General features: G+C 70.8%; 411 protein-coding genes, 8 tRNA genes, 6 pseudogenes and 1 riboswitch (1 of these 426 only partly in view). Of the genes and pseudogenes, 153 read left to right on the top strand and 272 right to left on the bottom strand.

Features of this window, described 5'->3' with window-relative positions; all coding sequences use genetic code 11:
- Positions 1–293: 293 nt before the first annotated feature.
- Positions 294–998, bottom strand: coding sequence for a GntR family transcriptional regulator (locus SMIR_RS32955; RefSeq protein WP_168489967.1), 705 nt, complete (start codon positions 996–998; stop codon positions 294–296).
- A 172-nt stretch (positions 999–1,170) separates the two neighbouring features.
- On the opposite strand from SMIR_RS32955, the gene SMIR_RS32950 reads away from it, so the two are divergent.
- From SMIR_RS32950 to SMIR_RS32930, 5 genes are read left to right on the top strand one after another with little or no spacing between them, the layout of a single operon-like run.
- Positions 1,171–2,490, top strand: a complete 1,320-nt coding sequence (locus tag SMIR_RS32950) for an MFS transporter (RefSeq protein ID WP_212727722.1) — start codon at positions 1,171–1,173, stop codon at positions 2,488–2,490.
- Positions 2,487–3,317 (top strand): putative hydro-lyase, encoded by an 831-nt coding sequence (locus SMIR_RS32945; protein ID WP_168489969.1) that lies wholly within the window; start codon positions 2,487–2,489, stop codon positions 3,315–3,317. Before SMIR_RS32950 ends, SMIR_RS32945 begins: the two co-directional genes overlap by 4 nt.
- 30 nt (positions 3,318–3,347) lie before the next feature.
- Positions 3,348–4,106 (top strand): LamB/YcsF family protein, encoded by a 759-nt coding sequence (locus SMIR_RS32940; protein WP_212727721.1) that lies wholly within the window; start codon positions 3,348–3,350, stop codon positions 4,104–4,106.
- 23 nt (positions 4,107–4,129) lie between these two features.
- Positions 4,130–4,789, top strand: coding sequence for a 5-oxoprolinase subunit PxpB (pxpB, locus tag SMIR_RS32935; protein WP_212728442.1), 660 nt, complete (start codon positions 4,130–4,132; stop codon positions 4,787–4,789).
- Positions 4,786–5,655 carry a 5-oxoprolinase subunit C family protein gene (locus SMIR_RS32930; RefSeq protein WP_212727720.1) on the top strand — a complete coding sequence of 290 codons (870 nt, stop codon included), beginning with the start codon at positions 4,786–4,788 and terminating at the stop codon, positions 5,653–5,655. Before pxpB ends, SMIR_RS32930 begins: the two co-directional genes overlap by 4 nt.
- Before the next feature lie 27 nt (positions 5,656–5,682).
- Here the strand turns inward: SMIR_RS32930 and SMIR_RS32925 are convergent, their stop codons facing one another.
- The 5 genes from SMIR_RS32925 to SMIR_RS32905 all read right to left on the bottom strand — a co-directional run bounded on the left by SMIR_RS32925 (position 5,683) and on the right by SMIR_RS32905 (position 11,064).
- A complete protein-coding gene (locus SMIR_RS32925; protein ID WP_212727719.1) occupies positions 5,683–6,540 on the bottom strand; it encodes an SGNH/GDSL hydrolase family protein in 858 nt (285 codons plus the stop codon).
- Positions 6,537–7,691, bottom strand: a complete 1,155-nt coding sequence (locus SMIR_RS32920) for a glycosyltransferase (RefSeq protein ID WP_168489972.1) — start codon at positions 7,689–7,691, stop codon at positions 6,537–6,539. Before SMIR_RS32920 ends, SMIR_RS32925 begins: the two co-directional genes overlap by 4 nt.
- Complete coding sequence (locus SMIR_RS32915) at positions 7,688–8,812, bottom strand: glycosyltransferase family 4 protein (RefSeq protein WP_168489973.1); 1,125 nt, start codon at positions 8,810–8,812, stop codon at positions 7,688–7,690. The genes SMIR_RS32920 and SMIR_RS32915 overlap by 4 nt, the downstream gene beginning before the upstream one ends.
- 139 nt (positions 8,813–8,951) lie before the next feature.
- The gene (locus SMIR_RS32910) at positions 8,952–10,370 is read right to left on the bottom strand and encodes a HEAT repeat domain-containing protein (RefSeq protein ID WP_101408285.1); all 1,419 of its coding nucleotides are present in this window, start codon (positions 10,368–10,370) and stop codon (positions 8,952–8,954) included.
- A 301-nt stretch (positions 10,371–10,671) separates the two neighbouring features.
- On the bottom strand, positions 10,672–11,064 hold the full coding sequence (locus SMIR_RS32905) for an ankyrin repeat domain-containing protein (protein WP_168489974.1): 393 nt from the start codon (positions 11,062–11,064) through the stop codon (positions 10,672–10,674).
- Between the two features lie 359 nt (positions 11,065–11,423).
- On the opposite strand from SMIR_RS32905, the gene SMIR_RS32900 reads away from it, so the two are divergent.
- The gene (locus tag SMIR_RS32900; RefSeq protein ID WP_054236250.1) at positions 11,424–11,618 is read left to right on the top strand and encodes a hypothetical protein; all 195 of its coding nucleotides are present in this window, start codon (positions 11,424–11,426) and stop codon (positions 11,616–11,618) included.
- Positions 11,619–11,655: 37 nt separating this feature from the next.
- Positions 11,656–13,215 (top strand): P-loop NTPase family protein, encoded by a 1,560-nt coding sequence (locus SMIR_RS32895; protein WP_168489975.1) that lies wholly within the window; start codon positions 11,656–11,658, stop codon positions 13,213–13,215.
- A 128-nt stretch (positions 13,216–13,343) separates the two neighbouring features.
- On the opposite strand, the gene SMIR_RS32890 is transcribed toward SMIR_RS32895, so the two are convergent.
- Entirely contained in the window at positions 13,344–14,843 is a 1,500-nt protein-coding gene (locus SMIR_RS32890) for an SCO1417 family PLP biosynthesis transcription factor (protein ID WP_212727718.1), read from the bottom strand.
- Positions 14,844–14,978: 135 nt separating this feature from the next.
- On the opposite strand from SMIR_RS32890, the gene yczE reads away from it, so the two are divergent.
- The 4 genes from yczE to SMIR_RS32870 all read left to right on the top strand — a co-directional run bounded on the left by yczE (position 14,979) and on the right by SMIR_RS32870 (position 18,454).
- Positions 14,979–15,668: a membrane protein YczE gene (gene yczE / locus SMIR_RS32885; RefSeq protein ID WP_168489976.1), complete on the top strand. Its 690-nt coding sequence runs from the start codon at positions 14,979–14,981 to the stop codon at positions 15,666–15,668.
- Positions 15,665–16,432 carry a glycerophosphodiester phosphodiesterase family protein gene (locus SMIR_RS32880; RefSeq protein WP_168489977.1) on the top strand — a complete coding sequence of 256 codons (768 nt, stop codon included), beginning with the start codon at positions 15,665–15,667 and terminating at the stop codon, positions 16,430–16,432. Before yczE ends, SMIR_RS32880 begins: the two co-directional genes overlap by 4 nt.
- Positions 16,433–16,474: 42 nt before the next feature.
- Positions 16,475–17,824 (top strand): MFS transporter, encoded by a 1,350-nt coding sequence (locus tag SMIR_RS32875; protein ID WP_212727717.1) that lies wholly within the window; start codon positions 16,475–16,477, stop codon positions 17,822–17,824.
- Positions 17,825–18,079: 255 nt separating this feature from the next.
- Positions 18,080–18,454 (top strand): RNA polymerase-binding protein RbpA, encoded by a 375-nt coding sequence (locus SMIR_RS32870; RefSeq protein ID WP_003977404.1) that lies wholly within the window; start codon positions 18,080–18,082, stop codon positions 18,452–18,454.
- 176 nt (positions 18,455–18,630) lie between these two features.
- On the opposite strand, the gene fxsA is transcribed toward SMIR_RS32870, so the two are convergent.
- The 4 genes from fxsA to SMIR_RS32850 all read right to left on the bottom strand — a co-directional run bounded on the left by fxsA (position 18,631) and on the right by SMIR_RS32850 (position 22,771).
- Complete coding sequence (fxsA, locus tag SMIR_RS32865) at positions 18,631–19,200, bottom strand: FxsA family membrane protein (protein ID WP_168489980.1); 570 nt, start codon at positions 19,198–19,200, stop codon at positions 18,631–18,633.
- Between the two features lie 132 nt (positions 19,201–19,332).
- Complete coding sequence (locus SMIR_RS32860; protein ID WP_168489981.1) at positions 19,333–20,127, bottom strand: polyprenol monophosphomannose synthase; 795 nt, start codon at positions 20,125–20,127, stop codon at positions 19,333–19,335.
- A gap of 539 nt (positions 20,128–20,666) precedes the next feature.
- A complete protein-coding gene (locus SMIR_RS32855) occupies positions 20,667–22,283 on the bottom strand; it encodes an amidohydrolase (protein WP_212727716.1) in 1,617 nt (538 codons plus the stop codon).
- Between the two features lie 47 nt (positions 22,284–22,330).
- On the bottom strand, positions 22,331–22,771 hold the full coding sequence (locus SMIR_RS32850; protein WP_067366187.1) for an Lrp/AsnC family transcriptional regulator: 441 nt from the start codon (positions 22,769–22,771) through the stop codon (positions 22,331–22,333).
- A 267-nt stretch (positions 22,772–23,038) separates the two neighbouring features.
- Between SMIR_RS32850 and SMIR_RS32845 the strand changes: the two genes are divergently transcribed.
- Positions 23,039–23,476: a hypothetical protein gene (locus SMIR_RS32845; RefSeq protein ID WP_212727715.1), complete on the top strand. Its 438-nt coding sequence runs from the start codon at positions 23,039–23,041 to the stop codon at positions 23,474–23,476.
- Between the two features lie 13 nt (positions 23,477–23,489).
- Here SMIR_RS32845 and SMIR_RS32840 read toward each other — a convergent pair whose 3' ends face one another.
- The 3 genes from SMIR_RS32840 to SMIR_RS32830 form a co-directional block, all read right to left on the bottom strand.
- The gene (locus tag SMIR_RS32840) at positions 23,490–24,602 is read right to left on the bottom strand and encodes a phosphotransferase family protein (RefSeq protein WP_168489982.1); all 1,113 of its coding nucleotides are present in this window, start codon (positions 24,600–24,602) and stop codon (positions 23,490–23,492) included.
- 12 nt (positions 24,603–24,614) lie between these two features.
- Positions 24,615–25,742 (bottom strand): Rv3169 family protein, encoded by a 1,128-nt coding sequence (locus SMIR_RS32835; protein WP_168489983.1) that lies wholly within the window; start codon positions 25,740–25,742, stop codon positions 24,615–24,617.
- Positions 25,743–26,164: 422 nt separating this feature from the next.
- Positions 26,165–27,358 (bottom strand): acyl-CoA dehydrogenase family protein, encoded by a 1,194-nt coding sequence (locus tag SMIR_RS32830; RefSeq protein ID WP_168489984.1) that lies wholly within the window; start codon positions 27,356–27,358, stop codon positions 26,165–26,167.
- Positions 27,359–27,709: 351 nt separating this feature from the next.
- Here SMIR_RS32830 and SMIR_RS32825 point away from each other — a divergent pair, with 351 nt between their 5' ends.
- Positions 27,710–28,951: a glycoside hydrolase family 18 protein gene (locus tag SMIR_RS32825; protein ID WP_168489985.1), complete on the top strand. Its 1,242-nt coding sequence runs from the start codon at positions 27,710–27,712 to the stop codon at positions 28,949–28,951.
- A 51-nt stretch (positions 28,952–29,002) separates the two neighbouring features.
- Here SMIR_RS32825 and SMIR_RS32820 read toward each other — a convergent pair whose 3' ends face one another.
- Together SMIR_RS32820 and SMIR_RS32815 are read right to left on the bottom strand one after the other, a co-directional pair.
- Complete coding sequence (locus SMIR_RS32820) at positions 29,003–29,662, bottom strand: TetR/AcrR family transcriptional regulator (RefSeq protein WP_212727714.1); 660 nt, start codon at positions 29,660–29,662, stop codon at positions 29,003–29,005.
- 170 nt (positions 29,663–29,832) lie between these two features.
- Positions 29,833–29,979: an SCO1431 family membrane protein gene (locus SMIR_RS32815; RefSeq protein WP_107096575.1), complete on the bottom strand. Its 147-nt coding sequence runs from the start codon at positions 29,977–29,979 to the stop codon at positions 29,833–29,835.
- 238 nt (positions 29,980–30,217) lie between these two features.
- On the opposite strand from SMIR_RS32815, the gene SMIR_RS32810 reads away from it, so the two are divergent.
- Positions 30,218–31,717 (top strand): M1 family metallopeptidase, encoded by a 1,500-nt coding sequence (locus SMIR_RS32810; protein WP_168489987.1) that lies wholly within the window; start codon positions 30,218–30,220, stop codon positions 31,715–31,717.
- 49 nt (positions 31,718–31,766) lie between these two features.
- Here the strand turns inward: SMIR_RS32810 and SMIR_RS32805 are convergent, their stop codons facing one another.
- On the bottom strand, positions 31,767–33,125 hold the full coding sequence (locus SMIR_RS32805; protein ID WP_212727713.1) for a C39 family peptidase: 1,359 nt from the start codon (positions 33,123–33,125) through the stop codon (positions 31,767–31,769).
- A 241-nt stretch (positions 33,126–33,366) separates the two neighbouring features.
- Between SMIR_RS32805 and SMIR_RS32800 the strand changes: the two genes are divergently transcribed.
- Complete coding sequence (locus SMIR_RS32800; RefSeq protein ID WP_168500914.1) at positions 33,367–33,987, top strand: uridine kinase family protein; 621 nt, start codon at positions 33,367–33,369, stop codon at positions 33,985–33,987.
- A gap of 435 nt (positions 33,988–34,422) precedes the next feature.
- On the top strand, positions 34,423–36,288 hold the full coding sequence (locus SMIR_RS32795; RefSeq protein ID WP_168489989.1) for an AAA family ATPase: 1,866 nt from the start codon (positions 34,423–34,425) through the stop codon (positions 36,286–36,288).
- Positions 36,289–36,582: 294 nt separating this feature from the next.
- Here SMIR_RS32795 and SMIR_RS32790 read toward each other — a convergent pair whose 3' ends face one another.
- The 10 genes from SMIR_RS32790 to SMIR_RS32745 form a co-directional block, all read right to left on the bottom strand.
- Positions 36,583–37,680: a hemolysin family protein gene (locus tag SMIR_RS32790; protein WP_168489990.1), complete on the bottom strand. Its 1,098-nt coding sequence runs from the start codon at positions 37,678–37,680 to the stop codon at positions 36,583–36,585.
- The gene (locus SMIR_RS32785; RefSeq protein ID WP_168489991.1) at positions 37,677–39,011 is read right to left on the bottom strand and encodes a hemolysin family protein; all 1,335 of its coding nucleotides are present in this window, start codon (positions 39,009–39,011) and stop codon (positions 37,677–37,679) included. The genes SMIR_RS32790 and SMIR_RS32785 overlap by 4 nt, the downstream gene beginning before the upstream one ends.
- A 203-nt stretch (positions 39,012–39,214) precedes the next feature.
- On the bottom strand, positions 39,215–39,670 hold the full coding sequence (locus tag SMIR_RS32780) for a PH domain-containing protein (protein WP_101406327.1): 456 nt from the start codon (positions 39,668–39,670) through the stop codon (positions 39,215–39,217).
- A 17-nt stretch (positions 39,671–39,687) separates the two neighbouring features.
- On the bottom strand, positions 39,688–40,545 hold the full coding sequence (gene hisG / locus SMIR_RS32775) for an ATP phosphoribosyltransferase (protein ID WP_168489992.1): 858 nt from the start codon (positions 40,543–40,545) through the stop codon (positions 39,688–39,690).
- 57 nt (positions 40,546–40,602) lie between these two features.
- Positions 40,603–40,875 carry a phosphoribosyl-ATP diphosphatase gene (locus SMIR_RS32770; protein WP_015661856.1) on the bottom strand — a complete coding sequence of 91 codons (273 nt, stop codon included), beginning with the start codon at positions 40,873–40,875 and terminating at the stop codon, positions 40,603–40,605.
- Positions 40,876–40,909: 34 nt separating this feature from the next.
- Positions 40,910–41,395 (bottom strand): 6,7-dimethyl-8-ribityllumazine synthase, encoded by a 486-nt coding sequence (gene ribH, locus SMIR_RS32765; protein WP_067366149.1) that lies wholly within the window; start codon positions 41,393–41,395, stop codon positions 40,910–40,912.
- A 22-nt stretch (positions 41,396–41,417) separates the two neighbouring features.
- Positions 41,418–42,707 carry a bifunctional 3,4-dihydroxy-2-butanone-4-phosphate synthase/GTP cyclohydrolase II gene (locus SMIR_RS32760; protein WP_099923815.1) on the bottom strand — a complete coding sequence of 430 codons (1,290 nt, stop codon included), beginning with the start codon at positions 42,705–42,707 and terminating at the stop codon, positions 41,418–41,420.
- The gene (gene pnuC, locus SMIR_RS32755; protein ID WP_168489994.1) at positions 42,704–43,348 is read right to left on the bottom strand and encodes a nicotinamide riboside transporter PnuC; all 645 of its coding nucleotides are present in this window, start codon (positions 43,346–43,348) and stop codon (positions 42,704–42,706) included. The genes SMIR_RS32760 and pnuC overlap by 4 nt, the downstream gene beginning before the upstream one ends.
- The gene (locus SMIR_RS32750) at positions 43,345–43,980 is read right to left on the bottom strand and encodes a riboflavin synthase (protein ID WP_101406323.1); all 636 of its coding nucleotides are present in this window, start codon (positions 43,978–43,980) and stop codon (positions 43,345–43,347) included. Before SMIR_RS32750 ends, pnuC begins: the two co-directional genes overlap by 4 nt.
- Positions 43,981–44,133: 153 nt before the next feature.
- Positions 44,134–44,264: riboswitch (FMN riboswitch) on the bottom strand.
- Positions 44,265–44,580: 316 nt separating this feature from the next.
- Complete coding sequence (locus tag SMIR_RS32745) at positions 44,581–45,798, bottom strand: ROK family transcriptional regulator (RefSeq protein WP_168489996.1); 1,218 nt, start codon at positions 45,796–45,798, stop codon at positions 44,581–44,583.
- Between the two features lie 120 nt (positions 45,799–45,918).
- Between SMIR_RS32745 and SMIR_RS32740 the strand changes: the two genes are divergently transcribed.
- Positions 45,919–47,130, top strand: a complete 1,212-nt coding sequence (locus tag SMIR_RS32740) for an MFS transporter (protein ID WP_168489997.1) — start codon at positions 45,919–45,921, stop codon at positions 47,128–47,130.
- Here SMIR_RS32740 and SMIR_RS32735 read toward each other — a convergent pair.
- Both SMIR_RS32735 and SMIR_RS32730 read right to left on the bottom strand, forming a co-directional pair.
- Positions 47,090–47,551 carry an acyl-CoA thioesterase gene (locus SMIR_RS32735; RefSeq protein ID WP_168489998.1) on the bottom strand — a complete coding sequence of 154 codons (462 nt, stop codon included), beginning with the start codon at positions 47,549–47,551 and terminating at the stop codon, positions 47,090–47,092. The genes SMIR_RS32740 and SMIR_RS32735 overlap by 41 nt on opposite strands.
- Before the next feature lie 99 nt (positions 47,552–47,650).
- Entirely contained in the window at positions 47,651–48,916 is a 1,266-nt protein-coding gene (locus SMIR_RS32730) for an alginate lyase family protein (RefSeq protein ID WP_168489999.1), read from the bottom strand.
- Between the two features lie 121 nt (positions 48,917–49,037).
- Here SMIR_RS32730 and SMIR_RS32725 point away from each other — a divergent pair, with 121 nt between their 5' ends.
- Positions 49,038–50,432, top strand: coding sequence for a uracil-xanthine permease family protein (locus SMIR_RS32725; RefSeq protein ID WP_168490000.1), 1,395 nt, complete (start codon positions 49,038–49,040; stop codon positions 50,430–50,432).
- Here SMIR_RS32725 and SMIR_RS32720 read toward each other — a convergent pair.
- Positions 50,414–51,604 carry a glycoside hydrolase family 6 protein gene (locus SMIR_RS32720; RefSeq protein ID WP_422664479.1) on the bottom strand — a complete coding sequence of 397 codons (1,191 nt, stop codon included), beginning with the start codon at positions 51,602–51,604 and terminating at the stop codon, positions 50,414–50,416. The two genes, SMIR_RS32725 and SMIR_RS32720, sit on opposite strands and share 19 nt — an antisense overlap.
- Before the next feature lie 142 nt (positions 51,605–51,746).
- Here SMIR_RS32720 and SMIR_RS32715 point away from each other — a divergent pair, with 142 nt between their 5' ends.
- Positions 51,747–52,451, top strand: a complete 705-nt coding sequence (locus SMIR_RS32715; RefSeq protein WP_168490001.1) for a DUF5995 family protein — start codon at positions 51,747–51,749, stop codon at positions 52,449–52,451.
- Positions 52,452–52,509: 58 nt separating this feature from the next.
- The gene (locus SMIR_RS32710) at positions 52,510–53,442 is read left to right on the top strand and encodes a TIGR03619 family F420-dependent LLM class oxidoreductase (protein WP_168490002.1); all 933 of its coding nucleotides are present in this window, start codon (positions 52,510–52,512) and stop codon (positions 53,440–53,442) included.
- Positions 53,443–53,480: 38 nt separating this feature from the next.
- Here SMIR_RS32710 and SMIR_RS32705 read toward each other — a convergent pair whose 3' ends face one another.
- The 10 genes from SMIR_RS32705 to SMIR_RS32660 all read right to left on the bottom strand — a co-directional run bounded on the left by SMIR_RS32705 (position 53,481) and on the right by SMIR_RS32660 (position 65,227).
- Entirely contained in the window at positions 53,481–55,190 is a 1,710-nt protein-coding gene (locus tag SMIR_RS32705; RefSeq protein ID WP_168490003.1) for a flavin monoamine oxidase family protein, read from the bottom strand.
- 61 nt (positions 55,191–55,251) lie between these two features.
- Entirely contained in the window at positions 55,252–56,040 is a 789-nt protein-coding gene (locus SMIR_RS32700) for a carbon-nitrogen hydrolase family protein (RefSeq protein WP_168490004.1), read from the bottom strand.
- A 253-nt stretch (positions 56,041–56,293) separates the two neighbouring features.
- Positions 56,294–56,674, bottom strand: coding sequence for a DUF742 domain-containing protein (locus SMIR_RS32695; protein ID WP_248002856.1), 381 nt, complete (start codon positions 56,672–56,674; stop codon positions 56,294–56,296).
- A 7-nt stretch (positions 56,675–56,681) separates the two neighbouring features.
- Positions 56,682–57,152, bottom strand: coding sequence for a roadblock/LC7 domain-containing protein (locus tag SMIR_RS32690; RefSeq protein ID WP_249938504.1), 471 nt, complete (start codon positions 57,150–57,152; stop codon positions 56,682–56,684).
- Positions 57,142–59,487 carry a sensor histidine kinase gene (locus SMIR_RS32685; protein WP_212727712.1) on the bottom strand — a complete coding sequence of 782 codons (2,346 nt, stop codon included), beginning with the start codon at positions 59,485–59,487 and terminating at the stop codon, positions 57,142–57,144. The genes SMIR_RS32690 and SMIR_RS32685 overlap by 11 nt, the downstream gene beginning before the upstream one ends.
- A 150-nt stretch (positions 59,488–59,637) precedes the next feature.
- On the bottom strand, positions 59,638–61,173 hold the full coding sequence (locus SMIR_RS32680) for an HAD-IA family hydrolase (RefSeq protein ID WP_282190301.1): 1,536 nt from the start codon (positions 61,171–61,173) through the stop codon (positions 59,638–59,640).
- A gap of 45 nt (positions 61,174–61,218) precedes the next feature.
- Positions 61,219–62,295 carry an ABC transporter ATP-binding protein gene (locus SMIR_RS32675; RefSeq protein ID WP_212727711.1) on the bottom strand — a complete coding sequence of 359 codons (1,077 nt, stop codon included), beginning with the start codon at positions 62,293–62,295 and terminating at the stop codon, positions 61,219–61,221.
- 3 nt (positions 62,296–62,298) lie between these two features.
- Entirely contained in the window at positions 62,299–63,177 is an 879-nt protein-coding gene (locus SMIR_RS32670) for an ABC transporter permease (protein ID WP_212727710.1), read from the bottom strand.
- Positions 63,162–64,073 (bottom strand): ABC transporter permease, encoded by a 912-nt coding sequence (locus SMIR_RS32665; RefSeq protein ID WP_212727709.1) that lies wholly within the window; start codon positions 64,071–64,073, stop codon positions 63,162–63,164. The genes SMIR_RS32670 and SMIR_RS32665 overlap by 16 nt, the downstream gene beginning before the upstream one ends.
- Entirely contained in the window at positions 64,070–65,227 is a 1,158-nt protein-coding gene (locus tag SMIR_RS32660) for an ABC transporter substrate-binding protein (protein WP_212727708.1), read from the bottom strand. Before SMIR_RS32660 ends, SMIR_RS32665 begins: the two co-directional genes overlap by 4 nt.
- Positions 65,228–65,439: 212 nt before the next feature.
- On the opposite strand from SMIR_RS32660, the gene SMIR_RS32655 reads away from it, so the two are divergent.
- Complete coding sequence (locus tag SMIR_RS32655) at positions 65,440–66,180, top strand: GntR family transcriptional regulator (RefSeq protein WP_168490009.1); 741 nt, start codon at positions 65,440–65,442, stop codon at positions 66,178–66,180.
- An 84-nt stretch (positions 66,181–66,264) separates the two neighbouring features.
- Here SMIR_RS32655 and SMIR_RS32650 read toward each other — a convergent pair whose 3' ends face one another.
- From SMIR_RS32650 to fmt, 12 genes are all read right to left on the bottom strand, one after another.
- Positions 66,265–66,717: an Lrp/AsnC family transcriptional regulator gene (locus SMIR_RS32650; protein ID WP_015661832.1), complete on the bottom strand. Its 453-nt coding sequence runs from the start codon at positions 66,715–66,717 to the stop codon at positions 66,265–66,267.
- 10 nt (positions 66,718–66,727) lie between these two features.
- Complete coding sequence (locus tag SMIR_RS32645) at positions 66,728–68,194, bottom strand: amino acid permease (RefSeq protein WP_212727707.1); 1,467 nt, start codon at positions 68,192–68,194, stop codon at positions 66,728–66,730.
- A gap of 306 nt (positions 68,195–68,500) precedes the next feature.
- Positions 68,501–69,943 (bottom strand): GuaB1 family IMP dehydrogenase-related protein, encoded by a 1,443-nt coding sequence (locus SMIR_RS32640; RefSeq protein WP_168500917.1) that lies wholly within the window; start codon positions 69,941–69,943, stop codon positions 68,501–68,503.
- Between the two features lie 107 nt (positions 69,944–70,050).
- Entirely contained in the window at positions 70,051–70,437 is a 387-nt protein-coding gene (locus SMIR_RS32635; protein WP_168490010.1) for a barstar family protein, read from the bottom strand.
- Complete coding sequence (locus tag SMIR_RS32630; protein ID WP_168500918.1) at positions 70,434–70,871, bottom strand: guanyl-specific ribonuclease; 438 nt, start codon at positions 70,869–70,871, stop codon at positions 70,434–70,436. Before SMIR_RS32630 ends, SMIR_RS32635 begins: the two co-directional genes overlap by 4 nt.
- 68 nt (positions 70,872–70,939) lie before the next feature.
- Positions 70,940–71,983, bottom strand: a complete 1,044-nt coding sequence (locus SMIR_RS32625) for a sugar-binding transcriptional regulator (protein ID WP_168490011.1) — start codon at positions 71,981–71,983, stop codon at positions 70,940–70,942.
- Between the two features lie 78 nt (positions 71,984–72,061).
- Positions 72,062–72,748 (bottom strand): ribulose-phosphate 3-epimerase, encoded by a 687-nt coding sequence (rpe, locus tag SMIR_RS32620; RefSeq protein ID WP_101406276.1) that lies wholly within the window; start codon positions 72,746–72,748, stop codon positions 72,062–72,064.
- Positions 72,749–72,938: 190 nt separating this feature from the next.
- Positions 72,939–73,766 carry an alpha/beta fold hydrolase gene (locus tag SMIR_RS32615; protein ID WP_168490012.1) on the bottom strand — a complete coding sequence of 276 codons (828 nt, stop codon included), beginning with the start codon at positions 73,764–73,766 and terminating at the stop codon, positions 72,939–72,941.
- A 92-nt stretch (positions 73,767–73,858) separates the two neighbouring features.
- Positions 73,859–75,361, bottom strand: coding sequence for a dihydrolipoyl dehydrogenase family protein (locus SMIR_RS32610; protein ID WP_168490013.1), 1,503 nt, complete (start codon positions 75,359–75,361; stop codon positions 73,859–73,861).
- Positions 75,362–75,525: 164 nt separating this feature from the next.
- Positions 75,526–76,968 carry an RsmB/NOP family class I SAM-dependent RNA methyltransferase gene (locus SMIR_RS32605; protein ID WP_168490014.1) on the bottom strand — a complete coding sequence of 481 codons (1,443 nt, stop codon included), beginning with the start codon at positions 76,966–76,968 and terminating at the stop codon, positions 75,526–75,528.
- 138 nt (positions 76,969–77,106) lie between these two features.
- Positions 77,107–77,307 (bottom strand): hypothetical protein, encoded by a 201-nt coding sequence (locus SMIR_RS32600; protein ID WP_168490015.1) that lies wholly within the window; start codon positions 77,305–77,307, stop codon positions 77,107–77,109.
- Between the two features lie 62 nt (positions 77,308–77,369).
- The gene (gene fmt / locus SMIR_RS32595) at positions 77,370–78,302 is read right to left on the bottom strand and encodes a methionyl-tRNA formyltransferase (protein WP_168490016.1); all 933 of its coding nucleotides are present in this window, start codon (positions 78,300–78,302) and stop codon (positions 77,370–77,372) included.
- Positions 78,303–78,655: 353 nt separating this feature from the next.
- Here fmt and SMIR_RS32590 point away from each other — a divergent pair, with 353 nt between their 5' ends.
- On the top strand, positions 78,656–79,198 hold the full coding sequence (locus SMIR_RS32590) for a hypothetical protein (RefSeq protein WP_168490017.1): 543 nt from the start codon (positions 78,656–78,658) through the stop codon (positions 79,196–79,198).
- An 87-nt stretch (positions 79,199–79,285) separates the two neighbouring features.
- Here SMIR_RS32590 and SMIR_RS32585 read toward each other — a convergent pair whose 3' ends face one another.
- The 14 genes from SMIR_RS32585 to pyrR all read right to left on the bottom strand — a co-directional run bounded on the left by SMIR_RS32585 (position 79,286) and on the right by pyrR (position 96,423).
- On the bottom strand, positions 79,286–81,433 hold the full coding sequence (locus tag SMIR_RS32585; protein WP_212727706.1) for a primosomal protein N': 2,148 nt from the start codon (positions 81,431–81,433) through the stop codon (positions 79,286–79,288).
- Between the two features lie 436 nt (positions 81,434–81,869).
- A complete protein-coding gene (metK, locus tag SMIR_RS32580; RefSeq protein WP_168490018.1) occupies positions 81,870–83,078 on the bottom strand; it encodes a methionine adenosyltransferase in 1,209 nt (402 codons plus the stop codon).
- A 240-nt stretch (positions 83,079–83,318) separates the two neighbouring features.
- A complete protein-coding gene (gene coaBC / locus SMIR_RS32575) occupies positions 83,319–84,521 on the bottom strand; it encodes a bifunctional phosphopantothenoylcysteine decarboxylase/phosphopantothenate--cysteine ligase CoaBC (protein ID WP_168490019.1) in 1,203 nt (400 codons plus the stop codon).
- 91 nt (positions 84,522–84,612) lie between these two features.
- The gene (gene rpoZ / locus SMIR_RS32570; protein ID WP_003982715.1) at positions 84,613–84,885 is read right to left on the bottom strand and encodes a DNA-directed RNA polymerase subunit omega; all 273 of its coding nucleotides are present in this window, start codon (positions 84,883–84,885) and stop codon (positions 84,613–84,615) included.
- Between the two features lie 37 nt (positions 84,886–84,922).
- On the bottom strand, positions 84,923–85,480 hold the full coding sequence (gene gmk / locus SMIR_RS32565; RefSeq protein ID WP_168490020.1) for a guanylate kinase: 558 nt from the start codon (positions 85,478–85,480) through the stop codon (positions 84,923–84,925).
- A 37-nt stretch (positions 85,481–85,517) separates the two neighbouring features.
- Complete coding sequence (locus SMIR_RS32560; RefSeq protein ID WP_016638838.1) at positions 85,518–85,841, bottom strand: integration host factor; 324 nt, start codon at positions 85,839–85,841, stop codon at positions 85,518–85,520.
- 311 nt (positions 85,842–86,152) lie between these two features.
- Positions 86,153–86,995 carry an orotidine-5'-phosphate decarboxylase gene (gene pyrF, locus SMIR_RS32555; protein WP_168490021.1) on the bottom strand — a complete coding sequence of 281 codons (843 nt, stop codon included), beginning with the start codon at positions 86,993–86,995 and terminating at the stop codon, positions 86,153–86,155.
- Positions 86,992–88,098: a quinone-dependent dihydroorotate dehydrogenase gene (locus tag SMIR_RS32550; protein ID WP_168490022.1), complete on the bottom strand. Its 1,107-nt coding sequence runs from the start codon at positions 88,096–88,098 to the stop codon at positions 86,992–86,994. The genes pyrF and SMIR_RS32550 overlap by 4 nt, the downstream gene beginning before the upstream one ends.
- 282 nt (positions 88,099–88,380) lie before the next feature.
- A complete protein-coding gene (gene carB / locus SMIR_RS32545; RefSeq protein WP_168490023.1) occupies positions 88,381–91,689 on the bottom strand; it encodes a carbamoyl-phosphate synthase large subunit in 3,309 nt (1,102 codons plus the stop codon).
- Positions 91,682–92,839 (bottom strand): glutamine-hydrolyzing carbamoyl-phosphate synthase small subunit, encoded by a 1,158-nt coding sequence (gene carA, locus SMIR_RS32540; RefSeq protein ID WP_212727705.1) that lies wholly within the window; start codon positions 92,837–92,839, stop codon positions 91,682–91,684. The genes carB and carA overlap by 8 nt, the downstream gene beginning before the upstream one ends.
- Positions 92,836–93,453, bottom strand: coding sequence for a PH-like domain-containing protein (locus SMIR_RS32535; protein ID WP_422664531.1), 618 nt, complete (start codon positions 93,451–93,453; stop codon positions 92,836–92,838). The genes carA and SMIR_RS32535 overlap by 4 nt, the downstream gene beginning before the upstream one ends.
- Before the next feature lie 14 nt (positions 93,454–93,467).
- Positions 93,468–94,754 (bottom strand): dihydroorotase, encoded by a 1,287-nt coding sequence (locus SMIR_RS32530; protein WP_168490025.1) that lies wholly within the window; start codon positions 94,752–94,754, stop codon positions 93,468–93,470.
- Positions 94,755–94,758: 4 nt separating this feature from the next.
- A complete protein-coding gene (locus SMIR_RS32525) occupies positions 94,759–95,736 on the bottom strand; it encodes an aspartate carbamoyltransferase catalytic subunit (protein ID WP_168490026.1) in 978 nt (325 codons plus the stop codon).
- A 96-nt stretch (positions 95,737–95,832) separates the two neighbouring features.
- Complete coding sequence (gene pyrR / locus SMIR_RS32520) at positions 95,833–96,423, bottom strand: bifunctional pyr operon transcriptional regulator/uracil phosphoribosyltransferase PyrR (protein WP_168490027.1); 591 nt, start codon at positions 96,421–96,423, stop codon at positions 95,833–95,835.
- A gap of 253 nt (positions 96,424–96,676) precedes the next feature.
- On the opposite strand from pyrR, the gene bldD reads away from it, so the two are divergent.
- Positions 96,677–97,177 (top strand): transcriptional regulator BldD, encoded by a 501-nt coding sequence (gene bldD / locus SMIR_RS32515; protein WP_067366005.1) that lies wholly within the window; start codon positions 96,677–96,679, stop codon positions 97,175–97,177.
- A gap of 199 nt (positions 97,178–97,376) precedes the next feature.
- Here the strand turns inward: bldD and nusB are convergent, their stop codons facing one another.
- The 13 genes from nusB to SMIR_RS32450 form a co-directional block, all read right to left on the bottom strand.
- The gene (gene nusB, locus SMIR_RS32510; RefSeq protein ID WP_067366002.1) at positions 97,377–97,811 is read right to left on the bottom strand and encodes a transcription antitermination factor NusB; all 435 of its coding nucleotides are present in this window, start codon (positions 97,809–97,811) and stop codon (positions 97,377–97,379) included.
- A 2-nt stretch (positions 97,812–97,813) separates the two neighbouring features.
- On the bottom strand, positions 97,814–98,380 hold the full coding sequence (gene efp / locus SMIR_RS32505; RefSeq protein WP_010988257.1) for an elongation factor P: 567 nt from the start codon (positions 98,378–98,380) through the stop codon (positions 97,814–97,816).
- Between the two features lie 58 nt (positions 98,381–98,438).
- Complete coding sequence (locus SMIR_RS32500; RefSeq protein ID WP_212727704.1) at positions 98,439–99,545, bottom strand: M24 family metallopeptidase; 1,107 nt, start codon at positions 99,543–99,545, stop codon at positions 98,439–98,441.
- 166 nt (positions 99,546–99,711) lie between these two features.
- Positions 99,712–100,581, bottom strand: coding sequence for a Pro-rich N-terminal domain-containing protein (locus SMIR_RS32495; protein ID WP_168490028.1), 870 nt, complete (start codon positions 100,579–100,581; stop codon positions 99,712–99,714).
- A 220-nt stretch (positions 100,582–100,801) separates the two neighbouring features.
- A complete protein-coding gene (aroB, locus tag SMIR_RS32490) occupies positions 100,802–101,893 on the bottom strand; it encodes a 3-dehydroquinate synthase (protein WP_168490029.1) in 1,092 nt (363 codons plus the stop codon).
- A complete protein-coding gene (locus SMIR_RS32485) occupies positions 101,890–102,408 on the bottom strand; it encodes a shikimate kinase (protein WP_101406258.1) in 519 nt (172 codons plus the stop codon). Before SMIR_RS32485 ends, aroB begins: the two co-directional genes overlap by 4 nt.
- Complete coding sequence (aroC, locus tag SMIR_RS32480) at positions 102,405–103,589, bottom strand: chorismate synthase (RefSeq protein ID WP_168490030.1); 1,185 nt, start codon at positions 103,587–103,589, stop codon at positions 102,405–102,407. The genes SMIR_RS32485 and aroC overlap by 4 nt, the downstream gene beginning before the upstream one ends.
- Before the next feature lie 178 nt (positions 103,590–103,767).
- The gene (locus SMIR_RS32475) at positions 103,768–104,607 is read right to left on the bottom strand and encodes a shikimate dehydrogenase (RefSeq protein ID WP_168490031.1); all 840 of its coding nucleotides are present in this window, start codon (positions 104,605–104,607) and stop codon (positions 103,768–103,770) included.
- Positions 104,588–106,381 carry an endolytic transglycosylase MltG gene (gene mltG / locus SMIR_RS32470; RefSeq protein ID WP_212727703.1) on the bottom strand — a complete coding sequence of 598 codons (1,794 nt, stop codon included), beginning with the start codon at positions 106,379–106,381 and terminating at the stop codon, positions 104,588–104,590. Before mltG ends, SMIR_RS32475 begins: the two co-directional genes overlap by 20 nt.
- Positions 106,382–106,503: 122 nt before the next feature.
- A complete protein-coding gene (gene ruvX, locus SMIR_RS32465; protein WP_212728441.1) occupies positions 106,504–106,968 on the bottom strand; it encodes a Holliday junction resolvase RuvX in 465 nt (154 codons plus the stop codon).
- Positions 106,969–107,003: 35 nt separating this feature from the next.
- Positions 107,004–109,676, bottom strand: a complete 2,673-nt coding sequence (gene alaS, locus SMIR_RS32460) for an alanine--tRNA ligase (RefSeq protein ID WP_168490033.1) — start codon at positions 109,674–109,676, stop codon at positions 107,004–107,006.
- Positions 109,676–110,020: a DUF6167 family protein gene (locus SMIR_RS32455; RefSeq protein WP_168490034.1), complete on the bottom strand. Its 345-nt coding sequence runs from the start codon at positions 110,018–110,020 to the stop codon at positions 109,676–109,678. The genes alaS and SMIR_RS32455 overlap by 1 nt, the downstream gene beginning before the upstream one ends.
- Before the next feature lie 7 nt (positions 110,021–110,027).
- Entirely contained in the window at positions 110,028–110,522 is a 495-nt protein-coding gene (locus tag SMIR_RS32450) for a DUF948 domain-containing protein (RefSeq protein ID WP_168490035.1), read from the bottom strand.
- A gap of 139 nt (positions 110,523–110,661) precedes the next feature.
- On the opposite strand from SMIR_RS32450, the gene SMIR_RS32445 reads away from it, so the two are divergent.
- A complete protein-coding gene (locus SMIR_RS32445; protein ID WP_212727702.1) occupies positions 110,662–112,821 on the top strand; it encodes an ATP-binding protein in 2,160 nt (719 codons plus the stop codon).
- 33 nt (positions 112,822–112,854) lie between these two features.
- Here SMIR_RS32445 and rpsD read toward each other — a convergent pair whose 3' ends face one another.
- The 3 genes from rpsD to SMIR_RS32430 form a co-directional block, all read right to left on the bottom strand.
- Positions 112,855–113,469: a 30S ribosomal protein S4 gene (gene rpsD / locus SMIR_RS32440; protein WP_101406249.1), complete on the bottom strand. Its 615-nt coding sequence runs from the start codon at positions 113,467–113,469 to the stop codon at positions 112,855–112,857.
- Positions 113,470–113,784: 315 nt separating this feature from the next.
- Positions 113,785–115,140, bottom strand: a complete 1,356-nt coding sequence (locus SMIR_RS32435) for a replication-associated recombination protein A (protein WP_101408269.1) — start codon at positions 115,138–115,140, stop codon at positions 113,785–113,787.
- Between the two features lie 44 nt (positions 115,141–115,184).
- Positions 115,185–115,817 carry a vitamin K epoxide reductase family protein gene (locus SMIR_RS32430; RefSeq protein ID WP_067365965.1) on the bottom strand — a complete coding sequence of 211 codons (633 nt, stop codon included), beginning with the start codon at positions 115,815–115,817 and terminating at the stop codon, positions 115,185–115,187.
- 139 nt (positions 115,818–115,956) lie between these two features.
- Here SMIR_RS32430 and SMIR_RS32425 point away from each other — a divergent pair, with 139 nt between their 5' ends.
- The 4 genes from SMIR_RS32425 to SMIR_RS32410 are packed head-to-tail and all read left to right on the top strand — an operon-like array spanning position 115,957 to position 119,487.
- The gene (locus tag SMIR_RS32425) at positions 115,957–116,823 is read left to right on the top strand and encodes an ABC transporter ATP-binding protein (protein WP_168490037.1); all 867 of its coding nucleotides are present in this window, start codon (positions 115,957–115,959) and stop codon (positions 116,821–116,823) included.
- On the top strand, positions 116,820–117,665 hold the full coding sequence (locus SMIR_RS32420; protein ID WP_168490038.1) for an ABC transporter permease: 846 nt from the start codon (positions 116,820–116,822) through the stop codon (positions 117,663–117,665). Before SMIR_RS32425 ends, SMIR_RS32420 begins: the two co-directional genes overlap by 4 nt.
- Positions 117,662–118,867, top strand: a complete 1,206-nt coding sequence (locus SMIR_RS32415) for a sensor histidine kinase (RefSeq protein WP_168490039.1) — start codon at positions 117,662–117,664, stop codon at positions 118,865–118,867. Before SMIR_RS32420 ends, SMIR_RS32415 begins: the two co-directional genes overlap by 4 nt.
- Positions 118,864–119,487: a response regulator gene (locus tag SMIR_RS32410; protein ID WP_168490040.1), complete on the top strand. Its 624-nt coding sequence runs from the start codon at positions 118,864–118,866 to the stop codon at positions 119,485–119,487. Before SMIR_RS32415 ends, SMIR_RS32410 begins: the two co-directional genes overlap by 4 nt.
- A gap of 166 nt (positions 119,488–119,653) precedes the next feature.
- Here SMIR_RS32410 and hisS read toward each other — a convergent pair whose 3' ends face one another.
- A complete protein-coding gene (gene hisS, locus SMIR_RS32405) occupies positions 119,654–120,916 on the bottom strand; it encodes a histidine--tRNA ligase (protein ID WP_101406244.1) in 1,263 nt (420 codons plus the stop codon).
- A 12-nt stretch (positions 120,917–120,928) separates the two neighbouring features.
- Entirely contained in the window at positions 120,929–121,654 is a 726-nt protein-coding gene (locus SMIR_RS32400) for an MBL fold metallo-hydrolase (protein WP_168490041.1), read from the bottom strand.
- Positions 121,655–121,834: 180 nt separating this feature from the next.
- Between SMIR_RS32400 and SMIR_RS32395 the strand changes: the two genes are divergently transcribed.
- Both SMIR_RS32395 and SMIR_RS32390 read left to right on the top strand, forming a co-directional pair.
- A complete protein-coding gene (locus SMIR_RS32395; RefSeq protein WP_212727701.1) occupies positions 121,835–122,656 on the top strand; it encodes a peptidylprolyl isomerase in 822 nt (273 codons plus the stop codon).
- A 135-nt stretch (positions 122,657–122,791) separates the two neighbouring features.
- Positions 122,792–124,021, top strand: coding sequence for a DUF349 domain-containing protein (locus SMIR_RS32390; protein WP_101406241.1), 1,230 nt, complete (start codon positions 122,792–122,794; stop codon positions 124,019–124,021).
- 111 nt (positions 124,022–124,132) lie between these two features.
- Here SMIR_RS32390 and SMIR_RS32385 read toward each other — a convergent pair whose 3' ends face one another.
- The 16 genes and pseudogenes from SMIR_RS32385 to pgsA all read right to left on the bottom strand — a co-directional run bounded on the left by SMIR_RS32385 (position 124,133) and on the right by pgsA (position 141,124).
- A complete protein-coding gene (locus SMIR_RS32385) occupies positions 124,133–126,670 on the bottom strand; it encodes a RelA/SpoT family protein (RefSeq protein ID WP_168490043.1) in 2,538 nt (845 codons plus the stop codon).
- Between the two features lie 229 nt (positions 126,671–126,899).
- Positions 126,900–127,448: an adenine phosphoribosyltransferase gene (locus tag SMIR_RS32380; protein WP_168490044.1), complete on the bottom strand. Its 549-nt coding sequence runs from the start codon at positions 127,446–127,448 to the stop codon at positions 126,900–126,902.
- The gene (gene secF, locus SMIR_RS32375) at positions 127,445–128,560 is read right to left on the bottom strand and encodes a protein translocase subunit SecF (RefSeq protein WP_168490045.1); all 1,116 of its coding nucleotides are present in this window, start codon (positions 128,558–128,560) and stop codon (positions 127,445–127,447) included. Before secF ends, SMIR_RS32380 begins: the two co-directional genes overlap by 4 nt.
- A gap of 1 nt (position 128,561) precedes the next feature.
- Positions 128,562–130,343 carry a protein translocase subunit SecD gene (secD, locus tag SMIR_RS32370; RefSeq protein WP_168490046.1) on the bottom strand — a complete coding sequence of 594 codons (1,782 nt, stop codon included), beginning with the start codon at positions 130,341–130,343 and terminating at the stop codon, positions 128,562–128,564.
- Between the two features lie 139 nt (positions 130,344–130,482).
- A complete protein-coding gene (yajC, locus tag SMIR_RS32365; RefSeq protein ID WP_075027567.1) occupies positions 130,483–130,995 on the bottom strand; it encodes a preprotein translocase subunit YajC in 513 nt (170 codons plus the stop codon).
- 163 nt (positions 130,996–131,158) lie between these two features.
- A complete protein-coding gene (gene ruvB, locus SMIR_RS32360) occupies positions 131,159–132,229 on the bottom strand; it encodes a Holliday junction branch migration DNA helicase RuvB (RefSeq protein WP_101406236.1) in 1,071 nt (356 codons plus the stop codon).
- A 122-nt stretch (positions 132,230–132,351) separates the two neighbouring features.
- Positions 132,352–132,960 carry a Holliday junction branch migration protein RuvA gene (ruvA, locus tag SMIR_RS32355; RefSeq protein ID WP_212727700.1) on the bottom strand — a complete coding sequence of 203 codons (609 nt, stop codon included), beginning with the start codon at positions 132,958–132,960 and terminating at the stop codon, positions 132,352–132,354.
- Positions 132,957–133,538, bottom strand: coding sequence for a crossover junction endodeoxyribonuclease RuvC (ruvC, locus tag SMIR_RS32350; protein ID WP_168490047.1), 582 nt, complete (start codon positions 133,536–133,538; stop codon positions 132,957–132,959). The genes ruvA and ruvC overlap by 4 nt, the downstream gene beginning before the upstream one ends.
- Before the next feature lie 199 nt (positions 133,539–133,737).
- Entirely contained in the window at positions 133,738–134,490 is a 753-nt protein-coding gene (locus tag SMIR_RS32345) for a YebC/PmpR family DNA-binding transcriptional regulator (protein WP_054233944.1), read from the bottom strand.
- 74 nt (positions 134,491–134,564) lie between these two features.
- Positions 134,565–135,173 (bottom strand): pyridoxal 5'-phosphate synthase glutaminase subunit PdxT, encoded by a 609-nt coding sequence (gene pdxT, locus SMIR_RS32340; protein WP_168490048.1) that lies wholly within the window; start codon positions 135,171–135,173, stop codon positions 134,565–134,567.
- A gap of 39 nt (positions 135,174–135,212) precedes the next feature.
- Positions 135,213–136,136 carry a pyridoxal 5'-phosphate synthase lyase subunit PdxS gene (pdxS, locus tag SMIR_RS32335; protein ID WP_168490049.1) on the bottom strand — a complete coding sequence of 308 codons (924 nt, stop codon included), beginning with the start codon at positions 136,134–136,136 and terminating at the stop codon, positions 135,213–135,215.
- A gap of 508 nt (positions 136,137–136,644) precedes the next feature.
- Positions 136,645–137,190, bottom strand: a complete 546-nt coding sequence (locus SMIR_RS32330; RefSeq protein ID WP_054233941.1) for a LemA family protein — start codon at positions 137,188–137,190, stop codon at positions 136,645–136,647.
- Between the two features lie 25 nt (positions 137,191–137,215).
- Positions 137,216–138,240, bottom strand: a pseudogene (locus SMIR_RS32325) (formylglycine-generating enzyme family protein).
- Positions 138,241–138,258: 18 nt separating this feature from the next.
- Complete coding sequence (locus SMIR_RS32320; RefSeq protein ID WP_168490050.1) at positions 138,259–139,419, bottom strand: glycosyltransferase family 4 protein; 1,161 nt, start codon at positions 139,417–139,419, stop codon at positions 138,259–138,261.
- Entirely contained in the window at positions 139,416–140,405 is a 990-nt protein-coding gene (locus SMIR_RS32315) for a phosphatidylinositol mannoside acyltransferase (protein ID WP_249938503.1), read from the bottom strand. The genes SMIR_RS32320 and SMIR_RS32315 overlap by 4 nt, the downstream gene beginning before the upstream one ends.
- Positions 140,402–141,124 carry a phosphatidylinositol phosphate synthase gene (gene pgsA / locus SMIR_RS32310; protein WP_101406229.1) on the bottom strand — a complete coding sequence of 241 codons (723 nt, stop codon included), beginning with the start codon at positions 141,122–141,124 and terminating at the stop codon, positions 140,402–140,404. Before pgsA ends, SMIR_RS32315 begins: the two co-directional genes overlap by 4 nt.
- Before the next feature lie 216 nt (positions 141,125–141,340).
- Between pgsA and SMIR_RS32305 the strand changes: the two genes are divergently transcribed.
- Positions 141,341–143,536, top strand: a complete 2,196-nt coding sequence (locus tag SMIR_RS32305; protein ID WP_101406228.1) for an elongation factor G-like protein EF-G2 — start codon at positions 141,341–141,343, stop codon at positions 143,534–143,536.
- 156 nt (positions 143,537–143,692) lie between these two features.
- The gene (locus tag SMIR_RS32300) at positions 143,693–145,366 is read left to right on the top strand and encodes an AbeC-like domain-containing protein (protein ID WP_168490051.1); all 1,674 of its coding nucleotides are present in this window, start codon (positions 143,693–143,695) and stop codon (positions 145,364–145,366) included.
- Between the two features lie 127 nt (positions 145,367–145,493).
- Here SMIR_RS32300 and SMIR_RS32295 read toward each other — a convergent pair whose 3' ends face one another.
- Positions 145,494–146,054: an HIT family protein gene (locus tag SMIR_RS32295; RefSeq protein ID WP_095855764.1), complete on the bottom strand. Its 561-nt coding sequence runs from the start codon at positions 146,052–146,054 to the stop codon at positions 145,494–145,496.
- A gap of 67 nt (positions 146,055–146,121) precedes the next feature.
- Between SMIR_RS32295 and SMIR_RS32290 the strand changes: the two genes are divergently transcribed.
- On the top strand, positions 146,122–146,790 hold the full coding sequence (locus SMIR_RS32290; RefSeq protein ID WP_168490052.1) for a potassium channel family protein: 669 nt from the start codon (positions 146,122–146,124) through the stop codon (positions 146,788–146,790).
- 63 nt (positions 146,791–146,853) lie between these two features.
- Here the strand turns inward: SMIR_RS32290 and thrS are convergent, their stop codons facing one another.
- The 3 genes from thrS to SMIR_RS32275 all read right to left on the bottom strand — a co-directional run bounded on the left by thrS (position 146,854) and on the right by SMIR_RS32275 (position 150,746).
- Positions 146,854–148,830 carry a threonine--tRNA ligase gene (gene thrS, locus SMIR_RS32285; RefSeq protein ID WP_168490053.1) on the bottom strand — a complete coding sequence of 659 codons (1,977 nt, stop codon included), beginning with the start codon at positions 148,828–148,830 and terminating at the stop codon, positions 146,854–146,856.
- 126 nt (positions 148,831–148,956) lie between these two features.
- Positions 148,957–150,183: a hypothetical protein gene (locus tag SMIR_RS32280; protein WP_168490054.1), complete on the bottom strand. Its 1,227-nt coding sequence runs from the start codon at positions 150,181–150,183 to the stop codon at positions 148,957–148,959.
- The gene (locus tag SMIR_RS32275; protein ID WP_168490055.1) at positions 150,180–150,746 is read right to left on the bottom strand and encodes a DUF4365 domain-containing protein; all 567 of its coding nucleotides are present in this window, start codon (positions 150,744–150,746) and stop codon (positions 150,180–150,182) included. The genes SMIR_RS32280 and SMIR_RS32275 overlap by 4 nt, the downstream gene beginning before the upstream one ends.
- 170 nt (positions 150,747–150,916) lie before the next feature.
- Here SMIR_RS32275 and SMIR_RS32270 point away from each other — a divergent pair, with 170 nt between their 5' ends.
- Positions 150,917–151,642 carry a 3'-5' exonuclease gene (locus SMIR_RS32270; protein ID WP_168490056.1) on the top strand — a complete coding sequence of 242 codons (726 nt, stop codon included), beginning with the start codon at positions 150,917–150,919 and terminating at the stop codon, positions 151,640–151,642.
- 56 nt (positions 151,643–151,698) lie between these two features.
- Here the strand turns inward: SMIR_RS32270 and SMIR_RS32265 are convergent.
- Together SMIR_RS32265 and SMIR_RS32260 are read right to left on the bottom strand one after the other, a co-directional pair.
- A tRNA-Val gene (locus tag SMIR_RS32265) sits at positions 151,699–151,770 on the bottom strand.
- A gap of 62 nt (positions 151,771–151,832) precedes the next feature.
- On the bottom strand, positions 151,833–152,279 hold the full coding sequence (locus tag SMIR_RS32260) for an SRPBCC family protein (protein ID WP_168490057.1): 447 nt from the start codon (positions 152,277–152,279) through the stop codon (positions 151,833–151,835).
- A gap of 89 nt (positions 152,280–152,368) precedes the next feature.
- Here SMIR_RS32260 and SMIR_RS32255 point away from each other — a divergent pair, with 89 nt between their 5' ends.
- Positions 152,369–154,759 carry an SCO7613 C-terminal domain-containing membrane protein gene (locus SMIR_RS32255; RefSeq protein ID WP_212727699.1) on the top strand — a complete coding sequence of 797 codons (2,391 nt, stop codon included), beginning with the start codon at positions 152,369–152,371 and terminating at the stop codon, positions 154,757–154,759.
- Positions 154,760–154,780: 21 nt separating this feature from the next.
- Here SMIR_RS32255 and SMIR_RS32250 read toward each other — a convergent pair whose 3' ends face one another.
- From SMIR_RS32250 to SMIR_RS32220, 7 genes are all read right to left on the bottom strand, one after another.
- Complete coding sequence (locus tag SMIR_RS32250) at positions 154,781–157,513, bottom strand: exo-rhamnogalacturonan lyase family protein (protein WP_212727698.1); 2,733 nt, start codon at positions 157,511–157,513, stop codon at positions 154,781–154,783.
- 79 nt (positions 157,514–157,592) lie between these two features.
- Positions 157,593–158,222: a hypothetical protein gene (locus SMIR_RS32245; protein ID WP_168490059.1), complete on the bottom strand. Its 630-nt coding sequence runs from the start codon at positions 158,220–158,222 to the stop codon at positions 157,593–157,595.
- Between the two features lies 1 nt (position 158,223).
- Complete coding sequence (locus tag SMIR_RS32240; RefSeq protein ID WP_168490060.1) at positions 158,224–159,096, bottom strand: carbohydrate ABC transporter permease; 873 nt, start codon at positions 159,094–159,096, stop codon at positions 158,224–158,226.
- Entirely contained in the window at positions 159,093–160,049 is a 957-nt protein-coding gene (locus SMIR_RS32235; RefSeq protein ID WP_168490061.1) for a carbohydrate ABC transporter permease, read from the bottom strand. The genes SMIR_RS32240 and SMIR_RS32235 overlap by 4 nt, the downstream gene beginning before the upstream one ends.
- Before the next feature lie 11 nt (positions 160,050–160,060).
- Complete coding sequence (locus tag SMIR_RS32230; RefSeq protein WP_168490062.1) at positions 160,061–161,350, bottom strand: ABC transporter substrate-binding protein; 1,290 nt, start codon at positions 161,348–161,350, stop codon at positions 160,061–160,063.
- Between the two features lie 957 nt (positions 161,351–162,307).
- Positions 162,308–162,382, bottom strand: a tRNA-Val gene (locus SMIR_RS32225).
- A gap of 179 nt (positions 162,383–162,561) precedes the next feature.
- Positions 162,562–162,996, bottom strand: a complete 435-nt coding sequence (locus SMIR_RS32220; protein ID WP_168490063.1) for a TIGR02611 family protein — start codon at positions 162,994–162,996, stop codon at positions 162,562–162,564.
- 191 nt (positions 162,997–163,187) lie between these two features.
- Between SMIR_RS32220 and SMIR_RS32215 the strand changes: the two genes are divergently transcribed.
- The gene (locus tag SMIR_RS32215) at positions 163,188–163,601 is read left to right on the top strand and encodes an SsgA family sporulation/cell division regulator (protein WP_003959770.1); all 414 of its coding nucleotides are present in this window, start codon (positions 163,188–163,190) and stop codon (positions 163,599–163,601) included.
- A 536-nt stretch (positions 163,602–164,137) separates the two neighbouring features.
- A complete protein-coding gene (locus tag SMIR_RS32210) occupies positions 164,138–164,695 on the top strand; it encodes a CGNR zinc finger domain-containing protein (RefSeq protein ID WP_168490064.1) in 558 nt (185 codons plus the stop codon).
- Positions 164,696–164,762: 67 nt separating this feature from the next.
- Here SMIR_RS32210 and SMIR_RS32205 read toward each other — a convergent pair whose 3' ends face one another.
- Positions 164,763–164,915 carry a hypothetical protein gene (locus SMIR_RS32205; RefSeq protein ID WP_168490065.1) on the bottom strand — a complete coding sequence of 51 codons (153 nt, stop codon included), beginning with the start codon at positions 164,913–164,915 and terminating at the stop codon, positions 164,763–164,765.
- Positions 164,916–165,059: 144 nt separating this feature from the next.
- Positions 165,060–165,506 carry a hypothetical protein gene (locus SMIR_RS32200; protein ID WP_097283920.1) on the bottom strand — a complete coding sequence of 149 codons (447 nt, stop codon included), beginning with the start codon at positions 165,504–165,506 and terminating at the stop codon, positions 165,060–165,062.
- Between the two features lie 171 nt (positions 165,507–165,677).
- Here SMIR_RS32200 and SMIR_RS32195 point away from each other — a divergent pair, with 171 nt between their 5' ends.
- On the top strand, positions 165,678–166,196 hold the full coding sequence (locus tag SMIR_RS32195; protein ID WP_168490066.1) for a DsbA family protein: 519 nt from the start codon (positions 165,678–165,680) through the stop codon (positions 166,194–166,196).
- Between the two features lie 21 nt (positions 166,197–166,217).
- On the opposite strand, the gene SMIR_RS32190 is transcribed toward SMIR_RS32195, so the two are convergent.
- From SMIR_RS32190 to SMIR_RS32180, 3 genes are all read right to left on the bottom strand, one after another.
- Positions 166,218–167,042 carry a GNAT family N-acetyltransferase gene (locus SMIR_RS32190; protein WP_168490067.1) on the bottom strand — a complete coding sequence of 275 codons (825 nt, stop codon included), beginning with the start codon at positions 167,040–167,042 and terminating at the stop codon, positions 166,218–166,220.
- A gap of 70 nt (positions 167,043–167,112) precedes the next feature.
- Entirely contained in the window at positions 167,113–167,934 is an 822-nt protein-coding gene (locus SMIR_RS32185; protein WP_212727697.1) for an aminotransferase class IV, read from the bottom strand.
- Between the two features lies 1 nt (position 167,935).
- Positions 167,936–168,985, bottom strand: a complete 1,050-nt coding sequence (locus SMIR_RS32180) for a chorismate-binding protein (RefSeq protein WP_168490069.1) — start codon at positions 168,983–168,985, stop codon at positions 167,936–167,938.
- Positions 168,986–169,141: 156 nt separating this feature from the next.
- Here SMIR_RS32180 and SMIR_RS32175 point away from each other — a divergent pair.
- The 5 genes from SMIR_RS32175 (at position 169,142) to SMIR_RS32155 (ending at position 169,619) form a co-directional block, all read left to right on the top strand.
- Positions 169,142–169,214: transfer RNA gene (locus SMIR_RS32175), tRNA-Gly, on the top strand.
- A gap of 39 nt (positions 169,215–169,253) precedes the next feature.
- Positions 169,254–169,327: transfer RNA gene (locus tag SMIR_RS32170), tRNA-Cys, on the top strand.
- 1 nt (position 169,328) lies between these two features.
- Positions 169,329–169,400 (top strand) — tRNA-Val (locus SMIR_RS32165).
- A gap of 34 nt (positions 169,401–169,434) precedes the next feature.
- Positions 169,435–169,506 (top strand) — tRNA-Val (locus SMIR_RS32160).
- Between the two features lie 38 nt (positions 169,507–169,544).
- Positions 169,545–169,619, top strand: a tRNA-Val gene (locus tag SMIR_RS32155).
- A gap of 67 nt (positions 169,620–169,686) precedes the next feature.
- Here the strand turns inward: SMIR_RS32155 and SMIR_RS32150 are convergent.
- From SMIR_RS32150 to SMIR_RS32135, 4 genes are all read right to left on the bottom strand, one after another.
- Positions 169,687–169,986, bottom strand: coding sequence for a TFIIB-type zinc ribbon-containing protein (locus SMIR_RS32150; protein ID WP_054230604.1), 300 nt, complete (start codon positions 169,984–169,986; stop codon positions 169,687–169,689).
- A 74-nt stretch (positions 169,987–170,060) separates the two neighbouring features.
- Positions 170,061–170,999: a phosphotransferase family protein gene (locus SMIR_RS32145; RefSeq protein ID WP_212727696.1), complete on the bottom strand. Its 939-nt coding sequence runs from the start codon at positions 170,997–170,999 to the stop codon at positions 170,061–170,063.
- A gap of 346 nt (positions 171,000–171,345) precedes the next feature.
- On the bottom strand, positions 171,346–171,552 hold the full coding sequence (locus SMIR_RS32140) for a hypothetical protein (protein WP_168490070.1): 207 nt from the start codon (positions 171,550–171,552) through the stop codon (positions 171,346–171,348).
- Between the two features lie 198 nt (positions 171,553–171,750).
- Entirely contained in the window at positions 171,751–172,026 is a 276-nt protein-coding gene (locus SMIR_RS32135; protein ID WP_060902353.1) for a DUF8836 family protein, read from the bottom strand.
- 196 nt (positions 172,027–172,222) lie between these two features.
- Here SMIR_RS32135 and SMIR_RS32130 point away from each other — a divergent pair, with 196 nt between their 5' ends.
- Positions 172,223–173,545 carry a serine/threonine-protein kinase gene (locus SMIR_RS32130; protein WP_248002858.1) on the top strand — a complete coding sequence of 441 codons (1,323 nt, stop codon included), beginning with the start codon at positions 172,223–172,225 and terminating at the stop codon, positions 173,543–173,545.
- An 11-nt stretch (positions 173,546–173,556) separates the two neighbouring features.
- Here the strand turns inward: SMIR_RS32130 and SMIR_RS32125 are convergent, their stop codons facing one another.
- From SMIR_RS32125 to SMIR_RS32085, 9 genes are all read right to left on the bottom strand, one after another.
- Positions 173,557–174,375 carry a TrmH family RNA methyltransferase gene (locus tag SMIR_RS32125; RefSeq protein ID WP_101406206.1) on the bottom strand — a complete coding sequence of 273 codons (819 nt, stop codon included), beginning with the start codon at positions 174,373–174,375 and terminating at the stop codon, positions 173,557–173,559.
- Between the two features lie 64 nt (positions 174,376–174,439).
- Positions 174,440–175,684, bottom strand: coding sequence for a uroporphyrinogen-III C-methyltransferase (gene cobA, locus SMIR_RS32120; protein WP_212727695.1), 1,245 nt, complete (start codon positions 175,682–175,684; stop codon positions 174,440–174,442).
- Between the two features lie 193 nt (positions 175,685–175,877).
- The gene (gene cobT / locus SMIR_RS32115) at positions 175,878–179,645 is read right to left on the bottom strand and encodes a nicotinate-nucleotide--dimethylbenzimidazole phosphoribosyltransferase (protein ID WP_212727694.1); all 3,768 of its coding nucleotides are present in this window, start codon (positions 179,643–179,645) and stop codon (positions 175,878–175,880) included.
- 345 nt (positions 179,646–179,990) lie between these two features.
- A complete protein-coding gene (gene cbiE, locus SMIR_RS32110) occupies positions 179,991–181,202 on the bottom strand; it encodes a precorrin-6y C5,15-methyltransferase (decarboxylating) subunit CbiE (protein ID WP_101406203.1) in 1,212 nt (403 codons plus the stop codon).
- 175 nt (positions 181,203–181,377) lie between these two features.
- Positions 181,378–182,016, bottom strand: a complete 639-nt coding sequence (locus SMIR_RS32105; protein ID WP_168490072.1) for a GNAT family N-acetyltransferase — start codon at positions 182,014–182,016, stop codon at positions 181,378–181,380.
- Between the two features lie 164 nt (positions 182,017–182,180).
- A complete protein-coding gene (locus SMIR_RS32100) occupies positions 182,181–183,011 on the bottom strand; it encodes a MetQ/NlpA family ABC transporter substrate-binding protein (protein WP_075027598.1) in 831 nt (276 codons plus the stop codon).
- Positions 183,012–183,109: 98 nt separating this feature from the next.
- Positions 183,110–183,847, bottom strand: coding sequence for a methionine ABC transporter permease (locus SMIR_RS32095; protein ID WP_168490073.1), 738 nt, complete (start codon positions 183,845–183,847; stop codon positions 183,110–183,112).
- Positions 183,844–184,878 (bottom strand): methionine ABC transporter ATP-binding protein, encoded by a 1,035-nt coding sequence (locus tag SMIR_RS32090; RefSeq protein ID WP_168490074.1) that lies wholly within the window; start codon positions 184,876–184,878, stop codon positions 183,844–183,846. Before SMIR_RS32090 ends, SMIR_RS32095 begins: the two co-directional genes overlap by 4 nt.
- Before the next feature lie 375 nt (positions 184,879–185,253).
- Positions 185,254–185,901, bottom strand: coding sequence for an HAD family hydrolase (locus SMIR_RS32085; RefSeq protein WP_168490075.1), 648 nt, complete (start codon positions 185,899–185,901; stop codon positions 185,254–185,256).
- A 69-nt stretch (positions 185,902–185,970) separates the two neighbouring features.
- On the opposite strand from SMIR_RS32085, the gene SMIR_RS32080 reads away from it, so the two are divergent.
- Together SMIR_RS32080 and SMIR_RS32075 are read left to right on the top strand one after the other, a co-directional pair.
- On the top strand, positions 185,971–186,330 hold the full coding sequence (locus SMIR_RS32080; RefSeq protein ID WP_101406199.1) for a hypothetical protein: 360 nt from the start codon (positions 185,971–185,973) through the stop codon (positions 186,328–186,330).
- A gap of 1 nt (position 186,331) precedes the next feature.
- A complete protein-coding gene (locus SMIR_RS32075; RefSeq protein ID WP_422664478.1) occupies positions 186,332–186,796 on the top strand; it encodes a hypothetical protein in 465 nt (154 codons plus the stop codon).
- A gap of 51 nt (positions 186,797–186,847) precedes the next feature.
- Here the strand turns inward: SMIR_RS32075 and SMIR_RS32070 are convergent, their stop codons facing one another.
- From SMIR_RS32070 to SMIR_RS32055, 4 genes are all read right to left on the bottom strand, one after another.
- A complete protein-coding gene (locus SMIR_RS32070; RefSeq protein WP_168490076.1) occupies positions 186,848–187,351 on the bottom strand; it encodes a GNAT family N-acetyltransferase in 504 nt (167 codons plus the stop codon).
- Positions 187,352–187,397: 46 nt separating this feature from the next.
- Positions 187,398–187,904: a sigma-70 family RNA polymerase sigma factor gene (locus tag SMIR_RS32065; RefSeq protein WP_168490077.1), complete on the bottom strand. Its 507-nt coding sequence runs from the start codon at positions 187,902–187,904 to the stop codon at positions 187,398–187,400.
- Between the two features lie 73 nt (positions 187,905–187,977).
- Complete coding sequence (locus SMIR_RS32060; RefSeq protein ID WP_212727693.1) at positions 187,978–189,198, bottom strand: glycerophosphodiester phosphodiesterase; 1,221 nt, start codon at positions 189,196–189,198, stop codon at positions 187,978–187,980.
- A gap of 197 nt (positions 189,199–189,395) precedes the next feature.
- Positions 189,396–189,635, bottom strand: a complete 240-nt coding sequence (locus tag SMIR_RS32055; protein ID WP_168490079.1) for a hypothetical protein — start codon at positions 189,633–189,635, stop codon at positions 189,396–189,398.
- 267 nt (positions 189,636–189,902) lie between these two features.
- Between SMIR_RS32055 and SMIR_RS32050 the strand changes: the two genes are divergently transcribed.
- Positions 189,903–190,574 (top strand): lysophospholipid acyltransferase family protein, encoded by a 672-nt coding sequence (locus SMIR_RS32050; protein WP_054230621.1) that lies wholly within the window; start codon positions 189,903–189,905, stop codon positions 190,572–190,574.
- Positions 190,575–190,671: 97 nt separating this feature from the next.
- Here the strand turns inward: SMIR_RS32050 and SMIR_RS32045 are convergent, their stop codons facing one another.
- The 5 genes from SMIR_RS32045 to SMIR_RS32025 all read right to left on the bottom strand — a co-directional run bounded on the left by SMIR_RS32045 (position 190,672) and on the right by SMIR_RS32025 (position 196,743).
- Positions 190,672–192,234, bottom strand: coding sequence for an MFS transporter (locus tag SMIR_RS32045; RefSeq protein WP_168490080.1), 1,563 nt, complete (start codon positions 192,232–192,234; stop codon positions 190,672–190,674).
- A gap of 2 nt (positions 192,235–192,236) precedes the next feature.
- Complete coding sequence (locus SMIR_RS32040) at positions 192,237–192,782, bottom strand: TetR/AcrR family transcriptional regulator (RefSeq protein WP_180362588.1); 546 nt, start codon at positions 192,780–192,782, stop codon at positions 192,237–192,239.
- Positions 192,783–192,907: 125 nt separating this feature from the next.
- Complete coding sequence (locus SMIR_RS32035; protein WP_168490082.1) at positions 192,908–193,879, bottom strand: aldo/keto reductase; 972 nt, start codon at positions 193,877–193,879, stop codon at positions 192,908–192,910.
- A 154-nt stretch (positions 193,880–194,033) separates the two neighbouring features.
- Positions 194,034–195,467: an argininosuccinate lyase gene (gene argH / locus SMIR_RS32030; RefSeq protein WP_168490083.1), complete on the bottom strand. Its 1,434-nt coding sequence runs from the start codon at positions 195,465–195,467 to the stop codon at positions 194,034–194,036.
- Positions 195,468–195,549: 82 nt separating this feature from the next.
- The gene (locus SMIR_RS32025; protein ID WP_168490084.1) at positions 195,550–196,743 is read right to left on the bottom strand and encodes an argininosuccinate synthase; all 1,194 of its coding nucleotides are present in this window, start codon (positions 196,741–196,743) and stop codon (positions 195,550–195,552) included.
- A 328-nt stretch (positions 196,744–197,071) separates the two neighbouring features.
- On the opposite strand from SMIR_RS32025, the gene SMIR_RS32020 reads away from it, so the two are divergent.
- The 3 genes from SMIR_RS32020 to SMIR_RS32010 all read left to right on the top strand — a co-directional run bounded on the left by SMIR_RS32020 (position 197,072) and on the right by SMIR_RS32010 (position 199,344).
- Positions 197,072–197,929 carry a hypothetical protein gene (locus SMIR_RS32020; protein ID WP_168490085.1) on the top strand — a complete coding sequence of 286 codons (858 nt, stop codon included), beginning with the start codon at positions 197,072–197,074 and terminating at the stop codon, positions 197,927–197,929.
- A gap of 134 nt (positions 197,930–198,063) precedes the next feature.
- Positions 198,064–198,651, top strand: coding sequence for a pyridoxamine 5'-phosphate oxidase family protein (locus tag SMIR_RS32015; RefSeq protein ID WP_168490086.1), 588 nt, complete (start codon positions 198,064–198,066; stop codon positions 198,649–198,651).
- Between the two features lie 3 nt (positions 198,652–198,654).
- Positions 198,655–199,344, top strand: a complete 690-nt coding sequence (locus tag SMIR_RS32010) for a L,D-transpeptidase family protein (RefSeq protein ID WP_168490087.1) — start codon at positions 198,655–198,657, stop codon at positions 199,342–199,344.
- A gap of 67 nt (positions 199,345–199,411) precedes the next feature.
- Here SMIR_RS32010 and SMIR_RS32005 read toward each other — a convergent pair whose 3' ends face one another.
- The gene (locus SMIR_RS32005) at positions 199,412–200,905 is read right to left on the bottom strand and encodes a sensor histidine kinase (protein WP_168490088.1); all 1,494 of its coding nucleotides are present in this window, start codon (positions 200,903–200,905) and stop codon (positions 199,412–199,414) included.
- Positions 200,902–201,654 carry a response regulator transcription factor gene (locus tag SMIR_RS32000; protein WP_168490089.1) on the bottom strand — a complete coding sequence of 251 codons (753 nt, stop codon included), beginning with the start codon at positions 201,652–201,654 and terminating at the stop codon, positions 200,902–200,904. Before SMIR_RS32000 ends, SMIR_RS32005 begins: the two co-directional genes overlap by 4 nt.
- A gap of 184 nt (positions 201,655–201,838) precedes the next feature.
- Between SMIR_RS32000 and SMIR_RS31995 the strand changes: the two genes are divergently transcribed.
- The 5 genes and pseudogenes from SMIR_RS31995 to SMIR_RS31975 all read left to right on the top strand — a co-directional run bounded on the left by SMIR_RS31995 (position 201,839) and on the right by SMIR_RS31975 (position 206,422).
- Entirely contained in the window at positions 201,839–203,209 is a 1,371-nt protein-coding gene (locus tag SMIR_RS31995; protein WP_168490090.1) for a ferredoxin reductase family protein, read from the top strand.
- Between the two features lie 7 nt (positions 203,210–203,216).
- Positions 203,217–203,696, top strand: a complete 480-nt coding sequence (locus SMIR_RS31990) for an FMN-binding protein (RefSeq protein WP_168490091.1) — start codon at positions 203,217–203,219, stop codon at positions 203,694–203,696.
- 81 nt (positions 203,697–203,777) lie between these two features.
- Complete coding sequence (locus tag SMIR_RS31985) at positions 203,778–205,157, top strand: ferredoxin reductase family protein (protein WP_212727692.1); 1,380 nt, start codon at positions 203,778–203,780, stop codon at positions 205,155–205,157.
- Between the two features lie 19 nt (positions 205,158–205,176).
- Positions 205,177–205,629, top strand: a pseudogene (locus SMIR_RS31980) (FMN-binding protein); the annotation flags it as partial.
- A 55-nt stretch (positions 205,630–205,684) separates the two neighbouring features.
- Positions 205,685–206,422 carry an FAD:protein FMN transferase gene (locus tag SMIR_RS31975; protein ID WP_212728440.1) on the top strand — a complete coding sequence of 246 codons (738 nt, stop codon included), beginning with the start codon at positions 205,685–205,687 and terminating at the stop codon, positions 206,420–206,422.
- Between the two features lie 48 nt (positions 206,423–206,470).
- Here the strand turns inward: SMIR_RS31975 and SMIR_RS31970 are convergent, their stop codons facing one another.
- Genes SMIR_RS31970 through SMIR_RS31945 form a run of 6 tightly spaced genes read right to left on the bottom strand, consistent with a single transcriptional unit; the run spans position 206,471 to position 211,628 of the window.
- Complete coding sequence (locus SMIR_RS31970) at positions 206,471–207,007, bottom strand: arginine repressor (RefSeq protein ID WP_101406180.1); 537 nt, start codon at positions 207,005–207,007, stop codon at positions 206,471–206,473.
- Between the two features lie 10 nt (positions 207,008–207,017).
- The gene (locus tag SMIR_RS31965) at positions 207,018–208,223 is read right to left on the bottom strand and encodes an acetylornithine transaminase (RefSeq protein WP_168490095.1); all 1,206 of its coding nucleotides are present in this window, start codon (positions 208,221–208,223) and stop codon (positions 207,018–207,020) included.
- Entirely contained in the window at positions 208,220–209,140 is a 921-nt protein-coding gene (gene argB, locus SMIR_RS31960) for an acetylglutamate kinase (protein ID WP_067365714.1), read from the bottom strand. The genes SMIR_RS31965 and argB overlap by 4 nt, the downstream gene beginning before the upstream one ends.
- Entirely contained in the window at positions 209,137–210,288 is a 1,152-nt protein-coding gene (argJ, locus tag SMIR_RS31955; protein WP_168490096.1) for a bifunctional glutamate N-acetyltransferase/amino-acid acetyltransferase ArgJ, read from the bottom strand. The genes argB and argJ overlap by 4 nt, the downstream gene beginning before the upstream one ends.
- Positions 210,285–211,313, bottom strand: a complete 1,029-nt coding sequence (gene argC / locus SMIR_RS31950; protein WP_168490097.1) for an N-acetyl-gamma-glutamyl-phosphate reductase — start codon at positions 211,311–211,313, stop codon at positions 210,285–210,287. The genes argJ and argC overlap by 4 nt, the downstream gene beginning before the upstream one ends.
- Before the next feature lie 45 nt (positions 211,314–211,358).
- Complete coding sequence (locus SMIR_RS31945; protein WP_212727690.1) at positions 211,359–211,628, bottom strand: hypothetical protein; 270 nt, start codon at positions 211,626–211,628, stop codon at positions 211,359–211,361.
- A 152-nt stretch (positions 211,629–211,780) separates the two neighbouring features.
- Here SMIR_RS31945 and SMIR_RS31940 point away from each other — a divergent pair, with 152 nt between their 5' ends.
- A complete protein-coding gene (locus SMIR_RS31940; protein ID WP_212727689.1) occupies positions 211,781–212,194 on the top strand; it encodes an SRPBCC family protein in 414 nt (137 codons plus the stop codon).
- 384 nt (positions 212,195–212,578) lie between these two features.
- Here the strand turns inward: SMIR_RS31940 and SMIR_RS31935 are convergent, their stop codons facing one another.
- The 6 genes from SMIR_RS31935 to SMIR_RS31910 form a co-directional block, all read right to left on the bottom strand.
- Complete coding sequence (locus SMIR_RS31935; RefSeq protein ID WP_168490100.1) at positions 212,579–212,821, bottom strand: hypothetical protein; 243 nt, start codon at positions 212,819–212,821, stop codon at positions 212,579–212,581.
- A 394-nt stretch (positions 212,822–213,215) separates the two neighbouring features.
- The gene (locus SMIR_RS31930; RefSeq protein ID WP_248002860.1) at positions 213,216–213,833 is read right to left on the bottom strand and encodes a malonic semialdehyde reductase; all 618 of its coding nucleotides are present in this window, start codon (positions 213,831–213,833) and stop codon (positions 213,216–213,218) included.
- Between the two features lie 148 nt (positions 213,834–213,981).
- The gene (locus tag SMIR_RS31925) at positions 213,982–216,000 is read right to left on the bottom strand and encodes an acetoacetate--CoA ligase (protein ID WP_168490102.1); all 2,019 of its coding nucleotides are present in this window, start codon (positions 215,998–216,000) and stop codon (positions 213,982–213,984) included.
- 16 nt (positions 216,001–216,016) lie between these two features.
- Entirely contained in the window at positions 216,017–217,639 is a 1,623-nt protein-coding gene (locus SMIR_RS31920) for a bifunctional 3-(3-hydroxy-phenyl)propionate/3-hydroxycinnamic acid hydroxylase MhpA (protein ID WP_168490103.1), read from the bottom strand.
- Complete coding sequence (locus tag SMIR_RS31915; protein WP_168490104.1) at positions 217,636–218,574, bottom strand: fumarylacetoacetate hydrolase family protein; 939 nt, start codon at positions 218,572–218,574, stop codon at positions 217,636–217,638. Before SMIR_RS31915 ends, SMIR_RS31920 begins: the two co-directional genes overlap by 4 nt.
- Positions 218,571–219,716: a VOC family protein gene (locus tag SMIR_RS31910; protein WP_212727688.1), complete on the bottom strand. Its 1,146-nt coding sequence runs from the start codon at positions 219,714–219,716 to the stop codon at positions 218,571–218,573. Before SMIR_RS31910 ends, SMIR_RS31915 begins: the two co-directional genes overlap by 4 nt.
- A gap of 137 nt (positions 219,717–219,853) precedes the next feature.
- On the opposite strand from SMIR_RS31910, the gene SMIR_RS31905 reads away from it, so the two are divergent.
- Positions 219,854–220,489 (top strand): TetR/AcrR family transcriptional regulator, encoded by a 636-nt coding sequence (locus tag SMIR_RS31905; protein WP_168490105.1) that lies wholly within the window; start codon positions 219,854–219,856, stop codon positions 220,487–220,489.
- A gap of 424 nt (positions 220,490–220,913) precedes the next feature.
- The gene (locus SMIR_RS31900; protein WP_168490106.1) at positions 220,914–221,564 is read left to right on the top strand and encodes a TetR/AcrR family transcriptional regulator; all 651 of its coding nucleotides are present in this window, start codon (positions 220,914–220,916) and stop codon (positions 221,562–221,564) included.
- A 51-nt stretch (positions 221,565–221,615) separates the two neighbouring features.
- Here SMIR_RS31900 and SMIR_RS31895 read toward each other — a convergent pair whose 3' ends face one another.
- Positions 221,616–222,020, bottom strand: a complete 405-nt coding sequence (locus SMIR_RS31895; protein WP_168490107.1) for a hypothetical protein — start codon at positions 222,018–222,020, stop codon at positions 221,616–221,618.
- A gap of 130 nt (positions 222,021–222,150) precedes the next feature.
- Here SMIR_RS31895 and SMIR_RS31890 point away from each other — a divergent pair, with 130 nt between their 5' ends.
- Positions 222,151–222,423, top strand: a complete 273-nt coding sequence (locus tag SMIR_RS31890; RefSeq protein WP_168490108.1) for a hypothetical protein — start codon at positions 222,151–222,153, stop codon at positions 222,421–222,423.
- A 209-nt stretch (positions 222,424–222,632) separates the two neighbouring features.
- Here the strand turns inward: SMIR_RS31890 and SMIR_RS31885 are convergent, their stop codons facing one another.
- From SMIR_RS31885 to SMIR_RS31875, 3 genes are all read right to left on the bottom strand, one after another.
- Positions 222,633–222,962 carry an NIPSNAP family protein gene (locus SMIR_RS31885; RefSeq protein ID WP_168490109.1) on the bottom strand — a complete coding sequence of 110 codons (330 nt, stop codon included), beginning with the start codon at positions 222,960–222,962 and terminating at the stop codon, positions 222,633–222,635.
- A gap of 70 nt (positions 222,963–223,032) precedes the next feature.
- A complete protein-coding gene (locus tag SMIR_RS31880; RefSeq protein WP_168490110.1) occupies positions 223,033–223,452 on the bottom strand; it encodes an SsgA family sporulation/cell division regulator in 420 nt (139 codons plus the stop codon).
- Positions 223,453–223,600: 148 nt separating this feature from the next.
- Positions 223,601–223,855, bottom strand: coding sequence for a hypothetical protein (locus SMIR_RS31875; RefSeq protein WP_168490111.1), 255 nt, complete (start codon positions 223,853–223,855; stop codon positions 223,601–223,603).
- A gap of 1,110 nt (positions 223,856–224,965) precedes the next feature.
- Between SMIR_RS31875 and SMIR_RS31870 the strand changes: the two genes are divergently transcribed.
- From SMIR_RS31870 to SMIR_RS31865, 3 genes are all read left to right on the top strand, one after another.
- Complete coding sequence (locus tag SMIR_RS31870) at positions 224,966–227,398, top strand: ATP-binding SpoIIE family protein phosphatase (protein WP_168490112.1); 2,433 nt, start codon at positions 224,966–224,968, stop codon at positions 227,396–227,398.
- The gene (locus SMIR_RS44640; RefSeq protein ID WP_349636910.1) at positions 227,343–228,755 is read left to right on the top strand and encodes a DUF6083 domain-containing protein; all 1,413 of its coding nucleotides are present in this window, start codon (positions 227,343–227,345) and stop codon (positions 228,753–228,755) included. Before SMIR_RS31870 ends, SMIR_RS44640 begins: the two co-directional genes overlap by 56 nt.
- A gap of 217 nt (positions 228,756–228,972) precedes the next feature.
- Positions 228,973–229,716, top strand: coding sequence for a VOC family protein (locus SMIR_RS31865; RefSeq protein WP_168490113.1), 744 nt, complete (start codon positions 228,973–228,975; stop codon positions 229,714–229,716).
- Positions 229,717–229,768: 52 nt separating this feature from the next.
- Here SMIR_RS31865 and SMIR_RS31860 read toward each other — a convergent pair whose 3' ends face one another.
- A complete protein-coding gene (locus SMIR_RS31860; RefSeq protein WP_168490114.1) occupies positions 229,769–230,149 on the bottom strand; it encodes a hypothetical protein in 381 nt (126 codons plus the stop codon).
- 94 nt (positions 230,150–230,243) lie between these two features.
- Complete coding sequence (locus tag SMIR_RS31855) at positions 230,244–230,672, bottom strand: DUF5997 family protein (protein WP_168490115.1); 429 nt, start codon at positions 230,670–230,672, stop codon at positions 230,244–230,246.
- Between the two features lie 57 nt (positions 230,673–230,729).
- On the opposite strand from SMIR_RS31855, the gene SMIR_RS31850 reads away from it, so the two are divergent.
- From SMIR_RS31850 to SMIR_RS31840, 3 genes are all read left to right on the top strand, one after another.
- Positions 230,730–231,527 (top strand): LysR family substrate-binding domain-containing protein, encoded by a 798-nt coding sequence (locus SMIR_RS31850; RefSeq protein ID WP_211118669.1) that lies wholly within the window; start codon positions 230,730–230,732, stop codon positions 231,525–231,527.
- 140 nt (positions 231,528–231,667) lie between these two features.
- A complete protein-coding gene (locus SMIR_RS31845; RefSeq protein WP_168490116.1) occupies positions 231,668–232,081 on the top strand; it encodes a MerR family transcriptional regulator in 414 nt (137 codons plus the stop codon).
- Positions 232,078–232,521, top strand: coding sequence for a carboxymuconolactone decarboxylase family protein (locus SMIR_RS31840; RefSeq protein ID WP_101406172.1), 444 nt, complete (start codon positions 232,078–232,080; stop codon positions 232,519–232,521). Before SMIR_RS31845 ends, SMIR_RS31840 begins: the two co-directional genes overlap by 4 nt.
- Here the strand turns inward: SMIR_RS31840 and SMIR_RS31835 are convergent.
- Entirely contained in the window at positions 232,508–234,991 is a 2,484-nt protein-coding gene (locus SMIR_RS31835; RefSeq protein ID WP_212727687.1) for an alpha-L-arabinofuranosidase family protein, read from the bottom strand. The genes SMIR_RS31840 and SMIR_RS31835 overlap by 14 nt on opposite strands.
- Before the next feature lie 154 nt (positions 234,992–235,145).
- Between SMIR_RS31835 and SMIR_RS31830 the strand changes: the two genes are divergently transcribed.
- On the top strand, positions 235,146–235,601 hold the full coding sequence (locus SMIR_RS31830; RefSeq protein ID WP_168490118.1) for a DUF6314 family protein: 456 nt from the start codon (positions 235,146–235,148) through the stop codon (positions 235,599–235,601).
- Here SMIR_RS31830 and SMIR_RS31825 read toward each other — a convergent pair.
- From SMIR_RS31825 to SMIR_RS31800, 6 genes are all read right to left on the bottom strand, one after another.
- Entirely contained in the window at positions 235,598–236,182 is a 585-nt protein-coding gene (locus SMIR_RS31825; RefSeq protein ID WP_101406169.1) for a histidine phosphatase family protein, read from the bottom strand. The genes SMIR_RS31830 and SMIR_RS31825 overlap by 4 nt on opposite strands.
- A 135-nt stretch (positions 236,183–236,317) precedes the next feature.
- On the bottom strand, positions 236,318–237,685 hold the full coding sequence (locus SMIR_RS31820) for a carotenoid oxygenase family protein (protein ID WP_168490119.1): 1,368 nt from the start codon (positions 237,683–237,685) through the stop codon (positions 236,318–236,320).
- Positions 237,686–237,741: 56 nt separating this feature from the next.
- Positions 237,742–238,182: an SRPBCC family protein gene (locus SMIR_RS31815; protein ID WP_168490120.1), complete on the bottom strand. Its 441-nt coding sequence runs from the start codon at positions 238,180–238,182 to the stop codon at positions 237,742–237,744.
- A gap of 59 nt (positions 238,183–238,241) precedes the next feature.
- Complete coding sequence (locus tag SMIR_RS31810) at positions 238,242–239,699, bottom strand: MFS transporter (RefSeq protein WP_168490121.1); 1,458 nt, start codon at positions 239,697–239,699, stop codon at positions 238,242–238,244.
- Between the two features lie 100 nt (positions 239,700–239,799).
- Positions 239,800–240,366: a TetR/AcrR family transcriptional regulator gene (locus SMIR_RS31805; RefSeq protein ID WP_168490122.1), complete on the bottom strand. Its 567-nt coding sequence runs from the start codon at positions 240,364–240,366 to the stop codon at positions 239,800–239,802.
- A 64-nt stretch (positions 240,367–240,430) separates the two neighbouring features.
- A complete protein-coding gene (locus SMIR_RS31800; RefSeq protein ID WP_168490123.1) occupies positions 240,431–241,867 on the bottom strand; it encodes an aminotransferase-like domain-containing protein in 1,437 nt (478 codons plus the stop codon).
- Here SMIR_RS31800 and SMIR_RS31795 point away from each other — a divergent pair.
- The gene (locus SMIR_RS31795) at positions 241,866–242,804 is read left to right on the top strand and encodes a DMT family transporter (RefSeq protein ID WP_168490124.1); all 939 of its coding nucleotides are present in this window, start codon (positions 241,866–241,868) and stop codon (positions 242,802–242,804) included. The two genes, SMIR_RS31800 and SMIR_RS31795, sit on opposite strands and share 2 nt — an antisense overlap.
- A gap of 44 nt (positions 242,805–242,848) precedes the next feature.
- Positions 242,849–243,040, top strand: a complete 192-nt coding sequence (locus SMIR_RS31790) for a DUF1918 domain-containing protein (protein ID WP_054230651.1) — start codon at positions 242,849–242,851, stop codon at positions 243,038–243,040.
- A 40-nt stretch (positions 243,041–243,080) separates the two neighbouring features.
- Here SMIR_RS31790 and SMIR_RS31785 read toward each other — a convergent pair whose 3' ends face one another.
- Entirely contained in the window at positions 243,081–244,361 is a 1,281-nt protein-coding gene (locus SMIR_RS31785) for a glycoside hydrolase family 10-like protein (RefSeq protein WP_212728439.1), read from the bottom strand.
- Between the two features lie 226 nt (positions 244,362–244,587).
- Here SMIR_RS31785 and SMIR_RS31780 point away from each other — a divergent pair, with 226 nt between their 5' ends.
- Together SMIR_RS31780 and SMIR_RS31775 are read left to right on the top strand one after the other, a co-directional pair.
- Positions 244,588–245,448 (top strand): 3-hydroxybutyryl-CoA dehydrogenase, encoded by an 861-nt coding sequence (locus tag SMIR_RS31780; RefSeq protein ID WP_168490125.1) that lies wholly within the window; start codon positions 244,588–244,590, stop codon positions 245,446–245,448.
- A gap of 225 nt (positions 245,449–245,673) precedes the next feature.
- A complete protein-coding gene (locus tag SMIR_RS31775; RefSeq protein WP_054236124.1) occupies positions 245,674–245,931 on the top strand; it encodes a hypothetical protein in 258 nt (85 codons plus the stop codon).
- 34 nt (positions 245,932–245,965) lie between these two features.
- Here SMIR_RS31775 and SMIR_RS31770 read toward each other — a convergent pair whose 3' ends face one another.
- The 10 genes from SMIR_RS31770 to infC form a co-directional block, all read right to left on the bottom strand.
- Positions 245,966–246,511 (bottom strand): NUDIX hydrolase, encoded by a 546-nt coding sequence (locus SMIR_RS31770; RefSeq protein ID WP_095933127.1) that lies wholly within the window; start codon positions 246,509–246,511, stop codon positions 245,966–245,968.
- A 107-nt stretch (positions 246,512–246,618) separates the two neighbouring features.
- Entirely contained in the window at positions 246,619–247,959 is a 1,341-nt protein-coding gene (locus tag SMIR_RS31765; protein WP_099923597.1) for an NsdA family TPR-like regulatory protein, read from the bottom strand.
- A gap of 316 nt (positions 247,960–248,275) precedes the next feature.
- Positions 248,276–249,247 carry a PP2C family protein-serine/threonine phosphatase gene (locus SMIR_RS31760; RefSeq protein ID WP_168500924.1) on the bottom strand — a complete coding sequence of 324 codons (972 nt, stop codon included), beginning with the start codon at positions 249,245–249,247 and terminating at the stop codon, positions 248,276–248,278.
- Positions 249,248–249,795: 548 nt separating this feature from the next.
- Complete coding sequence (gene pheT, locus SMIR_RS31755; protein ID WP_212727686.1) at positions 249,796–252,300, bottom strand: phenylalanine--tRNA ligase subunit beta; 2,505 nt, start codon at positions 252,298–252,300, stop codon at positions 249,796–249,798.
- Positions 252,300–253,424 carry a phenylalanine--tRNA ligase subunit alpha gene (gene pheS, locus SMIR_RS31750; protein WP_168490126.1) on the bottom strand — a complete coding sequence of 375 codons (1,125 nt, stop codon included), beginning with the start codon at positions 253,422–253,424 and terminating at the stop codon, positions 252,300–252,302. Before pheS ends, pheT begins: the two co-directional genes overlap by 1 nt.
- A 180-nt stretch (positions 253,425–253,604) precedes the next feature.
- Positions 253,605–254,774 carry a sensor histidine kinase gene (locus tag SMIR_RS31745; protein ID WP_168490127.1) on the bottom strand — a complete coding sequence of 390 codons (1,170 nt, stop codon included), beginning with the start codon at positions 254,772–254,774 and terminating at the stop codon, positions 253,605–253,607.
- Between the two features lie 53 nt (positions 254,775–254,827).
- The gene (locus SMIR_RS31740; protein WP_212727685.1) at positions 254,828–255,685 is read right to left on the bottom strand and encodes a TrmH family RNA methyltransferase; all 858 of its coding nucleotides are present in this window, start codon (positions 255,683–255,685) and stop codon (positions 254,828–254,830) included.
- Positions 255,686–256,397: 712 nt separating this feature from the next.
- On the bottom strand, positions 256,398–256,781 hold the full coding sequence (gene rplT, locus SMIR_RS31735; protein WP_054236131.1) for a 50S ribosomal protein L20: 384 nt from the start codon (positions 256,779–256,781) through the stop codon (positions 256,398–256,400).
- 96 nt (positions 256,782–256,877) lie between these two features.
- The gene (rpmI, locus tag SMIR_RS31730) at positions 256,878–257,072 is read right to left on the bottom strand and encodes a 50S ribosomal protein L35 (RefSeq protein WP_007829094.1); all 195 of its coding nucleotides are present in this window, start codon (positions 257,070–257,072) and stop codon (positions 256,878–256,880) included.
- 155 nt (positions 257,073–257,227) lie between these two features.
- Entirely contained in the window at positions 257,228–257,944 is a 717-nt protein-coding gene (gene infC / locus SMIR_RS31725) for a translation initiation factor IF-3 (RefSeq protein ID WP_212728438.1), read from the bottom strand.
- Between the two features lie 382 nt (positions 257,945–258,326).
- Here infC and SMIR_RS31720 point away from each other — a divergent pair, with 382 nt between their 5' ends.
- Complete coding sequence (locus SMIR_RS31720; RefSeq protein ID WP_054236133.1) at positions 258,327–258,683, top strand: DUF1844 domain-containing protein; 357 nt, start codon at positions 258,327–258,329, stop codon at positions 258,681–258,683.
- Between the two features lie 46 nt (positions 258,684–258,729).
- Here SMIR_RS31720 and SMIR_RS31715 read toward each other — a convergent pair whose 3' ends face one another.
- Positions 258,730–259,461, bottom strand: coding sequence for an SseB family protein (locus tag SMIR_RS31715; protein WP_168490130.1), 732 nt, complete (start codon positions 259,459–259,461; stop codon positions 258,730–258,732).
- A 149-nt stretch (positions 259,462–259,610) separates the two neighbouring features.
- Between SMIR_RS31715 and SMIR_RS31710 the strand changes: the two genes are divergently transcribed.
- Entirely contained in the window at positions 259,611–260,579 is a 969-nt protein-coding gene (locus SMIR_RS31710) for a serine hydrolase (protein ID WP_212727684.1), read from the top strand.
- A 102-nt stretch (positions 260,580–260,681) separates the two neighbouring features.
- On the opposite strand, the gene mycP is transcribed toward SMIR_RS31710, so the two are convergent.
- A complete protein-coding gene (gene mycP, locus SMIR_RS31705) occupies positions 260,682–261,944 on the bottom strand; it encodes a type VII secretion-associated serine protease mycosin (protein WP_168490132.1) in 1,263 nt (420 codons plus the stop codon).
- Positions 261,941–263,704: a hypothetical protein gene (locus SMIR_RS43725; RefSeq protein ID WP_249938502.1), complete on the bottom strand. Its 1,764-nt coding sequence runs from the start codon at positions 263,702–263,704 to the stop codon at positions 261,941–261,943. Before SMIR_RS43725 ends, mycP begins: the two co-directional genes overlap by 4 nt.
- A gap of 815 nt (positions 263,705–264,519) precedes the next feature.
- Between SMIR_RS43725 and SMIR_RS31695 the strand changes: the two genes are divergently transcribed.
- Positions 264,520–265,722: an amino acid deaminase/aldolase gene (locus SMIR_RS31695; protein ID WP_168490133.1), complete on the top strand. Its 1,203-nt coding sequence runs from the start codon at positions 264,520–264,522 to the stop codon at positions 265,720–265,722.
- Positions 265,723–265,728: 6 nt separating this feature from the next.
- Here the strand turns inward: SMIR_RS31695 and SMIR_RS31690 are convergent, their stop codons facing one another.
- Genes SMIR_RS31690 through SMIR_RS31670 form a run of 5 tightly spaced genes read right to left on the bottom strand, consistent with a single transcriptional unit; the run spans position 265,729 to position 271,481 of the window.
- A complete protein-coding gene (locus SMIR_RS31690; RefSeq protein ID WP_212727683.1) occupies positions 265,729–266,589 on the bottom strand; it encodes a DUF2510 domain-containing protein in 861 nt (286 codons plus the stop codon).
- A 43-nt stretch (positions 266,590–266,632) separates the two neighbouring features.
- On the bottom strand, positions 266,633–267,898 hold the full coding sequence (locus tag SMIR_RS31685; RefSeq protein ID WP_212727682.1) for an HAD family hydrolase: 1,266 nt from the start codon (positions 267,896–267,898) through the stop codon (positions 266,633–266,635).
- A gap of 24 nt (positions 267,899–267,922) precedes the next feature.
- Positions 267,923–268,723, bottom strand: coding sequence for a 3-oxoacyl-ACP reductase (locus SMIR_RS31680; RefSeq protein WP_168490134.1), 801 nt, complete (start codon positions 268,721–268,723; stop codon positions 267,923–267,925).
- Positions 268,720–270,099, bottom strand: a complete 1,380-nt coding sequence (locus tag SMIR_RS31675; RefSeq protein WP_212727681.1) for an aldehyde dehydrogenase family protein — start codon at positions 270,097–270,099, stop codon at positions 268,720–268,722. The genes SMIR_RS31680 and SMIR_RS31675 overlap by 4 nt, the downstream gene beginning before the upstream one ends.
- 11 nt (positions 270,100–270,110) lie before the next feature.
- On the bottom strand, positions 270,111–271,481 hold the full coding sequence (locus SMIR_RS31670) for a glutamine synthetase family protein (RefSeq protein ID WP_212727680.1): 1,371 nt from the start codon (positions 271,479–271,481) through the stop codon (positions 270,111–270,113).
- Positions 271,482–271,558: 77 nt separating this feature from the next.
- Between SMIR_RS31670 and SMIR_RS31665 the strand changes: the two genes are divergently transcribed.
- Together SMIR_RS31665 and SMIR_RS31660 are read left to right on the top strand one after the other, a co-directional pair.
- Complete coding sequence (locus SMIR_RS31665) at positions 271,559–272,296, top strand: FadR/GntR family transcriptional regulator (RefSeq protein WP_168490137.1); 738 nt, start codon at positions 271,559–271,561, stop codon at positions 272,294–272,296.
- 72 nt (positions 272,297–272,368) lie between these two features.
- A complete protein-coding gene (locus tag SMIR_RS31660; RefSeq protein WP_168490138.1) occupies positions 272,369–273,094 on the top strand; it encodes a gamma-glutamyl-gamma-aminobutyrate hydrolase family protein in 726 nt (241 codons plus the stop codon).
- Here SMIR_RS31660 and SMIR_RS31655 read toward each other — a convergent pair.
- A complete protein-coding gene (locus SMIR_RS31655) occupies positions 273,063–274,028 on the bottom strand; it encodes an aminoglycoside phosphotransferase family protein (RefSeq protein ID WP_212727679.1) in 966 nt (321 codons plus the stop codon). The genes SMIR_RS31660 and SMIR_RS31655 overlap by 32 nt on opposite strands.
- Before the next feature lie 174 nt (positions 274,029–274,202).
- The gene (locus SMIR_RS31650; RefSeq protein WP_212728436.1) at positions 274,203–275,135 is read right to left on the bottom strand and encodes a LysR family transcriptional regulator; all 933 of its coding nucleotides are present in this window, start codon (positions 275,133–275,135) and stop codon (positions 274,203–274,205) included.
- A gap of 94 nt (positions 275,136–275,229) precedes the next feature.
- Here SMIR_RS31650 and SMIR_RS31645 point away from each other — a divergent pair, with 94 nt between their 5' ends.
- Positions 275,230–276,354: a TDT family transporter gene (locus SMIR_RS31645; protein WP_212727678.1), complete on the top strand. Its 1,125-nt coding sequence runs from the start codon at positions 275,230–275,232 to the stop codon at positions 276,352–276,354.
- 184 nt (positions 276,355–276,538) lie between these two features.
- On the opposite strand, the gene SMIR_RS31640 is transcribed toward SMIR_RS31645, so the two are convergent.
- The gene (locus SMIR_RS31640; protein ID WP_282190302.1) at positions 276,539–276,853 is read right to left on the bottom strand and encodes a winged helix-turn-helix transcriptional regulator; all 315 of its coding nucleotides are present in this window, start codon (positions 276,851–276,853) and stop codon (positions 276,539–276,541) included.
- Positions 276,854–276,898: 45 nt separating this feature from the next.
- Here SMIR_RS31640 and SMIR_RS44400 point away from each other — a divergent pair.
- From SMIR_RS44400 to SMIR_RS31620, 4 genes and pseudogenes are all read left to right on the top strand, one after another.
- Positions 276,899–276,994: pseudogene (locus tag SMIR_RS44400) on the top strand (SDR family oxidoreductase); the annotation flags it as partial.
- 101 nt (positions 276,995–277,095) lie between these two features.
- Positions 277,096–277,662: an NADPH-dependent FMN reductase gene (locus tag SMIR_RS31630; RefSeq protein ID WP_168490141.1), complete on the top strand. Its 567-nt coding sequence runs from the start codon at positions 277,096–277,098 to the stop codon at positions 277,660–277,662.
- Between the two features lie 194 nt (positions 277,663–277,856).
- Positions 277,857–278,966 carry a PP2C family protein-serine/threonine phosphatase gene (locus SMIR_RS31625; RefSeq protein WP_168490142.1) on the top strand — a complete coding sequence of 370 codons (1,110 nt, stop codon included), beginning with the start codon at positions 277,857–277,859 and terminating at the stop codon, positions 278,964–278,966.
- Positions 278,967–279,077: 111 nt separating this feature from the next.
- A pseudogene (locus tag SMIR_RS31620) lies at positions 279,078–280,068 on the top strand (aldo/keto reductase).
- Between the two features lie 94 nt (positions 280,069–280,162).
- Here SMIR_RS31620 and SMIR_RS31615 read toward each other — a convergent pair.
- From SMIR_RS31615 to SMIR_RS31595, 5 genes are all read right to left on the bottom strand, one after another.
- On the bottom strand, positions 280,163–280,921 hold the full coding sequence (locus SMIR_RS31615; RefSeq protein ID WP_249938501.1) for a helical backbone metal receptor: 759 nt from the start codon (positions 280,919–280,921) through the stop codon (positions 280,163–280,165).
- Positions 280,922–281,023: 102 nt separating this feature from the next.
- Entirely contained in the window at positions 281,024–281,605 is a 582-nt protein-coding gene (locus SMIR_RS31610; RefSeq protein ID WP_168490143.1) for a helix-turn-helix domain-containing protein, read from the bottom strand.
- Positions 281,606–281,941: 336 nt separating this feature from the next.
- Positions 281,942–282,430 carry a hypothetical protein gene (locus SMIR_RS31605; RefSeq protein ID WP_168490144.1) on the bottom strand — a complete coding sequence of 163 codons (489 nt, stop codon included), beginning with the start codon at positions 282,428–282,430 and terminating at the stop codon, positions 281,942–281,944.
- 148 nt (positions 282,431–282,578) lie between these two features.
- Positions 282,579–285,188, bottom strand: a complete 2,610-nt coding sequence (locus SMIR_RS31600) for an ABC transporter permease/substrate binding protein (protein WP_168490145.1) — start codon at positions 285,186–285,188, stop codon at positions 282,579–282,581.
- The gene (locus tag SMIR_RS31595; protein WP_212727677.1) at positions 285,181–286,260 is read right to left on the bottom strand and encodes a quaternary amine ABC transporter ATP-binding protein; all 1,080 of its coding nucleotides are present in this window, start codon (positions 286,258–286,260) and stop codon (positions 285,181–285,183) included. Before SMIR_RS31595 ends, SMIR_RS31600 begins: the two co-directional genes overlap by 8 nt.
- Positions 286,261–286,381: 121 nt before the next feature.
- Between SMIR_RS31595 and SMIR_RS31590 the strand changes: the two genes are divergently transcribed.
- A complete protein-coding gene (locus tag SMIR_RS31590; RefSeq protein ID WP_212728434.1) occupies positions 286,382–287,314 on the top strand; it encodes a 5'-3' exonuclease in 933 nt (310 codons plus the stop codon).
- Between the two features lie 207 nt (positions 287,315–287,521).
- Positions 287,522–288,370, top strand: a complete 849-nt coding sequence (locus tag SMIR_RS31585; RefSeq protein ID WP_168490148.1) for a siderophore-interacting protein — start codon at positions 287,522–287,524, stop codon at positions 288,368–288,370.
- Between the two features lie 48 nt (positions 288,371–288,418).
- Here the strand turns inward: SMIR_RS31585 and SMIR_RS31580 are convergent, their stop codons facing one another.
- The 3 genes from SMIR_RS31580 to SMIR_RS31570 form a co-directional block, all read right to left on the bottom strand.
- On the bottom strand, positions 288,419–289,195 hold the full coding sequence (locus tag SMIR_RS31580) for an ABC transporter permease (protein WP_168490149.1): 777 nt from the start codon (positions 289,193–289,195) through the stop codon (positions 288,419–288,421).
- Positions 289,192–290,208, bottom strand: a complete 1,017-nt coding sequence (locus SMIR_RS31575; protein ID WP_212727676.1) for an efflux ABC transporter ATPase subunit, DrrA-related — start codon at positions 290,206–290,208, stop codon at positions 289,192–289,194. Before SMIR_RS31575 ends, SMIR_RS31580 begins: the two co-directional genes overlap by 4 nt.
- A 191-nt stretch (positions 290,209–290,399) precedes the next feature.
- Positions 290,400–291,050, bottom strand: a complete 651-nt coding sequence (locus tag SMIR_RS31570) for a PadR family transcriptional regulator (protein ID WP_168490151.1) — start codon at positions 291,048–291,050, stop codon at positions 290,400–290,402.
- A gap of 224 nt (positions 291,051–291,274) precedes the next feature.
- Between SMIR_RS31570 and SMIR_RS31565 the strand changes: the two genes are divergently transcribed.
- Positions 291,275–292,825 (top strand): amino acid permease, encoded by a 1,551-nt coding sequence (locus SMIR_RS31565; RefSeq protein ID WP_212727675.1) that lies wholly within the window; start codon positions 291,275–291,277, stop codon positions 292,823–292,825.
- Positions 292,826–292,861: 36 nt separating this feature from the next.
- Entirely contained in the window at positions 292,862–293,809 is a 948-nt protein-coding gene (locus SMIR_RS31560) for an RluA family pseudouridine synthase (protein WP_212727674.1), read from the top strand.
- A 16-nt stretch (positions 293,810–293,825) separates the two neighbouring features.
- Here SMIR_RS31560 and SMIR_RS31555 read toward each other — a convergent pair whose 3' ends face one another.
- From SMIR_RS31555 to SMIR_RS31530, 6 genes are all read right to left on the bottom strand, one after another.
- Entirely contained in the window at positions 293,826–295,295 is a 1,470-nt protein-coding gene (locus SMIR_RS31555) for a cytochrome P450 (protein WP_168490154.1), read from the bottom strand.
- 102 nt (positions 295,296–295,397) lie between these two features.
- Entirely contained in the window at positions 295,398–296,018 is a 621-nt protein-coding gene (locus tag SMIR_RS31550; protein WP_168490155.1) for a GTP-binding protein, read from the bottom strand.
- Entirely contained in the window at positions 295,999–296,436 is a 438-nt protein-coding gene (locus tag SMIR_RS31545) for a DUF742 domain-containing protein (RefSeq protein ID WP_168490156.1), read from the bottom strand. The genes SMIR_RS31550 and SMIR_RS31545 overlap by 20 nt, the downstream gene beginning before the upstream one ends.
- Positions 296,433–296,840, bottom strand: coding sequence for a roadblock/LC7 domain-containing protein (locus SMIR_RS31540; protein WP_101406123.1), 408 nt, complete (start codon positions 296,838–296,840; stop codon positions 296,433–296,435). The genes SMIR_RS31545 and SMIR_RS31540 overlap by 4 nt, the downstream gene beginning before the upstream one ends.
- On the bottom strand, positions 296,837–298,453 hold the full coding sequence (locus SMIR_RS31535; protein WP_168490157.1) for an ATP-binding protein: 1,617 nt from the start codon (positions 298,451–298,453) through the stop codon (positions 296,837–296,839). The genes SMIR_RS31540 and SMIR_RS31535 overlap by 4 nt, the downstream gene beginning before the upstream one ends.
- 290 nt (positions 298,454–298,743) lie before the next feature.
- On the bottom strand, positions 298,744–299,370 hold the full coding sequence (locus tag SMIR_RS31530) for a TetR/AcrR family transcriptional regulator (RefSeq protein ID WP_168490158.1): 627 nt from the start codon (positions 299,368–299,370) through the stop codon (positions 298,744–298,746).
- 329 nt (positions 299,371–299,699) lie between these two features.
- On the opposite strand from SMIR_RS31530, the gene SMIR_RS31525 reads away from it, so the two are divergent.
- From SMIR_RS31525 to SMIR_RS31505, 5 genes are all read left to right on the top strand, one after another.
- Positions 299,700–300,524, top strand: a complete 825-nt coding sequence (locus SMIR_RS31525) for an urea amidolyase associated protein UAAP1 (RefSeq protein ID WP_212727673.1) — start codon at positions 299,700–299,702, stop codon at positions 300,522–300,524.
- On the top strand, positions 300,521–301,126 hold the full coding sequence (locus SMIR_RS31520; protein ID WP_097283982.1) for an urea amidolyase associated protein UAAP2: 606 nt from the start codon (positions 300,521–300,523) through the stop codon (positions 301,124–301,126). The genes SMIR_RS31525 and SMIR_RS31520 overlap by 4 nt, the downstream gene beginning before the upstream one ends.
- Complete coding sequence (locus SMIR_RS31515; RefSeq protein WP_212727672.1) at positions 301,123–304,638, top strand: 5-oxoprolinase/urea amidolyase family protein; 3,516 nt, start codon at positions 301,123–301,125, stop codon at positions 304,636–304,638. The genes SMIR_RS31520 and SMIR_RS31515 overlap by 4 nt, the downstream gene beginning before the upstream one ends.
- Positions 304,639–304,774: 136 nt before the next feature.
- Entirely contained in the window at positions 304,775–306,436 is a 1,662-nt protein-coding gene (gene atzF, locus SMIR_RS31510) for an allophanate hydrolase (protein WP_212727671.1), read from the top strand.
- A 171-nt stretch (positions 306,437–306,607) separates the two neighbouring features.
- A complete protein-coding gene (locus SMIR_RS31505) occupies positions 306,608–307,534 on the top strand; it encodes a hypothetical protein (protein WP_168490162.1) in 927 nt (308 codons plus the stop codon).
- Between the two features lie 74 nt (positions 307,535–307,608).
- On the opposite strand, the gene SMIR_RS31500 is transcribed toward SMIR_RS31505, so the two are convergent.
- From SMIR_RS31500 to SMIR_RS31445, 12 genes are all read right to left on the bottom strand, one after another.
- Entirely contained in the window at positions 307,609–310,470 is a 2,862-nt protein-coding gene (locus SMIR_RS31500) for a DEAD/DEAH box helicase (protein ID WP_212727670.1), read from the bottom strand.
- A 40-nt stretch (positions 310,471–310,510) separates the two neighbouring features.
- A complete protein-coding gene (locus SMIR_RS31495) occupies positions 310,511–311,401 on the bottom strand; it encodes a diacylglycerol kinase (RefSeq protein WP_168490164.1) in 891 nt (296 codons plus the stop codon).
- A 31-nt stretch (positions 311,402–311,432) separates the two neighbouring features.
- A complete protein-coding gene (gene tatC / locus SMIR_RS31490; RefSeq protein WP_168490165.1) occupies positions 311,433–312,383 on the bottom strand; it encodes a twin-arginine translocase subunit TatC in 951 nt (316 codons plus the stop codon).
- 47 nt (positions 312,384–312,430) lie between these two features.
- Positions 312,431–312,715, bottom strand: a complete 285-nt coding sequence (gene tatA / locus SMIR_RS31485; protein ID WP_168490166.1) for a Sec-independent protein translocase subunit TatA — start codon at positions 312,713–312,715, stop codon at positions 312,431–312,433.
- 258 nt (positions 312,716–312,973) lie between these two features.
- Positions 312,974–313,168 carry a hypothetical protein gene (locus SMIR_RS31480; RefSeq protein WP_168490167.1) on the bottom strand — a complete coding sequence of 65 codons (195 nt, stop codon included), beginning with the start codon at positions 313,166–313,168 and terminating at the stop codon, positions 312,974–312,976.
- 10 nt (positions 313,169–313,178) lie between these two features.
- Positions 313,179–313,439 carry a hypothetical protein gene (locus SMIR_RS31475; RefSeq protein ID WP_101408255.1) on the bottom strand — a complete coding sequence of 87 codons (261 nt, stop codon included), beginning with the start codon at positions 313,437–313,439 and terminating at the stop codon, positions 313,179–313,181.
- Between the two features lie 113 nt (positions 313,440–313,552).
- Positions 313,553–314,569, bottom strand: coding sequence for a helix-turn-helix transcriptional regulator (locus tag SMIR_RS31470; protein WP_168490168.1), 1,017 nt, complete (start codon positions 314,567–314,569; stop codon positions 313,553–313,555).
- 17 nt (positions 314,570–314,586) lie between these two features.
- Complete coding sequence (locus tag SMIR_RS31465) at positions 314,587–315,540, bottom strand: helix-turn-helix transcriptional regulator (protein ID WP_168490169.1); 954 nt, start codon at positions 315,538–315,540, stop codon at positions 314,587–314,589.
- Between the two features lie 198 nt (positions 315,541–315,738).
- Positions 315,739–316,110, bottom strand: coding sequence for an FKBP-type peptidyl-prolyl cis-trans isomerase (locus SMIR_RS31460; RefSeq protein WP_168490170.1), 372 nt, complete (start codon positions 316,108–316,110; stop codon positions 315,739–315,741).
- 69 nt (positions 316,111–316,179) lie between these two features.
- A complete protein-coding gene (locus SMIR_RS31455; RefSeq protein ID WP_101406106.1) occupies positions 316,180–317,184 on the bottom strand; it encodes an FKBP-type peptidyl-prolyl cis-trans isomerase in 1,005 nt (334 codons plus the stop codon).
- Between the two features lie 129 nt (positions 317,185–317,313).
- Positions 317,314–318,675: a Pup--protein ligase gene (gene pafA / locus SMIR_RS31450; protein ID WP_168490171.1), complete on the bottom strand. Its 1,362-nt coding sequence runs from the start codon at positions 318,673–318,675 to the stop codon at positions 317,314–317,316.
- 9 nt (positions 318,676–318,684) lie between these two features.
- Positions 318,685–319,944 (bottom strand): MFS transporter, encoded by a 1,260-nt coding sequence (locus tag SMIR_RS31445; protein WP_212727669.1) that lies wholly within the window; start codon positions 319,942–319,944, stop codon positions 318,685–318,687.
- A 124-nt stretch (positions 319,945–320,068) separates the two neighbouring features.
- Between SMIR_RS31445 and SMIR_RS31440 the strand changes: the two genes are divergently transcribed.
- Positions 320,069–321,085 carry a LacI family DNA-binding transcriptional regulator gene (locus tag SMIR_RS31440; protein ID WP_211118671.1) on the top strand — a complete coding sequence of 339 codons (1,017 nt, stop codon included), beginning with the start codon at positions 320,069–320,071 and terminating at the stop codon, positions 321,083–321,085.
- A gap of 194 nt (positions 321,086–321,279) precedes the next feature.
- On the opposite strand, the gene prcA is transcribed toward SMIR_RS31440, so the two are convergent.
- The 6 genes and pseudogenes from prcA to arc all read right to left on the bottom strand — a co-directional run bounded on the left by prcA (position 321,280) and on the right by arc (position 327,222).
- The gene (gene prcA / locus SMIR_RS31435) at positions 321,280–322,026 is read right to left on the bottom strand and encodes a proteasome subunit alpha (protein ID WP_054231166.1); all 747 of its coding nucleotides are present in this window, start codon (positions 322,024–322,026) and stop codon (positions 321,280–321,282) included.
- A gap of 58 nt (positions 322,027–322,084) precedes the next feature.
- Complete coding sequence (gene prcB / locus SMIR_RS31430) at positions 322,085–322,930, bottom strand: proteasome subunit beta (protein ID WP_168490174.1); 846 nt, start codon at positions 322,928–322,930, stop codon at positions 322,085–322,087.
- Positions 322,882–323,109: pseudogene (locus SMIR_RS31425) on the bottom strand (endonuclease domain-containing protein); the annotation flags it as partial. The pseudogene SMIR_RS31425 and the gene prcB, both read right to left, overlap by 49 nt.
- 215 nt (positions 323,110–323,324) lie before the next feature.
- Entirely contained in the window at positions 323,325–323,543 is a 219-nt protein-coding gene (locus SMIR_RS31420; RefSeq protein WP_060902297.1) for a ubiquitin-like protein Pup, read from the bottom strand.
- A gap of 166 nt (positions 323,544–323,709) precedes the next feature.
- Entirely contained in the window at positions 323,710–325,221 is a 1,512-nt protein-coding gene (dop, locus tag SMIR_RS31415) for a depupylase/deamidase Dop (protein WP_343323942.1), read from the bottom strand.
- A gap of 234 nt (positions 325,222–325,455) precedes the next feature.
- Positions 325,456–327,222, bottom strand: a complete 1,767-nt coding sequence (arc, locus tag SMIR_RS31410; protein WP_099923559.1) for a proteasome ATPase — start codon at positions 327,220–327,222, stop codon at positions 325,456–325,458.
- A 253-nt stretch (positions 327,223–327,475) separates the two neighbouring features.
- Here arc and SMIR_RS31405 point away from each other — a divergent pair, with 253 nt between their 5' ends.
- Positions 327,476–327,781 carry a ferredoxin gene (locus SMIR_RS31405; RefSeq protein ID WP_168490175.1) on the top strand — a complete coding sequence of 102 codons (306 nt, stop codon included), beginning with the start codon at positions 327,476–327,478 and terminating at the stop codon, positions 327,779–327,781.
- 48 nt (positions 327,782–327,829) lie between these two features.
- Here SMIR_RS31405 and SMIR_RS31400 read toward each other — a convergent pair whose 3' ends face one another.
- The 3 genes from SMIR_RS31400 to SMIR_RS31390 form a co-directional block, all read right to left on the bottom strand.
- Positions 327,830–328,408: a hypothetical protein gene (locus tag SMIR_RS31400; protein ID WP_168490176.1), complete on the bottom strand. Its 579-nt coding sequence runs from the start codon at positions 328,406–328,408 to the stop codon at positions 327,830–327,832.
- A 266-nt stretch (positions 328,409–328,674) separates the two neighbouring features.
- Positions 328,675–329,577 (bottom strand): tRNA (adenine-N1)-methyltransferase, encoded by a 903-nt coding sequence (locus SMIR_RS31395; protein WP_101406100.1) that lies wholly within the window; start codon positions 329,575–329,577, stop codon positions 328,675–328,677.
- A 62-nt stretch (positions 329,578–329,639) separates the two neighbouring features.
- A complete protein-coding gene (locus SMIR_RS31390; RefSeq protein WP_168490177.1) occupies positions 329,640–331,256 on the bottom strand; it encodes a site-2 protease family protein in 1,617 nt (538 codons plus the stop codon).
- A gap of 187 nt (positions 331,257–331,443) precedes the next feature.
- Between SMIR_RS31390 and SMIR_RS31385 the strand changes: the two genes are divergently transcribed.
- Together SMIR_RS31385 and SMIR_RS31380 are read left to right on the top strand one after the other, a co-directional pair.
- Positions 331,444–332,466, top strand: a complete 1,023-nt coding sequence (locus SMIR_RS31385; protein ID WP_212727668.1) for a RecB family exonuclease — start codon at positions 331,444–331,446, stop codon at positions 332,464–332,466.
- Positions 332,467–332,529: 63 nt separating this feature from the next.
- Positions 332,530–333,204 (top strand): response regulator, encoded by a 675-nt coding sequence (locus tag SMIR_RS31380; protein ID WP_075027695.1) that lies wholly within the window; start codon positions 332,530–332,532, stop codon positions 333,202–333,204.
- Positions 333,205–333,299: 95 nt separating this feature from the next.
- Here the strand turns inward: SMIR_RS31380 and SMIR_RS31375 are convergent, their stop codons facing one another.
- The 4 genes from SMIR_RS31375 to metH all read right to left on the bottom strand — a co-directional run bounded on the left by SMIR_RS31375 (position 333,300) and on the right by metH (position 341,427).
- The gene (locus SMIR_RS31375; protein WP_168490179.1) at positions 333,300–334,883 is read right to left on the bottom strand and encodes an ABC transporter substrate-binding protein; all 1,584 of its coding nucleotides are present in this window, start codon (positions 334,881–334,883) and stop codon (positions 333,300–333,302) included.
- A 106-nt stretch (positions 334,884–334,989) separates the two neighbouring features.
- The gene (locus SMIR_RS31370; protein WP_168490180.1) at positions 334,990–336,597 is read right to left on the bottom strand and encodes an ABC transporter substrate-binding protein; all 1,608 of its coding nucleotides are present in this window, start codon (positions 336,595–336,597) and stop codon (positions 334,990–334,992) included.
- Between the two features lie 445 nt (positions 336,598–337,042).
- Positions 337,043–337,744 (bottom strand): HAD family hydrolase, encoded by a 702-nt coding sequence (locus tag SMIR_RS31365; RefSeq protein WP_067365320.1) that lies wholly within the window; start codon positions 337,742–337,744, stop codon positions 337,043–337,045.
- 137 nt (positions 337,745–337,881) lie between these two features.
- Entirely contained in the window at positions 337,882–341,427 is a 3,546-nt protein-coding gene (gene metH / locus SMIR_RS31360; protein ID WP_212727667.1) for a methionine synthase, read from the bottom strand.
- A gap of 269 nt (positions 341,428–341,696) precedes the next feature.
- Between metH and SMIR_RS31355 the strand changes: the two genes are divergently transcribed.
- From SMIR_RS31355 to SMIR_RS31340, 4 genes are all read left to right on the top strand, one after another.
- Positions 341,697–342,461, top strand: coding sequence for an IclR family transcriptional regulator (locus SMIR_RS31355; protein ID WP_067365314.1), 765 nt, complete (start codon positions 341,697–341,699; stop codon positions 342,459–342,461).
- Between the two features lie 339 nt (positions 342,462–342,800).
- Positions 342,801–343,595, top strand: a complete 795-nt coding sequence (locus tag SMIR_RS31350; RefSeq protein WP_101406093.1) for an MIP/aquaporin family protein — start codon at positions 342,801–342,803, stop codon at positions 343,593–343,595.
- A 132-nt stretch (positions 343,596–343,727) separates the two neighbouring features.
- Positions 343,728–345,266, top strand: coding sequence for a glycerol kinase GlpK (gene glpK, locus SMIR_RS31345; protein WP_101406092.1), 1,539 nt, complete (start codon positions 343,728–343,730; stop codon positions 345,264–345,266).
- Positions 345,267–345,285: 19 nt separating this feature from the next.
- Complete coding sequence (locus SMIR_RS31340; RefSeq protein ID WP_101406091.1) at positions 345,286–346,902, top strand: glycerol-3-phosphate dehydrogenase/oxidase; 1,617 nt, start codon at positions 345,286–345,288, stop codon at positions 346,900–346,902.
- A gap of 92 nt (positions 346,903–346,994) precedes the next feature.
- On the opposite strand, the gene mtnK is transcribed toward SMIR_RS31340, so the two are convergent.
- Genes mtnK through SMIR_RS31320 form a run of 4 tightly spaced genes read right to left on the bottom strand, consistent with a single transcriptional unit; the run spans position 346,995 to position 351,862 of the window.
- Complete coding sequence (mtnK, locus tag SMIR_RS31335; RefSeq protein WP_168490183.1) at positions 346,995–348,155, bottom strand: S-methyl-5-thioribose kinase; 1,161 nt, start codon at positions 348,153–348,155, stop codon at positions 346,995–346,997.
- A gap of 15 nt (positions 348,156–348,170) precedes the next feature.
- Positions 348,171–349,211 carry an ABC transporter permease gene (locus SMIR_RS31330; RefSeq protein WP_212727666.1) on the bottom strand — a complete coding sequence of 347 codons (1,041 nt, stop codon included), beginning with the start codon at positions 349,209–349,211 and terminating at the stop codon, positions 348,171–348,173.
- A gap of 25 nt (positions 349,212–349,236) precedes the next feature.
- Complete coding sequence (locus tag SMIR_RS31325; protein WP_168490185.1) at positions 349,237–350,769, bottom strand: sugar ABC transporter ATP-binding protein; 1,533 nt, start codon at positions 350,767–350,769, stop codon at positions 349,237–349,239.
- Positions 350,756–351,862 (bottom strand): substrate-binding domain-containing protein, encoded by a 1,107-nt coding sequence (locus tag SMIR_RS31320; protein ID WP_168490186.1) that lies wholly within the window; start codon positions 351,860–351,862, stop codon positions 350,756–350,758. The genes SMIR_RS31325 and SMIR_RS31320 overlap by 14 nt, the downstream gene beginning before the upstream one ends.
- Positions 351,863–352,415: 553 nt before the next feature.
- Here SMIR_RS31320 and SMIR_RS31315 point away from each other — a divergent pair.
- From SMIR_RS31315 to mtnB, 3 genes are read left to right on the top strand one after another with little or no spacing between them, the layout of a single operon-like run.
- Positions 352,416–353,015 (top strand): 1,2-dihydroxy-3-keto-5-methylthiopentene dioxygenase, encoded by a 600-nt coding sequence (locus SMIR_RS31315; RefSeq protein WP_168490187.1) that lies wholly within the window; start codon positions 352,416–352,418, stop codon positions 353,013–353,015.
- Positions 353,012–353,731, top strand: a complete 720-nt coding sequence (mtnC, locus tag SMIR_RS31310) for an acireductone synthase (protein WP_168490188.1) — start codon at positions 353,012–353,014, stop codon at positions 353,729–353,731. Before SMIR_RS31315 ends, mtnC begins: the two co-directional genes overlap by 4 nt.
- The gene (gene mtnB / locus SMIR_RS31305) at positions 353,728–354,336 is read left to right on the top strand and encodes a methylthioribulose 1-phosphate dehydratase (RefSeq protein WP_168490189.1); all 609 of its coding nucleotides are present in this window, start codon (positions 353,728–353,730) and stop codon (positions 354,334–354,336) included. The genes mtnC and mtnB overlap by 4 nt, the downstream gene beginning before the upstream one ends.
- 84 nt (positions 354,337–354,420) lie before the next feature.
- Here the strand turns inward: mtnB and mtnA are convergent, their stop codons facing one another.
- Positions 354,421–355,452: an S-methyl-5-thioribose-1-phosphate isomerase gene (gene mtnA, locus SMIR_RS31300; RefSeq protein WP_168490190.1), complete on the bottom strand. Its 1,032-nt coding sequence runs from the start codon at positions 355,450–355,452 to the stop codon at positions 354,421–354,423.
- A gap of 328 nt (positions 355,453–355,780) precedes the next feature.
- Between mtnA and SMIR_RS31295 the strand changes: the two genes are divergently transcribed.
- The 8 genes from SMIR_RS31295 to SMIR_RS31260 all read left to right on the top strand — a co-directional run bounded on the left by SMIR_RS31295 (position 355,781) and on the right by SMIR_RS31260 (position 364,230).
- A complete protein-coding gene (locus SMIR_RS31295) occupies positions 355,781–356,830 on the top strand; it encodes a BMP family ABC transporter substrate-binding protein (protein ID WP_168500929.1) in 1,050 nt (349 codons plus the stop codon).
- Complete coding sequence (locus tag SMIR_RS31290; RefSeq protein WP_168490191.1) at positions 356,811–358,337, top strand: ABC transporter ATP-binding protein; 1,527 nt, start codon at positions 356,811–356,813, stop codon at positions 358,335–358,337. Before SMIR_RS31295 ends, SMIR_RS31290 begins: the two co-directional genes overlap by 20 nt.
- Position 358,338: 1 nt before the next feature.
- Positions 358,339–359,373 carry an ABC transporter permease gene (locus SMIR_RS31285; RefSeq protein ID WP_168490192.1) on the top strand — a complete coding sequence of 345 codons (1,035 nt, stop codon included), beginning with the start codon at positions 358,339–358,341 and terminating at the stop codon, positions 359,371–359,373.
- Positions 359,373–360,239: an ABC transporter permease gene (locus SMIR_RS31280; protein WP_168490193.1), complete on the top strand. Its 867-nt coding sequence runs from the start codon at positions 359,373–359,375 to the stop codon at positions 360,237–360,239. Before SMIR_RS31285 ends, SMIR_RS31280 begins: the two co-directional genes overlap by 1 nt.
- The gene (locus SMIR_RS31275) at positions 360,236–360,994 is read left to right on the top strand and encodes a nucleoside phosphorylase (protein ID WP_168490194.1); all 759 of its coding nucleotides are present in this window, start codon (positions 360,236–360,238) and stop codon (positions 360,992–360,994) included. Before SMIR_RS31280 ends, SMIR_RS31275 begins: the two co-directional genes overlap by 4 nt.
- The gene (locus SMIR_RS31270) at positions 360,991–362,292 is read left to right on the top strand and encodes an amidohydrolase (RefSeq protein WP_168490195.1); all 1,302 of its coding nucleotides are present in this window, start codon (positions 360,991–360,993) and stop codon (positions 362,290–362,292) included. Before SMIR_RS31275 ends, SMIR_RS31270 begins: the two co-directional genes overlap by 4 nt.
- Positions 362,293–362,392: 100 nt before the next feature.
- Positions 362,393–363,064 (top strand): FadR/GntR family transcriptional regulator, encoded by a 672-nt coding sequence (locus tag SMIR_RS31265; protein ID WP_054231141.1) that lies wholly within the window; start codon positions 362,393–362,395, stop codon positions 363,062–363,064.
- Positions 363,065–363,234: 170 nt separating this feature from the next.
- Positions 363,235–364,230 (top strand): PAC2 family protein, encoded by a 996-nt coding sequence (locus SMIR_RS31260; protein ID WP_168490196.1) that lies wholly within the window; start codon positions 363,235–363,237, stop codon positions 364,228–364,230.
- A gap of 112 nt (positions 364,231–364,342) precedes the next feature.
- On the opposite strand, the gene SMIR_RS31255 is transcribed toward SMIR_RS31260, so the two are convergent.
- Positions 364,343–365,317 (bottom strand): SMP-30/gluconolactonase/LRE family protein, encoded by a 975-nt coding sequence (locus tag SMIR_RS31255; RefSeq protein WP_212727665.1) that lies wholly within the window; start codon positions 365,315–365,317, stop codon positions 364,343–364,345.
- Between the two features lie 285 nt (positions 365,318–365,602).
- Between SMIR_RS31255 and SMIR_RS31250 the strand changes: the two genes are divergently transcribed.
- Positions 365,603–367,360: a S8 family peptidase gene (locus SMIR_RS31250; RefSeq protein ID WP_168490198.1), complete on the top strand. Its 1,758-nt coding sequence runs from the start codon at positions 365,603–365,605 to the stop codon at positions 367,358–367,360.
- 60 nt (positions 367,361–367,420) lie between these two features.
- Positions 367,421–367,966, top strand: coding sequence for a hypothetical protein (locus SMIR_RS31245; protein ID WP_212727664.1), 546 nt, complete (start codon positions 367,421–367,423; stop codon positions 367,964–367,966).
- Between the two features lie 71 nt (positions 367,967–368,037).
- Here SMIR_RS31245 and mshC read toward each other — a convergent pair whose 3' ends face one another.
- The 4 genes from mshC to SMIR_RS31225 all read right to left on the bottom strand — a co-directional run bounded on the left by mshC (position 368,038) and on the right by SMIR_RS31225 (position 371,928).
- Positions 368,038–369,267 (bottom strand): cysteine--1-D-myo-inosityl 2-amino-2-deoxy-alpha-D-glucopyranoside ligase, encoded by a 1,230-nt coding sequence (gene mshC, locus SMIR_RS31240; RefSeq protein ID WP_168490200.1) that lies wholly within the window; start codon positions 369,265–369,267, stop codon positions 368,038–368,040.
- Between the two features lie 471 nt (positions 369,268–369,738).
- Positions 369,739–370,566, bottom strand: coding sequence for an Rv2133c family protein (locus SMIR_RS31235; RefSeq protein ID WP_168490201.1), 828 nt, complete (start codon positions 370,564–370,566; stop codon positions 369,739–369,741).
- Complete coding sequence (locus SMIR_RS31230) at positions 370,530–371,120, bottom strand: Rv2134c family protein (protein WP_101406078.1); 591 nt, start codon at positions 371,118–371,120, stop codon at positions 370,530–370,532. The genes SMIR_RS31235 and SMIR_RS31230 overlap by 37 nt, the downstream gene beginning before the upstream one ends.
- A gap of 121 nt (positions 371,121–371,241) precedes the next feature.
- Positions 371,242–371,928, bottom strand: a complete 687-nt coding sequence (locus SMIR_RS31225; protein WP_168490202.1) for a histidine phosphatase family protein — start codon at positions 371,926–371,928, stop codon at positions 371,242–371,244.
- Positions 371,929–372,026: 98 nt separating this feature from the next.
- Between SMIR_RS31225 and corA the strand changes: the two genes are divergently transcribed.
- Entirely contained in the window at positions 372,027–373,025 is a 999-nt protein-coding gene (gene corA, locus SMIR_RS31220) for a magnesium/cobalt transporter CorA (RefSeq protein ID WP_168490203.1), read from the top strand.
- Positions 373,026–373,073: 48 nt separating this feature from the next.
- On the opposite strand, the gene SMIR_RS31215 is transcribed toward corA, so the two are convergent.
- Entirely contained in the window at positions 373,074–373,862 is a 789-nt protein-coding gene (locus SMIR_RS31215; RefSeq protein ID WP_168490204.1) for a ferritin-like domain-containing protein, read from the bottom strand.
- Positions 373,863–374,097: 235 nt separating this feature from the next.
- Positions 374,098–375,153, bottom strand: coding sequence for an LLM class F420-dependent oxidoreductase (locus SMIR_RS31210; protein WP_168490205.1), 1,056 nt, complete (start codon positions 375,151–375,153; stop codon positions 374,098–374,100).
- A gap of 150 nt (positions 375,154–375,303) precedes the next feature.
- On the opposite strand from SMIR_RS31210, the gene SMIR_RS31205 reads away from it, so the two are divergent.
- Together SMIR_RS31205 and SMIR_RS31200 are read left to right on the top strand one after the other, a co-directional pair.
- Complete coding sequence (locus SMIR_RS31205) at positions 375,304–376,287, top strand: aldo/keto reductase (protein ID WP_095855547.1); 984 nt, start codon at positions 375,304–375,306, stop codon at positions 376,285–376,287.
- On the top strand, positions 376,284–378,548 hold the full coding sequence (locus SMIR_RS31200; protein WP_212727663.1) for a helix-hairpin-helix domain-containing protein: 2,265 nt from the start codon (positions 376,284–376,286) through the stop codon (positions 378,546–378,548). Before SMIR_RS31205 ends, SMIR_RS31200 begins: the two co-directional genes overlap by 4 nt.
- Before the next feature lie 132 nt (positions 378,549–378,680).
- Here SMIR_RS31200 and SMIR_RS31195 read toward each other — a convergent pair whose 3' ends face one another.
- On the bottom strand, positions 378,681–379,388 hold the full coding sequence (locus SMIR_RS31195; protein WP_168490207.1) for a hypothetical protein: 708 nt from the start codon (positions 379,386–379,388) through the stop codon (positions 378,681–378,683).
- A 47-nt stretch (positions 379,389–379,435) separates the two neighbouring features.
- Between SMIR_RS31195 and SMIR_RS31190 the strand changes: the two genes are divergently transcribed.
- Positions 379,436–379,624 carry a DUF5703 family protein gene (locus SMIR_RS31190; RefSeq protein WP_054231126.1) on the top strand — a complete coding sequence of 63 codons (189 nt, stop codon included), beginning with the start codon at positions 379,436–379,438 and terminating at the stop codon, positions 379,622–379,624.
- A gap of 139 nt (positions 379,625–379,763) precedes the next feature.
- On the opposite strand, the gene SMIR_RS31185 is transcribed toward SMIR_RS31190, so the two are convergent.
- The 3 genes from SMIR_RS31185 to SMIR_RS31175 all read right to left on the bottom strand — a co-directional run bounded on the left by SMIR_RS31185 (position 379,764) and on the right by SMIR_RS31175 (position 382,478).
- Positions 379,764–380,621: a chaplin family protein gene (locus SMIR_RS31185; RefSeq protein WP_212727662.1), complete on the bottom strand. Its 858-nt coding sequence runs from the start codon at positions 380,619–380,621 to the stop codon at positions 379,764–379,766.
- A 151-nt stretch (positions 380,622–380,772) separates the two neighbouring features.
- Positions 380,773–381,006, bottom strand: a complete 234-nt coding sequence (gene chpH, locus SMIR_RS31180; RefSeq protein WP_099940520.1) for a chaplin ChpH — start codon at positions 381,004–381,006, stop codon at positions 380,773–380,775.
- A 146-nt stretch (positions 381,007–381,152) separates the two neighbouring features.
- Positions 381,153–382,478, bottom strand: coding sequence for a M20/M25/M40 family metallo-hydrolase (locus tag SMIR_RS31175; RefSeq protein ID WP_190169572.1), 1,326 nt, complete (start codon positions 382,476–382,478; stop codon positions 381,153–381,155).
- Between the two features lie 187 nt (positions 382,479–382,665).
- Here SMIR_RS31175 and SMIR_RS31170 point away from each other — a divergent pair.
- The 4 genes from SMIR_RS31170 to SMIR_RS31155 all read left to right on the top strand — a co-directional run bounded on the left by SMIR_RS31170 (position 382,666) and on the right by SMIR_RS31155 (position 388,828).
- Positions 382,666–382,750 (top strand) — tRNA-Leu (locus SMIR_RS31170).
- Positions 382,751–383,080: 330 nt separating this feature from the next.
- Entirely contained in the window at positions 383,081–386,956 is a 3,876-nt protein-coding gene (locus SMIR_RS31165; RefSeq protein ID WP_212727661.1) for a Pls/PosA family non-ribosomal peptide synthetase, read from the top strand.
- 74 nt (positions 386,957–387,030) lie between these two features.
- The gene (locus SMIR_RS31160; protein ID WP_249938500.1) at positions 387,031–388,419 is read left to right on the top strand and encodes a M1 family metallopeptidase; all 1,389 of its coding nucleotides are present in this window, start codon (positions 387,031–387,033) and stop codon (positions 388,417–388,419) included.
- Between the two features lie 28 nt (positions 388,420–388,447).
- Entirely contained in the window at positions 388,448–388,828 is a 381-nt protein-coding gene (locus SMIR_RS31155) for a YchJ family protein (RefSeq protein ID WP_212727659.1), read from the top strand.
- Positions 388,829–388,833: 5 nt separating this feature from the next.
- On the opposite strand, the gene SMIR_RS31150 is transcribed toward SMIR_RS31155, so the two are convergent.
- On the bottom strand, positions 388,834–389,535 hold the full coding sequence (locus SMIR_RS31150) for a FadR/GntR family transcriptional regulator (RefSeq protein WP_168490213.1): 702 nt from the start codon (positions 389,533–389,535) through the stop codon (positions 388,834–388,836).
- A gap of 153 nt (positions 389,536–389,688) precedes the next feature.
- Here SMIR_RS31150 and SMIR_RS31145 point away from each other — a divergent pair, with 153 nt between their 5' ends.
- From SMIR_RS31145 to SMIR_RS31130, 4 genes are read left to right on the top strand one after another with little or no spacing between them, the layout of a single operon-like run.
- On the top strand, positions 389,689–390,207 hold the full coding sequence (locus tag SMIR_RS31145) for a gluconokinase (RefSeq protein WP_168490214.1): 519 nt from the start codon (positions 389,689–389,691) through the stop codon (positions 390,205–390,207).
- Positions 390,208–390,245: 38 nt separating this feature from the next.
- A complete protein-coding gene (locus SMIR_RS31140) occupies positions 390,246–391,643 on the top strand; it encodes a GntT/GntP/DsdX family permease (protein WP_168490215.1) in 1,398 nt (465 codons plus the stop codon).
- A gap of 31 nt (positions 391,644–391,674) precedes the next feature.
- Positions 391,675–392,433: an SDR family oxidoreductase gene (locus tag SMIR_RS31135; protein WP_060902269.1), complete on the top strand. Its 759-nt coding sequence runs from the start codon at positions 391,675–391,677 to the stop codon at positions 392,431–392,433.
- Between the two features lie 38 nt (positions 392,434–392,471).
- On the top strand, positions 392,472–393,503 hold the full coding sequence (locus SMIR_RS31130) for an L-idonate 5-dehydrogenase (protein WP_168490217.1): 1,032 nt from the start codon (positions 392,472–392,474) through the stop codon (positions 393,501–393,503).
- 39 nt (positions 393,504–393,542) lie between these two features.
- Here the strand turns inward: SMIR_RS31130 and SMIR_RS31125 are convergent, their stop codons facing one another.
- The 5 genes from SMIR_RS31125 to SMIR_RS31105 form a co-directional block, all read right to left on the bottom strand.
- Positions 393,543–394,178 (bottom strand): cytochrome b/b6 domain-containing protein, encoded by a 636-nt coding sequence (locus SMIR_RS31125; protein WP_168490218.1) that lies wholly within the window; start codon positions 394,176–394,178, stop codon positions 393,543–393,545.
- The gene (locus SMIR_RS31120) at positions 394,162–394,923 is read right to left on the bottom strand and encodes a molybdopterin-dependent oxidoreductase (protein WP_168490219.1); all 762 of its coding nucleotides are present in this window, start codon (positions 394,921–394,923) and stop codon (positions 394,162–394,164) included. Before SMIR_RS31120 ends, SMIR_RS31125 begins: the two co-directional genes overlap by 17 nt.
- Before the next feature lie 117 nt (positions 394,924–395,040).
- Positions 395,041–396,606, bottom strand: a complete 1,566-nt coding sequence (locus SMIR_RS31115) for an APC family permease (protein ID WP_168490220.1) — start codon at positions 396,604–396,606, stop codon at positions 395,041–395,043.
- Between the two features lie 44 nt (positions 396,607–396,650).
- The gene (locus tag SMIR_RS31110) at positions 396,651–397,610 is read right to left on the bottom strand and encodes a hypothetical protein (RefSeq protein WP_168490221.1); all 960 of its coding nucleotides are present in this window, start codon (positions 397,608–397,610) and stop codon (positions 396,651–396,653) included.
- 290 nt (positions 397,611–397,900) lie between these two features.
- The gene (locus SMIR_RS31105) at positions 397,901–399,556 is read right to left on the bottom strand and encodes an FAD-binding dehydrogenase (RefSeq protein WP_212727658.1); all 1,656 of its coding nucleotides are present in this window, start codon (positions 399,554–399,556) and stop codon (positions 397,901–397,903) included.
- A 312-nt stretch (positions 399,557–399,868) separates the two neighbouring features.
- On the opposite strand from SMIR_RS31105, the gene SMIR_RS31100 reads away from it, so the two are divergent.
- The 7 genes from SMIR_RS31100 to SMIR_RS31070 all read left to right on the top strand — a co-directional run bounded on the left by SMIR_RS31100 (position 399,869) and on the right by SMIR_RS31070 (position 404,895).
- On the top strand, positions 399,869–400,762 hold the full coding sequence (locus SMIR_RS31100) for a DMT family transporter (RefSeq protein ID WP_101406058.1): 894 nt from the start codon (positions 399,869–399,871) through the stop codon (positions 400,760–400,762).
- Between the two features lie 78 nt (positions 400,763–400,840).
- Positions 400,841–401,362, top strand: coding sequence for an NUDIX hydrolase (locus SMIR_RS31095; protein WP_168490223.1), 522 nt, complete (start codon positions 400,841–400,843; stop codon positions 401,360–401,362).
- Between the two features lie 31 nt (positions 401,363–401,393).
- Positions 401,394–401,786, top strand: coding sequence for a YidH family protein (locus tag SMIR_RS31090; protein ID WP_168490224.1), 393 nt, complete (start codon positions 401,394–401,396; stop codon positions 401,784–401,786).
- Positions 401,783–402,121: a DUF202 domain-containing protein gene (locus tag SMIR_RS31085; protein WP_248002864.1), complete on the top strand. Its 339-nt coding sequence runs from the start codon at positions 401,783–401,785 to the stop codon at positions 402,119–402,121. The genes SMIR_RS31090 and SMIR_RS31085 overlap by 4 nt, the downstream gene beginning before the upstream one ends.
- A 101-nt stretch (positions 402,122–402,222) precedes the next feature.
- Positions 402,223–402,519, top strand: a complete 297-nt coding sequence (locus SMIR_RS31080) for a hypothetical protein (protein ID WP_168490225.1) — start codon at positions 402,223–402,225, stop codon at positions 402,517–402,519.
- Positions 402,520–402,651: 132 nt separating this feature from the next.
- Positions 402,652–403,674 (top strand): phosphotransferase family protein, encoded by a 1,023-nt coding sequence (locus tag SMIR_RS31075; protein ID WP_168500931.1) that lies wholly within the window; start codon positions 402,652–402,654, stop codon positions 403,672–403,674.
- Between the two features lie 6 nt (positions 403,675–403,680).
- Complete coding sequence (locus SMIR_RS31070; RefSeq protein ID WP_212727657.1) at positions 403,681–404,895, top strand: acyl-CoA dehydrogenase family protein; 1,215 nt, start codon at positions 403,681–403,683, stop codon at positions 404,893–404,895.
- Between the two features lie 171 nt (positions 404,896–405,066).
- Here SMIR_RS31070 and SMIR_RS31065 read toward each other — a convergent pair whose 3' ends face one another.
- From SMIR_RS31065 to SMIR_RS31055, 3 genes are read right to left on the bottom strand one after another with little or no spacing between them, the layout of a single operon-like run.
- Positions 405,067–405,660 (bottom strand): TetR/AcrR family transcriptional regulator, encoded by a 594-nt coding sequence (locus tag SMIR_RS31065; protein WP_168490227.1) that lies wholly within the window; start codon positions 405,658–405,660, stop codon positions 405,067–405,069.
- A 56-nt stretch (positions 405,661–405,716) separates the two neighbouring features.
- Complete coding sequence (locus SMIR_RS31060) at positions 405,717–407,378, bottom strand: class I adenylate-forming enzyme family protein (protein WP_168490228.1); 1,662 nt, start codon at positions 407,376–407,378, stop codon at positions 405,717–405,719.
- Positions 407,375–408,139 carry an SDR family oxidoreductase gene (locus SMIR_RS31055; RefSeq protein WP_212727656.1) on the bottom strand — a complete coding sequence of 255 codons (765 nt, stop codon included), beginning with the start codon at positions 408,137–408,139 and terminating at the stop codon, positions 407,375–407,377. Before SMIR_RS31055 ends, SMIR_RS31060 begins: the two co-directional genes overlap by 4 nt.
- Before the next feature lie 227 nt (positions 408,140–408,366).
- Here SMIR_RS31055 and SMIR_RS31050 point away from each other — a divergent pair, with 227 nt between their 5' ends.
- Positions 408,367–409,617: an exo-beta-N-acetylmuramidase NamZ family protein gene (locus tag SMIR_RS31050; protein WP_212727655.1), complete on the top strand. Its 1,251-nt coding sequence runs from the start codon at positions 408,367–408,369 to the stop codon at positions 409,615–409,617.
- Positions 409,618–409,727: 110 nt separating this feature from the next.
- A complete protein-coding gene (locus SMIR_RS31045) occupies positions 409,728–411,062 on the top strand; it encodes a serine-threonine protein kinase (protein ID WP_168490231.1) in 1,335 nt (444 codons plus the stop codon).
- A 34-nt stretch (positions 411,063–411,096) separates the two neighbouring features.
- Here SMIR_RS31045 and SMIR_RS31040 read toward each other — a convergent pair whose 3' ends face one another.
- On the bottom strand, positions 411,097–413,889 hold the full coding sequence (locus tag SMIR_RS31040; protein WP_212727654.1) for a penicillin acylase family protein: 2,793 nt from the start codon (positions 413,887–413,889) through the stop codon (positions 411,097–411,099).
- A gap of 360 nt (positions 413,890–414,249) precedes the next feature.
- Here SMIR_RS31040 and SMIR_RS31035 point away from each other — a divergent pair, with 360 nt between their 5' ends.
- Positions 414,250–414,852, top strand: coding sequence for a hypothetical protein (locus SMIR_RS31035; protein ID WP_168490233.1), 603 nt, complete (start codon positions 414,250–414,252; stop codon positions 414,850–414,852).
- A gap of 268 nt (positions 414,853–415,120) precedes the next feature.
- Positions 415,121–416,188 (top strand): RNA ligase (ATP), encoded by a 1,068-nt coding sequence (locus tag SMIR_RS31030; RefSeq protein WP_168490234.1) that lies wholly within the window; start codon positions 415,121–415,123, stop codon positions 416,186–416,188.
- A 66-nt stretch (positions 416,189–416,254) separates the two neighbouring features.
- On the opposite strand, the gene soxR is transcribed toward SMIR_RS31030, so the two are convergent.
- On the bottom strand, positions 416,255–416,782 hold the full coding sequence (gene soxR / locus SMIR_RS31025; RefSeq protein WP_168490235.1) for a redox-sensitive transcriptional activator SoxR: 528 nt from the start codon (positions 416,780–416,782) through the stop codon (positions 416,255–416,257).
- 107 nt (positions 416,783–416,889) lie between these two features.
- Here soxR and SMIR_RS31020 point away from each other — a divergent pair, with 107 nt between their 5' ends.
- A complete protein-coding gene (locus tag SMIR_RS31020; RefSeq protein ID WP_168490236.1) occupies positions 416,890–417,351 on the top strand; it encodes a MaoC family dehydratase in 462 nt (153 codons plus the stop codon).
- A 25-nt stretch (positions 417,352–417,376) separates the two neighbouring features.
- On the opposite strand, the gene SMIR_RS31015 is transcribed toward SMIR_RS31020, so the two are convergent.
- From SMIR_RS31015 to SMIR_RS31005, 3 genes are all read right to left on the bottom strand, one after another.
- Entirely contained in the window at positions 417,377–418,003 is a 627-nt protein-coding gene (locus tag SMIR_RS31015) for a TetR/AcrR family transcriptional regulator (protein ID WP_168490237.1), read from the bottom strand.
- Between the two features lie 60 nt (positions 418,004–418,063).
- Positions 418,064–418,294 carry a YiaA/YiaB family inner membrane protein gene (locus SMIR_RS31010; protein WP_168507636.1) on the bottom strand — a complete coding sequence of 77 codons (231 nt, stop codon included), beginning with the start codon at positions 418,292–418,294 and terminating at the stop codon, positions 418,064–418,066.
- Positions 418,295–418,364: 70 nt separating this feature from the next.
- On the bottom strand, positions 418,365–419,516 hold the full coding sequence (locus SMIR_RS31005) for an acyl-CoA dehydrogenase family protein (protein WP_168490238.1): 1,152 nt from the start codon (positions 419,514–419,516) through the stop codon (positions 418,365–418,367).
- An 84-nt stretch (positions 419,517–419,600) separates the two neighbouring features.
- Here SMIR_RS31005 and SMIR_RS31000 point away from each other — a divergent pair, with 84 nt between their 5' ends.
- The 3 genes from SMIR_RS31000 (at position 419,601) to SMIR_RS30990 (ending at position 422,316) form a co-directional block, all read left to right on the top strand.
- On the top strand, positions 419,601–420,242 hold the full coding sequence (locus SMIR_RS31000; protein WP_168490239.1) for a TetR/AcrR family transcriptional regulator: 642 nt from the start codon (positions 419,601–419,603) through the stop codon (positions 420,240–420,242).
- 305 nt (positions 420,243–420,547) lie between these two features.
- Complete coding sequence (locus SMIR_RS30995) at positions 420,548–421,273, top strand: metalloregulator ArsR/SmtB family transcription factor (RefSeq protein ID WP_168490240.1); 726 nt, start codon at positions 420,548–420,550, stop codon at positions 421,271–421,273.
- A 74-nt stretch (positions 421,274–421,347) separates the two neighbouring features.
- Complete coding sequence (locus SMIR_RS30990; RefSeq protein WP_422664530.1) at positions 421,348–422,316, top strand: DMT family transporter; 969 nt, start codon at positions 421,348–421,350, stop codon at positions 422,314–422,316.
- Positions 422,317–422,337: 21 nt separating this feature from the next.
- Here the strand turns inward: SMIR_RS30990 and SMIR_RS30985 are convergent, their stop codons facing one another.
- The 8 genes from SMIR_RS30985 to SMIR_RS30950 form a co-directional block, all read right to left on the bottom strand.
- Positions 422,338–423,420, bottom strand: a complete 1,083-nt coding sequence (locus SMIR_RS30985) for a Zn-dependent alcohol dehydrogenase (RefSeq protein ID WP_168490242.1) — start codon at positions 423,418–423,420, stop codon at positions 422,338–422,340.
- A gap of 75 nt (positions 423,421–423,495) precedes the next feature.
- Positions 423,496–424,884, bottom strand: a complete 1,389-nt coding sequence (locus SMIR_RS30980) for an aldehyde dehydrogenase family protein (protein ID WP_212727652.1) — start codon at positions 424,882–424,884, stop codon at positions 423,496–423,498.
- Positions 424,885–424,998: 114 nt separating this feature from the next.
- Complete coding sequence (locus SMIR_RS30975) at positions 424,999–426,342, bottom strand: ABC transporter ATP-binding protein (protein WP_168490244.1); 1,344 nt, start codon at positions 426,340–426,342, stop codon at positions 424,999–425,001.
- Between the two features lie 248 nt (positions 426,343–426,590).
- Complete coding sequence (locus SMIR_RS30970; RefSeq protein ID WP_212727651.1) at positions 426,591–427,820, bottom strand: MFS transporter; 1,230 nt, start codon at positions 427,818–427,820, stop codon at positions 426,591–426,593.
- A gap of 162 nt (positions 427,821–427,982) precedes the next feature.
- Positions 427,983–429,401 (bottom strand): CitMHS family transporter, encoded by a 1,419-nt coding sequence (locus SMIR_RS30965; protein ID WP_168490246.1) that lies wholly within the window; start codon positions 429,399–429,401, stop codon positions 427,983–427,985.
- 154 nt (positions 429,402–429,555) lie between these two features.
- Positions 429,556–431,814, bottom strand: coding sequence for a molybdopterin oxidoreductase family protein (locus SMIR_RS30960; RefSeq protein WP_212727650.1), 2,259 nt, complete (start codon positions 431,812–431,814; stop codon positions 429,556–429,558).
- 155 nt (positions 431,815–431,969) lie between these two features.
- Positions 431,970–432,587, bottom strand: coding sequence for a TetR/AcrR family transcriptional regulator (locus SMIR_RS30955; protein ID WP_212727649.1), 618 nt, complete (start codon positions 432,585–432,587; stop codon positions 431,970–431,972).
- Positions 432,584–433,231: a nuclear transport factor 2 family protein gene (locus tag SMIR_RS30950; protein WP_212727648.1), complete on the bottom strand. Its 648-nt coding sequence runs from the start codon at positions 433,229–433,231 to the stop codon at positions 432,584–432,586. The genes SMIR_RS30955 and SMIR_RS30950 overlap by 4 nt, the downstream gene beginning before the upstream one ends.
- Positions 433,232–433,432: 201 nt before the next feature.
- Between SMIR_RS30950 and hmgA the strand changes: the two genes are divergently transcribed.
- From hmgA to SMIR_RS30935, 3 genes are read left to right on the top strand one after another with little or no spacing between them, the layout of a single operon-like run.
- Entirely contained in the window at positions 433,433–434,773 is a 1,341-nt protein-coding gene (hmgA, locus tag SMIR_RS30945) for a homogentisate 1,2-dioxygenase (RefSeq protein WP_212727647.1), read from the top strand.
- Positions 434,774–434,801: 28 nt separating this feature from the next.
- Entirely contained in the window at positions 434,802–435,551 is a 750-nt protein-coding gene (locus tag SMIR_RS30940) for a GntR family transcriptional regulator (protein ID WP_101406031.1), read from the top strand.
- Between the two features lie 41 nt (positions 435,552–435,592).
- The gene (locus SMIR_RS30935) at positions 435,593–436,783 is read left to right on the top strand and encodes a type ISP restriction/modification enzyme (protein WP_212728433.1); all 1,191 of its coding nucleotides are present in this window, start codon (positions 435,593–435,595) and stop codon (positions 436,781–436,783) included.
- Between the two features lie 27 nt (positions 436,784–436,810).
- On the opposite strand, the gene SMIR_RS30930 is transcribed toward SMIR_RS30935, so the two are convergent.
- Positions 436,811–437,524 carry a TetR/AcrR family transcriptional regulator gene (locus SMIR_RS30930; RefSeq protein WP_212727646.1) on the bottom strand — a complete coding sequence of 238 codons (714 nt, stop codon included), beginning with the start codon at positions 437,522–437,524 and terminating at the stop codon, positions 436,811–436,813.
- Between the two features lie 64 nt (positions 437,525–437,588).
- Between SMIR_RS30930 and SMIR_RS30925 the strand changes: the two genes are divergently transcribed.
- Together SMIR_RS30925 and SMIR_RS30920 are read left to right on the top strand one after the other, a co-directional pair.
- Entirely contained in the window at positions 437,589–438,557 is a 969-nt protein-coding gene (locus SMIR_RS30925) for an efflux ABC transporter ATPase subunit, DrrA-related (protein WP_212727645.1), read from the top strand.
- Positions 438,554–439,336: an ABC transporter permease gene (locus tag SMIR_RS30920; protein WP_168490253.1), complete on the top strand. Its 783-nt coding sequence runs from the start codon at positions 438,554–438,556 to the stop codon at positions 439,334–439,336. Before SMIR_RS30925 ends, SMIR_RS30920 begins: the two co-directional genes overlap by 4 nt.
- 249 nt (positions 439,337–439,585) lie before the next feature.
- Here SMIR_RS30920 and SMIR_RS30915 read toward each other — a convergent pair whose 3' ends face one another.
- The 3 genes from SMIR_RS30915 to SMIR_RS30905 all read right to left on the bottom strand — a co-directional run bounded on the left by SMIR_RS30915 (position 439,586) and on the right by SMIR_RS30905 (position 441,522).
- Entirely contained in the window at positions 439,586–439,855 is a 270-nt protein-coding gene (locus SMIR_RS30915; RefSeq protein ID WP_168490254.1) for a hypothetical protein, read from the bottom strand.
- A gap of 115 nt (positions 439,856–439,970) precedes the next feature.
- Positions 439,971–440,795 (bottom strand): anti-sigma factor, encoded by an 825-nt coding sequence (locus SMIR_RS30910; protein ID WP_212727644.1) that lies wholly within the window; start codon positions 440,793–440,795, stop codon positions 439,971–439,973.
- A gap of 184 nt (positions 440,796–440,979) precedes the next feature.
- On the bottom strand, positions 440,980–441,522 hold the full coding sequence (locus tag SMIR_RS30905) for a sigma-70 family RNA polymerase sigma factor (RefSeq protein ID WP_168490255.1): 543 nt from the start codon (positions 441,520–441,522) through the stop codon (positions 440,980–440,982).
- 274 nt (positions 441,523–441,796) lie between these two features.
- Here SMIR_RS30905 and SMIR_RS30900 point away from each other — a divergent pair, with 274 nt between their 5' ends.
- From SMIR_RS30900 to SMIR_RS30885, 4 genes are all read left to right on the top strand, one after another.
- Positions 441,797–443,320: a DUF4331 domain-containing protein gene (locus SMIR_RS30900; RefSeq protein WP_168490256.1), complete on the top strand. Its 1,524-nt coding sequence runs from the start codon at positions 441,797–441,799 to the stop codon at positions 443,318–443,320.
- Positions 443,321–443,455: 135 nt separating this feature from the next.
- Positions 443,456–445,063, top strand: a complete 1,608-nt coding sequence (locus SMIR_RS30895; RefSeq protein ID WP_212727643.1) for a tetratricopeptide repeat protein — start codon at positions 443,456–443,458, stop codon at positions 445,061–445,063.
- Positions 445,060–446,826, top strand: a complete 1,767-nt coding sequence (locus SMIR_RS30890) for an urease accessory protein UreH domain-containing protein (protein WP_212727642.1) — start codon at positions 445,060–445,062, stop codon at positions 446,824–446,826. Before SMIR_RS30895 ends, SMIR_RS30890 begins: the two co-directional genes overlap by 4 nt.
- Before the next feature lie 84 nt (positions 446,827–446,910).
- On the top strand, positions 446,911–448,566 hold the full coding sequence (locus SMIR_RS30885) for a serine/threonine-protein kinase (protein ID WP_212727641.1): 1,656 nt from the start codon (positions 446,911–446,913) through the stop codon (positions 448,564–448,566).
- A gap of 7 nt (positions 448,567–448,573) precedes the next feature.
- Here the strand turns inward: SMIR_RS30885 and SMIR_RS30880 are convergent, their stop codons facing one another.
- On the bottom strand, positions 448,574–449,380 hold the full coding sequence (locus SMIR_RS30880; protein WP_168490260.1) for an SGNH/GDSL hydrolase family protein: 807 nt from the start codon (positions 449,378–449,380) through the stop codon (positions 448,574–448,576).
- 117 nt (positions 449,381–449,497) lie between these two features.
- On the opposite strand from SMIR_RS30880, the pseudogene SMIR_RS30875 reads away from it, so the two are divergent.
- The 6 genes and pseudogenes from SMIR_RS30875 to SMIR_RS30850 form a co-directional block, all read left to right on the top strand.
- Positions 449,498–450,055, top strand: a pseudogene (locus SMIR_RS30875) (S8 family serine peptidase); the annotation flags it as partial.
- A gap of 221 nt (positions 450,056–450,276) precedes the next feature.
- Positions 450,277–450,705, top strand: coding sequence for a hypothetical protein (locus SMIR_RS30870; RefSeq protein ID WP_212727640.1), 429 nt, complete (start codon positions 450,277–450,279; stop codon positions 450,703–450,705).
- A 412-nt stretch (positions 450,706–451,117) separates the two neighbouring features.
- Positions 451,118–451,936 carry a glycosyltransferase family 2 protein gene (locus SMIR_RS30865; RefSeq protein WP_054231071.1) on the top strand — a complete coding sequence of 273 codons (819 nt, stop codon included), beginning with the start codon at positions 451,118–451,120 and terminating at the stop codon, positions 451,934–451,936.
- Complete coding sequence (locus SMIR_RS30860) at positions 451,933–452,949, top strand: glycosyltransferase family 2 protein (RefSeq protein WP_168490262.1); 1,017 nt, start codon at positions 451,933–451,935, stop codon at positions 452,947–452,949. The genes SMIR_RS30865 and SMIR_RS30860 overlap by 4 nt, the downstream gene beginning before the upstream one ends.
- A 43-nt stretch (positions 452,950–452,992) precedes the next feature.
- A complete protein-coding gene (locus tag SMIR_RS30855; protein ID WP_168490263.1) occupies positions 452,993–453,793 on the top strand; it encodes a polysaccharide deacetylase family protein in 801 nt (266 codons plus the stop codon).
- The gene (locus SMIR_RS30850; protein WP_168490264.1) at positions 453,786–457,652 is read left to right on the top strand and encodes a lipopolysaccharide biosynthesis protein; all 3,867 of its coding nucleotides are present in this window, start codon (positions 453,786–453,788) and stop codon (positions 457,650–457,652) included. The genes SMIR_RS30855 and SMIR_RS30850 overlap by 8 nt, the downstream gene beginning before the upstream one ends.
- Positions 457,653–457,701: 49 nt before the next feature.
- Here the strand turns inward: SMIR_RS30850 and SMIR_RS30845 are convergent, their stop codons facing one another.
- Positions 457,702–459,123 carry a GH39 family glycosyl hydrolase gene (locus SMIR_RS30845; protein WP_168490265.1) on the bottom strand — a complete coding sequence of 474 codons (1,422 nt, stop codon included), beginning with the start codon at positions 459,121–459,123 and terminating at the stop codon, positions 457,702–457,704.
- Between the two features lie 158 nt (positions 459,124–459,281).
- On the opposite strand from SMIR_RS30845, the gene SMIR_RS30840 reads away from it, so the two are divergent.
- Positions 459,282–459,545, top strand: partial view of a DUF5925 domain-containing protein gene (locus tag SMIR_RS30840; RefSeq protein WP_168490266.1) — the 5' portion only. It continues 831 nt past the right edge of the window; the window shows 264 of its 1,095 coding nt (coding positions 1–264); the start codon lies at positions 459,282–459,284; its stop codon lies off the right edge, out of view.

The raw sequence follows: 459,545 nt of genomic DNA, 5'->3' as shown, positions 1-459,545 counted from the left end.
GTGCACAGACTAGGTCCTCGGTCTGACAACGGTCGAAACGACGCAGAAGCGACCGCCGTCACACTGGCACCACGCAGCACGTCACACCCGGCTCCACGCAGCACGTCACACCCGGCTCCACGCAGCACGTCACGCCAGCTCCACGCAGCACGTCACACCGGCACCACGCAGCACGTCACACCGGCACCACGCAGCACGTCACGCCAGCTCCACGCAGCGCCTCGCGGTCGCCGCCTCGCGAGAGCGGCCGAGCGAACCGTCGCCGCGGCCGTCCCCGAGAATCACGACCCGGCTCAGCCGATCCCCTGTGCCCCGTCGGCGACCCGCCGCGCGTAGGCCTCCACGACCCCTGTGAGGGAATCGTCGAGATAGACCGCGAGCAGTTGCTCGGCCCCGTCGCGGTCGCCCGCCCGGAGCGTCTTGAGGATCTCATGGTTGCGCTCGAGGTACGGCTCGTGGAGCCGCCGCGGATCGGCCACCACATGGAAGGCGAGGCGCAGTTCGGCGAAGACGCTGCGCATCAGTTCGTCGGTGCGGTCGCTCCCGGCGAGCGCCACCAGCTCCCGGTGGAAGTGGATGTTGGCCGTACCGACGCCTTTCCAGTCACCTTCGCGCGCCGCCCGCTGCCCCTCGGCGACGGCCTGGGCGAGGTCGTCCACGGCGTACGGCGGCTCGCCGAGGCCACGGACCACGGCGCACTCGACGAGGGTGCGGGTGCGGTAGATGTCCTCGACGTCCTCGATGGTCAGCACCCGTACGAAGACCCCGCGGTTGAGCTCGTGCACCAGGAGTCGTTCGTGCGTGAGCAGCCGGAACGCCTCACGCAGTGTGTTGCGGGAGACGCCGAGCGCCCCGCCGATGCTGTCCTCGGACAGTCGGGTCCCGGGCGGGAAGTACCCCTCGGCGATACGGCTCCTGAGGATGTCCGAGACCCGCTCGGCGGTGCTGGTGCGGCCCAGCAGGGCGCGATCGTCGGCCAGTCCCGTCAGCTCTGCCATGCCCGGAATTCAATCGCAGAAATAAGAACGAAACAACACGGGTATTGAGGGATCGTTCAACGATCCTCTACCTTGCTACACACGGCGCCACTCGCTCGCCCGAGCGCCGACGGCTTCCGCACGGCACGGCTCAGTCCTCAAGCACCCTCCGTCCTCCTCCTGCGAGGTGCCCATGAGCACGACCCCTCCACCACAGGCCCTGACCACCGGCGCACACCCCAAGACGGATGAACTCACCCCGGACGACGGCGCGTTGGGCTGGCTGCGCGCCCTCGGTCCGCAGGGCCGCAGGGCCTTCGCCGGCGCGTTCGGCGGCTATGCCCTGGACTCGTACGACTACTTCACGCTGCCGCTGAGCATGGTCGCGTTGGCGGCGTACTTCGGCCTGGACAGCGGCCAGACCGGACTGTTCACGACCGTCACGCTGATCGTCTCGGCGGTCGGCGGCGCGATCGCGGGTGTGGTCGCGGACCGGATCGGACGCGTCAAGGCACTGATGATCACCGTGATCACGTACGCGGTATTCACGGTGGCCTGCGGTTTCGCGCCCAACTACGAGACGCTGCTGGCTTTCCGTGCCCTTCAAGGCCTCGGTTTCGGCGGTGAGTGGGCGGTCGGCGCGATCCTGGTCGCCGAGTACTCGACCGCCAGGCACCGGGGGCGCACACTCGGGGCGATCCAGAGCTCCTGGGCCGTCGGCTGGGGGCTGGCGGTGGTCGTCTACACGCTGGTCTTCCAGTTCCTCGGCGACGACCTCGCCTGGCGCGTGATGTTCTGGACCGGAGCGCTGCCCGCACTGCTCGTCGTATGGGTGCGGCGCCGGGTGCAGGACGCCCCGGAGGCGGCCGCCGTGCGCGAGAAGAGCGCCGAGAAGGGCTCGTTCGCCGCCATCTTCAAGCCCGCCTCGGCCGACGGCCCCGGCCTGCTGCGCACCACCTTCTTCGCGGTCCTGCTCTCCACCGGCGTCCAGGGCGGCTACTACACGCTGGCCACCTGGGTGCCCACGTACCTGAAGACGGAGCGCGGCCTGTCCGTCGTCGGCACCGGCAGCTACCTCACGTTCCTGATCTCCGGGGCCTTCATCGGCTACCTCACCGGCGGCTACCTCACCGACAAACTGGGCCGCAAACGGAACATCCTGCTCTTCGCGATCCTCTCCGCGGCCTGCATCCTCACCTACGCCAACATCCCGAGCGGTGCCAACACGCTTCTCCTTGTGCTCGGTTTCCCGCTCGGCTTCTGCATGTCGGCGATCTTCAGCGGGTTCGGCTCCTTCCTCAGCGAGCTGTACCCGTCGGCGGTGCGCGGCACGGGGCAGGGCTTCACGTACAACACCGGGCGTGCCGTGGGTGCCGCCTTCCCCACCACCGTCGGCTTCCTGGCCGACAGTTGGGGTGTGGGCGGCGCCCTGGTCTTCGGCGCGATCGGCTACGCCCTCGCCGCCCTGGCACTGATCGGACTCCCCGAGACGCGTGGGAAGGAACTCCTGTGAAGCACACCGTCCAGGAACGCCCTTCGAGCCTCCTCCACATCGACGGCCACGCACACGCGTGGACCCCCAAGGAGGCGCGCGCCCGGTTCCGTTCGGGCGTGTCCGGCCCCACCGCAGGAGTCGCCGCCGGCCACACCCAGGCGAACTTGATCTCGGTGCCCGCCGAATGGGCGTACGACATGCTCCTGTTCTGCACGCGCAACCCGAAGTCCTGCCCAGTCCTCGACGTGACGGACGCCGGCTCCTTCACCACGCCGCTCGCCCAGGGCGCGGATCTGCGCACCGACCTGCCGCGTTACCGGGTGTGGGAGCACGGCGAGTTGATCGACGAGCCCACGGACGTGCTCGACCGCTGGCGCGGCGACCTGGTGTCGTTCCTCATCGGATGCAGCTTCACCTTCGAGTGGGCGCTGACCGAGGCGGGCGTCCCGATGCGCCACATCGAGCAGGGCCGCAACGTCTCCATGTACGTGACGGAGCGCGAGTGCCGCACCGCCGGGCGGCTGCACGGACCGATGGTGGTGTCGATGCGCCCGGTCCCTCCCGAGCATGTGGCCGCCGCGATCAGGGAGAGCAGCCTGCTGCCCGCCGTGCACGGCAGCCCGGTGCACTGCGGCGAGCCGTCGGTCCTGGGCATCGAGGATCTCTCGCGCCCCGACTTCGGTGATCCGGTGGACGCCGCCCCGGGCGACATCCCGGTGTTCTGGGCCTGCGGAGTGACGCCCCAGGCAGCCGTGATGGCGTCCCGGCCACCCTTCGCGATCACCCACGCACCGGGCCGGATGTTCCTCACCGACGCCCGCGACGAGCAGTACCGCGTGGCCTGAGAACGACCTACGAAGGAGAGACTGCACCTCATGACCCCGATCGACCTCAACGCCGACCTCGGCGAGGGCTTCGGCCGCTGGCGGCTGACCGACGACGAACAGCTGCTGTCCGTCGTCACCAGCGCCAATGTGGCCTGCGGCTTCCACGCCGGGGACGCGGCCACCATGCGGCGGGTGTGCGAGCTGGCGGCCGAGCGGCGTGTACGGATCGGCGCCCAGGTCTCCTACCGCGACCTGGCGGGCTTCGGGCGGCGCGCGATGGACGTGCCGCCCGACGAGCTGGCTGCCGAAGTGGCCTACCAGATCGGCGCCTTGGAGGTCTTCGCACGCGCGGCCGGGGCGTGCGTGTCGTACGTGAAACCGCATGGCGCGCTCTACAACCGGGTCGTGCACGACGAGGAGCAGGCGGCGGCGGTCGTCGAGGGCGTGCTGCTCGCCGACGCCGCCCTGCCCGTCCTCGGTCTCCCGGCCTCCCGGTTCCTGAAACTGGCCGAGCAGGCCGGACTGCCCACCGCCACGGAGGCGTTCGCGGACCGCGCCTACACCGAGCAGGGCACCCTGGTGCCCCGCACCCAGGCCGACGCGGTGATCACGGACGCCGAGGCGGTCGTCGAACGCTCGCTGGGGCTGGCCCGCTTCGGCATGGTCACGTCCCACTCCGGGGCGCGCATCCCGGTCCGTGCCCGCTCGTTGTGCCTGCACGGCGACACCCCGGGCGCGGTGGACCTGGCACGTCGGGTCCGCGCGCGTCTGGAGTCCTCGGGCGTCCTCGTGAAGGCCTTCGTATGAGGGCTGTTCCGGCCGCCGACGACATGGCCGCCGACGACGCGAAGGCATCTCCGGACGTGAGCGGCACGAGGGCGCTGCCGGTCGGTGACCACGCCCTGCTCGTCGAGGTCTCCTCGGGCGCGGCGGCGCAGGCCCTGCACGCCGAACTGCTGCGCCGCCGCGCCGAGGGCTCGCTCGCGGTCGCGGAGATCGTCCCCGCGGCCCGCACGGTCCTCCTGGACGGTCTGGAAGACCCCCGGCGGCTGGCGGAGCAGCTCCCCAGGTGGGAGATCCCGCCGCACGCCGTGCGCGCGGAGGAGGCGATCGAGATCCCCGTACGGTACGACGGTCCCGATCTGGCGGATGTCGCGGCTCTGTGGGGGGTGCTTGGGCACGAGGTGCCCGCGATCCACGCGGCGGCCGAGTTCCGTGTCGCCTTCTGCGGGTTCGCGCCCGGCTTCGGCTATCTCACGGGGCTGCCGGCCCGGTACGACGTGCCGCGCCGGGCGACTCCGCGGACGGCGGTTCCGGCGGGTTCCGTGGCGCTCGCGGGCCCGTACACGGGCGTCTACCCGCGCTCATCGCCGGGTGGCTGGCAGCTGATCGGCACGACGGACGCGGTGCTGTGGGACCACGCGCGCGTGCCGGCCGCGCTGCTCGCCCCGGGGACGCGCGTCCGGTTCGTACCAGTGGGGTGCTCATGACCGACCGGGCCCTCGCCGTCGTGCGCGCCGGGGCCCTGACCACCGTCCAGGACAGGGGCCGCCCCGGCCACGCCCACCTCGGCGTACCCCGTTCCGGCGCGCTGGACGCGCCCGCTGCGGCGCTGGCCAACCGGCTCGTCGGCAACCCTGTCGAGGCGGCCGTACTGGAGGCGACGCTCAACGGATGTGCCCTGCGTCCGCGTTCGGTGGTCACCGTGACCGTCACGGGCGCGCCCTGCCCGGTCACGGTGAACGGCCGTCCGGCGCCCTGGGGAGCGCCCGTGCGTGTCCCCGCCGGAGCGCTGCTGGACATCGGGCCGGCCCGCGCTGGGGTACGCAGTTACGTGGCCGTCGCCGGCGGAGTGGCCGTGGATCCGGTCCTCGGCAGCCGCTCCACGGACCTCCTCTCGGGGCTCGGTCCGCCGCCGCTCACGGACGACACGGTGCTGCCTCTGGGGCGCCCCGACGGCGTGCACACGCGCGTGGACGTGGTTCCGCATCCGGGTCCGCCCTCGGAGCTGGTCCTGCGGGTGACACCGGGGCCGCGCGACGACTGGTTCACGGCCTCGGCCCTGCGGACCCTGGCGACGGGCACCTATCGGGTGTCCTCCGCGAGCAACCGCATAGGGCTGCGTACGGAAGGGCCCTCACTGGAGAGGGCCGTTTCCGGCGAACTCCCCAGTGAGGGCATGGTGCTGGGTGCCGTGCAGGTGCCGCCCGACGGCAGACCGGTCGTCTTCCTCGCCGACCATCCGACCACCGGGGGGTACCCGGTGATCGCGGTGGTCCGTGGCGCCGACCTCCCCGCGGCCGCTCAGGCGGTCCCGGGCACGCCGGTGCGCTTCATGGTCGTACGCCGCCGCTGACGGGCTCCGGCCCACCGCCTCGAACCGTCATGCCGCGTCCGGCTGTTCCGCCACCGACAGGGCGGCCAGCGCGGACGCCACGGCGTGCGAGGCGCTGAGGTCGAGCCGGGCGCTGGTGCCGCGCGCCCGGTGGCGCGCCTCGGCGGCGGCCAGGGTGAGCAGTTGCGGCAGCAGGTCGGTGCACCGCCGGGCCACCCACCCCGTCCCCGCGGTGGCCAGCCACCACAGACTGGCCGACCGGGTGGGCGCGGGGAACTCCGGCTCGGCCGAGGGGGTGCCCCCGGTGACGATCCCCTCCTGTTCGAGCAACGCGTGGAAACGCAGGGCGAGTTGTCGGTGCCCCCGCTCCCCCGGGTGCAGCCGGTCCGCGCTCCACATCGCGCGGTCCGTCAGCCAGGCGCCCTCCGCCGCGTGCAGATGCACGGCTCCATGGCGCTCGGACAGTGCGTGCACGACCGTGTTGACGGCCCGCTGCCGCCGGGCCAGGGGCCTGGCCAGCACCCCCGGCAGCCCGAGCATCGTGCCGGGATCCGGCAGGCAGGCGGTCAGCAGGACGGCGTCCTGGGCCCGGAACGCCGCGTACACCCGGTCGAGCCGCGCGGCAACGGCGTGGATGTCGAAGGTGCAGCGAAGGGTGTCGTTCACACCGATCACGACGGACACCACGTCCGGACCCAGGGCCAGCGCCGCCGGGGTCTGCCGTTCCAGGACGTCGCGCGTCTGGGCGCCGCTCACCGCGAGGTTGGTGAACTCCACGGACGTGTCCCGGCCGTCGGACAGCCCGTCGACGAGCAGCGCGGCCCAGCCCCGCCAGGCCTCGCCGACGGGGTCGCCGACGCCCTCGGTCAGCGAGTCACCTAGGGCGACGAACCGAAGGGGTCTCATCCGACGCCCTCCTGGAGGCGGGGCCGGGACTCGACCACCGCGTCGTGCGCGGCGAGGAACGCCTCCACGGCGGTGCCCCAGCCGAAACACTCCGCACGCGCGCGTGCGGCTTCCCTGCGCGCGGCCTCGGGGCGTCCCAGGAGCAGGCGTACCGCGTCCGCGAAGGAGTCCCCGCTGTCCGCGGCGGTGGCTCCGGCGGACCCGACCACCTCCGGCAGCGCCGACACCGCGCTGGCCACCACGGGCGTACCGCAGGCCATCGCCTCCAGGGCGGCCAGCCCGAACGTCTCGGCGGGCCCCGGTGCCAGGCACACGTCGGCGGAGGCCTGCAACGCGCCGAGCAGCGCGCGGTCGGCGACATGCCCGAGGAAGGTGACGGGCAGCCGCCGCTCCCGGGCCCGCTGTTCGAGCCTGGTCCGCAGCGGCCCGTCCCCGGCGACGACGAGCACGGCACGCTCGCCGCGGCGCAGCAGCGCCTCCAGCGCGTCGAGCGCCGTACCGGGCCGCTTCTCGACGGACAGCCGGGAGCACATCACGAGCAGCACCTCGTCCGAGCGCGCGTACCGCTCGCGCACCCCGAGATCGCGCAGCCCGGGGTGCCGGCCGACCAGGTCGACGCCCAGTGGGGCCCGTACGACATTGCGGGCCCCGATGCGGACGAACTCGCGCTCCGCGAACTCCGTGGTGCACACGACCCGCGCGTAGGTGTGCGCCGTACGGATGTTGAGGGCGTCGGCGGCCTTGCGGGCCATTCCCTCGGAGAGCCCCCAGGTCCGCAGCACGCCGTCGGCGGTCTCGTGGGAGACCATGACCGCGGGCACCCGTGCGCGCCGCGCCCAGACCCCGGTCCAGCGCAGGGTGGTCCGGTCGGAGACTTCGAGGCGGTCGGGCGCGAGCGACTCCAGGAGGCGGGCGACCCGCCGCTTGTCCGTGAGTACGCGATAACCGCCGGTTCCGGGCAGCAGCGGACCGGGCAGCGTGATGACCCGCCCCTGCTCGGTCTCGCGGTCGGTGGCACGCTCGCCGGGGACGATGAGCACGGGCTCGTGTCCGGCGGCCAGGTAGCCGCTGCCGAGCTCCCGCAGGGCGGTGCGCAGACCGCCCGACGCGGGGGCGACGAAGTTGGCCAGCCGTACGATGCGCAGGCTCATGCCGCCACCACCGTCCGCGCGGAGAGCACGTCGGCGTAGTGGTCGATGAGCTGGTCGCCGACCGCCGCCCAGGTGCGGCCCTCGACGGTGGCCCGCCCGGCGGCGCCGTACGCCGCCCGGAGGGCCGGATCGACGGCGAGCGCCCACACCGCGTCGCGTACGGCGTCCTCGTCGCGGGGCGGCACCAGCAGCCCCGTACGGCCGTGTGCGACCAGGTCCAGCGGTCCGCCCGCGGCGGGTGCGACGACCGGTACGCCGCTGGCCATGGCCTCCTGGACCGTCTGGCAGAAGGTCTCGAAGGGGCCGGTGTGCGCGAAGACGTCCAGGGAGGCGAAGATCCGGGCGAGTTCGTCGCCGGTGCGACGCCCGAGGAAGACGGCGCCGGGAAGCGCCTCGCGCAGGGTCGTCTCGCTGGGCCCGTCGCCCACGATCACGACGCGTACGCCTTCCAGGCCGCAGGCTCCGGCGAGCAGTTCGACCTGCTTCTCGGGGGCGAGCCGGCCGACATAGCCGACGATCAGCTCGCCGTTCGGGGCCAGTTCACGCCTGAGGGCCTCGTCCCGGTGCTCGGGGCGGAAGCGGACGGTGTCCACGCCGCGCGGCCACAGCCGCACCCGGGGCACACCGTGTGCCTCCAGGTCGTGCAGGGCCGCGCTGGACGGGGCGAGCGTCCGGTCGGCGGCGGCGTGGACGGAGCGTATGCGCCGCCAGGCGGTGGCTTCGCCCGCGCCCACGTACGTACGGGCGTAACCGGCGAGGTCGGTCTGGTAGACGGCGACGGCGGGGACGCCGAGCCGGGCGGCGGCCGCCATGCCGCGGACGCCGAGGATGAAGGGGCTGGCCAGGTGGACGATGTCGGCGCGGTGTTCGGTGATCGCGGCGGCGACGCGTCGGCTGGGGAGGGCGACGCGGACCTGGGGGTAGCCGGGGAGCGGTAGGGAGGGGACACGGACGACGGGGCACGGCGCGAGAGCGTCGGGCCCGTGCCCGGCCGCCGTGGCCGGGGCGACGACGAGGGGAGCGTGACCGCGATCGACGAGGTGCCGGGCGGTCTGGAGCGCGCAGTGGGCCACGCCGTTCACATCGGGGGGAAAGGATTCGGTCACGATGACGACACGCATACCCGTGTTGTCGCCGTGCCGGACGTGGCCGCGTCAACGTCGATCTTTCCTGCCGGGGAACGCCCCGTGAGCGTTGTACTGCACGCTTTTCCAGGTCGGCGCGCGGCCACATCCTCCTGACCCGCGAGTCACTTCGTGTTCATACCGCGGGTGCGTCGGGCCCGATCCGGCTGCGTACGGCTGTCTGTACTTCCGCTTCCTCGGCCGGATCCGACGCCAGCCGCCGCAACTGATCGACCACGCGCGCGTCACCGGTTTCGGCGTGTCGAGCGGCCACCTCGCGGGTCGACTCCTCGCAGTCCCACAGGCACTCGACGGCGAAGCCGGCGGGGAAGGAGGGGTCGGTGGCGGCGAGGGCCCGGGCGGCTCGCCCGCGCAGATGGGACGACGCCGTCTCCCGGTAGACATGACGCAGTACGGGTGCGGCGCAGACGATGCCGAGGCGTCCGGCTCCGTCGACGAGGGTCCACAGTGTGGGTGCGTCGGGACCTTCGCCGCGTACGGCCTCACGCAGGGCGCCCAGCACCAGTTCGCTGTCCTTGGTGCCGCCCCGGCAGGCGAGCATCCGTCCCGCTGCGGCGCCGAGGGCGTCGGGCCGCCCGGCCCACCGTCGGGCCCGGTCGACGGCGGCGACACTGCGCATACGTTCGAACGCGTCGACGGCGGCCTCCCCGACGGTCGCCGTGCCGCCGGTCGCGGCGGCCTCGATCAGATCGAGAGCGTCCGGATCGTTGCTGTCGGCAAGGTAGCGCAAGGCGGTGCAGCGGGCTCCGTCGCCGCCGTCCCGGGCGGCCTGGAGAATCTCGGGCCGGTCCTCGGGGCCCGCGACGGCCGTGAGGCAGCGCGCGGCCGGCACATGGAGTGCGGCTCCGCGGTCGAGGCCCTGCTGGGCCCACTCGAACACGGCCCGCACGCTCCACCCCGGACGTGGTCCCGTGGGGCGCAGTTGCCGTTGCCATCGGTCGAAGGAGCCCTGTTCCTGGGCGGCCCGCACACGCGCGGCGATGGATTCGCGGGAGTCGTCCGCCCACAGCCGCCAGGGCCGGGGCTCGAAGGCGTCGCGCACCTGGGCGACGAGCGCGGCCTCGCCCTCCGGATCGGCCGGGAAGCGGGCGAGGACGGGCACGGCGAGGGCACGCAGACCCGCGTCGTCGTCGCGCAGGGCCAGCTCGTCCAGGGCCCAGGCCCAGTTGGTGCCCGAGGCGGCGTACCTGCGCAGCAGTTCCAGGGCGTCCCGCCTGCCGTACGAGGCGAGGTGGCCGAGGACCGCGAGGGCGAGTCCCGTGCGTGACTCGCAGTCGTCGAGGATGTCCTCGGCGTCGAAGAGGTGCCGCTCGATCTCGTCGAGCTCACCGCTCAGATCGAGGTAGAGACGGGCGTAGTACAGGGAGCGGTTCTCCACCTGCCAGTCGTGGCGGGGGTCGCGCAGCACACAGTGGTTCAGTGCCGCGAGCGCTTCGGCGCGCGGTGCGGTGAGCGCGTGCAGCGTGCCGTCGCCGCGGCCCCTCTGGAGCAGGCCGAGCAGCGTACCGCTGGGCGCTATGACCGGATCGAACATGGGAAACAGCCTCACATCAAGCGTCGACGCAACCGGGATCCTGCATTACCTGGCCGCGTGACAACACGTCGGAGCGCCCGCCGTTTCTTGCTTGCTGTAGACCATCTTCCTCTGCCTCTCGTTGGTGGGCCCATACGGGCCGCGTCACGGCCCGCGCGGTGCGGCAACATCTGCCCAGCCATCGCGTCCGTGAATCACGACGTCATGATGACTCGGCGGTTCTTCCTGCCGCGACCGTATTTCCGGCGGCCCCGTACCGCCTCCCCCGTTTTCGGTGTTGCACCTGGTCAGCGTGTTCGAATCAGTGCGCGCCGAACAATTCCAGAAGTTCCGTCTTGGCGAACATCCGGGCGGTGTCGACGGCCGAGGGGGTACCCGCGGCCGGGTCCGCGCCGCCGTCCAGTAGCGCGCGGATGACCGCCTCCTCGCCCTTGAAGACGGCCCCCGCGAGGGGCGTCTGGCCGCGGTCGTTGATGCGGTCGGCCTCGGCGCCGCGCTCCAGCAGGGCGCGCACCGCCTCGGCGTGGCCGTGGTAGGCGGCGAGCATCACCAGCGAGTCACCGCGGTCGTTGGTGAGGTTGGCCGGAACACCCGCGTCGACGTACGCCACGAGCGCCTCGGTCTCCCCTCGGCGCGCCAGATCGAAGATCTTGGTCGCCAGCTCCACGACTTCGGGGTCGGGGGCTTCACTCATCGGCCGGACCACCTCTCACAAGGACAACGACAGCTACGTCATGGGGACTGCGGGAGCGTACGACAGCGGGTGGGCTGTCATGCGCAGGTCCGTACGACAGCGATGTGTGCGGCCGTACGGGTGATTCGCCAGCGTACTGGCTCCGACGGCACATGACGGGCGCCGACCGAGGCAAAGATCACCACGAGCCTCACGAGAGCCGACAGAGAGCAACAGACCTGCCCAGGGGCTCCGGAACGGCTCCGCCGACTGGATGAAATCAGCCGAAATTCACTCAGTTGCACCTTTTATCGTATGGATACATCCTGTGATCCTGGAAGTACTCATGGTGACTGTCCCCACGAACCAGGAGAGCACAAATGATTCTGTCCATCTCAGGCGTCGTCCTGCTCGGCATCATCGTCTTCCTCTTCTTCCGCAAGGACGGACTCAAGGCGTCGCACGCCATGGTGTCCTCGCTCTTCGGTTTCTACCTCGCCAGCACGGCCATCGCGCCGAGCATCAAGGCAGGCGGGGAGAGCCTGGCGAGCCTCCTCGGCGGGATCAAGTTCTGACGTCCCTGCCCATCGCACGCACCTTCAGGAGACAGCAGTGGCCCGGCGCCCTCTCCCCCGCATCCTCAGCAACGGCAGCGCACAGATCGCCCGAAGCCGGGAGCTGGCCCGAACGGCAGCCGACAGCGCCACCGACGTCCTCCATCCACTGATCACGGTCACCCGTGGACTGCGCCGGCTGGCAGCCGCCGGCGGGCGCAAGTGGGCCGCCACCCCCAAGGACCGGCGCGGGCCGCTGCTGTTCCTGGTGGCCTCGGTGATCCTGGTCGTGGCGCTGGTGCCGTACGGACCGCTGCTCGCCGCCATCACCCTGATGGCGGCGGCAGCGTGGACGGGCCGCCAGCCGGTCTCGTCGGAGCCCACGGGCCCCGACGAAGCGCAGATCCAACGACTCCAGTCGTTGTACGACGCCCTCGTCCCGTACTTCTCCGTGGCCGAGGACCCGGCCCCTCTGTACGCCCACGGCGGCGACTGGGAGAAGGCCTTCCCCACGCACGACTTCGACGACGACGGCCGCGTGTCCCGGCTGCTCATCCGCTACCCGGCGTACTTCACGGACGGCGAGGCGGAGTCCCGGGCCCGGATCGAACAGCTTCTGCACGCCAAGTCGGGCCGCGGTCGCGAGTACCACTTCGACTGGGACGAGGAGGGCAACGAGCTCACCGTCACCGTCCTCCCTCCGCTCCCCACCGACATCGCCGCCCAGCGATTCGTCACCTCACCCGGCGAGGCGGTCCTTGGCTTCACCGACCCGGCCGACGTCCAGCGCACGCTCCCCCTCACCTACGGTGAGGAACAGCGCGACGTTCCCCCGGTCGTCTGGCGCACCGGCATCCGCTCCACCGAGCCGCATCTGCTGATCGCCGGCGATCCAGGCAGCGGCACGACCACACTCGTGCGTTCCATCGCGCTCCAGGCCCTTCAGTACGGCGATGTCGTCATCGTCGAGGGCGGCGGCACCGGCGAGTACGCGTGCCTGACCGGCCGGGCCGGCGTCCTCGCCGTCGAGTCCGGCCTCGCCGGGGCGCTCGCGAGTCTGGAGTGGGCCGCGAACGAGACGGAGCGGAGGCTGATCTCCGCCAACCGTGCGCGGCAGGCGGGGCACCCCGCCCCCGACGACACCAAGAACCCCCTGTGGATCCTGCTCGACCGGCCGAGCGCGCTCGGCCACTTCGCCGCCGCCGACGGCCGCAACGATCCCCAGGCACTCCTTCAGGTCCCGCTCCGGCACGGGCGCGCGGCGGGCGTCACGGTCGTCATCGCCGAGCAGTTCGAGGATCTCGAGGCGCTCAGCGAGGCCGTGCACCAGCACACCCGCGCGCGCGTGGTCCTCGGCCCGGCGTCTCCGGTCCAGCTGGAAGCCGTCCTCGGCGCGCCGCCGCACACCACTCCCACGCGGGATGTGCCGCCCGGCCGCGGGTACGCCCGGCTGGGTGCGGGTCCCGTCCTGCGCCTCCAGGTTCCGGCTACGCCGGACCCCTACGACGACGCCACCAGCGAGACCCATCGACGCGCTGTCCTCGACCTGCTGCCGGAACGCACGACTCCGACGGAGGCGGACCTGATCCCTGCGGAGGCCGCGGTGGCGGAGGGCTGAGCGAGCTCCCTGGTGGTGGGGTTCGGCTGCTGGTGAGTGGGGTCTGGTCGCGCAGTTCCCCGCGCCCCTGGGCGGGGGCGGCGGCACCGGCCCGCAGCCGACGAACCCACCCGGGGTCCGGTCGGCTGCTAGGCCACGAACGTACGGGGCGCTTCGTTGCCCCCGGTCGCGCCCGTTTTCACCAAGTGCGCCGCCACGGCCAACCGGACCGCCGCCTCCTCGGCCACCGCACCCCCCACGGTGAACGGCAGCCGCACATACCCTTCGAAGGCGCCGTCGACCCCGAACCGCGGCCCGGAGGGCACCCGTACCCCCACCCGTTCGCCCGCCTCGGCGATCCGCGACCCGGACAGCCCGCCGGTGCGCACCCACAGCGTCAGCCCGCCCCGCGGAACGACGAACTCCCAGTCGGGCAGCTCACGGCGCACGGCGGCGACGAGCGCGTCCCGGTTCTCCCGGGCCTGCGCACGCCGGATCTCCACGGCCCGCTCCCATCCCCCGGTGCTGAACAGCCAGTTCACTGCCAACTGCTCCAGCACCGGCGTTCCGAGGTCGGCGTACGCGCGCGCGGCGACGAGACTGCGGATGACATCGGGGGCCGCACGGACCCACCCGATCCGCATCCCCGCCCAGAACGCCTTGCTGGCCGACCCCACGGTGATGACCGTGGACCCGGAGGGGTCGAAGCCGCACACGGGGCGGGGCATCGACAGCCCCTCCTCCAAATACAGCTCGCTCATCGTTTCGTCGACCACCAGTACGGTCCCCGCGGACCGCGCCGCGTCCACCAGGCGGCGCCGCTGGTCCTCGTCCGCGAGTGCTCCCGTCGGGTTGTGGAAGTCGGCGACGACGTACGCGAGCCGGGGTGCGGCGTCGCGCAGGACCTGGCGCCAACGCTCCACGTCCCATCCGGCAAGCCCCTCGGCCATCGCGACGGGGACGAGCCGGGCGCCCGCCTCCCGCATCAGCTGGAGGATGTTGGCGTAGGAGGGGGACTCGACGGCGATGCGTTCGCCGCGCCCGGCGAAGAGATGACAGATGGCGTCGATCGCGCCCATCGCGCCGGTCGTCACCATGATCTGCTCGGGCATGGTCGGAATGCCGCGCGCGGTGTACCCCTCGGCGATCATCGCGCGCAGCGCGGGCAGCCCCGCCGGATAGTCGCCGTGCGTGTGCGCGTACGGTGGCAGCTCCTCCAGGGCGCCCTGCACGGCACGGGTGAGCCAGGGCTCCGGCGCGGGGAGTGACGCGCAGCCGAGGTCGATCATGGAGCCGAGGGCCTCGGGCGGCAGCGGTTCGAGGCCGCGCGCGGGCAGCGGGTTCCCGGCGGGGACGGCGGTCCAACTGCCCGCTCCCCTGCGGGACTCCAGGAACCCTTCGCCGCGCAGCGCCTCGTAGGCCGCGGCGACCGTCGTACGGCTGACGGAGAGGGACAGCGCGAGCTCCCGCTCGGCGGGCAGCCGCGCGGCGACCGGAACCCGGCCTTCGAGGACGAGCAGCCGGATGCCGTCGGCGAGCGCGCGATAGGCGGGCGGACGGCGGGTGCCGGGCCCCGCGGGGCGCTCCTGCTGGGAGTTGAGCAGCCGGGCGAGCTGCGCGGCACCCATCGCCGAAGTCCACTGCGTCATGATTCCCAGTCCACCTTCCTCGGATTGGCCTTGGATGGCGCCTTCCTTCAGGCCACAGAATGTCACGAGCCAGGCCACCATCACCACCGCGGGTCATCCCGGGCCATCACGGGTCATCACCACAGGGGGCACCTCTTGTCCACACGCGCCGACTCCCCACACCGGGAACGCAAGGGATCCGGGCGACGGCTTCCGCGTCGCCTCGCCCAGCTGTACGTGGGCCTCGCACTGTACGGCGCGAGTTCGGCCCTGCTGGTGGAGTCGGGCCTCGGTCTGGAGCCCTGGAACGTGCTGCACCAGGGGCTCGCCGAGCTGACCGGTCTGACGATCGGCGTGGTGTCGATCTTCGTGGGCGCGGCGGTGCTGCTCCTGTGGATCCCGCTGCGCCAGCGCCCGGGCCTCGGCACGGTCTCCAACGTGTTCGTGGTCGGTATCGCCATGGACGGCACCCTCGCCCTGGTGCCGGACGCCCACACCTTGGCCGTACGGATTCCGCTGCTCGTGGCGGGCATCGTGCTGAACGGCGTGGCGACGGGCCTCTACATCTCGGCCGGCTTCGGTCCGGGCCCCCGTGACGGTCTGATGACGGGCCTGCACCTGCGTACGGGGCGCTCGGTACGGCTGGTACGCACGGTCCTGGAGGTGGCGGTCGTCGCGACCGGATTCGCGCTCGGCGGCACGGTCGGCATCGGCACGGTGCTGTACGCCGTGGCGATCGGGCCGGTCGCCCAGCTCTTCCTGCGCGTGTTCGCCGTCCGCCCGGCACCGGGCGGCAGCACCGTCGTTGCCGTCGGTCAACCGGAGCGAGCGATACTTCCAGGGTGAGCCCGCGCATACGTCACCCGTACCTCGACCACCCCGGCCCGATCCCCTTCGCCCACCGGGGCGGCGCGGCGGACGGCCTGGAGAACACCGTCGCCCAGTTCCGCCGCGCGGTGGAAGCGGGCTACCGCTACATCGAGACGGATGTGCACGCGACGTCGGACGGCAAGCTCGTCGCCTTCCACGACGTGACCCTGGACCGGGTGACGGACGGCGCGGGCCGGATCGCGGACCTTCCCTGGGAGGACGTGCGCCACGCGCGCGTGGCGGGCAAGGAACCGGTCCCCCTCTTCGAGGAGCTCCTCGAAACCTTTCCCGACGTCCGCTGGAACGTCGACGTCAAGGCCGAGCCCGCCCTCCACCCCCTGCTGAACCTCATCGGCCGCCTCGACGCCTGGGACCGCGTCTGCGTCGGCTCGTTCTCCGAGGCGCGGGTCTTCCGCGCCCAGCGTCTGGCCGGACCTCGTCTGGCGACCTCGTACGGCACCAAGGGTGTCCTGGGGCTGCGGCTGCGCTCGTACGGCATCCCGGCCGCGCTGCGCGACTCGGCGATCGCCGCCCAGGTGCCCGAGTCCCAGTCGGGCGTGCCGGTGGTCGACCGGCGCTTCGTGCGCGCCGCCCACGCGCGCGGCCTGCAGGTCCACGTGTGGACGGTCAACGAATCCGATCGGATGCACCGGCTCCTGGACCTGGGCGTCGATGGCATCATGACCGATCACATCGACACGCTGCGCAGGGTCCTGGAGGACCGGGGCACCTGGGTCTGAGCCCTCTCGCGCGGTCCGTTCAGCGGGAAGCGAGGGGCACGGGTGGGCACCGAAACCGTGCGGGCACAGGCGACCGACGAGGTCACCGAACGGCGGCGCGAGCAGCGCGGCTGGTACTTCTACGACTGGGCGTGCTCCGTCTACTCGACGAGCGTGCTCACCGTTTTCCTGGGGCCCTATCTCACGTCCGTCGCCAAGCACGCGGCGGACGCGGACGGCTTCGTCCATCCGCTGGGCATCCCGGTCCGCGCCGGCTCCTTCTTCGCCTACGCGGTCTCGGCGTCCGTCATTCTGTCGATCTTCGTGATGCCGATGGCGGGCGCGGCCGCCGACCGCACCGGCCGCAAGAAGCCCCTGCTCGCCCTCTGCGCCTATCTCGGCGCCACGGCCACCACGGGCATGTTCTTCCTGGACGGCGACCGCTATCTGCTCGGCGGTCTGCTGCTGATCGTCGCCAACGCCTCGGTGGCCGTGTCGATGGTGCTGTACAACTCCTACCTGCCGCAGATCGCCCCGCCCGAGGAGCGTGACGCGGTCTCGTCCCGCGGCTGGGCCTTCGGCTACGCGGCGGGCTCGCTCATGCTGGTCGTGAACCTGGTCCTGTACTCGGCTCACGACTCCTTCGGTGTCTCCGAGTCGACGGCCGTCCGCGTCTGTCTGGCCTCGGCGGGCATCTGGTGGGGCGCCTTCACCCTCGTGCCGCTGAAGCGGCTGCGGGACCGGCCCACGGCATCCGCGGGTCAGGCGTCGGGACACGGATGGCGGCAGCTGGCGGCCACCGTTCGCGACATGCGGGGCAAACCGCTCACCCTCGCCTTCCTGTTCGCCTACCTCGTCTACAACGACGGCATCCAGACGGTCATCTCGCAGGCGTCGGTGTACGGATCGGAGGAGCTGGGCCTGAGCCAGTCGACCCTGATCGTCGCCGTACTGCTGGTGCAGGTGCTCGCGGTCGGGGGCGCCCTGGGGATGGGACGGCTCGCACGGACGTACGGCGCGAAGCGCACGATCCTCGGCTCGCTCGTCGCCTGGACCGTGACGCTGGGCGCCGGGTACTTCCTGCCGGCGGGCGCACCCGTCTGGTTCTTCGTCCTGGCCGCCGGGATCGGCCTGGTCCTGGGCGGCAGCCAGGCACTCTCGCGCTCGCTGTTCTCCCATCTGGTGCCGACCGGGAAGGAGGCCGAGTACTTCTCCGCGTACGAGATGAGCGACCGGGGGATGAGCTGGCTCGGCCCGCTTCTGTTCGGTTTGACCTACCAGCTGACGGGAAGTTATCGGGACGCGATCATCTCGCTCGTGGCCTTCTTCGTCATCGGATTCGTGCTGCTGGCGAGGGTTCCGGTGCGGCAGGCCGTGCACGACGCGGGTAATCCCGTACCGGACAGGATTTAGCACCTGAGGCCAAAGGCCGGTAGTGTACGCGTTTGGCCTGCCAGGCGTACCGTTACTGCGCGTCAAAGATACTGAAGCGTTGGGTGACATCTGCTGCCAGATGTGACAAACCGGGCGCCGGTGGGTACAACAAGGGGCGGCTACGACGGCGACGCATGACCCGGAACGGGAATCTTTACCGCCGACCGGACGTTGACCGGATGACGACGACAGCGACACCTGTCCTGTGGGCGACAAGCCCGGGAGGCACGATTCATGAGTGAGCGAGCTCTTCGCGGCACGCGCCTCGTGGTGACCAGCTACGAGACGGACCGCGGCATCGACCTGGCCCCGCGCCAGGCCGTGGAGTACGCATGCGAGAAGGGGCATCGGTTTGAGATGCCCTTCTCGGTCGAGGCGGAGATTCCGCCGGAGTGGGAGTGCAAGGTCTGCGGGGCCCAGGCACTCCTGGTGGACGGCGACGGCCCTGAGGAAAAGAAGGCCAAGCCCGCGCGTACGCATTGGGACATGCTGATGGAGCGGCGCACCCGAGAGGAGCTCGAAGAGGTCCTCGAGGAGCGCCTGGCCGTTCTGCGCTCCGGCGCGATGAACATCGCGGTGCATCCGCGGGACAGCCGCAAGTCCGCCTAACCCCTCCGGGGGCTGGGCGGCATACCACGCACTCAGCCGCGAGCGCCGTACGAAAGTCGTACGGGGCCCGCGGCTCTGTGCGTTGTGCGCGCCCCCTCAGGGGCGCGGGGAAGTGCGCGACCAGCCCCCACCGGCCCGCAGGTGAGACCCACGGGCCTCCGACGGGGAAGCCTCGGTCAGCGGTTCAGTGGCGGACGCGGGCCCGGGTCCGCCGTCGGGTTCTCTTCCCTGATGACCTCGCCCTGGACGACCTTGCCGTCGGGTCGATGGATGCGGGCCTGCTGGAAGGCGTCACCGACGCTGCCCGGCGAGGCCTCGCGGATCTTGCGGTCGATGGTGCGCTCGGCGTAACGGCTCAGGGCCTTCTGGACGGGCGGGATCAGCAGGAGCAGGCCCAGCGCGTCGGAGATGAGCCCGGGGATCATCAGGAGCAGACCGCCGAGCATCATCAGCCCGTTGCCGTTGCCGCCCCCGCTCGTGGGGGCCACCCCGCTCTGCTGCTGTTGCAGCGTCTCGGTGAGGTTGCGGAAGGCACGGCGGCCGGCTCGCTTGATGACCACGGAACCGAGGACGAAACCGGCGACCAGCAGCAGGAAGACCGCGAAACCGCTCGCCGCGCCCGCGACCACGGTCAGGAGCCAGATCTCCAGCACCAGCCAGACGGCGATGCCGAGCGGCAGGTAGGTGCGCAGCCGGGATCGCCGCGGCCGCGCGGGGTATGTGGGAGTCGGTGCGCCAGTCGTCATGCACCCAGTGTGCCTGGGCACAGCTCAGTATGGGATAAGCGGATGATCAGCCGTAGCTGTGGAGTGAAGTGAGGGCGGAATGCGAGTGGGAGGCGGGCCCAGCCGGGCCGCCCCCCACTCCACAAAGTGCTCCTACGACGTGCGCTTCCGGCCGGTGATCCGGCCGACCCGCTCCCCCACGCCCCACGTGGTGACCCGCCACAGCGCCTCCACGAGGATGTCGCGGCTCATCTTGGAGTCGCCGAGCTCGCGCTCGACGAAGGTGATGGGCACCTCGACGACGTGGAAACCGGACTTGACCGCGCGCCGGGCCAGGTCCACCTGAAAGCAGTACCCCTGGGACGCGACTTCACCGAGTCCGAGACCTTCGAGGGTCTCGCGGCGGAATGCGCGGAAGCCTCCGGTGACGTCCCGGATGGGCACGTCGAGCATGAGCCGGGAGTACATGCTGCCGCCGCGCGAGATGAACTCGCGGGACTTGGGCCAGTTCACGACCCGCCCGCCCGGCACCCAGCGCGACCCCAGCACGAGGTCGGCGCCCTTGAGCGCGGTCAGCAGCCGGGGCAGTTCCTCGGGCTGGTGCGAGCCGTCCGCGTCCATCTCCACGAGGACGCCGTAGCCGTGCTCCATGCCCCAGGCGAAGCCCGCGAGATACGCGGCGCCCAGGCCTTCCTTGCCCTTGCGGTGCAGCACCTGGACATGGTCGTCCTCAGCGGCCAGCTCGTCGGCGAGCTTGCCCGTGCCGTCCGGGCTGTTGTCGTCCGCCACGAGAACGTGTGCATCGGGCACCGAGGCTCGTACCCGGCCGACGATCTTCTTGATGTTCTCCGCCTCGTTGTAGGTCGGGATGATCACCAAGGCCGTGCCGAGCGGGCCGAACTGCCTCCCCTTGGCTCCTGCCGCGAGGGTCCCGTCGCCGTCGTTCACTACTGCCCCTTCATGTCCGTACGCAGGGGTCCACCATAGTGGCCGCAGCCTGCACTGACTCGTCGGCGCGTTAGTACGGGGGTGTCGATTCGGCAAGAGCCGGGTAAGAGAGAGCCCGCCGCGCCGGAGCACCGTACTGCGGATCGGGGCCCGGCGCCCTTCGGGCCGACCTGGGACCCGCTGGCTGCGGGTCGACCGAAAGCCGTTGTCTACTGGACGTCCGGGCCCCACCCGGGTCACACCCTTCCGACAGGCATGAACGTTCCCTCGCCGTCGCACTGGCGCTGAGCCTGGCTCCCAGTGGTGGTGCGCCGGTGCGGCACACCACCCCTGACCCAGCGGCGCTCCGGCGACTGCGTGGAAGTTCTCCGGTCGGACGTCCGGTGGTGGACGCGGCCGAACCTACCGGCCCCCCGAGGCCAGCTGTCAACACTCGCCTGACCTGCTGGTTTTCCCTCAATTGCCTGGTCAGCGCGGAGGATGCGCAGGTCGCGCGACGGGGCGGCGGCGGATGATCACCGCAGCGCCACCCCGGGAGATCACTCGCCCGGCCGTACGAAGACCGTCCGCCCGCCGACGACCGTGCGCAGGCACACCGGCAGGTCGCCGCCGGGGCTCAGATCGGGCAGTCCAGGAGTACCCGAACGAGGGTCGGTCGACCAGCGGGCGACCCTGTCGTCGGGGGCCTGCACGACCAGTTCCTCGGTGCGCCACACGGCGTAGTCGGCGGGCGCGCCCGGCACCAGGACTCCCGCGTCGTCCCGTCCGATCGCCCGCCACCCGCCGCGCGTATGCGCCGTGAACGCGGCGCGCACGGAGACCCGGTGCTCCGGCGTGCGGTGGAACGCGGCGGCGCGCACGGTGCCCCACGGGTCGAGGGGGGTGACGGGGCTGTCGGAACCGAAGGCCAGCGGCACGCCGGTGCGCAGCAGGGCCGCGAACGGGTTGAGGGCACGGGCCCGCTCGGCGCCCAGGCGCTGGGCGTACATGCCGTCCTCGCCGCCCCACAGCGCGTCGAAGGCGGGCTGCACGGAGGCGGTGAGGCCGAGCTCGGCGAAGCCGGCGATGGTCTGCGGGGTGAGCATCTCGGCATGCTCGACGCGGTGCCGGGCGGCGCGCACGCGGGCCAGGCCGACCTTCTCGGCGGCTGCGCGGACTCCCTCGACCACGGCGGTCACGGCGGCGTCCCCGATGGCGTGGAAGCCCGCCTGGAGGCCCACCTCGGTGCAGGCGACCACATGCGCGCAGACGGCGGCGGCGTCCAGGTAGGCGGTGCCGGTGTGGTCGGCGTCGGCGTACGGCTGGTGCAGGCAGGCGGTGTACGAACCCAGGGACCCGTCGACGAAGAGGTCGCCCGCGGCGCCGAGCGCGCCCAGCGCCCGGGCCCTTTCGACATCCTGTTCGGCCCAGTAGCCGACGACCCGGGGGCCGGCTTCCTCGGCGGCGAGGCGCAGCAGTCCGGTGAAGTCGTCCTCGGAGGAGATCTCCGGGCCCGCGCACTCGTGCACGGATCCGATGCCGAGCGAGGCGGCGTGGGCGAGCGCGGCGCGCTGGGCCTCGGTGCGCTGGGCCGGCGTGACCGCGCCGAGCGCGGCGGCGCGCACGGCGTGGTGGGCGTCCCGGGTGAGGGGGCCGTCGGCGGCGTACCCCGCTCGTGCGGTGACCCCCGGGACCAGGTCCAGGAGCGCGGTGGTGACCACGGCGGAGTGCACGTCGATGCGGGAGAGGTAGAGCGGGCGGCCGCCTGCCGCCTCGTCGAGCTCGGCGCGCGTCGGGGGGCGGCCGCCGGGCCAGCGGGCCGCGTCCCAGCCGTGGCCGAGCAGCACCCGGTCGGCGGGGCGGGCGGCGGCGAACCCGCGTACGAGGGCGAGGGCGGCGTCCAGGGAGGGCGCGTCGGACAGGTCGAGGCCGGTGAGCGCGAGCCCGGTGGAGGTGGTGTGGACGTGGGCGTCGGTGAACGCCGGGGTGACCAGCGCGCCTGCCAGGTCCACGACCTCGGCGACCCCGTCGGCGAAGGCGTCGGCCGCGCCTTCCGAGCCGACCCAGGCGATCTGTCCGCGTTCGACGACCATCGCGGTGGCGAAGGGATCGGCGGGACTGTGGACTTCTCCACCGCGCAACAGCACGGTGTCCGACGTGGCGGTGCTCTCACTCATGGGGAACAGTCTCGCGCCTGCCGGTGTGCGGTCGGCCCCCGGGTGGGTCAGATGCGGGGCGGGCGCGCCTCGTACGGCGTCGACAGCACCACGGTCGTGCGGGTCGACACGCCTGCCAGGGTGCGCAGGCGGGCGAGGAGCTCCTCCAGTTCGTGCGGGGTCGAGACCCGTACCTTCAGGATGTAGTTCTCGTCGCCCGCGACGCTGTGGCAGGCCTCGATCTCGGGCACGCCGGCGAGGCGTTCCGCGATGTCGTCAGGGGCGCTCGGATCGAACGGTTTCACCGAGATGAACGCGGTCATGGGCAGCCCGACGGCCTCGGGGTCCACGACCGCGGCATAGCCGCGGATGACACCGCGCTGTTCGAGCCGGCGCACCCGCTGGTGCACGGCGGACGTGGACAGGCCCGTGGCCTTGCCCAGGTCGGTGTAGCTCATCCGCCCGTCTGCGACGAGCAGCTGCACGATCTGTCGGTCCAGCTCCTCCATGACGCAAGAACCTACAGGGCCCTTGATCTCGTCGGATACCTCAGCGGCGCAGGTCATACCCGCTTTGTGATGTGGCAGAGTGCTGACTGTGAACCGCCTGGTGGACAAATCCACCGCGCCGGGCACCTGCGGGCGGCATGTGACGAACGACACAGTGCCGCAACCGGGTCCGTGATGTTCTCGTGATTACCGCAGAGACGGGACGGGAAATGCTTGCTGTGGTCGAGGCCGCAGCGCCTTGTCGGCCCACCCGAGGGGGAGAATCCCATGCAGAGTCTTAAGCGCCCTGGTCGTCCCACATCCAGGCGGCCCAAGCTGGTCGTCGAGCCCGAGCCGGAGGGCGTCGAACCCGACGCCGTCGACGGTGAGGAGTTCGACGCCTACGACACCTTCGAGATGTACCGGGTGATCTGCCCGGACTGCGCCCAGCCCATCGCGCTCCTCGCGGACGAGGAGCGCCTGCCCGAGCACGCGCTGTGCGCCTCGCCGTGGAACCCGTTCGGGCTGACGGTCTGCGCCGGCACGGGCCGTGCGGCGGGCGACGCCCGTCCCGCCGACGAGTCGGTGGAGCCTCAGGAGCAGGACACCGCCCTTCTGTTGACGCTCCCTCAGGGACTCGACTGGCGGACTCAGCCGTTCTCGCACGTCGGCGGCCCGGCCTCGCGCCCGATGCGGGTCCCCGAGATGCGCCGTCAGGCCGCCTGACCGGCCCTCGCGTTCAGCGACCGGCCGCCGGTCCCTCCCAGTAACTGCCCTGCACCATGGCTCGCAGGCTGCCGTGGTGCAGGATCAGTGTGTCCGGGTCCGGCGGCACGGCGACCTCGCCGAAGTGCACCTGGCGGTAGGCGACGCGCAGCATGACGATCGCGTGCCGCAGTGCCGCGTACAGCGTGTAGAAGTCCATGTCCCGGGGTGCGTGGCCGGTGAGTTCGGCATAGCGCCGCTCGACGCGGTCACGGCGCAGGAAGTCGGGCAGTCCGCGCTGACCGAAGCTCTCCGTCAGGTCCTGGAAGAAGCGGTGCAGGTAGACCGTCCAGCCGAGGTCGACCTCGCGCGGGGCCAGGGCCGCCATCTCCCAGTCGAGGACGGCCGCGGGTGCAAACCCGTCGTAGACGACGTTCCCGATGCGCGCGTCGCCCCAGTTGAGCACCGCCTCGCCCTCGTCGCGCGGCCACAGCTCGTCGAGCCGGTCGAACGCGCTCTCTATCAGGGGTGAGCGTGACAGCCCGTCAATCACCCATTCGTAGTAGACGCGTTGGGCCTCGACATGACGACGGAGGGGACTGCCCTCGCCCGGGAGGATCAGGAAGCCGGCTTCCGGCGGCGGCACCTGGTCGTGCAGCCGGGCGAGGAGACCCACCGAGGCCGCCTCCAGCCGTTCGCGTTCCTGGTCGCTCGCCGCGTGCAGCCAGTTCCCCTCGTACGTGTAGGGCATGACGTCCGGCGGCACGCGCCCCTCGACCCGTTCCATGACGAAGAACGGCGCGCCGAGCGGGCCGGGGTCCTCCTCCAGCCACAGCACCCGCGGTATGGGGAGATCGGTGCGCTCGGCGACCAGTCTCATCGTGCGGTACTGGCGGGGCATGTCGTAGACGGCGAAGACGGTGTACGCGGCCGGGTCCGCCGCCAGCCTCAACGCGCAGGCGGACAGCGGCGGTTCGGGGTGCTCGATGTCGAAGAGCAGGGTCTCGCTGGACATGCCGTTGGACTCGGGGACGGTGATGTCGGCCGCCTTGGCGCCCGGGAGACGGGCGGTGAGCCAGGCGGTCAGCCGGCGACCCAGTTCCTCCGGGTCGCGGGTGGTCGTGCGCGGGCGCGGTGCCGTGGCCATCTCATTCCCCCCTCAGGGCGCTACCGAGTCGAAGCCGGTGAAGCCGCTCGGGTCGTGGCGGCCGAACGAGCCGTGTTCGAAGATCCCGTGGCCGACCTGCCCGTCCAGCGTGCAGCGGGCCGCGTGGTCGATCACCCCGTATGCGGCGCGGGGGTGCGCGGCCGGGTCGGAGAGGTCGTAGGCGCGGCGGTCGGTCCAGTCGCGCCCGACCCAGGTGCCGTGCTGCCAGTCGTCGGCGGGCGGATAGCCGGCGCCGACGGCGAGCGGGGAGGAGGTGAGCACCTCCACGTCCAGCTCCATGGGCTTGCGGTCCCCCGGGCGGGTGAGATGGATGGTGGCGGACGTGGGGTGGCGGCTGCCGGAGCGATAGGTGATGTCGGCCTGGGGCCAGCCGAGTTGCAGGTCGCGCTCCCCGTTGCGTACGAGCGTCGCGTCGTTCAGCGTCCGGTAGCCGTCGGCGTCCTCCTGGACGACGACCATCAGGAACCGGTCCTCGAACCGGACCGGGCACCAGAGCCAGTGGAAGCCCTCCGTCGGGTTCTCCCCCGCGAGCCGGCCGCCCTCTTCCCCCGGGATCGGGCGCACACCCCAGCTGCGGTCGCGGGTGCCGCTCCAGCGGCCGCGCTCCAGGCGTATCTCCTCGCCGCCGATCCGGATCCAGCCCTCGCAGTGCCCCGCCTGCACGAAGCGTTTGCCCTCCAGCGTGAGCCGGCCGCCGCGCCGCTGGAGGTGGTGCGGCTCCCACAGAGCCGGGAAGTCCGCCGTCCAGGTGATCTCGTACGACAGTCCCTCCGGGTCGGCGGGATCGGCCGCGCAGCTCAGCACGAAGGTCTGCAGGGGGCGCTCGACGAGGATGCGCAGCGGGCCGACGGCGAGGCGCATCCGGTCGTCCCCGAGCGCGTCCGAGGCGCGCACGGCGTGCAGGCGGTCGCCGAGTCGCAGGGTGGCGTAGGCGTCGACGACCCCGACGTTCGGATAGACGCCGAGCCCCAGGATCAGCAGCGCCCGGCCCTGGTGGTCGAAGACATGGAAGATGCAGCGGTCGTAGGCGTTCCGGTCCCCGGTCGCGAGGTGCCTCATGGACAGGGGCACCTGGTGGACGGGGTACTCGTCGAGGGCAACGGGGCGGTCGTCGGGCACGGCAAGCCTCCCTGGGGCCATGGCGGTTGACGTCCCCCGGAAGGGTGCGGCCCCCGGCGGCACCAGTTGACGGTACGTCAGATGGCGGCCCGGGGCCAGACACCCGCACGTCGGGGCGCCCCCCGTACGGACCCACCGCGAACCCACGCGCGATTACGCGGACGGGTGACCTGGCCGCTCACCCGCGCGTTGCCCCGGTATGACCCCCACATACGCGGCGACCGAGCGGCCTCGCCGGATCTTCGTCTCGGCTCCGGCAGAATCGGTTCGGCCGGCAGCCGCCGCGCCGGCGGCCCAGGATCCCCCCATCTACCGCGCGCTGATCCGCGCCTGGGCCGAACGCGGCCGCACACTGCCGGGGCGCCACGACCCGGAGTGGGTCCGGCTGGTGGCGCCGCCGGTCCTGTACGGCTACGGGCAGTTCAGTGTGACTCCGGCCCCGCGAGGTGACGGGCGATGACCATCCGCTGGATCTGATTGGTGCCCTCGACGATCTGGAGGACCTTGGCCTCGCGCATATAGCGCTCGACCGGGAAGTCCGCGGTGTAGCCGTACCCGCCGAGCACCTGGACGGCGTCCGTGGTGACCTTCATCGCCGTGTCCGTGCACAGCAGCTTCGCCATGGCGGCCTGCTTGGCGAAGGGCCGCCCCGCGTCGCGAAGCCGTGCCGCGGCCAGGTAGAGCGCCCGGCCCGCCTCGATCTGCGTCGCCATGTCCGCGAGCATGAAACGCAGGCCCTGGAAGTCGGAGATCGGCCGGCCGAACTGCTCGCGCCCGGTCGCGTACGCGACGGCCTCGTCGAGGGCCGCCTGGGCGACGCCGATGGCGCAGGCCGCGATGCCGAGCCGGCCGGAGTCGAGCGCGGCGAGGGCGATCGCGAAGCCCTGCCCCTCGTCGCCGATGCGCCGGCCGTCGGACACCCGTACGCCGTCGAAGTGGACCTGGGCGGTGGGCGAGCCCTTCATGCCCATCTTCTTCTCGGGCGGGGCGGCGCTCAGCCCCTCGGCGTGACCGGGCACCAGGAACGCGGTGATGCCGCGCGGGCCCGCGCCGCCGCTGCGGGCGAGCACGGTGTAGAAGTCGGCGACGCCGCCGTGCGTGATCCAGGCCTTGGTGCCCGTGATCGCCCACTCTCCCCCGCTCCTGGCTTCTCCCCCGCCCTCCCGGACAGCCTTCGTCCGCAGGGAGGCGGCGTCCGAGCCGGAGGACGGCTCCGAGAGGCAGTAGGCCCCCAGGAGGCCGCCATCGAGCATCGAGGGCAGGTGCTCGGCCCGCTGTTCCTTGGTGCCGTAGTTCGCCAGTGCATGACAGGAGAGGGTGTGCACGCTGACGCCGAGGCCGACGGTGAGGCGGGCCATGGCGAGCTCTTCGAGGACCTGGAGGTAGACCTCGTACGGCTGGTCACCGCCGCCGTACTCGGAGTCGTACGGCAGTCCGAGCAGTCCGGAATCGGAGAGCAGGCCGAAGATCTCGCGCGGGAAGCGTCCGGCGTCCTCCTCCTCGGCCGCCTTCGGGGCTATCTCGCGCTGCGCGATGTCACGGACGAGGGAGATCAGATCCCGGGCATCATCCGTGGGCAGTTGACGGTCCACCGGCTGCGGGGCGCGGTCGGGCATGGCGACGCTCTCCTCCCTGTCGGGCGCATCGGCGCACACGCGCCAGGGGTGGGGCGGCGGCGCCGGGTCTCACGGCCCAGCCGATGCTGCCGTTCCTGGGTGGAGAACGGCCTGATCAGCGGCTGTGGCGCTGTGAGTATGCCCGCTCGGAGGCACCGAGTCACCAGTTGACGACCGCTTACCAGAAGAAAGGGGAACCGATCCGACCGCTCCGCCCAATTGGTCCGAACCATTGACGCACTGGTCTAGTCCTCCTACTGTTCCGTCAACGCCTCACCGCGTTCATGCCAAACGGCACGCGCAGGTCCCAGCACGCCTCCCCCACACTCCCCTCCCCCACGAGGAGAACCGATGCTCCGACCGCACCGCCCCCGCTCCCGCTTCCGAGCGCTCCTGTCCGCCGCCTGTTGCGCCGCCCTCGGCGCGACGCTGCTCGCCGGCGCGGGCACGGCCACCGCGACCACCGCGGCCCCCTCGGCCCAGGAGGCCGCCGGCTCCAAGGTCGTCGGCTACTTCACGGAATGGGGCGTCTACGACCGGAACTACCACGTCAAGAACGTCGAGACGTCCGGCTCGGCCGCCAAGCTCACTCACATCAACTACGCCTTCGGCAATGTCACCGGCGGCAAGTGCGCCATGGGCGACGCCTACGCGGCGACCGACAAGGCGTACACCGCCGACCAGTCGGTGGACGGTGTCGCCGACACCTGGGACCAGCCCCTGCGCGGCAACTTCAACCAGTTGCGCAAGCTGAAGAAGAAGCACCCGAACCTCAAGGTCCTCTGGTCCTTCGGCGGTTGGACCTGGTCAAGCGGCTTCGGCGAGGCCGCCAGGAACCCGGCGGCGTTCGCGCAGTCCTGCTACGACCTGGTCGAGAACTCCAAGTGGGCGGACGTCTTCGACGGCATCGACATCGACTGGGAGTACCCGAACGCCTGTGGCAACACCTGCGACACCAGCGGCAGGGCGGCCTTCAAGAACGTGATGGCGGCGCTGCGGGCGAAGTTCGGCTCCGGCAACCTGGTCACCGCGGCGATCACTGCGGACGCCACCGCGGGCGGCAAGATCGACGCGGCGGACTACGCGGGCGCGGCACAGTACGTCGACTGGTACAACCCGATGACGTACGACTTCTTCGGCGCCTGGGACGCGGCCGGCCCCACGGCTCCGCACTCTCCACTGAACTCGTACACCGGTATACCCAAGGCGGGTTACTACACCTCCGCCACGATCGCGAAGCTCAAGGGCCTGGGCATCCCGGCCTCGAAGCTGCTGCTGGGCATCGGGTTCTACGGTCGCGGCTGGACCGGCGTCACCCAGGCGGCCCCCGGCGGCACGGCCACCGGGCCGGCGGCGGGAACGTACGAGCAGGGCATCGACGACTACAAGGTGCTGAAGACGAAGTGCCCGGCGACGGGCACGGTCGGCGGCACGGCGTACGCCAAGTGCGGTACCAACTGGTGGAGTTACGACACCCCGTCGACCATCGCGGGGAAGATGACGTACAAGAACCAGCAGGGCCTGGGCGGCACCTTCTTCTGGGAGCTCAGCGGTGACACCTCGAACGGGGAGCTGATCAAGGCGATCAACTAGCCGGTCTCGTACGGGAGCCGGGGCGGGGGTTCGATTGCCCCCGCCCCTCGCTCAGGTCTCCCGGCGGGCCGCCTGCGGGGCCCGGTAGGAGGGGTCGAGTTCCTCGACCGCGCGCATCGCGCCGCCCAGCATCTTCACCAGCAGCTCACGGACCGTGTCGCGCGGCAGGGACGGGTGGCCGATCCAGTCGAGGGTCGCGCCCTCGACGCTGTAGAGCCAGCCGAGCAGCGCCATACGGGGCAGCGGCGCTATCTTGCGCCTGCCGTACGCCCCTTCGGCGATGGTCTCGACGATGACCTCGCGCACGCCCTCGCGGATGGCCTGCACGTCGGTGTCGAAGCCGACTCCGCCGGTGATGATCGTGCGGTACGCGGCCTGGTTGTGCTCGGCATAGCGCAGATAGCCGTCGATGGTGCGGTGCACCCGCTCGGCCGGGGGCAGTTCGAGACCGCTCGCCGCCCGGGAGATCAGGTCCGCGACCGAGTCCTCGACGATCGCGAGGTAGTAGCCGCGCTTGGACTTGAAGTAGTAGTAGATCAGCCCTTTGGCGACATGCGCCTGGCGTGCGATGTCATCCATCGACAGCGCGTCGTAGGACGTGTCGGCGAACAACTTCCGCCCAATGGCGATGAGTTCGGCGCGGCGCGCCAGTGAGCGATCGGTGCCGCGCGCCCGGGGGCGGTCGACGGCGCGCTGTTGACTATGATTCAATTCCAGCCCTAGTCTCCGACTGCCAGCGGGACGTTGGCAGTATGGCAGACCGGTACCACCCACTCGTTCGACTCTGATCGACCGGGCGTGGTCTTGGAGAGAACTGTCGTATGGGCTCGGCTCGGCCTGGCGTCCGCCGGTTCAGTTCACAGCGGGTGCGCCGGTTCGGTTCACAGCAGGCCGAGCTGGGTGACGAGCATCGCGAGGACCACGACGAAGGTCCAGCCCGCGACGTGTTCGAGGATCTTGGGGCCGTCGTCCTTGGGACCGCCCGTGCGGGCGCGGAGTCGGGTGGCGGTGGCGGAGCTCGCGGTCATGGTTTCTCGCTGACGTAGTGGTGCGGTGACATCCCCCGCCTCACGCCGGCTCCCCACCGACCCGACCACCTTGCCACCGGAACGGGTTTCAGCGGTAGAGACCTTGGTCACCCCCGAACCCCTCGACGGGACACGCCGGACACTTCGACCACCTTCGAATACCTCGCTTTTCGGCAACGATGCGCCGGGGGTGTGGGTCTCCTCACAGGACAGTGGTCAGCCAACCGAAAGGTCCTCGATGAGCACGTTCCGGACGCCTCGCCGCAGAGCCCGCCTCGCTCTGGCGGCGGCGATCACGGTGGCAGCCGCCTTGACGGGGCCGGTCTCGCAAGCCGCCGGCTCCCCGTCCGCCCCCACGTCCCCGTCCGCCGCGCCCTCCCCGGGTGCGCCGGGCCTCGGCGACCCGGTCTTCCCGCTCGACGGCAACGGCGGCTACAAGGTGAACCGCTACCTCCTCGACTTCGACTGGCAGGCGCCCAGGACGCCCTTCGAGGCCGCCACGACGGTCAAGGCGACCGCCACCCAGGCCCTGTCCCGCTTCGACCTGGACTTCGCGGGCAACACCCTGCACACGGTGACCGTGGACGGGGCGACCGCCAAGGCCGTGCGCGACGGCGACGAACTGGTGATCACCCCGGCCAAGCCGCTCGCCAAGGGCAAGCCCTTCACGGTCAAGGTCACCTACACCGCCGACCCGACCCAGATACGGCACCGCGACGACGCCATCGAGGACTACGGCTGGATCCCCACGCCGGACGGTACGGTGCTGTACCCGCAGCCCAACGGCGCCAAGATGATCTTCCCGTCGAACGACCACCCGAGCCAGCGCGCCCCGATCACCTTCCGCATCACCACCCCGCCGGGCCTCACGGCCGTTGCCAACGGCGAGCTCACCGGCCGCGCCGAGCAGGCGGACGGGCGCGTGAAGTGGACGTACGACTCGGAACAGCCCCTCGCCACCCAGCTCGCCCAGCTGGCGATCGGCAGGTTCACCTTCGTCGACAGCACCGGGCCGCACGCGCTGCCGATCCGCGATGTGGTCCCGGACGACCTGGTCGCCTCCACCGAGCAGTACCGCAAGCTCACGGCCGACCACATCGCGTGGCTGGAGGAGCGGCTCGGTCCCTACCCCTTCAACCGCTACGGCCTCCTCGTCGGCGACACCGACCTGGGCGTGGCCCTGGAGACACAGACGCTCTCCCTGATCCCGAAGGCCGACCTGCTCGGCGACCGGGTCGGCGCCGAGCGGAACCTGGTGCACGAGCTCACCCACCAGTGGACCGGCGACAGCGTCGGCATCAAGACCTGGTCCGACCTGTGGCTGAGCGAGGGCCACGCCCGCTTCTACGAGCGGCTGTACTCTCAGGCGCACGGCGGCGACAGCTTCGAGGCCACGATGAAGACGGCGTACGCGAGCCACGACCAGTGGCGCCACGACTACGGCGCCCCCGCCGAACCGACCGAACCGAACCTCTTCAAGCGGATGCGGTACGACGGTTCGACGCTCGTCCTGTACGCGCTGCGCGAGAAGGTCGGCCAGGAGACGTTCGGGAAGATCGAGCGGGCCTGGGTCACCGAGTACCGCGGAAAGATCGCCAGTACCCAGGACTACGTCGACCTGGCGTCCAAGGTCGCGGGCCAGGACCTCGACGGTTTCCTGCACCCGTGGCTCTACGGCGCCAAGACCCCTCCGATGCCCAATCACCCCGACTGGGTGGTCAACCCGGTCCAGGGCTGAGGGACCGAGGCTGAGTGAGGGGGCGGCACCACGGGGGTCGCCCCCTCACTCAACGGACTCCGACCGCCTTGAGCGCCTTGCTCTGCCCCGCCGACGGATTCGCCGGGAAGTACAGGTAACAGACCCCGCCCGTACCGGATACGACGTTCCCGGAGGCGTTGTACCTCTTGGTACGGAGCCAGATGTTCTCCCACTCGCGCCGCTTGTAGACCCGGCGCACGGCGTCGTCGCCCGGCGAGGCGGGGTCATTGGCGATCACATCGCCGCCCGCGGTGAATCCGATGACGGTCATGAGGTGGCCCGAGGTCCCGTACCCCGCCCCCGTCAGCTCGGACTTCAGGAACGACTGAGACGTTATGGCCGGGATGCCGGCGGCGAGCAGCGTCTCCAGGTCGGTGAGCGAGCGGAGACGGGTGACCACCCCCTGGAGGTCCTTGTACGTCGCCGCGTACGCCGCGTTGAAGGGCCAGTTGCCGCAGCCGCCGTACTGGTAGTCGTAGGTGAAGCGGGCCGCGTGGCAGACCTGCGGGTCGGCGAAGGCCGGGTCGACCCAGGCGAGTTGCTCCGCCGTGGGCCTGCGCCCCCAGTACTCGATGATCATCTGCGAGGAGGTGGGGCTGCACCAGGCCTCGCCGCCGTTGTCGTACTCGGGGTACTGGCCCGCGTGGATCTCCTGGGAGTAGCGCGGGACCGTCAACTCCTTCGCGAGCCCGGGGGGGGAGGCCGGGACGGTGAACCGGTCGGGGATGTCGGAGCCCATCGCCCCGAGCCGCCACACGGTGGGCGTGAGCCCGGAGCCCGGGCTGCGGTACAGGGTCAGACGGAGCCGGTACGAGACGAGGCGCAGGCCCGAGGCCGCGTCGTCGATCGAGAAGGTGTCCGTCGAGATACTGCTCTTGCCGTCCTTCTGGCCGTCCACGGAGGTCCGCTTGATGTCCTGGTCGCCGGCCGCCCAGCGGCCCATCACGTACCAGGGGGTGGCGGTGCCGTCGGAGTAGGTGCCCGTGAGCTCGACCTGGAGCCAGGTACCCGCCGGGGTGTGCGCGTTCCAGGAGGCGATGGCCTCGGTGGCGGGGACGGCGAGCCGGTGGACCGGGGAGGTCCAGGTCGCGTACTCCCAGGTCGCGGTCTTTCCGGTGTGCGGGTCGGTGTAGTCCGCGGTGCCGGCCGGGGTCGCGATCACCAGGCCTGGACGGGTGGCCACGAGGGCCCGCGTGCCCTTCGCGGTGCCGGTCCGCCAGTCGGCGTACGAGGTCCAGGCCCGGTTGTCCACGAGGCCCGGACCCGCGTGCGTGTGCGCCGCCCCGGCCGGTGTGGCCGCGGCCGCGGAGCCCGCGGTACCGGTCGCCGCCGCGACGACCGCCACGGCCAGGAGGGCTCTGCGGGACGGCTCTGAAGCTCTGGTCATGAGTGGGGGACCCCCCGTTCGTCCGGAAGCGACGGCTCCCCACTATGGACGGTGGAAGGCGGCTCCTGCCAGCACTTCGGCCTGTGCCGCGCCCACCAATATTGGTCGGGACCACTGGCATGACCTGCGACGCCTCGATTCCGGTGGGGCGCGCCGGCCGCCGCTACAGTGTTCCCCGTACAGGGGTGCATGTGCCCGCCGGGCGGATGCGCCCGCACCTCACCGCACCTCGGGAACCGTCATTAGCGATCTCGCCGCGCGCCTGAGCGCCCTGCCGCCCTCCTGCGGATCCGTCCGCCTGATCGGCGTCGACGGGCACGCCGGCTCCGGGAAGACCACCTTCGCCGGACGGCTGGCCGCGGCACTGGGCGGCGCGCCCGTGCTGCACCTCGACGACATCGCGACGCACGAGGAACTGTTCGGCTGGACCCAGCGGCTGCTGCGCCAGGTGGTGGAACCGCTGAGCCGGGGCGAAACGGCGCGCTACGCGCCGTACGACTGGACCGCCCGCGCCTTCGGTCCGGTCCGCGAACTGCCGCCCGCGCCCGTGATCCTGCTGGAGGGGGTCGGCGCCGGGCGCCGGGCGCTGCGCCCGCATCTCGCGCGGCTGCTGTGGATGGAACTGGCGCGCGACGAGGCCTGGACACGAGGGCTGCGACGGGACGGCGAGGCGCAGAGCGCGTTCTGGGCCGGGTGGGTCGCCGCCGAGCGTCAGCATTTCGTCGAGGATCCCTCAAGACCCTTCGCCGATCTTCTGGTGCGCCAGTGTTCTGAGGGATACGAGGTGTTTTCGGGGCCCACTGAGACCGCTGGACCAGACCAGCCCATCACTCACGGTGACGGATCATCCGCTATGTGCTGAACTCGTGAAGAGCCTTGCGAGGGAAGTTCTCCAAGTGCCTCAACTCGGCTTGACCCGGGGGCCGTACAGGACTTACGTTCTGAATGTGCGGCCTTTCGAAGCCGCCCGCAGTCGCGAAGCCCCCGGTTGTTCCCCCGTGATCGGGGGCTTCGTTCTGCCCACACCCTCTCTTTTCGGGCGCTCCGCGCCGCGATCCGCTCACCCTCGGTCACCGAGTCAAGTGCGCCCCATCTGCTCCCACCTCGTGGAACGGGGCGTGCGGCACCCTTCGGCACGCCCATGAACCGCAGGTACGATGCCTCTCGGTGCGACCTTCGGACGGCTGCTCTGCGCACCGGTGCAACTCCCGTCCGCGGCACAGGGGTTCGACCAAAGCTGCCGACGGGCACCGGCCCGTTCGGAGAACCATCGGGGGCACGGTTTGTGGGGGACGTGATGGACTTCGGCATGCAGGGCCCGGAGGCCCCGGCCGACCTCGCCTGGATGCGAGGTGTGGACGCCTACACCATGGGCGCCTATCCGCAGGCGGAGGAGGAGTTCCGCACCGCGGTCCGGATGGACCCGGGCATGGCGGACGGCTGGCTCGGACTGCACGCGCTGCGGGTGGACACGACGACCGCGCTGCTGCGGATGTTCCGGCACCGGGACCGCTTCGGTGAGCAGCGCTCGCGGCACCGGCGCACGCTCAACTCCTGGTACTGGCTGGGCTGGTGGGTGCAGCCGGTGCTGGAGAGCCCGCGTGATCTGCTGCTCGCGCACGCCTCGCACTGGCTGGACGGCCGCCATGTGCCCGAGCTGGACCGGGCGCTCGCGGGGCTGCCGCCGGTCGACGCCGATCATCAGGTGCGGTTTCTGCACGCCTGCCGGGCCTATCTGGTCAAGGACTGGGAACAGCTGGTCAGGCACACGGATCCGCTGATCGACGACCCCATGCTGGGCATAGAGGCCGGCCTCTTCGGCGGCATGGCCCGGGTCCGCCTGGAGATGTTCGGCCAGGCGGAGCCGCTCCTGTCCTCCGCGCTGATGCGCTGTCGCAGCGAGCAGCCTCAGCGCAAGGAGCTGCGGTACTGGCTCGCGCGGGCCCACGAGGGCACCGGGCGGTCGGCCGCCGCGCTGCCCTTGTACCGGGCGGTGCACCGTGTCGACCCGGCCTTCATGGACACCTCGGCCCGGTTGGCCGCGATCTCGGAGGGCGACGGGTACGACGATGCCGCCGCCGACCTCGCGGCGATCACCCTCGCCGGGGTCGGGCAGGACGTCATGGACGGCCCCGACGGGATCGATCCGCTCTTCGGCGCCGAGGGCCGCGACCTGAAACTCTCGGAGCCCGATCCTCTCCCGCCGGGCGCGTTGCCGCCGGAGACCGACGTGGTGCGCGAGAAGGCAGTGGTGCCGGCGCAACCGTTGCCGGCCGGGCCGACCGACCCCGCCTTACTTGACGAAGCGCTCGCCGAACTGGAGCGCATGGTCGGGCTGGAGCCGGTGAAGCGGCAGGTCAAAGCGTTGTCGGCGCAGCTGAACATGGCGCGACTGCGGGCCGGACAGGGCCTGCCCGTCCAGCCGCCGAAGCGCCATTTCGTCTTCTCCGGCCCCTCGGGCACCGGCAAGACCACGGTGGCTCGCATTCTCGGACGGGTCTTCTACGCGCTCGGTCTGCTCGGCGGTGACCACCTCGTGGAGGCGCAGCGGGCGGATCTTGTGGGCGAGTACCTGGGCCAGACCGCCGTCAAGGCCAACGAACTGATCGACTCGGCGATCGGCGGGGTCCTCTTCGTGGACGAGGCGTACGCGCTGTCGAACTCGGGCTACGGCAAGGGGGACGCGTACGGGGACGAGGCGCTGCAGGTGCTACTGAAGCGGGCCGAGGACAACCGCGACCACCTCGTCGTCATCCTCGCCGGCTACCCAGAGGGCATGGACCGCCTCCTGGCCGCCAACCCCGGCCTCTCCTCGCGCTTCACCACCCGAGTCGACTTCCCCTCCTACCGCCCCCTGGAACTCACCTCCATCGGTGAGGTGCTCGCCGCCGAGAACGGTGACATCTGGGACGAGGAGGCGCTCGACGAGCTGCGCTCCATCGCCGGGCATGTGGTCGATCAGGGCTGGATCGACGAACTCGGCAACGGCCGGTTCCTGCGGACCCTGTACGAGAAGAGCTGCGCGTACCGGGACCTCCGTCTCTCCGGTTACCCGAACACGCCCTCCCGCGACGACTTGTCGACACTCCGGCTGCCGGACCTTATGCAGGCGTACGGGGAGGTGCTGTCGGGCCGGGGCCCCCAGGACCCGTCAGCAATGTAACCAACGTCCCTCGTCCTCGCCGCCCCTACCCCTTCCCATCCCTGGGGGCTACGCCCCCAGACCCCCTCATCGGTCTGAACGCCGGGGCCGGCCCGGGTGGGAGGGTTGACGGGGTGGGTGGGGCATCGGCCTCGGCCTCGAACGCCGGATGCGCCGAGGCTCTCAGGGGCTCGGGGAACTGCGCGAGCAACCCGCGCCGGCCCGTAGTCGAACAACCAGGCGTAGGGGGAATCGGGGCGTAGCCCCGCTCGGGGGGTGTGGGGAGCTGCGCGAGCAGCTCCCCACACGGTGGCGTCAGGTTGCCAGGGCCTGCTCCGGGGTCTCTCTGAGGCGGGGTTCCGTGAGCGGCGTGGCCACAGCGGCAGCGCCGACGTCCCGATGGGCCGGGTCGCGCACCTCTCCGACCAGGAGCTCCAGGACGTCCTCCAGCGCGACAAGACCCAGAACCTTCCCCGACGCGTCCGCGACCTGCGCGAGGTGCGTCGCGGCGCGGCGCATCACGGTCAGGGCGTCGTCCAGCGGGAGTTCGGAGCTCAGGGTGGTCATGTGCCGCCACAGGTGCTGGGGAACCGCCCGTTCGGACTCCTCCAGGTCGAGTACGTCCTTCACATGGAGATAGCCCATGAAGGCGCCGTTCTCCGCGACCACCGGGAACCGGGAGTACCCGGTGCGGGCGGTGAGCGCGACGACCTGGCCGGGAGTGACGGAGGGGCCGACGGTGACCAGGGAGTCGTGGTTCAGGAGGACGTCGGTGACCGGGCGGGAGCCCAGTTCCAGGGCGTCTTCGAGGCGTTCCTGCTCCTCGGGGTCCAGCAGGCCCGCCTGACCGGAGTCCTCGACGAGCCGGTTGAGCTGCTCGCTCGTGAAGACCGCCTCGACCTCGTCCTTGGGTTCGACCCGGAAGAGTCTCAGGATGAGGCGGGCGCATGCGCCCAGGGCGACGGTGACGGGACGGCACAGGCGCGCGAAGGCCACCAGGCCGGGGCTCAGCCACAGTGCCGTCTTCTCGGGCGCGGCCATCGCCAGGTTCTTCGGGACCATCTCGCCGATGACGAGGTGGAAGAAGACGACGAGGGCGAGCGCGATGACGTATCCGAGGGGGTGGATCACCCCTTCGGGGAGGTGCACCGCCTCGAAGACGGGCTCCAGCAGGTGGGCGACCGTCGGTTCGGCCACCGCGCCGAGCGTCAAGGAGCAGATGGTAATGCCGAACTGGGCCGCCGCCATCATCTGCGGCAACCGCTCCAGGCCGTACAGGACCTGACGGGCCCGCGCGGACTCGAGGGGTTCGATCTGACTGCGCCGCACGGAGACGAGCGCGAACTCGGCGCCGACGAAGAACCCGTTGGCGAGCACCAGCAACACGGCGAACAGGAGTTGGAGCACGCTCATCGGACGGCCTCCGGCGCGGCAACCGCGTCGGCGGTCCTGACCAGCCGGACCCGTTCGGCCCGGTAGTGCCCGACCTGGCGTACCGACAGACGCCAGCCGGGCAGTTCGGCCTTGTCGCCGGGGGCCGGGATCCGGCCGAGCAGATCGGCGACGAGGCCCGCGACGGTCTCGTACGGGCCCTCGGGCACGTCGAGGCCTATGCGCTGCAGGACGTCGACCCGACAGCTGCCGTCCGCGTCCCAGGCGGGCCGCCCGTCCTCGGGCGGCACGGCGGCGAGCTCCGGCAGGTCCTTGGCGTCGTGCTCGTCGCGGACCTCGCCGACGAGTTCCTCGACGATGTCCTCCAGGGTGACCACGCCCGCCGTACCGCCGTACTCGTCGACGACGACGGCGATCGGCTGCTGGTTGCGCAGCTGTTCGAGCAGGGGCTGCACGGGCAGTGTCTCCGGGACGAGCAGCGGGGCCTGGGCGATCCGGCCGACGGGGGTGCGCAGCCGGTCCTGGGAGGGGATCGCCAGGGCGTCCTTGAGGTGCGCCATGCCGACGATCTCGTCGATCCGCTCCCGGTAGACGGGGAAGCGGGAGAGGCCGGTGGCGCGGGTGAGGTTGACGACGTCCTCGGCCGTGGCGGAGGACTGGAGGGCGCTGACCCGTACCCGCGGGGTCATGACGTGCTGCGCGGTCAGGTCGGCGAGCGAGATGGTCCGCACGAAGAGATCGGCGGTGTCCTGCTCCAGCGCGCCGGCCTGGGCCGAGTGCCGGGCCAGGGAGACGAGCTCGCCGGGGGTACGGGCGGAGGCCAGCTCCTCGGCGGGTTCGACGCCCAGGGCCCGTACGAGCCGGTTGGCGACCGTGTTGAGCGCGGCGATCACCGGCCGGAAGAGGCGGGAGAAGACGTGCTGCGGGCCCGCGACGAAGCGGGCGACCTGAAGCGGCTTGGAGACCGCCCAGTTCTTGGGTACGAGTTCGCCGATCACCATCTGCACGGCCGCGGCGAGCAGCATGCCGACCACCACGGCGACACCGGACACGGCGCCCTCGGGCACGCCGAGCGCGGTGAAGGGTCCGTGCAGCAGTTCGGCGAGCGCGGGTTCGGCGAGCATGCCGACGACGAGCGAGGTGATGGTGATGCCGAGCTGGGTGCCGGAGAGCTGGAAGGACAGCTCCTTGAGCGATTCGACGACCGTACCGGCCCGTCGGTCGCCTTCGGCCGCCGCCTTCTCGGCGTCGGGCCGCTCGACCGTGACAAGGCCGAACTCGGCCGCCACGAAGAAGCCGTTGGCGAGAATCAGCAGGAACGCCGCCCCAAGGAGCAGCAGGGGGATGGTCATGATGCCGCCGCCTCGATATGTCGGGAGGGGGCGGCGCAGGTACTACAGGACGATCCGTCCATCGCTGGAGGGAGTCACTCCTCGGGTAGCAGGGGGCCTCTGAGTCACCACGTGCAACATCAGTGGCGGAGGCGCAACGAAAACGCCTCCGCCAACAGATTAATCAAGACATGGGCCCGTTCGGCAGGGTGGAAGGCCGAGAGTCAGCCGTGATGTTGCTCCGGATCGCCGATGGAGCGGGCCTCGGCGAGCGCTCGCAGGGCGCGGGCGTCCTCGATCGCGCGCTGTTTGGCGATGCCCGGCTGGATGCCGAGCGCGGGCAGGCTGGTGCCGTCGCTCAGGTTCAGGAACACCCAGGGGTCGCCGGGGCGCAGGTTGACCTGGAGGATCTCCGCCCACTCCAGGTGTCGCCTGCTGGTGATGTTCACCACGGTGACGCCGGTCTCGTCGGCGACGACCTTGGGCCGCGAGAGCATCAGCAGGACACCGAAGAGCAGCGCGCCGATGAAGACGAAGCTGAGCTTCTCCCCCGGGCTGAGCTGTTCGAGGAGCATCGCGACCGTCGCTATGACGACGAAGATCGCGACGCCCGCGGTGAGCAGCACGGCCCGGGTGAGGGACGGCCGGAACGTGACGGGGAGCGTGGGAAGGTCGGGCATGGCTTCGGTCGGGGTCCTCAGAGGCGGCAGGCGTGGATGGCCGTGGTCAGGATGGCCCGCGCGCCGAGCGCGTACAGGTCGTCCATGATCTGCTGGGCCTCCTTGGCGGGCACCATGGCACGGACGGCGACCCAGCCCTCGTTGTGCAGCGGGGAGATGGTCGGCGACTCCAGGCCGGGCGTGAGGGCGACGGCCTTCTCCAGGTGCTCGGCGCGGCAGTCGTAGTCCATCATCACGTACGTCCGTGCGACCAGGACGCCCTGGAGGCGGCGCAGGAACTGCTGCACCTTGGGCTCGGCCTCCTCGGAGGCGTCGGCCCCGACGCGGCGGATGACGACGGCCTCGGACTTCATGATCGGGTCGCCGAAGACCTCGAGGCCCGCGTTGCGCAGCGAGGTGCCGGTCTCGACGACGTCCGCGATGACCTCGGCGACACCGAGTTCGATCGCGGTCTCGACGGCGCCGTCGAGGTGGACGACGGAGGCGTCGATGCCGCTGTCGGCGAGGTGCTTGGCCACGATGCCCTCGTAGGAGGTGGCGACCGTCATGCCGCCGAGGTCCTCGATGCCCTTGGCGGTGCCGGGCTTGGTGGCGAAGCGGAACGTCGAGCGGGCGAAGCCGAGCGGGAGGATCTCCTCCGCGTTGGCGCCCGAGTCGATGAGCAGGTCGCGGCCGGTGATGCCGATGTCGAGGCGGCCGGAGGAGACGTAGATCGCGATGTCGCGGGGGCGGAGGTAGAAGAACTCGACCTCGTTGCCCGGGTCGACGATGCGCAGTTCCTTGGACTCCCGGCGCTGCTGGTAGCCGGCCTCATGCAGCATCTCCGCCGCAGGGCCTGACAGGGAACCCTTGTTGGGGACGGCGATGCGCAGCATGAGGTCGGCTTCCTTCGTTCGTGCGTACGAAACGTACGGGATTGCGGGGTTTACGGCTCAGAGATGGGCGTACACGTCGTCGAGGGAGATCCCACGCGCCACCATCATCACCTGAACGTGGTAGAGGAGCTGCGAGATCTCCTCGGCGGCGGCGTCCTTGCCCTCGTACTCGGCGGCCATCCAGACCTCGGCGGCCTCTTCGACGACCTTCTTGCCGATGGCATGGACGCCCTTGCCGACAAGTTCGGCGGTACGCGAAGTGGCGGGATCGCCGGTGGCGGCCTTGTGCTGGAGCTCGGTGAAGAGCTCCTCGAACGTCTTCTTGGACATGATGCTGCCCACCCTACGCGCTACCGTCCCTGCCTCAGTGCCAGGGTTCGGATACTGAGCGCAGTGTGGCCGCGGTCGCCACGGCGGCCGTCACCGCCTCGTGCCCCTTGTCCTCGTTGGAGCCCTCGATGCCCGCACGGTCGAGGGCCTGTTCCTCGGTGTCGCAGGTCAGCACGCCGAAGCCGATGGGGACGCCGGTGTCGATGGAGACCTGGGTGAGGCCCTGGGTGACGCCCTGGCACACGTATTCGAAATGCGGGGTACCGCCGCGGATGACGACGCCGAGCGCGACGATCGCGTCGTAGCCGCGGCCCGCGAGGACCTTGGCGACGACGGGCAGTTCGAAGCTGCCGGGGACCCTGAGCAGGGTCGGCTCGTCGATCCCGAGCTCGTGCAGGGCGCGCAGCGCGCCGTTGACGAGGCCGTCCATCACCTTTTCGTGCCACTGTGCCGCGATGACCGCGACGCGCAGGTCGCCGCAGTTGCGTACGGACAGTTCAGGTGCACCCTTGCCGCTCACGTCTCTCCTCAGTGCTTTCTTGTTACTGGTTGCCGCAGGCGGACACGGTGGCCGTGTCGAGCCAGGGCAGGTCGTGACCCATCCGGTCCCGCTTGGTGCGCAGGTAGCGGAGGTTGTGCTCGCCCGCCTGTACGGGCATCGGCTCCCGGCGCGTGACCTTGAGGCCGTGCCGGACGAGCGCGTCGGTCTTGTCGGGGTTGTTGGTCAGCAGGCGCAGGCTGTGGACGCCGAGGTCCTCCAGGATCTGCGCGCTCGCGCCGTAGTCCCGGGCGTCGGCGGGCAGGCCGAGTTCCAGGTTGGCGTCGAGGGTGTCGCGGCCGCGCTCCTGGAGCTCGTAGGCGCGCAGCTTGGACAGCAGGCCGATGCCGCGCCCCTCGTGCCCACGCAGGTAGACCACGACGCCCCGGCCCTCGGCCTGGATGCGCTCCATGGAGGTCTGGAGCTGGGGGCCGCAGTCGCAGCGCAGCGAGTGGAAGATGTCGCCGGTCAGGCACTCGGAGTGGACACGGACGAGGACGTCCTCGCCGTCGCCGATCTCGCCGTGCACGAGGGCGACGTGCTCGACGCCGTCGACGGTGGAGCGGTAGCCGTACGCCGTGAACTCGCCGAAGGCGGTAGGCAGTTGTGTCTTGGCCTCACGGCGGACCGTGGGCTCCGCGGTACGGCGGTAGGCGATCAGGTCCTCGATGGAGATGATCGTCAGGCCGTGCTTGCGGGCGAAGGGGATGAGTTCGGGCAGACGGAGCATGCGTCCGTCCTCCCCGGCGATCTCGACGATCGCGCCGGCCGGGCGCAGGCCCGCGAGCCGGGCGAGGTCGACCGCGGCCTCGGTGTGGCCGTTGCGGACGAGGACGCCGCCGGGCTTGGCGCGCAGCGGGAAGATGTGGCCGGGGCGCACGAAGTCGCCCGCCTCGGCCTCGCCGCCGGCCAGCAGCCGCAGCGTGGTGGCGCGGTCGGCCGCGGAGATGCCGGTGGACACGCCGTGGGCGGCGGAGGCGTCCACCGAGACGGTGAACGCGGTCTTCATCGACTCGGTGTTGTTCTCGACCATTTGGGGGAGCTGGAGGCGGTCGAGTTCGTCGCCCTCCATGGGTGCGCAGATCAGCCCGCGGCACTCGCTCATCATGAAGGCGATGATCTCGGGGGTCGCCTTCTCGGCGGCGATCACGAGGTCGCCCTCGTTCTCCCGGTCCTCGTCGTCGACGACCACGATCGGTCGGCCCGCCGCGATGTCGGCGATGGCCTTCTCGACCGGGTCGAGCGCGAAGTCCTCGATGTTGTCGGTGCTGTACCAAACGGGTGCCGTGGTCATGCGGGGGCTCCTTCCAGGACGGGCTGCCCGGCCTTGCGGGAGCGCAGCCACCAGTCGCGCATGCCCGACAGGACGAGCGCGCCGTAGACGACGTAGACGAAACCGGAGAAGGCGTAGCCGTTGGCGAAGTTGAGCGGGACGCCCACCACGTCGACCAGCAGCCAGGCGAACCAGAACTCGACCATGCCGCGGGCCTGCGCGTACATGGCGACGATCGTGCCGACGAAGATGTACGCGTCCGGCCAGGGGTCCCAGGACAGGGTCGGGTACGCGTGGAACAGACCGCTGACCGCGAGGGTGCCCACGGCCGCGGCGCCCACCATGTAGGCGCGCTCGCGCCAGGTGGCGAACCGTACGGAGATGTGACCGTCCTGGCCCTCCGCCTTACCGCGGTTCCACTGCCACCAGCCCCACAGGGCAACGACGATGACCACGACCTGCTTTCCGGCGCTGCCGGAGAGATGGCCGCTGGCGAAGGCCGCGAAGAGGATGACGCCGGACAGGAGTTGGACGGGCCAGCTCCATATGGAGCGCCGCCAGCCCAGCGCGAGGCCGATCAGACCGACGATGTTGCCGATCATGTCCGACCACTTGATGTGCTGTCCGAGGAGCGTGAACGCCTCGGAGTTCAGCCAGTTCACTGCCCGCTCCCCTGGGTGTCGGGCAGCGCGACCGGCTGCTCGCCACGAGCGCCGAGCAGTCGCTCGACGTACTTGGCGATGACGTCCACCTCGAGGTTGACCGGGTCGCCGGCCTGCTTGTGGCCGAGCGTGGTGAGGTCGAGGGTGGTGGGGATGAGGCTGACGGTGAAGAAGTCCGGGCCCGCGTCGACCACCGTCAGGCTGATGCCGTCGACGGTGATGGAGCCCTTCTCGACCACGTAGCGGGAGAGGTCCGCGGGGAGGGAGACCTTCACGATCTCCCAGTTCTCGGACGGCTTGCGCTCGATGACCGTGCCCGTGCCGTCGACGTGACCCTGGACGATGTGGCCGCCGAGGCGCTCGCCCACGGCCATCGGGCGTTCCAGGTTGACGCGGGAGCCGACGGTCAGCGCGCCGAGGCTGGAGCGGTCCAGGGTTTCGGCCATGACGTCGGCGGTGAATTCGTCGCCTTCGTGTTCGACGACCGTGAGACAGACGCCGTTCACGGCGATGGAGTCGCCGTGCTGTGCGCCCTGCGTGACAACGGGGCCACGCAGACGGAAACGGGAGGCGTCGTCGAGAATTTCGACGGCGGTGACCTCACCCAGCTCTTCGACGATTCCGGTGAACACTTCCCGGGTCCTCCTGCCTCATGGGGCACGGACTCCGGGGCCTGTCGATGACGACAGAATGAGCGGACTGCGACACCGGGAGCGAGCCGCATGGGGCGACACGTCCCGAAGGACGCGCCGAAACAAACGGCAGCGCGCACGAATGCCCGCCCGCCGCGCACTGCCTCCCATCCGGACTTTAACCGTCGGTCCAGGAATTTCACCTGGTCAACCGGCCGCTGGAAGCGGCCGGGTCGCGGACTATAACCGCCGGTTCGGACTTTCACCGACCCCGGAGTGCGCTGCTTCTGGTACAGCATCAGTGTGCCACGTCTGATCCACGTCCATGCGGGCGAACGTCTGTGGGGTGCCTCACAGGTCGCCCGGATGGACTTCTCCGGCGCATCGCTGGAGGTCAACTCCTCGGGGAATCCTCACGCTTGACGCGATCGCCCCTTGGTCCGTACCCATTGACCGCCCTGGTCTAGTCCTCTTAAGGTCCATGATCAATGGTTTGCCGAAGCCGAGGTGTCGCACTCGCCCCTTGAGCGACCCGGCGGCGGTGACGGAGGCCCTTGCCCCGCCGCCGGGTCTCCCCATCCGGGGCGCGCCCGCATCGAATCACCGGGAGCGCGGCGCGAAGAGGTCGTCCTGGGCCGACTCCCGGGACGTCAGGAGGGCTCCGCGGAGTACCGCACCGCCGCCCAGCGTGCTCGCGCGCACCTCGACCGGTAGCGGGGACATCCGGGCGAGTCGCTCGCCGACCCGCGCGGCCAGCACCTCCCCGCCGGCCTGCCCCACCTCACCGCCGAGCACCACGCACCCGGGGTCGAGAACGGCCACGACGGACGCCGCGCCGATGGCGAGGCGGTCGGCGAGGGCGGAGAGGAAACGGTCGGCTCCGGAGGAAGAAGAGGCAGGGGAAGGGGAAGGCGAGGGAAGGGTCGCCACCGCTTGCCTCACCAGCGTCGCCGCCTCCGGTTCGCCGGGCGACACCGCTGACGCCACCAACCCGTAGCCGGCCGCGAGTTCCACGATCGCGGCGGACCCCGCCAGGGAGTGGAACCCGCCCTCGCAGTCCGTCGCCGAGGGGAGCGTCGACGTGCCCGGTACCGGCAGGAAGCCGATCTCGCCCGTGCCGCCGGACGCACCACGACGGAGTCTGCCGTCGAGGACGACGGCCGCACCGGTGCCGTGGCCGAGCCAGAGCAGGACGAACGTGTCGCGGTCGCGGGCGGCACCGTCACGCTGCTCCGCGAGGGCGGCGAGGTTCGTCTCGTTCTCGACGATCACACGGGCGGGCAGCCGTTCCTGGAGGGCGGCGACCAGGCGGCGGTGCCACTCTGGCAGGCCGGAGGAGTCGCGGAGTTCACCGGTGGCGGGGTCGATGAGGCCTGGGGCGCCGACGCCGACCGTGTGCAGGCGATCCGCCCCGGCCTCCTTGGCCGCGCGTTCGACCAGTGTGACCGCCTGCTCGACGGCGGGCCCGGTACCGGTGTCGTCCGCGATCGGCACCGACGCCCGGGCCAGTTCCTTGCCGAGGAGGTCGGAGACGACGACCGAGACGCCCTCGGTGCGGACATCGAGGGCGGCGAGATGGGCCCGGTCGGCGACGATCCCGTACAGACGGGCGTTGGGGCCTCGGCGCTGCTCCCCGGACTCCCCCACCACCTCGATCAGTCCGGCGGCCGTGAGGCGTTCGACGAGGTCGGCGACGGTGGGCCGGGACAGTCCGGTGAGCTGCTTCAACTGCCCTGCGGTCAGGGCGCCTTCCTGCTGGAGCAGACGCAGGGCGAGGCGGTCGTTGATGGCCCGGGCGGTGCTCGGTGATGCGGGCATGCCGGGATCCTCCCAGATCAGTCGCTCGGTCGACGGCCAGTAAATCACCTATCTATCAGGCAGGGTTCCTGATAGTTTACGGCGGCGGCGCGGGAAGCAGAGCCTGGAGGGGCGGGAAAGATGGGTTACGTGGTCTACGACCTGCGTGAGGTGAAGCGGGCGCGGTACGCCGTGGCCGCCGTCTTCGCGGTGCACGGAGCGGTGACGGGCTCGTTCGCGACCCGTGTCCCCTGGATCCAGGACCACGCGTCCGTCAGCACCGGCCAGCTCGGACTGGCCCTCGCGTTCCCGGCGATCGGCGCCTCCGTCGCGATGCCGCTGGCGGGCCGGATCAGCCACCGCTTCGGCGCCCGTACCGCGCTGCGCGGGCTGATGTCCCTGTGGACGCTGTCGCTGATCCTCCCGTCCCTCGCGCCGAACATCTACACGCTGTGCCCGGCCCTCTTCGTCTACGGCGCCTCGGCGGGCATGGCGGACGTGGCGATGAACGCGCTCGGCGTCGAGATAGAGAGCCGCCTCGGCAAGTCGATCATGTCGGGACTGCACGGCATGTGGAGCGCGGGAGCCCTGGTCGGCTCGGCCGGTGGCACCCTCGCCGCGCACCTCGGCTCGGACGCGCGCCTGCACCACGCGCTGGCAGCCGGGGTCCTGACGGTCCTGGGCCTCACCGCCTGCCGATGGGTGCTGGACCTGCGACCGACCGAGGACGAGGCCCCGCCGCCGCGCTTCGCGCTGCCGCCCAAGTCCGCCCTGCTCATCGGCGCGGTCGGCTTCTGTGCGGTGTTCGCGGAGGGCGCCAGTCTGGACTGGTCGGCGGTCTACCTGAAGGACGAGCTGGGCAGCTCGGCCGGTCTGGCGGCGGCGTCGACGACCGGATTCATGCTAACCATGGCGCTGGCCCGGATCGTGGGCGACGCGGTGGTCAACCGGTTCGGCGCGGTGCGCACGGTGCGGGCCGGCGGCGGTCTCGCCGTGCTCGGCGGGCTGCTCGTCGTCGTCGCGAACCACCCCGCCGTGGCGATGAGCGGCTTCGCCCTGATGGGTCTCGGCATCGCGGTCGTCGTCCCGCTCTGCTTCGCGGCGGCGGGGCACAGCGGCCCCAACCCCAGTCAGGCCATCGCGGGCGTCGCCACCATCACGTACACCTCCGGCCTGGTCGCGCCGAGCGCGATCGGCACGCTGGCGCAGGCGACGAGCCTGGTGGTGTCGTTCGGCCTGGTCACGGTGCTGGCGTGCGGCCTTGCCGCGTTCGCGGGGGTGCTGCGCGCGGGCGAGCGCGACCGGCCCAGGGTCAGTCCTGCGAACGCAGCAGTTCCCGACCCACGGCCCTGAAGCGGTCGCTCCAGGGCGTGGGGCGCAGCGTCGCGGCGTCGAGCCGGACGAGGACCCGCGTCCCGTGCGCGTACGTGAGCGCGCCGTCGGCCGAGCAGAAGCGGAAGCCGTACGTCAGTCCGGTGTTCCCCAGGCGTTCCAGCCAGAGGTGGACGGCGTACCCGCCGGGGCGGTTGATCGGGGCCTCATAGCTGATCCGCAGTTCCTTGACGGCGTTGCAGAAGTCGCCCGCCGCCTCCCAGTCGCCCTCGTAGGCCAGGAAGCCCTGGTCGTTCCAGAGGGCCGTCCAGGCGCGTTCGACCATGACCGGGTAGCGGGCGTTGTGGAGCAGGCCGAGCGCGTCCAGGTCGTCGAAGTGGACGGTGACGGGGAGGAGCCGCCCATAGGAGAGGGCGGGGGCGGCGGGGGCTTCGGCGGTCACGGGCGGGGCTCCTGAGGGTGCCGGTGGGGACGGTGGGGACACCCCCATCCTAAGCGGCCGCTCAGGAGCCCCTGATCAGGGTGTTCGTACGCCCTCCGGTCAGCCGGCGATCGAGTCCAGCTGCTCGGCGGCGGGCCGCAGCGCCCACAGGTCGCCGCCGGGCGGTGTCTCGAGTTCCGGCACCGCGGCCCGGGCCGCCCGGTCCCCCGCGTCGGCCGCCGCGTGCACGATGTCGCTGGCCGCGTAGCGGTGGAACTCCAGTTCCGGGTGGGGCCACGGCGCGGCGCCCGTCGCGGCGGGCAGCAGATAGTCGACCGCCTTGGCCAGGGTCTGGCCGTCCGGCCCCGTGTACCGCCACAGGTCCACGCCGACGTGTCGGCCGATGGCCGCGAGGCGGGTGTAGGCGACGAGGTCGAAGGTCGAGTAGTGCCAGCTGCGGGTGCGGGTCAGCTCCTGGGGCTGGCTGCCGTCCGCGGCGACCTGCGGGTCGATCCGCCTGGACTCCGCGCCGAGGACGGTCCGGCGGGCGAGGTCCTCGTCGCCGGTCGCGTAGGCCAGGGCGGCGAGCTGCATGTCGTAGAAGGTGCCGTGGTTGTTCTCGGCGGCGCCCTCCTCGCCGCCGAAGGCGCTGTTCTCCAGCCAGTCGCGGAAGTCGGTGTTCCAGGCGCGCATGGCGGTGCGGTCGCTCTTCGACCAGCCGGGGGCGCCCGTCTCCAGGATCGCGATCGCGTCCAGGACGCTGGTGTAGGACTGCGAGAAGTCGATGATGCCGATGGCCCGGCCGTCGTACTTGCAGGGGATGAACTGCCCGTGGTCGAGGTTCGGGTTCATCCGGGTGGCCGGGGCGAGGAACCAGGTGCGCAGGACGGTGGCGGCCTTCTCGGCGTACTGCTTCCTGCCGGTGTAGTACCAGGCGAGCGCGAGGTCGTACGTCGAGTCGAAGACCTTCTCGACGTCCTGGCGGTCGGTGCCGGTGTCGACCTCGGGGTTGCGCTGGCCGTCACGCTGGACGTACGGGCAGCCCCAGGGGTTGTCGGCGGTCTTCGGCTGGGAGGGCCACCAGTACGGGGCCTGGCTCAGGTAGTCGTGGACGTCGCCGCCGGGGGCGGGCTTGGGTTTGTCTACGACCGTCCAGGGGCCCTGGGTCAGCCAGTTGTCGGCCCGGGCCGTCAAGCCCTTGAGCGTGCGCTTCAGTTCGGGATCTCCGCGGTCGAGGCGGAGTCGGGTCTGCTGGAGCCGGGTGCCGTCGAGGACGGCGGTCCGGGGGACCTTCGGCGCCGCGTGGGCCGAGGCGGAGGGGACGACGACCGCCGCGAAGGTGGCCACTGCGGCGAGGAGGACAGCCAGACGGGGTCTTGCACTCATCAAGCCTCCGATCAGAAATATGAACGTAGTTCATGAGTAAGACCGTGCGAGCGTAGAACCGCCAGGTACCCGTGACAATGGTCCGGACAAATTTTCACGTACGAAGAAAGCGAAACTCACCATGGACCTCGGCGTGCGCTGGAAACTGCACGGCGACGGGCGGACGCCCGCGCCCGGAGCGGTTGTCCGACCCGATGAACGCCTCTCGTGGCCGCGCACGATCGGGCTCGGCGCCCAGCACGTGGTGGCGATGTTCGGGGCGTCGTTCGTAGCACCCGTGCTCATGGGTCTGAACCCGAACCTCGCGATCATGATGTCCGGCTTCGCGACGGTCATCTTCCTGCTCGCCACCCGCGGCCGGGTGCCCAGCTACCTCGGCTGCTCGCTCTCCTTCGTGGGCGTCGCCGCGGTGATCCGCGCGCAGGGCGGCACCAGCGCCACGGTGACGGGCGCGGTGTTCGTCGTCGGCGTCGCGCTGTTCCTGGTGGGCCTGGCCGTGCAGCGGTTCGGTGCGCGGATCATCCATGCCGCGATGCCACCGATCGTCACGGGCGCGGTCGTCATGCTGATCGGCTTCAACCTGGCGCCGGTGACGGCGTCGACGTACTGGCCGCAGGACCAGTGGACGGCCCTGCTCACCATGCTGCTCACCGGTCTGTCCGTCGTCTGCCTGCGCGGTTTCTGGTCACGGATCGCGATCTTCCTGGGCCTGGTCTTCGGGTACGGGATCTCCTGGGTCTTCGACCGGATCTTCGGAAAGATCCACTCGGTGGACGCGAGCGGCAAGCTCACCGACCACTGGCGGCTGAACCTCTCCGGCGTCGGCAAGGCGGACTGGATCGGGCTGCCGTCCTTCCACGGCCCGTCCTTCCAGTGGTCGGCGATCCTCGTCGCGCTGCCGGTCGTGATCGCGCTGGTCGCCGAGAACGCGGGGCACGTCAAGGCCGTCGGCGAGATGACCGGCGATCCGCTGGACGACGAGCTCGGCACCGCGATCTCCGCGGACGGCGTCGCCTCGATGCTCTCCACGGCGGTCGGCGGGCCGCCCAACACCACGTACTCCGAGAACATCGGCGTGATGGCCGCGACCCGGGTCTACTCCACGGCCGCCTACTGGGCCGCCGCGGGTTTCGCTCTCCTCTTCGGCGTCTGCCCCAAGTTCGGCGCGATCGTGGCCGCGATCCCGGGCGGCGTGCTCGGCGGCATCACCGTCATCCTGTACGGCATGATCGGCCTGCTCGGCGCCCAGATCTGGCTCAACGCCCGGGTCGACCTGCGCAATCCGCTGAACCTGGTGCCGGCCGCCGCAGGCATCATCATCGGCGTCGGCGGCGTCTCCCTGAAGTTCACGGACAACTTCTCGCTCAGCGGCATCGCGCTCGGCACCCTCGTCGTGATCACCGGGTACCACGCGCTGCGGGCGATGGCCCCGGCCCACCTGAAGACGGGGGGGCCGCTGCTGGACTCCGGCACATCCTCCTACGACGAGCCGGACGATCAGCGCGCCAGCTCATAGGCGTACTCCGCCGAGAAGGTCCCCGGCGTGCCCTTGCACCCGTCCGACTCCCCCGGCAGCTTCACCCACAGATAGGCGTCGATCCTGGCCTCCCCGGTGTTCAGGGTCGGCGCCCGGCCGATCTTCCGGCCCGCCGGATCGCACCACTCCCCGTCGGCCGGGGCGCCGTTGCCGTTGCGGCTGGTGTCGATGACGGCGCCCAGGCTCGCGGGGCCGCCCAGCGCGGACAGCACCTGCCGGGCGTACGCGATCTCGTCGCTCGTACGGTGGAAGTTGGACACGTTGGTGAAGACGCCGTCGGAGGAGGCGGCCGAGGCGGCGCCCGCCCGTTCGAGGAGCGCGGCCTGCTCGGCGGCCGGGTTCCAGGCGGAGTGGCCGGCGTCGTAGTAGACGCGGGCCCGGGGGTCGGCGGCCTTGAGGACGCGGCCGGCGCGGGCCAGCGAGGCGAAGCGGGCGGCCCGGTCGGCCGCGGGGAGGCAGCCGGCCTGGGCGACCGAGTCGGGTTCCAGGATGACGATGACCTCGTCACCGCCCAGGCCCGCCGCGAAGTCGTCGATCCAGCCGTCGTACGCGGCCAGGTCGGGCGCGCCGCCCTGCGAGGCCCCGCCGCAGTCGCGCTGCGGGATGGCGTACGGCACGACGACCGGGACCCGGCCCTCGGCGGCGGCGCCCGCGGTCACCGCCCTGACCCGGGCGGTGATGGTGGCGGGTGTGAAGTCGGCGAACCAGACGGCGGCCGGGCGGTCGGCGATCCGGGACTCGATGACCGTACGCCGGTGGTCGCCGGGGTGTGACGCGACCCAGGCCAGGACCTGGGAGTCGGGGTGGCTGTAGAGCAGGGCGGGGGTGGCCACGGACTTCGGCTCCTTCCTGCTCGGGGAGGGAGTCGGGCTCGGCTTCGGGGACGGGGAGTGCGAGGACGGGGACGGCGCGGCGGAGGTCCTGGTCGGGGAGGGAGTCGGTACGGCGGGCCCCGGCCGGAGGCCGGGCGAGCGGGTCACCAGCGGTTGGGCGTCGTCGGAGGGGCGCTCGCGGTCGACGGCGGACATCATCCCCGTCACCGCGCCGACCGCCACGACCACCGAGGCCGCCGCGACCATGGCGGCGCGCCGGGCCGCCCGCCTGCGCTCGGCCCTGCGTGCGGCCAGACGCTGCGCACGTAAGCCTGACACGTACCGCTCCCCCCGGTTCCCACCACGTCTCCGCCACTCCCGGCCACATCCGCTCCTCCCGACACGGGCGTTTTCCCTCGTTCTGGGGATGCGCCCGGCCAGGCGGCAACTCCGGTCAGCCTAGGACTGGGAACCTGCCCCCATGACGCAGTTGGAACAGTTCACCACCCCCGTGGACGCCATCGCCTCCCGGATGCGCACCCTGGCGGCGACCCTGCCGGAGCGGGACGGAATCGCGGTCTTCAACCGCGTCTACCTCACCGTCACGGAGGAGGTCGAACGGCGCCTGGGCGCGGGGGAATTCCCGGACGGCGAGGCCGCGGTCACGCTGGATGTACGTTTCGCCGAGCGCTATCTGCGCGTGGCCGAGGAGGGGTCCCCGCCCGCCTGCTGGCGCCCGCTGTTCCAGTTCCGGCGCCATCCCGGAGTACGCCCGCTGCAGTTCGCGCTCGCCGGCATCAACGCGCACATCGGACACGATCTGGCGCTCGCCGTCGTGGACACCTGTCGTACGCTCCGCTGCGAACCAGCCGATCTGGAGGATGAGTTCGAGCGCGTGGGTGACCTCCTCGTCTCGCTGGAGGAGCGCGTCCGCGAAGATCTGATGCCGGGCCCCGACCTCCTCCAGATCGCCGATCCGCTCACCCATCTGCTCGGCTCGTGGAGCCTGGAGAGGGCCCGCGACGCGGCCTGGTCGGCGGCGCGGGCCCTGTGGGCGCTGCGCGGACTCCCCGACCTCGCCGAGGAGTTCGCCGACCGGCTCGGCGCCGCGGTCGGTCTGGCGGGCCGGATGCTGCTCACGCCCCTGGGGGACCGATCCGGCCATATCGCCGCGTACGGCACGTAACTCACCCTCGTACGCGATACGTTCACGATTCAAATGCCGAATGCGAAGGAGCACAAACATGGCTGCTCGGCTGGGTCTGAGTCTTCCTCAAACACGCCAGTTCGACATCGGTCGTGACGTCCCGGACGTGGCGCGCACGGCTGAGGAGATCGGCTACGAGAGCCTGTGGGTGTTCGAGCGCGCCCTGTTCCCGGACCCTGCCACGCAGGGGCTGTACGGCGTCCCGAACCTGCCCTGGCCCGACTTGTACCGCGGCGTCGCCGAGCCGCTGGTGACACTGACACTGGCCGCGGCCGCCACACGGCGGGCGCGGCTCGGCACCAGCGTCCTGGTCGCCCCGTTGCACGGCCCGTTCCAGCTGGCCAGGGCCCTGGCCACCCTGGACGCGGCGAGCGGCGGCCGGGTCGTGGCCGGCCTCGGTACCGGCTGGTCGCTCGACGAGTACGCCGCGGCGGGCGTGGCGCCGTTCGAGGAGCGGGGCCAGGTCCTGGACGAGGTCCTCGACGTGTGCCGCGCGGTGTGGGGCCCGGACCCGGTGTCGTACGAGGGCCGCCTGACCAAGATCGAGTCGGCTGTGGTCGCCCCGAAGCCGGCCCGGCCGATCCCGATCCTGCTGCCCGCCTTCAGCAAGAAGGCGCTGACCCGGCTCGTGGACCGCGGCGACGGCTGGCAGCCCGTCGCCCAGGGGGGCGCCGACCAACTCGCCGGCCAGTGGCGGCAGGTGCAGGACTTCGCGGCGGAGCGCGGACGCACCGAGCCGATCCAGTCGGTGGCGCGTATCAACGCGCGCTACTCCGCCAAGGCCTACGACGGCGCGGACCGCCAGCCCTTCCAGGGCAACGTCGACCAGATCGTCTCGGACCTGGTGCCGTACGCCGAGATCGGCCTCGACGAGTACTTCGTCGACCTCCAGGACGGCCCGCGGGACGCCGAGGAGCTCAAGGACCTGGCCGCCGAGGTGTACACGGCGGCGCGGGCGGCCGGAATCTGACCGGCCGCCCCACGAAGGCCGGCCCGGCCGGACGGGCCCTAGTCCTCGGGCAGTTCCACCGGCGCGATCTCGTCGTAGACGTCGCCGGGCCCGGGGTTGGTCGGGTCGGTCGCCCCGCCCAGCTGGTGCATGACGCCCCAGACCGCGTTCAGCGCGGTCTGCACGGCGCCCTCGGCCCAGCCGGCCGTCCAGGAGATGTCGTCGCCGGCGAGGAAGATGCCCCGCTTGTCCTCGGGCAGCGCGTCCTGCATGAAGTGCGTGAACAGGCGGCGCTGGTAGCGGTAGTGGCCGGGCAGGTTGGCCTTGAACGCGCCCATGAAGTAGGGCTCGTTCTCCCAGGACACGGTCACCGGATTGCCGATGATGTGCTTCCTGATGTCGACCTTCGGGTAGATCTCGCCGAGCGACTTCAGCATGACCTCCATCCGCTCGTTCGCGGACAGCGGCAGCCACTTCAGGCTGTCGTCGCACCACGTGTACGAGAGGCAGATGACGGCGGGCTTGTCCGGGCCCTCGTCCAGGAGGTAGGTCCCGCGGGTCATGCGGTCGGTGAGCGTCATCGACATGACGTCCCGCCCGGTCGGATTTCCCCTGTCGTCGACGGCCTTGTCCAGCCAGAAGGGCCGGTCGACGGGCACGAAGAGCTTGGAGCTCTCCATGTAGTGGGTCCGCTCCATCGCCGTCCAGTGGTCGATCGGGAAGAGCGAGTCGTCGCAGGCGATCTTGGAGAGCAGCATCCAGGACTGGGCGGTGAAGATCGCCGCCTTGAAGGTGCGGATGTCACCGTTCGCGTCGGTGACGGTGATCCGGTTGCCCGCGGTGCGGTGCAGCCGGGTCACGGCCGGGCGTGGGGCGCCGTCGTGCAGCTTCGCGAGCGAGGTGCCGTAGGCCCAGTGCACGATCTTCTGCGGCTCGCGCTCCCACAGGCGCAACGGCAGCTGCTGGCAGCCGCCGACGATACCGCGGTGGTGGTCGTCGGCCTCGGTGTAGACGACGCGCAGGATCTCGAGGATCGAGTTCGGGAAGTCGGTGTCCCAGCCGCCCGTGCCGAAGCCGACCTGGCCGAAGATCTCGCGGTGCCGGAAGGACTTGAAGGAGTCCGAGTCGCAGAGGAAGCCGTAGAAGGTCTGGTTGTCGAGCTTCTCGACGAGCTTCGCCCAGATCTCGCGGATGCGCGGCACATCGCGCTCACGCATGGCCTGGTTCATGTCGGAGAAGTCGGCGCCCTCTTCGAGACAGGCGTTCCAGGCGTTCATGACGTCGCGGTAGACCTGCGGCAGGTCGTCGACGGTGGTCGCGTAGTGCGACTCGCCCTTGAGGTCGACGACCGTCGAGGGCGTGGATTCCGCGAGGGGGTTGGGGAACGGCCGGGTCTCCAGACCCACCAGGTCGATGTAGTGCTGGAGGGCGGTGGAGGAGGGCGGGAAGCGCATGGCGCCCATCTCGGCGGTGAGCGACGGGTCGCACCCCTCGAAGCCCACGGTCCGCAGGCGACCGCCGATCTGGTCGGCCTCGTAGACGACGGGCTTGAGGCCCATCTTCATCAGCTCGTAGGCGGCCACGATGCCGGACAGGCCGCCGCCGATGACCGCGACCTCGGTGCCGTGCTCGGTCGCGGGTATCTGGCCGAGGCCCGCCGGGTGGGCGAGGAAGTCGTCGTACGCGTACGGGAAGTCCGGGCCGAACATGGTGATCGGCGGCTGCTGCACGTCGGCGTGCTGGACGGCGGTGGGCACCGTGGACGTCATGGGGTACGGACTCCTTGCGGGAAAGCTGGTGAGGGGAGGCGCCGGGGGGAGCGGGCGGATGTCAGACGAGCGACCCGTAGAGGCCGGGGCGGCGGTCCTTCAGATACGGGTTCGCCTCGCGCGAGGCCGCGAGGAAGTCGGGGTCGGCGTCGGCGAGGACGAGTTCCTCACCGCGTCCGGCCCGGGTGCGGGCGATCCCGTCGGGACCGGCCAGCGTGGACAGTCCGACGAACTCGAACTCGCCTTCCGGGCCGACCCGGTTGACGTACGCGACGTACATCTGGTTCTCGAAGGCGCGCACCGGGACGACGGACTCGGCGACGAACTGGAAGGGGTGCATCTGCGCGGTCGGCACGACGAGGAGGTCGGTGCCGGCGAGGGCGTGGGCCCGGACGTTCTCCGGGAACTCGACGTCGTAGCAGATCATGAGGCCGACACGGAGGCCGTTCAGCTCAACCTGGACGACGGGCTGCTCGCCGGGCGTGAAGTGGTCGCGCTCGAAGCAGCCGAAGAGGTGGGTCTTGCGGTAGTTCGCGAGGCGGGTGCCGTCGGCGGAGATGAGCTGTGCGGAGTTGTAGACCGTCTCGCCCTCGCGCTCGGGGTAGCCGTAGACGACGGCGACGCCGTGGCGGGTGGCGATCTCGGCGATCGCGTCCGCGCAGGGGCCGTCGGCGGGGTCGGCGAGGCGGGCGATGTCGTCGCCGATCGCGTACCCGGTGAGGAACATCTCCGGCGCCGCCAAGAGCCCGGCACCGGCAACGGCGGCACGGCCCGCGGCCTCGTCGAGGACCTTCAGGTTCTCGACGACCGAGCCGGGGCGGCCGGAGCTCTGGAGCAGGGCTGTGCGCATGCGTGGTCCTCACGGGTACGGAGGGGTATCGGGGGCTGTCTAGACGGTACGGGCGGCGGGCTCGGGGGGACAAGGCGGAGCCGTTGCGCGCCGGTGGACGAATCGTTGCGTGCGCCCGGCCTTCGGCGGTGATTCGTTGCGCACCCTCGGGCGGGGCCCGAAACCCCCTGAGGCGCAGGTCACAGACACAGTGACGAGCCGTCGCGGGCTCGCCGTGCCGAGCCCTCCCGGCCGCACGGCCCGCGTCCGGTTCTCACAGCGCGCGCAGTCGCTCCACGATCTCGCGCAGCAGCTCGGGGTCGGCCGCCGGGCCGCCCTGATCCGGCCGCCGCGGCGCGTCGATGCGTACGAGACCGGCCTCGGCCAGATCGCCGAGCAGCACGCGTACGACGGTCAGGGGCAGGTCGGCGTCGGCGGCGAGCTCGACGACCGGCCGGGGTCCGTGGCGCACGAGGGCGAGCAGGGCGGCGCCGGCGTGGTCGACCCCCGGCCGGCCCTCGTCCGTCCTCAGGGCGGTGACCCGCGACATCAGATCGATCGTGTGCTGGTCCGAGGGCCGGGTCCGGCCCCGTGTCACGGTGTAGGGCCGCACCATCGACCCGGTCTCGTCCTCGTACCAGTGGTCGTCGGTCACGGCCGGGTCAGGGGCCCGCGGGGTCGGCGGCCGACCGTACGGCGGCGGCCATGTGGCGGCCGACGCGGCGGACCAGCAGCGCCATCTCGTGGGCGAGCTGTCCGACGTCCGTCTGCACCTCGCTCAGGACGGCCAGTCGGCTGCCGTCGCCCGCCGGGGTGATGAAGAGGTAGGCGTCGTCGAGCATCACCATGGTCTGGCGCACCTCCCCCGCGGCGAAGCGTTCGCCGGCCGAGCGGGCCAGGCTGTGGAAGCCGGAGCAGACGGCGGCGAGGTGCTCGATGTCCCGTCGGCGCATGCCGTCCGAGCAGCTCAGCGGGAGGCCGTCGGCGGTGAGGAGCACGGCCTGGCGGACGTGGTCGGTTCTGGCCACGAGGTCGTCGAGCAGCCAGCCGAGGTCCGTGCCGGGCGGTTCGGGGGTGCTGCCCGGGGGCTCGGAGGCCCGGTCGACGGGCTCGGGGGTCTGGTCACGGAGCATCGTCGGCGTCCGTCCCTTCCTCGGTGTCGGTTCGCCGCTCGGATCCTGGCCCGGTGGGCAGGCCCTTGCGGCCGCGGTCGAGGCCGCGCTGGAAGGCACCGAAGACCGCGCGGACCTCCTCGGCGGTGACCTCGCGCTCCGGCGGCTCGTCGGCGGCCGGGCGCTCGGTGCGCAGTTCGGGGGCGAGGGAGGTCTGCCGGACGCGGGTGGGCAGCGCGGGCGGGCTCGCGGCGGGAGCGCTCTGCGGTACGCGGTCCGCGTGCCGCTCAGGTGCCTCCCTCTGTTCCTCGAGGACCGCGGTGCCCTTCCGGGAGCCCTCGGAGGTCCGGGAGCTCTCGGAGGTCCGGGAGCTCTCGGAGGTCCGGGAGGTCCGGGACGGCAGCGTCCGCCGGTCCGTGTCCGCGGCCGGCTCCGGCCGCTCGGGGTCGACCGGCGCGAGGACCGCCTCCGGCAGCAGCACCACCGCCGTCGTACCGCCGTACGGCGACCGGCACAGCGTGACCTCGATGCCGTGCCGTGCGGCGAGCCGCCCCACCACGTACAGCCCGAGCCGGTCGTGCCGGGTCGGGTCGAATTCGTCCGGCGTGGTGAGGGTGCGGTGGGCCTCCTCGATCTGTTCGGGTTCGAGACCGAGGCCCCGGTCGTCGATCTCCAGGACGAACCCGCTCCCGGCCCGGCCCGTGCGCAGGGTGACCTGCGTCTGGGGCGGTGAGAACACGGTGGCGTTCTCGACGAGTTCGGCGATCAGATGGACGACGTCGGCGACGGCGTCCGCCGCTACGCCCACCTCCGGCATCGGCGGGACCACGACGCGCGCGTACTCCTCGATCTCGCTCACCGCGGAGGCCACCACGCGGCCGACGGGCACGGGCCGGCGCCATCTGCGGCCGGGCGCCGCGCCGGAGAGGATGATCAGGCTCTCCGCGTGGCGTCGCATCCGGGTGGTGAGGTGGTCGATCCGGAACAGGTCGTCCAGGACGTCCGGGTCGTCGGTGCGCCGCTCCAGCGTGTCGACCAGTTTGAGCTGGCGGTGGACGAGGGCCTGGTTGCGGCGGGCGATGTTGAGGAGCACCGCGAACAGCCCGCGGCGCAGGGTGGCCTGCTTGACGGCCGCCTCGACGGCCGCGAGGCGGGCGGTGTTGAAGGACCGGCCGACCTGGCCGATCTCGTCGGCTCCCGCCTCCCCATCGGCCAGGGGTGGGGCCTCGGTGGCGGCGTCCACGTCCTCGCCCGCGCTCAACCGTCGCATCACGTCGGGCAGTTGGCGTGCGGTGAGGAGGTCGGCGGCGTCCCGGAGGGTCTCCAGACGGCGCGAGATGCGCCGGGCTCCGCGCACGGCGAACCACAGGGACAGTCCCACGGCCGCGAGTCCGAGTACACCGACGGTCGCCGCCTTGGCCAGCTCCCGGTAGGCGAAGGCCCGTCCGCGCTCTGCGGAGTTGACGGCCGACCGCGTGCACAGCTGCATGTACCGCTTGACGGCCCGGTCGGTGGTGGTGCGCCAGGAGCCGGCCGCGACGGCCTCCCCCGCATCCCGCGCGCCGGCCCGCAGCAGGGCGTCCTCGCCTCGGGTCAACTCCCGGTACAGGGAGCCGCGCTGGAACTCCTCGAAGAGGCCGCGCGAGTCGGCGGGGAGGTCGGGCACGTACGTCCGCTCGAAGACCCGGCGGTCCTCGATCGTCGCGGTGAGCGTGTCGTACTGGCGGTCGGTGAGCGATCCGGCGGCCCGCGCCCCGGCGACGAGGGCGTCCTCCCGCGAGACGAACTCCCTCACCCGCACCAGCTCGATGACGACCTGTGCCTCGCGCGCCAGCTGTCCGGCCTGCAGCGCGGTGAGGGCGGACTGGACGTCGAAGCCCGGCTCCACGAGGGCGCCGTACTCGGTGACCGCCCGGTCCCAGCTGATGGCGCGGGACAGCACCCGCTCCCGCAGCCCCTCCAGCCCGTCGAAGGAGCGCAGCACGGCGTCGAGCACCTGCCGCTGTCTTACCGAGAGCCGCCCGCGGTCGCCGTCCCGGATCGCCGTGCGCATGGCGGTCACGGCGCGGTCGGTGCGGCGCTGCTGCTCCATCAGGTCGAGGGCCGCCGCCGTGCCGTGGTCCGCGCCCAGGTAGGCGGCCGCGAGCCGCCGTTCGATCTGGATCTGGCCGACCGCCGTGTCGACGGGCGTCCCGAAGTCGTCGTACACCCCCTGGACCCGGACGAGCGCGCGCAGTTCGCCGGTGACGGACACCATGGCGAAGCTCCACAGCACCATGAGGGCGACCACCGGTGCGAGCGCGAGCGCCACGATGCGCGTACGGACCGTGGTGGGACGGCCGAAGGACCAGCGCATGGACTCCCCAGGACGACAGGACGGTCGGGTGGCCGGGCGACGGTTGGTTACCCATCGGTGTTACTCGCTGGTAGCGGCGCGGATCAACCTACGTGATGGCGCGCCCGCATCGCAATGGCTTCCTCATGGCTTCCTGGACTGACTCTCGGTTCAGTGCGCGGACGTGCCCGGCCGGTCGGCGGGTTCGGAGGCGTCGGAGGGGTCGGCGCGGGGCACGGCGAAGGTGGTCACGACCGCGGCGTGGTCCGAGGGCCAGTCGTTGCCGGCGACGTCGGGCCAGGGTCGCGGCGTGCCGGTGACGAGCGCCCGGGAGTCGAGCACGGTCAGCCCCCGGTGCAGCACGAAGTCGATCCGGTCCTGCGGCTCGGGCCGTCCGCTGCCGTCCTCGTGCTCCACGTGGACCGGCGACCAGGTGTGTCCGGGCTCCCGCACGGGGTCGGGGTGGGCCTCGCGGTAGGAGTCGCGCAGGCCGGCCTCCTCGGCGGCCCTGGTCACGGGCCACTCGACGTCCGGCCGGTCCAGGTGCGAGGGCGCGTTGAAGTCACCGACCAGGACCACGGGGACCGCCTCGGTGGCGGACTCGGAGATGCGCCGCAGGATCTCCCGCATCTGCTCCAGCCGGACGCCCTCGTGAGCGATGAGTTCGGCCGCCGGGAGCCCGTCGAAGCGGGCCTCGTAGGGGCCGTACGGCGTGTAGTCGAGGTGGGCGCTCCAGACGTCCACCTCCTGGCCGCCGTCCAGCCGGACGCGCACTCCGGTGCCGCCGTAGAAGCCGACGTCCGGGTCGCCGTGACGGGCGGTGATCGGGTAGCGGCTGATGACGCCGAGGTTCTCGCCGGCCCGGTGGTGGTGCCAGCCGAGCGCCTCGGCGAGTTCCTGTGCCGAGGTGCCGTAGGTCTCCTGGAGGCCGACCACGTCCGCGCCGGTCTCGGCGATGACCTTGAGCTGCTTCTCGCGGTGGTCGTCGACCTTCGTCCCGCCGTACCAGAGGTTCCAGCTCATCACCCGCAGCTCGCGGGGCGCGACCATGGCGCGCAGCCGGGCCGGGGTCACCTCCTCCAGGCTGGTCAGTACGGTGCGTCCGGGTACGGAGTCGATCGGCGCGAGCGAGGGCACGGCGAGCACGGCACACCCCGCGGCCTCGGCGGACGCCACACCCGTCTCGGTGTCCTCCACGGCCACGCACGCGGCGGGGTCGACACCGAGGGCACGGCAGGCGGCGAGGTAGGGGTCGGGGGCGGGCTTGGTGTGCTCGGTGTCGTCGGCCGTGACGGAGACCGCGAAGTGCTCGGCGCCGAGGGCCGCGAGGACGGTGTCGGCGACGGCGCGCGGCGACGCGGTCACGAGGGCGGTGGGGACACCCTCGCGGACCAGTTCACCGAGGAGCCGCAGCGCGCCCGGGCGGGGCACGATGCCGGTGCGGACCCGGTGCGCGAACTCCCGGTGCAGTTCGGTGGCGATCTCCCGCGCCTCGGCGCCCGTGACCTGGCCCAGCCAGGCGGCGGTGTACTCGACGGGCCGGCCGAGCACCTCCGGCTGGTCGGCCCCGGTCAGCCGGCGTCCGAGCCCGTCGGCCACCTGCTCCACCGCCTCCCACCACAGTCGCTCGGTGTCCACGAGCGTGCCGTCCATGTCGAACAGGACTGCCTGGAGGGGGAGTCGGCGGGAGGTGGTGCGGAGGGTCACGGTGCTCTCTTTCACTCGGCGTAACTCAGTGGGGGGATGCATCTGTTAATGCGAGCGCTCGGCGACCAGCACCGGCCGCTCCGGCAGGCTCACGGTCACGGCGGCGCCCGAGCCGAGCCCGGCGGCCTCGTGCGTGGGCAGGTCGGCCTTGACCTCGGTGGCGTCCGGGAGCCGGACGGTGACGCGGGTTGCGGCACCGAGGAAGGCGGTGGCGACGACACGGGCGGTCCCGGCGTCGTCGGCCCGTACCCGCACCGCCTCGGGCCGTACGAGCACGTCGATCTCCGTCGCGGCGGGCGCGTCCCCGTCGACCGGCAGCCGCTGTCCGAGCACCTCGGCCACGCCGGAGTCCAGCCGTCCCGGAATCCGGCTCATCGTGCCGACGAACTCGGCGACGAAGGCGGTCGCGGGCCGCCCGTACAGCTCGGCGGGCGCGGCACACTGTTCGAGCCGCCCGGCCCGCATCACGGCGACGCGGTCCGCCATGGACAGCGCCTCTTCCTGATCGTGTGTCACGAACAGCGTGGTGATGCCGAGTTCCTGCTGAAGCCGGCGGATCTCCTCGCGCAGGGTGAGCCGCACCTTGGCGTCCAGGGCGGAGAGGGGCTCGTCGAGCAGCAGCACGCGCGGACGCAGGGCGAGTGCGCGGGCCAGTGCGATGCGCTGCTGCTGGCCGCCGGAAAGCTGGTGCGGGAACCGCTCGCCCTTGTCGGCGAGTCCCACGAGGTCGAGCAACTCGGCCGCGCGGGAACGCCGTTCGGCGGTACGCACCTTGCGCATCCGCAGCCCGAAGGCCACGTTGTCGAGGGCACTGAGGTGCGGGAAGAGGCTGTACGACTGGAAGACCATCCCCGCGTCGCGGCGGTGGGCCGGGACCCGGGTGACGTCCTCGCCGTCGACCAGCACCTCGCCGGAGTCGGGGTGTTCGAACCCGGCGAGCATGCGCAGCGCGGTGGTCTTGCCGCAACCGGAGGGGCCGAGCAGCGCGAGGAGTTCGCCGGGCCGGACGGTCAGATCGAGGCCGTCGAGGGCGACGGTCGGGCCGAACTCCCGCCGCAGGCCCCGGAATTCAACGGTGGCGGCCTTGGCGCCGGCGGCCTTCTCAAGCGTGGTGACGGTCATGGTTCATCCCCGGGATGCGGAAGCGGAACGGGAGCGCCCGCCGAGCCCGGCGAGCGAGAGGAGCAGGGCCCAGGTGACGAGCAGGCTGAGCACGGAGACGGCGACGGAGAGCTGGGCCTGCGAGCCGCCGACGCTGTAGATCCACACGGCGAAGGGCTGGAAGCCGAGCAGCTGGGCGACGGTGAACTCGCCGAGCACCAGGGCCAGCGTGAGGAAGGAGGCGTTGAGCAGTGCCCCGCGCAGATTGGGCAGCACGACCCGTACCAGCGCCTGCGGCCAGTTCGCCCCGCAGCTGCGCGCGGCCTCGACGAGGGTGCGTACGTCGACGGCGCGCAGCCCGGCGTCCTGGGCCCGGTACACGAACGGCAGCGCCATCACTACGTACGCGAGGACGAGCACGAACGGAAAGTCGGGGTTCTGGAGGGCCACGAACGTCTCGAACAGTGGGGTGCGGGAGAGGTGTTCGGGTCCCCACTTGAGGACCGTGGCGATCCCGGCGACGAAGGCGATCGGCGGCACGACCAGCGGCAGCGAGCAGATCACCTCCACCACGGGCCGCAGCTTCGGGGCACCGAGCCGCAGCGCGACCATCGCGGGCACCATCAGCAGCAGGACCACGGCGATGGTGGCGGCGGCCAGTTCCAGCGACAGCAGCAGGCTGGAGCCGAAGCCGTCGGCGGAGACGATCTGGCGGTACGCGTCGAAGGTGATTCCCTGGTTCGGCACGTCGACCGTGAAGATCACGGACGCGGCGAGCGGGACCAGGAAGTAGAGCCCGGCGCAGACGAGGACGACCCCGCGCCAGGGGCGTACGCGTACGGACTTGTTCGCCCCGCGGGCGGGCTTCAGGACCCGAGCGGGATTGTTCAGGCTTCCAGCCATCGCGCGCTCCGTCGTTGCAGGGGCAGGTACACGGCCATGACCAGGCCCGCGATGAGGACCATGTCGAGGCTGAGGGCGAGCGCCACGTTCTCCTGGCCGACCAGGACGTTGCCGGAGATGGCGTCGGCGATCTGCAGGGTGACCAGCGGGACCGCACTGCCCACCATGGCCGCCGCGGTGGCGTACGCGGCGAAGGCGCTGCCGAAGAGCAGCACGAGGCCGCCGAGCAGGGAGGGGGTCAGGACGGGGAGGGCGACGTGCCGCCAGTACTGGATTCCGGTGGCGCCGTTGTTCTGGGCGGCCTCGCGCCACTGGGAGCGCAGGCCGTCCAGGGCGGGCGTGATGGTGAGGACCATCAGCGGGATCAGGAAGTACAGGTAGACGATGACCAGGCCCCAGAAGCTGTAGAGGTTCCAGCCCTTGTCCTTCAGGCCCAGGTGCTCGGTCAGGACACCCGCGTTGCCGAGGGTGGCGACGAACGCGAAGGCCAGCGGGACGCCGCCGAAGTTGGCGAGGACGCCGGACGCGGTGAGGACCGCCTCGCGCAGGGCGCGGAAGCGGGAGGTCACCACGGCCTGGGCGAGCGGCAGTCCGAGGACGGTCGCGATGCCCGCGGAGACCGCGGACAGCTTGACGCTGCCGATCAGGGCGGTGAGGTAGGCGCCCTGGAGCGAGTCGGTCAGGTTGGCCGTGGTGTACGAGGTGGCGCCGGTCGTCTGGTCCTTGACGGTGAAGGCGCCGTTCAGCATGGCCAGGGCGGGGATGCCGAAGGCGATCGCGACGAAGACGAGCAGCGGGAGCACGGCGAGCCAGCCGGGGGCGCGGCGCCGCCGCCGCCGGGAAGCGGCGGCGGCGGGCGTCACCTCGGCCTCGGCCTCGGTGAGGACGGTGGTCATCCGGAGACGGCCTTGCCCCAGCCCTGCGCGAGGACCGTCTTGGCCTTGGCCTGCTGGGCCTCGGTCGGGAAGCTCGGCGTGCCGGAGACCGCGGGGAGTTTGGCCGCGGCGGTCTTGTCGAGGGTGCCGGCGGTCTGCATGGCGGTCATCAGGGCCGGGCGGGCGTAGCCCATGAGCCAGAGGTTCTGGCCCTCGGCGCTGTAGAGGTACTCCTGCCACAGGCGGGCGGCCGCCGGGTGCGGGGCGTCCTTGTTGATGGCCTGGGAGTAGTACTGGGAGAACTTGCCGTCCGAGGGGACCGTGACCGTCCAGTCGACGCCCTTGGACTTGAACTCGTCGGCGTAACCGGCGTTCAGGTAGTCCCAGTCGATGCTGATCGGGGTCTCGCCCTTCTCGACGGTGGCCGGGGTCGACTCGACGGGCGTGTAGTTGCCGTTCTTCTTCAGCTTGGCGAAGAAGTCCAGGCCGGGCTGGATGTCGTCGAACGAACCACCATTGGCGAGCGAGGCCGCGTAGACACCGCCGAAGGCCGAACCGGACTTGGTGGGGTTGCCGTTGAGGGCGACCTGACCCTTGTACTCCGGCTTGAGCAGGTCCTTGAAGGTCTTCGGGCACTCCTTGACCTTCTTGGCGTCGCAGCCGATGGAGATGTAGCCGCCGTAGTCGTTGAACCAGCGGCCCTGCGCGTCCTTCTGCCCCTCGGGGATGTCGGCGAAGGCGGTCACCTTGTACGGCGCGAGCAGCCCCTGCTGGGCGGCGCTGAGCGCGAACGAGCTGCCCAGGTCGAGGACGTCCGGGGCACGGTCCTGCCCCTTCCTCGACGTCACGGCGTTGATCTCGTCCTGGCTGGAGCCGTCCGGGTTCTCCACCTCGATCTTGATGCCGTACTTCTTCTTGAAGCCGTCGATCAGGGCGCCGTAGTTGGCCCAGTCGCGGGGCAGGGCGATCGCGTGCAGCGTGCCCTCCTTCTTGGCGGCCTTGACCAGGGCGTCGAGGCCGCCGAAGTCCGCGGCGGAGGTCGCGGTGGCCGCGCTCTTGCCGTCGGCGGTGGTCGACTTGTCGTCGGGGGCCGCGCCACAGGCGCTGAGGGCGAGGGCGGCGGCGACGGCGAGGCCGCCGGTGAGGACGGCGGTCCTCGGCAGGAACACGGTCACGGTCTCTCCAGGAGTACGCACGAGGGTTCGGGTAGTGCGGAGAACTTGTCTGAACAAGTTGGCCCCAGTAGGCCCGGCGTTGGTGTCCTGTTCGTAAACTTTGGCGAAACCGTGACCCTTGATTCCCTGCACAATCCCGGCCCGCGCCGATCACCTTCGGATCTCGATTAGGCTGGTCACGCTGTGCACAGCAGTCGAGTCAGAGGGGAAGCATGCCGGCGCGACACGAGGAGATCGCCGATGAGCTGCGGCGGGCGATCGACCGCGAGGAGTACACGGTGGGCAGTCTGCTGCCCGCGGAGACGGACCTCGCGGCCCAGTACGGCGTGGCGCGCGGCACGGTCCGCCAGGCCGTCGCGGCCCTGACCGCCGAGGGCCTCATCGGCTCCCGCCAGGGCGCCCGCCGGGTAGTCCTCGCCAGCCGTCGCAGCCAGAGCTTCGCCGAACTGCGCAGCTTCGCCCAGTGGGCGCGCGCGATGGGCCGGGAGGCGACGGGACACGTCGTCGAGCAGGAGCACCGCCCGGCGACCGCGGAGGACGCCGTGCGCCTCCAACTCCCCGAGGCATCACCGGTGTTGCACGTCCTGCGGATCCGCGGCCTGGACGGCGAGCCGGTCCTCCTGGAACGGACCGTGTACGCGGACTGGATCTCCCCCGCCGTCGAGGCCATCGAGCCCGACTGCCCCTCGGTCACCCAGCGGCTCTACGAGGACACCGGCCTGGTCTTCGCCTACGGCGAGCACGTCATCGACGCGGTGGCGGCGGGCGCCCAGGACGCCGACCTCCTCGGCGTCCGCCGCACCAGTCCCCTCCTGAGGGTCCGCCGCGTCACCACCACCCGCGAAGGCCGCCCGGTGGAATGGTCCGACGACCGCTACCGCTCGGACGCGGTGAGCTTCAGCGTCCACAACTCGATCGGCAACAACGCGCTGGCCCGCAAAACAGCGGAGTGAGGTGGAGCGCCCCGAAGGGGCGCGGGGGACTGCGCGCCCAGCCACACACAACCCGCAGCCGCCGCCCAGCCCCCCAGCGCCCCCTTACGTGGGCGACCCGGACGAAAACCGCCGCAGCAACGGAGACAACACCAGCACCGACTTCGTACGCTCCACGAACGGCTCGCCCGCAATCCGCTCCAACACCCGCTCGAAGTGCCGCATGTCGGAAGCGAAGACCTGCACCACCGCGTCCGCCTCCCCCGTGACGGTGGACGCGGCCACCACCTCCTGATACCGCTCCAGCCCCCGCTGAATGGTCTCCGGCGAGGTGTTCCGGCGGCAGTAGATCTCGACGAACCCCTCCGTCTCCCACCCCAGCGCCGCCGGATCCACCCGCACGGTGAACCCGGTGATGGCACCCGTGGCCCGCAGCCGGTCCACCCGTCGCTTCACGGCGGGCGCGGACAGGCCGACCAGTTGGCCGATGTCGGCGTAGGAGCGGCGGGCGTCCTCGGCGAGGGCGTGCACGATGCGTTCGTCGAGATCGTTCAGCACTGCGGGTGTTTCACTTTTCTGATGGCGCGAGACGGGATCGGCGGTAGCCGTAACTGAAGTAGAACACGAGCCCGGCGGCCATCCAGACTCCGAAGACCACCCAGGTGACGGCCGAAAGGCTGCCCATCATCCACACGCACAGGGCGAAGCCGATCGCGGGCAGCACCGGCGACAGCGGCACCCGGAAGGTGCGCCGCATCTCCGGGCGCGTCCGGCGCAGCACCACGACGGCGACATTGACCAGCGCGAAGGCGAAGAGGGTGCCGATGCTGGTGGCGTCGGCGAGCTGGCCGAGCGGGATCGCGGCGGCGAGGACACCGCAGAACAGCGAGACGATCACGGTGTTGGCGCGAGGCGCGCCGGTCTTCGGGTGGACGCGCGAGAACACCTTGGGCACGAGCCCGTCGCGGGACATGGCGAACAGGATGCGGGTCTGACCGTAGAGCACGGTCAGGACGACGCTGGCGATGGCGATGACGGCACCGGCGGCGAGCAGCGTGCCCCAGAAGGTCTGCCCGGTGACGTTCTTCATGATCTCGGCGAGCGCTGCCTCCGAGTCGTTGAACTTCCGCCAGGGCTTCGCGCCGACGGCGACGGCCGCGACGACGACGTACAGCGCCGTCACGATGACCAGCGAGAGCATGATCGCGCGGGGCAGGTCGCGCTGCGGGTTCTTGGCCTCCTCACCTGCGGTGGAGGCGGCGTCGAAGCCGATGTACGAGAAGAACAGCGTGGCGCCGGCGGCGCTGACGCCCGCCATGCCGAGCGGCATGAAGTGCTCGTAGTTGCCGGACTTGAAGCCCTGGATGCCGATCGCGCAGAACAGCAGCAGCGCGACGATCTTCACGGCCACCATGATCGTGTTGGCGCGTGCGGACTCCTTGGCGCCACCGAGCAGGAAGGCCATGGCGAGCATCACGACGATCAGGGCGGGCAGGTTGAAGATGCCGCCGTCACCGGGAGGTGCGGAGAGCGCGTCCGGGATGGTGACGCCGATCGTGCCGTCGAGCAGTTCGTTGAGGTACTCGCCCCAGCCGACCGCGACGGCGGCCACCGACACGCCGTACTCCAGGACCAGACACCAGCCGCAGATCCAGGCGATCAGCTCACCCATCGTTGCGTACGCATACGAATACGAGGATCCTGCGACCGGGATGGTGCCGGCCAGCTCGGCGTACGAGAGGGCCGAGAAGAGCGCCGTGAGGCCGGCGATCACGAAGGAGAGGGTGACCGCGGGTCCGGCCTTGGGGACAGCCTCGCCGAGGACCACGAAGATGCCGGTGCCGAGGGTGGCACCGATGCTGATCATGGTGAGCTGCCACAGCCCGAGGGAGCGCCTGAGCGAGCCTCCCTCGCCCTGGCCGCCCTCGGCCACCAGGCGTTCCACGGGCTTGCGGCGCATGAGGCGCGCGCCGACACCCGGGGACGGTGCGGCGGACTCTGTGCGGGACTGCGGGGGTGCGCCTTGATCGAGCACTCGGTGGCTCCTTCATCGCTGCCGGTCGATACGGCGGGGACCGGCGGCGCCCCTGGCAGCAGGGACCCACCGAGCGGGGTCCCCGCCACGCCATGTACAGCGCTTGACCCTATGAGCCCGGGCTTCACGGGCGTAATGCAGCAACCTTGCGCATCTCCGCAAGATCGTTGCGTTCATCGCACCTCGGCGCGTGTTCGTTGCGCGGGGCCTTTCGATGGTTGCGCACGCCCCCGCACGGCAGTCCGCTGCAGGTACGCCGACGGCCCCCGTGGGCGCACCACGGGGGCCGTACGACGGTGGAACGGGTCAGCTCCAGCTGGCGTGCAGGGGCTTGCCCTCCGCATAGCCGGCCGCGCTCTGGATGCCGACGATCGCGTTCTCGGCGAACTCCTCCAGGGAGCCCGCACCCGCGTAGGTGCAGGAGGAGCGGACGCCCGCGATGATCGAGTCGATCAGGTCCTCGACGCCCGGGCGGCCCGGGTCGAGGAACATCCGCGAGGTGGAGATGCCCTCCTCGAAGAGGGCCTTGCGGGCGCGGTCGTACGCCGACTCCTCGCTCGTACGGTTGCGGACCGCGCGCGCGGACGCCATGCCGAACGACTCCTTGTACAGGCGCCCGCTGGCGTCCTGCTGGAGGTCGCCCGGGGACTCGTACGTCCCCGCGAACCAGGAACCGACCATGACGTTGGACGCGCCCGCGGCCAGTGCCATGGCCACGTCGCGAGGGTGGCGGACGCCGCCGTCGGCCCACACGTGCTTGCCGTACTTCTTCGCCTCGGCGGCGCACTCGAGGACGGCCGAGAACTGCGGCCGGCCGACGCCGGTCATCATGCGGGTGGTGCACATGGCGCCGGGGCCGACGCCGACCTTGATGATGTCCGCGCCCGCGTCGATGAGGTCCTTGACGCCCTCGGCGGCGACGATGTTGCCCGCGACGATCGGGACCTGCGGGTCGAGCGCGCGCACGGTCCTGATCGCGCTGACCATCGACTCCTGGTGGCCGTGCGCGGTGTCGATGACGAGCGTGTCGACGCCCGCGTCGAGGAGCTGCTTCGCCTTGCCCGCGACATCGCCGTTGATGCCCACGGCGGCCGCGATGCGCAGCTTGCCGTCGGCGTCGGTGGCCGGGGTGTAGAGCGTGGCGCGCAGGGCGCCCTTGCGGGTGAGGATGCCGGCGAGCTTGCCCTCGGCGTCCACGGCGGGGGCGTAGCGGCGGTTGGCGCCGTCCAGCTTGTTGAACGCCTCGCGCGGCTCGATGTCGGCGTCGAGGAGCAGCAGGTCCCGGGACATGACCTCGGCCAGCTGCGTGAACCGGTCCACGCCGGTGAGGTCGGCGTCGGTGACCACGCCGATCGGGCGGCCGTCCTCGTCGACGACGACGCCCGCGTTGTGGGCGCGCTTGGGCAGCAGCGCCAGTGCGTCGGCGACGGTCTGGTGGGGCGCCAGGACGATGGGGGTGTCGAGCACCAGGTGGCGTCCCTTGACCCAGGAGACGACCTCGGTGACGACCTCGATCGGAATGTCCTGCGGGATGACCACGAGGCCACCGCGGCGGGCGACGGTCTCGGCCATCCGGCGGCCCGCGATCGCGGTCATGTTGGCGACGACCAGGGGGATCGTGGTGCCCGTGCCGTCCGGGGCACTGAGGTCCACGCCCTGCCGGGAGCCGACCGCGGAGCGGCTGGGCACCATGAAGACGTCGTCGTACGTCAGGTCGTACGGAGGCTGGATGTCGTTGAGGAAACGCACGTGCTGCACATCCCAGTCGATCAGAGGTGGCCCCCGGACAGGTCAGCCAGGGGGAAGAGCACGTACTTCATTGTCCCATGGCGACCTGAATGTGATGCCCGCACAGATCATCCAGGCTGGTCAGGGGGCAGTTGGTCGGATCCTCCAAGGGAGAGGACGACCGACAGCGTGGCGTCGTGCTCCTCGTAGTGCCCGGCGGCCGACTCCAGTACCTCCTGGGCGGTCTCCCACTCGTCGGGGCGTGCCTTGGCGTAGTGCCGCCAGCCGTTCACCAGGATGACGCGGCCCGGGCTGGCGGGCCCCCAGTCGGGGTCGCCCAGGCAGTCCACGAGGGCGTCCCAGTTCCGGCCGAACCATTCGGGCAGGTCGAGGGCGCGGACGCAGCGTTCCATGAAGGCCGCCTTGTCCGAGACTCCGGTGAGGTCGAGCACGCTGACCTGCCATCCGACCGCGCGCGCCGCGCGGAACACCTCCGCCAACGGGCCGTCCGTCATCTCAGCACCGCCCTGAACGACTTGTAGTGATCATCGGTGTAGTAGATCTCACCGCCCTGCCCGGTGACAATGCGACGGGCTCCCCGATCGTCTGCGCCGGGCGTTTTGACCGTGTACTCGTGGTAGTAGCCGCGCTGGTGCTTGGGCAGCATGCCCTCGAAGTTCCCGAAGACGATGCCGTCCCTGGTGTACGGGAAGGGGCCGCCCTTGTCGATGAGGGCGAGCGTCGTACGAGCCTCGGCGGGAAGTCGGGCCGCGTCGACGGCCGCCATCCCGTGGGCCCAGGACGGAACCGCCGACCGGGCAGCCGACGGGGCTCCCGTAACCGCACCCGTCCCGGTACCGGCCGACTCCGTCGACGAGCAGCCCGTCAGGAGCACGCCGAGACACAGCAAAAGCCCTACGAGCGCCCGGGGCACCCACCGCACCACCACCATGCCGCCGATGCTGCCACGCGCCCCTCCACGTGGCGCGCCGATACCCCGAAGCGCCCCCTAACGGGTCACGGCCCGTCCGGGTCCGCCCGGTTGAGGGCGGGGCGGGGGGTCTGGCCCGCTGTCATCAGGTAGTCCGCGGCGGACGTGTCCGTCACCAGGCTGGTGACGAGCCCGGACCGCAGCACCGCGTCGATGGCGGCGGCCTTGCGCTGTCCGCCGGCGATCGCCACGACCTCGGGGATGCGCCGCAGCCGGTCGGCTTCGACGGTGATGCACCGCTCGCCCAGGTCACGGCCGACCCGCCGTCCCTCGGTGTCGAAGAGGTGCGCGGACATCTCGGCGGCGACACCGAGAGTGGCGTAGTGGGCGCGCTCCTCCTCGGTAAGCATGTCGTGCACCGTCGAGATGCCGGGCTCCCAGGAGCCGATCGACACACAGGCGACCGTGACCTTGTCGAAGTACTCGAAGGCGCGGGCGATCCCCGTCTGGCTGCGCAGCGCGGCCGCGGTGGCCGCGTCGGGCAGCAGCATCGGCGCGTAGATGGGGTGGGCGTCGCCGCCCGACACCTGCGCGGCGCGCCGTACCGCCTCCACCGACCCGCGCTCCGCCGTCCCGGCGTCGTACACGCCCGTCAGCTGCACCACCGTGCACGGCGGGAGCCGGTCGAGCGCCGCCGCCATGTGGATGGTGGAGCGGCCCCAGGCCAGGCCCAGCACATCGCCCTCGTTGACCAGCTCACCGAGCAGGTCGGCGGCGACTTCGCCGAGGTTCTCGGGGTCGGGCGACTCCTCGGCATCCGCCGGGGACTCGACCACGACTGCGTGGCGCAGGCCGTAGCGGGCGCGCAGCGCGTCGGAGCGCTCCGCGTCCAGCTCGGCGGGCACCCGGATCTCGATCCGCACGAGATCCCGTTCGAGGGCGGTCTCCAGGACCCGGGCCACCTTGAAGCGGCTGACGCCGAACTCCTCGGCGATCTGGATCTTGGATTTGCCCTCGAGGTAGAAGCGGCGGGCCATGGCCGCCGCCTGCACCAGCTCAGCGGGTCCCATCCGCATGGCTGACCGGCCCGCCGACATACCCGACACGGCGATCTCCTCACTGCTGTTCACACTCTGGATTCGCCGTTCATCCTCGCAGATCCGGCGTACTTGATCAGCCCAGATGGGCGGCGTTCACGTTCCCTTTGGTCAGTGGTCGCACGCCCACGCCGCATGGGCCGTGGCACCCTGGGCCTGGGTGCGCAATGCACGTACCGCCTGGGCCGGATCCGCGGCCCCGTACACGGCCGAACCGGCGACGAAGACGTCCGCGCCCGCCTCCGCGCACCGCTCGATGGTGGACGCCGACACCCCGCCGTCGACCTGAAGCCACAGCTCGAGGCCGTGCTTGCTGATCAGCTCACGGGTGCGGCGGATCTTCGGCAGCATGATGTCCAGGAACGCCTGGCCTCCGAAACCGGGCTCGACCGTCATGATCAGCAGCATGTCGAGCTCGGGAAGCAGGTCCTCGTACGGCTCGATGGGGGTCGCGGGCTTGAGCGCCATGGAGGCGCGGGCGCCCTTGGCCCGGATCTCGCGGGCGAGCCGCACCGGCGCGGCGGCCGCCTCGGCGTGGAAGGTGACGGAACCGGCACCCGCTTCCACGTACTGGGGCGCCCACCGATCGGGGTCCGCGATCATCAGGTGGCAGTCCAGCGGCGTGTCCGTCGCACGGGCCAGGGACTCTACGACCGGCACACCGAGCGTGAGGTTCGGAACGAAATGGTTGTCCATGACGTCGACATGGAGCCAGTCCGCGCCCTCCACCGCCTGTGCCTCCTCGGCAAGACGGGCGAAGTCCGCGGACAGAATGCTGGGGTTGATCTGCACGGCCATGCCCCAAGCCTGCCATGCCCCGGGCCGGTTGCTCTCCTCGGTCCGGCTCCTGGACCGTACCTGAGACATACCGGCGCCATACCGGCGCCATACATGCGCCGTGCCCGAGCCGCCTCGGGCGGCACCAAAGCGGCACCGGGACCGTTGCGCGGGTGTCGCGCCCCGCACGGTCCGGGTGCCGCCGGGTTCTTCAGCCGCGGGCGAAGGCCAGCAGGTCGGCGTCGAAGACGTCCTTGAACGGGGCGACCATCGACAGACCGTGCGGGGCACCCGGGTACACCTTCAGCGTGGCGTCCTTGACGATTTTCGAGGACTTCTCCGCGGCCGCGACGATGGGCACGATCTGGTCGTCGTCGCCGTGCGCGATCAGGGTGGGGACGTCGAACCGCTTCAGGTCCTCGGTGAGGTCGGTCTCGGAGAACGCCTTGACGCAGTCGTACGAGCCCTTGATCCCCACCTGCAGGGACCACAGCCAGAACGCGTCCCGCGTGCCCTGGGACACCTGCGAACCGGGCCGGTTGGCACCGTAGAAGGGCGCGCTGAGGTCCTCGTAGAACTGCGAGCGGTCGGTCGCGACGCCCTTGCGGATCTCGTCGAAGACCTCCAACGGCAGCCCCTCGGGGTTCGCTTCCGTCTTGAGCATCAGCGGGGGGATCGCGCCGAGGAGGACGGCCTTGGCCACCCGTCCGGTGCCGTGGCGGCCGATGTAGCGCGTCACCTCACCGCCACCGGTGGAGTGGCCGACCAGGATCACGTCGCGCAGATCGAGGTCCTCGATCAACTGCGCCAGATCGTCCGCGTACGTGTCCAGGTCGTTTCCGTCCCACGGCTGACCCGAGCGTCCGTGGCCGCGGCGGTCGTGCGCGATCGCACGGAAGCCGTTTTCGGCCATCATGCGGACCTGGGGGTCCCAGGCGTCGGCATTCAGCGGCCAGCCATGGCTGAACACGACCGGCTGCCCCGTACCCCAGTCCTTGTAATAGATTTCCGTGTCATCCTTCGTGGAAATGAAAGGCATGGCATATTTCTTTCGATCGAGTTACGTGCGAGATCTCTGCGAGTCACGTGCGATATCCCTGATCGGCTGAAATGCATGACGGGAATTTCACGCTACCCGACACGCCGCTTTTCCGCGCGGTACGCCTCCAGCAGGCGGAGCCACACCTCACTCGCGGTGGGGTAGCTGGGCACGACATGCCACAGCGCGGAAAGCGGCACTCTCGCGACAATGGCCGTCGTGGCGGAGTGGACGAGTTCCGCGACGCCCGAGCCGACGAACGTCGCGCCCACCACCGTGTCGGTACCACGGTCGATGACCAGTTTGGCGCGCCCGAGGTAGTCCTCGCGCAGCACATACGTGCCGGCCAGCGCGGCCATGTCGTACTCGACCGTCGCCACGTCGAGTCCCGTCGCGCGCGCCTCCCGCTCGGTCATGCCGGCCGATCCGACCTCCGGGTCGGTGAAGGTCACCTGCGGGTTGCCCCGATGTCCGTCGGCGGAGCCCGGCACACCGCTCCCCGCTCCGTCCACCCGCCCTTGCGTGGCACGGGCGGCGATGGCCTCACCGGCGATCCGCGCCTGGTACTTGCCCATGTGGGTCAGCAGCGCGCGTCCGCAGACATCACCGACCGCGTACAGCCAGTGCCCGTCCACCGCCCGCACGGCCTGCTCGTCGTCGACCTCCAGAAAGCCGCCGTCGGGGCATCCCACCGACGACAGGCCGATGTCCTGGGTGTTCGGCGTACGGCCGGTGGCGAGCACCAGTTCGTCGGCGACGAGTGTGCTCCCGTCGTCCAGCCGGACGGTGACCTCGCCGCCGTGCGGCAGCCCGACTCCCGTGTCACGGGGATCGTCGCGCCGCACCTCGGTGACCGACCTGCCGGGAAGCAGCCGCACCCCCGCGTCCGTCAACCGGTCGGCAACCATGCGTCCGGCGAAGGGTTCCGCCCGGGCCAGCAGGCCGGTGCGCCGGTACACGACGCTCAACTCCTCGACGCCCAGCGGCTTCAGCCAGGTCGCCGCCTCGCACGCGACCACCCCACCGCCCAGCACCACGATCCGGCGTGGCACCTCGCGCAGATTGGTGACGTCGCGGGACGTCCACGGGCGTGCCTCGCTCATGCCGGGGATCGTCGGCACGGTGGTGCAGGAGCCCGTGTCGATCACCACCGCGTGCCGTGCGGTCAGCACACGGGTGCCGCCGGCCGCCGTCTCCACCGCCACCGCACGCTCCCCGGCGAGCCGCCCGTACCCGCGCACGACATCGATGCCGACGCCGAGCGCCCAGTCGATCTGCGAGGAGTCGTCGAGGCCGTTCACGACGGTGTCCCGGCGGGCCAGTACCGCCCGCACGTCCAGCTCGCGCCCGGTCAACAGCGAGGACACACCTGGCACATGCCGTCCGCCGTCCAGCACCTCGGCCGGGCGCAACAGGGCCTTGCTGGGCATGCAGGCCCAGTACGAGCACTCGCCGCCCAGCAACTCAGCCTCGACCAGCACCGCGTCCAGACCGGAGAACTGCGTGGCGTACTGTGCCGCGTTCTCCCCGGCCGCGGCGCCACCCAGGACGATGACGTCCCACTCGGAACGATCGGGATCCACACGCGCTGCCATCGTTCACGCCCTCAAATACGAGAATGGTGAACTCGGAGGATCAGGCGATGGCTCTCATATTGCGCTCGGACGGGGGCTACCACGCCTCGTCCTACTCCGCTCCGGCCTTTTCTCCGAATACGAGAAAGGGTACGCCTTCGCGCTGTTCTCGGCGCTGGGAGAGGTCACGCCGTCCGGCGGATCAGCGCCAGATACATGGCGTCCGTACCGTGCAGATGTGGCCACAGCTGCACGTCGGGGCCGTCGCCCAGCGCCGGTACGCCAGGCAGCAGCGGGCGAGCGTCGAGGAGTTCGGCGGAGCCTGTCTCGTAGTGCTTGAGGACGTCGTCCACGACCGCGCGGGTCTCGGCGAGGTGCGGCGAGCAGGTCGCGTACCCGACGACGCCCCCGACCCGCACGGAGTCCAGCGCCGTGCGCAACAGCCCGCGCTGGAGGGGCGCGAAGCCGTCCAGGTCCTCGGGACGGCGCCGCCAGCGGGCCTCGGGACGACGACGCAGGGCACCAAGGCCCGTGCAGGGCACGTCCATGAGCACCCGGTCGAAGGTGCCGGGCAGCCACGGCGGACGGGTACCGTCGGCGGCGATGACCTGGTAGGGGCCGGGATTGCCCGCGAGCGCCTTCGCCACCAGGCCCGCCCGGTGCGGCTGCTTCTCCGAGGCGAGCAGCGCGGCGCCGCGCTCGGCGGCCAGTCCGGCGAGCATGGCGGCCTTGCCGCCGGGGCCCGCGCAGCCGTCCAGCCACGCCTTGTCCCGGCCGTCGAGCGGCGCGTTCGCGAGAGCCAGCGCCACCAGCTGGCTGCCCTCGTCCTGGACGCCCGCACGTCCCTCCCGTACGGCGTCGATGGCACCGGGCTCGCCGCCCTCGCTGAGCCGCACGGCGTACGGCGACCAGCGCCCCGGCAGCGCGGACTCCTCCCCGAGGATGCCGAGGAGTTCGTCGGCGGTGGAGCGCCCGGGCCGGGCCACGAGCGTCACCTCGGGCCGCTCGTTGTCGGCCTCGAGCAGGTCCTCGATCCCGGCACGGCCGCCGCCCAGCGAGTCCCACAGCGCCGAGACGACCCAGCGCGGGTGCGAGTGCACGACGGCGAGGTGGTCCTCGGGGTCCTCGTCGTAGGGCGGCGCGACCTCCTCCAGCCAGGCGTCGAGATCCTGCCGGGCGACCTTGCGCAGCACGGCGTTCACGAACTTGGCCCGCCCGTCGCCGAGTACGACGCGGGCGAGTTCGACGGAGGCGGACACTGCGGCGTGCGTCGGGATGCGCGTCCCGAGCAGCTGGTGCACGCCGAGGCTGAGCACATCGAGCACGGGCGGATCGACTTCTCGCAGCGGCCGGTCCACACAGGCCGCGATGACGGCGTCGTACGTCCCCTGCCGGCGCAGCGTCCCGTACACCAGCTCGGTGGCCAGCGCCGCGTCCCGCCCGTCGAACTTTTCCGGCCCCTCCTTCTCGCGCGCCTTGCGCAGCAGCGGGGGCAGGACGAGGTTCGCGTACGCGTCGCGCTCGTCCACGGCCCGAAGCGCCTCGAAGGCGAGCATGCGGACCGGGTCCTTCTGGGGGCGGCGATAGGGCTTGCCGGGCTTGCGCGGCCCACGGGACTGCTCACTCACGAAAAAGGTGCTCCGGATCCTGGATGGTTCGACCCCTCCAGCCTACTTCCGGACGGACGTCGCCGGCCTGACGGCCCACGTGTGCCCGGCGGTCCAGGCCGACGCCGTGCCCGGTGCCCGTCGGGACCGTGTCCGGAATCAGCCCCCCGTCCGTGACGGAGACCCTCGACTCGTGCTGCCCGTAACCGAGTGCCACACGCGCGTGCGCAGTCCGGCGTACTTCAGGACGTTGGTGAGGGCCTCCTGGACGTCGCGGTAGGCGCACTGCTCGACGCCCGGCGCGAGCGGGCGCGGCGTGCCCTCGACGACCGGCTCGACCGGGACGGGACGGTGCGTCAACCTCCCGCGCTGCCAGGGGAGTTGCACAAGGGGAGGTGCGGTCCTCGCCGTACGGCCCTGTGTCAGGCCCCGAGCCGCTCCCCGGAGGCGATGCGCACCCCGCGCGCCCAGTCGGCCGCGCGCATCGGCTTCTTGCCCTGGGCCTGGACCCAGAGCAGTTCCACGGCGTACGAGCCGGTCCCGACGTACACGTTGTTCTTGCCCACGGACAGTTCGCCCGGGGCGAGGTCGGTGCGCTCGGGCACGGGCGTGGCGTGGATGAGCTTGAGCCGCTCACCACGGAAGACGGTCCAGGCGCCGGGCGCGGGCGTGCACCCGCGCACCATCCGGTCGACGCGCAGCGCCGGTGCGGACCAGTCGACATGGGCGTTCTCGACGGTGATCTTCGGTGCCAGGGTAATGCCGTCGACAGGCTGCGGGACGGCCTTCAGAGTGCCGTCCTCGATGCCGTCCATGGTCGCGACGAGCAGGCCGGCACCGGCGAAGGCGAGCCGGGTGAGCAGGTCCCCGCTGGTGTCGGTGCGCCGGACCTCCTCGGTGACGGTCCCGTACACCGGCCCCGAGTCGAGCCCCTCCTCGATGAGGAAGGTGGAGGCGCCGGTGATCTCGTCCCCCGCCATGATCGCGTGCTGCACGGGGGCGGCGCCGCGCCAGGCGGGCAGCAGGGAGAAGTGCAGATTGACCCACCCGTGGGCGGGCACGTCGAGGGCGACCCGCGGCAGCAGCGCCCCGTACGCCACAACGGGACAGGCGTCGGGTCCGATCTCCCTCAGCCGGGCCAGAAAGTCCTCGTCCCGCGGCTTGACCGGCTTCAGCACCTCGATGCCGGCCTCCTCCGCCCGTTCGGCGACCGGACTCGCGACAAGCCGCCGTCCCCGGCCGGCGGGCGCGTCGGGCCGCGTGACCACGGCGGCCACCTCGTGCCGCCCGGAGGCGATCAAGGCGTCCAGTGCGGGAACGGCGACCTCGGGGGTACCTGCGAAGACGAGCTTCATGGGTGGCGGCTGGCCTCTCGGGCGGGAACGCTTCAGGGCCCTGCACACCCGCCGGTCCGGACGGGGTACGGGGCAGCGCACCAGTCTATGCGGCGCGACGGCTCGCCGGCTCGGGGGTTTGACCGGCGACACCTCGAACACACGAACGCGCGAACACACGAACAGGCGCCGAAGACCGAGGCGAGACAACGGTGCCCCGGGGGCGTACGCCCCCGGACGCGCCCTGTGCATATGCCCCTACGCCCCCGCAGCGTGACCACTCACCCGCAAACGCGTTGGTCAAGAGAGAGTTGACCACAACGGGCCGCGATCGCGGCCCGATCCTTTTCAACGCCGGTTCGAGAGGCTTGTTCATGGCCGACCACGCAACCCACGACGCCCAGGCTCGGGCCAGCCTGCACTTGCTGGTGCGGGACATCGAGCGGGTCCGCCGGCAGGTGGACGCACTGCGCACGCTCACCGCCCAACTGGGCAACGTCTACCGCCCGCGCCGCTCCGGCCCCTCCGCGGGCTTCGTCGTCTACGGACGCGCCCCCGCCCCGACCGTCCGCCTCGCCCAGGAGCTGCGGGACAGCGTCGAGACCCTGGTCACGGCCGCCGTGGACTTCGACCGCTCCCTCGGCTTCTCCTGGGACGCGGTGGGCTCCGCCCTAGGGGTCACCAAGCAGGCGGTGCACCGCCGTTACGGCGCCCGCCGCGCCGCCGCGCAGGCCGCCGCCGAGGCCGAGCGCTCCACGGAGACCTCGGGCACCCGCACGGTCGCCGTCAACACGGGCATCCCCACGGTGCCGACGGTCCCCGGCGCCCGCTCCATGCCGACCCAGCCGACCGCGGGCAGCCCCACCCTCCGCGACGAGGTCAGGCCCACGGTGTTCCCGGGCCCCCGCAACGGCTGACCCCACCTCTCGCCTGCCTCCCGGCACCGTCGAAGCCGGGAGGCGGCCCAGGTCGGGGCGGCTCGGACGGGGGCGGACCGACGCTCGTCACCCGATGTCCGGCGGATCGATCCGAATCCGTACGGGCTCACTCCCGCCCCGCGCCATCCTCGCCGCCTGGGCGGCCTTCAGCGCGGCCGCCAGCGCCGCCCCGCTGCCCGGCGGCACCCGGACGAGCGCCCGCTCCCACTGCTCCCCCGGCGGCGGCGCCCCCACCCGCCGCGGCCCTCCGGCCTGCGTGACGGGCAGCGGCACCGGCCCCAACACCTCCGCATCGCCCGGAAGCTCGACCACGGCGAGAAACCCGGCGAGCGCCTCCGCCGTACCGGACACGGCCGCCATCCGGGACACCGGCGGAAACCCCAGCTCGGCCCGCTCGGCGAGCTCCCGCACCGCGTGTCCGACGGGATCCCACCGTACGAGCGCCTGCACGGGCCGAAGGGTCGGCTCCGCGACGACCACGACCGTGCCCCCGGCTCCCTGCCCGCGGACCAGCGCCGCAGCGCCGATCCACCGTCGCAGCGCGTCCTCGCCGGCCCGCAGATCGGGCCGCGACAGCATCGTCCAGCCGTCGAGCAGCAACGCGGCCGCGTACCCGCCCTCGGCGACCGGCTCGGCCCCCGGCGTGCTCACGACGAGCGCGGGCGCACCCGGGACCGTGTCGAGCACCTGCTCGCGCCCCGACGTCCGCACGGGCACGGCCGGAAACGCCCGCCCCAGCTCCTCCGCGGTCCGCCGCGCGCCCACGACCTGGGCCCGCAGCCGGAACCCACCGCACTCCGGACAGTGCCAGGCCGCCTCGTCCCGCCCGCACCACGTGCACAGCAGCGCCCCGGCGTCCCGCGCCTCCAGCGGTCCCGCGCAGTGCCGGCAGCGAGCGGGAGCCCGGCACTGCGCACAGGCCATCCGCGGTACGTACCCACGCCGCGGCACCTGCACCAGTACGGGCCCGTGTCGCAGCCCGTCCCTCACCACCTGCCAGGCGAGGGTCGGCAACCGGGCGGCCCGCGCCGCCTCGTCCCGCGCGAGATCCCCGTCCCCCACGGTCCGCACGAGCGGCGCGCTCGCCCGCACCTGCTCCCGCTCGGCGACCAGCGGCAGCGCCCACCCGCTCTCGACCAGCTGCGCGGCCTCGACCGTGCAGCCCCAACTCCCCAACAGGAAAGCGCACTTGTCATGGGCGGCCCGCAGCAGCAGCACTTCCCGGGCATGCGGCTGCGGCGCGTGCTGCTCGCTGTGGCTGTCGTCGCCGTCGTCCCAGATGACGACGAGTCCCAGATCCCTTACGGGCGCGAACATGGCGGCCCGGGTCCCCACGACGGCCCGTACGGATCCACGCCGCACGGCCAGCCACTCCCGGTAGCGCTTCTCGGGCCCGGCCTCGGCCGTGAGCACCGCGTGCTGCCCCTCCCCCAGCACGGAGGACAGCGCGGCGTCCACCCGTGTGACGGCCCTGCCGTCCGGCACGACGACGAGCGCGCCCCGCCCCGAGGCGAGCGTCGCGCCCACGGCTCTGGCGATCTCCTCGGCCCAGCCGGGCCCCGGCAACGCGTTCCACACGGCCCGCGGTGCCCCGCCCGCGGCGAGCGACTCGAGAAAGGCCGCCCCCCGCCCGTACCGCGCCCAGGAACCGGTCTCGGGCATGCCGGGCGGAGGAAGCGGCGCGGGGGAGGACTTCTGCTCGGCCCGCGCGTTGCGCGGCGGGACCGCGAGCTGCAGCACGTCCGCGAGGCTCCCCGCGTACCGGTCGGCGACGGCGCGCGCGAGTCCCAGCAGCTCGGGCCCGAGCACGGGCTCGGGCGACACGACCTGCGCGAGCGCGGCGAGCGGCCCGGAGTAGTCGGACTCGGCGAGGCGCTCGACGAGGAACCCGTCGATCAGCCCCCCGCCCTCACGACGGCCCTCCCGCACCCGATGCCGCCCGGCCCCGAACCGCACCCGAACCCGCACGCCCGGCTGCGCCTCGGCGTCCAGCTCCTCGGGCACGGCGTAGTCGAAATACCGGTCAAGGTGGAGCACACCCTTGTCGACGAGGACCCGTGCGACAGGCAGCTCCTCGGCGAGCTTCGCCCCCCGCCATGTCCGCGGCTTCGCCTTGGGCGCCCTGGCCTGCCGGACCCCTTCCCGAATCAGCGCAAGCTGCTCGGGCGGCGCACCCTCCTCGCCACCCTCACCCCACCCGTTCGCGCTGCTCACAGCAACATTCCTACCAGACCCCACTGACACCGCCGCGCGCCCGAGATCAGGCCGGCCACGGATCACGAACGCCCCGAGGGCGCTTCTGCCATGGACCACTCGGCCATACCGGTCCAAGGACCGGCAGCAGGATTCGAACCTGCGAGGGGATCACACCCCGGAAGTACCCGTGACCATCGCACCGGACGCCACGACGTCAGTTCTCCCGAGTTCCAAGCGGCAGCGGACCATGATCCAGAATCACCGCGCGCCCTGGGCGCACTCCACCGAAGTAACCGCGGCCATCGCACCGGGAGACCCCGACCCTATGAGCCCCTCCCCCACCCGCACCACCGATTTACCCCCGGCAGCACCGACCCCTCCCGGGTTGCCCGCGGGGGAAACAGCGAGGCCCGGCGCCCCCGAGGGGTACCGGGCCTCACCGTGCAAGCGTTGCTTACAGACCGACGGCCTTGCGCAGGGCCTCCACGCGGTCCGTGCGCTCCCACGTGAAGTCGGGCAGCTCGCGGCCGAAGTGGCCGTAGGCGGCCGTCTGGGAGTAGATCGGGCGCAGCAGGTCGAGGTCACGGATGATGGCCGCCGGGCGGAGGTCGAAGACCTCGGCGATGGCGGTCTCGATCTTCTCGGCGTCGACCTTGGCGGTGCCGAAGGTCTCGACGAAGAGACCGACGGGCTCGGCCTTGCCGATGGCGTAGGCGACCTGGACCTCGCAGCGGGAGGCGAGGCCCGCGGCGACGACGTTCTTGGCGACCCAGCGCATGGCGTAGGCGGCGGAGCGGTCGACCTTGGACGGGTCCTTGCCGGAGAAGGCGCCGCCGCCGTGGCGGGCCATGCCGCCGTAGGTGTCGATGATGATCTTGCGGCCGGTGAGGCCGGCGTCGCCCATCGGGCCGCCGATCTCGAAGCGGCCGGTCGGGTTCACCAGGAGGCGGTAGCCCTCGGTCTCCAGCTTGATGCCGTCGTCGAGGAGGGCCTTGAGCTCCGGCTCGACCACGAACTCGCGGATGTCGGGGGCGAGGAGGGACTCGAGGTCGATGTCCGACGCGTGCTGCGAGGAGACGACGACCGTGTCCAGGCGGACCGCCTTGTCGCCGTCGTACTCGATGGTGACCTGAGTCTTGCCGTCGGGACGGAGGTAGGGGATCGTCCCGTTCTTGCGCACCTCGGAGAGGCGGCGCGACAGGCGGTGCGCGAGGTGGATCGGGAGCGGCATCAGCTCCGGGGTCTCGTCCGTCGCGTACCCGAACATCAGGCCCTGGTCGCCGGCGCCCTGCTTGTCGAGCTCGTCCTCGTCGCCCTCGACCCGGTTCTCGTACGCCGTGTCGACACCCTGCGCGATGTCGGGCGACTGCGAGCCGATCGACACCGAGACACCACAGGAAGCTCCGTCGAAGCCCTTCTTCGACGAGTCGTAACCGATCTCCAGGATCTTGTCGCGGACCAGCTGGGCGATCGGCGCGTACGCCTTGGTCGTGACCTCTCCGGCCACGTGCACCAGGCCGGTCGTGATCAGCGTCTCCACGGCGACCCGGGACGTCGGGTCCTCGCGCAGAAGCGCATCGAGAATGGTGTCGCTGATCTGGTCAGCGATCTTGTCGGGGTGACCCTCGGTCACGGACTCCGAGGTGAACAGGCGACGGGACACAACGCTCCCTGTGGTTGCAGCGGCTGCTGGCTGATCATTGGTGGACGGGACGAGAGCTGCGCTCGGCGTCGTCCGAGAACAGTTTATCGGTCGCACTCGCCCACAGGCCCCCCTGTCTCGCTTCTCGGAAGCCCTGTGACCTGCGGCACGGGCATTCTGCGCCATGGCGATCGTTCTCCACCAGGGTCGCCACGGGCGATTTCACGCTGATGGACGCGGCGGCTGGGGTTAATGAGACATTCACACCAGGCGGCGTCCCACCAGGTCCCACACCATCTCGGCCAGAGCCTCCTTGGGTCCGTACGGCACCGGGGTCTCACTGCCGTCGGCCCCCAGCACCACGGCCTCGTTCTCCTCGGCACCGAAGGTCTTGCGCTCCCCCACCTCGTTCACGACGAGAAGATCGCACCCCTTGCGCGCCAGCTTCGTACGACCGTTGGCGAGGACGTCGTCCGTCTCTGCGGCGAAACCGACGACCACCTGGCCGGGGCGGGGACGGTCCGCCGAGATCTCCGCGAGGATGTCCGGATTGCGGACCAGAACGATCGGCTCCGGTTCCTGGTCGTCCTTCTTCTTGATTTTTCCGGCCGCGTAGGCGGCCGGGCGGAAGTCCGCCACCGCCGCCGCCATCACCACGGCGTCGGCGTCCGAGGCCGCCTTGAGGACCGCCTCGCGCAGCTGCACGGCCGTCCCGACCTGCACCACGTCCACGCCCGCCGGGTCCGGCAGTCCGGTGTTCGCGGCGATCAGCGTGACCCGGGCACCCCGCGCGGCCGCCGTGCGCGCCAGGGCGTATCCCTGCTTGCCGGAGGAGCGGTTGCCGAGGAAGCGGACCGGGTCGAGGGGCTCTCGGGTACCGCCGGCGCTGACGACGACGTGGCGGCCGGCGAGATCGGGCTCGGTCACGCCGCGGGCGAGCACCCGGCGGCAGACCTCGAAGATCTCCGCGGGGTCGGGCAGCCTCCCCTTGCCGGTGTCGACACCGGTCAGGCGCCCCACCGCGGGCTCGATGACGACGGCGCCGCGGCGGCGCAGCGTCGCCACGTTCTCCTGGGTGGCCGGGTGCTCCCACATCTCGGTGTGCATGGCGGGCGCGAAGACGACCGGGCAGCGGGCCGTGAGCAGGGTGTTGGTGAGGAGGTCGTCGGCCAGGCCGTGGGCGGCCTTGGCGAGCATGTCGGCCGTCGCGGGAGCCACCACCACCAGGTCCGCGTGCTGTCCGATGCGGACGTGCGGGACCTCGTGGACGTCCGACCAGACCTCGGTGGAGACGGGGTGGCCGGAGAGCGCGGACCAGGTGGCGGCGCCGACGAAGTGCAGCGCGGAGTCGGTGGGGACGACACGAACGTCGTGGCCCGACTCCGTCAGCCTGCGCAACAGCTCACAGGCCTTGTACGCGGCGATGCCACCGCTGACCCCCAGCACGACCTTGGGCTTGTCCACCGTCTCTCCCCGAGCTCGGAAACGTACGACTCCATGACACACCACAGGCCCGGCGGTCGCGCCGCCGGGCCTGGGATGAGCGATTGAACGACTACTGCGCGGGGCCCTCGACGGCCTCGGACGTCAGCAGACCCGCGTTGATCTCGCGCAGGGCGATCGACAGCGGCTTCTCGTGGACGTGGGTGTCGACGAGCGGACCGACGTACTCGAGGAGGCCCTCGCCGAGCTGCGAGTAGTACGCGTTGATCTGACGGGCGCGCTTGGCCGCGTAGATCACGAGGCTGTACTTCGAGTCGGTGGCCTCGAGGAGCTCGTCGATCGGAGGGTTGATGATGCCCTCGGGAGCGGTGATGGAAGAGGACACGCTCTGCCTTCCGAAAGGTGGAAAATGACCTGAAAGATCAAACAACTTCCATCAAGGCTAGCAGCTCACGCGCCACGTCCTCGACGGAGGTGTTGACCAGGGTGACATCGAACTCCGGCTCGGCCGCCAGTTCGATCTTGGCCGCCTCCAGGCGGCGCTCGATCACCGCGGGCGGTTCGGTGCCCCGTCCGGTGAGCCTGCGCACCAGCTCGTCCCAGGAGGGCGGAGCCAAGAACACGAGCAGGGCCTCCGGCATGGACTCGCGGACCTGCCGTGCGCCCTGGAGGTCGATCTCCAGGAGAACGGGCACACCCGATTCCAGGTGCTCCAGGACGGCGGCACGCGGCGTCCCGTAGCGGTTGCCGGCGAATTCGGCCCACTCCAGCAGCTCGCCGTTGGCGATCAGCTTGTCCATCTCCTCGTCGGAGACGAAGAAGTAGTGGACTCCGTGCTTCTCACCGGGGCGCGGCTTGCGGGTCGTCGCCGACACCGAGAGCCAGACCTCGGAGTGTTCCTTGCGCATATGGGCGACGACCGTGCTCTTACCGACCCCAGAGGGGCCGGAGAGCACGGTCAGCCGCGGACGTTCACTCATGCAGCGATTATTCCAGCAATCCCGGTGTGCCCAGGACTCAGGCGCCGGAACCGCCGAACTCACGCTCCAGAGAAGCGATCTGGTTCGAGCCGAGGCCGCGTACGCGGCGACTCTCGGAGATACCGAGTCGCTCCATGATCTGCTTGGCGCGGACCTTGCCCACGCCCGGCAGGGACTCCAGGAGAGCGGAGACCTTCATCTTGCCGATGACGTCGTTCTCCTGACCCTGCTTGATGACCTCGTGAAGCGAGGCGCCGGAGTGCTTGAGTCGATTCTTGACCTCGGCCCGCTCCCGGCGAGCCGCGGCGGCCTTTTCGAGCGCGGCTGCGCGCTGTTCAGGGGTAAGGGGCGGAAGAGCCACGCCTACGTCACCTCGGATGTCGAACTGTCGGATACGGACCGGTGAGGAACCTAGTCGCCCCACACCTGGGGAGCTACGAGCAACACGCTTGCCCGTTCTCCCCCCACTGCCTGGAAGAGCGTGGGAGGTGCCCCACTCGACGGAGACTAGCGGGCAAGTGCGCCAGAGTCAGCGAGAACAGCGGAAAAGTCCTGGTCAGCCTCCCTGGAGACGGACATTTGAGACATACTGCCCTGGATTTGAGGATGTATTCAGACTCGCGGCGCTCCGGAGGCACTCATCGGAGGATTCCCGAACGGCTGTCGGAGGACTCAGGCGGCCGTCACGGCGGCCCTGATCTCCTCCGCGAAGCGCTCCGCGGACGCACGCAGCGCGATCGCGTCGGGACCGTGACGAAGAACACCCCGGCTCACGTTCGGCACGACATTGCGCACCGCCGCCCCGAAGACGCCCGCCAGATCGGCCGGCGTGGCTCCCTGGGCGCCGATGCCGGGCGCCAGGAGCGGTCCGTTGATGTCCAGGTCGTAGGAGGAGAGATCGCCCAGCGTGGCGCCGACGACCGCGCCGAAGGACCCCAGGGGCGTCTCTCCCGCGTTCTCGGCCGCGAGGTGGGCCAGCATGGTCGCGCCGACGTTGCGACCGTCCCCACGGACCGCGTGCTGCACCTCGCCGCCCTCCGGGTTGGAGGTGAGCGCGAGCACGAAGAGCCCGGCGCCGCTCTCACGCGCCAGCTCCACCGCCGGCTTCAGCGAGCCGTAGCCCAGGTAAGGCGACACGGTCAGCGCGTCCGAGAAGAGCGGCGCGTCCTTGCGCAGGAAGGTCTCCGCGTACGCGGCCATGGTCGAACCGATGTCGCCGCGCTTGGCGTCCATCACGACCAGTGCCCCGGCCGCCCGCGCCTCCTCGACCGACTTCTCCAGGACGGCGATGCCGCGCGACCCGAACCGCTCGAAGAACGCGCTCTGCGGCTTGAGGACCGCGACCCGCTCGGCCAGCGCCTCGACGACGGTGCGGCTGAACCGCTCCAGGCCCGCGATGTCGTCGTTCAGGCCCCAGTCGGTCAGCAGGGAGGCGTGCGGGTCGATGCCGACGCACAGCGGGCCGCGCTCGTCCATGGCACGGCGAAGGCGTGCGCCAAAGGGTTCCAGGCTCATGCGGACTTCCTCACGTCGGCGCCGACCGCGTCGGCGAGGGTGGCGTACGGGCTGTTACGGAGGCGGGCGGCGAGCCCCTTGTGGATCGCCCGGCCCCAGAAGGGGCCCTCGTAGATGAACGCGCTGTACCCCTGGACCAGGGTGGCGCCGGCCAGGATGCGCTGCCAGGCGTCCTCGGCGTTCTCGATGCCACCGACGCCCACCAGGGTGATCCGCTCGCCCACGCGCGCGTAGAGGCGGCGCAGCACCTCCAGGGAGCGTGCCTTCAGCGGCGCGCCCGAGAGTCCACCGGTCTCCTTGACGAGCGAGGGTTCGGACTTCAAACCGAGTCCGTCGCGCGCGATGGTGGTGTTCGTGGCGATGATCCCGTCCAGGCCGAGTTCGACGGCGAGGTCGGCGACCGCGTCGACGTCCTCGTCGGCGAGGTCGGGCGCGATCTTGACGAGCAGCGGCACACGCCGGTCGGTGACCGCGCGGTCGGCGGCCTCGCGGACGGCGCTCAGCAGGGGCCGCAGTGCCTCGGTGGCCTGGAGGTTGCGCAGGCCGGGCGTGTTCGGCGAGCTCACGTTCACCACGAGGTAGTCCGCGTGCCGGGCGAGCCGCTCGGTCGACTTCACGTAGTCGCCGACGGCCTCCTCCTCGGGGACGACCTTGGTCTTGCCGATGTTGACGCCCACGACGGTCCTGAAGACGGGCGTACGGGCCCTCAGGCGCTCGCTGACGGCCGCGGAGCCCTCGTTGTTGAACCCCATGCGGTTGATCAGCGCCCGGTCCGGCACAAGGCGGAACAGCCGCTTCTTGGGGTTGCCCGGCTGCGGCTCCCCCGTGACCGTGCCGATCTCGATGTGGTCGAAGCCGAGCATCGACATCCCGTCGATCGCGACGGCGTTCTTGTCGAAGCCCGCCGCGAGCCCGAAGGGACCGTGCATCCGCAGGCCGAACGCCTCGGTCCGCAGCTCCTCGTGGCGGGGCGCGAGCGCCGCGGCGATGAACGTACGCAGCACGGGGATACGGGCGGCGAGCCGGATCCAGCGGAAGGCGAGGTGGTGGGCCTGCTCGGGGTCCATCCGCTTGAAGACCAGCCGGAAGAAAAGCTTGTACATGTCTCAGTGTCCTCTTGAAGCTCTCGGTGTCCTCGTGAAGCCTCATGAGCCTCATGAAGAGGGGGACACCGTTTCCGGTGTCCCCCTCAGGGCTGCCAGGGCCTCCCCGGCGGATCTTGCCGGGGTCGCGGGGTCTGGCACGCACACCTGCGGCGTTGTCGTCGGTCGCCGACGCTCCGCGTCGACTCCCTCCTCCGCCTTGCAGCTGCACGCACCAGACCCCGCTCGGCCGTGCTGAAGGGGTTCCGCAACTCGAGACCGGCCTGATCCGCCGGGCAGGCCCTAGTCGCGGGCCGCTGTCAGATGTTCGGCGTGTTCCTGGAGTGAGCGGACGCCCACGTCGCCGTGGTTGAGCGCGTCGATGCCCTGGACGGCGGCGGCGAGCGCCTGGACGGTCGTCAGGCACGGCACGGAGCGTGCCACCGCGGCCGTACGGATCTCGTAGCCGTCGAGGCGGCCACCGGTGCCGTACGGCGTGTTGACGATGAGGTCGACCTCGCCGTCGTGGATCAGCTGGACGATGGTCCGCTCGCCGTTCGGTCCTGTGCCCTCGGACTGCTTGCGCACGACCGTCGCGTTGATGCCGTTGCGCTTGAGCACCTCGGCCGTGCCGGAGGTGGCCAGCAGCTCGAAGCCGTGCGCGACCAGCTCGCGCGCCGGGAAGATCATCGAGCGCTTGTCGCGGTTGGCGACCGAGATGAAGGCACGGCCCTTGGTCGGCAGCGGACCGTAGGCGCCCGCCTGGGACTTGGCGTACGCCGTGCCGAAGACGGAGTCGATGCCCATGACCTCACCGGTGGAGCGCATCTCCGGGCCGAGGACGGTGTCGACGCCGCGCCCGTGGATGTCGCGGAAGCGCGACCACGGCATGACGGCCTCCTTGACGGAGATCGGCGCGTCGAGCGGCAGCTCACCGCCGTCACCGTGCGCGGGGAGCAGCCCCTCCGCCCGCAGCTCGGCGACGGTCGCGCCCAGCGAGATCCGGGCGGCGGCCTTCGCCAGCGGCACCGCGGTCGCCTTCGAGGTGAAGGGGACCGTGCGCGAGGCGCGCGGGTTGGCTTCGAGGACGTACAGGATGTCGCCCGCCATCGCGAACTGGATGTTGATCAGGCCACGGACCCCGACACCCTTCGCGATGGCCTCGGTGGAGGCCCGCAGACGCTTGATGTCGAAGCCGCCCAGCGTGATCGGCGGCAGCGCGCACGCGGAGTCGCCGGAGTGGATGCCGGCCTCCTCGATGTGTTCCATGACGCCGCCGAGGTACAGCTCCTCGCCGTCGTACAGCGCGTCCACGTCGATCTCGATCGCGTCGTCGAGGAAGCGGTCGACGAGAACCGGACGGGAGGGGCTGATCTCGGTCGACTCGGCGATGTAGGACGACAGCCGGGTCTCGTCGTACACGATCTCCATGCCGCGCCCGCCGAGGACGTACGACGGCCGTACGAGGACGGGGTAGCCGATCTCGTCCGCGATGGCCTTGGCCTCGGCGAAGGTGGTGGCGGTGCCGTGCTTGGGGGCCGGGAGACCGGCCTCCGCGAGGACGCGTCCGAAGGCGCCGCGGTCCTCGGCGGCGTGGATCGCCTCGGGGGGCGTACCGACGACCGGCACCCCGTTGTCCTTGAGCGCCTGGGCCAGGCCCAGCGGGGTCTGGCCGCCGAGCTGGACGATGACACCGGCGATCGGGCCGGCCAGCGACTCCGCGTGGACGATCTCCAGCACGTCCTCGAGCGTCAGCGGCTCGAAGTACAGGCGGTCGGAGGTGTCGTAGTCCGTGGAGACGGTCTCGGGGTTGCAGTTGACCATCACGGTCTCGTAGCCCGCCTCGCTGAGCGCGAAGGAGGCGTGGACGCAGGAGTAGTCGAACTCGATGCCCTGGCCGATGCGGTTCGGGCCGGAGCCCAGGATGATCACCGCGGGCTTCTCGCGCGGCGCGACCTCCGTCTCCTCGTCGTACGAGGAGTAGAAGTACGGGGTCTTCGCCGCGAACTCGGCAGCGCAGGTGTCGACCGTCTTGTACACCGGGCGCACACCCAGCGCGTGCCGCACCTCGCGCACGACGTCCTCGCGCAGCCCGCGGATCTCGGCGACCTGGGCGTCGGAGAAGCCGTGCCGCTTGGCCTCGGCGAGCAGCTCGGGGTCGAGCTTGTCGGCGGCTGCCAGCTCGTCCGCGATCTCCTTGATCAGGAAGAGCTGGTCGACGAACCACGGGTCGATCTTCGTCGACTCGAAGACCTCCTCGGGCGTGGCGCCCGCGCGGATGGCCTGCATGACGGAGTTGATCCGGCCGTCGGTGGGCCGCACGGCCTCTTCCAGGAGAAGGGCCTTGTCACCGGGCTCGCCGACGAACGTGAACTGGCTGCCCTTCTTCTCCAGCGACCGCAGCGCCTTCTGCAGCGCCTCGGTGAAGTTGCGGCCGATCGCCATGGCCTCGCCGACCGACTTCATGGTGGTCGTCAGGGTGGAGTCGGCGGACGGGAACTTCTCGAAGGCGAAGCGCGGGGCCTTCACGACCACGTAGTCGAGCGTCGGCTCGAAGGACGCCGGGGTCTTCTCCGTGATGTCGTTCGGGATCTCGTCGAGCGTGTAGCCGACGGCGAGCTTCGCGGCGATCTTGGCGATCGGGAAGCCGGTCGCCTTGGAGGCGAGCGCCGAGGAGCGCGACACGCGCGGGTTCATCTCGATGACGATGATGCGGCCGTCGTCGGGGTTCACCGCGAACTGGATGTTGCAGCCGCCGGTGTCGACGCCGACCTCGCGGATGATCGCGATGCCGATGTCGCGCAGCCGCTGGTACTCCCGGTCGGTCAGCGTCATCGCCGGGGCGACGGTGATGGAGTCGCCGGTGTGGACGCCCATCGGGTCGAAGTTCTCGATGGAGCAGACGACCACGACGTTGTCGTTCTTGTCGCGCATCAGCTCCAGCTCGTACTCCTTCCAGCCGAGGATGGACTCCTCCAGGAGCACCTCGGTGGTCGGGGAGAGCGTCAGGCCCTGGCCGGCGATGCGGCGCAGCTCCTCCTCGTCGTGCGCGAAGCCGGAGCCGGCGCCGCCCATGGTGAAGGAGGGGCGGACGACGACGGGGTAGCCGCCGAGCGTGTCGACGCCCTTGAGGACGTCGTCCATGGAGTGGCAGATGACGGACCGGGCGGACTCGCCGTGGCCGATCTTCGCGCGGACGGCCTCGACGACGCCCTTGAAGAGGTCGCGGTCCTCGCCCTTGTTGATCGCCTCGACGTTGGCGCCGATGAGCTCGACGCCGTACTTCGCCAGGACACCCTGCTCGTGCATGGAGATCGCGGTGTTGAGCGCCGTCTGGCCGCCGAGCGTCGGCAGCAGGACGTCCGGGCGCTCCTTGGCGATGATCTTCTCGACGAACTCGGGGGTGATCGGCTCGACGTAGGTGGCGTCTGCGATCTCCGGGTCCGTCATGATCGTCGCCGGGTTGGAGTTGACGAGGATGACCCTCAGGCCCTCGGCACGCAGGATGCGGCACGCCTGGGTGCCGGAGTAGTCGAACTCGGCGGCCTGGCCGATGACGATCGGGCCGGAGCCGATGACCAGGACGGACTGGATATCGGTGCGCTTAGGCACGCTGGCCCTCCATCAGGGATACGAAGCGGTCGAACAGGTAGGCGGCGTCGTGCGGGCCGGCTGCCGCTTCGGGGTGGTACTGGACGCTGAAGGCCGGCTGGTCGAGGAGGTGGAGCCCCTCGACGACCTGGTCGTTCAGGCAGACGTGGGAGACCTCGGCGCGGCCGTAGGGGGTCTCGGAGACCTTGTCGAGCGGCGCGTCGACGGCGAAGCCGTGGTTGTGCGCGGTGACCTCGACCTTGCCGGTCGTGCGGTCCTGCACCGGCTGGTTGATTCCGCGGTGGCCGTACTTCAGCTTGTAGGTGCCGAAGCCGAGGGCGCGGCCGAGGATCTGGTTGCCGAAGCAGATGCCGAAGAGCGGGGTCTTGCGGGCGAGGACCTCCTGCATGACGGCGACGGGGCCGTCCGCGGTGGCGGGGTCACCGGGGCCGTTGGAGAAGAAGACCCCGTCGGGGTTCACGGCGTACACGTCCTCGGCCGTGGCCGTGGCGGGCAGCACGTGCACCTCGATGCCGCGCTCGGCCATGCGGTGCGGGGTCATGCCCTTGATGCCCAGGTCGACGGCGGCGACGGTGAACTTCTTCTCGCCGATGGCGGGGACGACGTACGTCTCCTTGGTGGCGACCTCGGCGGCGAGGTTCGCACCCTTCATCTCGGGCGCCTGGCGCACCTCGGCGAGCATGGTGCCCTCGTCGGGCAGCGCGTTGCCGGAGAAGATGCCGACGCGCATGGCGCCGCGCTCACGCAGATGACGGGTGAGGGCGCGGGTGTCGACACCGCTGATGCCGACGACGCCCTGGCTGCGCAGTTCCTCGTCCAGCGGGCGCCGGGCGCGCCAGTTGGAGGGCACGCGCGCGGGGTCGCGTACGACGTATCCGGAGACCCAGATCCGCTTCGACTCGGGGTCCTCGTCGTTGACGCCGGTGTTGCCGACGTGCGGGGCGGTCATGACGACGACCTGGCGGTGGTACGACGGGTCGGTGAGGGTCTCCTGGTAGCCGGTCATCCCGGTGGAGAACACGGCCTCGCCGAAGGTCACCCCCACGGCCCCGTAGGCGCGGCCACGGAAGGTCCGGCCGTCCTCCAGGACGAGTACGGCGGGAGCTGCCTTGTGCCTATGCGAGGCGGCTCCCTGGTTGGAGGTCGTCATCGTGCGCCTTCCGTCTTGGTGCTCTTGTTGATCATGTCGTTCAGGGTGTCGACCCACTCGGTGTGCTCGGCCGCGCGGTCCGAGCGGAACCCGGAGTCGATCAGCTTGTCGCCGTGCGCCCAGGTGACCACGAGCAGACCGCCCTCGCTGAGGACCTTCCCGGCGATGCCCTTGCCGAGCAGGGCCTCGCGCAGTGCTTCGGCCGGGATGAAGAAGTCGGTGGCCCCGGGGCGTACGACGTCCAGTCCCGCGTCCGTCAGCGTGAGCTCGACCCGGCTGCGGGTGCCCAGGCCGTGCGCCACGATGCGGTCCAGCCACTGCCCGGCGGTGGTGGAGCCGTGGTAGCGGCCGCTCATGCTCAGTTTCACCGGGCCGGGGTCTTCCGGCATTCCGGGCAGCGGCGGCTTGCCGCCTCCGTTGAGGGTGGTGGCGGGCGACGGGCGGGCGGGCAGCTCCGGCAGGTCACCCTGAAGGGTGCCGCGCCACTTCCAGCCCTCGCGCATCAGCCAGTAGACGAGGGCGACGAACAGGACGAGGCCGACGAGCCAGCCGATCCGGGCGGCCCAGTCGGTCACTTCGGCCGACTTCTGTTCGGCAGCCACGGAGGCGGCCATCGGGATGAGAGGTGTCACGCGAGCTTCCCGTCGACGAGGGTGGCCTTGCCCCGCAGCCAGGTGTGCGTGACCCGGCCCGGCAGCTCACGGCCCTCGTAGGGGGTGTTGCGGCTGCGCGAGGCGAAGCCCGCGGGGTCCACGGCCCCACGGTATGCCGTGTCGACGAGCGTGAGGTTGGCGGGCTCACCTGCCGAGACGGGACGGCCGTGGCCCGCGGCCTGCCCGATCCGGGCGGGCTTGAAGGACATGCGGTCGGCGACGCCGGCCCAGTCCAGGAGCCCGGTCTCCACCATCGTCCGCTGGACGACGGAGAGCGCGGTCTCGAGCCCCACCATGCCCATGGCGGCGGCGGCCCACTCGCAGTCCTTGTCCTCGTGCGGGTGCGGCGCGTGGTCGGTGGCGACGATGTCGATCGTGCCGTCGGCGAGCGCCTCGCGCAGCGCCGTCACGTCGCGCTCGGTGCGCAGCGGCGGGTTGACCTTGTAGACCGGGTTGTAGGTGCGCACCAGCTCGTCGGTGAGGAGGAGGTGGTGCGGGGTGACCTCGGCGGTGACGTCGATGCCGCGGGACTTGGCCCAGCGCACGATCTCCACGCTGCCGGCGGTCGACAGGTGGCAGATGTGGACGCGCGAGCCGACGTGCTCGGCGAGCAGGACATCCCGGGCGATGATCGATTCTTCGGCCACCGCGGGCCAGCCCCCGAGCCCCAGCTCGGCGGAGACGACGCCCTCGTTCATCTGGGCGCCCTCGGTGAGGCGGGGCTCCTGCGCGTGCTGCGCGACCACACCGCCGAAGGCCTTCACGTACTCCAGGGCCCGGCGCATGATCACCGCGTCGTCCACGCACTTGCCGTCGTCCGAGAAGACGGTGACACCGGCCGCGGACTCGTGCATCGCGCCCAGCTCGGCGAGCTTCTTGCCCTCCAAGCCGACCGTGACGGCGCCGATGGGCTGCACGTCGCAGTAGCCGTGCTCCTGGCCGAGCCGGTAGACCTGCTCGACCACGCCGGCGGTGTCGGCGACCGGGAAGGTGTTGGCCATGGCGAACACGGCGGTGTAGCCGCCGCTCGCCGCCGCGCGCGTACCGGTCAGGACGGTCTCGGAGTCCTCGCGACCGGGCTCCCGAAGATGGGTGTGCAGGTCGACGAGGCCCGGCAGGAGGACCTTGCCGTCGGCCTCGACGACCTCGGCGCCCTCGTCCGAGAGGCCGGTACCGACCGCCTCGATGACGGCGCCGTCGATCAGCACGTCCTGCGGCTCGCCCCCGAGCACCTTCGCACCGCGGATCAGGATCTTGCTCATGTTCTTACTTCTCCTCGGTGCGGGTGTGGGTGACGGCGGGCTCGTTGCCGCCCAGGAGCAGGTAGAGCACGGCCATGCGGATCGAGACGCCGTTCGCGACCTGTTCGACGACGGTGCAGCGGTCGGAGTCGGCGACCTCGGCGGTGATCTCCATGCCGCGGACCATCGGGCCGGGGTGCATCACGATGGCGTGCTCGGGCATCTTCGCCATGCGGTCGCCGTCGAGGCCGTAGCGCCGCGAGTACTCGCGCTCGGTCGGGAAGAACGCCGCGTTCATCCGCTCGCGCTGGACGCGCAGCATCATCACCGCGTCGGACTTGGAGAGGGTGCTGTCGAGGTCGTAGGAGATCTCGCAGGGCCAGGACTCCACGCCGACGGGCACCAGGGTGGGCGGGGCGACGAGGGTGACCTCGGCGCCGAGGGTGTGCAGCAGGTCGACGTTGGAGCGGGCGACCCGGCTGTGCAGGACGTCGCCGACGATCGTGATGCGCTTGCCGGCCAGGTCCTGGCCGATGCCGGCGTCACGGCCGACCAGGCGCCGGCGCATGGTGAAGGCGTCGAGCAGGGCCTGCGTGGGGTGCTGGTGGGTGCCGTCACCCGCGTTGATGACGGCGGCGTCGATCCAGCCGGAGGTGGCGAGCCGGTACGGGGCTCCGGAGGCGCCGTGCCGGATGACGACGGCGTCGACGCCCATGGCTTCGAGGGTCTGGGCGGTGTCCTTCAGGGACTCCCCCTTGGACACCGAGGAACCCTTGGCGGTGAAGTTGATGACGTCCGCGGAGAGGCGCTTCTCGGCGGCCTCGAAGGAGATCCGGGTACGGGTCGAGTCCTCGAAGAAGAGATTGACGACGGTGCGGCCGCGCAGGGTCGGCAGCTTCTTGATCGGCCGGTCGGCGACCCGGGCCATCTCCTCGGCGGTGTCGAGGATCAGGACGGCGTCGTCGCGGGTGAGGTCGGCGGCCGAGATGAGATGACGCTGCATCTGTCAGGCTCCGTAAGGCAGTTCAGGAGAATTCGGGCAGGCGGGCGCGCATGGAGGCGCACTCGGGGGCGTACGGCGGTGACGTACTCCGGAGTGCTACTGCTGCGTGTCCGGGGAGGTCCGCTTCGCACCGAGCAGCACGGTGTCGCGACCGTCCTCCTCGGCGAGCTGGACCTTGACCGTCTCCCGCAACGACGTGGGGAGGTTCTTGCCGACGTAGTCGGCGCGGATGGGCAATTCGCGGTGACCGCGGTCGACGAGGACCGCGAGCTGCACGGCGCGCGGGCGGCCGATGTCGTTCAGCGCGTCGAGCGCGGCGCGGATGGTGCGGCCGGAGAAGAGCACGTCGTCGACGAGGACGACGAGGCGGCCGTCGATGCCGTCACCGGGGATCTCGGTGCGGGCCAGCGCACGCGGCGGGTGCATGCGCAGGTCGTCGCGGTACATGGTGATGTCGAGCGAGCCCACCGGGATCTTGCGCTCGGTGATCTCTTCGAGCTTGTCGGCCAGTCTGCGGGCCAGGAAGACGCCCCGGGTCGGAATGCCGAGGAGCACCACGTCGTCGGCGCCCTTGGCGCGTTCGACGATCTCGTGGGCGATGCGGGTCAGCACCCGCGCGATGTCGGGGGCTTCCAGAACGGGCCGTGCATCGGCTTCGTACTGCTGTTTGTCCTGCTCGGTGTCCATACGAAACGGACCTCCTTCTCCGCCTCACGGGACGGATCATTAAAGGACGTCGGATTTGCGCCATCCACGGTACCAGCCCGGCAACGCGCCTGATCACCACCCTGTGGGCCACCGCCGGTGACTCCCGCGCGAAGGTCGGTCCGGACCATTCGGCTTGACGGGGAAGAGTAACGCTGCGTAACCTCACAGTGAGTCACCAGAGTCACCAGCCGCGCGGCGGAGCCGCACGTTGATACAGCGTCCGGGGAGCTATATGTCCAGCGAATACGCCAAACAGCTCGGGGCCAAGCTCCGGGCCATCCGCACCCAGCAGGGCCTTTCCCTCCACGGAGTCGAGGAGAAGTCACAGGGACGCTGGAAGGCGGTCGTGGTCGGGTCGTACGAGCGCGGCGACCGCGCCGTCACCGTGCAGCGTCTCGCCGAACTGGCGGATTTCTACGGGGTTCCCGTACAGGAGCTGCTGCCCGGCACCACTCCTGGCGGGGCCGCCGAGCCGCCGCCGAAGCTCGTCCTCGACCTGGAGCGGCTGGCCCACGTGCCGGCCGAGAAGGCGGGTCCTCTGCAGCGTTACGCCGCGACGATCCAGTCCCAGCGCGGTGACTACAACGGCAAGGTGCTGTCGATCCGACAGGACGACCTGCGCACCCTCGCCGTCATCTACGACCAGTCGCCCTCGGTCCTCACCGAGCAGCTGATCAGCTGGGGCGTGCTGGACGCGGACGCGCGCCGCGCCGTCTCCCACGACGAGGGCTGACCCCTTCGGGGAGTTCAGCAGAAACGTGCCGCCGGGGTGGCCGGAACCATGTGTTCCGGCCACCCCGGCGGCTTTCTGCGGGCCTCGGGAGCCTCATGGACACGGGAACGCCGGAGGGCCCGCAGCGGACGTGCTGCGGGCCCTCCGGCGTTTTCGTACGTCGTCCACGGGCGCGTACGGACCACGGGCGCCGTACGCGCTAGGCCTCGTCGCGGCGCAGCGACGGCTTCAGGTCCTTCAGCCGGCCCAGCAGGCCGTTCACGAACGAGGGCGACTCGTCCGTGGAGAACTCCTTGGCCAACTGCACCGCCTCGTCGAGGACCACGGCGTCGGGGGTCCCGTCGACCCAGATCAGCTCGTAGGCGCCGAGGCGCAGGATGTTGCGGTCGACGACCGGCATCCTGTCCAGCGTCCAGTCGACGGCGTATGTCGCGATGAGCTCGTCGATCCGCTTCGCCTTGGTGGCGTAGCCCTCGACCAGCTCCATCGTGTACTCGCTGACCGGCGGCTGCCGGGTGTCGGTCCGGGAGTGCCGGATCCAGTCCGCGAGGACCGTCAGGACGTCCACGCCGCGCTGGTCGCCCTCGAAGAGGATCTGGAAGGCGCGCTTGCGGGCCGTGTTGCGGGCAGCCACGGTTAGCTGTTCACCCGGCCGAGGTAGTCGCTCGTGCGGGTGTCGACCTTGATCTTCTCACCGGTGGTGATGAAGAGCGGCACCTGGATCTGGTGACCGGTCTCCAGGGTGGCGGGCTTGGTGCCACCGGTGGAGCGGTCGCCCTGGACACCCGGCTCGGTCTCCTGGATGACGAGCTCGACGGCGGCCGGCAGCTCGACGAAGAGCACCTCGCCCTCGTGCTGTGCGACGGTGGCGGTGAAGCCCTCGATCAGGAAGTTGGCGGCGTCGCCGACGGACTTGCGGTCGACCATGAGCTGGTCGTACGTGTCCATGTCCATGAAGACGAAGTATTCGCCGTCCATGTACGAGAACTGCATGTCGCGCTTGTCGATCGTGGCCGTCTCGACCTTGACGCCGGCGTTGAACGTCTTGTCGACGACCTTGCCGGAGAGCACGTTCTTCAGCTTGGTGCGCACGAAGGCCGGGCCCTTGCCGGGCTTGACGTGCTGGAACTCGACGACGGACCAGAGCTGGCCTCCGTCGAGCTTGAGCACCAGGCCGTTCTTGAGGTCGTTCGTGGAAGCCACGGTTGCGGAATCTCCTGGACTGACGTGGACGACCCCGGGACACGCGCGTAGCGATTGGCTAGAGCGCGAGCAGTTCCTTGGTCGTGATGGTGAGTAGCTCGGGTCCGCCGTCCGCCTCGGGGCGTACGACGAGCGTGTCATCGATCCTGACACCGCCCCGGCCCGGGAGGTGGACCCCCGGTTCGACGGTGACCGGCACGCAAGTGTCCAGTTTACCCATGGCCGCGGGGGCGAGCTGCGGGTCCTCGTCGATTTCGAGCCCCACACCGTGCCCGGTCAGCGGAGGAAGGCCCTCCGTGTGGCCCGCGGAGCCGAGCACCTGGCGTGCGGCCCGGTCCACGTCACGGTAGGCGGCGCCGGGTACCAGCGCCTCGCGTCCGGCCCGCTGGGCGGCGAAGACGAGGTCGTACAGGTCGATCTGCCAGTCGGCGGGCGAGGTACCGATCACAAAGGTACGGCCGATTTCGCAGCGGTAGCCGCGGTAGGTCGCGCCGAGGCAGACGGAAAGGAAATCTCCCTCCTCGACCCGCCGGTCGGTGGGCCGGTGCCCGCGCCGCCCGGAGTTCGGGCCGGTGCCGACGGAGGTCGCAAAAGCGGGGCCGTCGGCGCCGTGGTCGACGAGCCGGCGCTCCAGCTCCAGGGCGAGATGCCGCTCGGTGCGGCCGACGAGGATCGATTCGAGGAGCTCCCCGAGCGCCTGGTCGGCGATCTCGGCGCCGATCCGCAGACAGGAGATCTCCTCCTCGTCCTTGATCACCCGCAGCTGCTCCACCGCACCGCCCAGGTCGGCCAGGCGCAGCTGGGGTGCCACCGAGCCGATGGCCCGGTGCCGGGTCACGGTGAGGTGGTGCTCCTCGACCGCCAGGGAGTCGGCGCCCTGGGCGATGGCGGCGTCGGCGGCGGCCACCGCCGCGTCGCCCCCGCCGCGCGGCAGCACCTGCACGCGCAGCGCCTCGTCGGGACGTCCCTCGCCGGCCTCGCCGCTCGGCGGAGCGCCGCAGAGCAGCAGGTCCTCACTCCTGCCCAGCAGGAGGACGGCACCGCGCGGGGCCGCGCCCGCGAGGTACCTCACGTTGGCCGGGCGGGTGACGAGCGCCGTCGCGCTGCCGCCCGCCGCACAGCGCTCCCGAAGCCGCTCGCGTCGCGCCGCGTACACCTCTGACATAAATCGAGCCTACGAGCGTCGACGCGATGTCGCCGTTCCAGCGGGGCCGGATGGGCGGTAGGCGGTCGGCGGTGAGACGGAGACACCGCGGGCGAGGATCAGGGGGCTGGTTCCGCGATCGCGATGGCTGCAAGGCCGACCGGCAGTACCCGCCCGCCCCGCGCGGTTACCACTGCGGTGGGCTCGCGAGGGAGCGGGCAAGGACCTCGTCCAGGACGCGGGCCGTGGACGGGACGTCGAGCTGGGAGTTGTCGATGATGGGGAGCCCGGAGCCGTACCAGCCGGCCATGCGGCCGTGGATACGGGCGACTTCCTCGTCGGTCAGGCGGCGGTTTCCGGAGCGCTCGGCGTTGCGCTCCAGGACTATCTCCAGGCCCGGCAACAACACCACGGGCAGCAGCCCCGGCCCGACGTGTCGCTTCCAGCCGCCGAGGCCGACGACCGGGCGGTCCGGGAAGACCGCGTCGTCGAGGATGCAGGAGATGCCGTTCGCCAGGAAGTTCCGCGCGGCGAAGCCACAGGTACGGCGGGCCAGCCGGTACTGCGCCTCCGAATGGTCGTTCCACCCCGACTGCGGATCGGCGAAGCCCGAGCGCACCCATTCGCGTACGTCGTCGAGGCTGATGTGGGCGGTCGGCACCCGGCGGTGGTCCGCCCAGTACTTGGCGACGCTCGTCTTGCCCGCACCCGCGGGCCCGATGAGCAGCACGGCGAGCGTGGTCGCCGCGGGGTCGGGGGCGCCCGGGGCGCTGGGCATGGCGACCGGGCCGCCCGGGGGCAGCTGCACATGACCCGTCGTGTCGGGGATCGGCGCTGCGGGGGCGTGCTGCGGGGGCGCGGGATGCGGCAGGTGCGAGGGCGGCGCCGGATGTCCCGGCGGCGGACCGGTGAAGCCGGGGGCGGGTGGGCTCATGGGTGCCGGACCTGAGGGTCCGCCCGGGTGTCCCGGGTGCTGTGCGGCCGGCGACCAGCCGGCGGCCGGTCCGTGCCCCGGCTGGTGGGGCGGCGGCAGCGGAGCCCCCACTGCGTGCTGCATCCGGTGCCACTCCGTCTCGTGATCTTTTCGCCCATTCGCTCGCGGAAGGCGATTGACGCCTGCGAGCGGAGCCTCCCGCTCGCCCCCACAGCCTGAGGGGCGCGGGAGGGACCCCCACCGAACGGTACCTTCCCCGGCCGTCGTTTTGTGAACGGCCGGGGAAGCCGGGGAGTGCCCGTGAACGGAGGGCAAACAGGGCCAAGCAGGGGCCCGTTGGGAGCTACTCCCCCACTTCGCCGTACGCGGCGAGGAGCACCGCCGGGTCGGGGCCCTCCAGGACGGTCGGCTTGGCCAGACCGTCGAGGACGATGAAGCGCAGCAGGTTGCCGCGGGACTTCTTGTCGACCTTCATGTTCTCCAGCAGCTTGGGCCACTGGTCGTAGCGGTAGCTGAGCGGGAGGCCGACGGACTCCAGGATCGTGCGGTGGCGGTCGGCGGTCGCGTCGTCCAGGCGGCCCGCCAGTCGGCCGAGTTCGGCGGCGAAGTGCATGCCGACGGCGACGGCCGCGCCGTGCCGCCACTTGTAGCGCTCGTTCTTCTCGATGGCGTGCGCGAGGGTGTGGCCGTAGTTGAGGATCTCGCGGAGCCCCGACTCCTTGAGGTCGCCGGAGACGACCTCGGCCTTCACCTTGATGGAGCGCTCGATGAGCTCGGCGGTGTGCGGGCCCGCGGGCGTCCGTGCCGCCTCGGGGTCGGACTCGATGAGCTCCAGGATCACCGGGTCGGCGATGAAGCCGGCCTTGATGATCTCCGCGAGCCCGGAGACGAAGTCGTTGACCGGCAGCGAGTCGAGCGCGGCCAGGTCGCAGAGCACGCCCGCGGGCGGGTGGAAGGAGCCGACGAGGTTCTTGCCCTCGGCGGTGTTGATGCCGGTCTTGCCGCCGACCGCCGCGTCGACCATGCCGAGCACGGTGGTGGGGACGGCGATCCAGCGCACCCCGCGCAGCCAGGTCGCCGCGACGAACCCGGCGAGGTCGGTGGTGGCGCCGCCGCCCACGCCGACGATGACGTCGGTGCGGGTGAAGCCGGACTGGCCGAGCGCCTTCCAGCAGTAGGCGGCCACCTCCGCGGTCTTGGCCTCCTCCGCGTTGGGCACCTGGATGGCGACGGCCTCGAAGCCCTGTCCGGCCAGGTCGGCGCGGAGCGCGTCCCCGGTCTCGGCGAGCGCCTCGGGGTGGATGATCGCGACGCGCTGGGCCTTGTCGCCGATCAACGCGCCCAGTTCACCGAGGAGTTGACGGCCGACCAGGACCTCGTACGGGTCGGTGCCCGCGGTGCCGCCGACCTGGATACGCGTCACTGCCTCGCTCATGCTTCCTTCAACTCCAGTGCGTCGAGGACGGCTTGGGCGACCTCTTCGGGGGTGCGGCCGTCGGTGGGCACGACCGCGCGGGCGACTTCGGTGTACAGATGGCGGCGGGCCTCCATCAGCTCGCGCCACTGCCGGCGCGGGTTGACGGCGAGCAGCGGACGGGCCGCGTTCAGGCCGGTGCGCTGGACCGCCTCCTCGACGTCCATCGAGAGGTAGACGACCCGGTGCCCGGCGAGCAGCGCGCGGGTGTCGGCGTCGAGGATCGAGCCGCCGCCCAGCGCCAGTACCCCGTCGTGCTCGGCCAGCGCCTTGTGCACGGCGCTCTTCTCGATGGCGCGGAAGACCGGCTCGCCCTCGTCGACGAAGATGTCGGCGATGGTGCGGCCCTGCTCGGCCACGATGTCGTCGTCCGTGTCGCGGTAGGCGCAGCCGAGCCGGCCTGCGACCAGCGCGCCGACGGTGGACTTGCCGACACCCATCGGCCCGACGAGGACGACCAGTGGTCCAGCGGTCACCGCACGACCAGGTTCTCGAGGTAGGACTCGACGTTGCGCCGTGTCTCGGGCACGCTGTCGCCGCCGAACTTCTCGGCCACCGCGTCCGCGAGGACGAGGGCGACCATGGCCTCGGCGACGATTCCGGCGGCCGGGACCGCGCAGACGTCGGAGCGCTGGTGGTGGGCCTTGGCGGCCTCACCGGTCGCCACGTCGATCGTGGCCAGCGCGCGCGGCACGGTCGCGATCGGCTTCATCGCGGCGCGCACGCGCAGCAGTTCGCCGGTGGTCAGACCGCCCTCTGTGCCGCCGGAGCGGCCGGAGGTGCGGCGGATGCCGTCCTCGGTGTGGACGATCTCGTCGTGGGCCTTGGAGCCGGGCACCCGGGCCAGTTCGAAGCCGTCGCCGACCTCGACGCCCTTGATCGCCTGGATGCCCATGAGCGCGGCCGCGAGCCGGGCGTCGAGGCGCCGGTCCCAGTGCACGTGCGAGCCGAGGCCCACCGGCACGCCGTACGCGAGCACCTCGACGACGCCGCCGAGCGTGTCGCCGTCCTTGTGGGCCTGGTCGATCTCCGCGACCATCGCCTTCGACGCGTCGGCGTCGAGGCAGCGCACGGGGTCGGCGTCGAGCCTCTCGACGTCCGAGGGCTTGGGGTAGACGCCGTACGGGGCCTTCGCCGCGGCCAGCTCGACGACGTGCGAGACGATCTCGATCCCGGCCGTCTCCTTCAGGTACGAACGGGCCACGGCGCCCAGCGCGACACGGGCCGCGGTCTCCCGAGCGGAGGCGCGCTCCAGGATCGGCCGGGCCTCGTCGAAGCCGTACTTCTGCATACCCGCGAGGTCGGCATGGCCGGGCCGGGGCCGGGTCAGCGGCGCGTTGCGGGCCACCTCCGCCAGCACCGACGGGTCGACCGGGTCGGCCGCCATGACCTGCTCCCACTTGGGCCACTCGGTGTTGCCGACCATGACGGCCACCGGCGAGCCGAGGGTGAGACCGTGCCGGACACCGCCCAGGAAGGTGACCTCGTCGCGCTCGAACTTCATCCGGGCACCGCGTCCATAGCCCAGGCGCCGCCGGGCGAGGTGGTCCGCCACCATCTCCGTGGTGATCGGCACGCCGGCGGGAAGGCCCTCCAGCGTCGCGACAAGTGCGGGACCGTGGGACTCCCCCGCGGTCAGCCAGCGCAACCTGCTCAACGGTGCTCCTCATGCTCGCGCCCTGGTACTGCTGCTGCGTACACGCGTCCTCGTGTACGGCGACGGCACGACCGGGTGCGCGGCCCGGGCCCGCCACCTCCGATCCTCCCACGTCCGGGCGCGGTGCCCCGCCGCAGGTCCATCAGGCGGGACGGCGCCCGGCCCGCCGCGGCGGTGCTCAGCGGCTCGCGAGGGCCTGCTCGCCCGCCTTCCGCATGGCGTCGAGCGGCGCGGGGGCGCGTCCGGTCATGTGCTCGACCTGGAGCACCGCCTGGTGCACGAGCAGGTCGAGTCCGCTGACCACGGCGCCGCCGTAGCCGGACCAGCGGGCCGCGAGGTCGGTGGGCCACGGGTCGTACAGCACGTCGAAGAGCGTCGCGGGCCGTTCCGGGACCGCGGCGGACAGGGCGTCCGTCGCACCCGCCGGGGTGGTGGCGATCACGAGCGGGGCGCGCAGGGCCTGCGCGGCCTGCGCCCAGTCCTCCGTACGGACCTCCACGTCGAGCCGCTCGCCCCACCGCCGCATCTCGGCGGCCCGCTCCGCGCTGCGGACGTAGGCGACGACCTCGCCGGTGCAGATCTGGGCGAGCGCGGCCAGCGCGGAGGAAGCGGTGGCACCCGCGCCGAGGATCGCGGCGGAGTCCACCTGCTCGATCCCGCGCTCGCGCAGCGCGGCGACCATCCCGGGGATGTCGGTGTTGTCGCCGACGCGACGGCCGTCCTCGGTGAACACGACCGTGTTGACGGCCTCGACCGAGGCCGCCGTCTCGCTGACCTCGTCGAGCAGCGGGATGACGGCCCGCTTGAGCGGCATGGTCAGCGACAGGCCCGCCCACTCGGGACCGAGGTCCCCGAAGAAGCCCGGCAGCGCCTCCTCGTCGATCTCGAAACGGTCGTAGGACCAGTCGCCGAGTCCCAACTCCCGGTACGCGGTGCGGTGCAGCACCGGGGAGAGGGAATGGGCGACCGGGGAGCCGAGTACCGCGGCCCTTCGGGCGTCAGTTGCCCGAGCTCTCATTGAACTTGTCCTTGAGCTTCTGGAATTCCGCATAGGTCTTGGCGAATTCGGTGTTGCTCTGACCGTCGGTCGCCACGAAATAGATCCAGCCGTCGCTGGTCGGGTTCAACGTCGCCTTGATCGCGTCGTCACCGGGGTTGCCGATCGGACCGGGCGGCAGACCCCTCCGCGTATAGGTGTTGTACGGGTCCTTGTTGCTGTTGATCTCGGACTCGCTGATGTGGATGTTGCTCTGGCCCTTCAGGTAATTGAAGGTCGAGTCGAACTGGAGCAGCCTGTTGGTCTCCGTGTTCGTGGACTTGAGACGGTTGTAGACCACCTCGGCCATCTTGCGGAAGTCGTCGTGCGTCTTACCCTCGGCCTGGACGAGGCTCGCGACCGTGACGACCTGGAGCGGGTTCACCAGGTTCAGTTCCTTGGCCTTGGCCACGAGGTTGTAGGCCGCGTACTTCTCCTTGGCCTGCGTCACCATCTGCTTCAGGATCGCCTCGGGCTTCATGCCCTTGGCGGCGGGATAGGTCGCCGGGTAGAGGAATCCTTCCAGCGGATCCTTTATGTCCTTGCTGTCGTTCGCCCAGCTGGGAAGTCCGAAGGTCTTGTACTCCTTCTTGGCGATCTTCCCGGTGGTGCCGTCCGCGAGGTCGAGCTTCTTGTCGATCGCCTGGTAGACCACGACGTTGCGCTGCCCAGGGGCGACGATCACGTTGTTCTGGCTCTTGGGGTCGAGCATCAGCTTGACCGCGCTGGCAGCCGACATGCTCTTCCTCAGCACATACGCGCCCGCCTGGATCTTGTCCCCGTCGGGGGTCTGCTGCTGAGCGGACACGAAGGCGTCGACGCTCTTGACGACGCCGGCTTCCTTCAGCACCCGCCCGATCGCATAACCGAACGCGCCCTTGGGAATCTCGACCGTCACCTCGCCCGTGCCGTCACCCGCGTAGTCCGGAGCCGCGCCGAAACGATTTTGGTAGGTGTGATACCCGTAATATCCGACTCCGCCGATACCGCCGCCGAAGACCAGCACGACCATCAGGCAGGCGCAGCCGCTGCGGCGCTTCTTGCCCTTTTCGCCCTTGCCGCCGCGGCCCTTCCGGTCGCCGCGACCGCCCTTCGGATCGTCGTCGTCGAAGTCGTCATCGTCGTCGCCGCCCGCGAAGAAGGCGTGTTCGCCCTGGTCGGGTCCCGGATCCCAGTCGATCTCCGGCTCGGGCTCGGCACGGCGACGGGCGGGCGGCTCCGGCGGTGGATACGCGTCGGGAGTGCCGTAGAAGTCGGGCTGCTCACCGGTGTACCCGGCGGCCTGGTTGCCGTACGGGTCGTTCGGGTCGGCGGCGTAGGTGGCCTGGTGCTGCGTCCCGTTGTCCCAGCCGCCGTCGTGGTACTGCTGCTGGTTCTGTCCGTTGTACTGCTGCTGACCCTGATCGACGTACGGCTGCTGCTCCTGGCCGGAGTACTGCTGCGGATACTGCTGCTGCCCCTGGCCGTGGAAGTGCTGCCGGCCCTGCTCGTGATACTGCTGCCGGCCCTGGCCTTCGAAGTGCTGCTGGTTCTGGGCGCCGTAATGCTGCCCCTGGCCGTAGCCGCCCTGCTGGTCCGGGCTCCACTCGCCGTACTGGGACTGCTGGTGCTGCTGCGGCTGCTGCGGGTAGTGCTGCGGCTGGCCGCCGTAGGGGGACTGGCCGTCGACGGCCTGCCCTCCCCATCCGCCGTCCCCGAACAACGGGTCCTCCGGATTCCACGGTTCGGAGCCTGCGCCCCGGCCATACTCAGTCATCGATCCCCTAGAGCCGCGAGGCGGTGGCTGCTGTCGCTGGTGGCTCGGCTCCCGTCCGCCTCTTCGCTGTGCGGTGGCTGTTCGAACACCACCACATCGCGCGGAACGTTACCGTATCGCGATCAGATGACCACTTCGACGCCCTCGCCCGGTGCGTTCCCTGACGCCCGTTCGGACTCCAGAGCCTGCTGCAGGATGACGACGGCGGCCGCCTGATCGATGACGGACCTGCCCTTCTTGGACTTCACGCCCGACGCGCGCAGCCCCTGACTGGCCGTCACTGTGGTCATCCTCTCGTCGAGGAGCCGGACCTCGACGGGCGCGATCGCCCGGGCCAGCTCCTGGGCGAAGGCGCGCACCTTCACGGCGGCGGGGCCCTCGCCCCCCTTGAGGGAGCGAGGGAGCCCGACGACGACCTCGATCGGCTCGTACTCCTCGACGAGTTGCTTCAACCGGCGCTGCGCGGCGGGGACGTCACGCCCCGGCACGGTCTCGACCGGAGTCGCGAGGATCCCGTCGGGGTCGCACGAGGCGACCCCGATCCGGGCGTCCCCGACGTCGATCGCGAGCCGGCGGCCGCGGCGCATGCCCCGGCCGTCCCCGCTCCGCTGACCGTCCGTGCTCACTTGGCCGTCTCGGCGACGAGCCGCTCGACCGCGTCGGCGGCCTCGCCGATGGCGGCCGGGTTCTGGCCCCCGCCCTGGGCGACGTCCGGCTTGCCGCCACCGCCGCCGCCGAGGGTCTTGGCGGCCGTACGGACCAGGTCACCGGCCTTGAGGCCACGCTCGCGGGCGGCCTCGTTGGTGGCGATGACCGTGAGCGGCTTGCCGCCCGCGGTGGTGAACAGAGCCACCACGGCGGCCCGTCCGCCCTGGATGCGGCCGCGCACGTCGAGAACCAGCTTGCGCAGGTCGTCGGCGCTCGTGCCGTCCGGGACCTGACCTGTGACCAGAGCCACACCGCGGACGTCCTTGGCGGACTCGACAAGACCGGCGGCGGCCTGCAGGACCTTCTCCGCGCGGAACTTCTCGATCTCCTTCTCGGCGTCCTTCAGCTTGCCGAGCATGGCGGAGACCTTCTCGGGGAGCTCCTCGGGACGGCCCTTGATCAGCTCCTGGAGCTGGGCGACGACCGTGTGCTCGCGGGCGAGGAAGTTGTAGGCGTCGACGCCCACCAGGGCCTCGATACGCCGTACGCCGGAGCCGATCGAGGACTCGCCGAGCAGCTTGACCAGGCCCAGCTGGGCGGTGTTGTGGACGTGCGTACCGCCGCACAGCTCCTTGGAGAAGTCGCCGATGGTCACGACGCGCACGCGCTCGCCGTACTTCTCGCCGAACTCGGCGATGGCGCCCTGCTTCTTGGCCTCGTCGAGGCTCAGGATCTCGGCGTGCACGTCCAGGTCTCGGGCGAGCACCTCGTTGATCTTCTGCTCGACGTCGGTCATGACGGTCGTCGGAACGGCCGAGGGGGAACCGAAGTCGAAGCGGAAGCGGCCGGGCTGGTTCTCGGAACCGGCCTGGGCGGCCGTCGGGCCGAGGGCGTCGCGCAGGGCCTGGTGGGTGAGGTGCGTGGCCGAGTGGGCGCGGGCGATGGCCGTCCGGCGACGGGAGTCGATGGTGGCCTGGGCCTGGGCACCGACGGTGACCTCGCCGACCTGGACGACACCCTTGTGGACGTACACACCCGGGACGGGCTTCTGGCAGTCGCGGATCTCGATGACGGCACCGGTGTCGACCTTGATGCGGCCGGTGTCGCCGATCTGGCCGCCGCCCTCGGCGTAGAACGGGGTGCGGTCGAGGACGATCTCGACCTCGTCGCCCTCGGTGGCGGCGGGCGAGGAGACACCGTCGACCAGGATGCCGACGATGCGCGACTCGCCGTCGGTCCGGTCGTAGCCGATGAACTCGGTCTCACCGGCGGCGTCGGCGATCTGACGGTAGGCGCCGAGGTCGGCGTGGCCCGTCTTCTTGGCCTGGGCGTCGGCCTTGGCCTTGTCCCGCTGCTCCTTCATCAGACGCCGGAAGCCGTCCTCGTCCACCGAAAGGCCCTGCTCGGCGGCCATTTCGAGGGTGAGGTCGATCGGGAAGCCCCAGGTGTCGTGGAGCAGGAAGGCCTTGTCGCCGGCGAGCACGGTGCCGCCGGACTCCTTGGTGTCCGTGATGGCCGTGTCGAGGATGTTCGTGCCGGCCTTCAGCGTCTTGAGGAAGGCCGCCTCCTCGGCGAGGGCCACGGTCTCGATCCGCCGACGGTCGCTGACCAGTTCCGGGTACTGCTGGCCCATCATCTCGATCACGACGTCGATGAGGTCCTTGACGACCGGACCGGTGGCGCCGAGCAGCCGCATGTTGCGGATGGCGCGGCGCATGATGCGGCGCAGGACGTAGCCGCGGCCCTCGTTGCCGGGGCTCACGCCGTCGCCGATGAGCATCACGGAGGTGCGCATGTGGTCGGTGACCACGCGCAGCGAGACGTCCGAGTCGTGGGCGGCGCCGTACTCGACACCCGTCAGCTCGGTGGCCTTCTTGATGACGGCCATGGAGGTGTCGATCTCGTACATGTTCTGCACGCCCTGCAGAATCATGGCGAGGCGTTCCATGCCGAGGCCGGTGTCGATGTTCTTGCTGGGCAGCTCGCCGAGGATCTCGAAGTCCTCCTTCGAGGTGCCCTCACCGCGCTCGTACTGCATGAAGACCAGGTTCCAGATCTCCACGTACCGCTCGTCGTTGACGGCCGGGCCGCCCTCGACGCCGAACTCGGGGCCGCGGTCGTAGTTGATCTCGGAACACGGGCCGCAGGGGCCGGGGACGCCCATGGACCAGTAGTTGTCCTTCTTGCCCAGGCGCTGGATGCGCTCGGCCGGGACGCCGATCTTGTCGCGCCAGATGGACTCGGCCTCGTCGTCGTCGAGGTAGACCGTGATCCACAGACGCTCGGGGTCGAGCCCGTAACCACCCTTGTCCTGGGGCGAGGTGAGCAGCTCCCAGGCGTAGGTGATCGCGCCTTCCTTGAAGTAGTCACCGAAGGAGAAGTTGCCGCACATCTGGAAGAACGTGCCGTGCCGGGTGGTCTTGCCGACCTCTTCGATGTCGGGCGTGCGCACGCACTTCTGCACGCTGGTGGCGCGCGACCACGGCGGCTTGACCTCACCGAGGAAGTACGGCTTGAAGGGCACCATGCCCGCGGGGACCAGGAGCAGAGTCGGGTCGTCCGCGATGAGCGACGCCGAGGGAACGACAGTGTGACCGCGCTCCTCGTAGAAGCTCAACCAGCGGCGGCGAATCTCGGCCGACTCCATCAGTGGTCCTCATTCCGGTTGTACGAGTACGTCGACCTCTCGACGTACGTCGGGTTCTTGCTGTGTTTCGGACTGCTCTCGATCGCGGCGACACGCCGGGGCCCGGGCAGCTCCGGGTGGTCATTGAGCCCGAGCGCCTCGTCGAGTTCGGCCTCCCGCTCGGCCATGCCGTCACGGACGTCGAGCGCGAAGTCCTTGAGCCGGTGCCCGGCCTCGATCGCCTTGTTCGCGGCCTGGGCCGCGAGGCTCTCGGGGGTCAGCTGCTTGAGCTTGCGGTTGACCTTGGTGGTGGCCCACACACCCGCGGCTGCGCCGGCGGTGAACCAGAAGGTACGGCGGAACATCGCTGCGTCAGTCCTTCTTCCGCTTTCCCCGTCGCGCGGACGGGACGGTGCGGCCCACGATCACGGTACGACGGGAGGCCTTGGGGGGCACATTGTCCTTGCGGCCGCCGATGGCCCGGCGGACGCCGTAGCCGAACGCCGCGACCTTCACCAGCGGGCCACCGAAGGTGGACGCGACGGTCGTGGAGAGCGCCGACGCGTTCGAGGTGACCTCCTGGACGTCCGACGCGATGGCGTCGACCCGGTCGATCTGGGTCTGCGCGGAGCGCACTGCCGCGGAGGCGTCGGCCAGCAGCGGGACGGCCTGGTCGGTCACGTCCGCCACGAGCTTGGTGGTCGCCCTGAGCGTCTGGGCCAGCCTCGCCAGTGCAACGGCGAGGAAGGAGACCAGGATCGCCCAGAAGACGGCCACCAGGATCCCGGCCACCTCTCCACCGGACACTGTCGCACCGCTCCCTAGTACGTGCCTGCCAGTACGTGCCTGGACATCGTCTCTGAACATCGTGTCTGAACATCAAAAAGTCGTCCCCCGAGCCTATCGCGCCGGGGCCGCCGCTCCGTACCGCATTACCGGCTGCCGGGCCCGGAGTTGCGCGAAGTGATTGTACGGACCGCTTACGGGTCAGTACGCTCCGTGTCCCATGCGAGCTTCTGAGTGCTCCGACCGGTCCGCACCCGGCAATCTGCCCCTGGAACTCAACGCGTTCGTGGGGCGCACCGCCGAACTCGCACGGCTGGCGGAGGCGCTGGGGCAGGCCCGGCTGGTGACGGTGACGGGCATGGGCGGCATAGGCAAGTCACGCCTCGCGGCACGGGCCGCGGCACACACCCGGCCGCGCGACGGATCATGGCGGGTGGAGCTGGCCTCCGTGCGCGATCCGGATCTCGTCGCGTACGCGCTCGTGGAGGCCCTCGCGCTGACGGACCAGACGTCGAAGCCGCCCCTCAGACTGCTCCTCGACCATCTCGCCGAGCGTCAACTCCTGCTGGTCGTAGACGGGTTCGAGCAACTGGTGGACGCGTGCGCCGCGCTGGTGGGCGAGCTGCTGCGGCATGCGCCGGGGCTGCGGGTGCTCGCCGTGGGCCGCAGGCCGCTGGAGGTCGAGGGCGAGCTGCTGTTCCCGCTGGCCCCACTGCCCGGGCGGGAAGCCGCGGAGCTCTTCACGGACCGGGCGGCGGCCCGGGTGCCCGGGTTCACGCTGGACGACGGCAACCGGGCGGACGTCCTGGAGCTGTGCCGATGCCTGGACGGGATCCCGCTCGCCGTCGAGCTGGCCGCGGGCCGGCTGAGCGCCCTCTCCCCCGGGCAGCTGCTGTCCCGGCTCGATGACCGCTTCCGGCTGCTGACCGGCGGCGGGCGTGACGCCCTGCCACGCCACCAGACGTTGCGGACGGCCATCGGCTGGAGCCATGAGCTGTGCACGCCCGAGGAGCGGCTGCTGTGGTCGCGGCTCTCGGTGTTCGCCGGACCGTTCGACCTGGAGGCCGCCGAATACGTGTGCAGCGGCGACGGACTGCACGCCGACGACGTCCTCGACGTGCTGGGCGAGCTGCTCGCGCAGTCCGTGCTGGCGCGCGAGGAGACGGCGGCCGGCCTGCGCTACCGGATGCTGGACACCGTGCGGGCGTACGGCACGGACTGGCTGGTGGCGGCGGGCGACGCGAGCCGGCTGCGCCGCCGCCACCGCGACTGGTACACGGGCCTGGCCACCTGGTGCGAGCTGGACTGGTTCTCGCCGCGGCAGGGTGAGGTGGCCGCGCGCATCGAGACGGAGCTGCCGAATCTGCGCTCCGCCCTGGAGTACTGCCTGACCGAGCCGGGCGAGACGCATCTGGGCCAGTACCTCGCCGGCAGCCTGTGGTTCTACTGGGTCGGCTGCGGTCGGCTGGCGGAGGGACGGCACTGGCTGGAGCGTGGGGTGGAGCTCGACAGCGACCGCGACCAGTCGCGGCTGAAGGCCCTGTGGGTGCTCGGCCATGTGGCGATCCTCCAAGGCGACACGGTGCCCGCGCTCACCGCGCTCCAGGAGTGCCGCGAGCAGGCCGAACGCACCGACAACCCCACCGCGATCGCCTACGCCGAGCACCGCACCGGCTGTCTGGCGCTGGTCGGCGACGACATGGCACGCGCGGAAACCCTGCTGCGCTCGGCCCTCGACCGCTACCACGAGATCGGCGAGCTCAACAGCAACGTGCTGATGGCCCAGGTCGAGCTGGCGATGGCGCTGGCGTTCCGGGGCGACCTGCCGGGCGCGGTGAAGCTGTGCGAGGACGTCCGCAGGGTCTGCGAGGACCACGGGGAGCGCTGGGCACTCGCGTACGCGCTGTATGTGCTGGCGTACGGGGCGCAGACCGCGGGCGATCCGGGGCGCGCCCGGGGTCTCCTGGAACAGAGCCTGGACACCGGGCACGCCTTCCACGACCTGCTCGGCACGGTCCTCGCGATCGAGCTGCTGGCGCTGGTCACGGAGACGGAGGGTGATCCGGCCGAGGCCGCGGTGCTGCAGGGGGCGGCGGCCCGGCTGTGGCCCTCGGTGGGCCTGCCGCTGTTCGGCTCGGCGTACTACAACGTTCCGCACGAGCGGTGCGAGGCGGGGGCCCGGCGGCGGCTGGGCGACGAGCGGTACGAGGCGTGCGTACGGGCGGGGGCTCGGCTCGGCCGGGAGGCGGCGGTGGCGCGGGCGCTGCGGGGGCCCGGTCCCCGGCCGCTGGGTGCGGTGCCCTCGCCGCGCAGACTTCCCCCGGACACGCGGAAGCCCGCCGTCTCGCCCACCTCGAAGGGCGGGGAGACGACGGGCTGACGCGCAGGTGGTGCTACGTCCGCTGGAAGACGATCAGCGGGCGTAGTACTCGACGACGAGCTGCTCGTCGCAGATCACCGGGATCTCCTTGCGGTTCGGCTCGCGGTCCAGGCGGAACGCCAAGGCCGGGAGGTTCACCTGGAGGTAGCGCGGGGTCTCGCCGTCGGGGGCGAAGCCACCGGCGCGGGAGACCTCGAACAGCGTCTTGCTGCGGCTGCGCTCGCGGACCATCACGACGTCGTCGGGCTTGACGCGGAAGGACGGCTTGTCGACCTTCTGGCCGTTGACCTCGATGTGGCCGTGAACGACCATCTGGCGGGCCTGGTAGATCGTGCGGGCGATGCCCGAACGCAGGACCAGCGCGTCGAGACGACGCTCAAGCTCGATGATCAGGGCCTCACCGGTCTTGCCCTGGACCTTGGAGGCACGCTCGTAGGCGCGGACGAGCTGGCGCTCGGACACGTCGTACTGCGCGCGCAGACGCTGCTTCTCGAGCAGACGGACCTTGTAGTCCGAGTTCTGCTTGCGGCCGCGGCCGTGCTCGCCCGGCGGGTAGGGGCGGGCCTCGAAGTACTTGACGGCCTTCGGGGTCAGCGCGATGCCGAGGGCACGCGACTTCTTGACCTTGGGGCGGGACTGATTCGCCACTTTTTCTCTTTCCTTGACTTCGGCTCACCAGAGTTAAGGGAGGTCGCAATCCGCAGCCCGGGAAACCCCGCGGGTCCTCGGGGGACCTGCTGGGCAGCCGCTCCTGGGTCTGGGCACATACGTGCAGCACGCGAGTGGCCCACCGACCGTTCCCGGAGATCGGGTGGTGGTGGGCTGCCCGCGACACCTTCGACGGTGCGCGACGCTCCTGGAATCCCTCCGTGGCGGCAGGGGCTCCGGCTGGATGTCCCGTTCTGGTGGTGCCGACCGGAGCCGGACACGGGACGCAGCGCTTCGCGTCATGTTACAGGGTGGTCAGGGCCGCCCTCTACCGAGGTGCTTCCTGGTCCACTCCACCGCGTCCGCGTAGCGCGCCTCGGCGCCGTGCCGGGTCGGTGTGTAGTACTCGCGGTCCTTGAGCTCTTCCGGGGCGTACTGCTGGGCGGCGATGCCCTCGGGCAGGTCGTGCGGATACACATACCCCTGGGCGTGCCCGAGCTTGGCCGCGCCCTTGTAGTGCCCGTCGCGCAGGTGCATCGGCACCGGGCCCGCGTGCCCCTTGCGTACGTCCTCCATCGCGGCGCCGATGGCCATGGTCGCGGCGTTGGACTTCGGGGCCAGGGCGAGGGCGATGGTGGCGTGGCTGAGTGTCAGCGCGGCCTCGGGGAAGCCGATCATGGCGACGGCCTGGGCGGCGGCCACGGCTATCGGCAGCGCGTTCGGGTCGGCGAGGCCGATGTCCTCGCTGGCGGAGATCATCAGTCGGCGGGCGATGAAGCGGGGGTCCTCGCCGGCCTCGATCATCCGGGCCAGGTAGTGCAGCGCGGCGTCCACGTCGGAGCCGCGGATGGACTTGATGAGGGCGCTCGCCACGTCGTAGTGCTGGTCGCCGTCGCGGTCGTACGTCACGGCGGCGCGGTCGACGGTCTCCTCCAGGGTCTGGAGGGTGATCTCCTGCTCGCCCTTGTCGAGCGCCGCGCCGGCGGCGGCCTCCAGGGCGGTCAGGGCGCGGCGGGCGTCTCCCCCGGCGATGCGCAGCAGGTGCCGCTCGGTGTCCTCGGGGAGGGTGACGGCCTCCTTGAGGCCGCGCTCGTCGGTGAGTGCCCGGCGCAGCAGGCCGCGCAGGTCTTCGTCGGTGAGCGGTTCGAGGGTGAGGAGCAGGGAGCGGGACAGGAGCGGGGAGATCACCGAGAAGTACGGGTTCTCGGTCGTGGCGGCGATCAACGTCACCCAGCGGTTCTCGACGGCCGGGAGCAGGGAGTCCTGCTGGGCCTTGCTGAAGCGGTGGATCTCGTCCAGGAAGAGGACGGTCTCCTTGCCGAAGCCGCCGGTGGCGCGGCGGGCGCCGTCGATCACCGCGCGGACTTCCTTGACGCCCGCGGTGATCGCGGAGAGCTCCACGAATCGCTTGTTGGTGGCCTTGGAGACGACGTACGCGAGGGTCGTCTTGCCGGTGCCTGGCGGGCCCCAGAGGATCACCGAGGACGGTCCGGCCGGGCCGCCGTTCCCCTCGCCGACGAGTCTGCGCAGGGGTGAGCCCGGCTTCAGCAGATGCTGCTGGCCCACGACCTCGTCGAGGGTACGCGGGCGCATCCGGACGGCCAGGGGGCTGCTGGACGGGTCCTTCTCCTGGCGTTCTTCGGCTGCGGCGGTGAACAGGTCGGGCTCCACGTCCAAAACCCTATGTCACGCCACTGACAATCCCCGCAGGGCTGTCAGCTGGTCCAGAAGTCCCACCAGCGGGTCAGGATCAGCATCCCGATGATCCCGATGTGCACGACGGGCAGGACCCAGGTGAACTCGCCGAAGAAGCTCTTGAGCCAGCGCGGGGCGGGCAGGAAGTCGTTGCGGATGTTCGACGAGGTCACGTACCAGAACATGATGATCGTGGCGACCCAGGCCAGCGAGCACCACAGGCACAGCGAGTTGATGCGGTACAGCGACTGGAACTGGAGCCAGGTGCAGAATCCGACGCCGAAGAGGGTGCCGGCGTTGAAGGTCAGCCAGTACCAGCGCGGGTAGGTGGCCCGCGCGAGCAGGCTCATCCCGACGCAGATCACGATGCCGTACGCGACGAGACCGAGCATCGGGTTGGGGAACCCGAAGGCCGCGGCCTGCTTGCTCTTCATGATGTTGCCGCAGGAGACGACCGGGTTCAGGCTGCACCCCGGCACGAAGTTCGGGTTCTCCAGCAACTTGAACTTGTCGATCGTGATGACCCACGCGGCGAGCAGACCGGCCGCACCGGTGATCACCAGCAACAGGGCGAGCGCACGGCTGCCGCCGACCGTCCGGGGACCGGCTGCACGTTCCTGGTCGATGGAGATGACTGTCGTCGTCTTGCTCATCACGCCGTTTCCGTAGTCTCGAAGGGCCTGCGGGCAACCGACATTGTGCCGCACCCACATGTGTGTCCACCGTTCGGTGGACATAAGGAGGTACGCACGGTCGTCCCGGAGCGTTCGCTTCGGCGGCAGGCTCGTCGGCATGACAACACACGCGAACCAACTCGCGGTGGACGTACGGGGGCTGCGCAAGCAGTACGGGGACGTGACCGCCGTCGACGGCATCGATCTCGGCATCCGCCGCGGCGAGGTGTTCGGCCTGCTCGGACCCAATGGCGCGGGAAAGAGCACCACGGTGGAGATCCTCCAGGGCAACCGCGGGCGGGACGCGGGCGAGGTGTCCGTGCTCGGCGCGGACCCGGCGACGGGCACACGCGCGTGGCGCTCGCGGGTCGGTATCGTCTGGCAGGACGAATCGGCGCCCGCGGAGTTGACGGTCGACGAGACCGTACGGCACTTCGCCCGCTACTACCCGCGGCCCCGCGACCCGGAGGAGGTCATCGGGCTCGTCGGTCTGGAGGCGAAGGCGGGCAGCCGCATCAAGGCACTCTCGGGCGGCCAGCGCAGGCGTCTGGACGTGGCGCTCGGGGTGATCGGCGGCCCCGAACTGCTGCTCCTGGACGAACCGACGACCGGCTTCGACCCGGCTGCCCGCCGCCAGTTCTGGGACCTGATCCGGAAGCTGGCCGACGAGGGCACGACCATCCTGCTCACCACGCACTACCTGGAAGAGGCGGAAGCGCTGGCGCACCGGCTCGCGATCGTCGCGCGAGGCCGCGTCGTCGCGGAAGGCGAACCCGCCGCGCTCCGCGAACGCTTCGGCACCGAGGCGACCGTCGAGTGGACGGAGGCCGACGGCACCCCGCGCAGCGAGCGCACGGACACCCCCACCCGCACGGTCGCGGAGCTCACCCGCCGCTTCGACGGCGAGATACCCGGGCTGAGCGTGACCCGCCCGACCCTGGAGGACGTCTATCTCCGACTGACCGGACAGGAGAACGCGCGATGACCCTGACGACCGTACGCGTACGCGGTGAGGCCTCCTCCGTGCGGCTGCCCGGGGCCTGGGGCCTCGGCCTGCGGCGGGGCGCCCTGGAGATCAAGCAGTTCTTCCGCCAGCGCGACCAGGTGGTGTTCACCTTCGCCTTCCCCGTCGTCTTCCTCTTCCTCTTCGCGTCGATCTTCAAGGACGACGTGCGGGGCGCGGGCATCACCGCCTCCCAGCTGTACGTCCCCGCGATGATGGCCGCGGGCATCATGTCCACCAGCTTCCAGTCCCTCGGCATCTCCATCGCGATCGAGCGGGACGAGAAGGTGCTGCGGCGGCTGCGCGGCACTCCGATGCCGCCGGCCGCGTACTTCCTGGGCAAGATCTGGCTGGTCCTGGTCACCGGCCTCCTGGAGACGGCGATCCTGCTCGTCGTCGGCACGTCGCTGTACGACGTGAAGCTGCCCTCGGATCCCGCCAAGTGGGCCGACTTCGCCTGGATCTTCGTCCTGGGCCTGACGGCCTGCGCCCTGCTCGGCATCGCGATCAGCTCGGTCCCGAAGTCCGGCAAGAGCGCCACGTCCGTCGTCGTACTCCCGTTCCTGGTGCTGCAGTTCATCTCCGGGGTCTACATCGCCATCGACACGATCCCCGACTGGATGCTGAACATCGGCGCCCTGTTCCCGCTGAAGTGGATGTGCCAGGGGCTGCGCGGGGTGTTCCTGCCCGAGTCGGCGAAGGTCCTGGAGCAGGCGGGCGGTTGGGAGTTCGGGCGGATCGCCCTGGTGCTGGGGGCCTGGTGCGTCGGAGGATTGCTGCTGTGTCTGCTGACCTTCCGCTGGAAGAACCGTCGCGACGGATGACCGAACGGATCGCCGGACCCGGCGGCGCGAAGAGTTCGTACACCTGGGAGCACTCCTTCCGGCTCTGGGACTCGTACTTCGCGATCGTGTGCGTGGCCACCCTGGTGTTCGTCCTCGGTACGGGGCACCCGGGGTGGCCCCTGCGCCTCGTCTCGGCAGCGCTGCTCGTGGCGCTGATTCCCTGGTACGTGACGGTGGGGCGCCCCGTCCTCAGCGGCGACCCGCCCGATGAACGCCGGGCCCTCGGCTATCTCGCGGGGGCCGTCATGTTGTTCCTGCCATCGGGGATCCTCGTCGGTGAGACCCGGCTGATGGCCTTCGCGCTCGTCCCCCAGTGCTTCATGGCGCTGCGGCTGCGCTGGGCGCTGGCGGTCGTGACGGTCATCAACATCGCGCCGGTGGTGGGCTGGGCGCTGCTGTGGTGGCCGAGCGGCCAGGACGTCTTCTTCAACTCGCTCTTCGGCCTGGTCACCCTCGTCTTCTCAGCGGCCTTCGGCAACTGGACCATCCGCATCATCGAGCAGAGCCAGGAACGGGCCGAGCTGATCGCCGAACTGGACGCCAGTCGCCACGAGCTCTCCCGGCTCTCGTCGGCGCACGGCGCGCTGGCCGAGCGGGAACGGCTCTCCCGGGAGATCCACGACACGCTCGCGCAGGGCTTCACGAGCCTGCTGATGCTGGTGCAGGCGGTCGAGGCCGAACTCGACCACGACGTACCGCAGGCCCGCCGCCACCTGTCCCTGATGACGGAGACGGCCCGGCAGAACCTCGCCGAGGCGCGGGCCCTGGTCGCCGGGGGCGCGCCCGCCGACCTCGACGGGGCTTCGCTGCCCGACGCGCTGCGCCGGCTGGCCGCGCGCCACGAAGCGACGGTCGACGTCACCGGCCCCGTGCGCGCGCTGCCCGCCGGGCCCGAGGTCGTGGTCCTGCGTTCCTGCCAGGAGGCGCTCGCCAACGCCCGTAAACACGCGGGGAGTTCGTCGACGATCGCGGTCGCCCTGACGTACGCCCAGGATTCGCTGACGCTCTCCGTACAGGACGACGGCCCCGGCTTCGACCCCGCCGCGCCGGTCGGCGGCTACGGTCTGACCGGGTTGCGCGCCCGGGCCGCGGAAGTGGGTGGCAGGGCCCGTGTGCGCAGCGCGCCCGGCGAGGGCACGACCGTAACCGTCTGCCTGCCCGTTCCAAGGAGTGACTCGTGATCCGCATCGTCCTGGCCGACGACCATCCCGTCGTACGGGAAGGGCTGCGCGCGATGCTCAGTGCCGAGCCCGACCTCGATGTGATCGCCGACGCGTCGAGCGGCCCGCAGGCGGAGGCGCTGGCGGCCGAGCTCCGGCCGGACATCGTCCTGATGGATCTGCGGATGCCGGGGGGCGGGGGTGTCGACTCGATCGTGCGGATGACCGAGGCGGGGTTGAGCTGCCGGGTCATCGTGCTGACGACGTACGAGACGGACCGGGACATCCTGCGAGCGGTCGAGGCCGGAGCCGCGGGCTATCTCCTGAAGGACCTCCCTCGCGCCGAACTCGCCGACGCCGTCCGCTCCGCCGCGCGCGGCGAGACCGTGCTGGCCCCGTCCGTCGCCGCCCGGCTCGTCGACCAGCTCCGTACGAAGCCGGAGCGGCCGAGGTTGTCCGAGCGTGAGACGGCGGTGCTGCGGCTGGTGGCGGAGGGGTGCACGAACGCCGAGATCGGGCGCCGGCTGTTCATCGGCGAGTCCACCGTGAAGACCCACCTGCTGCGGGCCTTCACCAAACTGGGGGTGGACGACCGAACCGCGGCGGTGACGAGCGCGATGCGCTTCGGCCTACTGGACTGACCCCCGCCCCGAGGCTTTCAGGGGCTCGGGGGCCCTAGGGGCGCGGGGAACTGCGCGACCAGCCCCACCCGCCCGCAGTCGAAGAACACACCCGGGGGGCCTGGGGGCGTAGCCCCCAGGTTCGGGATGGGACGGGTAGGGGCGGCGGGGGCGAGAAACCCGGTCCTCAGCCCAGTCGCGTCTCGAGCTCCGCCACGATCTCGTTCACCCCGACCGCCGCCTGCTCACCGGACTCCATGTCCTTGAGCTGCACAACGCCCTCGGCGAGATCCCGCTCACCGGCGACGATCGCGTACCGCGCTCCCGACCGGTTCGCGTTCTTCATCGCCCCCTTGAGCCCCTTGGACCCGTAGGAGAAGTCGGCGGCGATACCGAGCTTCCGCAGCTCGGCCACCTTGGCGAAGAGCACCCGACGGGCCTCCTCACCGAGCGGAACGGCGAACACGCTCGTGGCCGCGGGGAGTTCGAGCGAGACCCCCTCCGCCTCCAGGGCGAGCACCGTACGGTCGACACCGAGCGCCCAGCCCACCGAAGGCAGCGCGGGCCCGCCGAGCATCTCGGACAGCCCGTCGTAGCGCCCACCGCCGCCCACCGCGGACTGGGAGCCCAGACCGTCGTGGACGAACTCGAAGGTGGTCCGCGTGTAGTAGTCCAGGCCGCGCACCAGCTTGGGGTCGTCCTCGAAGGCAACCCCCGCCTCCGTGATCAGCTCGCGCACCTCCTCGTGGTACGTCTTGCACGCGTCGCAGAGGTAGTCACGGAGCAACGGCGCGCCCACCAGCTGCTTCTGCACGTCGTCGCGCTTGTCGTCGAGGACCCGGAGGGGGTTGATCTCGGCGCGGCGCAGCGTGTCCTCGTCCAGGTCCAGGCCGCGCAGGAAGTCCTGCAGGGCGGCCCGGTACACGGGACGGCACTCCTGGTCGCCCAGCGAGTTCAGCAGGATGCGGAAGTCCCGCAGGCCCAGCGAGCGGTACGCCTGGTCCGCGAGGATGATCAGCTCGGCGTCGAGCGCCGGATCCTCCGCACCGATCGCCTCGGCGCCGACCTGCGAGAAGTGGCGGTAACGGCCCTTCTGGGGGCGCTCGTAGCGGTAGTAGGAGCCCGAGTACCAGAGCTTGACGGGGAGGTTGCCGGCCTTGTGCAGGTTGGCTTCCAGCGCGGCGCGCAGTACGGACGCCGTGCCCTCGGGGCGCAGGGCGAGCCGGTCGCCGCCCTTGGTCTCGAAGGCGTACATCTCCTTGGTCACGATGTCGGTGGACTCACCCACACCGCGCGCGAAGAGCTCGACGTTCTCGAAGCCGGGCGTCTCGATGTAGCCGTAGCCGGAGTTGCGCAGCGGCGCGGCGATCGCCTCGCGCACGGCGAGGTACTTGGCGCTCTCCGGCGGGATCAGGTCGTAGGTGCCCTTGGGGGCCTTGAAGGTGCTCACGAAGGTCTCTCGTCACATTCCTCGTCGGGGAGCGGGCTCGGCGCCGCGCGCTTGGCGGTCCGCCGCCACCTGCCGCAGATACGGGTTGGTGGCGCGCTCCTGGCCGATGGTCGTCTGGGGGCCGTGGCCGGACAGCACCACGGTCGAGTCGTCGAGCGGCAGGCACACACGGGCCAGCGAGCCGAGCATCTCGTCCATGTCACCGCCGGGCAGGTCGGTGCGTCCGATGGAGCCGGCGAAGAGCAGATCGCCCGAGAAGAGGACCGACGGAATGTCTGATCCGTCGCGGGCCTCGGGCATCTGGAAGGTCACCGACCCCTTCGTATGGCCGGGCGCGTGCGCGACGGACAGCTCCAGACCGGCCAGCTCCAGCCGCGTGCCGTCGGTCAGCGTCCGCACCTCGTCCGGCTCCCCCACGGTCAGCTCGCCCATCAGCGGCATGCCGATGGACCGGCCGAGCGCCCGCTCCGGGTCGCTCATCATGTACCGGTCGTCGGGGTGGATCCAGGCCGGTACGTCATGGGCGCCGCAGACGGGCACGACCGAGGCCACGTGGTCGATGTGGCCGTGGGTGAGGACGACGGCGACGGGCTTGAGCCGATGCTTCTTGAGTGCGTCCTCGACTCCCTGGGCGGCCTGGTGGCCCGGGTCGATGATCACGCACTCCTCACCGGCGGCGGGGGCGACCAGGTAACAGTTGGTGCCCCAGGCCCCGGCGGGGAACCCGGCAATGAGCACGATCGTCCTTCGTGGTGGCGTACGCGTGATGCCGTACGGGGTGGGTGGCTGTGGATCAGAGCCTACCGGCGCTGCCGATTCCTCAGCTAACCCATATACGGTACGGGGCACACGCAGGCGGTCGGCTCACAAGACGCACGCGTCCCACTTGACGTACGAGACGCATGAGGAGATAACCCGGTGGTCACCCAGGAACAGCGGCGGCGTCAGCTCGCCCGGGAGAAGTTCTTGCGGCAGCAGCAGCGGCGTACGGCCGCGCGGCGCAAGTCACACATGCGCAATACGGTGATCGCGTCGGTCGTCGGCGTGATCGTCGTCGGCGGTGTGGTGTCGTACGCGACCGGGCTCTTCAAGAACGATGACAAGAAGGCCAACGCGGGCGCGGAGGTCACGCCGAGCGCCTCCCCGAGCAGCAAGGCGCCGGACCCGTGCGCCAAGCCCGCCGAAGGCGCGGTGAAGTCGCTGAGCTGGAAGACGGAGCCGGCGATGAGCATCGACAAGTCGGCGGACTACACGATGAAGCTGGCGACGACCTGCGGCGACATAGACGTCGCGCTGAAGACGGCCGCGGCCCCGCACACGGTGAACTCGTTCGACTTCCTCGCGGGCAAGGGGTTCTTCGACCACACCAAGTGCCACCGGCTCACCACGAACGGCATCTACGTACTGCAGTGCGGTGACCCGAAGGGCACCGGCAGCGGCGGTCCCGGGTACACGATCCCGGACGAGAACCTGAAGGACACCAGCCTCAAGGGCGGCATCTACCCGGCGGGCACGATCGCGATGGCCAACACCGGCCAGAAGCACACCGGTGGCAGCCAGTTCTTCCTCGTGTACCAGGACAGTCAGCTACCGGCCAGCTACACACCGTTCGGAACTATTTCCAAGTCAGGCCTCACGGTCCTCAAGAAGATCGCCGCGGCCGGAGAGAGCACAGGCCAGGGCGACGGGGCGCCCAACGCGACGGTCGTGATCAACAAGCTGACCGTGGCGAAATCCTGACCGTCAACTGCGAAATTTCGGTCGCGCTGGATGCGGACAGCCGCCGGGCTGGTCGCCTATGTTGGCCGTGACGAAACTGTGGACGATGCCCAGGGGCGCTGAAGCCCCTCGCAGGCATCATGTGGAGGAGGCGCTGTGAGCAGCGACCCGTGGGGCCGCGTCGACGAGACGGGGACCGTGTACGTGCGTACGGCCGACGGCGAGCAGGTCGTCGGTTCCTGGCAGGCCGGCTCCCCTGATGAGGCGCTGGCCTACTTCGAGCGCAAGTACGAAGGCCTGGTTGTCGAGATCGGCCTCCTCGAGCGACGAGTGAAAACCACCGACCTGTCGGCGAAGGACGCCCAGATCGCGATCGACCATATTCGCGAACAGGTGGACGCCCATCACGCGGTCGGCGATCTGGAGGCGCTGAAGAAGCGGCTGGACAAGCTCGTCGAGACGGTCGACGCGCGCCGTGAGGAGCGCAAGGTCCAGCGTGCGAAGCAGTCCGACGAGGCACGGCACTCCAAGGAGGCGCTGGTCGTCGAGGCGGAGGAGCTGGCGCAGAGCGACCAGTGGCGGGCGGCCGGTGAGCGGCTGCGCTCCCTGGTGGACACCTGGAAGGGACTGCCGCGACTCGACCGCAAGTCGGACGACGAGCTGTGGCACCGCTTCTCGCACGCGCGCTCGGCGTTCTCCAAGCGCCGCAAGGCGCACTTCGCCTCGCTGGACGCGCAGCGCGAGGACGCCCGCAAGACCAAGGAGAAGCTGGTCGCGGAGGCCGAGTCGCTGTCCGCCTCCACGGACTGGGGTCCGACGGCGGCGCGTTACCGCGAGCTGATGGCGGACTGGAAGGCCGCGGGCCGCGCCCAGCGTGAGCACGAGGACGACCTGTGGAACCGCTTCCGCGGCGCCCAGGACGTGTTCTTCGCCGCGCGCAGCTCGGTCTTCGCCGAGCGGGACGCCGAGCAGTCGGAGAACCTGAAGCTCAAGGAGGAGCTGGCCGAGGAGGCCGAGAAGCTCGTCCCGGTGCAGGACCTGAAGGCTGCCCGCGCCGCCTTCCGTTCCATCAACGAGCGCTGGGAGGCCATCGGCCACGTGCCGCGCGACGCCCGCCCGAAGGTCGAGGGCCGGATGCACGCCGTGGAGCGGGCTCTGCAGGAGTCCGAGGAGGCCGAGTGGCGCCGGACCAACCCGGAGGCACGCGCGCGTGCCGAGGGTCTGACCGGTCAGCTGCAGGCCGCCGTGGACAAGCTCCAGGGCCAGATCGAGACGGCGCGCGCCGCGGGCAACACTTCGAGGGCCGACAAGCTCCAGAAGGAGCTCGATGGCCGTCAGGCGCTGCTGGACCAGGCGTTGAAGGGTCTGCAGGAGTTCGGCGGCTGAGGCGGCCGAGGCGGCTGGGTTTTCCCGCCACTACGTAGAGGGGCTCCCGTACGCACCGTACGGGAGCCCCTCTACGTAGTGGGCCGTCGACGGGCCGCCGGGCCGCGGACGTCAGGACCCGTCGGAGGGCCTGCGCGCCGAGGTCACCCGGTACACGTCGTACACGCCCTCCACGCCCCTGACCGCCTTCAGGACGTGCCCCAGATGCTTGGGGTCGCCCATCTCGAAGGTGAAGCGGGAGGTGGCGACGCGGTCGCGGGAGGTCTGGACGGCCGCGGACAGGATGTTGACGTGCTGGTCGGACAGGACGCGGGTGACGTCCGACAGGAGCCGGGAGCGGTCCAGTGCCTCGACCTGGATGGCCACCAGGAAGACCGAGGACTGGGTGGGCGCCCACTCGACCTCGAGGATGCGCTCGGGCTCGCGGGAGAGCGAGTCGACGTTGACGCAGTCGCTGCGGTGCACCGATACGCCGCTGCCGCGGGTGACGAAGCCGATGATCGGGTCGCCGGGGACGGGCGTACAACAGCGGGCGAGCTTGACCCACACGTCCTCGACGCCTTTGACGACGACACCGGGGTCGGCGTTGGAGCGGCGCTTGCGGCCGCGTCCGCGCGCGGGCGGGACGCTCTCGTCGATCTCCTCGGTGGCCGCCTCCTCGCCGCCGAGGGCCTGCACCAGCTTCTGCACGACGCTCTGCGCGGTGACATGGCCCTCGCCGATCGCCGCGTACAGCGAGGAGATGTCGGGGTAGCGCATCTCGTGCGCGAGGGTGACCAGGGAGTCGCCCGTGAGGATGCGCTGGATCGGCAGGTTCTGCTTGCGCATCGCGCGGGCGATGGCGTCCTTGCCCTGCTCGATCGCCTCGTCGCGGCGCTCCTTGGAGAACCAGGCGCGGATCTTGTTGCGGGCGCGCGGGGACTTCACGAAGCCCAGCCAGTCGCGGGAGGGGCCCGCGCCGGCCGCCTTGGAGGTGAAGACCTCCACCAAGTCGCCGTTGTCCAGAGTGGATTCGAGCGGGACGAGGCGTCCGTTGACCCGTGCGCCTATCGTCCGGTGGCCGACCTCCGTGTGGACCGCGTACGCGAAGTCCACCGGTGTCGCGCCGGCCGGAAGCGCTATGACGTCACCCTTGGGTGTGAAGACGAAGACCTCGTTGCGGGACAGGTCGAAGCGCAGGGACTCCAGGAACTCGCTCGGGTCCTCGGTCTCCTTCTGCCAGTCGAGCAACTGGCGCAGCCACGCCATGTCGTTGACGGTGTCCTGACCCGCGCTCCCCTTGGCGGCCCGGGGCACGTCGGTGCGGATCTTGGAGGAACCGGCGACGGTCTCCTGCTTGTACTTCCAGTGCGCGGCGATGCCGTACTCGGCACGGCGGTGCATGTCGAAGGTGCGGATCTGGAGTTCGACCGGCTTGCCGTTGGGCCCGATGACTGTCGTGTGCAGCGACTGGTACATGTTGAACTTGGGCATCGCGATGTAGTCCTTGAACCGGCCGGGGACCGGGTTCCATCGCGCGTGCACGGTGCCGAGGGCCGCGTAGCAGTCGCGGACGGTGTCCACGAGGACGCGGATGCCCACCAGGTCGTAGATCTCCGCGAAGTCACGGCCGCGGACGATCATCTTCTGGTAGACGGAGTAGTAGTGCTTCGGGCGGCCGGTGACCGTCGCCTTGATGCGGGCGGCGCGCAGGTCGGCCTGGACCTCGTCGGTCACTATGGCGAGGTACTCGTCGCGCTTGGGGGCGCGCTCGGCGACCAGGCGCACGATCTCGTCGTACATCTTGGGGTAGAGGATCGCGAAGGCGAGGTCCTCCAGCTCCCACTTGATGGTGTTCATGCCCAGGCGATGGGCGAGCGGCGCGTAGATCTCGAGGGTCTCGCGCGCCTTCTTCTCCTGCTTCTCGCGCTTGAGGTAGCGCATGGTGCGCATGTTGTGCAGGCGGTCGGCGAGCTTGATGACCAGGACGCGGGGGTCCTTGGCCATGGCGACGACCATCTTGCGGACGGTCTCGGCCTGCGCGGCCTCCCCGAACTTGACCTTGTCGAGCTTGGTGACGCCGTCGACGAGCAGGGCGACCTGGTCGCCGAAGTCGCGCTTGAGCGTGTCCAGGCCGTACTCGGTGTCCTCGACGGTGTCGTGCAGGAGACCGGCCATCAGCGTGGCGGGGTCCATGCCCAGCTCCGCCAGGATCGTCGTGACGGCGAGCGGATGCGTGATGTACGGGTCGCCGCTCTTGCGCTTCTGGCCGCGGTGCCAGCGCTCGGCGACCTGGTAGGCCTTCTCGATCTGCCGCAGCGTCGACGTCTCGATCTTCGGGTCGTTGCTGCGCACTATCCGCAGCAGCGGCTCCAGGACCGGGTTGTACGGGTTCGAGCGCTGCACGCCGAGCCGGGCCAGGCGGGCGCGGACGCGGTTGGAGGAGGAGCTGGGGCGGCCGGACGGGGCGGCCGCGGAACGGACCGCCGGAGTGTTCGCGGGGCGCTCGGGAGAAGCCGGCTTGGGGCGTGGCTGCTCGGCCGCCTTGTCGTCGGGCGCGGACTGGGCGTGCTCGACCGGCCCGCTCGTGGCGTTCTTGGCGGGCGTCGCCGCGGGGGCCGAGGCAGGCTCGGGCTTGGCGGCGGTGAGTGGCTGGGCCTCGTCTGGCAAGAGGGCTCCTCGTGCGCGTTCCGGGTCCCCCGGTCAGGCTCCGGAAACCCCATGGTAGCGATCCTGGGCGTCGGGCTCGCTTTCGGCCGCTGGGACGGCCTCGTACAGGAGGAACGCGAGAGGCGGGCTCCGGATTCCTCCGGGCCCGCCTCCGCGGTGTCCTACGGGTGTCTCAGGGCCTTCCCAGGCCTTTCCCGGGGCTTTCCCCCAGGTGTCGCGACCGCGGCCCTCAGACCTTGAGGAGCGCCTCCAGCGGAGCGCCCGCGAGAGCGGGCTCCAGACGGCCGCGACCGCCCAGGAAACCGAGCTCCATCAGCACGGCGACGCCCGCGACCTCGGCGCCCGCCCGGCGGATGAGCTGAAGCGAGGCCTCGGCGGTGCCGCCGGTGGCGAGGACGTCGTCGACGACCAGGACGCGGTCGGCCCCGCTCAGGTCCTCGGCGTGCACCTCGATCTCGGCGGAGCCGTACTCCAGGTCGTACGCCTGCGACAGGGTCGCTCCGGGGAGCTTGCCCGCCTTGCGTACGGGGATGAAGCCGATCCCGGCGCGGACGGCGACGGGGGCGCCGAGGATGAAGCCGCGGGCCTCCAGACCGACGATCTTCGTGGCCTCGGCGCGCACGGCGATCTCCGCCAGCGCGTCGGTGAGCGCCGTGAAGGCCGCCGGGTCCGCCAGGAGCGGGGTGATGTCCTTGAACATCACACCCGGCTCCGGGTAGTCGGCCACGTCGCGGATACGGCTGAGCAGCAGCGTCGTGATGTCCATGAGCTCGGTCATCGGCGCTTCCCCGAGGGTCGGCCACGGCCCCGGTTGCGGGACGCGGGCTGGTTGCGCGGGCCGACGACCATGGGCCCGTCGTCCTCCGGCTCGTCGTCCAGCATCACGTCGGAGACCTCGCTCTCCAGGGGCTCGCCCTTGGCGGCGGCCTGGGCCCGCTTGGCGAGGACACGCTTCCTGAGGGCCTTCATCTGCGGCTCGCGCTCCTTGAGGTCGGCGACGAGCGGCGTGGCGATGAAGATCGAGGAGTACGCACCGGCCGCGAGGCCGACGAACAGCGACAACGAGATGTCGTTGAGCATGCCGGCGCCGAGGACACCGCCACCGATGAACAGCAGGCCGGCGACCGGCAGCAGCGCGACCACCGTGGTGTTGATCGAACGGACCAGGGTGCCGTTGATCGAGCGGTCGGCGATCTCGCTGTACGTGTAGCGGGTCTGCTTGGTGATGTCCTTCGTCTGCTCCTTGAGGCTGTCGAAGACAACAACCGTGTCGTAGAGCGAGTAACCGAGGATGGTGAGCAGACCGATCACGGTGCCCGGGGTGACCTCGAAGCCGACCAGGGCGTAGATGCCGACCGTGATCGTGATGTCGTGGATCAGGGCCACGAGCGCGGCCACGGCCATGCGCCACTCGAACGCGATCGCCAGGTAGATCACGACGAGGACCATGAAGATCGCCAGGCCCTCCCAGGCCTTGTTGGCGATCTGGTCACCCCAGCTGGGGCCGACCAGGTCCGCGTTGATCGACTCCGGGTTGACGTTCAGATCCTTGGCGAGGTCGTCCTTGATCTTGTCGGACTTGTCCGTGTCGATGCCGGCGACCTGGATGCGCAGTCCGCCGTTGCCGAGCTTCTGGACGACCGCGTCGTGGCCGGACGAGTCCTGCGCGTACGTCTCGGCCTGGGCCACCGAGACGCTGGTCTTCCCGGTGGTGAAGACGGCGCCGCCCTGGAACTCGATGCCCATGTTCAGGCCGCGCACCGTCAGGCCGAGGATGGCCGTGATGGTGATCAGGATCGAGATGCCGTACCAGATCTTGCGCTTGCCGACGAAGTCGTAGCCGATCTCGCCGCGGTGGAGCCGGGCGCCGAGGGTGCCGAGTTTCGACATCTCACGCCTCCTTCGGGTCGACGGGGGCGGAGGGACGGCGCGTACGGCGCAGCGGGGGCTTGGCGCCCAGGGCCTTGGGGTCGAGGCCGGACCACTTGTTGCCGCTCGCGTAGAACTTCCGGCGGGCGAGGAGCGTCATCAGCGGCTTGGTGAAGAAGAACACGACGACCACGTCGAGCACCGTGGTCAGACCGAGCGTGAACGCGAAGCCCTGGACCTTGCCGACGGTGACGATGAAGAGCACCGCGGCGGCGAGGAACGACACGAAGTCGGAGACCAGGATGGTGCGCCGGGCGCGCGGCCAGGCACGCTCGACGGCCGGGCGCAGGGAGCGGCCCTCGCGGATCTCGTCCCGGATGCGTTCGAAGAACACGATGAACGAGTCCGCTGTGATTCCGATCGCGACGATCGCACCACAGACCGCGGGCAGGTTCAGCGCGAAGCCGATGGTGGGACCGAGCAGCGCCATGATCACGTACGTGAGGGCACCCGAGACCAGCAGGGAGGGGATGGCGATGATCGACAGGCCCCGGTAGTAGACCACCAGGTAGATGACGACCAGGCCGAGGCCGATGGCGCCCGCGATCAGACCGGCGTGCAGCTGCTCGCCGCCGAGCGCGGCGGTCACCGTGGTGACGCTCGACTCCTTGAAGTCGAGCGGCAGCGAGCCGTACTTCAGCATGTTCGCCAGGCTCTGCGCCTCGGTCTGGTCGAAGCTGCCGGAGATCTCCGCGTTGCCGCCGGTCAGCGCCTGGTTGACGAACGGGTCGGAGACGACATCACCGTCGAGGACGATCGCGAACTGGTTCTGCGGGGACTGGTTCTGCGCGAGCTTGCCGGTGATGTTGGCGAACTTCTTGGAGCCACCGGAGGTGAACTCCATGGTGACCTTCCAGCCCGCCGCGCTCTGGGTGTCGAAGACGGCCGCGGCGCTCTTGATGTCCGTGCCCTTGACCTCGGCGGGGCCGAGGACGTACTTCTGCCACTGGCCCGAGGAGTTCTTGCCGCACGCCACGGTGGGGTCGGTGGCCTTGGCGCCTTCACCGGCCTTGGCGCGCTGCGCCTTGTCCGTGCAGTCGAGCGCGGTGTACTGGGCCTGGAGCTTGGTGGCCGCGGCACTGGCGCTCGCGCTGCTGCTCGCCGACGGCGAGGCGCTGGAGGAGGCCGAAGGGCTGGCCGAGGAGCTCGCGGAGCTGCTCGCGGACGGCGTGGAGTCGGCCTTCAGGGCGTCGGTGACCGCACGGCCCTGGGAGGTGGCGGAGGACGTCGGGCTCGCGGAGCTCGACGAGGTCGCCTTCTCGGTGGCCTTGTCCGTTGCCTTCGAGGAGGAGCTGCTCGATGCGCTGGGCGAGGGGCTGGCCGACGCGGCCGAACCGGAGACCTCGGTGGCCAGGACCGGACGGAAGTAGAGCTTCGCGGTGGTGCCGACCTGGTCCCGGGCCTCCTTGGAGTTCGTGCCCTTGGGGATGTTGACAATGATGTTGTCGGATCCCTGGGTCTGCACCTCGGCCTCAGAGACGCCGAGACCGTTGACACGGCGGTTCATGATGTCGACCGCGGTGTTCATGTTGGTCTTGTTGATCGCGTTCGGCTGGCCCGGCTCGTTCTTCGCCGTGAGCGTGATGCTCGTGCCGCCGGCGAGGTCGATGCCGAGACGCGGGGTGGGATGCCCGGAGAGGAACATCCCCCCCGTGAGCGCCGCGATGGCGATCAGGATGAAGGCCAGCGAGCGCCCCGGCCTGCTCTGGGCGCTCGCGCTCCGGCCCTTCTTCGGTGCTGCCACCTTCTCGTACTCCCTCTCGGGCCGCCGTGCGCGGGGTCAGCGCGGGGGCGGCCATGACATGGTGTCGGGATTCCGTGCGAAAACGCAGGTCCCGGAGGTGCGGAGCGCAAGCGGATCGCGCCGCGTCCCCGGGGCGTGACTACTTCGCGTCGGACTCGCCGTCGGTCTTCTTCGGCTCTGCTTCGTCGGCCTCGTCGGCCTTCGCCTCGGCGGGCTTGTCGGACGGCTCGGCGGCCACGTCCTTCTTGCCGAGGTCGAGGGGCTTGTCGTCGGAGGCGTCGGAAGAGGCGTCGGCGGCGGGCTCGTCGGTCTCGGTGAGGGAGGAGGCGTCGTCGGGAACAACCGACCCGTCCGCGTCCAGGTCGTGCTCGGCGCCGTGGACGATGCGGTTGTACTCGTCGTCGGAAAGCACGGCGCCGATCGCGTTCTTCGCAAACAGCAGGTCGACGCCCGGGCCGGCGTCAAGGAGGACCGAGTCCTCGTTGACCTCCTTGACAGTGGCGTACATGCCACCGATCGTGCGCACGCCGGAGCCGGGCTGCATCTCATTGCGCATGGAAGCGGCCTGCTGCTGCTTCTTCTTGGCCGACCGGGTCATCAGGAACATGGCCCCGATGAGCACGATGAACGGGAGGAGGGTCACGAGACTCACGGGTCGGAACTTCCTTCTTCGACCGCGATGGTGAGCGGCCTGCTGGATGGGGGTATGTATGCCGTCGACAAGGGCGGCATCGGCGGAGTCTAAGCGAGTCCGCACTCAGGGAACAACGCTCAGCATGGCACCGGGGTTCCTGACCCCGCGAGTGCCCGCGCCGTCACGCCCCGAACAGGTCCCCTTGTCCGTTTCCCCCCGCTGACTGGCGCGGCGGCGTCAGACCGAGATGGGCCCATGCGGCCGGGGTCGCCACCCGGCCGCGCGGTGTACGGGCGAGCAGTCCCTCCCGTACGAGGAAGGGCTCGGCGACCTCCTCGACGGTCTCGCGCTCCTCCCCCACCGCGACCGCGAGCGTGGACAGACCGACCGGACCGCCGCCGAACAGCTTGAGCAGGGCCTCCAGGACACCTCGGTCGAGCCGGTCGAGGCCGCGGGCGTCGACCTCGTAGACCTTGAGCGCGGCCGCGGCGATCTCGCGCGTGATGATCCCGTCCGCCTTGACCTGCGCGTAGTCCCGGACGCGGCGCAGCAGACGGTTGGCGATACGGGGCGTGCCGCGGGAGCGCCCCGCGATCTCGGCGGCGCCTTCCGAGCCGATCTCCACGTCGAGGAGATTCGCGGAGCGGTGGATGACGCGCTGGAGCTCCGCGGGCTCGTAGAACTCCATGTGCGCGGTGAAGCCGAAGCGGTCGCGCAGCGGGGGCGGCAGCAGACCCGCGCGCGTGGTGGCGCCGACCAGCGTGAACGGCGGCAGCTCCAGCGGGATCGCGGTGGCGCCGGGGCCCTTGCCGACGATCACGTCGACGCGGAAGTCCTCCATCGCCATGTAGAGCATCTCCTCGGCGGGCCGGGACATGCGGTGGATCTCGTCCAGGAACAGCACCTCGCCCTCCTGGAGCGAGGAGAGGATCGCCGCCAGGTCACCGGCGTGCTGGATGGCCGGGCCGCTGGTGATGCGGATGGGGGCGCCCATCTCGGCGGCGATGATCATCGAGAGGGTGGTCTTGCCGAGGCCGGGGGCGCCGGAGAGCAGCACGTGGTCGGCGGTGGCGCCGCGCGCGCGGGCGGCGCGCAGGACGAGGTCGAGCTGCTCGCGGACCTTCTCCTGGCCGATGAACTCGTCCAGGTCCTTGGGGCGCAGGGCCGCCTCGACGGCCTGGTCCTCACGGTCGGCGGACGCGCCGACGAGCCGCTCGGCGTCGCTCTCGTCGGTCGTGTCGTCCCAGTTCACTGAAGTTCTCCTAGCCGTGGCATGCCGGCTGTGTCATCCGGTCGGGGATCCCGGGGGGCGCTCCCCGGGAAGACACAGCGTGCACGTGTGCCTCGCGGTCTGGTGGTCGGGCGGCCGGTGGTTCAGCGGGCGCGGTTGAGGGTCTGGAGGGCGGCCTTGAGCAGCTGGCCCACCTGGGGTGTGCCCTCGGCGGCCTCGGCCTGCGGGGCGACGGCGGAGACGGCCTCGTCGGCCTCGCGCGTGGCGTAACCGAGGCCGATCAGCGCGGCGTACAGCTGGTCGCGCCAGCCGGTGCTGACCGGGGCGCCGATGCCGGTGCTCGTGCCGAGGGGCTCGCCGAGCCGGTCCTTGAGCTCCAGCAGGAGCTTCTGGGCTCCCCGCTTGCCGATGCCGGGTACGGCCGTGAGCGTCTTCTCGTCACCCGTGGCGATCGCGCGGCGCAGGGCGTCGGGCGAGTGCGTGGCGAGCATGGCCTGCGCGAGGCGCGGGCCGACACCGCTGGCGGTCTGGAGCAGCTCGAAGGTCCCCCGCTCGTCGTCGTCCGCGAAGCCGTACAGCGTCAGGGAGTCCTCGCGCACGACGAGGGAGGTGGCGAGCTTGGTCTGCTGTCCCATCCGGAGCCCGGAGAGCGTATTGGGCGAGCACTGGACGGCGATGCCGATGCCGCCGACCTCGACGACCGCGGAGTCCGGGGCGAGGGCGGCGACCGGGCCGCTGACGAAGGCGATCATGCGGTACGGCCTTTCGGAGCGTGCTGCGATGCGGGTTTCGACGCGTGCAGGGCGGCGGCCTGTTGGAGCCGGTTCTGCGCGACGGCCTGTTGGAGTCGATTCAGCGCGGGGGCGCGCCAGATGTGACAGATGGCGAGGGCGAGGGCGTCCGCGGCGTCGGCTGGCTTGGGCGGCGCGTCGAGCCTGAGCAGCCGCGTGACCATGGCACCGACCTGGGCCTTGTCCGCGCGCCCGCTGCCGGTGACGGCGGCCTTGACCTCGCTCGGGGTGTGCAGGGCGACCGGGAGGCCGCGGCGGGCGGCGCAGAGCATGGTGACGGCGCTGGCCTGGGCGGTGCCCATCACCGTCCGCACGTTGTGCTGGCTGAACACCCGCTCCACGGCGACGACTTCGGGCTCGTACTCGTCGAGCCACTGCTCGATGCCCTGCTCGATGGCGACGAGGCGCAGGCCCAACTCGGCGTCCACCGGAGTGCGTACGACTCCGACGGCGCGCATGGTCAGGGGTCGGCCCGCGACGCCTTCGACCACCCCGACACCGCACCGGGTCAGTCCCGGGTCAACGCCCAGCACCCGCACCCCAGACCCCCCTTTTGCGGCTGAGCCGCCGCCGCTCTCGCGGAAGTGGCTGATCGCCGTCGTGGTTCCTCGATCGATGGTTGCGGTCCGATGGACTGCGATCATCATCCGTCCCCGACAGGCTAACCGCTGCCACTGACAACGACGGCGGGCCGGCAGGACGTGTCCCGCGGGCCCGCCGAAACGAATCCTTGGCGGCTCAGGCGTCGACCTTGGCCATCACGTCGTCGCTCACGTCGAAGTTGGCGAAGACGTTCTGCACGTCGTCGCTGTCCTCCAGGGCGTCGATCAGCTTGAAGATCTTCCGGGCGCCCTCTTCGTCGAGCTCGACCTGCATGGTCGGGACGAAGTTGGCCTCGGCGGAGTCGTAGTCGACGCCGGCGTCCTGGAGGGCCGTGCGGACCGCGACCAGGTCGGTGGCCTCGGAGATGACCTCGAAGGACTCGCCGAGGTCGTTGACCTCTTCGGCACCCGCGTCGAGCACGGCACCCAGGACGTCGTCCTCGGTCAGCTCGCCCTTGGGGACGATGACGACGCCCTTGCGGTTGAAGAGGTACGAGACGGAGCCCGGGTCGGCCATGTTGCCGCCGTTGCGCGTCATGGCGACGCGGACGTCCGAGGCGGCGCGGTTGCGGTTGTCGGTGAGGCACTCGATGAGCACCGCGACACCGTTCGGCCCGTAACCCTCGTACATGATCGTCTCGTAGTCGGCGCCACCGGCCTCGAGACCGGCGCCGCGCTTGACCGCGGAGTCGATGTTCTTGTTCGGGACCGAGCTCTTCTTGGCCTTCTGGATGGCGTCGAACAGCGTCGGGTTGCCGCCCGGGTCGGCGCCACCGGTGCGGGCCGCGACCTCGATGTTCTTGATCATCTTCGCGAAGAGCTTGCCGCGCTTGGCGTCGATCACGGCCTTCTTGTGCTTCGTCGTAGCCCATTTAGAGTGGCCGGACATCTGCCTGTCTCCTTCGCGTAACCCATCCTGTACGAACTCCCCCGGACCTTGAGGATCTGGGGGACCCCCAGATCCTACAAGGACTCCGGTGTCCGGTTCGCGCGCACCATGTCGACGAACAGGCCGTGCACGCGGTGGTCGCCGGTCAGTTCCGGGTGGAACGACGTGGCGAGCGCGGTGCCCTGACGTACGGCGACGATGTGACCCTCGTGCTCGGCGAGCACTTCGGCCGCGGCGCCCACGGACTCGACCCAGGGGGCGCGGATGAAGACGCCCTCTACAGGATCGCCCTCGACGCCCCGGACGTCGACCGCCGCTTCGAAGGACTCGTTCTGACGTCCGAAGGCGTTGCGGCGCACGATCATGTCGATGCCGCCGATCGTCTCCTGGCCCGAGCGCGGGTCGAGGATCTTGTCGGCGAGCATGATCATGCCGGCGCAGGTGCCGTAGACCGGCAAGCCGGCGCGCACGCGCGCGCGGAGGGGCTCCATCATGCCGAACAGGACGGCCAGCTTGGAGATGGTGGTGGACTCGCCGCCGGGGATGACCAGGCCGTCCACCTCGGCGAGCTCCTCGGGACGCCGCACCGGCCTGGCCACGGCGTCCGCCGAGGCCAGGGCGATGAGGTGCTCCCGTACGTCGCCCTGGAGTGCCAGGACGCCTACGACAGGTGCGTCAGTCATGTACGTGATGCCTTTGTCCGGTCTCTGGTGTCCGGCCTCTTACCAGCCGCGGTTGGCGTAGCGCTCGGTCTCGGGGAGGGTGTCGCAGTTGATGCCGACCATGGCCTCGCCCAGGTTGCGGGAGGCGTCCGCGATGATCTTCGGGTCGTCGTAGAAGGTGGTCGCCTTTACGATGGCGGCGGCGCGCTTGGCCGGGTCGCCGGACTTGAAGATGCCGGAGCCCACGAAGACGCCCTCGGCGCCGAGCTGACGCATGAGAGCGGCGTCGGCGGGGGTCGCGACACCACCGGCGGAGAACAGCACGACCGGGAGCTTGCCGAGCTCGGCGACCTCCTTGACCAACTCGTACGGGGCGCGCAGGTCCTTGGCGGCGGCGTACAGCTCGTTGTTGTCGAAGCCGCGCAGCCGGGCGATCTCGTTCTTGATCTGGCGCAGGTGACGGACGGCCTCGACGACGTTGCCGGTGCCGGCCTCGCCCTTGGAGCGGATCATGGCGGCGCCCTCGGCGATGCGGCGCAGGGCCTCGCCGAGGTTGGTGGCACCGCAGACGAAGGGGGTCGTGAAGGCCCACTTGTCGGAGTGGTTGACCTCGTCGGCCGGGGTGAGGACCTCGGACTCGTCGATGTAGTCGACACCGAGGGACTGGAGGACCTGGGCCTCGACGAAGTGGCCGATGCGGGACTTGGCCATGACGGGGATGGAGACCGCGTCGATGATCTCCTCGATCATGTTCGGGTCCGACATACGGGCCACGCCGCCGTCCTTGCGGATGTCGGCGGGCACCCGCTCCAGGGCCATGACGGCCACGGCGCCGGCGTCCTCGGCGATCTTCGCCTGCTCGGCGTTGACCACGTCCATGATCACGCCGCCCTTGAGCTGCTCCGCCATGCCGCGCTTGACGCGGGCGGTGCCGGTTGCGGTGTTCTCGGCGGACTGGGCGGTGTTGGAGAGCGTGCTGGACACGGGTTGACCTCACTCGGTGAAAGAGGGTTTCTGCAGCACTGAGGAAACGTGAGTGGACCAGTCCACAGCAAGGGCCAATGGGGAGCCGGTGGATCCTTTTCGCCCCCGCCGCCCCTACCCGTCCCATCCCCGGGCGCTCCGCCCCAGCCCCCGCATCGGCCTGAACGGCCTCATCCTCAAACGCCGGACAGGCTGAAAGAAGCGGGCCGACCGGGGCGGGTGGATGGACGGGGGTGGGTGGGGCATCGGCCTTCGGCCTCGACCGCAAACGCCGAACGGGCTGAAGAAACGGGCTGGTCGGGGTGGGGGGAATGCGGGGCGAAGCCCCGCCTTAGGGGCGCGGGGAACTGCACGACCAGCCCCCACCGGCCGTCGGCCGAAAGACGACGGGCAGGCGGGGATCCGGGGCGCAGCCCCGCCCGAGGGGCGCGGGGAACTGCGCGCTCAACCCCCACCGGCCCGCAGCCCCGGAGCAACACCCACCCGCGGCTGAAAGCGACTCCCGTCGTCAGGTCGTGGGGCGGTCCGCCAGGGCGGTGGGCGGCTCGTCGTCCATTTCGAAGGCCATGGGGAAGGGCGCATGACCGGCAAGGCGGAACCAGCGGACCTTGCGGTGGCGACGAAGAGCGCGGGCGGCACGTACCGCGTCGTTGTGGAACCGCCGAGCCATCGGCACCCGCCGTACCGCCTGCGCCAGCTCGGTCGCCGCCGCATCCCCACCCGGCGCCTCCCGCACCGCCTCCACCTGCTGCACCTCTCCGAAGACGGCCCGCAGGGCCTGGCTGAGGTCGCTCTCGGCCACCTCGCGCTGCTCCTCCTCCGCCTGCCGCGCGGCATGCGCGGCCTCGTAGAGCACGATCGAGGCGGCGGGATCGAGCACCCCGGAGGTCGCCAACTCCTGGGCGACCGAGGCACGGCGCAACAACTGCGCGTCGAGCGCGGCGCGGGCGGCGTCGATCCGGGCGTGCAGCCGGTCGAGACGCCCCGCGGTCCAGCTCAGGTAGAGGCCGATCGCGACGAGGCCGACGAGGATCCAGATGAGGGTTGCGGTCACGGGCGGCAAGGCTACCCGGGTGTGGTCACCCCTCCCCCACGTCCCAGGCGCAACGGAAACCGCCGTGCCCGGTGGAGGAGTCGGGGGTGTTCTTCGACCGGGCGGCCACCCGGTAGCGGTTGCGGTACGAGGCGTGGCACAGGTACGAGCCCCCGCGGATGACCCGCTCGACGTGGTCCGTCGCCGAGGTCTCGGACGAGATCCCGGAGGGCGCGGTGAAGGCGTCCGCGCACCACCCCCACACGTTGCCCGAAGTGTTGTACAGGCCGAAGCCGTTGGGCTCGTAGGAGTCCACCGGGACGGTTCCCGTGCGGCCGCCGGGGCGGGTGCTGACCCGGGGGAAGTCGCCCTGCCAGGTGTTCATGCGCTCCTGGCCGGCGGGGGCGAACTCGTCTCCCCAGGGGTAGCGGCGGCCTGCCGGGCCACCGCGCGCCGCGTACTCCCACTCCGCCCCGGTGGGCAGCCGGGCGCCCGCCCATGCGCGGTACGCGAGGGCGTCGTGGTGGGAGACGTGCACCACGGGGTGGTCCGCGCGGTCCTCCAGGTCGGAGCCGGGGCCCTCGGGCGCGCTCCAGTGGGCCCCTCGACGCCCAGCCCCCAGGACGCCGCGACGACCGCCCCGAAAACGGCCTCCCGCGCGCGGGGGTGCGGGAACAGGTGGAACACGAACGAACTGCCGTACCGCTCCGCGTCCGTCACATGTCCGGTCGCCCGCACGAAGTCCGCGAACCGGGCGTTGGTGACGGCCGTCGCGTCGATCCGGAACGGCTCGACGCGCACCGTACGGACCGGTCCTTCGCCGTCCTCCGGGTAGCCCTCGCCGAAGGCGTCGCCCATGCGGAACTCGCCGCCCGGCAGTGTGACGCCGGCGGCGTCAGGCGCGGGACGGGGACGAGGAGGCCTAGGACGGTCGCCCGTGCGCGTGCCGGGGCGCGGCACCGGTACGGAGAGTTGGAAAAGCGAACTGGCCTCCCCGCGCGAACCGACCTTCCCGTAGGCACCGGCCTCCCCGCGCGCGGGTGCGCAGCACGCCCCTCCCCCGCCCGGCATCGGCGAAGTCCCGCACGCTCAGTCCCGGGCCAGTCCGAACCGCGCCCGCAGCCCCGTCCGTTCGTCCGCTGCGACCGCCGCCGCGCCGTCCGTGACCGTCTCATAGACGGACAGGATGTCCGCGCCGACGGTCGACCAGTCGAAGCGCCGTACGTGAGCGCTGCCCCGCGCGCGGAGTTCGGCCCGGCGCTCGGGGTCGCCGAGCAGGCGCAGGGCCGCGGCGGCCAGGTCGTCCGCGTCCTCGTTGGCGAAGAGTTCACCGGCCGCGCCCTGGTCGAGGACCTGCGCGAAGGCGTCGAGGTCGGAGGCCAGCACCGGCGCGCCCGCCGACATCGCCTCCACGAGGATGATGCCGAAGCTCTCGCCGCCGGTGTTGGGCGCCACGTACACGTCGACGCTGCGCAGGAAGCGGGCCTTGTCCTCGTCGCTGACCATGCCGAGGAACTCGACGCGCGAGCGCATCTCGGCGGGCAGGGACTCGACGGCCTCCTCCTCGTCACCGCGTCCGGCGACCAGGAGCCGGGTCCCCGGGCGCTCGGCGAGGATCTTGGGCAGGGCCTTCATGAGGACGGGCAGGCCCTTGCGGGGCTCGTCGATGCGACCGACGAAGCCGAGGGTGTCGCCCTGCCACTCGGGCTTGGGCTTGGCGCGGGCGAAGAAGTCGACGTCGACGCCGTTCGGGATGACGACCGCGTCGCCGCCCAGGTGCTCGACGAGGGTGCGGCGGGCATACTCGCTCACCGCGATCCGCGCGCTGATCTTCTCCAGGGCCGCCTGGAGGATCGAGTACGCGGCGACCATGGCCCGCGAACGCGGGTTGGAGGTGTGGAAGGTGGCGACGATGGGGCCCTGCGCGGCCCAGCACGCGAGCAGGCCGAGCGAGGGCGAGGCCGGCTCGTGGATGTGGATCACGTCGAAGGTGCCGTCGTGCAGCCAGCGCCGCACCCGGGCCGCCGACAGGAAGCCGAAGTTCAGGCGCGCCACGGAGCCGTTGTAGGGCACCGGGACCGCGCGGCCCGCCGAGACGACGTACGGCGGCAGCGGTGTCTCGTCGTCCGCGGGGGCGAGCACGGAGACCTCGTGCCCGCGGCGGATGAGGTGTTCGGCCAGGTCACGGATGTGGAACTGGACGCCGCCCGGCACGTCCCAGGAGTAGGGGCAGACGATGCCGATCCTCACGGAGTCCTCTTCTCGGAATCCCTCTGGGCGTTGTCAGGATCCTTGTTGCCAGGATTTCCGCTGTCAGAATCCCTGTTGTCAGGATCCTTCCCGGGATCGAGGTCCTTGAGCCACAAGCGCTGCAGCATGTGCCAGTCCTCCGGATGTTCGGCGATACCCGTGGCGAAGGCGTCGGCCAGCGCCTGTGTCATGACAGACGTCTTCTCGGCCCGGGTGCCTGTCTCGGGGACCTCGACGGGGGGATGCACACGGCCCTGCATCACGGGTGAGTCGTCGTACCAGAGCGTGACCGGCAGCAGCACGGCTCCGGTCTGCTGGGCGAGCAGCGCCGGGCCCGCGGGCATCCGGGTCGTCTCGCCGAAGAACTCCACATCGACGCCCGAGGCCGACAGATCACGCTCGGCGACCAGGCAGATCAGTCCGCCGTCCCGCAGCCGCCGGGCCAGCGTGCCGAACGCGGTGCCGCCGCTGTGCGGCAGGACCTCCATGCCGAGGCCCTCGCGATAGGCGACGAAACGGTCGTACAGCGATTCCGGCTTGAGGCGCTCGGCGACGGTCGTGAACGGAGTCTCCAGCTTGGTGGTGACCCAGGCGCCGGCGAGGTCCCAGTTGCCCATGTGCGGCAGGGCCAGGATGACGCCCCGGTCGGAGGCGAGCCCGTCCGTCAGATGGTGCACGTCCTTGCAGTCGAAGCCCGTCCGCACGCGCTCCTCGCTCCAGGCGGGGAGGCGGAAGGACTCCATCCAGTAGCGCAGGTACGAGCGCATGCCCGCCCGGGAGAGCTCGGCGAGCCGCTCCGGGGTCGCGTCGGGCAGCACGCGCGCGTAGTTGCTCTCCAGCCGTTGTACGCCCTTGCCGCGTCGCTTCCAGGCGATGTCCGCGATGGTGCGGCCCAGGCGCACCGCGACCGGCTCCGGGAGCTTCTTGACGGTGCTCCAGCCGAGCGCGTACGCCCCGTCCACCAGCCTCTCCTGGAGAGTGGTCACGACGTGGCCCCGCTGTTGTGCGCCGCGGCCGCGGCGTCCGCCTCCGCGGACTCCCGGCGCACCGTGACCACGCGCTGGATCAGCGTGACCAGGCTGCCGACGGCGACGATCCACAGCGCGACGGGCAGCAGCCACTGGATGCCGGGCACTCCGAACTTGTGCAGCCCCGCGAGCCCCGCCGCGACCAGGGAGATCACCAGGCGCTCGGCGCGCTCGACCAGGCCGTTGACGGCGACGGGCAGGCCGATCGACTCGCCGCGGGCCTTGGTGTACGAGACCACCTGGCCGCTGGCCAGGCAGAAGATCGAGACGGCGCACAGGGCGTTGTTGTCGCCGCTGCCCGCGTACCAGAGCGCGAATCCGCCGAAGATCGCGCCGTCGGCGACCCGGTCGAGCGTGGAGTCCAGGAAGGCGCCCCAGCGGCTGGAGCGACCGAGCTGGCGCGCCATGTTGCCGTCGACCAGGTCGGAGAAGACGAAGAGCGTGATGACGATCGTTCCCCAGAAGAACTCTCCCCGGGGGTAGAAGACCAGCGCGCCCGCCATGACTCCGGCCGTACCCAGGAGGGTGACCGTGTCGGGGCTTACCCCCCGACGGATGAGAAACGCGGCGAACGGTGTGAGGACACGCGTGAAGAATGCACGCGCGTACTTGTTCAGCATGGCCTTCCCGAGGGTCGGTGTCGCCGCGCGGCCCCTGCTGGCCACCGGCTGGCCCATCGTAGCCAGGCGAGCGCTTGTGCGACGGCCGGGCACCCGCACCCCGTGTCACGGTGGGATGCCGTCGATGTCACGGCGGGATCGCGTCCCCCGTATGGACGCACCGTGACGCGAGTGCAAAGCTCGAAGACACCGCGGGCGTCATCGGAGCCGCACCGCACGCGGATCCGTATGCCCGCGCCCGAAGTGACCTCACCGTGCACGGGAGGCAAGGCCATGGGCGACAAGGCGAACGCACACCCCGGAGCCGCCGGCAGGGCTACAGCGGCCGACCACCCCGCGTCCGTACGGAATGTGGTGCTGGTCGGCCACAGCGGATCCGGCAAGACGACATTGGTGGAAGCTCTCGCGCTGACGGCGGGAGCAGTGAACCGGGCGGGCAGGGTGGAGGACGGCACCGCCGTCTCCGACTACGACGAGATCGAGCACCGGCAGCAGCGCTCGGTGCAGCTCTCCCTGGTACCCGTCGACTGGGACGGATACAAGATCAACATCATCGACACCCCCGGATACGCCGACTTCGTCGGGGAACTCAGGGCCGGTCTGCGCGCCGCGGACGCGGCCCTTTTCGTCGTCTCGGCCTCGGACGGGGTGGACGGCTCGACCCGGATGGTGTGGGAGGAGTGCGCGGCGGTCGGCATGCCACGCGCCATCGTGATCACCCACCTCGAGTCGGCGCGCGCCGATTTCGACGACATGACACGGATCTGCGCCGAGGCCTTCGGCGCGGACGACCCCGACGCCGTACTGCCGCTGTACCTGCCGCTGCACGGCGCGGAGGGAGCCGATGGGCACGCCCCTGTCACCGGGCTGATAGGGCTCCTCACCCAGCGGCTGTTCGACTACTCCTCCGGGGAGCGCAAGGAGGCCGAGCCGGGACCGGAGCAGCTGCCGCTGATCGAGGAGGCGCGCAACCGGCTGATCGAGGGGATCATCGCCGAGAGCGAGGACGAGACCCTCATGGACCGCTATCTCGGCGGCGAGCAGATCGACGTCAAGACGCTCGTGCAGGACCTGGAGCGGGCGGTGGCGCGCGGGGCCTTCTTCCCGGTCCTGGCGGCCGCGCCCGCCGCCGAGGGCGCCCGCCAGGGGCTCGGCACCGTCGAGCTCCTGGAACTCGTCACGGGCGGCTTCCCGACCCCGCTGGAGCGCCCGGCTCCCACCGTGACGACACCGGAAGGTCAGGAACGCGAGGTCAAGGCCTGCGATCCGAACGGGCCGCTGGTCGCGGAGGTCGTGAAGACGGCCAGCGACCCCTATGTGGGCCGGGTCTCCCTCGTCCGCGTCTTCTCGGGCACTCTGCGCCCCGACGAGACGGTGCACGTCTCCGGGCACGGGCTGGCCGACCGCGGGCACGAGGACCACGACGTCGACGAGCGTGTCGGCGCCCTGTCCGCGCCGTTCGGCAAACAGCAGCGCTCCCTGACGCACTGCATCGCGGGCGACCTGGCCTGTGTGGCGAAGCTCAACCGGGCCGAGACCGGTGACACGCTCTCGGCCAAGGACGACCCGCTGCTGATGGAGCCCTGGCAGATGCCGGACCCGCTGCTGCCGCTCGCCATCCAGGCACACAGCAAGGCCGACGAGGACAAGCTCTCGCAGGGCCTGGGCCGGCTGGTCGCCGAGGACCCCACCATGCGCCTGGAACAGAACCAGAACACCCACCAGGTCGTCCTGTGGTGCCTGGGCGAGGCCCACGCCGATGTCGCCCTGGAGCGGCTGCGCAACCGGTACGGCGTCCAGGTCGACGTGGTCCCGCACAAGGTCTCCCTGCGGGAGACGTTCGCGGACAAGGCCGCGGGGCGCGGCCGCCATGTGAAGCAGTCCGGCGGGCACGGGCAGTACGCGATCTGCGAGATCGAGGTCGAACCCCTCCCCAACGGCTCGGGCATCGAGTTCGTGGACAAGGTCGTCGGCGGGGCCGTGCCCCGGCAGTTCATCCCCTCCGTCGAGAAGGGGGTGCGGACCCAGGCCGCCAAGGGCGTGGTCGCGGGCTATCCCCTCATCGACGTACGGATCACCCTGCTCGACGGCAAGGCGCACTCCGTGGACTCCTCCGACGCCGCGTTCCAGACCGCGGGCGCGCTCGCCCTGCGCGAGGCGGCCGCCGACACCAGGATCCATCTGCTGGAGCCGGTGGCCGAGGTGACGGTCCTGGTCGGCGACGAGTACGTGGGCGCCGTGATGAGCGACCTGTCGGGGCGGCGCGGCCGGGTGGTCGGCACCGAGCAGGCGGGCGGCGGACGCACGCTCGTACGGGCCGAGGTCCCGGAGATCGAGATCGGACGGTACGCCGTGGATCTGCGCTCCCTCTCGCACGGCACCGCACGCTTCAACCGCACCTACGCACGACACGAGCCGATGCCGTCACAGATCGCCGAAAGGATGCGCGAACAGGCCCAGAACGCCTGACGGTTCGGCTCCTTTCACCCTCGGCGGGCGGCTTCGGCCGTCCGCCGACGAATGTCGGTCGCGGCCGATACTCTGGGAACTGATCAAGACGATGACCTGATCAACAGGTGTGCGGGGCAGGGAAGTCGGGAAAGCCGCAGGAGCGGGGCGGCGGCGATGGGGGCGGAAGTGGCGTTCGACGGTTTCGATTTCACTCCCGGGGCGCAGGTGCCGCTCTCGGGTTCCGCGGGACAGACGGCGGCGACCTTCGCCCTGGCCTCGGCGGCGTACCGGGACAGCGATGTCGGCGAGATCCTCAAGGCGAACAACCAGTGGCACGAGTCCACCGTCAGCGCAGGCCGCAAGTGGGCCACGATCTTCAGGCCCAACCTCGGCGAGGCCTTCGGACGGGCGGTGGTGGACCGCATGCTGGGCGCCGGCCGCAAGCCCCTCATCCAGTCCTTCGGCACCGAGCCGCAGGTCGTCGTCGAGCACTGCCTCGCGGCGAACCGCATCCGCCGGGAGCGGGACAACTGGCTGTCGGCCGTCATGGTGCTGTGCGGTGTGCTGTTCCTGCCCGGGCTGCTGGTGTGGCTGCTGGTCTTCCAGCTCCGGTCCATGATCGCCAAGCAGACGAACAAGCGCGCCGGCGCCCTCGGCACCACGCTCCTGGTCGCCTTCGGCGCCCTCGCCGTGGTCTTCCTCGTCCGCATGCCCTTCACCGGCTTCTGGGCCTGGTACGCGCGTGCGTCGGTGGTCCTCCCGGTGATCGGCTGGCTCTGGGCCAAGCAGATCTGCGAGCGGACCGCCAAGGACCTGCGCGAGCGCTGGGACAGCCTGCTGTCCGGCGGTGGCCTCGGCGCCAAGATCCCGGAGGCGGTGCCCGGCAGCCCGGGCGAGACGGCGGCCGAGCGGCTGCGCCAGGCCCTGGCCGCCCTCGGCGCCGAGCAGCAGTCCAACTCGGTGTTCTACGCCGGACCCAAGGGCATACTCGGCATGGGCACCCGCTGGGGCAGCTGGCAGCTCGCCGAGGACCTCGTCCCCAAGGACCCGGACAAGGAGATCCACCCCTTCCGCAGCTGGGACGTCGTCCGCAACATCCACGACAAGCTCCGCATGCTGGAGCGCGGCCCGCTCAACACCGGTGGTTTCCCCACCCCTTCGATCAAGCACTGGATCGTCTCGCCGATCGGTGAGAACGCCAAGGAGGTGTCCCGGCCGGGCGGCACGGACGTCGAGGCGTACACGATCAAGAGCCACGCCATACAGGACATCTGCAACAAGCAGCAGTTCGGCAGCGGCCAGCGGCACTACCTCGGCGTCCAGTGGACACTGTGGGACGGCCAGTTGATCATCACCATGCTGATCACCGTGACCGTGCTGCACGAGACGCTGCGCATCGAGGTCACCGGGCACGCCCTGGGTCCCGTGCACTCCCTGTTCACCAGTAAGCCCGAGGCCCCGACGAAGGAGGTCGCCAAGGCGGTCAAGTTCTGGGAGACCCGCAAGGTGAAGCTGCCGCTGGTCACCACGGACGAGGTCGTACGTCTCGCCGCGCGCGCCCCGCTCACCGGGTACCCGCCGCTGCTGAACTGGCTCGGCGGCAAGCTGACGCTGCCCGAGCCGTTCGGCCTGCGGCACGCGTGGGCCGACCAGCCCTGGCGGCACCGCTTCATGGCCGACGACGCGCTGCGGGCGGCCACGCCGGTGCTCCGTGTCGTCCACGCGGCGGCGATCAAGGTGCTGGACGAGAACGGGGTCGACACGGAGAAGTTCGGTAACCGGTCGGCGTTCCTCAGCACGGCCGTGCAGGATCCGTCGCCTCGGAAGGCGGACCTCTACGACGCGTGAGCCCCCGGCGGACGGGCAGGAAAGGCCGTCCGCCGGGTGCGGGTCGTCTTGGGCAGATCGCGCGGTTCCCCGCGCCCCTGAAGGGGCGCGCCGAAGGGGGCGCCTGTTGGCAGGCGCCCCGTTCGAGCTAATGCGTCGGCCAGGCCTCTGCCAGCATCTTGCGGGTGTCGGCCAGGAGCTGCGGGAGCACCTTGGTGTGGCCGACGACCGGCATGAAGTTGGTGTCGCCGCCCCAGCGGGGGACGATGTGCTGGTGGAGGTGGGCGGCGATGCCCGCGCCCGCCACCGTGCCCTGGTTCATGCCGATGTTGAAACCGTGCGCGCCCGAAGCGGTGCGCAGCGCGGTCATCGCCTGCTTGGTCAGCTCGCCGAGCTCGGCGGTCTCCGGGTCGGTCAGGTCGGTGTAGTCCGCGACATGACGGTAGGGCACGACCATGAGGTGGCCGCCGTTGTACGGGTACAGGTTGAGCACCGCGTACACCTGCTCACCGCGCCTCACGATGAGCCCGTCCTCGTCGGACTTGGCGGGGATCGAGCAGAACGGACAGCCGTCGTCGGCCCCCGGGCCGGTGGGCTTGTTCTCGCCCTGGATGTAAGCCATCCGGTGGGGCGTCCACAAGCGCTGGAACGCGTCCTGCGTCCCCACTCCGATCTGCTGCTCCGGCTCACTCGTCATGTGGTGCAGCATATTGCTTCGCCCGTTCGCGGCGTGTCGGCGGGGCTCTCCCGATTGCTCACCGGGCCAAGCTGGGCCGATGGACGACGACAGCCGACAGGCCCGGTGGGAACGGCGCACCGAGGTCCCGCTCAGCCTGGCCTCGGCGTTGTTTCTCGCCGCGTACGCCGTCCTGGTCCTCGGGCACGCACTGCCCGTCGTCTGGCGGCAGGCCTGCGTGGCGGCGATGCTGGCCGCCTGGGCGCTGTTCGGCGTCGACTACGCGGTGCGCTGGCGCCTGAGCGGACAGCGCCTCGGCTTCGTCCGCGCGCACCCGGTGGACACCCTGGCGCTCCTGCTGCCGCTGCTCCGTCCGCTGCGCATCGTCAAGGTCTACGAGGCCGTACAGCGTCATCGTGGAGAGCCCCGTCTCTCCCTGCACGCGCGTGTGGTCTTCTACGCGGGGTTGTCGGCCTCGCTGCTCGGCTTCGCGGGCTCCCTCGCCGTCTACCAGCAGGAGCGCGGGGCGCCGGGCGCCTCGATCCGGACGTTCGGGGACTCGGTGTGGTGGACCTGCACCACGCTCACGACGGTGGGGTACGGAGACGTGGTGCCGGTGACTCCGATGGGGCGCACGATCGCGTCGGTGCTGATGGTGTGCGGTCTGGCGCTGCTCGGCGCGGTGACCGGCTCGTTCTCGTCCTGGCTGCTCCAGGTGTTCGCACGTGAGGACGAGAACGGGTACAGGGACAGGCCCCCGGGGAGCTGAGCTCTCCGGGGGCCTTCGGCCACGTACGCGTCAAGGAAGCACCGTACGTGTCGGACCTGCGCGTCAGACCTGTGCGCGCTCCTCGACGACCTTCATGATCTTGGCGATCGCCTCGTCGACCGGGATGCCGTTCTCCTGCGAGCCGTCGCGGTAGCGGAAGGAGACGGCGCCGGCCGCCATGTCCTCGTCGCCCGCGATGACCATGAAGGGCACCTTCTGCTTCTGGGCGTTGCGGATCTTCTTCTGCATACGGTCGGAGGAGGCGTCGACCTCGACCCGCAGACCCTTCTTCTTCGCCTCGGTGGCGAACTTCTGCAGGTACTCCACGTGTGCGTCGCCGATCGGGATGCCGACCGCCTGCACGGGCGCCAGCCAGGCCGGGAACGCGCCCGCGTAGTGCTCCAGGAGCACCGCGAAGAAGCGCTCGATGGAACCGAACAGCGCGCGGTGGATCATCACCGGACGCTGCTTGGAGCCGTCGGGGCCGGTGTACTCCAGGTCGAAGCGCTCCGGCAGATTGAAGTCGAGCTGCACGGTCGACATCTGCCAGGTCCGGCCGATGGCGTCCTTGGTCTGGACGGAGATCTTCGGACCGTAGAACGCGGCGCCGCCCGGGTCCGGGACGAGCGGGAGGCCCTGCTTCTCGGCCACCTGCCGCAGCGTCTCGGTGGCCTCCTCCCAGACCTCGTCGGAGCCGACGAACTTCTCCGGGTCCTTGGTGGAGAGCTCCAGGTAGAAGTCGGTCAGGCCGTAGTCGCGCAGCAGGTTCAGGACGAAGGTGAGCGTCTTGTCGAGCTCCTCCGCCATCTGCTCCTTGGTGCAGTAGATGTGCGCGTCGTCCTGCGTGAAGCCACGGGCGCGGGTCAGACCGTGCACGACGCCCGACTTCTCGTACCGGTACACGGTCCCGAACTCGAAGAGGCGCAGCGGCAGTTCGCGGTACGAGCGGCCGCGCGCGTCGAAGATCAGGTTGTGCATCGGGCAGTTCATGGGCTTGAGGTAGTAGTCCACGCCCTCGTCGAGCTGCATGGGCGGGTACATGCCGTCGGCGTACCAGTCCAGGTGGCCCGAGGTTTCGAAGAGCTTCCCCTTCGTCGCGTGCGGGGTGTAGACGAACTCGTAGCCCTCTTCCTCGTGGCGGCGCCGCGAGTAGTCCTCCATGACCCGGCGGATGACGCCGCCCTTGGGGTGGAAGACGGCGAGCCCTGAACCGATCTGGTCCGGGATGGAGAAGAGGTCCAGTTCGTTGCCCAGCTTGCGGTGGTCGCGCTTCTCGGCCTCGATCAGGAAGTCGAGGTGCGCCTTCAGCTCCTCCTTGGAGGGCCAGGCGGTGCCGTAGATGCGCTGGAGCATCGGGTTCTTCTCGCTGCCGCGCCAGTACGCGGCGGCGTTGCGCATGAGCTTGAACGCCGGGATGTTGCGGGTGGTGGGCAGGTGGGGACCGCGGCAGAGGTCCTTCCAGCACAGCTCGCCGGTCTTGGCGTCGAGGTTGTCGTAGATCGTCAGCTCGCCGCCGCCGACCTCGACGTCCGCGCCGTCGTCCGAGGACGCGGAGCCCTTGATGCCGATGAGCTCCAGCTTGTACGGCTCCGCCGCCAGTTCCTCGCGGGCGTCCTCGTCGGTGACGACGCGGCGGGAGAAGCGCTGCCCGCGCTTCTGGATCTCCTGCATCTTCTTCTCGACGGCCTTGAGGTCCTCGGGCGTGAACGGCCTCTCGACGTCGAAGTCGTAGTAGAAGCCGTCCTTGACCGGCGGGCCGATGCCCAGCTTGGCCTCGGGGAAGAGTTCCTGCACGGCCTGCGCCATCACGTGCGCGGTGGAGTGGCGCAGGATGTTGAGACCGTCCTGGGAGGAGATCTCGACGGGCTCGACCTCCTCGCCGTCCCGCACCTCGTACGCGAGGTCCTTCAGCTCGCCGGCCACACGGGCCGCGACGATGGTGCGCTCGCCGGCGAAGAGGTCGGCGGCCGTAGTGCCCGTCGTCACCACGCGCTCTTCCCGCTCGGAATCGCGTTGGATGATCACACGGACGTCTGACACCGGTCTCTCCTGACTGAAGGGGGCAAGCTCACCCAGTGGGCATGGCAGTGCCATGCCTGCCCGGCGATCCTACCGAGCCCGGGGCACCCTCCGCGAAACGGTTCCCGGCAAAGCTCCACAAAGCCCTCAGTCCCCGCTGCACGCCTCCTCGAAGAAGTCCAGGTTCTCCTGGAGCGACTTCATCAGCCGGTCCCGCTCGGCCTCGTCCACCTGCACCGGTACGACCCCGGAGGCGTCGGTGAGCCGGCGGAAGCCGCCGCGGCTCTCCAGCCGCCCCAGCACCCGCACCGGCAGCCCGACCAGATGGGCGTGACCCGCTATCCGGTACGCCTCCTCGTCGAGCGTCATGCGGACGTGCTGGACCTCCGCTCCCGCGATCACCCGCAGCCGTACCGTGCCCTCGCCGCGCGGCTGGGACCTGCGCATCCGCACCACGGCACCGGTGAGGCGCACCGGTACGGACGGCTCGGCGCGCAGATAGCGGGCCCCGGCCTCGCGCAGGACGGGCAGGTCGCCGGGCGAGAACTCGACGGCCTCGTCGGGCGCCGCACAGCCCTCGGGGACCCCGGCGGCGGGCGCCCACTCGACGGCGATCCGGGCGCCCTCCGTGCCGCGCACGAGGGCGACGACGGCCTCGGTGAGTTCATGACTGACGCCCGCCTCGACGGCCGCGTCGAAGGCGTCCATGCCGCCGGTGGCCCGCTGGTAGTCGATGGCCTCGCGGGCGGCGTACAGCGCCTGGTGCAGGCGTACGGAGAGCGGCCGGCCGGTGTCGACGGGCACGAAGGCGGTGAGCCGGCGCCCGCCGGGGTCGGCTCCGACGAGGACGTTCTCCAGGGAAGCGGCGGCGGGCCTGCGGTGGCGGGCGCCGTAATAGCCCGCACGCGCGCGTGTGGCGAGCGCCGCCGCGAGCAGCATCGAGCGGGCGGCCGAGCGCAGCCGCTCCTCCACGCTCCAGGACGTGGCGCCCAAGGGCCCGGTCGGCACATCGCGCCACCAGCGGATCTCGTCGCTGGGCACGGCGAGGGCGACCAGGACGTCGCGCGCGGACGGCGCTCCGCTGCGGGAGAGCGCGACGAGCGCCTCGCCGAGGAGGTCGTCGCTGTCGGGGAAGGCCCGGTTCTCCGGCACGAGCAGGCTCGTGCCGCCGCCACCGGGCCCTGGTGGGGTCCACCGGCCGTACCGTCCGGCCGCTCCACCGCGGCGCTGCCAGCCGTGGCGGTGCAGCAGCGCGCTGAGGACGGCGGGGTCGACCTGGCCCGGCTCGGGCGGCTCGGTCCAGTGGGACTCGACGGGGTGCGGCCTGACCGGCCGAAGGGGTTCGCCGATGGAGTCGATGGGGCGGTGTGTCAAGGTTTCCCTCCCGTCCCGACCCTCGTCATGATCTCGCAGAGCGCCCTGTCGTCGAAGATGCGCGAGGTCGGTATCCGCACGGTGGTCCGGCGCCGGCCGGTGATCGGGTGGCCGGCGAGGTTGATCCAGTAGCAGCAGTGCCGCAGGTCGAGGCGGTCGTGGCTGGCGCGCAGCCAGTCGTCCTGGGACCTGGGCACGAGCATCACAACCAGGATCTTGTGCACCGAGACCGGGGTGCGGGCGAGCTTCGCCAGGTGCTCGTTGTCGAGCGTGAAGGAGAAGGCGGGCCCGGGTGGGTTCGGCGGGATCTGGTACGTGCACTTGAGCTGCACCTTGATGGTGACTTCGTCGTCGACCGTGTGCCCGGGGGCGCTGTGGCTGACGTGCCAGTCGATGCCGTTGTCGGGAAAGGGCTGGGACAGCGAACAGCCCGCCGCGGCCGCGACGGCGTGCAAGTAGCCCACCTGCAAGGTCTCCATGCAGGCGGTGGTGGCGAGTGTGCCGCGATGGGGTGCCGTCCGCTGGGGCAGCAGCCCGCCCCGCTCGGGCTGCGCGAGTGCCATGAGTCCAACAGCCTTCCAAGCCAAGTGATTCCCCGCGACGGGCCGCTGAACTGCAAAGACCCGTACCTGTGTTGTCTCCTTCCGGCGTACGGCGCAAACAGCCCGGGTATCACCAAACAGGCAGAAGACGGTGCGTCAGCTGCCGTGGGTGAACGAGGAGTTGTGTACGTATGACGTGCTGGTACGAAGGCCCTTTGGCCGCGTTCGACACGGAGACCACGGGCGTGGACGTCGAGACCGACCGGATCGTGTCGGCCGCCGTCGTCGTCCAGGACGCCGCGGGTTCCCGGCCCCGGGTGACCCGCTGGCTGGTGAACCCGGGAGTGCCGGTGCCCGCGGGTGCGACGGCGGTGCACGGGCTGACAGACGAACACCTTCAGCGCAACGGCCGCTGGCCGTCGCCGGTGATGGACGAGATAGCCAGGGTGCTGGGCGAACAGGCCGCGGCGGGCCGCCCGCTCGTCGTGATGAACGCGCCGTTCGATCTGACGCTCCTGGACCGGGAGTTGCGCCGCCATCGCGCCACCTGTCTCGACCGGTGGTTCGAGCCGGCGCCGCTGCGCGTGCTCGATCCGCGGGTTCTGGACAAACATCTGGACCGCTATCGCAAGGGCCGCCGCACCCTGACCGACCTGTGCGCGCACTACGACGTGGTGCTGGAGGGCGCGCACGACGCGGCGGCGGACGCACTGGCCGCGATGGAGGTCGTACGAGCGGTGGGGCGTCGTTTCGCCACCCGGCTGGAGCGGCTCTCCCCCGCCGAGCTGCACACCCTGCAGGCGGTGTGGCACGCGGCGCAGGCGCGCGGCCTTCAGGCGTGGTTCGCGCGCAGCGGTTCGCCGGAGGCGGTGGATCCGGCGTGGCCGCTGCGTCCGGAACTGCCGGCGGCGGCCTGAGCCCGCGCGGGACAACGAAAAACCGGTCCGTCTGTGACGGACCGGTCTTCTCCGGGTGGGCGATACTGGGTTCGAACCAGTGACCTCTTCGGTGTGAACGAAGCGCTCTCCCACTGAGCTAATCGCCCGGGAACGCACTGAACAATACAGGTCCCTGCGGGTGTGGTTCAAACCGCTTCGAGATGAGCCTTCAGTCACCCGTGAGTCGGGCCGCCAGTCCGCGCTGTCCCGCGCGCATCATCAGGGCGTGGTTGGCCCGGAACACCGGCCGTCCCGGCACCGCGAAGCGCCGCAGCAGCGGCTTGCTCACGTCGACCTCCTGGTCGTACTGGGCGCGGGTGCCTGACCCGGCGGTGGTGAGCGTCCAGCGCGCCCAGCCGTCGATGTCGCCCGCCATCGCGATCTCCAGGACCCCGGCCACCGGGTCGCGGCGCAGCTCGCGCGCCGTGAACACCAGGTCGTACGGCAGGAACGAGCGGATGCGCATGGTGCCGCTGCGCTCGTCGATCCGGATCACCTCACGGACCTGGGGCCACCAGCGCGGGTAGTCCTCGGCCCGTTCGAGAACGGGGTAGACCTCGGTGGGCGGCGCGGGCAGGGCCCAGACACTGCGGAAGCGGTAATGGCTCCAGTCCATGGACGGAGTGTGCCCAACCGGGCATCTGAGTACGGCATGAGTACGCGCACTCATGCCGGAGAAGGTGACCGGGACCACACTCCCGGGATATGACCCACCTTCCGCCCCCGGCCGAGGAGTTGCGGCTCCTGGACACCGAGCTGCGGCAACTCGACGCGCGCCGGGCCCTGTTGCTGGCCCGCCGCGCCTGGCTGATCACCGCGCTCCGGCCGCCCGTGGCTCCGCCGCCCCCGCCCCCGCCCGCACGCCGGCCCGAGACCACGGCGCCCCGCGTCCAGAACGTGCTGCTCGTTCTCGGCGGCATCCTGCTGACCGTCGCCGCGATCGCGTTCACGCTGGTCAGCTGGGGCCGGATGGGGATCGCCGGGCGGTCCCTGGTGCTGGGCGCGGTGACGCTGGCCGCGCTCGGCTCACCCGTGCTCCTGCTCCGGCACGGGCTGCGCTCGACGGCGGAGGCCGTGGCGGGGCTGGGACTCGCGCTGACGGTCCTGGACGTGTACGCACTGCACGAGGTCGCGTTCCCCGACACGAACGGCCTGGGCTACGCGGCCATCGCGTCGGCCCTGCTGGCGGCCCTGTGGACGGCGTACGGACTCGTACTCGGCGGGCCGCGCCGACCGACCGGTGAACCGGCCGCCCCCGAACGGCTCCCGCTGCGCCTGCCCCTGCCCACCGCGCTGGCCGCCGCGCAGCTCCCGCTGATCCTCTGGGCGGCCGCGGCCGACGCGGGTGCCCACGCCATGACGGCCGCGCTGCTGGTCACGGCGGCGCTCGACACGGCCGCCGCGTTCCGGGTGCCCGTGCCGTCCGTACGTCTCGTCGCCGCCGTGGGCGCGTACGGCCTGGGCGGCTGGGGCTCCTTCGCGGCCGGCTGGCTGTCCTGGACGGCCACCGGTCCGAGCGCCGTCGCCCGTGCGGCGGCGCTCCTCCTCTTCGCCGGGGCGATCGCTCTGGCGGCGGCGTGGCGGCTGCCGGACACGAACGTCGCCACCTGGGTCGCCTCGGCCGGCGGCCTGCTCACGGTCGCCGCGCTCGGTGACGTCCCGCGCTCGTCGCTGCCGGGCGACTGGACGGTTCCGGGGTATCTGGTCTGCGCTGTGGCCCTGTTGGCGGCCGTACGCACCCGGCTCCCCGAGCCGATGAGGCGCGGCCTCGCCCTGGCGGCCGGCTCCGTGCAGGCGGTCTCGGTGGTGTGGGCGCTGCCGCCGGTCGCCCTCGCTCTGCTGGGCCCGGTGGCCTGGGTGGGGCGCGTCTGGACCGGGGCCCCCTCGACCGCGCGCGAGGCGGTCACGACCGACGGCGTCCCCTGGCCTCCGTACGCGGCCACGGCTCCGCTGGTCCTCGTGATCGTCGCCACCGTCCTGGCCGTGGCCGTCCGCGGTACGGAGTGGCGCCCCAGGGCTACGGTCGGCGCGTCGGCCCTCGTCTGGGCGGCCGTTCTCGTCCTTCCCGCGGCTCTCGACATCCCTTACTGGGCGGGGCTTTCGGCGCAAGGACTCACGATCGTGGCGACGCTGGCGTACACCACCCGCTCGGCAAAGGCGCGCCTGGTCCCCTTCCTCCTGGCCCTTGTGAGCTCGGCGAGCCTCGCGTGCCTCTCCCTCGCCACCGAGGGCACGACCCTCGGCGTCCTCGCCACGCTGACCGTGCTGTTCTCCGCCGTGTCCGGGCGCTCGCGGCCAGCCCCGGTCGCCGCCCTCACGTACGCCACCGCGCTGGCCTGTGCCGTGGGCGCGTCCCTCGGCTGGCAGTCGCAGCACATCGCGCTGCTGGTGCTCCTCGTACCGGTCGTCGCGGCCCTGCTCGCGGCACGCCTCGCCGGCTCCCCCGCGCGCGTGCCCGTCGAGATGACGGGCGCCGTCGCCGGGCTGCTCGCCGTCGGCCTCGCGGTGACCGACCCGCCGCTGCTGGCCCTGGTCCTGGCCCTGTGCGGAGTGATCGCCGCGGGCACCGCCGTACGAGAGGACCGGCGGTCCGCCGGTTACGCGGCCACCGCCCTGTTCGTGCTGGCCGCCTGGGTCCGCCTGGCGTGCTGGGGCGTCGGCTACGTCGAGGCGTACACGCTGCCGGTGACCGTCCCGGCGCTGCTGGTGGGGGCGGTCGGGCGCCGCAAGGATCCGCTGACCTCGTCCTGGGCGGCGTACGGAGCGGGGCTGTCCGTCACGCTCGTGCCGAGTCTCCTGACGGCGTGGACCGACCCGGACTGGCCGCGACCCCTGCTGCTCGGTGTCGCGGCCCTCACGGTCACCCTCGTGGGTGCCCGGCACCGGCTGCGGGCCCCGCTCGTCCTCGGGGGCGGCGTGCTCGCGCTGGACACCCTGCACGAACTCGCCCCGTACCTCGTGCAGATGGCGGGCGCGCTGCCCCGTTGGGTGCCTCCCGCACTCGCCGGTCTGGTGCTGCTCGCACTCGGTGCGACGTACGAGCAGCGGATCCGGGACGCGCGACGCGTGCGGGACGTTCTCGGCCGGATGCGCTGACGCGCCCCCGGCCGGGAACGGCTACGGCATCTTGTCGCCAAGTAGTGCCAGGTTCTCGATGGCGGCGAGGCCGTACAGGGCGCTGTCGTTCGAACTGACCCAGTTGGCCTCGCTGCCGGGAACCAGGGTGACCGGGCCGCTCAGTGGCTCGGTCTTCCAGGGCGAGGACTCCATGTAGCCGTCGGAGCTGTAGAACTTCGTCCACGCGCGCTTGGCGAGCGTCGCGTCGCCGGTCTGTACGGCGGCGTACGCGTCGAGGCGCGAGTGGCCCTGGAACAGCAGCAGGGAGCCGAAGTTGGAGCCGTAGCGTGCCGCCTGTTCCGTCTTGGTGGCATTGAAGTAGCGGCAGTAGTCGAGGTAGACCTCCTTGAACTTCGGCACGTCGACCAGGTCGATCAGCTCGGCGCACAGTTCGCCCAGGCCGAAGACGGCGGAGAGGTGCGAGACCGACACGACCGGCGCGGAGGCGACGGCGAACTTGCCGGTGTCGAGGTCGTAGAGCCCGCTGCCCTGGACGAAGCCGTTGGGCTGGGCGGCGATCGTCTCCATCGTGGACAGCACACGCGCCTTGGCCTTCTCCCACTTCGGGCCCTTGCGCTCCCACTCCGTGAGCCAGGCCGAGACCAGACCGCTCCAGTCGGTGCCGAAGCCGATGGACAGGGCGTGCCGGTCGGGGGTGTACGGCTCGGTGCGGATCTTGCGGATCGGGTCGAGGACGAGGAACGTCTCGTCGGAGTCGACGTTGGCGTGCATGAGGTCGCCGACCCGCTCGTCGGCGGTGAGGTAGTAGTGATAGCGGCGGTATGTGGTGTTGGCGATGCGCTGCTGTTTGGCGCTGTCGGCGTAGTGCTGCACGCCGTGCCGGGTGCCGAGGCCCGCCCACTGGCCGAGGTGGTAGACGTCGACCTCGCCGGTGTGCCGGGTGAGCGCCTCGGCGAAGCGGAAGATGTCCGAGCGGCCCGAGCGGAGATAGGCCATCCAGAGCCAGATGTCGGGCGACAACTCGGAGTTGTCCCAGGCGTAGCCGCCGACGTCGTAGCGCCACTGGTGGCGCACGGCGTCGTACGAGTGCATGAAGTCGCCGTAGTCCCAGAAGCCGTACCAACGGCGCATCTCCACCTGGTCCTTGTAATAGGTGAAGAGGAAGTCGAGGTGGTCCTCGATCTTCGCCTTGGCGGCGGTGGAGCGGTCCGGCTCGGAGAAGAGGCCGCCGAAGACCTTGGCCTTGATGAGCTGCTTGGGCGGGGCGGCCAGCTGCGGCAACACCCTTACGGCCGCGACCTGTTCGGCGAGCGTTTCGGGCGTGGGCGTCGACTCGTTGGCCCAGAAGAGGAGTTCGGAGGTGCGGGCGATGCCGTACGGGGTGCCGAACTCGGGTTCGTAGTCCTCGTAGGTGATGTTGAGGCCTTCGAGCTGTTCGGCGTACGTGTCCTGGCCCATGCCGTCGTGGTAGAAGCGCAGGTCCATGGGCTGCGCCTCGGGCGACCAGAGCCAGAGGGTGACCTCGGCCTCGTCGGTCTGGGCGTCGCGGATGTCGAGCTGTGCCGGGTACTTCTCCCAGAAGTCCCTGAGCCCGAAGGAGAGACCGCCGCTCGCCCCGCCGACGTAACCGAACCCGCTCGCCCGGCGTCCACCGCCCGCGCCGATCCAGCCATGCCCCTTCTTCGTGCGCTTGCGCAGGGTGAAGCCGTCGGCGGAGAGCTGGGAGAGGGTGTAGTCGCCCCACTCGGGGATGTACTGGAGGCGGGTCGTCACCCGCTGGTCCCAGGTGGACGGGTCGGGCAGCTTCTCGCCCGCGAACTGGGCCGCCTGCACGGCCGCGCCCGGGTCGCGGCGCAGCCCGGTGATGCCCTGCACGGCCTCCCGCAGCAGACCGGAGCCCTCGCCGCCGATGCGGATGTGCCGGTCGTACGCGGCGTCGCGCATCGGCACGTTGAAGCGGACGCCGAGGCCGCGGATGAAGTCGCCGCTCGTCTTCCCCGGCTCCTGCTTCCCGTCGAAGGTGATGGTGTGCACCATCCGGAAGGAGTCGGCACCCGCGTAGAAGTACAGCCGGATCGAGAACGGCAGCCAACTGCGGCTGCCCTTGCGGTGCTTGCCGTCGATGCGGACGACGGCACGGACAGGACCCTCCTGCTCGACCGTGACCTCACCGATGACGCTCTCGAACCGCTCGTACTTCTCCGCGCCCTGGTCGTCGTCCTCGATCTCGGGCTGGCGGATCAGCACCAGCCGGCCGTCCTTCGCGATCTCGGTGGAGCCGCGCTTCACCGATTTGACGAGGGTGGAGCCGCTCTTGCCGATCTTGGCGGTGATGACGCCGGTCGAGATGTCGATGGTGCCGCCGCTCTTGTCGACGGTCACCTTCTTGTCGGGGGCGGCGGGCGCACCGGCGGCGAGCGTGAGCTTCCCGGAGCCGGAACTGACCGCGTGCGCCGTCCACTTGAGGGAGCCGTCCGGCCAGTACGCGATCGGCCAGGACTGCACCGGCACGTCCTTGCCGGAGGCGTCGGTGAGCGCGAAGGCCTGGTCCTGCTGGTACGCGCCCTTCGGCCAGGGCACTCCGACGGTGGAGCCGGGGGCGGCGCCGAGGGCGCCGTCCTCCAGCCAGTCCAGGGTCACGGGGTCGGTGTCGGCGGCCTCGGATCTGGCGGCGGCCTGCGCGTTCGTGCTTCCCAGGGCCCAGCTGAACTGCGCGGCGGCTCCGGCGACTGCGGCCGCCTTCAGCAGGGACCTGCGGGGGATGGGAGACATGGCCTTTCCTTTCCGTGCGGGGAAGTCAGGGGCATGACAGATAGAGGTACGACGCCGGGGGCGCCGACCTGCGAGAAGCTCAGCGGCGGCGGTGGCGCGCCTCGACGGCGACGGCCGCCGCCGCGACGGCCCCCAGGACGGGGACCGCCAGCGGCGCGATGAACAGGGCGGAAGCAGCCACGACGGCCAGTCCGCCCACGAGCAGGAATGAGCCGGCCGGATCGAGGACCGTACGGCGTCCTGCCTTCGCCAGCAGCGCCCGCCAGGAGGCGCCGGGTTCCCAGACGGCCGCCGCGCGCAGCCCGGCCACGGCGAGGCCGATCAGGGCGAAGAGGCCGACGGCCCCGACGAGCGGGCCGCCGGGGATCCCGGCACGCACGGCCTGGACGTCCACCCAGACCGCGGCCGCCGCCGCCCATCCGGCGACCCCGGCGATCCAGCCGCCCCGGACGGCGGTCCGGAAGTCGGCGACGAACTCCCTCAGGCCGCCCGCCTCGTGGGACGTACGCCGCCGCAGATGCCGTGCACCGGCCGCGAACGCGGCGGGGTAGGTGACCAGCGGCAGCGAGGCCACCGCGATCCACACTCCAGTGAGCAGACACTCCGCAAACACGCCGAAACGTTCGGCGAAGACGGACTCGCGGGGTGCCTTGCGCGCCTTCGCACGCCTTTTTTGCTCTGCCCGCGCCCGCGGCTGGCTGGTGGCCATCTCAGCCCTTCAGTCCGGAGGTCGCCATACCGTCGATCAGATACCGCTGGAAGGCGAGGAAGAAGAGGAGTACGGGCAGCAGGGCGACCAGCGACATCGCGATCATGCCGCCGTAGTTGGCGACGCCCTCCTGGTCGCGGAACATCATCATGCCGAGCGAGACCGTGTACTTGCTGGGCTCGTTGAGGTAGATCAGCGGCCCCATGAAGTCGTTCCAGGCGTTGATGAAGGTGAAGATCGCGCTGGTGATGAGGGCGGGGCGGCACAGCGGCAGCACGATCGACCAGTAGATCCGCAGATGGCCACAGCCGTCGAGCCGGGCCGCCTCGTCCAGTTCGCGCGGCAGGTTCCGCATGAACTGGACCATGAGGAAGACGAAGAACGCCTCGGTGGCCAGGTACTTGCCGATCAGCAGCGGAACGTAGGTGTTGACCAGCTCCATCTTCTGGAACATCACGTACTGCGGGATGAGCAGCACGTGATAGGGCAGCAGAAGCGTGCCGATCATGAGGGAGAACAGCAGGTTCCGGCCGGCGAACCGGATCTTGGCGAAGGCGTAGGCCGTCAGCGAGCAGGAGATGAGGATGCCGACGACGGAGCCGAGCGCGTAGAAGAGGGAGTTCTGGAAGAAGGTCGCGATCGAGATGTCCGCGATGCCGTCGGCCAGGCCCTTGAAGTTGCCGAGGACCGGGCTGGTCGGGAACAGGTTCAGGCTGCCGATGATGTCCCGGCTGGGCTTGAACGAGGCGCCGACGACCCAGATGACGGGATAGAGGACGACCGCGAGGATCAGCAGGGCGCCGACGTGCCAGACGAGCGAGCCGGTGCGCCTGCGGCTGCCGACTTCGAGGGGCTTGCGCAGGGTGGTGCTCATCGGGCGTCCTCCTCGTAGTGCACCCACCGCTTCTGGGACCAGAAGAGGACGGCCGTCACCAGCGCCACGGCGAGCAGCAGCATCCAGGCCATGGCGGACGCGAAGCCCATCTGGGACTCCTTGAAGCCCTTCTGGTACAGGTAGCAGGTGTAGACGAGCGTGGCGTCGGCCGGTCCGCACTGGGTGTTGGAGACCACGTAGGCGGAGCCGAAGATCTGGAAGGAGTGGATGGTCTCCAGGAGCACGTTGAAGAAGAGCACCGGCGAGATCATCGGCAGGGTGATGTTCCAGAACCTGCGGAACGGTCCGGCGCCGTCCACCTCCGCTGCCTCGTACAGCTCCCTCGGCACCTGCTTGAGTCCGGCGAGGAAGATCACCATGGGTGCGCCGAACTGCCAGACGGTGAGCGCGACCAGGCTGTAGAGCACCCAGTTCGGGTCGCCGACCCACCCTCCCGTGTGGAAACCGAGGAACGACTGCGTGCGGTCCACGATGGCGTCGTCCGAGAAGAGCGCGCGCCACACGAATCCGATGGAGACACTGGCACCGATGAGCGACGGGGCGTAGAAGGCGGCCCGGTAGAAGGCCTGCCCTCGGCGGCTCTGTGCGAGCAGGAGGGCGACTCCGAGCGCGAGCAGCAGCTTGAGCGGGGTGCCGATGACGACGTACTTGGCCGTCACCTCGACCGACTTCTGCCACCGCGGATCGTGGAACATCTTGGTGAAGTTGTCGAAGCCGATCCACTTCGGCGAATTGAAGAGGTTGTAGTCGGTGAACGCGAAGTAGAGGGAGGCGGCCATCGGGCCCGCGGTCAGCAGCAGGAAGCCCGCGATCCACGGGGACATGAAGAGATAGCCGGCGAGGTTTTCCCGGCGCCCACGCCGCTTTTTGGCGGCCGGGGCCTCGGGGCGTATCTCCGGGGCGTCGGGCGGAGAGTCCTTGACGAGCGTCACGGCGGTTCCCATCAGGCGGCGAGGGCGGTCTTCGCCTCGGAGAAGAACTGCTTGACCGCGTCGGCGACCTTGGTCGTGCCCTGCGACATGTCACCGCCGATGCGCAGGAAGGCGGACTCGCAGGTGTCGGCTCCGGCCGGGTGCGGGGTGATGGTGCCGAGCACACCGGCCGCGGCGACATCCGTCTCGTACTTCGCGATCGCCTGGTTGGGCGCGTCGGTCGGCTTGTACGCGTCGAACTGCTCGGTGGTGGCGAGGATGCCCCGGTCGTAGCCCATGATCTTGCCGACCTCGGGGTCGTGGACCATGAAGTTGATGAACTGGGCGACTTCCTTGGGGTGCTTGGTGCGGGCGGAGGCGCTCAGCATCAGGGAGGCGAGGTACTGACCGGTCTGCTTGCCGTCGGTGGTCGGGATCGGCGCGAGGCCGTAGGTGCTGGTGCCCTCGGCGGTGTAGCGGACCGTGAAGTTGTCCCAGGTGAACTCGGAGGCGCCGTGGGCCGCCGAGAGCGAGGACTTGGGCTTGTCCTGCTCGACCCGCTTGGGGTCGGTGACGATGCCTGCCTTGACGCGGTTGTAGCCGTCCGTCCACCACTCCGTCAGGTCGGCCTCGTCGAATCCGAGTCCGTCCTTGGTGAAGAACGCCTTGCCGTTCTGCCGGAGGTAGAGGTCGTACAGGTACATGATGCTGAAGTAGCCGGTGTCGCCGGCCAGCTTCTGGGTGTCGTGGATCTTCTTCAGGGCGGCGAAGTACTCGTCCCAGGTCCAGCCCTGCTTCGGCTTGATGCCCGCCTTCTCAAACACCTTCTCGTCGATGACAAGTGACATGGTGTTGGATCCGACCGGAATACCGAGCTGCTTTCCGTCGACCTGGCCGACCTTCTCCACTCCGGCGCGGAAGTTGTCGAGGCTCAGATTTCCCGCGTCTATCTGAGGCTTGAGGTCGAGCAGGATGCCTCTCTTGTCGTACTTCCGCAGGAATCCGACCGCGTTCTGGAATACGTCCGGGGGATTTCCACCGGCGGCCTGGGTCTGGAACTTCTCCCAAAAGGCCACGTAATCCTGGAAGTCGGTCTTCACCTTGATCTTCGGGTACTTCTTCTCGAAGAGCGCGATGGACTGGTTGATCTTCTTCGCCCGCTCGTCGGCACCCCACCAGGCGTACCGGATCGTGACCGTCCCGTCCCCGGAACTGCCACTGTCCCCGCCGCAGCCCGTCGTCGCGGCCAGCCCCAGCGTGGCCAGTGAAGCTCCGGCCGCCTTGAGGACCGTACGCCTCTCAACACTCCCGTTGTTTCCCACAGTCGGGCCTCCCCGCGACGTCGTTGCACCTGCATGAATCGTTTCAAGTAAGCGCTTGCTGGCACAAGGTACGGAGGGCTTCCAGGCGCGTCAATGATTCGGACAGGAATTGGTGTGACGCGGTTCGGCCGCGTGGCGGCGGGCATTGGGGGCGCCGCTCCCATGGAGGCGCACGAGTGTGCAGGTCCGGGGCGTGCGGTCGGGTTGCCGAACAGGAAACGGCGGGTCGGGCGAGTGTGGGGCCGGGCCGAAAACAACCGCCGTGCGGGCGGCGGTTGGGCGGTGGGTCTTCGCGAGGGGGTGGTGCCGAACCGGCGTGCGTGTGGTTGGTGTTGGTGGGGAGGTGGAGGGGCTCGGGTGGGTCTGGACGGGCCTGGGCAGCTCTGGGCAGATCTGGACGGGCCCGGGCGGGTCGCACCGACACGAGCGGGCGGCTGGTGCGCGTCCGAAGGGCGGCTCGCTCGCGTCGGTCCGGCGTTCACCCTGGTCGACGGGTCGATGCGGGGGGCGCGTCCCGCGAAGCGGCGTAGCGATGCGGAGTTCGAGACTTCGCAGGTCAGTGCCCGCGACAGCAGGTCAATGCCTGCGACGCGCCCGCCGCCCGCGCCACATGCCGGCGGCGATGACCGCGAGCGGCGCGGGCAACTGCGCGGCGGTCCGGCCGACGTCCCACGCCGGACATGAGCGAGCGGAGCCGCGCGGTCCACATGGACGCACCACAGGACGGGACGCCACCGGTTCCGATGGCGGCTGCGACCGGGACTCCGGCTCCGGTTTCCGACGTCCGCGCGGTGACCGCGGTACCGCTTCCGATACCGGTACCGATACTGGCACTGGTACACGCAAGGTGCGGTCCGCGGGTGTCGTGGGGGCGCACCCCCCGCCCTGCGGGGTGGTGCGGGAATGACGAAGGCGACCCTGCCCACGCACTGCGTGGAACTGGGTCGCCTGTCGTGCTGGTGGGCGATACTGGGATCGAACCAGTGACCTCTTCGGTGTGAACGAAGCGCTCTCCCGCTGAGCTAATCGCCCGGGCGCAGGGAGAACATTACCCCATGTCAGGGGGTGGCTCCGACCAGCCAATGGGCCCCAGGAGGGGCCTTCGGAGCAGCACGGGAACGGGTGCCGTCACGAGCCCTTCGCGGGTCGCGTCACGAGCCCTTCCCGGGTCGCGTCACGAGTCCCGTCTCCCGGGTCGCGTCACCCGTCGGTCATTCCTGGATGTTCCACGGCATCTGGACGCCGAACTTCCAGAGGTAGACGCCACCAAGGGCCGCGACGATGACGACACCGACACTCGTGAGAATGATGTTGCGGCGCCGCACCTTCGGGTCGAGTGCCCGCTGTGTCGCCTCCGTGACCTTGCGCTTCGTCCAGCGGAGCACCAGCTGTGCCCAGACGAACTCGGTCGCCCAGATCGCCATGCCGCCGAAGATCACCAGCCAGCCGGGGCCCGGCAGTGGAAGCATGATCACGCCGGCGCCGACCACCGCGAGCCCCACGACGAAAACACCCACCTGCCAGCTCAGATGCAGTGCACGGCGGGCCTTGATGAATTCCGGCGCCCGCGATCCGAGCGGCCCCTCGATCTTCGTCTCACCATCCGCCGCGGCGACCTTGCCCGGCTCGTCACTCCCCGTATTCATACGGCCAAACCCTACCGGAGAGAAACCAGTCACCAGAATGGCCCTATCCGGCGAACGTGCTCTCGGCCGGAAGAGTTACGTAAAGACACGCAAAACACTCAGAGGGGTTTACAACGGCACCGTAGGTGGCATGTCGATTTCGCCGACGTGCGAATCCCCGAGCGCACACTGAGCGAAAGGCCCTGGCGCTTATGAACACCACGGTCAGCTGCGAGCTGCACCTGCGCCTCGTTGTGTCGAGCGAGTCCTCACTGCCTGTACCCGCAGGACTGCGGTATGACACGGCCGATCCCTACGCCGTGCACGCCACCTTCCACACCGGAGCCGAGGAAACCGTCGAGTGGGTGTTCGCCCGCGACCTCCTCGCCGAGGGCCTGCATCGGCCCACCGGTACCGGCGACGTCCGAGTCTGGCCGTCCCGGAGCCATGGCCAGGGCGTCGTATGCATCGCCCTGAGCTCCCCGGAGGGCGAGGCCCTGCTGGAAGCCCCGGCGCGGGCCCTGGAGTCGTTCCTGAAGCGAACGGACGCCGCCGTGCCCCCCGGCACGGAACACCGGCATTTCGATCTCGACACGGAGCTCTCACACATCCTGGCCGAGAGCTGACGAGACCCCCATAGAGCCGCCCGGCGCCGTCCACTCGGGGAGACGGCTCGGGCCTAAACATCTGCAATGGGCACAACCGCAAAGGGCACGAACATCGGCGCCGTCGCCGCGGACTCCCGCGGGGGCGGCGCCGGTGCGCGCGGTCGACGGCAGGCCTCGACGGCTCCAGCGCCGGGGTGCGTGGCCAGGGCGGGTCTTCTTCTGCCCTGCCCAGGCGGGGACGCCGAAGAGAGCCAATGAGGGCGCCCCCTGGGGCATGGGGCGGGGCAGACGCTGCGGCCGGGCCGCCAGGCCGGGCGCGACACACCCGGCGGCCCCACGCGGCCCACCGGGCTCAGTGCCGGCCCGGACGGCGGCTGAGGCTTCCGGAGGTGTTCAGGATGACCTTCGCGGCCCGTGAACTCGCCCGTGGACCGGCCCGGACGCGCGACTGACCGCGTACAGATCGACCGCCCTCGCTCCCCCACCCCAGGAAGCCACTACCATCGGCCAGCATCGGAGGGCGCCTGCCCGACCCCCAGGCCAGGGAGCGAAACGTGCTGATCACCCACGACACCCGGCGCTCCCTCGACGCCGTGGTGGACCTGGTGAACACCGCACCGGAGAACGACACGACGGACGGGCTCCCGGACGTCGCGTCCCTCGCCGATTTCGTACGAAAACACGGGATCAGTGATGTCGGCGTGCTGTCGGAGGACGACCTCGCGGCCGTACACGAGATCCGCGGCCGGTTCGCCGGAGTCTTCGCCGCCGACGACCCCCTTACCGCCGCGGGTCTCATCAACGAACTGGTCGCCGTCGCGGGCACCACCCCCCGGCTCACCGACCACGACGGCTACGACTGGCACGTGCACTACTTCGCGCCAGGTGCCTCGGTCGCCGACCACCTCGCGGCCGATTGCGGGATGGCACTGGCGTTCTTCGTGGTCGCCGGAGAGCAGGACCGGCTGCGGCGCTGCGAGGCCCCGGACTGCCGGCACGCCTTCGTGGATCTCTCCCGCAACCGCTCGCGCCGCTACTGCGACAGCCGGACCTGCGGAAACCGCCTCCACGTGGCGGCGTACCGGGCGCGCCGCAAGGAAGCGGCGGGCTGACGGACACTGGACGCGCGGCGGGCTGACGGAGCCCTCGGCGGGTGACGCCAGGGGCTCCGTGTACGGCTCAGAGCAGCAGCAGGTCGTGCAGCGAAGCCATGAGCAGCAGGCAGCCGATCACCGCAAGGAAGATCATCAGCGGTGGCTGGGAAAGCGCGTAGAGACAACCCCGCGGCTCCTCGGGAGGGGCGGCGGTGTCGCTCTGTGTTGTGTCCAGCATCTCGCGGCGATGATGACGCAGCCACCACCCGCTCCGCGATCAACACGCCCGGAATGAACGGGAGTTCGCCAATATCCGCGATGAGCAGGCACGAACGTGATCGTTTCCGCGCTCTCCCATGATCCTCTGTGTCGTTTCAGCCCGTCATATGCCGCGCTTCTTCAAGATGGCCTCGATGTCGCTGAAGTCGTCGTCGGAACCCGTGGCCCGAGGCGTCGTCGCGGGCCGGGCGGCCGGACGGGAGCCCTGGCTCAGCGAGGGCGCCGAGGCCGCGGGGGCCACCGCCTCCCGCTGGGCGGCCCGGGCGGCCGCCTTGCGTTCCTTCCGGGTCCCGCCGCCACGCCGCTCCACCGCCCGCGTGGTCATGAACAGCAGCCAGGCCACACCCAGCACACCGAAGCCCGCCCACGCGGTGGGGCTGAAGGCGGTGTCGGCCAGCCAGCCGACGACCCCGGTCATCACCAGGCCGACCGGCACCAGCGAGTAGGCGGCGATGCGGGCGGCGGAGAGGAACCGCTTGCGGTAGGCCGTGACCGCGGCGATGCCGAGGCCGGCCGCGGAGACGGCGGAACAGACAGTCTCGGCAATCATCCGGTCCTCCAGGGCAGGGCTCGGCAGAGCGGGTCGGTTCGTCCCTTCCATCCTGCACCGCCCCACGCCCGATATGCCATGCTCCGGGCGGACCTCAGGGACATCTCCGGGTCGGGGTCCTCCCCAGGTCCCGGTTGGGGCGCCGTCGGCAGGGCTGGGAGACTGGGTGCCATGAACGACTCCTCCACAGCCCGCGCCACCGCCGTCCTGGACGTCTGGTGCGAACTCCAGTGTCCCGACTGCCGCAGCGCCCTAGCCGACCTGCGCACGCTGCGCGCCCGCTACGGCGACCGTCTGGAGCTGCGGCTGCGGCACTTCCCGCTGGAGAAGCACAAGCACGCCTTCGCCGCCGCGCAGGCCGCCGAGGAGGCCGCGGAGCAGGGCCGGACCTGGCCGTACGTCGAGGCGGTCCTCGACCGTGTCGAGGAACTGGACCGCAAGGGCGAGCCCTTCCTGATCGAGGTGGCCCGCGAACTCGGTCTGGACGCCGAGGAGTTCGACACCGCCCTGATCGACGGCCGGCACATCCTGATCGTCGACGCCGACCAGGCCGAGGGCAAGGCCATCGGCGTGACCGGCACCCCGACGTACGTCATCGGCGGCGAGCGGCTCGACGGCGGCAAGAGCCAGGAGGGCCTGCGCGAGCGCATCGAGGAGATCGCCGACCGCCTGCTGGCCGAGGGCGCGTAGTACTCGTTCTCGCGAAGTGGTTCAGAGCAGGTTCTTGTAGAGGTAGTACTCGCTCGTCGTATAGCCGAGTGACTCGTACAGCTTCTCCGCCGGGGTGTTCCCCGCGAACACGTTGAGGCCGATGCGGTCCTTCCCGCCGGCCACCGCCCGGGCCTCGGCCAGCAGCATCAGGGTGCGCCCGTGGCCGCGGCCCCGGTGCTCGGGGTCGGTCTCGACCCCGAGCACGAACGCCGCGTCGGGCCACAGGCCCAGCCACAGCGTGCCGACCGGGATCCCCTCGTGTTCGAGGACGCCGAGCACCGTGTTCTCGCTGGCCACTCCGTCCGGCAGGAACCGGGCGAGCCCCTGGTCCGTCTTGCGGTACGCCTCGGCCTCGGGCACGCCACGCTCGATCTGCGAGCGGGCGAACTCCTCGCGCTCCTTCGCCAGCCAGGGCACGTACTCGGCCTCGGCCATGGGCCGGGCGACACTGCCCGCGGGCAGTTCGGGGCCGGGGCCGTCCAGGTGCTTCGTCATGACGCGGTTGCTCAGGACGTACCCGAGGGTCGTGGCGAGCCGGAGCACACCGTCCGCGTCCCCGGGCACCGACGTCTCGACGCGCTTGCAGCCCCAGCCGCGGGCCACCTCCTCGGCCGCGAGCACGGCCACCGTGCCCCGGCCCCGCCCACGGTCGGGTTCCTCGATGCACAGCTCCCCGACACGGGCCACGGTGGGACCGTACTCCGGATGCGTGGAGAGGTGGATCCCGCCCACGGGACGACTGTTCACGCACACCTGGTAACGGCGGGACAGCGCCCCGTCGGCTCCGCGCTGAAGCGGCTCGGTCGGCCGCAGGGTGGTGGTCATCAGGGGTGTTCTACCCGTCCCGTGCCCCGTCGTCATCCTGTTTTGCTCGCTGACGTGCCACGGGCGACGTCTACGGGTCGAGGTCGTTTCCGGCCCGCTCCTCGAAGACCCGCATGGCCTTGGCGGTCACCGGGCCCGGCGTGCCCGGGAGTTGGCGCCCGTCGACCCGGTGCGCACCCTGCACGTCCCGCAGCGTGGACGTCAGGAAGACCTCGTCCGCACGCTCCAGGACATCCAGCGGAAGATCGGTCTCCCTGGCGCCGGTCCACTCGACGGCGAGCGCGCGCGTGATGCCGGCGAGACAGCCGGAGGCGACGGGCGGGGTGTGGATCTCGCCGTCGAGGACGACGAAGACGTTCGACCCCGTACCCTCGCACAGCTGCCCGACCGTGTTGGCGAACAGCGCCTCGCTCGCGCCCTGTTCGCGCGCGCGGGCCAGGGCCACGACGTTCTCGGCGTACGAGGTGGTCTTGAGGCCGGTGAGGGCGCCGCGCTCGTTACGGGTCCAGGGCACCGTGATCACGGCGGTGGAGTCGGGGCGGCGGGTGGACTCGCCGAGGGCGACGAGCAGGGTCGGCCCGTGTTCGCCGCGGTCGGAGCCGAGCGGGCCGTAGCCACCGGTGTAGGTGATCCGCAGTCGGCCGAGCGGCATCGGGTTGGCGTCCAGGACGGCGGCGCAGGCGCGGCGCACCTCGTCGAGGTCGGGTTCGGGCAGCCCCAGGCCGCGCGCCGAGCGGGCCAGCCGATCGAGGTGGCGGGTCAGCGCGAACGGCCGCCCCTCCACCGCCTTCACGGTCTCGAAGATGCCGTCGCCCACGGTCAGTCCGTGATCGAAGACGGAGACGCGGGCGGACTCCATGTCCTGCAGACCACCGTCGAGCCAGATCTTCACGTCAGAGAGTCCTTCCACTTTCGTACGCGTCTCCGTACTGTCCCGACGCTACCGCGAGCAGCCTGGCGGCCTTCAGCTCGGTCTCCTGCCATTCCCTTTCGGGGTCGGAGCCCCAGGTGATGCCGGCGCCGGTGCCGAAGCGCAGGACGCCTTCGGCGCGGTCGGCCCAGAAGGTGCGGATGCCGACGGCGAGCTGTGCGGTGGTGCGGTCGGCGTCGACCCAGCCGATGCCGCCGCAGTAGGGGCCGCGGGGTGCCGTCTCCAGGGCGTCGATGATGGTCAGGGCGCTGGTTTTGGGGGCGCCGGTGACGGAGCCGGGCGGGAACGCGGCGGCCAGCAGTTCGGGCCAGCCGATGTCGGCGCGCAGGTGGCCGCGGACGGTGGAGACGAGGTGGACGAGCCCGGGGTGTTTTTCGACCACGCACAGGTCGGGGACGGTGACGGTGCCGGTGACGCAGACGCGGCCGAGGTCGTTGCGGACGAGGTCCACGATCATGACGTTCTCGGCGTGGTCCTTGTCGAGGAGGTCGGCCTCGGTGCGTCCGGTGCCCTTGATGGGGCCGGATTCGATGACGGAGCCGGTGCGGCGCAGGAAGAGTTCGGGGGAGGCGGTGGCGATCTCGACGCCGTGGTGGGGCAGGCGAATCGTTCCCGCGTAAGGGGCGGGGTTGCCGCGGGCGAGCAGCGCGGTGAGGGCGTCGATGTCGGCGTCGGGGGCGAGGGGTGCGGACAGGACGCGGCAGAGGTTGGCCTGGTAGACCTCGCCGGCGGCTATGTGGGCGCGGATGCGGCGTACGCCGGCGGTGTACGCCTCGTGATCGAGGGAGGACGTCCAGTCACCGGAGGCGGGCCCCCGCCACTGCCCGGGGACGGGGGCGGGCACGGGTTCGGTGCGTACGTCGGCGAAGCGGGCACAGACCAAGCTGCCCTCGAAGTCGGCCGCCACGGCCCAGAAGCCGGCCGAGTCCAGGGCCGCGGGGTCGCTGGTGACGTCGAGGAGACCGGTCGCGACGAGGCCACCGAAACGGGCGAGAGGAGGGAGGTCGAGCACGCAGTCGAGTCTAGGTCGGGTGACCTGCGGGTGCCCTGACCGTGTCCTTTGCCGGACAGACCGCAGCACGCTGCGCAAACGCGTTTTTGTGCTGGCCCGGGAATCCGCTAGAGTTCAACACGTCGCCGGGACGCGCAAGCCGAACGGAAACGACACGCGGACGTAGCTCAGTTGGTAGAGCGCAACCTTGCCAAGGTTGAGGTCGCCAGTTCGAACCTGGTCGTCCGCTCGCAGGAAGAGGGGGATCATCCCGAACCCCCACACTCCTGGTGGAGTGGCCGAGAGGCGAGGCAACGGCCTGCAAAGCCGTCTACACGGGTTCAAATCCCGTCTCCACCTCCAAGGACGATTAGCTCAGCGGGAGAGCGCTTCCCTGACACGGAAGAGGTCACTGGTTCAATCCCAGTATCGTCCACTGGTCCGCAAGGACCCGATCCATCCGGATCCCCGCGCGATTAGCTCAGCGGGAGAGCGCTTCCCTGACACGGAAGAGGTCACTGGTTCAATCCCAGTATCGCGCACGCAGTACGCACCACCCGCACCATCTGCAGGTCCACCTGCGCGATTAGCTCAGCGGGAGAGCGCTTCCCTGACACGGAAGAGGTCACTGGTTCAATCCCAGTATCGCGCACCAGCCGAAGCCCCCGGCCGTCTCGTACGGTCGGGGGCTTCGTCGTGTCAGGTCGTTCCTCCGGTCGTGCTCAGGAGGAGAAGAGCATGTGGCCGAAGCTCTTGTGACGGTGGTGACCGCCGTAGTGACCGCCGCCGTGGCCTCCGTGTCCACCGTGCTGCGGAGCGCCCCACGCGGGCGCGGGCGCCGAGGGGTAGGCCTGCGGGGCGGGCGGGGGCGGCGCGGGCTGCGACCACTGGGACTCCACCCGGCTCAGCGCCTCCAGCTCGCCGTAGTCGAGAAATATCCCGCGGCAGCCGCTGCACTGCTCGATCTGGACGCCATTGCGGTTGTACGTGTGCATCGGCGCATGGCACTTCGGACACTGCATGCTCGGCTCAACTCCTCGCCGTTCGGTACCGCTTCCGCCAGGACAGACACTGTCCGGCCTCGAACGGTTGCACCCTACGCGGTCGGGCCCTGCGCCAACTCGGGCGGGACGGCTCCCATTCGGTCACAGGCGTCGACCACGGCCTGCTGCACCTCGTCCAAGGGGCGGTCCTCCCCCACGGACTTGGCGATCGCCAGGGCCGCGGTCTGCACGGTGAGGGCGCGGGCCGCCACGTCCAGAGCGGGCCAGGGGTCGCCGTCGGCGGGTACGGCCGGGCCGCCGGCGCGTTGGTAGGCGGTCAGGAAGCGGGTCCACTCGTCGGGCATGAGCAGGCCGCAGGCGTACCAGGCGGCCGGGCGGGCCAGGTCCCAGGCGGGGACGCCCACGCCGAGGTCGTCCACGTCGATGAGGAGCCAGGGGCCGCTCGGCGCGGGGTGGCGGACGAGCTGGCCGAGGTGCAGGTCTCCGTGGCAGAGGGTCCCCGCGGGCGGCATGGGCGCCTCGGCGCGGACCCAGGCGGGCAGAGCCGCCCAGGCGCGCAGCACCGAGGCGGCGGCCGGGTGCGGGCCCGCCGTCCGCAGCCGGGCGATCGCCCGGGCCGCCTTGGCGGGGCCCCGCATGGGCGGCAGGCCGTCCGGCGCGGGGGTCCGGTGGAGGTGGGCCAGCAGGGTCGCGGCCGCCTCCCAGGGAGCGGCCTCGGGGGTCTCCGGGTCGACCGGGGTGCCGTACGGCCAGAAGGTGACCAGGCGGCCGTGGAGGTCGACGGGCTTCGGGCGGAGCGGGGCGAGGAGGGTGCCGGTGAGGTCGGGGTGTGCGGCGAGCTCGAGACGACGGGAGAGTTCGGCGGGGTCCGTGCCGGGGGCGTGGGCCTTGGCCACGGCGTCGCCGTGGCGGACGACGGTGCCGTCGTGGCGGTCGGCGAGGACGGAGTCGTGGTGCGTGCAGGGGGTGTCGGCGGGGTGGGCCGCGGTGCGCGCCCCCGCGGTCAGGGCGGGAAGCACGTCTGCGGTCACGGGGCCCCCTGGGGTGTGCGGTCGGTACCTCGCGAGCGTACGTTCTCCGCCCTACCCGTCCCATCCCTGGGGGCTCCGCCCCAGACCCCCGGGTGGGTTCGTCGGCTGCGGGTGGGTGGGGGGCCGGTCGCGCAGTTCCCCGCGCCCCTGGAGCACGGGGCTGCGCCCCGGCCCCCCACCGGCCCGCAGTCGGGGAAACCGGTCCGCCCCGGTGTCAGGGCAAAACAATGCCCGCGCAGCTCCCCAGCTGCGCGGGCATTTGTGCCGTCCGCCGCACCCCCGTCCCCACGGGGTTTCATGGCCGGATGTCCCCGCCCGGACCGCTCTTCCGGGCCTGGGGCGCCGCTCAGCGCCCCAGCATCACGCCCACGGACGACGCTTGTGTGACCACCGCGTCCCAGCCGCCGAAGACGACTACGAGCAGGGCCGCCAGGGGAAGGACCATCACTGTCGCCACCAAGGGGTGGCGCTGACCCTGCCGACGCGGGCGGAACGCGGCGCTGTACGCCTTGCGTCCTGTGCGGATCGCCGTCCGCGGTGCCGTGTGGGCCATGGTCCCTCTCCTGACCGAGCATCTATGTGGTTGGCAGCGGCGAGTGTCTGACCTCGGGGGACGAGTGCTGCACCCGCCGCTTGACCTCAAATCTATGGGCGCGGCGGCGATCGGTCGTCATGCCCTCGTACCGATTGCCGGGCCTCCCGGAGGATGAGCGATGACCTGCGGTGTACTCCCCTGGGTGGAGATGAGGACCTAGGTCTCAGGGTCTTCCCGGAGGGGGCGTCCGGTGTGTCCCGACTGTTCCGAGCTGTCCTCCCTCGGCACCGGCTGCTCGACCAGCGCCAGCACCCGCGTCGCCATGAAGCGGGCGGTGCGCACCACTGATCCGCTTCGGGTGACTTCGCTCACTTCCACCACCCCCCGGCGCACCGCGGTCTCCACTCTGCGACCCGCCCTGCTCGCCACCACCTCGTACGTACGCGTCGTGTCCCCGGCGTCCACGACTATCTCCACGCGATCACCCTTCACAGGTTCAATCCCCCTTCTGCGACGGACGGTTGGGATCACAGGCAGCCCAAAGCAGTCCTGTTCGCACATTCCCTGACCGTCTTTCAAGTTTCCCACCCGGCACTGACAATCGATCGGGCCCTGAGGGCGCGGCCTCTGCGCGCACCCGGCCGCGGAAACGTAAGCTGTGGCTCGTCAAACGGACCGGGCAGCGGGGATGGACATGGCGATGATGCGCCTGAGGCGCGAGGACCCGCGTGTCGTCGGCTCGTTCAGGCTTCACAGACGGCTCGGCGCGGGTGGGATGGGCGTGGTCTACCTGGGCTCCGACCGCCGTGGCCAGCGGGTCGCGTTGAAGGTGATCCGACCGGATCTGGCGGAGGATCAGGAGTTCCGGTCACGGTTCGCCCGCGAGGTCTCGGCGGCCCGGCGGATCAGGGGCGGCTGCACGGCGCGGCTCGTGGCCGCCGATCTCGAGGCGGACCGGCCGTGGTTCGCCACGCAGTACGTGCCGGGGCCCTCGCTGCACGACAAGGTCGCCGAGGAGGGCCCGATGTCGGCCGCAGACGTGGCCGCCGTCGGGGCCGCGCTCTCCGAGGGGCTCGTCGCCGTGCACGAGGCCGGTGTCGTGCACCGGGACCTCAAGCCGTCCAACATCCTGCTGTCCCCGAAGGGGCCGCGGATCATCGACTTCGGCATCGCCTGGGCGACGGGGGCGAGCACCCTGACGCACGTCGGTACGGCGGTCGGCTCGCCCGGGTTCCTCGCGCCCGAGCAGGTGCGCGGCGCCGCCGTCACCCCGGCCACCGACGTGTTCGCGCTCGGCGCCACGCTGGCGTACGCGGCGACCAACGACTCGCCCTTCGGACACGGCAGTTCCGAAGTGATGCTGTACCGGGTGGTGCACGAGGAGCCGCAACTGCACGGTGTTCCGGACGCGCTGGCTCCGCTCGTCCGCGCCTGTCTGGCCAAGGACCCCGAGGAGCGTCCCAGCACGCTCCAACTCTCCCTGCGGCTCAAGGAGATCGCGGCCCGCGAAGCACAGGGCATGGCGGACGTCCGCCCGCCCGCGCAGCGCAATGATCCCGACCGGCCGACGGGGCGCCTCGCCGAGCAGTACGCCGAGCAGCCCACCCAGCGCCGCCCGCCGGGCACACCGCCGCCGCGCACGGGCGGCACCAACGGGGGCTCACGGCCGTCGCAGTCGGGTGCGCGACCCGCGCCCGCCCGGAGTACCGGACGCTCCGGCAACAGGCCCGCGCCCCGCAGCGGCGCCGGGCGTCCCGCACCCCGGACGACGGGGACCGGGCGGCGGCCGGCCAATCCGCGACTGCTGCGTCAGCGGCTCTTCGTGTTCGTCGTGGTGACGCTGCTCGTCGCGCTGGGCATCGCGGCGGCGCAGGGCTGCCAGGGTCCGGCCCGCGGGCTGGACGACGGGGGCACACGGAAGGACGTACGACAGGAGCAGTCGTCGTACGCGCGGCCTCCCGGCGATCTGATGGCCGAGCAGTACCGCAGCCGGATCAGCGAGGACGGCTGAGGCCGACAGCCCTACGGCTGTGGGCGGCCCGTCGCCACCGCGTAGAAGGCGACCGCGGCCGCCGCGCCGACGTTGAGCGAGTCGACGCCGTGGGCCATCGGGATGCGGACCCATTCGTCCGCCGCCATCAGGGCCTTCGTGGACAGGCCGTCGCCCTCCGCGCCCAGCATCAGCGCGACCCGGTCCATCCGGTGCGGGGCCGCCTCGTCCAGGGACCTCGCCTTCTCGTCCGGGGTGAGGGCGAGCAGGTTGAAGCCGGCGTCGCGAACCGTCTCCAGGCCCTTGGGCCAGGTCTCGAGACGGGCGTACGGGACCGAGAAGACCGCGCCCATCGAGACCTTCACGGAGCGGCGGTAGAGCGGGTCCGCGCAGTCCGGGGAGAGCAGGACCGCGTCCATGCCGAGAGCCGCGGCGGAGCGGAAGATCGCGCCGATGTTGGTGTGGTCGTTGACCGCCTCCATGACGACCACCCGGCGCGCGGAGCGCAGGAGTTCCTCGGCCGTCGGCAGCGGCTTGCGCTGCATGGACGCGAGCGCGCCCCGGTGCACGTGGTAGCCGGTCACCTGTTCGGCGAGCTCCGGGCTGACCGCGTACACCGGGGCCGGGAGCTCGTCGATGACATCGCGCATGACGTCGACCCACTTGGCGGACAGGAGCATCGAGCGCATCTCGTACCCGGCGTCCTTGGCGCGTCTGATGACCTTCTCGCCCTCGGCGATGAACAGGCCCTCGACGGGTTCGCGCTTGCGGCGCAGCTCCACGTCGGTCAGGCCCGTGTAGTCACGCAGACGCGGGTCGTCGGGGTTCTCAACGGTGATGAGATCGGCCACAGGGTGATACTGCCTTGTCCTGGGTGCGGTGCCAACGGCTGGGCACGGGTTGGGTTACCGGTGGTTACTCGGAAGCGTTCAGCGGGCTGTGCACACCCACGTTCACGACCTCGCCGATGACGATCACCGCCGGGGGCTTCACGTCCTCGGTGCGTACGGCCTCGGCGACCGTGGCCAGGGTCGCGTCGACGCGGCGCTGGGCGGCGGTCGTGCCCTCCTGGACCAGGGCGACCGGGGTGTCGGCCGGCTTGCCGTGCGCGATCAGGGTCTCGGCGATCCTGCCGATCTTGTCGACGCCCATGAGGACGACGAGCGTGCCGCGCAGACGGGCGAGGGCCGGCCAGTCGACGAGGGATCGCTCGTCGTCAGGGGCGACATGGCCACTGACCACGGTGAACTCATGTGCGACACCCCGGTGGGTGACCGGGATACCGGCCGCACCCGGCACCGAGATCGAACTGGAGATGCCGGGGACGACCGTGCAGACGATGCCCGCCTCGGCGAGCGCCTGGGCCTCCTCCATGCCGCGGCCGAAGACGAACGGGTCGCCGCCCTTGAGCCGGACGACCGACTTGCCCTGCTTCGCGTGCTCGATGAGCGCGTTGTTGATGGCCTCCTGGGCCATGTACCGGCCGTAGGGGATCTTCGCCGCGTCGATCACCTCGACGTGCGGCGGGAGTTCGGCGAGCAGGTCGCGCGGGCCCAGACGGTCGGCGATGACCACGTCGGCCTCGGCGAGCAGTCGGCGGCCGCGGACCGTGATCAGGTCGGGGTCGCCGGGGCCGCCGCCGACCAGGGCGACACCCGGGGTGCGGGTGCGGTGGTGGGGGGCCACCAGGGTGCCGTCGCGCAGGCCCTCGACCACCGCGTCGCGGATCGCCGCGGTGTGGCGGGGGTCGCGGCCCTTGGCGTTCGTGGTGAGGACGGCGACCGTGACGCCCTCGCTGTGGCCGGTGGCCGGGGTCCAGGCGGTCGCCGCGTCGGCGTCGTCGGAGCGGACGCACCAGACGCGGTGGCGCTCCGCCTCGGCGGAGGCGTCCGCGTTCGCCTGCCGGTCACTGGTCGCGATCAGGGCGTACCAGGCGTCGGCGAGGTCGCCGTCCTCGTACGGGCGCCTCGTCCAGGTGATCTCGCTCGCGTCCGCCATCGCCTCGACGGAGGGGGTGGCCTCGGGCGACACGAGGTGGATGTCCGCGCCTGCCGCGATGAGCGCCGGGAGGCGGCGCTGGGCAACCTGGCCACCGCCGAGGACGACTACGCGGCGGCCGGTGAGGCGGAGTCCTACGGGGTAGGCGGGGTTTTCGGCCATGGAGGTGCGGCTCCTCGTACGGGGCCGCTGCGCTCGGCTGGAGCGGCCTTGACGTGCTGTTTTGGGTGCGGGTCCACGATACGGCGGGGGCGGGAGGGGTTCCTTCCCCAAGCCCGCCCCGTCCCGGCAGTGACACGGTGCGGCTCCGCCGGGTGAGGGGCCGGGCCCCCGCGCAAGGGGGCGCGTCGTCGGTCTACTTCTCGGTGACCCCTGCGGAATCGAACGTCGCCACCTCGTGCATCGCCCTCGCCGCGCTCTGGACCACCGGCAGGGCGAGCAGGGCACCCGTGCCCTCGCCGAGGCGCAGGTCCAGGTCGACCAGGGGGCGCAGGCCCAGTTTGTTCAGGGCGGCGACGTGGCCGGGCTCGGCGCTGCGGTGGCCCGCGATGCAGGCCGCGAGGACCTCGGGGGCGATGGCACGGGCCACGAGGGCGGCGGCGCCGGCGCTGACGCCGTCCAGGATCACCGGCGTACGCAGGGAGGCGCCGCCGAGGAGCAGGCCGACCATGGCGGCGTGTTCGAGGCCGCCGATCGCGGCGAGGACGCCGATGGGGTCGGCCGGGTCCGGCTGGTGGAGTTCGATGGCGCGGCGCACGACCTCGGTCTTGCGGGCGAGGGTCTCGTCGTTGATGCCGGTGCCGCGGCCCGTCACCTCGGACGGGTCGGTGTCCGTGAAGACGGAGATCAGGGCGGCCGACGCCGTCGTGTTGGCGATGCCCATCTCGCCGGTCAGCAGGGCCTTGTTGCCGGCCGCCACAAGGTCGCGGGCCGTCTCGATGCCCACCTCGATGGCGGCCGTGACCTCTTCGCGGGTCATCGCGGGGCCGGTCGTCATGTCGGCGGTGCCCGCGCGGACCTTGCGCGGGAGGAGACCCGGGGTCGCGGGGAGGTCGGAGGCGACGCCCACGTCGATGACGCAGACCTCGGCGCCCACCTGGTTGGCGAAGGCGTTGCAGACCGCGCCGCCGCCCAGGAAGTTGGCCACCATCTGGCCGGTGACCTCCTGCGGCCAGGGGGTGACACCCTGGGCGTGCACGCCGTGGTCGCCCGCGAAGATCGCGACGGCGGCGGGCTCCGGGATCGGCGGCGGGCACATCCGGGACAGGCCGGACAACTGCGCGGAGATGATCTCCAGCATGCCGAGCGCGCCCGCGGGCTTGGTCATCCGCTTCTGGCGCTCCCACGCCTCGCCGAGCGCCTTGGCGTCCAGCGGGCGGATGTTGGAGACCGTCTCGGCGAGCAGGTCGTGCGGCTCCTCACCGGGCAGCGCGCGACGGCCGTACGTCTCCTCGTGCACGACCCAGGAGAGCGGGCGGCGCTTGGACCAGCCGGCCTGCATCAGCTCGGGTTCCTCGGGGAACTCGTCGACGTAGCCGACGCAGAGGTACGCCACCACGTCCAGGTGCTCGGGCAGGCCGAGGGCGCGGACCATCTCGCGCTCGTCGAAGAAGCTGACCCAGCCGACGCCGAGACCCTCGGCGCGGGCCGCGAGCCACAGGTTCTGGACCGCGAGCGCGGAGGAGTACGGGGCCATCTGGGGCTGGGTGTGACGGCCCAGGGTGTGACGGCCGCCGCGGGTCGGGTCGGCGGTGACGACGATGTTCACCGGCGTGTCGAGGATGGCCTCGATCTTCAGTTCCTTGAACTGCTTCGCGCGCCCCTTGGGCAGCGACTTGGCGTACGCCTCGCGCTGACGGGCGGCCAGTTCGTGCATCGTGCGCCGGGTCTCGGCGGAGCGGATGACGACGAAGTCCCAGGGCTGGGAGTGGCCGACGGACGGCGCGGTGTGCGCGGCCTCCAGGACCCGCAGCAGCACGTCGTGCGGGATCGGGTCGCTGCGGAAGCCGTTGCGGATGTCGCGGCGCTCGCGCATCACGCGCAGCACGGCCTCGCGCTCGGCGTCGTCGTAGCCGGGGGCCGCCGGGCCGGTGGACTCTCGTACGTCTTCCACTGCGGCCGTGCTCTCTTCCTGGTCGGCGACCTGGGTGTCCAGGTCGTCCGCTTGCTGTGTGACTACTACGGGCTCCGGGTCCGCCTCGAACGGCTCCGGTACGGGGGGTGTCTCGGCTTCGGCCTCGCGGGGCGCGGGAACCGTGGCGAGGGGCTCCGCCTCGATGGCGGGCTCCGCCTCGGCGAGAGGGGCGGGGTGAGCCTCCTGGCTCTCCGCCGCCACGGCTTCCACCAGGGCCGGGGGCTCTTCGGCCGGGGGCGGCTCCTCCGTGGGCAGCGGCGGCACGGTCATGGCGTGCGGCGGGGTCGGAGCGAGGTGCGGGGTCGTCGGCACCGTGCCCTCGACGGGCACGAACCGGCCAAGGGACTGGTCCGCGGCGGAGTCCAGGGGGGCGCCCTGAAATCCGGGTGCGCCTGCCGTGTCGCCGGGGTGGTGCTCGCCGTGCGACTGGTTCGTGGCCGCGTGCGGCACCTGTGCGTGGGCGGCGACACCGACCGGTACACCGGCACCGGCCTCGGCGAACGCGGCATGGGCCTCGGCGGGGGCCGCGAACTGCGCGGCCTGCGCCGGGAAGGCCTCGGCGCCGGGGACCGACTGTCCGTACGAGTCGTCAGCGGCGCGCGCCACCTGCGCCTGAGCCTCGGCGGCTGCCTGGGCGGCGGACACCACGAGGGGCTCCGGGGCGAACTCGGGCTGCGCGGCTTCCGCGGGGGCCACGGGCTCCATGCCCGTGTCCGCCAACTGGACCGCGGGTTCCGGGATATGGACACCGGCTTCCGGGAACTGGGCGTCCTGGGCCGGGAACTGGGGCGCCTGGTCCACCGCCTGGGCGGCGGGCTCGGCGAGGTGGGCGGCCTGGTCCGCGAGTTGGGGAGCCTGTTCGGTGGCCCCCGGCTCGGCCGCGGGCGTCGACTGCGGGTCCTGCGCGGGCTGGAGCACCTGTTCGGCCGCCAAAGGCTCGCCCGCCGCGGAAGCCTGTGCCGGGGTGCCGACAAGGTGCCCGGCGGTGTCGTCCACGGTCGGCGCCGCGTGCGGGAGGTCCTGGGCGACCGGGAAGGGCGTCGAAGCGGGAGTCGCCTCCGGGACCTCGGGGGCCGGGAAGCCGTCCGGCGCGGGCGTGGCCTCAGAGCCCGGCGCCGCCTCAAAGCCCGCCACGGCCTCGGGGCTCGGCGCGACCTCCACGGCCTGCTGGACGAGGTGGCCCTCCGACGCCGCGGGCGTGTGGGCGGTCTCCGGGGCCTGGGGCACCTGCGCGAGTCCCTGAGCCCCGACCTCCTCGACCGCCTCCGCAAGCTGGGGAACCGGGGCGAATTCCGCGGCCTCGACGGCCTCCGGAACCTCCGCGACCGGCGCCGCCTCCGGCACCGTCACCGCTTCGACGACCACTCCGGCCTCCGGGCCCTGGACGTCCGACGGGACGACCGTTTCTGCGGCCGTCCCCTCGGGACCCACCGGCGGCGCTCCCCACGGCACCGCGCCCTGCGGCGGGATCTCGGAGAGCTGCGGTACGTCGAGGTACTCGGGACCGGCCGTCGGGGGACCCGCGTGCCGTACCGGAGTTGGGGGAGCCACGGGGTTCATCGGGGTGGCCACGGGCGCGGCGGCGGGGCCGCGGTCGGCGAGCGAGCGCACCGGGCTCGCGGAGCCGTCCGGAGTCGGCGGGCCGAGATGCAGCGGGCGGCGCGGTGCCGTCGGCTGCGGGGCGGCCGCGGGGCCGGGCACGCGGACGCCACTGAGGTCGAGTGAACCGCTGTCCCGGCCGGCCGTCTCGTGCGGACCCGGCTCATGGACGAGAGGCTGTTCCTGGACGAGAGGCTGCGGGGGCGGCGGGGCCACCTCGTTGCCCCACGCTCCCTGTGCGCCTGGCATGAGAAGCAGGTCGTCGTCCTCGGCGGGGTTCTCGGAGGGGTCGAGGAAGGTGTACGCGCCCGGGGCGGGGACGCCCGGCTGCTCCACCATGCCTGCGTTCTCCGGCAGTCCCTCGCCCGGGACCTGGCCGGTGTCGGTCATGCGTACCCCTCGCCCATCGGTTAGTGCTTCCAAGTCCTGCTCGCCCGGAACGGCGCACCGACCGCCCCGCAGTGAAGAACGAGCGTGCGCGCCCAGCGGCACGAACGACCGGCCAACAAAGACGACAAAGCCATTAACTGGCATTGTCCCGGTCGTCCGACCCTCGCGACAGCTTGATCCGCGACGGCCCGCTGTGGACTGCGCCACGTTGCGCGTCCTCCGGTTCTGCCGTACCACACTCGCCTCAAAACGGGCGCGTTTTCCGGACATTGGCCCACGAAAGGCCGATCACCCGGGAGCGGTACAACGATCGGCCAGCCTACCGCGCGCAGTACGACAACAGGATCACGGGTTGCGATCGGGCAGACGGCCTGTGAGCAGGAACGCGACGCTCCGCTCGGTCTCCGTCCAGGCCCTTGTGTCGAGTTCGACGGACTGGATGAGGGCGCATTCGACCTGATATCCGTGCTCGGTCAGATCGCGGCCCACGAGTTCGGCCGCGTCCCGGGTCGCCGCGTGCGTCACGATGCGCTGCGGACGGCGGTCGGCGACGGCCGAGACGACCTGCACTCCCCCGCCGCCGACGCGTACGACATCGGGTTCGGGGAGGTTCTCCAGGACGTGCGGCGCGGTGCCGTGCACGATCTGCATCTGGACGCCGTAGCGGCGGGCGGAGTCCTCGGTGCGGGCGCAGGAGCCGGGGTTGCGGTCGACGGCGATGACCGCCGCGCCGGTGCGCGCCGCCTCGGTGGCGAAGGCGCCGCTGCCGGAGCCGATGTCCCACACGAGGTCTCCGACCCGCGGGCCCAGCCGGGCGAGTTGGGCGGCGCGCAGCAGATCCGTTTCGCCTTCGCCCAGTGCGCCGCCGTACGCCTGGGCGGGCAGCGCCCAGCCGCGCGGTCCGGTGCCCGGGTCGCGCCCGGCGATCCAGCCGCCGTCCTCGGCCGCGGCCACGAAGCCGCCGATGACGATGACGACGTTGGGGTCGCGCCAGGTGTGGTCGGCGGCCTTGTCGGAGGTGAGGATGGTGACCCGCTCGCTCGCGGTGCCGAGTTCCTCGCAGATGACGAAGGTGCGGTGGACTCCTTCGAGGAGCAGGCCGAGTTCGGCGGGGCCGGCGCCGGGCGAGGTGAGGACGGCGACCTTGGTGTGGGCGCGGCAGACGTTCACCGCGCGGCGCAGGGTGCGGCGGTGCGCCACGACCACCTGTGCGTCGTCCCAGGGCATGCCGGCACGGGCGAAGGCGGCGGCCACCGAGGAGACGGCGGGCACGACTTCGACCTCCAGGCCGAACTCGGGAGCGCGCAGGGTGCGTACGACTCCGAAGAAGCCGGGGTCGCCGTCGGCGAGGACGACGGCGCTGCCGCGGTGGCCCGCGATACGGCGGGCGGCGAGGGAGACGCTGCCGAGGCGGATGCGTTCGGCGGCCCGGGGCACCTCGGGGAGCGCCAGGTGGTGCGCCGCTCCGGCCACCAGAGTGGCCGCGCCGAGGGCGGAGCGCGCCGCGGCGGTCAAGGGCGAGCCGTCCCAGCCGATCACCGTGACCCGGTCGGCCATCGTCGTCAGTCTCCAGAAGGTTTTCGCAGGTCGTCGGTGGGCAGCCCGCGGGCGGGCTCCGTGAGAGTACCTGGTGTCGCTGGGTGCGGGCGCACAGATATCTGCCGGGTGGGAGCGGTTCTTCGAAACGCCGTGCGGGACGTCCCCCGGCTTCGGCGCGGGGAATCCCGCCGGTTCAGTTCCAATCGGAGAACGACGTGAAACCACCCGTGTCGGCGAGCTGGTCGCCGACTCCGTCGAGGTCCTCCGGGAGGAGGCTCCAGACGATGAAGTCGGTGCGCACGTCCACCCAGCGGCCGTCCTCGGTGCGGGTGTGCGCTATACAGGCGTTGCGCAGGACGCCCTCGCTGATGCAGCCGATCTTCTGGGCGACCTGCTGGGAGGCGGTGTTGTCGGCCGCCGTGCGCAGTTCGATGCGCTCGAACTTCTGGTCGCGGAAGAGCCATCGGGCGGTGGCGAGCGCCGCCTCGGAGGCGTAGCCCTCGCCGCGGGCCCAGGGGGCGATGACGTACGACAGTTCGGTGGAGCGCACATGCCAGTCGGTCTTGGCGAGCTGCACGATGCCGACCAGGCGCTGGGTGAGGAACTCGGTGACGGCGAGGTCGAGTCCCCGGCCCGCCGCGCGTTCGGTGGGCGCGTACTCGGTGATCCAGATGCGGGCCCTGTCCTCGGTGTAGGGCTGGGGCACGTCGGTCCAGGCCCCGACCTGCTCGTCGTTCATCATCGCGGCCAGGGAGGGGATGTCGTCCTCGTCGAGCGCACGCAGGACCAACCGCTCCGTGCTGATGGAGATGTCGGGGAAGGTGCTGGTCATGCGCCGCTCCGTAACCGTCGGGGACGTCGGGCCCTCGGATCCTTCGGGCCCGCTGAACTGCCCAGCATGCAGCATGAGGCCACCGAACTGCACCACGGGGTCCACTCCGAGTGATGGAGTGGACCCCGTACGGTGACCCGACCAGAACGACGGGATGACCGAAACTAGAACGACGGGATGACCGAACCGGCGTACTTGTCCTCGATGAACTTCTTGACCTCGGGCGAGGTGAGGAGCTTGGCGAGCTTCTTCACCCGCGGGTCGCTCTCGTTGCCCTTCTTGACGGCGAGGAAGTTGCCGTAGGGGTTGTTCGTCGCGGACTCCAGGAAGAGCGCGTCCTTGGCCGGCTTGAGGCCGGAGGAGATGGCGTAGTTGCCGTTGATCACCGCGGCGTCGACGTCGTCCAGGGAGCGCGGGGTCTGGGCCGCCTCCAGCTCCTTGAACTTGAGGTTCTTCGGGTTCTTCGCGATGTCCTGGGTGGTCGCGCTGTTGCCCGCGCCGTCCTTGAGCGTGATGAGCCCCTTGGAGGCGAGCAGCTTGAGCGCCCGCGCCTCGTTGACCGTGTCGTTCGGGACGGCGACCGTCGCACCGCTCTTGAGCTCGTCGGTCTTCTTGATCTTGTGGGAGTAGAGACCGAGCGGTTCCAGGTGGACCGTGACGACGGGCACGATGTGGGTGCCGTTCTTCTTGTTGAAGTCGTCGAGGTACGGCTGGTTCTGGAAGTAGTTGGCGCCGACGGACCCGTCCTCGGTCGCCGTGTTCGGCGTGACGTAGTCCGTGAACTCCTTGACCTGCAGGTCGAGGCCGGCCTTCTTCGCCAGGTTGTCCTTGATGTAGTCGAGGATCTCGGCGTGCGGGGTGGGGCTGGCGGCCACGACCAGCGGACCGCTGGTGTCGGAGGCGCTGCTGCTCTTGTCCGAGCCGCAGGCGGAGAGGCCGAGGGTGAGGGCTCCGGCGGCGAGGACTGCGGTGGTGATCTTGGCGGTGTTACGCACGAAAAGTGCCTTTCCTTAAGGGTGGAGCGACCCCGTGGTGGGTGGTTACGGGGAAATCTGCGGGTGGGGGGAGAACCAGAAGGGGGTGTCGGGCGGCCTCAGGCGACCTTGCCGACCTCCGCGGTGGCGGGCTCCTTGGCCTTCAGCAGCCGCAGCTTCGGAGCGGCACCGGAGTGGCCGCCGCGCCGGTGCAGGGTGCGGGCCGCGTAGTCGCCGGCGAACTGGATGAGCGAGATGACGACCGCGAGGATCGCCACGGTGATCCACATCAGTCCGGTCTCGAAGCGCTGGTAGCCGTAGCGGATGGCGATGTCGCCGAGCCCGCCGGCGCCGACGGTGCCGGCCATCGCGGAGTAGCCGATGAGGGCGACGATCGTGGTGGTCGCGGAGGAGATCAGCGACGGCAGCGACTCCGGTACGAGCACCTTGCGCACGACGGTCCAGGTGTTGCCGCCCATCGACTGCACGGCCTCGACGCGACCGCCGTCCACTTCGCGGACCGCGGTCTCGACCAGGCGCGCGAAGAAGGGGATCGCGCCGACGGCGAGCGGCACGATCGCCGCCTCGCGTCCGATGGTCGTTCCCGTGATCGTGCGCGTGAAGTTCATCAGCGCGACCATCAGGATGATGAACGGCAGCGAGCGGGCGATGTTCACGACCTGCCCGATGACCTTGTTCACGACGACGTTCTGCAGGAGTCCGCCGCGGTCGGTCAAGACGAGCAGAACACCGAGCGGCAGACCGCCGACGATCGCGATCAGCGTGGACCAGCCGACCATGTAGAGCGTGTCCCAACACGCCTGGGACAGCAGGGGCTGCATCTCCGACCAGGTCACTTGGCGCCGTCCTTCACGAGTACGGGCTGCTGGCCCTGGATGTCGATCTGCAGGCCCTGCTCGCGCAGGAACCCGATCGGCACGACGTTCTCCTCGTAGCGGCCGGGCAGTTCGATGCGCATCCGGCCGACCTGCTTGCCTGCGACGGTGTCCATCGCCGCGCCGAGGATCGAGATGTCGATGTTGTACGTGCGCGAGAGCTGCGAGATGACGGGCTGGGTGGCGGCCTCGCCGTGGAAGGTGACGTCGATGACGGTGCGGTCGTCGCCGGACGGCTCGCCGCTCACCGGGAAGAGTGCCCCGGCGAGTTCGGAGCCGGGGGTCGCGAGCAGCTCGCTGACGGTGCCGGACTCGACGATGCGGCCCTTCTCCATGAGCGCGGCCGAGTCGCAGATCGTCTTGACGACGTCCATCTCGTGGGTGATGAGCAGGACGGTCAGGCCCAGCTGCCGGTTCAGGTCGCGCAGCAGCTGGAGGATGGAGCGGGTGGTCTCGGGGTCGAGGGCACTGGTGGCCTCGTCGGAGAGCAGCACCTTGGGGTCGCCGGCCAGGGCGCGGGCGATGCCGACGCGCTGCTTCTGGCCGCCGGAGAGCTGGGCCGGGTAGGCCTTGGCCTTGTCGGAGAGACCGACCAGGTCGAGCAGCCCGAGCGCCTTGGAGGATCGTTCCTTCCCCGACAGGCCAAGGATTTCGAGCGGCAGCTCGACGTTGTCCTGCACGGTGCGCGAGGACAGCAGGTTGAAGTGCTGGAAGACCATGCCGATACGGCTGCGGGCCTGGCGGAGTTCCTTGCCCGCGCGCGGGCCGCGGCCGGCGAGCGCGGTGAGGTCCTGTCCGGCGACGGTGACCGTGCCGGCGGTGGGACGCTCCAGAAGGTTGACGCAGCGGATGAGGGAGGACTTGCCGGCGCCGGACTGGCCGATGACGCCGTACACCTCGCCTTCGCGGACATGCAGATCGACGCCGTCGAGGGCGGTCACTTCACGGCCGCGCGAGCGGTAGACCTTGGTGAGGCCCGTTGTCGTGATCACTGGGGGTTTCCGTCACTGTCGAGTGCGGGGCGCGGGTGTGCGCCGGCACGGGTGCATTCGGTCGGGAACGCGACACGGTTCTCGCGGTGGCGATGGAACCGGATGAATCCGGGGGAGAACATGCGCGCGGGGCGACGCCGCTCACGTACGGGGTACGGACAGGGCGCGGCGGTCTCGCTTCGGGGCGCGAGACGGGGCGGTGGTGCAGGGGCCCTCTAGAAGGCGCACATTCGACACATACAACGAGCACCGGGCGTCATGGTCGCCTCGGTCGCAAGGATGCGGCTGCTCGTCGTGGTCATGGGATCAAGTAAAGCAGACGTACAGGCGGGACCCAGAAGCGCTGTCCGTATGACGGACAGCGGTGGACACCTCTCAGCCGCGGGTGGAGATCTCCACTCCCCCGCCGGTGACCAGTGCGGACAGGGCCGAGAGGTCCTTCACCACGAGGTCCGCGTCCAGCTCGGACGCCTCGTGGGTTGTGGCCAACGCCACGGTGGTCATCCCGGCGGCGCGACCTGCCTGCAGGCCCGCCGGGGCGTCCTCGAAGACGACGCAACGGGCCGGGTCGACACCCAGTTCACGGGCGGCGAGGAGGTAGGGCTCGGGGTCGGGCTTGCCGCGGGTGATGTCGTCGGCGGAGATCAGCGTCTTGGGCCGGATACCGACCTCGGCGAGCCGGGCCTCGGCCAGTCGACGGGTGGCGGACGTGACGACGGCCCAGCGGTCGGCCGGCAGCGAGTCGAGGAACGCGGCGGTGCCGGGGAGCAGGACGACGCCGCCGGGGACGTCCTCGACCTCCAGCAGTTCGATGCGCGCGAGCGCCTCGGGGACGAGGTCGGCGGGCAGCAGGTCGGCGGCTATCTCGACGGCGGGGCGACCGTGCAGTTCGATCCGGGCGAAGTCCTCCGCGGTGATCCCGTATTCGCGCGCCCATCGTGTCCAGCACCGGTTCACCGACTCGAGGGATGAGACGAGCGTCCCGTCGTTGTCGAACAGCAGGGCATCAGCGTGGATCTTCATGCTCTCGACCCTACGGGGCAGCCCGGGGGCGAGGGCACCGGGCCTTTTGGCCCGTAATAGGGTCACGGCATGCTTGATGCCCTGACGGTCGCGACCGCCGTCGCCGCGCTCGCGCTCGCCGCCTGGTGCGGCTGGGCCGCCTACCGTGATCAGCCCACCAAGGACTGGCACTTCATCGGCATGGCCGTGGTGACGCTGCTCGCCCTGATCCAGCTGGTGGTCGGCATCGTCCAGCTGGCGCGCGGCGAGAAGCCCGACCAGGGCACGACCATCTTCGTGGCGTATCTGCTCGGTGCCTTCGCGTGCATTCCGGCCGCGGGCTTCATGTCGCTGGCGGAGCGCACCCGCTGGGGATCGATCACGGTGGCGGCCGGCGGTGTCGTCCTCGCCGTACTGGAGGTGCGGCTCTATGACATCTGGGGAGGCTGAGATGACGGCCACGGAGGAGAACGGGACCGCGCCTCAGGAGAGGCGGGAGAACCCGGAGAAGAAGCGCACCCGGCTGATCAGCGGCCCGGGCATGCTGCTGCTCTGGCTGTACGGCGTGATGGTCGTCGGCGCCGTGTCGCGCTCCGCCGTCCAGATCTCGACGGAGTTCGACAAGGCCCCGCTCGCCTACTCGCTGTCGGCGGTCGCGGGCCTCGTCTACGGCTTCATCACGTACTCACTCGTGCGCGGCGGTGAAACGGCCCGCAGGGCGGCGCTGGTGTGCTGCGCCGCCGAGCTCTTGGGCGTGCTGACCGTCGGGACCTGGACGCTGGTCGAGCCGTCCGCCTTCCCCGACGCCACCGTGTGGTCGGACTACGGGATCGGCTATCTGTTCATCCCGGTGCTGCTGCCGCTGTCGGCCATGTACTGGCTGCGCAAGGCGCGCACGGCCGACTGGTCGGCGTAGCTCGGGCCCGGAGTTCGGGCCCTGAGCACGGGACCTGAGCACGGACGCTGGTCAGGCGCTGGCCACGAACGCGCCCGCGTCGGCGCCCTTCTGCAGGGTCACCAGGGTGAGCCGCTCGTCGACGCGCTCCGTGGAGACCTGCGCGTAACCGTGCTTGCGGTACATCCGCAGGTTGCGGTCGCTGCGGTGGCCGGTGAAGAGCTGGAAGGACTTGGCCGCGCCGTCCGTTGCGAGCTTGGCCTCGATCGCGGCGAGCAGCCGCCCGCCCAGGCCGTGGCGCTGCATGCGCGGGTGGACGATGAGCTTGTTGATGCGGGCCGTGCCGTCCGGGCCCACGGCTCCGCGGACCGAGGCCACCACCTCTTCGCCCAGCCTGGCCACCAGGACCGTACCGTCCGCCAGCTCTGCCCTGAGGGAGTCGAGCGGCTGCGTGAGCGGCTCGATGCCGTAGTCCCCGTACAGCTCGGCCTCGCTCTGGTAGCAGAGGTACTGCAGCTTGAGGATCTGCTCTGCGTCCTGCTCGGTCGCCGCCGAGATGGTCACGCTCATGCCCATGTGTGCATGCCTCCCGCTCACCTGTTCCACCGGTCGTCCCCCACTCCTATCCCCGTCGTTCGCGGGCCGCAACCACCGGGGAGAGCAGGCGACGCAGACATCCCAGACATCTGGAACGTTCCGGACCCAGACTGCCCTGTGAGATACCCAACTCGCCTGCGATCTCCCGATAGGTGAGGTCCTTCGGGGAGAGCAGTGCCGCCATCAGGCTGGGGCAGCGGCCCGGCAGCCGACGGACCGCGTCGTGCAGGGCGCGCCGGCTGTCGGCGGTCATCACCTGCTGTTCGGGGTCCGGCCCGCTCTCGTCGGCGGGCTCGGAGACGTACGGCCGCTCATGCCGGGCCGTACGGCGGCTGCGGCGTACCTCGGAGCGCACGGCGCGGCGCAACCAGCCCTGCGGGTCGACGGGCGGCCCGTCCGAGTCGAGGCGCTCCAGGAGGCGCAGCCAGACGGCCTGTTCGAGGTCGCTCGGTTCGGTCCCGGACGCAAAGCCTTCCGCCGAGGCCTCGGCGGCGAGCAGCGGACGCAGGGTGGAAACCATCTCGTGGGTCATATGCGGCGGGACGCCGACGCCCCGGCAGGGGGTTGCCGGGGCGGGCGACTGTCACCCCATCGGGGTGGGTGGATCATCCGTTGACGAAGTCCTCGCGGGCGAGCAGCGCGGTGTCCGCGTTGTCCGAGAAGACGCCGTCGATGCCCGTGGCGAAGTAGGTCTTGAAGGCGCCGAAGGCGTCGCCGTAGGCGTTCGGGTCGGTGCCCTGCCGGAAGTTCGCGGGCAGGAAGGTGTTCTCGTTGCGCATGGTGTACGGGTGCAGGATCAGACCCGCGCGGTGCGCGTCGGCGACCAGCGTGGTCGGCGTGGTGAGGGCGCCGTTCGCGTCCTTGAGGATGACCAGGTCGAGCGTGGGGCCGATGCCCTGCGCGTACGAGGCGATCCACTTCAGGCCCTCGGGCTTGACGAGGTCGGCGACGGTACGCAGGTCACCCGTCGTGACGAAGTCCCAGGGGCGGGTGTTCGCGGCGGAGAGCAGCACGACGAGCGGGTTGTCGACCAGCTCGTCCAGGCGCTGGATGCTGGTCGGCTCGAAGGACTGGATGATGACCGGCGAGTTCTTCTTGTCCTTGCCGTGCTTGCGGAGCACCTTGGCGAGGCGCTCCTCCAGGCCGAGGCCCAGCGCCCGGAAGTAGGTGGGGTGCTTGGTCTCGGGGTAGATCCAGACCTGCTTGCCGCGCTTGCGGGTCTGCTCGTCCTGCCAGTGGAGCACCTCTTCGAAGGTGGGAATCTCCCAGCGGCCGTTGTAGAGCGTGTTGTGCGGGCGGTTGGCGGGGATGCGCTCGACGGCCCGCAGGGTCTTCAGCTCGGCGAGGGTGAAGTCCTCGGTGAACCAGCCCGTGATGGGGATGCCGTCGAGGGTCTTGGTGGTCTTGCGGTCGGCGAACTCGGGGTGCGCCGACACGTCGGTGGTGCCGCCGATCTCCGGCTCGTGCCGGCAGACGAGGTGGCCGTCCTTGGTGGGTACCAGGTCACCGGCCTCGACGACGTCGGCGCCCATGTCGAGGGCCAGCTGGTACGAGCCGAAGGTGTGCTCGGGCCGGTAGCCGCTGGCGCCCCGGTGCCCGATGACGGCCGGCTTCGGCAGGCTCTTGTAGCCGCCGCCGTGCCCGTCGCTCGCGTGCCGCTCGTCCGCTCTCGCCGCACCCGGCAGCCCGAGGACCGCTCCGCCCGCGCCGAGCACCGCGGCCCCGAGCAGCGCGCGTCGCGCCGTGCCCCGGTCCTGCCCGTTCGGCTCCCGCGACTCCGGTATGCCCCGCGTCCCGTGCGTCCCCTGCGTCCCCTGCGTCCCCATGAGCGCTCCTCCCGCCGTACCGCCCCGTACCTGTCAAAGCGCGTCGATCGTAGGTTCCCTTCCGTGACGGGAGGGAGACCTGTGGCGGAACACGTGGGTTCCGCTGGATGACGTACGGAACAGTCGTACGGAACACGGGGGCTGGCGACCCGTCAGTTTCGGGGTGACGGTGGTGGGTACGCGGTCCGGGTACGCGGTCAGAGGTTCCCGATTCCGGGGTCCCGGTCCCGGGCGGCGCTGACGGCCCCGGAGTCGCTGACATGCTGGGCCGCGTGGGCGCGGCGGCGGGCGTCGCGCAGGCCCCTGGTCGCCTGCGCCTCGATCCGCGCCGAGTCGGGGCTGTCATAGACGCGGCGGCGGTCCCTGCGGATCAGGACGACTGCGGCACTCCCGACGATCAGGACCAAGGCGGCGAGCGTCACGACCATGTATCCCACGATCCCCCGTTCCATCCGTTCGACCCGGGCAGGACGTGCGACCCGGTCAAACTGTGCGACCCGTTCGGCGTGGCGGTCGAAGCCGCCGCGAGATACGTCACATGCTTCCGTCCGTGTGACGAACGCGCAACAGCCCGCCACCTCAGGTAAACATTGGTCAACAGTCCGTATCCAGTCGGTGAACCCGATGTGCAATCACCGGGGGGCCGCGAGTATCGTCCTCACCTGCACATACTTCATACCGATCCCTTGACACCGGAGGGCCCGTTGTCCCGCTTCGCGCTCATCAAGGCAGTGCTCGGACCGATCATGCGCCTGATGTTCCGCCCACGGGTGGAAGGCGTGGAGCACATCCCGGGCGACGGTCCGGTCATCCTGGCCGGCAACCACCTCACGTTCATCGACTCGATGATCCTGCCCCTGGTCTGTGACCGACAGGTGCTCTTCATCGGCAAGGACGAGTACGTCACCGGCAAGGGGTTCAAGGGCCGCCTCATGGCCTGGTTCTTCACCGGCGTCGGCATGATCCCGGTGGACCGGGACGGCGCCAACGGTGGTGTCGCGGCGCTGATGACGGGCCGTCGCATTCTGGAGGAGGGCAAGGTCTTCGGCATCTACCCGGAGGGCACCCGCTCCCCCGACGGCCGGCTCTACCGCGGCCGCACCGGTATCGCCCGCCTCACCCTGATGACCGGCGCCCCGGTCGTCCCGTTCGCGATGATCGGCACGGACAAGCTGCAGCCCGGCGGTGCGGGGATGCCGCGGCCGGGCCGCGTCACGGTCCGCTTCGGTGAGGCGATGGAGTTCTCGCGGTACGAAGGCATGGACCGTGACCGGTATGTGCTGCGGGCCGTGACCGACTCCGTGATGACCGAGGTCATGCGGTTGTCGGGGCAGGAGTACGTGGACATGTACGCCACCAAGGCGAAGGCTGCGTAGCAGTTTGTCGTTCGGGTGCGGGTGCGTTGGGGCTGCTCGCGCCCACGCGGCGGAGCCGCACAAGGTCACAGCCCCGCGCCCCTGAAGGGGCGCTTTCCTAGACCCCGGTTTCCAAGTTCTGGCCCTTCAGCAGGAACCATGCCGCCGCCGCTGTGGCGAGCAGTACCGCCGCTCCGATGCCGGACGCCAGTGCCAGGCCGTCCACGAAGGATGTGCGGGCCGCGGTCAGCAGGGCCTCCGAGGCGTGGGTCGGCAGGGTTGCCGCCGCCTCCACCGCGCCGCCCAGGGACTCGTGGGCACCGGCCGGGGTGCCCGCGGGGCCGGTGAAGCCCGCGTAGACGCCGGTGACGATGGAGCCGAGCAGGGCGATGCCGAGGGCGGCGCCGAGCTCGTACGCCGTCTCGGAGACCGCGGACGCGGCGCCGGCCTGCTCCTTGGGCACGCTGGAGAGGATCACGTCGGCGGTGACGGTGAACGAGAAGCCCGCGCCGACGCCCACGATCAGGAGCGCCGAGCCGAGCACCGAGTACCCGGTGGACTGGTTCAGCAGGGTGAGCACGCCGAGCGCGAGGCCCACGGCGGCGAGACCACCGGAGACCACGGCACGGACCGAATAGCGGCGCGCGACCGAGCCCGCGATCAGACCCGCTCCCACCGCGCCGATGGCGGCGGGCAGTTCGGCGAGCCCCGCCTGGAACGGCGGCCTGCCCTGGACGAGTTGCAGGTACTGGGACAGGAAGAAGACCAGTCCGGACAGGCCGAAGACGGTCAGCAGATCGGCGAGCACCGCCGCCGAGAAACCTCGGTTGCGGAACAGCCGCATGTCCAGCAGCGGTACGGGCATCGCGAGTTGACGGCGCACGAAGCCGCAGAGGGCCCCGGCACCGAGCACGCCGACGGCCATCGGCTCCCAGGTGAACCCGTGCGTGGCGGCCTCCTTCACCGCGTACACGATGCCGATCATGCCGACGAGGGAGAGCACGACGCTGGCCAGGTCCCAGGGGCCGGGGTTCGGGTTGCGGGACTCGGGCAGCAGCTTGATGCCGACGGGGACGAGGATGAGCATCACGGGCACGTTGATGAGGAAGACGGAACCCCACCAGAAGTGTTCGAGCAGGAAGCCACCGACGACGGGCCCGACCGCCGTACCGGCGGAGGCCGTGGCGCCCCAGATGCCGATGGCGAGGCTGCGCTCGCGCGGGTCGTGGAAGAGGTTGCGGATGAGGGCGAGCGTGGCGGGCATCAGGGTCGCGCCCGCGACTCCGAGCAGCGCCCGCGCCAGGATCATCATCTCCGGGGTCGTCGCGTACGCGTTGAGCACCGATATCGCGCCGAACGCCGTGGCGCCCATCAGCAGCAGCTTCTTGCGGCCGATGCGGTCGCCGAGGCTGCCCATGGAGACGAGCAGACCAGCGATGACGAACGAGTAGACGTCACCGATCCACAGGAGCTGGGTGCCGGAGGGCTTCAGGTCCTCGCTGATGTAAGGGGTCGCGAGACCGAGCACGGTCGCGTCGACGGCCACCAACAGCACGGCGAGGACGAGAACGCAGAGCGCGAGCCAACGGCCCGGACGCTTCTCCACCCCCACCTTGTACTCCCCCAAGCTCTCGCCTTCGCTCGAGCAGGGGGCACCCCCATGCTGCAGGGTGCTGGTCATGATCACTCTCTCCGTAGTGCGCCGCCGAGCAGCAGCTCGACGATCATGTAGTGGAAGTCCTTGGCGGCGACGCGGCCCTCGGTCACGGCCCACGCCCCCGAGGCCATCAGCCCGTAGAGCGCCTCGGTGAGCCAGGCGGGGCTGAGGTCGATGCGGAACTCGCCGCCCTCCTGGCCGCGCCGGAACAGGGCGGCCATCCGGGCATCGAGCCGGGCCCAGCCCTCGTTCTGCCCCTCGCCCTCGAACAGCTGGTTCTCGGTGTAGAGGAAGGCGAGCAGCCCGGCCACTCGTTCGAGCTCTTTCACCAGGCGGCGCAGGGCCTCCTGAGCGGTGCCCTCGTCGAGGCGGGCTGCCTCCAGCGCCGCCTCGCACTCCTCGATGCCGAGTGCCTCCAGCGCCCGGACGAGCGCGTCCCGTCCGGCGAACTGGCGGTGCAGCGTGGCCCGGCTGATCCCGGCCGCCCTGGCGACCTCGTCCATGGTGGCGGTGGATTTGCGGGTGAGCAGGGCGGCTGCGCTGCGCAGCACGTGGTCACGGTCGACGGCCATGAGACAACTATACCCCGTGTGAGACATCCATGTCTCACACGGGGCAGGCGAGTCTCACACGCGTCACGTTTCGCCAGCTTTTGCGAGCCTTAGGTCTTTTGCGGTGTTTGAGTCTTTTGCCGTGCTCAGTGCCAGGGCAGCTGCCCGCGCCGCTCCCAGTACGCGTGCGAGTCCTCCGCGAGCGTGGCGAGGCGGGTCAGCTGGTCCTCGTCCAGGTCGACGACCGCCGCGTGCAGGTTCGAGGCGAGCTGGGCGGAGGTGGCCGCGCCCGAGAGGACGACTCCGGCCCAGGGCTGCCGCAGGATCAGCGCGAGGGCGACGGCGTCGGCGCCGAGGCCCGTCTCCTCCGCGATCGCCCGCACCGCGTCCGGCGCGTGCTCGGCGGCCAGGCGGCCGTTGGCCATGCCCTCCTTGACGATCACCGTGAGCCCGGCGTCGTGCGCCTCGGCGAGGGCGGGCGCCGCCGAGGTCTCCAGGACGTTGTACGTGGACTGGACGGTACGGAAGAGGGGCTCGCCGTCGACCGTCACGGCGAGCGCGGCGCGGATGGCGTCGGCCTGGGCGGGCCCGCTCGTGGAGAAGCCGATCGAAAGGCCCTGGGCGGCCGCCTCGGCGAGCTTCGCGTGGAGTTCCTTGTCGGTGAGGGCCGGGCTGTCCGGGGTCACCGAGTGGATCTGGTACAGGTCGAGCCGGTCACCGAGCAGTGCGGCGGTCTCGGCGCGCTGTCGCTCGTACGTGGCGAGGGTGTGGTCCTTGACCTCGTGCTTCTCGGCGTCGGTGGTCCAGTCCGCGGTGTACGTGTAGCCCCACTTGCTGCCGATGACCACGTCGTCGACGTCCGGCCGGCTCTTCAGCCAGTCGGCGAGGAACTCCTCCGAGCGGCCGTAGGAGCGGGCCGCGTCGAAGTAGCGCACGCCCTGGGCGTAGGCGGCGTCGAGGAGTTCGTGGGTACGGGCGCGCAGCGTTTCGACGCTGCGATTCTCTCCGAGGTCATGGTCTCGGCCGAGGTTGATGTAACCCGGGCGGCCTACTGCGGCGAGGCCCAGGCCGATGTGGCAGGTGGGCGTCGTGGCGGTCGCGAGACGGGCGAAGGGCATCGCGGGCTCCGTTCGGTCGGCTCCGGTGCGGCTCCTGACCAACGTAACCCGCGATGACCTTCGCCTCAGCGCTCGGTCGGTGCGGTGATTCGGCGGGTGCGGGATGGTGGGGGTCGCTCGCGCAGTTCCCCGCGCCCCTTTCGGGGCGCTTCCCTTACAGCTTCTTCTTGGCTGTGGCCCACGCGTGCTGCTCGGCCACGTCCGACTTCACCTCGGCGAGCTGGATGGCGACCGCGCTGGGTGCCGTACCGCCGCGGCCGTCGCGGGAGGCGAGGGCACCCGGGACGTTCAGGACGGAGCGCACCTCGGGGGTGAGATGGGCGGAGATCTTCGCGAACTGCTCGTCGGTGAGGTCGTTCAGCTCCTTGCCGTCCGCCTCCGCGACCTTGACGCACTCGCCGGCGACCTCGTGGGCGACGCGGAACGGCACGCCCTGCTTGACCAGCCACTCGGCGATGTCCGTGGCGAGCGAGAAGCCGGCCGGGGCCAGCTCCTCCATGCGCTCGCGGTGCACGGTGAGCGTGGCCATCATGCCGGTGAAGGCCGGGAGCAGGACTTCCAGTTGGTCGATGGAGTCGAAGACCGGCTCCTTGTCCTCCTGGAGGTCGCGGTTGTACGCGAGCGGTAGCGCCTTGAGCGTCGCCATCAGGCCCGTGAGGTTGCCGATCAGACGGCCCGACTTGCCGCGCGCCAGCTCGGCGATGTCCGGGTTCTTCTTCTGCGGCATGATCGACGAGCCGGTGGAGAAGGCGTCGTGGAGGGTGACGAAGGAGAACTCCTTCGTGTTCCAGATGATGACCTCCTCGGCGATCCGGGAGAGATTCACGCCGATCATCGCGGTGATGAAGGCGAACTCCGCCACGAAGTCGCGGGAGGCCGTGCCGTCGATGGAGTTCGCGACGGAGCCGTGCTCGAAGCCGAGGTCCCTCGCCACCGCCTCCGGGTCCAGGCCGAGGCTGCTGCCCGCGAGCGCGCCGGAGCCGTACGGCGAGACCGCCGTACGCTCGTCCCACTGGCGCAGCCGCTCCGCGTCCCGGGACAGGGGCTGGACATGAGCCAGGACATGGTGGGCGAAGAGCACCGGCTGGGCGTGCTGGAGGTGCGTACGGCCGGGCATCGCCACGTCCGGGTGCGCCTCCGCGAGGCCGATCAGCGCGTCCTGGAGGTCGGCGATCAGACCGCCGATCGTACGGGCGTGGTCGCGCAGACACATACGGAAGAGCGTCGCGACCTGGTCGTTCCGGGAGCGGCCCGCGCGCAGCTTGCCGCCCAGGTCGGGACCGAGGCGCTCCAGCAGGCCCCGCTCCAGTGCCGTGTGGACGTCCTCGTCGGCGATCGTGCCCACGAAGGAGCCGTCGGCGACGTCCGCCTCCAGCTCGTCGAGCCCGGCGAGCATCCGCGTCAGCTCGTCCTCGGTGAGCAGTCCCGCCTTGTGCAGCACGCGCGCGTGCGCACGTGAACCGGCGATGTCGTAGGGCGCGAGCCGCCAGTCGAAGTGGACGGACGCGGACAGCTTCGCCAGGGCCTCGGCGGGACCGTCGGCGAAACGGCCGCCCCAGAGCCGTACGTCACCGCTGTTGCTGCTCACTTGCTGTGCTCCTCGGAGGTGTCGGATGTGCGGCCGCCTCCCTGCCGTGAGACGACCAGGGAGGCGGCAATCACGCTACTGCTTACGCGAGGTCGCGCTTGGCCGCGATCTTCGACGACAGGCTGTAGATGTCGATGAAGCCCTTGGCGGCGGCCTGGTCGAAGGTGTCGCCCGTGTCGTACGTCGCCAGGTCGAAGTCGTAGAGCGAGGTCTCGGAGCGCCGTCCGGTGACGACCGCGCGGCCGCCGTGCAGGGTCATCCGGATGTCGCCGTTGACGTGCTGGTTGGCCTCGTTGATGAAGCCGTCCAGGGCGCGCTTGAGCGGGGAGAACCACTGGCCGTCGTAGACCAGCTCGCCCCAGCGCTGCTCGACCTGCCGCTTGTAGCGGGCGAGTTCACGCTCGACGGTGACGTTCTCCAGCTCCTGGTGGGCCGTGATGAGCGCGATCGCGCCCGGGGCCTCGTACACCTCGCGGGACTTGATGCCCACGAGCCGGTCCTCGACCATGTCGATCCGGCCGATGCCCTGGCCGCCGGCGCGCTCGTTGAGCTGCTGGATGGCCTGCAGGACGGTGACGGGCCTGCCGTCGATGGCGACCGGGACACCCTCCTTGAAGGAGATGACGACCTCGTCGGCCTCGCGGGCCTCGGCCGGGTTCGAGGTGTACTCGTAGATGTCCTCGATCGGCGCGTTCCAGATGTCCTCCAGGAAGCCCGTCTCGACCGCGCGCCCGAAGACGTTCTGGTCGATGGAGTAAGGGGACTTCTTGGTGGTGGCGATCGGGAGCTGCTTCTCCTCGCAGAAGGCGATCGCCTTGTCCCGGGTCATCGCGTAGTCACGGACCGGGGCGATGCACTTGAGGCCGGGGGCGAGGGCGACGATGCCGGCCTCGAAGCGCACCTGGTCGTTGCCCTTGCCGGTGCAGCCGTGGGCGACCGTGGTGGCGCCGTGCTTCTGGGCGGCGGCGACGAGGTGCTTGACGATGGTCGGCCGGGAGAGGGCCGACACCAGCGGATAGCGGTCCATGTAGAGGGCGTTGGCCTTGATCGCCGGGAGGCAGTACTCCTCGGCGAACTCGTCCTTGGCGTCCGCGACCTCGGCCTCGACGGCACCGCAGGCGAGCGCGCGCTTGCGGATGACGTCCAGGTCCTCGCCGCCCTGACCCACGTCGACCGCGACGGCGATGACCTCGGCGCCCGTCTCCTCGGCGATCCAGCCGATGGCGACGGAGGTGTCCAGACCGCCTGAATAGGCGAGTACGACGCGCTCGGTCACGAGTTTCTCCTCACACTGCATTCGCTGATATGCATGAGTATGCAGTACTCCGCATGAATCGTCAATCGCGGGTCACCCGTAGGTGCCGTCCGCGGGCCCGGACGGCACTCGCGAGGGCCGCGACGAAATCTTTGGAGAGCGCTTGAACGAAAGAACGCGCTTTCTCGTACCTCTCTCCGAACGCAGGCGCCGCGTTTTTGTACACCGAGGTTTTCGTACACCGAGGTTTTTGCCGCCGAGGTCTTCGCAGACCGAGACGCGACGAGCCACGGACCGCCCGGACGACCACCGGACGGTCCCCCATCCCCGAACCGAGTGAGGCTTCCGCATGTCCAGGGCCCTTCCGAAGTACAACAAGCGCCGCGTCCTGATGATCGGCGGCACCGCCGCGGTGGTGCTCTCCGGAGCCGTGATCGCCGGCAACGCCTTGGCCGGGGAGACGTCCAAGAACAGCACGAACGCCACGACCAAGGCCGCGACCTCCCCGGGCACCGTGAACTGCCCGGCCGTCGCGCCGAGCCTGCCCGCGATCCCCGCCTCCGCGCAGGCCGAGGTCACCCGCAACCTCACCCTCCTGGACACCCAGATCGCCGAGGCCAACAAGCGGCTCGTCGACACCGTCGGCCAGGGCGGACCGAACTTCGTGCAGAACGCGATCCTCGGCCCCCTCAAGGACAAGCGGGTGGCGACGATCAACCGCATCGCCACCGCGATCGGCCGCACCGCGGCCAAGCCCACGGGTCTCGACTCGCTCGCGCCCTGCACCCTGAACGCGAACGGGGTGAACTCGGGCGGCGCCGCCGCCACCGCGGCCCCGAGCGCGACGGCCACCCAGCAGGCAGGCAACACGGGGAACACCGGAAACACGGGCAACACCGGCAGCACCACCGCCGCCGGCACCATCACCTGCCCGGACGTCGCGTCGAAGCTGCCCGCGATCCCCGCCTCCGCGCAGGCCGAGGTCACCCGCAACCTGACGCTCCTGAACACCCAGATCACCGAGGCGAACACCCGACTGGCGAACACTGTCGGCCAGGGCGGACCGAACTTCGTGCAGAACGCGATCCTCGGCCCCCTGGCGGACAAGCGGAAGTCGACCATCGACCGCATCGCCATCTCCATCGGCCGCACCGCGGCCAAGCCCACGGGCCTGGACTCCCTCGCGACCTGCACGCTCAACAAGTGACGTCTTCCGTGGCCGCTGCGCCCCGTCCGCCGACCGGGGCGCAGCGGCCACGGATCCGTCCGCCACGTGAACCAATGCGCCGGACGGGTGAATTCCTTAGACAGGCGAACGGTCTTGCCCAATAATCGTTAGACATGGGAAAGACTTATGAGCGCATAGACGGCAGGCTGCGTTCGTTCATCGAGGCGCAGCCCCTCTTCTTCACCGCGACGGCACCCCTGTCCGGGGACGGCACGGTCAACCTCTCCCCCAAGGGCCTCACGGGCTCGTTCGCCGTCCTCGACGAACTCACCGTCGCCTACCTGGACTTCGCCGGCAGCAACGCGGAGACGATCGCCCATCTCCGGGAGAACGGCCGGATCACCCTCATGTGGTGCGCCTTCCAGGGCCCGCCGAACATCGTCCGGGTGCACGGCCAGGGCGAGCCCGTCTTCCGCGACGACCCCCGCTTCAAGGAACTGCTCACGCACTTCCCCGACATCGACCCGACCCCGCACGGTCTGCGCGCGATCATCGTCGTGACCGCCGAACTCGTCCGGGACACCTGCGGCTACGCCGTGCCCTTCATGTCGTACGAAGCGGACCGCGACCTGCACGGCAAGCGCTTCGCGCGCGAGGACGACGCCTCGCTGAGCGAGTACTTCACCAAGAAGGACCACGTGGCCACGAGCCTGGACGGCCTGCCCGGGCTGCCGCTCCCGCTGCCTCCCCGTACGGTCTGAGCCATGCGCCTCGCAGCCGCCGCCCTCGCGTCCGCGTCCCTGCTCGCCCTGGCCCCCAGCGGTCCGCCCACCCTCCCCGAGCAGATGGCGGACACCGGTGGCGGCGGCCAGCTGATCACGGCTCAGGCGGCCCGCGTGGACTCGACGTCGGGCACGCTCACCTGGTGGGACCGGCGCGACGGGCACTGGGTGAAGGCCGGTTCGGCGGCGGCGCGCTTCGGGGCGAAGGGGCTGACCGAGGGGGGCTCACGCAAGCAGGGATCGAACACGACACCCACGGGGCTGTACGACCTTCCGTTCGCCTTCGGGATCAAGGCCGCGCCGGCCGGCACCGCGCTTCAGTACCGGCGGGTGCGGAAGGAGTCCTGGTGGTGCCAGGACAACGACTCCCGTTCCTACAACCGGTGGACCGAGCCACGGCCGGCCGACTGCCGTGCGTCCGAGTCCGAGCATCTGATCGCGTACGCGAGGCAGTACGCCTACGCGCTGGTCGTGGGGTTCAACTACGGGCGGCCCGTGCGGGGGCGCGGGGCGGGGATCTTCCTGCACGTCGACGGGGCCGGGGCGACGGCTGGCTGTGTGTCGGTGTCGGAGGACGCGATGCGACGGATTCTCGCGTGGCTCGATCCCGCCAAGGAGCCGCATATGGCGATCGGGACGGTGAGTGGGGGGACTGCGATCACTCGTTACTAGGTGCGGGTGGTTCGCGGCCGGGCGCGCCCACGCGGCGGAGCCGCATGGCGTCACAGCCCCGTGCCTCTTACTGGGCGCCCAGTCGGACCGTGAACCTTGTCGCCCCCGGACGGCTCTCCAGCTCGACCGTGCCGCCGTGGGCCTCCACCACGGCCGCCACGATGGACAGCCCCAGGCCCGCGCCACCGCCCGCTCCCCCGGTGCGGCGGCGGTCGGCTCTGGTGAAGCGTTCGAAGACGCCGGGCTGGACGTCCTCCGGGACTCCCGGACCGTCGTCGTGGACCGTCAGGACGGCCGTCTTGGCGTCGGTCTCCAGGGACACCGTGACCTTGGTGCCAACGGGCGTGTGCCAACGGGCGTTGGCCAACAGGTTGGCCAACACTTGTTGGAGACGGTGGGCGTCGCCCGTCACCGTGACCGGCTCCTCCGGGAGTTCCAACGTCCAGCGGTGGTCGGGGCCCGCGGCGCGGGCGTCGGTGACCGAGTCGAGGACGAGGTGCGTGAGGTCGACGGGAAGGCGCTCCAACGGGCGGCCCGCGTCGAGACGGGCGAGCAGGAGCAGGTCGTCGACCATCTCGCCCATCCGCGCCGACTCGGCGGCGATGCGTTCGAGGGCCCGGGTGACCTTGGGCGGCACCGGGTCCGGGTGCAGCAGCGCCAGCTCGGCGTGGCCGCGGACCGAGGCGACCGGCGTGCGCAGCTCATGGCTGGCGTCGGCCGCGAAGCTGCGCAGCCGTTCCTCGCTCGCGTGCCGCTTGGTCAGCGCGTCCTCGACATGGCCGAGCATCCTGTTGAAGGCGCCGGCGAGGCGGCCCACCTCGCTGCGCGGGTCCTGCTCGGGCGCGCGCGGCGGCAGCGCCACCTCACCGCTGGCGAGCGGCAGCTCACTGACCCGGGTCGCGGTCGCGGCGACCCGGCTCAGTGGGCGCAGCGACCAGCGCACCCACAGGGCTCCGGCGACTCCGGCGATCACGAGGGCCAGGCCGAAGACACAGGCGGCGACCAGTTCCAGGCGGTGCACGGCGGCCCGGACCGGTTCCATCGGCAGTCCGGCGATCAGGACGTCGCCGTCCAGTCCGCGCGCCGCCATCACGCGGTAGTCGCCGAGTGCCGACAGGCAGACGGTGTGGGCGCGGCCGTCGGTGCGGATACCGGCGAGGGTCCGCCGGTCGGAGGTGGTCAAGGACACGTTCAGGTCGGTGATGTTCTGGCCGGAGGGCACGACCGCCGCGTTGGTGACGTCCCGGCCGACCAGCCGCGCGCCGAAGGTGCCGGTGCTCTGCCGCCTGGTGTCGCCGTTCTCGTCGCCGTCGTGGTCGGACATCTTCATACCGGCCCCGTGCTCCAGGCTCGCGGGGAACCGCACCCCCACGTCGTGCAGCTGCTGGTCGAGGCGGCCGGTGAGGAAGCCGTTCAGTTCGTACACCGCGGCCACCCCGACGGCGGCGCAGCTGACGGCGAGCAGCACCAGGAGCCCGGCGGTGAGGCGGGCCCGCATCGTGCGCGGGCGCGGCAGCCGGCGTACGCCCGCCCGCACCCGTGGCCACCAGTGCCGGCTCATCGTCCGACCACCGGCTTGATCACGTACCCGGCGCCCCGCACCGTGTGGATCATGGGCTCGCGGCCCGCGTCCACCTTTTTACGCAGGTACGAGATGTACAGCTCCACGACATGGGCCTGGCCGCCGAAGTCGTAGGACCAGACGCGGTCGAGGATCTGCGCCTTGCTGAGCACCCGGCGCGGGTTGCGCATCAGGAAGCGCAGCAGTTCGAACTCGGTCGGCGACAGCTCGACCAGCTCGCCGCCCCGGGTCACCTCGCGGGCCTCCTCGTCCATCACGAGGTCGCCGACGGTCAGGCGCGGGCCCTCGTCCAGTTGCCGGGCCATGCCCGCGCGACGCAGCAGGCCGCGCAGCCGGGCGACGACCTCCTCCAGGCTGAACGGCTTGGTCACGTAGTCGTCGCCGCCCGCCGTGATGCCCGCGATGCGGTCCTCGACGGCGTCCCGCGCGGTGAGGAAGAGCACACAGACCTCGGGGTGCACGGTGTGCAGGGTGCGCAGCACGGCGAAGCCGTCGGTGTCCGGGAGCATCACGTCGAGGACGACGGCGTCCGGCATCAGCTCACGTGCCTCGGTGACGGCCGAGGCCCCGTCGCCCGCCGTCCGGACCACCCAGCCCTCGTAGCGCAGGGCGCCGGAGAGCACCTCGGCCAGGTCGGGGTCGTCGTCGACGACGAGGACCCGCACGGGGGTGCCGTCGGGGCGGGTGAGCGCGGGCAGGCCAGTGCCTCGGGAGCGGGGAGTGTTCATATCGTCTTCCAGGATCGCCCCTCGCCGGAGCCGGCAGCCCTCCTCCCGCCTCTGAGTTTCCTCTGAGCGGGCCGCATGTGCCGCTCTCCGTTTCCTGTGAATCCGCGACGAAGGCGCCCATTCAGAGGCCGCTCAGAAGTTGCCGAAGCACAGTTTCCTCCCGGACAGCCGGAAGGACGGACATATGACCACGGTATACGAGCGGACAGCGGTCCCTCGCCCGTCACGCGGACGCGGACGGCCGCGTCCCTCACCCGCCGGGCCCCTGCTGGCCCTGCTCTGGGCCGGGGCCGGTGCGGTCGTCGCCCTGTGGTGGTACGACACGCGGTCGGTGGTGGGCCTCGCCGGGTGGCTGACGGACGCCGGGCGGATCGCCGGACTGCTGTGCGGCTACAGCTGCGCGGTGCTCGTGGCGCTGATGGCCCGGGTGCCCGTGCTGGAGCGGCGGATCGGCTCCGACCGGGTCGCCCGCTGGCACGCCATGGCCGGCCGGTACACGGTCAGCCTGCTGGTGGCGCATGTCACGCTGATCCTCTTCGGATACGCCGCCCAGGACGGGGCGGGCATCGTGCACGAGACGCTGAGCGTGGTGTTCGACTACCCGGACATGCTCAAGGCCACGACCGGCACGCTCATCCTCTTCGCCGTCGGGATCACCTCGGCGCGCGCGGCCCGCCGCCGGATCAGCCACGAGTTCTGGTACTACCTGCACCTGCTGACGTACGTGGCCGTGTTCCTCACCTTCTTCCACCAGCTCGCGCTGGGCTCGGACTTCGTCGGCGACACCGCCGCCCAGGCCGCCTGGTACGTGCTTTACCTGGGCACGGCCGCCCTGGTCGTCTGGTTCCGGCTGCTCACCCCGGTACGGCTCAACCTGCGCCACCAGCTGCGCGTGGAGTCCGTGCACCGCGAGGCGCCCGGCGTCTTCTCCGTCGTCGTACGCGGGGAACGGCTGGACGAGCTGAACGCCCAGGCAGGGCAGTTCTTCCGCTGGCGGTTCCTCTCCGACGGGATGCGGTGGACCTCGACGCCGTACTCGCTGTCGGCCCCGCCGCGCCCCGACCTGATGCGGATCACCGTGAAGGCGCTCGGCGACCACAGTGCCGCCGTGGGGCTGCTGCGGCCCGGCACCCGGGTGTGGGCGGAGGGGCCCTACGGGGCGCTGACCGCCGAGCGGCACACCGGACGCAAGGCGCTGCTGATCGCCGGCGGCGTCGGCATCACACCGCTGCGCGCCCTGTTCGAGACGCTGCCCGGCGGGCCCGGCGACGTGACGCTGCTCTACCGGGCGAGCACGGCCGAGGACCTCGCGCTCGGCGCCGAGCTGGAGGCGATAGCGCAGTGGCGTGGGGCGCGCGTCCTGTACGCGGTCAACGGCGCCGACGGGACACGTCCGCGGTTCACCGCCGATTCCCTGCGGGAGGCCGTGCCCGACCTCATCGGGCATGACATCTATCTGTGCGGTCCGCCCGCCATGGCACGGGACCTGTACGGGGCGCTGCGCGCGGCCGGGGTCCCCGACCGCCGTATCCACCACGAGTCGTTCGAGCTGTGAGGTCACCTTGCACGCCCTGAAGAAGCACCGTCCGCTGCGCCGCGTGACGCTGGCGGCGGCCACCACCGTCACCGGTTTCGTCCTGCTGCTGTCGCTCAAGCCGCACACGCCGCCGACCGTGGCGCAGGCATCCTCGTCCGCCGGGCGGTCGCCGTCGCAGTCCCAGGCGCCCTCCCGGACGCCATCACCCGGAAGCACGAAGACCACCGGCACCAAGACCGTCACCGGTGACACGATCCAGACCCGCTGGGGCCCCGTCCAGGTGCGCGTCACGCTGAAGAACGGCAAGATCACCGACGTGACCGCGGTCTCCTATCCCACGGACAACCCACGGGACCAGGAGATCAACAGTTACGCAATTCCCCAGCTCAGGAGGGAGGCGCTGGCGGCGCAAAGCGCCCAGATCGACTCCGTCTCGGGGGCCTCGTACACCAGCGACGGATACAAGCAGTCCCTCCAATCAGCACTGGACTCGGCAGGCCTCTGAACGCACGGCCGTCGAGGCCCGTATCTCTGGGCCAGGGGCCTCTCCCCTAGCCCCGTCCCCACGGACGACCACGGAGGAACCGTGTCCACGATCGCCGGTGGCCGCGCCGCGCGGCGCCAGACCTTGCGCCGTATTCGCCCACGACGCTCCCCCGCCGTCCCACTGCTGCTCGCCGTCGGGGCGGGCGCGGCCGGGGTCATCTGGCTGTGGTGGAGCAACACCCCGTCCATCGCCGACGACAACAGCAGGATCCTCAACGCGGGCCGGATCACCGGACTGCTCGCGGGGTATCTGATGGCGCTGGTGGTGCTGCAGATGGCCCGGGTGCCTGCCCTGGAGCGCCGGGTGGGCTCGGACCGGGTGGCACGCTGGCACGCCATGAGCGGCCGGTACACGATCTGCCTGGTCCTCGCGCACCTCGTGCTGATCATGTGGGGCTACGCGCTGCAGGCCGGCAAGAGCTTCGGCGACATCGTCCAGCAGACCATCGACTCGATCAACCAGCTGCCCGACATGGGCAAGGCGGCGATCGGCACCGGTCTGCTGTTCCTGATCGGCCTGCTCTCCATGGGCCCGGTGCGCCGCAGGATGGGCTACGACACCTGGTACCACATCCACCTGCTCACCTACGCCGCCGTCTTCCTGACGTTCTGGCACCAGCTGTCCACGGGCAACGAGTTCGCCGTCGAGCCGACCGCCAAGACGGTCTGGTACGGGCTGTACGGGTCGGTGACGGCCCTGGTGATCTGGTACCGCATCCTCTCGCCGATCCGGTTGAACCTGAAGCACCGGATGCGGGTCGAGGCCGTGATCGAGGAGACCCCCGGGATCGTCTCGGTGCTGATCAGCGGGCGCAAGCTGCACCGCATGGGCGCCGAGGCCGGGCAGTTCTTCCGCTGGCGCTTCCTGGCGCCGGGCATGCGGCTCAGCTCCCACCCGTACTCACTGTCGGCGGCGCCCCGCCCCAACATGCTGCGCATCACGGTGAAGGCGATCGGCGACCACAGCTCGGCGCTGCGCGACCTGCAGCCAGGCACCCGGGTCTGGGCCGAGGGCCCGTACGGGGCGCTGACGGCGGGCAAGCGCAGCCGGGGCAAGGTGCTGCTGGTGGCGGGCGGGGTCGGCATCACTCCGATGCGGGCGCTGTTCGAGACGCTGCCCGGCGCGGCGGGTGACCTGACGCTGCTCTACCGGGCCAACACCACCCAGGACCTGGCCCTGTGGGACGAGCTGGCGGCGATCGCCGAGGAGCGCGGGGCCCGGTTGATGTACGCGGTGAACAGCCCGGAGGGCGAGCGCCCGGACATCTCGGCGGAGACCCTGAGCCGCAAGCTGCCGGACATCGACCGCCACGACGTCTTCATGTGCGGGCCGCCCGGCTTCGCGCAGCAGGTCTACGAAGCACTGCGCGGCGCGGGGGTTCCCGCCCGCCGCATCCATCACGAGTCGTTCGAGATGTGAGCGACGGGAGTCAGGAGCGATGAAGAAGAGCCACCCCTTGCGGCGTGTCGTGCTGGCCGGCGCCGCCACCGTGTCCGGAATCGTCCTGCTGCTGTCGCTGAAGCCCGCCTCCGATCCGGCGTCCGCGTCGGCACAGGGTGGAGCGCCCCAGCAGTCGGTGGTGGGACAGGAGTCGCCCCAGGGCGGCAGCGCGCAGCAGTCGTCCGCGGGGGCCCAGACGGTCACCGGCGACGTCACGCAGACCCAGTACGGGCCGGTCCAGGTCCGTATCACCGTCAGCGGCGGAAAGATCACCAAGTCCGAGGCCGTGCAGGCGCCCAAGGGCGGGCTGAGCGACCAGAAGACCGCGATGGCCGTGCCCAAGCTCAACCAGGAGGCGGTCGCGGCCGGGAACGCGACCATCGACGCCGTCTCCGGTGCCACCTACACCAGCACCGGTTACAAGCAGTCCCTGCAGTCGGCCCTGGACAAGGCCGGTGGCTGACCCGGACCAGGAGCCGCCCGCCCTGCGGCACGCGGAAGAAGTCATGGGCACCGTCTTCTCCTTCGACGTGCGCGGCGGCGAACCCACGGCCGTGCGGACCGCGTTGGAGGAGGCGGTCACCCAACTCCACCGGGCGGACGAGGTGTTCAGCACCTATCGGGAGGACAGCCAGATCTCGCGCCTCGCGCGCGGTGAGCTGACGGTCGAGGAGTGCGATCCGGAGGTCGCCGAGGTGCTCGGCCTGTGCGCCGAGGCGGAGCGGGTCAGCGACGGCTGGTTCAGCTCGACGTACGAGGGCCGGCTCGACCCGACGGGGATCGTCAAGGGCTGGGCGACCGAGCGCGTGGCCCGCCACCTGGCGGCGGCCGGCGCCGGCGGAGTCAGCGTGAACGGCGGCGGCGACGTCCAGCTGCTCGGCGCGCCCGGCACGCACCGCCCGTGGCGGGTCGGCGTCTCGGACCCGCTGCGTCCCGGTTCACTCGCGGCCGTGGTCTCCGCGGCCGGAGTCGACGAACTGTCCGTGGCCACCTCCGGCACCGCCGAACGCGGCGCCCACATCGTCGACCCCCGCACCGGCCGCTCCGCGGTCACCGACCTGGTCGCCGTGACCGTGGTGGGTCCCCACCTGACCTGGGTGGACGCCTGGGCGACAGCAGCCTTCGCGATGGGCTCCCGAGAGGCCCTGACCTGGCTGGAGTCCCTCCCCGACATCGAGGCCTTACTGATCACGGCGGGAGACGAGGTCAGATGCACCGGGGGCTTGGCTCAACGCCTGGGGTGAGACCGGAGGCGCACCCCAACCCGGGGTGCGCCTCCACCGTCGTACAGCTCAATGATTGTTCTGAGCCAACCGCAACAGGTGATCGGCCAAGGCCTGCCCGCCCGTCGGATTACGACTGATCAGCAGCAACGTGTCGTCACCGGCGATCGTCCCGAGAATGTCCTGCAGCTCGGCCTGGTCGATGGCGGAGGCGAGGAACTGCGCCGCCCCCGGCGGGGTACGGAGAACCACGAGGTTCGCGGACGCCTCCGCGGAGATCAGCAGCTCCGCCGAGAGCCGCCGCATCCGCTCCTCCTTCGCCGACTCCCCCAGCGGCGCGCGGGGGGTGCGGAAACCGCCCTCGCTCGGCACCGCGTAGATGAGGTCGCCGTCGTTGTTGCGGATCTTCACCGCGTTCAGCTCGTCCAGGTCCCGGGAGAGCGTCGCCTGCGTGACGCTCAGCCCGTCGTCGGCGAGAAGCTTCGCCAACTGGCTCTGGGATCGCACCGGTTGCCGGTTGAGGATGTCCACGATCCGGCGGTGGCGTGCGGTGCGGGTCTGCGGCACGGCAGGCCCGACGTGCTCGTGATCCTGCGCCTGGCTCATCGTCGTCGTCTCATTCTTTGGCTCGTCCGTCCCCGTTGGCTACAGCGTCGAGGACACCGGGAAGGGCCTGGAGGAACGCGTCCACCTCGTCGTCGCTCAGGTTCAGCGGGGGCATCAGCCGTACGACATCGGGGGCGGGCGCGTTGACCAGGAGACCGGCGTCCTGAGCCGCCTGCTGCACCTGGGGCGCGAGCGGCTCGGTGAGCACGATACCCAGGAGCAGGCCCGCACCTCGGACATGGTCGATCAACGAGTTACCGAGTGACTCGATTCCGCCCCGCAGTTTCTCGCTCGCGGCCTTCACGTTCTCGAGGAGCCCCTCGGACGCGATCGTGTCGAGGACGGCGAGTCCGGCGGCACAGACGACCGGGTTGCCGCCGAAGGTCGAACCGTGGTGGCCGGGCTTCAGCAGCTCGGCGGCCCGGCCGAAGGCGACGGTCGCGCCGAGCGGCAGTCCGCCGCCGAGGCCCTTCGCGAGGGTGACGACGTCCGGCAGGACACCTTCGTGGTCCTGGTAGGCGAACCAGGGCCCGGTGCGGCCGATGCCGGTCTGCACCTCGTCGAGGACGAGGAGGCTGCCGGTGGCGGCGGTGATCGCGCGAGCGGCCTTGAGGTAGCCGGGCGGGGGTACGACCACGCCGTTCTCGCCCTGGATCGGCTCGATGATCACAAGGGCGGTGTCCTCGGTGACCGCCGCGGCCAGCGCCTGCGCGTCACCGTAGGGGACGTGCGTCACGTCACCGGGCAGCGGCAGGAACGGCTCCTGCTTGCCGGGCTGGCCGGTGAGCGCGAGCGCGCCCATCGTGCGGCCGTGGAAGCCGCCGTGGGTCGCCACCATGTGGCTCCGGCCGGTCAGCCGGCCGATCTTGAACGCGCCCTCGTTGGCCTCGGCACCCGAGTTGCAGAAGTACACCCGTCCCTCGCGGCCGAAGAGCTGGAGCAGCCTTTCGGCGAGCGCGACCGGCGGCTCGGCGACGAAGAGGTTGGAGACATGGCCCAGGGAGGCGATCTGCCGGCTCACGGCCTCGACGATCGCCGGGTGGGCGTGGCCGAGCGCGTTGACCGCGATACCGCCGACGAAGTCGAGGTACTCCTTGCCGTCGGCGTCCCACAGTCGGGTGCCCTCGCCGCGGACGAGCGGCAGCCGCGGGGTGCCGTAGTTGTCCATGAGCGCGCCCTGCCACCGCTGGGTGAGCTCCGCGTTGGTCCCGGTCATTCGGCGTCCCCCTGTTCATCGGGCCGTGCGTCCGGCACGACCATCGTGCCGATCCCCTCGTCGGTGAAGATCTCCAGCAGGATCGAGTGCTGGACCCGGCCGTCGATGACGCGGGCGGTGGTGACGCCGTTGCGCACGGCGTGCAGACAGCCCTCCATCTTCGGCACCATGCCGCTGGCCAGTTCGGGCAGCAGCTTTTCCAGTTCGGAGGCGGTCAGACGGCTGATCACCTCGTCGCTGTCGGGCCAGTCCTCGTAGAGGCCCTCGACGTCCGTGAGGACCATGAGGGTTTCGGCGCCCAGTGCCGCAGCGAGAGCCGCAGCCGCCGTATCAGCATTGACGTTGTAGACATGTCCGTCGTCCTGGCTCCGGGCGATCGAGGAGACGACCGGGATCCGGCCGTCGGCGAGCAGTGCCTCGATCGCGCCCGTGTCGATCGCGGTGATCTCGCCCACCCGCCCGATGTCGACCAACTCCCCGTCGATCTCGGGCTGGTGCTTGGTGGCGGTGATGGTGTGCGCGTCCTCGCCGGTCATGCCGACGGCGAGCGGCCCGTGCTGGTTGAGCAGTCCGACCAGCTCGCGCTGCACCTGACCGGCCAGGACCATGCGTACGACGTCCATGGCGTCCTCGGTGGTGACGCGCAGGCCCGCCTTGAACTCGCTGACGATGCCGTGCCGGTCGAGGGCGGCGCTGATCTGCGGGCCGCCGCCGTGCACGACGACGGGCTTGAGTCCTGCCTGCCGCAGGAACACCACGTCCTGGGCGAAGGCGGCCTTCAGCTCCTCGTTCACCATGGCGTTTCCGCCGAACTTGATGACGACCGTCTTGCCGTTGTGGCGGGTCAGCCACGGGAGTGCCTCGATGAGGATCCGGGCCTTGGGCAGTGCGGTGTGTTTCCGCGTCACATTGCTCATGACGAGTAGGCGCTGTTCTCGTGGACGTAGTCCGCGGTGAGGTCGTTGGTCCAGATCGTGGCGGTCTGGGAGCCCGCGGCGAGGTCGGCGACGATGTGGACCTCGCGGTAGCGCATGTCGACGAGCTCGCGGTCCTCGCCGACGCCGCCGTTCTTGCAGACCCAGACGCCGTTGATGGCGACGTTGAGCTGGTCGGGCTCGAAGGCGGCGCCGGTCGTGCCGATCGCGGACAGCACCCGCCCCCAGTTGGGGTCCTCGCCGTGGATCGCGCACTTGAGGAGGTTGTTGCGGGCGATGGAGCGGCCCACCTCGACGGCGTCTTCCTCGCTCGCGGCGTTCACGACCTCGATCTTGATGTCCTTGCTGGCGCCCTCGGCATCCCGGATGAGCTGCTGACCGAGGTCGTCACAGACCTTCCGTACGGCCTCGGCGAACTCCGCGTACTCGGGGGTGACCGCGGAGGCGCCGGACGCGAGCAGCAGCACGGTGTCGTTGGTCGACATGCAGCCGTCGGAGTCGACGCGGTCGAAGGTGGTGCGGGTGGCGGCGCGCAGCGCCCTGTCGAGGGTCTCGGAGTCGAGGTCCGCGTCCGTCGTCAGCACGACGAGCATGGTGGCGAGGCCGGGGGCGAGCATGCCCGCACCCTTGGCCATGCCGCCGACGGTCCAGCCGTCGCCCGTGTGCACCGAGGTCTTGTGCACGGTGTCGGTGGTCTTGATGGCGATGGCGGCCTTCTCGCCACCGTGCGCCGAGAGCTGGGCGGCGGCCGACTCGACCCCCGGCAGCAGCTTGTCCATCGGCAGGAGTACGCCGATGAGCCCGGTCGACGCCACGGCGACGTCGCCGGCGTTGACGTCGAGGACCTCGGCGACCTTCTCGGCGGTCGCGTGCGTGTCCTGGAAACCCTTGGGGCCCGTACAGGCGTTGGCACCGCCGGAGTTGAGGATCACGGCGGAGACCTGACCGCTCTTGAGGACCTGCTCGGACCAGAGGACCGGCGCGGCCTTGACGCGGTTGGAGGTGAAGACGCCCGCGGCGGCGAGGCGGGGCCCGTTGTTGACCACGAGGGCCAGGTCGGGGTTGCCGTTCTCCTTGATCCCGGCGGCGATGCCCGCAGCCTGGAATCCCTGTGCTGCCGTGACACTCACGGTGCGACTCCGATCGTGGAAAGACCCGTTTCCTCGGGAAGCCCGAGGGCGATGTTCATGCTCTGCACGGCCCCGCCGGCCGTGCCCTTGGCCAGGTTGTCGATGGCGCTGATCGCGATGATGCGGTGCGTCGCTTCGTCGTACGCGACCTGGACCTGAACGGCGTTGGAACCGTAGACGGACGCGGTGGCGGGCCACTGCCCCTCGGGCAGCAGGTGGACGAAGGGCTCGTCGGCGAACGCCTTCTCGTACGCGGCGCGCAGGGACTCACCGGTGACCCCTGCACGCGCCTTCGCGCTGCACGTGGCGAGGATGCCCCGGGGCATCGGCGCGAGGGTGGGCGTGAAGGAGACGGTGACCGGCTCCCCCGCCGCCGCGCCGAGGTTCTGGATCATCTCGGGGGTGTGGCGGTGGACGCCGCCGACTCCGTACGGGGACATGGAGCCCATGACCTCGCTGCCGAGCAGATGGGGCTTGGCGGCCTTGCCGGCGCCGGAGGTCCCGGACGCGGCGACGATCACGGCCTCGGGCTCGGCGAGTGCGGCCGCGTACGCCGGGAAGAGGGCGAGGGAGACGGCCGTGGGGTAGCAGCCGGGCACCGCGATGCGCTTGGACCCCTCCAGCGCGGCGCGGGCGCCCGGCAGTTCGGGAAGGCCGTAGGGCCAGGTGCCGGCGTGCGCGGAGCCGTAGAACTTCTCCCAGTCCGCCGGGTCCTTGAGCCGGAAGTCGGCGCCCATGTCGACGACGAGGACGTCCGGGCCGAGCTGCTCGGCGACGGCGGCGGACTGCCCGTGGGGCAGCGCGAGGAAGACGACGTCGTGGCCGGCGAGGACGTCCGGGGTGGTCTCCTGGAGGACTCGGTCGGCCAGCGGCAGCAGGTGCGGCTGCAGTGCGCCGAGGCGCTGGCCCGCGTTGGCGTTGCCCGTCAGGGCACCGATCTCGACCTCGGGGTGCGCCAGGAGCAGACGCAGGGCTTCGCCGCCCGCGTACCCACTCGCTCCCGCCACTGCTGCGCGTACCACCATGGAACCCTCCTCCTAGATGGCATGACTATACGTTTCGCTGCACGTTTATGCAATATGTTGTCGCGCGAGCGATGTCGGGTTGGGCCGGAAAGCGCCTCGTCTCATGCAGATCGTTTCCCACCGCCATGTGAGCCGCTCGTACGAGCTCGTTACCGAAACCTTCTCCATCGCCATCCCGGCCACGTCCATGACCGGCTCCGACCGCAGCAGGCAGGCTGCCGACACGTTCGCCCTGGCGGAGTGGCCGATCAGTGCTTGCAGGGCCTGCTGGTGCAGCACTTCGGGCTTGTCGAACGCTGCCGGAGCGAATTCCACCCGTAAGGCTGCCTCCATGGCCGCAACCGAGCCACTCGCCAGCCTCCGGTTTCTGCGTTCGGTGCACCGGGCTGCGGTGGTCTCCGCGCGAACCGGGCGACCGATGCTCTGTTCCGTTTCGTCACAGAGCGCTCGGGGGACCTGTTCGAACTATGGGTGACTACAGTGACAGCATCACCGTGCACGTGCCCTCGGACCGGCTCTTTGCCTACCTGTCCGATGTGCAGCATCTGCATTCCTACATGCCGCGGCTCAGGGCCGCGCGCCCTCACTACGGCGACAAGGTCACCGTCACCGCCCACGTCGAACCCGTTGATGCGCCGGAACAGGACGTGACCAGTGAGGCGTGGCTGGCAGTGGTCGAGGACGGCAAGAGCCTGGAGTGGGGTGTGCCAGGGCCGCACGACTATCACGGGCAGCTGCACGTGGGCCCTGGTGAGACCGCCGATACCTGCCGCCTCACCGTGGAGCTGCATACCGAGCACACGGAAGCCGAGCAGATCCATCACGGCCTCGACGTGGCATTGCGCGGCATTAAGCAGGCGGTGGAAGACGCAGAACGCTGACACCGCTTCAGCACGGGGACAATCCGCGGCGTCGGCGTCGGCGGCTCGAGAGCGTGCTCTTTTGTCGGGGCAGCGGAGTGCCGCATACCTGGGGACCGGCTGACACCGGCAACATCTCGCGCGGTCGCCGGGGTGTCCGGCCGGTCGGCAGGAGCAGACAAAGCCACCGCTGACCGCCGGGGGGGGCATCACAGGGATGCAGGCAACCTCGGTTGCCTGGCAAGAGCCGTGTTCGTGTCAGCGGCCACTGCCCTGCCGGTCGTGGTTGTAGTGGCTCCCGCCGTCGCGGTCCCCACCGCGATCGCCCCACGAGGAGCTGGTGCCGTGGTCCCGGCGGTGGCCGTCACCACGGTCCCGGCGGTAGTCGCGGTCGCGGTCCGAGCGCTATGCGTGGTCGCTGTCCCGGCAGTAGTCGTGATCGCGGCCCGACCGGCGGTCGTCGCTCCGGTCCCAGTTGTGCTCATCGCCGCCGCCCGAGCGGTGGTTGTCGGCCGCGACACCGACAGCCGGGTGCTGGACATGCTCGGACACCGCAGCCGACGCGGTACCCCCGACACCGACTACGGCTCCGCCCGCCACCACCACGGAGGTGATAGCGATACACATGTGCTTTGTCTGGTTACTCACGGGTTTTCTCTTTCGGGCCAGAGCGATCCGCCAGCGCAGCAACGGGTGCTCCTGTCACTGGTGCAGTTCGTGGGGCGCTGTTGGCCGCTCGGTGCGGGCTCGGTCGGCTCTGCATTGCGTCACCGAGCGCGAGAACTCCCCCTCCAGGCGCTCACTCTCCGCATGACACACGGCACCTCATGATCACCCGGGCTGAAGCCACTCGTTGATGGCCGCTATGAGGACGGTCGCTTCCAGAAAGTCCATCACAGCCACCCCGGGCAGGGGAGAAGAAATGAGCGCCGGTACTCAGGAGAGCACCGGCGCCCACGGCATGGCACCTCTCACTTCCACGCCGACCACTCTCGGGCTGATCGGACTTCGGATCCCGCGCAACCAGGCGGCTGCAGTGCCGTCAGGCCCAGGCGAGGGCGTGCTCGACGGGCACGCGGGGCAGCCGCGGGAACCACGGGTCGGCACCGGGGTGACCGATGTTGACCACCAGATGCGAGCGCCAGCTGGTACCGGCGAAGAACTCCTCGTCCACGCCGGCCTTGTCGAAGCCCGCCATGGGACCGGCCCCGAACCCCGCCGCGCGGACCGCGAGCAGGAAGACCCCGGTCTGGAGTGCCGAGTTGTAGGCCGCGATGCTCTCGCGCGCGTCGATCTGGTCGGCGAACGCCGCTCGCAGCAAGTCCCCGCGGGCCGGGAAGACGGTCGGCATCTGCTCGTGGAAGTCGAGGTCGTACGCCAGGACCGCCACGGCCGGCGCACTGAGCGTCTTGGCCCTGTTGCCCTCGTCGAGATGCCGGACGAGTCGCTCCTTGCCCTCGCGGGTCCGCACGAAGAGCACGCGCAGAGGCTGGCCGTTGGCGGCGCTCGGCGACCAGCGGGCGAGTTCCCAGATCATGGCCAGTTCGTCGTCGGCAACGGCCACCTCGGCGAAGGTGTTCGCGGTGCGGGCCTCGGTGAACAGCACCTTTCGTCCGACGTCGTCGAGGACATCGAGGGCCTGCGGTTCGCGGTCGGTCATGCTCATCATTTCTCTCTTACTTCGGTTGTGTGTGGTGCCGGGGCGGGTTGACCGCCCCGGCACCACCCCCTGGGGACGGGGTTTGCGGAGCCGGGCAGGGCACAAGGACCCGGTGCTGTCACGTGCGCCTGTGGTCCCCTGGCCGACGTCAGGTGTCGTGTGCTGACCGCTTGTTCCGCTCCGCGCCCAGGCGGGCGAAGTAGGCGATCAGCTCGGGATTGTCGACCGCCTCGGGGTTCAGGACTTGCTCGGCAGGGGCACCCTGGAGCAGGCGCTTGACGGGAACCTCGAGCTTCTTGCCGGTCTTCGTGTGCGGGAGGGCCCGTACGGCGAGGATCTCGTCGGGGACGTGGCGGGGTGAGGCCCCGGTGCGGATCGCGTCGCGGATCCGGACGCGCAGGGAGTCGTCCAGGGCGACCCCGTCGGCGAGGACCACGAAGAGCGGCATCCAGTAGCGGCCGTCGGGTTCCTCCGCACCGATGACGAGAGCCTCGGTGATCTCGGGGAGGCGTTCGACGACGTCGTGGATGTCGGCACTGCCCAGGCGCACGCCGTTGCGGTTGAGGGTGGCGTCGGAGCGGCCGTGGACGACCACCGAGCCGTGCGAGGTGAGTGTGATCCAGTCGCCGTGCCGCCACACACCGGGGTAGGCGCCGAAGTAGGCGTCGCGGTAGCGGCTGCCGTCGGGGTCGTTCCAGAAGTACAGCGGCATGGACGGCATGGGCCGGGTGACGACCAGTTCGCCGACCTGGTCGAGGACAGGGGTGCCCGTCGCGTCGTAGGCGGCCAGGGCCACGCCGAGGCTGGGGGCGGACAGCTCCCCCGCCCAGACGGGGGTCGTGGAGGCGCTGCCGGCGAAGCCGGAGACGATGTCCGTACCGCCGCTGGTGGAGGCCAACTGGACGCTGGCGCCCACGTGGTCGCGGACCCAGGGGTAGGCGGAGGCGGGCAGAGCGGAGCCGGTGCAGCCGACGACGCGGATGGCCGACAGGTCGTGCACGGCGGGTTCGATGCCCAGCTTGGCCATGGTCAGCAGGTACTGAGGACTGGTGCCGAAGACGGTGACTTTGTGACGGGCCGCCAGCTCCCACAGGACGTCCGGACGCGCCTGCGGAACCGGGCTGCCGTCGTAGGTGCAGGTGGTGGCACCGGTCAGCAGGGTGGAGACGACCAGGTTCCACATCATCCAGTGGGTGGTGGTGTACCACAGCAGGCGATCCCCGGTGCCCAGATCGGTGTGCAGGCCGAGGGTCTTGAGGTGTTCGAGCAGGACCCCGCCGTGCCCGTGGACGATGCCCTTGGGCAGTCCGGTGGTGCCGGAGGAGAAGACGACCCACAGGGGGTGGTCGAACGGCACCGGGGCGATGGTGAGGTACTCGACACGGCTGACCGCGTCCTCCCAGGGAACCGTCAGCCCCGAGTCCCCGCCCTCGGGCCACGCAAGGCCCACGTGGTCCACGAGCACCGTGGCCTTCACCGTCGGCAGGGCGGCGGCGAGTTCGAACGAGGCGGCGCGGCGGTCGTGGGTGGCGCCGTTGAAGAGGTAGCCGTCAGCGGTGATGAGCACCGTGGGTTCGAGCTGGGTGAAGCGGTCGGCGGCGGCCTTGGGTGCGTAGTCCTGGCCGCACACCGACCACACCGCGCCCAGGCTTGCGGTGGCGAGGAAGGCGATGACGGCGTGGGGGGTGTTGGGCAGATAGCCCACCACCCGGTCGCCCTGTCCGACGCCCAGGTCGCGCAGGCTGGCAGCGACGGAGGCGACCCGGGCGCGCAGCTCCCGGCCCGTGATCTCATAGCCGGCTCCGGTCTCGTCCAGGGCGGTGATCGCGGGAGCGTCCGGCTGCAGGTTGCGCAGTGCGTGATGCGTGTAGTTGAGCGTGGTGCCGGGGAACCAGCGGGCGCCGGGCATGGTCTCCTCGGCCAGCACCCGCTCGTACTCAGTCGTCGCGTCGATGTCGAAGTACTCCCACACCGCGGCCCAGAACCCTTCGAGGTCGGTGACGGACCACTGGTACAGGGCTCGGTAGTCCGTGGGGTCCTGGATCCCTTCGGCGCCCCGGTGCCGGGCCGCCCATCGGGCGAAGTCCGCGATGCGGCTGTGGGCGGCCGACTTCGGGTCGGGAGTGAAGAAGGGTTCCGTATACGGCTCGGGGTGCGGGGTGGTCATGGTGTGGAGCTCCTCGTCAGGCGGGCCGGGCGTCGGCGGTATGGCGGGCCGTGTGCAGCAGGGGGGCCCAGGCGACGGTGTCCGTGAAGTCGCCGGTGCCGGTCGGGACCGTGTCCATCACGACGCGGTCGGGGCGCAGCAGGACGGCGTCGGCACGGCCGCGTGCCAGCCAGCCGGCCAGGGTGCCGTCGTCGCCCAGATCGTCGACGTGGATCGTCGGGGCGCCGAGTGCCGTGGCCACGGCCGTCATCTGCGCAGTGGGTGGCACAGCGGTCAGGACGGCGAAGGAGTCCCCGAGGACGTCATCGAGGCGCACTCGCCTGCCGCCGTGCCGTACCCAGGGCTGCGGGCCGAAGGTGCCGGCCAGCACGCGGCCGGTCAGCCTGGGGCGGCGCCGTACGAGTGGACCGGCGGTCAGGGCGGGACTGAGGTCACGGCTCACCGCCGCGGTCACACCGGGGATGCGACAGGCCGTGCCCACGACGGCCCGGCGGAACGCCGCACCGCGGTCCTGTCCGCCGGTCATGGCCCAGCCGACGGCGACCGCCACGCGGATCACATGGCGGGCGTGCGGCTTGCGCTCGCGTTCGTAGGTGTCCAGCAGCCCCTCGTGTGCGCCCCGTTGGAGGACCTGGGCGAGCTTCCAGGTGAGGTTTCGGGCGTCGCGCAGGCCCGCGCACAGTCCCTGGCCGACGAAGGGCGGGGTGAGATGGGCGGCGTCGCCCAGCAGGAAGACACGCCCCTTGCGCCACCGGTCGGCGAGGCGGGCCCGGAAGGTGTACTGCGCCTGCCGCACCACCTCGAAGTCGTCGCCCTGCGAGGAGTCGGACGGCAGGTCCACCCAGGGGGCGACCAGCTCGCGCAGGCGCTCCCATCCGTCCGGGCCGTCCAGGTGCTGATCGTCGGCCAGCCTGAACTCCCAGCGGTAGCGGTCCTCACTGACGCGCATGAAGGTGGCCGGCTGGGTGGGGGAGCAGATCTGCTCGGCGCCTTCCCAGGTGCGCACCGGGCGGCTGGTGCGCACGTCGATGACCCGCCAGCTCTCCTCGAAGTGCAGGTCCTCCCACACGGCGCCGATGGCGTCACGGGTGAGACTGCCCGCACCGTCGCAGCCGAGGACGGCATCGGCCCACAGGTGCTCGTCCTCGTCGCAGCCGTCGCGACGAAGGGTGACCCGGACCGGACCCGTCGGATCGTTCGGTCCGTCGGTGTCCCGCACGCCGGACTGGGTCACGGACACGACCTCCACCCCGCTCCACAGCTCGCACTCCGGGCGGCGCGCCAGGGCGTCACGCAGCAGGCGTTCCAGATCGGGCTGGTCGAACATGCTGGTCTGCGGGAAGCCGTGGTGTCCGTGCATGGACCGCGGGAATTCGGCGATCACGCGGCGCCCGGCGTCCAGCAGCCGCAGTCCGGGCGCCGGGCGGGCGAGGGAAGCGAACTCCTCGTGGACACCGGCGCTCTGCAGGATCCGGCGGATCTCGTCGTCCACGACGACGGCGCGCGGCAGGGGGTAGACGTCCCGGTGACGTTCGAGGAGCAAGCTGCGCACTCCGTGCCGGGCGAGCAGCAGGGCGGCCGTGACCCCGACGGGTCCGGCACCGATGATCACCACCGGTCTACGGGCTGTGGCCTTCATGGTGCGTCCGTGATAGGGGTCCGCTGCTCGCCGAGGTCGATCCGTCCGTCCGGGGTGGCGATCGTGGCGGTGACGAGGTCACCGTTGCGCAGGTACTTGGGGTTCTTGGCCTGGCCCTTGAAGAACGCCTTCCACTTCAGTGCGGGCGGCAGCAGCGCAGCGATCTTCTCGGCCGGCTTGGGCGGGGCCTTCAGGGCCGTGCCGCCGGGAGTGCCGGTCAGCAGCAGGTCGCCCGGGGCGAGGGTCTGGAAGCGGGCGAGCAGGGTGAGCGCCTGTGCGGGCCGCACGATCATGTCGGCCAGCGTGCGGTCCTGGCGTGACACGCCGTTGACCGACAGCCGCAGCCGCAGGTTCAGCAGATGGGTGAAGTCCTCGGGCTCCAGCAGGGCCAGGTACGGACCCGTCGGTGTGAAGGTCGGATAGGACTTGCTCTCGTAGAACTGGGTCTTGGTCAGCTGGACATCGCGGGCGCTGACGTCGTTGGTCAGGACGAGGGCGGCGACGTAGCGCGGCAGGTCCTGCTCCTCGACGACGGTGCCCACGGGCAGGGTGGCGCCCATGACGAGGCCGAGTTCCACCTCGTAGTCGAGGAACTTCACGTGCGCGGGGCGGATGATCGTGTCGTGGGGGCCGCTGACCGAGCCGGACGCCTTGCGGAAGAAGGTGGGCGGGATGTCGCCGGTGAAGCCCGAATCCTTGGCGTGGCTGCGGTAGTTGACCATCTGGGCGACCACCCGGCACGGGGTGGTGACCGGAGGCAGCGCCACCAGGTCGGCGACGGGCGTGCCGCTCTCGGCGGAGGCGGCGGCTTCGGTGACCGCGTCGCGGTCGGCGAGCAGTTCGGCGGTGGTGGCGGCCTTGGTCTCGATGCGGACGGCGCGTTCGTCCCGGACGACCCACCAGCCGTCGGTGGTACGCAGAACGTTGGTACTCATGAGCTCATCGCTTTCATCAGGCCCAGCAGGCGTGCGGGGTCGAGTTCGTTGTCGCCACGCAGGGCCGTCATGACCTCGCGCAGCTTGGCGGGGGAAGGGCTGGCGCCCAGGAAGTCGCGGGTGACCGGCGGACCCCACTGGGCCAGGCCGCTCGCCGACATCGGTGCCCAGCCGGGCTCCAGGTCGCAGGAGAAGAGGTCGCCGTCGGCGAAGTGCTCCAGCATGAAGCGGTCGGGATCGCGCCAGTAGTCGAACAGCTGGCTGCCCTGGATGTGCCGGCCGATGCCCCAGCTGCGCTGGTAGCCGCGCTCGGCGAGGTACTCCCCACCGGCGGCGATCGTGTCGAGGTCGGTGACCTGGTAGGCGGAGTGGACGTAGCCGGTTCCGGGCCCCAGGTGCAGGGCCAGCGTGTGGTGATCGACGGCCACGCTCCCCTGGTCACACCGGATGAACGCCATCGTCGGCCCGCGCCCGCGCTGCCCGTCCAGGAACAGGAAGTCGGACACGATCATCCCGAGGGTGTCCAGGTACCAGTCCAGGGTGCGGGCGAACACCCGTGTTTCCAGAACCACATGGCCCAGCCGCTGGATACGGGACGGCTCACGGGGCGGGCGCTGGGTGGCGTTCGTACGACGGTGATCTGTACCGAAGTTGAGGATCAGCGGCTCCTGCTCGGCCAGCGCGGGCAGCTGCTCGGCGCAGTGCACGACCCGGACCGGCAGGCCCGAGGGATCGAGCAGGGCGACCGACTGCCCACCGCCCGGTACGCCGATGTCCCGGACGGTACTGCCGGTGGCGCGGGCCAGCCGGTCCAGGTCGGCCCGCTCGGCCGCGCGGAACGCCGGCCCGATGAACCGGGACGCACGCCCCCGCCGGATGACCATGCAGGGTGAGCCCGCGAAGGTGCCGCGCAGCCACAACTCCCCCTCGGTGCGGGCGGCGATCGCGAACCCGAAGTCACGCGCGAAGACCTCGGCCCGGTCCAGGTCCGGCTTCTCGAACTCGAGCCAGGCCAGATCCGCCACCTTGATCACGGGATTCCGGGAACGTCCTGGGTGCTCTCCGCGCAGGGCGCCCTGCTCACTGTGGAGGTCTTGGTGGGGCGTCCGGGGATCGGCGCTGTTAACGGGGGTGTGGGACATGGTGTCCTCCAAGCAACACTGCTGTAATGAGGAAATCATCAACTTTGCCGTAACCCATCGTCAATAGGGTGGACCCAAATAATTGATAACCTCATCAGTAATGGCAGACTCATCGCGACGGTTGTTACACTCGCCGTATGCCGACGTCAGCCCCGCCCAAGAACCGCTTCGAGCGGCGCCGCGCCGAGACCCGCCAGGCGCTCGTCCGCGCGGCCCGGCAGATCCTCGCGGAGACCGGGGACACCAGCGCCAGCATCCAGGCCATCGCCGAGCGCGCGGACGTCGGTTTCGGCTCCTTCTACAACCACTTCGAGTCCAAGACGGAGCTGTTCGACGCCGCGGTGACGGACGCCCTGGAGGAGTTCGGTCAGGCCATCGACGAGCGTGTCGAAGGAATCGAGGACCCGGCCGAACTCGTCGCGGCCGGCTTCCGGCTCACCGCCCGGATGGCCGACTCGCATCCGGAACTCATGCGGATCCTGCGTGATCGCGGTCTGGCCCACATTCACGCCCAGAGCGGCCTGTCCCCACGAGCGCTCCGCGACCTGGAGATCGGCATCGCCACGGGCCGCTTCACCTGCACCAACCCGACCACCGCCCTGTCCGCCCTCGGCGGGACTCTGCTGTCCCTCGTGGCGCTGAGGCTGGCCCGCCCCGACCTCGACGGCGACGAGGCCGCCTCGGACCTGGCCGAGATGGTCCTGCGCATGCTGGGGGTCCCCGCCGACGACGCCCGCGAGGTCACCCGGCGCACCCTGCCCGACCTCGCCTGACTCCCCCCGCCCGAGGCGACCTCTGGACGGCTCGTCAGGGCGAGGCTGCGGTGGACCGGGTCGCCGATCTCGTTTGCCGGCCGGCGCATTGCGCAGACGGCGTCGGCGAGCGTGATGTGGTCGGTGATGGAGGGGCGAGGTCGAGGCAGCCGGCTGCGGTCCGCTGCACGAGTTCGATGACGGACTCGGGGGCGCCGCCGTAGCGGCCGCACACCCGCTTGCGCGGGCAGTTGAGGATCAGGCTCCAGGGTGATACTGAAGATGCTCTCCGGGAACTGCTTGGACAGTTCGCCGAAGTGCGCGACCGGGCTGGCACCGGGATCTGCGGCGTGTGGCCGAGATTCGGACGCCGTTCGATGCGAGGGAGCCGCCGTTGCAGCGGCGTCCCAGATTTCCATACGCCGCAACTGGTACCATACGGCGTATGGAAAAGAAGGCTCCCCGGGGGACCAGGAAGAGGGACGTCCCGCTCACCAAGGACGGCATCTACGCCATGGCGCTGCAGCTCATCGAGGCCGACGGGGTCGAGGCGCTCAGCATGCGCAAACTCGCGACCGCGCTGGATGCGAACCCGATGTCGCTGTACCACCACGTGCCGAACAAGGACGCCGTGCTGCGTGGCCTGGCCGAGCGCGTCGGCTCGCAGTTCCGCGCGGGGGCGCGGGAGGACCTCCCCTGGCAGGACCGCCTGCGCCAACTGGCTCTGGACTTCCGCAAACTGTCGCACAGCCATCCGAAACTGATGGCGTACTCCTTCGCGCGAGCCGACTACGTCCAGCCGGAGGACCCCTTTTGGCAGGGGCTCATCAACATCCTGTCTGCCGCGGAACTGCCGGCCTCGGAGATCCCGCGCGTCGCCGCCTCCCTGTGCGCGATTTTCACGGGGCTGCTGGTCAGCGAACTGACCGGAGCGCTGCAGCGGTGGACCACCCTGCCGCCGGCACCAGCCGGCCCCCACGGGGAAGACGCCCCCTCACCCGCGGGGGACGTGATCGACGCGATGTTCAACTGTGCGCTGGACGCGACGATCGTCGGCTTGGAGAGCCACATCGCACGAACCCGCAAGGAGCCGTGACGGAGCGGAGCGGCTGCCGCGGGCTCGACTGACGCACACTTCTTCGTTGCCTCAGTGGCTGCGCGCTGAGGCGGCGAAGCGGCGGACGTCAGAACGCCGTTCATGCCCCTCCGACTCATGCAGAACGTCCCGAACGCGAAGCGCAGCCACCTGTGGCGCTACGCCGGCGGCGACCAGGAGCGAGGTCGCCGCAGCTTCACCCGCAGGATCCGCCCAGGTGGACGCGGCGTTCTCCGCGGCGAGGGCCAGCATCAGTGCTTCCAGCATCAGGGCGAGGACAGGCGCGGGAACATGGTCCGCGAACACGCCTTCGTCCTGACCACGTCGCACGGTCGCGGTGGCCTCTTCGCGCGCCGGTGCCAGGGTGGCTCGGATCGCCTCGTCTCCCAGATCGCGGGGGCCCAGGGAGATGAGCATGCGGTACTGGTCGCCCACCGCCCATGCCGCCAGGGCCATCCGCGCCGTCGCCTCCAGCGGGTCGGCACCCGTGCTCCCTCGCCCAACCCAGTTGGATCACCACGGCGTGGCGAGAGAACCGGAGTGAAGATCAGGAGACCCCAACTGTCGCCAGGCGGTTTCTCCGTGCGTGGTCGATTCCCGTGGGCAGGAGATCGGAGACCTGCTCGGGGTCACCCGCCAAGCCGCCTTCCGGCGTTTCGGCAAGGACAAGACAGTGCACATGGCCAGAGCCGCGGAACGCGTCTGCGCGGCGACGGTCTGGCCGGTGACCGGCCTCGTCGGCGCATTCGGGGGCTTCGGTGAGACCGAGCCATGCGTCCGGCGCATCGGCGACCACAAGGCCGTCGGCATTCCACTGCGTTACGAGGTCGGCAACATGGTGGCTCGAGCCGCGTTCTGACACGGACTCAAAGGTCGCTGGAATCGTCATCCTGCCGCCCGAGACCAGGCGAGACCGTCGGCGGCGACCGACTCCTTCAGCCCGTCGCCGTCCACACCGGTGGAACGTGTGCGTCAGGTGATGCAACGACGGGCGACTTGATCACGACTGACCGCGGCGTGCGGATCGGCCTTCGACCGTGTGGGTCACTTCGAGCGGCTCGGTCCTTGTCACCGCAAGGGTGAGTCGGCGGTGGGCGTCAGCACGGACTCGGCGACATCGACGATCTGGCTGATGTCGAAGCCTTCCATGTCGGCGCGGAACTCAGGGCTGGCCAGGTACGCCTGCAGCCGCTCCTGCACGTCGTCGGCGTCCCGATAGGACACGAGGGCGTACAGCTGGGGCACCTCACTCCCGGGGGCCGCGGGCAGCGTCCAGACGCCGTGTGTGGTGATCCGGTGCTTCGCCAGACCGGGAATGTGCTTGGACCAGATGTTCTCGTAGGCGATGAGCGCCTCCGGGCTGCACAGTGTGTAGACACGAAGCTGGTACTGGGACATGAACTCTCTTTCCTTCTCTTCTGCGGCCGGGACAAAGATCCTCATCCGCACGGCGGTTGGGAGGCTTCTCTCAGCTTTTTGCGAACAGGTTCGCCAGCTCGAGGTTCCAGTCGATGTGTCCGGACTCGGTACCCCGTGGCACCAGCGCCTCCGTGTTCTCCAGGAAGGTTCTGACGTCCTGCACGGGAACCTCGAGCAAGGCGGTGCCCGCTGGAGACCTGAGGACGAGGTACATCGCCTGGTCACCACGGCTGACGGCCGGCCAGATCCGGATGTCCCCACAGCCTGCGGAACCCCGCAGGCCATCGGCCAGAAGATCACGCCCCAGGACCCATTCGGCCGGCTCGTCAGTGTCGGTGAAAAAGGTGGCACGGACGACGTAGGGATCAGTGGGCTCGTAACGCAGGCTCATGCACACGGACAGCGAGTAGGTGCGCGAGATGACAAGCTGCACGGCCACCCCCTGCGTCACCGTCTTCAAAGACTCCATCGACTTTCACTCCAAGGTGTCTCTGCCTCGGCTGCGCCCCGCCGCCGGACCGCCGCCGGACCGCCGCCGGACCGGGAGCGAAGAGGCAACGAGGGAGAGGCGTTACGGCAAGGCCCGGGCGATGGGGCGCCGGCCGCCTGGGCGGCGATCAGCGACCGCGGATCTCATCCCGGCAGTCGTGGTGCCAGCCATGGATCTCATCCCAGGAGTAGCCCAGTTCGATCAGGTAGCCGACACCGTGGTCCCAGCGGTAGTCGTCGGCGTTGACGCTGACGGCCGGGTGCTGGACGTGCGCGGATGCAGAAGTCGCGGCCGAAGCGGTGCCCCCGGCACCGAGAACGGCGACACCCGCGACCGCCACGGAGGAAGCGGCGACGGCAACGCGCCTCGTGAGCTTGTTCATGGTCTTTCCTTCCCGATTGGTGCAATCCGCGCCATCGGCTTCATGCAGGCGATGTGCGGTGCCTGGCGTGCTCCGAGCGAAATCTTCCATACGGCGTACGGAAGTGCTCTCCCAGGATTACCATACGACGTATGGAACTGTCGAGGCGGCGAAAATGGCCCGCACGGCCGGCGGCGGCATGAACAGCTCGACGCCCTCGCCCAGACCGTGTCGGCCGCCTGAACGAAGTCCGCCTGCCCTTCGAGAAGATGCTCACCTGCACCGACCATCCCAGGCACTGGACCGAGGGGATCGGCCACATCAGCGAGCAACTGGGCAGCCATTCCCGGGCCGTTCACCCACCCTTCCCTCATCAGCGCGGCCTTCGGACTCGAGCACGCCACCCTGGGCCGAGCCGTCGCCGCCGCGGGACGAACTGCCCGGGATTTCCGTCTCGAAATGAGGGGGGTGAGACAACGGAGGGAGTGGTGGGGATGCGGCTCCGCCGCGAGGAACACGCACTACGCATAGCCCTGGCAGCGCGGGGGTGAGCACCATCGGCGCCGGGCTACGACCGGCCGCCGTCGCCCAAGCAGGTACCGCTCGGCCAGGCGACGACGGACACACCGGGCTGCCGATGCGCGGGGACCCCACCCGGAACCCGGGCGCGACCTTGGCCCAATGCCCGGACGCCACCCTCGACGAGCCCCCCGGGGTATTGCGGGGCACGGCGGCGCCCACCATCGTCGCCCGGGTTTGCGCCTTGCGCCGGTCAGGGTGCCGGGGTGCCCAGGATGCCGGTCTTGCGTGACTCGCACCTGATCATTCGATCAGTCTTGGTGGTCTTGACGATTTAGCAATCATCATTGATGCTTTCATCAAAAATTAGGACAAAGTGACCCCATGGGAGGAATCTCAAGGATGAACCGGCCCAGGTCGCCTCCTGGGAACTGTCGAACGCGCCGACCGCAGGTGGGGCTCACGCTCCGCGACGGACGGCGAGGTCGTCTGGGCCGAACAAGACCTGCCCTCCAAAGCCCTTGCGGCGTGACGCGCTGCCGACCGGGCGGCCGACGGCCGCCACAGCATGCCGATCTCTCGAGCCGCAGGCTCTCGCGAAGGAAGCCACACATGGACATAGAGAATGTCGAGAACGCCTGCTCGGCAGGCGCCTCCCAAGGACAGACGGGCGTCTCCGGTTCCCGTCCCGGCGGCAGGTTGTACGCCTTCGACGGTCTGGCAGCCGCCGTGCTCGACCATCGAGGCACGGTGGTGCGGTGGACCGGGGCAGCAGAAGACCTGACGGGGTTTCGCGCCGAGGAGGTCTGTGGCCGCCCCGTGGGGGAACTGGTGGCCGACCTCCCGGACGACCTGCGCGGCGCCACGGAGATGCCGGTGTCCGGCCGGGTACGGCTGTGGCACCAGTGCGGCGACACCATCGGTGTCACTTTCCGGACCACAAGGGTGGAGGGCTCCACGGAGGTCCTCGTCCTGGCGGCCCCTACACGCCACGTCGCCGACCACGAGCAGGGCGCAGCGCTCCTGCGTGCACTGTCCGCACAGAACCGGGTCACGATCGCTGTGCACGACACGGATCTCACCACTGTGCAGACGAACGCCATGCCGGGCACTGCCGACGGCCGTCCGGTACAGCCCGGTACTCGGCTGAGCGACGTGCTGTGCGCCAAGGACGCCGAGAACCTCGAGGCAGTACTGCGCCAGGTACTCGAGACGGGTGCCCCAGTGGTCCGCAGAAGCCAGCAAGTGAGCTGGCGGCACGATCCGGCGAGACAGCACGCGCTGTCGCTGTCCGCCTTCCGTCTGGAGGACGCACGAGGACGCCCCACCGGGGTCGCGGCCCTGTACTTGGACAACGCCGACCAGATGCGCGCCCGGCGTCATCTGGATCTCGCCCGCGAGGTGGCCGAGCAGGTAGGAGGATCCCTGGATGTGGTGCGCACTGCACAGGACCTCGCGGACGTTCTCGCACCTGCGTTCGGGGAGTTCGCCGCAGTCGACCTTGCGCACTCCGTTTTCGACGGGGACGAACCCTCGAAGCGGCTGAGTGGTGGAGACATGGGCAACGCGGCCCTTGCGCCGGCCAGCGCGGTGTGGTCGGCCGGCATCAAGCGCGGCGAGTCCATCCCGCCCCTTCCCGACCACCCCCTGCTGCGCAGCTTCCTGCACGGCGAGCCAGTCGTCTTCGGCCTTGACGACTTCATCGCCATGGTCAGAGACCCGCAGCTGGTCGAGTATCTCGTCCCGAAGGACGCGCATTCGGTGATGGTGGCACCGTTGCATGCCCGCGGGCACACGCTCGGTGCCATAACGGCCTGGCGCTGCGGCCGATCCGACCCCTTCACCGAGGACGAGGCGGATCTCATGAAGCAGATCGCCTCACGGGGTGCGCTCGCCATCGACAACGCTCGCCGTTACACGCGCGAGCACCGGGCGGCCGTAGCGCTGCAGCAGCGCCTCCTTCCCCCAGCCACGACCGACACCCCGGCAGCCGAGACCGCCGGCGCCTACCTGCCCGCAGGCGGCGGGGCAGAAATCAGCGGCGACTGGTACGACGCCATTGCCCTGCCCTCTCTCCGGGTGGCCCTTGTCGCCGGAGACGTGGTCGGCCACGGCATGCCCGCAAGCGCCACCATGGGTCGCCTGCGCGCCGCCATCCAGACGCTCGCGGACCTGGAACTCGAACCGGACGAGCTGCTCGCCCGGCTCGCGGACCTGGTCCAGCGCCTCGCGGCCGAAGCCCCGTCCAGCGACCGCGACATCGTCGGCGGCACATGCCTGTACGCGGTCTACGACCCGGTCACCAGGCGCTGCGCTATGGCCAGTGCCGGGCACCCGCCCCCCGTCCTGGTCCGGCCCGACGGCACCGCCGAAGCAGTAGGGATGTCCCCGGGGCCACCACTCGCCCTCAGCGGCATGCCGTACGAGACCACCGTGATCGAGGTCGAGCCGGGCAGTGTCCTCGCTCTCTACACCGACGGCCTGGTCGAACGGGGCGATCGCGACATCGGCCAAGGCCTGCCGCGCCTGACGGAAGCCCTCGCCGCGCACTGCCGTCCGGATCGTGCCCTGGACGAAACCGGCCGGGCTCTCCTCGCCGACCTGGCGGACCAGGCGCCGCGCGACGACGCGGCCCTGCTGCTGGCCCGCACCCGCGCCGTCCCGGCGGCGGACACCGCTCACTGGGAGATCCCGGCCGATCCGGCCGCCGTCTCCAAAGCCCGAGAGTGGACAACCCGCCAACTCACCATGTGGGGCCTGGACGACCTCCTCTTCACCACCCAACTCATCGTCAGCGAACTGGTCACCAACGCCATCCGCTACGGCCGTCCGCCGATGCACCTCCGTCTGATTCGCCACAACGTCCTGGTGTGCGAGGTCACCGACTCCAGCAGCACCCAACCCCGCCTGCGGCGAGCCCGCACAACCGACGAGGGAGGACGCGGCCTGTTCCTCGTCTCTCAACTCGGTGGACGATGGGGCTGCCGCCATGGCCAGAACGGCAAGACGATCTGGTCCGAGCAAGTCATCCAGGATTTCCCCTGAAGCCACGGCCCACCGAAGTGGGTCGAGGCAGAGTCACCCACAACTCGCGCCCAAGGCGAAGACTGCGCAGGACCCCAGTCGGCAACCGGACTTGTCCACTGAAGTCGATACGCAGTGCGCACTGCACGGCCAGCAAGCGAGCCGCGGCCCCTGCGTCGCTCGGCAGAGCGGCGGCCAGACAGCTGAGCATCTCCCGCACCCGGATTTGATCGCCCGGCCCTCTTGGGCGTCGTTTGCGACGGCGCGAGACGCTATCCGTCGACGTCCCAGCCGCACGCAAGAACATTTCCGGAACCACGGCGGCCTGTGCGGTGACCGACGCGCAGGCTGTACGCGCATCGGCAAGTCGCCAGAGCTGTCCGCCCCGCTCGCGTGCGAGGAGCGGGCGAATAGGGCCGGCGCAGCCGCGGTGACGGGGGTGGGAGACGGCAGCGGCTGGTGCCGTCTCCCGCACGCCATGCTGTGTCCCGCCCGCGACACCCTTCCAGCCGTACCCGAATTGGCAGGCCTACGCCGCGCTCTGGCGGTCGACACCCGCCGTCAGATCGACAGCGGCGCATTCGTTCCTTCTTCCGCCCTGCCGAACACGGAAGCCTCACCGATGACTACCTGTCGGCCGGCCCGCCCTGTCGTCCAACTTCTGTACATCCGCTACCCCGCCAACCGGCCGGTGGACGAGATCCAGTGCGTCGCCCAGACCCGACGCCGCCACCGCTGCGCAAATCCCCTGCTCACGCCCGAGTGCCAGGTGGGTGTCTGGACTCTCGTGCCCCTCACCGCAAGACACGGCCAACTTCCTCTGCCTGGAGCGGCCATGACCCTCTACGCGCTCACCGGTCTGCCCTATGCCGAGCAACTGCGCCGGAGGGCCCAACGCTGCCCCGAGCACGTTGCCATTCCAACGGCTGCCGACGTGGCGGTAGCCGAGTGGGAGCCCTTCGACCCCCCTCATCCACCACGAGCACATTCACACCCGGATCCCGACACTCACCCGACGCCAAGGGCCTGTCGGCCGGGGCAGGAAGGCGACGCAGCTGTGAGCACGCGCCACGCGATCGAGATCACCCTGACCCGGCCCGGCACCGACTGTGAGCTGCGTCGTGCGCGTCGTATCGCGGCTCCGGCCAGTAACAACGACCGCACCCGACTGCTGACGCTGCAGCACGCAAAGACTCACGGGCGCGCACTGCGAGCACTTCGACGTCGACTCGATGCCGTATTGCCCATCGATGTCCTGACCACCCATTACCCGGACCGACAGGGCCGTGTTCTGCTGAAGCGCGCTCTCAGCCGCACGGCCCGCACACCATCCGCCAGGCTGCGGCAGTCTGCGGTCAACGGCCCCGGGACTTCCTGAGGCAGACCGTGGTCGATGCCGTTGCCCGGCACAAAGAAGAATGCGTCCGCCACCTGACGACCCAGTGGGAAAGGCTGCCGGCTCAGCACACTCCGGAAGAGCTGCTGCTCTGCGCAGCCAGCCTTCTCCTCAGCCGTCACAACCGCTTGCCAGGCGGCAAGTCCAGTTCACCTGGCAGGGCTGAGCGCGTGAGGAGCGGGCGCATAGGATCGCCGGCATGGCACTGCGACCTGTTCAGGTGAACATAAAGGCTCTTGATGACTCGGCGGTCGGCCGGTTCTGGGCGGAGGCGCTCGGCTGGGGTGTTTCCAGCGAGGGACCCGGCGTGACCAACGTGGAACCCGTCGGCGGCTTCGTCTGGCCGGACCCGGTCGCCGTCTGCATCGACGTCGTTACCGTCCCGGAACCCAAGACAACGACGAAGAACCGTGTGCACCTCGATCTCGCCACCACCTCTGCGGCCCATCAGGCGGAGTTGGTCGCGCGCCTGAAGGCTCTCGGTGCGACGCCCGTCGACGCGGGCCAGGGCGAAGTGCCGTGGACGGTCCTCGCCGACACGGAGGGCAACGAGTTCTGCGTGCTGGAGCCTCGGGAGATCTACCGGGACACCGGGCCGATCGCCGCGGTGGTGGTCGACTGCGCGGATCCGCGGGCCATGGCCCGGTTCTGGGGTGAGGCGATGGACTGGACCCTGCATGAGGTGACCGACGATCATGCGGTGCTGCGCTCCGCCAAGAGTGTCGGCCCGTATCTCGAGTTCCTCCGCACGCCCGGCGTGAAGACCGTGCCGGACCGCGTGCATCTTGACCTGCTGCCGTACCCCGGTGACGACAAAGCAGCGGAGGTGGCCCGGCTGCGGGCCCTCGGCGCCACCGACCTCGACCTCGGCCAGGGCGACGTCCCGTGGACGTGCCTGGCCGACCCGGAGGGCCACGAGTTCTGCGTCCTCGCCCCGTCCTGACGCGGAGCCTCGACGACACCCCAACACGTGGGAGACCCGGCCCGGGCGCCCTTCAGCGGATGGAGAGCAGCCACCGCCGGCGCGGGCGTTCCGTGACGAGGACGGTGGCGGCCAGCGCGGTGACCGCGACCGCCGCCCACGTGGGCCACAGCACCCACGAGGAGGCCACGGCCGCGACGAGCTGCAGCAGCACCAGAAGGATCGTGACCCAGCCGGGTACGGCGATGATCACGTCGGCCTTGTCCCCAGGGGTGGACAGGATCGTCGGAAGGCCGATCAGCAATATCAGGGACAGGGCGGCCAGTAGCCAGGAATGATCGGCCAGCACCCAAGGTGTCGCCACCCAGGCGACGAGTTCCACCGCGAACCGCAGAACGGACGCGGCACGATCGTCCGGCGGTCCCGGGACGACTTCCTCAGCAACGTCGCTCACCCGCGGACGATCTCACGGCACGCGCCCGGCCACCAGGGCCCCGACCACGAACACGGAACACCGTCGTGTGGCGGGCCGGGCGGCCGGGGCGGGGTCAGGAACGGGAGCTGCGGGGCTGGGCGGCGCGCTCCGTGTTCCGCTCGGCGTGCTGCTCCGCGCGCTTCTCCTTGATGCGGACCTCTTCCTTGCGGACCTCGGCCTGAGTGGCACGCTCCCGGCGCAGCCACCCCGGGTCCTCCTGCTTCAGGGCGTCGATCTGCTCCGTGGTGAGGGCGTCGGTGACCCCGCCACGGGCGAGCCCGGCAATGGAGATGCCCAGCCGCGCGGCGACCACGGGACGGGGGTGCGGGCCGTTGCGCCGCAGCTCCTGGAGCCACGCGGGCGGATCGGCCTGCAGGGCGTTCAGCTCGGTGCGAGAGACGACGCCCTCCTGGAACTCGGCGGGGGTGGCCTCGAGGTACACACCCAGCTTCTTCGCCGCGGTGGCGGGCTTCATGGTCTGGGTGGTCTGGTGCGACGTCATGCGTCAAGGGTATCGAGCGTGTGCGCGACCTCCGACCACGACCGATAGCCTGGCGAGGTGACAGGCTCGGAAGTACCCCCTTCGTTCCGGCTCGCCTATGTCCCGGGAGTGACGCCCACGAAGTGGGTGCGGATCTGGAACGAGCGGCTGCCCGACATCCCGTTGACGCTCGTCGCGGTCTCCACCGACGAGGCGTTCGACGTGCTGCGGGGCCGCGGCGCCGACGCCGGATTCGTCCGGCTGCCGGTCGACCGGGAGGACCTCAGCGCGATCCCCCTCTACACCGAGACGACGGTGGTCGTGGTCCCCAAGGACCACATCGTGGCGGCGGTCGACGAGGTGACCTCCGAGGATCTCGCCGACGAGATCGTGCTGCACCCCCTCGACGACACCCTCGACTGGGAGCGTCCGCCGGGGCAGCCCGCGTTCGAGCGCCCCGCCACCACGGCGGACGCCGTCGAGCTCGTGGCGGCGGGCATCGGGCTCCTCGTCGTCCCCCAGTCCCTCGCCCGCCTGCACCACCGCAAGGACCTCACCTACCGGCCGGTCACCGACGCCCCGGAGTCACGCGTCGCGCTGTCCTGGCCACAGGACGCGACCACCGACCTCGTCGAGGACTTCATCGGGATCGTCCGCGGCCGGACCGTCAACAGCTCACGGGGGCGCGCCCAGGCCCCGGCGGCGCCCGCTGCCCCGTCGAAGGCCAAGCGCCCCGAGACGGGCGGCGGCACACGGCGCAAGCCCGCGGCGGGCAAGTCGTCCGGCAAGTCGACGACCGGCAGGAACCCCCGCGGCGGCGGTTCCGGAGGCGCCAAGGGCGGCGCCAAGCGGGGCAAGCCCCGCCGCCGCTCCTGACCCGGGCAGCACTCCCCAGGCGGACCGAAACGCCGTCGGCCCCGCTCCCGAGGCGGGCCGAAACGCCGTCGGCCCCTCTCCCGGATTACCCGGCAGATGAAGCTTGACCTGGAGCACACTCCAGGTTCTACGGTTTCTCCATGACCAGCGAACAGCCCCTCCCGCAGGAGCCGACGCTCACGATCGCCCAGGTCGTCGAGCGCACCGGACTCTCGCACGACACGCTGCGGTACTACGAGAAGGCCGGCCTGATCCAACGGGTCGGCCGGACCACCGGGAACCAGCGGCGCTACGAGGCGGCCGACCTGGCCTGGCTGGAGTTCCTCATCCGGCTGCGCGAGACGGGCATGTCGATCGCGGACATGCAGCGGTTCGCCGAGTTGCGGGCGCGTGGCGACGCCACGGTTCCCGACCGGCTCGCGATGCTCCGGGAGCACCGCGCCGATCTCGCGGACCGCATCCGGGCGCTGCGCCGCAACGCGGCCTCCCTCGACGACAAGATCGACCACTACGAACGGCTGCTCGACCAGCCGGGATCGGACGCACTCTCATGACGCTCACGAACACCGCCACCACTCGCGAAGAGCGCTTCGAGCACGGCCTTGAGGTCCTCAAGCGCGTCGACGGCGAGGCCGGAGAGCGCGTCGTCGACGCGCTCGGCGACATCAATCCCGAACTCGGCCACCAGATCGTCTCCTGGGCCTTCGGTGACATCTACGACCGGCCCGGACTCGCCCCGCGCGACCGCCAGTTGGTGACGCTCGGCATGCTCACCGCGCTCGGTGGCTGTGAGACGCAGTTGGAGGTGCACGTCAACGCGGCACTGAACGTGGGTCTTTCCCCGGACGAGATCGTGGAGTCGCTGCTGCACTCGGCCGTCTACTGCGGCATACCGAAGGCGATGAACGCGAGCCTGGTCGCGAAGAAGGTCTTCGCCGAGCGTGGGCTGCTGCCCGCCGGACAGCAGCCCACGCCTCCGGCTACCGCTGTCTGATCCGCAGGAAGGTCACGGAGTTCGCCGGGAAGGTGTAGGTGAACTTGTCGGTGACGCCGTCGAAGGTGGACTTCACGGGGGCGACCGCGGTCACCGTCTCCGAGTTCACCGCCTCCGGCGCGGCCTGGAGGGTGGTGACGACGGCCTTGCGGGCCACCTTCGCCCCACCCAGGTCGATCGCGGTACGGGCGTCCGCCGCCTGCGCGTTGACGACCTTGCCGATCAGGTCGCCGGTCCTCGCGTCCCGCGTGACGACCTGACGGAACGGCTCCGCGGGCTTGTCGTCCCTGAAGCTCCCCCACTCCTGGCCGTCCAGGTAGAGGGTCACCTGCCGGCCGCGGACCTTGATGTCGACGTCGTACGCCTTGCCCGTCTCGATCGTGCCGGGCTTGGAGATCAGGGTCGACTTGCCGCCGTCCACGGCCTGTTCGACCGCGGTCGTGGTGTTGTTCCAGCCGCCGAGGTTCCACCAGTAGTAGTTGCCGGTGTCCTTGACGCCGAAGGCGACGAGGAAGCCCTCCTTGCCGGACTTCTTGGTGGCCTTCACGTGCAGGTCGTAGTCGTGCCAGGCCGGGTCGCCCGCCGACACCATGGTGTTCTCGGCGCTCACGTCGGTCTGCACGTACTGCCCGTCCTGGAGGCTCCAGCTCCCGCCGCCCGTGTGGGTCCACCGGGAGGCGTCACCGCTGAAGTCGTCGCTGAGCAGCGTGGTGCCGTCGGCGCCGGTCACCTTCACATCGTCGTACGCCGCCGTGGTCGCCCAGGTCGACAGGCCGACGGCGCCGGAGATGGGCGCGCTCAGCGAGGGCGTGGTGGTGGCCGTCGACGGCACCACCCGGTCGCCGACGTTGTTCATGAACAGCTTCTGCACCTCGTAGTCGGCCGAGCCCCACGAGGCGTGGTTGTTGAACCAGATCATGTCGGGGCGCCACTGCACGTAGTCCTCGTTGGCGAGCAGCGGGGCGTACGAGGCGAGCTTGACGACGTCGGCGTTGCGCTCCAGACCGGTCATGTACGCGGCCTCGGCGAGGGCGTTCTTGAAGGTGTTGCCACCGGAGGCGTACTCGCCGAGGAAGACCTTGGGGCCGTTCCTGTCGTAGGAGTCGTAGCGGTCGTTGTTCTGCAGGAACCACTGGGTGCTGTTGTAGTAGTGCTCGTCGACCATGTCGACGTTCGCTTCCTTGTTGAGCTTCCAGGCGGTGTCGAAGGTGGTGCCGGAGTCGTCGGGTCCGGCGTTCGAGATCACCTTGATGTTCGGGTACTTGGCCTGGACGGCGGCGCGGAACCGCTTGAAGCGGGCGAAGAACTCGGCGGGAAGGTTCTCCTCGTTGCCCACCTCCAGGTGGGTGAGATGGAAGGGCTTCGGGTGGCCCATCGCCGCCCGCTTCCTGCCCCACTCGCTGGTCACCGGCCCGTTGGCGAACTCGATGAGATCGAGGGTGTCCTGGATGTGGCGCTCGAGGAGCGCGTCGTCGTCGGTGGCCTTGTTCTGGCCACAACCGGTGACGAGCGCGGGCACCACGGGCAGCGGCATCGCGCCGATGTCCTCGGCGAACTGGAAGTACTCGTAGTAGCCGAGCCCGTAACTCTGGTTGTAGCCCCAGAAGTTGGAGTTGGTGGCGCGCTGCTCGACCGGTCCGACGGTGTCCTTCCACTGGTACGAGCGCTGGCGCTGATATCCCGAGGCCTCGTCGTAGCCCTGCATGCTGCCGGTGTTGACCAGACAGCCGCCGGGGAAGCGCACGAAGCCGGGGTGCAGGGCGGCGATCTTCTCGGCGAGGTCCTCGCGCAGACCGTGGCCCTTGTACGTGTCCCGGGGGATCAGCGAGATCATGTCGAGAGCGACGGGAGCCTCGGCGCCGACGGTGAGGCGACCGGTGGTGCTGTCGCGGGTGGCGGTGAACCTGGCCCGGTACTTGGCCCAGCCGCCGCGCGCGGTGACCTGCCGGGCCTCGGCGAGCGCGCCGTCGGCGTCGTGCAGCGTCACGGTGAGCGGCGTCCTCGCCTCGGCGCGGGCCCAGACCGAGAAGTCGTACGTCCTGCCGCTCTCGACCCTGATCCCGGTGTTGTAACCGGAGTTGGTGACGGACGAGCCGGCGCCCAGGGCGAGGTAGGTGCGGTTGCGGGCGTTGAGGCGCCCGTCGTCGTCCACGGTCGTCGCGGTGCCGGTGGTGGCCCAGGAGGTGAGCGGCGTATAGGACCTGTTGTCGGCGGTGCTGTACTCGAACGACCGGTTCTGTACGAGTTCCGCGTACAGTCCGCCGTCCGCGGCGCGGTTGATGTCCTCGAAGAAGACGCCGTACATGGTGTCGTCGATCTTCGCGCCCGAGCCCTTCGGGTCGACGGTGATCGCGTAGTCGGTGACGTCAGCGGCGGCGTGGGCGGGCCCGGGAACGACGGCTGAGGCCACCAGGAGTGCGGTGGCCGTGAGTCCGAGTCTCCAACGGGTGCGGGTGCGGGTGCGTGACATGGATACTCCGCGGCTCTGTGGTGTTGAGTTGTTCGAGGTCTTGAGTTGTTCGAAATTTCGGACAACGATCAATACTTCGAACGGCAAGATAGAGAGGGGGTCAGAGCGCGTCAATGGGTCGCGCAACGTCGCAGGGGACGGAGAGCGGGACGGTATGGGCGAGTTCTGGCCAGTGACGGACGTGCTCGCCCACCTGGGCGGAAGCTGGCGAGTGGAGCGCTCGGTGCGGGATCTCGCGAGCGGTGCGGAGGGACGGTTCGCGGGGACGACGGTTTTCGGCCCGCTGGAGGAACCGGATGCTCCGCACGGACTTCTGCACCAGGAATCCGGCACGTTCGTGTGGCAGGGCACGTCCCGGCCCGCCGAACGGACGCTGCGGTTCCTGCCGGGACCGAGCCCGGCGGCGACCCTCGTCCAGTTCTCCGACGGCCGCCCCTTCCACGACCTGGACCTGACCACCGGCCGGTACGTCGCCGACCACCCGTGCGCGGCGGACCTCTACCGGGGCGAGTTCACGGTGCGGGACGAGGACCACTGGCGCACCGTGTGGCGGGTGGGCGGCCCCGCCAAGGACCTGCTCCTCACGACCGACTACACACGGCTGCCCTAGGCGCGCTGCGGCACGCCTTCCAGGCGCAGGTTCCAGCGGCCGTTGATGCCGGTGAGGGTGATGGTCGACAAGGGGCGGACGTCGATGTTCCAGTACGCCGACGGCTGGGCCTTGAGCGCGTAGACGAGCGCGGCCCGCACCACCGAGGGTTCGGCCACCGCGACGATCCGGCTGCCGTCGTCCGCCGGGCGGGTGTCGAGCCAGCCGCCGACGCGGGAGATGAAGGAGGTCAGGGACTCGCCGCCGTGCGGGACGGAGCGCGGATCGGCGAGCCAGGCGTCGACCGCCGACGGCTCGCGGGCCATCGCCTCACCCAGCGTGAAGCCGCGCCAGCGGCCCATGTCGCAGTCGCGCAGCGCGGGCTGCGCCAGCGGCGCGTACCCGAGGGCGTCGCCGGTGGCGCGGCTGCGCGGGGTCGGTGAGCAGTAGCGCAGCTCGGCCGCCGCCAGTGGCACCAGTTCAGGGGCGGCGCGCTGCACTTCGTCCCAGCCGGCCTGGTCCAGCGGCCGGTCGTCCTCGAAGCGTTCGGCCAGCAGCGAGGAGCTGCGGGCGGCGGCGACGAAAGTGACCCGAAGATGCATGCGGAGATCGTGGAGCGCGGGACTCCGCAGGTCAAGAGGCGTTACGCAAGGTATACGCAGGCTTGGCGGAGTGTGCTTGCCCCAGCGGACTGGGGCCGGGCCCCCGGGGAGATCCCCCGGGGGCCACGGGGGCGGTCAACTGTCGGAGGCGTCGAGGTCGGTGTCGGGGATCCAGGAGCCATGGATGCCGCCGGTGACCCGGCGCGGGAGGTGGACGGTGGCGATCCGGTCGAGGCCCGAGGCGTCCAGGACCAGGAGCTGGGAGGCGTCCTGCTTGAGGTCGGAGACGACGGTGAGCAGGTAGCCGTCGTCCTCGCGGGTGGCGCCGGCGGCGGGGACGAACACGGCCTCGCTGGGCAGGCGGGCGTCGCCGGCCTGGTGGACGTGGCGGGTGCCGGTGGTGCGGTCGTACTTGACGATGCCGTAGCCGCCGTGGCCGTCCTGGTCGGGGAAGGAGACCGCGTACTGGTAGCGGTGCTCGGCGCCGAGGAAGTCCTCGTTGAGGGTGGGGAATTCGACGGCGAGGTCGTCGGTGATCTGCTCGTCGACGCTGCCGGCGGCCAGGTCGATCACCCATCGGCGGTTGTAGGAGCGGGTGTTGGGTTCGGCGCCGCGGCCGGGAGCGCCGACCCACCAGTTCCAGGAGAGCTGGAAGCCCTCCCGGTCCACGGTCGGGCCCTCGAGGACGATGCGGCCCCGGGCGTCCTCGTAGGCGTTGGCGGCGTGCAGCATGTTGCCCGGTTCGACGGAGAGCCAGCGGATCTTCGCCGCGCCCTGCGGGCCGCGGGGCATGACGCCGATCCGCGCCGGCTGCGCGTCGTTCCAGCCGTAGGGGATGCCGGAGTGCTCGGTGGGGTCGAAGGTGACGGTGCCCTCGACGAAGACCACGTGGTGGCGGGTGATGGCGAAGTCGTGTTTGAGGGAGGCGGTGGCGCCCGGGATCTCGGCGCTGTGGGTGATGTGTCCCTTGGCGTCGGCGACGTAGTACATCAGGTGGGGCGGGAACGGCGAGGAGCCGAAGAAGTGCAGCTCGCCGGTGACCGGGTCGGTCTTGGGGTGCGCGGTCATCGCGCTGCGCAGTTTGCCGTCGAAGTCGTGGGCGCCGACCGTGTCGAGGTCCCGGGTGAGCTCGTAGGGGAAGTTCGCCTCGCACAGGGCGAGGAGGCGTCCGGCGTGCTCGATGACGTGGGTGCCGGCGGTGCTGGCAGTCAGGTCCGGGCCGTGCTCGGTCATGTAGGGGGCGCCGTCCAGAGCGGGTGTGCGCACCCAGCGGTTGCGGTACCACTCGGCGCGGCCCTCGCGCAGCCGGATGCCGTGGACCATGCCGCTGCCCTTGAACCAGTGGGTGGGGGTGACACCGGGCTTGGGGTTGTGGCTGTTGCGGATCAGCCGGCCGGTCAGCTCCGGCGGCAGGGAGCCCTCGACGGTCAGTTCGGCGGCGGTGATCTCGTCGACGGCCGGGGTGTAGTGGCCGATCAGGTAGGGCTTGTCGGTGGTGGTCATGGCAGGAACCTCGCTTCTCGGATCGGTGGTGACGGCTGGGCAGGAATGAGGTGGGGTCAGCCGGCCTGCTCGGCACGGGCCTTGAGGGCGGCGAGCCAGCTGGTCAGGGACTCGTGCAGGGCCTGGCCGAGTTCCGTGGCGGCGGCGTCGACGGGGGCGCCGCTCCAGGACTCCTCGGTGTGGACGGTGACCTGACCGCCGGTCTGTTCGAAGGTCCACACGTGGACGCCCTCGATGCCGCCCGCCGGGCCGCCCCAGACCAGGCGCTCGCCGGGGACGATCTCTCGGACGGTGGAGGTGATGTCCAGGCCGTGGGTCTTCCAGCTGAAGGAGTTGCCGGGCAGCAGCGGGCCGTCGAGCTCGGTCTGGTCGACGTCCGCGTTCCAGCTCGGCCAGGCGTCGATGTCGGTGTGCAGGGCCCAGACACGCTCCAGCGGGGCGTCGATCGTGGTGGACAGGCGGACGATGACGGGGGCGGTCTCGTCGATGGTGAACATGGCGCTTCTTCCTCTCGGTGGATCGGGCGACGGGTCAGCGGGAGCGGAGGGTGGACGGGTCAGCGGGAGCGGAGGGTGGACGGGGCGGCGTTCGCGGTGGCCGGGGATTCCCCGTCCGGGGTCCGGCCTCGTCGGGTCAGGACGGCGGCGAGGACGGCGGTCGCGGCCAGGACGGCGGCGGAGATACCGAAGGCGGTGCGGTAGCCGGCGGTGAGCGCTTCCAGATGCGGCTGGTGGGCGGCCGCGTGGGCGGTGGCGGTGCCGGTGAGAGTGGCCAGGACGGCGAGGCCGATCGCGCCTCCGACCTGCCGGGAGGTGTTCACCAGGCCGCCGGCCAGCCCGGCGTCCTGCCGGGCGACGCCCTCCACGGACAGGGCGGTGAGCTGGACGAAGGCGATGCTCAGGCCCAGTCCGATGAGGATGCTGGGGCCGAGGACGTCGGCGAGATAGCTGCCGCCGGCGCTGATCCGGGACAGCCACAGCAGTCCGGCGGCCTCGGTCAGCAGTGCGCCGGTCACCGTCGCGGTGGCACCGATCCGGCGGGAGATCCGCGGAGCGAGGGTGGAGCCGAGCATGTTGGCCGCGGCGAGCGGGAGTTGCCCCAGGCCGGTGACCAGCGGGCTGGAGCCGAGGACCTGCTGCTGGTAGAGCGGCAGGAAGAAGAACAGGGCGATCCACACCGAGCCCAGCAGCGCCATCAGCCCGTTGCCGACGGTGACGCGACCGGCGCGGAACAGGCGCGGCGGCAGCAGCGGATTCGGGTGACGGCGCTCGACCAGGACGAACGCGGCCCCCAGTACGCCGGTGACGGCGAAGGCCCCGAGGACGGCGGTGTCCGTCCAGCCCGAGCGGCGGGCGGTGGTCAGGCCCCACACCAGGGCGGTCAGCGCGAGGGTCACGGTGGCGGTGCCGGGCAGGTCGAACCGGCCGCGGTCCAAGACCGGGGTCCGCGGCACGCTGACGGCGGCGCCGACCAGGACGAGGCACGCGCCGACGGCGGCGGCGTAGAAGATCCACTGCCAGCCCCATGCCTGGGTGAGGACCCCGCCGAGCAGGACTCCGGCCGCGCCTCCCGCGCCGGACACCGCGCCCCACACACCAAGTGCCCTCCCCCGCCCGGGTCCTGGCGGGAACAGGTCCATCACCAGGGCCAGCGCCGCCGGGGCTGTCGCCGCCGCGCCCAGGCCCTGCACCGCACGGGCCGCGATCAGGACCGAGGACGAGGCGGCCAGCCCGGCCGCCAGCGACGCGGCCCCGAACACCGCGAGCCCCGCGAGCAGCACCCGGCGCCGGCCGATCAGGTCGGCCGCCCTTCCGCCGGCCAGCAGCAGCGCGCCGAAGGCCAGGCCGTAGGCGTTGACCACCCAGGTCGTGCCGCTGTCCGACAGCCCGACGCCGGCGCGGATCTGCGGCAGGGCCACGTTCACGATCGAGGTGGCGAGCATGACGGTGAACTGCGCCCCCGCCAGAGCCGCGAGCGCCGCTCCGGGGCTGCGGGTGGTGTCCGTGATCCTCATGACATTCTCCTTGTGTGGTCAACCACTCACACTTGACGCCCAAAAAATGGCGGGGCCACGTGCCCCGCCGACAGGCCCGGCCGCGCGACCGCGCCGGGCGTCAGTAGTGCGTGATGCCCGCGGACAGCGTTCGGATCCAGGGGGCATCCACCTCGTCGGCCACCATGGAGACGATGAGGTGACACAGCATGCCGCGTGCGAAGAACTCCTGGACCTGCCCCTCGGTGCCGCCGGAGGCGCCCCGGACGTACTCCACCAGCCGGGCGTAGCCATGCCGGACCGCCTCACGTACAGCCGGCTCGGAGACGGCCGCGGCCTGGGCGTGCAGCTGAATCAGCATCAGGTCGTTGTCGCTGATCAGCAGCGCGTAGGCGTCCCCCATGGCCTCCAGCACCACCTCGGCGGAGCTGCCCTTCGCCTCGGCCGCCGCCCGCTCCAGACTGGCCCGGACCAGCACGAAGCAGTGCTCGACCACCGCCGTGAACAGCAGCTCCTTATTCGGGAACAAGCGGTAGACGTACGCCTGCGAGATGCCGGCCGCCTTCGCCACCTCGGTCGTGGTGGTGCCCCAGTAGCCACGCGCCGCGAAGGCGCCGATGGCGGTGCGCAGCACCGTCTCGCGGCGCTCCTCGGCGGTGGACAGCTGACGGGGTCGTTCGCTCTTCATGTGAGTACTCAACCACTCACACTCTTGGGTGTCAACGCACCCGCACCCGCTCAACCCGAGCCGGTCACCTCAACACCCCGTCGCACGCCGCCCTCAGCCGTCGCACCCCCTCCGTGATCTCCCCCGTCCCCCCGACCGCCGCGAAACTCAGCCGGAGGTACCCCGCAGGGGGCTCCGCGCTGAAGTAGGGGCGGCCGGGGGTGACGGCCACGCCCTCGCGCAGGGCCGCGGAGACCAGGCCGGACTCGTCGGTGCCGTCGGGCAGGCGGAGCCACAGGTGGTAGCCGCCGGAGGGGATGTGGAGCAGCGCGAGTTCGGGGAGCGTCAGCCGCAGCGCGGTCGTCATCGTGTCGCGGCGGTTCCTCAACTCGGCGGACACGGCGCGCAGATGACGGGGCCAGGCGGGCGAGCCGACCAGTTCGAGCGCGGCCTCCTGAAGGGGACGCGGCACGAAGAAGGTGTCCACGACCTGGATGGCACGCAGTCGTTCGAGGACCGGACCGCGCGCGGCCAGCGCACTGACCCGGAAGCTCGGCGAGGTCGCCTTGGTCAGGGAGGAGACGTGGACGACGACCCCGTCCGGATCCTCCGCGGCCAGCGGACGCGGCAGCGGCCCCGCGTCCTCATGCACGAGACGTCGCACGAAGTCGTCCTCGATGACGAACGCGCCCGCCTCGCGCGCGATCCGCACCACCTCGGCGCGCCGCTCGGGGGCGAGTACGGCGCCTGTCGGGTTCTGGAACAGCGGCTGACAGACGAACACCCGGGCGCCGGTCGCCCTGAAGGCGTCGGCGAGCAGGTCCGGTTTCACCCCGTCCGCGTCGACCGGTACGGGTACCGGCCGCAGGCCCGCCGCGCGGGCGATCGCCAGCATGCCCGGGTACGTGGGCGACTCGACCAGGACCGGGGCCCCCGACGGGGCGAGTGCCTTGAGCGCGGTGGTCAGCGCGGACTGGCCGCCCGCCGTGACGAGCACCTCCGCGGCGGTGATCGCACCGCCGATCCCCCGCGCGAACCACTCGCGCAGCTCCGTCAGCCCCTCCATCGGCGGCCGCGACCAGGCGCCGGGACGTCGGCCCGCCCTCGACAGGGCCGCTCCCATGGCCCGCTCGGGCTGGAGCGAGGGGTGCAGATAGCCGCCGTTGAACTCGACGACGCCGGGCGGCGGGGCGGCGAGCGAGGCGAGGACCCCGGAGGCGTCCACCGTGCGCGGGACGAGTTCCGCCGCGGCGTCCGCGCTCAGCGTGACCTCCTGCCAGGAGGTGTCCCCTGCGGGCGGGGCGGACGTACGCGGGTGCGCGCGGAACGCGCCGGCGCCCGGCCGGGTCACCACCAGCCCCTCGGCGGCGAGCTGAGCCAGTGCCCGCGACACCGTCACCGGGCTCACCCGGAACCGCTCGACGAGCGCCCGGCTCGATGGCAGCTTTCCACCGGGCGAGTAGCGGTTCAGCTCTCGCCGCAGCTGATTCGCCAGATCTCCAACACTGCTACGCTCTTGCATGACAGTACAGAGTAGCGCTATCGACCAGATCGGGATAGCGGTCAGCGCGCCCAGGACGCCCGAGCCGGAGCCCTCGGCGGACCGCCGTTCCGGCACCCTTCAGGCCGCCCTCGGCGTCACCGCCTTCTCCCTCACCTTCCCCGCCACCGCCTGGGGCCTGGAGGGCTTCGGCCCCTGGTCGCTGGTGGCCGTGCGCAGCGTCCTCGCCGCCGTCATCGCGGGCGGCTGTCTGCTGGCGCTGCGCGTGCCCGTACCGGCCCGCCGGCACTGGGCGGGGCTCGCCGTGGTGGCCGCCGGTGTCGTGCTCGGCTTCCCCCTGCTGACGACGCTCGCGCTGCAGACGTCCACCACCGCCCACGCGGCCGTGGTCGTCGGGCTGCTGCCGCTCACGACCGCGCTGCTGTCGGCGCTGCGGACCGGCGCGCGCCCCTCGCGGATGTTCTGGAGCGCCGCCCTCGCGGGCGCGGCAGCGGTGATCGCGTTCACCGTGCAGCAGAGCGGTGGGGCGCTGAGCAGCGCGGACGCCTATCTCTTCGGGGCGCTGCTGATCTGTGCCGCGGGCTACACCGAGGGCGGCCGGCTCGCCCGGACCATGCCGGGGTGGCAGGTCATCGGCTGGGCGCTGGTCCTGTGTCTGCCGCTGTCGGTGCCGGGCGCGCTGGTGGCCTTGTCGTACGAGCCGGTCCAACTGTCGGCGCACAGTGTGGCGGGACTGCTGTGGGTGGCCGCCGGATCACAGTTCCTGGGCCTGGTCGTCTGGTACCGCGGGATGGCGGCGATCGGAATTCCGAAGGCCAGCCAGTTGCAGCTGGCGCAGCCGCTGCTCACACTGGTGTGGTCGGTACTGCTCCTCGGCGAGCAGCTCACACCGGCCGCACCGCTGACGGCGGCGGCCGTGCTGATCTGCATCGCGCTCACCCAGCGAGCGCGGGGCTGAGCCCCAGGACCGTTACTCCCGCAGATGACGAGGAGACCCTTCAGATGCATGCAGACGTGGGCGACAAGCTCGTGCAGCACGGCAGGGTTGTCGGACAGCACGACAAAGTCGCGGAGATCACCGAAGTAATAGGAACGGAGGGCACGCCCCCGTACCGCGTGCGCTTCACGGACGGGCACGAGGCGATCTGCTCACCGGGCCCCGACTCGGAAATCCGTCACAAGGACCCGCTGTAGACATTCGGTCACAAGAACCGGCCGTAGACATTCGGCAGATTCAGCGCGCGGGTCGCGCCGGCCGTTGGTAATGGTCGGTCGCGACCCGCGCCATCGCTCCGACGCGGTCGACGTCGACCTCCTTGGCGGAGAAGAAGACGTGTCCGCGCACTTGGGTGTGGTCCCGCGCGAAGGTGAGGTGCCGGGAGAGTTCGGCCGGGTCCTGCCAGGCCGCGGGCTGCGCGGGGTCACCGGCCTTGTAGAGCGCTTCCCCGATGTACAGCTCCACGCCCGTGCCCTGTGTGACCGCCGCCCACCAGGGCACGAGCTTCGCGTAGTCGGCGGCGGCGAAGCCGAGGTTCCAGTAGACCTGCGGGACGACGTAGTCGATCCACTGCTCGCGGACCCATTTCCTGGTGTCGGCGTACAGGTCGTCGTACGTCTGCACGGCGGCCCGGGTGTCCGAGCCCCGCGGGTCGGTCGCGCTGTTGCGCCACACCCCGAACGGGCTGATCCCGAAGCGGGTACCGGGCCGGATCAGCGGGATGCGGGTGGCCGTCTCCCGCACCAGCCTGTCGATGTTGTCGCGCCGCCAGGCGGCCCGGTTCGCAAAGCCCGCGCCGTGCGTCCGGTACGCGGCGTCGTCGTCGAAGACCTGTCCCTCGGCCGGGTACGGGTAGAAGTAGTCGTCCCAGTGCACGGCGTCGATCGCGTACGTCCGCACCGCGTCGAGCATCGCGTCCTGGACGAAGGCGCGGACCTCGGGCAGCCCGGGGTTGTAGTAGAGCCTGCCGCCATAGGGGACGACCCAGTCGGCGTGCTTGCGGGCCGGGTGGGTCGCCACAAGTCTGCCGGGGTCGGTGTGGTTCGCGATGCGGTACGGGTTGAACCAGGCGTGCAGTTCGAGGCCACGCGCGTGGGCCTCCCGCACCGCGGTGCCGAGCGGGTCCCAGCCGGGGTCCCTGCCCTGGACGCCGGTGAGGTACTGCGACCACGGCTCGTACGACGAGGGCCAGAACGCGTCGGCCGTGGGGCGGACCTGGAAGAACACGGCGTTCAGGCGGTGGTCGACCGCCCTGTCGAGGTGGGCGAGGAGTTCGGCGCGCTGCTGGGCGGCGGACAGGCCGGTCCGCGAGGGCCAGTCGCGGTTGGTGACCGTCGACAGCCACATGCCCCGCAGCTCGGAGACCGTCCGTCGGCGACCGGGCCCGGGGGTTGCTCCGGCACGGGGTACGCCGGCCGGGTCCCCCGCCGTGACGAGACCCGGCTCCCCCGTCGTGACGAGACCCGTCAGCGTCGCCATCGCCGCCACGGTGAACGCCCGCCGTGACCCCCACCTCATCCCCGCCGTCCCCGCCGTCCCCGCCGTCCTCGCCATCCGCCCCACTTCACCCCGCCCCTTCACACTCCGGATCCGTCCGGTCACGGATCGTCTCCTCGACCAGCATGCCCCACCCGGGCGATCGATCATCGATACTTCGGAGTAACGTGCACGGGACGTGCACGATCGGAGCAGGCACCGAACAACGGGGGTCCTGCGACAGCCGTAGATCAGCGAAGGGGACGATGTGACCGACATCGAACGCGTCGGAGTGGTGGGCTGCGGCCAGATGGGAGCGGGCATCGCCGAGGTCTGCGCCCGCGCGGGTCTCGACGTCAAGGTCGCCGAGACCACCGGTGAGGCTCTGGAGATCGGCCGTACCCGGCTGTTCAACTCCCTCTCCAAGGCAGCCGAGCGCGGAAAGATCTCCGCGGACGAGCTCACCGCCACCCAGGAGCGGCTCAGCTTCACCACCGACCTCGGCGAGTTCGCCGACCGCGATCTGGTGATCGAGGCGGTCGTCGAGAACGAGCAGGTGAAGACCGAGATCTTCCAGGTGCTCGACCAGGTGGTGACCCGGCAGGACGCGATCCTCGCCTCCAACACCTCCTCGATCCCGCTGGTCCGGCTCGCGGTCGCCACCTCGCGCCCCGACCAGGTCGTCGGCATCCACTTCTTCAACCCGGCCCCGGTGCAGCAGCTCGTCGAGCTGATCCCGGCACTGACCACCTCCGAGGGCACCCTCGGCCGGGCTCAGCTGTTCGCCGAGAAGGCCCTCGGCAAGCACGCGATCCGCGCCCAGGACCGCTCCGGGTTCGTCGTCAACGCGCTGCTGATCCCGTATCTGCTCTCCGCGATCCGGATGTTCGAGTCGGGCATCGCCAGCCGCGAGGACATCGACAACGGCATGGAGCTGGGCTGCGCCCACCCGATGGGCCCGCTCAAGCTCTCCGACCTGATCGGCCTGGACACGGTGGCCTCGGTCGCCTATTCGATGTACGAGGAGTACAAGGAGCCGCTGTACGCCGCTCCCCCGCTGCTCCAGCGCATGGTGGACGCGGGCCGGCTCGGCCGGAAGTCCGGCTCGGGCTTCTACACCTACGCCTGATCACGTACGGTCGCCCCCTTTCGTACCGTCACTTGATTACGTACGGTGAAACTCAGGCATACGCGGGCCCGGCACCCCTCTCGGTGCCGGGCCCGCGCCATTCACACGCCGTGTGCGCGCCGGGCTCGCATATGCCCCTCGCACACGCTCCCCACGTGTCCACCAGGCGAGTTGACTTTCCGTGCGCATCCAAGGGATGTGACGACTACGGAAAGGAGCGGACCCGTGACCGCCGACCCGGAGCATCCCGTGGTCCATGGAGAACTCGCAGAGTTACGCCGTCGCCTCGACGTGGCCTACGCACGCGTCGAGGGAGGGCATGCCCTGCTCAGTCACCGCGCCGAACAGACCGCCAAGGAGCTCGACGACCTGAGCGCACGGGTCGTCGCCCTGGAACACACCCGCTGGCCACTGCCCGCGATCGCGGCCCTCACGGCCGTGGGCGCACTCGCCGTGGCGGTCTGGCAGGCTCTCGGGCGCTAGCCGACTAGCGTTCAGGACGCCGTGGGGGGATGGATCAGGGCAACGCGTCCTGCCCGAGCCTCAGGTGATGCAGGAGGAGTAGCGCGGCAGCCATATTGGCGGCCGGGACCTCGCCGCGGGCGACCATGTCGGGGACGAGCTTGAGGGGAACCCATTCCCGACGGTCGGACTCGAAGTCGTCCACAGGGTGTCCGATGTACGCGCCTTCGTCGGCCCAGAAGATATGGTGCCGGGCGTCGGTGAGCCCGTTGGAGGGCTCGACGCTCATCAGATGGCGCAGGGGTCCCGGTCGCCAGCCGGTCTCCTCCTCGAGTTCGCGGGCCGCCGCGACGGCGATGTCCTCGCCGTCCTCGACGACGCCCGCCGCGAGTTCCCAGCCCCAGCTGTCGGTGATGAAGCGGTGCCGCCACAGGAGCAGCACCTCATTGGCCTCGTTCACCACCGTGGCCACGGCCACGGGACGCAGCCGTATCAAGAAGTGATCGAGGTGCCGACCGTCCGGCAGCTCGACATCTGCGAGATTGACGCTGAACCAGCGGTTTGCGTACACAGTTTGTTCGTTCTGTTTCGTCCACTGCACGGTTCTGCCACCTTCCGCCGAGTAGATGGCAATATCGCAGCAGGAGCGTCCTGACAGCAGGCGCACAGCAGCGCACAGTGCACGGTGCGGCGGCGGGACTAGGTGGTCTACAGCGGTACGCGCAGTGCTCCGTCGATGAGTTCGGCGGCCTCGGCCGTGCCCGCACAGCCGCTGCGCACCAGGTGTTCGCGTACCGCGCGCAGTCTGTCGCGCAGCCGCTGGGACTCCATTCCCCGGGCCTGCTCGGCCATTTGGACGGCGGTGGCCACCGCCTTGTCGGCATTCCCCTGCCGCAGCTCGATCTGACTGAGCATCGCAAGACGGTGCACGCGCCCCCGGTCGTGCGCCGGAGTGTCCACTGCCGCCTCGGCGTGCGCCGCGGCGGCCACCAGGTCACCGAGGCTCAGCAGTGCCTCCGCCACCTGTACGTTGACCAGACCGGGCTGGACATAGCCGGTCTCGTCCGGTTCGTAGCCGCGCCGGATGCGCTCGGCGGCCTGTTCGGCACGCCGGATGCAGGACAGCGCGCTGCTGCCGTCGCCGAGGTGTGCGTACGCCTTCGCCTGCATGGCGTAGAGGTCCGAGGCGAGCGCCGGGGTGATGTGCCGCCCGGCGGCGCGCAGCGCGGCCTCCGCGAAGGCGACGGCCTGGCGGTGCTCGCGCATGAACAGCGACTGGTTGACCAGCAGGGCTATGACGTACGCCCCAAGACCCCGGTCCCCGCTGGCCTTCGCCAGCCGCAGCGCCTGGTGGAAGTAGCGCTGGGCGAGCCCGTGCGCGTCGGAGTCGTAGGCGCAGATCCCCGCTATGGCGACCAGGCCGCCCGTCGCACGGTGGAGTTGGCGGCCGGTGGCGTCGGGGTAACTGCCGCGCAGCAGGGGCGCGGTCTCCGCGTTGAGGAAGCCGACGATCCGGCTGCGGGTCGCCACCCCGCCCGCCTTGCGATACATCTGCTCGTAGTGGGCGCGGGCCGCGCGCAGCATCTCGATGTCGGCCATGCTCACGTGGTGGCGGCCGCCGCGTGAGACGTCCACGTCCTCGGGCGGGTTCTCCCACTCCCACACGGGCATCACGGCGGGCGTTCCGGTGACGGCCGGGGCGCCGAGGAGGTGCGGGCGCTGCTGTTCGTCCGAGCGCCACAGGGCGGTGGCGCGCTCCACGAAACCGGAGAGCGAGGTGCCGTGCGGGGCGGACGGCTCGCCGGGCACACCGAGACCGATGTCATCGAGGGTGACAGGCCGGTGCAGGCGCCCCGCCAGCACTTCGCAGATCAGGTCGGGCACCTGGCCGCGCGGACGCTGGCCCTTCAACCACCGTGCCACGGCCGTGTGTTCGTATCTGAGCGCGAGGCCGCGAGCCCTCCCCGCCTGGTTGACATGCGCGGCGAGTCCGGCGTGAGAGATGCCGGCCTCGTCGAGTATCGCGTCGAGCAGAGTGTTGGGCTGCATTCGGGCCCCCGGATGGCTCGGTGGCGACAGTGCGGTCAGAGTAATCCGTCCCTTGCGCTTGTGGGTCCCCCTTCACACGGGGTGTGAACCGAATGCTCGTATCCGTACGGTGTGCACGCTGTCGCGCAGAGTTCCCGACCTGTTGACTGAAATGCCTCGCAAGAGGCCGGCCGGGCCGCCGGCTCCCCCTCGTACAGTGCGGCGGCCCGGCTCCGCCGGCTGAGCGGGGTCACTGCGGGTTGCATGTCGGCTACAGGTACGTTGTGGCTGGTCGCGCCCACGCGGCGGAGCCGCACAATGTCACAGCCCCGCGCCCCTAAAAACCTTGCGCTCGCGTGACTTGCTGCGCCACGGAGTGGCCCTGCTGCGTCGGAGTGACTCGGCTGCGGTCGTTCCGGAGGATCAGGACTGCCACGTCATCCGCCGGCCTGCCACCGCTGTGGCGGAGCAGGTCGGTGAGGACGGTGCGGAGGACGGACTGGGGTGAGAACTGCTGGACGCGGACAGCTCTGCTCAGCGTGGCGGGCAGCGGGAAGAAGCAGCCTCGCTGGTCGCGGGCGTCCTCCACTCCGTCGGTGTGCAGGAACAGGGCCTCGCCGGGGAGGAGCCGGCCGCACCGGGTGGCCGCCAGTTCTGCGGGGAGCGGGAACGGGCCGAGCGGGGGCAGCGGTTCGGCTCCCGTGAGTGGTTCCACGCGGCCGGTGCCGAGCCGGTACGGCGACGGGTGACCGCAGTTGAGGGCGTACACCTCGCCGTCGCGGCGGATCTCCAGGAGCAGTACGGTGACGAACTCCTCGGCGACCGGGCTGTCGGGTTCCGGGCCCGCCGAGGGGTGTTCGGCGCGCGCCCGCTCGCGCAGATGCCGGGCCAGTGCGCGTTCCAGCCGCCGCAGCACAGAGGCGAGTTCGGGTTCGTCGTGCACGGCCTCCCGGAAGCTGCCGAGGACGGCGGCGACGGTTCCGATGGCGCCGAGGCCGTGTCCGCGCACGTCGCCCATGACGACCCGTACGCCGTACTCGGTGGCGATCACCTCGTACAGGTCACCGCCGATGTTCGCGCCGTGGTCGGCGGAGAGCTGGGCCGCGGCGATGTTGAGACCGTCGATGCGCGGAGGCAGCGGTCGCAGCAGCACGCTCTGGGCGGCGCCCGCGACCTTGCGGATCTGCCGCAGCTCCCGCAGCAACGCCCGTCTGACGTGGAGGATCAGCCCGGTGCCGACGGCGAAGAAGACGGCGCTGGTGACGATCCGCGCCTCCAGCCCGTCCCGTTGGGCGAGCGGGCAGGTCATTTTGTACGTGATGGCGATCGCGCCCCAGGCGCTGGGCAGCCCCAGGCTCAGTACCCGCCGCAGGGTCCGCCGCTCGGCCCGGCGCACCGTCCGGTCGAGACCGTCCGGCGGCCCGCCGCCGTGGACCGTCCGGGCCAGCCGCACTCGGGGTCCGCCCCGGCGCACCGCCCGGACGAGCCCGGCCCGCAGACCGCTCCGCCGGTGTCGCGCCCGGAGGCCCGCCCGGGCCGGCCCCCGCGAATTCGTCCGGGACGTCGCCCTGCGGGGAGCCCCAGCCTTGATACGGATCATGCCGATTGGCCCCCCAATAGGCCCTGACAGCGCAGACGACCTCCAAGAGGCCGGTCCGATTCTGTCGACCGCATGCCCCGATCGGGCCAGATCACCCCGACTTGCCACCCGAATGAGTGACACCGCTTCGGACAACCGCATTTATGCAGGTGGGCCAGGGGAAGCGCGCCCCAAGGGGGCGCGGGGAACTGCGCGCCCAGCCACGACATACGCGCGGCCGAAGGACAACCCGCAGTTCCCCGGCACTGCCAACGGAGCTAGCTCCGCAACACCGCCCCCGTGCGCTCAGCGGCGAGCGCCACGGCCACGTCACGCGCCGCGGAGGCCTCGTCGACGGTCAGCGTGCGGTCGTCGGCACGGAACCGCAGCGCGTAGGCCAGGGACTTCTTGCCCTCGCCGAGCTGCTCACTGTTCTCGTAGACGTCGAACAGCCGGATGGACTCCAGGAGTTCACCCGCGCCCTCGCGCAGCGCCGCCTCGACGTCCACGTGCGGGACGGTCTTGTCGACGACCAGAGCCACGTCCTGGGTCGCGACCGGGAAGGTAGAGATCTTCGGGCCCTTGGGGAGGCCCGCGCTCGCCTGCTCCAGCGCGTCCAGGTCGAGCTCCATCGCACAGGTGCGCGCGGGCAGACCCAGGGTCTTCAGGACGCCGGGGTGCAGCTCACCGGCGTACCCGATGACCTTCTCCTGGCCGTCGACGACGACGGCCAGTTCGGCGCAGCGACCCGGGTGCCACGGCCCGTACTGCCCGGCACGGACGAGGAGTTCGGTCCCCGCCTCGCGGGCCAGCGAGCGCGCGGCCTCGATCGCGTCGGCCCAGTCGACCGGGCGGCCCTTGCCCCACCAGCCGGCCTGCTCGCGGGCGCCCGCGAGGACGACGGCGGCGTGCTGGGGCTGGACGGGGAGCGCGGCCGTGAGGGACGCGATCTCCTCGTCGGTGGGACGGCGGTCGACGGGCAGGCGGCCCGCGACGCGCAGTTCGTCCTGCGGCTGGAAGACGAGGCCGGTCTCGAAGAGCGCCAGGTCGTGGCTGCCGCGGCCGTCGTTGCGGCGCAGGGCGTGGAGCAGGCCCGGCAGCAGCGTCGTACGGAGCGCGGGCTCCTCGTCGGAGAGCGGGTTGACCAGCCTGACGACCTTGCGCTTCGGGTCGTCGGCGGCCAGGCCGAGCTGGTCGAAGACGTGCTCGCCGATGAACGGGTAGTTCAGTGCCTCGACATATCCGGCGCCGGCCAGCGCGCGGCCGATCCGGCGGTGCAGCCGCTGCCGACCGGTCAGGCCCAGGCCCGCGGGGGGCTTCGGCAGGGTCGAGGGCAGGTTCTCGTAGCCCTCGAGCCGGATGACCTCTTCGGCCAGGTCGTTCGGGTCCGTCAGGTCGGGCCGCCAGGACGGCACGGTGACGATCAGCTCGTCCTGCCCGTAGACGTCGCAGCCGACCTGCTGGAGGCGGCGGACGACGGTCTCACGACCGTAGTCGACACCGGCCACCTTGTCCGGGTGGTTCGCCGGGATGGTGATGCTGTGCGGCGCGGAGGGCGCGATGACCTCGGTGACCCCGGCGTCGGCGGTGCCGCCGGCGAGGAGGACGAGGAGGTCGACCGTGCGCTGGGCGGCGGCTGAGGCGGCCTGCGGGTCCACGCCGCGCTCGAAGCGCTTGGACGCCTCGGAGGCCAGCTTGTGACGGCGGGCGGTGCGGGCGATGGAGAGCGCGTCGAAGTGCGCGGCCTCGATGACGACCTCGGTGGTGGTGCCCTCGGTGTCGTCGATCTCCGTGTTCGCGCCGCCCATGACGCCCGCGAGGCCGATGGGGCCGCGGTCGTCGGTGATGACCAGGTCCTCGGCGTCCAGCGTGCGCGTGACGCCGTCGAGGGTGGTGAGCTTCTCGCCCTGCTCGGCCCGGCGCACACCGATCGCGCCCTGGACGCGGGTGCGGTCGTACGCGTGCAGGGGCTGGCCGAGCTCCAGCATCACGTAGTTGGTGATGTCGACGGCGAGGGAGATCGGGCGCATGCCCGCCTTCTGGAGCCGGCGGCGCAGCCAGATCGGCGAGTGGGTCTCGGGGTCGAGGCCCGTCACCGTCCGCGCGGTGAAGCGGTCGCAGCCCATCGGGTCGGAGACCTGCACCGGGTAGCCGAACGCGTTCGGGGCCGGTACGTCGAGCAGCGCGGGGTCCATCAGCGGCAGGCCGTAGGCGATGGCGGCCTCGCGGGCCACGCCACGCATCGACAGGGCGTAGCCGCGGTCGGGCGTGACGGCGATGTCGAGGACCTCGTCGACGAGCTGGAGCAGTTCGATCGCGTCGGTGCCTACCTCGACCTCCGGCGGCAGGACGATGATGCCGCCGCTGCCGTCGTCGCCCATGCCCAGCTCGTCGCCGGAGCAGATCATGCCGTGCGAGGTCTTGCCGTACGTCTCGCGTGCGGCGATCGCGAAGTTGCCGGGCAGCACGGCGCCGGGCAGGACCACGACGACCTTGTCGCCGACGGCGAAGTTGCGGGCGCCGCAGACGATCTCCTGGAGCTCACCCGTGCCGTTGGCGGTGCCGACGTCGACGAGGCAGAAGCGGATGGGCTTCTTGAAGCCCTCCAGCTCCTCGATGGACTGCACCTGGCCGACGACCAGGGGACCCTTGAGGTCGGCGCCGAGCTGCTCGACGGTCTCGACCTCGAGGCCTGCCGAAATGAGCTTGGCCTGGACGTCGCGGCCGGTCTCCGTCGCCGGCAGGTCGACGTACTCCCGCAGCCAAGAAAGCGGGACCCGCATCAGATCTCCATCCCGAACGGCCGGGTGAACCGGACGTCACCCTCGACCATGTCTCGCATGTCTTCGACGTTGTGGCGGAACATCAGCATCCGCTCGATGCCGAACCCGAAGGCGAATCCGCTGTACTTCTCCGGGTCCACGCCGCAGGCGACCAGGACCCGCGGGTTGACCATGCCGCAGCCGCCGAGCTCGATCCAGCCCTCGGAGGAGCAGGTCCGGCAGGGGCGGTCGGGGTTGCCGACGGACTCGCCCTTGCAGACGTAGCAGAGCATGTCCATCTCGGCGGACGGCTCGGTGAAGGGGAAGTAGTTCGGGCGCAGCCGGGTCTTCATGTCGGCGCCGAAGAGCGACTGGACCATGTGGTCGAGGGTGCCCTTGAGGTCGGCCATGGTCAGGCCCTCGTCGACGGCGAGGAGCTCGATCTGGTGGAAGACCGGGGTGTGCGTGGCGTCCAGCTCGTCCGTGCGGAACACCCGGCCGGGGCAGACGACGTAGACCGGCGGCTCGCGGTCCAGCATGGCGCGGGCCTGCACGGGCGAGGTGTGGGTGCGCAGCACGACACCGGACTCGCCGTGGTCGCCCCTCGGGCCCTCGACGAAGAAGGTGTCCTGCATCTGCCGGGCCGGGTGGTCGGGCGTGAAGTTCAGGGCGTCGAAGTTGAACCACTCCGCCTCGACCTCGGGGCCCTCGGCGATCTCGTATCCCATGGACACGAAGACGTCCGCGACGCGTTCCATCATGGTGGTCAGCGGGTGGCGGGCGCCGGACGGTACGCGGTCGTACGGCAGTGTGACGTCCACCGCCTCCTCGACCAGCACCCGGGCGTCGCGCTCGGCCTCCAGCTCGGCCTGGCGGGCGCCGAGGGCCTTGTTCACCGCGCCTCGCGCCTGACCGACGAGCTTGCCCGCCGCGGCCTTGGCGTGCGGGGGCAGGGCTCCGATCTCGCGGTTGGCGAGGGCCAGCGGCGAGGTGCCGCCGGTGTGGGAGACCTTGGCCTCCTGGAGCGCGTCGAGGTCACCGGCGGCGGCGAAGGCGGCGAGCGCCTCGTCCCGCATGCGCTCGATCTCTTCCGGTTTCAAGGCCTCGACCTCTACAGGGTCGTACGACTTATTCGGTGCCGACATCTCTTCCCGTGCTTCCGGTTGGCTGGCGGATGGTCCCCGTCCCGACTCGGGGGACGCATGGTCCCTGAAACGGGGACGCAAAGGTGCCAAAGGCCGAGTCTAACGGGGTGGGAGCCGACCTCGGACGCGCAGTCCGAGGGGTGGCTCCGGTACGAGTGCGCCCGTGGGGCCTCTTCGGCGTTACAGCAGGTACGCCGGGGTGCCCACGGGCAACGTAAATCGGAACTCGGCACCGCCGCCGGGGGCGCGGCCGACCGTGATGGTGCCGCCGTGGGCCTCGACGATGCCCTTGACGATATACAGCCCGAGGCCCGTGCCGCCGCGCTTGCTGCCCCGCCAGAAGCGGGTGAAGACGCGGTTCATGGACTCCTCCGGGATGCCGGTGCCCTCGTCGCTCACGGTGACCGACGTGGCCGCGTTCTCGCCGTCCTCGCGCTCACGCGGGGACGCCGAGGGCGTGACGTCAATAGTGACGGTTCCCTCGCCGTGCCGCACCGCGTTTTCGAGCAGGTTGCTCAGCACCTGGTCGATCTTGTCCGGGTCGGCCCACAGGGGCGGCAGGGGCTGTTCGATGCGCAGCAGGAAACGGTCGGCGGGCTGGCCCGAGGTGACGTACGCCTGGATGTGGCGACCGACGGCGGCACCGATGTCGACGGGCTGGCGGCGTACTTCCAGTCGGCCGGAGTCGATGCGGGAGATGTCGAGCAGCTCGGCGATGAGCCGGGTGACCCGGTTGGCGTCGGCGTCGACGGTCTCCAGCATGAGTTTCTTCTGGTCGTCGGTGAAGCGTTCCCACTTGGCGAGGAGAGTGGCGGTGAAGCCCTTGACCGAGGTGAGCGGGGAGCGCAGCTCGTGGGCGACCGTGGCGATCAGCTCGGCGTGACTGCGCTCGGTGCGGCGGCGGGCCTCGGTGTCGCGCAGCGAGACGACGACGCGGCGGACGGGCCCGGTGGGCGCGGTGCGTACGTATCGCGCGGAGACGAGCACCTCCCGTCCCCCGGGGAGCAGCAGATTCCGCTCGGGCTGTCCGACCCGGATCGCGAGGCCGCCGTACGGGTCGGTCAGTTGCCACCAGCGACGGCCTTCGAGGTCTTCTAAGGGAAGGGCCGACTCCAGGTGGTGTCCGAGAGCGGCGGCGGCGGGGACGGCGGTGATGCGGGCGGCGGCGGCGTTGAAGCAGATGACCCGGCCGTTCTCGTCGGCGATGACGAGTCCGTCGGGCAGGTCGTCGGGGTCGATACCGAGTTCGCCCCCCGGTTCCGACCCGAGACCGGCGCGCGGGGGCGCGGGTGTGTCGCGCACGTCCCGTGCGCGCAGTGCGCTCTTCGCACCGCTCGTACCGACACCCATCCCCGTATCCCACCTCTCGTCTGGCGCAGTGGGCCCCCGAGCCCGTCACCCTACTAGCTGTCGGTGACGGAGCGGCACCCTCCGGAGGCGCGCTGTGCACGGGCGGACGCGTAGAGACATACGGCGGCGGCCGTCGCGAGGTTCAGACTCTCGGCCTTTCCGTGGATCGGCACGCGCACGGCGGCATCCGCCAGCGCGCGCGTCTCCTCCGGGAGCCCCCAGGCCTCGTTGCCGAACACCCAGGCGGTGGGGCCGCCCATGGTCCCCTTGTCGAGCTCGTCGTCGAGGTCGTCCTCGCCCGCGCCGTCGGCGGCGAGGATCCGTACGCCGGCGTCCTTGAGGCCCCGTACGGCTGCCTCCACGGGCACCCCGACGGCCACCGGCAGGTGAAAGAGGGAACCGACCGAGGCCCGTACGGCCTTGGGGTTGTACAGGTCGACGGACGCGTCGGTGAGTACGACGGCCTCGGCGCCGGCGGCGTCGGCGCACCGCAGCACCGTGCCGGCGTTCCCCGGGTCGCGGACGTGCGCGAGTACGGCGACGAGCCTGGGCCGGGCCGTGAGGATCTCCTCGAACGGGGTGTCGAGGAACCGGCAGATCCCGACGAGGCCCTGCGGAGTGACGGTGGTCGAGATGTCGGCGATCACCTCCTCGTCGGCGAGGTGCACCCGCGCTCCGACGGTCCGGGCATCCCCGACGATGTCGGCGTAGCGCTCCGCGGCCTCGACGGTCGCGAACAGCTCGACGAGCGTGGCCGCCCCGTCGACGCGGTGCGCCGTCGCCTCGCGCACGGCCTGCGGGCCCTCGGCGAGGAACAGCCGCTCCTTGCCCCGGAAGTTCCGCCGGGCGAGTCGCCGCGCGGCGGCTACGCGCGGCGAGCGCGGGGAGATCAGCTCGGGGGCGGCGGGCATGAGGTCACCTCAGGGGGTTGCGGAGGGTCGGCTTGGGGTGGGGCGGGGCCGGGTCCCCTCGGGGAGGACGACGAGAGCGGGGTCTGTGTGTCCATGCCGACCGCGGCCGGGGCCGGGGCTTCGGGGACGGGGCCGGCGAGCCCTCTGCCGTCACCGGCCGACGTCCGGTGAGCGCGGTCCTGGCGGTGCCGGACGCCCGGTCCGGCGAGCTTCGACGAGCCGGGGCCGGGCTCTCGGTCCGGCTGGACTTCGACGGAGACCGACGCCCCGCCACACCACGCCGCCGGACCAAGCCCCGCCGCCAGGCCCGGAGCCGAGCGACTGGATATCCTCGCCGCAGGCCGACACACCGCGCCGACCGGGACGAAGCCCCGCCGCCGGGCCCGGGGCCGACCGGCTGCGTGTCCCCGGCCGGATACCTCCGGCACCGCAAGCGGGCTTCGGCTCCCCGGCGGGGGCACCAGACATGTCACGTAACGCATGGGATTCGATGCCGCCGGGGATTCCCCCACGGCCGACGTGCCGTACGGCGCCGTAGGTGCTTCTCCCGCCAAGCGGCGCTCAGCCGCGAGGGCGGAATCCGGCGGTGCCGAACCGACGTCGCCGACGCGCGGCGTCCCTCGATCGGCCGGCGGAGCCCAAACGCACCGGGACCCGCAAGCCGTGAGGCAAGCGGGTCCACAGCGACGTACGGCTCAGGCGAGCGCGAGCGTCACGCGGCCTTCGGCGCGTTGACGTCCGACGGCAGCGCCTTCTGCGCGACCTCGACGAGCGCGGCGAACGCACCGGCGTCGTTCACGGCCAGCTCGGCCAGGATCTTGCGGTCGACCTCGATGTTCGCGGCCTTCAGACCCTGGATGAAGCGGTTGTACGTGATGCCGTTGGCCCGGGCAGCGGCGTTGATGCGCTGGATCCACAGCTGCCGGAAGTCGCCCTTGCGCTTCTTGCGGTCGTTGTAGTTGTAGACCAGCGAGTGGGTGACCTGCTCCTTGGCCTTGCGGTACAGGCGCGAACGCTGACCGCGGTAGCCGGAGGCCGCCTCGAGGATCGCCCGGCGCTTCTTGTGGGCGTTGACTGCCCGCTTGACGCGTGCCACTTTTTAACTCCTTGTAGCGGGGCCGTGGTTGTCTTCACACGGCCCGAAATCGATTGGGTCCCGGTCAGAGATCAGGCGCGCGGTGCGCGCCCGACGTCACTTGCCGAGAAGCTTCTTGATCTTCTTGGCGTCGCCCGGGGCCATCTCGGCGTTGCCGGTGAGGCGGCGCGTCAGGCGCGACGACTTGTGCTCGAGCAGGTGGCGCTTGCCGGCGCGCTCACGGAGCACCTTGCCGGAGCCGGTGACCTTGAAGCGCTTGCTGGCACCGCTGTGCGACTTGTTCTTCGGCATAGCGCCGTTCTCTCCTCGTCAGTGGCGTTCCGATGCCCGGTCGTTAAACCGGGCACGGTGGAACGTCATGTATGTATCGATTGACATCCCTGGACTCATGTCCCGGGGATTCCATGGACTGTCGTCCCGGACTCCCCGGAGCCTTCACCCTGGGATCAGGCCTCGGCGGAAGCCTCGGCCGGGGCCTCGGCGGTCTCGGCCTCAGTGGTCTCGCCCTCGGCGATCTCACCCTCGGCGAGCTCACCGTCGGCGGCGTTCTGCGAGCGACCGGGGTTGGCCTTCGCTTCTGCCTTACGAGCCGCCTGGGCCTCACGGGCCTCGGCCATCGCCTCGGTCTTCTTCTTGTGCGGACCGAGAACCATGATCATGTTTCGGCCGTCCTGCTTCGGGTTCGACTCGACGAACCCGAGGTCCTCGACGTCCGAAGCCAGACGCTGCAGCAGTCGGTAGCCGAGCTCCGGCCGGGACTGCTCGCGACCGCGGAACATGATCGTGATCTTGACCTTGTCGCCCTGCTTGAGGAACCGGACGACGTGACCCTTTTTGGTGTCATAGTCGTGCGGGTCGATCTTCGGCCGGAGCTTCATTTCCTTGATGACCGTGTGCGCCTGGTTCTTGCGCGCCTCACGGGCCTTCATGGCCGACTCGTACTTGAACTTCCCGTAGTCCATGAGCTTGCAGACCGGCGGACGGGCGCTCGCCGCCACCTCGACCAGGTCGAGGTCGTACTCCTGCGCAAGCTCCAGCGCCTTGGCAAGCGGAACAATCCCGACCTGCTCGCCGCTGGGACCGACAAGTCGCACCTCGGGAACGCGAATCCGGTCGTTAATGCGGGGCTCGGTGCTGATGGATCCTCCTCGGTAGCACCACACGGCGGTCTGGCGGACAGCCGCGTATGTCTCTGATGACATTGGACCAACCACCGCGGGGCATGAAAAATGCCCCGGACGGTACACAGGCGGGGCTCCAAGGAATACCGGAGCACCGCCGCGGTGAACCGCGGGGCGCACATTCGGGCGACTCCACCGTCCGTACGGAACGGTGGTGGCCGCCTGACCGGGTGACCCGCCATCCCTGAGGACGGTCGGGTGGGAGATCGGAGCCTCCACTTGTGGGCCGAGCACGCTGACATACGTATGGGCGCGTCCGGCCGGTCGTTACACAAGGTTAGCAGCTCCCCCGGGCCCGCGCTAACCGAGCGCCTCCGCGCTCCCGCGGACGGGTGCCGGCGTGCCGGGGCCTATCGTGTGGGACATGAGTGACACCCCTCCCCAGAACCCCGACTTCGACAGCATGACCCGCGACATCGCCGAGGTCCCCGCGGTCGAGGTCCTCGTGACGGTCGCCGTCAACCTGATGAGCGCCGCCGCCGTGAAGCTCGGTCTGACCGAGGAGGGCGACAAGTACAAGGACCTCGACGAGGCGCGCAAGCTGATCCACGCGCTGGCCGGACTGCTCGACGCGAGCGCGACCGAGATCAGTTCCTTCCACGCGTCCCCGCTGCGCGACGGCCTGAAGTCGCTGCAGCTGGCGTTCCGCGAGGCGTCGATCGTCCCGGACGAGCCGGGCCAGGGCCCGGGCGAGAAGTACACGGGCCCGATCTACGGCTAGGACCGGATCCGCCGGAGAGGCTCTGGTTCCTCTCCCGCTCCCGCTTTCACTGACGTACGTACAAGGGCTCGCCCGGTGGCGTCGTCCCGGCCGGCAGCAGTGCCAGGTCGAGACCGCGCACCAGGCGGGCCCTCAGTGTTTCGTCGGCGGCGAGCCGCCCGGCGAGCGCGCGGGCGGCTTCGGCCGGGGCCGCGTTCGGGTCCAGTACCAGCGCGAGGGTGCCGTCGGCCTCGCCGGGGCCCAGGTGGGCGCGGAGTACGGCGGGCTCGGCGGCCACGGCGGCGCGTACCGCCTCGACCACGGCGGGATCGGCGAGCGGGTCCGCCGTCGTACGCCCCTCGGCGAGGGCGAGCAGCGCCGAGCCGGTCAGTTCGTACGGCACCGGACCGGCCAGGTCGAGGACGACCGTGTCGGCCTTCTCGTGCGCGGCGGCCTGCAGGGCCTGGTGCAGGGGTACGGCGACGGGGCGGGCCGCCGGGTCCCAGCGGGCCAGCGACTCGGTGGAGGTGAAGGCGGGCAGGGCGGTGCGGTGGCCGGCCTTCAGGGTGGGCACCGCCATGTCGCTGGTCTTCTCGTGACGCAGCCCGTTCTCGTCCTCCTCGACCTCGCCGAGGACGGCCACCACGGGCACGAGGAGCCGGGCACCCTTGAGCGCCTCCAGGACCGGCCGTACGGCGGTGCGGTCCTCGGCCCAGGCCGCGAGTGCCGCGCTCAGCCGGGGATCGGCGGAGCCGTCGTCGTCGGGGAAGCCGGAGTCGGGAATGTTCTTGTTCGCCACGGTCCCCGACCCTATCGGGGGGATGCTGCTGGGCTTGTGCGGGCCCGGAAACCTGGCGTTGACAGCTTTCACGGGATTCTCAGGTTTCGCTGACACACCTCTAACATCCGTCTAACGCCGGGCACAGGCACCGCCCCGAGCATCGCGGGATGGCCCCTCACAGAGCTCGTCGGCGTCGCACCCGCCGCTCCGGACGCAGGACCCTCGTCCACATCGTGGTGGCTTCCGCCGTCCTCGTGGGCGGTACGGCAGCGGGTGCCGTGTACGTGAAGGCACAGGCGCACGACCGCAGGAGCCTCGTATCCTCCCCCTCGGCATCGCCGGGTACGTCGTCCTCGGCGTCGGCCGCGTCATCCCCCAGCCAGGAGACATCGGTGGAACCTGTGACCAAGCCCACGGTGGACCGGGACGCCCTGCTCACCAAGGCGATGAAGGCCGTGGCCCTGGAGGACGGCGCAGAGGTGTCGGTCGCGGTGTTCGACATCGACTCCGGGGAGGGCGCCGCCTACGGCGAGGGGGCCTTCGACACGGCCAGCATCGTCAAGGTCGACATCCTCGCGACGCTGCTGCTCCAGGCGCAGGACGCGGACCGGCATCTGACGGCGACGGAGAAGACGTACGCCACCGCGATGATCACGAACAGTGACAACGCGTCCGCGTCCGCTCTGTGGGACATCATCGGGCAGGCGGACGGTCTCGACGCCGCGAACAAGCGGTTCGGACTGACCGACACCTCCGGCGGGGACGGTGCGCTGTGGGGCCTGACCCAGACCACGGCCGCCGACCAACTCACCCTGCTCCAGCAGGTGTTCGGGGACGACTCCGAACTCAGCGAGGCCTCGCGCACGTATCTCCAGGGGTTGATGGGCGAGATCGCCGCCGATCAGCACTGGGGGGTGTCGGCGGCGGCCGACGGCACGCAGTGGGCCCTCAAGAACGGGTGGCTGGCGCGGAGTTCGACCGGGCTGTGGGACATCAACAGCATCGGTCGGGTCACTGTCGACGGTGCCGAGTACCTGGTGGCGACGCTGTCCAACGGCAACACGACCAAGGCCAAGGGGATCTCGGTGGTGGAGGCGGCGGCGAAGGCGGCGGTGGCCGCGTTCGGCTCCGCGTGAGTTCGGGGGGCCGTAAAGGTGCGGGATGTCCGTGAGACTCCGGGTGGGTAGTGGCTGGGCGCGCCCACGCGGCGGAGCCGCACATGTCACAGCCCCGCGCCCCTAAAGGGGCACGTCGCCCGACACGTCCTGCCCCGAGAACCTGCGGCCACGCCACAGGATCACCGACGCGGCCAGCAGGAGCACGCCCGCGCCGCCCGCCGCCGGGCCCACCCAGCCGGACGGCTGGTTGTCGTCCGGGGCGGCGTCGGGGCCCATACCGAAGTACTTCTTGCCGTACGCCGCCGCGTGGGTGCTGTCCGGCTTGAGACGGCCGGCGGCCTCGATGGCCGCCGCGGGGTCGATGAAGCCGAAGCCGCGGGAGTCGTCGCGGCCGCCGCTGGGGGCGTTGCGGGCGGTGTCCTCCAGGAGCTTCTTGATCTGCGCCGGGGACAGGCCCGGGTGGGCCGCCTTGATGAGCGCGACCGCGCCGGAGACGAACGCGGAGGCGGCGCTGGTGCCCCAGCCCTCGTAGTACTTGTCGTCCGGGTCGGCGATGACGACGTCGACGCCGGGGGCGCTGACGGTGGCGTACCAGCGGCGGGTGGAGAACGAGGCGCGGGTGCCGTTCTGGTCGACGGCCGTGGCCGCGATCACGCCCGGGTAGGCCGCCGGGTACGAGATGTGGTCGCCCTTCTCACCGCCGTTGCCGGCCGAGGCGACGACGACCGCGCCCTTCTTCAGGGCGTACTGGACGGCCGCGTCCTCGGCTGGCTCGGGATGGGCGGACTTGGAGTCGTCACCGAGGGAGAGGTTGATGACGTCGGCGCCCTGGTCGGTGGCCCAGCGGATGCCCTCGGCGAGGGCGTTGCCACGGGTGTTGCGGGCCCTCGTACGGGCCGAGTCGCCGTCTTCGAGGATGACGCGGACGGGGAGTATCTTCGCTTCGGGGGCGATGCCCAGGACTCCGTCGCCATTGCCGACGCCGTGCCCGTGACCGGCGATGATCCCGGCCATCGCGGTGCCGTGCCGGGCCCATGCGCGGTCACCGCGCTGCGCCCCGAAGCCGACCATGTCCTTGCCGGTGAGGACGTTGCCGGCCAGGTCCGGATGCTGGTCGTCGACGCCCGTGTCGAGGACCGCGACCGTGATGCCCTGGCCCTTCGTGGTACGCCAGGCCTGCTGGGTGTGCATCGCGTCGAGGGCCCACTCCTGGGCACGTATGCCGTCGGCGTGCGCGGCGGTGGACGGGAGCAGGGCGAGGGAGGCGGCCAGCAGGACGCTCAGGGCTCCGGCCCTCTGGGTGGCCCTGCGGGATGCCTTGCGGATGGCCTTGTGGGTGGCCTTGTGGGTGGTGGCCCTGCTGGTGGTGGCCTTGCGGGTCATGACGGCTTCTCCGTGGCCGAGCCGACGGTTTTGCGCAGGCTGCGCTCGATGCGGTCGGCGAGTCCCTGTGCGTCGTGGCCCAGGCCCGCCTGGGCCGGGGCCGTGGTCGCACCGGGCTTGATGGCGTCCGCGGCGGGCTGCGGGGCGGTGACGATACGGCCGTCGGCGAAGCCGGAGACGGCGTAGACGACCACGGGGGCGTCGGTGAGCACCGACACCGTCCAGGACGCGCGCTGGGCGTCGCCGAACCCGGCGGCGACGGTGCCCTTGGCGGCGTACGGACGAGGCATCAGATCGGTCCGCCGATTGAGGCCTTCCTGCTGGAAACGGTTCTTCAGCGCGGTCATGGTCGCCGGGTCCGCCTTGGTGAACAGCAGGCCCACGGTGGTGACCTGGCTGCGGGTCGCGTCCGTGTAGGTGGCGCGCAGCAGCCGCAGACAGCCGGCCGGGGCGAGCGCCTTGCTCAGGAGCGGATCGAAGGCGTTCGCGCAGCCGCTGTCCGGGGCGACGGCGAGCCGGGTCCAGGTGCGGTCGGCGCCGCCGGGGCCCGCGCCCTGGCCCTGCACGGTGGGCGGGAAGAGCTGGTCCACGGGCACGCTGTGCCAGAGGCTTCCGGCCGCCACGAAGGCGCTGTGCGTAGCGTCCCCGTCCGTGCCGTCGCCGGTCAGCCAGCTTCCGGCCGCCGCGCCGCCGATGAGGCCGAGGCCCAGCACGACACAGGCCGCGGCCGCTGCCGCCCGGGGCCGGGTGCGCGCGCCGACGTGGCGCCGGCGCTTGGTGTCGTCGTAGGTCTCGGGCTCCGCGAACGACACGTACGGGCGTGCCGTGCCGGGGGCCGGGCTCGCGGGGGCGGACGGTTCGCCGGGCCGCTCCGCGGGGACGGGGCGCAGCCGCGTGGTCGTCTCCGTGATCCCGTCCTCGGGCACGGGGGTCCGCCGGGCCGGGCCGGGGTGCGGCACGCCGGGGTGCCGACCGGCGGGCGGGGCGTCGGGAAAGCGGGCGGAGGCCGGGGGCGGGGGCGGGGACGCGGGAGTGGTGCGCCGGCCGGGGAAGCGGGGGTGCGTCGGCTCGTGGCGCGGGGGCTCCGGGGTGTCGATGGCACCCGGCGCCTGCGAGGGCGTCGTGCCGGCGGAGGACGACCCCGAAGAAGGTTGCGGGTCGTGCGAGAGCCGGAAGGGGCGCGACGACCGGGTACCGCCGCCGTCCGGGCGCGCGATGACATCGCCGGAGGCGTCGGACGCCTCACCCGAGCGCGAGACCCCGTCCGCGGGGGAACCGGCCGGCACCGGCCGCTGGGAACCACCGACCGCGCCGGGCGCCCCGGCGGCGGCATCGGGCGGCAACGGGGTACGGGACTCGTCGCCCGAACCCGGAATCCCGGCGGTGGACGAACCCGGTGGCTGGGAGGCGGCGCCCGCGCGGGACGGCGTCATGGCGTCCTCCGCCGGGGACGGGCGGCTCTGCCGGGGTGCGCGCGCGGCGGGGGCGTCAGCCGTGGTGGTCCGCTCCGCCGGGCGGCGCGGGGCGCCTCCCTGGGGCAGGTCCCCGGAGTCGAGGAGCGTCCAGGGCTCGCCGACGACGGACGGGTCCGTCCGGCGAGGACTCGGGGCGGTGGCCGCGGGCGGTTCCTGCGGGCTCGGCAGCGACCAGGGCTCGCCGCCCACCGGCGGCTCGGCCGGGCGCGGCCGCCAAGTGGCGCCCGAGGGCAGGTACTTCGGGCGGGGCGGCACCGCGTCCTCGCCCACGGAGGACTGGCCCACCGGGGACTGCTCGAGCCGCGGCGGGGTCGCCGGACGCGGCGGCTGTGTGACGCCCCCCGCGGGCGGCGCTTCGGGCCTCTGCGGGGGCACCGGATTCCCATGCCCGGGAGACATCTCCGGCCTCGGCGTGGCCGCCGGACGGGACGGCACACCACCCTCGCTCCTCGAAGACTGTTCGGGCCGAGGCGGGGTCGCCGACCAGGAGGGCACGCGCTCCCCGCTCACGGGAGACTGTTCCGGCCGCGGCGGGGTCGGCCGGCTGGACGGCACGCGCTCCCCGCTCGTCGGGGCCTGTTCAGGCCGTGGTGGGGTCGCCCGGCGGGACGGTGCGGCAGCCTCCCCGGCGCGCTGCGCCGGTCGCGGCGACGGGCGGGAGGGCGAGGATCCGGTGCGGCCTTCCACGGGAGGCGGTGAGGTGTCCTGCGCGGGAGACGCTGCTCCCTCGGGCGACTCTCCCGGTGGCTGTGCCGGGCGGGGTGGGGTGGCCGGGCGTGGCGGGATGGAGGCGCGGCGCGCTTCCGTGCTCATGCACCCCCCGTTTCCTCGTACCCGGGCTACCGACCCGGCCCGGAATCCGCCGGGCCGCTCACGTGTACGGAAGAAACCACCTCGGCGACTCACCCGTCACGAGCACCCATACCCGTGGCGACGGACCGTCATCCCGGGCACGACCCACCCGGACAAGGTCGTTCCTCCCTGCGTGCGCGTCACTCTACGGGTTGACGTGGGCAGGGAGGGAACCAGTCCGCGTGCCCGGGGCATCTGCCCGGAACATCCCCCTACCCTGCGGTAATCGGGTCTGGCAGGCTTCGGTCATGACTGCCCGCGCCGCAGACCGGGCCCGCTACGACCGGGCCACCGCTCATCTCGACGCCCCTCTCGCGATCGTGGATCTGGAGGCCTTCGACGCGAACGCGGACGACCTCGTCCGCAGGGCCGGCGGCAAGCCGATCCGGGTCGCCAGCAAGTCGGTGCGCTGCCGCGCCCTGCTCGAGCGCGTCCTGGAGCGGGACGGTTTCGCGGGCATCATGTCCTTCACCCTGGCCGAGTCGATCTGGCTGGCCCGTTCCGGCTTCGACGACATCCTGCTCGCCTACCCCTCGGCGGACACCCAGGGCTTCGCCGAGCTGACCTCCGACCCCAAGCTCGCCGCCGTCGTCACCGTCATGGTCGACGACCCCGCCCAGCTCCGCCTGATCGACGAGGCCCGCCGGGGCGGCACCGAAGTGGTGCGCGTCTGCCTGGAGTTGGACACCTCCCTCAAGCTGCTCGGCGGCCGGGTGCGGGTCGGGGCGCTGCGCTCGCCGCTGCACTCGCCCGCCCAGGTCGCCGACCTGGCCCGCGCCGTGGTCCGCCGGCCCGGGTTCAAGCTGGTGGGGATCATGGCCTACGAGGGTCATGTCGCCGGAGTCGGTGACGCCGTCGCGGGGCGGCCCTTCCGGTCGCGTGCGATCAGGCTCATGCAGGCCACCGCCCGCAAGGAGCTCGCGCAGCGGCGCGCCGAGGTGGTCCGTGCCGTACGCGCCGTGGAGCCGGACCTCGAGTACGTCAACGGCGGCGGGACGGGCAGTGTGCAGCACACGGCCGCCGAGGACGCCGTCACCGAGATCGCGGCGGGCTCCGGACTGTACGTTCCTCGGCTGTTCGACAACTACACGTCGTTCAGCGGACGTCCGGCAGCGCTCTTCGCGCACCCGGTGGTACGCAGGCCGGGCGTCGGGGTCGTCACCGTGCTCGGCGGCGGCTACCCGGCCTCGGGCGCCCCGGGCCCCGACCGGCTGCCGGTCCCCCATCTGCCGGAGGGCCTGCGGTACGACCCCCAGGAGGGCCCCGGCGAGGTGCAGACGCCGCTGCTCGGCGCCCCGGCGGACGACCTGCTCATCGGCGACAAGGTGTGGTTCCGGCACGCGAAGGCCGGGGAGCTGTGCGAGCGGTTCGACGCGCTGCACCTGATCGAGGGCGACACGGTGACGGCGGCCGTCCCGACGTACCGGGGAGAGGGCCACACCTTCCTGTAGCCGGACTCACCGCGTGCCCACCGGCCGGATCCCCTGGGTGATCCGGTCCATGTCGGTGAGCGGCGGCCCGTCCGCACCCGCGTCGAACACGAAGCGGACGATGACCAGGGCCCGCGAGCCCACGCCGGAGGGGAACGCCAGCGATTCGACGTAGCCCCCGGGTCCCACCCCCGTCTTCACCTGCCAGCGCACGAGGTATCCGACACTGCCCGCGACGGCGACCGGGCTCGCCCGCAGCTGCCGGTGGGAGGTGACGCCGTGGAAGGGCCGGTTGTCGAGGAGGTCGCGGTCGTACGCGGTGTTCGCGGCGTCCGCGATGTCGTGCTCGGCGAGGGCCTTCGGGGACCTCTCGTCGTTCGCGGTGACGGTGCGCGAGATGACCCGCCCGTGCCGGCACAGACCGGGGTCGCCCGGGCAGTCGTAGGTGCCGGGGGTGGTCATCATGACGTCGTCCTCGGCGACGTCCTGGGCGCGGACCCAGCCGTCGAGCAGCGGCAGGGCGATGCCGTTGAGCTCGTCCACGACGACGGACGGGTCGGCGGAGGACGGGCCGGCCGGGGAACCGGTGGTCTGCGCGGGCGCGGCGGCCGGGGTGGTCCGTGTCGCCGCGGCGCCCCCGCCGCCGCCCTCCCGGCCGAGCACGAAGGCGCCCGTGACGATCGAGGTGACCAGGACGACTCCGGCGGTGACGAGCGCCACGGCCTTGGCGCGGCCGGAGCCGCCGGCGACGGGTTGCGGCGGTGCCAGGGGCACTTGGGGTGCCTCGGGTGCTCGCCGGTGGTCCGTCCAGGCGGTGCCGTCCCACCAGCGCTCGACGAGCGGGTACGCGGGGTCGCGGTACCAGCCGGGCGGAGGCGTCATGCTCATTCCGGCACTCTAGGGCGCGCCCCGAACGTCAGTACACGGGTGCTCAGTAGACGGTGTCCTTCTGGTCGGGTACGACCGAACCGTCGTCCCTGAGGACGGGTTCCCCCCCGCCGCCGGTCGCGTTGTGGGCGCTGGTCGCGCACGGGTACGGCTCCGGCCTGCGCGGCAGCGGCCCGATGAACATCGGGTTGATCACCCAGCGGCCGTCGGCGTCGTCGTACGCGCGGCACATGAGTTCGCTCTTGTTGCGGTTGAGGACCAGGTGGGCTCCGGTGGCGTCCCCGACGAAGGTCACATCGGTGTCGGCGTCACCGGCCGCGAGCGCGGTGCGGTGGCGTGGGTCCTGCCGCTGCCAGGCCGCGGCGCCGTGGACGCCGTAGATCTCCTGGTTGATCCAGCAGCGCTTGCCGTCGATGTACGGGATGGCCTCGCCCCGGGTCGCCGGTACGCCGCCGCAGCCCTCGTTCCAGGTGGTGATCCGGCCGCGCCGGTCGAGCACCGACCGGATGGCGATCGTGTGCCGGGCGTCGATGCCGACTCCCCGCGACCAGACCTCGGTGACCGGTTCGGCGCCCGCGGAGACGACGTAGACGTCGAATCCGGCCCTCTGGAGCGTACGGATCAGCTCGCGCTGCTGGTCGTAGTAGCGGACGTACGCCGGGAGGGTGTGCGTGCCCAGGGTGCGCGTCGAGCCGAGGGGCGCGGCCAGGGCCTGTGCGCGGGCGCTGCGGGCGTACGAGGTCAGCTCGGCGACGGTGCGTCCGGCGAAGAGCTGGGGCACCCAGGCGTACTGGGGGACGGTGCGCCGGTGGTTCCAGGTACCGGCGAAGGCGGCGGCGCCGCTCATGGTCCGGCCGTTCTCGCGGATCTCGAGGATCTCGTCGGCGCAGCGGGGCTCGGCCGAGGTGGGGAGGGGTGCGCCCGCGGGTGTGGTGGTGCCGCAGGCGGCGGTCAGCGCCCGGTCCGCCGCGTCCGTGAGCCACTGGCTGGTGTCCCGCCAGCGCGCGGGGCGGAGGATCTTGTCGTGTCCCAGGGCCCAGGCGAGGGTGGCGTCGGTGACGTCGTTCTTGGTGACGGTGTTGTCCCAGTCGAAGGCGGCGACCGGGCGGCCCGCCGGGGGGATCGGCCCGGCGCAGGTGCCTCGCTCGTCGATCACCTGTTGCAGGTGGGCACGGTTGTCGCCGTACCAGGGCGCGGAAAGCCGCGGGCAGTCGGGACGGGGGCCGGAGGAGGCGGGTGGCGCGGCCGCCAGGGTGGCGGCCGCGACCAGGATCCACGCGAAAGTGGCACGAACGGATCGATATCGCATGGGACGTGCATATACCGGGTTGATCTACAGGGGCGTGACGTACGCGCCCGAGATCCCCCCGTCCACCAGGAAGTCGGAGGCGTTCACGAAGGAGGAGTCGTCGCTGGCGAGGAAGGCGACCGCCGCGGCGATCTCCTCGGCCTCGGCGAACCGGCCGACGGGGATGTGGACGAGCCGGCGTGCGGCCCGCTCGGGGTCCTTGGCGAACAGTTCCTGGAGCAGCGGGGTGTTGACCGGTCCCGGGCACAGGGCGTTGACGCGGATGCCCTCGCGGGCGAACTGGACGCCCAGTTCACGGGACATGGCCAGCACGCCGCCCTTGGAGGCCGTGTACGAGATCTGCGAGGTGGCCGCGCCCATCCGGGCCACGAAGGACGCCGTGTTGATGATGGAGCCCTTGCCCTGGCGCCGCATGTAGGGGATCGCGGCCTTGCAGCACAGGTAGACGGAGGTGAGGTTGACCTCCTGGACGCGCTTCCAGGCCTCCAGGCCGGTTTCCAGGATGGAGTCGTCGTCGGGCGGCGAGATGCCCGCGTTGTTGAAGGCGATGTCGACGGAGCCGTAGGTGTCGAACGCCGTCTTGAAGAGCGCCTCGACCTGCTCGGGATCGGTGACGTCGACCTTGACGAAGATCCCGCCGACCTCGTCGGCTGCGGCCTTGCCGCGGGCGTCGTCGACGTCGCCGCAGACGACGTGGGCGCCCTCGGAGGCGAGCCGGCGGGCGGTGGCGAGACCGATGCCGCTGCCGGCGCCGGTGATGACGGCGGTACGGCCGACGAGGCGGCGGCAGATGAATCCTTCGGTGCCTGCGGTGGCTTCGGTCACTGTGCGGGGCCCTCCGTGCTGATGAAGACGTTCTTGGTTTCGGTGAAGGCGGTGAGCGCGTCCGGACCGAGTTCACGGCCGATCCCCGACTGCTTGAAGCCGCCGAAGGGGGTCCAGTAGCGGACGCTGGAGTGGGAGTTGACGGACAGGTTCCCGGCGCGGACGGCCTGGGAGACGCGCAGGGCGCGGCCGACGTCACGGGTCCAGATGGAGCCGGAGAGGCCGTACTCGGTGGCGTTGGCGAGCCGGATCGCGTCCGCTTCGTCCTCGAAGGGCAGGACGACGGCGACGGGGCCGAAGACCTCCTCGACGGCCACCCGCGCGTGGGGCTCGACCTCGGTGAGGACGGTGGGCGGGAACCAGAAGCCGGGGCCTTCGGGGGCCTTTCCGCGGATGCCGGGGGTGTCGGCGGGGACGTACGAGCGCACGCGCTCCAGCTGCACCCGGGAGATCAGCGGGCCCATCTGCGTCTGCTCGTCGGAGGGGTCGCCGACGACGACGGACTCGATCGCGGGGGCGAGGAGGTCGACGAAGCGGTCGTAGACGGAGCGCTGGACGAGGATGCGGGTACGGGCGCAGCAGTCCTGGCCGGAGTTGTCGAGGAAGGCCATCGGAGCCGCCGCGGCGGCGGCCTCGATATCCGCGTCGGCGAAGACGATGTTGGGGCTCTTGCCGCCGAGTTCGAGGGTGACGCGCTTGAGCAGGGCCGAGCCCTTCGCCAACACCTGTTTGCCCACAGTCGTTGACCCGGTGAACACGATCTTCGCGACGCCGGGGTGCTCGACGAGCGCGTTGCCCGCGACCGGGCCGTGGCCGGGGAGCACCTGGAAGAGCCCTTCGGGCAGACCGGCCTCCAGAGCCAGCTCGGCCAGCCGGAGCGCCGTCAGGGGGGTCGTCTCGGCGGGCTTGAGGACGACCGCGTTGCCGGCCGCGAGCGCCGGGGCGGTGCCCCAGGCGGCGATCGGCATCGGGAAGTTCCAGGGCGCGATGACACCCACGACGCCGAGCGGTTCGAGGATGGTCACGTCGAGGCCGCCCGGAACCGGGATCTGGCGGCCGGTGAGCCGCTCCACTCCCCCGGCCGCGTAGTCGAGCAGGTCGCGGACGTTGCCCGCCTCCCAGCGGGCGTTGCCGACCGTGTGCCCGGCCTCGCGCACCTCCAGGCGGGCGAGTTCCTCCAGGTGTCCGTCGACGGCGGCCGCGAAGCGGCGCAGCAGGCGGGCGCGGTCGGCGGGCGGGAGGGCCGCCCACTTCGCCTGGGCCCGCGCGGCGCGCACGACGGCACCGTCCACGTCGGCCGCGGTGGCGGCCGGGACGGTGGCGAGGACCTCCTCGGTGGCCGGGTTGAGTACCTGGAGAGCGAGCTCGTTCGACAAGGAAGGACCTCTCACATGCGTTCGAAGGAGCGGCGCAGCTCCCAGTCGGTCACCGCGGCGTCGAAGGCTTCCAGCTCGACGCGGGCCATGTTGCGGTAGTGCGCGACCACCTCGTCGCCGAAGGCGGCCTTGGCGATGGGGCTGTTCTCCCAGAGCTCGGCGGCCTCGCGCAGGGTGGTGGGCACGTGCGCGTACTCGGCCGTGTACGCGTTGCCCGCGCACGGCTCCGGCAGCTCCAGCTTCTGTTCGATGCCGTACAGGCCGGCCGCGACGAGCCCGGCGACGGCCAGGTGCGGATTGACGTCACCGCCGGGCAGCCGGTTCTCGAAGCGCATCGAGCGGCCGTGGCCGACGACGCGGAGCGAACAGGTGCGGTTGTCGTATCCCCAGGCGACGGCGGTCGGCGCGAAGGAGCCGGGCTGGAAGCGCTTGTAGGAGTTGATGTTGGGCGCGTAGAGGAGCGAGAAGTCGCGCAGGGCGGCCAGCTGCCCGGCGAGGAAGTGCCGCATGACGTCGGACATGCCGCCCGGGTCCTGCGCCGAGCCGGCCATCACGTTCGTGCCGTCCGCGTCCGCGAGCGAGAGGTGGATGTGACAGGAGTTGCCCTCGCGCTCGTTGTACTTCGCCATGAAGGTGAGCGAGACGCCCTCCTGGGAGGCGATCTCCTTGGCGCCGGTCTTGTAGATGGCGTGCTGGTCGCAGGTGACGAGGGCCTCGTCGTACTTGAAGGCGATCTCGTGCTGGCCGGGGTTGCACTCGCCCTTGGCGGACTCGACGGTCAGCCCCGCGGCCTGCATCTCGTTGCGGATGCGGCGCAGCAGCGGCTCGACGCGCCCGGTCCCGAGGACCGAGTAGTCGATGTTGTACTGATTGGCCGGGGTGAGCCCCTTGTAGCCCGCGTCCCAGGCCTGCTCGTAGGTGTCCTTGAAGACGATGAACTCGAGCTCGGTGCCGACCTGGGCGGTGTAGCCGAGTGCGGCGAGGCGGTCGAGCTGGCGGCGCAGGATCTGGCGGGGCGCGGCCACGACCGGGGAGCCGTCGTTCCAGACGAGGTCGGCGACGAGCAGGGCGGTGCCCTCGTTCCACGGCACCCGCCGTAGGGTGCTGAGATCGGGGCGCATGGCGAAGTCGCCGTAGCCCCGGTCCCAGGAGGACATGGCGTATCCGTCGACCGTGTTCATCTCGGTGTCGACGGCGAGGAGGTAGTTGCATCCCTCCGTACCGTGTTCGAGGACCTCGTCGAGGAAGAAGCGCGCGGCGAACCGCTTGCCCTGGAGCCGCCCCTGCATGTCGGGGAAGGCCAGGACGACGGTGTCGATCTCGCCGCCCGCGACGAGGGCGTGCAGCTCCTCGACGGCGAGCGGGGGTGTGCGGTCTGCCACCGGAAAAGCCTCCTTGGGTCAGCCGAGAGCCATAAGGTATTGCGGAGAACCATTGCTTGGGAAGGGGGCACGACCAGATGACGCGGGCGGAAGCCGACGGTGGTGCGGACGACCGACTGACGCCGGTGCTGCGGCCGGTGCGGGCGGGCAACGGTTTCGAGGAGGCGCTGGAGCAGATCCTCCAGGTGGTCCGGCTGGGGCTGGTGCCGGGCGGCGGACGGCTGCCCGCGGAGCGGGAGCTGGCGGAGCGACTGGGGATCAGCCGGGTGACGCTGCGCGAGGTGCTGAAGGTGCTCCAGGACCAGGGTCTTGTCGAGTCGCGGCGCGGACGGTACGGCGGCACGTTCGTGGTGCCGAGGGCCGAGACCCCCGGCGAGGACGAGCTGCGGCGCCGGTTCGCCGAGGTCGACATCGAGGACGTCCTGCGCTTCCGTGAGGTGCTGGAGGTGGGCGCTGCGGGACTGTGTGCGACGCACGGGCTCTCCCCGGAGCAGGCCGAGCGGCTGCGCGAGGCGCTGGCCCGCACGCACGAGGCGCCGCTGGCGGACTACCGGCGCCTGGACACCCTGCTCCACCTCACCCTCGCCGAGCTGAGCGGTTCGCCGTCGCTGACGGCCCAGTACGCGGCCGTCCGCGCCTCCGTCAACGACCTGCTCGACTGCATCCCCCTCCTGGTCCGGAACCTGGAGCACTCCCAGCGCCAGCACACCGCGCTGGTCGAGGCGGTGCTCGACGGGGACGCGGACGGGGCGCGGGAGATGATGCGGGAGCACTGCGCGGGGACGGCGGCGCTCCTGCGGGGCTTCCTGGCGTGAGGCGTCTGCCGGTACCGTACGAGGACTTTCAAAGGTATGACTGCATTCCATTGAATCCGTAGGGAGCGCGGCATGGGAGGTACGGACGGTGCGGACGGCGTGGGCGGTGTGAGCGGCGTGGGCAGACCGCTGATCGGCGTGAGTACGTATCTGGAGGCCGGGGCGCGCTGGGGGGTGTGGGAGCTGGAGGCCGCGCTGCTGCCGGCCGGCTACCCGCGGCTCGTCCAGGCGGCGGGGGGTATCGCCGCGATGCTGCCGCCGGACGACCCCTCCCACGCCGCGTCGGTCGTCGCCCGTCTCGACGGCCTCGTGATCGCGGGCGGCCCCGATGTCGACCCGGTCCACTACGGCGCAGAGCGCTCCCCGCGGACCGGACCGCCGGCCGCCGCCCGCGACGCCTGGGAACTCGCCCTGATCGACGCCGCGTTGGCCGCCGACACGCCGCTCCTCGGCATCTGTCGGGGCATGCAGCTCCTCAACGTCGCCCTCGGCGGCACGCTCGTCCAGCACATCGACGGGCATGTGAAGGACGTCGGGGTCTTCGGGCCGCACGAGGTGACGCCGGTGGCGGGGAGTCTGTACGGGGATGTCGTGCCGGAGCCATGTGCCGTGCCGACGTACCACCATCAGGCGGTCGAACGCCTCGGAGAGGGACTGACGGCCTCGGCGCACGCGCTCGACGGGACGGTGGAGGCGATCGAACTCGCCTCTCCCCGCTGGGTGTTGGGTGTCCAGTGGCATCCCGAGATGGGCGAGGACCTGAGGGTCATGCGGGCGTTGGTGCGAGCCGCTTCCTGAGCCAGTCGAGGGCGGCGGCGCCCTGGGCGTGCTGGAAGGCGCGCAGGGTCGGCAGTCCCGGGGGCGGTGGCTGCCGGGAGTGCCGGACGAAGTAGCCGGCGAGGGCCGCCAGGGTGGCGGTGACGCCGTCCGGGTCGGCGTCGCGGCCCAGCGGGTGGGTGGTGAACACCTCTTCCGGATCGGGGCCGCCCTGGGCGCGGACGCACGGAAGCATCACCAGCAGGTCGAACCACGGGGCGGCGCGCACGGCGTGCGGCCAGTCGACGAAGACGACCCTGCCGTCCTCCGTGAGCAGGACGTTGTCCGCGCGCAGGTCGGCGTGCGCGAGGGTGTCGCCGGTGGCGAACTCGGCCCATGGGGCCGAGAGTTCGGCCAGTTCGCGCAGGTGCGCCGCGGTCCACGGGTCGAGGCCCTCGCCCGCGGTGTCCCCGGAGGCGATGAGCTGCCGCCATCCCTGGAAGGCGTGGGCCAGGGACTGTCCGGCGGTCGGGGCGTCGAACGGTGCCGGCGTCAGGGCGCGGCCCAACTCCTCGACGGCGTCGAGCACGCGTCTGAACTCGCCCTCCCGCCAAGGGACATGGGGCTGACGGCCCGCCACGTCCTCGAAGACAAGGGCGACCCAGGTGCCGTCGTCGTAGGTGCCGAGGAGCCTGGGGGCCGGGGTGTTCGGCGGGAGTAGGGAGGCGTTCCTCGCCTCCGTTCGGTGCAGGGAGGGGCTGTCGGGGTTCGTCTCTGCGCTGACCGCCTTCACGAACGCACGGCGGCGGTCCGTGGTGGTCACGCGGGCGGCAGCGCCGGGCGAGAAGCCGCCCTCCTGCGTGACGGCCGTCCGCACCGGCGCGCCGAGCACGTCCGCGACGGCGTCCCGCAGCGTGCGAGGGAGTTCTTCCCAGGGTGTGCGCGAGCCCGCGGCAGGCGGGGCGGTCGGAGTCATGCCTCGCATCCTGCGGGGCCGCTGACCCCGACCGCCACCGATTTCTCCGCCCCCGAACCCCCGATCGGCCTCGTCCTCAAACGCCGGACGGGCTGAAGGCTTTCAGCGGCGCGGGGAACTGCGCGATCGGCCGCCACCGGCCCGCAGCCGACACACTCGCCCCGGGGTGGCGGCCTACACGCCTCGCGTCAGTGAGAGCAGTTCGCGTGCCGGGCCCGTGGGGCGGTGGCCCGTGGGCCAGACCGCGCGGAGGGCTCGGCGGAGTTGGATGTCGGACAGCGGGATGCTCACCAGGCGATGGGTCGACAACTCCTCCCCGAGGGCCAGCTCGCTCAGGACGGCGGGCCCCGCCCCACTCACGGCCGCCGCCTTCACCGCGGTCGTCGAGGAAAGCTCGATCAACGGCCGCGCCAACCCACCCAACGCCGCGTCGAGAACCTGCCGCGTACCTGACCCCTCCTCCCGGAGGATCAACGGCGTCGCGGCCAGCTCCGCCCCCGCGAGCGGCGCGCGGCGCCGGGCCCACGGATGCCCCGGCGCCGTCACCACGATCAGCCGGTCGTGCGCGATGACCGTCGAGTCGAGGGAGGGCGGCACGGACAGTCCCTCCACGAAGCCGAGATCCGCCTCGCCCGCGAGGAGACGTTCCGCGACGGCTGTCGAGTTCCCGGCGAGAAGCGACACCGCCGTGTCCGGCCGCTGCGCGCGCAGCGCGAGCAGCCACCCCGGCAGCAGATACTCGGCGATGGTCATGCTCGCCGCCACCCGAAGCCGCGAGTCCCGCCGGTCCCGCAACGCCTGCGCCCCCGCGTCGAAGGCCTCCGCCGCCTCCACGACCCGCCGCGCCCAGTCCGTGACCAGCGCCCCGGCGTCCGTGAGCCGCGAGCCCCGGGGCGAGCGGTCGACGAGCGCGACGCCCAGTTGCCGTTCCATGGAACGGATCCGACTGCTGGCCGCGGGCTGGGTGATCCCCAGTTCCCGCGCCGCCCGCCCGAGACTCCCGAGCCGCGCCACCGCGAGCAGCAGCTCCAACGCCCCGAGGTCCGGCACCCGATGCGCGATCCCGACCGCGACCGGTTCCGGTTCCCCCGACCGGCCACCCACCATCGATCCCTCAGCACTCACACCCATAAAGCCAGCTTATGCCCCCATAGACCCGTACTCCCTGGTGGGGACCCGGCGGGCGCGCGACCGTGGACGCATGGTCACCGCAGCCCAGCCCCTCCTGTCGACCCCCGCCGCCGAAGTCGGACGCCCGCGCGCCCCCGCCGTCCGGTACCTCGGCCCGAACTGGTACGCCTCCGTCATGGGCACCGCGATCGTGGCCACGGCGGGCGCCGGACTCCCCGGCGACGTCCCGGGTGTGCGAACCGTCTGCACGGCTGTCTGGGCCCTCTCGGCCCTCATGCTGGTGACCCTGCTCGGCGCCCGCGCGCTGCACTGGACGCACCACCGCGACCAGGCCCGCGCCCACCTCCTCGACCCGGCCATGGCCCCCTTCTACGGCTGCCTGGCGATGGCCCTGCTGGCCGTGGGCGGCGGCGCCCTCGTCGTCGGCCGGGACTGGATCGGGACACGGGCTGCGGTAGCCCTGGACGCCGTACTGTTCACCGCCGGTACGGCCGTCGGACTCGCCGCCGCCCTGGCCATCCCGTACCTGATGGTCGTACGCCATCGCATCCGCCCCGACCAGGCCACGCCCGTCTGGCTGCTCCCCCTCGTCGCGCCCATGGTGTCAGCCGCCGTCGGGCCGCTCCTCGTGCCCCACCTGCCGCCGGGCCAGCCCCGGGAGACCCTGCTTCTCGGGTGCTTCGCGCTGTTCGGGCTGAGCCTGCTGGCCACCTTCGTGATGCTGCCGATGATCTTCGGCCGGCTCATCACCGCGGGACCGCTGCCGCTCGCGCTCACTCCGACGCTGTTCCTCGTACTCGGTCCGCTCGGCCAGTCCACGACCGCGGTCGGCAAGTTCGCGGACTTCGCGCCGGGTGTCGTGCCGGCCCCCTACGACCAGGGTTTCGGCATGCTCGCCGTCCTCTACGGCGTCCCCGTGCTGGGCTTCGCACTGCTGTGGCTGGGCCTCGCCGGCGCGCTGGTGGCGCGGGCCCGCCGACAGGGCATGGGGTTCGCGATGACCTGGTGGGCGTTCACCTTCCCGGTGGGGACCTGTGTCACCGGCGCCGAGGGCCTGGCCCGGCACACCGGACTGGTCGCGTTCGACTGGCTCGCGGTCGGCCTGTACGCGCTTCTCGTGGCCGCCTGGTGCGTGGCCGCCGTCCGCACCGCGCGCGGTCTGGTCGGCGGCGAGCTGCTCGCAACACCCAAATAGACGCAACTCCGCTATGGACGGGCAGTTCCAGGCCAGGCGTCGGTGGAACCTCAGCCAGTGTCCGCACGACCGCCCGGCACCCTGCCGCCGGCTTCCGCCCCACATCAGGCACTCAGCAGCCACTGGAAGTGATCTTCACCGCGAAAACCCACTGCGGCACGGGATCCACTCCGCCTCACGCCAGTCACGCACTCCGTGGGGCGCTCATGTCGTACGCGTCCTGGTGGCGTCGGATCTCGGTGCGCTGTTCGGCGGACCAGGCAGCCAGGGGCTCGATGGCGGAGAGCAGGGAGGAGCCGAGGCCGGTGAGGGAATATTCGACGCGGGGCGGCACCTCCGCGTAGGCGGTGCGGTCGACCAACCCGCTGCGCTGAAGGCGCTTGAGAGTGAGGGTGAGCATGCGCCGGGAGATGGCGGGGATCGTGGTGTCGAGGTCCGAGTAGCGGGCGTCACCGACGGCCAGGGCGCCGACGACCAGCATGCTCCACTTGTCGCCCACCAGGTCGAGGATCTCGCGAATGAAGGGCTTGGTGAGCCCGAGGACCTCGCCTCCGTGATCGTCTTCCTCCTGTCCGCGGAGTCCAGCTGGATCACCGGCCAGATCCTGTCGGTGGACGGCGGCCTGACCATGCGCGAGTAGCGCCGCTCGCTACCGCGGACCAAGATCCACTCCTCTCTCATTACGTCTTTGTTCCGTCAGCACGTCTTTGTTCCGTCAGCACGTCCATATCTGGAGAACCCATGTCCGGCCACGTCCAAGTCCTCGCCCTCGTAGGCAGCCTGCGCTCCGGCTCGCACAACCGTCAGCTCGCCGAGGCCGCCGTCAAACACGCCCCCGAAGGCGTCGAGGTCACCCTCTACGAGGGCCTGGCCGAGGTGCCCTTCTACAACGAGGACATCGACACCGACGAGCAGCGTCCCGCCGCCGCCACCCGCCTGCGCGAGACCGCCGTGCGCGCCGATGCGTTCCTGCTCGTCACCCCCGAGTACAACGGCACCATGCCCGCCGTGCTGAAGAACGCCATCGACTGGCTGTCCCGCCCGTTCGGCGCCGGCGCCCTGGCGGGTACGCCGACCGCCGTCGTCGGCACCGCCTTCGGCCAGTACGGCGGCGTATGGGCCCAGGACGACGTCCGCAAGTCCGCCGGTATCGCCGGCGCCACGATCCTGGAGGACGCCAAACTCGCGATACCCGGATCGGTGACCCGTTTCGCCGAGACCCACCCGGCCGATGACACCGAAGCCGTCGCGCAGCTCAGGCAGGTGCTCAGCGCCCTCACCGCCACCATCGAGGCCCCGGCGTCCTGAGTCCCGTATCCCCGGCACGCTCCGAGCGGAGGCGTTCCGGTGCCGGGTGGCGGGCAAGGGACGGCCTTCCACCTGGCGTGATCCGTGCACAAGGCGCACCGACGGCGCGGGAACGCCGCAACCTCGTGGTGCGAGCTGTGACTCCCTGCTCGTATCGTGAAAAGGCAGACAGCGGCGCGGTAAGCAGGAAAATCATGGCAGAACCGGCGGTCGATTACGCGGCGGTGTTCCAGGCTCTTCCCGGGGCGGTGGCGCTGGTGACTCCGCAGCTGATCTTCGTGGACGCCAACGCGGAGTTCCTGCGCCTCCGGGGCCTCCCCCGCGAGCAAGTGGTCGGTCGCTTCCTGCCCGAGGACCGCCCCGAAAAGGACCCCGCCGAGCCTCTCCTGCTCAGAATTCTGGCGTCACTGCGCCGGGCGGCGAACACAGGTGAGCGCAGCATCGTAGCGCTGCAGCGCTACGACATGGAGGACCCCGACCAGCCCGGGATATGGCGCGAGCGGTATTTCAACATGACCAACATTCCCGTATTCGGACCTGATGGGCGGGTGACGGTGCTGCTGCACCGGGTGGAGGACGTCACCGAACTCATCCGCGCCCGTGAAGTCGCGCTGACCTTGCAAGAAGCCATGTTGCCCGCTCCTCGCCCGGTCGGCCGGCACCCGGCGGCCGTTCGCTACCGGCCCGCCGCCGAAGCGCTGAACGTGGCCGGCGACTGGTACGACCTGGTCGACCTGCCCGGCGATCGCATCGCCGTCGCCGTCGGCGACGTCGTCGGCCACGGCCTCTACGCGGCCGGCGTCATGGGACAACTGCGCAGCGCCCTCACCGCCGCCTCTCTCGTCTCCGAAGGCCCCGCCCACGCCCTGGAAGTCCTCGGGCTGTACGCCCGCACCATCGACGGCGCCGAGAACACCACCGTGGCCACGGCATTCATCGACTGGGAGAACCACACCATCACCTACAGCAGCGCCGGCCACCCCCCACCAACGCTCCTGCAGAGGGACGGGACCGTCGAGTTCCTGGACCAGGCCACCGACCCGCCACTGGCCGCCCGCCCTCAACACGGCCCCCGGATCCAGGCTGTCGCGGCCTTCCGCGAGGGCGCCGTCCTCGTGCTTTACACCGACGGTCTGATCGAACGCCGCGGCGAAGACATCGACACGGGCCTCGCCCGGCTCGCCGACTCCCTGGCCCGCCACCAGGCAGACGACCCCGAAACCCTCGCCGACGCCGTACTCACCGACCTCATCCCACCCGGTGACGCCACCGACGACACCGCCCTGGTCATCGTGCGCCTGTGAACCTGGCCGGCCACGTTCGCCCGCTCGACGGCGGTCATGTCACGTGGCGGCAGGCGCAGGGCGCGCCGCCGTCGACTACAAGATCAGTCACTATCAGGAAAGGCCATCCGCATGAAGAAGATCACCCTGGGAGGCGAGGCGCTCGAGGTCTCGCGTCTGGGTCTCGGCTGCATGGGCATGTCCGGGGGCTACACCGGCGCCGGCACCGACGACTCCGGGTCGATCGCCACGCCACCGCGCCATGGAGCTGGGCGTCACCCATTTCGACACCGCCGAGATCTACGGTCCTTACACGAACGAGGAACTGCTCGCCAAGGCGTTCGCCCGCCACCGCGACGAGGTGGTCATCGCCACCAAGTTCGGTCAGATCAACCACCTCGTGCCCGAGGAGAACGGGCTGCCGGTCCTCGGCCTGAACGGCTCCCCCGAGAATGTGCGGCGGTCGGTCGAGGGCTCGCTACGACGCCTGAACACCGACTACATCGACCTCTACTACCAGCACCGGATAGACCCGGAGACGCCGATCGAGGACACGGTCGGGACGCTTTCCGAGCTGATCGAGGAAGGCAAGATCCGCCACTACGGGCTGTCGGAGGCGGCGCCCGCCACCATCCGGCGTGCGCACGCCGGACACCCGGTGACCGCCATCCAGACCGAGTACTCGCTGTGGACGCGCGACCCCGAGGCCGAAGTGCTCCCCACCGTGCGCGAGCTCGGCATCGGCTTCGTGCCCTACTCGCCGCTCGGCCGCGGCTTCCTCACCGGCACGATCCGCTCGCTCGACCAGCTCGACGCCGAAGACTGGCGCCGGTCCAATCCGCGCTTCGAGGGGGACAACCTGGAGGCGAACATCCGGATCGTGGAGCAGGTGGACGACGTCGCCAGGCAACTCGGCGCGACGCCCGCTCAGGTTGCGCTCGCGTGGCTGCTCGCGCAGGGCGACGACATCGCGCCCATTCCCGGCACGCGCCGGGCCGCCAACCTGGAGCAGAACGTGGCGGCGGACGACCTGGTGCTCTCGGCCGAGCAACTGGAGCAGCTGTCCGAGGTGGCGGCGCCGGTCGGCGACCGGTACGCCGACATGAGCCGCATCAACCGGTAGTCCACGCCCGTTCGGAGGGGTCCCGGCTCGCGTGAGCCGGGAGCCCTTCGTCCGGGGCATGCACACACTGAGGTACGGTCACGTACTTCACCTCTCATGGTCGACATTGAGCTTCCGCAGGCCCTGCTCGCAGCGCCGCGCTGAGCAGGCGCGGCGCCTGCGCCAGTGACGGCCCGTACCAGGTCAGCAGGCGGCCGTCGACGAGCACGCAGGGCACGCCCTCGAACGCCTCGGGTCCGTCGTCGGCGGTGAAGCGGTACGGCTCGTCGGGCAGGACCACGAGATCGGGGGCCGCCGCCCGGAGTTCGGGGAGCGGGACGCGGGGATAGCGGTCGGCGTGGTGGGCGTAGGCGTTGTCGACGCCCAGGCGGGCCAGGACGTCCCCGGCGAAGGTGTCCCGGCCGAGGACCATCCAGGGGCGCCGCCAGATCGGCACGATCGCGGTCGTACGGCGGCCGGGAGCGGGTGGCCGCGCCCATGCGGCCTCCGCCTCGTCCAGCCAGCGGGGGCGGGTCCGCGCGCCGCACGCGCCCAGCACCCGCGCCAGCTCGCGGAAGGCCCCCGGCACCTCGCGGACCTCCGTGACCAGCACCTCGATCCCCGCCTCCCGCAAGGCCGTCAGGTCGGGCTCGCGGTTCTCCTCCTCGTTGGCGATCACCAGGTCCGGGGCGAGTCGTACGATCCGGTCGACCGAGGGGTTCTTGGTGCCGCCGACGCGCACGACGTCGAGGTCCGGCGGACGGCTGCACCAGTCGGTCGCGCCGACCAGGGCACCGGGGACGGTGGCGGCCACGGCCTCGGTGAGCGAGGGCACGAGGGAGACGACACGCACTCCGGCGGGCCCGCTAGGCATGGCGGGAGGTCTCGGGCATGGCACCAGTATCGCAGCGGCTCGTGATCACAGCTGCCCGCGATCCCAGCGGCTCGTGATCACAGCGGCCCGCGCGGGAACGGCTCAGCGCTTGCCGAAGGTCTGGCGGTCCTCCACCGCCTCGATGTGGTCGGCGACCTCGACCACGACCACCCGGGTGTCCGGCACGGTCGCCCGCCACCGGTGGCGCACCCCGCCGGTGAGGTACAGCGTGTCGCCGCGCCCCAGGCGGTGGGCGCGGCCCTCCGCCTCGACCTCGACGGCGCCGTCGGCGACGTACATCAACTTGTCGTTGCGGTGCTGGAGTTCGCGGCCCTCCTCGTGGTCACCGGTGAACTCCGTGGCGTGCAACTGGTGGTGACCGCGCACCAGGGGGCGCATATGGGCCTCGGGAGTGAACTCGGCGCCCGACTCGGCGCGCACGACATCGACACTGCACGCCGGGTCGGCCGCCGCGAGCAGCTCGACGGCGGTGGTGCCCAGGGCGTCGGCGACCCTCTCCAGGGAGCTCTGGCTGGGCCGGGCCCGTTCGTTCTCGACCTGGCTGAGGAAGGGCACCGACAGGCCGCTGCGCTCGGCCACGACGGCGAGCGTGAGCTCCAGTGCCCGGCGCCGCCGCCGGACGGCCGCACCCACCCGAAGGGGCTGTTCTTTGTGGTCGCCCATCGCTCCGGCTCCCTCCCACGCGTCGTCGGTCCACTGCTTCGGTCTGCCGTTTCGGCTGCCGCTCAGGCTGCCGCTTCGGCGCACAACTTCTGATGAGTTGTTTGCACCCTACGCATGTTCGGCAAACCGTTTCATGCACCCGTCACATCGCTGACACATCGGAGGAGGGTGAGGGCCACAATTCGCGCCAATAGACGAGTTGCCCCGACTCCCCCGGCGCACCCCCCTCCCGCGGGACGAAAGGGCTGACCAGCAGGGCCGGATGCCCCTCCGGATCGGTGAACGGAGTCAGGTGGGGATGGGCGAAGGCGCTACTGCCGCCGTGGGTGTGGATGGTCAGCCGATCAGCCCGCCCGGTCGTCGGATCATAGACGTACGTCCGTCAGCTCCCGAAGCCCCGCACCATTGCTGACTTTCCGTCAAAAAGACTCTGGTGACGCCGAGTTCGAGGAGCGGACGGTCGCCGATGTCGCCGCGCACGCGCCAGGGCTCCAGGACGCGGTCCGGCCGCCGGTCGAGGGTTGCGTACCAGGTCGTGAAGTCCTCGAGGGCGGTGCGGAGTTCACGGTCGGTGTCGCGGCGCGCCCGGTGGTGACCGGTGGGCTCGCCCCTGCCGTCGTGCACGGAGGTGATGTCCGCAGTGCCCTCGGTGCGGCGCGCGAGGGTGCGCGGCGCGTCAAACGCGTGGGCGGCGTTCCCGGACAGGAAGGCGTCCAGATCGGCGTAGCCACGTACGGCGATGTGGTTGTCCGGATCTTTCTCGTACGCCAGTACGTAGCCACTGGTGTCGTCGGTCGCGAGTGCGGGCCGGAACAGGGGGCGCACGGAGGTCTCACCGGAACGAGCGGACAGGAAGAGTCGAGCGCACGGACGACGCCGGGCTCCGGGAACGCCGAAAGGGTGGCCCGTCGGTCACACAGGTCCCGGAACCCGTGTGACCGACGGGCCACCCCTCACCGAACGCCCCTCCCGGCTACTGCGGCGTCATCCGCTCCGCCACGTCCGGATGCTCCTTCAGCCAGGTGGCGACGGCCGCCTCCTCATGGCCCTGGCCGCGCTGCTTGATCTCGCTCTCCAGGGTGCCGAGCTCGGACTCGCTCATCCTGAAGTTCTTGATCCACTTGGTGAGCTGCGGGTACCGCTCGGGGAACTTCTTGCTGGAGATGGTCCGGATCGTGTTCCCCTCGCCGAAGAGCTTCTTGTCGTCGGCGAGCTTGGTGAGCTGGTACTCGCTGTACGCCCAGTGCGGGGACCACAGGACGACGGCGACCGGCTGCTTCTTGGCGTACGCGCGCTTCAGCTCGGCCAGCATCGCGGGCGTGGAGCCGTCGACGACCTTGAACTCCTTGTCCAGGCCGTAGCCCGGAAGGACCTTCGTCTTCAGGAGGTTCATCTCGCCGGTGCCCGGCTCGATGCCGATGATCCGGCCGCCGAAGGTGCCCGCCTTGCCCTTGAGGTCCGCGAGGGACTTGACGTCCTTCACGTACGAGGGCACGGCGATCTCCAGCGAGGTCGGCCGGTACCAGGTGCCCAGGTCCCTCAGGTCGTTCTTGTGCTGGTCCCAGTAGTTCGACTGGGCGTACGGCAGCCAGGCGTCGAAGTTGAGGTCCAGGTCGCCGGAGGCCAGGCCGGTGTAGACGGGGCCGACGTCCATCTGCTTGAGGTTCAGCGTGTAGCCGCGCCGCGCCAGGACGTTCTTCCAGAGGTAGGTGACGGCGACGTCCTCGTCCCAGGGGAACCAGGCCACGTCCAGCGGGCGCTTCGTCTCGGCAGCGGCCGCGGAGCTCTTGACCGGGGCCAGCTTGTCGACGACTCCGGGGTTCCGCTTCAGCCAGGCGCGCACCGCGTCCTGCTGCTTGCCCTTGCCCACCTTGTTGATCTCCGCCTCGAGACCGGTGAGCTGCTTCTCCGTCATCCTGAAGTTCTTCAGCCACCGCCCGACGACCGGGTTGTCCTGCGCGAAGCCCTTGCGGGAAAGCGTGTGCACTCCGTCACCCTTGCCCCAGGCGCCCTTCGGGTCCTTGAGCTTCTTCAAGTCGTAGTCGCTGTAGGCCCAGTGCGGCGACCAGAGGGTGACGACGATCGGCTCCTTCTTGGCGTACGCGCGCTTCAGCTCGGCCAGCATCGCGGGCGTGGAGCTGTCGACGACCTTGTACTCCTTGTCGAGGCCGTAGTCCTTCAGGACCTTGCTCTTGAGCAGGCCCATCATTCCGGCACTGGACTCGATGCCGGTGATCTTGCCACCGAAGGTGCCGGCCCTGCCCTTGAGGTCCGCCAGGGAGTCGACGCCCTTCATGTACGAGGGGACGCTCAGCTCCAGCGAGGTGGGGCCGTACCAGGAGCCCAGGTCGTCGAGCTTGCTGCCGTACTTCTTCCAGTACTGCTCGTGGGTGGTCGGCAGCCAGGAGTCCGTCTCGAAGTCGATGTCGCCCTGGGAGAGGGAGGTGTACAGCGGGCCCGCGTCGAACTGCTTGGTGTCGACCTGGAAGCCGCGCTCCTCGAGGATCTCCTTCCACAGGAAGGTGGAGGCGACTCCCTCGTCCCACGGGATGTAGCCGATGGTGATCTTCTTGCCCTGGCCGACGTCCTGGCCGTCGGCCGCGGTGGACGTCGAGTCGGTCCCGCCGAACATGCCCATACCGCCCGCGACCAGCGCGAGCACGACGACACCGATCACGGCGACGGCCGCGCGGGGGCGGTAGGACCAGATCTTCAGGCCCTGCGCGGCGCGCAGCTTGGCGGCGGCACGGCGGCCGAGCGGGGAGACCTGGGTACCCAGGGCGCCGGTCATGCGGTCCAGGTAGATCGCCAGGATGACGATGGCCACGCCCGCCTCGGAGCCGAGGCCGACGTTCAGCTGCCCGATGGCCTCGTTGACGTCGCCGCCGAGGCCGCCGGTGCCGACCATGCCCGCGATGGCGGCCATGGACAGGCCCAGCATGATGACCTGGTTGACGCCGGCCATCACCGTGGGCAGTGCGAGCGGCAGTTGGATGCGCAGCAGGGTGTCGCGGGGCGTGGTGCCGAAAGCGTCGGCGGCCTCCACGAGTTCCTTGTCGACCTGGCGGATGCCCAGCTCGGTCATGCGGACTCCGGGGGCCAGCGCGAAGATCAGGGTGGCCACGATGCCGGCCGGGGCGCCGGTGCCGAAGAACAGGATCGCCGGGATGAGGTAGATCATCGCGGGCAGCGTCTGCATGAAGTCCAGCACCGGGCGGACGATGCCGCTGACCCGGTCGGAGCGCGCCGCCCAGATGCCCACGGGTACCGAGACGACGAGCGCGATGAGCGTGGCGACGAGGACCAGCGAGAGGGTCACCATCGCGTCCTCCCACAGTTCGAGGGAGTCGATGAACGCGAATCCCACGAAGGTGAGGACACCGGCGGAGGTACCGCGCAGCCAGAACGCGATCACCGCGAAGATGCCGGCGAGGAGGAGCGGTTCGGGGGCCTGGAGGACGGCGTCGATGCCGTCGTACGTGCCCTGGAAGACGGTCTTGAAGAAGTCGAAGAGCCACGCCATGTGGTTCAGCAGCCAGTCGACGGCGCTGTTGACCCAGTCGCCGAAGGGAATCCTAGGCACCGGCCGTCACCGCCTCGTCCCGAGGACTGGCACAGCGTTCGGGGGTCCCCTGCTCGTCGCCGAGGAAGGCGACGAGGCGCCGCGGGTGGACGACGCCGACGAGTTCGCGTCGCTCGTCCAGTACCGCCACCGGGTGCGTGAGGCGGGCGCTGATCGCGCAGAGGTCCACGAAGGGGGTGTCGGGCGTGGCGGTCTCGCAGTCGCAGTCCGCCTCGTCGCCGCGCACGTCGGTGTCCATGACGGCTCCGGCGGTCAGGACCCGGGAGCGGTCGACGTCCTGGGTGAAGGAGGCGACGTAGTCGTTCGCGGGACGGACGAGGATGTCCTCGGCGGTGCCGGTCTGGACGATGCGGCCGTCGCGCATGACGGCGATCCGGTCCCCGAGGCGCATCGCCTCGTTGAGGTCGTGGGTGATGAAGACGATGGTCTTCTTGAGCTTCTTCTGGAGCTCGATCAACTGGTCCTGCATGTCACGGCGGATCAGCGGGTCCAGCGCGCTGAACGACTCGTCCATCAGCAGCAGATCGGCGTCGGTGGCGAGCGCGCGGGCGAGTCCGACGCGCTGCTGCATACCGCCGGACAGCTCGTCGGGCCAGGACTTCTCCCAGCCGGCGAGCCCGGCCAGCTCCAGTGCCCTGGTGGCGCGTTCCTTGCGCTCGGCGCTCGGCACGCCCTGGACCTCCAGGCCGTAGGCCGCGTTCTCCAGGACGCTGCGGTGCGGGAAGAGCGCGAAGTGCTGGAAGACCATGCTGATCTTCTTCGAGCGGACCTCGCGCAGCGCGCGGGCGCTGAGCGCGGTCAGGTCCTGACCGTCGAAACGCACCTGGCCCGCGGTGGGCTCCAGGAGTCCGTTGAGCATGCGCAGGAGGGTGGACTTGCCGGATCCGGACAGGCCCATGACGACGAAGATCTGGCCGGGTTCCACCGTGAAGGAGGCGTCGATCACGGCAGCCGTGGTGCCGTCGGCGCGCAGTTCCTCGCGGTCGGCTCCCTGGCGGAGCCGCTCCGCCGCGGCGTCGGGTCGTCTCCCGAACACCTTGTACAAATGCTCGGCCTCAAGCCTGGATGACACGTGTGCCTCTCGATCGGACAGTTGAAAAAGCAACCGGGGTTGTCCCGATGCCGCGCTTGCCCGCACTTACACGGAGCAAACACAGGAGTGGTCCAGGTCACTGTCAGTGGCGTACGGCATGATGCGAGGCGTGACCAGACGCCTGATGCTGCTCGACACCGCTTCCCTGTACTTCCGGGCCTACTTCGGGGTCCCCGACTCGGTGAGGGCCCCGGACGGCACGCCCGTGAACGCCGTGCGCGGGCTGCTCGACTTCATCGACCGGCTGGTCAAGGACCACCGCCCCGACGATCTGGTGGCCTGCATGGACGCGGACTGGCGCCCGCAGTGGCGGGTCGACCTGATCCCCTCGTACAAGGCGCATCGCGTCGCCGTGGAGACCGAGGCCGGCCGGCCGGACGAGGAGGAGGTGCCGGACACGCTCTCCCCGCAGGTGCCGGTCATCGAGGAGGTCCTCGACGCGCTAGGCATCGCGCGCGTGGGGGTCGAGGGGTACGAGGCGGACGATGTGATCGGCACCTTCACGGGGCGCGCCGACGGCCCGGTCGACATCGTCACCGGCGACCGCGACCTCTACCAACTCGTCGACGACAAGCGGGGGGTGCGCGTCCTGTACCCCCTCAAGGGTGTGGGCACGCTCCAGCTCACCGATGAGACCTGGCTGCGCGAGAAGTACGGGGTCGACGGCTCCGGATACGCGGATCTGGCGCTGCTGCGCGGCGACCCGAGCGACGGTCTGCCGGGGGTGCCGGGGATCGGTGAGAAGACGGCGGCCAAGCTGCTCGACCAGTTCGGCGACCTGGCCGCGATCATGGCGGCGGTCGACGACCCGAAGGCGAAGCTGACGCCTTCTCAGCGCAAGCGGCTCGACGAGTCGCGGCCGTATGTCGCGGTCGCGCCCAAGGTCGTGCGGGTCGCCGGTGACGTTCCCCTGCCGGACGTCGACACGGCGTTGCCGCACGCGCCGCGCGACCCGGCCGCGCTGGAAGGACTGGCCGCGCGCTGGGGTCTGGGCGGATCGCTGCAGCGGTTGCTCACCACACTCGGCGAGTGAGCGGGAGCGAGTGAAATCGGCGCCCTCACTCAAGAGAGTGACATTCTCAGTTTAGGGTAGCCTTACTCACAGAGCGCGACTCGACCCCGGCCCCCGCGCGACTCGAGCCTTGGCGTAGGGGGCTCATGAGCTTCTCACGCGGGGGGTGTTAACTAGGGGAGAGATGCTAACTTAGGTAAGCCTAAGCGAGTGAACGAGGAGGCCGTCATGGCAGAGCGTCCGGCACGCAGGTCCAGGAAGCCCCACTCCGCGCACGTCGTGCGGACCGAGCGGTTGACCCCCCACATGCAGCGTGTCGTGCTGGGCGGCGAGGGCCTCGCCGAGTTCACCGCGGGTACCAGCACCGACCACTATGTGAAGTTGCTGTTCGCCCCGGGGGGTGTCACCTACCCCGAGCCCTTCGACATGGAGCGGATCCGCGAGGAACTCCCGCGCGCGCAGTGGCCGGTGACCCGGACGTACACCGTGCGTGCCTGGGACCCCGAACTGCGCGAGCTGACGCTCGACTTCGTGGTGCACGGCGACGAGGGCCTGGCCGGGCCGTGGGCGGCGCGCGTCCAGCCGGGCGAGGTCGTGCGGTTCATGGGTCCGGGTGGCGCATACGCGCCCGACGCGAGCGCCGACTGGCATCTGCTCGCCGGTGACGAGAGCGCACTGCCCGCGATCAGTGCCGCCCTGGAGGCACTGCCGGAGGGCGCCGTGGCCCGCGCCTTCGTGGAGATCTCCGGGCACAAGGAGCAGCAGAAGATCGACTCCGACGTGGAGGTCGTCTGGCTGCACCGCGGGGACCGGCCGCTCGGCGAGGCCCTGGTGGAGGCCGTCCGCGCCCTCGACTTCCCGGCGGGACGGGTGCACGCGTTCGTGCACGGCGAGGCGGGCTTCGTGAAGGAGCTGCGTCGGCTGCTGCGGGTCGAGCGCGAGATTCCGCGCGAGGACCTGTCGATCTCCGGCTACTGGCGTCTTGGGCACAACGAGGACGGCTGGCAGGCGTCCAAGCGGGACTGGAACGCGCAGGTGGAGGCGGAGCAGGAGGCGACCGCGTCGGCCGCCTCCTGACTCCCACCCCCTCGCGTCACTCGGGACACCGGCCCCGGCCCCTCGGGGTCACACGGAACGCTGGTACGACCTGAACGTGCGGATCGACAGCCACACCGCCGCCACGGCCAACGCGAGCAGCGCCCCCGAGCGGCCGAGCACGACACCCCAGTCGGGGTGCTCGGACATCGCCGACCGCCCCGCCACCATCGCCCAGTTGAGCGGATTGAAGTCGGCGATGTGCCGCATCCAGCCCGGCATCTGGGACGGGGCCATGAAGGCCGAGGAGAGGAAGGTCAGCGGCAGCAGCAGGAACGTGTTGATGCCGATGATCGACTCCCGCTCCCGGACCAGCATGCCCAGCGCGTTGGACAGCGCCCCGAAGACCGTGCCGAGCAGGACCGAGGCGACGATCAGGATCGCGATACCGCCGATGCCGCCCGGGTAGTCCGCGCCGCCCAGCAGGCCGAGCAGCACGATGATGACCGACTGCAGGGCGGTGATCAGGCCGTTGTTGACGACGTTGCCGTTCATCAGGGCGGCCCGGCTGACGGGCGTGGTCAGGAAGCGGTCGAGGGTGCCGCGCTGGATCTCGTCGAGCGTGCCCATGCCCGCCCACATGTTGGAGCTGAGCGCGCTCATCACGACCACGCCCGGGACGAGGTAGTCCAGATACGAGGTGGTGCCGAAGCCTCCGAGTTCGACGACCTTCTTGAAGAGGTTGCCGAACAGGAACAGCCAGATCACCGGCTGGATCAGGGTGATGATCGCGTAGGCGGGCTGACGTGCGAACACCATCAGCTGACGCTGGGTCATGTACCAGGTCTGGGAGACGGCGGTACTCATCGGACACCTCCGGCGAGGACGAGGTTCTCGGCGCCTTCCGCTTCCGCCTCCGCGTAACGGCGGCCCGCGTAGCGGAGGTAGACGTCGTCGAGCGAGGGGCGGGCGACGGTCGCGGCGGCGACCCCGACCCCGGCCCGCTCCAGCACCCCGAGCAGGGCGGGCATCGTGGCGGCCCCGTCATCGGCGCGGACACTGACACGGCGGCCGTCGAACAGCGCCTCGCGCACGCCCGGCAACCTGGTGAGGGCGCCGTTCAGCAGCGTACGGCCGGCGTCCCCCAGGGCTTCGCGCAGTTCCACGTGGACGGCGTCACCGCGGAGTTCGCCCTTCAGGGCGTCCGGGGTGCCCTCGACCACGACACGCCCCCGGTCGACGATCGCGATGCGCTCGGCGAGCCGGTCGGCCTCCTCCAGGTAGTGCGTGGTGAGCAGGATGGTCAGCCCCTCGTCGCCGGCGAGGCGGGCGATCTCGTCCCACACCGCGGTGCGCGCCTCGGGGTCGAGTCCGGTGGTGGGCTCGTCGAGGAAGAGCACCTCGGGGCGGTGGACGAGACCGAGCGCCACGTCGAGTCGGCGCCTCATGCCGCCCGAGTAGCCCTTGACCGGGCGCCTGGCCGCGTCGGCGAGCTTGAAGCGGTCGAGCAACTCGTCCACCCGGCGGTTCAGCCCCGCACCCTTCAAGCCGTAGAGCCTGCCCTGGAGTTGGAGGTTCTCCCGGCCGGTGGCCACCGGGTCGGCGCCGGAGTTCTGGGCGACGACGCCGATCGCGCGGCGCACCCGGTCCGGATGGCGCAGCACGTCGTGCCCTGCCACGGAGGCGGTGCCCGAGTCGGGGCGGGCCAGGGTGGTGAGGATCTTGACGGTGGTGGACTTGCCGGCGCCGTTCGGGCCGAGCAGGCCGAAGACGGTGCCGGTCTCGACGGTGACGTCCATGCCGCTGAGCGCGGTGACGTCACCCGGATAGGTCTTGATCAGCTGACGCGCCTCGACCGCGGGCGCACGGGTACTGCTCATGACGACTGCTCTCCTGTGTGAGCGGTGATCTCGGGTGGGTATGCCGAGCCGATCCGCGTGAAGAGCGCCGGGCTATCCTGGGTGTGCCGCACCTCGATGGCCCGGAGCTGCCTCACGGCGGGTTCGGTTCGGGGTTCGAGACCCTGGTGGGGCTGCTGCAACAGCTCTGCCGGGGTCATTTCTCTGTTCGGCTACGGTCTTTCGACCTCACCGGTTTCCAGCTTCAGGTACTCCTCGGGGACCTCCCCCGTCTCGCTGAAGGACCGCCACTCCTTGACGCCCGGAAACGTGCCCGCCGTGACCTCCGCCAGGAAGCCGCGGACCCATTCCGCCTCCGCCTCGATCATGTGCAGCTTGAACTCGGACTCGATCAGGAAGAGCCGGGGCAGCGTCTCGTTGAGCTTCTCCAGGCCGCCTCGCATACTCGCGGCCCGCACCTCCAGCATGTTGAGCCGCTCCCCCAACAGGCGTGCCACCTCGTCGGGATGGAGCACGCCCATCAGTGAGAGCGCGGCCTCGAAGATCGGATACTCCTCCGCCGGGACGGCGAGCAGGTCCGACAGCCACTCGGTGGCCTCCGCACGTCCGGCGTCCGTGATGCCGTACAGCGTGCGCTCGGGGCGGTTGCCCTGTCGCTGCACCTCCGCGACCTCGACGAAGCCGTGCTTCTCCAGGTTCTGGACGACGGTGTAGAGCGAGCCGTAGTTGATCTTCAGGCTGGTGTCCTTGCCCCGTCGGCGCAGGGTCTGGGCGATCTCGTACGGATGCATCGGCTTCTCGGTGAGCAGCACCATGACCGCGAGCGCCAGCGGATTGCTCAGCTTGCGGCGTTTCGTCGCCATGATGACCTCACCTCGTCTCCGAATATCCGTAGCCGAACATATCGCGTGTGCGAGGCGAGCGTCAATACACACGATGTATCGCGATTCCCTTCGGGCCGCAAGGGCGTGAGGACTTAGGCCCGACCCCGACACGGCCGTGTCACGCGAGCGAAACAGGCACTCCCTAATTTCTGTCACCCGACAGGAATACCGCCCACCCTTCCGCGCCGAAGGCAGGTGCCGCCGTGACCACCACCGCCCCCTCCGACGTACGCCCCGACCCTCCGGAGTCCTCCGGCGACCGCTCCCTGGCCGAGTTCGGCTACGGCCAGGAGCTGCACCGCAGCCTCGGCAGGTACGCCTCGTTCGCCGCCGGCTTCTCCTTCATCTCCGTCCTGACGACCGTCTTCCAGTTCTTCGCCTTCGGGTACGCGTTCGGCGGTCCCGTCTTCTTCTGGACCTGGCCAGCCGTGCTGGTGGGCCAGTTGACGGTCGCCGCCTGCTTCGCGGAGCTGGCCGCGCGCTATCCGATCTCGGGCGCGATCTACCAGTGGTCCTCGCGCCTGTCGAACCTCTCCTTCGGCTGGTTCGCCGGCTGGATCATGGTGATCGGGCAGATCGTGGTGGTCGCGGCGGCGGCGCTCGCGCTGCAGATGGTGCTGCCCGCGATCTGGTCCGGCTTCCAGCTGGTCGGCAGAGATCCGGCCCCCACCAGCCCCGACGGCGCTGCCAACGCGGCGGTCCTCGGCGTGATCCTGCTCGTGCTGACCACGCTGGTGAACGTCATCGACAACCGGGTGATGTCGATGATCAACCGGATCGGTGTCACGGCCGAGATCATCGGCGCCGTCCTGATCATCGTGCTCCTGCTCACCCACTCCGAGCGCTCCCCCGGCATCACCTTCCACACCGGCCAGGGCAGCACCGGCCTGTTCGGGGCGCTGATGGTGGGCTCGTTCATGGCCGCGTACGTCATGATCGGCTTCGACAGCGCCGGTGAGATGAGCGAGGAGACCCACGACCCGCGCCGCACCGCGCCCCGCACGATCCTCACCGCGCTCGGCGCGGCGGGTCTGCTCGGCGGTCTCATCGTGCTCGGCGGTCTGCTCGCGGCGCCCAGCCTCACCGACGGCCGTCTCGGCGTCGACGGTCTGAGCTACGTCCTGACCAGCAGCCTCGGCGACGGGGTCGGCCGCGCGCTGCTCGCCGACGTCGTGGTGGCCATCGCGGTGGCGACCCTGGCGATCCAGACCGCCGCCTGCCGCATGCTCTTCTCGATGGCCCGCGACCACCAGCTCCCCTTCTCCGGCCGCCTCTCCAAGGTCAACCCGCGCACCGGTATGCCGAGCGCCCCCGCCCTGGTCGTCGGCGTCCTCGCCGCCGCCCTGCTGCTGCTCAACTTCGCCTCCCCGGACGCCTTCCTGGCGATCGGCACCACCTGCATCGTGATGCTGTACCTGGCGTACGCGATGGTGACCGGTCCGCTGCTGGTCCGCCGGCTGCGCGGGGAGTTCACCGCCGACGGCACCGACGAGAGGGGCGCCCCGCTCTTCTCGCTGGGCCGCTGGGGCGTCCCCGTCAACGCGATCGCCCTCGTCTACGGCCTCTTCATGACCGTCAACCTCGCCTGGCCGCGCGCGGCGGTGTACGACCCGGCGGGCAGGCACTGGTACTTCCAGTGGTTCACGGTGCTGTTCCTGGGCCTGACCCTGGTCGCGGGCGCCGCCTACCGGGCCTACCGGGCGCGGACACCGGTGGCCGGGACTCCCGAGGTGGTCCCGGCCTCGTACGCCTGAACCCCTCCCCCGCCCGAGCCTCGTACGCTTGACCAGGTGAGACGCAGACCCCGGATCCCACCCTCCCCCCTGCCGCAGCGCGAGGGAGTCGACCCCGTACGGGTCAGGCTGCCGCGGGACGGGGGGTGGGCCACCGTGCGGGAGCATCTGGTGGAGCGGCTCGCGGCGGGGGCCGGGGTGATCGACGGGATGTTCGGGGACGGGCTGATCGTCGGCGCCGACGGACGGCCGGTGGCGCCCGACGCGGCCTACGAGCCGGGGATGTTCGTGTGGTTCCACCGGGAGCTGCCCGACGAGGAACCGGTGCCGTTCGCCCTCGACGTGGTGTACCGCGACGAGCACATCGTCGTCGCCGACAAGCCGCACTTCCTCGCCACCACCCCGCGCGGAGGCCACGTCACCGAGACCGCGCTGGCCCGGCTGCGGCGGGAGCTCGGCCTGCCGACGCTCGGCGCCGCGCACCGGCTCGACCGCCTCACCGCCGGGCTCGTGCTGTTCACCGTGCGACCCGAGGAGCGCGGCGCCTACCAGACGCTGTTCCGCGACCGGCTGGTCCGCAAGGAGTACGAGGCGGTGGCCCCGTACGACGCGGGGCTCGCGCTGCCGCGGACGCTCATCAGCCGGATCGTGAAGGAGCGCGGGGTGCTGGCCGCGCGCGAGGTGGCGGGCGAGCCGAACGCCCTCACGCAGGTCGAACTCACCGACCACCGCGAGGGACTCGGGCGCTACCGCCTGCTGCCGAGCACCGGGCAGACCCATCAACTGCGTGTGCACATGAACGCGTTGGGTGTGCCGATCCTCGGCGATCCGCTCTACCCGGTGGTGACCGGCCCCGTGCCGGCCGGCGACTTCCGGCGTCCGCTCCAACTGCTCGCGCGGGTGCTGGAGTTCACCGATCCGGTCACGGGACGCGCGCACCGGTTCGTCAGTGGGCGGGTGCTGCGGGCCTGGTCCTCCTACGACGACTGGGCCCAGGGGGCCTGATCATCTGCGGCCGGGCTCAGTAGCCCCGCCACCAGCGCAGGAAGCGCTGCCAGGCGCCGAGACGGTGCACGGGTTCCGGTGTCGCCGGCGGGGCGGGAGGTGCCACGGGCGCCGGGGCGGGCGCCGCCGTCGGCTCGTCCGTCGTGACCTCCAGGCTCGGCCGCTGCCGCGGGACGGGGTTGATGGAGGGCACTTCCTCGACGTCCTGCGGCGCCTGCGGCGCGAAGTACACCGGAAGCTCCACCAGGTGGCGCGAGGACATCGATGAGCGCCAGCGCAACTCGTCCTCGTCGCCCTCGAGTTCGACGTCGGGCAGCCGGATCAGCAGTGCCTCGACCCCGACGTCCGCGATGGCACGGCCGATGTCCTGGCCCGGGCACTCGTGGGGGCCGCCGCCGAAGGCGAGGTGGGCGCGGTTGCCCATCATGTTGGCCTTGAGGTCGGGACGCACCTTGGGGTCGATGTTGCCCGGCGCGATCCCCAGGATCAGGCCGTCGCCCCGGCGGATCTGCCGGCCGCCCAACTCCGTGTCCTGCTTGGCGAAGTAGCCGAGGACCGCGCTGAACGGCGGCTCGTCCCACAGGGACTGCTCGACCGCCTGGGGCACCGTCATCTGGCCGCCGTTCAGCTGGGCGCGGAAGCGCGGGTCGGTGAGCACCACGCGCAGCACGTTGGCGAGCAGGTTGGCCGTGGCCTCGTACGCGGCGAGCAGCACCAGGCGCAGGTGCTGGGAGACCTCGTCGTCGGTGAGCTGGGCCGGGTGGTTGATCAGGACGCTGGTGAAGTCCCCGAAGGTCTCGGCCCGGCGCCGGGCGGTGTGCCGGATCAGGATGTTCATGACGTACTCGTTGCTGGCGATCGCGGTCTCGGTGCCCCTGAGCAGGTCGCGGGTGGCCTGCACCAGCCGGTCGTCGTACTCGTCGGGCATGCCGAGGATCTCGCACAGCACGGCCATCGGAAGGTGCTCGGCGAACTGGCTGACCAGGTCGGCCCGGCCCTTCTCGCAGAACCGGTTGACGAGCAGCTGGGTCGCGCGGTTGATGTGCCGCCGAATGGTGCGGTGGTTGATGGTCGACATGGCGCCCATGACCGCGCCGCGCAGCCGCAGGTGTTCGTCGCCCTCGGCGTGGGAACAGATGGGCTGCCAGGCGATGTGCGGCGCGAGGGGGTGGTCGGCGCCGGCCGTACCGTCCTGGACGGCCGTCCACAGCCGGCTGTCCCGGGAGAAGTGCGTGGGGGAACTCACCAGGTGCAGGTTCTCGGCGTGGCCGAGCACCACCCAGATCGGCACGTCGTTGTGGAGCAGGACGGGGGCGACCGCACCGTGCTCCTGACGGAGTTTCTCGTACAGGTCTCCCAGGTCGTCCGCCTCGGGGCCGTACAGCCGGTGCAGTCCGCCGGGACCGAGGCCGTGGGCGGGGCAGCCGGGCGGCGGGGTGGGCGTACGGTCGTCCGTACCGGCCGGGAAGTGGGATTCAGACGTCACGGTGATCGCTCCGAAACTGAAGTGGATCCGGTGTCTTGGGGGTGTCCGGGTTCTTGGGTGTGGTCCGGTGGCCTGGGACGGGAGTGGCGGCCGCCGCGGGCATCAGGCGCGGGCCTGGCTCATCGTGAGCGAGTACAGGAAGTGCATCAGCGTCATCAGGACGTCCCGGCTGGAGGCCCGGCGGCGCGCGTCGCACTGCACGATCGGGATGTCCGCGGGCAGGTCGAGCGCGGTGCGCAGCTCCTCGATCGGATAGTCGGGCGCGTCCGGGAAGGTGTTTATGGCGACGACGAACGGCACACCGCGCTCCTCCAGACGGCCGATCACATCGAAGCTGACTTCCAGCCGGCGGGTGTCGATCAGTACGACCGCGCCGAGCGCGCCTTCGAAGAGGCCGTTCCACAGGAACCAGAAACGTTCCTGGCCAGGGGTGCCGAAGAGGTAGAGCACCAGTTGTTCCGTGATGCTGATGCGGCCGAAGTCCATGGCGACGGTGGTCGCGGTCTTGGTCTCCGAGCCGTAGTTGTCGTCGATGCCGATGCCGGCCTGCGTCATGGTCTCCTCGGTGGTCAGCGGCTTGATCTCGCTGACGGCACCCACCATGGTCGTCTTGCCGACTCCGAACCCACCCACGATCACGATCTTCACGGCGGCTTGCGCCGAGTGCGGCAGATGGTCCTCGGCGCGCGGGCCGGTGATCGTCTCAGAGCTTTTGAAGTCCATGCATCACCGCTTCGAGGAGGGAACGGTCGGGCAGCGCCGAGCGGACGATCGGGGCGCGTGCCTGTACCAGTTCGGCCGCCAGCAGCTCGGTGAGCAGGACGGTCACCACGCTGAACGGCAGATTGAGATAGGCCGAGAGCTCGGCCACGGACAGAGGGGCCTGGCAGAGCCGGAGCAGCGCCGACTGCTCCGGCTGGGTGGTGGGCGTCGGCGCGTCGGCGCGCGCCACGATTAAGGTGACCAGGTCCAGCTCGGCCCGCTCGCCCGCCTCGCCCCCACCGGTGAGCAGATACAGGCGCCCGGGGTTCTTGGGGTCCTCTTCCTCACCGTCTTCCTCACCCGCTTGGGGAGGCCGCTCCTGGGGAGGCTCGGTGAACTCTTCTTTGGGGTATCGCCGCCGGCGTTGCGGAGGAGTCATACGGTCTGCCCGTTGCGCCTCGGCGGACTGGTCAGATGGGCACCGATCCGGGCGACGAGGTCGCTCATGCGGTTGCTCATGAGGCCGGGCTCCGCGATCTGGTTGGCGAGGACCGCGAGATAGGCGTTGGCCCCGGCGGACATCAGATAGAAGTAGCCTCCGTCGATCTCGATGAGGACCATCTTCATCGTGCCGTCGCTGCTGGGAACCTCGCTCGCGACCGCCGTGGCCAGACTCTGCAGGCCCGCGCAGGCCGCGGCGACGCGGTCGGCGGCGTCCGGGTTGCCGCCGTAGCGTGCGATGCGCAGTCCGTCGGCGGAGAGCACCACGATCTGCTGGATACCCGGTACGCCGTCAGCGAGATCCCTGAGCATCCAGTCGAAGTTGTCCCGCTGATGGATCACTTGAGGTCCCCCTCGTCGTCGGCCTCCGAGGCCGGCTGGTTCTTGCCGGTGAACGCGTTGGGGTCCGGGTCGCGCTTGAGGCCCTCCCAGAACGCCTCGACCCAATGCCCCGGTGGCTTCTCCTGCTCCTTCTCCTTCTCCTGCTTCTTCGGGGCGGCGGGCACGGTGCCCCAGGAGGGCGCCGCGGCCGCGGCCTCCGCCGCCGCTTCTTCCTCGGCGGCGATCCGGGCGGCCTCGGCGTAGCGCTCCCTGAGCGGGGTCTTGACCCGGCTGCGGCGCTGCGGCAGGCCGTTGGGCGTCCACTCGGTGACCAGGGGGGCGTCGTCCTCCCTTGACCCGTCGCCCTGCTCGGGAAGGCGGGGTCCGGTGGTCGGGCGGCGCTTCTTCGGCTTGCGATTGGGCCCCTCGACCCCGTCGGTGTCCATGGTCGCGGTGGAGTTCGCGCCGATGCCGTGGGCGAGGGAGGCCGCGGGGTCCTTGGTGAGCATGTTGCTCGGCACCACGACGACCGCGCGGACACCGCCGTACGCGGACTGCCGGAGCGCGATCGCCATGTCGTACATCTTCGAGAGCCGGCCCACGACGGAGATGCCGAGCCGGGGGGCCTCGCCCAGGACCTGGAGGTCGGTGCCGGCCGCGGCCTGCCGGAGCAGTTCCTCCATCTTGCCGCGGGCCTCGTCGCTGAAGCTGACGCCGGAGTCCTCGATCTCGATGGCGACACCGGTCTGCACCTTGAGCGCGGTCAGGTGCACCTTGCTGTTCGGCGGCGAATAGCGGGTCGCGTTGTCGAGGAGTTCGGCGACCGCGTGGATGACCGGTTCGACGTGGATGCCGTTGACGTTGACCTCGGCGATCGAGTGCAGCTCGATGCGGCGGTACTCGAGGATGCGGGACATCGCGCCGCGCATCACGCTGAACAGCGGCACGGGCTTGGGCCAGTTGCGGCCCGGGCGGCCGCCGCCGAGCACCGCGATGGAGTCGGCGAGGCGGCCGATCAGCGCGGTGCCGTGGTCGATGCGCAGCAGGTCGTCGAAGACCTCGGGGTTGCGCCCGTGGTCCTCCTCCATCTCGCGGAGTTCCTTGTTCTGCTGGTGGACGATCGCCTGCACGCGGCGGGCGATGTTGACGAAGGAGCGGTGCGAGGAGTCGAGCAGCAGCTTCTCGGTGTCCAGCAACTGCAGGAAGGTGCCCAGCAGATCCCGTTCCACCTCGGAGATCTGGGGCAGGCTGGGGTCGTCGACACCGAAGCGGAGCGCCACCGTGCCGGGGTTCATGCCGCGGTTCATGCGCCTGATCGCGGCGGGCAGGACCTCGTGGTGGAAGCGCACGATGTCCTGGTCGTGGGCGGCGATGCGCTGTTCCAGGTACGCGGTACGGCGGGCCAGTTCGGCGCGCACGGCACGGATGACGCGGCCACGACGTACGGCTTCGGCGGCGACCGCGATCACCAGCAGCGTCGCGATGCCGCCGCACCAGCCGACGGCGGCCCGGGCCGGGCCCGTCACCAGGGCGACGGCGGCCCCGGTCACCGCGGCCATCAGTATGGCCGGCGGCAACAGCACGCGCGCGTAGGGAAGTTCACGGCCACCGGGAGGCGATTGAACACTCACCATGTATGCCCTCTGTGACAAATCGGCTGGGGTAGGGGGAGTTCGTGGGGGAAATTGCGTGGTCAAACCGGATCTTCGGAACTTTTGGGAACAAGCGCACGAATACATCTCAACTCGGTGCGCTGCGGGCGAGCTTAGTCCGACCGGATCATCGCCGTGTCATATTCAGCAACCGCCTGAAATCGCCCGCATGACAGGAGTACTCTCGGCCATTTACACGCTCAGGCTTCGTTCGCACACGGCGAGTAGCGGCGTACGGGCATGCGAAAACCGCAGCTCCACAGGGCGGTACGTCAGATTCCGGCGATCCGCAGCGCCGCGTCGGCGGTTGCTTCGGCGAAGGCGGACACGGGCCGCTCGGGGTCGGACCGGTGCACGAGGATCACCCCTTCGATGAGACCGAACAGCAGATCCGTCCGCAGATCGAGTTCACTCTTGACGAGCGCGCCACCTGCCGCGGTCGCGGCCAGCAACTGCCGGTAGGTGTCCTTCAACTCGGCCCGTACGGCATGGAAGCCGGCGAAGCGCTCGGCGCGCACCTCGGGCAGCAGATACAGCCCGCCCAGGTTGTGCGGGCCCCCACAGAGCAGCTCCACGTCGGTGCGGCACAGCTCCCACAGCCGGCTCTCGGGCGGGGTCGCGTCGTCGGCGAGGAGCTCCCGGGCGAAGGCGAGCGAGGGGGTGACGGTCGACTCCAGGAGCTCGGCGAGCAACTCCTCCTTGCCGGAGACGTAGTGGTACATCGACGCCTGGCGCATACCGGCCCGCTCGGCGACGGCACGGGTGGTCGTGGCGGCGTACCCGCGCGTCGTGAACAACTCGGCGGCTGCGTCGAGCAGTTCGTCCCGCGGCGACAGCCCGCTGTCCGGCCGCTGCGCGGCCCGAGGCCGCCCGACCCGTCGCCCACCACCACTTCCCATGCGTTCGATCCTCGCACACGACACCGCCCCCAAGGGGGCGCGAGGAACTGCGCGCCCAGCCATGAACGACCCGCAGCTCCAAACCCACAGCACGCCCCACCCACCAGGGGCGCGGGGAACTGCGCACCCAGCCACGAACGACCCGCACCCTCAAGCCCACAGAGCACCCCGCGCCCTCGAACCCGCGGAGCGACCCGCACCCTCAATCCCGCGGAGCGACCCGTGAGGGGTCGGTAACCGTCCGGCAACACTCGGGACACGGCCCCGACCCTCCCCGCCCCTAATTTCTGTCGAGCGACAGAAATCACCCAGGAGCCGGAGGACTCGCGATGGCGACAGCGACCACTTACGGAGCCCGTGCCCACGCCCGGGCGCAAGAGGGCTCCCGCACGGAGGCCATGCCCGTCGTCCCGGCGAACGCCTGGCCCGCGCCCCCCTGCGAGGCGGGCCACCTGGTGTGGGCGGAGACGGTGGCGGTCGGCAACTACACGCACAGGGTGCTGGCCCGCGGCACGGAACTCAGGCTCACCGACCTCAGGGGCGACGCCTGCGCACACCTGCTCCTGTACGCCGCCGACCGCCCCTGGGAACGCCTGAACGTGGCGGACACGGTCAAGGTCCAGTGGAACGCCTACCTCGGCGAGGGGCAGCTGCTCCTCTCCGACCAGGGCCGCGTCCTCGCCTCCCTGGTCGCCGACACCTCCGGCCGCCACGACACGCTCTGCGGCACCTCCACCCTCGTACGCAACACCCAGCGCTACGGCGACGGAACCCCGCAGTCCGCCTCCCCCGCCGGTCGCGAACTCTTCAAGCTGGCCGCCGCCAAGAACGGCCTCGAACCCCGCGACCTGCCGCCTTCGCTCTCCTTCTTCCAGGGCGTGGAGGTCCGCGACGACGGCTCGCTGGACTTCACCGGTTCCGCGGGCCCCGGCGGCAGCGTGACGCTCCGCGCCGAGCAGGACGTGACCGTGCTGATCGCGAACGTGCCGCACCCCACCGACCCCCGTACGGAGTACGTCAGCACTCCGCTGGAGGTCCTCGCCTGGCGCGCGGCCGCGACCGCGCCGGGCGACCCGCTGTGGGAGGCCACGCCCGAGGGCCGCCGCGCCTTCCTGAACACCGCCGAGTTCCTTGCCGCGAGGGGGATCGCATGAAGACCGTGGTTCCGGCCCGGGCCGCCTGGTCCGCCGTCGTCCGCACCGGAGAGACGCTCACCGTCACCGACCTGCACGGCAACCAGGCCGTCGACTTCCTGGTGTACGACGCCCACGACACGACCGTCCGCTACAGCGCGCCCGACACGATCCACGCGCAGGGCAACCTCTTCCTCACCACCGGCAGCGTGCTGATGTCCAACGAGCACACCCCGCTGATGACCGTGGTCGCGGACGAGGTCGGCCGGCACGACACGGTCGGCGGCGCCTGCTCCAAGGAGTCGAACACCCTGCGGTACGGCCACCACACCTGGTCCCAGCACGCCTGCGTGGACAACTTCCTCGCCGAGGGCGCCAAGTACGGCCTCGGCAAGCGCGATCTCGTCTCGAACATCAATTGGTACATGAACGTGCCGGTCGAGAAGGACGGCACCCTCGGCATCGTCGACGGCATCTCAGCCCCGGGGCTCACGCTGACCCTGCGCGCCGAGTGCGACGTTCTCGTGCTGGTCTCCAACTGCCCCCAGATCAACAACCCCTGCAACGGCTTCGAGCCGACCGCGGTGGAAATGACCATCGAGGCGAGCGGGGCGACGGGATGACCTTCGACACCCTGCTGGTCGCCAACCGCGGCGAGATCGCGGTACGGATCATCCGCACGGCCCGCGAACTCGGCCTGCGCACGGTCGCCGTGTACTCCGACGCGGACCGCTCCGCGCCCCACGTCCGGCTCGCCGACGAGGCGGTACGGCTGGGGCCCGCGCCCGCGAAGGAGTCGTATCTCGACGCCGACCTCGTCCTGAAGGCGGCCAAGGACACCGGGGCCGGGGCGATCCACCCCGGGTACGGCTTCCTGTCCGAGGACGCGGCCTTCGCGCGGCGCTGCGAGGACGCCGGGATCGTGTTCGTGGGTCCGACGCCGGAGCAGCTGGAGCTGTTCGGGGCGAAGCACACGGCGCGGGCGGCGGCGGAGGCGGCCGGGGTGCCGTTGGCGCCGGGCACGGGACTTCTCCCCGGTCTCACCGAGGCTTTGGAGGCGGCCGCCCGCATCGGCTATCCCGTCATGCTGAAGGCCACCGGCGGTGGTGGTGGCATCGGTATGTCGGCATGTCGCTCCGCCGATGAACTGACCGAGGCGTGGGAGCGGGTACAGCGCGTCGCCGCGGCCTCCTTCTCCTCCGCCGGGGTCTTCCTGGAGCGGCTGGTGGAACGCGCCCGCCATGTCGAGGTGCAGGTCTTCGGCGACGGCCGGGGTCGGGTCGTCACCTTCGGCGACCGGGACTGCTCGCTCCAGCGGCGCAACCAGAAGGTGCTGGAGGAGGCCCCGGCACCGGGCCTGCCGTCCACCGTGCGCGCCCAACTGGCCTCCTGTGCACGAGACTTGTGTGCAGCTGTCGGATACCGCTCCGCCGGAACCGTCGAATTCGTCTACGACGCCGCACGCGAGGAGGCGTACTTCCTCGAGGTCAACACCCGCCTCCAGGTGGAGCATCCGGTCACCGAGGAGATCTACGGCGTCGACCTCGTCGCCTGGATGCTGCGGCTCGCGCGCGGGGAGTCGGACGTCGTCCGCGATCCGGGGGCACCGCGCGGTCACGCCGTCGAGGCCCGGGTGTACGCCGAGGACCCCTCGCGCGACCACCGGCCGAGCGCGGGCCTGCTCACGCGGGTCGAGTTCCCCGGCGGCGTCCGCGTGGACGGCTGGGTGGAGACCGGCACCGAGGTGACCACGTCGTACGACCCGATGCTCGCGAAGGTCATCGCGTACGGCCAGGACCGGGCGCACGCGCTGCAACGCCTCGACGAGGCGCTGGCCAGGACCCGGGTGGACGGCATCGAGACGAACCTGGGGCTGGTGCGGGCCGCGCTCGCCGACCCTTCCTTCCGGCGGGCGACGCACTCGACGGCGACGCTGGCCCGAGTCACCGATCCCACTCGGCGCATCGAGGTCGTCTCCGGCGGGACCCTCACCACGGTCCAGGACTGGCCGGGCCGCACCGGCTACTGGCAGGTGGGCGTGCCCCCCTGCGGCCCGATGGACGACCTCTCCTTCCGGCTCGGCAACCGCGCTCTCGGCAACCACGAGGGGGCACCCGGTCTGGAGTGCACTCTCCAGGGGCCGACCCTGCGCTTCACCCACGCCACGACGGTCTGTGTCACGGGCGCACCGGCGCGGGTCACCGTGGACGGCGCGGCGGTCGCGCAGTGGGAACCGGTGACGGTACCGGCGGGGGCCCTGCTGGAGGTCGGCTCCCCCACCGAACACGGCCTGCGCACCTACGTGCTCTTCGCCGGCGGGGGCCTGGACGTACCGGCGTTCCTCGGCAGCGCCGCCACGTTCACGCTGGGCCGGTTCGGCGGACACGGGGGCCGCACCCTGAGGACGGGCGACGTACTGCACGGCGGCTCGGCGACGGATCACGGGGCGCCGGTACCGGTCGGCGACCGCCCCGGGTTCTCCTCCAGCTGGCGGGTCGGCGCGCTCGAAGGCCCGCACGCCGCACCGGAGTTCTTCACCGAGGACGACATCCACGACTTCTACGCCGCCGACTGGAAGGTCCACTTCAACTCGGCGCGCACGGGCGTACGGCTGGTCGGCCCGAAGCCCCGCTGGGCGCGCACGGACGGCGGCGAGGCGGGCCTGCACCCGTCCAACATCCACGACACGCCGTACTCGGTCGGCGCCGTCGACTACACCGGCGACATGCCGGTGCTGCTCGGCCCGGACGGCCCCTCGCTCGGCGGCTTCGTCTGCCCGGCGACGGTCGTCAGTACGGAACGCTGGAAGCTCGGCCAGTTCCGGCCCGGTGACACCGTGCGGTTCGCACCGCTGGCCGACGACGGCTCCCAGCGGGCCGCGATCGTCGACGGCGGGGTGCTCGCACGGGACGGCGACGTGACGTTCCGCCGCAGCGGCGACGACAACCTGCTGGTCGAATTCGGACCGCTGCAACTGGACCTGGCGCTGCGCATGCGGGTCCACGCGCTGATGGAGGCCGTGACCGAGGCCGCGCTCGACGGCGTCACGGACCTGACCCCCGGCATCCGCTCCCTCCAGATCCAGACGGACCCCGGCAGGCTTCCGCAACACGAACTCCTCACCACGGTGCGGGAGATAGCCCGAACACTCCCGCCGAGCGACCAACTGGTCGTGCCCTCCCGCACGGTGCACCTCCCCCTCTCCTGGGACGACCCGGCGACCCGCGAGGCGATCGCCCGCTACATGGCGGGCGTCCGCGACGACGCGCCCTGGTGCCCGTGGAACATCGAGTTCATCCGCCGCGTGAACGGCCTGGACTCGGTGGACGACGTGTACCGCACGGTGTTCGACGCGGAGTACCTCGTCCTGGGTCTGGGCGACGTCTACCTCGGCGCACCGGTGGCCACCCCGCTGGACCCGCGCCACCGCCTGGTGACCACCAAGTACAACCCGGCACGCACCTGGACCGCCGAGAACTCGGTCGGCATCGGCGGCGCCTACCTGTGCGTCTACGGCATGGAGGGCCCCGGCGGCTACCAGTTCGTCGGCCGTACGACCCAGGTGTGGTCGGGGTGGCAGCAGCGCGGTGCGTTCGAGCCGGGTTCTCCCTGGCTGCTGCGCTTCTTCGACCGCATCAAGTGGTACGCCGTCGAGCCCGACGAACTCCTCGACCTGCGCGCCGACATCATCTCGGGCCGCTTCGTGCCCCGGATCGAGGAGGGCGTCTTCTCACTCGCCGAGTACCAGGCCTTCCTCGCCGACCACTCCGCATCCATCGCGGAGTTCCGGGCCAGGCAGGGCACCGCGTTCTCCGCCGAGCGCGACGCCTGGGAGGCGGCCGGCGAGTTCGACCGGGCGGACGCCGCGTCGGCACCCGCGGCACCCACCGCCGAGGTGACCGTCCCCGCGGGCGGCCGCCTGATCGAGGCCGAGTTCGCGGCCTCCGTGTGGCAGCTGAACGTCAAGCCGGGCGACCGGGTGACGACCGGCCAGCCCCTGCTGGCGTTGGAGGCGATGAAGATGGAGTCCAGGGTGCCCGCCCCGATGGACGGAGTGGTCCAACAAGTCCTCACCAAGCCCGGCGCCCAGGTGGAAGCGGGCACAGCACTGCTGGTCCTGGCACCCGCGAGCTGAAAACACGCCGGTGGCCTGTGGGCAGGCGTTCCTCCCTCAAGTACTCGGCTCCGCTCGAACAGGGGGCACCCCCATGGGCGGAACGGGTGGGCACAGGCCACCCACCGGCCGGCAGCCATAGAACAAGGAGCAACCCATGTCCGCCGTCACCCGAGTCCGCCTGGCCTACGCCCGCATCGAAACCGTCGACCGACCCGAGATCTGGATCGACCTCCGCCCCCAGGCACAGGTCGAGAAGGAAGCCCAGGCCATCGACGCCCGCCTCGCCGCAGGCGAACACCTCCCCCTCGCCGGCAAGCTCCTCGCCGCGAAGGGCAACATCGACGTGGCCGGCCTGAAGACCACCGCAGGCTGCCCGGCCTACGCGTACACCCCGGAGGTCGACGCCCCCGCGGTCGCCCGCCTCCGCGCAGCCGGCGCACTCGTCCTCGGCACCACGAACCTCGACCAGTTCGCCACCGGCCTGGTCGGCACCCGCTCCCCGCACGGCGCCGTACGGAACGCCCTGGACCCGGCCAGGATCAGCGGCGGCTCCAGCTCGGGATCGGCCGTGGCCGTGGCCCTCGGCATCGTCGACCTCGCCCTCGGCACCGACACGGCCGGCTCCGGACGCGTCCCCGCCGCCTTCAACGGCATCGTCGGCCTCAAGCCCACCCGCGGTCTCGTTCCGGCCACCGGTGTCGTCCCGGCGTGCGCCTCGCTCGACTGCGTGACCGTCTTCGCCCGTACGCTCCCGGAAGCCGAGCAGGCCCTCGCGTACCTGGCGTCCCCCTCCGGACGCGAACTCCCCGCACTCCCCCAGCGGGCCCCCGGCCCCTGGCGCGTCGCCGTCCCCCCGACGACGCAGCTCGGCGAACTCGACGAGGGCTGGGCGGAGGCGTACGAGGCCGCCGTGGGCCTGCTCGTCGAGGCCGGGGCCGAGGTGCGCACTCTCGACCTCACCCCGTTCACCGAAGCGGCGGCGATGCTCTACGAGGGCGCCTTCGTCGCCGAGCGCTACACGGCGGTGGGGAGCTTTGTCGACAAGTTGATCAGTGAGGGAGGTGAGGGTCTCGACCCGACCGTCGCCGGGATCATCACCCGCGCCCGGGACATCCCGGCCCACCAGCTCTTCGCCGACCAGGACCGGCTGGCGGCCCTGCGCACCCGGGCCCTCGCCGAACTCGGCGACGCGGACGCCCTGTTGCTGCCGACCGCACCCGGCCACCCCACGCTCGCGGAGGTCGCCGCCGACCCGCTCGGTGCCAACGCCCGGCTGGGCCGCTTCACCAACTCCACAAACCTCTTCGACCTGGCGGCGGTCGCCGTTCCGGCCGGTCTCACGCCCGCCGCTCTGCCCTTCGGCGTGATGCTGATCGGCCCGGCGTTCACCGACGAACGCCTCGCCCGGATCGCCGCGCTGCTCCAGCCGGAGCTGCGGATCGCGGTGGTCGGCGCCCACCTGTCCGGCCAGCCCCTGAACCCCCAGCTCCTGTCCTTGGGCGCGGAGTGGGAGCGCACGACCACGACGGCACCCGCCTACCGTCTGCACGCGCTGTCCACCACCCCACCCAAGCCGGGCCTGGTCCACGTCGGCGAGAGCGGCGGGGCCGGCATCGAGGCCGAGGTGTGGCGACTGCCCGCGGCGGGCCTCGGCCGGCTGCTCGCCGACCTGCCCCGGCCGATGGCACTGGGCCGGGTCGAACTGGCCGACGGCACCCACGTGCCCGGCTTCCTGTGCGAGCCCGCGGCGCTCGAAGGCGCCGAGGACATCACGGAGTGCGGCGGCTGGCGCGGCTACCTCCGGACGCGCGCCTGACCTCACGGCCGTGGTCGGGCCGGAAGGCCGACGAGTCACGATGCGGCAAAAAAGCATCGCGGAAACGGACGCGGGCCGAACGCGCCCCGGGGCCGGGGCGTCACAGGCGTGACACGAGCTTCGCCCCGCACCACCCACGTTCCGTTCGTCAGCGCCGGCCCCGGGGGACCCATGCAGTCCAGGACCACACGCATCGCCCATCTGCTCGTCACCCTCGCCTTCCTGACCGCCGGAGCCGGTGCCGTCACGGGGTACGGCAGCGAAAGGGCCGCCGGCAGCGGGGTGCAGGCCCCCGGCACCGGTCAGGAGTCGCGGGCGGAGAGCCGGGCCCGACAGGTCGCCGACGCCTGGGACGGTTCCGAGGCCGCTCGGCAGTGGCGCAAGGGCTACTACCCGATGGCGGACGCGGTCCAGTTGCCCGAGGGCGGCCTGCGCGGCGAAGCCGACAAGCGGGCCTTCACCACGCAGAACTTCGTGCTGCGCGGCGCACTTCCGGCACTCCCGCGGAAGGACGGGGAGGTGAGGTGGAAGAGCGGAGCCTCCCTCACCCTGCCGCTGATGGCGGCGGGCAAGGCCTACGAGAGGGTGGCGCGCGGCGGGAACGACGGCCCGCACCTGACCGTGACCGGGGCGAAGCCGGGCGAGATGACCCTGGCCACCAGCCGGGGCCCGGCGACCGTTCCGGCCTGGCTGTTCACCCTGGAGGGCTACGACACTCCGCTCAAGCGCGCTGCCGTCGGCCCCTCGAAGCTCCCCGAGTCGCCGATCAGGCCGAGCCGGGATGTCCCCGCCGGCACGCCGACCCCGCTCGACCGGCTCGTCGCGGTGGCCGGCGACGGCCGAACCCTCACGGTCCTGGCCGACCACGGGTCCTGCGACTCCGGCCCGGCCGTGCACGTACTGGAGACCAGGACCGGCGTGGTGCTGTCCGCGTCCGTCCTCGGAGCGAGGAAAGGTCCCTGCACCGGTGAGAGGATCCGCGCGAGGGTGACGGTGAAGCTGACCCGCCCGATCGGCGACCGTATCCTCCTGGACGCCCACACCGGCCGCCCCGTGCCTCATGAGGGGCCGCACGAGCCCTCACCGAGCTGGAGCTGACACAAAGGTGCGCCGCCCCCGGCAGGGAGGCGACGCACCACGAGCGAACGGGCCACCGGCTCGGCTCAGCCCACTCAGCCCACCGACGAGTAGGCGACCACTCCGCGCAGCAGGCCGTCGACCGCCTTGCGCGCGTTCTTCGCGACCGTCGACCTCTCACCACCGGCGACCGGCGCGGCGGCCGAGATCTGGCCCAGCACGTCGATGACCTGCTTGCACCAGCGGACGAAGTCACCGGCCGGCATCTCCGCCTCGCGCAGCACCTCGTCGAGGCCCTTGCCGGAAGCCCACTCGTAGGCGGCCCAGGCGAAGCCGAGGTCCGGTTCGCGCTGGCCGACGCCCTCGGACTGGGTGATCCGGAAGTCCTCCTCCAGCGCGTCGAGACGGCCCCAGATGCGGACCATCTCACCGAGCGCCGCCTTGGCCTTGCCGGACGGCAGCTTCGGCGCCATCGCGTCGTCGCCGACCCGCGACTCGTACACCAACGCCGAGACACAGGCCGCGAGTTCGGCCGGGTCGAGGCCTTCCCAGACCCCGGCGCGCAGGCATTCGCTGGCCAGCAGGTCGAGTTCGCCGTACAGCCGGGCGAGCCGTCTGCCGTGCTCCGTGGCCTCGTCGCCGCGCAGGTAGTCCAGCTCGGTGAGGAGGGCGACGATCCGGTCGAAGGTGCGGGCGATGGTGTTCGTCCGGCCCTCGATGCGGTTCTCCAGCTGCTTGGTGTCGCGCAGCAGCCGGTGATAGCGCTCGGCCCAACGGGCGTGGTCCTCACGGTCGTTGCACCCGTGGCAGGGGTGGGCGCGGATCGCGGTGCGCAGCCGGGCGATCTCACGGTCGTCGGCGGCCTCGGAGCGGCGCTTGCGCAGCCGGTCGGGGACGATGTGCCCGGCCTTGGTGCGCAGCGCGGAGGCGAGGTCGCGACGGGACTGCGGGGAGCGCGGGTTGAAGGACTTCGGGATGCGCATCCGCTCCAGCGCCTCGACCGGCACCGGGAAGTCCATCGAGGCCAGTCGCTTCACCTGGCGCTCGGCGGTGAGGACCAGCGGGCGCGGTCCGTCGTGGTGCTCGAAGCCGCGGTGGCCGTTGGACCGGCCCGCGGGCAGCCCCGGGTCGAGGACCAGCGCCAGGCCCGCGAACTTGCCGGTCGGGACATAGATGATGTCGCCGGGCTTGAGCTTCTCCAGCGCCACGGCCGCCTCGGCGCGCCGCTGCGCCGCGCCCTGCTTGGCGAGCTCCGTCTCGCGGTCCTTGAGTTCGCGGCGCAGTCGCGCGTACTCGTCGAAGTCCCCGAGGTGGCAGGTCATGGACTCCTTGTAGCCCTCCAGCCCCTCCTCGTTGCGCTGTACCTGCCGGGAGATCCCGACGACCGACTTGTCGGCCTGGAACTGCGCGAAGGACGTCTCCAGCAGCTCGCGCGAGCGGTGCCGGCCGAACTGCTCGACCAGGTTCACGGCCATGTTGTACGACGGCTTGAAGCTGGAGCGCAGCGGGTAGGTGCGGGTGCCCGCGAGTCCCGCCAGGTGGTCGGGGCTGAAGCCGCGCTGCCACAGCACGACGGCGTGGCCCTCGACATCGATGCCGCGGCGCCCGGCACGACCGGTGAGCTGGGTGTACTCGCCGGGTGTGATGTCGGCGTGCTGCTCGCCGTTCCACTTGACGAGCTTCTCCAACACCACCGAGCGGGCGGGCATGTTGATGCCCAGCGCCAGGGTCTCGGTCGCGAACACGGCCTTCACCAGGCCGCGTACGAAGAGTTCCTCGACGACTTCCTTGAACGTGGGCAGCATGCCCGCGTGGTGGGCCGCGATGCCGCGCTCCAGGCCCTCCAGCCACTCGTAGTAGCCCAGGACGTGCAGATCCTCGGAGGGAATGGACGCGGTGCGCTCCTCGACGATCTCGCGGACCTTCGCGCGCGCCTCCTCGTCGTTCAGCCTGAGGCCCGCGTACAGGCACTGCTGGACGGCGGCCTCGCAGGCGGCGCGGCTGAAGATGAACGTGATCGCGGGCAGCAGGCCCTCGGCGTCGAGCCGTTCGATGACCTCGGGGCGGCCCGGTGTCCAGATCCGCGAGCGCTGCCGGCGCTCGCGCTCACGGTCGGCCTCCCGCATGGCACGGCCACGCCTGCGGTCCTGGAACGAGGGACGGCTGGCCTCCATACGGGCCAGGCGGGTGAGGTCGGGGTTGACCGCCTTCTTGTTGCCTTCGCCCTCCTCGAAGAGGTCGTACATCCGGCGCCCGGCCAGCACGTGCTGGAACAGCGGGACGGGCCGGTGCTCGGAGACGATCACCTCGGTGTGGCCGCGCACGGTGTCCAGCCAGTCGCCGAACTCCTCCGCGTTCGACACGGTCGCCGAGAGTGACACCAGGGTCACCGACTCCGGGAGGTGAATGATCACTTCCTCCCAGACGGCGCCGCGGAAGCGGTCGGAGAGGTAGTGCACCTCGTCCATGACCACATAGCCGAGGCCGAGAAGGGTCTGGGAGCCCGCGTACAGCATGTTGCGCAGCACCTCGGTGGTCATGACGACCACCGGGGCATCGGAGTTGACGCTGTTGTCGCCGGTGAGCAGGCCGACCTTGTCCGCGCCGTAGCGGCGGCACAGATCGGCGTACTTCTGGTTCGAGAGCGCCTTGATCGGCGTGGTGTAGAAGCACTTCTTGCCCTGCTGGAGGGCGAGGTGGACGGCGAACTCGCCGACGACCGTCTTGCCCGAGCCGGTGGGCGCGGCCACGAGCACACCCTTGCCCGCTTCGAGCGCCTGGCAGGCCTCGATCTGGTAGGGGTCGAGGCCGAAGTCGTACATCTCGCGGAAGGAGGCGAGCGCGGTGGCCTGCTCGACAGCGCGCTTCCGTGCTGCCGCATACCGCTCGGCCGGTGAGAGGTCCTCTGTCATCGTGCTTTCGAGACTACCGGCAGCCACTGACAACATGACGATCAATATCCGGATCTGTTTATCTCAAACCCCGGATTCCCGCAGCTCAGGGAATTGCCACGCGCACCGCCGCGGGCACGCACTCCGCGGTGAGCGGCAGCGGCCCCAGCGGCTCCCCGTCCGCGTACGCGGTGACACCCTCGGCGACGAGCTCGACCTTGGTGGCCCGGTGCGCGGTGACGACGGGGTGGTCGAGGTGGGTGCCCCGGTAGACCTTGGGGAACACCTTGAGCAGGGTCGTACGGCTGCACTCCCCGACGACCGTGACGTCGAACAGCCCGTCCTCCAGGTCGGCACCCGCGCAGATCCTCATTCCGCCGCCGTACGACGACCCGTTGCCGACCGCGACGAGGGTCGCCCGGATCTCCCGGACCTCGCCGTCGTCCAGGGTGATCCGGTACGGGAGGGGCCTGAGGGCGGCCAGTTCGGCGAGCATGGCGAGGTCGTACTTGAAGCGGCCGACCGGCCACCGCATGCGATTGCCGCGATCGTTGACCCGGGAGTCGAAGCCGGAGGCGAGGACGGTGGCGAACCAGGTGCCGTTCACCCGGCCCAGGTCGATGTCGCGCAGCCGCGCCCCCTTGAGGGACTCGGCGATCAGCCGTCCCGCGGCCGCCGGGTCGCGCACCGGAAGCCCGAGGGCACGGGCGAAGTCGTTGCCGGTGCCGGCGGCGACCAGGCCGAGCGGGGTGCGGGTGCCGGCGACGGCCTGGAGGGCGAGGTTCGCCATGCCGTCGCCCCCGACGGCTATCAGGGCGCCGGTGCCGCCCTCGACGGCCTCACGCGCGCGCGTGAGGGCGTCCTCGGCGTTCTCCCCGAGGACCGTACGGACGGAGAATCCCGCCGCTCGCAATGCGAAAGCGGCCGGCTGCGCCGCGTGGGCGCCCCGGCCGCGTCCCGCGGTGGGGTTGACGAAGAGGGTGATCTCGCTGGTCACGGCCCTGACCCTACGAGATCTCCGGGCTTCGTCAGGTCACGTCGTCATAACCGTTGACCCGGTCCGTGCCCGACTGCTCGGGCAGCGCGCGGCGCGCCGACACGCTCTCGACCTCGCCGATGTCGTCGGGCGTGAGGTCGAGGTCGGAGGCCTCGTCGTCGGCCGGACCCTCGGCCTCGCGGCGCTGCTTGCGCCGGTCGTTCGTCAGCGAGAAGACGACGGCGCCGAAGTACAGGACCCAGATCGGTACCGCGAGCGCCAGCATCGTCAGCGGGTCGGTGCTCGGCGTGGCGACGGCCGCGAAGACCGTGATGCCCATGATCATGGCGCGCCACCAGCCGAGCATGCGCTTGCCGGTCAGGATGCCGGTGAGGTTGAGCATGACCAGCAGCAGCGGCAGCTCGAAGGAGAGGCCGAAGACGACCACCATGCGCGTGACGAGGTCGAGCAGATCGTCCAGCGGCAGCAGGTTGTTCACGCCGTCCGGCGTGAAGTCGATCAGCACCTTCGCGGTGGTGGGCAGCACCTTGTAGGCGAAGAAGCCACCGGCGAAGAAGAGCGGAACGCCCGTCCCGACGAAGGCGTACGCGTACTTCTTCTCGTTCTGGTGCAGACCGGGCGCGACGAACGCCCACAGCTGGTAGAGCCACACCGGCGAGGCGAGCGCGACACCGGCCATCAACGAGACCTTCAACGCCAGGGTGAACGGGGCGAGCAGACCGTTGATCGTGATCTGCGCGCACTGCTGGTGGCCCTTGGGCGTTTTCGCCAGCTCGGCGAAGCTCGAAGGACACCCGACCGAGTCCAGCACCGGCTTGGTGAAGAAGTTGATGATGTCGTTGTAGTAGAAGGCGGCCACGACCGTGACGATGACGATGGCCAGCATCGCCTTCGCGAGCCGGTTGCGGAGCTCACGAAGGTGGTCCGCAAGGGGCATCCGTCCCTCGGGATCCTTCTCCTTCTTGCGGGCAGACTTGAGCAACCCACGTCCTCATCTCGTGCGGCGGGCCGGAGGCGTCCGGCCCTGCGTCAGCGCTTGGTCGTGTCCGTCGGCTCGGTGACCGGGCGGGAGCTGGTCACATCGCCGGGCGCGGCCTGGATCGTGCGCTGAGCCGGGGCCTGCTCGTCGGTGCTGGGCGGACCGGCCGGGGCGGGGGTGCTGCCCTCGTCCTTCATCGCCTTCGCCTCGCTCTTCAGGATGCGCGCGGACTTTCCGAGAGAGCGCGCCATGTCCGGAAGCTTCTTCGCGCCGAACAGCAGGATGATGACGACGAGGATGAGAATGATCTCGGGAGCGCCGAGCCTTCCGAACATAAGTCTTTACCTTCTCACCGAGGCGGCTGGGTCGGGGTGCTGTCCGATCGGTCGGACATGCGTCCGAACGTCGTATAACAGCGATCGTAACGCTCAGGGGTGAACGCGGGGCAATCCCTGTGCGTACTCCCAGTTCGCGGCCCGCGCCTCGTTCTCCGGACCGCGATCAGAAGCGTACCCGCCCTCACCGGCAAGTTGACAGGTTCCAACGGCTCATTGCGTATACCTCGACGGACTCATACCGGGATCCCTGGAAGGTCATACGGCATCCACAGAACGCGCGACCCCGGCGGCCGCCCGCTCCAGGTCGTCGGCCGCCTGGTTGATCCGGCGCGCGGAGTCCGTCACCTGCCGCCCCAGCCGTTCCGCTTCCACGAAGACACGGACGGCGAGCACGCCGAGAACGGCGATTCCAAGAAAACCCACGACAATCGCGAACATCGGCCAGAACATGAGGCCGAGCCTAAGACGTGGAGTGCAGGCGGAGTGTGCGCACCCCGCCGCCGGTGAGGAGTTCGACGATGCGCTCGCCCGCGGGCTTGCGGACGGCCGAGCCGCACTCGGTGCAGGTGAAGGAGTAGAACGTGGTGCGGCTGGTGGCGCCGATGGCCAGCATCAGGGCGTTCGCCCTGAGCTCCAGAGCGGCCCGGCAGTCGGGGCAGCCCGCCTTGAACAGCACGTCGGCGACTCTCCGCATACCGGCGAACGCGGTGACGACCGTCATCTCCGCCGCGCCCACGGACGCGCCGGCCCGCTCCGCGCCGCCCGCCTTCACCGGCCCGCCGGCCCTCTGCGAGGTACCGGCCCTCCCCGACGCGCCCGACATCGCCGACGTGGTCAAAGCCCCTGCTCCTGCCTGTCGTACGGTCCGTCCTGATCGCCCTCGAGCCCGTCGTAGGCCGCGAGTGCCTCCCGAGCCGCCTCGCGGGCGCTGTCCGCCAGTTCCGGCGGCGACACGATCCGGCCGTCCCGGCCCAGGCGCAGCGCCAGCCGTCGCAGCGACGTGGGGTCGGGGGTCCGCAAGGTGATACGCAGCCCGCCGTCCGGCAGCTCATCCGCACTGTCGTGCGGGTAGTATTCCGCGACCCAGCGCCCGCCCGGCCCGACCTCGACGACCACCTCGGGGTCCTCGGCCGCGGGCTGCACCAGCCCCTCGGAGAGGTCTCGCAGCTCGACCTCGGGCGGCGCGGACGGCTCGTCGAGGATGCGGATCTCGGCGACCCTGTCGAGCCGGAAGGTGCGGCGCGCCTCGGAGCGGCGGCACCAGGCCTCCACGTACGTGTGCCCGACACTGACCAGGCGGATCGGGTCGATCTCGCGCTCGGTGAGCTCGTCGCGCGAGGGCGAGTAGTAGCGGATCCACAGCCGGCGCCGCTCGGAGATCGCCCGGTCGACGTCCGCGAAGACGCCGCCCTCGGACTCGAAGGTCACCGAGAGGCGGGAGCTGGCGCCCGCCGCCTCGCCCGAGGCGGCCTCCACCTTGGCGGTGGCGCGCAGCAGCGCCTGCCGGTCGCCCTCGCGCAGCCCGGGCAGCGTGGACACCGCGCGGGCGGCCACCAGCAGCGCGGTCGCCTCGTCGGCTGCGATACGGAGGGGTTCGGCGACGTCGTCGGGGTTGTGCCACCAGATGCGGTCGCCGTCGGTGTCGATGTCGAGGAGGTCACCGCCGCGGAAGCTGGTCCCGCACAGCGGCAGCACGTCGAGGTCGGAGATCAGCTCGTCCTCGGTGATCCCGAAGGCCCGGGCGACATCACCGACGTGCGCACCGGGGCGCTCGCGCAGATAGGTCACCAGGGAGAGCATCCGCCGGGTCTGGTCGATCGCGTTCGTGGGCCTGGCCGGTTTTCCTGCCACGTTCTCTACGTTCCCCCTCAGCCCTTGGCCACGGCGCGCAGCCGGTCCACTACATCGGCCCGCAGCTCGGCGGGCTCCAGGACCACCACGTCGGGCCCGAACTCGACGAGCCAGGCGTCCAGGCCGTGCCCGTACGGAATCTCCAACTCGTCCCAGCCGTCACCCAGTTCCCGTACGGAGACGGCCTTGGCCCGCAGCGGGTAGCCGGAGCCGGTGCGCAGCCGGATCAGCGCGGAGCGGTCGGCGATCTCGCCCGCCCAGCTCGCGACGGTCTCCCGCACGGTGACGACGTCGGGCACCTCGGCGGTGTAGCGCCCGGCGCGGGAGCGGACCCTGCCGGTGATCCGGGAGAGCCTGAAGACACGCTCGGCACCGCGGTCGCGGTCCCAGCCCGCCAGGTACCAGTGGCCGCGCCAGCACTCCAGCGCCCACGGCTCGACCTGCCGGGTCTCGGGGTGTGCGGCGGTGGCCTTGCGGTAGTCGAAGACGACCGGGCGGCGGTCGCGGCAGGCCAGCATCAGCGGCTCGAAGGCCGCCTCGTGCACGGGGATGTGCGGTTCGAGGGCGCCATGCGCCTCGTAGGGGTCCACGTCCTCGGGCAGCCCGGCGGCGCGCAGCTTCTGCAACGCACCGCTCGCCGCGCCGGCCAGCCGGGCCTGCTGCCAGACCTTGGCGGCGAGGCCGAGGGCGGCGGCCTCCTCGGCGTCGAGGGTGATGGGCGGCAGGCGGTTGCTGTCGCGGCGGGCGAGATAGCCGACCTCGCCGTCGAGGTTCTCCACCGTCTCGATGACCAGGCCCAGCTCGCGCAGATCGTCCTTGTCGCGCTCGAACATCCGGTTGAAGGAGTCGTCCGACCCGGCTTCCAGATAGGCCTCGATGGACTCGCGGAGTTCGCGCTTGCTGAGGGGCCGCCGCGTCCCGAGCAGACACAGCGCGAGGTTCATCAGCCGCTCGGCCTTGGCAATGGCCATCGACGCCCTTCCTATGGTGCTTCCGACCGACGACCGTACCGCTCCGGAGTGCCCCGGCAAAAGCCGAGGGCCCACGCCCGGACAGGCATGGGCCCCAGGTGATCGACTTCGGACCAATCCCGATCACAGAGCGCACGAAGATCGGGCGGGAACCCGACCTTCATGATGATCGGACCAAGATCCGATCCGGCCGGTGGATCAGACCGCGACCAGGTCGCAGACGAAGATCAGCGTCTCACCGGGGGCGATCCGGCCCCCGGCGCCACGGTCGCCGTATGCGAGGTGCGCCGGGATGACCAGCTGGCGACGGCCGCCGACCTTCATGCCCTGCACACCCTGGTCCCAGCCGCTGATGACCTGACCGACACCGAGCTGGAACTCCAGCGGGGTGCCGCGGTTCCAGGAGGCGTCGAACTCCTCGCCGGTGGAGAAGGCCACGCCCACGTAGTGGACCTTGACGAAGTCGCCGGCCTTGGCGACCTGGCCCTCGCCTTCCCAGATGTCCTTGATCTCGAGGTCCGCCGGGGGCTCGCCGCCCGGGAAGTCGATCTCGGGCTTCTCGATGCTCACGTCTCTAGCTCCTGCTTGTTCGCGTAAAGGCCTTAAAGCAACACCGACAGTCTCACATCCCGCAACGCGTTACATCTTGGCCAGGATGTCCACCGAGAACACCAGGGTGGAGTCCTTCTTGATGCCACTGCCACTCGGCGGGTTGTTGCCGTAGCCCAGCGCCGGCGGAATGACGATGAGGACGCGGCTGCCCACCTTCTTGCCGGTCAGGCCCTGCGCCCAGCCCTTGACGACCTGCTGCAGCGAGAACGACGCCAGGCGGCCGCTGCTGTACGTCGAGTCGAACTCCTTGCCGGTGTCCCAGAGCACGCCCTTGTACTGCACCAGGACGCTGCTGTCCGCCTTGACCTCGTCGCCGTCGCCCTCGATGACGTAGTCCGACACGAGCTTCGTCGGGGCCGTCGCCTTCGGCACGTCGATGGAGGGGGCCTTGCCGTCGGTGTTGGTGCCGACCTTCGGGAGGGCGGCGTCGCTCTGCGCGACGTCCTTGCCCTGGGCGGAGCTCGTCGCGTTGAAGGTGTTCTCGATGTCGACGACGAACACCAGCGTGTCGGTGCCCTTGATCCCGGCCTGCGTGTTGCCCTGCGTGCCGTAGCCCCAGGTCGGCGGCACGGACATCTGGACGCGGCTGCCGACCTTCTTGCCCACCAGGGCATAGCGCCAGCCGTCGATGATGCCGCCCTGCGCGAGCTGGATGACCAGCGGCGTCTTACGGTCGTAGGAGTTGTCGAAGACCTTGGCGGTGTCCCAGACCTGGCCGAGGTAGTTGGCCTGGATGTAGTCGTTCTCCGCGACCGTCTTGCCGCCGCCCGCGATGACCGTCTTGACCGCCAGATCCTTCGACGGGGAGCCGGTGCCCTTGGCCACGGTCGGCTTCTCACCGAACTTCGTCCCGGCCGTGATCGCCGGCAGCGGACCGTCGACGATCTTCGGCGGCGGCGCCGCCGAGGCGGACGCGGGGGCCGACGGGGACGGGCTGCTGCTGGACTTGGCCTTGTCCGACTTGTCGTCACCGCATCCGGCGAGCGTGACCAGTCCGGCGGGTACGGCAATGAGGAGGGAGCGTCGGCGCACGGTGAGGGCCTCGTATCGATCGATCTTGGTTGATGGCGTGCGCGCAACTCTACGACGTGAGAAGGGCGCCGTACGGAAAACGTACGGCGCCCCGCGTTGCGTTCCGCCATCACACGCGGAACTCAGCGCTCACATTCCCGCGATCAGCTTCTCCACCCGATCGTCGACCGAACGGAACGGGTCCTTGCACAACACCGTGCGTTGCGCCTGGTCGTTGAGCTTGAGATGGACCCAGTCGACGGTGAAATCGCGGCGCTGCTCCTGAGCGCGCCGGATGAAGTCGCCGCGCAGCCGGGCCCGAGTGGTCTGCGGCGGCACGGACTTGCCCTCGAAGATCTTCAAATCGTTGCAGATCCGGGTGGCTTGCCCCTTCCTCTCCAACAGGTAGTACAGACCACGACGCCGGTGGATGTCGTGATATGCGAGGTCTATCTGCGCGACCCGGGGATGCGACATCGTCATGTTGTGCTTGGCCCGGTACCGCTCGATGAGCTTGTACTTCATCACCCAGTCGATTTCGGTACCGATCCGGTCGAGGTCTTCGGCCTCGATCGAGTCGAGCGTGCGGCCCCACAGTTCGAGCACCTGCTCGACCGTGCCGGTGCGGATGCCGCGGCGCTCGCAGAAGTCCACGGCCTTCTCGAAGTACTCCCGCTGCACTTCCAGCGCGGAGGCCTCCCGGCCGCTGGCCAGACGCACCTTGCGCCGGCCCGTGATGTCGTGACTGACCTCGCGGATCGCCCGAATGGGGTTCTCCAGGGTGAGGTCGCGCATGACCGTACCGGCCTCGATCATGCGCAGTACCAGGTCGGTGGCGCCGACCTTGAGGAGCATCGTCGTCTCGGACATGTTCGAGTCACCGACGATGACGTGCAGCCGCCGGTAGCGCTCGGCGTCGGCGTGCGGTTCGTCGCGGGTGTTGATGATCGGCCGGGAGCGGGTCGTCGCCGAGCTGACGCCCTCCCAGATGTGCTCGGCGCGCTGGCTCACGCAGTACACGGCGCCGCGCGGGGTCTGCAGCACCTTGCCGGCACCGCACAGCAGCTGCCGGGTGACCAGGAAGGGAATGAGAATGTCCGCGAGCCGGGAGAACTCCCCGTGCCGGGCCACCAGATAGTTCTCGTGGCACCCGTAGGAGTTGCCCGCCGAGTCGGTGTTGTTCTTGAACAGGTAGACGTCGCCCGCGATTCCTTCCTCGTGCAGGCGTCGTTCGGCGTCGACCAGGAGTCCTTCGAGAATGCGCTCGCCGGCCTTGTCGTGAGTGACGAGTTCCGTCACGTTGTCACATTCGGGTGTCGCGTATTCCGGATGTGATCCCACGTCGAGATAGAGGCGGGCACCGTTCCGCAGAAAGACATTGCTGCTGCGGCCCCATGACACGACACGGCGGAAGAGGTACCGCGCCACCTCGTCGGGAGACAGGCGGCGCTGTCCCCTGAACGTACACGTGACGCCGTACTCGTTCTCCAGCCCGAAAATGCGGCGGTCCATGACTGAACATTACGCCCGATCCCCCGAGCTGAAACGGGGTTCGACGGCACGGTTTGGATCATTTTCCGATGAGACCGCAACGACCGCACCGTCCCCGGTAGCTGCGAGGACCCGCCCCGTGGCCAGCAGAACCACCAGCGCGGCGGCACCCGCGGCACCCGGCAGGGCGAAGCCCCACACCGCCCCGCCCCACTCGACGACCGGGCCCGCCAGGCCCGTTCCGACCGACGCTCCCACGGTGAACGTCGTCACAAGCCAGGAGAACGCCTCGGTGACGGTGCCCCTCGGCGCGTGCCGGTCGACGATGATGAAAGCGCAGGCGATGCAGGGGGCCAGGAAGACCCCGGCGAGCGCCGCGAGGGCCGTCATCGCGACCGCGCCCGGCATCAGCACGAGTGGCAGGTAACACACCGCCAGAAGGGCGACCAGCCCCCGCAGTCGCCGCTCGGGCGCGCCGCTCCACCGCCGCGCCCCGTACGCCGTCCCACCGACGAGGGCCCCGAGCCCCACGGCCGCCATCAGCCAGCCGTAGACCGCGTCGCCGCCGTGGTCGTCGGCGTACGACACCGCGGCGACCGTGATCGAGCCGAGCGCGATCCCCACGAACAGGAACGCGCCGAGCAGCGCCAGCAGCCCGGGTGAGCGCAACGCGCCGAGCCAGTGCGCCTCGCGCGGTGCCGAACGCCACGCGCGCGAGGGCGGCGAGAGGACCACGGAGAGGGCGCCCAGTACCCCGACGACGTTCAGGATCAGCAGCGCCGCCCGGGCGGACCAGAGCGAAGCGCACAGGGTCAGGAGCAAGGGTCCGACGGTGAACATGACTTCCTGCGCCACGGCGTCCATCGCGTACGCGGTGTGCACCTGCTCCTCCCGGCGCAGCACGGAGGGCCACAACGCCCGCAGACCGCCCTCCAGAGGCGGCGTGAAGAGCCCGGCGACGACCATCGAGAGATACGCCACCGGCAGCGGGTCGGTGCCCGAGAAGGCGAAGACGCCCATCCCGAGGGCCGAGACGAGCGAGGCCGGCAGCTGGACGCGGGGCTGCCCGTACAGATCCACGAGCCGCCCGAGCAGCGGCTGCCCCACGGCGTTGCCCACCCCGTACACGGCGGCGAGCGCACCGGCCAGGCTGTACGTCCCGCCCTGCGCCCGCACGAAGAGCACGACGGCGATGGCGGCGGTGGCGTTCGGCAGCCGCCCGGTGAGCGTGCCGGCGAGCAGCCGTGCGGCGTGCCTCGCCCTGAGGATCTCCAGGTATCCCGCGGCCATGTCATGCCCTTCCGGTAACGCGTGACGTCCGACTGGTCATGCACACGAGGTTTTACGTATAACGCCCTGTGTCATACGTACCATGTGCCCAGTCCGCGAGTCCAGACGAAGGAGCAGGTCGCCGGTGGCACGAGGTAGCACCCGCCCGACGAGCCGTGACGTCGCCCAGGCCGCCGGGGTGTCCCAGGCCGCCGTCTCCCTGGTGCTGGGCGACAAGTGGCGCGGCCGGGTCTCCGAGACGACCGCGGAACGCGTCCGCGAGGCCGCCCAGGAGCTCGGCTACCGCCCGAACCTGGCCGCGCGCAACCTCCGCCTGGGCCGCACCCGTACGGTCCTCCTGGTGGTCCCCGCGCTGACCACCGAGTTCTTCGCGGGCGTCTACACCGGCGCGGCCCGCGTCGCGGCGGACCACGGCTTCGGCGTGGTCCTGTACCCCTCCCCCGAGGGCATCGGCCCCGCCCGTGACCCGTTCGGCTCCGCGGCGGCCGCCCTGGACGGTGTCATCGCCTCCTCCATGGCCGCGGACGCCCTGACCGCCATCCGGGGTGACCAGCTCCCCCTGGTGATGCTCGACAGCGACCCGGAGGGCAGCCTCGGCGCGGCGACCGTCAATCTCGACATCAAGGACGGCGTACGACAGGTGGCCGAGCACCTCCTGTCCCTGGGCCACCGCCGTTTCCTCCATCTGGCGGCGGACATCCCGTCCTGGACCTTCGAGGTACGCGCCCGGGAACTGGCCGAGCGCCTGTCCGAGGTCCCCGGTACCGACCTCCGCACGACCCGAGCCCCGATCTCCTTCGAGGACGCCCTGGCCGTCGCGGAGACGGCGCTCGCCGCCCCCGGCCCCCGCCCCACCGCCCTGGTCTGCGACGACGACAAACTGGCGGCAGGCGCCTACAAGGCGGCACGCCGCCTGGGCCTGCGCATCCCCGAGGACCTCTCCATCACAGGCCTGGACGACCTGGCACTGGCCCAGGCCATCGACCCGGAGCTCACCACCGTCCGCCTGGACGCGGAACGCTTCGGCGAACGCGGCATGGAAGCCCTCCTGGCCGTCCTGGACGGCCGAACACCCCCCGTGGGCGACATCCCGGTACACCTGGTCGTACGAGGCTCCACAGCCCCACCACGCTCCCCGTAGACCGCCCGCCCCACGCACCCGCGGCCGCCGACGCACAAAAGGGGCAGGGCCGGTACATCAAAGCCCGTCGCCTGCGTCCGGGTCTGGAAACGGCTCCCCATGGGGCAACGTCCGATCCGGCGGCGACGGGCTGATGTACCGGCCCTGCCCCGCCCCACCCACCGGCACCCGGCGGGCAGGGCGAAGACCAACGGTCACTCCTCGTCTTCGGCGTCCTCGGCCTCCGTGGCGGTCTCCGCGCCGCCCTCCTCCAGCAGCCGGCCCAGCTGACGCCCGACGATCCGCCTGAACTTGCGCTGCTGCGGACGCGTACGGTCCAGGACCGCGACCTCCAGGCGCTCCGCGGGGATCTCCCGCTCGCCCCCGTTCGGCTCCCGCGACAGCGACTGCACGGCCAGCTTCAGCGCCTCCGCCAGCGACATCCCGTCCTGGTGGCGCTGGTCCAGATAGCTGCTGATCTGCTCGGCATTGCCACCCACCGCGACGGACCCGTGTTCGTCCACGATGGACCCGTCGTGCGGCAGCCGATAGATCTGGTCGCCTTCGGGGGTCTCCCCCACCTCGGCGACAACGAGCTCCACCTCGTACGGCTTCTCGGCGGCCGAGGAGAAGATCGTGCCCAGCGTCTGCGCGTACACATTCGCCAGACCCCGAGCGGTCACATCATCACGGTCATAGGTGTAACCCCGAAGATCGGCGTAGCGCACACCACCGATCCGCAGATTCTCGTATTCGTTGTATTTGCCGGCGGCCGCGAAGCCGATCCGGTCGTAGATCTCGCTGAACTTGTGCAGCGCACGGGACGGGTTCTCGCCGACGAACACAATGCCGTCGGCGTACTGCAGCACAACGAGGCTGCGACCGCGGGCGATGCCCTTACGGGCGTACTCCGCCCGGTCGGCCATGGCCTGCTGGGGTGAGACATAGAACGGCGTCGACACCGGTTATCCGTCCCTTTCTGTCGAAGTCACTGGGTCACCTTGGCGAAAGGAGCCGGGCTCAGAGCAGCGCGGCCCGCGGACCGTCCGGCTGCTCCAGACGCCGCTCCAGGATCGCGCGGGCGATCTCGGAGGACTCGTCGTCGGTGAGCCTGCGGAAGCCGTCCTCGGTGATCACGGTGACGATCGGGTAGATCCGGCGGGCGACGTCGGGACCGCCGGTCGCCGAGTCGTCGTCGGCCGCGTCGTACAACGCCTGGATGACGAGGGTCGTGGCCTGCTCTTCGGTCAGGTCGTCGCGGTAGAGCTTCTTCATGGCACCGCGCGCGAAGATCGAGCCGGAGCCGGTGGAGGCGTAGCCGTGCTCCTCGGAGCGGCCGCCGGTGACGTCGTAGGAGAAGATGCGGCCCTTGTCGCGGTCCACGTCGTAACCCGCGAAGAGAGGGACCACGGCGAGGCCCTGCATGGCCATGCCGAGGTTGGAACGGATCATGGTGGAGAGCCGGTTCGCCTTGCCCTCCAGGGAGAGGGTGGTGCCCTCCACCTTCTCGAAGTGCTCCAGCTCCAGCTGGAACAGCTTGACCATCTCGACGGCCAGACCGGCCGTACCGGCGATGCCCACCGCCGAGTACTCGTCGGCCGGGAAGACCTTCTCGATGTCGCGCTGAGCGATCATGTTGCCCATGGTGGCCCGGCGGTCGCCGGCGAGGACCACTCCGCCGGGGAACGTGACGGCGACGATGGTCGTGCCGTGCGGGGCCTCGATCACGCCCTGGACGGGCGGCAGCTGCCGCTTGCCCGGCAGCATCTCCGGCTGGTGCTCGGACAGGAAGTCCATGAAGGACGACGACCCGGGCGTCAGGAAGGCAGCCGGTAGACGCCCGGTGCTACGAGTGTTGGCTTCCACGGGGATCCTTCCAAGTAGGCGGCAGCCCGACGAACAGCGTCGGGATCATCTCCCAACTTGCCGATGGCCGAATTGCAGTTGAAGCACGGTACGCCACGGACCCTACCCGTCTCATGGCGGTGATCCACATGAACTGCGGGACCTTTCAAACCGATCCCGCAGGGCTCCATTGATGACGCGGAGCCGCTTCGATCTCACGGAGCCCCTTGATCTCACGGAGCCCTTTGATCACGCACAGCCCCATGAAAATGCGACACCCCTACGAGCGGCGGGCATCGCCGGCGAAGGCTGCCCGCGGCCCGATTTCCCGTCACCGCGAGCAGCACTTCACGCCCAGCCCTTCCGGCGCTCAGTCGCCTCCGCGTAAGGCCTTCGAATCGAAGGGAAAAGTGGCCTACTGGCCACCCTTCTGAACGAAGGAGCGCACGAAGTCCTCGGCGTTCTCTTCCAAGACATCGTCGATCTCGTCCAGAACCGAGTCGACGTCGTCGCTCAGCTTTTCCTGGCGTTCCTTGAGGTCGTCCGATACCTGCGCGTCCTGCGCCTGCTCCTCGACCTCCTCGGTGGAACGCGTCGCCTTCTGCTGTCCGCCGCCGGTGTCCTTGGTCGCCATAACCCTCACCCCGCTCGGTTCGACGTTCTTGATCAGACCCTACAAGCAGGGTCCGACATCGGCCCCGCAGTTGCTACAACGTCCGGGAGCCACCTCGATGATTCCCGGACGTCGCGTCTTTCCACCCCGTTGCGCCGCCCGGGCTCCGACGCCCCTGGCGGCCCGGTCAGCCGCCTGACAGGACCCTGACCAGGTCCTCCGCCGTGCGGCAGCGGTCTAGGAGCTCCTTGACGTGATTACGCGTTCCGCGAAGCGGCTCCAGGGTTGGGACGCGCTGGAGCGAGTCCCGGCCCGGCAGATCGAAGATCACCGAGTCCCAGGAGGCCGCCGCCACATCGTCCGCGTACTGCTCCAGACAGCGCCCGCGGAAGTACGCACGGGTGTCCTCCGGCGGCTTCGTACGGGCCCGCTCGACGTCCCGCTCGTCTAGGAGCCGCTTCATCTTGCCGCGCGCCGCCAGACGGTTGTACAGGCCCTTCTCGGCCCGTACGTCGGCGTACTGGAGGTCGACCAGGTGCAGCCGTGCCGCGTCCCAGTCGAGGCCGTCACGGCGCCGGTAGCCCTCCATGAGCTCCCGCTTGGCCACCCAGTCGAGCTCCCCCGAGAGGCTCATCGGGTCGTTCTCCAGGCGGTTGAGGGTGTCCTCCCAGCGGGCCAGGACGTCCTTGGTCTGGTCGTCGGCGTCCGCCCCGAACCGTTCCTCCACGTATTTGCGCGACAGCTCGAAGTACTCCATCTGGAGCTGCACCGCGGTCAGCGTGCGTCCGCTGCGCAGCGTGACGAGCCGCTTCAGCGTGGGGTCGTGCGAGACCTGGTGCAGCGTGCGCACCGGCTGGTCGACGGCGAGGTCGACGGCGATGAAGCCGTCCTCGATCATGGACAGGACCAGGGCGGTCGTGCCCAGCTTGAGATAGGTCGAGATCTCCGACAGGTTCGCGTCACCGATGATCACGTGCAGCCTGCGGTACTTCTCGGCGTCCGCGTGCGGCTCGTCGCGCGTGTTGATGATGGGGCGCTTGAGCGTGGTCTCGAGGCCCACCTCGACCTCGAAGTAGTCCGCGCGCTGACTGAGCTGGAAGCCGTGCTCGTGCCCGTCCTGGCCGATACCGACGCGGCCCGCTCCGGTGACGACCTGGCGTGAGACGAAGAACGGCGTGAGGTGGCGCACGATGTCCGAGAAGGGGGTCTCCCGCTTCATCAGGTAGTTCTCGTGCGTGCCGTACGAGGCGCCCTTGTTGTCGGTGTTGTTCTTGTAGAGGTGGATCGGCTGGGCGCCGGGGAGCTGGGCCGCGCGCTCCGCGGCCTCCGCCATGATGCGCTCGCCGGCCTTGTCCCACAGGACGGCGTCCCACGGGTTGGTGACCTCGGGAGCGCTGTACTCCGGGTGTGCGTGGTCCACGTACAGCCGTGCGCCATTGGTGAGGATGACATTGGCCAGGCCGATGTCCTCGTCGGTGAGCTGGCTGGAGTCGGCGGCCTCGCGGGCGAGGTCGAAGCCTCGCGCGTCCCGCAGCGGGTTCTCCTCCTCGAAATCCCAGCGGGCGCGGCGCGCCCGGTGCATCGCCGCCGCGTACGCGTTGACGATCTGGGACGAGGTGAGCATGGCATTGGCGTTGGGGTGGCCGGGGACGGAGATCCCGTACTCCGTCTCGATGCCCATTACTCGCCGTACGGTCATGCGGCCCTCCTTGCCCGGCAGCGCCCTCGGTCGGGGGCGCTGCTCAAGTACCGCTGGTGCTCCGGTGCGTGTGCGGTGCCCGTCCCCGCAACGCGCGACTCGGCGGTACGAAAGAGCCTAGAACGCCTCTGCGCTGGTGGGGAGATCATTTGCGTCATTGCTCTGCTCCAGCCGTGCCCCGGAAAGCAGTCGGCTGCGGGTACCCGTGGAGGGCACCCGCAGCCGCCCTGGCTTTTACAGGTACTGCCCGGTGTTCGCCACCGTGTCGATGGAGCGTCCGGTGTCCGCGCCCTGCTTTCCAGTGACGAGCGTACGGATGTAAACGATCCGTTCGCCCTTCTTTCCGGAGATTCGGGCCCAGTCGTCCGGGTTGGTGGTGTTCGGGAGGTCCTCGTTCTCCTTGAACTCGTCCACGCACGCCTGGAGGAGGTGGGAGACCCGAAGGCCCTTCTGGTTCTGCTCGAGGAAGGCCTTGATCGCTGCCTTCTTGGCGCGGCCGACGATGTTCTCGATCATGGCGCCGGAATTGAAGTCCTTGAAGTACAGGACTTCCTTGTCGCCGTTGGCGTAGGTGACCTCGAGGAAGCGGTTCTCCTCGGATTCGGCGTACATCTGCTCCACGGCGGTCTGGATCATGCCGTGGACGGTGGCCGCCCGGTCCCCGCCGTGCTCACCGAGGTCGTCGGAGTGCAGCGGTAGGCGTTGTGTGAGGTACTTGGCGAAGATGTCCTTGGCGGCCTCGGCGTCCGGGCGCTCGATCTTGATCTTCACATCGAGTCGTCCGGGGCGCAGGATCGCGGGGTCGATCATGTCCTCGCGGTTCGAGGCGCCGATCACGACCACGTTCTCCAGGCCTTCCACGCCGTCGATCTCGGCGAGCAGCTGGGGGACGATGGTGTTCTCCACGTCCGAGCTGACGCCCGATCCACGGGTGCGGAAGAGGGACTCCATCTCGTCGAAGAAGACGATGACGGGGGTGCCCTCGCTGGCCTTCTCACGAGCACGCTGGAAGACGAGGCGGATCTGCCGCTCGGTCTCGCCGACGTACTTGTTCAGGAGCTCGGGGCCCTTGATGTTCAGGAAGAAGCTCTTGCCGGTGGCCTGGCCGGTGACCTCGGCGACCTTCTTGGCCAGCGAGTTGGCGACCGCCTTGGCGATGAGCGTCTTGCCGCATCCAGGAGGCCCGTAGAGCAGCACACCCTTGGGCGGCCGCAGTTCGTGCTCCTTGAAGAGGTCGGGGTAGAGGTAAGGGAGCTCGACCGCGTCGCGGATCAGTTCGATCTGGTTTCCCAGGCCGCCGATCTGCTCGTAGCCGATGTCCGGGACCTCTTCGAGGACGAGCTCCTCGACCTCGCTCTTGGGGACAACTTCGTAGACATAGCCGGAACGGGGTTCGAGAAGCAGAGCGTCGCCGGGACGGATGGTGACGTCCAGCAGCGGCTCGGCGAGCCGTACCACCCGTTCCTCGTCGGTGTGCCCCACCACGAGGGCGCGTTCGCCGTCCTCGAGGATCTCCTTGAGGGTGACGATGTCGCCGACGCTCTCGTACTCCATGGCCTCGACCACGTTGAGGGCTTCGTTGAGCATCACTTCCTGGCCGCGCCTGAGCTCTTCGAGCTCCACGCTGGGGCTGACGTTCACCCGGAGCTTGCGGCCCCCGGTGAAGATGTCCGCCGTGCCGTCCTCGTTCGCCACGAGGAAGACACCGAAACCGGCCGGTGGCTGTGCCAGCCGGTCGACCTCTTCCTTGAGGGCCACGATCTGGTCGCGGGCCTCACGGAGCGTGTTGGCGAGCCGCTCGTTCTGTGCGGACACGCCGGCCAGGTTGGTCTGCAGCTCGACGATCCGCTCTTCGAGAATCCTCGTGTGCCGCGGAGAGTCGGCGAGCTTGCGTCGCAGGACGGCGATCTCCTGCTCAAGGTAGGCAACCTGCCCGGCAGGGTCATCGGACCCTCGTCCCGGGCGGATGCCGCGGTTCATGTCGTCGTCGTGGGCTGCCACGGTCCTCACCTCCTCCAAGGGGAGCTGGACGCTTCCAGACCCTACCTGGGTGGGTGTCGATTGAAACCCCTAGATCACAAAGACTGTCGGGGTGTGTCCGATCTTCACCCTTGCGCTCTCCCTCACGCCAGGGGAATACCCACCGAACACGGTCGGGAAGCGGGCGGAGGTAGGGTCGACGTGTTCAACACCCGTCAGAGCTGGCCCGATTCCCCAGTCTGCGGATCGCTCGACGCAGGAAACGGCAGGAGAAATGACCGTGCAGCAGGAGGCCCCAGGCGGCGGCGAGGCACTCGAGGTCTGGATCGACCAGGATCTCTGCACCGGAGACGGCATCTGCGCCCAGTACGCGCCGGAGGTCTTCGAGCTGGACATCGACGGCCTGGCCTATGTGAAGAGCGCCGACGACGAGCTCCTGCAGGCCCCGGGCGCCACAACGCCCGTACCGCTGACGCTTCTGCGGGATGTCGCCGACTCCGCGAAGGAGTGCCCGGGCGACTGCATCCACGTACGTCGAGTTTCGGACAGGGTCGAGGTCTACGGCCCCGACGCGGAGTGACCCTCAGGGCACTCCGCGTCACGACATGTCTCTTTTCTCACATACTTCTCATGCGTTCTGGGCCCCGGAGGGTGTCGAGCGGATGAACGTGCCGTTCTTCCACTGCCACTTGGCCTGCTCCTTCACGTCCGGGCAGCAACTCGGCACGTCGGCAGAGGAGTAGCCGAGCAGGGTCGCCGTGACGGCGCCGTCACGCACCGCGAAGTCGGTGACACTGAGGCGGTCCTTCGGGTCGACCAGGGTGGCCACGACGCGGGGCTTCTTGGCTCCCGACCCGCCCCGGGTGATGACGTAGACGCCGTTGGGCGGGGTGCCGATGCCCGCGTCGCAGCGGACCACGGCCACCGTCTCCGGGCTGCCGTCGCCGTCGAGGTCTCCGGACGCCTTCTTCTGCACGAGGACCTTGACGGGCCCGCAGTCGATCGGGAACGTGACGCCCGCGGAGTCCGGGGGCGCCGTCGCGGCCGGGGCGGACTTGGCCCCGGGGCCGGGCTGGGCCGCCGTCGCGGAGCCGGGCTGGAGGACCGAGGAGAGGGCGACGACTCCGGCCAGGGCGGTGGCCGTGGCGAGCCAGTGGATGGGACGGGTGTGGGTGTGTGCCAGTTCCGGGACGACGGATTGCTGCACTAGGAGCGTCTCCTGGGAGGGCCGTGACGGTGGGGGTGGGGTGGCCAGCATGGTGCCACACGTCACAGTGGGGTGGAACGGCGGGGTCCGGACTTCTGGCGGCGTGTCACGGCGGCGGGCCAACGGAAAGGGCTTGCGGCGGAGTTGTCCGCCTGTCCCGCGGCCCGCGCACGGGAACGCGCTGCGGCCGAGCTCCGGAGTGCTTCCGGGAACTCGGCCGCAGGTGTGGTGCGTTGAGTACGTCGACGGCGTGGGCGCCGCTCGGGTCAGCGGCCTGAGCCGCCGTCGGCGTTCGGACCGGTGTAGTCGTCGCCGTATGCGCCCTTGGCCGGGCGGCGGCGACGCATGGGCGGCTCGACACCGTCCGCGAGGCGGCGGGCGGTGAGCAGGAAGCCGGTGTGGCCGATCATCCGGTGGTCCGGGCGGACCGCCAGGCCCTCGACGTGCCAGTTGCGGATCATCGACTCCCACGCGGACGGCTCGTTGAAGGAGCCGATCTCGCGGATGGACTCGACGGTCCGCGCGAGCTGGGTGGTGGTGGCGACGTAGCAGCACAGGATGCCGCCGGGGACGAGCGCCTTGGAGACGGCCTCCAGGCACTCCCAGGGGGCGAGCATGTCGAGGATGACACGGTCGACGTCGGTGTCGGACAGATTGTCCTGGAGGTCGCCGACGGTGAGCTGCCAGGCGGGGTGCGGGCCGCCGAAGTAGCGCTCCACGTTCTGCTGGGCGATCTCCGCGAAGTCCTCGCGGCGCTCGTAGGAGTGGAGCATGCCCTGGTCGCCGATGGCGCGCAGCAGGAAGCTGCTGAGCGAGCCGGAGCCCACGCCCGCTTCCACGACGCGCGCGCCGGGGAAGATGTCGGCGAAGGCCAGGATCTGCCCCGCGTCCTTGGGGTAGACCACGGCAGCGCCGCGGGGCATGGACAGGACGTAGTCGGGGAGCAGGGGGCGCAGCGCGAGATAGGCGACGTTCCCCGTGGTGCGGACAACGCTGCCCTCGGGAGCGCCGATCAGCTCGTCGTGGGGGAAGGAACCCTTGTGGGTGTGGAAGTTCTTCCCGGCCTCGAGCGTGAACGTGTAGTGGCGGCCCTTGGGGTCGGTCAGCTGAACCTGGTCCCCGACCTTGAAGGGCCCGCGCCTGCGGGCGGCACCGGTCGGTTCGGACATGTGACCAGCCTACCGGTCCCTGCGCGGGGCGCCGACCACGCTCGGGCGGGGGCGCGTACAGCTCAGGACGGGCGGGCCATCGCCTTGACGAAGGCTCGCTCGACGTCCGCCGCCGACAGGACTCCGTAGATCTCGCCCGAGTCCTCCACCACCAGGTACTCGGTCGCCGGGGTGGCACGGAGAGTGTCCAGGAGGGCCTCGCCGGCGAGTTCCGCGGAGACGCGCATGCCGTCGGTGAGGTCCTGGGCGAGGCCGCTGACGGCGACCCAGGGGCGGCGGTGCTCCGGTACGCCGACGATGGCGGCCTCGCGGACGAGGGAGAGCGGTTCGCCGTTGGCGTCGACGACGACCAGCGCACGGGCGCCTGCGTCGTTGGCGCGGCGCAGCGCCTCCGAGAGCGGGGTGCTGGTCTCGACCGGGACCGCGCGCCGGGTGAGTGAGCGGGCGCGCAGCTCGGGCAGGTGTTCGCGCAGACGGGCCATGCGGAGGCTGTTGCCGGCGCCGGTCCAGATGATCGCGGCGAGGATCGCGGCGAGCAGGGCGTCGGTGACGGTGTCCATGCCGCCGATGTTGTCCTGGGTGGCGCCGAGCGCTCCGGACTGGGTGAGCAGGGGCAGGCCGATCAGTACGGAGACGGCGAGGGCGCGGCCGACCCAGGCGGCGGCGATCGTGCCGCTCATCGGCTTGCCGGTGATCTTCCAGACGACCGCGCGGAGCATACGGCCGCCGTCCAGGGGCAGACCGGGGAGCAGGTTGAAGCCGGCCACGATCAGGTTGGAGATCATCAGGCCGGCCAGCAGCACGCCGGGGACCGTGCCGGGCTCGACGGCCAGCATGGCGAGGTAGAAGAGGCCCGAGAGGACGAGGGAGAGCAGTGGTCCGACGAAGGACAGTACGAACTCCCGGCCCGGGGTCTCGGCCTCCTTCTCGATCTCCGAGACGCCGCCGAAGAACTGCAGCTGGATCCGGCGCACCGGCAGTTTGAAGCGCAGGGCGGCGACCGTGTGGGCCAGCTCGTGGACGAGGACGGAGGCGTAGAAGGCGACCGCGAAGAAGAGGGACACGAGGTAGCGCAGGGCGCCGAGTTCGGGCAGCACGCGGTCGAGCTGGCCGCCGAACACCCAGGTGATCAGCGCGGCCACGAGGAACCAGCTGGGCGCCACGTACACGGGCACACCGAACGGCCGCCCCATCAGCAGCCCGCCACCGGGCTCCCGGCCGCGTCGCGGGGGCTGCGTCTTGCCGGTACCGGTGCCGGTTCCGGAGTGGGCCAGGGTTCGGGGGTGTTCGGGCTCGGTGTGCGGGTGGCCTCCGGCGGAGGAGCCGTGACGCGCGTCGGCCTCGTCAGAGGAATCGGAAGGGGAACCGGGACCGGCGGGTGCCTCGGCCCGGTGGGAGGAATCGACGGGCACCTCGGCCCCGTCCTCGGCCCCGCTCGAGGAGTCGCCCTGCGTCGCGGCCTCGCGGGCGGAGTCGGTGGGGTCGTGGGGGCCGTCGGGGGACGGGGCGGCCTCGGGGGTGCCCGGGGTCGTGGGTGGTGTCGGCCCGGTGGGGTGCTCGGAGCCCTCCGGTCCGGGACGCGTGGCATCCGCGGCCGAGGGGGCCCGCTGCTCCCCGTGGCGCTCGGTCGCTTCGTCGGTGCCGGACCGCGGCTGCCCGCTCCCGCCGCTCTCGTCCACGATGTCCCCTCGTTCGAAGCGTCTCCCGCTCCCGATCATGCGAAGCAGGAGGGTCTGGGTCGATGGTATGCGTCCGTCGCGACGCGTTCCGCCCCGGCACCCCCTCTGTTTTCCGCTCCGTCGCACAAGCGCGCACAAGCCCCTACTGTGCACTCACTGTCAGTGGCGGGCCGTAAGGTCTGTGGACATGGAAACCAGCACCGGGGGCGCCGTGCCGCCCGAGCCGACCGAAGCCGACGCGGCCGAAGCCGTCACGGCCGAGGCTGCCGTGGCCGAGGCTGCCGTGGCCGAGGCTGACGTGGCCGAAGCCGCCGTGGCCGAGGCGACGGACGCGTCGGCGGTTCCCGCGGCCCGACCGGCCCTGCCTCCGAGCTCGCTGTCACCCTCACGGGCCGGCGACTTCATGCAGTGCCCGTTGCTCTACCGGTTCCGGGTGATCGACAGACTCCCCGAGAAGCCGAGTGAGGCGGCCACCCGCGGCACGCTGGTCCACGCGGTGCTGGAGCGCCTCTTCGACGCTCCGGCGGCGGAGCGGACGGCTCCGCGCGCCAAGTCGCTCATTCCCGGGCAGTGGGACCGGCTGCGCGAGACGCGGCCGGAGGTCGTGGAGCTGTTCGCCGACGATCCCGACGGCGAGCGGTTGACGCGCTGGCTGGGCGAGGCCGAGCAGCTGGTGGAGCGCTGGTTCAGTCTTGAGGACCCGACGCGGCTGGAGCCCGCCGAGCGCGAGCTGGCCGTCGAGGCCCGGCTCGACTCCGGGCTGAAGCTGCGCGGCATCATCGACCGCGTCGACGTGGCCCCGACGGGCGAGGTCCGGATCGTCGACTACAAGACGGGCAAGGCGCCGCGGCCGGAGTACGCCGAGGGTGCGCTGTTCCAGATGAAGTTCTACGCCCTGGTGGTGTGGCGGCTGAAGCGGGTGGTCCCGCGCCGGCTCCAGCTCGTCTACCTCGGCAGCGGCGACGTGGTGACGTACGACCCGATGATCGAGGACCTGGAGCGGGTCGAGCGCAAGCTGCTCGCCCTGTGGGAGGCGATCCGGCAGGCCACCGAGACGGGCGACTGGCGACCGAGGCCCACCAAGCTCTGCGGTTGGTGCGACCACCAAGCCGTATGTCCGGAATTCGGCGGTACTCCCCCGCCCTATCCGCTGCCGGTCAGGGCGCCGGAGTCAGGCGTCACCGAGCAGGGCAGAATGGGGCGGGATTAGGGCCTGTCCGGCGCGTTGCTCAGCTCCGGCCTGGTCCGCCGGACAGACCTCAAGGAGACTTACGTGGCCATCCGCGTCCTACTGGTCGACGACCAGCCGCTGCTGCGTACCGGCTTCCGGATGATTCTGGAGGCGGAGCAGGACATCGCGGTCGTCGGTGAGGCCGGTGACGGTCTCCAGGCACTCGATCAGGTACGTGCGCTGCAGCCCGATGTGGTTCTGATGGACATCCGTATGCCGAGGATGGACGGGGTGGAGGCGACCCGGCAGATCACCGGGCCGGGGCGGGACGGACCGGCCAAGGTGCTCGTCCTGACGACCTTCGACCTCGACGAGTACGTGGTGGAGGCGCTGCGCGCCGGGGCCAGCGGCTTCCTCCTCAAGGACGCGCCGGCCAATGAGCTGGTGCAGGCGATCCGGGTGGTCGCCGCGGGCGAGGCGATGCTCGCGCCGAGCATCACCCGTCGGCTTCTCGACAAGTACGCGGGTCATCTGCCCTCCGGCGACGAGCCGGTGCCCGACACGCTGCACACCCTGACCGAGCGGGAGGTCGAGGTGCTGAAGCTGGTGGCGCGCGGCCTGTCGAACGCGGAGATCGCCGCCGACCTGTTCGTCAGCGAGACCACCGTCAAGACGCATGTGGGCCATGTGCTCACCAAGTTGGGGCTGCGCGACCGGGTGCAGGCCGCGGTGTACGCGTACGAGAGCGGGTTGGTGCGCCCGGGCGCACAGCAGTAACCCCCGATACGCCGTCCACTCCCCCAGGAGCACGACCGAGGGCGCCCCCTTCCACGAAGAGGGCGCCCTCGGCGTTCGTACCGGCGGTGGTGGAGTCAGTCCTTGCTGATCTCCCAGAAGCGGAACACCGTCGAGGCGTCGAGGCAGTACTCGAGGCCGTAGACGTTGTCCCGCACGATCGCGTACTGCTTGGCCTGCCAGATCGGGATGACCGGGAGGTCCTCGGCCACGATGTCCTGGATCTTGCCGTACTCGGTGTCGGTCGAGGAGCGGTCGCTCTGGGCGGCCGTCTTCGGGATGAGCCGACCGGTGATCGTGCTGTTCGTGTAGTGGTTGCTCAGCACGTTGCCCTTGCCGAAGAAGGGGGCCGTGAAGTTGTCGGGGTCCGGGTAGTCGGGCACCCAGCCCTTCACGTACACGCCGTACTTGCCCTTGGCGATGTCCTTCTCGTACTGGCTGTACGCGACGGACCTCACGGTCGCGTCGAACAGCCCGCTGGCGTTGAGCTGCTGGGCGATCGCCCTGAACTCCTGGTCGGTGGCGGGGCCGTAGCGCGAGGGGGTCGACCAGAGCGTGAGCTCGACCTTGCCGGTGATGCCCTCGGCCCGGAGCGCGGCGGCGGCCTTCGTCTTCGAGGGGCGGGCGCCGTAGCGGTCGAAGAAGGCCGTGTTGTGGCCGGTGACACCGGCCGGGACGATCGAGTACAGCGGCGTCGCGGTGTCCTTGTAGACCTTGTTGACCAGGGCCTCGCGGTCGAGCAGATAGGCGATGGCCTTGCGCACGCCGAGCTTGCCGGCGACCGGGTCGTCCATGTTGAAGACCATGTGCTGGACTTCGGCGCTGGTGCCCTCGACGACGTTGACGCCCCTGCCGGTGGAGGTGTCGTTGCTGATGTCCGCGATGTCGTCGGCGGCGAGACCTCGGTAGGCGATGTCGACCTGGTGGTTCAGCAGCGCCTTCTTCAGGGCGGTCTGGTCGCCGTGGAAGAACTTCAGCGTGATGCCGGAGTTCTTCACCTTGGCGGTGCCCTTGTAGCTGTCGTTGACCGAGAAGACGGCCTGGTCCTTGCCGAAGGAGTCCAGCTTGTACGGGCCCGAGCCGACCGCCTGGTCGTCCCTGCGCAGCCCGTTGTCCGCGTACTGCTGGTGGTCCACGATCGAGCCGGCGCCGGAGGCGATCTTGCTGGGGAAGGTGGCGTCGGCGTACTTCAGCCTGAAGACGACGGTCTTCGAGTCCGGGGTCTGGACCGTGTCGAGCATGGGGAACATGACGGCCGGACCGGAGGCGTCGTCGATCTTCAGAATGCGGTCGAAGGAGAACTTGACGTCCTCGGAGGTGAGGGCGTCACCGTTGCTGAACTTCAGGCCGTCCTGGAGCGTGCACTTGTAGACCTTGGTCGTGGCGTCCGAGAACGCGCACTCCTTGGCCGCCTCGGGAACCGGCTCCGTACCGCCGTCGGGGAAGCTCAGCAACGACTGGAAGACGTTGTTGAACAACAGCCAGGACCCCGGGTCGTAACCGGATGCCGGGTCGGTGGCCAGGACGTCGTCGGACATCCCCATCACCAGGGAGGAGCCTGTGCTGCCGGGCTCGCTCGTCTGCGAGCCGCAGCCGGCGAGCAGACCGGCGGCCAGCCCCGTCGCGACGGACAGGACTGGCCACTGGTTGCGCATGTTCACGAGGAGGTGCCTTGTCATTGTTTCTCTGGAACGCCACGTGGAGCGGGCGCCGGGTCGGGCGGTCGGGCGCCGGGTCCACGGGACCCGGCGCCCTGTGAAGGACCGGTCAGCCACTCACACCGCGGCCGAGCTCCCACAGCTGGAGCGTGGAGGACGAGTTGAGCGCCCACTCGGTGCCGGTGATGTCGTCCCGCGCGGCGATGTACTGCTTGCCCTGCCACAGCGGCAGGAGCGGTACGTCGTCGGCCACCTTGTCCTGGATCTCGGTGAGGCTCTTCGACGCGGTGAGGCGGTCGGCCTCGCGGCGGGACTCCGGGATCAGCGTGCCGCGGATCGTGGAGTTCACGTACGGCGAGCCGAGGGTGTTGTCCTTGTCGAGGAACGGCGCCAGGTAGTTGTCGGCGTCCGGGAAGTCGGGGAACCAGCCCATGCCGTAGACCTGGTACTCGTTCTTCTTCTCGGCCGGACGGAACGTCGTCCAGGGCTCGCCCTTGATCTCGACACTGAACAGGCCGCTGGCGTTGAGCTGCTTCTTCAGCACCTCGAACTCCTGCCCGGTGGCCGAGCCGTAGTGGTCGGTCGTGTAGTGCAGGGTGAGCTTCACCGGGGTGGTGATGCCGGCCTTGTTCAGCGTCGTGGTGGCCTTGGAGACGCTCGGGTCGCCGTACTTGTTGAAGAACGAGTTGGAGTGACCCGTGATGGTGGCCGGGACCATCGAGAACAGCGGCTCGGCCTGGGAGCCGTACACCTTGGAGACGAGCTCGCCGCGGTTGATCACCTCGGCCATGGCCTGGCGGACGGCCTTGCTCTTCACCGTCGGGTCATCGGTGTTGAAGCCGAGGTAGCGGATCTCGAGGCCGGGCATCTCGACCAGGTCGATCTTGCCGGTCGCACCGGCGGCACCGAGCTTGGTGATCTGCGCCGGCGTCATCGCGCGGGTCATGAGGTCGATGTCGCCCTTGTTGAGCGCGGCGCCCATGGCGTCGGCGCTCTCGAAGGAGCGCATCTCGACCTTGTCGTTCTTCGGCTTCAACAGACCCTTGTAGTTCGGGTTCTTGGTGAAGGTGATCTTGTCGGCCTCGTCGTTCTTGACGTCGGCCTGGAGGGTGTACGGGCCGGAGCCGTCGACGGAGAAGCCGTCGCGCAGCTTGCCCTTCTCGTAGTCCTTCGGGTTCACGATGCCGGCGACCGGGGTCGACAGCTTGAACGGGAAGGTGGCGTCCGCGGTCTTCAGGTGGAAGATCACCTGGCGGTCGCCCTGCGTCTCCACGGTGTCGACGGTGGACAGCAGCGCGAACACACCGCTGTCGGCCTTGAGTGACATCGCGCGGTCGATCGAGAACTTCACGTCCTTGGCGGTGATCGGGTCACCACTCGCGAACTTCAGTCCGTCGCGCAGCGTGCAGGCGTAACGCTCGTTGCCGGAGTCGGTGAAACCGCAGCTCTCGGCAGCCTCGGGCTGGGGGTCGCCGTCACCGCGGGGCTGAACCATCAGCGTCTGCACGGTCTGGCGCAGGATGTTCCAGGTGCCGACGTCGTACGCGTACGCCGGGTCGAGAGGAGCCGGGGCATCCTTCGATGCGGTGAACCGGTCCGTGGTGCCCACGACGATCGCGTCGCCGCCGCTTCCCCCGCTGTTGGAACCGCCACACGCGGCGAGCACCGGGGCGAGCAAGCCGACAACGGCCGGCAGCACCAAAGTCTTGCGGTTCATGCTCGAGTTTCTCCAGAGCTGTCGTGTCCGTGTACCCGCCATGCAGGGGTGGTGCGGGCGAGTCACCGGGGTTATGGCGAGGTTCTCGCGACGACATTAGTCCGCACCACCAGGGCGGCCCGCAGAGACCGGAGTTGAGTTCCCATCACGCTGCGAAACCGGGCGTGGACGCACCGATAACCCGACAGCGGAAGGATTAGTGCAGCGTTCCACCAATCGGGACACAAGGGCACGTCGACCACCCCCGAAAGGGGGGTCACTGCACACGGCAGTCCGAATGTCGACCCCCTGCCAGGTGACGAACCTCACACCGCCAACTCGGTGGGAGAGTACCGGAATTCGGCCATCCGGCCCCGGATTGAATTTCCCGTGGCAGGTCCGGGGCCCTTACCTGCGGATACGCAGGGGATAGCGGCACATTCGGTTATGCACGCTGGGTGAACGCCTAGCGCATTTCCGTCATCAGGCCACGGAGAAAAGGCAGGTCGACCTCTTCGAGGGAGGTCACGACCGTGCGCCGGACGGCGGGGGCGATCGGGGCGACGGAGGGGACGGCGACCACGTGGCAGCCCGCGGCCTCCGCGGCGGCGACGCCCGTGGCGGTGTCCTCGATGACGGCACACCGGGCCGGTTCGGCGCCGAGTCCGGACGCCGCCAGCAGATAGGGGTCGGGGAAGGGCTTGGTCCGCTCCACCTCGTCGCCCGCGACGGTCAGCGCGAAGTACTGGGGGCCCAGGGAGGCCAGAACACGGTCGATGATGCGCCGGTGCGAGGCGGAGACCAGGGCGGTGGGGATCTCGTGCGCGGCGAGCTCCGCGAGGAGTCTGGCCGCCCCCGGCATCAGCGGCAGCGCCCGGTCGATACGGTCCTCGAAACCGTCGTTGAGCAGCACCGTGAGCTCGCCGAGCGTGATGTCGGCCCCGGTGGCCTCGATCAGGAAGCCCGCGCTGCGGGTCATGGGGCCGCCGACCACCACATGGCGCCAGGAGTCGTCGAGGGTGTGCCCGAGCGTCCGGAAGATCTCGACCTCGACGTCCCACCAGAACCCCTCGGTGTCCACCAGGGTGCCGTCCATGTCCAGGAGCACGGCCTGCAGCGCTGAGCCTTCGGCCGTACGGGTACCGAGCGCGGGAACCGTAGTGGTCATCCTGGCGCACCTCCTTGAGGGACGAGAAGGCCGGTTCCCTCAGGGGGAACCGGCCTGCTGTGGACCGTCCAGTGTACGACGGCGTCAGGTGAAACGCCTGTTGGTTGTGGGGGCCCGCTGACTCGCCTCGCGCCGAGTCACCTCGCGTTGAAGTACTTCGCCTCCGGGTGGTGGATCACGATCGCGTCCGTGGACTGCTCGGGGTGCAGCTGGAACTCCTCCGAGAGGTGGACGCCGATGCGCTCGGGCTCCAGGAGTTCGGCGATCTTGGCGCGGTCCTCCAGGTCGGGGCAGGCACCGTAGCCGAGGGAGAAGCGGGCACCGCGGTACTTGAGGTCGAACATGTCCTCGATGGCCGAGGGGTCCTCACCGGCGAAGCCGAGCTCGGAGCGGACGCGGGCGTGCCAGTACTCGGCGAGGGCCTCGGCCAGCTGCACGGACAGGCCGTGCAGTTCGAGGTAGTCGCGGTAGGAGTTCGACTCGAAGAGCTTGGCCGTCTCCTCGCCGATGCGGGAGCCGACCGTGACGACCTGGAGGCCGACGACGTCCCGCTCACCGGACTCCTCGGGCCGGAAGAAGTCGGCCAGGCACAGCCGCCGTCCGCGGCGCTGGCGCGGGAAGGTGAAGCGGGTGCGCTCGTTGCCCTGTTCGTCCAGGAGGATCAGGTCGTCGTCCTTGGACACACAGGGGAAGTAGCCGTAGACGACGGCCGCTTCGAGCAGGTTGTCGGTCTGGAGCTTGTCCAGCAGTCCGCGCAGCCGGGGCCGGCCCTCGGTCTCGACGAGTTCCTCGTACGTCGGTCCGTCGCCCGCACGGGCCTGCTTCAGGCCCCACTGACCCTTGAACAGGGCGCCCTCGTCCAGCCAGGAGGCGTACTCCTTGAGCTGGATGCCCTTGATGACACGGGTGCCCCAGAAGGGCGGGGTGGGCACCGGGTTGTCGACGGCGACGTCCGAGCGGACGTGACCCTCCTCCGGGCGCTCCTCGACGACCGTCGGTGCGGTGGCGCGCACCCGGCGCTGCTTGAGCTCCGGCAGCACGGCCCCCGGCACGCCCCGCTTGACCCCGATGAGCGCGTCCATCAGGCGCAGGCCCTCGAACGCGTCCCGGGCGTAGCGGACTTCGCCCTCGTAGATCTCGTGCAGGTCCTGCTCGACGTACGCCCTCGTCAGGGCGGCGCCGCCGAGGATGACCGGGTACTCGGCGGACAGACCGCGCTGGTTGAGCTCCTCCAGGTTCTCCTTCATGATCACCGTGGACTTGACCAGCAGGCCCGACATGCCGATGACGTCGGCCCGGTGTTCCTCGGCGGCGTCCAGGATCGCGGAGACCGGCTGCTTGATGCCGAGGTTGACGACGTTGTAGCCGTTGTTGGAAAGGATGATGTCGACGAGGTTCTTGCCGATGTCGTGCACGTCGCCGCGCACGGTCGCCAGCACGATGGTGCCCTTGCCCTCGGCGTCCGACTTCTCCATGTGCGGTTCGAGGTAGGCGACCGCGGTCTTCATGACCTCGGCGGACTGGAGCACGAACGGCAGCTGCATCTGGCCGGAGCCGAACAGCTCGCCGACCACCTTCATGCCGTCGAGCAGCGTCTCGTTGACGATGTCGAGGGCGGGGCGGGTCTGGAGGGCTTCGGCGAGGTCGGCCTCGAGGCCGTTCTTCTCGCCGTCGATGATGCGCCGCTTGAGTCGCTCGTCCAGGGGCAGCGCGGCCAGTTCCTCGGCCTTGCCCGCCCTCAGCGACTTGGTGGTGGCGCCCTCGAACAGCGCCATCAGCTTCTGGAGGGGGTCGTAGGCTGGTTCGTCGCCCTGCTGGGCGATGCGCCGGTCGTAGATCAGGTCGAGGGCGGTGGTGACCTGCTCCTCGTCGAAGCGCGCGATGGGGAGGATCTTCGACGCGTGCACGATCGCCGAGTCCAGGCCCGCCTTGACGCACTCGTCGAGGAAGACCGAGTTGAGCAGGATGCGGGCGGCCGGGTTGAGACCGAAGGAGATGTTCGACAGGCCCAGCGTGGTCTGCACGTCGGGGCGGCGGCGCTTGAGCTCCCGGATCGCCTCGATGGTGGCGATGCCGTCCTTCCGGGACTCCTCCTGGCCGGTGCAGATGGTGAAGGTCAGGGCGTCGATGAGGATGTCCGACTCGTGGATGCCCCAGTTCGTCGTCAGGTCCTCGATGAGCCGTTCGGCGATGGCGACCTTGGTCTCGACGGTACGGGCCTGGCCCTCCTCGTCGATGGTCAGCGCGATCAGCGCCGCGCCGTGCTCCTGCGCCAGCCGGGTGACCTTCGCGAAGCGGGACTCGGGGCCGTCACCGTCCTCGTAGTTGACGGAGTTGATGACGGCCCGGCCGCCGAGCTTCTCCAGGCCGGCGCGCAGGACCTCGACCTCGGTGGAGTCCAGGACGATGGGCAGCGTGGAGGCGGTGGCGAAGCGTCCGGCGAGTTCCTGCATGTCCGCGACGCCGTCCCGGCCGACGTAGTCGACGCACAGGTCGAGCATGTGGGCGCCCTCGCGGATCTGGTCGCGGGCCATCTCCACACAGTCGTCCCAGCGGCCCTCCAGCATGGCCTCGCGGAACTTCTTCGAGCCGTTGGCGTTGGTGCGCTCGCCGATCGCCATGTACGCGGTGTCCTGGCGGAACGGGACGGTCTGGTAGAGGGAGGCGGCGCCGGGTTCGGGGCGCGGGTCACGGGCGGTCGGGGTGAGATCGCGGACCCGCTCGACGACCTGGCGCAGGTGCTCCGGGGTCGTACCGCAGCAGCCGCCGATCAAGGAGAGGCCGTATTCGCGTACGAAGGTCTCCTGGGCGCCGGCCAGCTCAGGTGCCGTCAGCGGGTAGTGCGCGCCGTCCCTGCCGAGCACCGGAAGACCGGCGTTCGGCATGCAGGACAGCGGGATGCGGGAGTGGCGGGCCAGATAGCGCAGGTGCTCGCTCATCTCGGCGGGGCCGGTGGCGCAGTTGAGGCCGATCATGTCGATGCCGAGCGGTTCCAGCGCGGTCAGCGCTGCGCCGATCTCGGAGCCGAGCAGCATGGTGCCCGTGGTCTCGACAGTCACCGAGACGACGAGCGGCAGGACCAGGCCGGTGGCGTCCATCGCGCGGCGGGCGCCGAGGACCGCGGCCTTCGTCTGAAGCAGGTCCTGAGTGGTCTCCACGATCAGCGCGTCGGCACCACCGGCGATCATGCCCTCGGCGTTCTGCTGGTAGGCGTCGCGGAGAGTGGTGTACGGGGCGTGGCCCAGAGTCGGCAGCTTGGTGCCGGGGCCCATGGAGCCGAGCACCCAGCGCTGCTGTCCGGTGGACGCCGTGAACTCGTCCGCCACCTCGCGGGCGATGCGCGCACCGGCCTCGGACAGCTCGTACACGCGCTCGGGAATGTCGTACTCACCGAGCGCCGAGTGGTTGGCGCCGAAGGTGTTCGTCTCCACACAGTCCACGCCCACCTCGAAGTAGGCCTCGTGGACGGAACGGACGATGTCGGGGCGGGTGAGGTTCAGAATCTCGTTGCAGCCCTCGAGGTTCTCGAAGTCCTCGAGCGTCGGGTCCTGCGCCTGCAGCATCGTGCCCATCGCGCCGTCGGCCACCACGACACGCTCGGCGAGCGCCTCGCGGAGCGCGGCGATGCGGGTCCGGTTCTCGGCAAGCTCGGACGAAAGGGACGGGTTCGGCAACGAAGCCATGAAGGTGCTCCCTGAAGTGCGACGGCTGTCGGCTTTGCGCTTCCCATGGAAGGCGCACGCCGTCAGGGTAGCCCGAGCACCGTCACAGGGTCAGGGGCGTCCACGGGGCGGACGGGCGTGGCGTGTGCGTCCGGGGTGTTAAGACAGACCGAACATGTTGCGACGACCCATTAGCGGGAGCTCGGCAACGAACGGTAGTGTTCGACATTGCCGAACGGCGGTAGCGGAGGCGCACGCTGTCGGTCGAAGGGGACGGAGGCAGCACGGCGATGGCACGGAACATCCAGTCGCTCGAACGGGCGGCGGCGATGCTGCGGCTCCTGGCGGGCGGCGAGCGGCAGCTCGGTCTGTCCGACATCGCCTCCTCGCTGGGCCTGGCCAAGGGTACGGCCCACGGCATTCTGCGCACCCTCCAGCAGGAGGGCTTCGTCGAACAGGACAGCGTCTCGGGGCGTTACCAGCTGGGTGCCGAGCTGCTGCGGCTCGGCACCACCTATCTCGACGTGCACGAGCTGCGCGCGCGGGCGCTGGTGTGGACCGACGACCTGGCCCGCTCCAGCGGCGAGAGCGTCTACCTGGGTGTGCTGCACCAACACGGCGTGCTGATCGTGCACCACGTGTTCCGGCCCGACGACAGCCGTCAGGTGCTGGAGGTCGGGGCCATGCAGCCGCTGCACTCCACAGCCCTGGGCAAGGTCCTGTCGGCCTACGACCCGGTGGCGCACAGCGAGGTCCTGGAGGCCGAGCGGAAGACGTTCACGGCCCGCACGACGGTCGAACCGGAGCAGTTCGAGGGAGTCCTCGACCTGACCCGCGCACGCGGGTACGCCGACGACGTCGAGGAGACATGGACGGGCGTCGCCTCGGTCGCGGCACCCATCCACAACCGGCGGCGCATGCCGGTGGGCGCGGTGGGCATCACGGGAGCCGTGGAGCGGATCTGCCGGGACGGCGAGCTGCGCCCCGAGCTGATCGCGGCGGTGCGGGACTGCGCCCGCGCGGTCTCCCGGGACCTGGGAGCCGGACGGTTCTGACACCCCGAACGACGAGCTGAACCCCGTACGACAACAGGCCGGTACGTGTCCTACGTACCGGCCCCTTTTGGCATGTACGCGCGAGCCGCCGAGGCCTCTCAAGATCGATAACTCGCAGCGATCAATAACGATCGTGTTTTCGATAACGGAACCCTTGACGAGCTGGTAACCCCAGGGCAAGACTCCCGTCCATCGGTCGGCATTGTCGAACACCTACCGGCAATACGCGTTAGAGTGTGACAACGCCATGGGCCGGCATCGCCCTCACCCCCGAGGGCGCGAACCACCGGTGGGACCCGGGGTTCGCCTTCCCCTGGACGAAGGACAAAGGAGTCGCGGGTGTCCAGCTCCGACATCTTCATCGGCGAGACCATAGGTACCGCCATACTCATCCTGCTCGGCGGTGGCGTCTGTGCCGCCGTCACGCTGAAGGCCTCCAAGGCCAGAAACGCCGGCTGGCTCGCCATCGCCTTCGGGTGGGGCTTCGCGGTCCTCACGGCGGTCTACACCTCCGCGCCGCTGTCCGGCGCACACCTGAACCCGGCCGTGACGCTGGCGCTGACCATCAAGGACGGCGGCTGGAACAACCTGCCGGTGTACTGGGGCGGCCAGCTGCTCGGCGCGATGATCGGCGCCACGCTGGTCTGGGTCGTGTACTACGGACAGTTCCACGCGCACCTGACCGACCCCGACATCGTCGGGGCCGCGGACGCGCAGGCCGCTGGTGCCAAGGCCGTCGAGGCGGAGGAGAAGGGCGCGGGCCCCGTGCTCGGTATCTTCTCCACTGGCCCCGAGATCCGCAACGCGGTGCAGAACCTCGCCACGGAGATCATCGCCACCGTCGTGCTGGTGCTCGCGGTTCTCACGCAGGGTCTCAACGACAAGGGCAACGGCCTCGGCCCGCTGGGCGCCCTGATCACCGCGCTGGTGGTTGTCTCCATCGGCCTCTCCCTCGGTGGACCCACCGGTTACGCGATCAACCCGGCCCGTGACCTCGGCCCGCGCATCGTGCACGCGCTGCTCCCCCTGCCGAACAAGGGCGGCTCCGACTGGAGCTACGCCTGGGTTCCGGTCGTCGGTCCGCTGATCGGCGGCGCGATCGCCGCAGGCCTCTACAACGTCGCCTTTGCTTAAAACCCCGAGGCCTTCGGGCCTCGGGCCCTCTTTGAACCGCAAGGTTTTCCGAGCCGTAAGCAATACGCCGTCAGGCTGTGAGCAATACGCCGTGAGTCAGCCCCTTTCATACGGAACCTTCAGGAGCACACCGTGACCGACGCACACACCGCCGGGCCCTTCATCGCCGCGATCGACCAGGGCACCACGTCCAGCCGCTGCATCGTCTTCGACCGCGACGGACGCATCGTCTCCGTCGACCAGAAGGAGCACGAGCAGATCTTCCCGAAGCCGGGCTGGGTCGAGCACAACGCCGCCGAGATCTGGACCAACGTCCAGGAAGTCGTGGCCGGGGCCATCGAGAAGGCCGGCATCACCCGCGACGACATCAAGGCCATCGGCATCACCAACCAGCGCGAGACCACCGTGCTGTGGGACAAGAACACCGGTGAGCCCGTCCACAACGCCATCGTCTGGCAGGACACCCGCACCGACGCGCTCTGCAAGGAGCTCGGCCGCAACGTGGGCCAGGACCGCTTCCGCCGCGAGACCGGCCTGCCGCTCGCGTCCTACTTCGCCGGCCCCAAGGCCCGCTGGCTGCTCGACAACGTCGACGGCCTGCGCGAGCGCGCCGAGGCCGGGGACATCCTCTTCGGCACCATGGACACCTGGGTCATCTGGAACCTGACGGGCGGTGCGAACGGTGGCCACCACGTCACCGACGTCACCAACGCCTCCCGCACCATGCTGATGAACCTGCACACCCTGGCATGGGACGACAAGATCGCCGAGTCCATCGGCGTCCCGCTGGCCATGCTGCCGGAGATCCGCTCCTCCGCCGAGGTGTACGGCGAGGTGACCGGCGGCCGGCTCGGCGAGCTGCTCGGCGGCATCCCGGTCGCCTCCGCGCTCGGCGACCAGCAGGCGGCCCTGTTCGGCCAGACCTGCTTCTCCGAGGGCGAGGCCAAGTCCACGTACGGCACCGGCACGTTCATGCTGATGAACACCGGTGACAAGATCATCAACTCGTACTCGGGCCTGCTCACCACGGTCGGCTACCGCATCGGCGACCAGGCTCCGGTCTACGCCCTCGAGGGCTCGATCGCCGTCACCGGTTCGCTGGTGCAGTGGATGCGCGACCAGATGGGCCTGATCAAGTCCGCCGCCGAGATCGAGACCCTCGCGTCCTCGGTCGAGGACAACGGCGGTGCCTACTTCGTGCCGGCCTTCTCCGGTCTGTTCGCCCCGTACTGGCGCTCCGACGCCCGCGGTGTGATCGCCGGTCTGACCCGGTACGTCACCAAGGCGCACATCGCGCGCGCCGTCCTGGAGGCCACCGCCTGGCAGACCCGTGAGATCACCGACGCCATGACGAAGGACTCCGGCGTCGAACTCACGGCCCTCAAGGTCGACGGCGGCATGACCTCCAACAACCTGCTGATGCAGACCCTGGCCGACGTCCTGGACGCCCCCGTGGTGCGCCCGATGGTCGCCGAGACCACCTGCCTCGGCGCCGCCTACGCCGCCGGTCTCGCCGTCGGCTTCTGGACCAACACCGAGGACCTGCGCGCCAACTGGCGCCGGGCCGCGGAATGGACCCCCAACATGGACGCGGAGATCCGCGACCGTGAGTACAAGAGCTGGCTCAAGGCCGTGGAGCGGACCATGGGCTGGATCGAAGACGAGAACTGACAAGGAGTAACGACCCGCAATGACCAGTCAGTCCACCCTGCAGTCCGTGCCTGCCCTCGGTACGCACCCGGCCTCCGGCTCCAACCCGAGCCGCGCCGAGACCCGGGAGCAGCTCTCCAAGGCGACGTACGACCTTCTCGTGATCGGCGGCGGCATCCTGGGCATCTCCACCGCCTGGCACGCCGCGCAGTCCGGTCTGCGGGTGGCTCTGGTCGACGCCGGCGACTTCGCCGGCGCCACCTCCTCCGCCTCCTCCAAGCTGCTCCACGGCGGTCTGCGCTACCTGCAGACCGGCGCGGTGAAGCTGGTGGCGGAGAACCACTTCGAGCGCCGTGCGGTCTCCCGCCAGGTGGCCCCCCACCTGGCGAACCCGCTCACGTTCTACCTCCCCGTGTACAAGGGCGGGCCGCACGGCGCGGCGAAGCTCGGGGCGGGCGTCTTCGCCTACTCCGCACTGTCGGCGTTCGGCGACGGCGTCGGCCACCTGCTCTCGCCGGCCAAGGCGCAGCAGGACGTGCCGGAGCTGCGCACCGAGAACCTCAAGGCCGTGGCCGTGTACGGCGACGACCAGATGAACGACGCGCGCATGGCGCTGATGACGGTCCGCGCGGCCGTCGAGGCGGGCGCGGTCGTCCTCAACCACGCGGAGGTGACCGGCCTGCGCTTCACCAAGGGCCGGGTCACGGGCGCGGACCTCAAGGACGGTACGAACGGCGCGGAGTTCGGGGTCAACGCGCACCTCGTCCTCAACGCCACCGGCCCCTGGGTCGACCACCTGCGCAGGATGGAGGACCCGAACGCGGCGCCGTCCATCCGCCTCTCCAAGGGCGCGCACCTGGTCCTCAAGCGCACCTCCCCCTGGAAGGCCGCGCTCGCGACCCCGATCGACAAGTACCGCATCACCTTCGCCCTCCCCTGGGAGGACATGCTGCTGCTCGGCACGACCGACGAGGAGTACGAGGGCGACCCGGCGGATGTCTCGGTCACCGAGAAGGACATATCCCAGATCCTGGACGAGGCCGCGTTCTCCATCCGCGACCAGCAGCTCTCCCGTGATCTGATCACGTACTCCTTCGCCGGTCTGCGGGTGCTGCCCGGCGGTCCCGGCGACACCTCGAAGGCCAAGCGCGAGACGGTCGTCACGGAGGGCCGTGGCGGGATGCTGTCCGTCGCGGGCGGCAAGTGGACCACCTTCCGGCACATCGGCCGTACGGTCATGAAGAAGCTGGAGTCGCTGCCGGGCCACCCGCTGGGCGAGGACTTCGAGCCGATCTCCGAGCTGCCGAAGAAGCTGCCGCTGCCGGGTGTCGCCAACCCGCGCGCGGTCGCCCACCGGCTGCTCGTCGACGGCCCGGCGCCCGGCCCCCGTATGGGCGCCGACACCGCCAAGCACCTGGCGACGCACTACGGTTCGCTGGCCTTCGACATCGCGCGCCTGGCCAACGAGAACCCGGAGCTCGGCGAGCGCGTCCACCCGGACGCCCCGGAGATCTGGGCGCAGGTCGTGTGGGCCCGCGACCACGAGTGGGCCGAGACGACGGACGACGTGCTGCGCCGCCGTACGACGCTGACGATCCGCGGGCTCGCCACGGACGAGGTCCGCGGCAAGGTGCAGGACCTGCTCGACAAGAAGTGACCACACCCTGAGCGGGTGATCCGATCGGTTTGAGGGGCGGCTCCCACGGGGGGAGCCGCCCCTCCGCGTGCGCCGCCACGGCCGAGCGCCCGTCAGCGCAGGAGAGCCTCGACATCCTCTGGTGACGTCAACTCCGCGCGGCGGACGATCAGTTCGCGCCCGAGGAGGAGCGCGCGCCGGGAGGCGGGTACCGGGTCCGGGAGGGTGGTGAGGTCGGTGAGGTGGGCGAAGCCGATGACGCGGCGGACGATCTCCGCGCCGGCGAAGCCCAGGGACTCGGTCCAGAGGCGGTCCAGGAAGCGGTCGAGGAAGGCGTCGTCGAAGAAGGTGTCCACGCGGGTCGGCCACAGGCGGCGGAACTCCGCCCTGAACGCGTCCCAGGAGAGCCGGAGTTGGTCGCCGTGGTCGCCCTCGACACCGAGCGCGTCCGCGCGGGCCGCGGAGACGAGCGTGTTCGCCCAGTACAGGCCGAGGTCGAAGCCGATCGGCCCGACGAAGGAGAACTCGGGGTCGAAGACCCGTACCACCGGGGCGCCCTCGCGCGTGCCGACCATGATGCTGCCGGTGTGCAGGTCGCCGTGGAGCAGGGCCTGTGCGCCGGTCATGAAGAGGTGGCGCAGTTCGGCGACCTCGGTGCGCAGTCGCGGGTCGGAGCGGAAGGCGGCGGCGAGGTCGTCGAGGCCGGGGTGCCAGTGGTTGTGCTCGTGCTCGAGGTACGGCTCGCAGAGCACGACGTCCTCGGTGACCTTGCACAGCTCGGGGCTGACGGAGGCCGCGATCAGCGCCTTGCGTTCGGCGGAGGGCATGCCGAAGTCGCTGGTGGCGAAGGAGAGCTGGGCGACGAACTCGCCGACGCGGCGGGAGGTGTCCGGGCCGTAGGTGCCGCCCTCGTTGAGGATCGTGCGCAGCACCTCCAGGTCGGACATGTCCTCCATGACGAGGGCGTAGTTGTCGGAGTCGTAGCCGTGGATCGCCGGGATCTTGTCCGGGGCGACCTTGGCGACCTGCTCGTAGGCGCGGGCCTCGGCGTCGGCGCGCTCGGGGCTCATCGGCCAGGAGGGGCCCGCGACCCGCACCCAGGGCAGGGCCTGCTTGACGGCGAGGCTCCGGGTGCCGTCGTTGGCGGTGGCGAGGAAGACGCGGTTCATGTTGCCGTCGGAGACCTCGCGGACCGCCGGCTCGTCGGTGCCCCAGTGGCCGCGCTCGCGCAGATAGCCGGCGACGTCCTCGGTCTCCAGGATGCGGTAGCCCATCGACTCGTAACTCCCTTATGCGGTGCGGCGCTTGGACAGGGTGAAGCTGAAGACCAGGGCGAGGATGAGGACCGCGCCCTCGACGACGTCCTGCGTGTAGTACGGCAGTCCCTTGATGGTCAGACCCGTGGTGATGATCCCGATCAGGACGGCGCCCAGGGCCGTGCCCCACACGTTGGGGCGGCCCCGGCCGAGGACGGAGGTGCCGACGAGGGCGACGGCGACGGCTTCGAGCAGTTGGGAGGTACCGGCGGAGACATCGCCCTGGCCGATGCGGGAGGCCAGGATCAGGCCGCCGATGGAGGCGAGGACGCCGGACAGGACGTAGGCGAGTGCCCGGTACGCGCCGACCCGGATGCCGGCCAGTCGCGAGGCCTCGGGGTTGGCGCCGATCGCGTACAGCACACGCCCCCAGCGGGTGCGGGCCAGGAACACCCAGGCGACGACGGTCAGCGCGCCGAAGATCAGCACCGAGACGGGTACGCCGAGTAGGGTGCCGCGGTCGATGCGCAGGAAGCCCTCGGTGAACCTGCCGGGCGCGGTGGTGCCGTCGGACCGGGTCATGCCGGGGGTGATGGACTGGCCGTCGACCAGGATGAGTTTGGTGCCCTGGATCACGAACATGGTGCCGAGCGTGGCCAGCATGTCGGGGATCTTGAGGACGACGATCAGCAGGGCGTTCAGCAACCCGGCCAGTGCGCCCGCCGCGACGACCGCGAGGATCGCGACCGTGCCGACCTGGTTGTAGGTGACCATCGTCTTCGCGGCGACCGTGACGCCGAGCCCGGCGACGGCGCCGACGGACATGTCCATTCCGCCGACGGCCATGGTGAGCGTGACGCCGAGGCCGAGGATGGCGGCGACGGAGACGTACCGGAGGGTGTCGAGGAGCGTCGCCGAGTCGCGGAAGGACGGCTCGCTGATCGCGAAGTACGTGAAGAGCGTGACGGTGACGAAGACGAAGCCGTACTTGATGACGGCGCTCTGGATCCGGTGGCCGACGGCGGGCGCGGATGGGGTCGCCGCCCGCGCGGGGGTGCTCTGGGTGGTGGTCATGGCGTACTTCCTGGTGTGCCGGGCATCAGACGGACGCCGAGATGGTCTGGATCACGCGGTCGCGCTCCGCGTCTTCCCCGTAGGCGTCGAGGCGGATCTCGCCCGCGGCCAGGACGACGACCCGGTCGGCGATCTCGAGGATCTCGTCGACGTCGGCGGACAGGACGAGGACGGCGGCTCCTTCGGCGGCCAGGGCGCGGGCGCGGCGGCCGATGTCGCGGCGGGCGCCGATGTCCACACCTCGGAACGGCTCGTCCAGGATGAGGACACGGGGGTTCTCGGCGAGCCAGCGGCCGACGACGACCTTCTGCTGGTTGCCGCCGGACAGCTCCTCGACGGTGCTGTGTTCGTCCCTGGCGACGACGCCGAGCTGCTCGATGGTGGCGCGGCCGAGCGCGTCCTCCTTGGCGCGGCTCACGAGTCCCACCGTGGAGAGCGACCTGAGGAACGGCAGGGAGATGTTCTGGGCCACCGACCAGCCGGGGACCAGCGCGTCCGCGTGCCGGTCCTCCGGGACCAGGTGGATGCCGCCGCGGATGGCGTCGGCCGGGCGGCGCGGCTCGTAGGGCTTGCCGTCCAGCTCGACGGCTCCCCCGGTGAAGGGTGCGGCGCCGAAGAGGCCGCGGGCCAGTTCGGTCTTGCCCGCGCCCAGCAGCCCGACGACGCCGGTGACTTCGCCGGCGCGCAGGTCGAGGTCCTGGGGCGGGTGGCCCGCCAGGAGCGGGACGCCGCGCAGGGAGAGGACGACCTCGCCGTGTTCGCCCGTGTGCTGCGGCCGGGCGGTGGTCGTCTCCTGGGCCTGGGCGAGCATGGCGCGCAGGGCGCTGTCCCAGTCGAAGGGCTTGACCTGGTCCTCGGTGAGACGGCCGTCCCGCAGGACGACCAGGCGGTCGGCGAGCGCGTCGATCTCGCCGAGGCGGTGGGAGACGTAGAGCACCGCGATGCCCTCCGACCTCATCCGTTCGACGAGCGCGAACAGGCGCTCCGCCTCGGTGGCGGAGAGCGCGGAGGTCGGCTCGTCGAGGACGAGGAGGCGGGGCCGGGTCGCCAGGGCCCGGGCCAGGATCAGCAACTGGCGGTCGGAGATGCCGAGTTCGGTGACGTCCCGCCTGAGCACGGCGTCGCTCCAGCCGAGGTCGAGGGCCGACTGGATCTCGCGGGCGCGGGCCAGCAGCCGGCGTCCGTTCAGGAACGGGTTGCCGCGCGTCTGGGCCAGTTCCTCGAAGACCAGGTTCTCCGCGACCGAGAGGCCGGGCACGATGCCCTCGCCGATGCGCTGGTGCACTGTCTGGATGCCCAGCCGGCGGGCGGCGAGGGGGGAGTGGAGCGCGGCGGGCACGCCGTTCACGCTCACCTGTCCGCCGTGCTCCGTGTGCACACCGGACAGGATCTTGATGAGCGTGGACTTGCCGGCGCCGTTCGCGCCGAGCAGCGCGACGACGCTGCCCGGCGCGATGTCGAGGGAGACGGAGGCGAGCACCGTCCTGCCCCCGAAGGCCATGCTGACGTCGTCGAGGGCGACCGCCGCGCTCTCCACCGGTGCGTCAGTGGGCGACATTGGGAATCCAGTCCGCGGTGCTGACCTTGGAGAGGTTCAGCGCGGGCAGCGCCGTGCGCAGCTGGTCCATGTTCTCGATCTTGTTCTGCTTCAGGAAGTCCTGGGTGATGGCGACGGCCGGGAACTCGACCGAGGTGGTGTTCAGCTGACCGGCCAGTTCCAGGGCGGCCGTACGGACGACGGCGGCGCCGACCGCGGACGGGTCGGTGCCCGCCGTGGCGACCCACGGGCTGTCCTTGGCGGTCATGTTCTGGATGTCGGCGTTGGAGACGTCCGCCCCGAAGACCTTCACCTTGCCCTGGAGCTTCTTGTTCTGAACGGCGAGTACGGTGCCCTTGGCGAGCTCGTCATAGGGGGCGAAGACGCCGGTCACGTCGGAGTTCTGGGTGAGCGCGGCGGACACCAGGGGAACGTTGTCGGTGGCGGTGGAGTCGGTGACCTTGCCGACCTTGAACGCCTGCTTCCAGCCATTGGCGTCGGCGGTCTTCTTCCAGACGCTGTCGCGCTTGTCGAGGGCGGCGTACCCGGCGACGTTGACGTAACCGACCTTGGCGTTCTTGCCGAGGTCCTTCGCCATGACGTCGAGCACGGCCTGCGCCATGCTCGCGTCGTCCTGCTTGGTGCTGACGACGCTCTTGTTGGTGGTCTCGACGTCGTAGACGACGACCTTGATGCCCTTCTTCACCGCCTGGTCGATCTCGGGCTGGATCGTGGCCGGGAAGCCGTGGTCGACGATGATGGCCTGCGCGCCGGAGTTGATGGCCGAGGACAGGTCGGTGGCCTGCTTGGCGTTGTCGGCCTGGGCGTCGTACACGGTCAGGTCGATGCCGAGGGCCTTGGCCTGCGCCTTGGCGCCGTTGCCCCACTGCTCGAAGTAGTCGCCGGCGCCGCTCTGCCGGACCAGGGCCACCTTCACGTCGCCCTTGCTGAACGGGGCGGGCTTCTTGCCGGTCGCGGCGGAGGCCGAGGCGGCCCGGTCACCGGCGCTCTGCGAGGCGTTGGAGGACTGGGAGCAGCCCGCGAGGAAGAGCGCGGAGACGGAAGCGAGCGACAGCGCGGCGAGGGGGGCGCGGGTGCGGGCGGTACGGGACATGAGGGCTCCAGGGCTGGACAAGCAGAATGAGCGAGGCGAAGAGGGAGTGCCGGTCCGGAGCGCCGGGGAGGAAACATGCCAGGGCGACATACGTCTCGTACACGGGCGGGCGCCTCGGGTTCACGGGGAACGCACCGAGGGCGGGGCGTGGTTGAGCGCTCCGGGGGGAGGTCAGCGACAGCGGGCTGTGGTCGACCGGAGCAAGTCCACGTACAGCCGCCGCACGAGCAGCAGCGTCTTCATAGGCAGATCATGTGAACGTTTCCAGCCAGCCGTCAAAGTATTGGACGTCGTTTCTCAGTATGTGGAACAACCGCTTCGTCGCACTCGGCCGATCACCGGGCGGGAGTTACCATCGCCGGACGACGTTGGACAGTGAGGCTTCCGATGACGACACCATGCGCGACAGCGATGCACCGCTGCACCGGCGCGGCGTGTCGCGGCTGACCACCGGCTCTCCCGCCTCCTGCACGCCGCCTTCCTCAACTCCGGTCCGGGCACCGATGCCAGTCTCGGTATCCGGACATCCCATCCATCCCTTGGAGTTTCTCTCATGACCCTGCTGACGAGCTGGCCCGAGTCCGGACCCGAGACACTGGTGCGCCGTACCTCCGACCCGGCCGAGATCGCCGCCGCGCTCGCGCCGATCGGTGTGCGCTACGAGCAGTGGCCGGTCCGCGAGGACGTGCCCGCGGACGCGGACAGCGACACGGTGTTCGCCGCCTACGGTGCCGAGATCGAGAAGCTGAACGCGGAGGAGGGCTTCACGACGGTCGACGTCCTCGGGCTGCACCCGAGCGACGACCCCGAGTACCCCGCCAAGGCGAAGGGGGCGCGCGCGAAGTTCCTCCAGGAGCACACGCACGACGACGATGACGAGGTGCGCTTCTTCGTCTCGGGGTCCGGGATCTTCTACCTCCACGTCGGCGGCGAGGTGCACGCCGTGCTGTGCGAGAAGGGCGACCTGCTGGGCGTGCCGCGCGGTACGACGCACTGGTTCGACATGGGGACGTCGCCGTCGTTCACCGCGATCCGGTTCTTCCACGAGGAGGACGGCTGGGTCGGGAACTTCACCGGTGACCGGATCGCGGACCGCTTCCCGGACTTCGACACGATCGACGCGGGGTACCAGCGGGACCGGGCCACGGCGTGACGCTCCGGTTCGACGTGGACGCCGTGGTGCTCGACATCGAGGGCACCACGAGCGCCACGGGCTTCGTCGTGGACGTGTTGTACCCGTACTCCCGCTCCCGGTTCGGAGCACTGCTCTCGGAGCGGAGCGGTGATCCGGAGGTGGCGCGGGCGACCGCGCAGGTGCGGGAGCTGATCGCGGAGCCCGACGCGGACGCCGCCCGCGTCGAGAAGGCCCTGAACGGCTGGCTCGACGAGGATCGCAAGGCCACCCCGCTCAAGACCCTCCAGGGCATCATCTGGTCCGAGGGCTTCGCACGCGGCGACCTCGTCTCGCACTTCTACGAGGACGTCGTCCCGGCGCTGCGCGCGTGGCACGCGGCGGGCGTACGGCTGCACGTGTACTCGTCGGGGTCCGTGGCCGCGCAGCGGGCCTGGTTCCGGTCCAGTCCCGAGGGCGATCTGCTGCCGCTCGTCGAGGGGTTGTACGACACGCAGAACGCGGGGCCCAAACAGGAGCCGGCGTCGTACGCGACGATCGCCGCGGCGCTGGGCAGCGCGCCCGACCGGCTGCTGTTCCTCTCCGACCGGCCCGGCGAGCTGGACGCGGCGCGGGCGGCCGGGTGGCGGACCGTGGGGGTACGCCGCCCCGGGGAGCCGTACTACGAGCAGGGCGTCGGCGATCACCCGCAGGCGGGGACGTTCGACGAGATCACCATCGCGAGGAGCACCACATGACCGCCGAGACGCCGGCCCTCGACCTCAAGGAGGCGGGCGCGGTCCTGGCCGCCGAGTCGGCCCGCTTCGCCTCCTTCGGCTGGATGCGCGGCACGTCCGGCAACCTGTCCGTCGTCCTGAGCCGGGACCCGCTGCGGCTCGCCGTCACCGCGAGCGGGCACGACAAGGGTGAACTCACGCCCGACGACGTGGTGCTGGTGGACGGTTCGGGTGCGGCGGTCGTCGGCGGGAAGCCGTCGGCGGAGGCCGAGCTGCACGCGCGCGTGGCCGCGCTCACGGGTGCGGGGGCTGTCGTCCATGTCCACACGGTCGCGTCCGTGGCCATGGGGCGCCGGGAGCCCGGGGGCATCGTGTTCCGGGACCTGGAGATGCTCAAGGGCGTCGGCCTGCCCGCCCACGACGTCGAGGTCACCCTCCCCGTCATCGCCAACAGCCAGGACATGAAGGTCCTTGGCGACCGCCTGGAAGCGGCTCGCGACCCGCGCATGCCGGCGGTCGTCGTCGCGGGCCACGGCCTGTACGTCTGGGGCACGGACCCGCGCCGGGCCCGCCATCACACCGAAGTGGTGGAGTGGCTGCTGGAGTTGGAACTGACGGGCCGCTGAGCGACCGCGGCGGGTGGACCCACCCGGGACGAAAGAGGTGGACTCACCCGGGACGAAAGCACCGTGTGAGTCCGCCCCCTGCGGCTAGCGCAGGTGGTGGGCCGGGAGTTCGCCTGCCGATATCTCCAGCACCCCTCGTTCCGTCACCAGGCCCGTCACCAGGCGGCCCGGGGTGACGTCGAAGGCCGGGTTGTGGCCTCGGGACCCGATGGGCGCCGTGCGTATGCCCGACCACTCCAGTACCTCGTCCTCGCCGCGGAGTTCGATGTGGATGTCGGCACCCGTGGCCGTGGCCAGGTCGACCGTCGTGGTGGGGGCGGCCACCAGGAACGGGATTCCGGCGTCCGCGCAGGCGAGGGCGACCCCGACCGTGCCCACCTTGTTGGCCGTGTCGCCGTTGGCGGCGATGCGGTCGGCACCGACGATCGCCGCGTCGACCTCGCCCCTCAGAATCGTTCCCGCGGCGGCACCGTCGGCCTGGACGTAGTGCGGGATGCCCTCCTGGACGAGTTCCCAGGCGGTGAGGCGGGAGCCCTGGAGGAGGGGACGCGTCTCGTCGGCGTACACGACCTCGACCAGGCCGCGCGCGTGCAGTTCACGGATGACGCCGAGCGCCGTGCCCCAGCCGGCGGTGGCGAGCGCACCGGTGTTGCAGTGCGTGAGCACCCGCAGCGGCCGGTCCGCCCCGGCCTTCTTGAGCAGCCAGTCCGCGCCGTACGCCCCCATCGCCCGGTTCGCCTCGACGTCCTCGCGCTGGACGGCCGCGGCCTCCGCGAGCACCGCGTCCAGTCCCTCGTCGAAGCGGGCCATCACCCGGTCGACGCACACCATGAGGTTGACCGCGGTCGGGCGCGCAGCACGGACGCGGGCCACGGCCGCCCGCGTCTCCTCGACCGACCAGCCCTCGCGCTCGCCCTGCAACAGCGCGAGCGCCACCCCGTACGCCCCCGCCGCCCCGATCGCCGGCGCGCCGCGCACGACGAGCCGCTGGATCGCGTCCACCAGCCCGTCCACGTCACGGATCTCGCGGGTCTCGGTGCGGTGCGGCAGCACCGTCTGGTCGATGAGCGCGAGGCTGTTTCCGGTCCAGTCGACGGCGCGTAGTTCCTGGGGCATAACGGGCACTCCTGATGTTCCGAAGATGCGCGACACCGTACCTGACCTTTGCGAACCACAGTTCGAGACAGTCGGACACGTGTCCTGAAACCGGTGTTACTCTCCAGCACCCGCAGCCCCCAGGCCGACGTGAAGGAGGACGTGTGCTGCTCACGATGCGCCGCTTCCTCGACTTCGGCCGGTGCGCCGCCGACGGCTGTCGTAGCTGACCGCAGTTCAGCTCCCGCCGTTCATCCCGAGCTCCACCCCCCTCACCGCTCCGCCCTCTTCGCGCTGCCGCCCCAGCGTGCCCCGCCGCACCCACTGGAAGGTCATCCCCATGTCCCCCGTGTCCCGCAGAAGTCGCCGCCCTCTCCAGTTCGCCGCCCTCGCGGCGGGCACCGCGCTCCTCGCCACCGCCTGCAACGCCGCCGCCAAGGACAGTTCCTCCGAAGGCGCCAAGAGCGGCGGCAAGTCCTTCACTCTGGTCACTCCCGACGCCGTCGGGCAGAACGAGTTCCTGAAGCTCGCGGTCGACGGGGTGAAGGCCGCGGCCAAGGGGCTCGACGGGACGCAGAAGGTCTACGAGTCCTCCGACACCGCCTCGCAGCAGCAGAACGTGCAGGCCGCGGTGGAAGCCAAGCCCGACGTCATCGTGCTGGTCGGCTTCGAGTTCGCCGACCTGGTCGCGCAGCAGGCCAAGGCCCACACCGACCAGCAGTTCCTGATGATCGACGCGTGCACGACGAAGACGTTCAAGAACGTCGGTTGCGCGGTCTTCCGCGAGCACGAGGGCGTGTACCTCGCGGGCGCGGAGGCCGGACTGCTCAGCAAGAGCGGCAAGGTCGGCGCGGTGGACGTCCTCGACACGCCCCAGTTCCGGCGCTACAGCGACCCGTTCGCGGCCGGCGCCAAGAAGGTGGCCGCCAAGACGTCCACTTCGACGCGCTTCGTCGGCGGCCAGTCCCCGTTCGACGACTCGGCGCGCGCGAAGGAGCAGGCGAACTCGCTCCTGTCCAAGGGCACCGACCAGATCATGGCGGCGGCCGCGGCCGGCAACTACGGCGTCTTCGAGGCCGCGAAGGCCAAGGGCGCGTTCGCGTACGGCGTCGACGTCAACCAGTGCGTCTCCTCGCCCGGCACGGTCGTCGACAATGTGATCAAGCGCACGGACGTCGCCGTGGAGAAGGGCATCGACCAGGTCCTCGGCGGCAAGGCGGGCACGACCGTGTCGTACGGCCTGAAGGAGGGCGGCATCAGCCTGACCGGTCTTGAGGCCGGCGTCGACTCCTCCAAGTGCGTCATCGCCCAGCACAAGGACGTCCTGACGAAGGTCAAGGCGCTGCGCGACCAGATCGTCGCCGGGGAGCTGAAGGTCGATGACCCCGCAGCGAGCTGACGCCGAGGTCGCCGTCGAACTCCGGGGAATCACCAAGCGGTTCCCCGGCACGCTCGCCAACGACGCCGTCGACCTGACCGTCGGGCGCGGTGAGATCCACGCGCTCATGGGCGAGAACGGCGCGGGCAAGTCCACGCTCATGTCGGTCCTGTACGGCATGGAGCGGCCGGATGCCGGTGAGATACGGATCGACGGTCGTACGGTGACCTTCGCGGACCCCGGTGCCGCCATGGCCGCCGGGCTCGGCATGGTCCACCAGAGCTTCAAGCTGTTCGACTCTCTGACGGTCGCCGAGAACGTCGTCTTCGCGGCCGAGCCGCGCCGCTTCGGTCTGGTCGACCGGGCGGCGGCCAGACGCCGGGTGCGCGAACTCGCCGCGGAGCACGGCCTCGCCGTCGATCCGGACGCCCGGGTCGGCGACCTGCCGGTCGGACTGCGCCAGCGCGTGGAGATCCTGAAGCTGTTGCACCGCGGCGCCCGTACGCTCATCCTCGACGAGCCGACCGCGGTGCTCACCCCCGCGGAGGCCGACGCCCTGTTCGCGGTACTCAAGTCGCTGACCGCGCAGGGCCGCACGGTGATCCTTGTCACGCACAAGCTGCGTGAGGTCCTCGAAGGCAGCGACAACGTCACGGTGCTGCGCGACGGACGCGTCGTCGCCCGGCTGCGCACCGCCGAGACGACCGCCGACGAGATCGCCGCCGCGATGACGGGCCGCGCGGTCGAGCTGGACCGCGTGCACGCCCCGGGCACCCCGGGCGACGTGGTGCTGGACGTGGAGGATGTCACCACGGACGCGGTGCGCGAGGTCCGGCTCACCGTCCGCGCGGGCGAGATCGTCGGCATCGCGGGCGTCGCGGGCAACGGCCAGAGCGAGCTGATCGAGGCGCTGGCCGGACTGCGGCGGATCACGGCCGGGCGGGTCACCCTGCGGGGCCGGGACATCACGCACGCCTCCGCGACCGAACGGCGGGCGCGAGGCCTCGCCCACGTACCCGAGGACCGGCACGCGGTGGGTACGGCGCCCGCCGCGTCCGTCGCGGACAACCTCGCGATGGGCCACCACCGTACGTCCCTCTCGTCCCGCGGGCTGTTGCCGCCCGCGGCCGTACGCGCCCACGCGCGGCGGCTCGTCGAGCGCTTCGGCATCAAGGCGGCCACGCCTGAGGTGCCCGCTTCCGCGCTGTCCGGCGGCAACCTCCAGAAGCTGCTGATCGGCCGTGAACTCGACCACGAGGCACCGCTGTTGCTGGTGGAGCAGCCGACGCGCGGGGTCGACATCGGCGCCATCCAGAACATCCACGACGAGCTGATCGCCTACCGCGACGCGGGCCACGCCGTCCTGCTGGTCTCGGCCGAGCTCAGCGAGATCCGCGGGCTCGCGGACCGGGTGCTGGTGATGTACGAGGGCCGCGTGACGGCGACGTACCCGAAGGACGAGGCGGACGAACGGACGCTGGGGCTGGCGATGGCCGGCGGCGCGGCTCCGGTGGAGGTCGGAGACTGACATGAACCGAATAACGGGAGCCCTCCGCTCCCCCGTCACCTTCTCCGTCCTCGCCGGCGTCATCATCGGCGCCCTCTTCCTCGTGGGCACCGGCGCCGATCCCTTCACCGCGTACGGTGCCGTCCTGAGCGGCTCTCTCGGCGCCGACGGCATCGGATCGACCTTGACCACCGTCACCAGCGTCCTCGGCCTGGCCCTGGCGCTGGCGATCCCGCTGCGCGCCGGGCTCATCAACCTCGGCGGGGACGGCCAACTGGTGCTCGGCGGGATGGCCGCGGCCGTCACCGGGCTGTACGCGCCACTGCCCGCACCGCTCACCGTCGTCCTCGCGCTCCTCGCGGGCATGGCGGCGGGCGGCGGGTATGCCGCCCTGGCCGCCCTGTGCGAGAACCACTTCGGGGTTCCGCTCCTGGTGAGCAGCCTGCTGCTCAGCTATCCGGCGTCGTCGCTCGCCTCCTACCTGGCCCGCTATCCGCTCAAGGAGCCCGGCTCCAGCCTCCCGCAGACGCGGCAACTGCTGGACGGGGTCGCGCTGCCGGCCTTCGGCTCGTCGACCGTGACGGTCGGGCTGCTGCTGGTCGCGCTGGCGGCGGCCGCGTACTGGTTCACCGACCGGCGCACGGCCATCGGCTACGAGATCCGGATGACCGGACTCAACTCCCGTTTCGCCGCGTACGCGGGCGTCGACCGCAGGGGGCTGACGCTGCGGCTGATGGCCACCTCGGGCGCGCTGGCCGGGCTGGTCGGCGCGATCGGCGTACTGAGCTTCCCGTACCGCTTCCTCGACGGGGCTCTCACCGCCCCCGGCTACACCTGGACGGGCCTGACCGCCGCGCTGCTGGCGGGCGCGGCCCCGCTGGGCACGGTGCTGGCGTCGTTCTTCTTCGCCGTGCTCCAGGTCGGCGGGCTCTCGATGGAGCGCACGACCGAGGTGCCGCGTGAACTGACGCAGGTGCTGCAGGCCATCGTCATCGTGTTCCTGGCGGCCCGGCTGCGCTTCCCGCGCGGCCGGCTCCGGAAGAAGGCTGCTGTCTGATGTTCTTCGACTCCGATCTCCTCATGTCGGCGTTGCGCGCGCTCACCCCCATCCTGCTGGCCGCGCTCGGCGGCGCGCTCTGCGAACGGGCGGGCGTGTTCAACATCGGCCTCGAAGGCATGATGCTGATGGGCTGCTTCACGGCCGTGACCACGAGCTGGTTCACCGGCAGCCCCTGGCTCGGCGTCCTCGCGGCCGCGCTCGCCGCCGCCGCGTACTCCCTGATCCTCGCCGTCGGCGCGGTGACCCTGCGCGGGGACGCGGTGGTTCTGGGCATCGCCATGAACCTCCTCTCCGTCGGCCTGACCAGCTTCCTGCTGCGTACGGTCTTCGGTGTGCAGGGCACCTTTGACGATCCGTCACTGGCCGGACTGCCGTTGATCGGTGGCTTCTCGCCACTCGCCTATCTGGCCTGGGCCGCGGTCGCGGTGGCCACGCTGATGCTCTCGCGGCACGTGTGGGGACTGCGCCTGCGCGGGGTCGGCGAGGCACCTCAGGCCGCGGCGACCCTCGGTGTCAGCCCGGCCAAGTACCAGTACGCGGCCGTACTCGTCTCGGGTGTCCTGTGCGGGCTCGCGGGGGCCCAACTCGCCCTCGGCAACGTCACGTTGTTCTCCGAGAACATGACGGCGGGGCGCGGCTGGATCGCCGTCGTCGCGGTCATGCTCGGCCGCGCCCTGCCTCTCGGCGTCCTGCTCGCCGCGCTGCTCTTCGGCCTCGCCGAGGCCGCCGGCTTCCGTCTGCAGGGCCTCGGCCTGCCCCAGCAGGCGACCGACGCCGCGCCGTACGTCGTCACGCTCGGCGCCCTCTTCCTCACGACGGCCCGCCGCCGTCGCCGTACCACCCCCGCTGGAGCCGTCTCATGACCCAGGACCTGCTGCCCATCACCCGGATACCCCGCACCGGTCTGCCGCCGTCCGCCGTGGTCGTCGGCGACCCGGCGCGCGCCGCGGCCGTCGCCGCCCTGCTCGACGGCGTCGAGGAGGTCTCCTACCACCGTGAGTACCGTGTGTTCAGCGGCAGTTGGAAGGGTCTGCCGGTCACCGTAGCCTCGCACGGAGTCGGCGCGCCGGGCGCGATCCTGCTCTTCCAGGAGCTGGCCGACGCGGGCGTCACGACCTTCCTGCGGTTCGGCACGGCCGGGGCGATGCGCCCGGGCATCGGGGACGGGGATCTCGTCATCGCGGAGGCGGCCGTACGGGACGACGGGGTGACCCAGCAGCTGCTGCCGCCGGAGTACCCGGCGGTATCGTCCCCCGAGGCGGTGTTCGCGCTCCAGCGCGCGGCCCGCGCCGCGGACGCCCCGCACCACCGGGGTCTCGTGTGGACCCGGGCGGCCTTCCAGCCGGGCCTGATCCCGCTGACCGCCTACGACAACGCGGGCCTCGCGGCGATCGAGATGGAGCTGTCCGCGCTGCTGGTCACCGCGTCGCTGCGCGGTCTCGTCGCGGGCGGCGTGCTCGTGATCGACGGCGCGAACGCGGACGAGCTGGTCGACGAGGAGAACACCGGCGGCTACAACCCGCACCGCGACGTCGTCGCGACGGGCGTGGAGCGCGGTGCGGTGGTCGCGTTGGAAGCACTGCGTCTGCTGGCGGAAGACAGGGCGTGCGCCGCATGAGCGAGCACGCCGATCTGCTGGTCCACGGCGGGGACGTCCTCACCGTCGACGAGGCGGGCACCTTCGTACGCTCAGGCGCGGTCGCGGTCCGCGACGGCGAGATCCGTGAAGTCGGCGCCGCCGAGGAGCTGTGCACGCGGTACGAGGCCGCCGAGACCCTCGACGCGACGGGCTGTCTCGTCCTGCCCGGCCTCGTCAACACCCACACACACCTGGCGATGACGCTGCTGCGCGGCCGCGCCGACGACGTCACGCTCCAGGGCTTCCTGGAGCGGGTGCTGCGCTGGGAAGCGGAGTTGCTGTCACCGAAGAACGTCGCCGCGGGGGTGCGGGCCGCGATCGCCGAGAGCGTACGGGCGGGGGTCACTTCGGCACTCGACATGTACTGGTTCCACGAGGCGGCCGAGCGGGTCGCCCGGGAGGCGGGCTGGCGGCTGCACACCGGGCCGACCTTCATGGACGTACCGGAGCCGGCGGACGGCATCGCGTACGAGGACCGGATGGCGTGGGCCCGCCGTGACCTGGCCGATCGCGCGATGGCTCGGCCCGGCACCCGACCCGTCCTGTTCGCGCACTCGACCTACGCGCTCTCGCCCGATCAGCTCACCGGCATCGCCGCGCTGGCACAGGAGTTCGGCGCGCTGCTGCACATCCACGCGGCGGAGAACGCGACCGAGGTCGCCACCGTCGAGGTCCGCCACGGCGGTCGGCCCGTGGAACTGCTCGACTCACTCGGGCTGCTCGGACCCGATCTGCTGATCGCGCACGCCGTGGATCTGACGGGACCCGAGATCGCGGCCCTGGCCCGCACCGGCACCTCCGTCGCGCACTGTCCGGTCTCCAATCTGAAACTCGGCTGCGGCATCGCTCCGGTGCCGCGCCTGCTGAGCGCGGGTGTGACGGTCGGGCTCGGCACGGACGGAGCGGTCAGCTCGAACACGCTGGACATGCTGGGGGCGGTGCGGCAGGCGGCGCTGGTCCACAAGGCGGCCGGCGATCCCACGGCCGTGGGCGCCGAACAGGCGGTCCGGATGGCGACCCTCGAGGGTGCCCGCGCGCTGGGCCTCGGCGACCACCTGGGCTCCCTGGAGCCGGGCAAGCGCGCCGACCTGATCGTCCTCGACCTGAACGCGCCCCATGTGCGGCCGGTGCACAACCCGTGGTCCACGCTCGCCTACGCCGCGCACTCGGCGGACGTGAGGGACACCGTCGTCGACGGCAGGATCCTGATGCGGGACCGCGTGCTCACGACGCTCGACGAGGCCGCCGCCCTCGCCGATCTGGAGGCTCTCGCCTGATCCGACCGTGGATTGTGTGTCCGTTCGGCCTGGTGACCCCACATAATGGCCCAAGACATCGGATGACTCAGCGACATCCGGAGTGACAGGGAGGTCGGCCATGGCAGTCACCGATGAGGCGATCGAGAAGATCAAGGGCATGATCGTCTCCGGCACGCTGCGCCCCGGCGACCGGCTTCCCAAGGAGAGCGAGCTCGCCGCCGACCTCGGCCTGTCCCGGAACTCCCTGCGGGAGGCGGTGCGCGCGCTCTCGCTGATCCGCATCCTGGACGTACGGCAGGGCGACGGCACGTACGTCACCAGCCTGGACCCCCAGCTCCTCCTGGAGGCGCTGAGCTTCGTCGTCGACTTCCACCGGGACGACACGGTGCTCGAGTTCCTCGCCGTGCGCCGGATCCTGGAGCCCGCCGCGACGGCGATGGCAGCCTCGAGGATCAGCGAGCAGCAACTGCACGCCCTGACCTCCCAGCTGGACGCGCTGGGCGCCGCCCCCTCGGTGGAGGAGCTCGTCGCCTGCGACCTGGAGTTCCACCGGGGCATCGTGCAGAGTTCCGGGAACTCGGTCCTGTGCTCGCTGCTGGACGGCCTCTCGGGACCGACCACCCGGGCCCGGATCTGGCGCGGCCTCACCCAGGAGGACGCGGTCAGCCGCACCCTGCACGAGCACCGGGCGATCCTGTCCGCCCTGCGGGACCGCGACGCGGAGGCGGCCCGCTCGTGGGCGACGGTGCACATCGCGAGCGTGGAGCAGTGGCTGCGCAGCACCCTGTAGAAACAGCTCGGATGACTCGGGGCTGGTTCATGACGGCGATCACGAGTGTTTCCGGCCCTTCGGTGGGGCAGTGATCCGTTCACTCCCCCGTGCAAGGGGGCTGCGGAGGCCCCCTGGGCACGCCGTAAGGTTGGGGCGTACGTAAGGGGCACGTCGGAAGGAGGCGCTGGGTGATCGAGCTCGAGGGGGTTCCCGAGCTGATCGACCCGGTCATGGTGGCCGCGTTCGAGGGCTGGAACGACGCCGGCGACGCCGCCTCCACCGCGGTCGCGCATCTGGACAGGGAGTGGAAGGGCGAGGTGTTCGCGGCGCTGGACGCCGAGGACTACTACGACTTCCAGGTGAACCGCCCCACGGTGTGGCTGGACGGCGGGGTCCGCAAGATCACCTGGCCGACCACGCGCCTGTCGGTGGTCCGGGTCGGCGGCGAGAAGCCGCGCGACCTCGTGCTGGTCCGCGGGATCGAGCCGTCGATGCGGTGGCGCTCGTTCTGCAACGAGCTGCTCGGCTTCGCACACGAGCTGGGTGTGGAGCTGGTGGTGATCCTGGGCGCACTGCTCGGTGACACCCCGCACACGCGTCCGGTACCGGTGAGCGGGGTCACCTCCGACCCGGACCTGGCCCGCACGATGGACCTGGAGGAGACCAAGTACGAGGGCCCCACAGGCATTGTCGGCATCCTCCAGGAGGCGTGCACACACGCGGGCGTACCGGCGGTGTCGCTGTGGGCGGCCGTACCGCACTATGTGTCGCAGCCGCCGAACCCGAAGGCGACGCTGGCCCTCCTCAACCGTCTGGAGGACCTGATCGACCTGCGGATCCCGCTGGGCGAGCTGGCCGAGGACGCGCGGGCCTGGCAGCTGGGCGTGGACCAGCTGGCCGCCGAGGACAGCGAGGTCGCCGAGTACGTGCAGACGCTGGAGGAGGCCCGGGACACCGCGGAGCTGCCGGAGGCGTCGGGCGAGGCGATCGCACGCGAGTTCGAGCGCTATCTGCGGCGGCGGGACGGCGGCGGTCCGGCGGGCCCGGCCCCCGGCGGACACGCCACGGCCGACGGCAGCGACAGCTCCTCGTATCTGCGGGACAACCCCGGCGGTCGTCCGAAGCCCCCGAAGTCCCCGCGGCCGGAGACCGGCACCGAGGACGAGGACTCCCCGGAGGACTGAGCGGACCGATCGGACGGATCCGTCCGGGCGGGCGGAAGCCGGGCTGACGGAAGGGGCGGTGCGCACCTGGCGCACCGCCCCTCCGCGTTCCGTACCCCGAGGTCTCCTCGCGTCAGCGTTCGACGGCGATCACGTCGTACGGGGTGTCCGGCGTCGGGGTGGTCGTGAAGCGGGCGTTGGGCAGGTACAGGCGGTCCCCGTACGCGGCCACGGTGGTCGGCACGTCGAGGTCCGGGTCGGTGAGGCGGCGTTGGAAGACGCCGCTGCGCCCGTCGGGCGAGAGCCGGAAGACGTCGATCGCGTTCTGCATGTTCTGCACCGCGTACAGCGTCCGGCCGGTGAGCAGCAGCCCGTCGCCGTTGACGAGGGGCGCCGCGTCGCCGAGGTCGACGAGCCGGGTGACTCCGGTCCTCGGGTCGACCCGGTGCAGGCCGCCGACCCCGGTCTGCACGACGAGCAGGGCGGCACCGTCCGGGGTCCGTGTGATCCCGTTGGCATTGATCGTGGCGCCGGGCACCTGGCTCCAATCGCCGCTCAGGGGGAGCCGTACGACGTCGGCCGCGTCCGGCAGGGCGCCGCCCGGGCCGAGCGGCAGCGCGTACAGCGTGGGCTGGTAGGAGTCCGTGAACCAGACCGCGCGGGGGGTCAGGACCACGTCGTTGACGAAGGTCTCGGGCTCCGTGGCGAGGACGTACGACGCGAGTTCGGCGCCGGTACGGACGTCCACCACGCGGGCGCCCGTGCCGACCACGGCGATGAACAGCCGCCCCCTGCCGTCGAGTTTGAGCCCGGCCGCCGCCGTACCCGGCCCCGGGGCGATGGTCCGGCCCTGTCCGGTGCGCAGATCGGCGCGGTAGACCGAACCGTCGGCGATGGATCCGAGGTAGGCGTACGGACCGCCGCCGATGGTGATGCCCTCCGGGCGGATGCCGTTCGGCAGATGTATGACGGTGGGTAACGACTTCTCCGCTGCCCAGGCCGGGCCGGTCGAGGACCCGGCGAGCACGGTGCCGACGGTCGCGGCACCGGCGGTGAGCAGTCTTCGGCGGCTGAGACGGTCTTCGAACGAACGGTGCGTGGATGTCACGGTGCGTCCTTCCGGGCGGGACCGGAAGTTGACCGGTCCGGCGATCAACTGTCCCTGCCACCCCACCACATGACACCTGACTCCGCAGCCTTTGGCCTGTTTGCTGCGTGACATCTGTTTCAGGACGGATTGCACAGGTTTCCCAATTCAACTTGTTTTCAAACCGAGTTGGCGAAACCGGGGTGGACGAGACGCCGTGGGCGTGCCAGGTTGTGCCCCGAAGGCGCGGCCCGGGGACGGGACACGGCAGCACCCGCAGGACCGAACCGAGAGGAGCGGTACGCGATGACCGACCAGGTACAGCCGACGCAGGGCCCGGGAACGGCCGGGCCGGGACCCGACGGAGCGGGGTTCACCTACCGGGGAGCCGAGCAGGAGCTGATCGTCGTCGCACGCCCCGAGGCCCGGCTGCTCGCCGGCGCCGAGGGCGTCCGCTCGGCGGCGGGCTCGGACGTGGCGGCCCTCAACATGTTCCTCAGCGACGAACAGCTCGCCCTGGAGCCGCTGTTCGGCGGCGAGGAGCGACTGCGGCAGTCCGAGCCGGCGGACGGCGGGGGCGGAAGCGACCTCGCGCTCTTCTACCGGGTGCGCGGCGTCGAGAGCCGCGCCCAGGAGCTTCGTTCACGGATCGCCGCGCTGCCGGAGATCGACACGGCGTACGTGAAGCCCGGCGCCGTCCCCGCCTCGGTGGGGTCGGCCGGGCGGACCGCACAGGGCTCGGCGGGCCCGGACGACGGCCGCCGGACGAAGGAAGGGGCGCCGGTCACCCCGGACTTCACCAGCCGCCAGGGCTATCTGCGGCCGGCGCCCGAGGGCATCGACGCCCACTGGGCCTGGCAGCGGCCGGGCGGTACGGGCCAGGGCGTGACGGTGATCGATGTGGAGGGGGCGTGGCAGCTGGGCCACGAGGACCTGTCCGCGAAGCTCGCGGGCGTGGTCGTCGGCACCCCGCTGACGGACCTCGCCTGGCGCAACCACGGCACCGCCGTCATCGGGGTGATCGGCGGCGACCGCGACGAGCGCGGGATCACCGGCATCGCGCCGGACGCGGTGACCGCGGCCGCGTCCTTCCAGGGCATGGGCACGGCGGCCGCGATCCACGCGGCGGCCGAACGGCTGGGTCCCGGTGACATCATCCTGGTCGAACTGCACGCCCCAGGGCCGCGGTTCGACTTCGAGGAGCGCGACGACCAGCAGGGTTACATCGCGATCGAGTGGTGGCCCGACAACTTCGCGGCCATCCGGTACGCGACCGCCAAGGGGGTGCTCGTCGTGGCGGCCGCGGGCAACGGCGCCGAGTCGCTCGACGACGCGGTGTACGAGCGGCGCCCCGCCGAGTTCCCCGCGTGGTGGCGCAACCCCTTCAACCCCGCCAACCCGTCCTCCGGCGCGGTGCTGGTCGGCGCGGGCGCACCGCCGCCCGGCACGCACGGCCGCGACCACGGCCCGGACCGCTCCCGCCTCGCCTTCTCCAACTACGGGGCGCGGGTGGACGCACAGGGCTGGGGGCGCGAGGTCACGACCACCGGCGGCTTCTGGGACCGGCCCGGCGATCTGCAGGGCGGTGCCGAGGAGATCGGCTGGTACACGGACACGTTCTCCGGGACCTCCTCCGCCTCCCCGGTGGTGGTCGGCGCCCTGGCCGCGCTGCAGGGCATGCTCAAGGCGGCGGCCCAGGAACCGATGTCCCCGGAGCGTGCCCGCGCGGTGCTGCGGGCCACCGGCTCCCCGCAGCAGGACGCGCCGGGCCGACCCGCCTCCCAGCGGATCGGCAACCGGCCGGACATCAAGGCGGCGGTCACCCGTCTGCTGCCGGAGGCGGTCGGCTCGGGCCAGGCCGAACGGTACTGGGACGAGCTGCTGCCGTACCCGCGCGAACTCCCGCCCAGGCTCCGGCTGTTCGTGGCCGGTGACTGGCGCAACCTCAACAACCCCTCCCCCGAGATCCGTCAGGCGGTGCACTCCGCCTTCGCGGGCGGACGGCCCGACGTACGTGTCTGGTTCTCGGAGGACGAGATCGTCGGCCTGGTGGTCACGGGCTGACGTATCCGAGGGCGTAGCCGCAAGTCAACCATTCGATGATTCACGGAAGGTGGCACCCGTATGAGCACCACCCCGCAGATGAGTCAGCAGCAAGGGCACCAGCAGGGCATCCAGCTGGGGCAGCAGGGACCGAGCACGGCACCGCCCCAGCAGTTCGGACAGCAGCAGCCCATGGCGTTCGGACCGCAGATGCAGCAGCCGTTCGGACAGCTGCAGAACCCGCAGCAGCAGAACCCGCAGCAGCAGAACCCGCAGCAGCACATCCCGCTGCAGCAGATTCCGCAGCACCTCCAGCAGCAGCTCCAGCAGATGGGGCAGCAGCAGCCGTTCCAGCAGCTGCTCCAGCAGCTCGGCGGGCAGCAGCAACAGCAGCAGGCGCAGGTCCTGACGAGCGGGATCGCCCAGCACTTCTGGGACGTGGTCACCCCGCTCCCCGGCCAGCCGTCGATCCTCTACCTGTTCATCGACAACGCCTGGCGCCCCCTGGTGAACCCCAACCAGGTCACCCACGACGAGGTCCAGCAGGCCTTCGCCTACGGGCAGCAGGTCATCGGCGTCTACGACGCCAACAGCAACGCCGTGCAGGCCGTCATCGTGAACAAGTGACGCTCTGAGAACGAAGAACGAAGGGGCGCCGGGCGGTACGACCGCCCGGCGCCCCACACGTACGAGAGGAACTACAGGGCCACGCCCAGGAGGGCGTCCACGGCGCGCGAGACGACGCCGGGGGCGCCCTCGTCCGTACCGCCCGTCTCACGCTGGAGCGCCGCCCAGCGGTCGACCGCGGCGAGCGCGGCCGGTGCGTCCAGGTCGTTCGCGAGGGCCTCGCGGATCTCCTCGACCAGTGCCTCGGCGGACGGCCCGTCGGGACGCGACACCGCCGCCCGCCAGTTCTCCAGACGGGCGACCGCGTCCGCGAGGACGTTGTCCGTCCACTCCCAGTCGGCGCGGTAGTGGTGCGCGAGGAGGGCGAGGCGGATGGCGGCCGGGTCGACGCCGTCGCGCCGGAGCTTCGACACGAAGACGAGGTTGCCCCTGGACTTCGACATCTTCTCGCCGTCGAGGGCGACCATGCCGGCGTGCACGTACGCCTTGGCCATCGGGAACTCGCCGGTGAGCACCTGGGCGTGCGAGGCGCCCATCTCGTGGTGCGGGAAGGCGAGGTCGGAGCCGCCGCCCTGAACGTCGAAGCCCATCCCGAGGTGGTCGAGGGCGATGGCGACGCACTCGATGTGCCAGCCGGGCCGGCCGCGGCCGAGCGAACCCCCGTCCCAGCTGGGCTCCCCCTCCCGCGCCGCCATCCAGAGCATCGGGTCGAGCGGGTTCTTCTTGCCCGGACGGTCCGGGTCGCCGCCCCGCTCGGCGGAGAGCAGGCGCATGGCGGCGGCGTCCAGGTTGGACACCTTGCCGAAGTTGGGGTCGGACTCGACGGAGAAGTAGACGTCCCCTTCGAGCTCGTACGCCGCGCCCGCGTCCCGCAGCCGCTCGACGAGCGGCACGATGCCGGGTATCGCCTCGACGGCGCCTATGTAGTGCCGCGGCGGCAGCATCCGCAGGGCGGTCATGTCCTCACGGAAGAGGGCGGTCTCCTTCTCGGCGAGTCCTACCCAGTCGACGCCGTCGCGCTCCGCCCGCTCCAGGAGCGGGTCGTCGACGTCGGTCACGTTCTGGACGTAGTGAACCTGCCGCTTGGTGTCGAGCCACACGCGCTGAACGAGGTCGAACGCGTTGTAGGTCGCCGCGTGACCCATGTGGGTCGCGTCGTACGGCGTGATGCCGCAGACGTAGATACGGGCGACGGGACCGGGGTCGAGTGTGACGAGGCCGCCGGTCGCGGTGTCGTGGATCTGGAGGTCGCGGCCCTCACCAGGCAGGGCGGGGACCTCAGAAGCGGGCCAGGCATGCATGTCATGAGCCTAACCGGACGGAACTTCCGTATACGAACCGGACCAGCCCTGATGACGCGGAAGGCCCTCTTGCGCAACGCCCGACGGTGTGCGTCACCGGGTCCTACGGGGGTGAGGCCGCCGTACGACGGCACAACCCACCGCCCAGGGCCACCCACCGAGACGGGCGCGCGCCGCCGCCGACGGTCCGCCCCCTCACATGCGCCGTGAGCGCGAGCCGCCGGGCCCGAGCCCCGCCCCACGCATCTGTGCGCCGCCAGAGCCGGCTACGCGCGAGGCAGCGGGTCTCGCGGCCACCGGCCGCGGCTACGGGCGCGCACCACCCAAACCGGCGCCCCACGCCCCACACGTGCGCCACACCACACCCACGACTGCCGCCCCCTGCGACGCGGACACCGCGAGCTCGGCCCGGTCGGCGTACCCGGTGTACCCGGTGCGAGGTGAGCCCGGCCCTCGGACGGTCGAGGGTGTCTACACCGGTGGCCAGGGGATCGCCGGCCACTCCCCGCTCGGCTCCGGGTGTTTCCCCGAGGCGAGCATCGCCTCGACACGCGCGCGTGTGGCGTCGATCTCGGCGGTGGTGATGAGTTCGGCCAACCGGGTGGCGAGCGGCGCGCCCGGCGCCAGGCCGTCCCGCAGGGCGGTGAGGACCTCGACCGCCTCCGGCGTCAGCAACTCCCCCGCCCAGCCCCACAGCAGCGTGCGCAGCTTGTTCTCGGCGTTGAAGGTGACCCCGTGGTCGATGCCGTACAACCGCCCCTCACCGGCGGGCAGCAGATGCCCGCCCTTGCGGTCGGCGTTGTTGATCACGGCGTCGAGCACGGCGAGCCGTCGCAGCCGGACGTCGTCGGCGTGCACGAGCAGCGCCGTCTCCCCCTCGCCGACCTCGGCGAAGCCGATCGCCTTCCAGCCCGCCTCGGGCTCCTCGGCCTCCACCAGGGCCAGCAGCCCGTCCCCGTCGGCCTCGGGCAGGGCCTCGATCCACAGCTGGCACATGCCCTCGCCGTAGGGCCCGTCGCGCAGCACGGTGGTGGGTACCAGACCCCAGCCCGTGGCCTCGGAGACCTCGTACGCGGCCACCTCACGCTGGGCGAGGGTCCCGTCGGGGAAGTCCCACAGGGGCCGCTCCCCGGCGACCGGTTTGTAGACGCAGAACGCGTCCCGGCCCTCGTACGAAACGGAGCAGTACAGCACCGCGTTCGAGGCCTCACGGATCCGTCCGCGCACTTTCAGCTCGCCCAGGGCGAGCAGCTCGGCCGTGGTCACGCTCCGCGGCGGTATCCGTTCTGGCGCGGACATACGTGTCCTTCCGGGTCGAGCGGGAGGCTGCACAGCGGGCAGGGCGGCCGGCCCGCGTTCACGACGTCGAGGGCGCGCTTGGCGAAGGCCCTGGCCTGCGCGCCGGTGAGCCGGACGCGGAGCATCGGCGGACCGTTCTCCTCGTCCTGAAGCAACCTTTCCTCGGCCTCGGCGAGGTCCTCGTCGGTGTCGGCGTCGAGTTCCACGAGGGCCTGCGCCTCGACGATCATGCGCTGTTCGTCACCGTCCCAGGCCAGCGCCATCGTGCCGACCCGGAACTCCTCCTCCACCGGGGTGTCGAGAGGAGCGGTGTCGGACACCTCGGTGGGGGCCACGGCCGGGACGGGTGCGCTGCCGCCGGTGCGCCGTACGACCTCGTCGAGGAGCTCGTCCATGCGTTCGGCGAGCGCCGCGACCTGGGTCTTCTCCAGGGCGACGCTGGTCACCCGGGGGCCTGAGGAGGCCTGTAGGAAGAAGGTACGGCGCCCGGGCAACCCGACCGTACCGGCCACGAAACGGTCCGGGGGGTCGTAGAGGAACACCTGACGGGACACGTCCTGTCTCCATTGGAATCGGCATGTGGGCCGGCTGACTGCCTGGGCCCTCATCGGCTGCTGACAACTTGCTGACAACTACTGCGCTGCTTCGACCGCTTCACCCTACTGCGGCCGACGATCACGGTGCGCCCGCACCGCCCCCGACCGGGGCGTCGCCGCTGGGGGGCTCCTCGCGCGGCGCCAGGGAGGCGAGGTCGCCGGTGTCCCCGAGGCGCACAAGGAAAGGACGCAGTCGTGTGTAACGGATCGCGGTGATGGAACACGGTTCTACAGAGATCCGCTGGAAGAGGTCGAGATGAAGTCCGAGTGCGTCCGCGACGAGGGACTTGATGATGTCGCCGTGCGAGCACATGACGTAGACCGCGTCGCCGCCGTGGTCGCGCTCCACGCGCGCGTTCCACTCGCGCACCGCTTCGGCCGCCCGCGTCTGCATGGCCCGCATCGATTCTCCGCCGGGGAACGCGGCCGCGGACGGATGCGCCTGTACGACCTCCATCAGCGGCTCGTCCCTCAGCTCGGCGAGCTTGCGGCCGGACCAGTCGCCGTAGTGCGCCTCACCGATCCGCTCGTCGGTGTGCAAGCGCAGCTCGGGGCGGGCGTCGAGCAGCGGCTGCACGGTCTCCTGGCAGCGCTGCAGGGGGCTGGTGACGACTTCGGAGATGGGCAGCGCGGCGAGCCGGCCGGGCAGCGCCGCGGCCTGCTGGGCGCCACGCTCGTCGAGGGCGACGCCGGGCGTCCAGCCGGCGAGCAGCCCAGCGGTGTTGGCGGTCGAACGTCCGTGCCGTACGAGAATCAGGGTGGGCATGCGGCCCAGCGTAAACGGGTGACTCGGGGACCCGGAGGGGCCTGTGGACAACGGCGGCCGGAGTGCGGTGGCGGCCGGGCGACGGGAGAATACCCTCCGTGATCGTCGACTGCGCCATTTACCACCACGGGCGCCGGACGGAGGGCCCCGAGGACCTCTCCGACGCCCTGGATCTGGCACGCGCCGAGGGCGACGCGTTCATCTGGATCGGGCTGTACGAGCCGACGGAGCAGGAGTTCGACCTCGTCACCGAGGAGTTCAGGCTGCACCCGCTGGCGGTCGAGGACGCCCTCAAGGCGCATCAGCGGCCCAAGCTGGAGATGTTCGACGATTCGCTGTTCGTGGTCCTGAAGCCGGTCGCGTACGAGGCGGAGAGCGATGTCGTCACCACCGGCGAGGTGATGGTGTTCATCGGGGACGCGTTCGTGGTGACCGTCCGGCACGGGGAGTGCTCGCCTCTCGCGCAGGTGCGCCGCCGGCTGGAGGAGGACCCCGAGATGCTGCGGCACGGGCCGACGGCGGTGCTCTACTCGATCGCCGACGCGACGGTCGACCACTACCTGGAGGTGGCGACCGAGCTCCAGACGGACCTGGAGAAGCTGGAGGCGGAGGTCTTCTCGCCGAGCGGCGGCGGTTCACGGCACACCGCGTCCAAGATCTACACGTTCAAGCGGCAGATCCTGGAGTTCCGGCGGGCGACGGGCCCGTTGACCGTTCCGTTGACCCGGCTCTCGGGCTCGGGCACCGCCGGCGCCCGGGTGCCGTTCGTGGACGAGAAGGCGCAGCCCTTCTTCCGTGACGTCAACGACCATCTGGCCCGTGTGAACGAGTCGGTGGAGAGCCTGGACCGGCTGGTCTCGGACATCCTCTCGGCGCATCTCGCGCAGATGAGCGTGCGCCAGAACGACGACATGCGGAAGATCTCGGCGTGGGCGGCCATGGCCGCGGTCCCCACGATGATCGCCGGCATCTACGGCATGAACTTCGACCACATGCCCGAGCTGCACTGGCTCTGGTCGTACCCGGCGGTGATCCTGGCGATGGCGGCGCTGGAATTCCTGCTGTACCACCTCTTCAAGCGGCGGGGCTGGCTGTGACCGGCGTGCGGCCAGGTGCGCGACGCACGGAGGGTTCGCGGCCGCGGGTCACGCCACCTCCGGTGCGGGCGTCGCGGGGCCGCCCAGGGCATCGCGGTGTTCCGGCATCTTCAGGGAGACCATGCGGCGCCAGCCCGCGGCGCGCTCGTAGGCGTAGACGGTGTGGATGGCCGCGGCGAGGGTCGCCGCCCTGACCCTCGACCAGCCGAGGATGCGTCCCATGTGGGCCATCACGGCGAGACTGACGTCCCGATAGACGCGGATCTCGGCGAGCGCGCACGCGCGCAGCGTCCGTTGGATGGCGCGGCCGTGTCCGTCGGACGCGAGGCGGAGCAGCTCCTCGTGGCAGTAGGCGAGGTGCCTGTCCTCGTCCTGGGAGATCATCCGGACCGCGCGACCGATGTCGGGATGGTCGGCGAAGTACCTGCGCAGCAGCTTCATCTGCTCGGAGGCACGCTGTTCGGTGACCCTGCTGTGGGCGAGGTAGGTGACGATGTCTCGTACGGTGAGTGGCTGTTCGCTCTTCAGCTTGTCGTGGGCGAGGCCGATTCCGTGCCGTTCCAGGAGCATCGTGTAGTCGGTGTCGGCCGGGACCTCGACCGGTGCCAGGCCGCGCTTGGTCATCAGGGCGTGGAAGATCCGCCCGTGCTTGTCCTCATCGGCTCCGTGCCGGGTGATCTTCGGGGCGAGTTCGCGTGCGCTCTGCGGGACGAGGGCGGCGATGCGGGCGTTCTCCCAGCCACCCTGCGACTCCCCGCTGGCGGCTATGGAGCAGAAGAGCCGGAACGACGCGTCGTTGTCGAGGATCTCCTGGAACAGACTCTTGGCCGAAAGCATCGATGACACCTTTCTGCAGGGTCCGCAGAAAACGAGTCAAATGGGATGCCGGGGGCCCGGCAACCGATGTGTCGGACAAATGCGCCGAACGAAGGATGACGGGCCGGGCTCCGGCGCGTAACCCAGGGCACGCCCGCGCGTTGTTCTCCGTGACGGCCGTGGCGGGGAAGACCCCCCGAGCCCCCACCACGGCCGCAGAACTTCTTCCGTCCCTCCGGGGAGGGGTTCCGGCGCGTTACGCCAGAGCGGCCCGCTCCAGCGCGTCCGAACCGGCGCGGAGCGAGGCGATCCGGTCCTCCAGCGTGAAGCCGGCGGGCGACAGCGTGAGGGTGGTGACGCCCGCCGCCGCGTAGGCCTTCATCCGGTCGGCGATGCGGTCCACGGAGCCGAGCAGGGTGGTCTGGTCGATCAGCGCGTGCGGAACGGCGGCGGCCGCGCCCTCCTTGTCGCCGGACAGGTACTTGTCCTGGATCTCGGCGGCCTCCTTCTCGTACCCCATGCGCTGGGCGAGCTGGTTGTAGAAGTTCTGCTTGCGGCTGCCCATGCCGCCGACGTACAGCGCGGTGTAGGGGCGGAACATGTCGGCGAGCGCCGTCACGTCCTTGTCGGCGCCGACGGCGAGCGGCAGCGTCGGACAGACGTCGAAGCCCTCCATGGTCTTGCCGGCCTTCTCGCGGCCCGCGCGCAGGTGGCGGAGCGCGGTGTCCTCGAGGTGCTCGGCCGAGGGGAAGATCAGCAGGGCGCCGTCGGCGATCTCGCCGGTCTGCTCCAGGTTCTTCGGGCCGATCGCGGCGATGTACAGCGGGATGTGCTCACGCTGCGGGTGCACCGTCAGCTTGATCGGCTTGCCCGGACCGTCCGGCAGCGGCAGCGTCCAGTGCTCGCCCTCGTACGACAGCCGCTCGCGGGTCATCGCCTTGCGTACGATCTCGACGTACTCGCGGGTGCGGGCCAGCGGCTTGTCGAACTTGACGCCGTACCAGCCCTCGGAGACCTGCGGCCCGGAGACACCGAGGCCGAGGCGGAAGCGCCCGCCGGAGAGCGAGTCGAGCGTCGCGGCGGTCATCGCGGTCATCGCGGGCTGACGGGCCGGGATCTGGAAGATCGCCGAACCGACGTCGATGCGCTCGGTCTTGGCGGCGACCCAGGTGAGCACGGTGGCCGCGTCCGAGCCGTAGGCCTCGGCGGCCCAGCACACCGCGTATCCCAGTCGGTCGGCCTCCTGGGCGACGGCGAGATTGTCCGCGTCCATTCCGCCGCCCCAGTAGCCGAGGTTGATCCCGAGCTGCATGGCCGATCCCCTTACCGATCAGTAACGTCCCTTGTGCCGGAGACCCTAGCGCGCTGGTGGGCGCGGCGGCAGGAACGGGTTCAGGTCTGATCATCCAGGTTGTCCACAGGGCCCCCACGAGGCGAGTTCTGGCCAGTAATCTCGGCGTCCATGGAGCAGAGGCATCTCGGCCGTACCGGCCTGCGTGTGTCCCGGATCGGACTCGGCACCCTCACGTGGGGGCGGGATACCGACGAGCACGACGCCGCGGAGCTGTTGAAGGTGTTCTGGGAAGCGGGCGGGAACCTCGTCGACACCGCGGATGTGTACGGGGACGGGGAGTCGGAGTATCTGCTCGGACAGCTCATAGAAGGGCTCGTGCCGCGTCGCGACCTGGTCATTTCCACGAAGGCGGGCAGTGTGCCCGACCCGGACCGGCGGTTCGACGGCTCGCGCGGGCATCTTCTGTCGGCACTCGACGCCTCACTTCAGCGCCTCGGCACGGACTACGTGGATCTGTGGCACGTCCACGCCTTCGACCCGGACACCCCGCTGGACGAGACCCTCCAGGCGCTCGACCTCGCGGTCAGCAGCGGTCGCGCGCGGTACGCGGGGGTGTCCAACTTCTGCGGCTGGCAGCTCGCCAAGGCGGCGACCTGGCAGCTGGCGGCGCCCGGGACACGGACACGGATCGCGAGTACGCAGATGGAGTACTCCCTGCTCCAGCGCGGCGTGGAGCGGGAGGTGCTGCCCGCGGCGCTCGACCTGGGTGTGGGCCTGCTGCCGTCCTCCCCGCTCGGGCGGGGTGTGCTCACCGGGAAGTACCGCGGCGGCACACCGTCGGACTCCCGGGGCGGCTCGGAGCACCTCGCGCCGTTCGTCGCGCCGTACCTGGACGACACGGCGAGCGGCATCGTGGACGCGGTGACGACGGCGGCGGACGGCCTCGCGGTCACGCCGTTGCAGGTCGCCCTCGCGTGGGTCCGCGACCGGCCAGGTGTCGCCGCCCCGATCGTCGGCGCGCGCAACGCGCAGCAGCTCACGGCCGCGTTGTCAGTGGAGACCCTTAGTCTTCCTGACGAGATCTGCCGGGCGCTCGACGATGTGTCGGCACCGGTGCACCACTATCCCGATCACGACTGGAGCACGCTGTGAGCACGGAGCCCGAGACCACGGAGGAAGTGGAGCCGGGGACGCCGGGCGCGGGAGCGACCGCCGACCCGCCGTCCGCGGACACGGACGCGGGTACGGCCACGGACGTGAGCACGGACGCCGGCACCACGCTCTCCGAGGACGAGGAGACCACGGTCGAGGGCGGCGCGGAATCCGAAGGCGCGGCGGACGCCACAAAGCTGTCCGAGGCAGAGGCCGAGTTGGCGGCGCAGCGGCTGGAGCGGGAGCGGATCGAGCGGCGGAAGGCCGAGAAGCAGGGGCCGATCGCGGCCGGGGCCAAGCTCAGTGGGACGGCCGCCGATCTGCTCGCGGCGGTGCGGGCCGTGGAAAGCGGCGAGAAGCCCGTGGCCACCGCCTTCCGTGAGCCCGAGCCGACGCCGCGCAGAGCGGTCGCCCCGGAGCCCGTGCCGCGCCCCCAGCCGGTGGCCGCCCCGGCCGAGACCTCGGCGGCCCTCGCGCCGGAAGCCGTCGCCGCCGTACGCGCCGTACTGAGCGAGGGCGGCGCACCCGACACCCTCGCACCGGGGGCCCTCGCGGCCCTCGGCGAGGGCGCGGACGACCAGCTGCGCGAGGACCCCTGGCAGTTGCTGCGGGTCGCCGGGGTGCGGCCCGAGCAGGCCGACGGGTTCGCCCGCGCGCTGCTCGGCGCGGAGTGCCGCCCTGACGACGAGCGGCGCGGGCGGGCGGTCACCGTATGGCTCCTCGAGCAGGCGGCCCTCGCCGGGCACACCGCCCTCGACGCCCCGGCGCTCGCCGCCGCGCTCGCCCAGCGCGCGGTGCCGGATCCCGACGCGGCCGTGCAGAGCGCCCTCGCGGAGGGCGACGCACTGGTCTTCCAGGACGCCCTCGACACCGCGCCCCCGGCCCAGGAGGAGGGCGCCGAGGAGTCCGAGGAGCGGCCGGTCCGTGTCCTCATCGGCCTGGAGCGGTACGCGCTGGCCGAGGAGAGCCTCGCCGACGGACTGGCCCGGGTCATGAACTCCGTACCGAAGACGGACGGCTCCGCCGACGGGTGGGAGCGGGCCGCCGCGTCGGCCACCCGCTCCGCCGCGGAGCTGATCCGGGCGGTCGCGGGCCACGGCCTGGTCCTGCACACCGGCGGTCACGCGTCCCAGGCCGAGGCGGCGGCACTGCTGCACGCCGCGCGCGGTCTCGGCCTGCGCGGCTGGGCCGCCACCCACGCGCCGAGCGGCCGTGACGACTTCACGGCCCGTCCGGCGCGGTACGACCTTCCGGACGGCCCCTCGGACGGCGGCCCGTCGGGCGACGCCGGGGACGGGCCGGTCACCGGGGTCACCACCGTCGCGGGACTCCTCTCGGGCGCCGAGGGTCCGGGCCGGGACACGGACGGCGCCTTCGCCCTGGACCTCCTGGTCGTCCTGGACGCACCGCAGCTGGACGTCGAGACGGCGGCGATGCTCGCCGAATCGCTGCCGGACGGCGCGCGGCTGGTGCTGAGCGGGGACCCGGGGGTGCTGTGGTCGGCGGGTCCGGGGCGGGTCTTCGCCGATCTGCTCGCCGCCCGGGTGTGCCCGCAGGTGGCCTCGCGGACGCCGGATCCCGGCCCCGTCGGGGAGCTGGTCTCCGGGGTGGGCATCGGCGAGCTCAACCAGGTCGAGGCGCCCGGCAAGGAAGTCGTGATCGTCCCCGTGCGGGACGCCGGCGAGGCGGTGCACCGGACCGTGCAGCTGGTCGCGGACTCGGTGCCGCGCGCCATCGGCATTCCGGCCGAGCAGACGCAGGTGATCACCCCGGGGCACGGCGGCGCGGCCGGCACCCGCGCGCTGAACAGCGCGCTCAAGGAGCGGCTGAACCCGGGTCCCGGCCGCTTCGGGGGCTTCGACCCCGGGGACCGCGTCGCCCACTCCCCCGCTCCGGGCCGTACGGCGGTGGGGCACGTGGTGAAGGCCGACGCCGACGGGCTGCACCTGGAGTGCTCGGGTCTGCCCGTCGTCGTACCGAAGGAGCGGGTGGAGCAGTCCGTGCGGCACGGCTGGGCACTCACGGCGCACCAGGCGGTCGGTCTGCGCTGGCCCGCCGCGGTCGTGGTGCTCCCCGGTGACGCAGCGGCGGCCCTGACCAGGCCCTGGGTCTACACGGCCTTCGGCCGTGCCGAGCGCCATCTGTCCGTGGTCCACGGGGTGGAGCAGGCCCTGCAGCGGGCGGTGGCCGAGGTCCCGCAGAAGCCGCGCACCACGCGCCTGCCCGCCCTGCTCAAGGCACAGGTCCCGGCAGCGGGCTGAGCCGCCGCCCAGGGACACGGCTCCCGTACGTGGGAAGGTGGCGGCCACCGGGCTTCCGGTGACCGCCACCTTCCTGTGACGCGGTGCTCAGCTCTCCCCCGACGGGATGCTCGGGATCCTGTGCCGCGGCGCTCAGCGATCGGCGTCCAGCGGCTCGAGATCCCCGTCCTGGTCCAGCTCGGAGTCCGGGCCGAGGTCGTCCTCCAGGTCGTCGTCGTCCGACTCGTCGTCGAAGACCGCGCTGACGTCGAAGCGGCAGACCACACGCTGCGGGTCGATCGCCTCGAAGGGGGTCTCCAGCCACTCGCCGGGGTCGGCCGGTTCGTCGGCGGCCGTGACCCAGAGTGTGGAGTCGCCCTCCTCCAGACCGAACTCCTTGTGCCGGGAGGCGATCTCGTCCGGCTCGAACTCGCCGAACAGGACGCCGAGCGCCCCATGCACTGTGCCGGACGCCGCGTCGAAGCCCGCGGCCGCGGTGGCCCCGTCCTCCTCCACGGCCTCCACCCGCTGGGCCTGTGCCAGCAGTCGCTGCGGCTCCACCACCGCGTAGTCCCGGCGGATCACCACGCTCAGCGCGTTCGGCTCCTCGGGGCCCGTGTACGGAGGCAGCGTGTCGTCGCTGCCGGGGATCTCGAAGGGAGTGACCTCGTCGTATCGGTCGTAGAGCAGCTCGTCGTACTCCTCGGCCGCGGCGGCCAGCTCGTTGAACGCCTCGTATACGGCCGGGTCGTCATCGCCCGACCTGCGCTCGACCGCGGCCAGGTGGCGGTCGAGAGCGGTCTTGACAGCCTCGGCGGCGGCGCGTACCTCGGCAGCGGTGGGCTGCACAGCATCAGACATAGTGCAGACGCTATCCGTACAGGGCCTCTGCCCGCACAATAGATGCGATGCCGGAATACGAATTTGTCGACGTGTACGTGCCGCGCGGGGTTTCCCGCAAGGAGACGACACGCCTGCTGACGGACCATGCGGAGTACGGACACTGGGAGTTGGACCGCCTCAGCCTGCACCCCGACGGCAGCCGCAAGGTGCGGCTGCGCCGGCGGATCATCCGCCAGGTGCGTGCCACGTGGTGAGCGAAAGCGGCTGAAACGGAGCGGGCCCCGCCAGTGCGGGCCCGCTCCGGTCGCTTCGCCACAGGAGATGCCTGTGGCGAAGCGATCGCCCCTGCCCCGGCCCCCGTTCCAGGCCCGGGCTTCTCCCTGTCCTGCCGGTCTACGCGCCTGAGCGCGCCCGGCGGTAGAGCACGGCGCCCGCCAGCAGCGCGCCCGCGCCCGCCGGGATCACCGCGCCGATCGGCAGGTCACTGCCGGTGTGGGCGAGCTGCGCCGGGGCGCTGTGCGGCTGGGAGACGTGCTGCGTCCCCGGGTGGTTGGGGTGCGAGGTGGACGGCGAGCCCGGGGTTCCGGGGTGCCCGGGCGTACCGGGCTGTGCAGGCGTACCCGGGTGTCCGGGGTTCCCAGGCTGGCCGGGGTGTCCGGGCTGTCCCGGATGACCGGGCTGACACGGGTGACCAGGCTGACCCGGGTGACTGGGATGACCAGGGTGACCGGGGTGACCGGGGTGACCAGGCTGACCCGGGTGACCAGGCTGACCCGGGTGACCGCCGCCGGGCGGATAGTGGGTGTGGCCGCCGTGTCCGTTCGCGCAGTCGTTGCCCATCGCCGGGTTGCCGACTCCGACGACGTTCACGCTGTTGCCGCAGACGTTGACCGGCACGTCGATCGGCACCTGGACGTGGTTGCCGGAGCCTACGCCCGGCGAGCCACTCGCGTGCCCACCGGCGTGGGAGCCGCCGCCCGAGTGCGAACCACCACCGCCGTAGCCGCCGCCGTGGTTGACGCACTTGTTGCCCATCGCCGGGTTGAGCAACCCGACGACGTTCACGGTGTTTCCGCAGACGTTGACCGGCACGTGCACCGGTGCCTGCACCGTGTTGCCCGACAGCACGCCGGGCGAGTTGGAACTGGCGCCGCTCGCACCCGAGTCGGCGTGTGCGTAGCCTCCGGTCGCGGCGAGTACGCCGGTCGCGGCCGCCACGGTCATCAGGCCCTTGCGGGTGACCTGTCGCATAGCTGAATTCCCTGCCTTAGTCCTTGGCTTGGACCCTCCGGAAAGCGCACGCATCCGTCCCGTGCGTGCGCCGAAAGCCGGTCGGCCCCGGAGCGCATGGCGCACGCTCCGGGGCCGACGGGCTCAGACCCTCATGGGGTGAGGCACAACGTCAGTTGTTGATGCAGGTGTTGCCGAAGGCGGGGTTCAGCAGCCCGATCACGGAGACCGTGTTGCCGCAGACGTTCACCGGGACGTGAACGGGCACCTGGATGACGTTGCCGGAGATGACGCCCGGGGAGTGCACAGCGGCACCCTGGGCACCCGAGTCGGCGACAGCCAGGCCCGCACCCGCGAGAACCAGACCACCAGTGGCAGCCGCAGCAGCGACGACCTTCTTGATCATTATTCCTCCTTGTAGGCAAATGCGATCCCAAGTAGCGGATCACATCACCTGTAACGAGGAAGAAGTACTTGAGCTACGAGCTTATGGTCCCATTCACCCGTCCCGGGCGATCTCCGCACGTACGGGCGATTGCAGGCGTCAACGCGTCATGACGCCTCGATGAAGCGGTCGAGCACACGGACGCCGAACTTCAGCGCATCCACCGGCACCCGCTCGTCGACTCCGTGGAACATGCCCGCGAAGTCCAGCTCCGGCGGCAGCTTGAGCGGGGCGAAGCCGAAGCAGCGGATGCCGAGGTCGGCGAAGGACTTGGCGTCGGTGCCGGCCGAGAGCATGTAGGGCACCGCGCGCGCGATCGGGTCCTCGGCGGACAGCGCGGTCTGCATGGCGTCGACCAGCGCCCCGTCGAAGGTGGTCTCCAGCGCCTTGTCCGCGTGCACGTCCTCACGCTTGACCCTCGGGCCGAGAATCCGGTCCAGGTCGGCGAGGAACTCCTCCTCGTACCCCGGCAGGTAACGCCCGTCGACGTGCGCGGTCGCCTGCCCCGGAATCACGTTGACCTTGTATCCGGCACCGAGCTGGGTCGGGTTGGCGGTGTTCTGCAGGGAGGCGCCGATGAGCTTGGCGATACCGCCGAGCTTGGCGAGCGTCTCGTCCATGTTCTCCGGGTCGAGCTCGGTGCCGAGCGCGTCACCGAGCTCGTCGAGGAAGTGCCGCAGCGTCTTCGTCACCCGGACCGGGAACTTGTGCCGCCCGAGCCGCCCGACGGCCTCGGACAGCTCGGTGATCGCGTTGTCCTTGTGGATCATCGAACCATGCCCGGCGGTGCCGTCCACGGTCAGTTTCATCCAGTGCATGCCCTTCTGGGCGGTCTCGACGAGGTACAGCCGCAACTTCTCGTTGACCGTGAAGGAGAACCCGCCGACCTCGCCGATCGCCTCGGTCACGCCCTCGAAGAGGTCGGGGTGCTTGTCGACGAGGTGCCGCGCACCCCACGTACCGCCGGCCTCCTCATCGGCGAGGAACGCGAGGACGATGTCTCGCGGCGGCTTGCGCCCGCTGCGCAGCCGGTCCCGGACGACCGCCAGGGTCATGGCGTCCATGTCCTTCATGTCGACCGCGCCACGGCCCCACACCATGCCGTCCGCGATCTCGCCGGAGAAGGGGTGGTGGGTCCAGTCCGCCGCGTTGGCCGGTACGACGTCGGTGTGGCCGTGGATGAGCAGCGCGGGGCGCGAGCGGTCCTCGCCCTCGATACGGGCCACCGTCGACGCGCGCCCCTTGTGCGACTCGAAGATCTGCGGCTCGAGCCCGACCTCGGCGAGCTTCTCGGCCACGTACTCCGCGGCCTTGCGCTCACCCGGTCCGGAGTGGTCCCCGTAGTTGCTGGTGTCGATCTGGATCAGCTCGCGACAGAGGTCCACGACCTCGTCCTCGCCGGAGACGCTCCTGGCCGTGTTCGACTCGCTCACGCTGCTTCCTCCCACTGTCACTGCTGGTGGTCCCCCTCATCCTCTCCCCCACCCCCTCCTCGCCCCAAGGCCGGACCCGGCCCGTCACACGCCGTTCACGCGGCGACGGGGTGTGACCGGGGGCCCTCGAAAGCCTGGTAATGTTTCCTCTGTCGCCGCGAGGGAAACCCCGCGCGACAGACACCTTGTCCGGGTGGCGGAATGGCAGACGCGCTAGCTTGAGGTGCTAGTGCCCTTTATCGGGCGTGGGGGTTCAAGTCCCCCCTCGGACACACAGAGGAGTGAGGGCCGCGACCATCAGGTCGCGGCCCTCACTCGTTGTACGCATCACAGGCCTCAACTCGTCGTGTTCGCGGCGTTACGGACAGATGTGGGGCAGATCTCGTCAGGATGACATACCCCCATGTCAGAGCTCCGTCACCGCACCGGAATCAGTGGTTCCGGAGCCCTCGCACGGCCTCCTCGCATGGCTGATGACCAGGTACGCGACTAGCGTCGTACTAAAATTCAAGGCTTGTTTGGAGCTGGACCGGAATATCCCCAGGCATACCTGCGGGCCCACCAGCTCCCCGGACGCTCCGGGAACGACACGTGAGGACCCGATGGCAGCCCTCGAGCAAGGCCCCGCATTCGCGTTGTTCGACGAGGAGGTGCGCGCGGAGTTCGGCGACCCGGCGCGCTTCTCCGCCTCCGTCGCCGCCTCGCCGCGCACGCTGGTCGACATCCTCGACGCCACCGTACGGGCCCACCCCGACGAGCCCGCCCTCGACGACGGCCACCGGGCCCTCACCTACCGCGCCCTCGCCGTCGAGGTCGAGGCCCTGCGGCGGCGGCTGAGCGACGCCGGGGTGGGCCTCGGCGACCGGGTCGGTGTCCGCGTCCCCTCCGGCACCAACGAGTTGTACGTCGCCGTCCTCGCCGTACTGGCCGCCGGCGCGGCCTATGTGCCGGTGGACGCCGAGGACCCCGACGAGCGGGCCGAGCTGGTCTTCGGCGAGGCGAAGGTGCGGGCCGTCATCGGAGCCGGGCACCGGCTGACCGTCAACGGCACCTCCGAGGTGCCCGCCGCGCGGCCCGGTGTCGAGCACGACGCCTGGATCATCTTCACCTCCGGGTCCACGGGCAAGCCCAAGGGCGTGGCCGTCAGTCACCGCAGCGCCGCGGCGTTCGTCGACGCCGAGGCGGAGCTGTTCCTCACCGAGGACCCGATCGGGCCCGGTGACCGGGTCATGGCGGGCCTGTCCGTCGCCTTCGACGCCTCCTGCGAGGAGATGTGGCTGGCTTGGCGGTACGGCGCCTGTCTGGTGCCCGTGCCGCGCTCCCAGGTGCGCAGCGGCGCCGACCTGGGGCCCTGGCTGGTCGAGCAGGAGATCAGCGTCGTCTCGACCGTGCCGACGCTCGCCGCGCTCTGGGAGCCGGAGACCCTCAATGACGTACGGCTGCTGATCTTCGGCGGTGAGGCCTGCCCGCCCGAGCTGGTCCAGCGGCTGGTGACCGAGGGCCGCGAGGTGTGGAACACCTACGGGCCCACCGAGGCGACCGTCGTCGCCTGCGCCTCCCTGATGACCGGCGAGGAGCCGATCCGGATCGGGCTGCCGCTGAACGGCTGGGAGCTGGCCGTGGTCGACGAGGCCGGCGAGCCCGTGGCCATGGGCGACAGCGGCCAGCTGGTGATCGGCGGGGTCGGGCTCGCCCGGTATCTCGACGCCGAGAAGGACGCGGAGAAGTACGCGCCGCTGAAGTCGCTCGGCTGGGAGCGGGCGTACCGCAGTGGTGACCTCGTCAAGGCCGAGCCGGAGGGGCTGATCTTCCTCGGGCGGGCCGACGAGCAGATCAAGCTCGGCGGGCGCCGCATCGAGCTCGGCGAGGTCGACGCGGCGCTCCAGGCACTCCCCGGTGTGGCGAGCGCCGCCGCCGCCGTCCGGACCGCCCGCAGCGGCAACCAGCTGCTCGTCGGCTATGTCGTGACCCAGGAGGGCTGGGACCAGGCCGCCGCCGTCGAGAAGCTGCGCGCCGAGCTGCCCGCGGCCCTCGTCCCGCTGCTCGCCCCGGTCGCGGACCTGCCGACCCGCACCTCGGGCAAGGTCGACCGGGGCGCGCTCCCCTGGCCCCTGGAGGGCTTGGAGACCGGCGGTGCGAAGGAACAGCTCTACGGCACCGAGGCCTGGCTCGCCGAGCAGTGGAGCGAGGTCCTCGGCATCCCGGTCGGCAGCGGGTCCGACGACTTCTTCGCGATCGGCGGTGGCAGCCTCGCCGCCGCCCAGCTCACCACCCGGCTGCGCACCCGCTACCCCAGCGCCGCCGTGCTCGACATCTACCAGCAGCCCGTCCTGCGCAAGCTGGCCCGGCACCTGGAGAAGTCCGCGCAGGACGACGGTGCCGAACGGGTCATCGCCCCGGTGCCGCTGCGCGCCAAGGTGGCCCAGCTGTTCCTGCTGATACCCCTGTTCACACTGATGGGGCTGCGCTGGACCGTGGCGCTGGCCGCGCTCGGGAACGTACTGCACTGGTTCGGTCCGTACCCCTGGGCGCCGAGCGCCCCGTGGTGGCTCGTCGGCGCCGGGGCGGTCGTGCTCTACAGCCCGCCTGGGCGGCTCGCGATCGCGGCGGGCGGGGCGCGGCTGCTGCTGCGCCGGGTGAAGCCCGGGCGCTACCCGCGCGGCGGAAGCGTGCATCTGCGGCTGTGGACCGCCGAGCGGCTGGCCGAGTTCAGTGGCGCGGCCTCGCTGACCGGATCCTGGCTGGAGCGGTACGCGCGTGCCCTGGGCGCCAAGGTCGGCACGGACGTCGATCTGCACTCGCTGCCGCCGGTGACCGGCATGCTCAAGCTGGGCCGGGGTGCCGCCGTCGAGTCCGAGGTGGACCTGTCGGGGTACTGGCTGGACGGGGACCGGCTGGAGATCGGGCAGGTCAAGGTCGGCGCCGGTGCGGTGGTCGGGACGCGCAGCATCCTCTTCCCGGGCGCGCGCGTCGGCAAGCGGGCCGAGGTGGCGCCGGGCTCGGCGGTCGCCGGGCAGATTCCCACCGGGCAGCGCTGGGCCGGAGCGCCGGCCGGCAAGCTCGGCAAGGCGAAGCGCGCCTGGCCCAAGGAGCGTCCGCGCCGGGGCACGTACTGGCGGGCGATGTACGGCGCGACCGGTTTCGCGCTGACCGCGCTGCCCGTCCTTTCGGCCGTCGCCGCGCTTGTGGTGGCTCATCTGTTCGTGAGCGCGGACGCCGGGCTCGGTGCGGCCCTGCGCGGCGCGGCGCTCGCGCTGGTCCCGGCCACGCTCGCCTTCGGGCTCGCGTACGCGTTGCTGCTCCTGGTGGGTGTACGTCTGCTCAGCCTGGGTCTGCGCGAAGGCACGTATCCGACGCACAGCCGGATCGGCTGGCAGGCCTGGACCGTCACGCAGTTGATGGACCGCTCGCGCGACACACTGTTCCCGCTGTACGCCGGGTTGATCACGCCGGTGTGGCTGCGGCTGCTCGGTATGAAGATCGGCCGGGGTGCCGAGGTCTCCACCGTTCTCGCGCTGCCGAGCCTCACCACCGTGGGCGAGGGCGCCTTCCTCGCCGACGACACCCTGACCGCGCCGTACGAGCTGGGCGGCGGCTGGATGCGGATCGGGCGCGCCGAGATCGGCCGCCGGGCCTTCCTGGGCAACTCCGGGATGACCGCGCCGGGCCGCAGCGTGCCGGACGGCGGGCTGGTCGGGGTGCTGTCGGCGACCCCGAAGAAGGCGAAGAAGGGCAGCTCGTACCTGGGGCTGCCGCCGGTGAAGCTGCCGCGCTCGACGCAGGACGGCGATCAGAGCCGTACCTACGACCCGCCCGCGCGGCTGCTGTGGGCGCGGGCGCTCGTGGAGCTGTGCCGGATCGTGCCGGTGTTCTGCTCGGCGGCGCTGGCGGTGCTGACCGTCGCCGCGCTGAGCGCGCTGGGCGTCTGGGCGCCGCTGCTGGCCGGGATCGTGTTCCTGGGCGTCGGTGTGCTCGCCTGCCTGACGTCCATCGTGGCGAAGTGGCTGCTGGTGGGCCGGCACCGGGCGGGCGAGCACCCGCTGTGGAGCGGTTTCGTGTGGCGCAACGAGCTGGCGGACACCTTCGTCGAGGTCGTCGCCGTGCCGTGGCTGGCCGGATCCGTGCCGGGTACGCCGCTGATGACGGCGTGGCTGCGCGGCCTCGGCGCCCGTATCGGCAAGGGCGCATGGATCGAGAGTTACTGGCTACCCGAGACGGACCTGGTGACCCTGGAGGACGCGACCACGGTCAACCGGGGCTGTGTCCTGCAGACCCACCTCTTCCACGACCGGATCTTGCGGACGGATACTGTTGTCCTCCGTGAGGGCGCCACTCTGGGCCCGGGCGGAATCGTCCTTCCCGGCAGCACAGTCGGGGCGCGCAGCACGCTGGGACCCGCGTCGCTCGTCATGGCGGCTGAATCCGTCCCCGACGACACCCGCTGGCTGGGCAACCCGATCGAGGCATGGCGTTCCTAGGCGCGGCCCGTACGGCGTCCGGGGACGGTGCACCGGCACGTCGTACGAGCACAGCGCAGGGAGCAGACGCAAGCGTGAGCGTTCAGCAGACAGTGGGTTCGGACCCGTACTTCCCGGCCAACGGTGATCCCCGTTACCGGGTGCACCGGTATGAGCTCGCGCTGGACTATCGCCCCGGCCCCAACCGGCTGTCCGGCACCGCGCGGCTCAACGCCATAGCGGGCCGGGCTCCGCTCGCCGAGTTCCAGCTGAACCTGGCCGACTTCCGGATCGGCCGGGTCCGGGTCGACGGCAAGGCACCGCACTACACGCACCGGGGCGGCCGGCTGCGCATCCGCCCGCCGAAGCCGATACGGGCCGGGGCCGCGTTCACCGTGGAGGTGCACTGGTCGGGCAACCCCAAGCCGGTCGCCAGCCTCTGGGGCGAGCTCGGCTGGGAGGAGCTGGAGGACGGGGCGCTGGTGGCGAGCCAGCCGATCGGCGCGCCCTCCTGGTACCCGTGCAACGACCGCCCCGCCGACAAGGCCTCGTACCAGATCTCGATCACGACGCCGTCGGCGTACTCGGTGGTGGCGGGCGGCCGGCTGCTCACCCGCACGACGAAGGCGTCGACGACCACCTGGGTGTACGAGCAGGCGGCGCCGACCTCCAGCTATCTGGTCGGGATGTCGATCGGGAAGTACCAGACGGTGCTGCTCGGCGACCCCGGGCTCGGTGGCGTACCGCAGACGGGGCATCTGCCCGCGCACCTGCTCGGCGCATTCTCCCGGGACTTCGCGCGGCAGCCCGCGATGATGGAGCTGTTCGAGCAGATCTTCGGGCCGTATCCGTTCGGCGAGTACGCCGTCGTGGTGACCGAGGAGGAGCTCGATGTCCCCGTCGAGGCACAGGGGTTGTCGCTGTTCGGCGCCAACCACGTGGACGGGGCGCGGGGTTCGGAGCGGCTGGTCGCGCACGAGCTGGCGCACCAGTGGTTCGGCAACAGCGTGTCCATTGCGGACTGGCGGCACATCTGGCTGAACGAGGGCTTCGCGAAGTACGCCGAGTGGCTGTGGTCGGAGCGGTCGGGAGGCCGTACGGCTCAGCAGCTGGCCGCTCTCGCGCACCGCAAGCTGTCCGGGCAGCCGAAGGATCTGGTGCTGGCCGACCCGGGCCGCAAGCTGATGTTCGACGACCGGCTCTACGAGCGCGGCGGCCTCACCCTGCACGCGCTGCGCTGCGCGATGGGCGACGACGCCTTCTTCCGCATGCTGCGCGGCTGGGCCGCCCTGCACCGGGGCGGCGCGGTCACGACGGCGGTGTTCACCGCGCATGCCGCCCGGTACTCGGCCGAGCCGCTGGACGACCTGTTCGGGGCCTGGCTGCGTACGGCGAAGCTGCCGCCGCTGCCCACTCCGGCCGCACCGGTCGCGCCGATGCCGGCCCGCCCGACGTATCCGCCGACCAACGCCGACTCGGCGTAGGCCCTGGGCCCCTCCGGGCTGGGAGAGAATGGCGGTCATGACCAGTCGTAGCTGCCCGTGCGGGCTGCCCGAGCCGTACGCGCGGTGCTGTGGGCGCTTCCACCGCGGTGAGGTCGCGCCGACCGCGGAGCGTCTGATGCGGTCGCGGTACTGCGCCTTCGTCAAGGAGGACGAGGGGTATCTGCTGCGGACCTGGCATCCGCGGACGCGGCCGGCGCGGGTCGACTTCGATCCGGGGATGCGGTGGACGGGTCTGGAGATCCTCGACACGGGGCAGGGATCGGCCTTCCACTCCGTGGGGACCGTGACCTTCCGGGCCTCCTACCGGGGCGGTTCGCTGCACGAGCGGAGCCGGTTCGAGCGGGTCGACGGGGCCTGGGTGTACGTGGACGGCGACTTCCTGGAGTAGGACGTCTACGGCGCGAGGATGTCCAGTTCCTGGAGCGCGCCGACCGTGATCTGGCGGGTGAGTTCCTCGGCGCGGGACGCGTCGCCCGCGCGGACCGCCTCCGCGACCTGGACGTGCAGGGTGACGGCGGCCGGGTCGGGGTCCTCGAACATCACCTCGTGGTGGGTGCGGCCCGCGAGGACCTCGGCGACCACGTCACCGAGGCGGGCGAACATGTCGTTGCCGGAGGCGTTGAGGATCACCCGGTGGAAGGCCACGTCGTGGACGAGGTACTCCTCCAGCTTGTGGCCGCGTGAGTTGGCCACCATGCCGAGGGCGCACTCGGTGAGCTCCGCGCACTGCGCGGCGGTGGCGTGCCGGGCGGACAGGCCCGCGGCGATCGGTTCTACGGCGGAGCGCAGCACGGTGAGCGAGCGCAACTGGTGGGGGCGGTCGGCGCCGGCCAGCCGCCAGCGGATGACCTGAGGGTCGAACACGTTCCATTCCGCCTTGGGGCGGACCGTGACGCCGACGCGGCGGCGGGACTCGACCAGGTCCATGGACTCCAGCACCCTGACCGCCTCGCGCATCACGGAGCGTGACACCTCGAAGCGCTGCGCGAGCTCGTCGGTGCGCAGCACGCTCCCCGGCGGGTACTCGCCCGCCGTGATCGCCGGCCCGAGGGATTCCAGTACATGTCCGTGCAGCCCCCGGCCCCGTGTGGTCATGGGGTCAGCGTACGAGGCGGAGCCCTGGAACAAAAAGTCAGACTTATATGTCACACACTCTTGAATTCGTCGTACCTAATGAGTTTCAGTGTCGTCGACATCAGATGTCGACGAAGACAGTCACGCGACAGTGACGTAGACAGTGAGGCAGCGATGAGCACCCCCCATGTCGTCGTGGTCATGGGCGTCGCAGGTACCGGCAAGACCACCATCGGTCCCCTGCTTGCGGCCCGGCTCGGCGTTCCGTACGCCGAGGGCGACGACTTCCACCCGCCGGCCAACATCGCCAAGATGACGGCCGGGACCCCGCTGACGGACGACGACCGCTGGCCCTGGCTGGACGCCATCGGCCGTTGGGCGCACGACCGGCACGGGCTCGGCGGAGTGGTCAGCAGTTCGGCGCTCAAGCGCAGCTATCGCGACCGGCTGCGGGCCGAGGCGCCCGGGGTCGTCTTCGTCCATCTGACCGGTGACCGCGCGCTCATCGAGGACCGGATGTCGCACCGCCAGGGGCATTTCATGCCGACGGCGCTGCTGGACTCGCAGTTCGCCACCCTCCAGCCGCTGGAAGCGGACGAGGCGGGTGTCTCCGTGGACGTCTCCGGCGACCCCGGGGAGATCACCGAACGGGCCGTGACCGCACTCCAGGGGCTTGCCCAGCCCTCGCTCTAACACCTTCCCCTCGTACGTTTCTCAAGCAAGGGACCACCGTGACCAGACTCAGCGTCGAGATGCTGGCAGCGGACGCCGTCGAGCCGATCACCTCGGCGGGCCATGCTCAGCTGGGCATCGCCGTGCTGGCGGGCATCGCCGTCATCGTCCTGCTCATCACCCAGTTCAAGCTGCACGCATTCCTGGCCCTGACCATCGGCTCGCTCGCCCTCGGCGCCTTCGCCGGGGCCCCGCTGGACAAGACCATCACCAGCTTCACCACCGGCCTCGGCGCCACCGTCGCCGGTGTGGGCGTCCTGATCGCGCTCGGCGCGATCCTCGGCAAACTCCTCGCCGACTCCGGCGGCGCCGACCAGATCGTCGACACCATCCTCGCCAAGGCCGGCGGCCGCGCCATGCCCTGGGCGATGGTGCTGATCGCCTCGGTGATCGGTCTGCCGCTGTTCTTCGAGGTCGGCATCGTGCTGCTGATCCCGGTCGTGCTGATGGTCGCCAAGCGCGGCAACTACTCCCTGATGCGCATCGGCATCCCCGCACTGGCCGGTCTGTCCGTGATGCACGGCCTGATCCCGCCGCACCCCGGCCCGCTGGTCGCGATCGACGCGGTCAAGGCCAACCTGGGCATCACGCTCGCGCTGGGCGTCCTGGTCGCCATCCCGACGGTGATCATCGCGGGCCCGGTCTTCTCCCGCTACGCGGCCCGCTGGGTCGACGTCCCGGCCCCCGACCGCATGATCCCCACCCGCGCCTCCGAAGAACTCGACAAGCGTCCGGGCTTCGGCGCCACCCTGGCCACCATGCTGCTGCCGGTCGTCCTCATGCTGTCCAAGGCACTGGTCGACATCATCGTGGACGACCCCACCCACATGGTGCAGCGCGTCTTCGACGTCGTCGGCTCCCCGCTGATCGCCCTGCTCGCGGCGGTGATCGTGGGCATGTTCACCCTCGGCCGCGCGGCCGGCTTCACCAAGGACCGCATCTCCACCACCGTCGAGAAGTCCCTCGCCCCCATCGCCGGCATCCTGCTGATCGTCGGCGCGGGCGGCGGCTTCAAGCAGACCCTGATCGACTCCGGGGTGGGCCAGATGATCCTGGACATATCCAAGGACTGGTCGATCCCCGCGCTGCTGCTCGCCTGGCTGATCGCGGTGGCCATCCGCCTCGCGACCGGCTCCGCGACCGTCGCCACCATCTCGGCGGCCGGTCTGGTCGCGCCCCTCGCGGCCGACATGTCGACCGCCCACACCTCGCTCCTGGTCCTCGCGATCGGCGCGGGCTCGCTCTTCTTCAGCCATGTCAACGACGCCGGCTTCTGGCTGGTCAAGGAGTACTTCGGCCTCAGCGTCGGCCAGACCGTCAAGACCTGGTCCGTCATGGAGACGATCATCTCGGTGGTGGCGGGCGGGCTGATCCTGCTGCTGTCGCTGGTCATCTAGGGGTACGAGGATGAGAGACGGGAGTACGGGGATGAGTCACCCCCTGTTCGACATCAGTGGTCGCAGGGCCCTGGTCACCGGCTCCAGCCGGGGCATCGGGTTCGCGCTGGCCCGCGGGCTCCTGGAGGCGGGCTGCACGGTCGTCCTCAACGGGCGGGACGCCGACCGGCTCACCAAAGCCGCGTCGGAGCTGCCCGGTGACGTCCACACCGCGGTCTTCGACGTCACGGACGGCCCCTCGGTGGCCGCCGGAATAGCGGACGTCGAGGACCGGGTGGGCCCGCTCGACATCCTCGTCAACAACGCGGGCATGCAACTGCGGGCCCCGCTCCTGGAGTTCACGGACACGGACTGGCACCGGATCCTGAACACCAACCTGACCAGCGCGTTCCTGGTCGGCCGCGAGGCGGCACGGCGGATGACGGAACGCGGCCACGGCAAGATCGTCAACATCTGCTCGTTGCAGAGCGAGGTCGTCCGTCCGGGCATCGCCCCGTACGCGGCCACCAAGGGCGCGCTGAAGATGCTCACCAAGGGCATGTGCGCGGACTGGGGGCAGTACGGGGTGCAGGTGAACGGGCTCGGCCCCGGTTACATCGAGACGGAGCTGACCCAGCCCCTCGTCGAGGACGAGGAGTTCAGCGCCTGGGTGCGGCGGCGCACCCCGGCCGGGCGGTGGGGCCGTACGGAGGATCTGGTCGGCGGGGTGCTCTTCCTCGCCTCGCCCGCGGCGGACTTCGTGAGCGGGCAGGTGCTGTACGTCGACGGCGGTATGACGAGTGTGCTGTGAAGCGGACCGCCCGGTGAACGCGTGAAAGGGGCCTGACGATGCTCGGCTGTGTGATTCACGGGCAGGGTGACCTGCGGGTCGACGAACTGCCGGTTCCCTCCGCCGGACCCGGCGAGGCACTCGTCGCCGTCCGGTACGGCGGGGTGTGCGGGTCCGACCTCCACTACTGGCGGCACGGCGGCGTCGGGGACTTCCGGCTGCGGGAGCCGATGGTGCTGGGCCACGAGGTCGTGGGGACGGTGCTGTCGTACGGCGACGGGGCCACCGGTCCCGCGCCGGGTACGGCCGTGGCCGTGCACCCGGCGACCCCGTGCGGGGTGTGCCCCGAGTGCGCCGACGGACGGGCGAACGTCTGCAGGGACACCCGCTACCTGGGCAGCGCGGCGCGCACCCCGCATGTGCAGGGCGGGTTCGCCGCCCAAGTGGTGGTGCCCGCCCGGCAGTTGAGGGAGCTGCCGGCGGGGCTCCCGCTGCGGCGGGCGGCGCTCGCCGAGCCGCTCTCGGTGGCGCTGCACGCCGTCCGGCGGGCCGGTGCGGTGAAGGACCGGCATGTCCTGGTGACGGGGGCCGGGCCCATCGGCTGTCTCGTGGTGGCCGCCGCGAAGGCCGCGGGCGCGGCCCGGGTGACCGTGACGGACCTGCTGCCGCAGGCGCTGTCGTACGCCGTCGCGGCAGGCGCGGACGCGGTCGTACGGGCCGACGATCCCGCCGATCCCGGTTGGCCTTCGGAGGTCGACGTGGCCGTCGAGGCGTCCGGGGTGGCCGCGGGCCTCGACACCTGCCTGCGCCTGGTACGGCGTGGCGGGGTCGTCGTCCAGCTCGGCATGCTGCCGCCGGGCCAGAGCCCGTTCGCGGGGAACCTGGTGGTGAGCCGGGAGATCGAGCTGCGGGGCGCGTTCCGCTTCGACGAGGAGTTCGACGACGCGCTGGTCCTGCTCGCGGCCGAGCCCCGCTTCGACTCCCTGGTCAGCGCGGTGGTCCCGCTCGGTGAGGCGGAGTCGGCGTTCACCCTGGCCGCGGACCGCGGCCGCTCGTGCAAGGTGCTGCTGGACTTCGAGGTCCAGCACTAGGGAGTGTGCCGGGGGCCGCGGGCCCCCGGCAGACTCGGTCTAGGGTCGCCAGAGGGGATGCTCCCGCTCCGCCCACTCCCGGCTCACCGAGCCCGTGCGCAGACCGCGGCGGGCCTCCGGGTCGCCGAGGGCCATGCCGATGTGGCCCGCGAGGACGACGCCGATCGTGAGCGCCAGCCAGTCGTGGACGAAGGTCGCCGACGTGCGCCACATCAGGGGGGCGAGGTGGGTGAACCACATCAGCAGCCCCGTGGCGAGCATGACCAGGGTCGCGCCGGCGATCCAGGCGGCGTAGGTCTTCTGGCCCGCGTTGAACTTGGCCGCCGGGCGGGCCGAGGGGCGCCGGTCCCGTCGTAGCGCCGCGCGCAGCCACCTACGGTCGTGCGGGCCCCAGCGGTTGAGGCGGCCCAGGTCCGCGCGGAAGGCGCGGGAGACCAGGCCCGCCAGGACCGGTACCGGCAGCATCAGGCCCGCCCACTCATGGATCCTGACCACCAGCTCACGGCGGCCGACGAGCTCGGCGAACATCGGCAGGTACAGGCACGCCGCCGTCGCCACGCAGATCCCCATCAGCAGGGCGGTCACGCGGTGCACCCAGCGCTCGGCGCGGCTGAAGCGCCGTACGCGCGGCGCGGGCGCGGCGAGGGTCGGGGTGTCGTCAAGTCGTGGGTGCATCGTCGCGTCCGTTCGAGCGGCCGACCCACGCGTCCACGTCGTAGCCACGGTCCTCCCAGTACCCGGGACGGACGTCCTCGGTGACGGTGATGCCGGAGAGCCACTTGGCGGACTTGTAGAAGTACATGGGGGCGACGTAGAGGCGGACCGGGCCGCCATGGTTGTGGCCGAGAGGCTTGTCCTGCATGCGGTGGGCCACCAGGATGTCGGGGCGCCGGGCCTGCTGGAGCGTGAGGCTCTCGGTGTATGCCCCGTCGAAGCAGGTGAAGCGGATCGCGCGGCCCTTGGCCTTGACCCCGGCGGCGTCCAGGAGATGGGACAGCCGTACGCCTTCGAAGGGGGTGCCGGGCACCCGCCAGCCGGTGACGCACTGGACGTCGTGCACGATCCGGGTCTGCGGCAGGGCCTTGAGGTCGGCCAGGGTGTAGCTGCGGGGGTGGTCGACGAGGCCGTCGATGGTGAGGCGGTAGTTCGACGCGTCCTTGTGCGGGACGGACGAGGTCACCGAGTAGTAGCGGAATCCGCCGCCGTTGGGGAGCAGGCCGCTCAGCCCGGTGGGGTCGTCGGCGAAGAGGGACTCCAGGCCGCGCTGCAGGGTGGGCGCGGCCAGCACGCCGAAGGCGCCGAGTCCGAGCGTGCCGAGCAGGAGCCGTCGGCCGACGGGCGTGCCGGAGGCTTCCGGGTCCTCCGGCGGGCGGTCGCGGGGCCGGTCCGGTCCCTGCCGGGGGGGCTGTTCAGGGTTCACACACCCATACGAGCACCCGCGACCCCCTTGAGGCCAGCGGCAGCGGGTGCTCGTCAGACTTCCGTAACCACTTCTCACACGCTTCTCAGAACGGGCGCCCCGGATCGGGGCTCCGGATCAGGGGGTGGACTCCGCCGCCTTGTCCAGCTGGAACGCCTCGTTGCCGAGTCCGATACGGGCGTGCGCCTCGGGTCTGCGGGAGCGCAGCACCAGGCCCTGCACCAGACCGACGACCAGGGCGGCCGCGATCAGGGCGGGCAGCAGCCAGCTGAGCGCGGAGTCCGGACCGGCCCCGACCAGGATGTCGAAGTCCTTGACCGTGTAGCCCGCGATCACGAGGAGGGCGACGGCCGCGATCGCCGAGGTGGCCAGGCGCCAGGCCTGGGCGCGGGCGGCGCCGCGGCGGGCGAAGAAGACGATCACGGAGAGCGAGGCCGCCGCCATCAGCAGGATGACGCCGAGCGCGCCGACGTTGCCTGCCCAGGTGAACAGGTGCAGCACGGGCGCGGTCGGGTCGCCGGTGGGCTTGTCGTCGGTCACGGCGAACGCGATCAGCACGATCGCGGAGACGCCGGTCTGCAGCAGCGAGCCGGTGCCGGGCGCGCCGCTGGTGCCGGTGGTCCGGCCGAAGGCGGAGGGCAGCAGCCCTTCGCGGCCCATGGCGAAGGCGTACCGCGCGACGACGTTGTGGAAGCTGAGCAGCGCCGCGAACATGCCGGTCACGAAGAGGACGTGCAGGATGTCGGTGAAGGTGCCGCCGAGGCGCGACTCGGTGAGGAAGAACAGCAGTCCGGCGCTCTGCTTCTGCGACGCCCCGACGATCCCGGAGGGGCCCGCGGCGACGGTCAGCGCCCAGGAGCTGAGCGCGAAGAAGACGGCGACGAAGCCGATCGCCAGGAACATCACGCGCGGGACGAGGATGTGCGGGCGGCTGGTCTCCTCGGCGTACACCGGTGCCTGTTCGAAGCCGGTGAAGGCGGCGATGCAGAAGCACAGCGCGGTGCCGACGCCCGCCCCGGTGAGTGTGTCCGGGTTGAAGGCGTGCAGGGAGAGGCCCTCCTTGGCGGGGTCGGCGACGGCGGCGATGTCGAAGATGACGACGAGCGCCACCTCGACGACCAGGAGGACGCCGAGTACACGCGCGTTGACGTCGATCTTCAGCCAGGAGAGCGCGCCGACGGCGAGGACGGCGATCAGCGCCGGTATCCACCAGGCGACTTCGACGTCGGCGTAGGTGGCGAACAGCCCGGAGACCTCGAAGCCGAAGATGCCGTAGATACCGAACTGCAGCGCGCTGTAGGCGACGAGCGCGACCGCGGCGGCGCCGGCGCCCGCGGTGCCGCCGAGACCGCGGGCGACGTAGGCGTAGAAGGCGCCCGCGTTGTGGACGTGGCGGCTCATCTCGGCGTACCCGACGCTGAAGAGCACCAGCACCACGCCGAGGATGACGAAGAGCAGCGGCTGTCCGACGATGCCCATCACCGCGAATGTGGTGGGCATGACACCAGCGACCACCATGAGGGGGGCGGTCGCCGCGAGGACGGAGAGCAGCAGACCTCCCGTGCCGAGCCGGCCCGCGTGCAGGGCGCGGTCCTGGCCCTTGAAGGTGCTGATGGCGCCACCGGCCGTGGCGGGTCTACCCGTGTTCGAACTGCTCGAGGTGCTCGAACTGCCCGTCGTCATCGCGGGGCCGTCCTTTCGGGTTTCTCGACTTCTTGTGGGTGGGGTCACACCGTGCCGAGGGCGCTGTCGCGGGCGGCACGGAAGGCTTGGTACGGGTCGCGGTCCGGGTACGACCACGGCACCGGGGTGGCGTGCGGGCCGATGCGGTGGAACAGGGCGGCGGCCTCGGCGCCCCGGCCCTCGCAGAACTTGGCGTGGGCGAGGAAGTTGAGGTCGAGGTGGCGGCGGGGGTGGTCCTCGCGCTCCCACTCCAGCCACCAGTCGAAGGCGGCCTTCATCACCTGACGGGCCCGGCGTCCGACCCAGTGCCCGGAGGCGGCCGGGTCGGTGGACTCGCTGCCGGCGCCGGCCAGCACGCGATAGCGCTCGGCGTGCGCGACGACGGGCAGCATCGCGAGCGGAGAGTCGGCGGGCGCCTGTTCGGCCGCCCAGTTCGCGAAGTCGTAGACCTCGTGGAGGGGGTCCTGGCCGGCCTCGGCGCGGCGCTCGGCGAGCCGGGCGACCATCAGGTGGTGGGCGTGGTGGTGCTCGGGATAGCGGTGGCGCACCTCGTCGAAGAGCCGGACCACGTCGCCCTCGCTGCCGCGCGAACGCTCCAGTATCAGCAGGCCGAGCCAGGGGGTCGGGTCGACCGGCGCGAGCGCGGCGGCGGCGTCGCAGGCCTCGCGGGCCCGCTCCGGGCGGTCCTTGCCGTGCAGGACGCGCTGGACGGTGGCGCAGGCGAGGAGTACGGCGGCGTCGGCGGACTCGGGTTCCGCGAGCTGCCAGTCACGGGCCCAGGCGAGGGCGGCGGGCTCCTGGGCGAGGACGGTGACGCGGTGTCCGCGGCGGTCCCAGTCGTCGCCGGTGGCGGCGAGCAGTGCGCGGACCGCGGTCCATCGTCCCTGGGCCAACGAGGTGCGCGCGGCGACGAGTTCGACGTCGTCGAGCGCGGCGTCGAAGGCGTGGACCGCGCGTTTGCGGCCACGGCCGAGGGGAGGAGGGGGTGGCGGGGGTGGCGACACCGCGGGGGTTCCTCACAGACGCGGCTGGTCAAGGGGTGATCACGCACAGCAAACCCTTGGCTGAGGGTTTACGTCAAGGCCGGATTGATCCGCCGAACGATTCAACTTCCCTTGAATGGCGCAGAGTTGATGTTCCCCCACACGCTCTGCGAGACGGGAACCGGCTGGTGGGACAGCTCTCTCCGGGGGCGGGCTCGACTCCCGGCGGGTTTCGGCCGTGACCGGACCCCCGGTTCCCCGGGGGTCCGGTCACGGCCGAAACCCGACCTCGCGACGGCCCCCTGCGAGGGTCAGCTCACCACCTCGGCGGCCGCTCGGCCCGCTGTGCGGCCGGAGAAGAGGCAGCCCCCGAGGAACGTGCCCTCCAGGGAGCGGTAGCCGTGGACTCCGCCGCCGCCGAAGCCGGCGGCCTCGCCGGCCGCGTACACGCCGGAGAGCGGGTCGCCGCCCTCCGTCAGTACGCGCGAGGAGAGGTCGGTCTCCAGGCCGCCCAGGCTCTTGCGGGTGAGGATGTGGAGGCGGACGGCGATGAGCGGGCCCGCCTTCGGGTCGAGGATGCGGTGCGGGGCGGCCGTACGGATCAGCTTGTCCCCGAGGTAGTTGCGGGCGCCGCGGATCGACATCACCTGGAGGTCCTTGGTGAACGGGTTCGCGATCTCCCGGTCACGCGCGACGATCTCGCGGCGCAGCGCGGCCTCGTCGATCAGCGGCTCCTTGGTGAGGGCGTTCATGCCGCGCACCAGGGCGCCCAGATCCTTCTCGACGACGAAGTCCGCGCCGTTGTCCATGAACGCCTTGACGGGGCCCGGTACGTCGGCGCGCGCCCGTCCGATGACGTCCCTGATCGACTTGCCGGTCAGATCCGGGTTCTGTTCCGAGCCGGAGAGCGCGAACTCCTTGCCGATGATCTTCTGGTCGAGCACGAACCACGTGTACTCGTATCCGGTCTTCATGATGTGTTCGAGCGTGCCGAGGGTGTCGAAGCCCGGGAAGAGCGGCACCGGGAGCCGGTTCCCGCGGGCGTCCAGCCAGAGGGAGGACGGGCCCGGCAGGATGCGGATGCCGTGGTTCTCCCAGATGGGGTTCCAGTTCTGGATGCCCTCGGTGTAGTGCCACATGCGGTCGCGGTTGATGAGGTGCGCGCCCGTCTCCTCGGCGATCGCGAGCATCTTGCCGTCGACGTGCGCGGGGACGCCCGCGACCATCTTCTCGGGCGGAGTGCCGAGCCGCTCGGGCCAGTTCGCGCGGACCAGGTCGTGGTTGCCGCCGATGCCGCCCGAGGTGACGATCACCGCCTGCGCCTTGAGCTCGAACGCCCCGGCGACGGTACGGCTGCTGGCCTGCCCGCGCGCTGCGCCCGACGGCTCCAGGATCTCGCCGGTGACCGTGTCGACGGTGCCCGCGCTGCGGGACAGCCCGGTCACCCGGTGGCGGAACCTGAGCTGGACGAGCCCCCGGGCGACCCCGGCGCGCACCCGCCGCTCGAAGGGCGCGACCACCCCGGGCCCGGTCCCCCACGTGATGTGGAAGCGCGGCACGGAGTTCCCGTGGCCGTTGGCGTCGTAGCCGCCGCGCTCCGCCCAGCCGACCACCGGGAAGAAGCGGACCCCCTGCTGGTGCAGCCAGGACCGCTTCTCTCCGGCCGCGAAGTCCACGTACGCCTCGGCCCAGCGGCGCGGCCAGTGGTCCTCGGCCCGGTCGAAGCCGGCCGTGCCCATCCAGTCCTGGAGGGCGAGCGCGTGACTGTCCTTGATCCGCATCCGGCGCTGCTCGGGCGAGTTCACGAAGAAGAGTCCGCCGAAGGACCAGTGGGCCTGGCCACCTATCGACTGTTCCGGCTCCTGGTCGAGGAGAATCACCTTGCGGCCCGCGTCGACGAGCTCCGCGGTCGCGGCGAGCCCCGCGAGGCCCGCTCCGATCACGATCACATCTGCGTCGTAGGCCATGGGCCCGTCCTCTCGGCCTGCCGTCCGTTTCCGGTCGGCTTCTGTCGGCTTCGTCACGAGCCGGCGGCATCGTCGTTGGTTGATGAGACAGTGGTACGGAAGACATCAGGCATCGGCACCGGTCGAACAAGCACGGCCGCCGCTCGACCAGCCGTTGTTACTGATCGGTCAGATCCTTCGGCAAGAGGAGTGACCGAGTCAACTGCCCGGTTCCGGGTACTCCCGTGGGCAGGGCCCGGTCGATGGCACTACAGTCGGCGGGAATACGCGCGCGTGACCCGCTCAGACTCCCGATGTTTCGAGGTACCCAGCGTGTCGGTTCTCGTTCTGATCCTCTCGGTGAGCGCGGCCTGCTGTCTGGGCTTCGGTTTCGTGCTCCAGCAGAACGCCGCCTCGCACGCTCCGCTGAGCGACTTCCTCTCCCCGCGCCTGCTGCTCGACCTCATCCGGGTGCCCCGCTGGCTGGGCGGCATCGGGCTCATGGTGTGCGGCATGATCCTCGGCGCGGTCGCCCTGGGCAAGGGCGAGATCTCCCAGGTGGAACCCCTCCTCGCGACCAACCTGCTCTTCGCGCTCGCGCTCTCCCGCCATCAGACCAAGCACCCCCTGGGCCGCCAGGGCTGGGCGGGCCTCGTCCTGCTCGCGGGCGGGGTCACGGCGTTCATCGTGGCGGGCAAGCCCAAGGGCGGCGACTCGGTGACCGATCCGCTGCGGCACTGGCTGATCATCGGGATCATGATCGGGCTCGCGCTGCTGCTCACCACCTACGCCAAGCGCTCCCGGCTGAGCGCGGCGCCCGTCCTGCTCGCGCTGGCCGCGGGGCTGCTGTACGGCGTGCAGGACGCGCTCACCCGGGTCAGCGGGGAGCGGTTCGGAGCCGGCAGCTGGAGTGAGCTGCTGACCGGCTGGCAGCCGTACGGGGTGCTGGTGCTCGGGGTGACGGGCCTTGTGCTGGTGCAGAGCGCCTTCGAGACGGCGGAGCTGCGGATGTCGCTGCCCGCGCTCACCGCCGCCCAGCCGCTGGCCGGAATCGTGTGCGGCGTGGGCTTCCTCGGGGACGAGCTGCGCACGGACGTGGGGGCACTCACCTGGGAAGCGGCGGGACTCGCGGCGATCGTGGCGGGAATCGTCCTGCTGGGCATGCACCCCGCGATGCCGTCGGGCACCACCAAGACCGAGTCGGTACGGGACCTCCAGCCGCATTGAGGGCGCCCGCCGGCGCCGCGTCGGGCCGCACGGACGGCGCGCACCGCGCCCGACGCCTGCGGCTGCTTGGATGGGGCCATGAGCGCCGCTGACGAGATCCTCGACATCGTGGACGAGAACGACGTGGTCATCGGGCAGTCCCCGCGCGGCGAGGCGTACGCGCGCGGTCTTCGCCACCGCTGCGTGTTCATCCAGGCCAGGGACGCGCGGGGCCGGCTCTTCGTCCACCGCCGCACGCCCACCAAGCTCGTCTTCCCCTCCCTGTACGACATGTTCGTCGGCGGGGTCGTGGGCGCGGGCGAGTCCTACGACTCCGCGGCCCTGCGCGAGGCCGAGGAGGAACTCGGGGTCTGCGGGCTCCCTGGGCCCGTCCCCCTCTTCAAGTTCCTCTACGACAACGGCTCCGGCCAGACCTGGTGGTCGGCCGTCTACGAGGTCCGCTGCGAGCTCCCGGTGGACCCCCAGACGGAGGAGGTCGCCTGGCACGACTTCCTCACCGAGGAGGAGGTGGAGCGGCGCCTGACGGACTGGACGTGGGTGCCGGACGGTCTGGCGGCGTACGAGCGCCTGAAGGACTACCGGGCGACGGGCACCGACTGAGCCCCCGCCGGACCCCGGTAGGGTCGATGACGTGATCGAATTCGTACGGAACGTCCGGCTGTGGTTCGCGCCCGAGGAGGTCCGGCAGGAGGGCGTCACACCCGACTACCGGTTCTCGCTGGCGAACGAGCGGACCTTCCTCGCCTGGCTGCGCACCGCGCTGGCGCTGATCGGCGGGGGCTTCGCCGTGGATCAGTTCCTGCCGGACCTGCGCTGGGGCTGGCGGGTCGGCCTCGCGCTGGCCCTGCTGGCGGCGGGCGTGCTCTGCTCTCTGCGCGCCGTCAATCACTGGGTGCGCTGCGAGCGCGCGATGCGCCGCGGGGAGGACCTTCCCGTGTCGCGCTTCCCGGCGCTGCTGAGCATCGCCGTCGCGATCGTGGCCATCGCGATGGTCGTCGTCGTCCTCGTCGGCTGGGAAGGGTGACCGTGCCCGGCCCGCAGCACCGTGCCGAGCGGGACCCGGGGCTGCAGCCGGAGCGTACGCGGCTCGCGTGGCGGCGTACGACCCTGTCGAGCACCGTCGCCGCGGTCCTCGCGGCGAAGGCGGCACTGCACGGCGGCCCATCGGCGATCGACGTGGCGGCCTGCGCCCTGTGCTGCGCACTGTGGCTGGGCTTCCTGGCGCTCGCGCACCGGCGTATCCGGGTGCTCGCGACGTCCGGCACCGACGGCCCGCCCGCACTCGCACCGCGGCACGCGACGGCGGCGACCCTGTGCACCGTCGCCCTGGCCGTGTGCGCGGTGGCACTGGTGTTCTAAGACGGATCAAATGGGGCTTAATGGTGCAAATAGTGATGGATGCGGATCTTTCTGGCGCTAGCCTGAGCCGTCATTTCACGCCACTCACGAAGGTGAGCATCATGACCACCCTTCACCTGGAGCACCCGACCCACGAGCACACCCACGGCCCGGACTGCGGGCACACCGCCGTGCCGCACGGGGACCACGTCGACTACGCGCACGACGGACATCTGCACCGGGAGCACTCCGGGCACTGGGACGAGTGCGAGCCGAGCGGCCACACGGCGCACGACGAGCACGGCCACCGGCACGGCGAGGGCTGCGGGCACCCCACGGTCGCGCACGGCGACCACGTCGACTACCTGCACGACGGCCACCGCCACGCCGAGCACGACGGCCACTGGGACGACCACTAGAGGCAAGCACGCCCCGGCGTCTCCCCCGGCCCCCGGAGGGAGACGCCGATCACGTTTCGTCCGGGCGCTGGACGACATACCGACTGGTCGGCATCATGGTCATGTCCCGTTTCCCGGCGTGCAGGAGAAATGATGAGTCCCGACCACCCGCCAGGTCTCGACCTCGACCGACTGCGTGGCCTGCTCGACGGCGAGCGGCCCGGTCTGGTGCACGGCCCGCTGACCGGCCGGCTGATCGAGGGCGGACGGTCGAACCTCACGTACGCGGTCACGGACGGCACCACGAGCTGGGTCGTCCGACGGCCCCCGCTCGGGCACGTACTGGCCACCGCGCACGACATGAAGCGCGAGCACCGGGTCATCAGCGCGCTGCACCCGACCGCCGTCCCCGTACCGCGTCCGGTGCTGCTGTGCGAGGACGAGGAGGTGCTGGGCGCGCCCTTCTACGTCATGGAGTTCGTGGTCGGAACCCCGTACCGCACCGCCGAGCAGCTCGCCCCGCTCGGCCCGGAGCGCACCCGGGACGCGGTGCTCGGGCTCGTCGACACGCTCGTCGAACTGCACGCCGTCGACCCCGCCGCCGTGGGCCTCGCCGACTTCGGGCGCCCCGAGGGCTTCCTCGACCGGCAACTGCGCCGCTGGGGCAAGCAGCTGGACGCCTCCAGGAACCGTGAGCTCGCCGGGATCGACGAACTGCACGCCGCCCTCGGCCGTGAGCTGCCGCGCTCCCCCGCACCCTCCGTCGTGCACGGCGACTACCGGCTCGACAACGTGCTGATCGGCGAGGACGACCGGATCAAGGCGATCCTGGACTGGGAGATGTCCACGCTCGGCGATCCGCTCACCGACCTGGGCCTGCTGGTGATGTACAGCGCGCCGCTGGACCTGCCCGACTCCCCCATCAGCACGACCGCCTCGGCCGCCGGGCACCCGGACCCGGCCGAGATCGTCGAACGGTACGCCGCGCGCTCGGGGCGCGACGTGTCCGACGTCGCCTGGTACACCGCGTTCGCCTGGTTCAAGCTCGCCGTGATCCTGGAGGGCATCCACTACCGCTACACGCTCGGCCAGACGGTCGGCGCCGGCTTCGACCGCATCGGTGAACTGGTCCCGTTCTTCATCGAGCACGGTCTGACCACTCTTCAGGAAGGCTGATCCGTCATGGACTTCGCATTCGACGCGCGCACCGAGGAACTGCGCGGGAAGCTGCTCGCCTTCATGGACGAGTACGTCTACCCGGCGGAGGCGGTGGCGGAGGAGCAGCGCGCCTCGCTGGCCTCGCCGTGGGACACGCCGGCCGTGGTCGGGGAGTTGAAGGCGGAGGCCCGCAGGCAGGGCCTGTGGAATCTCTTCCTGCCCGACGCGGAGTACGGCGCCGGGCTCACCAACCTCCAGTACGCGCCGCTCGCCGAGATCACCGGCCGCAGCCCGCACCTGGCGCCCACCGCGCTGAACTGCGCCGCGCCGGACACCGGCAACATGGAGGTGCTCGCGCAGTTCGGCGACGAGCAGCAGAAGAAGCAGTGGCTGGAGCCGCTGCTCGCCGGTGAGATCCGCTCGGCGTTCGCGATGACCGAACCGGAGGTGGCCTCCTCCGACGCCACCAACATCACCACGCTCATCGAGCGCGACGGTGACGAGTACGTGATCACCGGCCGCAAGTGGTACATCTCCGGGGCGATGAACCCCGACTGCAAGATCTTCATCGTGATGGGCAAGACGGACCCGGACGGGCCGGACATCCGCCGCCAGCAGTCCATGGTCCTGGTCCCACGCGACACCCCGGGGCTCGAAGTCCGGCGCGCCATGCAGGTGTACGGCTACGAGGACCACTCCCACGGCGGGCACGCGGAGGTCGTCTTCGACCATGTCCGCGTCCCGGTGAGCAACCTCGTCGGCGAGGAGGGCGGCGGTTTCGCCATCGCCCAGGCGCGGCTCGGCCCGGGCCGTATCCACCACTGCATGCGGCTGATCGGCATGGCCGAGCGGGCGATCGAGCTGATGTGCCGCCGGGCCGTGTCCCGTACGGCCTTCGGCAAGCCGCTCGCCCAGCAGGGCGTGGTCCAGAACTGGATCGCGGACGCGCGCGTCGCCGTCGAACAGCTCCGCCTCCTGGTCCTGAAGACCGCCTGGATGATGGACACCGTCGGCAACAGGGGCGCCCACACCGAGATCCAGGCCATCAAGATCGCCACCCCGCGCACGGTCGTCGACATCCTCGACAAGGCGGTCCAGCTGCACGGTGCGGGCGGTGTCAGTCAGGACTTCCCGCTGGCCGAGCTGTGGGCGAGCGCGCGCACGCTGAAGCTCGCGGACGGCCCGGACGAGGTGCACCAGCGGTCGCTGGCGCGACGGGAGATCAAGAAGTACGTGTGACCGTACGGTCCGGTGGGGCGGTGGCGGGCTTTTCGCCCCCGCCGCCCCTGCCCATTCCCGTCCCCTGGGGGCTGCGCCCCCAGACCCCCGCAAAAGATCGCACGGTTCCCCGCGCTCCTGAAGGGGCGTGGGGAACCGTGCGACAAGCCCTCGCTCACCGCAGCCGAGGGACTACGGCCGCAGCGCGCGCAGCAGCAGGTCCGCCAGGTGGTCGGCGACCTGCTGGGGGGTGAGGGGACCGTTGGGGCGGTACCAGGTCGACAGGTGGTGCACCGAGCCGAAGTGGTAGTCGACGACCAGGTCGGCCGGGGTGGCGGTGGAGAAGACGCCCTTCTTCTGGCCCTCCTCCACGAGCGCGCGGAAGCGTTCGTGGTAGCGGCGGCGCTCGGCGCGCACCTGCTTGTCCTTCTCGGGGCTGAGGTGGTGCATGGAGCGGAAGAAGATCGCCGCGTCGTCGAGGTTGTCGATCGTGGTGACGACGACGTCGGCGGCGGCACCCCGCAACCGCTCCTCGACCGGCGCCTCGGCATCGGCGAACGCGTCCAGCCGCTCCTGCTGAAGCCGCAGCACACGCGCGTACACCTCGTGCAGGAGGTCGTCCTTGGAGCCGAAGTAGTGGTAAAGCGCGCCCTTGGTGACGCCCGCCGCCTCCACGATCTCCTGCACGGATGTGCGGTCGTAGCCCTGCTCGGCGAAGAGCCTGGTGGCGGCGGCCAAGAGCCGCTGCGGGACGGGCGTACCGTCTCCGTCCGTCGTCCTGGGCACTGCCGCCACCTGCCTTTCAAGCGTTTGTCCGGTGAAACGCGTCGTCTACTGGTCGTCTACTGAGAGTCCTGGGGACGGGAACGCAGTTCCCGACGGAGGATCTTGCCACTCGCCGTCTTCGGCAGCTCGGGCAGGATCTCCACATGCCGCGGATACTTGTAGGCGGCCAGTCTCTCCTTGCAGTACGCGGCGAGCGCGTCGGGGTCCTCGTCCGCGCCGGGCCGCAGGCTGATGTAGGCCTTCACGGTCTCGCCGCGGTAGCCGTCGGGGATGCCGACGACGGCCGCCTCCCGGACCGAGGGGTGCGTGTAGAGCACGTCCTCGACCTCTCGGGGCCACACCTTGAAGCCGGACGCGTTGATCATGTCCTTCTTGCGGTCGACGACGTAGAGCCAGCCTTCGGGGTCCATGAATCCGATGTCGCCGGTGCGCAGCTCACCGTCCGGGAAAGTCTCGGCGGTGGCTTCGGGTCGGCGCCAGTAGCCGGGCACGACCTGGGGGCCTCGTACGAGGATCTCGCCCTGTTCACCGAAGGGCACCTCCTGGCCCTGGTCGTCGACGATGCGTACGACCGTGTCGGGGCCCGGCACACCGACGGCCAGCGTGCCGGAGACCGGGTCGACGGGGGCCTCCCGGTGCGGCGGTACGGAGGCACAGGGGGCGGTGCACTCGGTGAGTCCGTAGCCGTTGCGGATGTAGGGCCCGAAGCCCGCCCGGAACTTCTCCACCAGAGCCGGCGGCAGTGGCGCGCCGCCCGAGGAGATGTTCACGAAGGAGGCGAAGTGGTCCGGCGTGACCGCCGGATGCGCCGCGAGTGCCATGAAGGCGGTCGACGGGCCGACCGTGTACAGCGGCCTGTGCTCGGCGAACGCGTCGAGGACGACCCCCGCCTCGAAGCGGTAGGCGAGGACGAGCGTGCCCGCGCTGTTGAGGCAGGCGGCGAGCTGGCAGACCATCCCGGTGATGTGGAACAGGGGCGCCATCGCGAAGTAGACGGGCGCCTCGGGCAGCCCGAGGCCCGTCCGCTGCCGCTCGGCGTTGTACATGATGTTGCCGTGCGTGTTGGTGGCCCCCTTGGGGGTGCCGCTCGTCCCCGAGGTGTAGCTGATCAGCGCGATGTCGGAGGGCTCCGCGTCACGCCCCGCGGGGGCCTTGTGGCCCGCCCGGGCGACCGCCGCCAGGTCGTCGGCGTCCGCGGCCTGTGGCAGCCGCTCGAAGGTCAGCACACGCGCGTCGCCCCGAGTCTGGAAATCCAACTCACAGCCGGTGAGGACGACACTCACGGCCGAGTCGGCGGCCGTCTCGCGCAGATACGACTCCCACGCGCGGTCGGAGCACACCAGGGCGCGTACGTTCGCGTCGTGCAGGACGTGGCGGACCTCTCCCGACTTGTACATCGGGTTGACCGGCACGACGGTCGCGCCCGCCTTCCAGGCGCCGAGCAGCGCGAGCACGAAGTGCGGGGAGTTCTGGAGCAGGATCGCGACGCGGTCACCGCGCTCCAGACCGCGGGCGGCGAGGTGCCCGGCGACGGAGTCGCTCAGCTCGTCCACCTCGCGGTAGCTCAGCCGCCCGTCGAAGTAGGCGAGCGCGGCGCGGTCCGGGGCGTCCGCCACGGCGCCGCGCAGGGCGTGCACCAGGGAGTCGGCCGGGCTCACCGGTCCGCTCTGGGCGTCGTTGAGGAGGGCCACCCAAGGGCGGTCGGCGTAGGTGGTCACCGGGTCGCCTCCCACTTCTGCTGGATGTGGTTCATGTTCGACAGCCAGTGGTCCGGTTGGGTGGCGCGCACCTGGTAGTACCCGGCGACCTCGGGGTGCGGCAGGATCAGGAAGCGGTCCTCCTCGATCCCCGCGAACAGCGCGTCCGCGACGGCCTCCGGCTCGATGGCGGTCGGCTGGAGGACCAGGTCGCCCGCGCTGCCGGTGGCGTCGAGCATGTCGGTGCGCACGCCCTGCGGACAGATCGCGTGCACCTTCAGACCGCGGTGGCGGTACGTCAGCGACAGCCACTCGGCGAAGGCGTACGCACCGTGCTTGGTGACGCTGTAGGGCGCGGCGCCGATCATGGTGAGCAGTCCGGCGGCGGAGACGGTGGAGACGAACCGGCCACTGCCGCGCTCCAGCCAGGCCGGGAGCAGCTCCTGGGCCGCCCGGACGTGCGCCATCACGTTGACGTCCCAGGCGAGCGCCCAGACCTTCTCGTCGGCCGACTCACTGCCGGCCGAGGGGAGGCCCGCGTTGGCGCAGTAGACGTCGATGGTGCCTCCGAGGGCGTCCCGGGCCTCGGCCACGATCGCGGACGCGTCGCCGGGAACCGCGATCGCCCCGATCTCCTCGGCCACGGCCTTCGCCTTGGCGGCCTCCAGGTCGTTGACGACGACCCGGGCCCCCTCGGCGGCGAATCGACGGGCCAGCGCGGCCCCGATGCCGCCTCCGGCCCCGGTGACGACCACTCCCGCATCCTGCACGGCTTCCACCATCGGTCTCCTTCGACACGACGCGACACAACACGGCTCAGCTGCGACCCCAGACTAACCAGTCGGTATGTAGCGAGGGAAGGGGTGCCCCTCGGGGGCGCCGCGCTGTGGCGTTGATGCGGCTCCGCCGCGTCGGCACGACAAGCCGCGACCGGCTCGCTGCTTACGAACGACCTGCGGGAGCGCCTACCGTGCCCGTGCCAGCCTTCCGCGATCACGGAGGTCCCCCCATGCGCCCTTCCCGCCGAGCCCTCCTCACAGCCACAGCCACGGCCACCACCACAGCCGCCCTCGCGGCAACCCCCACCACCCTCGCCACGACCTCCCATGCCAACCCCCTCCGCACCGGCTTCGAGCAGCTCCAGGCGAGCGGCTACGCCGCCCTCCAAGGACGGCGCGTCGGCGTCGTCACGAACCCCACCGGCGTCACCAGAGACGTTCGTCACATCGTCGACGTCATGCACGCCGACCCCCACGTCGAGCTGACCGCCGTCTTCGGCCCGGAACACGGTTTCCGCGGCACCGCGCAGGCCGGCGGCTCCGAGGGCCGCTACGACGACCCGGCGACCGGACTCCCGGTCTACGACACGTACCTCAAGAGCGGCAAGCCTCTCGCCGACGTCTTCACCGCCTCCGGCGTGGACACCGTCGTCTTCGACATCCAGGACGTGGGCGCGCGTTTCTACACGTACATCTGGACGCTGTACGACTGCATGGAGGCGGCCCGGCTCGCGGGCAAGCGCTTCGTGGTGCTGGACCGGCCGAACCCGGTGACCGGACGGGCCGCCCAGGGCCCGGTACTGCACAAGGAGTTCGCGACGTTCGTCGGGCGGCAGCCCATCGCGCAGACGCACGGGATGACGGTGGCGGAGCTGGCGCGGCTGTTCAACGGGGAGTTCCTGGCGGCGCCGGTGGAGCTGACCACCGTACTGATGTCGGGCTGGAAGCGGTCGGACTTCTACGACGCCTCCGGCCTGCCCTGGGTGCCGCCGAGCCCGAACATGCCGACGGCCGACACCGCCCTGGTGTACTCCGGAACGTGTCTCTTCGAGGGGACGAACCTGTCGGAGGGGCGCGGTACGACCCGCCCGTTCGAACTGCTGGGCGCGGAGGGCATCGACGGCCGATGGGCTCTGGAGGCGAACGGGCTCAAGGTCCCGGGCGTGCGCTTCAGGGAGGCGTATTTCGCTCCGACCTTCTCCAAGTTCCAGGGAAAGACGATCGGCGGCGTGCAGATCCATGTGCACGACCGGGCCGCGTACGACCCCGTCCGCACCGGAATCGCGCTCCTGGTGACCGCCAAGAAGATCTGGAGCGGCTTCGCCTGGCGCTCGGACGACTGGATCGACAAGCTGACCGGCTCCACGAGCGTGCGCACGATGATCGACGCGGGGGCGACGGCCGACGAGGTCGTGGCCGCCTGGCAGGACGAGTTGAAGGCCTTCCAGCGGATCCGGAAAGAATATCTTCTCTACGGATGAGCGGAAAGAACTTCTTTTCCCCGGTTGGGTCGTGACGTATGGCCAATCTTCGCCCCCGGTAGGACGATGCGCCCACATCGCACCGCCTTCGGGGGACGAGGGGGCTTGCCATGGCGGATCCGGCAGTCAGTGTTTCTCCCTACTGGGAGCTGACCTTCGACGCGGACGGGGACGTGGGCGGCCGGGAAAGGGACCGGCTGCTCGCGGAGGTGCCCCGGCGCGGAGTGCGTGATCTGATCGTCTTCGCGCACGGCTGGAACAACGACCGTTCCGGCGCGACCCGCCTCTACAGCCAGTTCTTCGCGCCCGTCCCCGACCTCGCGCCGCACGCGCGTCTGGGCTACGTCGGTGTGGTGTGGCCCTCGATGCGGTTCTCGGACGAGCCGATCCCCGATTTTCCCCGGTCGGTGGTCGCCGCGGTCTCCACCGACGCGCCCGCCGCCGCCCGCGCCGCGCTCGACAAGGACACCCGGCACGCGCTCCTGGAGGTGTTCCCGGGGCGGGCCACGGTCGTCGAGCAGATCGCGCGCCTGCTGGACCAACAGCCGGACGAGGGAGCCTCGTTGGAGGAGTTCGGGCGTCTGGTGCGGCTGCTCGTGGAGGTACCGCCGCAGGGACCGCAGGCCGCCTTCGCCGCGGACACGCTCGGGGAGGGCGCACCGCAGGGCGACCCCGCGATGCTCTTCGGGGACACGGCCACGGTGTGCGGCGAGTTCGCCGAGGCGCTGGCCGGGATGGCGGCTCCCGGCGAGACCTTCGCGCTGCCGCGGCCCTGGGACGGGGCGCGCGAACTGCTGCGCCAGGCCACCTACTACGCCATGAAGCGGCGCGCGGGCACGGTGGGTGAGCGTGGGCTCGGGCGCGCGCTCGGGCAGCTCGCGGCCGCCGCGCCCGGGGTGCGCGTGCACCTGGTCGGGCACAGCTTCGGCGGACGGCTCGTCTCCTTCGCACTGCGCGGACTGCCTGAGGGCGTGCGCACGGTGAAGTCCGTGACGCTGCTCCAAGGGGCCTTCTCGCACTACGCGTTCGCCGCGCAACTGCCCGGCGACCCGCGGACGAGCGGCGCGCTGCACGGTCTGCACAGCCGCGTCGACGGCCCCCTGGTGTGCTGCTACTCCCACTTCGACACGGCGCTCGGCACGATCTATCCGCTGGCCTCCCGGATGGCGGACGACGACCGTTCGGTGCTGGGGATCGACCTCGACCCCGGACATCTCCTGGGTGCCCGCTGGGGCGCGATGGGACACGACGGGGTGCAGGCGGTGGAGGGCACGAAGACGTTCACGCTCGCCGACGCGCTGCGCGCGCAGCTGCCGGTGTCGGGGTGCGTGAACGTCGACGCGTGCGCGGTGGTGAACCGCGGCGGGCCCCCGTGCGGGGCCCACAGCGACATCTGCCACCGGGAGCTGGCCCAGGTGGTGCTGGCGGCGGGCCGCGTTCAATGACCCGCCGCCGGGGAGTCTCCGAAGCGCCCCGGGGTCACCGGTGCGACGTGTACTCCACCACCTGCTGGTAGGTCGGCCGATTCTGCCAGGTGATCTTGCCGTGCTTGATACCGCCGAGCGTCCGCTGGACGATCGAGTCGGCACACCACTGGTCGCCCGCCGAGCACTGGTCGTCGCCCGGGTAGACCTGGGCGGCGGTCAGACCGGCGGCCGTCTTGAGCGTGCTGATCAGGGCGTCCCGGCAGGCGCTGAGGCTGCCGCCGCCGCAGTACTTCTGCGACAGTCCGCCCTGCACCGACTCACCGAGGACCGCCCGGATGTCCTTGTCGACATAGCTCCACCAGCCGTACTGGAAGGAGCTTCCGGCGTGCGCGCCGGTCGGGCCGTGCGCGGCCGACGGGGACTCGTCGATGGGCAGGTTGTTGGAGAAGGCCGTGTACAGGTCGGTGCCGAGACCGGGTTCGAACTCGGCCTTCACCAGCAGCGGCCACCAGGCGTCCAGGATGCGGATCGCGTCGGCGTTGGCGTAGGCCTTCGAGCCGGCCGAGGTCTCCTTGCGCTTGGCTCCGGCCGTCACCCAGTCGGACAGCTTGGTCACCGCCGCCGCGGCCGTGGTGTCCGTGACCGTCGAACTGTTGATGACCTTGAGCAGCTTCGGCAGCACGTCCTCGGCCCGCAGATCGGCCAGCGCGGCGTCGGCCATCGCCTTGGTGAGCGAGGACCTGGTCACCCCGCCCGCGGCGACCAGCTTCTTCACCCGGTCCTCCAGGAGGTTCCCGCGGTGCACGGAACCGTCGCCCCAGGGGGCCGTGGTGTAGTCCTTGGCCTGCTTGTTGTTCCAGGAGATGTAGTAGTCCTGGTCGATGGAGTTGGGGTGTGCGGACGGCGGGGTGTACGAGGCGGTGTTCGTCGTCGGGTCCCAGTTCTGCCACTCGTACGCGGCCTGCGCCCAGACCGGGAACTCGGCGTCGACGCCGGCCGCCCGCACCGGGTTGTCACCGCTGTTGTAGTACGCGGTGTGCGAGGAGTCGGCGTAGAACCAGTTGAAGGTGTAGTTGATGTGCTGCACCGCGCTCTGGAACGTCCCCGGGCTCTTCACGTAGTCCGGGTCGTTGAGCATCTGGAAGCCGATGATCGAGTCGGCCTCGTGCATGTAGGAGGAGCGCAGGGTCGTGTACGCGACCTTCTTGCCGCCGACCGTCGCGCGGTACTCCACGGGACCGTACTTGGTCCGGTAGACCTGCATACGGTACGAGCCCGCCGCGGTGCCGTCGGCCGTGGTCGGCTTCCAGGCGTTGGTCCGCTCGACCTTGTCCATGGCGGTGCAGGTGCCGTGGTACAGGTAGTGGATGTCGTCCTGGCACAGTTCGACGGCGTACGTGTCGATGATGTCCTGGCCGGAGGTCGTCGCGCTCCAGGAGTAGTCCTGGCCGCGGCCGAGTTCGACGTACATGCTCAGGCCCGCGAAGGAGGCGCCGCGCGCGCTGAGGCCTGGTCCCTGGATTTCCTGGAGCATGAGGAGCTGTGGCGCGAAATAGCCGGTCTGCGGCCCGAAGACGGCGATGGGGTGACCGCTGGCGGTGTACTTGCCGCTCACCACGAGGGCGTTGGACATCCCGCGCTTCGCGGAGGTGAGGGTGGTGGCGGCCGCCGTCGCCGAGGCGCTGGTGGCGGTGGCGGTGGCCGCGCTGCCGGTGCGGTCGTAGACCAGTGGCTCCTGGGTCACCGAGCCGGCGTCGGGCAGGGCCTCGCCCTGCGCGGTGTCGGGCTTCGAGGCGTACGGGAAGCTCTCGCCGTTGTGGACGGTGAGCACCGCCTCGGGGTCGTTGCGCTCGCGGAAGGACTCCCAGACCTTGGTGCCCTCGGTCACGCCGTACTTGGACTGGGCGGCCAGCAGCGAGATGGCGTTGTTGACCTCGCCGCCGCCTCCGGAGCCGAAGAGCGAGCCGATGACGGAAGCCAGCGCGACCAGGTCGGTGATCTTGAAGTGGTCGATGGTGCCGGCGTTGGTGATGGAGTCCTTGTGGCCGGTCAGGACGTACTCACCGGGGAAGTAGCGGCCGCTGTCGGAGGCGTCGATGTACGCGTTGATGCCGTCGATGTAGGCGTTGGCGTCGGCGAGGGCCTGCTGACCGCGGGCGCCGTTGTTCGCGATGGCGTTGTCGATCTGGGTCTGCAGATCGGCCTCGGCGTAGGGCGCGTTGCGCCAGAACTCCTGCTCCAGGCCCTGGTTGGAGGAGGCCCCACCGGCGAAGGAGGTCAGCTGGCCGCGTCCGACGTGCCGGAAGACGTCCATCAGCCACAGCCGGTCCTGGGCGGCGGCGTACCCGGCGCCGTACTCGGTGCCGTAGCGGGTGGTGCCGGTGATGTGCGGCACACCGGTCTTCTTGTCGCGGACGATCGTCACGTCGGTGCGTCCGCCGGGTGCGGTGGTGGAGGCGACCTGGTCGGAGGCGACCCCGAAGGACGCGTCGTTGAAGAAGTCGTTGATCTTGGCGTCGGTGAGCGTGGCGGCGCCCGAGGCCAGGTTGCTGTAGGGGCCGAGCTGGTCCTCGGCGTGGTCGGGCTGGATGCCGAAGGCCTGGTTGAGGAGGATCTGGGCGAGGGTGGCGTTGCCGTTCTGACCGGGCGGGAGGATGTCGGAACACTGGCCGCCGCAGTAGTCGTTGGCGGCGAGCGCGGCCGTGCTGTCGGCGGCCGCCGCCTGGGTCAGCGGGGACAGCAGGGCGGCTATGAGAGCACAGATGGATGCCGCCCCCAGGAACTTGGGGAATCTGCGGGGAGTTCTCAGTCTGTCGAGTGCGGTGCGTGCGGTGCGCCGTGGCATGGCTGCTCCTACCGACGGGGGTGGGCCGGACGTTACCGCCGGTATCCCCGAGTTGGAAGATGAACATGCGTCAACTTTTCAACGATCACTGAGCTGTTCAGAGGTCACGAGCCGTTTAGAGATCGACGGGTCATGCGGATCCGGCGACACCCCGGCATCCCGGCCCACAGGCTTTTCAACAGGTGGCTGACAGCGAGGGGAGGTAGGCCGGAGGGAGTAGTTCGGCCGGTGACTTATGGCGCTCATCGGAAATTGGATGGAGCCGAATCGCGTGTCGATACGTCTACTCGGCGACGTCCCTGGGACGGCAACGCCGAAGTGACCGAAGTACAGGTGCAGGTGTGACGGAGGTGCAGGGCGATGGCGGGTTTTCGGAGTCTGGCGAGACAGGCGCGAGATCCGAGGAATGATCTGGCACTGCGACGCTATTCACTGCGCAAGTGCCTGGAGAGGTTCGCCCCTTACGGGCATCGGGCGACCTGGGACCATCTCTGTTCCCGGGCCGGGTTCGGTCCCGAGGACCGGTCCCCCGATCCAGCGCGGCTCGTGGCCGCACTGGACGAGTTGGAGGAGGCCCGCTCCGTCTGGCTCGCCTACGAGGTCGAGTTCGCCCAGCGCCGCAAGAAGGAGAAGCACGACGGGCTGCGCCGGCCGGGCAGCGTGGACGACTGGCATCGGCTGACCTGGGGCGGATTCGGCGTCGCGTGGTGCGACGATCCACGGATCCACCCCCACGAATCACTGGCCGAGGTGCTGCGCCGGCTGATCGCCGCGCTGGAGCGCGAGCCGGGCACGGTCTGTCCGGTCTGCACCGGTGAGCGCCTCACCTGGAAGTACGACCTGGCCCACGAACCGTCGTCGGGTCCCGTCTGCACGGATTGCGGAATCGTCGTACCGCGGCCCGTTCTCACGCCCGAGGCGCTGGCGGAGGCCAGGCGCGGGCGGTTGCTGGTCTCTGCGTGAGCGCTCCGCCGGGTTGAACGGGGGGCGGGGGCCGGGGTCGGCCGGGTTACGGGAACTGCGGGTGAGTCGTCGGCTGCGGGGTCATGTGTGGCTGGGCGCGCAGTTCCCCGCGCCCCTGGCGGGGCGCTGACCTCGACGGGGGCGCCACTGAAGACACCCGGTGGCCGACGCTAGCAGGCGCAAATCCGTTCGCTCCAGCTCTTTCTCCTCGGGACAGTTGGGCTCGATGAAACCCCGTTGAGGTACCCGCGGAACCCGAGGAGTCCCGATGTCGACGCTGCGCGTCACCGCCGAAGTGCTGACCGTCCATGAGCATCCGAACGCCGACGCGCTCGAACTGGCCCAGGTGGGCCTGTACCGAGCCGTCGTCGCCAAGGGCGCCTACCGCACCGGCGAGAGTGCCGTCTACATCCCCGAGCAGTCCGTGCTCCCCACCACTCTCATCGAGGAGCTGGGCCTGACCGGACGCCTCGCGGGCCCCGGTTCGGACCGCGTCAAGGCCGTACGCCTGCGCGGTGAGCTGTCGCAGGGCATCGTCTGCCGCCCGAAGGCGCTGGCCGACGTCGACCTGGCGCGGGCCGCCGCGGACGGCACCGACTTCGCCGAGGCGCTCGGCATCGTCAAGTGGGTGCCGCCGATCCCGCCCACCATGAACGGTGACGTCGAGTCCGCGCCCGATCTGCTGCCCTGGGTCGACATCGAGAACATCCAGCGGTACCCGGACATCTTCGCGCCGGGCGAGAACGTCGTCCTGACGGAGAAGCTGCACGGCTCGGCCTGCCTGCTGACCCACGTCGCCGACCAGGACCGCGTGTACGTCTCCTCCAAGGGCTTCGGCGCCAAGTCCCTAGCCCTCAAGGAGGATCCCCGCAATCTGTACTGGCGCGCCGTCCACGCCCACGGCGTCGCGGCGGCCGCGGCCCGGCTCGCCGAACGGCTCGGCGCCCGCCGGGTCGGCATCTTCGGCGAGGTGTACGGGGCGGGTGTGCAGGACCTGTCGTACGGCGCCGACGGCCGCCGCGAGTCCCTCGGCTACGCCGTGTTCGACGTGTCCGCGGAGATCGCCGGCGAGGTCCGCTGGCTGGACGCGGCGGCGCTCCTCGACGGCGAACTGCCGCTGGTGCCACGGCTGTACGAGGGCCCGTACGACATCGACCGCGTCCTGGAGGTCGCCTCGGGCCGGGAGACCGTGTCCGGGCGCGCACTGCATCTGCGGGAGGGCGTCGTGATACGCCCCGCCGCCGAGCGCTACAGCCCGGTGACCGGCGGCCGGGCCATCGCGAAGGCGGTCAGCCCGGCGTATCTGACGCGCAAGGGCGGCACGGAGTACGAGTGACGGGCGGCCGGGGCGATCGCGGCACGAGAGCCGGTTCCGCCCGGCCACGGGGCCGAGGGGTGCCCCTCAACAGCACTCCTCGGCCGTCTGCTGCGACTGCTGCGACCCCGGTGACTGCCGCGGCTTCGGCCGCGCGGTGACGCGCTCCACCATGAGCCGGGAGCCCGCCTGACGCTCGCCGAAGACATCGTCCGGGTTGGACAGCACGCAGTTCTCGAGGGACAGACAGCCGCACCCGATGCAGTCGGTCAGGTGATCCCGCAGCCGGCTCAACTGCTTGATCCGGTCCTCCAGTTCGGAACGCCAGGCCTGCGACAGCCGGGCCCAGTCCTCGCGTGTCGGGGTGCGCTCCTCGGGGAGTTCGGCGAGCGCCTCGCGGATGGTGGCGAGGGGGATGCCGACGCGTTGGGCGGCCCGGACGAAGGCGACACGGCGCAGCGCGTCGCGGTGGTAGCGGCGTTGGTTGCCGGTGGTGCGCCGACTGCTGATCAGGCCCTTGGACTCGTAGAAGTGCAGGGCGGAGACGGCGGCGCCGCTGCGGGCCGACAGCTGGCCGACGGTCAGCTCGTGGATCTTCTCAGGGATCTGGGGCACCCCTCCAACCCTACCTACTTCGTCACACGTCCGGTCCGTTGACATGCGCCCCGCGCCCGACCATGCTAAGCAGTTGCTTAGACATGGAGACGTGGGAGGTCGGGAAGATGACAGAGCCGAGGACGTTCGCGACGGTCGACGAACTGCGGGCCGCGGTGGGCGAGCAGCTGGGGTACAGCGACTGGGTCGAGATCGAGCAGAAGCGGATCGACCTCTTCGCGGAGGCGACCGGCGACCACCAGTGGATCCACGTCGACCCCGAGAAGGCCGCGACCGGCCCCTTCGGCACGACGATCGCGCACGGCTACCTCACCCTGTCGCTGCTCCCGCTCTTCGGCCCTCAGCTGATCAAGGTCGAAGGCGTGAAGATGGGCGTCAACTACGGGACGAACAAGGTCCGTTTCCCCGCCCCCGTACCGGTCGGCTCACGGCTGCGCGCCACCGCGAAGATCACCGGCGTCGAGGACGTACCCGGCGGTGTCCAGGTGTCCGTGGCCTTCACCGTGGAGCGCGAGGGCGGCGACAAGCCGGTATGCGTCGCCGAGTCGGTGTCGCGCTACTACGTCTGAGCACCCCGCACGCGCCCCGGGGCCGCTACTCCTTGGCCCCGACCATGCGCAGTACGAGGTCGGCGTAGAGCGCGCCGACCTCGTCGGGCGTACGGGGCCCGTCGACGTTGAACCAGCGGGCCACGTCGATACAGAGGGAGAGCACGGCGAGCGTGGTGCCCGGCACGTCCGGCACGTCGAAGTCGCCGGCCGCAACGCCGTCCTCGATGATGCCGCGCACGGCCGCGTCGGTCTGCCGCCGCAGCGCGACGATCTCCGCCCGCGCCTCGGGTCCGAGGGCTTCCAGCTCGTACTGCACGACCCGCGCGGTGGTGTGCTGCCCGGCGTGCCACCGCACGAAGGACCGCACGGCGTCGGTGAGCCGCTCGGCGGCGCTGCCGCCGCCCTGCGCCGCGCCGCGCACGATGTCGAGCGCCTTGTCGTGCCCGATCCGGCTGATGCGGTGGAGCAGCTCTTCCTTGGTCTTGTAGTGGATGTAGAGCGCGGCGGGGCTCATGCCCGCGCGGCCCGCGATGTCCCGGGTCGTCGTCGCGTGGTATCCGCGCTCGGCGAAGGCCTCGACGGCGGCGACGAGCAGCCGCCGGGCCGCGTCCGGGGTGACCTCGGCCCACGGCTGCATCTCGCCGCCGGCCGTCTCCTCCGCCGTACTCATCGCTGGTTCGCCCCTCTCGCTGACAGGAGGTACACCATACCGCCGAAGGTGAGCGGGCGCTTAGCGTGCCCGGTCGGCGCCCGCGTCCTGACGGTCACGGATCACCTTGGCCAGCGTGAAGGACGACGTCACCAGATAGAGGACGGCGATGGCCAGAAAGGCGCGCACCCAGGCGTCGGCGTGCAGCTTGTAGATGCCGACGGCGGTCGCCACCATGGCGACGGAGAAGGAGGCCACGGCCTGGCCGTAGAAGGCCGCCGTGTTCAGATGCTTGACGGGTGTCTCACTCATGGGGACAAGGGTCGGCGGACGCGGCCGCCGCCGCATCCGCCCACGTACTCAGTACCGCGTGCGGGCGTACTCAGAAGGCGGAAACCCCCGTCAGCGCACGCCCGATGACCAGCTTCTGTATCTGGCTGGTGCCTTCGTAGAGGGTCATCACACGGGCGTCGCGCAGCAGCTTGCCCGCCGGGTACTCGTCGATGTAGCCGTAGCCGCCGAAGACCTGGAGGGCGTTGTTCGCGGCGCGCACGGCGGCCTCGGAGGCGAAGAGCTTTGCCTTCGACGACTCCGTGGCGAAGGGCAGTCCGCGGTCGACGAGATCGGCGACCCGCCAGGTCAGCAGCCGCGCCGCGTCCACGTCGACGGCGATGTCGCTGATCAGTTCCTGGACGAGCTGGTGGTGCGCGATGGTCTTCCCGAACTGCTCCCGCTCGGTCGCGTACCGCACGGCGACGTCCAGGGCCGCCTGGGCGATGCCGACACACCCGGCCGCGACCGACATCCGGCCCTTGGCCAGGGCCGACATGGCCACGGAGAACCCCTTGCCCTCGGGCGCGAGCAGGGCGCTCGCGGGTACGCGTACGTCCTCCAGGACGAGTTCGGCGGTGGCCTGGCCGCGCAGGCCGAGCTTGCCGTGGATGGTGCGGCGGGTCAGGCCGGGGGTGTCGGTCGGCACGAGGAAGGCGGAGACGCCCTTGTGGCCGGGCGCGTCGGTGGAGCGGGCGAAGAGCAGGACGACATCGGCCCAGGTCCCGTTGGTGATGAACATCTTGGTGCCGTTGATGACGTAGTCGTCGCCGTCGCGCACGGCCTTCGTCGTCAGGTTGCCCGCGTCCGAGCCGGTGCCGGGCTCGGTGAGACCGAAGCAGCCCACGTACGCGCCGGAGGTCAGCCCCGGCAGCCACTGCCGCTTCTGCTCCTCACTCCCCCAGTACGCGATCGTCTTGGCCACGAGACCGAGTGAGACGGAGACGATGCCGCGCACGGAGGAGTCACCGCGGCCCAGTTCCTCCGTCACGAGGCAGTAGGCGAGGTGGTCGCCGCCGCTGCCGCCGTACTCCTCGTCGACGGTGAGCCCGAGGAAGCCGACCTCGCCGAGCTTCTTCACGAGCGAGCGGTCGACCTCCTCCGCGCGGTCCCACTCGACGACATGAGGGGCGATCTCGCGGTCCACGAAGTCCTTGGCGAGTTGCCGGACGGCGGTCTGCTCCTCGCTGAGCTCCAGGTTCATGACGGTCACCCCACTTGAAAGCCGTACATTCGAAAAGCTAAATTAGCACTGCTAGTTTAAGTCCGCAGCCCTACTATGTGCGCCATGGCCCGACCGCGCAAGCCCCTCCTGAGCACCGACCGGATCGTCGACACGGCACGGGCCCTGGTGGACGCGGAGGGTCTGGCCGCCGTCTCCACGCGGCGGCTCGCCGCCGAACTGGGCGTGAGCGGGCCCTCCCTCTACAACCACTTCCGCACCAAGGACCAGATCCTGGAAGCGGTCGCGGACTCCGTGAGCGCGCAGGTCGACCTGTCGATGTTCGAGGACGGGCGGGAGTGGCGTACCGCCCTGCACGACTGGGCCGTGTCCTATCGGGCGGCGCTGCGCGACCACCCGAACATCGTCCCGGTCCTCGCCCGCGGTCCCGGGCGCCGACCCGCCGGGCTGCGCCTCGCGGACGCCGTCTTCGGCGCGATGGTCGACGCCGGCTGGCCACCGGCCCAGGCCACGTCGATCGGCGCCCTGATGCGCTACTTCATCATGGGCTCCGCCCTCGGGTCCTTCGCCGGCGGTTTCGTCGACGACGAGAGTGCGTACGACCCCGCCGACTATCCCCACCTCGGGCAGGCCCACCTGCTCGCCGAGCAGCAGGAGAAGGTGGACGAGCGGGCCTTCGAGGTGGGGCTCGGGGCGTTGCTGGACGGGTTGACGGAGCAGTTCGGGAGGGTGACGGGAGACGGCTGACGGCTGACGGCTGACGGCTGACGGCGCCGAGGCTGTTTGATCCCGCCCCCGCCGACCCCGGGTGGGCTAGTTGGCTGCGGGTGAGTGGGGGCTTGGCGCGCAGTTCCCCGCGCCCCCGGGGCACGGGGCTGCGCCCCGGCGCCCCACCGCCCGGCATCCGAAGAGCGTCGGGCGGGCGGGGGATGCGGGGCGAAGCCCCGTCTTGGGGGCCGCGGGGAACTGAGCGGTCAGCCCCCACTCACCCGCGGCCGAAGAACCCCCGCGGCCCGGAGACCGTTCGGCGAAGGCCGAACGGTCGAGGGCGGATGATGGGTGGCATGACGAGGTCGACGGATCCGGTCGCACCGGGACTCGCCGCGCTGGCCGCAATGTTCGCGGACGAGACCCGCGCCACCTTCCTGCTCACCCTGCTCGACGGCCGCGCCTGGACCGCGGGGGAACTGGCCAGGCACGCCCACGTCGCCCCCTCGACGGCCAGCGAACACCTGGGCAAGCTCGTCGCCGGCGGCCTGCTCGCCGAGGAACGACAGGGCCGACACCGCTACGTGCGGCTCGCGGACCCTCACGTCGCCCAACTCGTCGAGGACCTCGCCGCCCAGGTCGCACCCGACTCCACCCGACGCCCCCGCACCCTGCGGGAAGCCGGAACGGGCTCCGCGATGGCCCGCGCCCGCACGTGTTACGACCACCTCGCGGGCCGTCTCGGCATCACCCTCACCGACGCACTCACCCACCGCGGCCTGCTCCGCCAGGACACCGGGTTCGCGCTCACGGACGCGGGCCTGCGATGGTTCGACGAGACAGGCATCGACCTGAACCGCACCGGCCGCCGCCCCCTCACCCGCGCCTGCCTCGACTGGACCGAACGCCGCCCCCACCTCGCGGGTACCGCAGGCGCGGCCCTGTGCCGCCACGCCCTGGACGCCCACTGGTGCGTACGTATCGGCTCGGAGCGCGCGGTCAAGGTCACGCCGGACGGCGAGCGGGCCTTCGCGGAACTCCTGGGCATCGAGGCAACGGCACTCCACTGAGCGACCACACCCCACCGCGGCGTCCGAAATCCGCGAGCCCTTTCCCCCGTACCCCACCTACCCTCGGGACCATGATGAACGCCGCTTCCCCCGCGCCCGCCCGTCGCGCGGAGCTGCTCGCCGCGGGCGCCGCGACCGTCACGGTCGTGCTGTGGGCCTCCGCCTTCGTGTCGATCCGCAGCGCGGGCGCGGCGTACTCGCCGGGCGCGCTGGCACTCGGGCGGCTGCTGGCAGGCTCGGTCACGCTGGGCGCCCTCTGTCTCGTACGCAGGGAGGGGTGGCCGCCGCGCGCGGCCTGGCGCGGGATCGCGATATCCGGCCTGCTCTGGTTCGGCTTCTACATGGTGGTGCTCAACTGGGGTGAGCAGCAGGTGGACGCCGGCACGGCGGCGCTGGTCGTGAACATCGGCCCGATCCTCATCGCGCTGCTCGGCTCCCGGCTGCTCGGCGACGCGATGCCGCCGCGGCTGCTCGCGGGCATGGCGGTGTCGTTCGCGGGGGCGGTCGCGGTGGGGCTGTCGATGTCCGGCGAGGGCGGTTCCTCGGTGCTCGGGGTGGTCCTGTGTCTGCTCGCCGCCGTCGGCTACGCGGCGGGGGTCGTCGCGCAGAAGCCGGCGCTCGGGCGGGCGAGCGCCCTCCAGGTGACCACGTTCGGCTGTCTGGTCGGGGCCGTGGTGTGCCTGCCGTTCGCGGGACAGCTGGTCCACGACGTGGCGGACGCGCCCGCCTCCGCCACCCTCAACGTGCTCTACCTGGGGGTCTTCCCGACCGCGCTGGCGTTCACGACCTGGGCGTACGCGCTGGCCCGGACCACCGCGAGCCGCATGGGCGCGACCACCTACGCGGTGCCCGCGCTCGTCGTCGCGATGTCCTGGCTGTTCCTCGACGAGGTACCGGCGCTGCTCACCCTGGCGGGCGGCGCACTGTGCCTGACCGGGGTAGCGGTGTCCCGCTCCCGCCCCCGGTCCAAGGCTGTCAGGGACGCGGGAAGCCGCACGACCAGCCCTCACCCAACCGCGGACGACCACGCCACCCGGGGCTAGGGCCTGCCCGGCCGATCTGCCCTAGAACACCACCAGCGCTCGCCCGCCCTTCCCCGCCACCATGTTCTCGAACGCCCCGGCGATCCCGTCCAGCCCGATCCGCTCGGTCACCAGCATCCCCAGATCCAGACGCCCCGCCCGAACATGCTCCGCCAGCACCGGCAGGTCCCGCGCAGGGTCGGAGTTGCCGTACACACAGCCGGACAGCGTACGGCCCCAGTGGAAGATCTCCAGGGCGTTGAAGGTGACCTGCTGGTCCTTGCCGCCGATGCCGACGACCGTCGTACGGCCGCCGCGGCGGGTGGAGTCCCAGGCCGCGCGAATGGTCACGGCACGGCCCACACACTCGACGGCGACGTCGACGCCCTGCTTGCCGGTGAGGGAGCGGATCTCGCGGGCGGTGGTGTCGGAGGCGACGACGTAGTGCGTGGCGCCGGCCTCGCGTGCCAGTGACTCCTTCTCCGGAGAGATGTCCACCGCGATGACCTGCGACGCGTCCGCGATCCGCGCCGCCTGGAGCGCCGCGAGCCCCACCCCGCCCACCCCGAACACGGCGACGGTCTCTCCGGCACGGACCCGCGCCGAGTGGTGGACGGCGCCGTACCCGGTGAGGACGGCGCAGCCGAGGAGGGCGGCGTCGGTGAGGGGGATGCCGTCCGGGACGGGGAGTACGCAGCCGGCGGCCACGACGGTCTCCTCGGCGAACGCGGCGACGTTCAGCCCGGGATGGAGATCGCTCCCGTCGGAGGCGCGCCGCGCGTACACGTCCCCCGCGCCGCTCAGCGCGTTGGCGCACAGCCACACCTCCCCCAGCGAGCAGGCGTGGCAACTGCCGCAGGAGGGTGCCCAGTTGAGGACGACTCCGTCACCGGGTGCGACACCCGTCACGCCCTCCCCGACGGAGACGACGGTCCCGGCACCCTCGTGGCCGAGGACGGCGGGGACGGGCACCCTCATGGTGCCGTCGGACAGCGAGAGGTCGGAGTGACAGACGCCGGCGGCGGCCAGCCTGACGCGGACCTGGCCGGGACCGGGTTCCGGGAGGTCGATCTCGGCGATCTCCAGGGGAGCGCCCACGGCGGGAAGTACGGCAGCGCGAACCACGTAAAAGCTCCTCGGGCCCAGAACTCTGGAACTGACTGGAAGGGAGTGGAGTGGAGTGGGATGGAGTGGAACGGGCTAGAACTGGAGGGACTTCGTCTGGAGGTACTCGGACAGGCCGTGCGCGCCCAGTTCTCGTCCGACCCCCGACTGCTTGTAACCGCCGAACGGGGCACTGGGGTTGAACCGGCCGCCGTTGATGTCGACCTGACCGGTGTCGAGCCGTCGCGCGAAGGCGACCGCCTCGGCCTCGTCACCCGCCCACACCGCGCCCGCGAGCCCGTACACCGTGCCGTTGGCGATCCGGACGGCGTCCTCCTCGTCCTCGTACGGGATCACCGACAGCACCGGGCCGAAGATCTCCTCCTGCGCGATCGTCATCTCGGGGGTGACGTCCGCGAAGACGGTCGGCTGGACGAAATACCCTTGCTCGCGCGGGGATTCGGGGCCGCCCGCGACCAGCCGGGCGCCCTCGGCGACGCCCTTCTCGATGTAACCGCGCACCCGCGCCTGCTGCTTGGCGTTGACGACCGGTCCGATGCGGTCCCCGTACTTCGCCGCGGCGGTCGCGGCGAGTTCGACCGCCTCCTCGTACTGCGCGGCGTGCACGAGCATGCGGGTCCAGGCGCTGCACGTCTGGCCGGAGTTGGACATCACGTTGGCGACGCCGACGTTGACGGCCTTGGCGAGGTCGGCGCTCGGCAGGATGACGTTGGCGGACTTGCCGCCGAGTTCGAGGGCGACCCGCTTGACCGCCGCACCGGCCGTCGCTCCGATCCGCCGCCCCACCGCCGTGGACCCCGTGAAGGAGACCAGGTCCACGTCCGGGTGTTCGGCGAGGGCCTGGCCCGCGACCGGGCCGAGGCCGGTGACGAGGTTGAAGACGCCGGCCGGGACACCCGCCTCCGCGACCGCCTCCGCGAAGAGCTGGGCGGTGAGCGGGGTGTCCTCGGCGGGCTTCAGGACGACCGTGCAGCCCGCCGCGAGCGCGGGGGCGACCTTGGCGACGATCTGGTGCAGCGGGTAGTTCCAGGGTGTGATCGCGCCGACCACACCGATCGGCTCCTGGTAGACGATCGAGTTGCCGACCTTCTCCTCGAAGGCGTAGGAGGCCGCCAGTCCGGCGTACGAGCCCGCGACCAGGATCGGTACGGTCGCGTGGACCGCCTGCGAGAAGGACAGCGGGGAGCCGAGCTCCGCCGTGACCGTCTCGGCGATCTCGTCCTTGCGTGCGGTGAGGACGTCACGCAGGGCACCGAGCCGTGCGGCCCGCTCGGCGGGCGGGGTCGCGGCCCAGGCCGGGAAGGCGGCGCGGGCGGCCCGTACGGCGATGTCGACGTCCTCGGCCGTGCCCGCCGGAACCCTGCCGACAACCTGTTCGTCCACCGGGTTCACGACCTCGATCGTGTCCGTCCCGGCGGCGGGGCGCCAAGCACCGTCGATGTACATGCCGTCATGTGCCTTCATCGTGTTCCTCCCGGGCGGGGGCGTGCCGTCCGCCTCGCGGCGTCGTCCGAACCACAAACTAGCGGTGTTAGTTTTCAGGCGCCAGACGTCTTCCCGCGACTCACCCTGCTCACCTCACTCGTCCAGGTCCGGCAGCCGCGCCGGAGCGGGGCAGATGCGTTCGCCGTGCCGGTCGAAGACGAACAGATGGGCGAGGTCGACGAGGAGGGGAACCTGCATGCCGTGCCGGAGGTCGAAGTCGGGGGTGGTGCGGACGACCAGATCGCCGGGGAGCCGGCCATCCGGCGGTGTCTCGTCGTCACGCGCCGGACCCGCGTCGGCGGGGTCGTCGAGGTCGACCACCGGCCCGGCCCGCAGACCGGCCCGGCGGTCCCGGAGACGGTCGAGGAGCGAGCCCTCGCGACGGCGGCGCCTGACCGGGCGGACCGGGCGCGGCGCCTCCAGGTCCGGGACGAAGGCGGGCCGCGAGCCGGTGTTGAAGTGGACGAGCACCTCGTGCCCCTGGAACTCCACATGCTCGACGAGACCACTGATCGCCACCTCGCCGGGCCGGGCCTCCGACGGCTTGGCCAGGCGGACGGCCTCGGAACGCAGTCCGACGATGACCTCGCGGCCCTGCTGCACCCGCAGCAACCGCTGATCCACCGTCCAGGGCTCGCGCAGCGGCAGATACTGCTTGCCGAGGCTGATCGTCATCGCCCCGTCGAGCGGGGCCCGGACCAGGCCGCGCAGCAGATTGATGCGCGGGGTGCCGATGAAGGCGGCGACGAAGACGTTCGCCGGCAGCGCGTAGACCGTACGGGGTGTGCCCAGTTGCTGGAGGACGCCGCCGCGCAGGATGGCTACCCGGTCGCCGAGCGACAACGCCTCGGCCTGGTCGTGGGTGACGTACACCGTGGTGACGCCCAACTCCCTGGTGAGCGAGGCGATCTCGGCGCGCAGGTGGTTACGGAGCTTGGCGTCGAGGTTGGAGAGCGGCTCGTCCATCAGGAAGGCGGAGGGGTGGCGGGCGATCGCACGGCCCATCGCCACGCGCTGGCGTTCGCCGCCCGACAGCTGGTGGGGGAAACGGTCGAGGAGGTCCTCGATGCCGAGCATCCGGGCGGTGGCGTCGACACGCGGACGCGGGTCCTCTCCGGGGGTCTCGATGCGCAACGGGAAGCCGATGTTGTCGCGGCCCGTCATGCTCGGGTAGAGGGCGAAGTTCTGGAAGACCATCGCCATGTCCCGCTCGGACGGCGGCAGATCGCCCGCGTTCTCACCGTCGAGGCGCACCTCGCCCTCAGTGGCGTCCTCCAGACCGGCGATCATCCTCAGCACGGTCGACTTGCCGCAGCCGGAGGGACCGAGCAGTACGAGGAACTCGCCCGGCCGGATGTCCAGCGACAGCCGTTCCACCACGCGGACACCGCGCGTATACGACTTGCTGACCTGGTGCAGGGAGATGGCGCGTGTCATGAAGGGTGCCCCCGGGGGCTCACAGGGCGCTGTCGCTCCGCGGTCGAGACGCCCCGAGCGGGCCGCAAGGGACGTATGAGTCACGGAAGTTAACGGACCGCGACCACCTGGGGGAAGACACCCGGCGGGATCCGGCGTGTCGGTTCCCGCCGCGGTTCCCGTCCCCGTTCGGGTGCGGCGGAAACGGACGATCGCCTACCGGCCCGACAGACACTTCGCCGCACCCTCGTCGGGCCGGCCGGGGAAGGTCAGATGTCGCTCTTGCGACGCAGGAGCACCCCGGGCCGTACTCGCTCGGCACGCTCGGCGGGCGCCTTCCTCGGCGAGCGCAGCGCGATCCCCGAGGACAGCACCAACAGCGCGCCCAGCATCACGAACGGCGCGGCCACTCCGGCGACCCCGGCGACCAGCCCCGCCGCGGCCGGGGCAGCCGCCTGCCCCAGACGGTTGCCGGTCAGCCGCAGGGCGAGGGCCGTGGAGCGGGCCTCGTCCGGGGCGGCCTGCACGACCGTCGTCATGGACAGCGGCTGGCCGACGCCCAGACAGAAGCCGAGGACGAGCAGCATCGCGGCCAGCGCCCACACCGGCACCGGCAGCGCGAGACCCGCGCACAGCACACCGGCCACCAGACAGGTCGCGGTGAGCAGCACCGCCCGGCCCAGCAGTCGCAGCATCGGCGTCATGACCAGCCGACAGGCGATGGTCGCCGCCGCGCGCAGACTGAGCAGCAGACCGATCACGGACGGCGCGATGCCCCGGTGCTCGCCGACCACGGGCAGATACGCGGTCAGGATGTCCGTCGCGGACAGCACGGAGAGGCTGATGAGGATTCCGGCGGGTACGCCCCGGGCGCGCAGAATGCGGTGCACGGGCACGCGGTCACCCTGACCCGTACGGGACTCGGCGGACGTACGGTGCTCGATGCGCCAGAGCGAGCTGAACGACACCGCGGCGAGCGCACCCGCGACGAGCAGCGCCTGCGCGCTGCTGCCCGCCCTGTCCGGGCCCCCGATCAGGAGGCCCGCGACGATCGGCCCGACCAGTTGGCCCAGGGAGGCGCCGATGGTGAAATGGCCGAAGTTGCGGTCCTGTTCGTGCGGCGCGGACTGCCGGGCCACGATCGACTGGGCACCGATGACGAAGCAGAGGTGACCGAGGCCCATCACCCCGCTCCAGGCAGCCATCGCCCCCAGCGAGTCCGCCGTACCGCTGAGCGCGCACCCGCCCGCGATGAGGACGACCCCGACGGGCAGCAGCGGGGCACAACGACCGTGGTCGGTACGGCGGCCCAGCGGTACGGCGGCGAAGAGGGGCAGCAGGGCGTACACACCGGCGATCACACCGATGGCGCGTTCGTCGGCGCCCAGGGCAAGGGCCCGGTAGGAGACGGCGGGGCGGGCCATCGACACCGCCCCCTGCGCGAAGGCGAAGGCGATGACGAGGCGCAGCAGCCAGCCGCGGTTCCGACCGGGCCCCACGGGGACACCCCTCCATCCGATGACGGATTACAGATGACGGATTGCAGAGAACAGGTGACAGATGACGGGTATCGACTGGCCGATATCCACCGACAGATCACAGATGACGGATTTCAGATGACAGATAACAGATGACAGAAACTGTCAGTCGATACCCGCCCGTCAGATGATGCCGAACAGAATCCCCGCCCCCAACACCACCAGCGAAGTCAGCGCCGCCCACTTCACCACGAACCTGGTGTGGTCTCCGAACTCGACCTTCGCCATGCCGACGAGGACGTACACGGCGGGCACCAGCGGGCTGGACATGTGCAGCGGCTGGCCGACGAGCGAGGCGCGGGCGATCTCCAGGGACGAGACTCCGTGTGCCTGGCCCGCTTCGGCGAGGACCGGGAGGACACCGAAGTAGAAGCCGTCGTTCGACATGAAGTAGGTGAGCGGGATGCTCAGGACGCCGGTGACGAGGGCCATGTGCGGGCCCATGCCGTCGGGGATGTTGGAGACCAGCCACTTGGACATGTGGTCGACCATGCCGGTGCCCTGGAGGACGCCGGTGAAGACGGCGGCGGCGAAGACCATGCCGGAGACGTTGAGGACGTTCTCGGCGTGGGCGCCGAGGCGGGCCTTCTGGTCGGGCATGTGGGGGAAGTTGACGGTGAGTGCGAGCGCGGCGCCGAGCAGGAAGAGGACCGGGATCGGCAGCCACTCCATGATCATGGCGGTGAGCAGGGTGACCGTGAGGAGCGCGTTGAACCAGTAGAGCTTGGGGCGCAGGGTGGCGCGGTTGGGGTCGAGACCCTGGAAGTCGTCGTCCGCTTCGGGCAGATCGGCGTCGGTGCCGGAGCCGGAACCACCTGCACGTGCCGCCTGCTTCGCGACGGCGCCGTCGCGATCGCCGGAGGCGCCCGCACCCGCGCCGACGAGCACCGTCTCGGTCTCCGGCTCCAGGACCTCGTCCAGCGTCAGCACGCCGAGCCGCTTGCGCTCGCGGCGCCCGAGGACGTACGAGAGGGCGAGGACGCCGAGCAGGCCGACGGCGAGGGCCGGGATCATCGGGACGAAGATGTCGCTGGCGTCGAGCTTCAGCGCGGTCGCGGCGCGGGCCGTGGGGCCGCCCCAGGGGAGCGTGTTCATCACGCCGTTGGCCATGGCGGCGACGCCGGTCATCACGACCAGGCTCATCTTGAGGCGCTTGTACAGCGGGTACATCGCCGAGACCGTGATCATGAAGGTGGTCGAGCCGTCGCCGTCGAGGGAGACGATCGCGGCGAGGACCGCCGTGCCGACCACGATCCGCAGCGGGTCGGCCTTGCAGAACTTGAGGATCCCCCGGACGATCGGGTCGAAGAGACCGACGTCGATCATCACACCGAAGTAGACGATCGCGAACATCAGCATCGCCGCCGTGGGGGCGAGGCTGGTGACGCCGTCGATGACGTAGTCACCGAGCTTGGCGCCCTTTCCGACGAAGACACAGAAGAGTGCCGGGATCAGCACGAGCGCCGCGATCGGCGACATCTTCTTCAGCATGATCAGGACCAGGAAGGTCGCGATCATGGTGAAGCCGAGGATGGTCAGCATGAGTTGGATTACCTAACGTTCGCCCTTGAACTCCCACCAGGGCCGGCGGTGCGTTGACGTTAGGTCGCGCAAGATTGCGTTAACAAGATGTTGACACGCGAGCAATAAGCGCAAAACTCCAGGTCACAGGCTTGTCTCGGCAGGCGGGGGGTTGCTACGGGCATGCCGCGAGCTCCACGGGCACCCCGTTGAGCACCGCCGTGCCCGACAGCGGGTCGAGGAGCGAGCCGTCGAGGAGCTGGTTGACGTTGACGCCCGGGTCGAGGGCCGCGTGGCTCATCCGGGTGCCGGGGCGGTCGTGGCCCCAGCCATGCGGCAGGCTCACCACCCCACGTCGTACGGCGTCCGTGACCTCGGCCGGGGCCACCACCTCTCCCCCGGCGCCCTTGACGCGCACGGCCGCCCCGTCGGCGAGGCCGAGGCGTGCCGCGTCCTCGGGGTGGATGTGCAGGGTGCAGCGGTTGGTACCGCCGGTGAGGGCGGGGACGTTGTGCATCCAGCTGTTGTTGGAGCGCAGATGGCGGCGGCCGACGAGGACGATCGCCGCCGGACGCTCACGCAAGGCGGCACGCAGCCGGGGAAGATCGTCGACAATCGGTGCCGGCAGCAGCTCGATCTTTCCGCTGCGCGTCTTCAGAGGCTGCGGCAGACGTGAGCGCAGCGGTCCGAGGTCGATGCCGTGCGGGTGGGCGAGCAGTTTCTCCAGGCTCAGGCCGTCGGGCCGGGCGCCGAAGCCCTCGCCGTACGGGCCGAGGCGCAGCATCATGTCGAGCCTGCGTTCGGGTCCGCTCTCGCCGGTGAGCCGTGCGGCGAGTTCTTTCGGGTCGCGTTCGTGGACGGGGCCGTGCGGGTCCTGGACGGCCTTGCCGAGGGTGGAGTCGATGACCATGGCGTCCACGGCGGACGGGTCGGCGCCGTGCATGCCGGTCGCGGCGAGCACCAGCCGGGCGAGGATCTCGGTCTCGGCCATGCGGCCCGGTTCGAGGGGGATGGCGGGGCGGTTGTAGCGGACCTGGTTGCGTACGGCGAGGGTGTTGAAGGCGAAGTCGTGGTGGGCGCTCTGCGAGGGCGGGGGCGGCGGCAGCACGACGTCGGCGTGGCGTGCGGTCTCGTTCAGGTACGGGTCGACGCTGACCATGAAGTCGAGGGAGCCGAGGGCCTTGTCGAGGCGGTTGCCGTCGGGTGCCGACAGTACGGGGTTGGCGGCGATGACGATGAGGGCGCGGACGGGGCTGCCCTCGGGTGTGGCGGTGTCGATCTCCTCGGCGAGTGCGGCGAGCGGGAGTTCACCCTTGGCCTCGGGGTGGCGGCTCACCCGGCTGCGCCAGCGGCCGAGCGCGAAGCCGCGGCCGGGTCCGGCGGGGCGGGGCGTCTTGTCGGTGGCGGCCTGCGGGAAGAGGGCGCCGCCGGGGCGGTCGAGGTTGCCGGTGAGGATGTTGAGGATGTCGACGAGCCAGCTGGCGAGGGTGCCGTGCGGGACGGTGCAGCTGCCGATGCGGCCGTAGACGGCGGCGGTGGGGGCGGCGGCGAGTTCGCGGGCCAGCGCCCGGATGGTGTCGGCGTCCACGTCGCAGGCCTCACTTGCGGCCTCGGGAGTGAAGTCCCGTACGGCAGTGGCGAGTTCTTCGACGTCCTGGACGTGCGGAGCGAGGTCGCGCAGGTCGACGAGCTTCTCCTCGAAGAGGACGTATGTCATCGCGGCGAGCAGCAGGGCGTCGGTGCCGGGGCGGATGGTCACGTGGCGGTCGGCGAGTTTGGCGGTACGGGTGGTGCGCGGGTCGATGACCGTCAGGGTGCCGCCGCGGGCGCGCAGTGCCTTGAGCTTGCCGGGGAAGTCGGGGGCGGTGCACAGGCTCCCGTTGGATTCCAGGGGGTTGGCGCCGATGAGGAGGAGGTGGTCGGTGTGGTCGAGGTCCGGGACCGGGATCGCGTTGGCGTCGCCGTAGAGGAGGCCGCTCGAGACGTGTTTGGGCATCTGGTCGAGCGTGGAGGCGGTGAAGACGCTGTGCGTGCGCAGCGCGGTGAGCAGGACGGGCGGGTAGAGGGCGCCGGCCATGGTGTGCACGTTGGGGTTGCCGAGGACGAGGCCGAGGGCGTGCGGGCCGTACTGCTCGACGACCGGGCCGAGGCCCGCCGCGATCGCGTCGAAGGCCTCCTGCCAGGTGGCCTCGCGCAGTTCGCCGTCCGTGCGGACGAGGGGGGTGCGCAGCCGGTCGGGGTCGCCGTCGGCCGCGCCGAAGGAGGCGCCCTTGGGGCAGATGAACCCCTTGCTGAAGACGTCGTCGCGGTCGCCGCGGGCGCCGGTGACCCGGGTGCCCTCGATGGTGAGGGTCAGCCCGCAGGTGGCCTCGCAGAGGGGGCAGACGCGCAGGGCGGTGCGGGAGTCGGGGGTGGCGCCGGAGGTGCGGGACACGGGTCCTCCCGGAGGACGGTGGCAGCGGTGGCACAGGGACCGGGCCGAGCATACCGACCGGTACGGATGAGAGGGAGGGCTTGAAGGGGGTGAGGTCGAGAAATCGCGCACCTCCCCCCGGCCCGCGCGCTTCAGCGATAGAGCGGTGGAGCGGTTCAGTCCAGAACTCTGGCCAGATACGCGCGCAGCAGCTCCCGTGTCTCCTCGATGATCCGCTCGTCCCCCTCCGGGGCGATGCGGAAGGCCAGGTGGACCAGGCTGTCGGCGGCCTCCACGGCGACCAGGAAGGTGCGCCGGAGGTCCTCGTCGGGGGTGCGGTCGAGGTAGTCGGAGAGGAGGTCGGTGAGGCGGTCGGCGACGCGGGTGTTGGGCTCGGCGTCGCGGGTGCCGACGGGTATCTGGTTGCCGAAGTCGACGAGGGAGAAGCCGGGCGCGGTGCGCTTCATGGCGAGGTACTCGTCGAGTACGGCGTCCATGGCGGCGCGCCAGCCCTGCGCGTCTGTCGCCCGGAGGCGTTCGGTGACGCGTTCGGTGTAGCGCTCGAGGTTGCGCTGGGCGAGCGCGTCGGCCATGGCGCGCTTGTTGCCGAAGAAGCGGTAGACGGAGCCGATGGGGACGCCCGCGCGCTGGGCAACGGCCCGGGTGCTCAGGGCGTCGTAGCCGACCTCGTCGAGGAGGTCGGCACAGGCGTCGAGGATCCTGGTCAGTCGTTCGGCGCTGCGCCGCTGAACGGGCGCGCGGCGCAGCGAGGTCGCTTGGGGCACAGGCTTCATGATGCCTTTCCGCCGGGATCCGGTGAACCTCCCGTGTCGGTACGGCCCGCGACGCCGTTCCCGCTTGCCGTCGATGCCGGAGTCGACGCGGGGGCCGACGGGGTCGATGGAGGCGGCGAGGCAGGTGTCGACGGCTGGGTCGACGCGGCGGTTCCGGAGGCGGTGATGTCCGCCGTGCTCTCGACGGCCTTGCCGTGGACGGCCCACGCCGTGCGGTCGTCGGCGTAGAGGCGCGCGGTGACGTGGTGGGTGCCGCGTGGGACCAGGTCGCCGGTGAGGTGGTACGCGGCGGTGCGCAGGGTGGCGAGGTTCCGGCCGTCCAGGGACAGCAGCGCGACGCCGCGGCCGGCCACGGCCTCCGCCTTGGCGGCGGCGGGCGAGAAGCGGAAGCGGTGGACGGTCAGGCGGACGTCCCAGCCGTCGCCGGAGGCCGGTTGGACCTCGATGGCGACCTCGGGTGCGCTCTTCTTGTCGACCTCACGGTAGTGCCGTCCTTCTTTGTCCGTCTCGTCCAGGATTTTGCCCACGGGCGAGGGCGACGCGGCGTCCCTCCGCTCGTGTGCGGCACCGGTGCCGCAGCCCGCCGATCCGCCGAGCAGAGCGCAGACCGCGAGCGCGGCGAGCAGTCCACGCTTCCACGACATGCCGGGGAGATTAGAACAACGCTCTGACAGGCGGATCCCCCTGGAGTCGGGTTCTTGGGTCGTGCCGCCAGCCCTGGGGTGTACTCCGCACGGAGGTTCCGGCGCCGCGCGTTCGCCGGCCACGCACCTCGGTGTACCTCTTGCGCGCGAAAAAGCTGAATCCTACGGTGAAGCATAGGAATCAGGCGCGAGGGAGCGATCATGAGCGGGGACACGAGGAAGACGGCCGAGGGGCTGACCTACCTCACCGGATTCGGCAACGAACACAGCTCGGAGGCGCTCCCCGGGGCGCTGCCGCACGGCCGCAACACGCCCCAGCGCGCCCCCCTCGGGCTGTACGCGGAGCAGCTGAGCGGTTCGGCGTTCACGGAGCCGAGGGCGCACAACCGGCGTTCGTGGCTGTACCGGATCCGTCCGTCGGCCGCACACCCCGCGTTCACACGCACGGACAACGGGGCGCTGCGCTCGGCGCCCTTCACGGAGACCGAGCCCGACCCGAACCGGCTGCGCTGGAACCCGCTGCCGGAGCCGGCGCGGGGCACCGACTTCCTCGCGGGCCTGTGGACGCTGGGTGGCAACGGCGACGCGGCCCAGCGCACCGGTATGGCCGTGCATCTGTATCACGCCGACTCCTCGATGGACCGCGTCTTCAGCGACGCCGACGGGGAGCTGCTGATCGTGCCGGAACGCGGCGGGCTGCTGCTGCGGACCGAGTTCGGGCTGCTGCACGTGGAGCCGGGCCGGGTGGCGCTGATTCCCCGTGGGGTCCGCTTCCGGGTGGAGCTGCTGGACGCCGAGCCCGGCGGCGGGCCGAGCCCGACGGCCCGCGGCTATGTGTGCGAGAACTACGGGGCGCCCTTCCAACTGCCCGACCTCGGCCCGATCGGCGCCAACGGACTGGCCAACGCGCGGGACTTCCTCGCCCCCGTCGCCGCGTACGAGGATGTCGAGGGCCCGGTGGAGGTGGTCAACAAGTTCTGCGGCAACCTCTGGACGGCGACGTACGACCACTCGCCGCTGGATGTCGTCGCCTGGCACGGCAACCATGTGCCGTACGTCTACGACCTGCGCCGCTTCAATGTGATCGGCACGATCAGCTACGACCACCCGGATCCGTCGATCTTCACGGTGCTGACCTCGCCGAGCGACACCCCGGGCCTCGCCGGGGTCGACTTCGTGGTGTTCGCGCCGCGCTGGCTGGTGGGCGAGGACACCTTCCGGCCGCCGTACTTCCACCGGAACGTGATGAGCGAGTACATGGGGCTCATCGAGGGGGCGTACGACGCGAAGGCGGAGGGCTTTGTTCCGGGGGGCGGTTCGCTGCACAACATGATGTCGGCGCACGGGCCGGACCGGGAGACCTTCGACCGGGCCTCCGCCGCCGAGCTGCGGCCGCAGAAGATCGACGACGGGCTGGCGTTCATGTTCGAGACCCGGTGGCCGGTGACCGCCACGGCGCAGGCGGCGCACGCGGAGCATCTGCAGCGCGGGTACGACGACGTGTGGCAGGGCCTCCAGCGGCACTTCGGCCCGTTGCACTGAGCGTCGGCGACCGGTACGGATATCCCTCGTGACCTCCTTCGCCCCGGACTCGATCGTCCTGAACCGCAAACTCCCGCTCTGGTACCAGGTGTCGCAGTCCCTGCGCGCCTCGATACTCGGGCGCTCGCCCCAGGACCCGCTGCGCCTGCCCACCGAGGAGCGGTTGGCGGGTCACTACGGGGTGAGTGTGCTCACCATGCGGCAGGCGCTCAAGGAGCTGGAGGACGAGGGGCTGATCACCCGCCACCGGCGGCGGGGCACGTTCATCGAGCCGAGCGCGCAACGGGGCGCTCCGGTGCGGCTGCTGGGCTCGGTGGACACGATCGTCGCGCAGCAGTCGGGCATGACGACCGAGCTGCTGGACCACGGGAGCGTGCCGGTACCGGCCGAACTCGCCGAGCACTTCCCGGATCTGGCCGAGGTGGGGACGTACCACCGGCTGCGCGGCGACGAGAAGACCGGTGAGCCGACGAACCACGCGCGCAACTACGTCCGTCCCGAACTGGCCGCGCTGATCGACCCGCAGGACCTGGTGCGCTGGCCCATGACCAAGGTACTGCGGGACGTGGTGGGCGTGCGCATCAGCCGGATCACCGACACGGTGGAGGCGCGGCTCGCGGATCCGGAGACGGCCCGGCTGCTCCAGGTGCCGCTGCTCAGCCCGATCCTGCACTACACGGGCATCGTGCACGGCGAGGACGGCCGCGCCCTGGACGTGGCCCGCATCCACTACCGCGGTGACCGCTTCTCCTTCACGGTCACCCTCGACGCCCACTGACGATGGCGTACGAGACCGGCGCGCGGCGCCCACGTCGTACGATGCCGGGCGTGACGCACGCCGACGCTCCGCTGCTCGCGGACCTCATGCCGTGGTCCGTCGCACCGCCGAGGCTGGGCCGGGGGTGGCCGACGGCGCCCGACGCGGCGTCCCTGAAGGCGCGCTGGGACGCGCTGATGAAGGCCGAGGGGCAGGGCCGCGAGGCGTTGTTCGGCCCGACTCGCTCGCGCACCACGCACTCGGCCGTGGGGCAGCTGCCCGGGCAGTCCAGTGGGACGGCCCGGCTGGAGCGGGAGTCGGGACCCTGTCCGGAGCCGGTACGCGTCCTGCACGGCCCGTTCGACGAGCAGTGGCTGATCCCGGACCACCGGCTGATCGACGCGGCGCGCCCCGAGTTGTGGCGGGTGGCCGACGAGCGGCAGGTGTTCGTGGTGGAGCAGACGGTGGTGCCGGACACGTCGGGGCCGGTGCTGCTGGTCGCGTCCGTGCTGCCGCTGAGCGCCGGTCGCGGTGGCCGTGTCCGCCCCCTCCACCGGCGCCCCGGGGGCCTCGAACCGAATCTGGCGCCCGGCCTGTTGGAGCACCTGGGCGCCCGCCTCGGTCACTCCCCCGAACCCGACGACATCCTCGCCTGGACGGTCGCGGTCGCGCGGTCGGGCCGGGACGGGTGTGCCGTCCCGCTCACCGCCGACCCGCAGGCGTGGGCGAACGGCGTCGCGTTGGGGCGCCGGATGCTGTGGCTGATGCGCCGCGACGGCGAGCGCCCCAAGCTTCCCGGTGGCCGCCGCCCCTATGTCCGCGCCCCGCTCCCGTCGCGCCCCCTCGACGTGCGCTACGACCGCGACGAGGAGGCCCTCCTCCTCGACGAGGGCCGCATCTCGCCCGTGCCGCCGGAGGCCTGGGACTTCGAGGTGGGCGGAGTGCGGGTCCTGGAGCAGTGGTTCGCGGCCAGGACCGAGCCGGCGGAACCGGTCGGGCCGGGCACCCTGGAGGCGATCCGGCCCGCCGGCTGGCCGCAGGCCTGGACGTCCGAGCTCCTGGAACTCATCACGGTGCTGACACTGCTCGCGGAACTCCGCCCCCAGCTGGCCGAGTTGACGATCGACTCGCCGATCACGCGGAGCGAGCTGCGCAAGGCGGGCGTGCTGCCGGTTCCGGAGGCGGCGCACCGGCCCGCGTCGGTCCTCGATCACCACGAAGAGGGCCCCGAGGGACAGTTCGCGCTCATCTGACCCCGCAGGTCCGACAGCCGCGTAGATCTAACCCTTTGGTTCGAATGCGTCCAGCACCCGCCCCAGCGCCCGCTCGAACACCGCCTCCAGGTCGATCGGGCCCGCGTCCCGGGTGAAGGCGGCCGCCATCCGCGGATACGCGCCGGTCGCGATCCGGCTGCCGAGGTAGGCGATCCGCATCGCCTGCTCCTGCTCCTCGGACCAGGGCAGGGAGCGGGTGCGTTCGGCGGTGGCCAGTTCGTTGCCGACGTACGTCGTCACCACGCCGTTGAGCATCGCGATCAGCTCCATCTTCGTGCCGTACGACGCGTCCAGCGGGTCGAGGCAGACGAGACAGTGCTCCAGGTAGCGCAGGGCGTTGGGGCTGAAGCCGTAGACCGGGGACATCAGGCGCGGCAGCCACGGGTGGCGGTGCATGAGGGCACGGGTCTGATGGGCGACGCGGAGCATGTCGGCGCGCCAGTCGCCCGTCGGCTCCCAGGAGTCGTGCTCACCGCTGATGGCGTCAACCATCAGCTCGTACAGGTCCTCCTTGCGCGGGACGTAGTTGTACAGCGACATCGTGCCGCAGCCCAGCTCCGTGGCCACATGCCGCATCGAGACCGCTTCGAGCCCGTCCGCGTCCGCGATCCGCACCGCGGCGGCCGCGATGTCCGCCCGGCTGTACGCCGCCCGCGGACCACGGCCCGTGCGCTCGGGGCGGGCCCAGATCACTTCGGGTACGGCACTGCGCCCTGTCATGTCGTCGATCACCTCGCCACCATCCTAGTTACGTACAGCGTACGTAGTGCGCTATGGTCACCCCATGACAACTACGTACGCCGTACTTAGTGAAGGTCTGGAGAAGAGCTTCGGAACCAAGGGGGAGGTGGTCCACGCGGTGCGCGGGCTCGATCTCGCGGTGGCCGAGGGCACCGTCTGCGGGGTGCTCGGACCGAACGGCGCGGGCAAGACCACGGCGGTGCGCCTGCTCACCACGCTGCTGCGGCCCGACGCGGGGTCGGCGCGGGTCGCCGGACACGACCTCGTACGGGAGGCGGCCGCGGTGCGCGGCGCCATCGGGGTCACCGGGCAGTACGCCTCCGTCGACGGCGACCTCACCGGCCGGGAGAACCTGCGGTTGTTCGCGCGGCTGCACCGGATGCGGGACGCTCCCACGCGCGCCGGTGAACTCCTCGAACGCTTCGGGCTCGCCGAGGCCGCCGACCGGCCCGCGTCCACCTACTCGGGCGGTATGCGACGCCGCCTCGACCTCGCGGCGAGCCTGATCCGCCGCCCCGAGGTGGTCTTCCTCGACGAACCCACCACCGGGCTCGACCCGGCCAGCCGCAACCAGATCTGGGAGGCCGTGCGCGCCCTGAAGGGCGAGGGCACGACCGTAGTGCTGACCACGCAGTACCTGGAGGAGGCCGACCGGCTCGCCGACGACATCGCGCTCGTGGACCACGGCCGGGTCGCGCACACCGGATCGCCCGCCGAACTCAAGGCGCTCATCGGCTCGTACGCGGAGGTCGTCGTCGCCCACGCCGACGCGATGCCCGGCGCGGCGGCCGTCCTCGACCGGCTCACCGGCTCCGAACCGGCGTTCGCCCCGGAGCGGCACGCGGTCGGGGCGGTGACCACCGATCCGACACTGACCCTGCCCCGGCTCGTCCGTGAACTCGACGCCGCGGGGGTGCCACTGCTCGACGCGAGCCTGCGCCCACCGACGCTCGACGACGTCTTCCTGCGCCTCACCGGAGGCCGCACCGACCGCAAGGAGCTTGTGACATGAGCACGTTGGCGTACGACGGGACCGCGATGCTGGGGCGGCACCTGCGGCGGATCCGGCACAATCCGGGGCTGCTGATCCTCACCCAGTCCATGCCGATCACGATGCTGCTGTTCTTCGGCTACGTCTTCGGCAGCGCCCTCGCGACACCCGGACAGGAGTACCGCGCCTTCCTGCTGCCGGGACTGCTGGTGGCGACCGCCGCCAATGGGATCATGACCGGCATGTTCCAGGCCGCCCAGGACTCGCACCGAGGCGTGATGGACCGCTTCCGTACGCTGCCGATGAGCCGGGCCGCCGTGCCGCTCGGGCAGGCGCTCGCGGACCTCGTGGTCACCGCCGTGGGCACGGTGCCGCTGATGCTGGTCGGGCTGGCCGTGGGCTGGCGGATCGAGGGGTCGGCGCTCCGGGCGATGGCCGGCGTCGGTCTCCTGCTGTTCTTCCGGTTCGCGACGACATGGATCGGCATCGTGCTGGGGCTCGCCTCACAGAGTGAGGAGGCGGCCGGGCAACTGGGCGGTGCGACGTTCATCCTGCCGCTGCTGTCGAACGCGTACATCCCCACCGACAACCTGCCCGGCTGGCTGCGCACGGTGGCCGAGTGGAATCCGATCAGCGCGGTGACCACGGCACTGCGGGACCTCTTCGGAAACGCACCGGTACCGGGCGAGGGGGCCTGGCCGGTGACACACCCGGTGGCCGGAGCGCTGACCTGGTGCGCCGTCATCCTCGCCGTGTTCGTGCCGCTCGCCGTGCGCAGGTACGCGACCGGGGAACGATGAATCCCAACGGGGGCTCGGGCATCCGGGGTTGACGACGGCCGAGGGCCGGGAGTGAGGGGGAGACAGGAGCCACCGCGCGCCGCCGGGTGGGAACGAGGCGCACAAAAAGACGAACGGGGATGCACCCGCGCTCGGGGAGCACACCGGGGCGGCGCTGCGTGCCGTGGGGACGACGGGCGGCGAGAACGCAGCGCTTACGCCGGGGCGGTGTGGTCGCCTGAGCGCGGGTTCGAGTACCGCGCGACCGTACTAGTGGCCGCCGAACAGCGAACGACGCAACCGCTTCAGAGGGGCGAAGAGCGAGACCCGCCGTACGCGCGCGCCCCTCCCACTGCTGTCGTGCGCGGTGTCACGGGCGGTGAGCTCACGCATCAGCAAAGTCGCCTCGGCTGTCTCGCGTTGCGGGACGGCAGGGCCGCCCAGCACCGCCAGATGGCGGTCGAGGCGCGAACTGGTCGCGCTGCTCCCGCAGGTGATCGCAGGGACACGTGCCCTGCTGCGCACTGTTATCTGTTCCATGTCTCTCCCCACCCGTACGAGTCCACCCGGCCCGGGCAGGCTAACCCTATCGCTCCCTCATGGCACTCGTGTATCGCGGCAGCAGGATTCACCTTCCCCGTAAGGGTGTTGACGGTCACTCTCCGAATCCAACCGATTTCAGGGCGAGTTGCACAACTGGCGTGGTGGTGGGCTGTGCCGAGCCCCCCTGGGGCTCGACGGTGACAGCGAGTGACGTGGCGTTCGTATTCAGTCCGTCGGCCATCAAGGGCGTGTCGCCCTCGAAGAGCCCGAGGGAGCGCGGTTGCACGTTGGGGCGCATGAGCCACAACTGGTGCACGCGCCCCCCCGACGGAGTACCGAGTCCGCTCAGGGTCACGACGGCGCGCCGCTCCGATGCGGAGGCAACCACTCCGATTCCGCGGCCCTGTGAATCCCTGTCACTCGTCGCCCGGGCGTCGGGGGCCGCCAGAACGTGGGCGATCTCACGTGCCTGGGCCCGCTCCTGGTCCAGCTTGTCCTGGGTCTGTGTCGCCTGGACGGCGAAGAGGGACGCCACGACGAGCGCCGCGGCGGCGGTGGCGGTGGAGAGCGGGACGAGCAGCGACCGGAAGCGCGGGGTCCGGCCGCGCGCGGGCCCGTGCGCCGCGCGCCCACGGGGCACGCCGTTCGGCAACGCCTGCGACGGGTGCGCGGGGTGCGACGGGTCCGGCGCCTCTTGAGGAGTCGTGCGTACGGCGGTCAGGACCCGTTCGCGCAGGGCGGCCGGGGCGGGTGCCGCGGTGGACCAGGCGAGCCGCACCGCGTCCTCGCCCAGCTCCCGCACCTCGGCCTCGCACCGGGGGCAGCCCCGCAGATGGCGCTCGAAGCGGCGGCGTTCGTCGGGTTCCAGTGCGTCGAGAGCGTAGGGCGCGGCGAGCGAGTGCAGATCGCGGCGCAGCAGACGGTCGAGGACGCTCATACGACGCCTCCCTGGGGGTGCGGGGCGCGGCTGGGCAGTTCCAGGGCGCGGAGACGGGGGTGCCGGGAGCCGGAGGGAAGGCGCCGCGGGTGTGGAACACGACCCTGGCGGGCGAACTCGAACGTCGGTGCGGGGGCTTGACGGCCCGGCACGCCGTCCGCATGGCGCGGAGTCCGACGCGCGCTCATGCCACACCTCCCAGGCAGTGGCGCAACCGTGTCAGACCGTCGCGCATGCGTGTCTTGACCGTCCCGAGCGGCAGGGAGAGGCGTTCGGCGACTTCGCGGTAGGTGTAGCCGTCGTAGTAGGCGAGGGTGACGGACTGCCGTTGCAGGGTGGTGAGCCGCTCCAGGCAGCGGCGTACCCACTCGCGTTCGAGCCCGGCCTCCACCTCCTCGGCGACCTGGTCGAAGGCGGGATGATGGGCGCGCTGCCCCTCGCGCTGCTCGCGTTCGGTGGCCGCGCGGGCGCTGCGTACCCGGTCGACGGCCCGCCGGTGCGCGAGGGTGAGGATCCAGGACAGGGCGCTGCCCCGGCCGGGGTCGAACCGAGCGGCGGAGCGCCAGAGTTCGAGCAGCACCTCCTGGGACACCTCCTCCGACTGGGCCGCGTCCCGCACGACGCGGCGTACGAGTCCGAACACGGGCCCGGACACCTGCCCGTACAGCTCCTCGAATGCCTTCTGGTCGCCTCCGGCCACGAGCACCAGAAGTTCGTCCGCCTCCACTCGTTCCCCCCTCTCCGGCCGCGCGCGGCCTGTCCCTGCACCTACATGTTCGCAGCGCGAGCGCCTCCGGATGGGTTACGGATCACGGCAGTCAAAACGCGGGTCGGTTGCCAAAGAGTGATGAGGGGTCTCTGAGAGCGCCGTGAAAGAAACCGGCCCGACGATGAAACGAGCCGCGAAACCCGCCGTAAGAACGTTTGGGATTCGACCAATCCACCCCGGCGACCGCTCCGAATGGCGTGCGTCAGGCAATTGGGATCTGAGGACGGACGGCATGACACCTATCTCCAGGAGTGGCTTGGGACGCAGGAGTCTCGCGACCCTCGTCTGCGGTGCGCTGGCTGCCGGGGGGCTCGTAGCCGCCGGCGTAGCCGCGCTGGACCCCGGGGCGGCCTCCGCCTCCAGTCACCGGGAGGCCCCGCTGATCTCGGGTACTCCCCAGTACGACAACACCGACCTGTACGCCTTCGTCAGCCCGGACAAGCCGGACACGACGACGGTCATCGCGAACTTCATACCCTTCGAGGAGCCGGCCGGCGGGCCGAACTTCTACACGTTCGCCGACGACGCCCAGTACGACATCCACATCGACAACAACGGTGACGCGCAGAGCGAGCTGGTGTACCGGTACACCTTCAAGACGCACCGCAAGAACGGCGACACGTTCCTCTACAACACGGGTCCGGTCAACAGCCTCGACGACCCGGACCTGAACATCACGCAGACCTACGACATCGATCTGCTGCGGCTGCACAACCAGAAGCTGGTCTCCAAGACGAAGGTCGCGGACGACATCCCGGTCGCCCCGTCGAACGTCGGCAAGGCCTCGATGCCGGACTACACGAAGCTGCGCAACCAGGCCGTGTACAAGCTCGCGGGCGACTCGACGACCTTCGCCGGCCAGGCGGACGACCCCTTCTTCGCCGATCTGCGGGTCTTCGACCTGCTGTACGGCGGCAACCTGTCCGAGGTCGGGCGGGACACGCTCAAGGGCTACAACGTCAACACACTGGCCCTGCAGGTGCCCAACTACATGATCCAGGAGTCGTCGAAGCAGCCGATCGTCGGCATCTGGTCCACCGTCCAGCGCAAGGACGCCCGCGGCTACTACACGCAGGTCTCGCGCCTGGGCAGCCCGCTGGTCAACGAGGTCGTCAACCCGCAGAAGGACAAGGACAAGTTCAACGCGTCCTCGCCCTGGGACGACGCGCAGTTCCTGAAGAACGTGACCAACCCGGAGCTGCCCAAGCTCATCGAGGCGATCTACAAGATCAAGGCGCCCGCCGAGCCGCGCAACGACCTGGTCGACGTGTTCCTGAAGGGCGTGAAGGGCCTCAACCAGCCGCCCAAGGTGCGCCCGGCGGAGGAACTGCGGCTCAACACCTCGATCAAGCCCAGCATGCACCCCAAGCGGCTCGGTGTGCTCGACGGCGACAACGCGGGCTTCCCGAACGGCCGTCGGCTCGCCGACGACGTGATCGATGCCTCGCTGCGGGTCGTCGAGGGCGAACTCCTCGGCCAGAAGACCGGTCTGTCGGACTCGGTCGACAAGAACGACAAGAGCTTCGAGAAGTCGTTCCCCTACGTGGCCGAGCCCACCTCGGGTTCGCGTGGACCGCTGGCGAAGGGCACCGGCAGCAGCGTCAAGAACCAGCTGGGTGACGCCCTTCAGTCGGGCACCGGCGGCACCAACACCATGCTGATCGCGGGCTCCGCGGCAGCGGGCGTGGCCGGGGTCCTGCTGATCGGCGCCGGTGTCATGTGGTGGCGCCGCCGCATGTACAACCGGGCCTACTGACCGGCCCTGGCGACCGGGCCCGTTGACCGGGCCCGGTCCACCGACTGGCGCGGCCCGCAACCATCACCCCCACGGCGGGCCGCGCCGCCCCACCCCCACGACGACCGTTCACCCCAAGGACTTTGAGGAGAGGGCATGTCCCCGCGTACGAACGAGAGCGCGCCGGAGGGCGAGCCCGACGAGGTGACGACGGCCGACCCACAGCCTCCGCACCACGCTCCCGAGCCCGAAGCCAAGCTGCCGGTGGCCGAGGACCACCTGCCCGAACCCGAAGCCAAGCAGCCCACGGCCGAAGACCACCTGCCCGAACCCGAAGCCAAGCAGCCCACGGCCGAAGACCACCTGCCCGTGCCAGAGGACCAGCTGCCCACGGCCGATGAACGCGTCGCCGCCGTCCGGCGGGTGTCCGCCTCGACACGCCGCTGGCGTGCGGCCCAACTCGGCCTCTGCGCCGCTTCGTTGGCGCTCGCTCTCACCGCCGGAGCGGTGATCGTCGGGGCCCTGCGGGACGGCTCGGGCACCGCGGTCGCCGCCACCAGCGGCGCCGTGTCACCGGAGTTGCTGGCCGGCGGGGACCTCGACGCCAGCATCACCTCGCTGCAGGCCCATCTCCGCACCCAGCCCAAGGACTTCGACAGCTGGGCCACCCTCGGACTCGCCTACGTCGAGCAGGCCCGCACCAAGGGCGACCCCTCCCGCTACCCCCAGGCACAGCAGGCACTGGACCGCTCCCTGAAGCTGCGCCCCGACAACGAGTCGGCGCTCGCGGGCCGCGCCGCCCTCGCCGCGGCACGGCACGACTTCACCGGCGCCCTGACCTACGCGGACAAGGTGCTGAAGGAGAACCCGTACAGCGAGCGCGCCCTCTCCTCCCGTATCGACGCACTCGTCGAACTCGGCCGCTACGCCGACGCCTCGAAGGCCGCCGACCTGGCCGACTCGCGCCGGCCGGGCGTCCCCGTCTTCACCCGGTACGCCTACGTCCACGAGCTGCGCGGCGATGTGAAGACCGCCCGCCGCGTCCTTCAGCAGGCGCTCGACACGGCGACGAGCCGGGGCGACGTCTCGTACGTGGCGGCGGCGCTCGGCCAACTCGCCTGGAACCAGGGCGACTACGACTCCGCGCTGAAGTACTACGCCCGAGCCCTGGCCGCCGACGACAGCTACCTCCCCGCGCTCGAGGGCCGCGCCCGCGCCCAGGCCGCGAAGGGCGACCAGGCGGCGGCGATCAAGGGCATGGAACAGGTCGTGGAGCGCTATCCGCTCCCCCAACCGCTCGTCGAACTGGGCGAGTTGTACGAGGCACGCGGCCGGGCCGGCGACGCGCAGAAGGCCCGTGACCAGTACTCCCTGGTGACCGCCTGGGTCTCGCTGGCCCACTCCTATGGTGTCAACGCCGACCTGGACACCGCCCTCGCCGCCGCCGACCACGGCAACCGGGGGGACGCGCTCAAGGCGGCCCGCGCCGAGTGGGCCCGCCGCCACACCGTGCACACGGCGGACGCGCTCGCCTGGGCGCTGCACGTCAACGGCCGCGACAAGGAGGCCCTGCCGTACGCCCGCCAGGCCACGGCCACCGGCTATCGCAACGCGTCCTTCCTCTACCACCGCGGCATGATCGAGCGCGCCACCGGAAACGAGAAAGAGGCCCGCGCCTCGCTGAAGTCGGCGCTCGACCTGAACGCGGGCTTCTCACCCCTGGGTGCCCGTGCGGCGCGCAAGGCTCTGGGGGAGGGCAAGTGAGGCCCCCTCGAACGCGCGGTCGGCGGGCGAAGACCCCGCAGGGGAGGTCGCGTCGCCTGTTCGCCTCCTGCGCGGCCGTCCTCACCGCAGCCTGCGCCCTCGTCCTCGTCCCCACCGGGGCCGCGAGCGCGCATCCGCTCGGCAACTTCACCGTCAACCGGTACGACGGACTCGTCGCCGCCCCCGGGCAGCTGCGCGTCGACCATGTCGAGGACCTCGCCGAGATCCCGGCCACCCAGGCCAAGCCCGACCTGGCGAAGCTCGGTATGACGGACTGGGCCCGGCAGCGCTGCGAGACGGCCGCGACCGGCAGCAGGGTCACCGTCGACGGACATCCGGCCGCGCTCTCCGTCGCCACGAGCCGAGCGAAGCTGCGCCCCGGGCAGGCCGGGCTCAACACCCTGCGTGTGGAGTGCCGGTTGACGGCCGCGCTGCCCAAGCAGGGCACGGTCTCCCTCCGCTTCCACAGCGCCGGGGCCGACCGGGGACCCGGCTGGCGCGAGATCACCGCGCGCGGCGACCGGATGACGCTCACCGCCTCGGACATACCGACCAAGTCGGTGTCGCACGAACTGACCAGCTACCCCAAGGCGCTGCTCTCCTCCCCCGCCGACACCGCGACCGCGTCCCTGCGGATACGCCCCGGCGGCCCCGCCCTCGCCGAGGAACGGACGGAGGCCCCCGGCGCCTCCGTGCTGCCCCGGGGCGCCGACCGCTGGACCGAGGCGCTGAACAACCTGGTGGCCCGCCATCACCTCACCGTCGGCTTCGCCGCGCTGGCCCTGGTCATCTCCGTGTTCCTGGGCGCGATGCACGCACTCGCGCCCGGTCACGGCAAGACCCTGATGGCCGCGACGGCCGCGGCGCGCGGCGGCAAGGCGGGGCTGCGTGACGTCCTGCCGCTGGCCGCCTCCGTCACGGTCACCCACACCCTGGGCGTGGTCGCCCTCGGCCTCCTGGTGACGGCCGGTTCGGCCGCGGCGCCCTCCGTGATCGCGTGGCTCGGCATCGCCAGCGGCGTCCTGGTGACCTTCGCGGGCGCCACGCTCGTACGCCGGGCCTGGCGCAACCGGCCGCGGCGACCCGGGCTTGAGCACGCCCACGGACACGCGCACGACCACCCCCATGACCACCACGCGCACAGCCACGCTGACGACCACGAGCACGAGCACGCCGAAGAGCACGAACGCCCCCTGGTCCTCGCCCACGCCCACGCTTCCGCCACGACGGCAGCGGCGGCGACGACGGACAGCAAGCCGCACACACACGGGCACGAGCGCGGACATTCCCACGACCACGACTACGACCATGGCCACCACCACGACCACGCGCACCCCCACCCCCAGTCGCACGACCACGCCGCCTCCCCCACCCTCGAACACACCCACGGCGGCTTCACCCACACCCACGAAGTGGCCCCCACCCTCCGCGGCACGATCCTGCTCGGATTCGCCGGCGGACTCGTGCCCAGCCCCTCCGCCGTGGTCGTCCTGGTGGGCGCGGCGGCGCTGGGACAGGCGTGGTTCGGCCTACTTCTCGTCCTGGCGTACGGCGTCGGACTCGCCCTGACGCTCACGGCGGCCGGGTTCGCCGTCGTCAAGCTGAACGACGGGATGAACCGGGCGCTGGCGAAGCGTCCCCGGTGGGCCGGGGGACCGACCGCGGCCCTGATCCGCAGGACCGCCCCCCTGGGTTCGGCGTTGATCGTCATCGCCCTTGGGGCTGGATTGGTGTTCAAGGGGGCGGCATCCGCACTCGGCTGAGCTACTTTTGTGGAGAAATCACGCGAAGAGACATCGTGAAAAGACATCACGCGGATGCACAGCGGATACGAATGGGGGACACCCGTGTCCGAAGAGCCGGGCAGTGAACGTGTGATCGCGGGCCGCTACCGTCTCCTCTCCCCCTTGGGCGAGGGCGGTATGGGGACCGTGTGGCGCGCCCGTGACGAGGTGCTGCACCGCGAGGTCGCCGTCAAGGAGGTCCGCGCGCCCGCCGGGATCCCGGCGGGCGACGTGGAGCGGATGTACGCCCGGCTGGAGCGCGAGGCGTGGGCCGCGGCCCGGGTCGCGAACCGCAATGTGGTGACGGTGTACGACGTGGCGACGCAGGACGGCCGCCCCTGGATCGTCATGGAGATCGTGCGCGGCATCGCCCTGTCCGATCTGCTGGACTCCGAGGGTCCGCAGTCGCCGCAGCGCGCCGCCGACATCGGTGCCGAGGTGCTCTCCGCCCTGCGGGCCGCGCACGAGGCCGGGGTGCTGCACCGCGATGTGAAGCCGGCCAACGTGCTGCTGTCGAACGAGGGCCGGGTCGTCCTCACGGACTTCGGTATCGCGACGGTCGAGGGCAGTTCGGCGCTGACGATGACGGGCGAGGTCATCGGTTCGCCCGAGTTCCTCGCCCCCGAGCGGGCGCTCGGTCGTACGCCCGGGCCCGAGTCCGACCTGTGGTCGCTCGGGGTCCTCTTGTACGCGACGGTCGAGGGCAACTCGCCCTTCCGTCACAACACCCCGCTGAGCACGCTGCGGGCCATCGTCGACGAGCCGCTGCCGCCGCCGCGTCGCGCGGGGCCGCTCGCGCCCGTGATCGAGGGTCTGCTGAGGAAGGACCCGGCCGAGCGGCTGAGCGCCGCGCAGGCCGAGAGCGATCTGCGGCTCGTCGCCGCGGGCGGCTCCCCGGCCGCGGGACCGCCTTCGCCGGCCGCCCAGTCGCCGACGATCTCCTCGTTCTCCCAACCCGCGCCGCGGCCGCCGGGATTCGGGCCTCCCATGGCGCCGTCCCGGACCCGTCCACAAGGACCGCAGCCGGGTTACACGCCCTACCCGCCGCCCCACGACTCCCCCACCTCGACGGAACCCGTCCGCAACCGGCGCGCGGCCGCCGCCGTGATCGCGGGCGTGATCGCGCTCGCACTCGCGCTGGGCGGACTGACGTACGCCTTGGTGAACCGTGACAACGGCGGCGGGAGCAGCAACGACAGCAGCGGAAGTGGCACCAAGAGCGGCTCCGGCGGCGGGATTTCGCCGTCCGCGAGCAAGAGCGGGAGCAACAGCGCCGCGCCCGGCGGTTCCACTCCCTCGGCCAGTCCGTCGAGCAGCGCTCGTACGAGTTCGCCGCCGGCCCAGTCCGTGCAGGTGACGGTCGCGGGTGCGCACACCGACTATTCCGGTTCCTGCCCGCCGCCCCAGGCCCAGGCGCCGACCTTCACGGCGACCTTCACGGTGGGCCGTGTACCGGTGGACGTCGAGTACCGCTGGGTGTTGAAGACGGGCGAGGTGTCCGACCCGGGCTGGAAGACCCTGTCGTTCTCGTCGGACGGTGGCAGGACCAAACAGAAGTCGATCTTCTTGTCGACGTACAACGCGAGCGGGATCTTCCAGAACGAGATCAGCGTGGAGGTCCGCAGCCCCGTCCGGACGACGTCCAACTCGGTGCCGTTCTCGGTGACATGTGTGACGGAGACCCCGTCGGACGAGGCCTCCGCTTCCACGTCTCCGTGAGGGGTGGTCAGGCCGCCGAGGTGAAGACCGGCAGATAGCCGCCGGAGTGTCCGGCCGCGGTCGGGTGGTACGACTCGGTGATGTTCAGCAGGTTCAGGCTGTGCAGCCAGGCACTGCCCGAGCAGAGCTCGTGCCCGGTGAAGGTGCTCCTGACGTCGCCGAAGGTGAAGCCGTGGTCGGCGGCGCGCTTGGCGATGGCGCTGTCCAGGTAGTCGGCCGCGTCGTTGATCGCGGCGCGCTTGGTGTCGGAGAGGCCGAGGCAGGTCGCGCCCAGTTCGTAGAACCTGGGGTAGCCGAGGACGACCACGTGGGCGGCGGGCGCCTTCGAGCTGATCGCGGAGTAGACGGAGTCGAGTTGGCCGGGGAGCGTGGAGTCGACGTAGGCCTTGGCGGTGGCGATGCGGGACAGGCAGCCGCTGTCGGACTGGAGCACACACGTCGTCATGACGTCCGCGAAGCCCGCGTCGTTGCCGCCGATGCTGAGAGAGACAAGGCCGGTGGAGGAGCTGAGCGGGCCCAGCTGGTTCGCCAGGACATCACCTGTACGGGCCCCCGAGCAGGCCGTGAAGTCGAAGGACGAGGGTGAATGGGCGGCGGCCCAGAGGTAGGGGTACGCCTTCGTGCTGCGCAAGCAGTCGCCGCTTGAGCTGATGTAGCTGCCCGCGCCGACACCGGACGCATAGGAGTCGCCGAGGGCCACGTAGCCGGTGGCCGCGACGGTTCCGGACGCCTGCGCCGTCGCAGCCCCGGTGAGGGCGAAGCCGACGGCGAGGAGGAGTGAGGTCACGTATGCCGTAATTCGGGAACGTCTCATGGAACCTCCCTTTAGCAGGATCTCTGCCACAACTGTCGTAGCAGCTACGCGTGTTGACAGGAAGTGTCCATGCCAAGACTTTTCGGCCCCTGCCGCCGTCGCCCGTGACACCCGAACGTGTCGGTGCGGGTGCTCGACAACTCCGGTTCCGGCACCACCGCCGGCGTGATCGCGGGCATCGACTGGGTGACCGGCAACCACAGCGGTCCCTCGGTCGCCAACATGTCGCTGGGCGGCGGCGCCTCCACCTCGCTGGACAGCGCCGTCGCGAACTCCATCGCGAGCGGCGTGACCTACGCGGTCGCGGCGGGCAACAACGGGGCCAGCGCCTCCTCGTACTCCCCCGCCCGGGTCGGCGCGGCGATCACCGTCGGCGCCACCACCAGCACGGACGCCAAGGCCAGTTACTCCAACTACGGCTCCGTCCTGGACGTCTTCGCCCCCGGCTCCTCCATCACTGCGGGCTGGAACACCAGCGACACCGCCACGAACACCATCTCCGGTACGTCGATGGCCACCCCGCACGTCGCGGGCGCGGCCGCCGTCTACCTCGCGGGCCACACCTCCGCCACCCCGGCACAGGTCGCCACGGCTCTGGTGAACGGGGCCACGACGGGCAAGGTCACCAGCCCGGGCTCCGGCTCCCCGAACCGGCTGCTGAAGATCGTCCCGTGACATCTCGGGAAGATCGCCCCGTGACGCCCCAACCCGCCTGAACCGCAACGCAGTTCCCCGGAGGCAGCCGGCCCCTCCGGGGAACACGCGGTGAACACTCGTGCCACATGTTTGAAGTCGACCGAGAAGCCCCCATGAGTGCCTACCGCATCTTGACGGCCCCCAGCCCGCTGCGCGACATTGAAGCCCGGCATCCGGCGCGTCGGGGGGCAAAGTCGCCAATGCAGACCATAGGCATCAAGTCACCTTCATCAGACAGTGACCAGCGGTCGGGACAGGATCCGGGGAGGGACCTGGTCCCGCTGCTCGCGGGCATGGCGGTGGCCGTCGCGGGGGTCGGCGCGGTACTCGCGCTCGCCGACGTGAACTCTTCCCTGCGCGGCCCGTTCACGCTCTTCTTCCTGCTCGCCGCACCGGGAGCCGCCATCGGGGCCGCGCTGCGCGGACTGGATCCCTTCGCCCGCACGGTGGTGTCCGTCGCGGGAGCGATCGCCGTCGACCTCCTCGTCGCCCAGGGCATGCTGGCGGTGCACCGGTGGTCGGTCCACGGCGGAATCGTGGCCGTGACGGCGATCAGCTCTCTCGTTCTCCTCCTGGTGGTGGTACGGCGAGTGCGCAAACGGATGGGGAAAATCCGTTCGAGTCGTTAGGTAACGGTCAAACCAACAAAAACGTGAGGCGTCGTTCCAGGCCTTGCCATATGGACGCAATCGTCAATACCGTCATACATCTCACCCGCATCGGACCATCACGCACATGCGATCTAGGGGAGGGCTCAAGATCGCGAAGAGGGCCCGGCGCGGGGCGCGGTAGGGGGGTGCCGTGCTCGGTGACCACACTTGTGCCGAGTCGTGCCGCGCGACCGGTTTCCGCATCCGGAATTCCGTCCTCGGGCTTCCGTCTTCGGACTTCTGTCTTCGGAATCGGCCAGCTTTGCCAGCTCACCCGGCATGCACGGAGATCCATTTCGTCATGCCGTAAGTGAGAACCCCCCTTTCGAACCGGACTAAAAGCCGGACCGCCCAGGGGCGGGCGGTCCACCGGACGAGAGGGACCAGACTCATGAGCTCAGTCCTGCGCCCAGCCGTATCGGGCGAAGATCCGTTAATGGCCGGCAAATACCGGCCGATCTCCTCTCACCTGGCCATTGCGCCGCCGGTGAGTGTCGTGATTCCCGCCATGAATGAGGCGGAGAATCTCCCGTACGTCTTCAAGACCCTTCCCGCCTGGATACACGAAGTGGTTCTTGTCGACGGCAATTCCACCGACAACACCGTCGAAGTGGCCCGTGAACTGTGGCCCGACGTCAAGGTCGTCGAGCAGCAGGGAAAGGGCAAGGGCGACGCCCTGATCACCGGATTCGAGGCGTGCACCGGCGACATCATCGTGATGGTCGACGCGGACGGCTCGGCCGACGGCCACGAGATCGTGTCGTATGTGTCCGCGCTGGTGTCCGGGGCGGACTTCGCCAAGGGCTCGCGGTTCGCCAACGGCGGCGGCACCTCCGACATGACACCGATCCGCAAGCTGGGCAACCGCGTGCTCTGCGCGGCCGTCAACGCCAAGTTCGGCGCCCGCTACACCGACCTCTGCTACGGCTACAACGCGTTCTGGCGGCACTGCCTGGACCAGATCGAACTCGACTGCACCGGCTTCGAGGTCGAGACCCTGATGAACATCCGGGTGGTCAAGGCCGGGCTCAAGGTGCAGGAGATACCCAGCCACGAGTACCTCCGCATCCACGGCACGAGCAATCTGCGGGCCGTGCGCGACGGGTTCCGGGTGCTCAAGGTGATCATGGGTGAGCGTTCCAACCGGCGTGCTCTGCGCCGCAGGCCGCACGCCGCCCAGCTCGACTCGGGCCAGGGAGAGGTGTCTTGAGCAGTCCCGACATCTCTGTGGTGATCTGCGTCTACACCGAGGACCGCTGGGAGGACATCGTCGCGGCGGTCTCCTCGGTGCGGGCGCAGTCGCTGCCCGCTCTGGAGACGCTCCTCGTCGTGGACCACAACGCCACCCTGCTCGACCGGCTGAGCAGGGAGTACAAGGAGACCGACGCGGTACGGGTGCTCGCCAACGCGGGCCCGCGCGGCCTGTCCGCGGGCCGCAACACCGGGATCGCCGTCGCGCACGGCGAGATCATCGCGTTCCTCGACGACGACGCCGTGGCCGAGCGCGACTGGCTGCGCCACTTCGCCTCGGGGTACGCCGACCCGCGGGTCATGGCCGTCGGCGGCCGTACGATGCCGATCTGGGCGTCGGGGCGCCGGCCCGCCTGGTTCCCCGAGGAGTTCGACTGGGTGGTGGGCTGCACGTACAAGGGGCTGCCGCCGGGCCGGGTCCAGGTCCGCAACGTCCTGGGCGGAAACGCTTCTTTCCGTCGTACGGCGTTCGACGCGGCGGGCGGCTTCGCGACCGGCATCGGCCGCGACGGCGACAAGCGTCCGCTGGGCTGCGAGGAGACGGAGCTGTGCATCCGCCTCACCCGTGCCCGCCCGGACGCGATCCTGCTGATCGACGACCGCGCGGTCATCCACCATCGGGTGCCCGAACCACGCGAGCACTTCGCGTACTTCCGCACCCGCGCCTACGCCGAGGGCCTCTCCAAGGCCCTGGTCGCCCGGAGCGTCGGCGCCGACAAGGGCCTCGAGTCGGAACGCCGCTACACGACCCGCGTCCTGCCCGCCGGGGTGGCCCGCGGACTGCGCGACGCCCTGCTCGCCCGCCCCGGCGGCGCGGGCCGAGCGGGCGCCATCGTGGCCGGTGTTCTGACGGCGGCCGGGGGGTACGTACTCGGCAGCGTCCGGGCCCGCAGGGGCGGCGCCACGTTCACCGTGGCGGAGATCGAGAACGGGATCGGGAGCGGTCCGGGACGCGAGGGGGCGGCGGCATGACCACAGGAGGACCCCCGCGGGTCGCGGGAGGTGTGGCGGCCCCATGAACGACACTCCCCTACCCATCCTCATGTACCACTCCATCGCCGCCGCGCCCAATGACGCGACGCGTGAGCTGTCCGTGGGGCCCGAGGCGTTCGCCGAGCAGATGGCACTGCTCGGGGACCAGGGGTTCACCCCGGTCGACACGGCGGCGCTGGCGGCGAGTTGGCGGTCCGGCGGACCGCTGCCGGAGCGACCCGTGCTGATCACCTTCGACGACGGTTACGAGGGCGTGCACCGGCACGGGCTGCCCGTGCTGGCCAAGCACGGCTTCGCCTCCACGTTGTTCGTCTCGACGGGGTGGATCAAGGGCGCGTACGACACCGGAGGCGGCCTCGACGCCATGCTGAGCTGGGCTCAGGTGCGAGAACTCGCCGCCGAGCAGGTCGAGATCGGCGGGCACAGCCACACGCATCCGCAGCTGGACCAGCTCTCCGACGACGCACTCCGGTTCGAGGTGCTGCGCTGCAAGGAGATCATCGCCGACGAGTTGGGCACCCGCCCGGTCTCGTTCGCGTACCCCTACGGCTACTCCAGCCGCCGGGTGCGCCGGGTGGTGCGGGAGACGGGCTTCGCCCAGTCGCTCGCCGTCGGCAACGGTCTGGCGCGCCGCCGCCAGGGACCGTACGCCCTGCAACGCGTGACCGTGCGCCGCAACACCGGTATCGAGGAGTTCGAGCGGCTCGTCGAGGGCCGCGCGATCGCCCGCAATTTCGTCCGGGACCGCGCCCTCACCAAGGGGTACGCCATGGTCCGAAGAGCACGACAGGTCCGCCGGAAGGCCATCCGTTCCCGTGTCTGACACGACGACCACAGCCCAGGCTTCATCGCCCACCGCCGAGGCGCCCGAGCAACGGACCGGGCGCCGCCTCCGCCTGCCCGGCCGGGGCCGCAAGGACGGCGGCGGCGGAGGCAACCAACTCTTCCGCAACGCCTACGCCCTGATGCTCAACACCGGGATCTCCGCGGTGCTCGGGCTCGGCTACTGGCTGGTCGCCGCCCGCTACTACTCCGACGCCGCGGTCGGCCAGGGCTCCGCCGCGATCGCCGCGATGAAGCTCCTGGCGGGCCTGACCGCAGTGACCCTGACCGGCGCCCTGGCCCGCTTCATCCCCGTCGCGGGCCGCGCCACCGGACGCCTCATCTTCCGTACGTACGCGGGAAGTTCGGTGGTCGTGGCGCTGGCCGCCGTGGCCTTCCTGCTGACGCTGAACGCATGGGGACCCTCGTACCGCTTCCTGCACGGCTCGCTCAACGGCCTCGGCTTCATCCTGGCGGTCGTCGCCTGGTCGCTGCTGACCCTGCAGGACGGCGTGCTGACCGGACTGCGCAGCGCGCTCTGGGTGCCGGTGGGCAACACCGTGTTCTCCGCGGTGAAGCTGGCACTGCTGGTCACACTCGCCGCCGCGATCCCGACGACGGGCGTCTTCGTCTCCTGGGTCGCCGCGATCGCCCTGTCGGTGGTACCGCTCGGCCTGCTCGTCTTCCGGCGGCTGGTCCCCCGGCACATCAAGGCGACCGAGGAGCGCGCGAACCCGCCCACGCTCAAGGAGGTCGGACGCTTCCTGGCCGGCGACTACACCGGCTCGCTCTTCTCGCTCGCCGTGGTCTATCTCGTCCCGGTGATCGTCGCCTCGCAGGTCAGCTCCTCCGACAACGCGTACTTCTACATCACCACGACGATCGGCGGCACGGTCAACCTGCTCGCCATCAACATGGGCGCCTCGCTGACCGTCGAAGGCTCGCACGACCCCGCGCGGCTCGCCGCGAACACCCGGGCCGCGCTCAAGCGCATGGCGCGGATCATGCTGCCCGTGTGCGGACTGCTGTTCGTCGGGGCACCGTTCATCCTGCACGTCTTCGGCGACGGCTACGCGCACGCGGCGACCCCGCTGCTGCGCTGGTTCGCGGTCGGCGCGCTGCTGCGGGTCGTCATGGAGACGTACTTCGCGGTGCTGCGCGCCCAGAGCCGCACCTCCGGACTCGCCTATCTGCAGGGCCTGCTGTGCGTCCTGGTCCTCGGCCTGACGGTGATCCTGCTGCCCCGGATGGGCCTGACCGGGGCGGGCGTCGCGGAGATCTCCAGCCTCGCGGTGATCGTGTCGATCGCCGCGCCCAAGCTGTTCAAGATCGTACGGACCGCGCCGCCCGCCGAACTCCCGGCGGGCGCGGCGCCGGACGGGGACCTCGCCGACCTCGGCGCACGCGACGTGGCCGCGACCAAGCCGCGCGAGGCGAAGCGGGGGCCTGCCTGGGCCCTCGACTCCGACACCCTCGCCCTCGGCGTGCACGTCGACTTCGACCACCAGGAACGCCGCCCGGACGTCCGCCCGGGCCCCGGCACCCCACCCACGGGCACACCCAAGGCACGCCCGGACCACCGCCCGACCTGGGCGATGAAGCCGCAACTGCCCTCGGTGGGGCTGCCCGTGGAGGCGCGGGAGCCGGGCTCGGAGGCTTCCCTGGGCCCGGCGGAAGCCCCGGAGGTGGACGCCCCCTTCGAAACGCCCTCCTTCGCGGTGACGCCCTCCTTCGAAACAGAGGGCACGGACAGCGCCCCGTCAGGGGCCCGGGGAACCGCGCGCCCGGCCACGGACGACCCGCAGCCGCCGGACAACACCATTCCACTCCTCCGCGACCGCCTACGACACCCTTCCAAACCCGGCGTGCTCCTCGGCTTCCTCCTGATCTCCGCGCTGCTCCTCTACTGGGTTCCGGCACTGAGCCTCAACGACGCCTCCCTCGACGAGATGGGCGGCCTCGGCCTCATCTCCGTCCTGCCGCTGCCCACCCTCGTGGGCGCGGCCCTCCTGATCACGGTCTTCGCCTCGCTGCTCTGGATGAACCGCGAGCACAAGGGCCTGCTGCTCATCACCCTGCTCGCCACCGTGATCTCCCTGCACGCGCTCCCCGCCGTCATCGAGACCGAGCCACGGTTCGCCACCGCCTGGCAGCACCTCGGCTTCATCGACTACATCGACCGCACCGGCTCCGCGGTACCCGACCTGGACGCCCGCTGGAGCTGGCCGGGCTTCTTCGCGGGGGCCGCGTTCGTCGCCAAGGCCTGCGGTGTCAGCGACCTCACCGAGGTGATCCGCTGGTGGCCGCTGACCATGCAACTGCTCTACCTGGCCCCGATGTTCCTGCTCGTGCGTTCGATGCGGGCGAGCTGGCGCGCCAAGTGGACCGGCATCTGGATCTTCGTGCTGAGCGGCTGGGTGGGCCAGGACTACTTCTCCCCGCAGGGCTTCACCTACCTCCTCTACCTCGTCTTCGTGGCGATCCTCCTCGTGTGGTTCCGGGCGCCGCGTGTGCTGTGGGCGAAGGCGCGCCCGGGCGAGGCGGAGGTCGAGCCGACCGACCGGCGCCAGCGGGCCGTGCTCCTCATGGTGCTGATCGGCCTGTTCGCGGCGAGCGTCCCTGCTCACCAGCTCACCCCGTTCGTGATGCTCGGCGTGCTCGCGGTCCTCGTCCTCGTCGGCCGATCCGAACTGCGCGGGCTGCCGATCCTGTTCGCCGTCCTGGTCTCCGTCTGGATCGGCTTCATGGCCGAGCCCTACTGGTCGGGGCACTTCAACGACCTGTTCGGCGGGGTCGGCGGCGTCGGCAGCAATGTGTCGACCTCCGTCTCCGGCCGTATCCAGGGCGGCAGTTCGACGCACAAACTCGTCCTCTACACACGCGTGCTGCTCGCCGGCGGTGTGATGGCCTTCGCCTGCTGGGGCTGGTGGCGGCGGCGCGACCACAAGTACCGCGAGCGGTCGCTGATCGTCCTCACCTTCGTCCCGTTCCTGGGCTTCGGCATGCAGTCGTACGGCGGCGAGATGGCCCTGCGGGTCTTCATGTTCGCCCTGCCGGGGGCGGCACTGCTGGCCGGGCTCGCCCTCTTCCCGCGCACCGGCGCCACCGCGAAGGAACGGGAGAAGGACCGGGTCAGCCTCGCCCCGCTGGCCGCGCTCATGACGGGTCTGCTTCTCATGGGCGGCTTCCTGGTGGCCCGCTGGGGCAACGAGTCCTTCGAGCGCATCCGGCCGGGCGAGGTCACGGCCATGAACTACGTGTACGCGCACGACAAGCCGACCGTACGGCTGCTGTGGCTGAGCAACGACACGGTCAACAACGTGACGCCCGCGATGCCGTGGGGCACCCGGGACATGGAGAAGGTGCAGTACGTGCCGACGCTGGCGCCGAGCGACCCGGTGCTGGTGTCAGGGCTGGTCAAGTCGCTCAAGGACGCCGGCCCGAACTCGTACCTCATGATCAACCGCAGCCAGGTGGTCTACCTCCAGATGGACGTGGGCTACTCGGCGACCTGGGAGTCGCGGCTCATCCGCAACCTCGACGACCGGCAGGACCTGAAGAAGGTCCTCGTCAACGACGACGTGACGATGTACGCGCTGCGCAAGCAGCCCGCGGGCAAGGTACTCGAGCCCGCTCCCGGGCCGATCGGTCCCCTGGTCACCTGGACACCGTGGTCGGTCGTCGGCGCGCTGGCGGCCGTGGCGCTCATCATCATGCTGGCGGCGCGGGAGGTCGTACGGGTCGCGGTGCGGCCGAGTGTGCGGCAGCTGCGGTGGCTGCAGAGCAGCTTCTGGTTCTCGCTGCCGCTGCTGGCGGTGCTGCTGGCCTCGCTCGTACAGCGGTTCCTGACCATGAAGTAGCACGAGGCCCAGCAGGCGGAGTGGCTCACCCGGACCCGGGATCACGGGTTCAGCGGGTGAGCCACTTCACTTCGTAGGCCTTCATGTCGAACCGCTTGCCGTCCACCTGCGCGCTGATGGACCGGTTCAGGGTGTTCACGACCAGGACGGCCTTGTCGGTGGCGAGGACGCGGACGCCTGGCACGTCGTCGGGGGCCACGGACACCGTCGCGTACTTGGTGCCGGGGGCGAACGCCCGGCTGAAGCGGGAGACGAGGTCGAGCATGGGCAGGGCCGCGCCGCCACCGGCACTGTCGGTCGGCGTCCACAGGCAGCCCGCGCAGTCGGTGCCCTTCTCCTTCTCCGGGTTCCAGTAGAAGCCGGAGGTGGCGCCGCCGCGGGCCATCGCGATCAGGCCGGCGGCCTGGACGGCGCCGCGGTGGGCCTCGGACCAGCCCGTACGCTCGTCGTTGCCGTCGGCGGGCTCCACGTAGTACTCGGCCCACCACAGCGGCAGGCCGTGGGTCTGCTCGCGCACCCACCGGCTGACGGCGGTGAACTTGTCGGTGGCCGCGAACTCGTTCGGGAGCAGGTCGTCGTCCTTGGTGTAGCTGGAGCCGTCGACGACCACGAAGTCGGCTCCCGCCTTGTTCTTGTTCCAGTAGTCGAAGGCATCGAGGACCCGCTGGTCCATGGTGCCCCAGGTGCCCTTCAGGGTCGTCGACGCGTTCTCCGTCTGGCGCGGGTCGACGCTGTCCATGACGAGGTAGGGCCCGCCGACCAGGATGTCCTTGTCGACCTTCTTCAGCGCCTTGTAGACGAGGTTGTAGAGCTCGGTGTAGCCCTCGTAGTCCCAGCGGCCCTTGCTGTCGTTCCAGAAGCCCTTGAACTCGTTCCAGACGATGAAGTGACGGACGTCCGGATAGCGCTTGGCGACGGTCGCGGCGAGCGCGGCGAAGTCCGCGTAGTGGGCGCGGTCCGGGGCGGTCTCCAGGGCGGCCTGGCTCCAGTTCGTGTTGTCCGCGCCGGCCTTGCCGCCCTTCATCCAGTCCGGGGAGCAGCACAGGGTGACGACCGGGGTCCCGCCGGACTTCCGCATGAAGTCGATACGGCGGTCCATCTCCGAGAAGTCGTAGCGCCCCTTGGAGGGTTCGGGGTTGCCCGCCCCCCAGCCCATGATGTGCTGGATCTGCGGCAGCGACTGCTTCTGCAGCAGCCCCTCGACGCGCTGGGTGGCCGTGTCACTGCCCTGGTCGGCGCTGTACTGGGTGTGGGTGAAACCCCAGCCCACCTCGGGTTGCGGGGTTTGGGGCGGAGTGACGGGGGTGCCGTGCACCTTGTCCCCGTCGCGGGTGGTGCCCGCGGTGCTCGCGCCGCCTCCGGGCAGGGTGTTGAGCAAGGTCACCACCAGGGCCAGAGCGGCCACTCCCACGCCGAGCAGCGCGGTGAGCCGCCACCGCCGTGCCCCCGAATTCCACCCATGACGTCCCATCAAGGGCAACAGTAACGGCGGGGATCGGCCGTGGGACAGGTCTTGTAAGACCACAGCCGTGTAACAGGACGGAGGGGACACGGACCGACACAGCCGACACACAGGACGCACCGCGGAAACCGGGTGCACGGGGCGCCCGCGTGACGGATCATGGCGGCATGTCTGCCAACCCACACGACGCACTGCCGATCCGGCTCAACGTCGACGACAGCGACTCGCCGTCGGACGTCGTCGACGCGCTGTTCCTCGGCCGCTTCGCGACGGGCGAGCAGCCGCACTCGCACGCGGCGAACATCGACCGCGTACGGTCCGGGGCGACGCTCCTCCCGCCGGGCGCCCGCGTGCTGCGCTCGGCCCGCGACGACGACCGCAGTGCCACGCTCGCCGAGGGCGACGGCTGGACCCTGCTGGTGTCCCGCTGG

It is taken from the genome of Streptomyces mirabilis (genome assembly GCF_018310535.1).
Classification (GTDB): domain Bacteria; phylum Actinomycetota; class Actinomycetes; order Streptomycetales; family Streptomycetaceae; genus Streptomyces.
Note: the sequence above shows the minus strand (reverse complement) of the source record. Positions and strands in the feature narration are given on the sequence as shown.

Coding starts and splice junctions, on each gene's coding strand:
- SMIR_RS32290 (WP_168490052.1), top strand. CDS start 146,122: ATGGACGACGACAGCCGACAGGCCCGGTGGGAACGGCGCACCGAGGTC.
- SMIR_RS30965 (WP_168490246.1), bottom strand. CDS start 429,401: ATGCTGACCATCCTCGGCTTCACCATGATCGCGACCTTCCTGGTCCTG.
- pyrF (WP_168490021.1), bottom strand. CDS start 86,995: ATGAGCCTGGAACCCTTTGGCGCACGCCTTCGCCGTGCCATGGACGAG.
- mtnA (WP_168490190.1), bottom strand. CDS start 355,452: ATGCCCCAGGAACTACGCGCCGTCGACTGGACCGGAAACAGCCTCGCG.
- SMIR_RS32065 (WP_168490077.1), bottom strand. CDS start 187,904: ATGACCCACGAGATGGTTTCCACCCTGCGTCCGCTGCTCGCCGCCGAG.
- pafA (WP_168490171.1), bottom strand. CDS start 318,675: ATGGACCGCCGCATTTTCGGGCTGGAGAACGAGTACGGCGTCACGTGT.
- SMIR_RS32745 (WP_168489996.1), bottom strand. CDS start 45,798: ATGCCCGCATCACCGAGCACCGCCCGGGCCATCAACGACCGCCTCGCC.
- SMIR_RS31195 (WP_168490207.1), bottom strand. CDS start 379,388: ATGTCTGATGCTGTGCAGCCCACCGCTGCCGAGGTACGCGCCGCCGCC.
- SMIR_RS32825 (WP_168489985.1), top strand. CDS start 27,710: ATGCTCCGACCGCACCGCCCCCGCTCCCGCTTCCGAGCGCTCCTGTCC.
- SMIR_RS32450 (WP_168490035.1), bottom strand. CDS start 110,522: ATGTTCAGAGACGATGTCCAGGCACGTACTGGCAGGCACGTACTAGGG.
- SMIR_RS31385 (WP_212727668.1), top strand. CDS start 331,444: ATGGAAACCAGCACCGGGGGCGCCGTGCCGCCCGAGCCGACCGAAGCC.
- SMIR_RS32275 (WP_168490055.1), bottom strand. CDS start 150,746: ATGGCACTCGCGCAGCCCGAGCGGGGCGGGCTGCTGCCCCAGCGGACG.
- SMIR_RS32020 (WP_168490085.1), top strand. CDS start 197,072: ATGTCCAGGGCCCTTCCGAAGTACAACAAGCGCCGCGTCCTGATGATC.
- SMIR_RS32700 (WP_168490004.1), bottom strand. CDS start 56,040: ATGCGCACAGCCCTGCTCCAGAGCTCCGGCCGCCCCGGCTCGGTCGTC.
- SMIR_RS31930 (WP_248002860.1), bottom strand. CDS start 213,833: ATGACCGACCGCGAACCGCAGGCCCTCGATGTCCTCGACGACGTCGGA.
- SMIR_RS32590 (WP_168490017.1), top strand. CDS start 78,656: ATGGCCGACCACGCAACCCACGACGCCCAGGCTCGGGCCAGCCTGCAC.
- mtnB (WP_168490189.1), top strand. CDS start 353,728: ATGACCGCCGAGACGCCGGCCCTCGACCTCAAGGAGGCGGGCGCGGTC.
- SMIR_RS32245 (WP_168490059.1), bottom strand. CDS start 158,222: ATGGCCACCAGCCAGCCGCGGGCGCGGGCAGAGCAAAAAAGGCGTGCG.
- SMIR_RS31225 (WP_168490202.1), bottom strand. CDS start 371,928: ATGCCCACCCTGATTCTCGTACGGCACGGACGTTCGACCGCCAACACC.
- SMIR_RS31145 (WP_168490214.1), top strand. CDS start 389,689: ATGAGCACCCCCCATGTCGTCGTGGTCATGGGCGTCGCAGGTACCGGC.
- SMIR_RS31895 (WP_168490107.1), bottom strand. CDS start 222,020: ATGGCCCTGGCGGCATGGGCGGTGGGCGACCAGTACCGCATGCTCATC.
- SMIR_RS31215 (WP_168490204.1), bottom strand. CDS start 373,862: ATGCTTTCGGCCAAGAGTCTGTTCCAGGAGATCCTCGACAACGACGCG.
- SMIR_RS30900 (WP_168490256.1), top strand. CDS start 441,797: ATGACACCTATCTCCAGGAGTGGCTTGGGACGCAGGAGTCTCGCGACC.
- SMIR_RS32770 (WP_015661856.1), bottom strand. CDS start 40,875: ATGTCCAAGAAGACGTTCGAGGAGCTCTTCACCGAGCTCCAGCACAAG.
- SMIR_RS31340 (WP_101406091.1), top strand. CDS start 345,286: ATGACCAGTCAGTCCACCCTGCAGTCCGTGCCTGCCCTCGGTACGCAC.
- SMIR_RS30990 (WP_422664530.1), top strand. CDS start 421,348: ATGAACGCCGCTTCCCCCGCGCCCGCCCGTCGCGCGGAGCTGCTCGCC.
- SMIR_RS32045 (WP_168490080.1), bottom strand. CDS start 192,234: ATGACCAGCACCCTGCAGCATGGGGGTGCCCCCTGCTCGAGCGAAGGC.
- SMIR_RS32530 (WP_168490025.1), bottom strand. CDS start 94,754: ATGAGCAAGATCCTGATCCGCGGTGCGAAGGTGCTCGGGGGCGAGCCG.
- SMIR_RS31515 (WP_212727672.1), top strand. CDS start 301,123: ATGACCTTCGACACCCTGCTGGTCGCCAACCGCGGCGAGATCGCGGTA.
- SMIR_RS31845 (WP_168490116.1), top strand. CDS start 231,668: ATGACCAGCGAACAGCCCCTCCCGCAGGAGCCGACGCTCACGATCGCC.
- SMIR_RS32420 (WP_168490038.1), top strand. CDS start 116,820: ATGACCCTGACGACCGTACGCGTACGCGGTGAGGCCTCCTCCGTGCGG.
- SMIR_RS32130 (WP_248002858.1), top strand. CDS start 172,223: ATGGACATGGCGATGATGCGCCTGAGGCGCGAGGACCCGCGTGTCGTC.
- SMIR_RS31745 (WP_168490127.1), bottom strand. CDS start 254,774: ATGGGTGTCGGTACGAGCGGTGCGAAGAGCGCACTGCGCGCACGGGAC.
- SMIR_RS31270 (WP_168490195.1), top strand. CDS start 360,991: ATGAGCGAGCACGCCGATCTGCTGGTCCACGGCGGGGACGTCCTCACC.
- SMIR_RS32925 (WP_212727719.1), bottom strand. CDS start 6,540: ATGAGACCCCTTCGGTTCGTCGCCCTAGGTGACTCGCTGACCGAGGGC.
- SMIR_RS32015 (WP_168490086.1), top strand. CDS start 198,064: ATGGGAAAGACTTATGAGCGCATAGACGGCAGGCTGCGTTCGTTCATC.
- SMIR_RS31810 (WP_168490121.1), bottom strand. CDS start 239,699: ATGAGGATCACGGACACCACCCGCAGCCCCGGAGCGGCGCTCGCGGCT.
- SMIR_RS30870 (WP_212727640.1), top strand. CDS start 450,277: ATGCAGACCATAGGCATCAAGTCACCTTCATCAGACAGTGACCAGCGG.
- SMIR_RS31940 (WP_212727689.1), top strand. CDS start 211,781: ATGGGTGACTACAGTGACAGCATCACCGTGCACGTGCCCTCGGACCGG.
- SMIR_RS32905 (WP_168489974.1), bottom strand. CDS start 11,064: ATGAGTGAAGCCCCCGACCCCGAAGTCGTGGAGCTGGCGACCAAGATC.
- SMIR_RS32305 (WP_101406228.1), top strand. CDS start 141,341: ATGGGCGACAAGGCGAACGCACACCCCGGAGCCGCCGGCAGGGCTACA.
- gmk (WP_168490020.1), bottom strand. CDS start 85,480: ATGAGTGAACGTCCGCGGCTGACCGTGCTCTCCGGCCCCTCTGGGGTC.
- SMIR_RS32805 (WP_212727713.1), bottom strand. CDS start 33,125: ATGACCAGAGCTTCAGAGCCGTCCCGCAGAGCCCTCCTGGCCGTGGCG.
- dop (WP_343323942.1), bottom strand. CDS start 325,221: ATGACCGTACGGCGAGTAATGGGCATCGAGACGGAGTACGGGATCTCC.
- SMIR_RS31505 (WP_168490162.1), top strand. CDS start 306,608: ATGCAGTCCAGGACCACACGCATCGCCCATCTGCTCGTCACCCTCGCC.
- SMIR_RS31820 (WP_168490119.1), bottom strand. CDS start 237,685: ATGACCACCACCGACAAGCCCTACCTGATCGGCCACTACACCCCGGCC.
- SMIR_RS31010 (WP_168507636.1), bottom strand. CDS start 418,294: ATGAGTGAGACACCCGTCAAGCATCTGAACACGGCGGCCTTCTACGGC.
- SMIR_RS30855 (WP_168490263.1), top strand. CDS start 452,993: ATGAACGACACTCCCCTACCCATCCTCATGTACCACTCCATCGCCGCC.
- SMIR_RS31795 (WP_168490124.1), top strand. CDS start 241,866: ATGACAGTACAGAGTAGCGCTATCGACCAGATCGGGATAGCGGTCAGC.
- SMIR_RS31055 (WP_212727656.1), bottom strand. CDS start 408,139: ATGGTGGAAGCCGTGCAGGATGCGGGAGTGGTCGTCACCGGGGCCGGA.
- pheS (WP_168490126.1), bottom strand. CDS start 253,424: ATGTCGGCACCGAATAAGTCGTACGACCCTGTAGAGGTCGAGGCCTTG.
- bldD (WP_067366005.1), top strand. CDS start 96,677: ATGTCCAGCGAATACGCCAAACAGCTCGGGGCCAAGCTCCGGGCCATC.
- SMIR_RS31995 (WP_168490090.1), top strand. CDS start 201,839: ATGACCACGGTATACGAGCGGACAGCGGTCCCTCGCCCGTCACGCGGA.
- SMIR_RS31615 (WP_249938501.1), bottom strand. CDS start 280,921: ATGCCTAGCGGGCCCGCCGGAGTGCGTGTCGTCTCCCTCGTGCCCTCG.
- hmgA (WP_212727647.1), top strand. CDS start 433,433: ATGAGCGGGGACACGAGGAAGACGGCCGAGGGGCTGACCTACCTCACC.
- SMIR_RS31405 (WP_168490175.1), top strand. CDS start 327,476: ATGACCGTGCAGCAGGAGGCCCCAGGCGGCGGCGAGGCACTCGAGGTC.
- SMIR_RS31445 (WP_212727669.1), bottom strand. CDS start 319,944: ATGGCCGCGGGATACCTGGAGATCCTCAGGGCGAGGCACGCCGCACGG.
- SMIR_RS32010 (WP_168490087.1), top strand. CDS start 198,655: ATGCGCCTCGCAGCCGCCGCCCTCGCGTCCGCGTCCCTGCTCGCCCTG.
- SMIR_RS31665 (WP_168490137.1), top strand. CDS start 271,559: ATGACGCGGGCGGAAGCCGACGGTGGTGCGGACGACCGACTGACGCCG.
- SMIR_RS31660 (WP_168490138.1), top strand. CDS start 272,369: ATGGGAGGTACGGACGGTGCGGACGGCGTGGGCGGTGTGAGCGGCGTG.
- SMIR_RS31095 (WP_168490223.1), top strand. CDS start 400,841: ATGAGCGCCGCTGACGAGATCCTCGACATCGTGGACGAGAACGACGTG.
- SMIR_RS31135 (WP_060902269.1), top strand. CDS start 391,675: ATGAGTCACCCCCTGTTCGACATCAGTGGTCGCAGGGCCCTGGTCACC.
- SMIR_RS32195 (WP_168490066.1), top strand. CDS start 165,678: ATGAACGACTCCTCCACAGCCCGCGCCACCGCCGTCCTGGACGTCTGG.
- SMIR_RS32900 (WP_054236250.1), top strand. CDS start 11,424: ATGATTCTGTCCATCTCAGGCGTCGTCCTGCTCGGCATCATCGTCTTC.
- SMIR_RS32955 (WP_168489967.1), bottom strand. CDS start 998: ATGGCAGAGCTGACGGGACTGGCCGACGATCGCGCCCTGCTGGGCCGC.
- fxsA (WP_168489980.1), bottom strand. CDS start 19,200: ATGACGACTGGCGCACCGACTCCCACATACCCCGCGCGGCCGCGGCGA.
- rpmI (WP_007829094.1), bottom strand. CDS start 257,072: ATGCCGAAGAACAAGTCGCACAGCGGTGCCAGCAAGCGCTTCAAGGTC.
- SMIR_RS31035 (WP_168490233.1), top strand. CDS start 414,250: ATGGCGGGTTTTCGGAGTCTGGCGAGACAGGCGCGAGATCCGAGGAAT.
- SMIR_RS32610 (WP_168490013.1), bottom strand. CDS start 75,361: ATGGCAGCGCGTGTGGATCCCGATCGTTCCGAGTGGGACGTCATCGTC.
- cobT (WP_212727694.1), bottom strand. CDS start 179,645: ATGACCGACACCGGCCAGGTCCCGGGCGAGGGACTGCCGGAGAACGCA.
- SMIR_RS31575 (WP_212727676.1), bottom strand. CDS start 290,208: ATGAGCAGTACCCGTGCGCCCGCGGTCGAGGCGCGTCAGCTGATCAAG.
- mtnK (WP_168490183.1), bottom strand. CDS start 348,155: ATGGGCTACCGCATCCTGGAGACCGAGGACGTCGCCGGCTATCTGCGC.
- SMIR_RS31805 (WP_168490122.1), bottom strand. CDS start 240,366: ATGAAGAGCGAACGACCCCGTCAGCTGTCCACCGCCGAGGAGCGCCGC.
- argC (WP_168490097.1), bottom strand. CDS start 211,313: ATGGTGGTACGCGCAGCAGTGGCGGGAGCGAGTGGGTACGCGGGCGGC.
- SMIR_RS32730 (WP_168489999.1), bottom strand. CDS start 48,916: ATGAGTGCAAGACCCCGTCTGGCTGTCCTCCTCGCCGCAGTGGCCACC.
- SMIR_RS32345 (WP_054233944.1), bottom strand. CDS start 134,490: ATGTCCGGCCACTCTAAATGGGCTACGACGAAGCACAAGAAGGCCGTG.
- ruvX (WP_212728441.1), bottom strand. CDS start 106,968: ATGCGCCGCGGCCGCCGGCTCGCGATCGACGTCGGGGACGCCCGGATC.
- SMIR_RS32710 (WP_168490002.1), top strand. CDS start 52,510: ATGGCTGCTCGGCTGGGTCTGAGTCTTCCTCAAACACGCCAGTTCGAC.
- SMIR_RS32780 (WP_101406327.1), bottom strand. CDS start 39,670: ATGCCCGACCTTCCCACGCTCCCCGTCACGTTCCGGCCGTCCCTCACC.
- SMIR_RS31800 (WP_168490123.1), bottom strand. CDS start 241,867: ATGCAAGAGCGTAGCAGTGTTGGAGATCTGGCGAATCAGCTGCGGCGA.
- SMIR_RS31285 (WP_168490192.1), top strand. CDS start 358,339: ATGAACCGAATAACGGGAGCCCTCCGCTCCCCCGTCACCTTCTCCGTC.
- SMIR_RS31840 (WP_101406172.1), top strand. CDS start 232,078: ATGACGCTCACGAACACCGCCACCACTCGCGAAGAGCGCTTCGAGCAC.
- SMIR_RS31630 (WP_168490141.1), top strand. CDS start 277,096: ATGTCCGGCCACGTCCAAGTCCTCGCCCTCGTAGGCAGCCTGCGCTCC.
- SMIR_RS32795 (WP_168489989.1), top strand. CDS start 34,423: ATGGACTTCGGCATGCAGGGCCCGGAGGCCCCGGCCGACCTCGCCTGG.
- SMIR_RS32635 (WP_168490010.1), bottom strand. CDS start 70,437: ATGACGGACGGCCCGTTGGCGGAGGTGTTCCGCGCGGCGCGCGCGGTC.
- SMIR_RS31250 (WP_168490198.1), top strand. CDS start 365,603: ATGACCGACCAGGTACAGCCGACGCAGGGCCCGGGAACGGCCGGGCCG.
- SMIR_RS31550 (WP_168490155.1), bottom strand. CDS start 296,018: ATGGACTTCAAAAGCTCTGAGACGATCACCGGCCCGCGCGCCGAGGAC.
- SMIR_RS32715 (WP_168490001.1), top strand. CDS start 51,747: ATGACGCAGTTGGAACAGTTCACCACCCCCGTGGACGCCATCGCCTCC.
- SMIR_RS31710 (WP_212727684.1), top strand. CDS start 259,611: ATGGCCCCTCACAGAGCTCGTCGGCGTCGCACCCGCCGCTCCGGACGC.
- SMIR_RS31855 (WP_168490115.1), bottom strand. CDS start 230,672: ATGACGTCGCACCAGACCACCCAGACCATGAAGCCCGCCACCGCGGCG.
- SMIR_RS32525 (WP_168490026.1), bottom strand. CDS start 95,736: ATGCAGCGTCATCTCATCTCGGCCGCCGACCTCACCCGCGACGACGCC.
- SMIR_RS31275 (WP_168490194.1), top strand. CDS start 360,236: ATGACCCAGGACCTGCTGCCCATCACCCGGATACCCCGCACCGGTCTG.
- SMIR_RS31480 (WP_168490167.1), bottom strand. CDS start 313,168: ATGTTCTGGCCGATGTTCGCGATTGTCGTGGGTTTTCTTGGAATCGCC.
- SMIR_RS31740 (WP_212727685.1), bottom strand. CDS start 255,685: ATGCCCGCCGCCCCCGAGCTGATCTCCCCGCGCTCGCCGCGCGTAGCC.
- hisG (WP_168489992.1), bottom strand. CDS start 40,545: ATGCTGCGCATCGCCGTCCCCAACAAGGGTTCCCTGTCAGGCCCTGCG.
- SMIR_RS31815 (WP_168490120.1), bottom strand. CDS start 238,182: ATGTTCACCATCGACGAGACCGCCCCCGTCATCGTCCGCCTGTCCACC.
- mltG (WP_212727703.1), bottom strand. CDS start 106,381: ATGACTGAGTATGGCCGGGGCGCAGGCTCCGAACCGTGGAATCCGGAG.
- SMIR_RS31315 (WP_168490187.1), top strand. CDS start 352,416: ATGACCCTGCTGACGAGCTGGCCCGAGTCCGGACCCGAGACACTGGTG.
- SMIR_RS31365 (WP_067365320.1), bottom strand. CDS start 337,744: ATGACCACTACGGTTCCCGCGCTCGGTACCCGTACGGCCGAAGGCTCA.
- SMIR_RS31165 (WP_212727661.1), top strand. CDS start 383,081: ATGGCAGCCCTCGAGCAAGGCCCCGCATTCGCGTTGTTCGACGAGGAG.
- SMIR_RS32260 (WP_168490057.1), bottom strand. CDS start 152,279: ATGGACTGGAGCCATTACCGCTTCCGCAGTGTCTGGGCCCTGCCCGCG.
- SMIR_RS31610 (WP_168490143.1), bottom strand. CDS start 281,605: ATGGGCGACCACAAAGAACAGCCCCTTCGGGTGGGTGCGGCCGTCCGG.
- SMIR_RS32690 (WP_249938504.1), bottom strand. CDS start 57,152: ATGCTCCGTGACCAGACCCCCGAGCCCGTCGACCGGGCCTCCGAGCCC.
- SMIR_RS31020 (WP_168490236.1), top strand. CDS start 416,890: ATGACAGAGCCGAGGACGTTCGCGACGGTCGACGAACTGCGGGCCGCG.
- SMIR_RS32035 (WP_168490082.1), bottom strand. CDS start 193,879: ATGCCCTTCGCCCGTCTCGCGACCGCCACGACGCCCACCTGCCACATC.
- SMIR_RS31000 (WP_168490239.1), top strand. CDS start 419,601: ATGGCCCGACCGCGCAAGCCCCTCCTGAGCACCGACCGGATCGTCGAC.
- SMIR_RS32205 (WP_168490065.1), bottom strand. CDS start 164,915: ATGCTGGACACAACACAGAGCGACACCGCCGCCCCTCCCGAGGAGCCG.
- SMIR_RS32500 (WP_212727704.1), bottom strand. CDS start 99,545: ATGTCAGAGGTGTACGCGGCGCGACGCGAGCGGCTTCGGGAGCGCTGT.
- SMIR_RS31050 (WP_212727655.1), top strand. CDS start 408,367: ATGCGCCCTTCCCGCCGAGCCCTCCTCACAGCCACAGCCACGGCCACC.
- pyrR (WP_168490027.1), bottom strand. CDS start 96,423: ATGGACACCGAGCAGGACAAACAGCAGTACGAAGCCGATGCACGGCCC.
- SMIR_RS32930 (WP_212727720.1), top strand. CDS start 4,786: ATGACCGACCGGGCCCTCGCCGTCGTGCGCGCCGGGGCCCTGACCACC.
- SMIR_RS44640 (WP_349636910.1), top strand. CDS start 227,343: ATGGCCAGAACGGCAAGACGATCTGGTCCGAGCAAGTCATCCAGGATT.
- SMIR_RS32760 (WP_099923815.1), bottom strand. CDS start 42,707: ATGACCACGGCACCCGTTTGGTACAGCACCGACAACATCGAGGACTTC.
- SMIR_RS32105 (WP_168490072.1), bottom strand. CDS start 182,016: ATGACCAGCACCTTCCCCGACATCTCCATCAGCACGGAGCGGTTGGTC.
- SMIR_RS31880 (WP_168490110.1), bottom strand. CDS start 223,452: ATGGAGTCTTTGAAGACGGTGACGCAGGGGGTGGCCGTGCAGCTTGTC.
- SMIR_RS32075 (WP_422664478.1), top strand. CDS start 186,332: ATGACGGCCACGGAGGAGAACGGGACCGCGCCTCAGGAGAGGCGGGAG.
- chpH (WP_099940520.1), bottom strand. CDS start 381,006: ATGATCAAGAAGGTCGTCGCTGCTGCGGCTGCCACTGGTGGTCTGGTT.
- SMIR_RS32085 (WP_168490075.1), bottom strand. CDS start 185,901: ATGAAGATCCACGCTGATGCCCTGCTGTTCGACAACGACGGGACGCTC.
- SMIR_RS31265 (WP_054231141.1), top strand. CDS start 362,393: ATGGCAGTCACCGATGAGGCGATCGAGAAGATCAAGGGCATGATCGTC.
- SMIR_RS31205 (WP_095855547.1), top strand. CDS start 375,304: ATGGAGCAGAGGCATCTCGGCCGTACCGGCCTGCGTGTGTCCCGGATC.
- aroB (WP_168490029.1), bottom strand. CDS start 101,893: ATGAGCGAGGCAGTGACGCGTATCCAGGTCGGCGGCACCGCGGGCACC.
- SMIR_RS32430 (WP_067365965.1), bottom strand. CDS start 115,817: ATGAGCAAGACGACGACAGTCATCTCCATCGACCAGGAACGTGCAGCC.
- pheT (WP_212727686.1), bottom strand. CDS start 252,300: ATGCGGGTCCCGCTTTCTTGGCTGCGGGAGTACGTCGACCTGCCGGCG.
- SMIR_RS31370 (WP_168490180.1), bottom strand. CDS start 336,597: ATGAACCGCAAGACTTTGGTGCTGCCGGCCGTTGTCGGCTTGCTCGCC.
- SMIR_RS31870 (WP_168490112.1), top strand. CDS start 224,966: ATGGACATAGAGAATGTCGAGAACGCCTGCTCGGCAGGCGCCTCCCAA.
- SMIR_RS31320 (WP_168490186.1), bottom strand. CDS start 351,862: ATGTCCCGTACCGCCCGCACCCGCGCCCCCCTCGCCGCGCTGTCGCTC.
- SMIR_RS30865 (WP_054231071.1), top strand. CDS start 451,118: ATGAGCTCAGTCCTGCGCCCAGCCGTATCGGGCGAAGATCCGTTAATG.
- SMIR_RS32855 (WP_212727716.1), bottom strand. CDS start 22,283: ATGAGTGAGAGCACCGCCACGTCGGACACCGTGCTGTTGCGCGGTGGA.
- pdxT (WP_168490048.1), bottom strand. CDS start 135,173: ATGACTGACGCACCTGTCGTAGGCGTCCTGGCACTCCAGGGCGACGTA.
- SMIR_RS31115 (WP_168490220.1), bottom strand. CDS start 396,606: ATGACGACGGGCAGTTCGAGCACCTCGAGCAGTTCGAACACGGGTAGA.
- SMIR_RS32840 (WP_168489982.1), bottom strand. CDS start 24,602: ATGGCCACGGCACCGCGCCCGCGCACGACCACCCGCGACCCGGAGGAA.
- SMIR_RS31875 (WP_168490111.1), bottom strand. CDS start 223,855: ATGAACAAGCTCACGAGGCGCGTTGCCGTCGCCGCTTCCTCCGTGGCG.
- SMIR_RS32790 (WP_168489990.1), bottom strand. CDS start 37,680: ATGAGCGTGCTCCAACTCCTGTTCGCCGTGTTGCTGGTGCTCGCCAAC.
- SMIR_RS30930 (WP_212727646.1), bottom strand. CDS start 437,524: ATGACAGGGCGCAGTGCCGTACCCGAAGTGATCTGGGCCCGCCCCGAG.
- cobA (WP_212727695.1), bottom strand. CDS start 175,684: ATGGCCGAAAACCCCGCCTACCCCGTAGGACTCCGCCTCACCGGCCGC.
- SMIR_RS32070 (WP_168490076.1), bottom strand. CDS start 187,351: ATGGGCATGAGCGTGACCATCTCGGCGGCGACCGAGCAGGACGCAGAG.
- SMIR_RS32200 (WP_097283920.1), bottom strand. CDS start 165,506: ATGATTGCCGAGACTGTCTGTTCCGCCGTCTCCGCGGCCGGCCTCGGC.
- atzF (WP_212727671.1), top strand. CDS start 304,775: ATGTCCGCCGTCACCCGAGTCCGCCTGGCCTACGCCCGCATCGAAACC.
- pgsA (WP_101406229.1), bottom strand. CDS start 141,124: ATGGGCCAGCCGGTGGCCAGCAGGGGCCGCGCGGCGACACCGACCCTC.
- SMIR_RS32670 (WP_212727710.1), bottom strand. CDS start 63,177: ATGGCTGGAAGCCTGAACAATCCCGCTCGGGTCCTGAAGCCCGCCCGC.
- SMIR_RS31965 (WP_168490095.1), bottom strand. CDS start 208,223: ATGACCGGGACCAACGCGGAGCTCACCCAGCGGTGGCAGGGCGCGCTC.
- SMIR_RS30845 (WP_168490265.1), bottom strand. CDS start 459,123: ATGGGACGTCATGGGTGGAATTCGGGGGCACGGCGGTGGCGGCTCACC.
- SMIR_RS30950 (WP_212727648.1), bottom strand. CDS start 433,231: ATGTCGTGGAAGCGTGGACTGCTCGCCGCGCTCGCGGTCTGCGCTCTG.
- SMIR_RS30880 (WP_168490260.1), bottom strand. CDS start 449,380: ATGAGACGTTCCCGAATTACGGCATACGTGACCTCACTCCTCCTCGCC.
- SMIR_RS31005 (WP_168490238.1), bottom strand. CDS start 419,516: ATGAACCTGGAGCTCAGCGAGGAGCAGACCGCCGTCCGGCAACTCGCC.
- SMIR_RS31030 (WP_168490234.1), top strand. CDS start 415,121: ATGTCGACGCTGCGCGTCACCGCCGAAGTGCTGACCGTCCATGAGCAT.
- SMIR_RS32040 (WP_180362588.1), bottom strand. CDS start 192,782: ATGGCCGTCGACCGTGACCACGTGCTGCGCAGCGCAGCCGCCCTGCTC.
- mshC (WP_168490200.1), bottom strand. CDS start 369,267: ATGCATGCCTGGCCCGCTTCTGAGGTCCCCGCCCTGCCTGGTGAGGGC.
- SMIR_RS32830 (WP_168489984.1), bottom strand. CDS start 27,358: ATGCCCGACCGCGCCCCGCAGCCGGTGGACCGTCAACTGCCCACGGAT.
- SMIR_RS32685 (WP_212727712.1), bottom strand. CDS start 59,487: ATGCGCTGGTCCTTCGGCCGTCCCACCACGGTCCGTACGCGCATCGTG.
- SMIR_RS31970 (WP_101406180.1), bottom strand. CDS start 207,007: ATGAGCCAGGCGCAGGATCACGAGCACGTCGGGCCTGCCGTGCCGCAG.
- SMIR_RS32295 (WP_095855764.1), bottom strand. CDS start 146,054: ATGCTGCACCACATGACGAGTGAGCCGGAGCAGCAGATCGGAGTGGGG.
- SMIR_RS31695 (WP_168490133.1), top strand. CDS start 264,520: ATGACTGCCCGCGCCGCAGACCGGGCCCGCTACGACCGGGCCACCGCT.
- SMIR_RS31520 (WP_097283982.1), top strand. CDS start 300,521: ATGAAGACCGTGGTTCCGGCCCGGGCCGCCTGGTCCGCCGTCGTCCGC.
- SMIR_RS32190 (WP_168490067.1), bottom strand. CDS start 167,042: ATGACCACCACCCTGCGGCCGACCGAGCCGCTTCAGCGCGGAGCCGAC.
- SMIR_RS31885 (WP_168490109.1), bottom strand. CDS start 222,962: ATGTCCCAGTACCAGCTTCGTGTCTACACACTGTGCAGCCCGGAGGCG.
- SMIR_RS31835 (WP_212727687.1), bottom strand. CDS start 234,991: ATGTCACGCACCCGCACCCGCACCCGTTGGAGACTCGGACTCACGGCC.
- SMIR_RS32220 (WP_168490063.1), bottom strand. CDS start 162,996: ATGAATACGGGGAGTGACGAGCCGGGCAAGGTCGCCGCGGCGGATGGT.
- SMIR_RS31330 (WP_212727666.1), bottom strand. CDS start 349,211: ATGACCACCACCCAGAGCACCCCCGCGCGGGCGGCGACCCCATCCGCG.
- tatA (WP_168490166.1), bottom strand. CDS start 312,715: ATGTTCGGAAGGCTCGGCGCTCCCGAGATCATTCTCATCCTCGTCGTC.
- SMIR_RS31915 (WP_168490104.1), bottom strand. CDS start 218,574: ATGAGTACCAACGTTCTGCGTACCACCGACGGCTGGTGGGTCGTCCGG.
- rpe (WP_101406276.1), bottom strand. CDS start 72,748: ATGGCCGTGCAGATCAACCCCAGCATTCTGTCCGCGGACTTCGCCCGT.
- SMIR_RS32890 (WP_212727718.1), bottom strand. CDS start 14,843: ATGACGCAGTGGACTTCGGCGATGGGTGCCGCGCAGCTCGCCCGGCTG.
- SMIR_RS31070 (WP_212727657.1), top strand. CDS start 403,681: ATGGACTTCGCATTCGACGCGCGCACCGAGGAACTGCGCGGGAAGCTG.
- SMIR_RS31585 (WP_168490148.1), top strand. CDS start 287,522: ATGGCAGAGCGTCCGGCACGCAGGTCCAGGAAGCCCCACTCCGCGCAC.
- SMIR_RS30910 (WP_212727644.1), bottom strand. CDS start 440,795: ATGAGCGTCCTCGACCGTCTGCTGCGCCGCGATCTGCACTCGCTCGCC.
- SMIR_RS32005 (WP_168490088.1), bottom strand. CDS start 200,905: ATGAGCCGGCACTGGTGGCCACGGGTGCGGGCGGGCGTACGCCGGCTG.
- SMIR_RS31590 (WP_212728434.1), top strand. CDS start 286,382: ATGCGAGGCGTGACCAGACGCCTGATGCTGCTCGACACCGCTTCCCTG.
- SMIR_RS31190 (WP_054231126.1), top strand. CDS start 379,436: ATGCCGGAATACGAATTTGTCGACGTGTACGTGCCGCGCGGGGTTTCC.
- SMIR_RS30935 (WP_212728433.1), top strand. CDS start 435,593: ATGCCGGGCGTGACGCACGCCGACGCTCCGCTGCTCGCGGACCTCATG.
- SMIR_RS31290 (WP_168490191.1), top strand. CDS start 356,811: ATGACCCCGCAGCGAGCTGACGCCGAGGTCGCCGTCGAACTCCGGGGA.
- alaS (WP_168490033.1), bottom strand. CDS start 109,676: ATGGAGTCGGCCGAGATTCGCCGCCGCTGGTTGAGCTTCTACGAGGAG.
- SMIR_RS31530 (WP_168490158.1), bottom strand. CDS start 299,370: ATGGGAAGTGGTGGTGGGCGACGGGTCGGGCGGCCTCGGGCCGCGCAG.
- SMIR_RS30925 (WP_212727645.1), top strand. CDS start 437,589: ATGACAACTACGTACGCCGTACTTAGTGAAGGTCTGGAGAAGAGCTTC.
- SMIR_RS32940 (WP_212727721.1), top strand. CDS start 3,348: ATGACCCCGATCGACCTCAACGCCGACCTCGGCGAGGGCTTCGGCCGC.
- SMIR_RS32665 (WP_212727709.1), bottom strand. CDS start 64,073: ATGACCACCGTCCTCACCGAGGCCGAGGCCGAGGTGACGCCCGCCGCC.
- SMIR_RS31040 (WP_212727654.1), bottom strand. CDS start 413,889: ATGCCACGGCGCACCGCACGCACCGCACTCGACAGACTGAGAACTCCC.
- SMIR_RS30955 (WP_212727649.1), bottom strand. CDS start 432,587: ATGAAGCCTGTGCCCCAAGCGACCTCGCTGCGCCGCGCGCCCGTTCAG.
- SMIR_RS31685 (WP_212727682.1), bottom strand. CDS start 267,898: ATGCGATATCGATCCGTTCGTGCCACTTTCGCGTGGATCCTGGTCGCG.
- SMIR_RS32810 (WP_168489987.1), top strand. CDS start 30,218: ATGAGCACGTTCCGGACGCCTCGCCGCAGAGCCCGCCTCGCTCTGGCG.
- SMIR_RS32920 (WP_168489972.1), bottom strand. CDS start 7,691: ATGAGCCTGCGCATCGTACGGCTGGCCAACTTCGTCGCCCCCGCGTCG.
- SMIR_RS31185 (WP_212727662.1), bottom strand. CDS start 380,621: ATGCGACAGGTCACCCGCAAGGGCCTGATGACCGTGGCGGCCGCGACC.
- SMIR_RS31395 (WP_101406100.1), bottom strand. CDS start 329,577: ATGTCCGAACCGACCGGTGCCGCCCGCAGGCGCGGGCCCTTCAAGGTC.
- ruvA (WP_212727700.1), bottom strand. CDS start 132,960: ATGATCGCCTTCGTCAGCGGCCCGGTCGCCGCCCTCGCCCCGGACTCC.
- SMIR_RS31245 (WP_212727664.1), top strand. CDS start 367,421: ATGAGCACCACCCCGCAGATGAGTCAGCAGCAAGGGCACCAGCAGGGC.
- SMIR_RS30895 (WP_212727643.1), top strand. CDS start 443,456: ATGTCCCCGCGTACGAACGAGAGCGCGCCGGAGGGCGAGCCCGACGAG.
- SMIR_RS32850 (WP_067366187.1), bottom strand. CDS start 22,771: ATGGAGGAGCTGGACCGACAGATCGTGCAGCTGCTCGTCGCAGACGGG.
- SMIR_RS32250 (WP_212727698.1), bottom strand. CDS start 157,513: ATGTCTCCCATCCCCCGCAGGTCCCTGCTGAAGGCGGCCGCAGTCGCC.
- SMIR_RS31465 (WP_168490169.1), bottom strand. CDS start 315,540: ATGGCCATTGCCAAGGCCGAGCGGCTGATGAACCTCGCGCTGTGTCTG.
- SMIR_RS32000 (WP_168490089.1), bottom strand. CDS start 201,654: ATGAACACTCCCCGCTCCCGAGGCACTGGCCTGCCCGCGCTCACCCGC.
- SMIR_RS32255 (WP_212727699.1), top strand. CDS start 152,369: ATGACCCACCTTCCGCCCCCGGCCGAGGAGTTGCGGCTCCTGGACACC.
- SMIR_RS32215 (WP_003959770.1), top strand. CDS start 163,188: ATGAACACCACGGTCAGCTGCGAGCTGCACCTGCGCCTCGTTGTGTCG.
- SMIR_RS32785 (WP_168489991.1), bottom strand. CDS start 39,011: ATGACCATCCCCCTGCTGCTCCTTGGGGCGGCGTTCCTGCTGATTCTC.
- SMIR_RS31150 (WP_168490213.1), bottom strand. CDS start 389,535: ATGACCACACGGGGCCGGGGGCTGCACGGACATGTACTGGAATCCCTC.
- SMIR_RS32845 (WP_212727715.1), top strand. CDS start 23,039: ATGCAGAGTCTTAAGCGCCCTGGTCGTCCCACATCCAGGCGGCCCAAG.
- SMIR_RS32615 (WP_168490012.1), bottom strand. CDS start 73,766: ATGCCTTTCATTTCCACGAAGGATGACACGGAAATCTATTACAAGGAC.
- SMIR_RS32300 (WP_168490051.1), top strand. CDS start 143,693: ATGGGGGCGGAAGTGGCGTTCGACGGTTTCGATTTCACTCCCGGGGCG.
- SMIR_RS31280 (WP_168490193.1), top strand. CDS start 359,373: ATGTTCTTCGACTCCGATCTCCTCATGTCGGCGTTGCGCGCGCTCACC.
- SMIR_RS31655 (WP_212727679.1), bottom strand. CDS start 274,028: ATGACTCCGACCGCCCCGCCTGCCGCGGGCTCGCGCACACCCTGGGAA.
- SMIR_RS32740 (WP_168489997.1), top strand. CDS start 45,919: ATGGGTTACGTGGTCTACGACCTGCGTGAGGTGAAGCGGGCGCGGTAC.
- carA (WP_212727705.1), bottom strand. CDS start 92,839: ATGACGACCTCCAACCAGGGAGCCGCCTCGCATAGGCACAAGGCAGCT.
- SMIR_RS32140 (WP_168490070.1), bottom strand. CDS start 171,552: ATGGCCCACACGGCACCGCGGACGGCGATCCGCACAGGACGCAAGGCG.
- argB (WP_067365714.1), bottom strand. CDS start 209,140: ATGAGCAATGTGACGCGGAAACACACCGCACTGCCCAAGGCCCGGATC.
- SMIR_RS32445 (WP_212727702.1), top strand. CDS start 110,662: ATGCGAGCTTCTGAGTGCTCCGACCGGTCCGCACCCGGCAATCTGCCC.
- SMIR_RS31105 (WP_212727658.1), bottom strand. CDS start 399,556: ATGGCCTACGACGCAGATGTGATCGTGATCGGAGCGGGCCTCGCGGGG.
- SMIR_RS31900 (WP_168490106.1), top strand. CDS start 220,914: ATGGAAAAGAAGGCTCCCCGGGGGACCAGGAAGAGGGACGTCCCGCTC.
- SMIR_RS32535 (WP_422664531.1), bottom strand. CDS start 93,453: ATGGCCGCCTCCGTGGCTGCCGAACAGAAGTCGGCCGAAGTGACCGAC.
- SMIR_RS30980 (WP_212727652.1), bottom strand. CDS start 424,884: ATGAAGGCACATGACGGCATGTACATCGACGGTGCTTGGCGCCCCGCC.
- SMIR_RS31765 (WP_099923597.1), bottom strand. CDS start 247,959: ATGCAGCCCAACACTCTGCTCGACGCGATACTCGACGAGGCCGGCATC.
- SMIR_RS31535 (WP_168490157.1), bottom strand. CDS start 298,453: ATGGTGAGTGTTCAATCGCCTCCCGGTGGCCGTGAACTTCCCTACGCG.
- SMIR_RS31650 (WP_212728436.1), bottom strand. CDS start 275,135: ATGGTGGGTGGCCGGTCGGGGGAACCGGAACCGGTCGCGGTCGGGATC.
- SMIR_RS31910 (WP_212727688.1), bottom strand. CDS start 219,716: ATGTCCCACACCCCCGTTAACAGCGCCGATCCCCGGACGCCCCACCAA.
- SMIR_RS31975 (WP_212728440.1), top strand. CDS start 205,685: ATGGGCACCGTCTTCTCCTTCGACGTGCGCGGCGGCGAACCCACGGCC.
- SMIR_RS31045 (WP_168490231.1), top strand. CDS start 409,728: ATGGCGGATCCGGCAGTCAGTGTTTCTCCCTACTGGGAGCTGACCTTC.
- SMIR_RS32495 (WP_168490028.1), bottom strand. CDS start 100,581: ATGCAGCACGCAGTGGGGGCTCCGCTGCCGCCGCCCCACCAGCCGGGG.
- SMIR_RS31830 (WP_168490118.1), top strand. CDS start 235,146: ATGGGCGAGTTCTGGCCAGTGACGGACGTGCTCGCCCACCTGGGCGGA.
- SMIR_RS32270 (WP_168490056.1), top strand. CDS start 150,917: ATGACGTGCTGGTACGAAGGCCCTTTGGCCGCGTTCGACACGGAGACC.
- fmt (WP_168490016.1), bottom strand. CDS start 78,302: ATGAAGCTCGTCTTCGCAGGTACCCCCGAGGTCGCCGTTCCCGCACTG.
- SMIR_RS32815 (WP_107096575.1), bottom strand. CDS start 29,979: ATGACCGCGAGCTCCGCCACCGCCACCCGACTCCGCGCCCGCACGGGC.
- SMIR_RS31325 (WP_168490185.1), bottom strand. CDS start 350,769: ATGTCGCCCACTGACGCACCGGTGGAGAGCGCGGCGGTCGCCCTCGAC.
- SMIR_RS31235 (WP_168490201.1), bottom strand. CDS start 370,566: ATGTCCGCGCCAGAACGGATACCGCCGCGGAGCGTGACCACGGCCGAG.
- mycP (WP_168490132.1), bottom strand. CDS start 261,944: ATGACCCGCAAGGCCACCACCAGCAGGGCCACCACCCACAAGGCCACC.
- SMIR_RS32705 (WP_168490003.1), bottom strand. CDS start 55,190: ATGACGTCCACGGTGCCCACCGCCGTCCAGCACGCCGACGTGCAGCAG.
- SMIR_RS31015 (WP_168490237.1), bottom strand. CDS start 418,003: ATGAGTACGGCGGAGGAGACGGCCGGCGGCGAGATGCAGCCGTGGGCC.
- SMIR_RS32915 (WP_168489973.1), bottom strand. CDS start 8,812: ATGCGTGTCGTCATCGTGACCGAATCCTTTCCCCCCGATGTGAACGGC.
- SMIR_RS30975 (WP_168490244.1), bottom strand. CDS start 426,342: ATGACACGCGCCATCTCCCTGCACCAGGTCAGCAAGTCGTATACGCGC.
- SMIR_RS31790 (WP_054230651.1), top strand. CDS start 242,849: ATGCATGCAGACGTGGGCGACAAGCTCGTGCAGCACGGCAGGGTTGTC.
- SMIR_RS31210 (WP_168490205.1), bottom strand. CDS start 375,153: ATGCAGCTCGGGATCAACCTCGGCTACTGGGGCGGCGGAATGGACGCG.
- metH (WP_212727667.1), bottom strand. CDS start 341,427: ATGGCTTCGTTGCCGAACCCGTCCCTTTCGTCCGAGCTTGCCGAGAAC.
- SMIR_RS32425 (WP_168490037.1), top strand. CDS start 115,957: ATGACAACACACGCGAACCAACTCGCGGTGGACGTACGGGGGCTGCGC.
- SMIR_RS31420 (WP_060902297.1), bottom strand. CDS start 323,543: ATGGCGACCAAGGACACCGGCGGCGGACAGCAGAAGGCGACGCGTTCC.
- SMIR_RS31760 (WP_168500924.1), bottom strand. CDS start 249,247: ATGACCTGCCCGCTCGCCCAACGGGACGGGCTGGAGGCGCGGATCGTC.
- secF (WP_168490045.1), bottom strand. CDS start 128,560: ATGTCGAAACTCGGCACCCTCGGCGCCCGGCTCCACCGCGGCGAGATC.
- SMIR_RS32870 (WP_003977404.1), top strand. CDS start 18,080: ATGAGTGAGCGAGCTCTTCGCGGCACGCGCCTCGTGGTGACCAGCTAC.
- SMIR_RS32455 (WP_168490034.1), bottom strand. CDS start 110,020: ATGTTCCGCCGTACCTTCTGGTTCACCGCCGGCGCAGCCGCGGGTGTG.
- SMIR_RS32240 (WP_168490060.1), bottom strand. CDS start 159,096: ATGAGCACCACCCTGCGCAAGCCCCTCGAAGTCGGCAGCCGCAGGCGC.
- SMIR_RS31525 (WP_212727673.1), top strand. CDS start 299,700: ATGGCGACAGCGACCACTTACGGAGCCCGTGCCCACGCCCGGGCGCAA.
- pxpB (WP_212728442.1), top strand. CDS start 4,130: ATGGCCGCCGACGACGCGAAGGCATCTCCGGACGTGAGCGGCACGAGG.
- SMIR_RS31570 (WP_168490151.1), bottom strand. CDS start 291,050: ATGGCGACGAAACGCCGCAAGCTGAGCAATCCGCTGGCGCTCGCGGTC.
- SMIR_RS31155 (WP_212727659.1), top strand. CDS start 388,448: ATGGCGGTCATGACCAGTCGTAGCTGCCCGTGCGGGCTGCCCGAGCCG.
- SMIR_RS31825 (WP_101406169.1), bottom strand. CDS start 236,182: ATGCATCTTCGGGTCACTTTCGTCGCCGCCGCCCGCAGCTCCTCGCTG.
- SMIR_RS31690 (WP_212727683.1), bottom strand. CDS start 266,589: ATGAGCATGACGCCTCCGCCCGGCTGGTACCGCGACCCCGCGTACCCG.
- SMIR_RS31545 (WP_168490156.1), bottom strand. CDS start 296,436: ATGACTCCTCCGCAACGCCGGCGGCGATACCCCAAAGAAGAGTTCACC.
- SMIR_RS32950 (WP_212727722.1), top strand. CDS start 1,171: ATGAGCACGACCCCTCCACCACAGGCCCTGACCACCGGCGCACACCCC.
- SMIR_RS30915 (WP_168490254.1), bottom strand. CDS start 439,855: ATGGAACAGATAACAGTGCGCAGCAGGGCACGTGTCCCTGCGATCACC.
- SMIR_RS31475 (WP_101408255.1), bottom strand. CDS start 313,439: ATGACGGTCGTCACCGCGTTCGCCGGTATGCGGAGAGTCGCCGACGTG.
- SMIR_RS30995 (WP_168490240.1), top strand. CDS start 420,548: ATGATGGGTGGCATGACGAGGTCGACGGATCCGGTCGCACCGGGACTC.
- SMIR_RS31645 (WP_212727678.1), top strand. CDS start 275,230: ATGGTCACCGCAGCCCAGCCCCTCCTGTCGACCCCCGCCGCCGAAGTC.
- SMIR_RS32475 (WP_168490031.1), bottom strand. CDS start 104,607: ATGAGAGCTCGGGCAACTGACGCCCGAAGGGCCGCGGTACTCGGCTCC.
- SMIR_RS31785 (WP_212728439.1), bottom strand. CDS start 244,361: ATGAGGTGGGGGTCACGGCGGGCGTTCACCGTGGCGGCGATGGCGACG.
- SMIR_RS31130 (WP_168490217.1), top strand. CDS start 392,472: ATGCTCGGCTGTGTGATTCACGGGCAGGGTGACCTGCGGGTCGACGAA.
- SMIR_RS32415 (WP_168490039.1), top strand. CDS start 117,662: ATGACCGAACGGATCGCCGGACCCGGCGGCGCGAAGAGTTCGTACACC.
- SMIR_RS32060 (WP_212727693.1), bottom strand. CDS start 189,198: ATGGGGACGCAGGGGACGCAGGGGACGCACGGGACGCGGGGCATACCG.
- SMIR_RS31920 (WP_168490103.1), bottom strand. CDS start 217,639: ATGAAGGCCACAGCCCGTAGACCGGTGGTGATCATCGGTGCCGGACCC.
- SMIR_RS32380 (WP_168490044.1), bottom strand. CDS start 127,448: ATGACCGAGCTCATGGACATCACGACGCTGCTGCTCAGCCGTATCCGC.
- SMIR_RS31075 (WP_168500931.1), top strand. CDS start 402,652: ATGAGTCCCGACCACCCGCCAGGTCTCGACCTCGACCGACTGCGTGGC.
- SMIR_RS32675 (WP_212727711.1), bottom strand. CDS start 62,295: ATGACCGTCACCACGCTTGAGAAGGCCGCCGGCGCCAAGGCCGCCACC.
- SMIR_RS31625 (WP_168490142.1), top strand. CDS start 277,857: ATGGCAGAACCGGCGGTCGATTACGCGGCGGTGTTCCAGGCTCTTCCC.
- SMIR_RS31720 (WP_054236133.1), top strand. CDS start 258,327: ATGAGTGACACCCCTCCCCAGAACCCCGACTTCGACAGCATGACCCGC.
- SMIR_RS30920 (WP_168490253.1), top strand. CDS start 438,554: ATGAGCACGTTGGCGTACGACGGGACCGCGATGCTGGGGCGGCACCTG.
- cbiE (WP_101406203.1), bottom strand. CDS start 181,202: ATGGCCGACCGGGTCACGGTGATCGGCTGGGACGGCTCGCCCTTGACC.
- SMIR_RS31125 (WP_168490218.1), bottom strand. CDS start 394,178: ATGCACCCACGACTTGACGACACCCCGACCCTCGCCGCGCCCGCGCCG.
- SMIR_RS32150 (WP_054230604.1), bottom strand. CDS start 169,986: ATGCAGTGTCCGAAGTGCCATGCGCCGATGCACACGTACAACCGCAAT.
- SMIR_RS32550 (WP_168490022.1), bottom strand. CDS start 88,098: ATGTACAAGCTTTTCTTCCGGCTGGTCTTCAAGCGGATGGACCCCGAG.
- SMIR_RS31080 (WP_168490225.1), top strand. CDS start 402,223: ATGACCACCCTTCACCTGGAGCACCCGACCCACGAGCACACCCACGGC.
- SMIR_RS32080 (WP_101406199.1), top strand. CDS start 185,971: ATGCTTGATGCCCTGACGGTCGCGACCGCCGTCGCCGCGCTCGCGCTC.
- SMIR_RS31865 (WP_168490113.1), top strand. CDS start 228,973: ATGGCACTGCGACCTGTTCAGGTGAACATAAAGGCTCTTGATGACTCG.
- SMIR_RS31355 (WP_067365314.1), top strand. CDS start 341,697: ATGGCACGGAACATCCAGTCGCTCGAACGGGCGGCGGCGATGCTGCGG.
- SMIR_RS31905 (WP_168490105.1), top strand. CDS start 219,854: ATGCCGACGTCAGCCCCGCCCAAGAACCGCTTCGAGCGGCGCCGCGCC.
- SMIR_RS32655 (WP_168490009.1), top strand. CDS start 65,440: ATGCCGGCGCGACACGAGGAGATCGCCGATGAGCTGCGGCGGGCGATC.
- SMIR_RS32725 (WP_168490000.1), top strand. CDS start 49,038: ATGGACCTCGGCGTGCGCTGGAAACTGCACGGCGACGGGCGGACGCCC.
- SMIR_RS31925 (WP_168490102.1), bottom strand. CDS start 216,000: ATGACCACCCCGCACCCCGAGCCGTATACGGAACCCTTCTTCACTCCC.
- SMIR_RS31580 (WP_168490149.1), bottom strand. CDS start 289,195: ATGAGTACCGCCGTCTCCCAGACCTGGTACATGACCCAGCGTCAGCTG.
- SMIR_RS32910 (WP_101408285.1), bottom strand. CDS start 10,370: ATGTTCGATCCGGTCATAGCGCCCAGCGGTACGCTGCTCGGCCTGCTC.